This window comes from Flavobacterium cutihirudinis (assembly GCF_003385895.1).
In the GTDB taxonomy this organism is placed as follows: Bacteria; Bacteroidota; Bacteroidia; order Flavobacteriales; family Flavobacteriaceae; genus Flavobacterium; species Flavobacterium cutihirudinis.
Genome location: NZ_QRDQ01000009.1, coordinates 346,030 through 807,402 on the forward strand (window position 1 = coordinate 346,030; position 461,373 = coordinate 807,402).

Below are 461,373 nucleotides of genomic sequence, written 5' to 3' on the forward strand. Positions count from 1 at the left end.
ATTATATGCAAACTTTTGGACCTTACTTAACGTATAAAAAAGGTAAAATCGATACAAGTTTTTGGCTATACGGACAAACCGGAAAAAGCACAGATCAACAAGTAAGTGCGTGGAATGCCGCTGCCAATATTGGATATAACATTACTGATGCTTTTAAACTTGGTTTAGGTTACGAATTTTTATCAGGAAAAGATTCAAATGACGGAAGTACTGTAATCAAATCGTTCAACCCGATTTTTGGTACCAACCATGGATTTAACGGTTATATGGATTATTTTTATGTTGGAAATCACCTGAAAAATGTTGGTTTACAAGATGCTTTCTTAAAACTGAATTACAATGTAAACAAATGGCAATTTGCTTTGATTCCGCATGTATTTTTAGCTGCTGCTGATGTAGCAACACCATTACCTGCAAATGAAAAACTGGATTCGTATTTAGGAACTGAAATTGATGCAACATTTGGTTACAACTTCAAAAAAAATATAACCGTTACAGGAGGTTACTCTCAAATGTTTGGTTCTAGCACTTTAGAATTTGTTAAAGGCGGAGAAGCAAATCATACTAATAATTGGGCTTGGTTGATGATTTCTGTAGATCCAAGAATTTTTAGTTGGAAAAAATAATTTTTCTTTAAAATTACCTTATAATTTTTACCCTTTTCCTATTTCAGGAAAAGGTTTTTTTTTTAACATTAAAAACCTATTTATATATTTAATTAACTATATTTGAATCGATTATGAACCCCAAATTCTATCCAAATGAAACCATTTCTAAAATTATCTTTGCTGACTTTTATAGTCACGCAAACAGGCATTGCTCAAAAGTATGATGATGCCTTGATTTCTCAAAACTCCGAAATAAATTTTGGTAAAACACAAAAAAGAGGAATCAAAAAAAACAACATTACTTATTATGTGGAAAATGACCTACAGACAATTTCCGCTTACAAAAGAAACAAATTGAAATGGCAAACCAATGTAATTTCAGTTTGCGGAAAACCAAAAAAAGGTCAACCTGAAATTAGATATGTAGGTTATAATTCAGATAAACTGCTTATCGTTATGGGAAAACATAATTTTGCTGAAATTGATGTGAATAATGGTTTAACGACACTTGTTGGTTAAAATTTTAAAAAGAGATTTATAAATATAACTGCCCTTTTCAAAATAAGAAAAGGGCAGTTTTTTTGTTTTAAATAGTATATTTACTAAAGCATTCTCAATTTCTTGCTATATGAAGCCAACAATCATATTACTAATTCTTGCATTATTTTCAACTCAAGTAAACTTTGCTCAGACATTTGACGCAAAACTGATTTCAAAAGATTCAGAAATAAATTTGACAACAACACAAAAAAGAGGCATTGAAAAAAATGGCACTCTTTATTTTGTTGAAAAAGACTTGCAAACCATTTCAGCATATAAAAACAACAAATTGCTGTGGCAGACTAACGTCATAACAATTTGTGGAAAACCTAAAGTTGGAGAACCTAAAATTAGATATTTAAAATATAAAACTGAAAAGCTGTTTGTAACTATTGGAAAACATGATTATGCTGAAGTGGATGCAATTAACGGAAAAACATCTTTTCTTGGTGTAGATTAAAAATCAAAATATCCCCCCTTAACCTTCAAACAATGAAACTAATTGCTTGGAATTGCAACATGGCCTTCAGAAAAAAAGCAGAATTCATTCTTGCCCACAATCCTGATATTGCAGTAATTTCGGAATGTGAAAGTCCTGAAAAACTCAAATTCCCAGACGAAATACAAACACCAACCGACATTCTTTGGTTCGGAACAAATCCGCATAAGGGAGTTGGTGTTTTTTCTTATAGTGATTATCGATTTCAATTATTAGATTCTCATAATCCGGATTTCAAAAACATTTTGCCAATAGCCGTTACGGGCGGAAAAGTCGATTTTACGTTGTTTGCCATTTGGGCAAATAATCCAGCTGATAAAGATGGGGCTTATGTAACGCAGATTTGGAAAGCAATTAATTATTACGAAGATTTAATTAAAGAAACCAAAACCATTTTAATTGGCGATTTCAACAGCAATACGATTTGGGATAAACCGCGAAGAGAAGGAAATCATACAACGGTTGTAAATAAATTAGCAGACAAAAATATATTTAGCACCTATCACAAATACTTCAATCAGATTCAAGGCAAAGAAGCACATCCAACTTTGTATATGTATCGACACGAAAACAAACCTTATCATATGGATTATTGCTTTGCCTCAAACGATTTTATCGAAGTGTTAGAAAGCGTTGAAGTTGGAAGTTATAAAGATTGGACTTTATACAGCGATCACAAACCTTTAATCATTAAATTCAACATATAAACTATGAATAACTGGACCAAAAGATGGGACGACCGCTACAGCAGTGAAGAATTTGCATACGGCGAAGAACCCAACAATTACTTAAAAGAACAAATCGAAAAACTAAATCCCGGATCTATTCTTTTTCCTGCCGAAGGCGAAGGACGAAATGCCATTTTTGCTGCAAAACTAGACTGGAAAGTTTCCGCTTTTGATATTAGTGAAGAAGGAAGAAACAAAGCTTTAAAACTTGCTGAAGCAAACAATGTTTCAATTGATTATCAGGTTGGAGAATTGGAAACGCTCGATTTTCAAAAAAATCAATTTGATGCGATTGCTTTAATTTACGCACATTTTCCGGCAGAAATTAAATCTAAAATTCACAAACAACTGGATGCATTTTTACGAAAAGACGGTATTATTATTTTTGAAGCTTTCAGCAAAACGCATTTAGAATACGTTTCCAAAAACGAAAAAGTCGGCGGACCAAAAGACATAGAATCACTTTTTTCAATCGAAGAAATTAAAGCCGATTTTCCAAACTACGAAATCATTGAATTAGAAGAAAAAGAAATCGAACTCAACGAAGGTTTATTCCATAACGGAACGGGTTCTGTAATTCGATTTATCGGAAGAAAAAAATAAAACATTCGACGTAGAGACGCATGCGATAAAGACGAACTGAAGTGCGTCTCTACAAATCAAAAACAAAAACTTTGCAACTTTGTACCTTTGTACCTTTGTACCTTTGTAACTTTGTCCCCCTTTTAAAAATACTTATGTTCTATAATTTCAGAGCGTAATTCGCCAACTCTCAAAATCCCAACACGTTTTCCTTCTGTTTTGATCAAAGCTTCTTTTTTAAGGCTTGATAATATTCTGATGGCTTGTTCTTCAGTAGTTCCGGCAAAGTCTGCTATTTCCTTTCGCGAAAGCTCAATATCAATCAAACCATCAATTTGTCCAAATTTTCGATGAATATAAAGCAGTAAATCAATTACACGTTCGCGGACATTCATATGTGCAATCTTTCGGATATTGTTTTCACTTTTGTTTAATTCTTCTGCATAAAACAACATTAAAGCATAGGTAAATTCAGGAATATGCTGTAAAATTTCCATCATAGTTTCGTTGCTGAAATTGCACAAAACCGTATCTTCTAAAGCATACGCTCCAATCAAATAACGTTTGCTTGTCCCAAATCCGCGAAAACCTATTGTATCGCCATTTTTAGTCAATCGTACAATTTGTTCGCGTCCGTTGATTCCGGTTTTTACCGTTTTAACTTTTCCTGAACAAATAAAATAAAGTCCTTGCAATGGCGCACCTTCCGTAATAAATTGCTGCGATTTTTTACATACAAAACTATGCTTCTTTGCAACGTATTGTTTCATTTGCTCCAAATGCAGGTGCTTTTTAATGAAACAATTTTCATTGACGCAGCTATCACAAATAGAATTTTCTTCTTTCATGAATTCAGTTTTTGAACATGAAACATATTTGTTGGTACTTCTTTCTTTGCATCAAAAATAATAAAAATAAAATCAAAAATTAAGTATTAATACTTAAAAAATACTTATTTTTGTTTTGAGTTAAGTAAGTGATTTATTTAAAACCGAACTATAATGCAAAGTACTAAGATCAAAACTACCTGTTCCTATTGCGGCGTTGGCTGCGGAATAATCGTAACCAACGATGCTAAAAATGGTGTAATGGTCGAAGGCGACAAAGATCATCCTGTAAATAAAGGAATGTTGTGTTCTAAAGGAATGAACTTGCACTACGTAGTTAATGATACTTCAGATCGAATTTTATATCCGGAAATGCGCGGAAGCAAAAATTATCCCTTGGAACGCGTTAGTTGGGATACGGCTTTAGACCGTGCCGCAGCCGTTTTTTCATCCATCATAAAAAAACATGGACCAGACAGCGTTGGATTTTATATTTCAGGACAATGTTTAACTGAAGAATATTACTTAGTCAATAAATTGGTAAAAGGCTTTTTGAAAACCAATAATATTGATACCAATTCCAGACTTTGTATGAGTTCGGCGGTTGTGGGTTATAAAAAAACTTTTGGCGAAGATTCTGTGCCCATTGCTTACGATGATATTGAACTTGCTGATACCTTTCTAATTACAGGCGCAAATCCGGCTTGGTGCCACCCTATTCTATTCAGACGACTTGAGAAACACAAAGAAAAAAATCCGAAAATAAAAATAATTGTAATTGACCCAAGACGCACCGATACTGCAGCTTTCGCCGATTTACATTTGCAGATTATTCCAGGTTCAGATATTATTTTATATCACGCGATTGCCAGACGCATTATCGAGAAAGGTCATGTCGATCATGATTTTGTGAAAAACAACGCCGAGAATTTCAAACAATATAAAGACTTAGTTTTGGGCACTTCTCTTGAAAAAGCATCAAAACTTTGCGGAATTTCGGTAAACGATATCAAACTTGCCGCAGACATTATTGGGAAAGCAAAAGGCTTTATTTCGCTTTGGGCAATGGGATTGAATCAAAGTGCTGTTGGAGTTGATAAAAATACTGCGTTGCTGAATTTATCTCTATTGACAGGACAAGTTGGGAAACCAGGTTCTGGACCATTTTCATTGACTGGTCAGCCGAATGCTATGGGCGGACGTGAAGTGGGCGGAATGGCGACACTTTTAGCCGCACATAAAGATATTGCAAACCCAACACATCGAAAAGAAGTAGCCGATTTTTGGGGCGTTGATGAGATTTCAGACAAACCGGGTTTAACGGCGACAGAAATGTTTGAGGCATTAGAATCTGGAAAAATGAAAGCAGTTTGGATTATCTGCACAAATCCTTTAGTCAGTTTGCCAGATTCCAGACGAATCGAAAAAGCACTTCAAAACGCAAAATTCGTTGTCGTTCAGGATATTTCGCATAATGCCGATACAGCCAAATTTGCCGATTTATTGTTACCTGCAGCAGGTTGGCTGGAAAAAGAAGGAACAATGACCAATTCGGAACGCCGTATTTCTTATTTGCCAAAAGGAATCAATGCACCGGGTGAAGCACTTCCGGATATTGAAATTTTAATTCGCTTTGCTAAAAAAATGAATTTCAACGGATTCAATTTCAACAGTGCCGAAGAAATTTACAAAGAACATTGTGCACTTACCAAAGGCACTAATATCGATATTTCGTTCTTAAATTATAATCGACTAAAAACTGAAGGCACTTTTCAGTGGCCTGTTCCAGATTATGGACATCCGGGAACTTCGAGATTATTTACAGATAAGAAATTCTATACACCTTCGCAAAAAGCAATTTTTAATCTGCCTGTTTCTATTGAAAACACATCGGTTCAGCCAAATGCCGAATTTCCTTTTATTCTAACAACAGGAAGAATTCGCGACCAGTGGCATACGATGACCAAAACCGGAAAAGTATCGCGATTATTAACGCATATTCCGAGTCCGGTTTTAGAAATAAATCCGATTGATGCTTATAAAAGCGAAATTAAAAATGGCGATATCGTAACTGTTACAAGCAAAAATGGCGAAGTTCGGGTAAAAGCAAAAGTTACCGATTCGATCAAAGAAAAAGTCGTTTTCCTGCCGATGCATTGGGGAAAACAACTTGAAAATGATTTAAACCGAACCAATAATTTAACGAATACCGTGGTTGATCCGGTTTCGAAAGAACCTGATTTTAAATACACAACTGTTTCGATTTCGAAATATGTAAAACCATTTCAAAAAATTGCGATTGTAGGCGCAGGTGCGGCTTCTTTCCGATTCATTCAAAATTATCGCGAATTCAATACAACAGATGAAATTATTGTTTTCTCGAATGAAGTAAATCCGTTTTATAATCGCGTTTTACTTCCGGAATATATGACCGGAGAATTTACTTGGGAACAACTTTTAAAAGTAAAAGATGGCGAAGCTTTCAATAAATTAAAAATTACCATGAAAGCTGGAGTCGCCATTGAAAAAATCGACACAAATAAAAAAACAATCAAAGACAGTCAGGGCGAAATTCACACTTTTGACTCCTTAATAATGGCGACAGGAAGTCGTCCTTTTGTGCCTGAAAATGCACAACTTCATCTTCCTGGCCGATTTACAGTTAGGAAAAAAGAAGATGCCGACCGATTAAAAAAACATTTAGACAGCACGAATCTTCCGCCAGAAGAACAACATGTTGTGATTATTGGCGGCGGATTATTAGGATTGGAATTGGCTGCCGCTTTAAAACATAAAAAAGTAAAAACTACCATTGTTCAGCGTGCTTCGCGTTTAATGGAGCGCCAGCTTGACCGAATTTCAAGTAAATTATTGGCTGAAGAAGTACAACTTCGCGATATTCAGATTTATTTTGATAATGAAGTCAGCACCGTTTTTGAAACCGATAATCCGAATGAAATTGAAATCGCTTTAAAAAGTGGCAAAATCATAAAAGCAAATGCGATTGTGTATACGATTGGAACAATTCCGAACATAGAAATTGCACGCGAAAGCGGACTTTCATGTGGACGCGGAGTCAAAGTAAATCAGTATTTACAGACTTCTAATCCGGATATTTTTGCGATTGGAGAAATAGCCGAATTCAATAATAAGTTATTCGGAATCACTTCTGCCGCTGAAGAACAGGCTGATATTCTGGCCAACTTTTTAGCAGGCGATATTAGCAGTTATTATAAAGGCTCGATTTTGATGAATATTCTAAAATTAGAAGATATCAATCTTTGCAGCATTGGTGATATTGAAATTCCGGAAAACGACGATTCTTATGAAGAAATTGTATTCTCCGATTTGAAAAAACGTTATTACAAAAAATGTATCGTAAAAGATGATCTCTTGGTTGGTGCCATTTTAATGGGCGATAAAAATGAGTTTGCCGAATTCAAAACCATGATTGAAAGCAAAATCGAATTATCAGACAAACGAAATTTATTACTGCGAGGAAGTTCGACTGCTAAACCCGTTTTAGGAAAATTAGTTTGTTCCTGCAGTCAGGTTGGCGTTGGAAATATAGAAGAAACCATAAAAAGCGGTGTAAATGATTTCACTGATTTATGCAAAAACACAGGCGCCGGATTAGGATGCGGAAGCTGTAAAACAGAGGTTAAAGAGATTCTTGCGAAATGTAAATAGTTTTTTTGTTTCAAGTTTAAAGTTTCAAGTTGCTTTACTTTGAACATAAATTTTAACACAAAGAGCGCAAAGGTTTTTCGCAAAGTTTCGCAAAGTTTATCTTTTTTAAGTAGACAAAGTTCACAAAGCTTTGAACAAAATTTAAAGTATTGCTTTGTGAACTTTTCAATATAAAAATAATTTTACGCACAGAATATAAACCTTCAAAACTTTGCGAAAAAAACTTTGTGAACTCTGCATTTAAATCAACACAATCCAACAACCTGAAACCTGAAACAAAGAAAACCTGAAACAAAGAAGACCTGAAACAAAAAGAAAAAATGGAACTAACAAGATTAATAGTAAAAGGAGGCGTTATTTCGCCGGGCGAACTTCGAGAAGTAGTAAATATTGCTTTAGACGAAGGTCTGGATTCCATTTCATTTGGTTCCAGACAGGATATTATTTTTCCGCAAGGTTTTAAATCTTTGGATAAAACCACTTTAGGAAAGCATCATTTTGTGTATCCCGATCAAAAAAGTGGTAACAATATTGTTTCATCTTATGTTTCGACCGATATTTTCAGAAATACAAACTGGTTGACCGGAAACCGTTTTTTATATGTTTTGGAAGAATTTAAAGAACAGCCCAAACTCAAAGTTAATATAACCGATCCAAAACAACAATTGGTTCCTTTGTTTACAGGACATTTGAATTTTATTGCATCAGAGCATGAAGATTATTGGTATTTATATATTCGTCTTCCAAAATGGGAAAAAATGGAAGTCTATCCCGTTTTGATTTACAGCTGGGATCTAGCAAAAATCTATTACGAAATTGAAAAAATCTCCGAAGAAGATGTTATCGATATTGATTTACTTTTTTCGTTGGTAAGTGAAGTTTTAGACACCAATAACAGAACGATTGATAAACCACTTAATATTCCGTTTTATCCATTTCCGTATTACGAAGGAATGAACCGAATGGGAATCGATCAATATTGGTTGGGATTATATTGGCGTAATAATTTATACGATCTGGATTTTCTTAAAGAAATGTGCGATTTGTGTTTTGAATGCAAAATCGGGAAAATCTGTATTACGCCCTGGAAGTCATTCATCATAAAAGGAATTCCAAAGGACAGAAAACTGGAATGGGAAAAATTCTTAGGCAAACGCGGAATCAACGTTCGACATTCTTTATTAGAGTTAAACTGGCATTTACCGGTTGCAATGGAATGGGCTTTAAACCTGAAAACTTTTCTAGTTAGAACATTAGATCAATTTGACATCAGTACTTACGGACTAAACTTCGGAATTTCAGAATACAATCGCGACGGGCATTATTTCACTTCGATTGTAATCGAAAAAAACGAACTTCCGGCGGCATTAGAATCCATTAAAATTAGAGACACTTATAATGTGTTATTTGCGAAGAATTTCGACCCAAATACACGCGAATATATTGTGCATTCACAAGATATCGACAAACTGGAACTTCCGACTATTTTAATTGAATTAAGCCGAAAATATTTCGATGAACTCGGAAATACAGCATCAGAAACAACCGAGAATCCGCAGAAAAAAGAAAAACCGCAATTGGATATCTATCAATGTCAGGAATGCTTAACGCTTTATAATCCAGAATACGGAGATGAAAGCCAAGGAATTCCGAAAGGCATTTTATTTGCCGATTTATCCGAAACTTATTGCTGTTCCTTATGCGAAGCGCCGAAAAGCAATTTTAGGATTTTAGAACTGATAAAAAACTAATCAGAATATTTATTAGGAGCTAATCCCGCTGTTCCTTCCAATCTTTTGTACCTCCCGATAGTTATCGGGAAGTACAAAAGGATTTTCCCTCCCATCGGGGCTAGGGCACCTTTTTTCAAAAGAAATCATCCGTTATACCGCTTTATTATACAGCAAATTCTTCCATTTTTTCATGTAGAATTGTTAAGAGATTTCAGTTTAAAATTTGATCAAAAAGACTAAATATTTAAGCATCAGATATTTAATTCCAAAAAAAAGTTAAAACCTTAACATTGAGAAGCTTGTTTTATATTTATCTTTACTTAACTGTAAATTAACGATTTAGTTACATTGTAATTAAAATACTAATCAAAAGCACATTTATATGGAAAATAAACCAGAAGAAACTACTCCTGAGAAAATCGATTCTCCAGCAGCGGAAACATCAAAACCAGTTGCCGAAAAACCAGTAAATACAGCACCTGCAAAAGCACCAGTTCGTAAACCAGCAGCACCAAAAACTGCTACAACTGCAAAACCAGCAGCTTCAACAGCAACAAAACCTGCAACTGCAGCAAAACCAGCTGCAGCAAAAGCACCAACTACAAGAACAACTGCTACAAGAACAACTGCTACAAAAGCTCCTGCAAAACCAGCCGTAAAAACAGCTGCCCCGGCAGCAACAGTAAAACCGGCGGTAAGAAGAACTCCTGCAAAAAAAGTAACTGCTCCTGTAGTTAAACCGGCTGTTATAGAACCAATAAAAGAAGCAAAAGAAGAAGTTAAAACCGAAGTTGCTGCAGTGGAAAAAACTGCTAAAAATAAGTCTAACGATAAAAAAACTAAAAAGGTGAAAGACAAAGAAAAGGAAAAAGAGAAAAAGAAATTAGCGAAGAAAAAAGAGAAAGCGAAAAAAGATAAAAAGAAAGAGAAAGCGAAAAAAGCAAAACAAAAAGCTGCTGCTAAGAAAAAAGAAAAAGCTAAAAAAGCAAAAGAAAAAGCGAAAGCAAAAAAAATCGCTAAAAAGAAAGCTAAAGCTCAAAAAAAGGCAAAAGCTAAAAAGAAAAAATAATTATTGAGAAAGGTTTGACTTTAAAAAAGTTGAACCTTTTTTTTGCTCATTTTTTGTCATTTCGACGAAGGAGAAATCACACTAGAAACTCCGCAAAGAAGATCGCCAATCTTTGTCGATTTAGGAGTGTGATTTCTCCTTCGTCGAAATGACAATATTGTGTAAAAAGGCTTCAACTTCGCTCAGCCTGACAATTAACAATTAGCAATTCACAATTAATAATTAGCCTTTAGCCCCCAATCGCAATCATACTGCGATTATCAAAATGTAACGAAGGATCATCCATTTCAGAAACACTTACCATTCCTGCCCTAACTTTCTTTTTCTTTTGAACAGACTCTGAAATCAAATTTTCGATGGATTCACCATTTCTAAAAGCCGTTAATAAATCGGTTTCTGAATTAGAGAAAAGGCAATTTTTAATTTTACCGTCTGCCGTCAAGCGGATGCGATTGCAACTGTCGCAAAACGGATTTGTTATCGAACTAATAATTCCGAAATCGCCTTGAAAACCTTTTATTTTATAATTTCTTGAAGTAAAGTTTTTTTCGTCTTCCAGTTTTTGAATATCATCAGAAGAAAATGCATTTCCAACCAAAGATAAAATCTCACTTTGAGAAACCATTTTGCTTCTGTCCCACTCGTTTCCGGCAAATGGCATAAATTCAATAAAACGAACAGAAATTGGCAGAAACTGCGTAAGTTTTACAAAATCTACAATTTCGTTATCATTAAAACCTTTCATCAAAACTACATTCACTTTCACTTGAAAATCATTGTTCAAAAGCAAATGCAGATTATCAACAACTTTCTCAAACTGATTTCTAAGCGTTATAGAAGCGAATTTAGACGAAACCAAAGTATCTAAACTCAAATTGATTTTTCTGACTTTAAATTGTTTTAAAACTTCAATATGACGATCAATTAAAATTCCGTTTGTAGTTATGGAAAGTGAAATATCTAAATCTGATAATTTAGAAACTATTTCAGGGAAATCTTTTCTAAGTAAAGGTTCTCCTCCTGTTAATCTTATTTTGTCAACACCATTTTTCACGAAAGTCTGAGCAATACCAAAAATCTCGTCGGCCGTCATTAAACTGGCTTTTGGAGAAAGCGCAATTCCGTCAGCTGGCATGCAGTACGTACAACGCAGGTTGCATTTTTCCAGCAGCGAAATGCGCAGATAATTGTGCTTGCGCCCAAAACCATCCGTTAAAATAGTGTTAGAGGCTGTCATGATTTTTACCTTTTAAAATATGAAAAACATGCATTACATGCGGAAAAACTGCATCCATTGATTCTCGCACTCCGTTTGTAGATCCTGGCAAAGCCAAAACCAGACTTTTTCCTAAAGTTCCCGCAACACTTCTGGATAACATTGCATACGGCATTCTTTGCTGCCCATAATTGCGAATGGCTTCTTCAATTCCTGGAATTCTGCTTTCTAAAATTGGTTCTAAAGCTTCTGGTGTAACATCTCTCGGAGATAATCCAGTTCCGCCCGTGAAAATTACCAACTGATTTTCTTTGGCGAAAGCCTTCGTTTTTTCTTGAATAATCTCATATTCGTCCGGAATAACTTCATAATGTGCAGTTTCAACTCCGTAAGAATCTAGTTTTTCTACAATTGTCTTTCCAGAATGATCTTCTTTATCTCCAGCAAAAACAGAATCGGAACAAACAAAAACTGCTGCTTTTATAGCATTCGGGAATCTATTTTTGAAAGATGATTTTCCACCTTCTTTATTGATTAATTTGATGGTTGAAATTTCAATTTCTTTATCAATCGGTTTCAGCATGTCGTACATTGTCAATGCGACGATAGATGCGCCGTGCATGGCTTCAACCTCAACTCCGGTTTTGTAAACCGTTTTTACATTGAAAATGATTTGAATTTCTAGTCCTTCAATTATATATTCCACCGATGTAAATTCGATCGGAATTGGATGACAATCCGGAATCGATAAATGCGTGTTTTTAACGGCAAATAATCCAGCTGTTTTTGCCATTTCGAGTACATTTCCTTTTGGCACAAGATTATTTACTACAGCGTCAATTGTTTCCTGTCTGCTGACTTTTACAATTGCAGTTGCAGTGGCTTTTCTTAATGTACTTATTTTATGCGTAATATCTACCATTAACTATTTTGTTTCCAAGTGAATGTATCGTTCTCAAACATTTCTTTGCCAAAAATCGGCACATCGGTTTTTATCCAGTTTACGATGGCTTCTGTAGCTTCATAAACTTGTTTGCGTCGTGTTGCCGAAACAAAAACGAATAAACAGATTTCGCCTGCTTTTACAACGCCCAAACTATGATAAATATGCATACACGTTAAATCAAATTTAGCAAAAGCTTTTTCGCGAATGGTGTACAAAGCTTCGTTTGCCATATCGGTGTAAGCTGAATAATCTATTGCCACAACTGTATTATCGTGAATCACATCGGCACGAACTTGTCCTAAAAATATGTTATGCGCTCCAATCGTGTGTTTCGATTGGTGTTTGGCAATCGATTCGGCTATAAATTCAGGAGCAATTGGTCCTTCTACAAATACATTTTTACTCATTTTTTATGTTTTTTTTGCGACAGATTATATGGATTAAAATGATTTTTCTTTTGCTTTTGTCAGGCTGAGCGGAGTCGAAGCAATTACACTAATTTCCACTAATTAAAATTTGTGGCAAAGAAAGTTAATCTCAATATTGTCATTTCGACGAAGGAGAAATCTTCGCAAGAAACTCCACACAGTAATTCGCCAATCTTTGTCGAGCTACTTGCGAAGATTTCTCCTTCGTCGAAATGACAAACTATACCTTAAATCTGTAACTATATTTTAATTTCTTGTAATAATTGTTTCATTCCCAAAACACCGCCAGCAATACTTTTTATATTTTTAAATTGATGATTTTTAAGCAATTCGACTGCGGTTTTACTTCTAATTCCAGATTGACAGAAAACATATATCTTCTGATTTTTATCCAGTTTTTCAATTTCATTTTCCAAATGCATTAATGGAATCTTAATTTGATTTTTTAAACTGATTTTTGGCAATTCGTCTTCGTTTCTAACATCTAAAAATAAAACTTCATCATTGTTTATTTCTTCTAAAACAACATCAAAACTTATTTCTTCAACTTCATTTTTATTGTATTTTTCTTCGAATGTTTCTCTACTTATTGACTGAATATCGCTTTTATCAAAATCATATTTCTGTTGTTCGTTATTCAGAATATTATAAACCAATATTTTTCCGCTTAAAACTTCTCCAATTTCCAGAATCATTTTTAGAACTTCATTTGCCTGAAACATTCCGATAATTCCAACTGAAATGCCAATTACACCAGCATCTTCACAATTTAACGCATTCGAGTTTTCATCGGGATACAAACATCTGTACGTTGGACCATTTTGATAATTGAAAACTGAAACTTGTCCCTGAAATCTAAAAATAGATCCGTAAACCATTGGTTTATTAGTAACAAGACACGCATCATTAATTAAATATTTAATCGAAATAGAATCGGTTGCATCAACAATTATATCGTAATTTTCGAATAATGAAATGGCGTTCTTTCCAGATAATTTCTCAGAAAAAATATCTACTTCAATTTCAGGATTTAACTCTAAAAGCATCAGTTTAGCTTCCTCAACTTTCGATTTTCCAACAGCCGAAGTTTTATAAATAACCTGACGATGAAGATTTGAAACTTCAACAACATCATCATCAATAACTCCTATTTTACCAACTCCTGCTGAGGCCAAATAAGGTAAAATTGTAGCTGCCAAACCTCCGGCGCCAATCACCAAAACTTTCGATTTCGATAATTTTTGCTGGCCTTCCGCGCCTATTTCAGGAAGTATAATTTGTCGATTATATCGGTTATCTGAATTCATAATTTATCCTCCCGCAAATGGAGGCAATAATGCCACAATATCACTGGTCTGCAATTGATATTGTTTTGTTTTTGAAACTATTTTTTGATTTACTGCAACGCTGAAAGTCAGTGCTTCAAATGCATATTTTTCTTCTAAATCCTGCAATAATTTTTGCAGTGATAATTCTTCAGAAAAAGATAACTTTTCGAATTCACATTTTGTCTTTTCAGCTACAGCTCCAAAATATTTAATCTCGATCATTTTTATAAATTTAAATTTTGAAAGATGAATTCGTCCTCAAAATGTTCTTGAAAATAAGAAATCCAACTTGAAGTATTTCTTACTACTTCGCCAATAACGATAATTGCCGGCGATGATATATTTTTTTCAGATACCAATTTAGTAATTGTATTGATAGTTCCGATTACTTTTTGCTCTGAATTTTTAGTTCCGTTTTGAATAATGGCAACTGGTAAATCGTCATTTCTATTTTCCTGATAGATTGAAATAATTTCCTCCAGTTTATGCATTCCCATTAAAACAACAACTGTAGCGGCCGATTTTGATGCCAATTGAATATCTTTTGATAATTTATGGTCTGAAGTTGTTCCTGTAATAACCCAAAAACTTTCGGCAACTTTGCGCTGTGTCAAACTAATTCCTACCGAAGCCGGAACACCCAAAGCCGATGAAATTCCGGGAACAATAGCCGTTTCTATTCCAAAATCTTCTGCAAATTCTATTTCTTCACTTCCTCTGCCAAAAACAAACGGATCACCACCTTTTAAACGAACGACATGCCCATGTGACTTTGCCATCGAAACAATCAAATCATTAATCTGGTCTTGTGTATAAGCATGACAACCTAACCGTTTTCCAACAAAAACAATTTCAGCATTTGGCGCATATTTCAGTAATTCTTCGTTTACCAAAGCATCGTACAAAACTACATCGGCACTCTGTAAAGCTTTAATTGCTTTTAAGGTAATCAATTCAATATCACCTGGACCTGCGCCTACGATCGTCAATTTTGGAGTTCTTAAATTTCGCATAGTCTTTAAATTAAATTGATATTCAGGTCGTTTAATTCGTCTGCCGAATTAATATTGGTTAAATGAAAGTTCTCGCTTTCTTCTATATTGATGATTTGATGCGGCAATTTCGCCAACAAATCCATCATTTTTAATTCGTTCGATTCGATTGCTTCTTTAATAGTCGGAACAATACTTTTTGAGTAAATCCCAATTAATGGATGCGTTTTGCTTTCGGAAGCAAAAACCGTAATTCCGGCTTCTTTAGTATGTTTTGAAATTAATTCCTGTAATAATTCGGTCGAAATTAACGGAATATCACAACTTAATATCAAATTGAATTCGGTTTCAGAATGTGATAAAGCAGTGTAAATTCCACCTAGCGGACCTTTATCTAAAATTAAATCCGGTATTTTTTCATATTCCAGATAATCGTATTCTTTTGAAGCCGTAATCAACTTAATTTTATCTGTAATAGGCAAAATTGCCTGAATGATATGCTCAATAAAAGGCTTATCCTGAAACAACACTAATCCTTTTTCAGACTGCATTCTGGAGCTTTTTCCTCCACAAAGAATAAATACTGTTAGTGTTTCCATAACTTTTTTGTTTCAGGTTTTGTTTGTTTCAGGTTTCAGGTTATTTTTACTGCAAAGAGCGCTAAGAATTTTTATCTACTATTATCTTTAAAATTAAGTTCGCAATGCTTTAAGAACTTTGTTTTTCTATAACTGCTTTGGCTAATCCTTGCGTGCTTTCCGGTTAAATTTAATTTAGCTCAAGGAAAAATCAATTTAACGCTTGCCATTAAAATCACCGTTCCTAAAACCATTTTTAATGTTCTGTTTGAAAATTTCCCACTTCCATAAAATCCGCCTAACATTCCACCTACTACTGCAATTGGAACTAAATAAAAACTTTCTATCGGAATCACTTTTCCTCCTAAAAGGAAACCTAACATTCCCGCAAATGAGTTCACAAAAATGAATAAACTCGAAACTGCCGCCGATTCTTTAACAGATGCCCATCCTAAAAATAATAGAATTGGACTTAAAATAATTCCGCCGCCAATTCCTAACATTCCAGATAATAATCCGATTGCGAAACCAATTACTAAAGCAGACGGAAGATTGATTTTTACTTCTTCTTTTTCTTTAAAATTGAATACTCCAAACAATCTTAATGCCGCAAAAACCAGTACAATTCCCAAAATTATTTTGTAAATCGCATTATCTAAAGTTATAAATCCGCCGATAAACGCAGCCGGAATAGATGCTATTGCAAACGGATAAAAAAGCTTTGGTTTGAAATAATTATTTCGATAATAAAATAAGAACGAAATACTCGAAACAAATAAATTCAACAACAATGCCGATGGTTTCATTACCGAAATTGGAAAAGCAAAAATGCTCATCAATGCCAAATATCCAGATGCACCGCCGTGTCCGACACTTGAGTATAAAAATGCAATTACAATTAAGGCAAAACTGAATAGGATAATATTTTCTGAAGTTAATAGGGTCATTTTTTGTTCTTTGTTGTTTTGTTTCAGGCCTTTTTCCTCAATCTTGTCATTTCGACAAAGGAGAAATCTCCGTAAGTAGCTCGGCAATGAGAAGCCAATCTTTGTAGAGTTTCTCGCGGAGATTTCTCCTTTGTCGAAATGACAAACTGGCGTTTCAATTACCTAGTAATCTAAAATTTAAATTAATTCCGTATGTTTTAATTTATACAGCGCTTTTCATGATACACCATAAAATCTATTTTCTATCTTCTACTTTCTAAAAAAACCTAATCAATTGGCAACAACGTTACCAACTGTCCTTTTTTATAATTTTCTATTTCTTCCGGAACAATTATTAAACTGTTCGCTACTGCAAATGTATTAAGCATTGCTGAGCTTTGTCCGTCTAAAACAGTAACATTTGTCTCATCGTATCTTGCTTTTAAAAACAACGTTTTTCCAGTGTTGTTTTTGATTTCCGAATTTAATTTCCGAACCACTTTTGGTTTATGAATTTCAGCATGACCAATTCTGGTCTTTATAGCCGGTGCAACATAAATATAAAAATTAGTTAGTGACGAAGCCGGATTTCCCGGAAGCGCAAAAACTAAAGTTTCATTTTTAACTCCAAAAAACATCGGTTTTCCAGGCTTTTGATTGATTTTATAAAAAAGCTCTTTTACATCATTTTGCAATAATGCTTCTTTTACAAAATCATAATCGCCAACTGAAATTCCTCCCGAAATAAGAACGATATCGTATTTTTTCAAAAGACCTTTTACAGCCTTTTTTGTTGCTTTCAGATTATCTTTTACTCTGTAAACTTTCGTTTTTTCAATTCCGATTGTTTGAAGTGCCGCTTCAAGCATAACCGAATTACTTTCGAATATTTTCCCTTTTTTCAGTTTTTTACCGGGCTGTATTAATTCGTTTCCTGTTACTAAAATGGCGACTTTTGGCTTCTTATAAACCTCAACTTCCGTGATTCCCAAACAAGCTAAAAATCCAATTGCTGCAGGAGTAATTAAAGTATTGGCTTCAAAAACAACCTCATCTTTAGCAATTTGTTCTCCTTTTGGACGAACATTTGCATTTTTTTCCGGCATTGTGGCAATCAAAATTGAATCTTTATTGGCCATTACATGCTCCTGCATTACTACCGTATTGGCATCATCCGGAACAAAAGCGCCTGTAAATATTCGGATTGCTTCGGTTGCTTTCAATTTTTTATTCGAATGATCTCCGGCCTGCGAAGTTCCAACCACATCATATTGATGCCTAATACTGTGTGTAAAAGCATATCCATCCATCGCTGATTGTCGAAATGGCGGCATATCTATTGGCGAAATCACTTTTTCAGCCAAAACATATCCTAAAGCATTTTGCACCGAAATATTCTTCGTTGGCATTTTAGTACTGTTCGCTTCAATAATCGTTATGGCTTCTTCAACTTTAATCATTACTATTATATTAAAAGCAAAAAATACTTATTACAAATATAAGTATTTTTACTTAGTTAAATTCAATACGTATCTAAATTTATTTTAAAAATATAAATTTAAGGTAAATACTTTAATACCTGAAGAAAAATTCACGCAGCTATATTCGGCTTAAACGGCTATAATGTATTCCTAAAATTCCCTTTTGGAAGATAATACAACCATCCAAAACCAATTAAAAACAAAATAACTGATGCTATAAACGCTGGAATTAAAATTTCTTTATTATTGTCTAATGCATTATTTAATGAAGCATATAAAAGCCAAATCTGAATACTGACATTTAAAATTAAAATAAAGATAAGCGTCGAAAGTATATTATTCAGCTTATTGGGATTTGCGCGGTTTTGACTTCGTCTAAACGTACTCATAATTCAAAATTTAAATTAACTTTCTTTTTTCTCAATTAATGCTTTTACAAAAACGGCATTTTCTTTAAAAAATACTTCCAATTGTGGCAAAGCTCTTGGCGGTGGCCCCGCTATTACATCTCCGGTCATCGCATCGAATGATCCTTCGTGACACGGACAATGTATAATTCCGGTTCCGGGTTTGTAAAAAACAGAACACGAAAGATGTGTACATTTTTGTTCGTAAGCTCTAAATTCACCGCTTTCCAGATGAATCAAAATATAAGGAATTGTACTTCCATCCAAAACAAAGCCTCTTGTGCCACCAACTGGAACATCTTCTTTATTACAAATAAAATGTTCCCCTTGCACTTCTTCTTTTGGCAATAAAAAGGCTTTTGCGGTTACGAATCCACTTCCAACCATTAAACCTCCCGATATAAAAGTTAAAAACTTAGCAAAATCGCGTCGACTGACTTGTGTTGATTCCTGTTTCTTTATCGGAAAATCTTTTTTCCAGTTTTTATTTAAATTATCTTCTTTTGACATGATCCGGCATTTAATAAATTCTTAATTCTGTGCTACCTTTTGGCATCATAATGTTAACCTTTGTTTTCACTTTTTCTTTCCCAAAAATGAAATTATTAATAGGTGTACTATTTGGTCGCATTTCTTCAATTTGTTCTCTTGTACCAAAAAACAAAGCACCACTTGGACAAACCGTTGCACACATTGGCTTTTTACCCACACTAGTTCTATCGTAACACATATTGCATTTCATCATCAAATCGTATTCTTCGACTTTTTTGGGTACTCCAAAAGGGCAAGCCATAACGCAGTTCGAACAACCAATACATCTTTCTGTACTTGCGGTGTGCACAATGCCAAATTCATCCTGCGAAATCGCATCAGCCGGACAAACATTGGCACAAACCGGGTCTTCGCAATGCATACAAACCTGAACTGTAGTTTGTATAGTTGCTACACGATCTACATAATTGACACTAATTAGAGTTTGTTGACCGTTTGTTTCACATTCTGCGCAAGCCATTTCACAAGCTTTACAGCCAATGCAGCGCTGCATATCTACAAAAAATTCTTCGCTGGTATTAAAATTCGTTAAATTCATACAATTTCATTTTTAATAGATTAAACACTTGCATAAGCTTCAGATTCCTTCGATGGCGGGGCTATTGTTCCTTGCGGAAATAATTGGCATGCACAAACTTTAAACTCAGGAATTTTAGAAATTGGATCTAAAGTTCCGGGCGTTAATTGATTCGCTGATTTATGTCCGGGCCAGTGGTACGGAATAAAAACTGTATCTTTTCTAATCGTTTCTACAATATTTGCCGGAAAAATTCCCTCTCCTCTTCGCGTTACAACTCTAATATTCTCGCGTTGTTTTATGCCATATTTTGCTGCCATTTCCGGATGAATTTCCACCATTGGTTCCGGAAACTGATCCACTAATTTTCCGATTCTTCGGGTTTGTGTTCCGCTTAAGTATTGCGAAACTACGCGACCGGTTGTCAATGTTATAGGATATTCTTCATCTGTAACTTCACCTGGTAATTTGTATGGAGCAGGATTAAAATGTGCTTTCCCATCTGGAGTTTTGAACTTTTTATCTTCCCATAATCTTGGTGTTCCGGGATGATCTTCTGACGGACATGGCCAGAAAACCCCCATATTTTCTTCTACTTTTTTATAGGTAATTCCGAAATAATCTGCGGTTCCTCCTTTTGAAGCCACACGCAATTCATTGAAAATTTCTTCGCTGTTGTCATAAGTGAATTTATCTTTTTCGCCCAAACGTTCGGCAATTTCTAATAAAATCGAAGTATCTGTTCGCGCTTCTCCCGGAGGCGTAACGGCTTGTCTGATTCGGATTACGCGACCTTCAGCCGATGTTGTTGTTCCTTCTTCTTCTTCCTGTAAAGATCCAGCCAAAACGATATCCGCATGACGGGCAGTTTCATTTAAAAAGAAATCGATGCAAACATAAAATTCCAGTTTTTCAAGCGCCGAACGTACATAATTATTATTTGGAAGCGAAACCAACGGATTGAAACAAATCGAAATTAATCCTTTGATTTCATCTCTATGAATGGCTTCAATTATTTCATAAGCTGTAAGTCCTTTTCCGGGTAAATCTTTTTCATCTATTCCCCAAACTTCCGAAATGTATTTTCTGTGTTCCGGATTTTCAATATCTCTGTTTCCCGGCAATTGATCGCATTTGTGTCCATGTTCTCTTCCGCCTTGGCCATTTCCTTGTCCGGTAATTGTTCCGTAACCGCAATATGGTCTTCCGATTCTTCCGGTTGCTAAAACAAGGTTGATACAGCCCAAAACATTATCTACGCCTTTTGAGTGATGTTCAATACCACGCGCATGGAGTAAAAAGCTTGTTTTGGCTTTTCCCCATAACTCTGCGGCAGCTTTTATTTTTTCTTTGTCGATTCCGGTAACTTCTTCTGCCCATTCTAAAGTATAATCTTTTACAGCATCAATAGTTTCCTGAAATCCTGAAGTATAATTATCAATAAAATCATGATCGAGCATATCGTGATCGACCAAATATTTCAGCATTGCACCATATAAAGCCGAATCTGTTCCTGGTTTTACATCCAAATGAATATCGGCAGTTCTTGCAAGCGGAATCATTCTTGGATCAATCACAATAAGTTTTGCACCACGATCTCTTGCTTTCCAAATCCAATGTGTTAAAGTTGGAAAAGTTTCACTGATATTGGCTCCTGTTACGATAATAACTTCGGCATATTCTAAATCTGAATAATTGTTTGAAGCACGATCTAATCCAAAAGCTTTTTTATTTCCGGCACCGGCACTTACCATACAAAGTCTTCCGTTGTAATCCAGATTTCTTGTTTTTAGAGCAACACGGGCAAATTTTCCAACTAAATAACTTTTTTCATTTGTCAATGAAACTCCAGACAACATCGAAAAAGCATGTTTGCCATATTTTTCCTGAATTCTTTTTATTTCAGAAACCGTTTTGTCCATGGCATTATCCCAGGAAATTTTCTCAAATCCTTTTCCTTCTACTCTTTGTATGGGATGCAAAAGTCGGTCTGGATGATTGTTTTGCAAATAACGCTGTACACCTTTTGGACATAAACGTCCTTCGTTGAAAGGGAATTCCATCCAAGGTTCAAAGCCCACGACTTTATTTTCTTTCACCATTAATTGAATTCCACATTGCATTCCGCAGAAACAACAATGCGTTTTTACAACTTCGTCTGGTTCATCTCTCCCTTCGTATCCGTCTACTGGCGCATAATTTTTGTGTGGACCAAAAGCCTCTATAATTTCTTCTATTGATACTGGTAGTTTTGCCATTTCTTTTTTAGTTTTCAGTCTCAGTCCCAGTCTCAGTTTAAATTGTAAACTGTTAAATGTGACTGAATACTTTTTATTAGTTTTTAGTTTTCAGTCTCGGCCTCAATTTAATCTGTAAACTGAATACTGCGACTGAATACTTTTTAAATAAATTATCCAAATAAATTACCGCCTTCTAATCTGGCTTTTAAATGTGCTTGTGCTAAGCGTGATCTTTTTCCTTCGGGACTTAAATCTAAATGCGATGTACCGTCTTCGTGTGTGAAATCGAAACCTAATTCTTTGGTCACAATTTTTAAATCGTCGATATGAAGTTGAGTAGCAAATTCGTCTCCTGTATGCGGACAAACAGCCATTCCTTTTTTGATTCCTTCCTGTTTATAAATGTGTGCTCCAATTTGTGCGGGACGCTGAATGATGTGGAAAAATTTCCCAAAAGGAATCCATATCAAAAACATGATTACTGTAACACAATGAATTACGGCAAGAAAGTCATACGCAAAACCTTTCATGAATTGATATGAATAAGTCAGGCATAATCCTGTTACGGATATTGCAATTAATAAAATCAAAGGCAACAAATCACCTTCAAATGTTTGGGTTGCAATAAGTCCAGGATTGGTTAATCTTCTTCTTAAATAATAAACAGATCCAATTATAACCAACCATGACGACCAGTTTAAAGCATGAAAAATTAGAAATGCTAAAAAGGAACTAATTTCAAAATCCATCATGGTGAATCCGAAGAAATGCGCTTCATATATTGAAATGGAATTGGGTGCCAATGTGAAGTGAATCCATCCAAAAGTTAGTGGAATCGTAATAGCAAAAGCTGACAAACAACCAATTGCAATACAAAAATGTGCAAACCATCTCCACTTGCTACGCGGATAGATAAAGCGTTGAACTACAATATTCTGCACTGATTCTTTTCCTAAAAACCATAAATGCGAAAACACTTTCCCGGTAAAAAGGAATTTGATACTTCTTTTAAAATACATCCAGGTTGGAGGTCTTTGAAGCCAGACTGTATATCTATAAACGATTCCAAAGAAAGCAAATACAGTTCCGAAAAGATACGTTACGAGTGCAGCATCAAAATTCTGTAATTTCCTTGAGCCATAGAACACTAGTACAATTGTTAGTATTGAAACTAGTGTAGCTACAAGTAAAGCTTTGGTATTAAACGTCTTATTTTTCATCCTTAATTTTTTATTTTAATGATTACTTCTTTAACTTGGTTTCTCACAATTCTTACGATTATAGAACCACCAATTGATACCTGTAGCTAATATAGTAAAAAAAGCAACACCGATAAAGAATTGGTTTACAGTTCCGTTAGCCGAAATATTATTTCCTATTAATTTAGAAAAGATAAAAGGTCCAAATGCTGCTATGGCGGCAGTCCATCCAATTACACCAGCTGCCTGACGCGGATTTTCTTTGAAAATGATAGGATATTGTCTAAATGTTCCCGCATTTCCAATTCCGGTAAAAAAGAACATTGCCAAAATTACTGTCACAAAAAGCGGAAATTGATCCATACTTGTTGGCGCAACCAATCCTTGAGTGACTAAAATAACCGCTCCGGCCAGGATTCCTACACCTGTCATGGTTGTCAATACGGCGCCTCCAACTTTATCGGCAACAAATCCGAAAGCAATTCGGCTGGCAGAACCAATTAATGGTCCATAAAACGCATACACTAAAGGATCTGGTGCATTTGGAAAATCTCCATATAAAAATTTAATCATTAAAGGAAAAGCGGCAGACAAACCTGCAAAAGTTCCGAAAGTCATTACATAAGTAATCGTACAATACCAAGTATGTTTATTTGAGAAAATATCCAACTGTTCTTTTACAGAAGCTTTCATTGGAATACTTTTTAAGTAAAACCAGCTTACAAATGCCATTATTATTAGAAAAGGCGCATACCAAAATGCCGCAGACTGCAAGTAAATTGGTTTGTTTTTAACTGCTGAATTTTCGGCGCTGATGTTGTTTAGTATTTTTTCAGCTAATTTCGGATTTGCGTTTGCAATCGCTTTTGCTTTTGCCTTAACGGGAAGTGAAGCAAATACAACTACATTATCATGAGAATTCACCGCCGTACACACAGAATCAACAACATTTTTCTTTACGTTAGAAAGAATTTTTGTCTGCACTTCTGTATCAAGAGCTGTAAAAACTTCTTTTTGTTTTTCTATTGAAGAATTTTGAAAGACTGCTAATGCCTCTTTCGGATCGATACTCGTAAAAACGGTTGATGCTCCAAAAATTCCAACACTAATAATTAAAGGCGTAACAAATTGTGCTATTGAAACACCAAAATTTCCAATTCCTGCCTGAATTCCTAATGCAGTTCCTTTTAATCTTTGAGGAAAAAACAAACTGGTACTTGGCATATAAGAAGAAAAATCGCCACCGCCAAAACCTGTTGTAAAGGCCAAAACTGCAAAAACCCAAAAAGGCGTATTTACATTCATAATCGCAAAACCAATTCCGATTACGGGAATTAATTTAATTGCTGTCGCAAAAGATATAATATGGCGTGTTCCAAAAATAGGAAGCAGAAATGTGTGAATAATACGCAGTAATCCGGCGGCTAATCCAGGAATTGCAGTCAACCAAAAAAGTTGATCTTTTGAAAAATTAAATCCTAATCCCGGTAATTTTACCGCTATAACGCTCATCATAAACCAAGAGGCAAATGACAGCACTAATGTAATTGTTGTAATTGTTAACGTTCTCCATGCAATTTTACTTCCGCCAGCATTCCAATACGCTTCATCTTCGGGGTTCCATTTGTCTAACCAAGTTTTCATTTCTATCGTAATTTAATTTTATTGATTGTCTTCTATTTCTCTTGTAAAATCGGGTGATTTACTTCGCAGTGCTGTTATAATTGTTCTGTGCATCCATACCAAACAAAGAACAGAAACCAGAAATATGAATATCCATGAACTCGTCCAGAGTCCGGTATAATTAAGGAGATAGCCAAAGATTATCGGACCTAAAAATCCTCCCAAACCTCCAATTAAACCAACCATTCCGCCCACAACTCCTACTTCATTGGGAAAATATTCTGGAATATGTTTGTAAACCGCTGCTTTTCCAATTCCCCAAGAAATTCCTATGAGCGTTACCAAAATCACATACACCCAAAGATTGGCGCTGAAGTTGATTTGGGTAATTCCTTTTGCTAATAATTCCTTCTTTTTAACTTCTTGGTTTTGCTCTACAATAACTTCCTGCCACGATTTTTTTACGGGAAAAACAGCAGATTCGCTATTTATTTCCAAATCATTTTTACTATTGATTTGATGCGTTTTTCCGTCGACGATTATTTTATCTGCAGAAATTTCTGTGACTGTTCCGTTATTTAAAGACATAACTCCAGGGCCTGCAGTAAAGATTTCCATTTTTGGAAACATCAGTAAAAAACTGATTACAATTGAGGATCCCAAAACCCAGTACATTACTTTTCTGGCTCCAAATTTATCGGAGAGATAACCTCCAAAAGCTCTTATAACTCCAGACGGAAGACTGAACATTGTCGCAAACATTCCTCCCATTACTAAAGTGGTATTGTAGACGTTCATAAAATTGGGAAGAAGCCACTGCGAGTAAGCAACAAAAAATCCGAAGACTAAAAAATAATAGGTTCCAAAGCGCCATACTCTGGCTTTTTTAAGCGGAGACATAAGCTCTCCCATCGTTTTTGAAACGCCCGGATTTGTTTTGTTTTTAGCAAAAACGATAAAAAGTATTCCAATAAGTACAAGCACGGATGCGTAAATAACCGGAAGCATTTTCCAGCCGTCAACAGGATTATTTTCAGATAAATTATTTAATAATGTTGGCGCTATGAAAGTGGTAATTGCAGCACCGGCATTTCCCATTCCGAAGATTCCTAATGCTCTTCCCTGCCATTCTTTTGGATACCAAATTGAAGTGTAACCAATTCCGACTGCAAAACTGGTTCCTACAAGTCCGAAGAAAAAACTCAATACTGCAAAACTCCAAAAAGAATCTGCAAAAGGCATTAAGAAAAGTGGAACAGAACAAAGCAGAAGCAAAACTGAAAAAATAATTTTACCTCCAAATTTGTCTGTTAAAATACCAATTGGAAGTCTAAAAATTGAACCAGAAAGAATAGGAATTCCAAGAAGCCATCCTATTTCAACAACAGAAAAACTAAATATTCCTTTATCTGCTAAAAAAGTAATTAAAACGCCATTTAATGTCCAGCAAGCAAAACATACAGTAAAAGCTAGTGTGTTAAGGAATAAAATTCGGTGAGATTGGGAAAGATTATTCATACTATGAAGATTACATAAATATAACTGAGTGATTTTCACCAATTATACATGCAAAATTATAGCCTCCGATTCTATTTTTTTATGACATATATCATAAAAAAGACAATTTTGTCTTATTTTAAAACATCCCAAGTAATTAAGTAAAAAACATAAAAAAACCTTTTCCTATCTTATTAGAAAAAGGCCTTAAACTGTTTTAATTTCGAAAAAAATTAATGTTTTCGATCCATATCTTTTGCATATTCCGGAGATTTCTCTTTCATCAGTTTCACTACAACGCGATGCATCCAGATTAAACAAATAAGCGAAATTGCTAAAATAAACATCCAGGAACTTGTCCAGAAACCGGTTGTACTTAAAAGATAACCGAAGATAATTGGTCCAACAAATCCGCCTAAACCACCCAACATTCCAACCATTCCGCCGACAACTCCAACTTCATTTGGAAAATAATCCGGAATGTGTTTGTAAACTGCTGCAGAACCAATTCCCCAAGCAGAACCAATAAGAATAACTAAAACCAGATAAATCCACATATTGGCTTCAAAATGAATTTGAGTAATTCCTTCCGCTAATAAATCTTTCTTTTGAACTTGTTGATTTTGCTCAACTACTACTTCCTGCCATGATTTTTTCGATGGAAAAAATCGGCTGTGTTTCGCCTCTTTATCCTCTACTGCTATCGGATATGTTTTATCTCCAATAACAATTTTATCTTTTGCAACTTCAGTAACTGTTCCCGCTTTTGCAGCTGTAATTCCAGAACCGGATGTTGTGATATCCATTTTTGGAAACATTAAAAGAAAACTTAAAACAACCGATGAACTCAAAACCCAGTACATTACTTTTCTCGCACCAAAACGATCGGACAAAAATCCTCCATAAGCTCTAATTACTCCTGATGGTAAACTAAATATGGCAGCGAAGATTCCTCCCATTACCAATGTTGTATGATAAACGTTCAAGAAATTGGGAAGCAACCACTGCGAAAAAGTCACAAATGAACCAAAAACAAGAAAATAATACAATCCAAAGCGCCAAACTCTCACACTTTTAAGTGGTTTAAAAACCTGGCTTACCGTTTTTGGTGCTGCTTCAATTTTTTTGTTTTTTGTAAAAATCAGAAAAACAATTCCCATTGTGAGCAGAACACTTGCGTAAATAACAGGAAGCCATTTCCAGCCATTTTCAGGATCACTTTCAGAAAATTTTGTCAATAATGTTGGAGCAAGAAATGTAGTTAATGCGGCACCGGAATTTCCCATTCCAAAAATACCTAACGCTCTTCCCTGCCATTCCTTAGGATAATATACAGAAGTACAACCCACACCAACAGCAAAACTGGTTCCTACCATTCCAAACAAAAAGCTCAAAATAGCAAATGTCCAGAAATTGTAAGCAAAAGGCAAAAGAAATAAAGGAATCGAGCTTAAAATCAATAAACAGGAGTAAACGGGTTTACCACCAAATTTATCAGTAAGAATTCCCATTGGCAAACGCATAACAGAACCTGTTAAAATTGGGATTCCAAGCAGCCATCCTATCTCGACGACACTCCATTCAAAAATACCACGGTCATTTAAAAAAGTTACTAATACTCCGTTTAACGTCCAGCAAGCGAAGCAAACAATAAAGGCTAACGTATTAAAAAAAAGGATGCGATGCGATTGAGAAAGATCTGACATAGAAAATAGTGTTAGAATTATTACTTTGAAAATTTAACCTATATAATACGTTCACAGAAAACTACTTAGCTTGTGTTTTACTGTAAAGAAGATTTATTAAAATTATAAATAAAATGCTAAAAACCCTAATAAAAATAATTTGAAGTCTTAAAACAAACAGTAAATAACATGGCTTTACTATTAAAATCAAGAAGAAAAAACAATTCATAAGACATAATTCCGTTGTTTTGATTCCATTATGCTGCATTATAAAGCATTAAAAACAAGTAAATTAAATGTAAAATACTACATTTTTTTGTGGTTTATAAAAAAACTTTTAACATTTTCCTAATTAAAAACAAAAACGCAAATCGCTGAAAATCAATATTTTAAATCATAATATTAAGCTCAACTTTTCTATAAAATTAACTTTTATAAAAAATAATCCGCTAATTTTTTGGTTTTTATTATATTAAAATTAACTTTGTCTATAGGATTAGTAGAGTTTAAAATAATATTTGAAACTAAAAAAACTATATTTTGAAAACAACCGAAAGCATATCGTATTACATTCTTCCTAAAAAATATACTTATAACACTTTTTGTTATATGTGCTTCTGTTGTTAATTCCTAACAACCATATTCGTTAAAAGGAAAACATTTTTACGTCCTTAAACGAAATCTAACTATCACCACCAGATTACTTTTATTGAAATACAACAATCTCTTTGAGGCAAAATTTGCATTAAAAAGGTTTTTGAATATACCACTATTTTAAAAAGAAAATAATTAATAACTAAAACAAAACTAAAATGAAAATAATGCAAAGCTGTTGCTGTAAATAAAAAAAGCCATTTCTGCGGCAACAGAAATGGCGAGGCTTAAAGAACATTTATCACTAAATCAAGGGAACACTTAGAGAGCTGAAAATTCAGCACTCAGGGCGCCTTGTTAATTACTTAAACCAGTACAAAGAAATGAAAAAAAATTTAAAGATATACTTAGTATTATTTCTCCTGCTGCTAACGGCGGGAATTAATGCCCAAAATACAACCCCGCTTATTCAGTCGAAACTAGATGGAACAGTTGTGGATGCTATTACAAATCAACCAATTATTGGTGCATCTGTAGTTATTAAAGGTACAACTCACGGCGTACAAACCGATGCCGAAGGAAAATTTTACTTTCAAACCGGACAAAAATTTCCATATACTTTAATTGTAAGCTATATAGGTTACAAAAAAGCGGAAGTAATTGTTGACAAAAATCCGGTTATTATTAATCTAAAAGAAGAACGTCAGGAACTGGATGAATTAGTTGTTGTGGGCTACGGATCACAGAAACGAAAAGACATTACAGGTTCTGTTGCTTCTGTTCCAAAAGCGAATCTTTCTCAGGTAACTTCATCGGCAGACAATCTCCTTCGAGGCGCGATTCCGGGTGTGGTAGTTACACAAAGTTCAGGCCGTCCGGGAGCTTCATCAAGCGTACGTATTAGAGGAGGAAATTCGATTACTGCTGGTAACGAGCCACTTTATGTACTAGATGGAGTATTAATTTATAATGATAATAATAACAGTACGGCTGGTGTTACTTATGGAGGTCAGACAGTCAATGTTTTATCAACGATTAATCCGGCTGATATCGAATCGATAGAGGTTCTTAAAGATGCTTCGGCAACTGCTATTTATGGTTCGCGTGGTGCAAATGGTGTTGTTATTATTACGACTAAAAAAGGTACCAAAGGTCAGGACAACATTTCGTATCAGGGGTATTTTGGATTCCAGAATATTTCTAAAAAACTAAATGTAATGAATGCCAGCCAATGGGCAAGTTTACGAAATGATGTTCAGGCAAGTATTGGTCAGGCTCCATCTTTTACACAAGAACAAATTGAAGCTTTCAAAACTTCAGGAAGTTTTGATTGGCAGTCGGCCGCATTTGTAAAAGCTGCACCGGTTCAAAATCATCAATTGTCTTTTTCCGGTGGTGATGAAAGATCACGATATGCAATTTCAGCAGGATATTTTGATCAGGATGGAATTGTTTTGGGAACCGATTTTAAACGAATTTCACTTCGTGCCAATTACGAAAGAAATTATTCTCAGAATTTCAAATTTGGCGTGAATGCCAATTATAGCAACTCGATCTCAAATGGCGTTGGTACAAATGGCGGCGCTGCAGCAGGACGAAATCCAAATCCACTTGTGAGTGTATTGTTAACTGCTCCGGTAGTTCCTATTAAAAATGATGATGGAAGTTATAATGTAACGAACAATCCTTATGCAACTTCCGTTAATGGTTATATTCCTAATCCAATCAACGATTTGGAAAATACAACCAATGAAACCAAAATCAACAGAATCCTGACCAGTTTATTTGGTGAATATAAAATAACCAAAAAACTAACAGCAAAAGTTGCGGTAAGCGGTGACGTATTAAATACAAAACAAAATTATTATGCGCCAGCAAATACAACAACCGGCGCAGGAACAAAAGGTTTGGCGTCAGTTGGGGACAGACTTGTAAGTTCTGTTTTAAATGAAAACACACTGAACTACAATACTAATTTTGGGAATGATCACAAATTCTCAGCTTTGGGAGGTTATACATTGCAATACACTAAAGGTGAAGTTGTAAATGCAGGAGCGCAGACTTTTGTAAATGACGCCAATACATACAATGCTCTTCAGGATGGTATTGCGGTAAAACCATATAGTGATGCTTTTGAAAGTGTATTAAAATCATGGCTTGCAAGAGTAAACTATTCTTATAAAGGAAAATACAACTTCACACTTTCTGGTCGTGCCGATGGATCTTCCAGATTTGGATCTGAATCACTTTGGGGTTATTTCCCATCTGCAGGATTCTCCTGGAATATTACCGATGAAGATTTTGCAAACAACATTAAAGACTTAACAGAAGCCAAATTGAGAATTACGGCTGGTACAACCGGAAACCAGGAAATTGGAAATTATCTTTCTCTTGCCTCAATGGGTTCTGTAAACTATTCTTTTGGTGGCACAACCTATACAGGTCTTGCTCCTACCCGATTGGCAAATCCGGATTTGAAATGGGAAAAAACAAATCAGTATAACATTGGTTTGGATTTGTCATTATTGGACAGAAAAATCAACTTTGTTTTTGATGTTTATTACAAAAAAACAAACGATTTATTAATCAACGTTCCTGTTCCGTTGACATCAGGATATGCAACAGTACTTCAAAACATTGGAGGTGTTGAAAATAAAGGTCTTGAAATTGGTTTGATTACTGAAAACATTAAAACCGACAATTTCTCATGGAATTCTAATTTCGTTTTTTCTACCAACAAAAATAAAGTTGTAGCGATAGGAAACGGTGTAGAGCAATTTTTTCCTGTAGTACCAAACGGATCATTATTGCAACAACAACCTGTTATCGTTAAAGTAGGATTACCGCTAGGAACTTTCTGGGGATACAAAACAAACGGTATTTTCCAGACTCAGGAAGAAGTAAATACACAACCTAAAATCAACAGTTTGGCCAATACAAAAGTGGGAGACAGAAAATATGTTGATACCAATGGTGATGGTGTAATTACGGCACTTGACAAAGGAAATTTGGGCACTTCTCAGCCAAAATTTGTTGGAAGTTTCAGCAACACGATTTCGTATAATGATTTTGATTTGAACTTCTCTTTTCAGGGTGCTTATGGCGGAAAAATATTCAATGCTTTAAATCAGCAATTAGAAATTTCTACTCTTGGAACCAATGCGGCAACGACTCTTGAAGATCGTTGGACACCAACAAATCCAAGTAACGAAATTCCGAGAGCCTCAAGTTCTCCTTTAGGAATTGTATCAGAACGCTATGTTGAAGATGCTTCATTTTTGAGATTAAAACTAATCACATTAGGCTATACTTTACCTAAAAGCATTTCTAAAAAAATAGGGGCAAAAAGCGTGAAATTCTACGTTTCTGCAGAGAACTTAATTACATGGACAAAATACACTGGTTATGATCCAGAGGTAAGTTCCTATGAACAAAACAACTTATATCCGGGAATTGATTTTGGTTCGTATCCAAACTCCAAAACCTTTATTTCTGGTCTGAATGTAACTTTCTAAGTAAAAAAAATATAAAATGAAAAAGAGTATTATAATATTACTATTAAGTGCCGGCCTGTTGGCATCGTGCACCGATTTAGAGGTAACTCCAACCTCTTTTGTAACCGAAGACAATTATTTTAAAACACAAGATGACGCTGTTGCAAGTGTTACAGCCGTTTATGCATCATTAAGTTTAGATCCGGGTGAGCAAAGTTTATTTGGAAGAAATTTATATTTCTTAACCGATATGGCTTCAGATTATGCTGCGGCAGGAGTTTCGGCAACAAATCCACAAGTTAGAGCTTTGAGCAGTTTAACTCATGATGCAACTTCAGATCGTGTTCAGGTAGCGTGGAGACAAATTTATGCCGGAATAAACAGAGCAAACGTTTCTATCGATAACGTTCCTAAAGTAAGCGGAAACGAAGTTGTAAAAACAAGATTAATCAACGAGGCGAAATTCATCAGAGCGTTATTGTATTTTCAGGCAGTTCGATTATGGGGTGGTGTTCCAATTGTTTTACATGAACCAACTTCTATCGAATTAGAAAGTCTGAAAGCCAAAAGAGCCACAGTTGAAGAAGTTTACACTCAGATTATTTCCGATTTAAAAGATGCTGAAAACCTGCCTGCAACTTATCCTGCAACAGATGCCGGACGTGCAACGGCGGGTGCTGCAAAAGCAATTTTGACCAAAGTTTATCTGACAAGAAAAGACTGGCCAAATGCCATTGCAAAAGCTAAAGAAGTGATTAATGGCGGATATGGTTATGCCTTATTTGAAAATTTCCAGGACATTTTTACAAAAACAAAAAAGAACGGAAAAGAGCATATTTTCTCAGTACAGTTTGAGCCAAATCAGGCTGGAAACGGTTCTTCCGGAAGTACTTTTCAGGCAACTTCTTTTACAGGATTTACAGCTACTGAACCTGCAGATATAATCTCTGATGTTGCATTGTTCTATGACATTTATGCCGCAGGAGATGTACGTAGAGATGTAAGTTATGCGAAACAATTGCCAAACCCTGCAACTGGAACGCTATATACTTTTCCGAAACCAATTTTCAAAAAATATCTGGACTTAACGAATCTGGCTACTCCAGGAAACGTGGCGATCAATTTTCCTGTTATTCGTTATGCTGACATTTTATTGTCTTTGGCGGAAGCCATAAATGAACAAAGTGGGCCAACTGCAGAAGCTTACGAATTAATCAACCAAGTAAGAAGAAGAGCATTTGCAAAACCAATTGCAACGCCGGATGCAGATGTTGATTTAACTGGATTAACGCAAACTACTTTTAGAGCTGCAATTCAGGAAGAACGTAAAAAAGAATTTGTTCAGGAAGGACAAAGATGGTTTGATTTAGTAAGATGGGGAACTTTGGTTACGGAAGTGAAAAAAGTAACAGCAAAAAATTCGGTTTCAGAGAAAAACAATCTGTACCCAATTCCACAAAGTGAACGAAATATTAATCCGGATGGTTTACCTCAAAATCCCGGATATTAAAACTAACCTCAACTAAAACTATAAATTATGAAAGAATATAAAAATAGCATATCAATCAAAAGTCCTAAAACAGGGCTTTTGATTACTGCAATTTTACTTGCACAATTTGGTTTTTCACAAACTAAACCAGAAGAATTCAAAGGCGTCATTGGCAAAACCTTAGCCGATTCCAAAGAATATTGGCCAGAACCTGTCACAGCTCCAAAAGGTGCTCCAAATGTGGTTTGGATTATTTTGGATGACGTAGGTTATGGAGCAACGAGTGCTTTTGGAGGTTTAATCGAAACTCCTGTTTTAGAAAGTCTTGCCAATAACGGTTTACGTTATACCAATTTTCATACAACTGCGATTTGTGCTCCTACCCGTTCGGCTTTATTGACTGGAAGTAATTCTCATAAAGTGCATGTTGGCGGATTTTCTCATACAATTATGTCTGCAGGATTTCCGGGTTGGGACGGAAGATTGCCTTCAAAAAACGGAACTGTGGCCGAGATTTTACGTGATAAAGGATATAATACTTTTGGTGTTGGAAAATACGGAATTACGCCAGATGAAGAAGCGACTGATGCCGGACCATTCGACCGCTGGCCGACTGGAAAAGGATTTGAACATTTCTTTGGATTCTTAGGTTCAGCGACAGATCAATATAAACCCGATTTAATCGAAGATCAAGCGCACGTTACTCCTGATGGACGCCATTTGAGCGAGCAAATTACAGATAAAGCGATCAGTTATATTGCAAGACAGCAAAAAGCCGCGCCGGGAAAACCATTCTTTTTATACTATTCTCCGGCCGCTGTTCATGCACCTCATCAGGTTGCCCAAAAATGGAGCGATCCATACAAAGGAAAATTTGATGATGGTTGGGACGCTTACCGCGAAAAAACCATTGCTAATCAGAAAAAATTAGGAGTTATTCCTTCAAATGCTGTTTTGCCAGAACGTAATCCGCTTATTGCAGATTGGAAAAAATTAACTCCGGATCAAAAGAAAGTGTATTCCAAATTTATGGAAGTATACGCCGGATATCTTACGTACACGGATTATGAAATTGGAAGATTGGTTAATTATTTAAAAGAAATCAATCAGCTGGAAAATACGGTTGTTTTTGTTTTAATTGGAGACAATGGAGCCAGCAAAGAAGGAACATTACAAGGCGCTGTCAACAGACAAACGTATGTTGTTGGCGAAACTGACGAAACGGTTTTTCAAAACAATTTAAAACGAATTGGCGAAATTGGAACACCTGAAACCTATACTAATTATCCTTTAGGTTGGGCACAAGCAACAAATGTTCCTTTTAAAGATTGGAAACAAGATGCTAACTCTGAAGGTGGAACTCACAATCCGTTAATTGTTTATTATCCAAAAGGAATTAAAACTCCGGGAATAAGAACGCAATACAGTCACGTAATTGATATTTTACCAACAACGCTGGATATTTTAGGTGTTAAAGCGCCAGAATCTATCAGAGAAATTAAGCAAGATACTATTCAGGGTTATTCTTTTTACAATTCGTTGAATGACGCAAAAGCAGTTTCAAATCATAAAATACAGCATTATTACATTTTTGGAGCCAGAGCAATTTATAGTGATGGATGGAAAGCCGCTGCAGCACATCATCCAAATTCAATTGAAGCTAAAGAAGCTTTGAGCGATCCGAAAAAAGCAGGTTTATTAAAAGCTGATTTTGACAAAGATGTTTGGGAATTGTACAACATCAACGAAGATTTTAATGAGCAGAAAGATTTGGCTAAAAAGTACCCTGAAAAGCTGGCTGAATTAAAAAAACTATTTGATGAGCAAGCCAAGAAAAACAACTTGTATCCTTTAATAGACTGGTCGGATGTTTATTTGAGAAAGATTCATAAAACTCCAGCTACAGAAGGAAAATCTGCTCAAGAACTATTGACCAAAGCAAATAAATAAAAAATAAAAACTATGAAAAATTTTAAATACAACAGTTTAATCAAAAGTCCTAAAAAAGGGCTTCTGATTACAGCGCTCCTAGTTGCACAATTAGGAAATGCACAAGATAAACCAGAGGAATTTAAAGGAGTTATTGGTAAAACTTTAGCCGATTCTAAAGAATATTGGCCAGAGCCGGTAAAAGCTCCTAAAGGCGCACCAAACGTTATTTGGATTTTATTAGATGACGTAGGATTTGGAGCTTCAAGTGCTTTTGGAGGTTTAATCAGTACACCAACTTTTGATCAATTGGCAAATAATGGTTTGCGTTACACCAACTTTCATACAACAGCTATTTGCGCGCCAACTCGTGCGGCTTTATTGACTGGAAGAAATTCTGGAAAAGTTCACGTTAGTGGGTTTTCACACACGATTTTATCTGCTGGTTTCCCAGGTTGGGACGGAAGAATTCCTTCTGATAAAGGAACAATCGCAGAGATTTTACGTGAAAACGGATACAACACTTTTGCCGTTGGAAAATATGGTGTAACGCCAGATGAAGAGGCTACAGATGCTGGTCCGTTTGACAGATGGCCAACCGGAAAAGGTTTTGATCATTTCTACGGATTCTTAGGTTCTCAGACCGATCAGTACAACCCTGATTTAGTTGAAGATCAAGTTCACGTTACACCAGACGGACGCCATTTGAGCGAATTGATTACAGATAAGGCAATCAGCTATATCCAAAAACAGCAAAAAGCAGCTCCGGGAAAACCATTTTTCTTGTATTATGCACCGGGCGCAGCACACGCACCTCATCAAGTTGCTACAAAATGGAGCGATCCTTACAGAGGAAAATTTGACAAAGGCTGGGATGCTTACCGCGAAGAAGTCATTGCGAACCAAAAGAAATTGGGTGTAATTCCGGCTAATGCAGTTTTACCAGAACGCAATCCGTTAATTACAGATTGGAAAAAACTTTCTCCAGATCAGAAAAAAGTATATGCAAGATTCATGGAAGTTTACGCTGGATTCTTGACGTATACTGATTATGAAGTAGGAAGAGTGGTGAATTATTTGAAAGAAAGCGGTCAACTTGACAACACTGTAATTTTCGTAGCAATTGGCGATAATGGAGCAAGTAAAGAAGGAACTTCTGAAGGAACAATCAACCAAAGTTTGTTTTCTCAAGGCGTATCTGACGAAGAAAATTTAAAGACCAACTTAGCGAATATCGACGAAATTGGAACTGCAAAAGGTCTAAATACAAATTATCCTTTAGGATGGGCTCAAGCGACAAATGTCCCATTCAAAAACTGGAAACAAGATGCGCAATCTGAAGGCGGAACGCATAATCCGCTGATTGTTTTTTATCCTAACGGAATTAAAGACAAAGGCGGTATCAGAAATCAATACAGCCACGTTATAGATTTGCTTCCAACTACATTGGATATTACCGGAATTAAAGCACCGGAATATATTAAAGGTATTAAACAGGACAAAATTCAAGGTTCTTCTTTATATGCTTCTTTGGATAACGCTAAAGCGGAGTCATTACACAAAGTCCAATACTATTACATTTTTGGAAACAGAGCAATCTACAAAGACGGTTGGAAAGCCGGAGCAGCGCATGCAAATCCGTTTACTTCACTAAAAACTGCCGGTAATCAGACACCTGCACCAAGCAATTTTGATACTGACGTTTGGGAATTATACAACTTAAACGAAGATTTTAACGAACGAAATAATTTAGCTGCAAAATATCCTGAAAAATTAGCCGAGCTAAAAAAACTGTTTGATGAACAAGCTAAAGAAAACAACGTTTATCCGTTAATTGACTGGAACGATGTTATAACCAGAAAAATACATAATACAACTGCTGATAAAGGTAAAAGTCTTCAGGACTTAATCAAGCAAGTGACTAAACCGGGAGAAGGTACAACCACTGCTGGAGGTAGCCATTAAGATAATGATTTTCAAAACCTACAAGGTTTCTAAAACCTTGTAGGTTTCATTAATAAGAAATAGAAATACATTTTGATTTAGAATTCACTAAAATCACAATAAATAACAAAAAAAGAACAATTTAAACACTACTAATTCTATAGAATTAAAAGTTTTTAATTTAAATTTACACTTTATAACTTTTTGATTTTCAACAATACACAATAAAAAATAAGAAATCATGAAACGAGTAGATTACGAAATTATAGGAAAAAAAATCATCGTGGGCGCGATTGTTTTTTTAGTTCCGCTAGTGATATTGGCGGGAGGTTTAGCATTAATTAATCAATTTTTAAAATAAGAAATCATGGCAATAGTACAAAGAGAAAAACTGACAAGGGACTTACTTATAAGCCTTTTTATTTATTCTTTGCCTGTAGTGGCAATTTTCCTTTATTTCAAATTAAGCAATAATTTGGTAAGCGAATCACACATTTCATTACCCGCTTTTTTAGAATTTTCAAAACCTGCTTTTGAACATATAAGAACTTGGGGGTTAACCGTTTTTATGCTAGTTTTAGGCGTAATCGAATTTACTGCAGGTTTATACGATGACGAATGGACTGGACAAGAACGCAAAGTTGATATTATTTGTTTCTTGGCGCCAAAATTGCTTTTGCCTCCAGTAATTGCTTTTTTCAGCTTGACTGCTTTACCTTATTTGATCCCGAATTTGGCAAATTCACTTTCTTGGGTTCCTTTCTGGGGCGGATTTTTCCTAATCGCAATTGCCGATGATTTGACACAATATTGGTACCACAGATTGCACCATCAAGTTCCGTTTTTATGGCGTTTTCACAGAACACATCATTCGGCTCCATACATGGGAATGGCGATGGCTTCAAGACAAAACTTTATTTATACGGTTTTCTTTTCTCAAATTTATTTGACTGCAACGCTAACTTATTTAGGTTTAGGATTACCGGCTTTATTTGTTTTGGTTATCAAAAGTTTCATCACATTGGGCGCGCATTCAAGTATTGCTTGGGACAAACCATTTTACAAATACAGAGTTTTACACCCAATTGCTTGGGTTTTAGAAAGATTGATTTCTACTCCTGCAACGCATCACGCGCATCACGCAGATACGAGCGGAGACGGAGTTGGGCACTTCAAAGGAAACTTTGGAAACATGTTTTTCATTTGGGATGTCATTTTCGGAACGGGATTAATCACTCGTAAATTCCCAGAATCATACGGAACAAAATCATACAAACAAGAAGAATGGTACGCACAGTTTTTATGGCCAATTTTCAAATCTAAAAAAGAAGGAAGTCCACTTGCGGATGGAGTTTTGTCACTTCCGTTAAAAGCAAAAACAGTTGTTGCCGAAGAAACTCCTACTCCAGTATTAGAGCAAGTTTAATCTTAAAGAAGATGAAAAACACCAGTTTAAAAAATAGTTTAACAGCGATTGCATTTTTCATTGCAATTGCTGTTTTTTCGCAAAACAAGAGCCAAAATACATTGCCATTAGATGTTTTTTACAGCAAAATTCAAGCGGAGAAAAATCCGCAGATTATTGATGCTCGAGGTCCTGAAGAATTTGCATTAAACCATCTTCTAGGCGCAGTAAATTTTAATCTGGAATCGAAAGATTATGCTGAAAAAATAGCTAAATTAGACAAAAACAGACCTGTTTTTACGTATTCAATTGGAGCCGGAAGAAGTGTTTGGCTGGCAGAAGATTTGCTAAAAAAAGGTTTCAAAGAAGCATATAGTTTAGAAGGCGGAATCGCGAACTGGATTGGAAACGGGAAACCATTTTTTGCTAATTCAAAAAGCAAATTGACTTTAGCCGAATACAACAAAATCATTTCTGATAATAAAACCGTTTTGGTTGATATTGGTTCTGTTTACTGCGGTGCCTGCAAAAAAGTAAAACCAGTTCTTGAAACGATAAAAGCACAATACGGAAGCAATCTGAAAATAGTTGAAATCGATCTGGAAGACAACACGCAAGTCATCGCCGATTTGAAAACAATAAAAGTTTTCCCAACTTTAATTTTATATCAAAATGGAAAAATCATTCTTAAAAAAGAAGGTTTTGAAAATTTGAAAAATGAGATTGATGTGGCGTTGGCTTCTAAATGATAATTTAATTTTCAAAAGAAGGTTTAACCGCATTTTTGTCATTTCGAGGAACGAGAAATCACACACGAAACTCTATACAGATAGTCGCCATTCTTTGTCGAATTACTAGTGTGATTTCTCGTTCCTCGAAATGACAAATAATACGTGCACAAAATGAGAAAGACGCACTGCTGTGCGTCTCTACAATAAAACCTTTGTCTAAAACCAACTTACCAAAACATGGCAACTTATAAAAAAATAACCAAGATTATTATACCCATTTTAATTGTACTTTTCCTTTTAGCAGTATTTCTTTTCTGGCCAATAAACACAGACGGAACTCTAATAAAGCCAAATGAAAAACTAGCCGAAGGTAAAGCTGCATTTTTAGCACAAAAAGATACCTCAACTTCTCAAAAAAAGCCAAATATCATTATTCTCCTTGCTGATGATTTAGGGAAATATGATATTTCTCTTTACGGAGGAAAAGATGTTCCAACGCCTCAGATTGATTCTTTGGCAGCTTCGGGAGTAACTTTTACAGATGGTTACGTATCGGCTTCGATTTGTTCGCCATCGCGCGCGGGGTTGCTTACAGGACGTTATCAAGAACGTTTTGGACATGAATATCAACCGGGTGATCGTTATCCAAAAAACAATTTAGAATATTACGCTTTCAAATATTTAATCAACACCAATAATTGGCGATTAAATAATAAAATTAATTATCCAAATGAAGCATCTATAGCTACACAAGGTTTGCCACAATCTGAAATTACTTTTGCCGATTTAGCCAAAAAGCAAGGTTACAGCACCGTAATTATCGGGAAATGGCATTTGGGCCACAACAAAGGATTTTTTCCTTTAGACCGAGGTTTCGATTATCATTACGGATTTTATCAGGCCTTTTCGCTTTACACGCCCGAAGATGATAATCCAGATATTATCAATCATCATCATAAAGATTTTACTGATAAAATGATTTGGGGAAATGGTCGTGTCGGAATTGGGCAAATTCGCCGCGACACTACCATTATTCATGATAAAGCCTATTTAACGGAAACCTTTGCTGGTGAAGCAGAAGCTTTTATCGACAAAAATAAAAACAAACCTTTTTTGCTTTATGTTCCGTTTAATGCTCCACATACGCCGTTTCAAGTTCGTAAAAAATATTACGATCGTTTTCCGAATGTAAAAGACGAAAACAAACGTGTATATTATGCAATGATCAGCGCTCTTGATGATGCAATTGGAAGAATCCGAGCTAAAGTCAAAAAAGAAGGTTTAGAAGAAAATACCTTAATCATTTTTGCCAGCGATAACGGTGGTGCCGATTATACTTTTGCAACGACAAATGCGCCATTAAAAGGAGGTAAATTTTCGCATTTTGAAGGCGGAATAAATGTTCCGTTTGCACTTTCGTGGAAGGGAAAAATAAAACCGCACACTGTTTATAAAACTCCTGTAAGTTCTCTTGATATTTTCAGTACGATTGCTTCTGTCACGGGTTCTGGTTTGCCTAAAGATCGAGTTTATGATGGCGTTGATTTGATTGATGTGGTCAATAACAATAAAGAAGCGCATAAAGATTTGTACTGGCGTTCTGGCGATGCAAAAGCCATCAGAAGTGGAAATTGGAAATTAATCATAAGCGGCAAAACACATGAAACCTGGCTTTATGATTTATCAAAAGACAAATCGGAAACTACGGATCTTGCTTCAAAAAATCCAGAAAAAGTAAAAGAACTGCAAACTTCTTTACAAAATTGGGAAAAAGGATTAATTAAACCGCTTTGGCCTAATTTGACTTACTATGAATTCGATTTTGGAAAGCAAAAATACTTTGTGGATTTGTAATAGTAATCCAAGTCCTGCAAGGTTTTCAAAACCTTGTAGGTCTTTTACATTTATACTTTTTTAAATAATTAATACCTACAAGGTTTTGAAAACCTTGCAGGAAATCAAAAACAAATGTCAACTCAAATTAAACAATTTAATATTCACGAAGATTGGACAGTAGTAATTCTAGGCTTCATAATTATCGGAATTTCGCTTTTTATATTTCTTCCAGAAGTTCCCGTTTTCAGTTGGTCAAATAGTAATGATTTAAAAACGAAAGTATTTGATTTTGCAAACCTAAAAATACTTCTGATTCAGTTTTTATATCTGATTTCTATTGGAGCGTTCGGCGCTTTCTTAATTGGAAAATCAGTTAAATATTTCTTGTTGACTTTTCCGACATTGTATCTCTTAACTTTGATTGCTTTACTTCTGGCAGGAAATTCGGCTATAAAATCCATCAATTTAGAAGCTGTAATTTTCAGTTTGATAATTGGTTTGGCAATTGGGAATTTCTTCAAACTTCCAGAGTGGTTTCGTTCAGCACTTTCAACAGAAGTTTTCGTCAAAATCGGATTGGTTTTATTGGGAACTAGCGTGATTTTCTCTGATATTTTAAAGGCAGGTTCATTAGGCTTAATTCAGGCTTTGGTTGTTGTTTTGTCTGTCTGGTATTTTGCCTTTTGGCTTTGCCGAAAATTAAAAGTTGATGATGAGTTAACTATGATGATTTCTAGTGCCGTTTCCATCTGTGGTGTTTCTGCGGCTATTGCAACCTCAGGCGCGATTAAAGGCGATTCTAAAAAACTGTCTTACGTTATTTCAATTGTTTTGGTAACTGCCATTCCAATGATGATTTTTATGCCCATAATTGCAAAATATTTCAACTTTCCCGAAGAAGTCACTGGCGCGTGGTTAGGCGGCAGTATCGACACTTCGGGAGCAGTTGTGGCTTCTGGAAGTTTGGTTGGTGAAACGGCTTTAAAAATCAGTACAATCGTAAAATTTTCACAGAATGTTTTATTAGGATTAGCGGCTTTTGCAATATCCGTTTATTGGACTTACACGCACAACAAATCGGCAGAAGCTGTAGAATCAAAACCTACTTTAAGTGTGATTTGGGAACGTTTTCCAAAATTTGTTATTGGTTTTATTCTGGCCTCTCTCCTATTTTCTTTTTTTATTACTTCGGAAGTTCGAGATTCGGTAAAAGACAGTTTGAAAAATTTGCAAGGCATTTGGTTTGCTTTGGCTTTTACAAGTATTGGTTTAGAAACAAATTTTAAAGATTTGCTTGCTAATAATAGTCGTAAACCTTTGTATGTTTTTTTAATTGCGCAATTATTCAATGTTATTGTGACTTTGATTATTGCTTATTTTCTGTTTGGGAAGTAGCGGGCGAGCAATTCTCTCGCAAAGTCGCAAAAACGCAAAGTTTAAGCGCAATATTGTCATTACTAAACTTTAACAAAGTCCTTCCTAATTCTTTTATGCCAAGAATTTCACAAATTTCCACAAATTTAATTCGTGTTAATTCGTGTAATTCGTGGCAAATCATTTCTCTTTACTTCTTTTTTCAAAAAAAAATCAAGATTAATTTGGTTTTTACAATATTAAATATAACTTTGTCTATAGAATTAGTAGAGTTTAATATTTAAAACTTACATTTTGAAAACAATAGCACACAGAACGTCTTTCATTTTTCCTAAAAAACACGACTATAACACTTTTTGTTATATGTGTAGCTGTTGTTAATTCCCACATTCGTTTGTCATGATTTTATTAAATTTTAAAATCGCAAACAAGCCTCTATTTTACTCCAATTTCATTTACGACATAGTGTGCAGTTCGTTTTGTACGAAGCTGTGTCATAATGTTATACCTTTATAAAAAGTCATTTCTGCGGCAACAGAGATTAACCTATTAAAGAACATTTATCATTTCAAAACAAAAAAACAACAACAAAAAAATCTTAAAAATGAATACTAAAATTACCTCACTATTATTTTCTGCTTTAGTAACCGGAGTTTTCAGTTTTAACAAAGTAAACGCTCAGAATACGACAAAGCCAAATATCATTCTGATTATGGTAGACGATATGGGTTATTCTGATTTAGGAAATTATGGATCGGAAATTAAAACACCAAATCTGGATAAATTGGCGAGTGAAGGTTTACGTTTACGCGAATTTTACAATAACTCCATTTGTGCGCCAACAAGAGCATCACTTTTAACGGGCCAATATCAGCATAAAGCCGGAGTTGGTTTTTTTGATGTAAATTTAGGATTGCCTGCTTATCAAGGCTATTTGAATAAAGAATCTTTGACTCTTGGAGAGGTTTTCCGTTCTGGCGGTTATAGCACGATTTTATCAGGAAAATGGCATGTAGGTTCTGAAGATCAAGCGCAATGGCCCAATCAAAGGGGTTTTGATAAATTTTACGGCATCTTAAAAGGCGCATCTAATTATTTTGATACAAAGCCTTTGCCTTTCGGGAAAACGCCTTATCCGGTAAAACTGATTCGTAATAATGAAGAACTGCATCCAAAAGATAATTCATATTATTTTACAGATGAAATTGGAAACAATGCAGTTAGTTTCTTAGATGAACAAAACAAAGAAAACAAACCTTTCTTTTTGTATTTGGCTTTTACTGCTCCGCATTGGCCGTTGCAGGCAAAACCTGTTGACATTGCCAAATACAGAGGAAAATTTGATGAAGGCTGGGATATTTTGAGAGAAAAAAGAATCGAAAAATTAAAAGCAAACGGAATTTTACCAGCCAATCAAACCATTTCACCAAGAGATCCTGAAGTTCCAGAATGGAGCAAGCTGACTTATGACGAAAAACAATTCTGGAAAGCTAAAATGGAAGTTTATGCCGCAATGGTTGACAACATGGATCAAAATGTTGGGAAAGTTTTAGATAAACTAAAAGCGCTTAAAAAAGATAAAAACACATTAATTATTTTCATTTCAGATAATGGCGCTCAAGGCGGATTTAATACTTATAATCCACTTGGAAGAGGTTTAGTTCGAAATGACGGACCCGTTGGAACTTCAGGATCATTTGATTATCAAGAACAAAACTGGGCATATCTATCGAACACACCACTTCAGCAATATAAAAATAATATGCATGAAGGCGGTTTCAGTTCGCCGTTTATTGCTTGGTTTCCTTCAAAAATAAAAGCGGGAAGAATTGATAAAGGAACCGGACACATTATTGACCTCGCTCCTACTTTCTATGAATTGGCTGGAATCGAATATCCTAAAAATTATAATAATGTAAATACGAATCCGCTTCCGGGAAAAAGTTTACTTCCTGTTTTATTTGACAATGTTTCAGAAGTTAACCGAGGCGAACCGTTATTCTGGGAAAGAGCTGGAAACAGAGCAGTTCGTGACGGAAAATGGAAATTGGTTTCGATTTATCCTTCTTATGAATGGGAACTTTACAATCTCGAAACTGATCGTGGCGAAACTACCAATGTAGCGCAACAAAATCCGGGAATTGTAAACAAACTTTCGGCATCTTATTTTGAATGGGCAGATCGCACTGGCGTTGTAGAATACAGCAAATTCAAACTAAAACCAGAAGTAATGCCGGGCGGTGCATTGCTGAAAAAATAAAAATCTTTTCTAACCATAAAATAATCGTTATGAATTCATTTTATCAAGAAATAGCAAAACAGCATCATGACTTAGTGATATTACCTGAGAAAAAATTAATTCATCAGTTTATAGATGATTTGTTTGTCATCTTATTTTCTAATACCTCAAAATCATTAGAATCTGAGGCAACAATCAAATACAAATTCAATCAGCTGGAAAAGCAGTTTGATGAATTGGTTTTGGATTTTTCACCAAAAAGTGACCAAAAACAGCAAACCAAAAACTTTTTTGAAGCGATTCCGAAGTTGCATAAAAAAGCATTAAACGACGCTGTAACCATATTTACAAAAGATCCTGCGGCCAAATCACTGGAAGAAGTGCTATACTCGTATCCTGGTTTTTTCGCTATTGCCGTTTACCGATTTTCTCATCAGCTTTGGGAGCAGGATTTAAAATTATTAGCCCGAACCATTTCAGAATATGCTCATATTAAAACGAGTATCGAAATTCATCCCGGCGCCCAAATCGGAAAAGATTTTGCTATCGATCACGGAACAGGAATCGTGATTGGAGAAACAACAATTATTGGCGATAACGTGCAAATTTATCAAGGCGTTACTCTCGGAGCTTTGAGTGTAAAAAAAGACGAAGCCTTTATAAAAAGACATCCAACCATTGAAGACAATGTCATTATTTATGCCAACAGCACTATTCTTGGCGGTCAAACTACTATAGGAAAAGATTCTATAATTGGCGGAAATGTCTGGCTGACGTATACAATTCCGTCCAATTCTGTTGTGTATCATAAAAACGAAATTAAAATCAGGGACAATAACCCTTTCCCTGCACCCATTTTTTATTCTATTTAAAAATATCAAAACCAATGAAATATCAAAACATTTTAGAAACCATAGGAAACACTCCTCACATTCGATTAAACAAACTTTTTAAATCACATGAAGTGTGGATTAAATTGGAAAAATCAAATCCGGGTTCAAGTATTAAAGATCGAATTGCTCTTGCAATGATTGAAGATGCTGAACAAAAAGGACTTATAAATCAGGATACTGTAATTATTGAACCAACTTCAGGAAATACCGGAATTGGACTTTCATTAGTTGCAGCCGTAAAAGGTTATAAAGTTATTGTGGTAATGCCAGAATCGATGAGTATTGAACGCAGGAGAATTTTGAATGCCTATGGCGCCGAATATGTTTTGACTCCAAGAGAAAAAGGAACTTCTGGAGCAGTTGAAAGAGCAAAAGAACTGGCTTCGACGATTAAAAACTCGTTTCTTCCGTCTCAATTTACCAATAAAGCAAATGTTGAAATTCACGAAAAAACAACCGCTCTGGAAATTTTAGCCGATTTTCCAGAAGGAATTGATTACTTAATTACCGGAGTTGGAACCGGAGGTCATATTACCGGAGTTTCAAAAATATTAAAGCAGCATTTCCCGAATCTTCAAACTTATGCAGTTGAACCGGCCTTGTCGCCAGTTTTGAGTGGTGGACTTCCGTCTCCGCATCCGTTTCAGGGAATTGGAGCAGGTTTTATTCCAGAAGTTTTTAATCGCGAATATGTCGATCAGATTTTAACGGTTGATAAAAACGAATCGTACAATTTCACTAAAAAAATAGCAAAAGAAGAAGGAATATTTGCTGGAATATCGACCGGGGCAGCACTTGCAGCACTTTCCAGAAAACTCAAAGATATTCCTGAAAATGCTGTAATTCTGACTTTTAATTATGATACAGGAGAAAGATATTTATCTGTAGATGAGTTATTTGATTAAAATTATGAATAACTTTAAGCAAGCAAAAAATAATTTACAAACCTATTAAAACACCAGAAAAATGGCAGAATCAAAACAACAACAGACCGCATTAGGCGATGTTGCAGCAAGACAACTCGCAATTGCAACACGTACCGTACCTCAAATTGGAACCACTTCTCCACGCTGGCTGACACATCTATTGCATTGGACACCGGTAGAATCGGGTGTGTTTCGTTTGAACAAAGTTAAAAATGCAAACCACATCGAAGTCGATTGTTCTGCGCGCGATGAGAGAGTTTTACCAAATACTTTTGTTGATTATATTGAAAATCCAAGAGAATATAACCTTGCAGCTGTTCAAACTATTGTGGAAGTTCATACACGTGTTTCTGACTTGTACAGCAAACCGTATAATCAGATCACAGAGCAACTTCGACTGGCAATAGAAACTATAAAAGAGCGTCAGGAAAGCGAATTAATCAATAATAAAGATTACGGATTATTGAGCAATGTAGCGCCTTCACAAATTATAAAAACACGCACAGGAGCACCAACTCCAGATGATTTAGACGAATTGCTGACAAAGGTTTGGAAAGAGCCTGGTTTCTTTTTACTACATCCGTTAGCGATTGCTGCTTTTGGACGTGAATGTACACGCAGAGGTGTTCCGCCACCAACGATATCTTTATTCGGATCTCAGTTTTTAACTTGGAGAGGAATTCCGCTTATTCCATCAGATAAATTGCCGATTGTAAAGGGAAAATCAAAAATCATTTTATTACGTACTGGTGAAAGCCGTCAGGGTGTAATCGGGTTGATTCAGCCAGGACTGCAAGGCGAACAGTCTCCAGGATTATCAGTTCGTTTTATGGGAATTAATGAGAGAGCGATTGCTTCTTACTTGGTTTCGCTTTATTGTTCTTTAGCTATTTTGGTTGATGATGCCATCGCTGTTTTAGAAGATGTCGAAATAGGAAAGTATCATGAGTACAAATACTAACCCAGACGGATTACCAAACATTGACGATTTGCAGTTTTTGGCAAACGAACTGTTCAGTGCGCTGCCCAATGAATTTCCGAAAGAAATTTCATTGAGTCCAGACAAAGCGGAACATCCTCGTGCGACAAAAATTGCAGAAACGCTTTTGCATGCTGGTGGCGCCAATATTTTAACGCCGTTTCCAACGCAAAGTCCGTTAAATGTTAATCTGGCTCCACCTTCGTTCAGCGGTTTTGGAGGTTCTCCAACAAGTGCTTCTCAAAGTTCGAGTGCCTCGGCTTTGTATCCAAATGCTGGCGCAGGTTTTGACCCTAAATATGGCATCCCTTCTTCTGGAATTCCCGAAGATAATGGACTAAATATTAATAATCCGCAAACTGGCTTTAATAATATCAATTTAAAAAACAATAGCACGCCACAACTTAATGAGGAATCGATTTTTTCATCGTTGTTTTTAAATGATCAATATTTGCCTTTTCAAAGCGAAAATTCTTCTTTTGAAAATGAGTTAAAAGCTGCCTTAGAAACTGTTGACACTTTTTTCAGAAAGCGAAATGATTTTCCGTCAAGCGGAAGTGATCTTCAAAACTCGTATTATTTTTTAGATCAGAATCCGTTTGCTTTTGATTCTAAAAATGCAAATGCTATTGTTGGAAGTTCATTCGGAACAAATCCGTTAAGCGGTAGCACAAATTCGCATTTTAACGCCGAATTGATCAAAAAAGATTTTCCAATTTTGAGTGAAACGGTAAACGGAAAGCCTTTGGTTTGGTTTGATAATGCTGCGACGACTCAAAAACCAAAATCGGTTATTGATCGAATTGCGTATTTCTACGAACATGAAAATTCAAACATTCACCGTGCAGCACATGAATTGGCAGCACGCGCATCTGACGCTTATGAAGCGGCACGCGAAAAAGTAAAAACCTTTTTGAATGCATCTTCTGTAAACGAAATTGTATTTGTTCGTGGTGCCACCGAAGGAATAAATTTAGTGGCTTCAACTTGGGGCGATCAAAATTTAAATTCGGGAGATGAGATTATTGTCAGTAATCTAGAGCATCATGCGAATATAGTTCCGTGGAAAAGATTGGCTGATAAAAAAGGTTTGAAACTTCGTGTAATTCCTGTAGATGATGATGGTCAGATTTTACTTGACGAATATTCAAAACTGCTGAATTCAAAAACACGTTTAGTTGCTTTTACACAAGTTTCAAATGCATTGGGAACCGTAACTCCGGCCAAAAAAATAACCGAAATGGCGCACGCAGCAGGTGCAAAAGTCTTAATTGACGGCGCACAATCTGTTTCGCACATGAAAGTGGATGTTCAGGATTTAAATCCGGATTGGTTGGTTTTTTCTGGACATAAATTATTTGGTCCAACAGGAATTGGCGCTTTATATGGCAAAGAAGATTTGCTGAACGAAATGCAGCCGTATCAATCTGGCGGAAACATGATTCAGGACGTGACTTTTGAGGAAATAAAATACCACAAAGCACCCAATCGTTTCGAAGCCGGAACGGGAAACATCGCTGATGCAATTGGTCTTGGCGCTGCAATTGACTATGTAACGAAACTCGGAATCGAAAACATTGGCCAATACGAACATTATTTATTAGAATATGCAACAAACCAGTTAAAACAAATTCCGGGCGTACGTTTAATTGGAACTGCAAAAGACAAAGCGAGTGTATTATCTTTCAATTTACAAGGCTATACAAACGATCAGGTTGGTCAGGCATTAAACAAAGAAGGCGTTGCTGTACGAACCGGACATCATTGTGCACAACCTATTTTGAGAAGAATGGGAGTTGAAACTACGGTTCGTCCATCATTGGCATTTTACAATACCACACAAGACGTTGATACTTTTATCAAGACTTTGTGGGAACTTAAAAAAGTTAAATTTTAAAATATAGAGAATAACTTTTCAAATGAATAATTACTTTTTTTGATATTTTGAGTAATTATACCCAAAAGCGATTGTTTTCCTGAACAATCGCTTTTTTATTTTTTATTTTATTCGAAATAAGCAAATATTTCACAAATTGTTAAAAAAAAGTCATTTTTTCACTTAATTTATGTTAATTCACTTCATTAATTACAGTAAACAAAATATTTTAATTAGAAATTAATCAATTTATTACATTATTTTTTACAAATTTAGGCTTCCAAAACCAAAAATGTTACAAATAATACAAAAATTAGCCAAAATGTTATATTTTATGTTAAAAAGAAGGTTTTACTTAACATTAATTTATGATATTTGAGAAAACTAATTTAAACATACAGGAGATGAAAATTAAATTTAAACAATTTTTATGGCTGATATTGGTATTATCTGTACAAATAGTTGCCGCACAAGACGGATTAATCTCTGGAATAGTAACTGATAAAAAGGGCATTCCTATTCCAGGAGTTAACATTATTGTAAAAGGAACAAAAGTTAGTACACAAACTGATTTTGACGGAAATTTCAAGATTGCAGCTAAAAAAGGTGAGTCATTGGTAATAAGCTATGTAAGCTTTGCAACCGTCGAAGTATCTGCTTCTAACAATATGAAGATCGAATTAATTGAAACACAAAATGAACTTGAAGCTGTTTTGGTTGTAGGTTATGGTACACAATCAAAAAAGAACTTAACAGACAACATCGCTCGTGTTACTGCAAAAGATATTCAACAAATACCTGTTGCGAACGTACAAAATGCGTTGGTTGGTAAATTAGCCGGAGTACAGATTACACAGACAAATGGTAAAGTCGAAGGAGGAATGAATATTAGGGTTCGAGGTGCAGCCAGTATCAGTGCTGGAACACAACCTTTGTACGTTATGGACGGAATTCCGCTTATCAATGATGATGAGTCTAGCAATGGAGCTCCTACAAACCCTCTTTTAACTTTAAGTCCAAATGAAATAGAATCAATCGAGGTTTTAAAAGATGCTTCTTCTGCGGCAATTTATGGTGCACGTGGAGCAAATGGAGTGGTTTTGATCACGACTAAAAAAGGAAAAGAAGGAAAAGGTACTTTTTCTTTAAATTTTTCACAAGGTGTCAGCGAGGCAACTCATAAAAGAAAATGGCTAAACGCAAAACAATATGTAGAATTACTACAGGAAGCCGGAAGAAATGCAGATGATTTAGAATATGTAGAAGATGAATTAGAATACTTATCTGGAGGAACCGACTGGAGAAACGGAGAAATCGATACTGACTGGCAAGACATTGCTTTTAGAACCGGTTATACAACAGATGCAGATTTTTCTTCTTCGGGAGGTGATGACAGAACAAAATACTTCTTTTCTGGAGCTTACAACAATACTACAGGAATTATTGACAGTAATGACTTAGACAGAATTACAGCTAGAGTAAACGTTTCTCATAAAGTATCTGAACGTTTTACAGCAGGTATGAATATTGGTTTTTCGAGATCCGTAATACACAGGGTTCAGGATGATAATTCATTTTCTACACCTTTACAGTCAGTTGCTCAGGCTCCAATTTCGCAAGCCAGATTAGCTGATGGAACCCCAAACCCGGATACAGAATATGTAAACTACTTGTTAGCAAAAGACAATACTTCATGGGAAACTATAATGAGAAGAGTTACCGGAAAAATATTTGGTGAAGTAAAAATTGCAAAAGGTTTAAAATTCAATTCAGATTTTGGATATGATTTTTTAACACAATCTGAAGATTACTGGCAAGGTAAAAACGCACCATACATGGCAACTGATGGAGAAGTTTTCGCAACATCAGTAAATACTGAAAACTATGTTTTCACCAACTATTTTACATATGATGCAACATTTGCTGAAAAGCATGTTTTAAATGTAGTTGCAGGTATGGAATTCAATAAATACAACAGAAGATATCAGGATGTAAATAGTATTTATTTTCCAAATGATGATTTTCATACCGTTGATGGTGGTGCAGAAGTAAATGAAGGACATGGAAGTGAAACTGATTATGTTTTCCTGTCTCAATTTGGAAGATTAAATTATTCATTTAATGGAAAATATTTATTTAAAGCAAGTGTACGTCGTGATGCTTCTTCTCGATTTGGAAAAGACGAAAGATATGCCATCTTTCCTGCCTTCTCAGCTGGTTGGATCATGTCTGAGGAAGAATTCTTAAAAGACAACACTATTTTAACTTATTTAAAATTAAAAGCAAGCTGGGGTCAAGTTGGTAACGCAGAAATTGGAAATTTTGCTTCTCGTCAGTTATATCAACCAAATCCGTATAACTTAAAATCAGGGCTTACTTTTCAACAAGCAGGAAATGACAGACTTACCTGGGAAAAATCGAAACAGACAGATGTTGGTGTAGAAGTTGGTTTTATAAACAAAATAAATCTCGAATTCGATTACTATCAGAAAATTACTGACGGACTGCTTTTTGCAACACCTGTTCCATTAAGTTCAGGAGCTTCATCAATTAATAAAAATGTTGGAGATTTGAAAAGTAGTGGAATTGAGATTACTTTAAACACTAAAAATATTGAAACAGAAAACTTTAAATGGAGCACCAGTTTCAATCTTACTACTAATGAATCAAAAGTAACTTCATTACCAAATAACAATACAGATGTAATTACAGATTACAACATCAACAGAGTTGGAGAAAACGTTTCATCTTTTTATCTAGTTGAATACGGAGGAGTTGACCCTTTAAACGGAGATGCACTTTTTATAAAAAACACTGTAAATCCTGATGGAAGCATTGACAGAAGCACAACGAGCAATTATGATGAAGCAAAAAGAATTATTGCAGGAAATCCTTTTCCAACTTTAATGTCGGGGATGACTAATACACTAAATTACAAAAACTTTGATTTAAACTTTACTTTTCAGGGAGAATGGGGCGCAAGTATCTATAATTCAGCAGGATCATACCAATCATCTGCAGCAGATTGGTTTGATAACCAAACCGCTGATCAGCTAAACCGTTGGCAGAAAGTAGGAGACATTACAGATGTACCGCAGGCAAGGTTTTATCAACAAAACGGAACACAAAATTCTACACGTTATCTTGACAAAGCCGATTTTGTACGTTTGCGTAACTTAACATTTGGTTATTCTTTACCAAAAGAAACCGTAAACGACGCTGGAATGAGCAGTTTAAGAATCTATTTTACTGCTGTAAATCTGGTAACTTTTACAAACTATAAAGGATATGATCCAGAAGCCAGAAGAGATGATGCAGGAATTGGAGAAGATTTTTACTCAGCGCCTCCAGCAAAAACAATTGCAATAGGAGTAAATATTAATTTTTAATACAACTAAGATGAAAGCACATAAATTAATACTAATCATATTTTTGACAGCCTTTTTTACCAGCTGTGAAGATCAATTAAATTTAGATCCTAAGCAAAGTCAGGACGCTACCGAAACCTTAAGTACAGAAGGCGGCGTTACCAATGTTTTAACGGGAGCCTACGCTTTAGCCGCAAACGGAAATGGATACGGCGGAAGAATCTTGTTATACGCTGATTTATTAGGTGTAACCGGAGCAGGAAATACAACAACTTTAGAATGGTCAGGGTCTTTTGGAGAATTAAGACAGATGTATACCAAAAATATGCAGTCTGACAACGTTATCATTGAAGGTACATACGGAAGATGTTATCAAATTATTAATGCTGCCAATACTGTAATAGAAAACATAGACAAAGTGAAAGATCCGGACAGACAGGCCGTGATGATTGGCGAAGCTAATTTTTTAAGATCACTAGCATATTTTGATTTAGTTCGCTTTTTCGCAAAACCTTATGTAAGCGGTCAAGCCAATACACAATTAGGAGTTGTAATCAGACCAAATGCTATTTACGATTTTAGTGTTGATCTTTCAAAAGAAAGAAGCACCGTAGATGAAGTTTATAAAACAATTATTGACGGATTAAATCTGGCTTATACAAATCTTCCTGAAGACAACGATTTTTATGCTGATAAATATGCAGCTCAGGCTTTATTAGCCAGAGTATATCTACAACAAGGAAATTATGCTATGGCAAGAGACGCTGCAAATGATGTTATTGAAAATAGCGGACATGCACTATCTCCAAAATATGCCGATGCTTTTAATCACGATACGGATCAGGCTGAAGATGTTTTTGCCATTCAGATTACAAAACAAACCGGAGTAAATGATATGGTTACTTTTTATGCCGCTGAAAGTTATGGCGGACGTGGCGGTGACTTTGCTATTACAGATAACTACTTAGCACAATTTAGCACACCAGATGACAGAGCTGATTTTGTATATGAAGATTCAAGTATCCTGACTTCAAAATTTACAGATCAATTTGCAGATGTGGGAATCATTCGATTAGCCGAAATGTATTTAATTAGAGCTGAAGCAAATTTACAGGCCGGAACAGCTGTTGGAAACACACCGCTTGATGACATTAATATTATTAGAACCAGAGCAAATGCAGATAATCTGGCTAGTGTCACTATCGATGATATTTTACTTGAAAGAGATTTAGAATTGGGTATGGAAGGATTTTTAATTCACGATATAAAAAGAACAAAACGTTCTATTGACATTAGTAAAAATGGAGATGGTTCTTCTTTGATTCTTTATGATGCAAATAGATTAGTATTCCCAATTCCGTTATCAGAAATGGATGCTAATAAATTAATCACTCAAAATCCAGGTTACTCAAGCTAAATTTAGATTAAGGTAACAAAGGTTCAAAGTGACAAAGGTCCAAAGTTTTATAATCATTTATAAAACTTTGGACCTTTTAAATTTATATTAAAATAAAAACTCAGAATCTTAGAATCTTTGCAACTTAGAATCTTTTTTATCTAAACTCATTCAAAGATTTCTCGATAATTTCAAGACATTCTTTAATCTGATCTTCTGTCATAACCAATGGCGGAGCAAATCTAATCTTATTTCCGTGTGTCGGTTTTGCTAATAATCCATTATCTCTAAATTTTAGACAGATTTCCCAAGCTAAATCAGAATCTTCACCGCTATTAATAACAATCGCATTCAAAAGACCTTTTCCGCGAACTAGCGTAATCAAACTGTTCTTTTCAGCAATTTTGTTTAATCCATCTCTTAAGATAATTCCCAAGCGTTCTGCATTTTCAGCCAGTTTTTCTTCTTTAACAACTTCCAAAGCTGCAATTGCAACAGCAGCCGCAACAGGATTTCCTCCAAAAGTAGATCCGTGTTGTCCTGGCTTGATTACATTCATAATCTCGTTATTTGCTAAAACTGCGGAAACCGGATAAACACCTCCTGAAATCGCTTTTCCTAAAATTAAAATATCAGGTTGCACATTTTCATGGTGAACCGCTAATAATTTTCCGGTACGTGCGATTCCTGTCTGAACTTCGTCAGCAATAAACAACACATTATGTTTTTCACATAATGCTTTTGCTTTCGCCAAATATCCTTCTGAAGGAACATAAACTCCAGCTTCTCCCTGAATTGGCTCAACCAAAAATCCAGCAATATTTTTTGAAGAATCTAAAGCTTTTTCAAGCGCTTCAAGATTATCATATTCAATTTTTATAAATCCGTCTGTAAACGGACCAAAGTTTTTACGCGCCGTTTCATCATTAGAAAATGAAATGATTGTTGTTGTTCTTCCATGAAAATTATTTTCGCAAACAATAATCTGCGCCTGATTTTCCGGAATCCCTTTTACTTCATAAGCCCATTTTCTACATACTTTTAATGCCGTTTCAACTGCTTCGGCGCCAGTATTCATTGGTAACACTTTATCGAAACCAAAATACTTTGTAACGTATTCTTCGTAATTTCCTAATTTATCATTGTAAAATGCACGAGAAGTCAATGTCAGTTTTTGAGCCTGATCGATCATTGCCTGTACAATTTTGGGATGACAATGTCCTTGATTTACTGCTGAATAAGCAGATAGAAAATCATAATATTTCTTTCCGTCTACATCCCAAACATATACTCCTTCTCCTTTTTCCAAAACAACTGGAAGCGGATGGTAATTATGAGCTCCGTATTTATTTTCTTTTTCAATCAAAATTTCTGATTTTGACGAAAGGGTATTTTCAGTGTGAATCATGGTTTGTATTTTTTTAAAGTACAAAAGTATCAAAAAATATTAATTATAAAGCTTAAAAGTAAAATTTTGACTTTATAATTAACAAAATAAGTCAAATTTTACATTTACAACTTGTTTAAAAATCAAATTAACCTAGAGACAATATCAATTTTATTCCCTTTTATTAAAAAAAATAGTTACTTTTATAAATCAAAAGCATTGATACTTGTGTAGTCTCTACGGGACAATTTGATGTTCATATTTTTTTTGCTACCGATATTTAATCTCTCCGAGATAATTTTTATTACTAAAACATTAAAAATCAAACCATTGACATTTATCTATCATAATTAATACACAATGAAAAGAATAAAACTCCGTAGGAGTTAAATATCGGTAGAAACAATTATGGGGTCGATAAAAAATGCCCCATAGAGACGATATTTACTATTGATATTTAATCTCGCCGAGATAATACTTTTATTATGTAAAGATTAAAAATCAAGCTATTGAAATCAATTTATAATAATTAATACACAATGAAAAGAAAACTCCGTAGGAGTTAAATATCGGTAGAAACAATTATGGGTTCGATAAAAAATGTCCCATAGAGACGATATTTACTATTGATTTTTAATCTCGTCGAGATAATACTTTTATTATGTAAAGATTAAAAATCAAGCTATTGAAATCAATTTATCATAATTAATACATAATAATAAAAATACTCCGTAGGAGTTAAATATCGGTAGAAAACAATTATGGGGTCGATAAAAAATGTCCCGTTAGGGACTATATTTACAACAAATAAAAAAAGCAGAATTTAAAAGAATGGAAATACTAGACGAATTTGATATTAAGATAATTAAGGAATTGGAAAAAGACGGCAGAATGGCTTTCTCGGCAATTGCATCTAATTTGAAAATATCAAACACTATGGTGCATCAGCGTGTTAATAGAATGATTGAGCAAGGTGTACTTGGCGGCATAAAACCAATTATTCAGGAAAAAAATATTGGCTACGACTGGGCTTCTTTTACCGGAATTACATTAAATAAAGATTCTGATTCTGACCGAATTATAGAGGCATTAAAAGACATTCCTGAAATTACCGAATGCTACTACGTAACTGGTTCTTTCACGTTGTACATTAAAATTATTGCAAAAAACCACGAACATATGCGTAGAATTCTTTACGAAAAAATCGATGGAATTCCCGGCATTGCCAAAACCGATTCGATTATTGAATTGGGTTGTGCTTTTAAAAGAAATATCTCGCTATAAATTTCAAAAACTAAAAAAAATGCGTTTACGAATACTGCTTTTATTTACTCTGTTTTACTGTAAATCGATGTTGTTTTCGCAGACGACTGTTTCAAATCCATCCAAAAGTGATTTTTCGGGAACACTTTCTTTTTTGGCATCTGACTGGCTCGAAGGCCGTGGCGCTACACAAAAAGGTGGTTTTATGGCATCTGAATATATTGCCTCAATGATGGGTTTATATCAGTTAGTTCCTTTTCAAAAAGATACTGCATCGGGTTATTTTCAGGACTTCAAAATTCTGGAACATTCTGTTAAAAATGTTTCTTTGGAAATCAAAAAAGGTAAAAAAATAATCGCTCTTTCTCCAGAAACCGATTTCAAGGTTACTCCAATTGCACAATCAATACAAAAAGAAGCTCAAATTGTTTTTGTTGGTTACGGAATAAATCTTTCAAAAGAAGGTTATGATGATTACAAAAATCAAGATGTAAAAAACAAGGTCGTGGTAGTTTTAAAAGGATTTCCTGGCCATCTGGACAGTACTTCGGTAACCTATCAAAAATTCAAAAAAATATTTCCCGAAGAAAATGATTTAGAAGAAACAAAACTTCAGACAGCAATAAACAAAGGTGCAATTGCGCTTGTAATTTTAGATTCAAAAGGCAAATTTAAACCTAATAATTCAAAGGAAGATGCTGTATTTCATTCTTTAGAAAATGCATCAAACACGTCAATTCCAGTTTTTAAATTAACCAAAACTGCTTCTGAAAAACTTTTGTCTGAAACTACTATTTCATTAAACAATATAGAAAAGAAATTAGCTCAAAAAAATGCTGGCACTTCTACTCTATTTAAAAACACGAAAATCAATTTTTCACTCGAATTACAATCTCAAACTTTTCCGGTTCGAAATGTTCTCGGAATGATTCCAGGAAAAGACACAACCAAAACCGTTATTATTGGTGCGCATTATGACCATTTAGGAATTAAAAATGATTCGATTTACAATGGTGCCGATGATAATGCATCCGGAACTTCGGGAATGCTGGCTTTGGCTAAAAAATGGTCAGAATCGAAAGTAAAACCACCTTTTAATTTACTTTTCGCTTCTTGGACTGCCGAAGAATTAGGCCTTTTAGGAAGTGAATACTTTGTTCAGAATTTTGATTTTCAAAAACAAAAAATACTTCTCGCCATAAATATGGACATGATTTCGCGAAATGCTCCGGAAGATCAGACACATCGAATTTTAAGTATTGGAACTCCAAAAGAAAATGAGAATTTAAAAGAAATCGCCACTTTAAGTAATTCCAAACTTGCAAAACCTTTCACACTTGATCTCTGGGAAACTGACGGCCACAGCGGAAGTGACTACGCCTCGTTTACTGCAAAAGGAATCCCGATCATGACTTTCTTTAGTGGTTTTCACGATGATTATCACACGCCGCGAGACAAAGCTTCTAAAGTAGATTTAGATAAAGTAAAAGACGTGCTTTTTATTGTCAATACTTCGCTTTTAAAATTCATAGAAAATCAGCATAACTAAACCAAAATAAACATGAAAAACCAACCACTTTTCAGACTTACATCCAAGAATTTTACGATCACGCTATTCTTATTTTTGAGTTGTTTGCTTCAGGCGCAAAATCCAAAAGGAAAACTCTTTATCATTGGTGGCGGAGATCGTTCTGACGAATTAATGAAACAGGTTTTGGCTGTAGCCGAATTAGGAAAAAAAGATTATATCGTCGTTTTACCAATGTCGAGCGAAGAACCGGATAGTTCGTTTATCTTTTTTAAAACACAAATGGTGAAATTAACTTCAAATCCAATTGTGATGCTGAATTTCAATAAACAAACAGCTCAAAATAAAACATTGACAGATTCGGTACAAAAAGCAAAACTGATTTTTATAAGCGGTGGCGATCAAAGCCGTTTTATGGCAGTTGCTCATAATACACCAATAAAAACCGCAATTCAAAAAGCATATGAAAACGGAAGTACCATTTCCGGAACAAGTGCAGGAGCAGCTGTGATGTCGGAAAAAATGATTACCGGAAATCAGAAACTGGAAAAAGAATATTCTGGTACTTTTGATAATATCAGATATGACAATCTAGAAACTTCAGAAGGTTTGGGTTTACTGAAAACTGCCGTTATCGATCAGCATTTTTTAAAACGAAATCGCTACAATCGCTTGCTTTCTGCTTTGGTGGAATTTCCAAATTTAACCGGAATTGGAATTGATGAAGCAACGGCAATTATTGTGAGAAACAATGAAATTGAAGTTGCAGGAGAAAGCGAAGTTATTGTTGTTAGAAATCCGAAAGGCATTCAAAAATCCAAAAAAAACAATCTGATTTCTATTGAAAAATTAGAAATGAGTATTTACAATGCCGGACAAAAATTTAAAATTAAATAAACATGTTTAATTCTTCCAAAATAATAAAATTAACTTTTTTAATTTGCTGCAGTTTTCAGATTTCGGCACAAAAAATAAACCAGAAAGAAGTTAACCGGCTTGAAAAATTAGCACAACAAGTTACCATAATTAGAGATAATTGGGGAATTCCACACATTTATGGAAAAACGGATGCTGATGCCGTTTTTGGATTGTTATACGCACAATGCGAAGATGATTTCAAGCGAATCGAAATGAATTATATTGAGAAATTAGGTCGCCTGTCAGAAATTAAAGGGCAATCTGTTTTATATAATGATCTTGAAATTAAACTTTTAATTGACACAGAAGAGGCTAAAGCCGATTATAAAAAAGCGCCGTCATGGCTCAAAAAACTTTTAAATAGCTACGCGGATGCAATCAACTTTTATCTTTATAAACATCCGGAAGTAAAACCGGCACTTTTAACGCATTTCGAACCTTGGTTTCCTTTGCTTTGGACAGACGGAAGTATTGGCGCCATTAGTACTGCTGATCTTTCGACAGGCGAATTAAAAGCTTTTTATTCTGGCAACAATGACAAAGTAGCGTATGTAGAAAGAGAAAAATACGTACAAACCGGCTCCAACGGTTTTGCATTTGCGCCATCAAAAACAGCTGACGGAAATGCCATTTTATACATTAATCCGCATACGACTTTTTATTTTAGACCTGAAGTTCAAATTACAAGCGATGAAGGTTTGAATGTTTATGGCGCGGTAACTTGGGGTCAATTTTTCATTTATCAAGGATTTAATGAAAACTGCGGTTGGATGCATACCTCATCAAACGTGGATGTTGCCGATATGTACGCTGAAAAAATCACCACTAAAAATGGAAAATTATTCTACGAATTTGATAAAAAACTTTTACCGGTTATCGAAAAAGAAATCACGATAAATTATACTGAAAATGGAAAATTAGTTCCAAAGAAATTCAAAACCTATTTTACCAACAACGGTCCAATTATGGCCAAACGCGACGGAAAATGGATTAGTCTAAAATCGAATAACAGATCGATGACCAGTTTGATTCAGAGTTGGGTTAGAACAAAATCTAAAAACTTTGACGATTATAAAAAAGCAATGGATCTAAAAGCCAATACTTCCAACAATACCGTTTATGCCGATAATAAAGGAAATATTGCATATTGGCACGGTAATTTTATTCCGATTCGGGATAAAAACCTGAATTGGTCAAAAGTAGTTGACGGATCTGTTTCTTCAACACAATGGAAAGGTCTACATGACGTTAACGAAACGGTGCATTTATATAATCCCGTAAATGGATGGTTGCAAAATTGTAATTCTACGCCTTACTCTGTTGCAGGAGAAAATAGTCCAAAAGAAGTAAATTATCTTCCTTACATGGCACCAGATGGAGAAAATTTCAGAGGCGTAAATGCCGTTCGAATTTTTAATAAAGGTGACAAATATACACTGGACAAAGTAATTGCAGATGGCTATGATTCAAAATTATCGATTTTTGAAATTTTAATTCCCAGTTTAGTTACTGTTTTCGAAAAAAACATAAAACCTGATTCTGCAGAATATTTAGAACTGAAAGAACCAATTTCGATTCTTAAAAACTGGGATTACTATGCCAAAGAAAATTCGGTGGCAACCACATTAGCGGTAGAATGGGCCTATAAATTAGATCCAATAATCCAAAAAGCTTACATTGACGAAGGCGAATTAGATCAGGTAGAAAACACAACAAATTTTGCTAAAAATGCAACAGTCACACAAATGATTCCGCAGCTTCAAACCGTTTTAAAAGAGCTTAATTCGAAATGGGGAACATGGCAAGTGGCTTGGGGCGAAATTAACCGTTTTCAGCGTTCAAGCGGTGACATTGATTTGAAATATGACGATTCTAAACCAAGTTTACCAATTGGTTTTGGCCCTGGTTCATGGGGAAGTTTACCCTCTTTTAAAAGCAGTTACCAAAACGGATCTAAAAAAAGATACGGTTACAACGGAAATAGTTTTGTTTGTGCAGTTGAATTTGGCTCTAAAATAAAAGCAAAATCGGTATTGGCTGGCGGAAATAGCGGAGATGAAAATTCGAAACATTTTACAGATCAGGCCGAAATGTATCAGAAAGGTCAATTCAAAGACGTTTTATTTTACAAAGAAGACGTTCAGAAAAATGCAGAAAAAACGTATCATCCCGGCGAATAACAACATTTTTACCTATATGTTAAATAACCTCGTAAGAAATAGCTTTCAAGGTTTTTTTGTAACATAATATTTCTGATATTTGTTAAAAATTGTAAGAAATGAAAAATTCAATCGCACTTATTTTTGCAACCTTAATCTTTTCCGGCAACATGAACGCACAACTAAAACCAGTAAAATATGCTGATGGCAATCAGGCATTAAATGGTTTATCAATAAAAGCAGCCAAAAAAAGCACTAATAATCCCGGAATTTTACTATTGCCGGCATGGCTTGGAATTGATAATGCCTCTAAAGGAATTGCAGAAAACTTATCTAAATTGGGCTACAATGTTTTTATCGCTGATATTTATGGCGAAGGAAACTATCCAAAAAATACTGCAGAAGCAGGAAAACAAGCAGGATTCTATAAAACAAATTATGAAGCCTATCAAAAAAGAATCAATGCAGCTTTGCAGGAATTAATCAAATCCGGAGCAAATGCAGATAACATTGTGGTTATTGGATATTGCTTTGGAGGAACCGGAGTTCTTGAAGCAGCTCGTGGACATTTGAATGTAAAAGGAGTTGCATCATTTCATGGAGGTTTAGGCAAAGATGCATCAAGAACTGCAACACCAATTACAACAAAAGTTTTAGTTTGTCATGGTGCTGATGATCCTTTTGTTTCTAAAGAAGAAATTGCGGCTTTTCAGCAAGAAATGCGTGATTCTAAAGCCGACTGGCAAATGATTTATTATTCAGATTCTGTTCACTCTTTTACAAATCCGGAAGCTGGAAGTGATAATTCTAAAGGCGCTGCCTATAACCCGGTTGCAGCCAAAAGATCATTTGAGCATTTGAAACTTTTTCTTGACGAAGTCCTAAAAAAATAAACCTAAACTGAACCAAATCAAAAACAACAAATTAACCAATGTCACACAGTCCGATTAGAGAAGATAAAACCTGTTTAAACTGCAGGCATGTTGTCGAACAGAAATTTTGTCCAAATTGTGGTCAGGAAAATACAGATACCAGAAAAACATTTCATCATTTATTTATTCATTTTTTTGAAGATTTAACGCATTATGAAAATGCATTTTGGAAAACAATAAAAAATTTACTTTTCAAACCTGCAACTCTAACAAAAGAGTATCTTTCCGGTAAAAGATTGTCTTATTTGGCGCCTGTTCGTCTTTATATTTTCATCAGTTTTATTACTTTTCTTTTAATTGCATTATTTCCCAGTGAAGTAACTGAAAACCTGACAAAAGGTGAAAAGGAAATTAGTTCCAATTTCGAAAATGCAAAGCCAAAAGAAACTAAAAACTGGAAGGACAAGTCATACTTAAAGTCAAAAACAGTGGACAAATCCTATTTTCAATTGAAATCAATGAAAGAAATTGATTCCATTCAGAAATACGGAAAGGAAAGCGAAAAACTAAATACGACATCGTACTGGCTTTATGAAAAAGCCGTCCATGTTACAGAAAATAATACTAAAAGAGAGATAATTGAAAAATTTATCGAGTCTTTTTTTCATAATCTTCCGAAAATCCTCTTCATTATTATGCCGTTTTTTGCCTTTTTCTTGTGGATTTTTCACAGTAAAAAAAGATGGTATTATTTTGATCACGGCATTTTTACACTTCATTATTTTTCTTTTCTGCTGCTGATTTTTCTCATTATGTTTATTATCAACAGAGTAGTTGGCCTTTTCGGAGAAGATAGTCCATTGTCTTATATAGCGGCAATTACAAACTTTATCGGAACAATTTGGATGTGTTATTATTTTTATCCCGCGCATCATCGTTTCTATGGCGAGTCCAGAATAGTATCATTTGTAAAAAGTTTCCTGCTATTTATAATAAATTCACTTTTTATTCTATTTTTACTTACCTTTTACGTTCTTTACACATTTATTAATTTACACTAACTATAGGAATGAAAAAATTACTCCTTTTATTACTTGTTGTCTCTGCGTATTCTTGCAAAACTGCGCAGTCTACAGCATCTAAAGACAATTCGGATCCAACAAAATACATTAAAGCTATTTCCGAAAAAGATCTTAAAAAAATGCTTTACACTATTGCTTCTGACGAAATGGAAGGCCGTGAAACCGGTTCTGCAGGACAGAAAAAAGCAGGGCTTTATATGATCGAGCAATACAAAAAAAGTAAAGTTTCGTTCCCAAAAGGAGCAACAGATTATTACCAACATATTCCGGCTGCTTATTTGAATGCCAAACGCAATCAAAATTTACCGGATTCAGAAAACATCTGGGCTTACATCGAAGGATCTGAAAAACCAGATGAAGTTTTGGTAATTTCGGCTCACTACGATCACGTTGGTATAAAAGATGGCGAAGTTTACAATGGTGCCGATGATGATGGTTCAGGAACTGTTGCCGTTATAGAAATGGCTAAAGCTTTTGCAAAAGCTAAAAAAGAAGGACATGGACCAAAACGTTCTATTTTATTCCTTCACGTAACTGGCGAAGAACATGGTTTACACGGATCTCGTTATTATTCTGAAAACCCTTTATTCCCAATCGCAAATACAATTACCGACATCAATATTGATATGATTGGCCGTCGCGATGTTGAACATGCCAATTCTAACAATTATGTATATGTAATTGGAGCGGACAGATTATCAACGGAATTGCATAATACAGTTGTAGCTCAAAACGACAAATACATCAAAATGAACCTGGATTTCAAATTTAACGATCCTAAAGATCCAAATCATTTTTACGAGCGTTCTGACCATTACAACTTTGCAAAACATGGTATTCCAGCAGTTTTCTTCTTCAACGGAGTTCACGAAGATTATCACGGAAAAGGCGACGAACCTCAAAAAATAGAATACGACGCTTTAACAAAAAGAACACAACTTGCTTTTGCTGTAGCATGGGATTTAGCCAACAGAGAAAACAGACCGGTAGTGGATAAAAAATAATCTAAGCTACTAAGCTTCTAAGTTGCTAAGATTCTAAGTTTTTTTAATACTAAGATTCTGAATGACTATAATTTTAAGAAAAATAAAGGGGATGAGTTTTTAACTCATCCCCTTTTATATATTTAAATCTCAAAGAAAAAATTTAGCAACTTAGAAGCTTAGCATCTTAGCAACTTTCCTTAGTCATTCATCGAAATCAAAAACTCCTCATTATTTCTGGTTTTCTTGAAACGATCGTTTACAAAATCCATAGATTCTACTGGATTCATATCAGAAAGATATTTACGCATAATCCACATTCTTTGTAATGTTTTTTCGTCTAATAATAAATCGTCACGACGTGTACTTGATGACGTAAGATCGATTGCAGGGAAAATACGTTTATTGGCAATCTTACGATCCAATTGAAGTTCCATGTTACCGGTTCCTTTAAATTCTTCAAAGATAACCTCATCCATTTTAGAACCCGTTTCAGTCAATGCAGTCGCGATGATACTTAAAGATCCTCCGTTTTCTACATTTCTTGCTGCTCCAAAGAAACGTTTTGGTTTCTGTAATGCATTTGCATCAACACCACCACTTAACACTTTTCCAGAAGCCGGTTGAACTGTATTGTAAGCTCTCGCAAGACGTGTAATCGAGTCTAACAAGATTACAACATCATGTCCGCATTCTACTAAACGTTTTGCTTTTTCAAGAACAATATTGGCAATTTTTACGTGTTCCTGTGGTTCTCTGTCAAAAGTTGACGCGATAACTTCACCACGAACACTTCTTTGCATATCGGTAACCTCTTCAGGACGCTCATCAATCAAAAGAACGATTAAATAAACTTCTGGATGATTTGCTGCAATTGCATTTGCGATATCTTTAAGAAGCATTGTTTTACCCGTCTTAGGCTGTGCAACGATCATACCACGTTGTCCTTTTCCTATTGGAGAAAATAAATCGATAATACGAGTTGATATAGAACTGCCTTTTTCGGCTAATTTGAATTTTTCAGAAGGGAAAACCGGTGTCAAGTGTTCAAAAGAAACTCTGTCGCGAACAACTTGCGGATCATGTCCGTTAATTTTAAGTACACGAACCAAAGGGAAAAATTTCTCACCTTCTTTTGGAGGACGAACCACTCCTTTTACAGTATCTCCGGTTTTAAGACCGAATAATCTGATTTGTGAAGTTGACAAATAAATATCATCCGGAGAAGCTAAATAATTATAATCTGATGAACGTAAGAATCCATAACCATCCGGCATCATTTCAAGAACACCTTCACTTTCGATAATTCCATCAAATTCAAAGTCTGAATCTCTGAAATTATTATTCTTTTTATTTTTATGATTTGGATTTTGATTTCCGTTATTTCCATTACCATTTCCGTTTCCATTCTGGTTTGGATTCTGATTCGGATTTTGGTTAGGATTTTGATTTTTATTCTGATTTGGATTTATTTTTTTGCTCTGAGGCGCATTTTCTGTCTTTTCTGCAACAACAGGAGTTTCAGCACCTTCTTCAGCAATCACTTCTTTTACAACTTCTTTTTCTTTTTGCTGTGCAACCTTTTTCTCGTAAGCTGATTTATTAAATTTTACAATTTTAGGCTCTTTTTTATCAGCAACAGGATTCTCTATATTCTCCTGAACGTTTGGCGTCGCTTGAATCTTAGGAGTTGCCTGAATCTTTGGTTTTGCAACAGGAGTTTCCTTCTTTTCTGCAGTTTCCTCTTCTACTTTATCAAATTCTAAAACCGGAGCATTTTTTGGTGCTGCTGTTTTTTTAGCAGGAACAATTCTAGCTCTTTTTGGTTTATCATCCGTTATTTCCTTTTCTGCCACAACAGGTTCAGGCGGCGCTACGGTCGCTTCTTGATGTGCCAAAATCTGACTGATTAAAGTCTCTTTTTTAACACCATTAAACTTTATTGTTTTAGCTAACTTAGCTATTTCCTGAAGCTCAGCAAGCTTCATTTCTTTTAATGCAGAAATATCAAACATGAATGTTCTATGAATTTAATTATTTTAAGGAATACTGTAAAAAGAATAGGTAGATAAATAATTTCGATTGACCGCAGTATGAAGTGCTTACGGTATTATGATGCAATAATACGAATAAAATTTAATCATACAATAGTATTTATAAAAAAGAAAATATATTTTTGTAAAACAATTTCAAGTTATGTTACAACGAATTCAAACCGTATATTTAATTCTTACCTTTGTAATAACAGGGGTATTACTTTTTTTTATACCGCTTTGGTCTTTAAACGACGGTAAAGCTTTTTACTTCATGCAAGATCAGCTTTACACCATATTATTAGGATTAAGTACAATGCTTACAATTGTTAGCATTATATCATACAAAAAAAGACAAAATCAGTTTGTAATGAACAGACTGAACATAATATTAAATTTAATTTTATTAGGATTATTTGTATATCGCTCTCTAAATTTATCTGGAGAAACAGTTAACGCTGTTTCTGAGAAAGGTATTGGGATGTTTCTTCCAATTGTTGCTATCGTATTATTAGTTTTAGCTAATAAGGCCATCAAAAAGGACGAAGATCTTGTAAAATCTGTAGATCGTTTGAGATAAACCTATAAACTTAATTTTTTGTGCGAAGAAGAACCCGAATTTTATTCGGGTTTTTTTTTGCTTTATTTGTAACTTTTAATGATATAAAAAAGCCTTAATTAGACTACCCAAAGAGATCCTTTCAATTTAATTTTGCTGTTTCATTTCCAAAACAATGATTGCAAAAAAAATTAGGATTCATCTCGCAGATGACCATCAGGTACTTATTGATGGTCTTAAAAATCTACTGCAAACAGTTTCAAACTTTGAAGTTGTTGGTACTTCAATAAATGGCATCTCCATTTATGACGATATAATACAAAACAATGCTGACATTTTAGTTTTAGATATAAGTATGCCCGAAAAAGATGGCATCAAGGTTTTGCAAGAATTTAAGGAGAAAGGAAATCCGTGCAAAATCATAATTTTATCAAGCTATGATGATTTAAAAATTATCAAAGAAGTAATGAAATTAAATGCAAAAGGGTATCTCACAAAAAAATGCGCTGGCAAAAATATCATTGAAGCCATAAATACCGTCTATAAAGGGCACGAATACTTCTCAGACGCAATCCGAGAGAAAATATTTGAGAGCTTTGCCAACAATCCTAAATTAAAGGAAAATACCTACTTCAAAAATTCAATTTTAACCCCGCGAGAACTTGAAATTGTTAAATTAATTTCTCTAGAATACAGCGGAAAAGAAATAAGCGAACTGCTTTTCATTAGTACCAATACCGTAGAAACTCACCGAAAAAACATTATGAAAAAGCTACAAACCAAAAACACAATTGGTCTGGTCAAATATGCCTTAAAAAACAACTTAATTAATCCTTAGGGTATAAATTTTTGCACTATGAATTTCTTCAGAATTATCATTTTACTTTTTCTTTTCGCTCCTTCAAGCAAAATTCTTTTTTTTAGTCAGCAAAGGAAAACGTCAATAGAATACCTTGATTTACAAGTCAAATCAAAAAATACAAATTCTAAAGAATTGCAAAAATTGAAAGATTTTCAGAATAAAAAAATCGTAAGCCTAATCATTTTTTTGATTATCCTTTTGTTTTTTCTTTTATACTTCTCTTACCAAAACAATAAACTAAAACAAAAAATAAAAAGAAAAGACATAAAACAGAAAATCTTATTAAATGTAATAAACTCGGGAATTGACACACAGGAAATTGAACGAAAAAAAATTGCTTCATTCCTGCATGACAATATCAATTCTTTGCTTTCATCAGCAGGACTTCATTTGAATACTTTTACAACACAAAATAATATAGAATCAGAAGAAATTCGAAAAACTAAAGTGATTTTAGGTGAAGCACATGATCTTTTACGTGATATGTCTCACAATCTTGTCCCTAGCCTTTTGGTTAGGTTTGGTTTAATTTATGCTTTAGAAGATTTATGCGAACGAAATTCAAACAGTTCTATAAACTTTGAATTTTCAAGCAGTATTTCAATAGATAAAAGATATGTTGAAAAATTTGAAATGAAAATTTATTTTATAGTTTCGGAACTCTGTAACAACATTATCAAACACAGCCATGCTCAAAAAGCTACTCTTTTTTTGAAAGAAAACAACAATCAATTTTATATCAAAATCAGAGATTACGGAAAAGGCTTTGATACCAAGAAGATAAACGAAGTGGAAGGTTTTGGATTGAACAGAATTAGAGCCCGTGTTAAAAAATTTAAGGGAACTATTAATGTTACTTCTAAAGTCAATCAAGGAACATCTATTAAAATTAAAATTCCGCTTCCGCATTAAATCCTATTTTTTCCCGATTTCAATAATTTCCAAATCTTTTATTTTATCGTCATCAATTACAAATCGAAGCATGGTACGCATTTGATGAAAACCGCTTTTTCCGGCTGCACCGGGATTCATATGCAGTAGATTATTCTTTTTATCAAACATCACTTTCAAAATATGTGAATGTCCACAAATAAATAATTTGGGTGGATTTAATGCCATTTCTTCTCTGATACTTGGGTTATATTTTCCTGGATAACCACCAATATGCGTAATCCAAACGGAAACATTTTCACACATAAACCGATTGTTTAGCGGAAATTCCAATCTTGCTTTTGCATCGTCGATGTTTCCATAAACTGCTCTTAAAGGTTTTATCTTTTTAATCGTATCCGTAACATTCAAATCGCCAATATCTCCGGCATGCCAAACCTCATCGGCTTGATTAACATACTTTAAAATAGTATCATCAATATGACTGTGCGTATCGGAAAGAAGGAGGATTTTTTTCATTTTTTTGAAGGGGCAAAGGTTCAGAGGCTCAAAGGTACAAAGGTTTTTTTTAAAGATGCTAAGTTACCAAGCTACTAAGTTGCTAAGTTTTCTAACAAAAAAATCCGATTCGCTTTTGCAAATCGGATTTCAAAACTTTGTGTTAGACGCACTACTGTGCGTCTCTACGATTTATCCTTATGGAAATTACTATTTCTTAATGTTTTTAGAATCTTTTGTATCCATCATTTCCATAAGCTTCATACCTAACAATCCGCTTATAGAACCATCCGATCCTGCATTTCCTGAAATTAAAACATCCGGAATTACCTTGATATTTCCTTTACCAATTTCCTCGGTTACTTTATATCGGGTAAAATTATCTCCTCCCATTGCCGTAACTTGAAGTTGATACGCTTCGGCAGTCGATTTACCAATTGCCATAATCTTCTCAGCTTCAGCCAAACCGGTTTTTGATATTCTTTCCGCTTCGGCACTTGCGTTTAGTTTTGTAGCTTCAGCCTGTGCTCCTGCTCTTGCTTTTGTCGCTTCAGCTTCAGCGTTTGCACGCATCTTTGTTGCTTCCGCTTCAGCGTTAACATTCAGTTTCAAACTCGTTGCATCTCCTTCTGCTTTTTTAACTGTTGCATCGGCGGTTCTTTGAGCAATTTCAACACTTTGAGAAGCGCGAACAATTTCTTTCTGCATATCTGCAATTGCGGTTTCTTTTTCCATTCCTTGACGCTGTTCCTGCGCCATTCTTTGCGTTTGATAGGTTTTTTGCTCTTCTTCAGCCAGTTTTCTATCAGTCAAAGTTTTCATTAATGAATCTGGCGGAACGATATCTCCAATCAAAGTATCAACTGCATTTACATTGTATTCGTCAAGAACCAATTTAATATGATTTTTAGCCGATTCCTGACGCTCTTTTCTAGTGGTTAAAAATGAAATCACATCGCTGTCCTGAGCTGAGTTTCTAAAATAGTTACCAATTGTAGGCTCCAAAACTTGAGAAACTAAGTTATTCATGCTTCCAAAACGTGCAATTACTTTTGGCGCTTCGGCAGCTGGAACATGAATGATTTGTGCAACATCCAGATTAAACGGGAAACCATCCTTTGAACGAACTGTAATTGTAGACAAGTTTTTATCTAAATCGTGCGATTCGCTTCTGGCATTTGCCCAGTTTAAAACTAAGTTGGTTGTTGGAACAGGCTCCAATTTAGTAGTGTATTTATTTAAAGCATATTTTCCTGGCCCAAAAGGTTCCATCCAAACACCTCGTTGGCCTTTTGAAACAATGTTACCGTGTTTAAAAGTATCGCCTGTAACATCTTGTCCGTCTTCTCCAATATACGAGATAACAACTCCTACATACCCAATTGGCACATCGGTCATTGGATTTTGCTCAATCAGGATTCCCCATGTATTAATATAATACGAACCTGCTAACATAACTTGCGGTTGCAAACCACGATTTCCTCCATGTTCTAAGAACTTGTCAAAATCCTGAAAGTTGTTGTGATTTTCAACAAACTTACCTGCAATTTGCCCTTGCGGAATTGGTTCTCCATCTAATGCTGTTACGATACCAATCATGTTCTCATAAATCTTAATCTGATCTGCGACAACAATTTCAAACAAAAAAGTGTTAATACGATACGATCCTGTTGTAATAAAAGCCGTTTGACGTCCTTTTTGTCCTCCATTATTCAGGAACGCTGTTGCATCCTGAAAATTGTCACTCTCTACTCTTCTGGCTAAGATTCGTCCGGTTGGGATTTCCTTACCGTCTTTACTTAAAACCAATCCAATTTTTCCTTCCGGAATAATTGTAAATCCAGTCATATCGATTGAATATTGCCAAATCCACATTCCCCAATATAAACCTGGAGCAAGTGTTTGTGCCTGATAACCCGCCTCGCCTTTTGTCGCAATAATACGGCCATCCGGCAAAGATTTATCGGCACCAAACAAAACGAATTTTTTGGTTACCAAACCAATTTTATCCTCAGGAACGATCACCATTCCGAAGAAAACGCGTAAAATAAATTTGTAAAAAAGAATAGCGAATACAATTAAAAGTACCCACCAATAAGAAGTAATTTCATTCATAGTTTTTGATATTTAGTATTACAAACATAGGAGAAATAATTCCTGTTAAAATGGAAAATTTTAAAAATTAACATTTGCCGATTTTCGCTAAAAATTGTTAAAAAAAGACTCAAATGAAAACGTTGGAATTGTCAATTTCTGACACGATTTTTTGTTGTGTCAACTGTGATTTGCATTTTAGGTTTTAACAGTTCTTTTTGAGGTTCAAAGACTCATAGTGACAAAGGTTCAAAGTTTTCTTTAGACAATTTATAATGCAAATCTATTATTTGATAAAGACATATTTTATCAATCTGATGTTAGACGCACTGCAGTGCGCCTCTATGATAACGTCATGCAAAAAACCTTAGTCCCGAAGCCTGGGGATAGCACCACAGAACCTTAGTATCTTCAAAAAAACCTTTGTATCTTTGTCACTCTGAACCTTTGAACCTTTACCTTGAGATATTTTATTCAATTTGCATATAACGGAACACATTATCACGGCTGGCAATTTCAGCCAAATGCGTCTTCTGTTCAGGAAACTTTAAACAAAGCACTTTCGGTTTTACTAAACTCTTCAATAAATGTTATGGGAGCCGGACGTACCGATACCGGAGTTCATGCAAGTGAAATGTATGGGCATTTTGATTTTGAAAATCCAATTGATGCTCCAAATTTAGTGCACAAACTGAATTCTTATTTACCAAAAGATATTGCCATTTTCGATATTATTTTGGTTCATGATGAAGCGCATTGCCGATTTGACGCTACAAAACGAACGTACGAATATCATATCAACACTGTTAAAAATCCGTTTTTACAGGAACTCAGCTGGTATTTTAATCAAAAATTAGATGTAGCTTTGATGAATGAAGCCGCGAAAATCTTGTTGAAGCATACCGATTTTCAATGTTTTTCGAAAGTAAATACAGATGTAAACACATTTGATTGCACGATTTTTGAGGCCTATTGGAAACAAGAAAAAGGTAAATTAATTTTTACTATTTCGGCAAACCGATTTTTAAGAAACATGGTTCGTTCTATTGTTGGAACTTTAGTAAATATAGGTCTGCATAAAATTACGCTGGACGATTTTGAAAATATAATTGCCAGCAAAAGCAGAGAAAAAGCCGGATTTTCTGTTCCGGCGCATGGTTTATATTTAACCGAAATAAAATACGAATATTTATAGCTGTAAGCAATAGGCTTTAAGCTTTAGGCAATAAGCTTTCTCCGGAATGTGCTTAGTCTAATGTATAAAGTTTATAGCTTAAAGTATAAAAAAATATAGCGATAAGCTGTAAGCAAGAGGGTTTAAGCACTAAGCCTATTGCCTAAAGCTTATAGCCTAAAGCCAATAAAATATAAATGAAAGCAAAAGCATTCGATACCGGTCTATTCAAACGAATTTTAAAATATACAAAACCTTATAAATGGCGCTATTACGGCGTTATTGTTTTTGCAATTTCATTATCGATTTTTGCAGCACTTCGCCCTTATTTACTAAAACAAACGGTCGACGGCTATATCAAGACCCATGACAAGTACGGCTTGCTTATGTATATTGTTTTAATGGGCGTTGTACTTTTATGTGAAGTCTTTTCACAATTCTATTTTGTGTATTGGGCAAACTGGTTAGGACAGGATATTGTAAAAGACATTCGTACCAAACTTTTCAAACATATTCTAAGTTTCAGAATGAAATATTTTGATTTGGTTCCGGTTGGACAATTGGTAACCCGATCCGTTTCAGACATTGAATCGATTGCCCGTATTTTCAGCCAGGGTCTTTTTATGATTATAAGTGATTTGATGAAAATGCTGGTGGTTTTGCTTTTTATGTTTTATATGAATTGGAAACTGACTTGGATTGTTGTTGTGGCAATGCCGATTCTGGTTTATATCACACGAATTTTTCAACGAAAAATGCAAGTTGCTTTCGAAGAAGTTCGGACACAAATTGCCAATATGAATTCTTTTGTTCAGGAGCGTGTAACGGGAATGAAAATCGTTCAGCTTTTTAACAGAGAAAAAATCGAAGCAGAAAATTTTAAGGTCATAAATGACAAACACAGAGTTGCATGGATTAAAACCATTTTATACAACTCGATTTTCTTCCCGATTGCAGATATTATTTCGTCAATAACTTTAGGATTAGTGGTTGTTTTTGGAGGATTTAAAATTCTGAATGGCGATCATTTTACCACTTTTGGAGATTTGTTTTCTTATACCATGTTTATCGGAATGCTTTTTAATCCGCTACGACAAATTGCGGATAAGTTTAATGAGATGCAGTTGGGAATGATTGCAGCTAATCGTGTTTTTGATATTATTGATACACAAGATCACATTCAAGATACAGGAACTATTGAAGCTCCGGTTTTTGATGGAAGCATCGAATTTAAAAATGTCCGTTTTAGTTATATTCCGGAAGAAGAAGTTATAAAAGGAATTGATTTATCTGTTGATTCGGGTCAGACTATCGCGATTGTAGGCTCAACTGGAGCTGGAAAATCGACTATTATAAACTTGTTGAATCGTTTTTACGAAATTAACAGCGGTAGCATTTATATTGACGGACAAAATATCGAAAACTACACACTTGCCTCGTTACGAAAACAAATTGCGGTGGTTTTACAGGATGTATTTCTTTTTGCCGACACCATTTATAACAATATTACTTTACACAATCCAGAGATTAGCCGCAAACAAGTATTGGAAGCTGCTAAAAAAATTGGTGTTCACGATTTCATTATGAGTCTCCCTGATAATTACGATTTTGATGTAAAAGAGCGCGGTGTAATGCTATCATCTGGTCAACGCCAATTAATTGCTTTTTTACGTTCGTATGTGAGTAATCCGAGTATTTTGATTTTGGATGAAGCAACTTCTTCAATCGACACCTACTCTGAAGAATTGATTCAACGTGCTACAGAAACGATTACCAAAGGAAGAACTTCAATTATTATTGCGCATCGATTAGCAACAATTGTAAACGCAGATAAGATCGTAGTAATGGATAAAGGACTAATCGTAGAGCAAGGAACTCATCAAGAATTGCTTAATAAAGCTGATGGATATTACAAAAACCTATATGATTCGCAATTTTCGGTGGCAAACTAGGTCTCAAAATGCTAAAAAAACATTTATAAACGTTAAATCAGCGTTATAGAAATCATAAAACTGCTCCTCAGCACTAGTGCTTTAACATTTCATCTTTGGTTTATTATTTATCTTTGAGATTGTAGAAATCAAATGTAAAAGAAAATGCCACAAAACAGATTTTATCCAGACGAAAAATTTAAGGAAATAGAAATAAATGCTTCATTACAATTAAAATATGCCATTTCAAATCGAGGCCGACTAATAAGCTTCACAGATGAAATAGAAAATGGACGCCTTCTAAAAGGAGGCTTGAGCGATGGATATCCCACTTTTAGATTTAAAGTCAAAAAAGATGACAAAATTGTCAACAAATATCTTTTCTTGTATAAATTAGTTGCACAATACTTTCTTCCAAAAGATTCAGAAGAACAAACGTATGTACTTCATTTAGATTACAACCGAAGTAATGACGATATAAGCAATTTACGTTGGGCGACGAAAGCCGAAATGATGGCTCACAGTCGTAAAAGTCCGCGTGTAATTCAGGCTAAAAAGAACCTTATTGAGCACAATCTTAAAGCTGACGGAAGAAAATTGACCACTACAAAAGTGATGTTGATAAAGAAAATTTTGGCCCGACCAGAACAAAAAACACGTCTAAAAATGATTGCCAAACAATTTGGCGTAAGCGAAATGCAGATAAGACGAATTGCCAGCGGTGAAAACTGGGGACACGTTAAAGTATAAATTGATAATTGATAATTGATAGTTGATAATTGATTCGTTTGTCAGGCTGAGCGAAGTCGAAGCCCACACAAAGTTTTTCGATTTTGATCAGATTTATAACAAAACATAAAAGCCATAGATTATAGAAATTAACACTGATTTTCAAAATCATTTTAATCCTCTAATCTGTGGCTTTTCTTATAACATCGATATTGACAAAACGGGTTAATTTTTTAGATTAAATTTCTAAATTTCAGTTTTTGATTCATAATTCACAATTAACAATTCACAATTACTCAAGTTTCTGTGAAAAGGTCAAAACCTGAATAGCTAAAAATAAAATTACAGGCGTTTTTTTAAAATAAATCCTTAAATTCGCAATCACAAATAATATAAAGAAAAATCGGAAATCGAGTTTCGGAATTATACTTCTCGTTTTCGATAGTAAATACTAAAAACCAAAAAAATGAAATACGACGTTATTGTTTTAGGAAGTGGTCCTGGCGGATATGTAACAGCGATTAGAGCTTCACAATTGGGCTTCAAAGTAGCTGTGGTTGAAAAAGAAAACTTAGGTGGTGTATGTTTAAACTGGGGATGTATCCCAACAAAAGCATTATTAAAATCAGCTCAGGTTTTTGATTATTTAAAACATGCTTCTGATTATGGATTAAAAGTTTCTGAATTTGACAAAGATTTCCCTGCAGTTGTACAACGTAGCCGTGGTGTTGCTGAAGGAATGAGCAAAGGAGTTCAGTTCTTGATGAAAAAAAACAAAATTGACGTTATTGAAGGTTTTGGAAAACTAAAACCAGGAAAAAAACTTGACGTTACTGATAAAGACAATAAAGTTACTGAATACAGCGCTGATCATATTATTATCGCTACTGGTGCACGTTCTCGTGAATTACCAAACTTACCTCAAGATGGTGTAAAAGTAATTGGATACCGTCAGGCAATGACTTTGCCTACACAACCAAAATCTATGATTATTGTTGGTTCTGGAGCAATTGGAGTTGAGTTCGCTCACTTCTACAACTCAATGGGAACTGAAGTTACTATTGTAGAATTTATGCCAAACGTAGTTCCTGTAGAAGACGAAGATATTTCAAAACAATTTGAGCGTTCTTTGAAAAAAGCCGGAATTAAAGTTATGACTAACTCTTCTGTAGAAAAAGTAGATACTACAGGAAACGGAGTTAAAGCAACTGTAAAAACAGCAAAAGGTGAAGAAGTTCTTGAAGCTGACATCGTACTTTCTGCAGTTGGAATCAAAACAAACATCGAAAACATCGGTTTAGAAGAAGTTGGAATCGCTGTTGACAGAGATAAAATCTTAGTGAACGCTTACAACGCAACTAACATTCCTGGATATTATGCAATTGGAGATGTTACTCCTGGTCAGGCTTTGGCTCACGTAGCTTCTGCTGAAGGAATTAACTGTGTTGAAAAAATCGCTGGTTTACACGTAGATCCAATCGATTACGGAAACGTTCCTGGTTGTACTTATGCAACTCCAGAAATTGCTTCTGTTGGTTTAACTGAAAAACAAGCTAAAGAAAAAGGATACGAATTAAAAATTGGTAAATTCCCATTCTCAGCTTCAGGAAAAGCTAAAGCTGCTGGAACTCCAGACGGATTCGTAAAAGTAATTTTCGATGCTAAATACGGAGAATGGTTAGGATGCCACATGATTGGTGCTGGTGTTACAGATATGATTGCTGAGGCAGTTGTAGCTCGTAAACTTGAAACTACAGGTCATGAAATCCTTAAATCTATCCACCCTCACCCAACAATGAGCGAGGCTGTTATGGAAGCTGTGGCTGATGCTTACGGCGAAGTAATTCACTTGTAAAAATACCAAGAAGAGGCACAACAGTGCAGCTTAACGGTTACATATAATTTTCAATTTAAAGAAATCCGGTTTTCGAAAGTTAACCGGATTTTTTTATGCTATTTTACTAAAAATAAAAATGTTTTCTACAAACAATTTGAACATTGCTTTTTGGGAATAAAGCTTTATTTTTGCAGTCCCTAAACAAATCTGCCATGAAAAAACTATTTTTCGCTTTAACAATTTTGCTGTTGCTCCCAAATTATATTTCTGCTCAGTCAAAAACAGAACAACAGAATATTTTTTCAAAATCATATAATTACGTCAATGACTTTGAGAAAATATTAACCGAAAAACAGATTGAAACGCTAAATACAACTCTAAAGACTTTTGAAAAAAAAGCGCTTTATAAAATAGTTATTGTGAGCGTACCATCAATAAAACCTTATGATAGTTTCCCGGAATATGCACACGGATTGGATCAATATCTGGCAAGCGATCCAAAATTAGATCCAACTATTCTAATTGTTGTAAGCAAAACATTGCGCCAAATTCAGGTGCTGAGCATCGATCTTATTCGTTATAAACTAAGTGACGATGAAACACAAAGTATCCTTACTAATTTCACTATTCCTGAATTTAAAAAAGGAGATTATTATCAAGGTCTGGAAAATGCTGTGACACAGATTATCGATAAAATGAAATAATCGAAATTATATTAAACTATTCAAATCCGATTTGTAGCTGCAAATCGGATTTTTTATTTCAAAACGACTTATAAGATTATTTTTCAGATAATTAACTACTTTTACTACTGACATACTGCTGTCACCATTTCATTTTAATTTTACTAAAAAATAAAAGTTTATGGAAACAAAAGATGGAAAAATAGCAATTTACGCCGAAACCAGAGCGGACTGGAGAAAATGGCTAACAGAAAATAGCACAAACGAAAAATCAGTCTGGCTAATATTATACCATAAAAAAAGTAAAGTCAAAAGTGTAAATTTAATAGAAGCAACTGAAGAAGCGCTTTGTTTTGGCTGGATTGACAGTTTATGTAAAAAACGTGACGCCGAAAGCTTTTATTTGACTTATTCGAAACGTAATCCCAAAACCAGTAAATGGAGCAAACCTAATATAGAAAGAGCAGAACGCATGATTGCTGAAAATCTAATGACGGAACACGGGCAAAAATTAATTGATCTTGCAAAAGAACAAGGAAAATGGATTAAGGAAAGTGAAGTTTAGTACCAATCACTTCTTTATAAGAAGCCTTAAATTGAGCAAGTTAATTTTCTTACAATCTCATATTTAATTTTTGTACTTTAGTTTAACTAAAACCTTAAACTATGATTCGAAAAATTATACTATTGACCGTTTTACTAGTTTCAACCCATTTATTTGCACAGGAAAACAGCTTTAGCATTCCTGACTACAAATCCATAGAAAAAGAAATAAAGGACAAAAAATCGGCATTTTTTTATCCAAACCTTATGGAGCGTTTGACAAAAAATGATACGCTTTTAACTCCCGATGAGTTTCGTCATTTGTATTTTGGTTACGTTTTTCAGCCAAAATATAATGCTTTCTGGAGATCGCCGGATGAAAAAAAATTACGAGAGTTTTACGGCAAAGATAAACTTGAGACATCAGATTATGATGAAATCATAAAACTTGCTGAACATTCTTTAAGTGAATTTCCTTTCGATTTAAGTCAACTTAATTATCTAGCCTATATTTATCATCTTAAAGGAGATGAAAATGCTGCTAAAATAACATCGTTTAAATTTCACAGCATCATAAATGCTATTTTTTCATCCGGTGACGGAAAAACATGCGAAAGCGGCTTTTATGTTCTTTTGGTTGATCATGAATATGTGCTTTTAAAACTTTTCGATGTAGAATCAGAATCACAAGCTTTAGTTGGTAATTGCGATTATCTGAGTTTTGAAAAAGGAAAATATAAAGTCGACGGCATTTACTTTAATATTGAAAAAATGCTTGAAAATGAAACAAAATCATTCCGATAAGGAAGAACATATAGATCCAATTATAAAAATAGTTGAGGCTCAATCCAAAGATTATAAACTTTTGCGGGAAATATTTCTAAACGAACGGCAAAATGCTTTTTTCTGGCAAAATTCCTCAGATTTTTTATTAGAAGATTTTGATAAACAAACACAAGGAGAATTTATCCTGATTGCTTTTATTGGCGATATACCAATTGGTTTTATTTCGATTTGGATGCCCAACAATTTCATTCACCATTTGTATATTGATCGAAAATATCAGAAAAAAGGAATTGGAACTCTGTTATTAAAAGAAGCCATCAAATACACAAAATTCCCTCTTACTTTAAAGTGTTTGGAAAACAATCTAAAAGCTGTTGAATTTTATAAAAGCAAAGGCTTTATTGAAAAAGGAAAAGGGCAATCTGAAAATGGAAATTATATTTTATTCGAGCTGTCGAATGAAATAGGTTAAAGAACTAAAATCAAAAATCATGAATCCGGAAATCCAAACATATAACGATTCTCAAAGTAATGAAGACAAAATTATTTGCGATATCCTAAGTCAGGAAATAAACAGTTTTTTGCACGAAGCCGAAAACAAAATCTGGCATCGTCATCCGGTTTGGTTTTTGGACGGAAATCCTGTTGCGGGTTACAGTAAACTAAAAGATTCGGTTCGATTGCTGTTTTGGAGTGGCCAATCGTTTGAAGAAAATGGTCTTCAAAACGAAGGAAGTTTTAAAGCAGCAGAAATTCGTTTTACAAAGGCAGACCAAATAAATGTTGATGATCTAAAAAGATGGCTCGAAAAAGCACGAAACATTCAGTGGGATTATAAAAACATTGTAAAACGAAAAGGCGTTTTGATTCGGCTGAAATAATTTTTATTATTCAAACTAGTAGAAAATACCTTCTTTTCAGTTCTTATAAAAAAGAAACTTCTCGCTAGCCCCGATGGAAATGGCATCCTTTTTCTGGCTTCTTTAGCCGGGAAAAGATATAATGGACAGCGGGAACGTTATTTCTGCTGAAAATCTGAATTTATGCTCCTAAATAAAAAAATGCTCTTCCGAATATTTCTAGAAGAGCATTTCTTTTTATTAATTGACTAAAAACAATGAATTGCTAAATAAAAGAATTCCGTTTTCCCAAAAACCTCTAAAGAGCGGATTATCCATCATGTAAATTACAGATCCGTCGCCTCTTTTATCGACTGCAAAAGTCACCGTTTCCGGAAGTTTTTTCTTGATGTCGTTTCCAACAAAACCATAACTCAAAAAGTTTTTAGGAATATACGCCACGTTGATTGCATTTTTTAAAAGTGAAAATGATCTTTCATTAGTTTTAAGACTATAATAGGTGTTTCCTAAACCAAACGCCATTGGGTATGTTTTGTCTAATTTATTCTCGATAATCGCGCCCGGAATGGTTCCTGAAATTTCTCTTCTTTCTGATCCTTCAAAGTCTAAAAAGCGTTTTTTAAGCTCTATTTCCTTTTCTTCTTTTTCTGATTTCTCTTTGTCTTCTTTGCTTGCGAACATGCTTAAAGCATAACCTTCGCGATCCTGAAATAGCGAAATAGCACTGCTCATTGCGATTACTTTTCCGCCGTTTTTAATCCATTCGTCAATGTGTTTTTTCTGATCGTCTGAAAAATCATAAGAACCGTCAGAAAGTATTAACGTATTGTAATTGTACAGTTTAACTCGATTGAAATTTGAAGTTTCAACAATACTTACCGGATATTTTATAACTTCATCCAAGTAATGCCAATTGGCGCCAAACTCAGTCGAAACAATCCCTTTTCCTGAAAGCATCAAGATTTTTGGTGCTTTTAAGAGAACAAAATTTTCTCCTCCAATATCTTTTGAATTGGTCGAAAATCCTGTACTGATAAAACTGTAATCTGATTTAATTTTGATGATTTCGCTGACTGTTTTTTCAAAATCGGTAATTTTAGGATTATCAGCACGGCTAATAATCAAACCTCCCGGTTCGATTGTTATGGTTCCGAAAACTGCTTTTTTCATTGCCGAACGCACTTTTATTCCCGCCTGATGCAATAACGAAACCACTTGAGCTGAAACTCTGCTGTTCCAAGGCACGTAAAAAGCATATACGCTGGCCGGAATATTTTTTGGAGCAACTTCAATTGCCGTTTTCGTTTTTACCGAAACTGTATTTTTTACAGCGTAACCTTCAATTCCATAAGCCAATGGCAACGCCCAAGCCGTAATATCATATGATAAACTGTCGTTTAATTTTTGATTTGGTTCGAATAAAACCTGCGTTAAAACTGATCTTGGCTGATCTGCTCTTATGATTAAATCGTTTGGTTCGATTTTGAAACTTTCGTTTTTCTTATTTTGATAATGAAAACCTGAAGCGCTGGCATCAGCATCGGCATAGCTGAATTCAATATCATTCTTTTTCAGCATTTCGGTCAATTGTTCCACTTTTGCATTGCTTTTTAGAACATACGTATTGTAAACGCCTTTTGCTTTTTTACGTGCGTTTGCATGAAAATCTCTAAAGCCTTTTAAAAGAACATCTTTCTGTGAAGCTGCACTTTCAACAACCGTCAAAACTGCCGTTGCGTGATGCGTTAAACGGTCTTTTATGGTTACATTTGAGCCGTTTTCCATTGTTACTTCTCGGCCTGCTCCTATTCCGCCTTGCTCTAGCGTTAATCCGACAGCTCCATTATAAGTTGGATATGTGTCTCCATAACTCGGATAAAACAAATCGAAACGCTCTCTGGTGTTGTACATCCAGTTTTGTTTGTCGAATTTCTGCGAAATATTTTTACCTAAAACATTATGAAAATCTTTTTGGTACTGCTCGATAAATTCGTGAAGCGGTTCGGCAGCCGGAGGAAAAAAGTACGGCGAATTGTAACTCATTTCATGAACATCTGTATGAACCTGAGGCATCCATTGATTGTACACTTTTATACGTTGCTGTGATTCGGCTTGCGTTTGCCACGCCCAATCTCTGTTTAAATCAAAAAGATAGTGGTTGTATCTTCCGCCCGGCCACTCTTCCATATGTTCTCTGTCATACAAACCTGGATGTGTTTTTTTTCCTGATATTTCGCGAAGCCAATTTCCGTAACGAGAATAACCGTCAGGATTGATACACGGGTCCAAAATCACAATGGTATTTTTAAGCCACTTTTTGGTTTCTTCGTTTGACGGATTCAAAAGTTCATAAGCCACGGTCAAAGCGCTTTCGGTTCCGGCAAATTCGTTTCCGTGAACGTTAAAGCTTAACCAAACAATAATTTTATCTTGCGCTGTAGCCGATTTTGAATCGGAAAGTCCAATTGAAGCCAAATTATTTAATCGAATTTGCTCCAGATTTTTCAGGTTTTCGGCATCTGAAATAAAATATAAATCTAAATCGCGCTGTTCGTTTGTTAAACCATATTGCTGTTTTTTAATTAAAGCTGAATTTTCAGTCAGGTATTTAAAATAATCTTCTACTTGATGATAATACGAAATTTGTTTTCCGTAATTCGGAATAAACTCTTGTGGTGCTTTTAATTGTGCAAAAGCAGAATGAGTTGTGATTAAAAGCAATACTGCGACGCAAAATATTTTCTTCATAATTGAATTGAATTTGTAGGTTGTTAAAAATAAGGATTAACTTTATAACAATTTAAAAATCGTAATAAATATTATTTTTTTAATTAAAATATTGCATTATATATTCAGAAGTAGATTTTTCACAACCTTATTCTAAATCTGGCTTATATTTATAATTTCGTTTATCCAAACAAAATATACTATGGACAATGCTCTGAAAGAAATACTTTGGCGCCAATTTGCAGGAAGTATAGATATGCTCAAAAATGCTGTTGAATTATGCCCGCAATCATTGTGGAACTCAGATTTATTATTCGGTTACAACGCCTTTCACACAGCATTCTTTTTAGATTACTATTTAACCCTTGAGCCGAAGGGTTTTGTTCCGCCCAAACCTTTTTCACTTTCAGAATTTGAAGACAGAATGCCTGAACGAATATATACCAAAGAAGAAGTTTTAATTTATTTGGAATTTGGACGCGAGAAATTGCGTCAGCTGTTGGCCGAAATGACCGATGAAATTTATAAAAGCAATTGGGAAAATGAATCGAAAACCATGTGCTATAATATCATTGAAATATTGCTTTATAATATGCGCCATGTACAACATCATACCGCTCAGCTGAATTTATTATTGCGTCAGAATATAGATGATGCCCCTCAATGGGTTCGCGAAGCTAAAGACACACTTTACTAAATTATCATTGTTATGAATATTCTAATCATTTACAGCCACCCTAGCAAAAAATCCTATACTTTTCAGGTTTTAGAAAGGCTTAAAAAAGTTATTTCAAAACAAAACTGGAATCTCGAAATCTCTGATTTATATGCTTCAAACTTTCAAAGCGATTTGTCTGAAACGGAATATGAAAGAGAAGGATTTGCAAAACTTGATCTTCCAATTTCTGAAGATGTTTTAGCTGAACAGAAAAAACTAGAAAATGCAGATTGTGTTATTTTTCTTTATCCGGTTTGGTGGAGCGATTGTCCGGCAAAGTTGAAAGGCTGGTTTGATCGGGTTTATTCGGTTGGATATGCGTACGGACAAACGGAATCTTTTCCGAAAATGAAAACAGTTCCTTTTGGATTAGTGATATGCACGGCAGGTCATCCAAATGATTTTTTAGAAGAAATTAAAATGGCGCAAAGCATGGAAACAATTATGCTAGAAGACCGACTTGGAAAACGTTTTGAAAATAAAGAAATGCTGATTTTGGGTGGTACTTTGGAACTTGAGAAAGTTATGGAAGGTCATTTTTTGGAGATTGAAAATATTTGTAAGAAAATCGAACAGTATTTTACTTAAATCAATTATTTTAGACCAAAATAAAATTGATTTAAAAATGGCCGTTAAAAAAAGTGTCTTAGAACAACTTTCTGATCGCGAATTAGAAAATTACATTAAACCAGAAACTACTTTCGTTCCCGAGGCTACAAAAATTGCTTTTGAAATACTTAAAAAAAGAGGCCGAGAATTTTCATCCGAAGAAACAGATTCAATTAATTTTTTGATTCATAAAACCGAGGACAAAAAAATACGCCCTATACATGAAAATCATATAAAAGCTTCAAATTTTATTTTTATTTCAATAGCTATTGGTATAATAAATTTTCTTTTAGCTGTGAAATTTTCACAAAATAAAATAGGATTCTTTTCTGCTTTCATTGCATTTATTTTTATTGGAATTATTGGATATTTAATTCGAGAAGGACGTGACTTAAAAGTATTTCTATTAGTGTTGTTCTTACTCGGATTACTAGGTTCAATTCCTGCTTTAATTTCTGACTTAACTTATTTTCCAATAAGCGGAATTCTAAGTCTTTCTCAAACAATCTTACAACTTCTTGCTATAATTTTTCTTTTTATGATTCCAAAGAAATTTGAAAGTATAAATAACAATGAATTTGAAACCTGGCTTTCTAGTGAAAATGGGGAAGATATAGAAAATAGCAAGTTATAATTTTTGAGAAACCTGAAAGGTTTTCAATCCCGAGGCTTCGGGACTGTGGGTTTACTAACCAACGAATCACCATATAAAACCTCAAACCGGACTGAAGTCCGGCCCTACAAAATGAATCGAGCCAAAGGCTCTTTTATTTAAAGTTCCGAAGGAACGATTTATATTGTAGGGCTGGACTTCAGTCCAGTTTAAATAAAAGCATATCAAATAATAAACCCGACAGTCCCGAAGCCTCGGGATTAAAAATCTGTCGGTTTTATTGCAGAGAGTCCTTATGAAAAAAAACTATTCTTTTATAGCCCCGATGGGAGCGGTATCCTTTTATGGCGGGGTTCGCCATAAAAGATTTAGCGGACAGCGGGACGAGTGTTTCTTATAAAAATCCGATTTTATGCTTCTAAAAACCAACATAATACTTGTCTGAAATCCCCCTCAAAATTGTCGCTTAAACACCCTAACTTATTGATTTTTAAATAATAAATTTGATATTCAACTTTTAAAAAATCAAACAAGATGAGCGCAACAGATTTTACAACAACAATACAAGTCGATCAATCTCCCGAAGAAGTTTTTAATGCCGTAACCAATGTACGCGGTTGGTGGTCTGAAGAAATTGAAGGAAATACAGCCAAGCTAAATGATGAATTTGAGTATCATTTTGAAGATATTCATCGCTGCAAAGTAAAATTAATTGAAGTAATTCCGAATCAGAAAATCGTTTGGCTGGTTGAGGAAAACTACTTCAAATTTACCGAAGACAAAACTGAATGGACCAATACAAAACCTACTTTTGATATTTCAGAAAAAGACGGAAAAACAGAACTTCGTTTTACGCATTTTGGCTTAACCTCAGAATATGAGTGTTTTGAAATCTGCCGAGGTGCATGGACAAATTATATTCAAAACAGTCTCCGAAAACTAATCGAAACCGGAAAAGGAGAACCCAACGCAACCGGAAAACCACAAACTGAAAACGAAAAAAGATTATCTTCAAAATAATTTCATAAATTAGTGAGCTAAAACTTTATTTATGAACCCTATTTTAAGAAATACTCTGGCAGTTATTGTCGGAATTATTATTGGAAGTATTGTCAATATGAGTATCATTTTAATAAGCGGTTCAATTATCCCACCTCCAAAAGGAGCGGATAATACTACAATGGAAGGCCTAAAAGCAACGATGCATTTATTTGAGCCTGAACATTTTCTGTTTCCATTTTTGGCGCATGCCATTGGGACGTTTTCAGGAGCTACGGCAACTGCAATAATTGCTTTTAATCATAAAAAGAAACTGGCACTGGTTATAGGCGCTTTCTTTTTGTTGGGTGGTATTGTCAGTGTTTGCTCGCTTCCTTCACCAATGTGGTTTACGATCGTTGATTTACTTTTTGCCTATATTCCGATGGCGTATTTGGCTTTGAAATTAACCTGCAGAAAAAAACCTAAACTTCATTAAATGAACACTAAACCTGTTAAAATTAAACCTGCCAAAATGTGTTACGAACATATTGGCGGAAAACTAGGGCAACTGCTTGCGCTAACTTTTGCAGAAAAAGGATGGATTGCCAAAAAAAATCCGACGGATAAACATTTCTATATTACAGATTTAGGGCAAATTGAATTTACAAAATTAGGAATCGATTTAACCGATATTAAAGCCGAATCATTATAATTTTTATTTCTGAAATTCATTTATTTTAATCAGAACCATACTTCAAAATTTCATAACTTAGTTTGCTTTTACAACCAGAAATCATGACTAAGAAAGAAATTGCCCAAGACTTCTTAAAACTCGCTGCAAGCGGGCATTCGCATGAAGCATTCCGCCTTTATGTAAGCAAAAATTTTAAACATCATAATGCTTATTTTAAAGGTGATGCCCAAACTTTGATGCTGGCAATGGAAGAATCATCACGCACAAATCCGAATAAGATTTTTAAAATTCATCATATTCTAGAAGATGAAAAATTAGTTGCCGTACATTCTCATCTCAAACAAAATTCGAAAGATATAGGTTTTGCAGTTGTTCATATTTTAAAATTTAAAGGAGATAAAATAGTCGAACTTTGGGATTTAGGGCAACCAATTCCAACGGAAACTATTAATGAAAACGGAATGTTTTAACTAATTGTGAATTATAAATTATTATCTGAGACTAAAACCTAAATACACTAAAACCCTAAAATGAACTTTTTAACCAAAACACTTTTTTTGCTTCCTTTCGTTTTTCTTTTTTCAAACTGCAATTCTTTTGCTCAAAAAAAAGAAAATTATGCTACACAAATTGATAGTCTCATACAAAATACTTCACCCGTTTTTAATGGTGTAATTCTGATTTCAAAAAACGAAAAAACATTATATTCGAAAGCCAAAGGATTTGCGAATTTTGAAACTAAAAAACCTTTGACACTGGATAGCCAATTTGAAATTATGTCAATTACCAGACAAATTACGGCTACTTTGGTTTTGAAAGAAGTTGAGCAAGGTAAAATTGATCTTAACACTCCAATAAAAAAATATCTTCCAAATTTAAAACAGACGTGGGGAGATACTATAACAGTTCATCAGTTATTAAATCATTCGCATGGAATCATTGATTTACAAAAACCTTTACTTTTTAAACCTGGAACCGATTTTAAATATGGTAACGAAGGCTACCCAATACTTGGTCAAATTCTAGAATCTGTTTCAAAAAAAACCTATTCGGAACTGGCAAATAATCTATTTAAAAAACTCAAAATGAATAATACATTTTGTTATTCAGAAAATAACAATAGAAATTTAGTTACAGGATATATGAATAACAATAATAATTTAGAAAAGGCTCAGAATAATTTAATAACTCTGTACAAAGTTCCTTCCGGAGGCCTTATTTCTACTGTAAATGATCTTTTAATTTGGAATAATAATCTTCATAAAGGAAAAATTCTAAAACCTGAATCATACAAATTAATGACATCGTACACAATTCAAAATCAGCATAATTTCTTCGGAAAACAGAAAGAAGGATATGGCTACGGATTAAGGATTATAGAAAAAGAACCTGTGAAATATCTGGGACACACTGGTCTTGGTAATGGATTTTCTGCTGTAAATTTGTATTTCCCTGAAAGCGGTATCAGCATGATTGTTTTAGAAAATCAAATGCCTGAAGATTCTAATTTGTTTTATGCTTCTGAATTTAAGATTAAAAACATTCTTTTTAAAAGCGGTTTATTCAATAAAAACTAAATCAAATGGCTAAAAATAAAACCACCGAAACCGAAAGCAGTGTGACTGATTTTATAAACGCTACCGATGATGAAGCTAAGAGAAATGATGCTTTTGAACTTGTAAAAATTATGCAGAAAACTTCGGGTTTTGAAGCCAAAATGTGGGGACCAAGCATTATTGGTTTTGGAAGTTATCATTACAAATATGCAAGCGGACATGAAGGTGATGCACCTCTTGCAGCATTTTCACCAAGAAAAGCGGCTATTTCACTTTATCTTCATGTACCTGCCGAAGAAAGGGAAAAAACATTAGCAAAATTCGGAAAACATAAGTCAGCAAAAGGCTGTATTTATATCAAAAAACTGGCAGACATTGATGTTGAAACACTCAAAAATATGATTTCAATATCAGTAAATGAATTACAAAAACAATATCCTTCTAACTAAAAATATATGATTCTTACTTTATTTCTTCTTTTAGCCGCTATTGTAATTTACTTTTTATATCATCCAAGATATGGAAAAAGGCCATCCGGCGAAAGACTCGCTCTTATCCAAAAATCGCCTCAATACAAAAATGGAAAATTCGAAAACCAAAGTTTTACACCAGAACTTGCAGAAGGTTATGGCTATTTTGATGTTTTAAAAGAATTTTTCTTCAAAAAAGTGGACCGTAAAATTCCAACTGATGTTATTCCGTCTATAAAAACCAATTTGCATGAAATTCCGTTAGAGCAGGATATTCTAGTTTGGTTTGGACATTCGTCTTATTACATTCAGCTTGAAGGAAAACGTTTTTTAATTGATCCTGTTTTTAGCGGCAACGCCTCTCCCATTTATGGAACCACAAAAGCTTTTAAAGGAACTGAAATATACACCGTTGCCGATATTCCGGAAATTGATTATTTATTGATTACGCACGATCATTACGATCATTTGGATTATGCTACAATTACTGAGCTAAAACCGAAAATAAAAAAGGTAATTACGGCGCTTGGTGTTGGTTCGCATTTTGAATTTTGGAAATTTCCTTCTGAAATCATAATCGAAAAAGACTGGCACGAAAAAATCGAACTTGATGACAATTTAACACTTTACACCGCGCCATCAAGACATTTTTCAGGAAGAAGTATTAAACGCTGCAACACGCTTTGGACTTCTTTTGTTTTAGAAACGAAAGATTTTAAAATGTATTTGGGAGGTGACAGCGGTTACGATTCGCATTATGCTGTTATTGGCGAAAAATATGGTCCTTTTGATATTGTACTTATCGATAATGGTCAATATAATCCCGCCTGGAAATACATTCATAATCTGCCGGAAGATGTTGTAAAAGCGATAAAAGATTTGAAAGCCAAAAGAGTTTTTCCGGTTCATTCATCAAAATTTGCATTGGCATTGCATCCTTGGGATGAACCTTTGAAAAAAATAACGGAATTGAATGCGAATTCGGAAAACCCAATTCCGTTAGTTACGCCTAAAATTGGTGAATTAATAGAATTAAAAAATGATAAACAGGAATTTCAACAATGGTGGAAAGGGGTTAATTAATTATTAATTGATAATTGATAATTTGAGCGCGGGCTTCTCCCGAAGCCTCGGGACGCTCAGCCTGACAATCTGTACAGAACTTGAAACCTGAAACTTGAAACAAAAAAATGAACAACTATACCATTCGAAACGCAAATCCTTCAGAATTTGAAGAAATTGGAAAACTTTTAATTCGCGTTTATTCGGCATTAGAAGGTTTTCCGAAAGAAAATGAACAGCCTAATTATTATAAAATGTTGGCCAATATTGGCGATTTTACTAAACTTCCCGATACTGAACTTTTGGTTGCTGTTGATGACAACAATACGATTTTAGGCGCAGTTGTATATTTTAACGACATGCAATATTATGGTTCCGGCGGGATTGCAACACAAGAAAAGGATTCGGCAGGATTTCGTCTGCTTGGCGTTGATGCTACAGCAAGAGGAAAAGGAATTGGTAAGCTTTTAACTTTAGAATGCATTCAAAAAGCAAATTTAAATAAACGAAAACAGCTTATAATTCATTCCACTTTAGCAATGAAAACCGCTTGGGGAATGTATGAAAATATTGGTTTTAAAAGATCTGAAGATTTGGACTTCATGCAAGGAGAACTTCCTGTATTCGGATTTAGATACCAATTTATTTTATAAAAAAACCTGAAACAAGAAAACTTGAAACTAAAAATAACCTTTATAGCACTTGCCTTTCTGGCACCCCTAAACCTTATTGCTCAAAATACGTATGTTTTTCTGGGTTCATTTAACCGAGATAAAACGGCGGAGGCGATTCAGGTATATCAGTTAGATACTATTAGCGGAAAATTAACCAAAACGGCTTCGGCGAAAAACATAATTAATCCGTCATACTTGACCGTTTCGCCAAATGGAAAGTATGTTTACGCCTGCACCGACACCAAAACTCCAAATGCGGGAAGTATCAGCAGTTTTGAATTTAACCCTGAAAATAAAAGCCTTACTTTTTTGAACAGCCAAAGAAGTGGTGGTGAAAACCCGGTTTATGTCACGGTTCATAAAAGCGGTAAATGGATTGTAAATGCTAATTATACTGAGGGAAGTGTTTCTGTTTATCCGCTTTTAGAAAACGGAGAAATTGATTCGATTGCACAAAATTTTCAATATCTAGACGGAAGTATTAACAAAGAACGACAAACCCGATCGCATATACATTCGGCTGTATTCTCGCCTCAGTTTGATTATTTGTTTTTACCCGATTTAGGTGCCGATAAAATTCGCTGTTATGCTTTCGATGAAAATCAGAAAAAACCTTTGATCGAAACTCAAAATCCTTTCACCAAAACGGATTTAGAAGCTGGTCCAAGACATTTTACTTTTCATCCAAATCAAAAATTTGGTTATTGTATTGAAGAAATGGCGGGCCAAATAAGTGTTTATAAATATGAAAACGGCTCTTTAAGTAAAATTCAGCGCATTGCTACACATTCTGATAAAATAAAAGAAGGTTTTGAAAGTTCGGACATTCATATTTCTCCTGATGGAAAATTTCTTTACGCCACAAATAGAGGAAAAGAAAATAATATTGCTATTTTTTCTATTGATGAAAACGGTCTTTTAAAACACATTGGTTATCAATCAACTCTAGGAAAACATCCGCGAATTTTTGCAATTGATGAAACAGGAAAATTTCTAATTACTTCGAATGTAATTAGTGGAAATGTAGTTGTTTTTAAAAGAGATTTTAAAACAGGCTTACTAAAAAAAATAGCGAAACAAGTTAAAATGGAAAACGTTTCATGTGTACAGATTAAACGGATTTGATTCTCTTATAAGTATGTTTATAGATAATCTTGTCATTTCGAGGTACGAGAAATCTCCACAAGTAGCGCGACAAAGATTGGATTCTCGCTGCGTCCCGAAGCTTCGGGATTGCGGAGATTTCTCGTACCTCGAAATGACAAACTTGGTGTTATCAATCACTAAAAAAACAAAAAAATATGTCAACAAATAATTTCAATTTACAGCCCGATTTCTTAGAAAACGAAATCACAAAATTAATTCCGTTAGAAGAAAAACATTTTGAAGCATTATTTGAAGCCGCTTCCGATCCTTTGATTTGGGAACAGAATCCTGTAAAAGACCGATATACAAAAGACGGTTTTAAAACGTTTTTCGACATCATAGTTACAAAAAGTCCGTTCTTAATTCTTGACAAACAAACCAATGAAATAATGGGAACAACCAGTTTTTACGATTACAATCCCGAAAAATCCAGTGTTGGAATTGGTTACACTTTTATTACAAGAAAATATTGGGGCGGACCTTATAATAAATCAAACAAAAAATTATTAATTGATTATGCTTTTCAGCATGTTGATTCGGTACTTTTTCATATTGGAGCAGAAAATTTTCGTTCTCAAAAAGCCGTTTTAAAACTCGGAGCTGAAAAAACAAATGATATAATGTTTAACATTAATGGAGTCGATGTGCCTTATTTTGAATATGAACTTCGAAAATTGTAAATTATGAATTGTGAAGTACTATTCTAACAACTAACATTTTACATCTAACACTAAACAAATGAAAAGAATAACAGTTTTCTGCGGATCAAGTTTTGGTACCGAAGAAATTTATAAAGAACAAGCCACTTTGCTTGGAAAAACTTTAGCTAAAGAAAACATAGAATTGGTTTACGGTGGCGCAAATGTAGGTTTGATGGGTGCTGTCGCGGATGGAGTTTTAAATGAAGGCGGAAAAGCAATTGGCGTTTTGCCAAATTTCCTGCGTTCTAAAGAAATAGCACATTTAGGTTTAACCGAATTGATTTTGGTGGAAAGCATGCACGAACGAAAAACTAAAATGAATGATTTGTCTGATGGTGTGATTGCGCTTCCGGGCGGTTTTGGAACACTTGAAGAACTTTTTGAAATGCTTACCTGGGCGCAACTGGGACTGCATAAAAAACCTATTGCAATTTTGAATATTAACGGATTTTATGATGCGCTGATTCAATTAACAGAAAATATGGTTGAAAAAGGTTTACTGAAAGAAGTTAATCAGCAAATGCTTTTAGTGAGCGACAATATTGACGATTTGTTAGATAAAATGAAAAATTACGTTGCTCCTACTGTTGGAAAATGGATTGATAAAGAAAAATCATAAATCAAAAGTGGTTCACTAGAAGCACGTAAATTAAGTAATTAAGCGTTATATTTACTTTCCAATAATTTTCACCCGAAACAACATGAAAACAGAAAACAACAAATTCGCAAAAGCTGAAATGCTAATTAGAAAACCGGTTTCAGAAGTTTTTCAGGCATTTATTGATCCCGAAATCACAAGTAAATTTTGGTTTACTAAAGGTTCGAGAAAATTAGAAGAAAATCAAAAAACCGAATGGACTTGGGAAATGTATGGTTTTTCGCTTTCGGTTACGACTTTGGTCTTACAGGAAAATAAAAAGATTGTAATTGAATGGGGAAATCCGGATGAAATTACTTTAGTAGAGTGGATTTTTAGTCCGTTGAACGAAAATGAGACTTTTGTGAGTATCACTAATTCCGGTTTAAAAGGAGATACTGATAAAATAATCGATCAGGTTCGAAATTCAACCGAAGGTTTTACTTTGGTTTTAGCAGGTGCAAAAGCGTATTTAGAACACCAATTGCAACTTAATTTAGTTCTGGATAGATTTCCGAAAGGTTTAGCATAAATGCGTTTAAAATTTCAGGTTTCAGGTTTCAGGTTTCAGGTTTCGAGCAGAACTTGAAGCTTGAAGCTTGAAACTTGAAACTTGAAACAAAAAAAATAAAATCATGGAAGTTAAAAAACCCGAAAACATAGACGAATACATTGGCGGATTTCCAAATGATGTTCAGGAAATTTTGGAGAAAGTACGAATGACAATTCAGAAAGCAGCGCCAGAGGCTAAAGAAAAAATCAGTTATTCGATGCCGGCTTTTGAGCAAAATGGAATTGTTGTTTATTTTGCTGCCTTTAAAAATCACATTGGACTTTATGCTTTACCAAGCGGACATGAAGCTTTCGCAGCTGAACTTTCGAAATATAAATCTGGAAAAGGTTCTGTACAATTTCCTTTAAAAGAGAAAATGCCTTATGATTTGATTACAAAAATCGTAAAATTCAGAGTGAAGGAAAATCTTGAAAAAGCGAAAAAGAAATAAATTTACTTCAACTATCTTTCTTATATTCGGCTAAAGCTGGATCAAATCTTTATCTATGAAAAAACTGCACTTTTTCTTTTTTGTCTTTTCATTGTTTTCAAGTCATTTCATTTTCGCTCAGGATGAAGCTACTATAGAAAAAGAAATTCTGGAATTACACAAACCAACAAGAATAATTAACGATTCTATTGTTAAACTACAGAAAGAAGTGTATCAAAAAATTGAAGTCGAGATAGATTCCGTTATCAAAAATAAATTAATACTTCGTTTAGATAGTTTAGAAAATGCGAAAGATCAAAATGCTATAAATGAATTAAAACTTGATTTTATTTTTGCTAAGAAACATCCAAATTCTTTAGCATCCTTAAAATTAATGCGAAGAAATGTAGGTCGTTTTACTGGTATGAATTTTTACGATACTTATGTGGATGTTTTCCAAAATTTTTCTCCCGAAATTAAAAATTCTGAAGAAGGGAAAGAAATGTCCGAGAAATTGAAATATTTCAACCAAAGTAAAGTAGGAAGCATTGCTCCAAATTTTAGTCTAAAAGATATTGATACTAAAACTATTTCTCTCACCGATTTTAAAGGCGAAAAATACATCTTAATTGATTTTTGGGCGAGCTGGTGCGCACCCTGCAGAGAAGAATTGCCATACATTAAAGAATTGTATAAAAAATATCAGCCACAAGGTTTAGAAATTATTAGCATTACGAAAGATGAAAAATCAGATCTTTGGAAAAAAGCTATTGAAAAAGAAAAAATTGAATCCTGGAAGCACATTTCAATTTTAGAAAATCAAAGCACGATCGATAAAGATTATTTCGTTAACGGAATTCCGCATAAAGTTTTAATTGACAAAAACGGAATTATTATTGGTAAATGGAAAGGCGGCGGAGAAAATAACAAACATGATTTACAACAGCTTTTAAAATCTGTTTTTGAAGCTGAATAATTTTTAGAATGAATTTACAAGAACATTACAATCAACTTTACAAGAAATCTTCTGAAGCCATTTTAGAAGGAAATTACAATTTAGATTCTCAAATAAATAATACATCTGATTCACGCTTCGGACTTACTTTACTGATTCGTCCGTCACAGGAAATCAAAGCAAATATTCAGTTGTTTTTAGATGAATTAAAAACCATTGAACCAGAACAATATTATTATCCGGATTCGGATATTCATATTACGGTTCTTTCGATTATTTCTTGTTATGAAGGCTTTACTTTAGATAAAATTAAAGTCGAGGATTATATTGAAATCGTTCAAAATAGTTTGACTGATTTAGATAAAATTAAAATCGAATTTAGAGGTATTACAGCTTCACCTTCTGCGATAATGATTCAGGGATTTCCAACAGACGAATCTTTAAATGTTTTAAGAGATAAGCTACGCGAAAATTTCAAAAAATCACCTTTAGAACAAAGTATCGATAGTCGTTATAGTATTTCGACGGCACATTCGACGGTTATGCGTTTTCAGGAACCACTCCAAAATCCGAAAAAGATAATTGAGATTGCTGATAAATTTCGTCATTATGATTTTGGGAAATTTACAGCCGAAAATTTAGAACTGGTTTATAACGATTGGTATCAGCGTGAAGAAAATACAATTCACGTAAAAGATTTCAATCTTTAAAAACTTTGCGCCTTGGCGTCTTTGTGGCAATAAACATTACTTTTTAAAAGTTCCAAAATGCCATAAAACGCCAGAAGGATCGTGAAGAAAGCATTCACTTCCCCAATCTAAATATTTTACCGGAGTTAGTTTTACTCCTTCATATTTTTCGGGAAGATTTAATGCTGCAAGTTCGTTGTAATATCTTTCTGTATCATCAACTTCCAGAAAAATCATGGTGTTTTCGATCCATTCTTTTGCATAATAATCTTGCAGATAAAATGCTGTTTCATCATTTTTAAAAACCGAAAAATTATGAGCTAAAACTATTTCTTCAAATCCTAAATCACGATAAAAGCTTCTCGATATTTCGAAGTTTTTTGCTCCGATAAAGGGACGGATTGATTTGATTTTGTGTTGCATGGTACAAATATCTAAACAGATTTAAAATTTCTATGAATATCGGAAAGTTCATCTTTTTGCTCTTGATCAAAATATTTTTCAAGCAAATTACAATAAGATAAATAGGCCCAACATTCCCCAAATTTCAAATATTGACTTTGGGGAATTTGTTTTTTTTCAAGACATTTTTTTAAAATCTTAACTCTTTTGCTTTCGTCTACTTCTATTATTTTTCCTATTTGCTCAATTTCAGAATCTAAAAATCTATCTTTTAGAGATTTCATATCTTTCATTTCCTCCCAATTATTTCGAGCTGAAAATCCTTGATCGACACGTCGAAACCTATTCTTTGCTAGAGCAAATATCAACTCATCCTTTCTTTCAAAATCAAGATTGTGATTCTTGAGTTCAATCCAAAACAATTCTATGTCAACACCAATTGCTTCATTCCAAAAAGGCAAAAACATTTTACTAATTGATTTAAGCTGTGTAAGAGTACAATACTTTTCATTAATTATTTTCAGATATTCATCTCCAGAATTAACGAATGCCTTTTTTGATTTTACATCAAGATATTTCGATTTCTCTATAATCAGTCTCCCAATCTCAATTATCTGAGATAGTTTTCTGATGTAATCTTCTTTTATATTACTCAAAATACTTTTCTACAATTAAAGTCTATATTTTATCCTTTCTTCAAAATATTCCCTAAACCACGACCAATTTGTTCAATAGCTTCTAAACCTTTTGTCAATGGTGTTGCTGTAAAATCTTCATAGGCATCCATAGCACTTTCTTTTCGGTCGTCTTGCGGATAAACCAGAATGATATTGTTATCATTAAAGAATTTCTCGAATTTCTGCGGAATTCTTTCGAAAATAGACTGATAAGAAACGGAACCTTTTCTCGATAAATTGAAAACAATTAAATCAGTTGGTTTTATTTCGTCTGAAATAGCTTCAAAATTATCCCATTCGATAACACTTTTAAAGCCTAATTTCGCATTTAATCTAAGGTTATTGGCAATTGCCTGAATAGCCTGATGAGTTTTGTAATCGGCATAAAGTACAATCGGAATACTTAATTCCTGAGATAATCTGCAGATTTTCTGTAATAAAAGTTGAAATCCAATTCCTCTTTCAGAAAATGGCGGACAAATGAAAACCAATCTTTTTTCTTCAATAAAATTAGTTGGAAACCTACAGATAAATAAGCTTTTATCGACATTGTTGATAATCGAATCTACATTTTCTCCAAAAATTTTATCCAGAAATCCAGTCTTTTTCGGCCAGCCAATAATCACAATATCCGACATGATTTCTTTAGAAGTTCTCGCAATTCCGCTCGCCGGATTATGGTCAATTCTTGCAATTGTATTTATTTTTACTTCTGAAGCTGATCCCTGAATAACGAATTTATCAACTGCTTTTCGATACTTTAAAATATTTTTTTCAGCCTGATCATTATTCGGTACAATCGTTAATAAAGTAACCGGATTTGATGATTTTTTATCTTTAATCAAAAGCGCAAAATCCAATAAACTAGCTGTCGCAGAAGTTTTGGCTAACGGAATTAAAATATGCTCATCGAGAATCTGATCTTTATCTGCATCTTCATGAGAAATTTCTTCCTCGCAAATTGCGATTTTTTTGGCCGCTTTTTCAGTTGCAAAAGAAGCTACAATACATGTAATTAAAATCAGAATAATAGTTCCATTTAAAATATTTTCATCTAAAATTTTGGCTTTAAAACCCACTAAAATTACAGCCAAAGTTGCCGCTGCGTGCGCACTGCTCAATCCGAAAATAAGCTGTCTTTCGGTTCTGGTATATTTAAAAACGAACTGCGTAAAAAAAGCTGCTGTCCATTTTCCAAAAATAGCAACCACACTTAAGGTTGCTGCTACAATTAATGCCGTAGGTCCGCTTAAAATGACGCTTACATCAACCAACATTCCAACAGAAATCAGGAAAAAGGGAATAAACAATGAATTCCCAATAAATTCGATTCGGTTCATCAAAGCCGATGAATGTGGAATTAAAGGATTCAATGCCAAACCGGCAACGAAAGCACCAATTATAGGCTCTACTCCCGCTACTTCGGCTAAAAAGGCAGCAAAGAAAACGACTGAAAGTACAAAAATATAATGAGCGTGTTTTTCACTTTCCAATTTCTTGAAAAACCATTTGGCTATTCTCGGAATCACTAAAAACATAATCGCGGAAAATATCGCTAATGAAACAGTCAATTTTATCCAAAATGCCTGATTTAAGTTACCCTGGCTACTTCCCATAATTACTGCCAAAATGATCAAAACAGCAGTATCGGTCAAAATTGTTCCACCGACAGTTATGGCAACGGCTTGATTTTTTGCAATTCCTAATTTACTCACAATCGGATACGCCACCAAAGTGTGTGTCGCAAACATACTTGCCGTTAAAAAACTAGCATTAAAATCATATTGCAGTAAATAATAACACACCGGAAAACCAATAGAAAGCGGAATAATGAAAGTAAAAAAACCGAATAGTAAACTCTTGTTTCGATTTGCTTTGAATTCATTCATATCCAACTCAAGTCCTGCAATAAACATAATATACAAAAGTCCGATTGTTGAAAATAAAGTAACAGCCGAATTTTTTTCTAAAAGATGCAAACCATGCGGACCAATGATAACTCCTGAAATAATTAATCCAATTATCCCCGGAATATTTATCTTTTTTAATAAAATTGGAGACAGCAGAATAATAAAAAGTATTAAAGAAAAAATCAATACTGGATTAGTGAGGGGTAATTCGAATTCGTGTAAAAAATGCCTGAAAAATTCTATCATATTGTAATTTTATGCTTTGTGGTATTGTAATCGCAAAAAGACATTTTCAGAATTCAAAAAGAAATTCTTTGAAGTAATTTTTAATTATACCAAACAATTTAAGCTGTTTTAGTGTAAGGCTCTCTACAAAAATACCGAAAAAACACTAACTTTCTACGTAAACTGCATATTAAGCAATTAAATTTATTTCATTGCCGAATTAATAATATTTAATATCATTTTTAACAAAAGCTCAACATTAACAATCAAAATCGATTCATCATTGCATTATTCAATTATCTTTGTCTTAACAAAAATGAAACAATGGAAGAATGTATCTCTGTTTTTGATATGCTTAAAATTGGTGTTGGACCTTCATCCTCACATACTTTGGGTCCCTGGAGGGCCGCTGAACGCTTTTTGGAAGAGCTGAAAAGTGAAGCAATTTTAGATCAGGTAAAGCGAATAAAAGTCGATTTATATGGTTCTCTTTCTCTGACCGGAAAAGGTCACGCAACAGATTTATCTGTTATGCTTGGTTTAAGTGGCCAAGATCCCGAATATATTCCCGTTGATAATATTGCCGGAATTATCAAAAATATTGAAGATAATAACGAGATCAATCTTGCCAATGAATATAAAATTCCGTTTTATTTTTTGCAGGATATTGTTTTCAACAAAGACTTTTTACCCTTTCATGCCAATGGTTTAAGATTTACTGCTTATAAAAATGATGATTCGGAATATGAATCTACTTTTTATTCGATTGGGGGCGGTTTTGTTGTAAAAGAAGAACGTGAAAATGCCAAAATAAAAGAGGTTATAAAATGTGCTTTCCCGTTTCCGATTCAAAATGCGGTTGAGCTTTTGAATTATACGATTTCTGAAAACAAATCGATTTCTGAAATTGTTTATGAAAATGAAAAATCAATGCGTTCTGAAGAAGTAATTCATTCAGAATTAATGCGCATTTGGAATACGATGTTGGAGTGTATGTACATTGGCTGTCACTCTGAAGGAATTCTTCCGGGCGGACTTCATGTGCGTCGAAGAGCTTTTGACATGCACCAAAATTTGATTGGCTTATCCAATTATACAGATCCACAATCCTGGTTGCAGGAAATCAGAAAAACGGAAGTTAAATTCCGCCAAATCCTAAAATGGGTTAGCTGTTTTGCCTTGGCGGTAAACGAAGTAAATGCTTCTTTAGGAAGAGTCGTTACGGCACCAACAAATGGAAGTGCCGGTGTAATTCCTGCCGTTTTAATGTATTATATGGTAATTGAAAACCATAATGCAGGCGAAAAAGAAATCAAACAATTTTTAATGGTTGCGGGAGAAATTGGAAGCATCTTCAAAAAAGGATCGACAATTTCGGCTGCAATGGGTGGCTGTCAGGCTGAAATTGGTGTTTCGTCATCAATGGCGGCGGCGGCGCTTTGCGAATTAATGGGCGGTACTCCAGCTCAAGTTTTAATGGCTGCCGAAATTGCCATGGAACATCATTTAGGTTTAACCTGTGATCCTATCGGAGGTTTGGTTCAGATTCCATGTATCGAAAGAAATACGATGGGAGCTATTAAAGCCATAAACGCCGCAGAATTAGCTCTTGAAACCGATTCAAAAAACGCAAAAGTGCCTTTAGACAAAGTAATCAATACGATGTGGCAAACGGCTAAAGACATGAATTCCAAATACAAAGAAACCTCTGAAGGCGGATTGGCAATTGCGGTAAATATGGCCGATTGTTAAAATTTATTACTTAATTTTGCAAACTTAAAATCACGTTTTAAAGACAAACACTGTTTTTAAAATCATTACAAAAAACTAAAACACTACAGAATGTCAGTTGCTAAAAAAGATTATAAAAGAATCACTACCAAATCATTAATTGAAATGAAAAGCAATGGAGAAAAAATCTCTATGCTTACCGCGTACGATTATACAATGGCCAAAATTGTTGATACTGCTGGTGTTGATGTGATTTTAGTGGGCGATTCTGCATCAAATGTGATGGCGGGTCATGAAACAACTTTGCCAATTACTTTAGATCAAATGATTTATCATGCTTCATCTGTAGTTCGCGCTGTCGATAGAGCGTTAGTTGTAGTTGATTTGCCTTTTGGAAGTTATCAATCAGATCCAAAAGAGGCATTACGTTCTTCTATCAGAATCATGAAAGAAAGTGGCGGACATGCTGTGAAATTAGAAGGCGGAAAAGAAATTAAAGAATCAATCAAAAAAATATTAAACGCTGGAATTCCGGTTATGGGACATTTAGGTTTAACGCCTCAGTCTATTTATAAATTCGGAACTTACACTGTTAGAGCAAAAGAAGAACAAGAGGCAGAAAAATTAATTGAAGATGCTAAAATTCTTGAAAAACTTGGTTGTTTTGCAATAGTTCTGGAAAAAATACCTGCTGATCTTGCTAAAAAAGTAGCCGACAGTATTTCTATTCCTGTTATCGGAATTGGTGCCGGAGGCGGTGTCGACGGGCAAGTTTTAGTAATTCACGATATGTTGGGAATGAATAATGAATTCAGCCCGCGTTTCTTGCGTCGTTATTTAAATTTATATGAATTAATGACTAAAGCAATTGGACAATATGCTGCCGATGTGAAGTCAAGCGATTTTCCTAATGCAGGGGAACAGTATTAATTTCTAGACTTTCTTAGACTTCTTAGATATTAGACTCCTTAGACTTATGTTTTATATTTTTAAATCTAAAAATTTTAAATTAATTTCAAATCTAAGTAAGTCTTAAATAAAAATCTAAGAAGTCTAAGTCAGTCTAAAAATTTAATAATCTTAAAAAATGCATCAATTTAAAGAGCTTTTAATTTGGAAAAAAAGCAGATTATTTTGTTCTAAAATTTATTCGATAACTGCAACATTTCCTAATGAAGAAAAGTTTGGAATAATTAATCAGTTAAGAAGAGCATCGGTTTCAATTCCTTCAAATATAGCAGAAGGTTCTTCAAGAAACTCCAACAAAGATTTTGCAAGATTTTTAGAAATTGCAATTGGATCAGCTTATGAAGTTGAAACACAACTTCTAACTTCATCGGATCTAGGTTTTATTAATGAAGAAAACACCTATGAATTAATCAATATGTTGGAAGAAATAACTAAAATGACGTCAAGATTTAGAGCAACTCTATTATAAATCTAAAAATTCTAAGAAGTCTAAGTCAGTCTAAAAATCTAAGCAAGTCTAATATGAAAATTCTTTCTAATAAAGATAACTTACAAATTTTGCACGAAGACAATCACATTATTGTGGTTAACAAACGTGTAGGCGATATTGTACAGGGAGATAAAACGGGAGACAAACCTTTGTCTGATGTTGTGAAAGAATATATTAAAGCAAAATACAATAAACCTGGTGATGTTTTTCTCGGTGTAATTCATCGTTTGGACAGACCAACAACCGGAATTGTGGTTTTTGCCAGAACCAGCAAAGCTTTATCCCGAATGAACGAATTGTTCAGCAATCGTGAAACTAAGAAAACTTATTGGGCGGTTGTAAAAAACAAACCTTTGGAAGCTAGCGCCAAATTGGTTCATTATTTAAAAAGAAACGAAAAAAATAATACTTCAAAAGCGCATTTAAAAGAAGTTCCGGATAGTAAACTGGCAAGCCTGGACTACAAAATAATTAAAGAACTTCAAAATTATACCGCTTTAGAAATAAATCTTCATACGGGTCGTCATCATCAAATTAGAGCGCAATTGTCGGCAATTGGTTCTCCAATAAAAGGCGATTTAAAATATGGCGCTGACCGAAGCAATCCTGACGGAGGCATACATCTTCATGCCAGAAAATTGGTTTTTATTCATCCTGTATCAAAAGAAAACATTACAATTATAGCACCAACGCCAGATGAAACAATTTGGAATGCGGTGTGATTTTATGATATAATTGTTAATTTTTTAATTATTAGTGATTAACTTGCATAGAGAAAAAAACAAGCTAATCATAAAATGGACTACAAAAACGACATCCGATACAGAAAGGAAACGCTTAAAAAATTATTGCACAACATCCAGAAAAGCGAAGATCTAATTGTTAAAGCGTTGTATGATGATTTTAAAAAACCTGAATTTGAAGCTGTTTTAACCGAAACAAATTATGTTATTTCGGAATTAAAAGACACGATTAAAAATATCCACGCGTGGGCAAAACCGAAAAATGTTTTTCCTTCCCTACTCAATTTCCCTTCAACCGATTATATCTACAAAGAACCTTACGGAAATGTTTTAGTCATTGCTCCGTGGAATTACCCATTTCAATTGGCATTATGTCCTTTAATTTCTGCCGTTGCTGCCGGAAACAGAGTGGTTTTAAAACCCTCAGAACTTACTCCGCATACTTCGGCAATTATTGCGAAAATTATCGAAAAAACATTTCATGTTAATCATGTTGAAGTTTTTGAAGGAGGCATTGAAGTCTCTAATAAACTACTCGCAAAACGTTGGGATTATATTTTCTTTACCGGAAGTGTGGCTGTCGGTAAAATTGTAGCAAAAGCTGCTGCTGAAAACTTAACCCCAGTAACATTAGAACTTGGAGGAAAAAACCCTTGTATAATTGATGAAACAGCAAATTTGAAACTTGCTGCCAAAAGAATTGTTTGGGGGAAATTTATGAATGCCGGTCAGACTTGTATTGCTCCGGATTATATTTTGGTTCAGAAAAACATGAAAATAAATTTCATCAAATTCTTAATGGATGAAATTATAAAAGCATATGGCAAAAAAATAGACAAATCACCAGATTTTGCGCGTATCATCAATACCAAAAACTGGCTGCGTCTGGACAGTATGATTGAACGCGATAAAATTATTTTTGGAGGCGAAACCAATGCAGACCATCTTTACATTTCACCAACACTTATTGACGAACCAAGTCTTGATAGTCCTGTAATGAAAGAAGAAATTTTTGGCCCAATTTTACCAATTCTAACTTATGAAACAGAATCAGAACTCGAAAATGTTATAAGTCGTTACGAAAAACCTCTGGCTTTTTATGTTTTTAGTGAAAACGATGCGTTTGCAAAAAAAATGATTACTTCATATTCTTTCGGAGGAGGCTGTATAAATGACACTGTTGTACATTTCTCAAACAAACGTTTGCCATTTGGCGGTGTGGGACATAGCGGAATCGGAGCTTATCATGGTCAATTAAGCTTTGATATATTTTCTCATCATAAAGCGATTGTCAAAAAAGCAAACTGGCTCGATCTGCCAATGCGATATGCTCCTTACAAAGACAAATTAACCTCACTTAAACGTTTACTGGACTGGTTGTAACCTACGAAAACATTTTCGTAATGTTTTCGTGATTTTCATATTGGATTGATAAAAAATATTATATTTACGTCAGAAGTTTTTAACTGAAATTACAAGAATATAAAAACAATTTTATTACCAAAATGAAATCTACACTTGATCAAATCGAAAAAATCAAAAAAAATGGTTACAGCTTAAATTTTGCGCCAATTTTTGACCATGCTTTCGAAAATTTTAAAAAAATATCACTTTACTCAGCTTTAATAATTTTACTTTTTTCATTTATTTTCGGGATCGCGATTTTTGGTGTCATTGCAACTTTTTTTGGTATCGAAACAATCTCAAAAGATTTATTGAACGGCCTTGAAGTGCAAAATCTTTCAATCCCTCAATTGCTTCTTTCGACTGTTGGCGTAGCTTTTGTAACCGCTTTAATTGCTCCTTTTGGTGCCGGTTTCTTAAAAATGGCCGATTGTGCAGACAAAGATGAAGAATTCAATGTTTCTACAATTTTTACATTTTATAGAGCTCCTTATTTCATACAGATATTCACGGCAACTTTAATTTTAGCAACGGTAAGTTCTGCCATTTCTAATGCAATTGAGAGTGCTGGTTTTATATTTCTTGGAGCAGGTCTTTCAGGATTTATAAGTTTTTTTACTTACCTGACTGTTCCTTTAATCATTTTTGGAAAACTAAATGCCTTAGATGCAATTAAGTCGAGTATAATTGTGGTTGCAAGAAATCCGTTAATGATTTTTGTTTTGTTTATTGTGGGTTATTTAGGTTCTTTAATTGGAGCGTTTGCTTGTGGTATCGGAATACTCTTTACACTTGCTTACAATACTTCAATGACATATGCTACCTATTTTGCCATTTTTACTATTGAAGAACAAGAGGACTCAATCGATTCGATTGGACGTTCAGATGATTTAGAATAAAATCGAAAATTCGAATCAAAAAGAGCCTAACCTACTCTTTTTAGAATTTTCAAATGCTAGTTACTAAACCACAACACCCCAAAATCTATGGTAGAGAACTATAGTTTTTATGATTTATTCATTTCAGGACTTGCCACTGTTGGCAATAACCTGGAAATAATTATTAAAAACTGGTATGTTTTCAATCCGGATATTATCTTTTATAACAACCCTAAACTTATACTTTTAGGGTTATCTCTTGTTGCATTTTTATCACTTTTAGTTTATCAGTTTTTCAAAATAAAAGCCAAGATTGGTTATTTTATCGAAAAGAAGAAAGAGACTGAGACAATAAGCAAAGAGTATCAATTGTATATTTTATTCTTTGGAATTGCGGTTATAGTAATTGAAATTATAAATGAAATTTTCAAAATAAGACCTAAAAGCCTATTACTTGTTAATGTTTCTATTGGCTGTGTGGTTCTTCTTATTTATCTGATTACTGATAAAATAAAGTGGCTGAGAGATCAAATTCAGCAAATTTTCATCTTTTGTTTCTTTATCTATATAAGTTATGTCGCCTACAACATTATTCACCTTTCAAATGATGTAGTTCCGGTAATCGTATTTTTAATCTCATTTTTCTTCTCTTACAATATTCTCAAACCCATAAAAATTTACTGGTTTTTCGTTGCACTTGTTTTCATTTTTCTGATTTCAACAATTGTATTACACTCCATTCCGACTAAATCATCTGTACTTTTAATCAATTTCTGCATTCTGATTTTCATTATCAATCAGGTAAAATATGCCGTTTTATTAAATAATCGAGATAATTTCAGATTTTCAAATGAGATTGTACACAAAGGAAACTCTCTAACTATTGCTACAAATGAAAAGGGAGAATTATTGTTTTGCAGCGAAACCATCACTTCAATCTTGGGTTATAATCGGGATGAAGTTCTTGAAATGGAATTTTGGAACTTAACAGAAGATTCCGAATTTAATCCTGAAAATCACTATAAAAACTATATTGACAACCGTTTATATATTCGTAAACTAAAAACTAAAAAAGGAGAATACAAATACATACAGTGGAAGGACAAAAAATTCTCCGAGAATTTAATTATCAGTATTGGTCAGGACGTTACGGAGCAGATAATTGTTCAGGATCAATACAAAAACTTAATTCAGACCGCAACAGATATTATTTTCGAAATAAGCAGTGACGGTCATTTTACCTTTATCAACGAATTTGGCTTTGCAATTCTGGGGTATTCTGAAAGCGAGGTTCTGTTACAACATTATTCAAATTTCATACATGAAGATTACATTAAAAATGCTGTAGATTTTTATGAAAATTTGGAACAAAATGAAGGTCATTACCCAACAATTGAAATTCCTATTTTAAAGAAAAACGGAGAGGAACTCTGGATTTCACAAAAAGTAATTGTCCGCAAAAATGATCTGGGCGAAACAACCGGTTTTGCAGGTATCGCGAGAGATATTACAAAAATTAAAAACATAGAAAACGAAAAGCGCAGACGATTAGAAAAAATCGAAGCCTATAACAATTCAACAAAAAAATTATCTACTACTGATTTTCGTGAATTTGATAATTTGCCAAATGTTATCAACTTTATAATTGAAGAAGCTGCTTTTGTTTCAAAGGCAAATCGGGTAAGTTTCTGGAAATTTTCTGAAGATGTTATTACCTGTAAAAATCTGTTTAGTAGAGATAATCAAACATTAGAAGATAAAAATATTCTAAACAAAGAATCCTATCCGATTTATTTTGATACTTTAAAAAGTAAAGCCATTATAAATGCACCCGACGTTTTTGATAAACTGGAAACTTCGGAATTTCAGGAAATTTACTTTACCAAAAACAAGATAAAATCGATGCTCGATGTTCCTATTTTTCTAAATGGACAACTGGCTGGAGTCGCTTGTTTTGAAAGTACCGGAGAAAAACGGGAATGGGATAATGAAGATATCAACTATGCTAAAACAATTGCTGATGTAATTTCATTGGCAATTTCTTCTCAAATGCGTTTAAAAGCAGAGAAAAAACTCGAACTAAAAAGTGAATTACTTTCTGCTTTAGCATTATGTACAGAAAAGTTTTTATTAAGTCAGAGTCCAAAAAAAATGTTTCAGGAAACCTATGACATTGTTGGAAAAGCTTCAAAAGTGGATCATATTTTTTATTATGAAAAAGATTTTGAGACCAATCTGATAAGTCAGAAACATAAATGGTCAAAAGAAGGCATTCAAAACCAAATAACAGAATTACAAAGTTTTACAGAAGAAAATTTAAAGGAAATTGTTACTCATTCTCAAAACAAAAAAATCTTAAACACACTAACCAGAAATCTGGACGAAACCTTTTTTAAAAAATTATTACTCGCAAATGAGATTAAGTCAATCCTAATTTTACCATTATACACTAACAATATTTTTTCAGGTTTCATTGGCTTTGATGATTGTACGAAAGAAAGAAGATGGACCGACGATGAGATTAATATTTACCAGACATTGGCAAACAATATTTCATCGGCTTTAGACCGAAATAGAAATCAGGCCAAGATCAAGGAAAGTGAAGATGCTATTAAAGCGAAAGAACTCGCAGAGGCTGCTAATAAATCTAAATCTGATTTTCTTGCCAACATGTCTCACGAAATCCGAACGCCATTAAACGGCATTATAGGATTTACACATTTACTGATGAAAACCAATCTTGAAGAAATTCAGGAAAAGTACATGACGACAATTAATCAATCTGCTCATTCTTTGCTGGAAATCATCAATGACATTCTTGATTTTTCGAAAATTGAAGCCGGAAAACTTGAGCTTTTCATTGATTTGTACGATCTTCAAAAAATTCTGGGCCAGATATTCGACCTGATTCTTTTCGAATCCAACCAAAAAAAACTTAAACTAGAGCTTAATATAGACCAAAATGTACCAAAATACATTTGGACAGATATTGTTCGTTTAAAACAAATTCTTATCAATCTTTTGTCCAATGCGGTAAAATTTACGCACGAAGGCACTATAAAACTTAATGTAACCGTACTTGAGCAGAAAACAGATGATTTTTTTCTGATTCGTTTTGCTGTAATAGATACCGGAATCGGAATTTTAGAAAAAAACCAAAAGAAAATTTTCAAAGCTTTTTCTCAGGAAGACAGTTCTACAACCAGAAAATTTGGCGGAACAGGTTTAGGACTGACCATTTCGAATCAATTATTAGCCCTTATGGAAAGTCGCCTTCAATTGACCAGCAAAATCAATGAAGGAAGTAATTTTTTCTTTGATTTAAACTTAAAAATCAGCAACGAAATAGTAAGCGAAAAATTCAGAGAAATTGTCAATCGAAACAACCAGGAACATACTTTTAATTATACTTCAAACCAGAAAAAAGCAGTCATTCTTATTGTTGAAGACAACAAGGTAAATATGCTTCTTTTGAAAACAATTATAAAAAACCTAAATATCAATTGCATTATTTATGAATGCGAAAATGGCTATGAAGCTGTAAACCGAATAGAAAGCATTAAGCCCGATTTAGTTTTCATGGACATCCAGATGCCAATTATGAATGGTTATGAAGCTACAAAAGCAATCCGAGTAACTGAAAACGGAAAGAACATTCCGATAATAGCAGTAACAGCCGGTGCCGAAAAAGAAGAAAGAAACAAATGCCTTTCTGCGGGAATGAACGACTACATCTCAAAACCAATAATTCGTGGCACTGTAGAAGAAGCTTTGCGAAAATGGTTAGATTAGTGCAAACAAAAATGTATCAAGCAACTTATTATTGCTAAAAAATATATAATTTAGTACTAAACAAAACCCAAAAAGTTAAAATTCAATTTACTATGAAATGGCAAGGAAGAAGACAAAGCGATAATGTTGAAGACAGAAGAGGCTTATCTGGCGGAAAAGTCGCTGTTGGCGGAGGTGTTATTGGTATCATAATTTTGTTATTAAACGTTTTTGGTGGAGAAACCGGCCAAACTGTAGGATCAGCATTGGAACAAATTCAAGGCGGACAAACTCAAACCGAAACTGCCGCTCCTTTAAGTAAGGAAGACGAAGAAATGGGCAATTTTGTTCGCGTTATTCTTGCAGATAATGAAGACATCTGGAGCAAAATTTTTGAGGAAAACGGCATGACCTATAAAAAACCAAAATTAGTGCTTTTTAGAGGCTCTGTTAATACCGCTTGTGGCGGAGCATCTTCAGCTTCCGGGCCTTTTTATTGTCCGGGCGATCAAAAAGTATATATGGATTTAGGTTTCTTTGAAGAACTTAAAACTAAATTTGGCGCTAAAGGAGGCGATTTTGCAATAGCGTATGTTATAGCGCATGAAATTGGTCATCATATTCAGACTTTGTTAGGTACATCTGCAAAAATGCGTCAGGCACAGGAGGGAAAAAGTGAAGCTGAAGCCAATAAACTATCTGTTGCACTGGAACTTCAAGCCGATTTTTACGCTGGAGTTTGGGCACATTATAATCAGCAAAATTTAGATACGGGAGATATTGATGAGGCTTTAAGTGCTGCCAATGCTGTTGGTGACGATGCTATACAAAGCAAAATGCAGGGACATGTTGTTCCCGATTCTTTTACCCACGGATCGTCCGAACAAAGAATGTACTGGTTTAAAAAAGGTTTTAAAACCGGCGATATTAAACAAGGGACAACCTTTGAAGAAATTCAATAATACAGAAACCAAATATAATAACCACCAAGAAAAGCACAACTTAGCAGTTGTGCTTTTTTTTATGAAATTCCAATAAAAAAAAATCCAAATTCCAAAATTGTATACTTTGGAATTTGGAATTTCAAAAAATTGGAATTTTATTTTTTTTGTTTTCGACCGAAAACAAAAAAAGCCTTGAATTTCTTCAAGGCTTTAAATCTGGGTGGCTGACCGGGTTCGAACCGGCGACCCGCGGCACCACAAACCGCTACTCTAACCAGCTGAGCTACAACCACCATTTTTGCTTAGCGAGTGCAAATATAGAACAAAGGTTCAGTTCTACAAAGAAAAAAATGAAAAATTTTCATAAAAATTAAATCAAATTTTCTAAGCTATTGACTGCCAAACATCTTTCAACTGTAAAACCTTCAGCAAAATCTTTCCCAACAAGTCGTCCTAAGTCCTGCGCACGATAATTTAAGCTTTCAAAAAAGTTTTTGCTTGTAATAGGCGTTGCAGGTTCACTTGAATTTGGATCGTAAAATTGTGTTTTATATGCTGAAATTGCTTCTACTTTCTTTTTTTCGAAACCAGTAATATCTACCACAAAATCTGGAGTAATATTTTTCCATTGAATATAATGATAAACAACTTTTGGTCTCCACGCTTCTTGTTTCTCTCCATCGACAGAAGTTTCGATTTTCATCAAACCCGATAAAAAGCAAGCATCAGAAACCAATTTACTTCCTTTACCGTGATCAATATGGCGATCGTCAATTGCATTGCATAATACAATTTCAGGTTTGTATTTTCGGATCATTTTTATAACCTCTAATTGATGCTTTTCATCATTCGTAAAAAAACCATCACGCATTGCTAAATTTTCTCTCACAAGAACACCTAAAATCTTTGCTGCGTCTTTTGCTTCCTGATCTCGTATTTCAGCTGTTCCACGCGTTCCTAATTCGCCGCGCGTTAAATCTACAATACCTACTTTTTTCCCTAAGGAAACTTCTTTTAAAATGGTTCCCGCACAACCTAATTCTACATCATCAGGATGCGCACCAAATGCTAATATGTCTAATTTCATTATCTATATTTTAGTGACAGTTTACAGTCGCAGTATTCAGTCTCAGCAAAACTGAAAACTGCGACTGCGACTGCAAACTTATTTTTATTTTATTTTCAATACTCTCTTCATCGTCATCGATTTATTGACGCTTTCTTCCCATTCTTTTTCTGGAATACTTTCTTTTGTAATACCGCAGCCCATATACAGAATGGCTTTGTTTTCCTGAATCTGCATGCATCGTAAATTTACAAATAAATCGGAACTTGAATTTTCTCCGGAAAAACTGCTGTTTAATTCTCCTAGAAAACCGGTATAAAAAGTTCTTTCATACTTTTCATTTTCTAAAATAAAAGCCTTTGATTTCTTCTTTGGAAGTCCGCAAACTGCGGGAGTTGGATGCAGCGTATCAACAACCTCTTCTAAAGTTGAATTACCTTTTAAAACTCCCGAAATATCGGTTTTAATATGCCAGATTGATCCGGCCTTTAAACTGTAAGGCTCAGAAACCACAACCGAAGCTGTAAATTCTCTAAGTCGCTTTACAATAAAATCAGTTACAAATTGCTGTTCGTCTTTTTCTTTTTGCTGCCAAACGATTTCTGTTTGGTTATTATCTTTTTGCGTTCCCGCTAAAGCCATAGTCTCAAAAACATTTCCGTTTGCTTTTAGAAGTTTTTCCGGAGTTGCACCCATCCACATTCCAATTTTTGGGTGAAAAAAGCAATAACAGAAAGTCGCTGGATACAATTGAACCAAGTGCTGAAAAGTTTCAATAAAATCAAATTCAGACAAAGGCACTTCTTCACTTCTCGACAAAACTACTTTTTTGAATTCTTCGTTTTTTATCGCTTGAATTCCTTGAGCAACCAAATATTCATATTGAAATTTAGCTTCAGGATCAAAACCTAAATCTTCAATTTCTTTGGTTTCAAATGAAGTCGCGACTTTTTCAACTGTAATAATTTCTGATTCGTTTTCTGGAATCAGAATTAATTGTTTTTCATCAAAAGAAGCAAAAACAAAACCTTTTTCACTGTAGTCAGAAACTTTAAACAGTGTGTTATTTTGCTGTAAAATACCAACCAGATTTGTTGTATTGGGTTTTGAATAAAGTACAAAAGGCAAATTTTGTTCTTTATGTTTTTTTATTTTTAAGAAAAAATTATTCATGTTTTTGTAAAAGTTGAACCTGAAAATCTAAGAGTTCTTTTTTTGTTTGAAAGTAGGTATTTGATAGAACAATTTGATAATCTCGTATAGCCTGAGATAATATTGCTATATTTTCTTCTACATATACATTAGCGCTAAAATATCTCCATTCTTCAGATAAATATTTATTAAATGCAACTCTCATATCAACCGTTATTGCATTTTTATGCAGATTATCTTCGAGCATTTTTTGAATCTGAGTCTTAAATATTTCTTCTTCTGTATTAAGTAAATCCATATTTCTTTTTATTACATCATAAGGCAATGTATGATACATAAAGTCTGAAGCATTTACGATTTTGATATAATATTGAAACTTTTCATCATAGCTTTTGTCTTGCTCAAAAAAAACATCATAATATTTTTTGAGTTCTTCTTGCTTATTTTGATTGTTTGCTAATCCGAAAAAATACGAATAAATCTTAATATCATTTTCTTTGATTTGCTTTTTAATTTCTTTTAAATCAATTTCTAATCTATCGATCAATTCGCCACAATTTTTCGACAAGATTTTGTGTCCATCATAATTGAATGATTTTATTTTAAAATCTCCACATAAAATCTGTTTCAAAATAGCAATATCATTTTCCAAAGAAATAGCACAATAAACCAAATCAATTGCTGCATTATTAAATAAATCATTTAGCTCATTCTTATCCGATTTTAAAACAGATTCATTCGCATGCAGTTCAAAAGCTTCCAGATCCGGATTTTTATTATCATAGTAATGATTGTAAATTTCATTAAATGATTCTGATAAAAACTGAGTTTCAAAATCTTCAAAAAACTTTTCATTTTGGTTATACACAACAGCCTCAGAATACGAAACTGCCGAAAAAAGCTTTTCCGTAAATTTGCTTTGCAAATCTGCACGATTATTTAACAGAGATGTTGCGAGCTTGTTACTCTCTTGAGATTTTACAAAATTTAATTTTTCCAACTCCAAAATCCTGTCTTCAATACTAGGATGTGTATCCCATTTATTCTCAATGACAAGTTTAGATTTATTGTATCTGTTCAAGAAATCTGTTGTTAATTGCGGTAAATCGTTCTGAATCTGCAATTTACTTTTACCTGCTATAAAGTTCATTACCAAAGTTTGCTGTTCGTAAACATTTTTGGTTGTTATTGATTCTGAAATTTTATTACCGTAATAATCCAAAACTTTGTTAAAAGAATGATTTGCTAAATCCAAACGCAATAAAGATGTAATTAATGGCTGAGATCCTGTCACACTTGCCGCCACAGCATCTGCATGAAACTCCATTTGTCTGGACAAACCATAATAACTCAAATTTACAACTTGATAAACCTGTCTTAAAATCCATTGAATTCCTTGAACAATCTTAACGGCTATTCCTGCAAAAAATGCAAAATAACCATTCACACTTCCCCAGCTTTGCGCAATCGAATTGTATGAATCATTGTTATAAAGCATATTATGTATAATCCTGTTTACATTATAAACATAACTGCCCACTTTCATACTTCGTTGCGAAAAATGACCAAATTCGTGAGCCAGAATCGCCTTTAATTCCAATTCTGAAACTGAGTTTATAAGTCCCACACCAATTTGAAGATTTTTTTTGATTGGCAAAAACATGCTCCAAAAATTAGAATCATAAAAAACTGATGCATTCACATCTGAAGATAAATAAACTTTTTTTGGAAAATCTGTTTTTACAGCATTTACAATTTCCTGAATAAACTCAAAAAGTTTAGGTTCTTCTTCTTTTGTAATTTCAACTAAATGCGAACTATCAATTACGTTTTTTTCAAACATAAACTTGAATAGGAAAATCAAAACCAAAAGTCCCATACACATTAATCCTGCGCCAAGCATAACAGTAATAAAAGTTGGTTTTGTAATGATAATTTTCCATCCTACAAAACCCGCCGCAAAAGTAAGTCCAATTCCGGATAAAATTAAAAGCAGGTAAACTATAAAAAAGAAGATAATCGAAAGAATCGCTTTAATGGTCATCTTTTTAAATGTCGAGGAAACTGATGCTGTATTTTTCTGAATCATAAATAAAGGAAAATGCTTGTTTTAAATTTTCTTTCTGTCTAAAACCATATTCGTCAATTTGCAAAGCGAAACCAAATTACCTTCTTCATCGGTAATTTTAATTTCCCATAAATGAAGACTTCTTCCTTTATGAATAATTCTGGCTGTCCCAAAAACATAACCTTCGCGAATACTTTTTAGATGATTTGCCGAGATTTCGATGCCTCTTACCTCCTGCTCTTTCGGATTGATAAAAAAGAAAGAAGCCGCACTTCCTACACTTTCTGCCAAGGCTACAGAAGCTCCGCCGTGCAACAATCCCATTGGTTGATGAACACTCGGATTTACAGGCATTTTTGCAGTTAAAAAATCTTCTCCGGCGTCGATATATTCAATTTTTAGCGTCTCCATTAAGGTGTTTTTAGAAAACTCATTACAACGCGCCAAAATCTGTTCTTTTGTATAATTCATTAAAATAAACTTTAAAATCGTAAAATTAAAGAAAGATAAGACACAAATTGAAAAATCCAAATCTAAAATTTAAAAATCAAATTCAAACCTGTAGGTTTTTTGTTATTTTTACAGAAACAATCAAATCTTTGGCTGATTTTTTTTTCGCCACAGATTACACAGATTAACACAGATTTATTTTTTTAACGCATTGCGGAAAATCTTTTTAATCCTCTTAATCTGTGGCTAAAAAAACTTTTAAATGCGTCAATACTTTGCAATCTTCGTTCTGAGTTTAATTTTAGTTTTCAGCTCTTGCCGAACTGACTTTGATACCGTTGCCAGTACTGGAGATTTAAAGTTTTCAAAAGACACTGTTTATTTGGATACTGTTTTTAAAAACATTGGTTCGAGCACGTATCAATTGAAGGTTTACAACCGAAGTAAAAATGACATTTCAATTCCAACTATTCAATTTAAAAAAGGCTTAAACTCTAAATACAGAATGACTGTTGACGGCATGAGCGGCACAAACGGAAAGCTTTTTAAAGACGTTACACTTTTAGCCAAAGACAGTTTATATATTTTTATTGAAACTACTGCAGATATTACAGATGCCAACCCAACTGATTTTCTGTATACAGATGAAATTCAGTTTGACAGTGGAACGAATCTTCAGGAAGTAGCATTGGTTACTTTAATTCAGGATGCCATTTTCTTATATCCAAATCAAAATCCAGACGGAACAAAAGAAAAAATCAAAATCGACGGTAAAGATGTTGACGGATTTTATTTAAGCGAAAATGATCCTGTAAACGGAAATGAACTTCTTTTTACCAAACAAAAACCCTACGTAATATATGGTTACGCCGGAGTTCCCGAAAATAAAACCATAACTTTTGAAGCTGGAGCCAGAGTTCACTTTCATGCCAATTCCGGATTATATGTCGGCAAAAATGCTTCGCTTCAAATTAACGGAACAACTTCAACAACTGAAAAACTTGAAAATGAAGTTGTTTTTGAAGGTGATCGTTTAGAATCACTTTACTCTGATATTCCGGGACAATGGAAATCGGTTATTATTGAAAATGGAAGCGACAATCATTCCATCAATCATTTGACTTTAAAAAATGCTGTAACCGGATTAGACATAAGAAATACCGCAAATACAATTCAATTAAAAAACACCCAGATTTACAATTGTGTTGAATATGGTATTTTAGGACAAAACAGTAAAATTGTTGGCGAAAACATTGTAATTAATTATGCTGGTTTAGCTAGTTTATCTTGCATTTACGGCGGAAATTACAATTTTACGCATTGTACATTTAACAACAATTGGCAAAACGGCTCCCATTTTGCAGTGAACTTAAGTAATAGTTTGGCTGGCGCGACTCCGGAAACAAATCCTTTAACTCAGGCCACTTTCAATAATTGTATTATTTATGGTTCAAGCACGAACGAATTTAATTTAGATATAAACACAAATACTCCATTTGTTTATCAATTGAATAACTGTCTTTTAAAATTCAGCAGTTCATCAACAGATCCTAATTATCAGTTTAAAACCGATACAGAACATTACAACAATATCATTCTAAATGAAAATCCGAGGTTTTATAATGTAAATCAGAATAAATTCAATATCGATAAAACATCTTCTGCTTTCGCGAAAGGGAATCAGGCGTATATCATTCCATTGGATATTTTAGGGATTACAAGAACTTCTCCGCCTGATTTGGGTGCTTATCAGAGTCAGGATTTCCCGAAGTAATTTTTTCACCATATAAGTAATTTAAGAAAATTTAAGCTCGTTGTGTTTTTTGCTCGCAAAGTCGCAAAGTCGCAAAGTTTTAGACAAAAACTTAAAAAAAAACTTTGCGACTTTGCGTCTTTGCGAGATTCATTTTTATCCACTTTGCAATTTTCTCGGATATTCTTTAGAAAAATTTGTAATTAAATTTTAAGAATCACTTTCATCTTGTAAAGTACTTTTTTGACTCAAATTTTAAAAACAGCAATAGTTTACACGCAAAAAATGACGATTAAAAAATGTTAAATTTCGTATGAAACAAACAGCAAAAAAATTGCATTTTCAAGGCAAAAAAGGGTAAAAATAAATAATTAAAAACGCGCTGTTTGTTGCTTTTTTTTTTGGTTTAGATTGTCTAAATTTGCACCTCAATACAACAAACACACAAAATGATCCATTTCTTTGAAAACCAAAGCAAAACTGTTTTTGCCGTACAAACGGAAAACGAAATTTCAGCTCAAGACATTTCAAAATTAAACTGGCTTTTTGCCGATGCGAATAAAATAGAAAAATCTGCATTGACAGGTTTCTTTGTTGGACCTCGCGCTACAATGATTACACCTTGGAGTACAAATGCTGTAGAAATTACTCAAAACATGGGAATTTCTGGCATTATCAGAATTGAAGAATTTCATCCAGCAACGGAAGATTTTACTGATTTTGATCCAATGCTTTCTCAAAAATTCAACGAATTAGATCAGGAAATCTTCACTATCAACATTCAGCCGGAACCAATTCTGGAAATTGACGATATTGCAACTTACAACAAAGTAGAAGGTTTAGCTTTAAGCGAAGAAGAAGTTGATTACTTAAACAATCTTTCGACTAAACTAGGAAGAAAATTAACTGATTCTGAAATTTTTGCTTTCTCACAAGCGAATTCAGAACACTGCCGTCACAAAATCTTCAACGGAACTTTTGTTATTGACGGTGAAGAAAAAGAGACTTCTCTTTTCAAATTAATCAAAAAAACATCTCAGGAAAATCCTAACGATATTGTTTCTGCTTACAAAGACAACGTTGCTTTTGTAAAAGGACCAAAAGTACAACAATTTGCACCAAAATCGGCAGACAAACCTGATTTTTACGAAATAAAAGAATTCGATTCTGTAATCTCATTAAAAGCAGAAACACACAATTTCCCAACAACAGTTGAGCCTTTTAACGGAGCTGCAACAGGATCAGGAGGAGAAATTCGTGACCGTTTAGCGGGAGGTCAAGGTTCATTGCCATTAGCCGGAACTGCGGTTTATATGACTTCATATTCTCGTTTGAACGATGACAGAAAATGGGAAAATGCAGTTGAAGAAAGAAAATGGTTGTACCAAACACCAATGGATATTTTGATCAAAGCTTCAAACGGAGCTTCTGATTTCGGAAATAAATTTGGACAGCCGTTAATTACAGGTTCTGTTTTAACTTTCGAACATTCAGAAAACGAACGTAAAATTGGTTACGATAAAGTAATCATGCAAGCGGGTGGAATTGGATATGGGAAGTTAGATCAATCAATTAAAAAGAAACCACAAGAAGGCGATAAAATCGTTATTCTTGGAGGAGAAAATTATAGAATCGGAATGGGTGGTGCTGCGGTTTCTTCTGCAGATACTGGCGCTTTCGGTTCAGGAATCGAGTTAAATGCTATTCAGCGTTCAAACCCTGAAATGCAAAAACGTGCAGCTAACGCGATTCGTGGTTTAGTAGAAAGCGACAATAACCCAATTGTTTCTATTCACGATCACGGAGCTGGAGGACACTTAAACTGTCTTTCGGAATTGGTGGAAGAAACTGGAGGCTTGATCGATTTAGATAAATTACCGGTTGGAGATCCAACACTTTCTGCAAAAGAAATTATTGGTAACGAATCTCAGGAAAGAATGGGATTGGTTATCGGTCAAAAAGATATTGATACTTTACAAAGAATCGCCGACAGAGAGCGTTCGCCAATGTATCAAGTTGGAGATGTAACTGGAGATCACCGTTTTACTTTCCAATCACAATCAAATGGTTCAAAACCGATGGACTATGCTTTAGAAGATTTCTTCGGAAGTTCTCCAAAAACGGTTATGACAGACAAAACTATCGATAGAAAATATGCTGATGTTGCTTACAACGCAGGAGATTTCGAAAGTTATTTAAAAGACGTTTTACGTTTAGAGGCTGTTGCTTCAAAAGACTGGTTGACAAATAAAGTAGACCGTTGTGTTGGAGGAAGAGTAGCCAAACAGCAAAATGCAGGTCCTTTACAATTGCCTTTGAATAATGTTGGAGTTATGGCTCTTGATTATTTAGGAAAAGAAGGAATTGCAACTTCTATTGGCCACGCTCCTATCGCGGCTTTAATTGATCCTGTTGCAGGATCTAGAAATGCAATTGCAGAATCGTTATCAAACATTGTTTGGGCGCCAATTAAAGACGGAATTAAAGGAATTTCATTATCTGCAAACTGGATGTGGGCTTGTAAAAACGAAGGTGAAGACGCTCGTTTGTACGCTGCAGTTGAAGGTTGTTCAGAATTTGCAATTGAATTGGGAATCAATATTCCAACAGGAAAAGATTCACTTTCGATGAAACAAAAATATCCAAATGACGAAGTAATAGCGCCGGGAACGGTTATTATTTCGGCTGGAGGAAACTGTACTGATATTAGAAAAGTAGTGGAACCTGTTTTACAGAAAAACGGAGATTCAATCTATTATATCAATTTGTCTCAGGATGATTTCAAATTAGGAGGTTCTTCGTTTGCACAAATCAGAAACACAATCGGAAATGAAACTTCTACTATTAAAGATGCTTCTTTCTTCAAAAATGCATTCAATACAATCCAAGAATTAATCGGCGAAAGCCAAATCCTTGCAGGTCACGATATCGGAAGTGGTGGTTTAATTACAACTTTATTAGAATTGTGTTTTGCTGATGTAAATCTTGGAGCTAAAATTGATTTCAGCGCTTTCGCGGAAAAAGACTTATTGAAAATCCTTTTCGCTGAAAACATCGGAATTGTTTTCCAAGCTAAATCTGATGCGGTTGTTGAAGCGAAATTAAACGCTAACAACATCGAATTTTTCAAATTAGGAAAAGCGACAACTACTGAGACTTTAGACCTTGGACTTTGGACTTTAGACATAAAAGCTTACAGAGATGTTTGGTTTGAAACTTCTTATTTATTAGATCAAAAACAATCTAAAAACGGAAGAGCCCAGGCACGTTTTGAAAACTATAAAAATCAGGTTTTAAATTATACTTTCCCTGCGCACTTTACAGGAAAAAAACCAGAAATTGACAATTCTAAACCAAGACCAAAAGCAGCTATTATTCGTGAAAAAGGAAGTAATTCTGAGCGCGAAATGGCAAACGCAATGTACTTGGCTGGTTTTGATGTAAAAGACGTTCACATGACGGATTTAATTTCTGGACGTGAAACGCTTGAAGATATTCAGTTTATTGGAGCTGTTGGTGGATTCTCTAACTCAGACGTTTTAGGTTCTGCTAAAGGTTGGGCTGGAGCTTTCTTATACAATGAAAAAGCAAAAGCAGCTTTAGATAATTTCTTCAAAAGAGAAGATACTTTATCTGTCGGAATCTGTAACGGCTGTCAGTTGTTTATGGAATTAGAAGTGATTAATCCAGAACATGAAGTTCACGGAAAAATGCACCATAACGAAAGCCAGAAACACGAAAGTATCTTTACTTCTGTAAAAGTTCAGGAAAACAATTCGGTTATGTTATCGACATTGGCTGGAAGTACTTTAGGAGTTTGGGTTTCTCACGGAGAAGGTAAATTCAAATTACCTTATGCAGAAGATCAATACAACATTGTTTCTAAATATGCTTATGAAGGTTATCCAGCAAACCCTAACGGTTCTGATTACAACACGGCTATGATGTGTGACAAAACAGGAAGACATTTGGTTATGATGCCTCATATTGAGCGTTCGACTTTCCAATGGAACTGGGCGCATTATCCAAAAGACAGAAATGACGAGGTTTCTCCTTGGCACGAAGCTTTTGTTAATGCCAGAAAATGGATTGAGAAAAACTAAATAAAAAACTAATATACATAAAAGGCTGCCTCGTTTGAGACAGCCTTTTTTTTGTTCTTCTTAAATCCTAAAAAAGCAATTTGGCTATTAAAAATACTCCAAAAGGTGTATTTTTTTTCAAAAACAAAGCCTCTAGATTTGTCTAAATTATTTTACGTTTAAACTTAACCAAACCTTTCTTAACTATGAAGAAGAATAAAATTTTAAGAGCCCTTATGTTTTTCACTATTGTAATTATTTGCGGATGTGACAGTTTAGAGGAAAATATAGATCCGGATTTGAGGTCTTTTATTGCCGTTTGTGAAGCTTTAAATTCAACGAGTGATACCGAATTTTTAAGTGTCGCTTTGGGACTTAAGCTTAATGACGAAAGTGGATCCTTTTATAAGTCTGAAACTTATGCTAATGAAAACGGTACTGTTTCTGAATTTAAATTAGACGGAAATGGCGTAAGATATTCTTTTACAGTATCAGAATGGAAAATTGGTATTGGTAATGATCTTAATAGAAAGGAGTACACCGGTACTTTAAACGACGACGCATTTCTTAAAGATAAAACCAATAAAATTGATTTGGTTCGTGATGGATCTGGATGGAAACTTTTGGTAAACGGCAAAAACGAAGATATCATCCCTCCTACTACTGGTGGAGGAAATGGAAATGGAAATGGAAATGGAAACGGCGGTGGCACTGGTAGTGGCAATTCTACAGTTGCAATAAATCAATGCGTGGAAGGAAATTCGGGAGAAGGAAAAATTTATAAAGTTACTGTTCCTTCAAATACATCAAAAATGGTAATTGAAACATCTGAAGATGGTGGATGTTACTTAAACAGTGCCGATTTGTTTGTTCGAAAAGGAAGTAACCCTGTAATACATTCAAATTATCCATATAAATGGACCGCTGACGAATCTAGTATACTACCAAACAGAGACCGCGAAAATATTACCATTTCAAATCCGTCGGGTGATTATTACATTTTGGTATATGGATTTAACAATTATTTTTCGTCCAATCTAAAAGTGACATTATACAATTAACTACAAGATTTACTCAATCTTGTGCTTTGTAATCTTAAAATCACAAAACTGCATTTAGTGCTGTTTTGTGATTTTTTATATAAAAACCTTTTGTCAAAAATCTATTTTTGAACTCTTAAACAAATCCTTAAAATAGAATAAGACTAATTTAATGATATCTTAAGGTCTTTTAAAAAGCTTCATTTCATGAGTTAAATATCTTTGTCTCATGAAAAAAATGATCCAAAAATTATCTGCACTGCTTCTCTTATTTTTTATAAGCCAATTTACTTTTGCTCAAAAAAACAATTCTATTAAAGGAACCGTTTCTGATGGTAAGCTTCCAATTGAATTTGTGGATGTCATTTTGAAAAACCCGTCAGATTCGACTAAAGTTGCTAGTTATGCAGTGACAGATGTTTCAGGGAATTTTTCTTTAGAGAATATCCTTTCTGGCGATTATCAATTACAATTCAAATTAATCGGCTTCAAAACAATAACAAAAAAAATAAAAGTTAATAACTCTTCTCTTTCTATTGGAAATATCATCTTAGAAAATGACTCCAATTTACTAAATGACGTTGTTGTTACTTCTCAGAAAAAACAAATCCAAAAAACCAACGAAGGTTTTATTTTTAATGCTGTTTCGAATATTTCTCAATCCGGAGGAACTGCAACTGACATGCTAAAAAGTATTCCGACAGTTGCCGTAGATGCTGAAGGCGGTATTACCTTAAGAGGAAAATCGCCAATGATTTTGATTAATGGAAAAAATTCGGCTATTACCAACATGGATCAGATTGCGGCAAGCAGTATTGAAAGTATTGAAATAATTAGTAATCCGACAGCAAAATACGATGCTAATGCAGAAAGCGGAATCATTAATATTAAACTGAAGAAAAACAATCAGAGTGGCTTAAATGGAGCTGTTGTTTTAGGAGGCGGTTTTGGTGCTAAAGGAAGAATGAACAGTTCGGTTCTTTTAAATAATAAAACTGAAAAATGGAATATTGGTTTGGGTTATGACAACCGTTTTGCGGGAAGAACCAAGAAAATAAAAGCGGACAGAACCAATTATTTTATTGATGACGAACATTATATCCATCAAAACAGAAATGACGAACGTACTGAAGGTTTACAGAATTTGAAATTCAACGTTGATTATGCTCCAAATGATAAAAATACATTTTCATTTGAAGCTTTAGGAAATATCGAAACGCAAGACAATGATGAAACTTTGTATACGCAGGTAAATACAAGCACAAATGCATTTTTCTCAAATAATAAAAGACATTCTTTAGAATTGGAACGTTCAAAAGTTGGTGAACTTTCCTTTAATTATGACCGAAAATTTTCGGACGAACGAAAAAACTTAAATACCTCGATAACTTCTTCTTTTGGGAAACATAGAGAAAACACAGATATTGACACTTATAATTACGATGAATATCAACAGCAAATTGGTGAAGCCAAACTACAACGCACACATAATTATGAAAACCAAAATATCTCTAACGCCATTGTAAATTATGCTTTTCCTGTTTCAGAAAAAACAATTGTAGAAACCGGTTACAAGGGAACTTTCCGCTTCTTTAATTCTGATTTTGAAAGTGCTGATTTAGTTAATGGTGATTATGTTGTAAATCCGTTAGCGAGCAATACTTTCAAATTTAATGAACAAATAAATGCACTTTACGGAATGCTGAATTCTTTCATCGGCGAAAGCGAAAATCCAAAATGGAAATACAATTTAGGTTTACGTGCAGAAAATGTTTCCAACACTGGAGCAACGCAAAATAATAGCGATCGTTTTAGTAATAATTATTTAAAACTTTTTCCATCGGCGTCTTTGCAACTGAATTTAAAAGCAGATGAATTTTTCAAAATTGGCTACAGCAAGCGTATCAATCGACCAGATTTAGACGATTTGAATCCGTTCATTGATATTACAGATGCGCTAAATCCGCATGGTGGAAATCCTTATTTAAAGCCTGAAATTATTCATATTGCCGAAATGAGTTACAATAAAGACTGGAAAAACTATTCGTTATCTGCCAATGCATTTTACAGAAATACAACTGACGCAATACGACAATATGCAGAATTGCTAGACAATGGCGTTATTTTGCTTCAGCCAAAAAATATTGGAAGCACCATTACTTACGGTTTAGAAACTATTTTCAGTTTGAAACCAATTGGTTTTTATGATGCAAACATCAGTTTAACTGCTTTTCAGCAAAATATAAATGCATCAAATCTTGGCGAAGATGTTGTAAACAATGCTTTTAGTTGGTACGGAAAAATCATAAATAATTTTGTACCGTGGAAAGGTGGGAAACTTCAGATTATTGGAAACTACAATTCGGCTTTAGCAACAGCGCAAGGAAAAAGAATTCCGATTTACAATGTTGACATGGGACTTCAGCAAAAACTCGGAAAAGGAAATGCGCGTTTAGGTTTGGTTGTAACCGATATGTTTAACACACTCGAAAGCGGTTATAAAAACAATACATTATTATTCAGCAATAATAGAACTAACAAATCAGACACTCGTGCTCTGGTGGTTACATTTGCTTACACTTTTAAATCCGAATTTAAAGAAAAACTGTTGGAAAATCAGTTTTCGACGGAATAAAAAAGGAAGAAAATAAAAATCTAAAAAAAACACATTCTTGTAATTGGGATTCGATTTTTCTATCGAAAATTAATTTATATTCGCTGAGAAATTCCAGCCACTGAATTTCTTTGAACCCCAAAAACACTTAACCTTACATAGAATGAAATTTTTACATTTTTTACTTTTAACACTAATATTTGGTGCTGCAAAATCGTATTCACAAGTTGAAGTAAACGCGATCAAATATAGAGACCGCGAACGTTATATTACCACAACAATTGGTTATCCGGCTCCTGGAACTTATGCGCCGGCAGGAAAAAAAGAACCTATATTTTTATTAAATCCGGATGGAACTGGTGTTTATCAATACGAAGATTTAAGCAAACAAAAGATCAACTGGGGAATTGAATGTACTGAAGAAGGCGTTCCTGTTTTTAAAGAAGGCTTCAACAGTGCTTCATACACGCTTTGGTACAGAACCAATGATAGTGAAGAATGGAATTACACACAATTTTCGATTCATTTTGCCAAGAAAAAAATGTTTATTATGGGCGAAAGAGTGAAAGATTATGAAGATTATAATGATCTTGGAAAAACACCTTCAAATAAATAATCTGTATTTTTTTCGAAAATTTACTACAAAAAAGAAAACGTTTTCGTTGATTTTTAAGAGTCCCTATAAATTTTCCCATAAAATTCCACAAAATTAAAAATTATACCTATTTTTTATTTAATTTGCGATAAAATTCAATATATTAAACATGGTTTCAATCACACGCCTTTTTGATTTTCCCTATTATCAACAAGAAACTTATAACCTTCCGGTTGCCTTAGCAACTAAAAAAAACGGAGTCTGGGAAAAAACATCTAGCCAGGAATATATTGCAAAAGCCAATGCTGTTTCAAGAGCATTATTGCGAATGGGCATTCAGAAAGATGATAAAATTGCCCTAATTACATCAAACAATCGCACGGAGTGGAATATCATGGATATTGGTATTTTGCAGACTGGTGCACAGACTGTTCCAATTTACCCAACAATTTCAGAAGAAGATTACGAATATATATTGAACCACAGTGGCAGTATGTACTGTTTTGTGTCAGATGAAGAAGTTCTTCATAAAGTAAACCTTATTAAGGCGAATGTTCCGACTTTAAAAGAAGTTTATTCATTCAATGAAATTCCAGGTTGTAAACATTGGTCAGATCTACTTTTATCAGGTGCTGACGAAAGTAATCAAAACGAGGTTGAAGCTAGAAAAGACAGTATTCAAACTGACGATTTAGCAACTATTATTTATACTTCCGGAACTACCGGAAGACCAAAAGGAGTTATGCTTTCGCACAAAAACATTGTTTCGAATGTTTTAGATAGTGCTCCAAGAATTCCGTTTGATCCAGGAAAAAGTACTGCATTGAGCTTCTTGCCAATTTGCCACATTTTTGAAAGAATGATCTTGTACATTTATCAATATTATGGTGTTTCAGTTTATTTTGGAGAATCAATTGATAAAATCAGTGACAACTTAAAAGAAGTCCGTCCAACGGTAATTACAGCTGTACCAAGACTTTTAGAGAAAGTTTACGACAAAATTTATGCTAAAGGTGCTGAATTAACCGGCATCAAGAAAAAACTGTTTTTCTGGGCTATTGATTTAGGTTTAAAATACGAACCATACGGAGCAAATGGAGCTTGGTATGAGTTTCAATTAAAAATTGCCCGCAAATTGATTTTTAGCAAATGGAAAGAAGGCTTGGGTGGAAATTTAGATTTAATGGTTTCCGGAAGTGCCGCTTTACAGCCACGTTTGACTAGAGTTTTTGCTGCTGCAGAAATTCCGGTTATGGAAGGATACGGATTATCTGAAACTTCTCCGGTAATTGCTGTAAACGATCAAAGAAATAAAGGTTTCAAAATTGGAACTGTTGGAAAAGTAATTCGTAATGTAGAAGTTAAAATTGCGGAAGATGGAGAAATTCTTTGCAAAGGACCAAACGTAATGTTAGGTTATTTCAAAGATCCAGAAAAAACAGCTGAAGCTTTGCAAGACGGTTATTTCCATACGGGAGATATTGGAGAAATCGACAGTGAAGGTTTCTTGAAAATTACTGATCGTAAGAAAGAAATGTTCAAAACTTCGGGAGGAAAATATATTGCACCACAAATTATTGAAAATGCCATGAAACAATCACGCTTTATTGAGCAGATTATGGTTATTGGTGATGGCGAAAAAATGCCGGGTGCTTTTATTCAGCCAAATTTTGAATTCGTAAAAGAATGGGCAAAAATCCACAAAATTACTTTAGGAAAAACAGATAAAGAAATCAGTGAAAATGCTGATGTGATCAAACGTATCGATGATGAAGTAGAAAGCATCAATGAGAAATTTGGAAACTGGGAAAAAATCAAACGTTTTGAGTTAACTCCAGATGTTTGGTCTATCGACGGCGGACAGCTTACTCCTACTCTAAAGTTAAAACGTAAAATCATTAAAGAAATTTACAAAGATCTTTACGTTAAAATCTATGGTCATAATTAAAATTCCAAAATAGTTAACCAAAGAAAAAGGCTGTCTTAATTAAGACAGCCTTTTTTGTTTAATAAATCCGTTAACTTAACCGTTCTAAAACGAATAAAAAAGAAATCTAAAGACACTTTTGACCTATGATTCTGAAAACAATACTGTAGTAAACGCATAATTTTTAGAATAATACCGAATTAAACCACGTTTTAAAATCAAAAAAGATTTTTTACTGTATGAATTTTGTTAAAATTTCAAAAAAGAATAGTATATTTCAGTTAAAATTTAACCTCAAAACACTGAAAACCAAAGACATTTTTTAATTAACCAAAAATTTATTTAAAAATAATATGCATGCATAGTATTTTTTAATTATATTTGAAATCGATATAGTTACCTATGAAAGATAAAACGATAGATTATATTTTGAGAGCGACATGGCAAGCTGTTTCAAGAATGTATAACGAAGAAGCTGCAAAGTACGATGCAACAATGGCAACCGGATTTGCACTTTTGAGTATGGACAAGGAAGAAGGGACACCATCGACCGCTTTAGGCCCTAGAATGGGTATGGAAGCTACAAGCTTAACCAGAACGCTCAAATCTATGGAAGAAAAAGGCTTAATTGTTCGCAAGAAAAACCCAAGTGACGGCCGAGGCGTATTAATCTACCTGACCGAATTTGGAAAAGAAAAAAGAGATTTATCTAAAAATACTGTTCTGAAGTTTAATGAAACGGTTAAGAAACATGTTTCGGAAGAAAAGCTGAAACATTTTATCGAAGTTTCTGAAATCATCAACGAACTGATTCACGATAAAAATATATTTAATCAAACAGAAAATACAGAAAACGAATAGTATTTCTTTTAAGAGATAATTCAGATTCTGTCAAAAAACAAATATTAAGTACCTATGAAACGCACAATTAAAAAAGTTGCTGTAATTGGATCCGGAATTATGGGTTCAGGAATAGCTTGCCATTTTGCCAATATTGGTGTTGAAGTTTTACTTCTTGACATCGTACCGCGCGAATTGACCGAGGCTGAAGCTAAAAAAGGATTAACTCTTGAAAGTAAAGCTGTTCGCAACCGAGTGGTAAACGAGCACTTGGCGAATTCATTAAAATCGAAACCATCTCCTATTTACAGTCAGAAATTCGCAAATAGAATTACAACTGGAAATACGACTGATGATATGGCAAAAATTGCCAATGTTGACTGGATTATTGAGGTTGTTGTAGAGCGTTTGGATATCAAAAAATTAGTTTTTGAACAAATCGAGAAATTCCGTAAACCGGGAACTTTGGTTACTTCAAACACTTCTGGTATTCCAATTCATTTTATGAGCGAAGGAAGAAGCGAAGATTTTCAACAACACTTCTGTGGTACTCACTTTTTTAACCCTGCGCGTTACTTAAAATTATTTGAAATTATTCCTGGTCCAAAAACTTCAACTGAAGTATTGGATTTCTTAAACGAATACGGATCTAAATTCTTAGGAAAAACTTCGGTTGTTGCTAAAGATACTCCAGCGTTTATTGGAAACAGAATTGGTATTTACGGAATCCAAAGTTTATTCCACTTGGTAAAAGAAATGGGATTAACAATTGAAGAAGTTGATAAATTGACGGGACCAGTTATTGGTCGTCCAAAATCGGCTACTTTCCGTACGGTTGACGTTGTTGGTTTGGATACTTTGGTACACGTTGCCAATGGTATTTACGAAAACTGCCCGAATGACGAACAACACGAATTGTTCAAACTTCCTGATTTCATCAACAAAATGATGGAAAATAATTGGTTAGGAAGCAAAACTGGACAAGGTTTTTATAAAAAAGTAGATAAAGATATTCTTTCTTTAGACTTAAATACATTAGAATACCGCGCTGCGAAAAAAGCAAATTTTGCTACTCTTGAACTAACAAAAACTATCGATAAACCCATCAATCGTTTTAAAGTTTTAGTAAAAGGAACGGACAAAGCGGGAGAATTCTACCGTAAGAGTTTCGCGGGAATGTTTGCTTATGTGTCAAACAGAGTTCCTGAAATCTCAGACGAATTGTACAAAATTGACGATGCTATGAAAGCTGGTTTTGGATGGGAAAATGGTCCATTCGAAATCTGGGATGCCATTGGTGTTGCTAAAGGAATTGAAATCATGAAAGCTGAAGGTTTAGAGCCTGCTGCATGGGTTACTGAAATGTTGGCTTCAGGAAGCGAAAGTTTCTATACTGTAAAAGAAGGAGCGACTTATTTCTATAACATTCCGACAAAATCACAAGTAAAAGTTCCTGGACAAGATTCATTCATTATTCTGAACAACATTCGCGAAAGCAAAAAAGTTTGGAGCAACAGTGGTGCAATCATTCAGGATTTAGGAGACGGAATTTTGAATTTAGAATTCCAATCTAAAATGAATACAATTGGTGGCGACGTTCTACAAGCTATCAATAAAGCAATCGATTTATCTGAAAAAGAATATCAAGGTTTAGTTATTGGTAACCAAGCAGCGAATTTCTCTGTTGGAGCTAATATCGGAATGATTTTCATGATGGCAGTTGAGCAAGAATATGACGAATTGAACATGGCGATTAAATTGTTCCAAGATACAATGATGCGTGTTCGTTATTCTTCTATTCCAGTTGTAGTAGCGCCTCACGGAATGACTTTTGGTGGTGGATGCGAAATGAGTTTACACGCTGATAAAGTTGTAGCTGCTGCAGAAACGTATATGGGATTAGTTGAATTTGGCGTTGGAGTACTTCCGGGCGGTGGTGGATCTAAAGAAATGGCTTTAAGAGCTTCAGATTTATTCCGCAAAAACGATGTGGAATTGAACGTTCTTCAAGAGTATTTCTTGACAATCGCAATGGCAAAAGTTTCGACTTCTGGTTATGAAGCTTTTGACACTGGACTTCTTCAACATGGAAAAGATGTTATTGTGGTAAACAAAGATCGTCAGATTGCTGAAGCTAAAAAACATGCTTTGTTAATGGCTGAAGCTGGTTATACGCAACCTATCAGAAGAACTGATGTGAAAGTATTAGGAAAACAAGCTTTAGGTATGTTCTTAGTTGGAACAGATCAAATGCAGGCTGGAAAATACATTTCTGAGCACGACAAGAAAATCGCAAACAAACTGGCTTATGTAATGGCTGGTGGTGATTTATCTGAAGCGACTTTAGTATCTGAACAATACTTATTAGATATCGAACGTGAAGCTTTCTTATCTCTTTGTACAGAGAGAAAAACATTAGAAAGAATTCAATACATGTTAACCAAAGGGAAACCTCTTAGAAACTAAGAAAATGAAAACAGCATATATAGTAAAAGCATATAGAACAGCAGTTGGAAAAGCTCCAAAAGGGGTTTTTAGATTTAAAAGACCTGATGAATTAGCTGCAGAAACGATCCAGTTTATGATGGACGAACTGCCTAATTTCGACAAAAAACGTATCGACGACGTTATGGTAGGAAATGCCATGCCGGAAGCAGAACAAGGTCTTAACGTTGGACGTTTGATCTCTTTAATGGGATTAAAAGTTGAAGACGTTCCTGGTGTTACAGTAAACCGTTATTGCGCATCTGGACTTGAAACTATCGGAATGGCGACTGCTAAAATCCAATCAGGAATGGCAGATTGTATCATTGCTGGTGGTGCAGAAAGTATGAGTTATATTCCGATGGGAGGTTACAAACCAACTCCGGATTATAAAGTTGCTGCTGCAGGTCACGAAGATTACTATTGGGGAATGGGTTTAACTGCTGAAGCGGTGGCAAACCAATACAAAATCTCAAGAGAAGATCAGGATGAGTTTGCTTACAACTCTCACATGAAAGCTCTAAAAGCGCAGGCTGAAGGAAAATTCGACAAACAAATCGTTCCTATTACTGTTGAGCAGACTTTCATCAATGAAAATGGTAAAAAAGAAACAAAATCATACGTTGTAAATAAAGATGAAGGTCCAAGAGCAGGAACTTCTAAAGAAGCTTTAGCAGGTTTAAGACCAGTTTTCGCTGCTGACGGAAGTGTAACTGCTGGTAACTCTTCTCAAATGAGCGACGGTGCTGCGTTCGTTTTAATTATGAGCGAAGAAATGGTAAAAGAATTGAATCTTGAGCCAATTGCTAGATTAGTAAATTTTGCTTCTTCTGGTGTTGAACCAAGAATTATGGGTATTGGTCCAGTAAAAGCAATTCCGAAGGCTTTGAAACAAGCGGGATTAACATTAAATGATATCGAGTTAATTGAGTTAAACGAAGCTTTTGCTTCACAAGCTTTAGCTGTAACTCGCGAGTTAAACATAAACCCAGAAATCGTAAACGTAAACGGTGGAGCGATCGCTTTAGGTCACCCTCTGGGTTGTACTGGAGCTAAACTTTCTGTTCAGTTATTTGATGAGATGAAACGCAGAGGTAATAAATACGGAATCGTTTCTATGTGTGTGGGTACAGGACAAGGAAGCGCTGGAGTTTACGAGGTTTTATAAGAAAGCATTATTAAGTAAAGTACACACTCAGTTTGTCATTTCGACGAAGGAGAAATCTTCGCAAGTAGCTCTGCAAAGATTATCACCTATGTGGAAAATCGTCGTGAAGATTTCTCCTTCGTCGAAATGACAAGATTGTGTACAAAAACCATAAATAAAAAACATACAAAAAAACATTAGCAATGGCAGATACAATCGAAAAAAACGTGACTCGTGGTGGTCAGTTTTTAGTTAAAGAAACAAAATGCGAGGATATCTTCACTCCAGAAGATTTCTCTGAAGAGCAGTTAATGATGCGTGACTCTGTAAAAGAGTTCGTTGACAAAGAATTATGGGCGCATAAAGATCGTTTTGAGAAAAAAGATTACGCTTACACAGAATCATCTATGCGTAAAGCTGGTGAACTTGGGCTTCTTGGAGTTGCAGTTCCTGAAGAATATGGTGGATTAGGAATGGGATTTGTTTCTACAATGTTAGTTTGTGACTACATTTCTGGAGCAACAGGTTCTTTCTCAACTGCTTTTGGTGCGCATACAGGTATTGGAACTATGCCAATTACACTTTACGGTACTGAAGAACAAAAGAAAAAATACGTTCCTAAATTGGCTTCTGGAGAATGGTTTGGAGCTTATTGCTTAACTGAACCAGGTGCAGGTTCTGATGCTAACTCAGGAAAAACTAAAGCAGTTTTATCTGAAGACGGAAAATACTACTCTATCACTGGACAAAAAATGTGGATTTCGAATGCAGGTTTCTGTAGCGTTTTCATCGTTTTTGCTCGTATTGGAGATGATAAAAATATTACAGGTTTCATCGTAGAAAACGATCCTTCAAACGGAATTTCTATGAATGAAGAAGAGCATAAATTAGGAATCCGTGCTTCTTCTACTCGTCAGGTTTTCTTCAACGAAACAAAAGTTCCGGTTGAAAACATGTTGTCTGAAAGAGGAAACGGTTTCAAAATCGCAATGAACGCTTTGAACGTTGGTCGTATTAAATTGGCTGCTGCTTGTTTAGATGCTCAAAGAAGAGTTACTTCTGGAGCTGTAAAATATGCTAACGAAAGAATTCAGTTCAACACATCTATTTCATCTTTTGGAGCTATCCGTTCTAAATTAGCTGAAATGGCAACTAATGCTTACGCTGGAGAAAGTGCTTCTTACCGTGCTGCAAAAGATATCGAAGATAGAATTGCCGCTCGTGAAGCAGAAGGAACTTCTCATCAAGAAGCAGAATTGAAAGGTGTTGAAGAATATGCAATCGAGTGTTCTATCTTGAAAGTAGCTGTTTCTGAAGACGTTCAATCTTGTTCTGACGAAGGAATTCAGATTTTTGGTGGAATGGGATTCTCTGAAGACACTCCAATGGAAAGTGCTTGGAGAGATGCTCGTATCGCTCGTATCTACGAAGGAACAAACGAAATCAACAGAATGCTTTCTGTAGGTATGTTGATCAAAAAAGCAATGAAAGGTCATGTTGATTTACTTGGACCAGCAATGAAAGTTCAAGAAGAATTAATGGGAATTCCATCTTTTGATACTCCAGATTTCTCTGAATTATTTGCAGAAGAAAAAGGAATCATCGCTAACTTGAAAAAAGTTTTCTTGATGGTTGCTGGAAGCGCTGTTCAAAAATATGGTCCTGAATTAGATGCTCACCAACAATTGTTAATGGCAGCTTCTGATATCTTGATCGAGATCTACATGGCTGAAAGTACAATTTTGAGAACTGAAAAATTAGCAAAAGCTCAAGGTGAAGATAAAGTTCAGGAGCAAATTGCTATGGCAAAATTATACTTATACAAAGCGGTTGATATCGTAAACTTAAGAGGAAAAGAAGGAATCGCTTCTTTCGCTGAAGGTGACGAGCAACGTATGATGTTAATGGGACTTAAACGTTTCACTAAATATACTAATCTGCCAAATGTTGTAGCACTTAGAGAAAAAATCGCAGCAAAATTAGTCGCAGAAGATACTTACTGCTTCTAATATCACAATAGTTTTTAGCTTTTAATTTGTTTAAACCCGCGCAAGTCCGAAACTGCGCGGGTTTATTTTTTGTTTTTATAAAAATGTCTTCAATCATGAAACGCAATATTTTTGCATGAATTTGCAAAATATTCGTTAAAATTGACTTTCTTCGAGTTGTGAAATAGTTAAATATCCGATGTATTATTTTATATTTAACGTTCTAAAAACTAAAAAAGACCTAAAATGAAACAAATTAACCTGATTGCCTTATTTTTATTGTGCTTCTGCACCACAAATATATTTGCTCAAAAAAATAAAAAATTGGACATCATCGCTTATTACACAGGTGATTCCAAATTAATTGACGAATATGAAGTCAATAAACTAGACCAAATTATCTTTAGTTTTTGTCATTTAAAAAACGGAAAACTAAATGTCGATTCAGCTAAAGATTCCATTACAATTAAACACTTAGTTAGCTTAAAAGCTAAAAATCCACAATTAAAAATCATTTTATCTCTTGGCGGATGGGGAGGTTGCGAACCATGTTCAGCAGCATTTTCAACAAATGAAGGTCGCCTTACTTTTGCAAAATCGGTAAAAGAAGTTAGTGATTATTTCAAAGTTGACGGTTTAGATTTAGATTGGGAATATCCTTCAATTGAAGGACTTCCTGGACATTTATATCAAGCCGCGGATAAACCTAATTTTACTGATTTATTAAAAAAATTACGTTCAACTCTAGGTAAAAAATATGAATTAAGTTTTGCTGCCGGAGGTTTTCAAAAATGTTTGGATGAGTCTATAGACTGGAAAGGCGTTGCACCATATGTAAACCGTATAAATATTATGAGCTACGACTTGGTAAACGGATATTCTAAAGTTACAGGACATCATACACCATTATACAGTACAAATCCGAAAGAAGAGTCTACAGACAGAGCCGTAACTTTCTTATTAAAAGCAGGTGTTCCAGCAGAAAAATTAGTTATTGGTGGTGCTTTTTACACCAGAACATGGAGAAATGTTGAGAATGTAAATAACGGATTATATCAACCTGGTGAACATACTGACGGAACTTCGTTTAGAGACTTTTCAACAACTTTAACAGAAGCAAATGGCTGGAAATATTTTTGGGATGATAAAGCAAAAGCACCATATTGGTACAATGAAAAAGAGAAAAAATTTGCTACCGCAGACGATTTAGCTTCTATAAAAGCGAAAACCGAATACGCAAAAGCTAAAAAACTGGGCGGAATTATGTTTTGGGAACTTCCATTAGATAAATTCCGCGACGGGATGGTAAATACCATCTATGAAGTCAAAAACAAATAATCTCTTTAAAAAACAACCTGAAAAAAATATTTTTCAGGTTGTTTTTTTTTGTAGTATTTTTGATATAGATCTCAAAAACAATTGTTATGGTATTTTATAATTTAATCCAAAATATTATTTTTTATAAAATCTCCAAAACAAAACAAGTTACCATCTTTGTATTTGCTTTTTTTCTTCTTCTACAGCTTTCTAACGTTTCTTATTCTCAAAATCTACCACCAAAAGATTCCTTAACATCCAAAAGCGATAAAATAGAGAATTTATTAAAATTAGATGAAAACAGAAGTAAGGATCTTTTTAAAGAAAATAAAACACATAGAGAACGTGCCTTACTATTTGATGAAATTGCAAAAAACATTCAAAATGCTGACCTTAAACTAAAAACCGGAATTGATTACAAAGGTTTTACCTCAGAACTGGATTATGTCATCAAATTAAAAAAAACGGCAATTGATGGTATAATCAAAAATAAAAATGATTTTCAAACCCTTAGAAACATTACGGTAACCTCTGTTATGCTAAAAGAATTGCAGACAAGAGTGGATCTTCAACTTGAAAAAATTCAAAAAAACAATTTAGAACTAAGCCAGATACAAAGTCAAATCGATTCATTGACCATAAAAAAAGCGCTGTTTATATTACCTAAAGATTCGCTAAGGAAATCATTGTATTATGAACGTTATTCTGAAATGAATTCTCAGGTTAAAAAGCTAAATATCAGATTTAAAAACGCTTTAGACAGTATTAGTAAATTGCAAATACTTGCCACTAAATTTAAATATGATTTACAAAATGACATAATCGAAACAGATAACATTAGAAAAAATGAGTTTGGAAATCTTTTTCATTCTGATGGTCGAATTTTCAAAACCAGTTCTAATAAGATGTCGTTTTATGATTCCTTTTTTTATTCGCTTTTTAAAGAATTTGTAATATTAGCATTCTTTATATCCAACCATTTCAATACGCTTGTCTTAATGCTATTGCTTGCAGTGGCTTTGATTGTCTATCTTTTGTTTCTCAGAAGCAAGTATAAACATGAAGGACTTTACAATCAGATCGAATTCTCAAAGCGAATTTTTAAACACCCTATCGCCTGCGCCATATTGATTTCTTTCACACTTTTTAATTTTTTCTTTGTTTACCCGCCTTTTGCTTTTACAGCTTTAATTTGGCTTATTTCAATTATTGCCCTCAATGTGGTCAATAAAGAATATTTTAACGCAAAGGATAAGTTTATTTGGAGAATCTTTGTTTTGTTAATCCTGTTTACTTTATATGACAACAACATTTTAATTCACTCTGTTCGTGAAGTCTTTCTGATATTAATATTAGCCATTTCATCGGCAGCAGTTAGTATTTACAATTTAAAAAAGAATAAAGAAAATCTAAATCCGCTTTTCAAATACAGCTTATATGCATTAATAGCATTCGAAACTGCAGCTGTGTTTTTTATATTAATTGACCAAAATTACAATTTAGGAAAGTTATTGATGGTCAATGGTATCATTACCGTATTAATGTATTATTTGTTCTCAAATGCATATCGTCTTCTTGTTGATATTATAAATTATTCAAATTTTATACGGGAAAGAAATGAAGAAAATCAACTTGCTTTAAATGAACTTGAGCGAGTCAATTTCAAAAAAACGCATAATGCATTATTTATTATCTGCTGGATTATAACGGTTGGAAAAAATTCCTATTTTTTTCATACGATACTGGATCCTATCATTGATTTCTTTTATGAACGCAGAACCATTGGAGATATCAATTATTCATACGACAGTATTATAGTTTTCTTTTTTATCATTTTGATTTCTATAATTATTGCAAAGATTATTGCCTTTCTGACAAACAATTCGATCGGCAATTCTGATGCAAGCAAAAAAAATAAATTGGGAAGCTGGTTGATTTTAATTCAGATTGCCATTTTCAGTATCGGAATAAGTCTTGCTTTTATATCATCAGGAATTCCAGTTGACCGCTTAACTATTATTATTAGTGCTTTAGGAGTTGGGATTGGATTTGGATTGCAAACTTTGGTAAACAATTTAGTCAGCGGACTTATAATTGCTTTTGAAAAACCGGTTAATATTGATGATACGATTGATATTAATGGACAAACCGTAAAAATGAAGTCAATTGGTATCAGAAGCAGCGTTGTTGCCACTTTTGATGGCGCCGACGTTATTATTCCAAACGGTGATTTATTAAGTCAACATCTTACAAACTGGACATTAACGAATAATAAAAAACGAACCGATATTGCTATTGGTGTAGCGTATGGAACAAATTTAGAACAAGTAAAAACTTTATTAGAAGAAACATTAAAAAGTCACTCACTAGTTTTGCAAGATCCTGCACCTATTATTTGGTTTAAAGAATTTAACAGTAGCTCAATTGATGTTGTTATTAAGTTTTGGGTTAACCACATCAATTTTGCAAATCAAGCCAAAAGCGATCTGATTATTGCTATTGATAAGGTTTTTAGAGAAAACAACATCGAAATTCCTTTTCCGCAGCAAGATGTTCATATTATAAACAAGAACAGCAAAGATGCTAAGGAAGAATAAAATAGCATCAAAAACAAAAAAAGGCAGCTGGTAAAAAACAGCTGCCTTTTTAGTTTTATAAAAAAAAGTTTATTGCACTTTTGTCTTATCTAATTCACCAATAAACGGAATTGCTTCCAAAATTTCGCTTCTTATAATCGTTTGCAAGTAAACCTCAAGCTGAATAAATTTTGCGGCATTTATAGCACCTATGGCTTTCTTAGATTGGCTATATGTTTTCTCATATAGTTTCTCATAAGCAATATGATTTTTCAAAGTAGCTTTAGCCAGTTCATCTGCTTTAGCATCGGTTAAGGTTGCATAATTAGCAGCATAATCATTAATAAGCTGAAATTTGGTCTGTCCTAATGCTTTACGACTTACTTCATAATTATCATATATTTTGGTAAAAGCAGCTGCCTGCGTATCAGACAAATTCATATATTGCTTAACTAAATCACTTTTAGATTTCCCATAAACACTTTGTAAGACCTCTACATCTTCCTTGAAAGACGATTGCGCATTAGTTGTAAACGAGGCAATTGCCATAATAAAAATAATACTTAATTTTTTCATAGTTTTAATTTTAAATTTGTTTATAGATAATTATGCATTCTCAAATATACTGAATTCTAACGTTTTACAATTTAAAAAAAGGAATATTGATATACGGCTGAAAGCGCATAATAATCCAAACCATTATTGGTAAAAGCTCCAACATGATATTGAAACCTAATTGATTGCCCTTTTGCAATAGGTGTTGAAAATGTTCCTCCTACTCTCCAGTTATCAATTTGACTTGCTTCAGGGACACCATCAATTATCGTTTTTCCACCAAAAAACCAAGTTGTATTAAAACCAACCCACATATTATTTTTGAAATAATAACTCGCATGTGCCTGCAAGCTAAAAGTTGGCTTTTGTTCCATTTTTTTTCCTAAAAAATCATTATTGTCCGTATAAAACCAAACTCCACCGTAAGCCTCCGCATATACATGAGCGAATCGTTTTGAAATACCTATTTCAGGTTTTACTCCCCAACGGTTTGTACCAATATTAACTCGTTTGTCTTCATAATATCTTCCTGTCGGAATGGAAGTCACCAAGCTAACCCCTAAAATTGTTTTTTGTTGAAATGATCGAAACTCACTTTTATCAAGAGCCGGAGAACCTAACAAATTTATTCCAAATCGCACTTTTGTATCGGCAAAACCAGTTCTTGAGCCGGTTACTAAGTCACCAGCAACCAAAGCAGATCCGTCCATAAAAGTAAATGGAAGAGAAACCTGAACGCGTGCAAGTTTATTCGCCAAACCAAAAGTCCTGACATAACTCACCGCCAAATTATGACTCTGGAGTTTAAAATCTGAAATAGGAAGTGTTGGCTCTGTTACAACATTTCCGTCCATAAATACATATCCTAACGCGGCTACATTTAATTTTTTGGGAACATTGGCATAAGCTCTTGGCTCTAAATCCTGGCTATAACATATAATATTAAATAGAAATAGCGTTGCACAGAAGTATTTTTTTGGCATAAACTAAAGAATTGGCAAACAATTAAATTGTAACTCTTATTTTTTAACTTCATCCGTTTTTGGTGCTTCGATTTCACCATCATAGGAAATCGGTCCTCTGTTATTACTGGAAACAGAAAGCGAAGCGCCACCATTGAAAAAAACAGTAAGCAAAAGATCATAAACATCATCTTTGCCTTTTACTGTAGCTTTTATGAGATAGTTTTTTTTCTTTTTTTCAATATTTATATTATCCGAAGTTCCTTCAAACTTAATTCCGCCATCGCCCCCATACGCAACATTGTAAGCACGTCCAAAAAAAGGAAGATCACAGGTTATTTTTTCTTCATTGAATTTCAAAAAATAAGTATTATAATCTAAATGCAGCAGTCGCCCACCTTGAGGCGTAGCTTTTTGCGCTTCAAAAACAAAATTCTTAGCATCAATTAATGCTTCAATTTCTTTCTGTTTTTGCAGCTCTCTCTCTGCCTTGAGCTCTTTTTTGGATTTTTCCTGCGCTACTGCAGAAAAATTAAAAAAGCAGATTAACACTAGTAAAATGGATAATTTAGCTGACATAAAATATAAATTTAGTAGAATTAAACAACTGAATTTATTTTTTCGTAAATCGCATCATTGCAATATCTCCTGAAATAAAATTTAAAGTTTTTCCGTCATCTGTAACATCATAGGAGGTAATTTTTTGAAGTGTATTCATAAAAACCTGCTCACCCTTTCCGTCCATGCACATCATCTTGGTAACCGCCATTGGCTGAGTAAAATCAATTTTATTACCCGTAACACTCAGTTTTCCGTTAAAAGAGTTGCAACCATTGTTACCGGAAACATGATTCTCTTTTACATTAAAATTAATTGCCGGTTTCTTATTTGGATACAAATCATCAAAAGTTTTTTGTGAATCCATAATATAATTTAGTTCCCAATTTCCATCTATTTTAGAAACTGAATCCGCCTTTTGGCATTTACAGGAAATTAATAAGGCAGTAATAAAAACAAGCGTAAACAAATTCTTCATCATAATATTAAGTGTTAAAAATTAATGAATTAGAAAACGAGACTTGGGAAATTTTTCGTTAAAAACCTATACGAATTTACACAATATTTTTGGGTTCTCACTTCAAACCTTCATTAATTTACTACTAATAGTTTTAGATTTATTTAACTTTTAACAGTAATTATATCGACTTTTTTATGTTAAATTTACTTAATCATTAATTTAAAAGCCCAACATATGAAAAAAGTAATTGTTTCGTTCGCTATAATTACAGCCTTAATTATTGGCTGTAAGACCAATACAAAATCAAATGATGCTAAGACTCTGACCGTTAATTTGGAACCAAAAAGTAACAGTACCGTAAGCGGAACTGCAACTTTTACAGAGAAAAACGGAAAAGTAACTTTTGTAGCAAAAGTGGCAGGTTTACAACCTGGAGTTCATGCAATTCACATTCACGAAAAATCAGATTGTTCATCAGCTGATGGAAGTTCTGCCGGAGGACACTGGAATCCTACCTTTAAAAAACACGGTAAATGGGGAACCGGAGAATATCATAAAGGTGATATTGGCAATTTTACCGCTGATGCCAAAGGAAACGGAACAATCACATTGACTACTGATGAATGGTGTGTAGGATGCGGAGATGAAACCAAAGATGTTTTAGGAAAAGGTTTAATCGTGCATCAGGGAACTGATGACTTTACAACCCAACCTACCGGAAATGCCGGAGGTCGAGTTGCTTGCGCCGGAATCATCAAATAATCTAGAATATAATAACCACTATTTTTCACAAAATTTAGTGGTTATTTCATTTAAAATGAATTCTAACACAAGAAAAAAAAGTAGCTTTGTAGCCTCAAACTAAAAGTTAATGATTAACCCATCGGCACCAGGCTGGATAGATAAGTTTTTTAGCGAACAAAAGTTCTCAGAAGCGATTCCTTTTGAAACCGCAGATTCATTCTACTTTAAAGTTAGAGATACCGGATTTATTTACGGACATATCATTGCGATTGATTCCCAAATCCCAATTCCTATAAAGGGCTGGTTTAAAACCGAAATTTCTAAAGTCGCTTTATTAAATACACTTTATCATATTTTTTGTCTGGAAAAAAGGAATTCAGAACCCAACAATTTTATTGCAGAGGTTTTTAAATTTTATAAAGAAATGAATCCGGAAGGTTTCAACTTGTTTAAAATTCTTCTTCCAAAGGATACGCCATCTTTATCTTTAGAAAAAATAATCGATCAAAGAGTACAAACCAACGATAGTATCATCAGTAAAAACTTTTCGCATCTGGTTACCAATGCTTTATTGTTTATTGATGTTCTGGCTTTTAGACAATATTTAGAACATGGTTCAATTCCTGATAAGTACTTAAAGCGCATCGAAGAAACAGTTCTTGGTATTGTTGGTCTGGCTTTAAAAACCAAAACAATAAAATCACAGCACGACGATTTATTGATTAAGCTCTTTGAAGCATCTATTCGTTATTCGAAATTCTCGAAAGTTACGGTTGAAACTTTAGAAACCTTACAACTGGATTATTTCAGCAACAAATTAGAGCATTATTACTTAATCGATATGGCCGGAATGGCTTTATGGAGTGATGGCGTTGTTGAAAACGAAGAAGCTTATTTCCTGTATTCGCTGGGATCAATGATGCATGTACCTGATGAATTTGTAGCTAAAAGTATCGCAACAACGAATACTTTTATAACAACACATAAAGAGAAAATTCCGTATTTCAATTATTCAAATCCGGTAAAACACTTTTACGATCAAATGACGCACATGGTCGTAAAATTAATTATAAGAAATAAAAACAGACTAGTTAAGGAAATTGTTCAAAGTAAAGAACTTATGGTTCTTCTTGCCTACTCTACAACCAGAGATTTGGATGCAAAAGAAAAGAAAAAGGTAAAGAAACAACTTTTGGATATCTGTAAAACCATTCCTTCCCTTACTATATTTTTACTTCCGGGAGGAAGTTTATTATTGCCGATTCTAATAAAGTTTATTCCAACAATGTTACCATCTGCATTTAATGAAAACCTTGACGAAAACGAATAAAAAAAAATCGCCCCTTAAGGCGATTTTTTTCTTTATTTACTAAAGATCAAGCTGATATACACTGTCCAATTCATCGTTTGAACTAATTGTTACATTCAAATCAGTTACAAATCCTGAATTCAATCCGTAAACCCAACCATGAAGCATTAAGTCCTGTCCGTTTTTCCAAGCTCCCTGAACGATTGAAGTTTTAGCTAAATTATAAACTTGTTCTTTAGCATTGATTTCAACAAAAGCATTAAAACGCTCTGTTTCATCTTCAATTGAGTTTAAATATTTATCATGTAAACGATATTCGTCTTTAATGTGACGAATCCAGTTATCGATAATTCCAACTGATTGATTTCCCATTGCGGCTTTTACACCACCACAACCGTAGTGTCCACAAACAATAATATGCTTTATTTTCAAAACATTTACCGCATAATCAAGAACACTCAACATATTCATATCAGAGTGAACAACCATATTTGCAATGTTTCTGTGTACAAAAACTTCTCCTGGTTTTGCACCAACAATTTCGTTGGCCGGAACACGGCTGTCAGAGCATCCAATCCATAACAATGGTGGTTGTTGCCCTTTTGCCAGATCAGAAAAATAATTTGGATCTTTAGCTAACGAAGTTTCAACCCACTTTTTATTGTTTTCTAATAACTGCTCATAAAATTTTCTCATTTTCTATATTTTTTGAATGGTATTTCTATTGCTTAACTGCATTAAAAAGAACTCTTGTAAAGTTACCTAATTTTTGACATTTACTATGTAATAGAAATATTTTAATTTTTTTTATTTGTTTTAAAATTCCTCCTTCACCGTTTCTTTTTTCACCAAAGCTCTTTTAGCAACATCATAATAATGTTCGATTGTAACATGATTATTGTTTTCCGGAGTATTTTCCAGTTCGTATGCTTCTTTAAAACCTTTCAGTTTTACTTTGATATTTTCATCAATTGCACGGGTTTCTTTAAACTCACGAATTAAATCCAAAACATCATGAGCAATATATTCCGTATCATGAGCATTAATAACTACTCTTGAATTTTCAGGAATATCATTCAATGTTTGTTTTATAGCCGCTTTATTTAAAAATGAAACTTCCTGAGCTAAATCGATATGAATGATATCTCCATCCTCATATTCTTCTTTCTTGAAGTTGTAAGCTCTTTTTAAATTTCCTCTTAAAACAAAAATTATACTGATAACAATTCCTAAAGCAACTCCTTTAAGCAAATCTGTCGCAACTACAAAGACCAAAGTTGCAATGAAAGGGATAAACTGGTATTTTCCCTTTTCCCAGAAATGCATAAAGGTTGCTGGTTTTGCTAATTTATATCCTACCAAAATTAAAACTGTAGCCAAAGTTGCCAATGGAATCTTATTTAAAATTGCAGGAATAGACAAAACACTTATTAATAAAAGTACACCATGAATAATGGAAGACATTTTAGATTTTGCACCTGCATTATTATTTGCAGACGATCTTACAACCACAGATGTCATTGGCAATCCGCCTAAAAGTGAACTTATGATATTACCAACACCTTGTGCTCTAAGCTCTACATTGGTATCTGTGTAACGTTTTTGAACATCCATTCTATCTGAAGCTTCGATACACAAAAGTGTTTCGATGGATGCCACAATAGCAATTGTAACCGCAACAACCCAAACTTGAGGATTTGTTACTGCAGCAAAATTTGGTGTAACAATAATCGATTTAAATTCGTCGAATGATTTTGGAACAGGTAATGAAACCAAATGTTCTTTTGCAATAGCCAATGAACTTCCTGTAGAAACAAAAAACTCATTTAGTAAAACTCCCAATATTACAGCCACGAGTGCTCCAGGAACAAGTTTTAATCTTTTTAAGAAAGGAACTTTATCCCAAGCTAGTAATACAACTAACGAAACCACCGAAACGACAACTGCTCCAAGTTGAATATGATTTAAAACATCAAACAAGAATGAAAAAGAATTGCTTCCGTCGTTTTGAACAAAAGCCTGATCTCCTTCAAAATCAGCATCATATCCAAATGCATGTGGGATTTGTTTTAAGATGATAATGATTCCGATACCGGCAAGCATTCCTTCAATAACATTGGTTGGAAAATAATTTGATATACTTCCGGCTTTCAAAAATCCTAATGCTAATTGAATTAATCCAGCGATAAACACAGACAGCAAAAACACATCAAAAGCACCAAAATCAGTAATAGCGGTTAAAATAATTGCTGTTAATCCAGCGGCTGGACCAGATACGCTAATATGAGACTGGCTCAAATAACCTACCACTATACCACCAATAACACCGGCAATAATTCCAGAAAATAAAGGCGCTCCAGAAGCCATTGCAATACCAAGACACAACGGAAGAGCTACCAAGAAAACCACTAAACCTGAGGCAAAGTCAGATTTAAGGTTGGCAAAAAGATTGATTTTTTTTGTCATAACACAATACTAAAAAAATTATTCATTAAAGATTAACCCCATTTATTCAAATGCGGTAGAGTTCAAAATAATCGGAAGTATTATGCTACGTTGGGAGGTGGAGCAAATATGCTCGGAGAAATATTGTCAAGTTTTACAATATTTTCAGAAATAATAGTTTTCTTCTCTATATAAACAGGAATGATAACTTCATGCTCAAGAATTGAAGGATGCATTACATTTTTAAGTTCTTTATGCACTTCTTCTTCAGCAATACTAAAAGATACAGTCGCACTATTCCCTTTCTTTAACACCTGAACAATTGTTGGGGTCGATAAGAAGGCAATGAATATGAATAATAATATGCGAGCTATAAATTTCATTGAGGCAAAAATAGCGTTAAACAAGTAAAATCAAAGAAATTTTTATAGAAATTTAACATTAATAAAAAAGCAGAACGCAATTTTAATGCTGTTCTGCTTTTAATTTGTTAAAAAACAATATATTATAAAGTTTCTTCAAGCCAAGCATTCATCATCCAAATTGTTTTTTCCTGCTCCGCAATGAAGTCACTCATCATAGAATTTGTCCCTTCATCGTTAATTTCGTCTGATTTATTTAAGATTTCTCGCTCAATTTTCAACAAATCAGATAGTGAATGAACGATCAATTGAACCGCTTTTTCGTCATTTGAAATGTTCTTTCCAACTGTCAATTTATTGTTTTTAATATAATCATCGAAAGTATGCAAAGGAGTTCCTCCAATTGTCAAAACTCTTTCAGCTATCATATCGATCTTTAATTGCGCATCTGTATATAATTCTTCAAATTTTACATGTAAATCAAAAAAACGTTTTCCGCGAATATTCCAATGAATTCCTCTCAAATTTTGATAGTAAACCTGGAAGTTTGATAAAAGCACGTTTAATTCTTTTACTAATAATTCTGATTCTTTTATTGGTAATCCTAAAATATTTGTTTTCATAATCTAATTTTTTACACTAATTTACTACAAATTTAAAGTAAGTTTCATAATATTTACATAAATAAAAATTATATTTTCTTATTTTTGCATCAAAAATTACTATCAATATGACTATAACTCAATTACAATATGTATTAGCCGTTGCCGAGCATAAGAATTTTACACTTGCTGCCGAAAAATGTTTTGTAACCCAACCAACATTAAGTATGCAGATTCAAAAGATTGAAGAAGAACTTAATATTTTAATTTTTGACAGAAGTAAAAAGCCAATTCAATTGACAGATATTGGTCAGAAAATAGTAAATCAGGCTAAAAACATTGTAAATGAAGCCGATCGAATTAAGGATATCGTAGAACAGCAGAAAGGTTTTATTGGAGGTGAATTTAGATTAGGAATTATTCCGACTATTATGCCTACGCTTTTACCTATGTTTTTAAATAATTTCATTAAAAAATACCCAAAAGTGAAGCTTTTAATTGAAGAGCTTAACACCGATGAAATAATCGTAAAATTAAAAAATGGCCATCTTGATGCTGCAATTGCTGCCACACCGCTTGAAGATGAAAAAATAAAAGAAATCGTTCTTTATTTTGAGCCTTTTGTAGCATATATCCCGGAACATCATGCAAGTTTTCAAAAAGAAGAAATTGAAGTTGCCGACTTAAACTTAAATGAAATTCTACTTTTACAGGACGGACATTGTTTTAGAGATGGAATTTTGAATCTATGTAAAAACGTTTCTGACAATGAACAAAACAACTTTCAAATAGAAAGTGGAAGTTTTGAAACATTAATAAAATTAGCCGACGAAGGTCTTGGTACAACACTACTTCCGTATTTGCACACCTTAGACTTAAAAGATTCCGACAAACAAAAGCTGCGTAATTTTAAGGAACCAAAACCCGCTCGTGAAGTAAGTTTAATTTACCCTAAAAGCGAATTGAAAATGCAAATCATTGATGCGCTAAGGTCTACAATTGCTGGCGTTGTAAAAGGAGCAATTGTTTTTCAAAACGTTCAAATCATAAGTCCACTACAAAAGAAATAAAATAAAAAAGGAGCCAATTGGCTCCTTTTTATTATACTTTAATTAGTAGTAAACTCGGTTTTAATTCTGGTTTTTCAATTATAAAATTTAATAACCATTCTTGCAATTGCTCCATTTCGTAAGGCAACAGTGTTTTGATAGCTTTTTCTAACTCTTTGCAGAAAAGTACCGGATCGAAACTTACTCTCTCAAGTATTGATTTCGTGTAATCAAACATCATTTTTGACATAATAAAATAAGATTTTTGGGGGTTATCTGATTTTTTAAACTCGCACCAAATTTAAACAAATATGACATATAAAGATGAATTTTAACTTATTTTTTTCAAAACTTTATCAACGAATACGTTTTCTTACTACGTATAAATCAATGTAGAACTATTCTAAATAGTTAATTTAAACCTTTTTAGTCGCTCGAAACATCTCTCGTTTTCCTGGAGGCCCTGCTAATTTTTCAACTGTAAATCCGACAGAAATCATACTTCTTTTAACAACTCCGCGAGCAGCATAAGTTACTAAAACGCCATTTGGTTTTAAACTATTGTACATTTTCTGGAATATTTCTGTACTCCATAATTCTGGCTGCACACGATACCCAAAGGCATCAAAGTAAATCAAATCAAATTTCTCAATATCGTCAATTTCATCAAAAAATTGTTTCCTTTTGGTTAACGAGAACTGGTCGCAAATTTCTACCTTATTATCCCATTCACATTTATGCATTTTTTCAAAAATGTTATAAAATTCAGATGCTTCCAGCTCATCGACATAATTCATTGCCAAAACTTCCTCTGCACTTACCGGATAAGCTTCCACTCCAACATAATCTATTGACTGCTGATTTTGTTGTGATTCTAAAAAAGTTATAAAAGCATTTAATCCCGTTCCAAAACCAATTTCAAGAAGAGAAACCGGTTTGTTATTAAATAAAGACAAACCATTTTTTATAAATACGTGTTTTGCTTCCTGAATTGCACCGTGTTTTGAATGATAACTTTCGTTCCATTCTTCTAAATGAATTGTGGTTGAACCATCTAGCGTTTTAATTATTTCTCTTTTCACAATTTTCGAATTTTACAATGGAATTTCATTGATTTTGAGTCAAATTTATTAGTCAAATTTAATCAAAACAAATGCGTAAAGCCTTAAAAAACGACAGTTTTTTCATAAAATCTTTATAAAACTTAGCCAAAATTTTAGGTTTATTATAAGATAAACAAATCTCAGTTAAACACAGGAATTAATGCAGTTTTACCAAGTAATTTATATATTTTTCCGTAATTTTGCATTCAACAAAACTTATTCTTCATCAGATCATTACGTTAGATTTTCATTTGATAGAATACAAATTAGATAAAAAATTTACATAATTATGAGTACAACTCAAACAAGCAAAATTGAAATCAGAAAAGCTGAATCGTCTAAGATAAGCTCTGTAGACTTTGAAAACTTAAGCTTTGGTGCTGTATTTACAGACCATTTATTCGAATGTGATTATAAAAACGGACAATGGCAGACTCCGGTCATTAAGCCTTATGCTCCTATTTTAATGGATCCATCTTCTAAAGTCTTTCACTACGGACAAGCTATTTTTGAAGGAATGAAAGCTTACAAAGATGAAAGTAATGATGTTTGGTTGTTTAGACCTGATGAAAACTACAAACGTTTCAACAATTCTGCTGTACGTATGGCAATGCCTGAGGTTCCGGAAGACATTTTCATGGATGGTTTAAATGAATTATTAAAAATCGATCAGGAATGGATTCAGAGAGGAAACGGAGCAAGTATGTATATCCGTCCTTTTATGATTGCTACAGGTCCTGGGGTTATCGCAAATCCATCTGACGAATATAAATTCATGATTTTACTTTCTCCTGCAAAATCTTATTATGGTGGCGAAGTAAAAGTAATTATCGCTGAGCATTATAGTAGAGCTGCAAATGGTGGAATTGGTGCTGCAAAAGCAGCAGGAAACTACGCTGCACAGTTTTACCCAACAAACTTGGCTAACAAAGATGGTTTCCAACAAGTTATCTGGACAGATGATGCAACGCACACAAAACTGGAAGAAGCGGGAACAATGAACGTTTTCTTTAGAATCAACGATACTTTATTAACTGCTCCAACAAGCGAAAGAATTTTAGATGGTATTACCAGAAAAAGTTTGATTACAATGGCAGAAAAAGAAGGATTGAATGTTGAAGTTCGTCCGGTTATTGTTTCTGAATTAGTTGAAGCTGCTAAAAACGGATCTTTAAAAGAAATTTTTGGAGCTGGAACTGCTGCTGTAATTAGCGTAATTAAAGGTTTCTCATATAAAGGTGAATATTACGAAATGACACCAATCGAGAATTCATATGCTTCATTCTTAAAAGAAAAACTAACAAGTCTTCAAAACAAACTTTCTGAAGACACTTATGGATGGACTGTAAAAGTTCAATAATTCCAAAATTAATATAAAAACAAACCCGACAGATTTTTAAAATCTGTCGGGTTTTCTATTTATACATTTTTTCTTTTAAACACATAGAAACATAGATTTAATGTAATTTTTAAAGAATACAAAAAGAAACATGTTTCTAACACATAGCTATGTGCATTGATGAAAGTGAAACGCCTTTTTTTTAACTTAATCAAACTATGTTTCTATGTGTTTAAATATCTAAGCACAGAACTTTGTTTTATAGTAACTTCGAAAAATCAGGTTTAAAATAATTTGGTCCTTTCATCACTTTTCCATCTTCACGATAAATCGGCTGACCATCTTCACCCAATTTACTCATGTTGCTACGTTGAATCTCATCAAAAACAGCTTCTATTTTATCCTGCAAACCGTGCTCAATTATAGTTCCGCATAAAATATACATCATATCACCCAGCGCATCAGCAATTTCAACTAAATCATTATTTTGAACAGCTTCCAGATATTCTTCATTTTCTTCTTTCATCAAATTATAACGAAGCATATTTTTTGTTGCCCCTAAATCAGCTATTGGACTTTGACTATGACCAATTTTAAAAGCAGTATGAAATTCGGTTACTGCATCAAGTTGTTTTTTCATGATTTTAATTGATTAAATGAAGTGGCAAATTAGCAACTATTCGTATACAATTCTCTAAATTTGTCAAAAATAATTTATTACGTATGTTTAGTCAGGGACAATTAATATTTGCAGTCTGTTTTTTTATCGCCTTTGTAATCGTTATGATATTTGCTTATCGAAAAGATCTTGCATTACATAAGATATTCTACAAAGGAAATTATAAAGTCTTAATCGTTTTTTTTCTTTTCATTGCCATTCTGTTCCTGATAAAGTTCTTTTTCAAGAGATAAAATTTTCTCAAAAAGCACAATTAAAACATTTCGAAACCGTTTTATTTTATCAGAATACAATTAAATACGCTACCTTTATTTTTTTAGGCGATTTAAGCTTCTGGCTATAATTTTTATAACTTTACGACCAAAACAACCTATACTCCATGAAGATTCTAAAATATTTATTTCTTTTAGCATTATTAAGCTTAGTTGCTCTTACTGTTTTTGTTGCTACCCAAAAGGGGATTTTTTCTGTAGAAAGAAGTAAAGTAATCAATTCGCCAAAAGCAACTGTCTATAATTATGTTAATGATTTTAGAAACTACGAAGATTTTGAATCTTGGGCACTTGAAGATCAATCAATTAAAATGACATTTCCAAATAAAACCAGTGGAAACGGAGCATCATTTTACTGGATCGGTGATAATGGTACAGGAAATGCAATTACTCTAAAAACAAAAGACGGTGAAAGTATTGTACAAAAAATGAAATACGACGGAACCGAAGCTGATGTTGCATGGACTTTTAAAGATACTTTAGCAGGAAAAACAAAAGTGACATGGAAAGCAAAAGGAACAATGAGTTTCTTGTTTAAGATCTATACTGCATTGAATGGAGGTTCTGATAAAGTTATTGGAACAATTTACGAAAAAAGCTTAGCAAACATTGATAAAAATCTGGATTACGAAACCAAAACTTATGCTATAAAAGTAAATGGGATTGCAAAAAAAACCGAAACAGCATATATAAAACAAACTTTTACAAGCGAAATTCAGAAAATTAGCAAAAATGCCAGAATCGTTATCCCTAAATTGATTCACTTTAGTGAAACAAATGGTTTGGCAATAACCGGAAAACCTTTTATCATATATCACACTTACGACACTACAAAAGGACTTGCAAAAATTTCTATCTGCTTACCTATTAATAAAGAAATTTCGACTAGCTCTGGAAGTGATATTTTAGCTGGAAAATTAAATGGTTTTGACGCGGTAAAAACTACTTTAAATGGTGATTACTCGCATACTAACGAAGCTATCACAAAAACCAAGGCTTACATTAATAATGAGAAAATTGTACCGGATTTAAGCTGGTCGCATCTTGAGGTTTTAGAACTTAGCAAACTAGATGTAAAAGGCTCATCAAAACTGGTTACTGATATTTATTTACCAATTATTCCAAAAATTGTACCTCAAACTGCCTCCACTCCTTCCTATGAAACAGGAATGGGAACAGGAACAGCAACAGGAACTGATACTGAAACTACGTCAGAACCAAAACCTGCAGTATCCAAACCGGTAACGCCGAAACCAGCTACCCCAAAACCGGCAGCACCAAAAACAACGACTCCTACAACTACAACACCTGAGGAAGAGTCTGAATTTTAATTTTATAAGAGTAAATTAAACCTTTTGTATAAAATTCATTCTAACTCTTTTACAGTTTGATAAATTAAGAAGTTTGATAGACGAAAAGGAATTTATACAACAATTACTAGATCCTAAAACGCAAAACACAGCGTTTCAAAAACTTATATCCGATTATCAAAAACCGTTGTATTCTCATATTCGAAACATTGTTTTGAATCATGATGACACTGACGATGTATTGCAAAACACTTTTGTAAAGGTTTTTCAGTATTTAAAAAACTTTAAAGGAGAAAGCAAACTGTTCTCCTGGATGTATCGTATTGCTACTAATGAAGCTTTGACATTTTTAAGTCAAAAAGCAAAATTAAAAGGAATAACCGCTGAAGATTTACAAAAAAAAGCAATTGACAATTTAAAATCTGATGTTTATTTTGATGGTGATGAAATCCAAATCAAACTTCAAAAAGCAATTATTACCCTTCCGGAAAAGCAACAGCTCGTTTTTAAAATGAAATATTTTGAAGACTTAAAATACGAAGAAATCGCAGAGATACTGGGCACATCAGTAGGCGCATTAAAAGCTTCATATCATCATGCTGTAAAAAAAATTGAATTATATGTTACATCAAATTAAACCTTTTGTGACAAAACTTATCTTATAAGTATTATGAAAGCATTTAAATTAGAAAACGAACCGAAAATCAAATCTGGATTTACAACTCCGGATCATTATTTTGATGATCTTTCGACAAAAATTTTCGAACTCGCAAACAAGGAAAAAGAAGTAAAAGTGATTCCTCTTTACAGACGTAAGAGTGTCCTTTCGTTACTTGCTGCTGCTGTAGTTGTTATTGCACTTATGATTCCGATTGTAAACAACTATAATGCTACATCAAAAGAACTTGACGAAGCCACTTTAGAAACCTATTTATCCTATCAGTCAAATTTAAATCAATATGATCTAATTCAAAATCTGGATAGTATCGACATTCAAAAACTTAATAAAAATGTAGCCATTGAAGACGAAACTCTTGAAGATATTCTAGCTACAAGCCCAAACATAGAACATTTAATTTCCGAATAAAACAAAAACATAAAAGATGAAAATCAAAAATATACTACCGATTCTGCTATTTCTAGTAAGTTTTTCATTCTTTGCCCAAAGCAGCAAAATTGATGAAAAGCGTGAAAAAATTAAAGCTTATAAAGTTTCATTTTTGACAACAGAGCTGGAATTGACACCAACTGAAGCTGAGAAATTCTGGCCAATTTATAATGCTTTCGATGACAAACAATTTGAATTGAGGCATCAAAAAATGAAAACCTACCTGAGCCAGCTCGATGATGACAAAATGAATTCGATTTCAGAAAAAGAAGCTGCTGTATTACTGGCTCAAATGGAAAGCACAGACAAAGAATTATATCTTTTACGAGAAAAATATAATTCTAATTTGAAAAAGATACTTTCAGCAAAAAAAATCTTGAAGCTAAAAAAATCGGAAGATGATTTTAATCGAAAATTGCTAAAACAATACCGAGACAAAGCCGGAAAAGATTAAGTAACAAAACAACAGCGATAAGGACCCTATATAATAATACTTACTTTATTATTTAGGGTCTTTATTATTTTATGTTCTTTTTATTATATAAAAGTGATTCGTATAAGTTTATTATAACCAGCCGCAATTGCCGTATTTTTATTTATAAAACGAATTGTAAAAAGTTTAGAATCATCTGATAATTGTTTCCATGTTGAACCTCCATCCTGAGAATACTGAATCCCTGATGATCCCACACAAACAAGCTCTTTAGCATTACTACCAGGCACATACTGGATACAGGAAGCATAACCAAATCCTTGATTTTTTCCTATAACATGCCAGGTTTTCCCACCATCTTTAGTAACAATTTTGTTGTTAGAATTATCTTCAGGAAGCTCATAATCACCTCCGGCAGCAAATCCGTTTTTAGCATCATAGAAATCTGCTGTAAAAATTCCAGTCATTTCTTTCCCCTGAACAATTGGAGTTTCAACAACTTTCCAGGTTTTAGCTTTATCCGGAGAATAAAATACACGTGATTTTTTCCCGCCTGAAACCAACCATGTATCATTTCCCTTAATTACAATATTCGTATTACTCGCTGCAAAAGCGGCTTCACCAGCTGTATTTGTAGGCAACTGATCTGATAGTAATTTTGTCCATGTCTCTCCTCCATCTCGGGTAACAATAATAGAGAAAGTATCTTCTGTAGGGTCTCCAATTGCTATTCCTTCTTTATCATTCCAGAATTGCATACTATCATAAAACACTTTAGAATTTACCTCTTTGTATACTAATTTTACTTTTCTTGTTTTTTTATCAACCTGATACAATAAAGCAGGATTTCCAACACTCAATAAGAAAATACTTTTTGCATTTTGTGCTATACTTCTAAATTCTAAATTAAGCGTATCACGGTAAATATGATCTTCAAATTTCTCTCTTTTATCCAAATCAAAGTAGCCAAAACGAGAGTTGTCACCACCATACCAAACTTTATTATTATCAATAGATATGGCACGAATACTAATTTTATCCTGGAATAAAACTTCTGTCTGCATTGAAACAAACCCACCATTCACAGGCTGTTTACTAACTTTATTAAGTGTATTGAAAGAAACGAATAAGACAAAAGCGCCACAAAACAATATTACTTTTTTCATCAATTTAGGATTTAGGTGTTGCTAAAATACAATTATTTATAACATATAAAATAGGTTTTGTTTTTTTCTGATATAATAATTTTTCACATGCTTTTTTGTCGAATCAAAAATTAAATAAACTCAACAAAACGCTAACGCATTACCTAACAACACAATACAACTACAAGAGTTCGGTTTTATTTTTTTGGCACAGTAATTGGATATTTCAGAATAATTAATTTCTTAATATTATTTGCCATGAAAGCGAAACTATTTATACTAGCATTATTAACTTTAGGTTTAGGTTCTTGTTCTGTACAAAGCCAAACTACAGTCTATGCAAAAAACTCAGATATTAGTGATAATTTAGATTTGAGAGCTGTTGCTTCAATGTTTGGAGAATCTGCAAATCTTCAGGATTTTGAAAGACGCTTAAATGATCCTAAATATCAAATATCAAATCTTGATTTAAACGATGACGACCAAGTAGATTATTTACGAGTTATTGAATCTGTAGAAAACAGAACTCACGTAGTAATTATTCAGGCTGTTTTAGATCGTGATGTTTATCAAGACGTTGCTACAATTGACGTTGAAAAGGACAATTATAACAAAGTCAGCGTTCAGGTAGTTGGCAATGCTTATTTATATGGAGCAAATTATATTTATGAGCCAGTTTACAATGTGGTTCCTGTAATCTATTCTTCTTTCTGGATTACTAATTACAGACCTTATTATTCAACCTGGTACTGGAATTATTATCCTACATATTATACAGCATGGACTCCGTATCCAGTTTACAGATACCGAAACAATATAAATGTATGTATCAACGTTCACAACAGCTACAACTATGTTAACTACAGAAGAAGTTACAGAGCTCCAGTTTTATACGAAACAAGACGTTCGTATGGTTATGAAAGAATGAGACCAAACAATAGTTTTGAGCAAAGACATGCTAATGTAAGCAACAGATATGATTTAGATCAGAGAAGAGTTGCAAGCAGAGATTACAATAGAACTCAAAATACTTATAATAACAACAGAAACACTACAAGCCGAGTATCTACAGGAGAAAACAGAGATTACTCTAGCAGAGGAACGACAGACAGGAACTTTGACAGAAGTAACAACAATACAAGTCGCGTAAACAATAATAGAACAAATACGGCAACAGTAAATACACCTTCTAGAACAAATAATGATAGAAATAATGCCAGTGTTCCTACTCCAAGAGCAAGTTCAGAAAACAGAGCCTATACTAACAGAGGAAATTCGCAAAGAAATGAAGCTCCAAAAGAGTATTCTGAAAACAGAAACAATGCTATGAGCAGACCAAATACGGAACGAGTATCACAACGAACAGAATCTCCTAGAAATTATTCTGAAAACAGAGCCGTTTCTGCACGACCACAAGCTGCCCAGAGATCTGAAGCACCAAGAAGCAACTCTGAAAACAGAGGATCTTACTCTCGACCACAAAGCGCACAACGATCTGAAACACCGACCTACAGTGCTTCGCCAAGAAACAACCAATCACAAGGTGAAAACAATTCAGGATCACGAGGCGGAGGCAGAAGAATTTAATCTTAAAATCGTATGTACCGATAAAAATCAAAAGCACAATTTAAGGATTGTGCTTTTTTTTATCTTTTTAATCATAATTGTGGCTAATTTATTTTAAAACAGTAAATTTGCAACCGTCTTTTATAAAAACATACATGAGCGCAGCGCATAAAAACTTACATAGTAAGTTGTCTATAGGGGGTTTATTAATCACATTAGGAATCATTTATGGAGATATTGGTACTTCTCCATTATATGTAATGAAAGCCATACTAGGTGAGCATATCATTAATGCAGATATTGTTTTAGGAGGTATTTCCTGTGTTTTTTGGACTTTAACTTTACAAACTACAATAAAGTATGTCCTTATTACCTTAAGCGCGGACAATCATGGCGAAGGAGGTATTTTTGCTTTATATGCTTTAGTCAAAAAAACTAAAATTCAATGGCTCATTGTGCCCGCTATTATTGGAGGAAGTGCTTTGCTGGCGGACGGAATTATTACACCACCAATCTCAATTTCATCTGCAGTTGAAGGAATTAGGGCTTTCTATCCAACGATGGAAACAAATACCATTGTTTACATTGTTATCACCATTTTATTTGTATTATTCACCATTCAGCAATTTGGAACCAAACTAGTTGGTAAGTTTTTTGCTCCAATGATGCTTATTTGGTTTGCCATGTTGGGTACATTAGGAGTTATTCAAATTGCACAACATCCAGAAGTATTCAAAGCTATTAATCCTTACTACGCCTATCATTTGCTACAAATCCACCCTGAAGGTTTTTTTGTTCTTGGATTGGTTTTTTTATGTACGACAGGAGCCGAAGCTTTATATTCAGACATGGGTCACTGTGGTCGAAAAAATATTCGAATCAGCTGGATTTTCGTAAAAGCAACTCTAGTATTGAACTACTTTGGTCAAGCAGCCTATTTAACGCACCATGAAGGAAGTACTTTACAACAATTAGGAGGAGAAAATGGCAATCCGTTTTATCTAATTATGCCGCATTGGTTTTTACCATTCGGAATTGTTGTAGCAACTTTGGCAGCAGTTATTGCTTCTCAAGCACTTATCAGTGGATCATTTACATTGATTAATGAAGCAATGCGCTTGAATTTCTGGCCAAAAGTAAAAATCAAATATCCTACGGAAGTAAAAGGACAGTTGTATATCCCATCAATTAACTGGTTACTGTTTTTTGGTTGTGTTGGAATCGTTTTGCATTTTGAAAAATCAAGTAATATGGAGCATGCATACGGTTTAGCAATCGTATTATGTATGATTATGACGACTATACTGCTCAACTATTATTTAATTATGAAACGTGTAAAATTGTATTTTATGGTACCCCTTATTACCATTTATCTACTAATTGAATTCAGTTTCTTAATTGCTAATATTACAAAATTTGCCGATGGTGGTTACGTAACATTAATTATCGCATCTTTACTTATCTCCATAATGACAATCTGGTATTTGGCTAAGAAAATCAACAAAAACTACACGAAAGTTGTCAAAATTGAAGATTATAAGAAGGTTTTGATGGAGTTGAGCGAGGATTTAAGTATCCCGAAATATGCAACACATTTAGTTTACATGACCAATGCGAACCGTGTTGATGAACTGGAGGAAAAAGTTATTTATTCTATTTTGCAAAAAAGACCAAAAAGAGCTGATATCTATTGGTTTGTACACGTAAACATTCTTACTGAGCCTTATAAAACACAATATAAAGTTACAGAAATCGCGAAAGACGATATTTACAGAATCGATTTTAATTTAGGTTTCAGAGAACCTACCAAAATCAATCTGATGTTTAGAGAAGTAATTCGTGACATGGTAAAACGTGGTGAAGTAGATATTACCAGCCGTTATGAATCATTGAATAAAAACAATATTATTGGAGACTTTAAATTTGTATTGTCTGAGAAATTCTTATCAAATGACAATGATTTAAGATGGCACGAAAACATTATTATGAACTCTTATTTCTTCATTAAAAAACTGAGTTTATCTGAAGAAAGAGCATTTGGTCTTGACAGTAGTTCGGTAAAAATAGAGAAGTTCCCAATGGTACTTCACGCTCCGGAAAACATCGGCTTGACCCGAATTATAAAATAATCATTTATTAAATATTCAAAAAACACTCTTTTATACTATATTAGAGTGTTTTTTTCTTTTCAAAAAGAAAGCTAAATAACAATTATAATTAAAAATTTAACTTTCAATCAATTAATAGTACCTTTGCAACTCAAATATTAGAAATGAGATTACACAGAAATTTAGTTTATACTACCATCGATTCTTTGAACGCAATCTTCAATGAAGGAGAATATGCAGACAAAGTGGTAGCTAGAGCCTTAAAAAAAGACAAACGTTGGGGAAGTTCTGACAGGAAGTTTGTTGCTGAAACGATATATGAAATTGTACGTTGGAAACGCCTTTATGCAGAAATTGCTGAAGTAAAAGAACCGTACGACAGAGATAATTTGTGGAGAATGTTTGCAGTTTGGGCCGTTTTAAGAGGATACCCAATTCCGGATTGGAGACAATTGGAAGGAACTCCTGAAAGAAAAATTAAAGGCCGTTTTGACGAACTTTCAAAAGTTAGAGCATTAAAAGAATCTATTCCAGACTGGATGGATGAATTGGGTGTAAAAGAACTTGGTGAAAAAGTTTGGGCAAAAGAAATTGCTGCTCAAAACCAACCTGCAAAAGTTATTCTTAGAACCAATACACTTAAAGGAACCAAAGAAAACCTTAGAAACACTTTGATGGATTTGAATATTGAAACAGAATATTTAAAAGATCAACCGGAAGCTTTGGTTCTAAAAGAAAGAGCAAATGTATTTTTGACAGATGCTTTTAAACAAGGTCTTTTTGAAGTTCAGGATGCTAACTCACAATTAGTTGCTGGTTTTCTTGACGTTAAACCAGGAATGCGCGTAGTCGATACTTGCGCAGGAGCTGGCGGAAAAACATTGCATATGGCTTCTTTGATGGAAAACAAAGGTCAATTGATTGCAATGGATTTATACGAAAGTAAATTGAAGCAATTAAAATTAAGAGCAAAAAGAAATGGCGCTTTTAATATTGAATACAGAATTATCGACAGCACAAAAGTGATCAAAAAACTACACGAAAAAGCAGATCGTGTTTTAATTGACGCACCTTGTAGTGGTTTGGGTGTTTTAAAAAGAAACCCAGATTCTAAATGGAAATTACAACCTGAATTTATTGATAATATCCGTAAAGTTCAGAGTGAAGTTTTAGAAAGCTATTCTAAAATTGTAAAACCGGGCGGAAAATTAGTTTATGCTACTTGTTCTGTTTTACCATCTGAAAACCAGGAACAAGTTGAAAAATTCTTAAAAACTGAAATTGGACAGCAATTCAAATTCATTGAAGACAGAAAAATGCTGGCTTCTGAATCTGGTTTTGACGGATTCTATATGGCCCTTTTGGAAAGAAAAGCTTAAAGATAAATTCCAGTATTTAAAATTCCAAATTCCAATTCTATCCTTGGAATTTGGAATTTTTTGTTTAAACCCTTTAAATATATAATCCCTACGGGATATTTTACAGTACGTACATATTCTTTTCTACCGATATTTTACTCCTAACGGAGTATCTCGTAGAGATTTTATATCAGTAGAAAAAAAAGAAAAAAAGAAAAAAAAACACAAATTTGTCCAATAGAGACTAAACAACCTAACGGGTATCTCATAGAGATTTTATATCGGTAGAAAAATATAATCCACGGCGTAAATCTGTCCCATAGGGACTAAACAATTTATCACAAAAAATCCCAAGCCCCAATCTACGTTATTGGAATTTGGGATTTTTTTTATTGAAATTTCCGTTTCTTATTTCTTAATCCAAACTTGGCTTGCGTAATAGCTTCCCGTTTTCATTCTCTTTAAATTTCGGAACAAAAACAATTTCTTTAGGTTTTTCAAACTTCCCTAAAACATCAAAAAAGTCAGCTGAGAAATCGTACTTTTCTCCTTCAATTACCAGAATTAATTTTTCGCCCAAAACAGTATCCGGGATTCCCGTTACAAAAAAGCGATTTTCAATTCTTCCCGTCAATTTAGCTTCAATCTGTTCCGGAATTAGCTTTACTCCTCCACTATTGATCACATTATCGATTCTTCCTAAAAAAACAAACTGTTTTTCATTAACCAATTCCACCAAATCATTTGTAACAATTGGTTCTTCAGAAATAGAGGAAACAAAAATTACAAGACAGCCGCGATCATCTGTTTCAATTCTCACATTTGGCAAAATCGAAAATGCGCGTTCGCCCACTTTCTTGGCTGCAATGTGTGTTATCGTTTCGGTCATTCCGTAGGTTTCGTAAATCTCCAAATTCAGCGGAATCAATTTTGCTTCAAGAGCCGAATCGATTTTGGCACCACCAATGATTAACTTCTTAACATTGCTAAGTTTGTCGATTGAATTTTGAACTTGCAAAGGCACCATCGCAGCAAAATCATACTGTTTAGAATTATAAGCAAACGGTTCTGTACTTGGAGAGATAACATCGATATCAAGCCCTAAAATCAGACTGCGAACCAACATCATTTTACCCGCGATAAATTGTGTTGGTAAACAAAGCAACGCCCTGTCTCCAGGCTTTAGTCCAAAAAAATCACCTGTCGCTAATGCCGACTGTATCATGGCCTGTTTTTCTAATCTAACTAATTTTGGAAGCCCGGTTGTTCCGGAAGTAGTCATTTCGATATAGTCTTTTTTATCAAACCAATCCAGAAAAAATTCACCAATCGCGCGTTCGTAAGCATCACCTTCCTTTATAAAACTATAACCAACACGGCATAAGTCTTTTGCATTTAAATGATAACCGTTCAGTTTAAAGTAATTATGGACTTTTTTATGTGTTAACTCTGACATGATATTTTTAATTTTGTGATTCTAAAACATTAATTTCTCCCGTTAGTTTTTCTTTCCAATTGGTCCATTTATATTTTTTACTAAAAATAAACAGCAATATTGGGTAAATAACAACAATTGGCAATATTACATCAAAACCCGCCGAAGGTTCAGACATATCTATAAAAATAGAATGCGTTTGAAAAACAGACCAATCTGAAGTGACAAGCAAAGCACCAACCAAATTATTAGCTGCGTGAAAACCAAGAGCCAATTCCATTCCTTCATCCATTAAAGTAATGATTCCTAAAAACAAACCTGTTCCAATATAATAAACCATAATGATGTAACCCATTTTTGTAACTTCTGGATTAAAAATATGCATCGTTCCAAAAATAAGTGAAGTCATTAGTAACGGAAACCATCTATTTTTGGCCAAATTCGCAAAACCCTGCATGAGATAGCCTCTAAAAACGTATTCTTCTGTGCTGGTCTGTATCGGAATTAACAATGAACCGATAAGAACAAGAATCAAAAACGGAATCAATTTAAAATTCCATTCAAAATTCTCAGGCGAATTAAAGTAGAGTATTGCAAAACTACCTACGGAAAAAACGGTCCATATTGAAAAAGAGAATAAAACACGTTTTAAATCAACCTTTTTTCTGGAAGTTGTAACCGATAAAAGCGTTTGATGATGAAGGTATTTTACAACAAAATAAATACCCGCAAATGCAAAAACAAATGAAATTAGAACCAAAAATAAAGTTAGATTAGGTTCGAAAATTTTCATGACAGCTGCATCGCTTGTCGGAATTTCTTTTTTATTTACAAAACTGGAATAAAACACCGCCGCCGAGAAAGGAATCTGCCCAATAAATGAAGCTATAATGATAAAAACGGATCCTATAAGATATAACCAAAATTTATTCTGAGGTTTTATTCCCTGCTCTAGAAACATAAATTTTTAATTTAAAATGAGAATGCAATTTAATAAGTAAATCTTATTTTTGACCTTACAAAATTACCATTTTTTTACACTAACTATCTTAGAACATCTTAAATATAACAAAATGATACAAATTTACCATAATCCTCGTTGCGGAAAATCAAGAAACTGTCTGGCTTTTATTGACCAAAGCAAACAAGAGTATGAAATTATTCCATATTTAACAGAAACACCAAGCTTTGACGAATTAAAAGATTTATTACAAAAATTAAATTTGGAACCTATTCAATTAGTTCGGGTAAAAGAATCTGTTTGGACAGAAAACTACAAAGGCAAAAATCTAAGCAACGATGAAATCATTCAAGCAATGACAGAAAATCCAATTTTAATTGAACGTCCAATAGTAATCAAAGACGCAAAAGCAATTATTGGAAGAGATCTAGATCTTGTCGCCTCTTTTTTAGACTGATTATAAAAAGGTAAATTAACATTTATTTGTGATTTTGATCTTTAAACCAAAGGCTACATTTGCCGTCTAAGACTAAAAGAAACCAAAAATCACAATGAAAAAAATCAAATTTGCTGTAATGCTTGTACTGTTGCTTACAAGTTTTTACAACTATGCACAACAAGCACCGCCAAATAAAAACAAGGTAAAAGTTTCCGGAAAAGTTTTCGAAAAAGTAAGTAAACAACCTCTTGAATACGCAACAATTTCGATCATGTCTCCAAATGACACTAAAGTTATTGCGGGCGGAATTACAAATCCAAAAGGTGAATTTGAAGTTGCCGTTGCTCCGGGAACTTACGATATAAAAGTTGAGTTTATTTCATTTAAAGCAACTGAAATTAAAGGCAAAAACATTTCAGGAGATACTAATCTTGGTGTCGTAAACCTTTCTGAAGATGCAGCACAACTAAATGAAGTTGTTGTTCGTGCCGAAAAATCGACTGTAGAAATTAAACTTGACAAAAAGGTTTACAATGTTGGTCAGGATATGATGGTAAAAGGCGGAACTGTAAGTGATGTACTTGACAACGTTCCTTCTGTTTCTGTAGACACTGAAGGAAACGTAAGTTTAAGAGGAAGTGACAACATTAGAATCTTAATCGACGGGCGCCCTTCAAATGCAATTAATATTGCCGAAGCTTTACGCCAACTTCCTGCTGATGCAATTGACAAAGTAGAAGTTATTACTAATCCTTCTGCCCGTTATGACGCTGAAGGAGGTTCAGGTTTAATTAATATCATTCTTAAAAAAGGTAAAAACCAAGGTTTTAACGGAACTTTTATCGCTTCAACTGGAATTCCTGAAGCTTACGGTTTAAGTGGAAACTTAAATTATAAAACTGAAAAATTTAACTACTTTACAACTTTAGGATACAATCATAGAACAACTGAAGGTGCGGGATTGACGAATAGCGAATACTTAAACGCTGACGGAACACCTAAAGGTTATCTTGATGAAGATCGTGATACAAAAAGAACTTCAGACGGTTTTAACGGAAGAGCCGGAATTGAATGGACAGTTGCCCCAAATACTTTCTGGACAAACGCCATCAATTACCAAAAAAGCACGGGTGATACTCAGGATTTGATCAACTATTATAATTACGATGCAGCACATGCTTTTACTGGAACTTCTTTCCGTTTAAACAATGGAGATACTAGTAACCAAAGCGTTGAATATACTTCTAATTTAATTAAAAATTTCAACGATAAAGGCCACAAACTGACAGCCGATTTATCTATTTCGAAAAACGATGACGACAATCAAAGTGTTATTACTGCGTCACCAAATTTTCAAAATACATTAAATAATCAGGTTCAAAAGCAAGTACAATTACAGGCAGACTATGTTTTACCACTAGGGAAAGCAGGCCAGTTTGAAGCAGGTTATAAAGGAAGTTTTGGAGATCTAAATAACGTGTATTTTGTAACTGACGATACAGGTGCAAACAATCCAAACTTATCAAATACATTAGAATACAAAGAAAACATCAATGCACTTTATACTCAATATGGTTTTAAAGTAAATAAATTTTCTTACTTGTTTGGTCTTCGTTGGGAAGACACAAACATTCATGTGAATTTACTTGACACTAACGATTTCAACACTAAAAAATACAATAACTTATTTCCAAGTGCATTTGTAAGTTATGAAATTTCAGATCAAAGCAACTTCACAGCAAGTTACAGCAAGCGTTTATCAAGACCTAGAGGTCGTTTCATGAATCCTGCCGTAAATTACTCAAGTAACATTAACATCTTTCAGGGAAATCCTGATTTAGATCCTTCATTAACTGATAAATACGATATTGGATATATCAAACGTTGGGAAAAAGTAACTTTCAGTACATCAGCTTATTTTGAAGATACTAAAGACGTATTTAGTTTTGTAAGAACTCCAAATGGAGAAGTTATTAATGGAGTTCCGGTTATTTTAAACCGACCAATTAACTTAGGAAAAGAACAAAAATTTGGTTTCGAATTTACGTTCAATTACACTCCTTACAAATGGTGGAGAATAAACAGTAACTTCAACCTTTACAATGTAAAAACAACTGGAGAAAACACTTATATTGATTTTAACAACAATACGGTTGTACAAAATCTTGACAACCAAGCTAATACTTGGTTTGCCAGAATCAACTCTAAATTGACTTTACCATACAAAATAGACTGGCAGTTAAACGCAACATACAATGGAGAGCAAAAAACAGCTCAAGGAAAAAATTTAGGTCAATTCGGAATGAATACTGCTTTCAGTAAAGATGTAATGAAAGACAAAGCAACAATTGCATTCAATATCAGTGATATTTTCAACTCAAGAATTATGAGGTCTTATACTTATCTTCAAAATGCAACAACACTTGAGAGCCAAACATCATACAGTGAAATGCAATGGCGTAAACGTCAGTTCAATTTATCATTCACATATCGTTTCAATAAACCGAAATCGGACAGAGAAAAAGGAGGCCAACCTAAAAATGAAGGAGATGGCGGAGGAGATTATCCTGGATAACAACTTCTTAAATTTCAATATAAAAATTCCAAATTCCAAGTTTTACAAATTGGGATTTGGAATTTTTATTTTAAAAGATTTCCTCTTTGGAATTTCTTTTTTTTCCAAAAAAAAAGGACTCGTTTTCACGGGTCCTTTTTTATGAAATCAATTCAAATTAAATTGATTGTTCTTCTTGTCTTTTTTTGGCTCTCTTTTCTTTGAACATTTCCCAGCTCGCTCCCGTAACCCAATAAGATACGAAACCAACTAAGAAAAACATTAACCAAAATCCTATAGTAAGAATGGTTAAGAAAAGTAAAAAGCCTAAGTACTGTGAAAATTCAAACATGTTTTCCGGAATTTTTGAATGTTACGACAAATGTAGGTTATATATTCGTCCTTGGCAATAAAATCTAAATCAATTTTCACGAAATAACATTTATCCGTATATTTATACTCATTTTAAATAAGCTTTTTTTCAGAGAAATTTACCCTCTTAAAGAAAAGCATTCACTAACAAGAACATAAGCATTTTCGGGAGCTAATCCTGCTGTCCGCTGTATCTTTTTGTTTTTAAAGAAAAAACAAAAAGGATGCCGCTCCCATCAGGGCTAGGGTACTCATTTTCAAAAGAAGTTTTCAATTTTACATTTTTACAAGCAACATTTCACATTTTACATATAACATTTTACAAACAACATAATGAAATACAGAATAGAAAAAGACACCATGGGCGAAGTTCAAGTCCCAGCCGATAAGTATTGGGGTGCACAGACAGAACGTTCAAGAAACAATTTCAAAATAGGAAATTCCGGCTCTATGCCAAAAGAAATTATCGAAGGTTTTGCTTATCTTAAAAAAGCAGCAGCTTATGCCAATTACGATTTAGGCGTTTTGCCAATCGAAAAAAGAGATGCAATTGCAGCTGTTTGCGATGAAATACTTGCGGGTCAGCTTGATGATCAATTTCCGTTGGTAATCTGGCAAACAGGCTCAGGAACACAAAGCAATATGAATGTCAACGAAGTAATTGCAAACCGCGCGCAGGTTCTAAAAGGTTTTGAAATTGGCGAAGGCGAGCAATTTATAAAAGCAAATGACGATGTCAACAAATCACAATCGTCAAACGACACTTTCCCTACCGGAATGCACATTGCTGCCTACAAAATGGTAGTCGAAACCACAATTCCCGGAGTTGAAAAACTGCACGCAACATTAGTCAAAAAAGCAACCGAATTTAAAGATGTAGTTAAAATTGGTCGTACACATTTAATGGATGCAACACCTTTAACTTTAGGGCAGGAAATTTCAGGTTATGCCGCACAATTAGCATTCGGACTAAAAGCATTAAAAAACACTTTAGCACATTTATCTGAAATTGCCCTTGGCGGAACTGCCGTAGGAACCGGATTAAATACACCAAAAGGTTATGATGTAAAAGTTGCCGAATACATTGCCAAATTCACCAATCATCCTTTTATAACGGCCGAAAATAAGTTCGAAGCATTGGCGGCTCACGATGCTATTGTTGAAAGTCACGGCGCTTTAAAACAATTAGCGGTTTCTTTAAATAAAATCGCAAATGATGTTAGAATGTTGGCTTCTGGCCCACGTTCCGGAATTGGTGAAATTCACATTCCTGAAAACGAACCTGGTTCTTCGATCATGCCCGGAAAAGTAAATCCAACGCAATGTGAAGCATTGACTATGGTCTGCGCGCAAGTAATAGGAAACGATATGGCAATTGCCGTTGGCGGCATGCAAGGACATTACGAATTAAATGTTTTCAAACCTGTTATGGCAGCAAACTTCCTTCAGTCTGCAAGATTATTAGGAGACGCTTGTGTTTCCTTTGACGAACATTGTGCACAAGGAATTGAACCAAATTACAAACGCATTAAAGAACTTGTAGATAATTCATTAATGCTTGTTACGGCATTAAACACAAAAATAGGATATTATAAAGCTGCAGAAATTGCACAAACCGCTCATAAAAATGGCACAACCTTAAAAGAGGAAGCCGTACGTTTAGGATATGTTTCCGCCGACGATTTTGACGCTTGGGTGAAACCGGAAGATATGGTATAATTTAATTGTGAATTATAAATTGTTAATGGTAAATTAATAAAGGCTACCTCAAAATTGAGATAGCCTTTATTTTTATCATCGTATTAAATTTATCAGAAATGCGTTTTATATCTCCAATCACTTATTCACAATTCACAATTCACAATTTACAATTCACCATTATTTACATAATCCTGCAAATAGCTGAATCGCTCTGTCAGTTTTCCGTTTTCGGTGATTTTTGCACGTTTTAAAATTCCGTCTTTATCTCCATTAAAGAAAGCCGGAATTACATGTTCCATAAATTGCTCTCCAAAACCTTCACTGGCATCTTTTGGGATTTCGCATGGCAAATTATCAACTGCCATCACAGCAACCGCCGCTGGATGAAAAAAGTCAACTTCTTTATCCTCTAAAGGAAAATAACCATATAAAGGTTCCGCAATTGTGGAGGAACGCACTGTACAAGCAATTGGCCCATTTACATCGCAGGAAATATCGGCAACAACTTTTAGTTTACAGTCGCTTGCATTTAACATATCTCTCGTTAAAATCATCGGGGCATCACTTGCATAAAAATGTCCAGCAAAATAAATATCTGATACTTTCGTGAATTTTTCAAAATCAGATTCATATTCTCCCGGATGCGAAATAAAATCTTTAAAATCCAGAACCTGTCCGTCTTTTCTTCTGTTGTATTCTAAAACATCCAATTGAACATATACTGCTTGTGTATACTTTTTTGTCAAATAATTGTCTACCGTAATCTCCTTAATCTTAATAGCATCTAAAATTTCTTTAGCTCCGCTCCCAACCTTTCCTGTTCCGGTAACAACAAATTTTAAGGCTGGCATTGTAATACGTTTCAACTGCGCAATTAAAGCCTCCTTTCCTGAAAGTGTTTCTGCTTTTGGCAATTTAAACAATTCAAATTTTAATCCAAAAGCACGAATTCCGTTGTAAACACCAACCATTCCGGCATATTTACCAAAACCAATTAAACGATGATCGTGCTCATTTACGATAGTTTCATGATCATACAAATCGATTTTTTTCTCCAAAATAGCCTTCAGTAATTTTCTGTTATGTGGCTGTTTTTTGATTGTATGAGAAAAAAAGAAATAAGATTTATTTGGAATAAGATTTTCAACAGGAACTTCTTTGACACCAAACAGTACATCACAATCTGAAATATCATCAGTAACCGTTATTCCCATATTTTTATAAGCTTCATCGGCAAAAATCCTAATATCAGAACTTTCAACCGCTACAGACGCTTCGTGATATTGTTGTTTTAATTTTGCAAGCTCATCCGGAGAAAAAACAACACGGCGATCTGGCGGGTTTTTTCTTTCTTTTATTATTCCAAATTTCATTTATTGTGGTTTTTTGTTTTTAATAATATAACTTTTTAGCCAGTATTTGTTTCAAATATAACAATTTTAGTTAAAGTTTTGTTTCGAAAACATTATTTAGAATGTTTCAAAACCGTTAGAAGCTGAAAAACAAACGTCTAAAGCGAGTACTCGTTAAAACTATGTTAAAAAGTCGTTTTAAAAGCATTTAAAATGCGAAAACATCAAAATTGAATTCAATATATTTGTTTTTAAAGAACGATGCAAATGATTTTCCTTAAAAAAACAAAGATACCACAAATACTTTTCTCTATACTTGTTTTAAGCTCTTGCGGCAAAGACAAAAAAACAGATACTGCCACTACTCCAACTGTCGAAGATACATTACCTAAAATGAAGCCATTAGGGGCTGAAAAAAGATTATCACAAGATTATATCAATTCGGTTACAGGCAGAATTAATCATTTTTACAACAAAAACTGGCCAAATAATACCATGAACGGAAGTTTTTTGGTAGCCAGAAACGGCCAGATTATATTCGAAAGATATAACGGATTCGCAAATAAAAATGAAGGAACTAAAATTACCGCTGACACACCAGTTCAAATCGCCTCGGTAAGTAAAGTTTTGACCGCTACAGCAGTTTTAAAACTAGTAAATGCAGGAAAAATTGATTTAGATCAGAAAGTAAATACGATTTTAAAAACGTTTCCATACGAAGACTGCACCATCAGAATGTTGTTAAGCCATAGAACCGGAATGCGTAATTATGCCTATTTTACAGACAGAGACAAATCGGTTTGGGACAGACACAACCAACTTACAAACAAGGACATATTGGATATTTTGGCAACAAAAAACATTGGTTTGGAATCAAGAACCGGAACTCGTTTTAGTTACTGCAATACCAACTATGCTATGTTGGCTCTTATTATCGAAAAAATTACAGGTTTGAAATACAAGGAAGCAATGGCTGAAATGATTTTTAAACCTCTAGGAATGAAAAACACGTATGTCTTTGATGATGATAAAGACAGAAAAAAAATTGTTCCTTCATATAAAGGAAATGGCGTAGAAATTGGTTTCGATTATTTGGACAATGTTTACGGAGATAAAAATGTTTTCTCGACAGCAAGAGATCTTTTAAAATTTGACCGCGCAAGACAATCACCAGATTTCTTAAAACCAGCATTGCTGAAACAAGTTTACACAGGTTATAGCAACGAACGCAAAGGAACTAAGAATTATGGTCTTGGAATTCGAATGATCAATTGGGAAACAGGACAAAACTTCTACTTCCATAACGGTTGGTGGCATGGCAACACTTCTTCTTATATTACCTTAATGAAAGAAAATGTTACCATTATTGCCTTGTCGAATAAAATGACGAGAAACACATATGCGGTTCGCAAACTGGCTCCGATTTTTGGAGATTATCCGTTCAATTTTAAAGACGAAGAGTAAAATAATCATAAAGTCGAAAGTCAAAAGTCGTAAAGTCTTAAAACAGCTGACAATAACTGACTTTGTTCTTTTTTAAACACACCAATTACGGAAAAATAAAAAAACGCAACAGAAAGCAATCTTTTGACTTTACAACTTTTTACTTTCTCCTTAAACTTTCGACTTTTGACTTAATAACTTTTGACTATTTTTTTCTGAAAATTTTAGTAGAAAGTAATTTCAAATAGTATAAATTTGCAGACTTATTTTTGGGGTCGACTGGTTTTGACAGCAAGTCGAATTGAACAGTAAGCACGTCGAGCATTGAGACCTTGCTCGTAAATATAAGATCTCGAACTTTTACACGGCGAAAATAATTACGCTTTAGCTGCATAATCCGAATCATAGTACGATTGCGCCACGTCTCTACAAGGTAGAGAAGCTGGATTCTCCTGGAAAGCCTTGGTTTGTGGCGTTCCGTCAAGGGGAACCGTAAAAATAAACCTAGATATTCATGAGCTTCGGGTGGATTTCGAAAATTAAGAAGATAAGTGTTCGGTGGCTGTTTCTGGCCTAGCTTAACAACGAAAATCTAATCAGGAAATAAGCGTGTAGAAAGCTCTTTAGTTGCTTGTTTGGACCCGGGTTCGATTCCCGGCGACTCCACAAAAAAAGCCTGTAAACTCTTTGTTTACAGGCTTTTTGATTTTTGGTTGACAATTTAGTTGCCGTTTAATTATTGTTGCTAACTTATAAAATACAATTTTAAAATGAGTAATTCAAGTTCTAATAAATTACTCCATTTATAGTTTACGCTTAATCTTCCTTAAGAGAATGATCAAAAATTAACTTGTAAAATACTCAATAAACAAAAAGTCTTTTTGAGTAGTTACAAAGAATTATCTATATATTTGGATTAAATAAAATTGATATTTATTATACATATTTATCCCAAATAGGTTGGCTTTGTATGATTTTGTCATACATATATATAAGTTATGAGCAATTTTACAACACCAATTCATTTCAAAATGAAATATATAATTTTACTTTTTACACTTTCAGCTTTTTTTAAAGCAAATGCGCAAAAAATAAAATTCAAAGATTCTAATCTAAAAAAGGCTTTAATTGAGCTTGGCTATGATAGAAATAAAAACTCCGAAATTGAAGTTAGTGAAATTGATACCGTTCAAAAACTAAAAGTATCTAAACGAAATATCAAATCGCTTGATGATATGATTTATTTCAAAAAATTAAAAGTACTCAATGTAATGTCGAACGACATAGAGGAAATTAAAGTCTTTTATGGAAACTCAACTTTTGAAGAGTTGTATATTGGCGAAAACAAACTAGGACCAAAGTTAATAGTAAAAGATATCCCTAATCTTGCAGGTATTTATGCCTTTCGTAATGACATAACTGACTTAGAATTCATTGGAGAATTCCCAAAGTTAAAGTCTTTATATATTCAAGGAAATCCTGTTGCAAATCTTGATCTTCAAAACTTAAAAAACTTAGAGAATTTACAACTTTTCGAGTGTGACAAATTGAAAACAATTGATTTATGGAAGCAAACAAAGATTAAGCAATTTTTTCTATTGGACATGAAGGTTGTAAATGTTGTATCTAAGAACGAGTTTGTCAGAACTGTATATATTGAAAAAAAATCAGATCCAAAAAATTCTCCAAAAATTGATAGTGTAAAAACTGCACCAGTGATCAAAATTACTAAAGACATGATTATTACGCCTAATAAATAAAAACTGCCCATAACGGCTACTACAACGGATTTGGAATGATTTGACAAATCCGAAAAAGGTGCTTAATTTAGTCCCAAACCCGCTGTAGCACAAGGACGTTATAGGCGATTTAACCAAATGCGAAGACATGAGAAAACTAATATATTCAGCGTTAATTCTCTCCCTTTTTACTAATTGTACTCGAGAAGAAAACTATCTCGTAGCTCAAAATATATCTCAGGATAAATTCTTTGGAGGAAAGGAAACTTTATTATTAAAAAAAGATTCGTCTTTTACTTATTCCAGTGTTCCAAACAATAAAGAAATTGGAACAAAAAGATTAATTACTGGAAAGTACAAAATACAAAATGACACTATAAATCTTATAAGTAAAGAGATATCAACAAAACTAATTTTTATTGGAAATCAAATTCAATTATTATCATTTAATGCTAAAATGAAAGTATTGACTAATAATACTCCTATAAAAAATAATTATCAATTTGATATACCAGAAGATTTTACGGTATTTTGTTATAATGATTCCTTTAAAAACTATTTCAATCATCCTGTTAAAGCCACAAAAATATCATCTAAAGACTTTTATAAACTCCAGTCGATAATTCAAAATCAAATAGATTTAAACAAAACTAAATTCAGAGAACATAAATTACAATCTGATTATTTTAAGCAATGTATTTTTGTAACAAATGCTAAAAATGAAAAAGAAGTTTGGATAAATGGAATATCTAAAAAAAGTAGTCATCAAGGTACATGGGAAAGTTCTATTTTGGATGTAAACGATGGTGGTGAATATTATTTCACACTTGAAATGAATTTAGAAACTGGAGAAATATATTATTTTTCACCACATGGCCTAGCATAAACCGTCTATAAAGCCCGCTGCTCCGCAAAGTGTTACTGAAAAAAAGCTGCGCAAATGACATTTGCGCAGCTTTTCATAAGGAACTTTTAGAGAAAAAGATAAACACCAAAAAGTTGCTTTTAAGATCATCTACCTATTCATAGCAATATAATCAGAAGGTGACATAGAAAAATGTTTCTGAAAATTTCTACCAAAGCTTGTTTGTGATTTATACCCAACCATTTCGGCAATTTCATACATTTTATAGTTTTCATTTAAAAGTAATACTGCAGCATGTTTTAAACGAACAATGTTAATCAGCTCATTTGGACTTAAATTAGATAAATCTTTGATTTTTCTATATAAAGTCGAACGGCTCATGTTCATGATTTCGGCCAGTGATTCAACACTCAAATCGGGATCAGCGATATTTTTAAGGATTTCATCATCCAGTTTTTTCAGGAATTTTTCATCCGTTTTATTATGAGCAATACTTTTAATATGCGAAAGTGGTGAACTTGCATAATAGTTCATAATCTGTTTTCTGTTTTCAATGAGATTATTAGCCTGGACTTTTAGATAATCCATCGAAAAAGGTTTTGCCACATACGCATCTGCACCAACTTCGAGGCCGTCGATTTGCGATTTCAGCGAACTTTTGGCAGTTAGCAAAATAACCGGAATATGACTGGTTTCAAGATTTGTTTTAATCTCTTTACACATCGTAATTCCGTCCATAACGGGCATCGAAACATCACTTATAACAAGTTGAATATTTTGATTATGAATTATTTTTAGCGCTTTTTCGCCATCTTCCGCCTTTAAAACGGTATAATTCGAAGCAAATTCTGAAGTAATGAAATTTAAAAGATCCAGATTATCTTCAACAATTAAAATTTGAGGTTTTTCGAATTTTGTTTCCGATTCTGTTTTTTCGAATTCTGATTCATTTATTTCTTTTTCATTTTCCGTATAAAACATAAATTCTTCTTCCTGATGCAACGGAACAGCAAGTTCGAAAATGTTTAATTTAGGATCAAAAATTAATTCCAAACTTCCATTATGAAGCTGAGCCAATGAATGTGCAAGCGAAAGACCAATACCGGTTCCTGAAGTATTATCAAAATTATCAACCCTGAAAAACGGCTCAAAAATCTTGTCTTTCAACTGAAACGGAATCAATTTCCCATCATTTTTGACAATTAACATCAACTTTTTATCATCACGAAAAAGCGAAATCCAAACCTTTTCTTTTGAATATTTGATAGCGTTACTTATTAAGTTACTTAATATTTTCTTGAACGCTTCTTTATCAACAAAAGCAAAAATATCTCTTTCTCCCAATTCCAATTTAAACTGAATTCCCTTTTCTTCAATCAAAGGTGTAAATCTTAAATGCAGATTTCTTATTATCGACGAAATATTAGCTTCCACGAAAGTGAGTTTTAGTCCGCCAATTTCAGATTTTCTAAAATCGAGCAATTCATTCACCAGTTTTAGCAATCGCGAAGTATTTTTCTTCATTATAGAAAGGTTCTGAGGAACTTCCGGTAATTGATGTTCCATAATCAGAAGTTTCTCTAGAGGCCCTTTAATAAGCGTTAAAGGCGTTCTGATTTCGTGCGCCACATTCGTAAAAAAATCAATTTTTGCCTGATAGATTTCTTTCTCTTTTTCGTCATTTAGATGTTTTATTTTGCGGTTATTTTTAATCTGTGTTAGATTTTGAGAATAACGAATGATATAATAAAACGATCCGCATATCAGCAGAAAATAAAAGAAATAAGCATACGAACTTGCCCAGAACGGTGGCAATATTCTGATTTTTAATTTCACTTCTTTACTCCAGACTCCAAAACTATTTAATGATTTTACTTTAAACACATAATTGCCAGGCGCCAGTTCTGTAAAAAACACTTTATTATTTCTGCCAAGATAAACCCAATCATTATTTACGTTTTCCAGCTGAAACCAATATTCTGTAAGTTCGGGTGCGGTATAATTTAAGGAAGCAAATTCGAGATTAAATGACGATTGATCGCTATTAAGCTCGAGTTCGTCCAGATGCGAAATGGACTGTTTTATTGGCGAATCATTTTCGTTGACATCGACATCTTTATTATTGATTTGAAGATTGGTAATAAAAGTTGACGGCCTGTATTTGTTTTTAGTGAAATTCTTCGGATTGAAACTGATCATTCCGTTTAAATTTCCAAAATACATGTCGCCATTACTATCCTTAAATGCCGATGCATAATTAAACTGATCGCTCAACAAGCCATTTGCTGTCGTATAAATTTTAATGCTTTTATGGTCCGGACCAAATTTTACCAAACCTTTAGAAGTCGTCAGCCACAAATTTTTAGAAGCATCTTCCAAAATCGAGTACACTACACTACTCGGAAATCCGTCTTTAGTAGTGAATTTTTTAAACGTTCTTGTTTTTTTATCAAATAGATTGAGTCCGTTTTCGGTTGCAAACCATAGATTTTTAGCACTATCTTCAAAAATATAATTGATCGAATTATTACTTATACCGTCTGGATTTTTATAATCATATATAAAAACCTCCTTTTTCCCGGTTTTAGGATTATAATAAAACAAACCGTCACGATAACTTCCTGCCCAGCAATTACCGTCAGTATCTTCTTTATAAGTGGTATAATGCGTGGTTTCCGGAAATGTTTTTAAAATATTGAAATTATCATTTTGTTCATTATAACGATAAAGTCCCATTGTGGTAATGACAATTAATTCTTTCTTTTTGGTTTCGTAAAAAGAAAAAATAAAATTACTGCGTAAACCCGATGACGGATCATTGGCACTGTAATGTTTTACTACAACGCCTGAATTTCGGTCTAAAACATCTAATCCGTGTTCAAAAGTTCCAATCCAGATTTTATCTTTTCGCGGCATCAAAGCATGGATATTATAATAGGAAACACTACTTCTGCTTCCGTCCGGCAAATACGACGTGAATTTTTGGGTTTTCGGATTAAATCTATTTACGCCTGCATCTTCAGTACCAATCCACAAATCTCCAAAATCATCTTTGTGAATTTCTCTTACAGCGCTTCCGCTAATTGAATTTTGACCTTTTTGAGGAAAGTATTTTTTAAACTGTGTATATTGCTTTTGATGATAATTGATTCCTCCAAAATAAGTTCCAATCCATACTCCGTTTTCTTTGTCAATACAAATAGAATATGCAGCATTGTCTGATATCGCATATGGATCGTTGTAATTTTTTTTCAGATTGATGCTTGTTTTTGTTTTCAAATTGTAAACATAAACACCGGATTCGCTTGCAATCCAGATTTCATCATTTCCACGTTTTTTAAACTGCCTAACAAAAACAGGATCTTTGCCTGAAAACGGTAAAACCGATGTCGTTTTGTCTTTTCTATTGTAAACCAAAACGCCATGATCCTGCGTGCCAATCGAAATGTTGTTTTTGTTTAAAGCGCAAACAACTGTAATTCTAAAATTGGCTTTATTTGCCGGCGGATTAATATTTATACTTTCAAACGAAAGACTTTCTTCGGAGTAATGATATAATTTATTTAAAGAAGAAGCCCAGATTTCGCCGTTTTCATCACGTGAAATTGAGGTCGTAATAAAATATTTGTTCGGATTGAAAGTTTTAGTTTCTTTTTTGCTCGGCGAATATTTATAAAGAATATTTCCGGATACAAACCAAATGTTACCTTTTTTATCGTGATTAATATCGTTTATTCTATCGTTTATGGCTTCATTCAATACCGTAAACTGATCTGTTTTTTTATTGTACTGATACAGACCTTTATCAGTTCCCACCCAAATAATTCCATTAAAGGCATGAATAGATTGTATATAATTGCTTCCAAGGCTGTTAACGGGATCAGACTGACTTCTGTAGGTTTTAAAACGATATCCATCAAATCTGTTCAAACCATCTTTGGTACCAAACCACATAAAACCATCTTCATCCTGAGTTGAAGTAATAACCGTATTATTAGAAAGTCCTTCTTCGACCTGAAAATGCTTAAAATAATATTCCTGAGCCTGAATAAAATTTCCTGAAAAAATAAATAAAAATGTAAAAAGAAAGAATTTACGCATTACTGTGTTTTTTTATAAAAAAATAAATTTCCTCAAATCGTCTCAATTTTCTACCAAATGTTGCAAGCCTATATTTTAATGACCATTTTTATACAATTTGAATCATTTGAGAGAGATATTGACACAAATGAAGCATTTTATTTTGAATTAAAATCATCTACTTTGATTTTTCAAATAAACGCAATTGATAATTTTTAGGCTAAAAAAATAAAGTATCATCAAAAATTTATTTGAAAAAAAATATCATACTCAATTTTGAAACCAAATGAACACATTATTACCAAACAGCAAGATCAAAAATTGTTTTGCTCGAATCAGAGATGATTAGATTACTAAATTATTCAATGTAAAACCAACCAAAAAATGAAAACTATCTAAAATGAAAAATCAATGAAAACAAAGTTCACTCAAATTTTAAAGCAGAGATATTACCTCTTGTTTTTCTTTAGTTTATTATTACAACAAACGTATGCGCAGCAACAAATTACCATTACTGGTAAAGTTGTAGCTGCCTCAGGCGAATCGGTTCCGTTTGCGAATGTCTTAATTAAAGGCACAACAAATGGTGCAGTGACGGATTTTGACGGAAGTTATAAAATCAATGCCGGAGCAAATCAGACATTAATTTTTAGCTCACAAGGCTACAAAACAACAGAAATAGCTATTAACAACCGTACTTCTATTAATGTAACATTAGAAGAAGACGCGATGAAACTCGATGAGATAGTTGTTGTAGGTTATGGATCGCAACAGAAAAAAGATCTTACGGGAGCAGTTGCATTGGTTAAACCGGAAGAAATCCAGAAACGACAAGTTACTACTGTAGCTGATGGACTTCAAGGATTAGTTACCGGAGTTAAAGTTCGCGGTGGCGGACGTCCGGGACAAGAAGCTAATGTTGAAATTCGTGGATTAAAAAATCTTCAAAACACAAACCCTCTTTATGTTATTGATGGTTTGGTTACTTCTGCAAACAGAGATTTTAATCCAAATGATATCGAAAGTATTCAGGTTTTAAAAGATGCATCGGCTGCTGCAATTTACGGCTCAAGAGCTGCAAATGGTGTAATCATTATTACAACTAAAAAAGGTAAAAAAGGACCGCTTCAGGTTGAAGTTTCTGCAAAAACAAGCTTTCAGGTTATGCCTCGCTATGATTTGATGGAAACGGAAGAGTTTGCTAAATACAACAACATGGCTTATGATAATGCTGGTTTTCAAAGACAAAATCTTAACATGGATGTAAATACAGACTGGCAGGACGCAACTTTCCAAACCGGAATGATGCAGGATTATAATGCTAGTTTTTCTGGAGGAAATGAAACCTCAACATTCTTTATGTCTGGGAATTATTTTGGAAACGAAGGAACTGTTATCGGAACTGATTTTGACAGAATTTCATTTCGTGTAAATTCAAGCGGAACTAAAGGAATTTTCAGCATTGGAGAAAACTTAGCAATAAGCAATTCTAAAACAGATGAAATGTCTGGGAATCCAATTATTGATGTATACAGAATGACACCTACAATTCCGTTATACGATCCTTCAAATCCTGGAGGTTATGGTTACGGAAAACAAGGAGTTGCAGATACTTTTGGTACAAATCCATTAGCAATAGCAGATTTTGCAAATACTACAAATCAAAATTTTAGAATTAGAGGAAATATCTGGTCAGAATTAAAATTCACTCCATGGTTAAAATACCGTTTCAACTTTGGATACGAAACTAGTTTTGATTCTTATAAATTCATGAGAAAAAAAGGAAACTGGTCGTTAAATCAACCGCAAGATCCTTCTCAGACAGATCAAAATAAAGGAAGATCAGAAACAATGTTATTCGAAAATACTTTGACTTTCAAAAAGACTTTTGGAAAACATGATATCTCTCTTTTAGTTGGTCAGACTTTTCAAAAAGATACTTATGATCAAATTTACGGAACAAAGAGAAATCTTCCGTTAAACTCAGGAACAGGACAATATTATGAGGTTTTAAACCAAGGAGATTCACCAGTTGTAGGAGGTTTTATTAACGAAGCTGCTCTTGCGTCTTATTTAGGAAGGTTAGAATACAACTACGATAACCGTTACTTATTTAATGCTGTTTTAAGACGTGACGGATCATCAAGATTTAGTGATGCAAACAAATGGGGTAATTTCCCTTCTGTTTCTGCCGGATGGAGAATAAGCAATGAATCTTTCTTTAAATCTGAATTCATTAAAGATTTAAAATTAAGAGCAAGTTACGGAGAATTAGGTTCTGGTAACATTGGATATTACGAATACAAAAGTTTCGTGAATAACTTTGGACAAGTTGTATTAGGAAACGGACAAACTTTATATCCTTCTGCAACTCAGGTAAAATTATCGAATTCTGAATTACGTTGGGAAAAATTAAAACAAACCAATTTCGGATTAGATCTTGGAGTTTTAAATAATGATTTACGCCTTACAGCAGATTATTTTATTGCTCGTACTGAAGATGTATTATTTGGTTTCCCAATTTTATTAACGACAGGAAACGACGGTGGAAACCCAATTTCTAATGCTGCAACTGTAGAAAACAAAGGTTTCGAAATAGAATTGGCTTACAGCAAAAAGATCGATGATTTCTCTTTTAATGCTTCTGTGAATTTCACAAAAGTGAACAATAAACTGGTTTCATTAGGAAACGGACAAAACGAAAATATTTCAGGTAATACTATGACACGAGCAGGATCTCCTGTTGGAATGTGGTATGTTCTTCAAACGGATGGATTGTTTCAAAATCAACAGGAAATTGACAACTACAAAAATGCTAATGGAAAAGTAATTATGCCAAATGCAGTACCTGGAGATATTCGTTTTAAAGATGTGAACGGTGACGGACAAATTACAAGTGATGATAAAGATATTGTTGGAAGTCCATGGCCAGAATTCGAAATGGGTTTCAATGCCGGAGCAGAATACAAAGGTTTTGACTTTTCTATGAACTGGATTGCTTCTCACGGAGCTACTGTTTATGACGGATTTAGAAGTGTTGTAGATCGTTTTGATGATAATAGTAATTACAGAGCAGGAATTCAGCCTTGGACACCAGAAAATCCAAATACTGATTTTCCAAGAATTACAAAAGGATCAACTTTAAATTCAAGAGGAGACAGTGATCGTTTCTTAGAAAATGGTGATTTTATCAGACTTAAATACATTGGATTTGGTTACAATTTGCCTGAAAGTGTTCTAAAAAATTCAGGAATTACAAGAGCAAGATTAACATTGTCTGCACAAAACATTATTACAATTACTAAATATCAAGGTTTAGATCCTGAATTTACAAACAGTAATATTTTTGAAAGAGGTGTTGATAACGGAGCTTTCCCGAATCTAAAAACATATTCTTTTGGTGTTGAATTTAGCTTTTAATTAAAAAAAACAGCGTAATGAAAAAAATAATAATAATTACAGTAGCTTTTCTAGGTCTTGTTTTTACTGCTTGTGAAAACGAATTAGACCTGAACAGTCCAAATGATATAACAGTAGATCAATATTGGAAAACTGAAAGTGATGCACAGGCCGGAGTAAACTCAATTTATGCCATGTTTTATAAAGATGGTTTATGGGCAAGATGGATGTATTTCCGTCTGGATTTAACTTCTGATGAAGGATATAGCGTAAGTCCGTGGACCGAATTGGCAGACTGGACAAGATTCAATTATATCAATTATAATTTTTGGGAAGGAAATGCCGTAACATGGAGAGATACTTACAAAGCTATTTTTAGATGTAACCAGGTTTTGGCAAATGTTCCAAATATTACTTTTCAAAATGAAGATGACAAAAAGAAAATCATAGCTCAGGCTAAATTTTTCAGAGCATTACATTACTATTATGCTGCGGTTATTTGGGAAAATGTTCCGTTGGTTTTAGAGCCATCTACGCCGCAAGATTTGCCACAGCAAAAAGATGTAACTGAAATTTGGGCACAGATTGAAAAAGATTTAAATGAGTCTTTCGCCGATTTGCCAACTAAATGGGGAGACGATCAAACAGGAAGACCTGATAAAGGTGCTGTACAGGCTTTTTTAGCAAAAGTTTATATGCAACAACATAAATGGCCAGAAGCAAAAACAGCACTTGAATATCTAATTACAGGTCCTGGAGCAAGATACAGTTTGGTTGCTAATTACAGAGACAACTTTACAGATTTACATGAAAACAACAGCGAATCAGTATTTGAAATTCAGTTTGGAGATCAAAGAAAAGGAGGAACTGGAGAAGATCAAAATGCTGCGGTTTCAAGCAACCGTTCTCAATTTTTTGCACCAAGAGGAATTGGATGGTCAGATGGACAGGCTCGTATCTGGTTAGTTGATGCTTTCAAACAAGAAAACAATAAAAATGGAGATCTTGATGAAAGATTAAGATGGACTTTATATTATCCTCAACTATTAGCTGATTTTGGTGATAAAACATATGGCAGAGATTGGGAATGGAACAATAACGAAGCATGGTTCAGAAAAGGAAGTCGTGATTATTACAGAAATAACGAAGATTATTACAGTCAGGTAAATTACAGATTGGTACGTTATGCAGATATTTTATTACGCTACGCCGAAGTTTTAAACGAAACAGGAAATACTGCACAAGCTTATCAATATGTTGATTTAGTGAGAGCACGTGCTAACATGAATACATTGGCAGTCGTTCATCCTGAAATTGGAAATGATCATGATAAGTTTTTAGAAAGATTAAAAATGGAAAGAGTTTTAGAATTAGCCGGAGAAAGTGTTCGCTGGGAAGATTTAAAACGCTGGGGAGATTTAGACACTCAGGCATCTGTTGATAAAATTGCGCTTCGTGATCCTGATTTTAAAAACTTTACAGTGGGTAAAAATCATAGAATGCCAATTCCGCAAAGCGATGTGGACAACAATCCAAACTTAGATCAAAACCCTGAATATTAAACTATTTTTTAAGGGAATCAGATACTCTAATCTGATTCCCTTATCATAAAGAACAAATTGTTCATACTTAAGAAAAAATTATAATGAGAAAGATAAAACTGTATCTAACATCACTGTTAGCTGGGCTAGTATTGTTCAGCTGCGACCAAAAAAGAGAAATCTGGACCAAAGATCAAGCTAATGAATGGTATGGAAAACAGCCTTGGTTAATTGGCGCAAATTATACTCCAAGTACAGCCATTAATCAATTAGAAATGTGGCAGGCAGACAGTTTTGATCCACAAAGAATCGACCAGGAATTAGGCTGGGCCGAAGGACTTGGAATGAATGTAATGCGTGTTTACTTACACGATTTATTGCACAAACAAGATGCCGAAGGTTTGTACAAACGTATGGATACATTTTTAGGAATTGCAGAAAAACATCATATCAAAATCTTATTTGTTTTGTTTGATTCATGCTGGGATCCGTTTCCGGTTTTAGGAAAGCAACGTGCTCCAAAACCGCATACGCACAACTCAGGATGGGTACAAAGTCCGGGACAAAAGGTTTTAAGAGATTCAACTCAATATCCTCGTCTTGAGAAATATGTTAAAGAAACGATTTCAAAATTTGCAGATGACGAGCGTATTTTAGGCTGGGATCTATGGAATGAACCCGATAATATGACAGGTCCATCTTACGAAAAAGTTGAAATTAAAGATAAAGTAGCATTGATTTTACCGCTTCTAAAAAATGTGTTTGTGTGGGCTAGAGAAAGTAACCCTTCGCAACCATTAACTTCAGGAGTTTGGGTTGGTGATTGGAGTGATCCTAATAAAATGCTTCCGATGCACAAAATGCAAATCGAACAGTCTGATGTGGTTTCTTTCCATAATTACAACACACCAGCCGATTTTGAAAAGGTAATCAAAGAATTACAGCGTTACGGAAAACCTTTATTGTGTACCGAATATATGGCAAGACCAAACGGAAGCACTTTTGAAGGCTTTTTACCAATCGCCAAAAAGTATAAAGTTGGTATGATCAATTGGGGATTTGTTGACGGAAAAACACAAACCAAATACGCGTGGGACAGCTGGACGAAAAAATATGATGCAGAACCGGAAGTCTGGTTTCACGAAGTTCTTAGAAACGACGGAACACCATACATAAAAGCCGAAACAGATTTGATCAAAAAGATGACTTCTGAGGCAAATAAGACTAATTAGATAATGTGTCAATTTGATAATTAGATACTTGTTTTTGGCCACAGATTTCACATATTAAAATGATTAAAATCTGTGGCCGAAAAATTAAACACATAGAAACATAGATTTTATAATTTCTTTTTTGAGAGCATAGAAAAAGCTCGCTTTCACACAAAGCTATGTGTATTTTAATAAATGAAATGCCTTTTATAGACAAAGTAAAGCTATGTCTCTATGTGTTAAAAAATCCTTTTAATCTGTGTAATCTGTGGCAAAAAACTAAAACGAACAGCAATGAAAACATACACAATAAAACTCTTTTTTCTAGCGGTAATTCTGATTGGAATTTCCGCGAAAGCGCAACAACCAGATCCGCCGGGACAAGCTAAGGGAAATGAAAAACCTAAAAACGAGGCTTATCTTTTTGCGCATATGACGCACAATGATTATGGCCGATTGTATTATTCTGTCAGCCTTGACGGTTTGCATTGGGAAAACCTAAATGGCGGAAAACGCGTTTTTGAAGATTACAAAGGACATCCGGATATCTGCAAAGGCCCGGACGGAAAATATTATATCGCAGGAAATACCGGAGACGATGCAAAAAGTATCAATATTTGGGTTTCAGATGATTTAATTACCTGGAAAAAACATTCAGATTACACACCGGATTTAAAAAGTACTCCCGATTATTCGAATGCTTTACAGCGAATTGGTGCGCCAAAATTGTATTACGATAATGATTCTCAACAGTTCATTATGACTTGGCACACACCACATTTGGAAGGAACAAAAGAAGATGGAGAACGTTATTGGGCAAGTCAGCGAACGTTGTATGTTTTGTCTAAAGATTTAAAAACTTTTGAAGGAACTCCAAAACGTTTGTTCGATTGGGATATGGGAACAATTGATGTTTTTATTCGTAAAGTCGGCGACTCCTACTACGCCGTAATTAAAGATGAAACCTACCCTACTTTATATTGGACAACAGGAAAAACGATTCGAATTGCCAAATCAAAATCACTTTTAGGTCCTTATTCTTTGCCTCAACAATCTATTAGTCCTAACTTTAGAGAAGCGCCAATGTTGATTCCGTCTCCTGATGATAAAATATGGTACATGTATTACGAACAATATCCGGGAGTTTCCTACGGATTATCGATTGCAGATAATCTAAACGGTCCTTGGTTTCAGGCCTCAGGTTACACTTTTTTCTCCGATTGGGATAAATACAGTTTGCCAGAAAAAGTACGTCACGGCTGTATGATTACAATCTCTAAAAAAGAATACGACAGTTTAGTGAAGAAATTCAAAAAATAATTATGAATTGTAAATTGTTAATGGTGAATTATTTACGAACTTTTCAGGCCTCATTTGAGTTATTTACAATTTACCATGAACAATATACAATTAAGAAGAGTTGGTTAGTTAAGTTAGTTTGGGAATTTACCAGGCTTATTGTGGTTATAAGTCTGGTAATTCATTTTGATTTAGAAGTAACACCAAAGTATTAAAATATTTTCACCATATAAGTTATGTAAGGTCATATTAAGTTGGGTCGTAGATTAAAAGTGAGAACTTTCATTCTCTTGACATTGTTTTAAAACAGTTGCTTAAACTAAAATGAACTTATATCACTTATATGTTAAAAAAAACTTATGAGAGTAAAATCTCAAAATATTATAGACGATGAAAAGAAAAAGTATCCTTTTTTTAGCCTTATTTTCTGTACTTGCAGTTAATGCACAATGGAAACCGCAAGGAGATAAAATCAAGACAAAATGGACAGCACAGCTTGATCCGAACAAAACTTTACCGGAATATCCCCGTCCTATTATGGAGCGCAGCCAATGGAAAAACCTTAATGGATTATGGAATTATACCATTCAGGATCTTGGAAAAACAACGCCAACAAAATATGATGGGCAAATTCTGGTTCCGTTTGCAGTAGAATCAAGTCTGTCCGGCGTTATGAAACAAGTAGGAGCACAAAAAGAACTTTGGTATGAAACCAATTTTTCGCTTGAATCAAATTGGAAAGAAAAGAATATCATATTGCATTTTGGTGCTGTCGACTGGAAAACAGAAGTTTTTATAAACGATGTAAAAGTAGGTTCACATACTGGTGGTTACACGCCATTTTCATTTGATATTACTCCATTTATTCAAAAAGGGAAAAATCAAAAACTAGTTGTAAAAGTTTGGGATCCATCAAATGACGGACCTCAGCCGAGAGGAAAACAAGTTAAAAATCCGGAAGGAATCTGGTATACACCAGTAACCGGAATTTGGCAGACAGTTTGGATTGAACCTGTAAATGCTAAAAATATTACGGAGTTAAAAACAACACCAAATATCGATCAAAACAGTATCAGTATAAAGGCTAATGTGAATGGAGCTGAGAAAGGAGATTTAATAGAAATCACTGTTTTTGATGGAGACAAAGAAATTGCGAAAGAAAAAGCGGTACTAAATGAAAGCAACGATATTGTATTGAACAACCCAAAATTATGGTCGCCTGAAAGTCCGTTTTTGTATCAGACTAAAATTCGCTTAATCAGCAAAAACAAAGTGGTCGATGAAGTGAAAAGTTATTTTGCAATGCGAAAAATCTCGTCAAAAAGAGATAAAAACGGCATTATGAGAATGCAGTTGAACAACAAAGATTATTTTCAGTACGGGCCTCTGGATCAAGGCTGGTGGCCAGACGGATTGTATACTGCTCCAACAGACGAAGCTTTGAAATACGATATTATTAAAACAAAAGAATTAGGTTTTAATATGATTCGTAAACATGTAAAAGTGGAACCGGAGCGTTGGTATACACATTGCGATCAATTAGGAATTTTGGTTTGGCAGGATATGCCAAGCGGAGACGATCAGCCTGTTTGGCAAAACACAAAATATTTTGAAGGAACAGAATTGCACCGTTCTGCAAAATCAGAAGAAATCTATAAGAAAGAGTGGCGCGAAATAATGGATCATTTGTATTCCTATCCGAGTATTGTGGTTTGGGTTCCATTTAACGAAGCTTGGGGACAATTCAAAACCGTTGAAATCACAGAATGGACAAAAAATCACGATCCAAGCCGATTAACTAATTCCTCAAGCGGAGGAAATCACTTTCAGACAGGAGACATTTTAGATTTGCACAATTATCCTGGACCAGAGATGTATTTGTATGATGCAAGAAGAGTAACTGTTTTAGGCGAATATGGCGGAATCGGTCTTCCGCTTGAAGGACATTTATGGAGAGAAAATAATAACTGGGGTTACGTTAAATTTAAAAATGAAGCGGAAGTAACAGCGGAATATATCAAATATGCCCAAATTCTGAAAAATTATGTAAAAACAGGTTTTTCAGCAGCGGTTTACACGCAAACTACCGATGTTGAAGGCGAAGTAAACGGTTTCATGACTTATGATAGAAAAGTAGACAAAATGGATTTTAAAGCCGTGAATAAAATGAATACTGAGGTTATAAATGCTTTGAATTAAAAGTGGTTTTTCTCCCGCAGATTTGGCGGATTTAGCTGATAAAATAATCTGTCCAATCTGCCAAATCTGCGGGAAAAATTCAAATAAAAAAACTAAAAATGAAAAAATACCTAATCCTTTTTCTGTTCACAACGATAAGTTTTGCTCAGCAAAAAACATTCACAAATCCTATTCTTCCATCGGGTGCAGATCCTTATAGCACATATTATAAAGGCTATTATTATTACACCAATACATTGGGAAACAAACTGGTTTTATGGAAAACAAAAGACTTATCAGATATCAAAAATGCTGAAAGTAAAGTGATTTGGACACCGCCCACAAACACAAATTATTCAGCTGAAATCTGGGCACCTGAGTTTCACATTATCAACGGAAAATGGTATTGTTACTTCGCCGCAGATAATGGTGACAATAACAATCACAGAATGTATGTTTTAGAAAATAAATCATCTGATCCGTTTAAAGGAGATTTTGAATTTAAAGGCAAAATTGCAGCCAAAACAGATAAATGGGCAATTGATGGAAATGTTTTTGAATATAAAAAACAGCTTTACATGATTTGGGCCGGTTGGGAAGGCGATACAAACGGACAACAAAACATTTATATCGCTAAGATGAAAAATCCGCTTGAAATTGATGGTGACAGAGTTATGATTTCTGCACCAACAAACGATTGGGAAACACATGGTGCATTACATGATGATGTAAATCCTGCACAGGTAAATGTAAACGAAGGTCCACAGTTTTTAGAAAGAAATGGTAAAATCTTCATAGTATTTTCGGCAAGCGGATGTTGGACCGATTTTTATTCTTTAGGATTATTAAGCTTTAATGGCGGAAATAATTTATTGGATGCAAATGCTTGGAAAAAATCTCCAGAACCTATCTTCAAACAATCGGATAAAAATAAGGTTTACGCACCGGGACATAATTCTTTCTTTAAATCTCCTGACGGAAAAGAAGATTGGATTTTATATCACGCCAATTCAAATCCGGGCGAAGGCTGTGGCAATAAAAGATCTCCAAGAATGCAAAAAATCGATTGGGATGCAAACGGATTTCCTGTTTTGGGAGAGCCTGTAAGTGAAGAAACTAAATTGGTAATTCCGTCAAAATAAAAAGAAGAATCCTTTTAAAAAGATAAAAATGAAAAACATTCAAATTGCAGCAGTACTATTGTTGGCGCTTTTTCAATTTAATTGTAAAGACAATAAAAAAGAAGATAAAGTTGTAACGAAATCGGCATCGGTTGAAACAGCTTCTATTAATCCGGTTTTGAACGCTAAAGATTTTGACACCATAATCGACGGTAAAAAGGTCAATTTATATTGGATAGAAAACAAAGGAATCAAAGCGGCTTTTACCAATTATGGCGGAAGATTAATTGGTCTTTGGCTTGCCGATAAAAACGGAAAACAAACCGATGTTGTCGTTGGGATGAACAGTGCAAAAGGCTTTAAAACTTCAACCGAACCTTATTTTGGAGCAACAATCGGAAGAGTTGGAAACCGCATTGCAAAAGGGCAATTTACATTAGAAGGAAAAAAATATCAGATTCCGTTAAACAATGGCAAAAATGCTTTGCATGGCGGGATAAAAGGTTTTCAGGATGTTGTTTGGAATGCCGAAAAAACAAATGAAAACACATTAGTTTTTACTTATGTTTCGCCAGACGGTGAACAGGGTTTTCCAGGGAATTTAGACGTAAAAGTTACGTATACATTAGAAGCAGATCAAACTGTAAAAATGGAATATGAAGCAACAACAGATAAAACAACCTTGGTTAATTTAACCAATCATGCTTTTTTTAATTTAAATGGAGAAGGAAGCGGGACTATCCTGAATCATGAATTGCAAATTTATGCTAATGAATTTACGCCTGTTGATCAAGGTCTGATTCCAAGTGGAGAATTGAAATCGGTTAAAAATACACCTTTTGATTTTACTTCAAAACATACCATTGGTGAAAGAATCGAAACTAAAGATGAGCAGTTAAAATTCGGAAAAGGTTACGATCATAATTACGTTTTAAACGGAACCAAGAAAAACGGTTTAAATCACGCCGTTACTATTTCTGGAGACAAATCCGGAATTACACTTGATGTTTATACGCAAGAGCCAGGTTTACAGTTTTACAGCGGAAATTTCATGCAATCTAAAAACACTTTTAAATCGGGTGCGAAAGATGATTTCAGGACTGCTTTTGCTTTAGAAACACAACATTTTCCAGACGCTCCAAATCAGCCAAAATTTGCACCGATTGTTTTGAATCCGGAAGGGAAATATCATACCGTTTCTTATTATAAGTTTTCTGTGAAAAAGTAATAGTAGTTAACGAATTTAACCACAAAAGTTTTTTTACCACAAAGAGCGCTAAGGTTTCACAAAGGTCACGAAGTTCTTTTTCTCACTTTTGTCACCCTGAGCGTCCCGAGGCTTCGGGAGAAGGACGCAAAGTTATTCTTCATTTATAAACTCTCTGCACTCTTTTCGGTTAAATAAATATAAAACAATTAAACATGAAAAAAATAATAACCATGATAATGTCTTTAACTATTTTCTCGGCTTGCTCGCAGGAAAAAAGTACAGACAAACCAAAAGAAATAAAATCTAATCCTGTTTTATTAGCAGATCCTACGATTTTTTACAACAAAGGAACGTATTATTTATACGGAACCACAAGTGGCGATATTCCTAACGGAGAAGGATTTCAGGTTTTTACCTCAGCAGATTTAAAAGACTGGAAAGGCCCGGTTGGAGCTCAAAATGGCCTGGCTTTGAAAAAAGGAGATGCTTTTGGCGACAAAGGTTTTTGGGCACCTCAAATTCTTTCGTACAAAAACAAATTTTATATCATTTATACTGCCAATGAAAATATTGCTGTTGCTACAAGCGACAGTCCGCTTGGGCCATTTAAAAGCGAATCGAAAGAACCAATTATTAAAACCGGAAACCAAATTGATCCGTTTATTTTTATTGATGAAGATGGAAAAAAATACCTGTATCATGTTCGTTTAACGAATGGAAACCGAATTTTTGTTGCCGAAATAAATGATGATCTTCAAAGTATAAAACCGGAAACTCTAACCGAATGTATTTCGGGAACGCTACCTTGGGAAAACACACAAAATGTAAGCTGGCCGGTCACAGAAGGTCCAACTGTTTTAAAACACAATGGTCTGTATTATATGATTTATTCGGCAAATGATTTTAGAAATCCGGATTATGCAGTAGGTTATGCAACAAGTAAAAGTCCGTTGGGACCTTGGGAAAAATCTGCTGACAGCCCAATCATTAGCAGAAAAAATGTGAAGCAAAATGGTATCGGACACGGAGACGTTTTTTGGGACAAAAACAATAAAATGCAGTACGTACTTCATACACATTTTAATCAAAGTGCAGTTTCTCCAAGAAAAGCCGGAATTATTTCAATTGATTTAAAAGGAGACAAAATCGAATCAGATGAAAAAAGTTTTAGGTTCCTTGAAACAAAATAAAGTTCACAAAACTTTTTCATTTCACAATATAAGGAAGGTGTTCTGCACCTTCCTTTTTTTTATATCCAAAAGTCTTCTCTAATATAATTATTCGGCTTGTTTATTAATTACACTTATTTTCCTCACATTGCAAGCGTGAGTAAAAAGAAGCTTTCTTCCTGTGCTTCTACACTATGAATAATATTTTTTTGCAAAGTGATCATTTGGCCTTTTTCAACAACAGAATTTTGCTCTTCAGTATTAAAATTAATCTTGCCTTCTAAGACCTGAACACTTATTACGCCATTTGCTTTGTGAGGTTTTAAACCCGCGTTTCTTTTTAGACCTATTAACACAATTCTCATCGTTTCAGATTTGAAAACCGTAACCGAATTTCTATCGCCTTCTATCCAGCTTGTTTCTTTTTTTATTTTTGCGATATTATCGTATAAACTGATTTCCATTAATGGAGCATTTAAAACACGGTCTTCATCATTGCGCTTTACAGATTCGCTCCTTCCCTCGCTATTAATTTGCGTGGCATTATCTTTAATTTTTTCTACGATTTTTGAAAATTTGTCAGCCGTATACATACCATAACCATTTACCAGAATCCCTTTTAAGTTATGGCTTTTAGACGAAATCGCATATATTGTAGATTGATAATCAGGATCTGAAGCTTCTTCAAATCGATACACTTTATCAATTTCAAAATCATTTGGAGCGAGTATTATATTGAATTGATAACATACTAAATATTCTCCTCTAATAATAAAGTCGTGCGTATAACCTAACTTAATTAATCCATTTATTGTTTCAAATAATGATTCAAAACTTTTGTTTAAGCTGCTTTCCATTTTTACAAAAATTAGATATTAATAAAAAATCAAAATAGATATGACTTACAGAAAGATTTTTCAGTTTTCAGCACTTTACAGTTGCGAATTCTTATTTTTTCAAACAATAATTATTTTCGCAAAGCCCCACAAACAATAACTACTTAAAAATCAACATTGTAATATATAAATATAATAAATCTTGGCTTGACTGAAAACAAAATTTTGCTTTACCACAAATCACTTTTTAATTTGTTAGATAAGTATCCAACCGTTTTATAAATAATCATAAAATAATACGCAACGAAAACACTATTTATTACTTTCTGAAAAGTACCAGAAACAAATACTTTTACTTACTTTTATCCTATTAATTTGAGCGTTTTCATTTTTTTATTTAGCCCAAAAAACATATTGCAGCAGCGTTATGAACAAAGTATTATTAGTCGAAGACGATCCCAGAGTTGCCTCCTTTATTATACGCGGACTCGAGGAACAGTTATATCAGGTTAAAAATGTTACCAAAGGTTTTGATGCCATTAATGAAGTGATGGAGAACACCTATGATATTATTATTCTTGACATTATGCTTCCGGACATTACGGGTTTTGAAGTCTGTGAAGTTTTAAGAAGCAGAAAAGTAATAGTTCCTATATTAATTTTGAGCGCATTGGATACTCCTCATGAAAAAGTAAAAGGACTTCAGGCTGGAGCCGATGATTACTTGGCTAAGCCTTTTCTATTCGAAGAACTTTTGGCCCGAATAAATGCCCAACTCAGACGTTCTGAATTCAGTAACGGTATTTTAGATTTTCAGTCTTATGCCGGAATCGAAATTAATATGAAAGAACAAAGTGCTTCCAGAGACGGAAAAGAACTTAATCTGTCTTCGAGAGAATTGAAACTGCTGATCTTTTTTATGAAAAATCGGGAAAGAGCTTTATCCAGAATCGCAATTGCAGAGGCTGTCTGGAGTATTGATCTTGATATGAGCTCTAATACTGTTGACGTTTACATTAATTATTTGAGAAATAAAGTAGATAAGAATTTCCCAATTCCGCTTATTCATACTATAAAAGGAACCGGATATATGCTCAAAAAAAAGGTCAATGAATCTTAAAACCAAACTAGCTGTAAATTCTACATTGTTATTTGCTTTTACTGTTGGTCTTGTACTAGCAGGATCCTTCTTGCTTTTTAAAAATCACCGACAGGATCTTTATTACGAAAGACTGGAAGATAGCGCCTTAATCACTGCTTTTTTTTATTTTGAAAAAGATGAAATTACAAAAGTTGACAGTTCTCGGTATCAAAGAATAGAAATTCAATATAAAAAAATCACCAATCAGACTATTAGGATATACAATGCAAAAACCAAGGAATTGTACCTTAAAGATGATATTGATATCACATTAAGTGACAAGGAATTAAAGGCGATTTACAAAAACCGTATACTGCATTTTACAAAGGAAAACAGACAATTTACAGGTTTGTTTTATAAAGATAATCAGGGCGATTTTATTATTGTTGTATCCGGAATTGATGCTGTAGGCAATAGACAATTGGATGTCCTGGCTTTAATGTTTGTTGGATTTTATCTACTGGGAATTCCGTTGAACTTTCTTTTAGGCCGATTTTTGGCCAGACAAACTTTCAGACCTTTTGAAGATGTTATTGCGAAGGTAAATACAATTACTACAGAAAATCTGCATTCGAGACTTGATTTATCTACAGCAAGCGGAAAAGACGAAATAAAAGAACTCATAACAACCTTTAATTATCTATTCGAAAGGCTTGAAAGCGGAATTGAAATTCAAAAAAATTTCCTTAAAAATGCCTCGCACGAATTAAAGACACCTCTTACCATAATTATCGGCGATATTGATGTTTCGCTTCAACAGCCAAGAACGAATGAGCAATATGAAGAAGTATTAAAATCGCTCAGAAAAGATACCTTCCATCTTAAATCAATTTTAGATGGACTTTTAATTCTATCAGGATTACAACTTTCTGAACCCGAAGAAATGGAATCCGTCCGAATAGATGAAATTTTATGGAATGTCTTGGAAAAAAAAGCAATTGAATATCCCGAATCAAAAGTTCAGGTTAACCTTGATGCCATTGCTGATAATGAAGAATTACTTTCTGTTTATGGCAACAAGCATATGCTTTTTATTGCTTTGTATAATATTATAGACAATGCTATAAAATTTTCTTTTCCAGATCAGGTTACTATTTTAGCATTTGTAAACGATGGTAAACTTCTTTTAAAAATAATTGACCAAGGCTCCGGAATTGCCGAAAAAGACAAAGAATCTATTTTTGACCTCTTTTTTAGAAGCGATCGCACACGGCATATTAAAGGTCAGGGTTTGGGTCTTTTTATAACGATGCAAATTCTTAAACGTCATAATATTAGTGTAACGGTAGATTCTGAACTTGAAAAAGGAACTAGCTTCTCTTTGCAATTTCCGTAAATTATCCTCTGAATAAAAGTAAATTATTGCAATTGCAAAACACCCATTTTCGCAATTGGTAACATTGTCATAACACTCTAATCTATCTCTAATGTTGTTTATATCTAACTCTAATCCCATTATTTCTAACATTTTACACAAAGTATTGATTTTTAAGAGTTATCCGCATATTTGTAACATAACGTAGCAATCATCTTAAATTAACACAGCATAGTTTTTTGATTTTAGGTTAACAAAAGCCTTAAATCGGAACGAAAGAAAGAGAGTTTCTTTGTCAAAAATAAAATCCATTAACATGACAAAACTAAAACTCTTTTTTTCAGCTTTAATGCTCCTGACAGCAGGAAGCATTTTTGCCCAGATTACAACTTCGTCATTATCTGCAAAAGTAAATGATGGAACAAATGCAGTTCTAAATGCAGAAGTCACCTTGACACACTTGCCAACCAATGCGATTTACAAAACAACTACAGACAAACAAGGTAGGTTTAGTTTCGAAAATTTAAATGCCGGTGGACCTTATGAATTGGAAATTAAAAGCACAGATACTAAAGACTATTCTAATGCTCAGATTCATTTAGCGCTTGGCGAGAATGATTTACCAACAATAATTCTTAATAAAGCTGATAATAATGTGTTAGAAGAAGTTGTAATTACCAGCTCTAAACCTTCTTCTAAAAATAATGGTACTAATATCAGCGAAAAACAAGTTAATGGTCTTCCATTAATAAACAGAGGTATTCAGGACGTTACAAAATTAGTTCCTCAGAGCTCTAACAACTCTTTTGCCGGAACCAATTTCAGATATAATAATGTTACGATCGACGGTTCTATAAACAATGATGCAATTGGTTTTAGTCCATCTTTGGGTGGTCAGTCCGGAACTTCAGGAATGCCGGGAAGCAGTACAAGATCAAACTCAATAAGTCTGGATGCCATTCAGGATATTCAGGTGTACATTGCTCCTTATGATATTAAACTAGGAAACTTTTTAGGAGGAAGCGTTAATGCGGTTACCCGAAGCGGGACAAACAAAGTAAGCGGATCGATTTACAGTTTCGGAAGAAGCGCTGCTATTACTGGTCCAAATAATGCTGGTGATGGTTCTAAAATGCCAAACGCTTTTGGTGATTATCAAATTGGTTTTAGATTAGGACTTCCAATTATAAAAGACAAATTGTTTTTCTTCACAAACATGGAATATTCAGAAAGAACAGATCCATTGTTTTATAATGCCGGACAAACAGATGCAAACGGAAAAGTTACATCATTAATTGATAACGCTACTGCTGAACAAATTTCAAGTTTCGTAAAAGCCAACTACGCTTTTGATCCGGGATCTTACAATTCGTACAACAATTTTGCTATGAGCAGAAAGTATTTCAATAAAATTGACTGGAAAATTAATGAGAAAAATTCTCTTTCATTACGAAACAATACAGTAGTTTCTCAGGCTACAAACTTAGAACGAGATGCTGCCAATTTCAGATTTTCGAGTATGGATTTTACTCAAAAAAATCAGTCAATCAGTACGGTTTTAGAGCTTAAAAGTCACTTCAATAATCAATGGTCAAACTCATTTATTGCAAGTTATTCTGCCATTAAAGATTATCGTGATCCAAAATCAAACAACATCATGTTTCCCCAAACAGAGATTGGTTACAATGGCGGAACTATATTCTTAGGAAATGATCGTGAAGCTACTGTTTTTAATATGAAACAAAATACTGCTGAAATCACGGACAACCTTACTTATAAAACAGGAAACCATACTTTCTTGTTTGGAACACACAATGAATTTTACGATATTAACTATGGTTTTGTAAATGCCCTTAACGGAAGAGTTTCATACAAATCGCTTGCTGATTTCTTTAATAAACTTCCTACTCGTGTTCGTGGTACATATCCGTTTGATGGTTCTACGAGAGATGAAATCTTTAATAATCCATATGCAAAATTCAAAGTAAACCTTTACAGTGCTTATATTCAGGACGAAATAAGAGTGGGCAGCAAGCTAAAACTTGTTCCTGGTGTACGTGTTGATTATACTGATTTGCCAAACAAACCGAAGTTAAGCCCGCAAGTTCAAAACTCACCGGAAGATCCTAATTATGGTACAACATACAGCTATACGCCTTTAAGCCAAATCAAAAATAATTTCTTTACTACGGCATTGGTTTCTCCAAGATTAGGTTTTACTTATAATGTTGACGAAGACAAAACCCTTGTAATAAGAGGTGGTTCTGGAGTATTTACAGGAAGAATTCCGTTTGCATGGTTAGGTTATGCTTACTACAATGATGGTGTTGGTTACGGAAGCTACGACAAAAATAATCTTACTCCTGCTCAGGTTGCAGCAGCCGGAGATCCTTTAAAAGATGGTGGACTTAACGGATATCATGATGCTGTTCCAAAAGTACAGGCCGATTTAGTAGATAATAAATTTAAAATGCCTGCTGTTTTAAGAAACTCATTAGCATTTGATAAAATTATAGATGGATATAAATTTACAGTTGAAGGTATTTACACAAAAGTGATTCGTGATTTACAATTTCAACAAGTTAATAAAACAGATAATCCTACTTATTTTTCTTATGACACTAATCACCAAATGCCTATTTACGCAGCCAATATAAATCCTGCTTTTTCAAATGCTTATTTGCTTTCAAACACAAATAAAGGATACCGATACAGCATTACAGAAATGGTTACTAAAACATACGATTTTGGTTTAAACTTTATGGTTGCCTACACGTACGGTGATTCTCGTGATGTTACAAATGGTATTCGTAACTCTATGGAAAGTAACTTCCAAATGAATCAATCGCTTACACCAAATGATCCTCAATTAGCAACTTCTAATTTTAATATTAAACATAGAATTGTTTCTAATGTAGGTTATGCAGTAAAATTGGCTGACAATAATACGTTTTCTGCAAATGTGTATTTTAATGCACAATCAGGAAATCCGTTCTCTTGGGGATTTGTTAACTCCACTATTGCGGGAACAGGACAAGCTGCCGGATTAGCATACATCTTTAAAGATGCGACAGAAGCTGCTAAATATATTGGTGTAAGTTCAGCGGGTGTTCCATCTGCTACAGCAGCAGCACAAGTTGCCGCTTATGAAGATTTCATAAATGGAAATGATTATCTTAAATCTAGAAGAGGAAATTTTACAGAAAGAAATGGCGATTACACACCATGGAACATACAAGCTGATTTGAAATTAATGGATGAAATTAAAGTTTCAAAAGTGGGAACTTTTCAAGTATCCTTTAGTGTGGCAAATGTTGGAAACCTAATTAATAAAGATTGGGGAAGAAGTTACTTTGTTCCAAACACTTACAACTCAACAGCAAGCATTGGTTTAACTAAATCCGGAAACCTTGGCGGAGTTGCCACAGGAGACCCAACATATACTTTCCAAAAACCTTCATCAACGCCTTATACTGTAGATCAGTTAGCGTCAAGATTCCAAGGACAATTTGGAGTTAGATATTCATTCTAAGAAGATTGTGTTTATTTTTGATTTTGTCTCCGAGTTTCTTTTCAGTGGAAACTCGGAGACTTCTTTTTTAGACTACATTTTTAATTCGGTTTTTAAATCGTAATTAAAACTCGGTAAGGCTTATGTTTTATTGCATATTCAAATGCTTCTTTGGTTTCATTAAGTCCAAATTCTTTCTCTATAAAAGTTTCAAAAGGATAATCTAAAAAATGGTTTTCAAAAAAGGAAACTGCATTTACAAAATCTTCATAGTTATAATTGTGCATTCCTTTAATACTTAACAATTTCCGAATCATTACTTCCGGATTTATTTCAATATTTTCGGTTGGTGTTACAGCACCAATCCAAATGTGCTGTGCTCCTACTGCACTAAATTGAAGTCCCGTTTTTATAGCTTCAACAGAACCACTCATATCGATAATAACATCAAATCCTTTTTTATAAAACCCCGAAGTTATTGCAGTAAGTTCTTCTATTGGTTTTAAGCTATTATAAACAGAATCAACTCCAAATGCTTTGCTTTTTTCTAATCTTTGATCATCAATGTCAAGCATTGTAACGGTCGAGGCTTTTTTCTCTTTGGCAATTGCCGCCGCTATTAATCCCAAAACTCCGGCACCAAGAATTAGTACATTTTTGTTTTCGATATTGTAAATAAGTCGATGTGCGGCCATTGCTGTCGCGCCGGCACAGTTTATTATTGGAGCAAATTTTTCGTTTATTGTAGCTGGAACTTTTAAAATTCCAGTTCCTTTTTTCAGGATACAATGCGTTCCTAAACCTCCATTAAATTTTTCTTTTTCAGTAAACTGAACATGTCCGTATTTAAATAAACTTGCCGATTTTTGAGGCATTTTATCTTTTACAAAATCATCTGTTTCAGTGGCTGCAAAAATGGTCCATGTTATTAAATCTCCTACTTTTAGAATATTTCCGTTTAAATCATAAAGCGATTCGTTGTGCGGAAGTTCCATAATTTCGCCTACAATTTCATGTCCCAAAACAATTGGCGACGGTTCTTTTCTTCTTCCTGTAAAAGTATGCAGATCGCTTCCGCACAATGTCGTGTATTTATTTTTAACTAGAATTTCGTCTTTCTGCAATTCAGGAAGACTTGTATGTTTTGGAAGTATACTGCCGTTACTTTCATCGAACAGCATAACACATGTTTTACACATTTTTGGTTAATTTATTTGAGTTATCAATTGTAAAATCCGGACCTTGTTTTTCGCCACTGTTGGGAAGAAGAATATCCTCATTGAATTTATAAGTGATTTTAATTTCTTTCTTTTCTACATTTAAAATAAAATAGCCATGAGCCGCAATTTCATTATAAATCATATGTGGATTAAGCTTGTACAACAGCTTGCTTTTTTTAGCAATTTGCTCACTGCTCAAACGATCATCATTTTTTGAGGTAATTGAAGGTGTCAGAAACTCCCATGCAATAGGACTTTTCTTTGTCTGAGTATCATCTGAATTTAATTCCAATACATGACTTTGATGATGATCTCCGGTTAGAATTATGGGCGGATTTTTAAGTCCTTCAAACACTTCAATCAATTGCTCGCGCTGATAAGGATATCCTGTCCACCAGTCTTCTTCTTTTACGCTTTCTTCTTTTTTGCTTTTATATCCGGTAAACATAACCTGATTGACCAAAAAGTTCCATCTTGCATCGCTGTTTTTCAATTCTTCAGCTAAATGATCAAACTGTTTTTTTGAAATCATTTTTCGCTGCGGACTTAATTTTTCCGGATCATTGCTCAAAAGTTGTTTATCACGTCCATCCAGTCGTTCTTCCATAAAAAAGAAACTTGCTTCATTTCCTATTTTAATAGAACGAATCATCTCAGATGTCGATTTAGCTCTTACAGGCATCCATTCAAAGTAAGCTTGTACAGCTGCGGCACTTCTGTCACGCCAGCTTCCTTCATTAGGTTGATGGTTTTTGGCTCCGCCGAAATAAGCATTATTTACCAGTTCATGATCATCCCAAATACAAATAAAAGATTTGTTGCGATGTGCTTTTTGAAGCTCTTTATCTTTACGATAAAGAGCATATCTTTTTCTATAATCTTCTAGAGAAAGAAGTTCGTGAAGCGGATCATTAATTCTATTACTTTGTTCTAAAAAAGTTTTATTACAGTACTGTCCGGTTCCATATTCATAAATATAATCTCCGAGGTGAAATACATAATCTATATCCTGATTATCTGCAATATGTCGGAATGATGTAAAATAACCGTCTTCATAATTATTACAGCTTATAACAGCAATTTGAAGTCCATTTGAAACCGAAGTCGGAAGCGTTTTACAAACTCCAACATCAGAAACAGTATCGTTAAAGATAAATCTATAAAAATAAGTATGATTGCTTTCAAGACCTGTAACATCTACTTTTATCGTAAAATCTTTTTCAGATGAAGTTATTGCAAAATCCTTTCTGACCATATTTTTAAAATTCTGATCTAAAGCTACCTGCCATTCAACATTCAAAACTCCTGAAAGTTTTGTATTAATATGTGTCCATATAATTACCGCATCATTCGTTGGATCACCCGAAGCTACACCATGAATAAAAGTATTATTATTGTTGTAGACAAATAACGAAAATACTTTTGTTGGCAACAACAACGGAACCACTCCGAGCATCGATCGTTTTACAAAACTTCTTCTGTTCATCATTTCTATTTAAAAAAAGGCAATAGTACTACTTCAATGTTATGTTACTGTTTCTGAATCATTAAAATCTGTAACTCACACCCGCTTTACCACGAATTCCGTAAAACTCAACTTGTTCCGGTCTCGAAACAACGCCGTGATAGTATCGAAGCTCTTGATTGTTAAGGTTGTTAAGGTCAATGAAGAACGTAATATTCTTAACTGTTGTATAAGACAGATTTAAGTCCAAATGAAAATCTTTATCCTGATAACGGTCCGCTCCTTTATTGTCTCTAATTTCAACCAAAAAAGCTTCACGATAATTGGCTGCCAATCTTGCTGCAAAGCCTTTATACTCATAAATAAGCATCGCATTGAATATGTTTGGCGATTGATTCATTAAACCAATTTTCTCATCGCCTCTATCTTCTAAAGTTGTTTCCGATTTTGTGAAAGTATAATTTGCCTTAATACTGAAATCCTTTAAGAAACCAGGCAGTTCCGTTAACTTTTTATTGAAACCCAATTCAAATCCGTACAAAAAGGCATTATCCGAATTTAATGGTCTTGAAACTTTGTACAAATCTGTTTCTCCGCCAACAGTTCTTGTTTCGTCTGATGTTGACGTATAAATTAAATCTTTCAGGTCTTTATAAAAAATACTTCCCGTTACATAATCATTCTTATTCAGATAGTAAGAACCTACAACATCATAATTCCATGAAAATGTTGGTTTTAAATTGATGTTTCCTTCTACAACTGTAAGGTTATCAGGATTTACCCTAGTACTTGGACTCATTTCGTTAAAAGCCGGACGAGCAAATGTTCTGGTAACTGCAGCTCTTAAATCGAGTTTTTGCGAAGGTTTGTAAATAAGGTGCGCCATTGGTAAAAACGCGTTATAGTTTTTGGTACCATAAACTGGTGTCACCACTTTTGTTATATCATTGAACTCGTAACTTTTTGCATCAACAGCTGTATTTTCAAATCGGATTCCGCCAACAAAACGAAAATCTTCATTAATATCCCATTCTGCTGATCCGTAACCTGCCCAAACGCTTTCTGTAATGTCATAATTACCCGTTGCGTAACTTGAATTTGTGGCGTCCTGATAATTGTATTTTAAATTTTTAGCAATTTCAGGATTTCCCATCGGATCTATAAAAGAGCGTTCTGTTGGGTAATTGAATTTTAAATTATCATAATTATTGTTCAGCTCAGGAAACCAATTATTTGTTGGAAATGCTTCTCTTTCCCACTGGTTCAAATATGCTTTTGCGGCTTTTGTATCATAAATCCATGTAATGTAACGATAGTCGTACGTACTTGTTTTATCTCTAAATTTTCCTCCAAACTTGATTTTCAGATTCTCTTTCGCATCATAATTAAAATCCATTGCGGCAACTTTATCTTTTTCTTCGACATTACGAATAGAAGTTACATATCTGTCCAAAGCATATTTTTCAGGATCATAAGGTGCATTAAAGTGAGGCTGAATATTATTTGCCGGATCGCCAACATAACCTTCCGGTCCGTCGCCTTGTAGAAATTTATAATTTGTTCCGTCAACTTTTACCAAATTATCATATTTTACTGTCTGAATCCAGTTTCCATAATAGTAACCTCTGTCGTTTTTCGTTGCAGATGAAGGTCCGTCGTAACCCGCCCAAGAGGTGTAAGCGGCAACTTTTGCATTCATTTTAAGTTTGTCGGTAATCTTACTTTCGTAACCAAACTCACCACCATAATTCTTAAACAAATAATCTACTGTACTCCATCTTAAAACCGCATTATTTGTTGTTTTATTGAAATAATGCATGGTTTTACGATTTTGTTCTTCGTCTAAAAACTGACTGTAATATCCTCTAGCATAAATTTTATTTCTGCTATTAAAGCGGAAATCGGTTGCTGCATTAAAACCTGTATTTGTTCTCACACCTTGATAATTTCTAACATCAAGCGTGTTTACATTGTGTTTTTCGTTACCATAAACCACTTCATAATCGTCGGTTGCATAGGTACGTGAATTGTAATTGGCCATTGCCAGAAATCCGAATTTCTTATTAAAGAATCGGTTACCATATAAAATAGTACTATTGTATCCTACTTTATCGTCTGCGCGGAGATTAACCGGAATGGAAACAGTAGCGCGGAAGGTTTCTTTCTTTGGGGAAAACTTCGGAATATAATTAATTGTTCCTCCAATAGCGTCACCTTCGTATTCAGGCGTAATTGCTTTAACCACTTGTATATATTCTAAAAACTCTGTTGGAAGCAAATCCATAGGAACTGTCCTGTTTCCTAACAAATCGCCTGAAGTTTTTGCAGACGGCATACGATCACCGTTGATAGTAGCCGAGCTCCACTGCGAAGGCGTTCCTCTTACAGTCACATATCTTCCTTCACCCTGATCTCTGTCAATACTTACTCCCGGAATTCGTTGTACCGCTTCGGCAGCACTAATATCAGGCATTTTTCCCATTGCATCTGCGCTAACGACATCCATAATAGCATTTGAAGTTTTTCGCATATCAAGCGCTTTTCTTTCTCCGCTGGAATAATATTCCAACACAACTTCATCCAGTTTTTCTTCTTTTCCTGATAGTACAATAGTTCCCAAATCGACATTTTGGGAGGCAACATTAATTAAAATGTTTTTTGAAGCGTAATTTTCACTCGAAATCTCTAAGTGATATTGTCCTGCTCCAAGAACAATAGAGAAATCTCCATTTTTATCTGTGTTCACGGTTTTAGATTTCTCTATAACCAAAATAGAAGCCGGATGCAAAGGCCCGGCGTCATTGCTAATCTTTCCTTTAACTTCCTGAGCATACGAGGCCGTAAAGAATAATGCCACCGCAATGTAGAGTAATGCTTTCATCAAAATGTAGTAATTAAAAATTTGTTTGTTATTTTAGAAAATGAATAATTGTATAATTTTGAATGATAGCAATGTTTGTAAATGTTAAGTCAATATTATTTTTATTGCCAACAAACTCACCTATCGTAACAAATACCAGTTATTCTATTTTTTTGTCTATTTTTACAGCGCAATATTACTATACATTTGTTTACTATATGTAAACACAATGTAAAGCAATGTTTATTATTAAACTTTGTATACAAATACTAAACATGGAAGGAGCCATTTTACTAGAAATCAGTAAAAGAATAAAACAATACCGTATTGAAAAAAGCTATACCGTTCAGGAACTTGCCGATTTAAGTGACGTAAGCAAAGGAATGATTTCTCAGATTGAAAATGGACGAAGCATTCCCTCACTTAGTGTTCTGCTTGGGATTGTGTCTGCTTTACAAGTTAATTTAAGTGATTTTTTTAAAGACATTAGTCCTGAGGAAGAGATGATTTTGATAAAGCGAAAAGGTGATTATGAGCATTTTCAGAAAGAAGGATCAAACGGATTCTCTTATGAACGATTTTTAACCCGAAGTATAAAAAACTCTACTGTTGATATTGTTTTTTTAACCCTTGAGCCAGGCAGTTTTAGAGAGCAAGTAAGTACGGATGCTTTTGAGTATAAATACATTCTTTCAGGAGAAGTAGATTATACAATAGGAAGTGAAAATTATAATCTTAAAGAAGGGGATTCGCTTTTTTTCGACGGAAGAATTATGCACGTTCCTATTAACAAAGGGAAAAAACCAGCCAGAATGTTGATTATTTATTTCTTTGATAACTAGTTTTCTATAATTCGCTTATCGCTTTCTACTACAAACACAACACAAATGATCATTTTGAATTGTAAAGTTATTTTAAGACTTTTACGATTACATTGTTTATAACAAATTTTATGGAAGATTATCTTATTGGCTTAGGAAAAAGAATTAAAGAGATTCGTAAAAAAAACAACCTTACTATCAATACCGTTGCCACAAATGCAGATGTAAGTAACGGCCTTATTTCACGCATTGAAAACGGAAGAACTATACCATCGCTTCCGGTTCTTTTACACATCATACAAGCACTTGGAATTGAGGTATCTGATTTTTTTAACGGTCTTCCAAAATCGGATAAAAGCAATTTCATCATTTCAAGAAAAGAAGAGAATGCAATAATCGAAAAAGAAGATGAAGCAAAAGGGTTTTCATACCTTTCTATTTTTGGGAAACAACTATCTTCTGTAGCTTTTGAAGCTGTTTTACTAGAAGTACAGCCAGGATCGCAACGCGGAAAAGTAGAAACCGATGCTTACGAATTTAAATATATTTTAAGTGGCGAATGCTGGTATATCATTGGCGAAGAAGAAGTTTTACTTAAAGAAGGGGATTCTATCTTTTTTGACGGAAGAATTCCGCACGTTCCTGTAAACAAAGGAAATGTACCCTCAAAAATGCTGGTACTTTATTTCTTTCTGGCTAAAAATGAATAAACCCGCCCTTTACAGACGGGTTTACTGAGCGGTATTATCTTACTGAAATAAAATACCTTCAAGCTCAGTTACATCATTCAAAATATAATCGGGGTTAGCTACTTCTAGCTGTTCTTTATTCTGAGCTCCACTTAGAACACCAACTGTTATCGCACATCCGGAATTTTTTCCCTCTATAATATCAATTTCCGAGTCACCTGCTTTCAAAACCTCAGCAGGATTTGTAATACCAAATTTTGTCATTGCCATCTGAATCATATCAGGATTTGGCCTTCCGTTTACAACATCATCAGATGTGATCAAAGCATCTATCTGATTTCCCACTTCCCAATTTAATTTCGCAAGTAATTTATTGGCCGTTTTAGAATCGTAACCCGTATTAAGAACAACTTTAATATCATGGCTTCTTAATTTATCAAAGAAATTTTCCATTCCGTTAAATGTAGAAATCTCAGCCTCATCATATGCCGATTCTAATGCTTCTTTAAAATTTGCAAAGGTTTTATCGGCAAGAGCCGGAATATTTTCTGCATTTGTACAAGCAGTTAATACGTCTGTAATTGCTTTATGTTTTTCCTTACCTGCGCCATGATTCAATACCTCTTCAAGTGAAACCGAAAATCCTTCCTGATTAATAACTTTCTGAACTGTTTTATATACAAGATTATCTTCGTTTATGGTAGTTCCTGCCATATCAAAAACCACTAATTTAATGTCTGCCATTTATTTTAAGTTAAATATGTTCTTAATGTTTTCTTTAGAGAATCCCGCACTTCCTGTCATACCTTTTCCTCCAATTCCTGTTACTATATGAATATTGTTTTCTATAGTACATTCAAAAATATCATTCTCTTTGCACTGAGAATACATACCATACCAACGGTTTTGAATTTCAAAAGTTGGCAGATTGAATATTTTTTTAGCTTCAGCGATCATAAATTCATCGACGTCCATTCGCAAATCAAATCCGAGGTCATCGATATTCGCTGCGTCTGCATATTCATGCGAATCGCCAATAATTACAGATCCGTCGGTTGCTTGTTTAAACAGAATATGAACGCCCCACTCTTTCTCGAAACTATCTGGTGCTTCTTTTGCTTTAATTCCGTCAAAAGACGGACATTCATAAAAAGCCTCATAACGACGAATCGAAAGTCCTGTTAATATTGAACCGTTTAATTGATAATTCGGTTGCGGTTTTGTTTGAAGCATTTGCAATTTGGTTACTTCAAGATCACTTTTTGCAAATACATCCGGATATAATGTCTTAAATTCTGAACCGCAGCACAATATTACTTTTGACGTTTTATGGATTTCTCCGTTTCCTGTTATAACGGCAACTTCATTTAAAAGTGAATCACAACGCACTACTTTTGTATTTCCAAAATATACTAAACCTTTATTTTTTATCAGAAACTCCAATAAACGGTTTATCATTATTCTTGGCTCGACTGTAACTTCTTCAGGAAAAAAAAGTCCCGCTTTTACATAGTCATTTCGCAAACCAGGGTATTTTTCAAGACATTGTTCTTTGGTCAACAATAGCGATTCATAACCATTGTTTTTATTTATAATGCTTAATTCTTCTATAAGCTGTACTTCTTCGTTATTTGAAGCTAAATATACTGAGCCGTTTTTCCGAATCGAAATATCAAACTGACTTTGGATATCGTTGTAAATCTTAAGGCTTTCTCGCCCGTAATTTTGCCATTTTGTATCCATTCCAGAAGGAACTACCTGTCCAAAATTGCGTACTGTAGCACTTACCGGCAGTTTGTCTTTTTCTATTATGGCAACTTTTAAACCTTTTTGTAAGGCGTGGTAAGCGTGAAAAGTACCTAAAACTCCACCACCAATAACAATTAAATCGTATTTAGTATTCATTTTTAATTAATTATAAAAATTTAAGAACAAAGCATTGCTGCTGATTTATGTTTTCTCTGTAAAAAACGTCGATTGAAATACCACATTGAAAATAATGTAATCATTCCGATCATTATCGCCGACGTAATATTCAGCGATACAAAAAACTGAGTCCAACTCTTATTAAAACCTGTAATTTCTTTTAATACAAGTACCATAACGCTTCCCAAATAACCAAAAGCGTCGGCGATATAAAACAGGAAACCAACATTTCCTTTGAAGCTTAACAAAGCCACAAGACGTTCAAAAATCAGGCAATGAAATAAAATATAAGGTAAATAAACCCCAATTCCGCTAATAATCATCCAATATACCGGAGACATTAAATGATTATTAAACAACACCGTCGAAATCAAAACCATTGCCGAACCTAATATTGTAAGACTCATCCCGATGTTGTAAGCCAGCTTATTTTTGCGTATTAATGTTCCCGCAGCGGCAATCAATAATACGGTTATCGCAACAGGAATTTCTGTTAGTGTAATAATTTTCGGTGTGCCCGAATAACCTTGATCTGCCCAAAATTCAACAATAAAATTATCTCTAAAATCTCTTACAATGGTTAGCAAAACATAAATAGCAACTAAACCAAAATAGCCAATCCAATTTTTTCTTAAAAACTCGTTTCTTTCTTTTTTATACATCGGCTGTCTCTCAGAACGCTCTTTTATATCACTTTCGCTTGGCGCTTTTGAATAGTTGAGGACTATAACAGAAAGCAGAAAAAGCGGAAAAAAAAGCAATCCTGTGAAAAAAGGCATATTATATTCGCTTACATTAAAATCACGCATCAAAAGCAAACCGGCCGTTTTTACAAGTCCGGTCGAAAATATAAAAGTGGCGCTAAGTGCTGCTGCCAATAACTCGGTATTTTTTCTGCCTTCAATATAGGAAAACACAATTCCGAAGACCATTCCTAAAGGCAATCCATTAAGGAATAATGCCAATACTTTTAATTTTGGAGGCACGATTGCAAACAATCCCAGCATCGCCAAACTGAAAGTTATAAAGCATACCAACCAAATTGCTCTTTGTTCTTTCTTCATTTCAGAAATCACTTTGATCCCGATGAATTTTGAAACCATATAACCTAAAACCTGACTTATCACTAAAGTAATCTTCGCATTTAGCCCGAAACCTAAAGAAAGATCAACATACTGACCCGCTAAAAACGACTTTCGTATGGCATACATTCCTGTGTAACACAAAAAGACAGCTATAATAATTAACATCGTCGATGTTTTTTTACCATTTGTAAACTTATTTACCTTCTCAAACATAATTAATCCGTTTTTACAAGTACAAAAGTAGCATTCAAAACAAAGACTAATATTAAGCAAAAGTAAACATATTATTAATTAATTTACAAATAGTAAAAATTATTTTATAAAAAACAAGCAATAAAAAGAGTGAACAAAAACAACAAAATCAACAAAATCAAAACATTAATAACTAAAAAACCTATTTTACTTTTAATTGAGAGTTGAAACAAAAGTAAATTTTCTGTGAACCGTTTTTTTAAACCTTATAAATGAAGTTGCCAAACAATAAAAAAATTACAAATAGTAAAATTTCATACTTTAAATTGAATAAATATTTCATTATTATAAAAATGCTAACCGCCTAAAAAAAGGAAAAGCCGGTATAAAACCGACTCTTCCAATAAAAAAAACATTAAACACAATTTTATTCTAAAGGCTCCATTTAATTCCCATTTGCCCTCTGATTCCGTAAAGTTCTACTTGTTTTGGTCTGCTCTCATCGCCATAATAATATTCCAATTTATCATTAAGAAGATTGTTTGCCTCGGCAAAAATTGTAAAATGCTTTGTTAATTTGAATGAAAACGTAGCATCCAATGCAGAATAAGCACCATAATAAACATCATCTCTATCCAAACCACTTGTACCGTGTTCGGTAATATATTTTGATTTAAAGTTGTAAGCAGCTCTAACATTAATTCTGCCTTTTTCATAATACAACTGCGCATTTGCTAAATGATCACCTTGTCTAGGCAAACTTGTTTTTCCTGCACGACCTGGTATTGTCATTTGTGATTTGGTAAAAGTATAATTGGCTTGCACACCGAAACCATTTAAGAAACCTGGAAGAAAATCAAATTTTTTGTTTCCACTAATTTCAGCACCAAAAAGCCATGCATTATCACCATTCATAGGTTGCGAGATTTCCACTCCGGTATGTCCGTTGATGTCGCCTTGTTTGGTATCCATAAAAATAGGATCGGTAATCGTTTTGTAAAATACTCCAGCAGAAACGACATCCAGTTTCCCAAAATAATGTTCTCCCATCAAATCAAAATTATAAGAATACGTAGGGTTTACATCTGGATTTCCTCCGTCATATTCATTATCTGCAGCCAAATAAGTTCCGCCCGGCGCCAAGTAACCAAAATCAGGTCTTGTGAAAGTTCTTGTCGCTGCCAGTCTTAAATTTGTATTTTCTTCAGGAGAATATTTTAAGTGAAGCATTGGTAAAAGTGATAGATAGTTTTTTGTTTTTGTAACTTTAGAAAGTAATCCGTCTGGATTTTCAGGCGTTACATCATATTGATAACCGCTCACTTTTGTATTGGTGTTGGTTGCTCTTAAGCCTCCCAAAAAAGTTAGTTTACTATTTATTTTATAAGTTGCCATTCCGTAAACAGACGTATGCGTTTCATCAACATTGAAGTTACGTCCTAATCCGCCACCGTTTTCAAGAATTTCAGAATCACTTTCAGATAACGTCAAATTACCATTAGTAAAATTATCATTGTAAAACTGATTCATACCCGTTGGCGAAAGTACAGGTCCGAAGCTATTTCCAATATTAGTATGAAGCTCTTTTAAGTATTCTGTTCCTTTCGGCTGCATAATATTGTATTGTCCATAACTTGCCAAAGTTGGTGATGCTGCTGCTCCGCTCCAATTGTAAAACTCATCTGCAAAAGTGGCAATTCTGTCTTTATCTCTAAATTTAGCACCAAATTTTAAATTAAGATTTTCATTGGCATCAAATTCATAATTTGCAGTTGCAACAATATTATCTCTTTCTTTTACACCCACTTTATAAAGTTCCAACGTACTAAATTTCATCAAATTAGGACTGTCCTGAAAATCTGGATTTGACAAATAACCAAACATATTATCTGTATTCATATATCCTCCATCAGAATCCCAATACGCTCTTGGACCGTTTCCTCTATCCTGAAGATAAGCAGGATCAAAACCAACTCCGTCTTGTTTAAAAAACACAGAATAATAACTGTTGTTTTGAGCATCCGGAACATTTCCGTAATAAAACTCTGTGCTGTAATGTGCTACACTCCAATCGAAAACACCTTTATTTCCGATATGCTTTCCGCCAACTTCACCACCATAGAAATCAAAGTTCAGCTCGTTGTAAATATTTTGAAGTTCTACTCTTCCTGTATTTGTTGTCGCATTGAATTTATCAAAACGAATACGACGTTTAAAATGTGTTTCTTCATCAAGAAGTTTCCCGTAGTTCAGTTTTACGAAAAACTTATTTCTTTCGTTTGGATTAAATTCAAATCCACCATTAAAACCAGTTGTTTGTCTTTCACCTGTATAATCTCTTAATTCTAAACGGTAAACACCTTCGTCTCCAGATCTTCTTGCTTCAAAATTATCAGAAGCCCAGTTTCTGTTCCATTGCGAAAAGTTCAAAATATAACCAAATTTTCCATTCTTAGATTTGTCTCCAACCAAAACAGATCCGCTATAAATTCCTTTATCCGATTTTGCATTATATCCCATACCAACACTCGCGTCTACAGTAAATTTAGAAGGCGCCGTTTTTGTTATAAAATTCACGCTTCCGCCTAATGCATCAGCATCAACATCTGGCGTTAAAGCCTTAGAAACCTCCACATAACCAATCATTTCCGTTGGAAAAAAATCAAAAGCTGTAGCTCTGCTCGCGCCTTCGTCAGCCGCAGTTGGAATTCGGTTTCCGTTCATTGTAGTAGAACTCCATTCAGCAGGTAATCCGCGCACAGCTACATAACGACCTTCGCCCTGATCACGCTCAATAGAAACACCGGGAACACGTTGCACGGCTTCGGCAGCATTACGATCCGGAAGTTTACCAATACCATCAGCCGCTATAACATTAACCAAATTGATTGCATTTTTTTGAATGTTTAATGCTTTGGCTTCACTAAGTCTTTTTGAATTATCTTTTACGACAACCTCATCCAGATTATTTGAAGAAGCTTTCAGCAAAATATTTGGAACAACCATTACTTTTCCAGCGCCGATTGTAATTTTCTGGCTGATTTTTTCATAGCCTAAATAAGTAACCACAATTTCATAATCTCCGGCTTCAATTCCGGTAATATTGTAACTTCCTTCAAAATCTGTTGAAGCATTTTTTTGAGTCCCATTCAACTGTACAATTGCGCCCGGAAGCGGAAAAGCACCATCAAACACTTTACCTTTTATAGCTCCTTTTTGTCCCGCTGCTGTAAGCGAAACCAATAAAAAAGCTACATAAATCAAAAACCTATTTTTTTCCATTTCAGTTAAATTATTAATATTAGTAAATATTTCACTGCAAAAATGAATATAAATTTACATATAGTAAATTTTTAGATTTTAAGAAATCCTTAACAGAGGATTATTGTTAGGTAACTAAAATGTTAAGAACTACTATTTTTCTCTTAAAAGAAACAAGTTTTCAGAATAAAAATCGATTTTATATAAATGCAAAAAAACTTTACAAATAGTAATAAAATAAAGTAATAGGAATTTATAACAAAAAAAGCACCGTCTTTCCCAGAGACGGTGCTTTTAAACAAAAACAATTAATCAAAAACAATTATTAGTATTAACCAATAACTTCATTTAAGATATTTTAATACCCTTTTGCACTTTGCTCCGAACTCAAATTCGGATTTTTGTCAACCGCTGCTTGCGGATAAGGTAATTTTACAAATTTAGTCTGCCATCCACGTTCTTGTGCTATATTTCCAGTGATATCATAGATGGTTTTCATAACCTGATCGGCAATTCCCCAACGGCGAATATCAAAATAGCGTTGTCCTTCTCCGGCTAATTCAATACGTCTTTCATTTCGAATCAATTCACGCATTTTTTCTTTTGTACCATATGCAGCCTGATCTACAGCCGGCATGCCTGAGCGATCTCTAATATCATTGATTGCTTCATAAACCGAGCTATCCGGACCGCTAACTTCATTTTTTGCTTCAGCATAAATAAGTAAAACTTCAGCATAGCGCAGAATCGGGAAATCTTGTGCTCCATCCCATTCAATAGAAAGATAAGCCGGATCTGCCATTTTTCTGAAATTATAGCCAGTCATACTTGCGCTGCCTCCCCAATCATAACGATAACCTGGTGAAGCATTTTCCCATGGTGAGGTTGGAAACATTATACTTGCATACAAACGCGTATCTCTATTTTTAAATTCAGAGAAATAAGCAGCATTTGGACTACCTCCATTATAATTTGAAGCTCTTACTGACGAAGACGGCGCTGTATAAGAATGTCCTGTTTTATCCCAATATGAATTTACCAATTCAACCGTTGGTGTAATCGAACTCCAGCCACCAAGATCAACCGGAACAAATAAAGTATTTAAGCCATTCCCCCATTCATAAGAGGAGTTATTAATGGATTGTGAAGTTATAATCACTTCTGAATTATCGTCATTTACTGCCCAAAATAACTGATCGTAATTGGCAAATCCTTTATAGAATTTTTGCTGTTCTGCCGTAGATGCGAAATCAACGAAAGACGAAAAATCATCTTTGGTTTTAGAAACATCTCCACCTCTAAATAAATGATAAACTCCAAGTTCCTGTACTTTTTTTGCACTAGCAGCAGCGTCAGCGAATTTGTTATAATCCAATTCTACTCTTGCTTTTAATGCCCAAGCAGCTCCTTTTGTAATTCTTCCTTTTTCATTGTTTACTCCTCCTGAATAGCTTAAAGGTAAATCAGCTTCAGCCGTCGCTAACTCATTTACAATAAAAGTTACAATTTCAGCTTCCGAAGTTGGTGCAACAGCCGTTTCTTGCGGATTAACATACTCACTTGTCAGTAATGGCACGGCACCATAAGAGCGTATTAAATCAAAATAAACCATTGCTCGCAAAACTTTTGCTTCGGCAATAAAACGTTTTTTTAGATTTTCATTCATAGAAATTTTACCAACATTATCCAGATAGCTATTAAGCCCTCTAATACTTTGATATTTACCAGAATAATTAGCAGGGTTTAAAGACGCCGCCGTAATGTTTCCTTCACTAATAGTTGTTGCATCACTTTCCCACGGGTATTGGCAGTACGCATTATCCGCAGATCCGTCGTTGTAAGGGTTATTGTAAGCATAAGCCAAATATCCGTAACAACCGTTTAATGCTAATCGGGCATCATTCTCTGAAGTCCAGAATGTGCTATTTGAATTTGTATCTTGCGGCACTCTCTCCAACGGAGGTGCAGTACAGCTAAAAATGGTCGCTGCCGCAAATGATAGTGCTATTTTATTAAATTTATTTTTCATTTGAGTATACTATTTATGCGTCTCAAAAAAATAATTATGATTGTACGACAAGCATTTTCAATTATTTTTCAAGACATATTGTTTAAATTAAAAAGAAAGGTTTACACCAAAAGAATAGGTTTTTAATTGTGGATATGAAGCTCTTTGTGAAGTAACTTCCGGGTCAAAATCCTTCATACGTTTGTCTCCTCTTATTGTAAACAAGTTGTTACCTGCTAAATACAATCTAAAACCTTGCAGTTTGATTTTCTCTAATACCTGTTTTGGTAAATTGTAACCCAATGACATCGATTTAACACGCAAATAAGAAGTATCAAACAACCAAAAAGATGATCTTTGAAGGTTTTGTGTATTATCCGGTGAAAGCAACATTCTCGGATAAGCTGCATTTGGATTTGGGTTTTCTGTTGTCCAACGATCCAGTGCATATTGTTTTACACCTGCACCGTTAAAGAAGGCCTGCGATGCTTCATTTTCAAGATAAGCTTTTGTTCCCTGTACACCTTGAAGCATTATAGCAAAGTCAAAATCTTTATACGCCAAAGTAGAATTGAATCCGTAAGTCAGTTTAGGAATTTCGCTTCCCATAATTACACGGTCATCACCATTAATTTTTCCGTCGCCATTTTGATCTTTATATTTAATATCTCCCGGTTTTGTATTTGTTGATTGCGTTGCATGGTTGGCAACATCATTAGCATCAGCAAAAAGTCCTTCCGCTTCCCACATATAAAAAGATCCAACTGGCGAACCAACTCTGTTAATATAATAACCATCTGGCGGAGTTTCTTGCACATCACCTAAATTCGAAACTTTGTTCCAAATACGGCTCATATTTGCTCCTACTGAATATTTTAATGCTCCTACTTTGTTGTTGTATGAAACAGAAACTTCAATACCATTATTGGTTACTTGTCCTAAATTTATTGGCGGAATAACACTTAAACCTGCCTCAGCCGGGATATAAGGATTTGGTAATAAGATACCATCAGTAAGTTTGTTGTAAGCATCTACTTGTAGGTTGAACTTGTTGTTCCACAAGGCAAGATCCAAACCAATGTTTGTCATGTTTACTTTTTCCCATCCTAAAAGAGGGTTATAAATTTGTCCCGGTACAATTCCGTCTTGTTTTGTTCCGTCCAGAATAATTTGTGTTCCCGAAGTCAAAGTATTGTAATAATCATAATTTCCTACGTTGCTCACACTTCCTAATTTACCCCATGAAGCACGTAATTTTAATTCTGAAATCCATTCTGCTGATTTTAAGAAATCTTCTTGTCCGATTCTCCAAGCTCCAGAAACGGAAGGAAATACTCCAAAACGATTTTCTACAGGAAATTTAGATGAACCATCGTATCTAAGACTCGATTCGAATAAATATTTATTATTATAAGCATACGTCACACGGCCAAAGAAAGATTGAAAAGCATTTTGCCCCGGTTTCCCTTTAACGGTTGTATTAATAGGATCTGCTGAACCCGCATCGATTGAACCAATATTATTTGTAACATATCCTTTTCTGGTTATCTCGACATTTCGTCCTGAATTATCTTCATACGAAAGACCTCCTAAAACTTTGAAATTATGCTTGTCTAATTTTTTATCATAACTCACTGTTAAGTCTGTTAAGAATTTACCTTGGTTGGCCCATTTTTCATAATACGAATTTTGCACCACTGCCGATCCCGGTATTTCAACTTTTGTATCAAAATTAAGAAGCGCCGGCAATCTGTTTACAAAAGAATTATCAAAATCATTATTAAGACTATAAGAAACCGATCCTGTAATATCTAATCCTTTAATTGGAGTAAAAGTAGCTCTTACTGCACCAAGAAAACGGTCTTTTGTATAAGATGCTCTTCCGCCTTCTTTAAGTATTCTGTATGGGAATTCCTGACTCACTCTTCCGCCTGTAAACATACCCCAGCTGCCATCAGATTGGGTTGCAACAGATATCGGAATCGCTCTATCGATAGAAGTAAAACTAACTGCTCCATTTTCGTTATCAAATCGATCGTGGCTATAAGAAATCGTAGTTCCAATAGTGAATTTATCACTTACTTTAGATTCTGTATTCGATCTGAAAGAATATCTGTTAAGCTCTTTTCCTGAAAAAAGTGAGTTTTGCTCAAAAAAGGATCCGCTTATGAAATAACGCGTTGTACCTCCACCGGAAACATTAATTTCATGTTCAAATATTGGTGCCGATTTCTGAAGAAACAATTTATACCAATCTGTGTTTCCGTAATGATCCGGATCTGAATTGTTTTTGATTTTATCAATTTCAGCAGGTGTATAAAATACTGACTTACCAGCGTTTAATCTTGCTTCATTATACAATTCAGCATATTGTAAAGCGTCTACCCTTTTTGGAAGTTCCACTGCCGACTGAACTCCAAAATAACTGTTATAATTAAATTGCGCTTTACCTTCTTTTCCTTTTTTAGTTGTTACTACGATAACTCCGTAAGCAGCTCTTGATCCGTAAATCGCAGCAGAAGAGGCATCTTTTAAAACTGACATACTTTCTACATCATTAGAATTAATTCTGTTGAAATATTCTGCAGTTGCTATTACACCATCTATAATGAATAAGGGATCTGATGAACCGAAGTTTCCTTTTCCACGCAAATTAATTGAACCGACATCTCCTCCAACATCGCCTGGTCTTGCAATAACGGTAAGTCCTGGAACTGTTCCTTGCAAAGTATTTGTTAGATTGGAAACAGCTCTGTTGGTAATCATTTTTGTATCAACAACATTTACAGCGCCAGAAAGATTGACTTTCTTTTGTTTTCCATATCCTACAACAACTACTTCTTCCAGTTTTTGTCCGGTTTGTTTTAATACTATATTAATAGTATTTCCAGTAATCAACACTTCCTGATCCTGCATACCAATATAAGTAACCAGCAATTTTGTAACATTATCAGATACAGTAATAGAAAAACTTCCGTCCATATCTGTCTGAGTACTGATCTTTGTACCTTTTGCAGTAATGTTTGCACCAGGAACAGGTAGTCCTTGTTCGTCTACTACTTTTCCTTTTATAGTTTTCTGAACAAAAGACGAATGAATTTTTGAAGATGAATCTGTTTTAGGTATCACTGTCGCAGATGCATTTAGCGCAATCGTACAAAACACAATTGGAGTTAATTGTAAAAAGTTCTTAAATAAACTTTTAGACCAAAAATTTCTTGGCTTGTTTTTAGTTAGTAATTTCATAGTTTGTTTAGTAATAAATTGGTTATTTTAAAATCCAGCTCTTGTCATCTTCTTTTTAATTCCCAAAACACCTTTTCTCAGGCCTGTAAGTATTTTCAGTAAAAAAGTAATGAGTGAAAATTTGAATTTTTCTTTCAAAAAACTGGCTCTAAGCTGGGAACCAATGTATAATTTATGTGACTGACATTATTTTACTTTTTTAATGGAAGTAGAAACTATTTTAATCAAAATCATTCCGAAAAAAGCATAGAATTATTTATTCCGATTAAAATTTTATTTGATAAAAAACCAAATACACGAATGATTATCAAGTAAATACAAAATAAAAATTCAGTAAAAGTGTCTTAATTATTTTTTCAAATAAACAGACACCTCAACTGAATAAAAAAAACGAAATTAAAAGTAGGTTGAAAGAAATGAAATCAAATTTCATCCTTTGGAATAGCGTTTTTAATTACTTCTATTTCTTTTAGTTTTTAACAAAAGCATTAGCAAACCAAAAGACAAAAATAATAAACCACAATAAAGGTTAATTTTTATATTTTCTTCTAAAGAACCATCAAGAAAAAAGGCATAACCCATTAGAAGAAATCCAATAATCAGAAAGAAAATCCCGATAACAATTCGCAAATCATATAATTTATTCATAGCAATTATTCTTAAAAAAAGATGATATTAAATACAATTGTGACTATCAAAACAGCAACGCCCATCCAAAGGGGATTTTTGTACCATATTTTGTTTGAGTCTGTCTGTTTTGGTGTTAAACTATAAACCAATCCAACTAATTCTTCTTCTGGTTTTGGTTTTGTAATTAAGCTAATTACGATCGTTACAACAACACAAACCAGAAAAGAAATCCATGCAATATTAAAAGCCTGGCTTGTGCCCGAATAAAATTCATGAATATTGGCAATCCAGCCTCCCTTTCCTTCGGCAACGGTAAGTCCGTGGGTAATTGTTGCAGCGGCAGTCCCGAAAATTAATCCCCAGAAAGCGCCATGACCAGTCGTTCTTTTCCAAAACATTCCTAAAAAGAAGGTCGCAAAAAGTGGTGCATTTACAAAACTAAACACCAACTGCAACAAATCCATTATATTATTGAAACCACGGGCCACGTAAGCAGTCAGAATCGAGATTAAGATTCCGGCAACTGTAGCAATTTTACCAACATAGTAATAATGTTTTTCTGAACCATTTTTTTTGATATGCGACTGATAAATATCAAACGTCCAAACTGTATTAAAGGCAGTTACATTCCCGGCCATTCCACTCATGAAAGAAGCAATTAGTGCTGTAATTCCAACACCTAAAATTCCGTTTGGATATAATTTTTGCAATAAAATTGGCAAAACCATATTGTAATTCGCATCGCCATTTGCATTTACAGGAAGTTCGAAACCTAAAAATTTATTCTGAAGTGCAAGAATTATGATTCCCGGCAAAATAACAATCGCCGGCATTAGTATTTTAGGAATTGCCGCAATAATTGGAGTCTTTTGTGCATCACTCAAATTCTTACTAATCATGGCGCGTTGAACCACTAAAAAGTCAGTGCACCAATATCCGAAAGCCAATACAAATCCTAATCCGAAAACCATACTAAAAGCGTCAACTCCCATTGGGTTGTGTGAAGGATCATCCAATCCTTTCCAAACATGGAGTTTAGCATCCTGCACGTTTGCAACAATTCCTTCCCATCCTCCAACTTTATGTAAACCAAGAAAAACCAAAGGAGCAATTCCTAATACAATTAGAAAAAACTGCAAAACTTCGTTATAAACCGCACTGGTTAAGCCTCCCATGAAAATATAACCAAAAACAACCAAAGCAGAAATCCAGATGGACAAATCAAAATTCCAACCAAGAATTACTTCCATCAGCATTGCCAATGCGTATAATGAAACTCCCGATGAAAAAACGGTCATTGCCGCAAAGCCAAAGGCATTAAAAGTTCTTGTTTTTTCGTCAAAGCGAAGTTTTAAATATTCGGGTACACTTCTGGCTTTGCTTCCATAATAAAATGGCATCATAAATACGCCGAGAAATATCATCGCCAAAGCAGCGCCGAGCCAATAAAAATGTACGGTATACAATCCGTATTTTGCTCCATTTGCCGCCATTCCTAAAACTTCCTGAGCTCCGAGATTGGCAGAAATAAAAGCAAGACTTGTTATCCATAAAGGAATATTTCGATTGCTCATTAAAAAATCATTTGCTGATTTTACCTGTCGTTTGAGCAAAAAACCAATCCCAATTACAAAAACAAAATAAATAGCAATAATGAGATAATCAATCAATTCCAGTTTCATAATAATAGTTTTTCTGATACTAGCGTTTAGGTCATTAACTAGTATCTAAGGTTTTGTAGTTAGTAAATTCTTTTAATTTAAATCGCTGATAAGTGTGGCTAAGTGCGAACTCATCTTATCATAATCCTGATTCAACAACATTTCTTTCGGAAAAAGTTTTGCTCCTAAACCAACAGAAGAAACGCCGGCTTTGTACCATTTTTCGATATCACTTTTAGTGGGCTCCACGCCACCAGTTGCCATTAAATGCATTTTAGGAAAAACCGTTTTTAGTGCCTCGATATAAGAATCTCCACCTAATTGTTTTGCCGGAAATATTTTTACCAACGATAATCCCCAGTATTCTGCGAAAACAATTTCTGAAGGTGTTGCGCATCCCGGAATCCAGAGTATATTTTTCTTCTGACACAGCAAGTGAATTTCTTCTAAAATGATGGGCGAAATTAAAAAGTCGGCTCCGGCTTCTATAAATAATTCCGCTTGAGCTGCATTTTTAATAGTGCCAATTCCAATTTTCAATTGAGGTAATGCAACGTCTCGATAGGCTTTTAATTCTTTAAAAACAGAAAATGAATTTTCGTTTCGATCGGTAAATTCAAATGTTCTTATACCATTTTCATAGCAAATACGCATGATGTTTTTGCAAACTTCGACATCTGTATTTGTAAATAGCGGAATAAATTTTTCTTGTAAAATATGCTGTTGCATTTCGAAAGGATTCAAAATAATCATAGTGTCTTTTTTTTATTAACGAATTATTCTGCCGCTTCCTTTTTGTTGCATAATAAGCTCTATTTCTTCTTTTGAAGCAATGTTCATATCGCCGGTCACAAAATGTTTCATCACGCCGCATGCAGTAGCAAACTCTATAACTTCGTGAAGTGGCTGTTTTTCTTGCAAACCATAAATTAAACCCGCCATAAAAGCATCGCCGGCACCAATACGCTCAGCAATATTGTCTATTTTATATTTTGATGAAGCTACTATTGCATTGTCATACCATAAATAACCAACATATTCATTTGAAGAATTCTGCTGATAGCGCATCGTCATGGCAATATATTTTGTATTTGGTAATTTTTCCTTTAAAAGGGAACAAGTACTTTCAACCAAATTATTCTCTTCCGGTTTGATATTAAAATACAGCTTTGCTGCATCAACATCTGCCAGGACAACATTGCAATATTCTAATAGTTCAGGCATTATTTCATGACTTTGCTTTCCGTATTGCCATAATGTGGAACGAAAATTAAAATCGGCTGAAATTGTAATTCCTTTTTCCTTGGCAATTTTCAAGGCTTTCAAACAAATTTTTGCAAGATTTTCATTTAAGGCCGGCGTAATTCCACTCCAGTGAAACCACTCGGCATCATTGAAAATTTCATCCCAATCGATATCATTTTCTTCCAGCAAACTAAAACTCGAATACTCACGATCGTAGGTTACTTTTCCTGATCGGGCTCCAATACCACTTTCGTAGTAATAAATTCCCTGACGTCCTTTTTCCTTTTCTATAATGGTCGTTGGAACGCCGTAACGATGAAGCTGCGCAATGCCAGCCTCAGCAATATCATTCTTTGGTAATGAAGTAATATATCGCGTACTTTTTTTAAATGTAGCCAATGAAACAGCAATGTTAGCTTCAGATCCAGCCCAATGCATTTCAAGATTTTCGGCCTGCATTATTTTTTTATTTCCCGGCGGAGTCAACCTTAACAAATACTCTCCGAACAAAACAATTTCTTTCATTGTAACTCTTTTATATTTTTATTTTGGAATTTAAATGTGTTCATTTCGGTTCCTTTAATTCCAACATCAACTAAAAATAAGGTGCCGCTTTCCGGAAACTGTTTTAACTGTTCTTCACTTAATCCAGAGCTCGCGGTTGTTACAAGCAATTGTGTCATATTTGGTCCTCCAAATGCACAAGAAGTAACGTGGGGAGCATCAACATCTACTTTACCAACTAATTCACCCGAAAGCGGATTGTACCTGTTTACGGTTCCTTCGCCCCACATCCCTACCCATAACATTCCTTCGGTGTCTATTGTCATTCCATCTGGCGTAAAATTTTGATTTTTCATTTCAACAACGATTCTTTCGTTTGAAATATCACCCGTTTCTAAATCAAAATCATATGCTTTTATATTGTAATCAAACGAGTCTATGTAATACATCGTCTTATTATCGCTGCTCCAACAAATTCCATTGGATACTTTTCGGTTTGGAATCATTTTTTTTACTTCTTCTCCGTCAAAACAATATAATGCTCCAACCGCTCCGTTTGCTTCCTGATTCATTGTTCCGATCCAGAATCTTCCGGCTGCATCACATTTTCCGTCATTAGAACGATTGGTCGGAATTTCTGATTCTAATTTTGTAAGCTCCTGCAATTCATCGGAATCAAAATCGAAAATTGAGATCGAATTTTCAAGTCCCAAAATAAGTCGTCCATTTTCTGTAGGAACTACAGTTCCTACTTTCTCTTTCATTTGTCGCTGTTTGGTCATTCCGGAAACAGGATCTACAAAACCAACTTTTTTTCCTTCTATATCTACATAAAAAAACAGATTGCGTAAAGAACTCCATATTGCTCCTTCTCCGAGAATTGATTTTGTATTGTTTAATGATGTTGCTTTCCAAATTTCCATTTAATGATTTTATTTTTGATTATTCATCTTTGCTCTTAATTGTTTTTCTTTTTCTGCATTCCAATACGAACAATCGAGCTGTACAAAAACTGAGGAATACGGAATGGTTTCGTTTGTTTTTAAAACCACGATTTTAAACAATCTTGATGCCTGATCTAATTTTGCAAAAACAGAATCATGAAGAATAGTTTGAGGTTTAGATTCTAAAGTTTTACCAATATTCAGCAATTTTTCAGATTCTGTACGGAAAGATTCTACACCTTTCGCTTGTGCCTCGGTAATAAATTCTAATTCTTTATCTCGATAAATAATTGGTTTTACATGCCCTGAAGAATTTACTTGTTGCAAAACATATTTTAGAACGGTCAAAGAATTCTCGTTTGTATTAATCACTTCCATACCTGCGGCATTCTGTTCCGGAAAAGCTTTGTCTGCAATAACAATCCAATTACGATGTCCCAACAACGGAAGCCTTTGGTCAAATTGCTTTTTCCAATTATCATCTGCTTGCGTTACCTCACTTGTTTTGGATTGATTACACGAAATCAATACCATAAAAACCATCAATAAAAATATATTCCTTTTTAACATTGCAAATAATATTAGATAGTGATTACTAATGTTTCATTGGTTTGAATATTAAGCGGCTTATCAAACTCTACAAGAATATCATTTCCTGTTTGCTGATATTTTAGTTTTATTTTTTGACCGCCAACAGCTGCAATTACTTTTCTTAAAGGCAAGTCACTTATTTTTTGCAAGCTTATTTTTTGTAATCGAACCGAGCCATATTTCAAGTTAAAACGATGAATTTGTTTTGTATTTTGATTTTTTTGAGAATAAGATCCCCAGCCTTTTGCGGTAACAAAAGGCGTTTCAAAATTTTCTTTATTCCATTTTGGAGCAAATCGGATGAAGTTTTTTGGACCGTGATATTCGAATCCGCATGCTGTAATAAATGTTCCGTAACTCGCCATTGCTCTTCCGTAATGATCGCTGCATTCTATCTCGTTAAACGGATTTCGTTTGTAGGCATGATAACGATCGTGAATAGCTTTCGTTAATATTAGTGATTCATCAGTCATATCTTCCGCCATTAAATGACTTGCCACCTGATGTTCAAAACCCGTCATACATTCATGAAAATAACCCATTTGCCATGTCACCGACTCACCGTAAGGATTCGGTTCGTTTTTAGGATTCGTGTTCATGACCATTCCGCTTTCGCCGGGTAATGCATAAGGACGCCATCCGGTATGCTCTTTTATATATGGCCCCACATCCTTCATGAAATTATATTTCCACAACGACTTCAAAGCAGAGGTTGTTTTTTCTTTGCTATTAATTCGGCCTAAGCCAACTTGCCACGCCCAGCTTTGTCCTAAAACCTGATCGATATGGCACGTATTATAAGATCCTACTTCTTCCCTTCCTTTTACGGCATCCGGTTTATGAATGTAGTATTCTCCATTAAACAAAACCTCATCCATATTTTTGGAACCTTTTTCGACATATATTTGGCATTTTTCTGCAAATGCAATGTCATTCATTTCGGTTGCCATCAATCCGCCGGCTTTTACAGCTGCAATTGATAAACCGGCAATCCAGGCGATTTCGCCGTCCCAAACAGCATCCAAAGTATTTTCCATTGGAGTGTCCGTAAGTCCATTGCCGCTTTTATCCTGATTAATTAGAAATTGAGTTGCCTTTTTTATGTTTGGCCAATTCGTTTTTAAAAAAGTATCATCGGCACTCATTTGATGTTCACGCAGACAACCTAAAACTCTGCCTGCTTGTCCATCGATAGCCGGACGTTTATCATATTCTGCCCTAAACCAGATTCCTCCGTCTTCCTGCAAAGCAATTCCTAAATCAACGCGTTGACGGTTGTCTCTTTCAATACCCGGAAAAATTCTGCCAATTGCCTGCGCATAATGCCAAACATGTGTACAGTTTCCTTCGCAGGCGCCAACACCTTCCCACGCCCACGAACGACCGGTTTTGAAACGATGCGAAGTGGTCGTAGCCAATGCTGAAATATTTGAAAAAGTGCGCTCCATGAACCACCAAGGCAAAGTTGAATTGTACCAGGTATCTTTCCACAATTTTGTTTGTGCCGATAAAAATGAATAATGATCTGCCACATAATCGGCGACAGCCAAAGCATCTGGAAACATATTTAAATAATAATGTCCCGTTCTTGCATCTGGTACATTAATGCGTTTTCCAACATTTGGAAAATGCCAGTTAATCGCAAATTCTTTTTTTACTTTTTTACCGGGCGCTAATTTTTCATTTACAGCTATTCCTGCAAATAGTTTTTCATCGGCATTTACTACACTTTTATTCTCTTTCTCGCCTTTTAAATCAAACGATTCCGAAGAAAAAGGAAAGCTGAAAGAAGAAATACCGGTCGCATTTTTTCCTATAAAAGAAAGGCATAGCGATCCTGTATCTCCAGCCTCAGTAAATTTTACTTTATCATTTGGATTAAAAGTGGAAAAAACGGAAACATGATTTGGTTTGGAAATCACTGAATTTTCTCTTTTCCCATCGCTGCTAGCAGTTATAGAGAACTTATTTACCGCATTTTCTAACCAGCCGATTATTTCAAATTCAACAATTTCCTGTGTTGTATTTTTTACTTCAAAAGACTGAATAGTGACCGGAATATTCGAATTGTCTTCGTTTAAAGGAATAAAAGGCGAAAATGCTGTTAGTGTTATTTCCAAAGGAAAATCGGAGTCGATATAATGAATAACTGCTGCGGGATAAGTTGCTTCGAACTTAATTTCGGCCCAATCTTCCTGATGAAAACGTTTTATAATAGTCTTACCTTTGTAAATGAGTTTTATTGCAAAACCCTGTTCCAAAGGATGAATTTCAGTTGCAGGAAATACATAAGCAGCGCCATCACGCGGACGCAATTTAATTTCCTCACCATTACCTTTATTCCATTCTGCCAGTTTAGGTTCAATACCTTCCTGATTTTTATTGAAAATATCCCAAAGCCACAAACGTCCGTCTCCACCAAGATAAACAGTACCGCAATTGATTCCGCCAACTGGCATACCAATATATCTCAACTCATTTTTACTTTTGAGATAAGTGGTTACAGTTCCTCTTTGATACAAGGATTTTATCCAGTCAGGATCTGTTATTTTGTTCGGGAAAATAAATTCATTTCCAGCTTTATCCAACGCAAAAGAATCTGCAAAAACATCCATTTGCATGGCAAGTAAACCCGCAGTAAAAATGCTGGTTTGTTTTAAAAAATCACGTCTTTTTATTGATTCAATTGACATAAATAACTGTTTTTAAACTGGTGGGAAATATTTTAATTTATTTAAAACTTAAATAGTAAAACCTGACTTGTATCTTAAATTTACACATAAAACCCTGGTCGCGGAACTACTATTCCAGGATGTTTTTCCATTTCTTCTTCAACCAAATCCACACCAAGACCGGGTCTGTCACTTAAATGTAAATGACCATTTTTAATCATGTCTTTTATTGGATGTGTAATAACCGTATCTCTCCAAGGCACGTCATTGAACATAAATTCCTGACGGAAAAAATTAGGAACAGAAGCACAAACGTGAGCTGACGCCAAGGTAGACAAAGGCCCATTTGGATTGTGTGGCGCAAGTAAAACATTATAAGCTTCCATCATTGTTGCCATTCTTTTCATTTCAGAAGGGCCGCCACAACGCGTAATATCCGGCATCATAATATCGCAAATGTTTTTTTCTAATACTGGACGGATTCCGTGTCTCGTGTAATGTCTTTCTCCAACGCAAATTGAAACATTCGACGGAATACGTTCTCTCATTGCTCTTAAGGTATCAGCACTTTCCGGTCCTGCGGGTTCTTCATACCATGTAATATCAAGCTCGGCAAGACGTTGCGCCATTTTTACCGCTACTCGGTAATTCAGCATTGCATGTGTTTCGATCATAATATCGAAATTTGGCCCTACTGCATCACGAACCGCTTTACTAACTTCGAAAGCTAAATCCTGCTGTTCAGCAGTCAGCGTAAGATTGGAAGATAAATCTTCACCATATAAATAATTCGTGTGCGCAAACGGATCAAACTTTAATCCTGTAAATCCAGCTTCTTTTACTTTTATCGCCTGTTTTGCATAATCTTCGGCATTGTGTCCTCCGCCTGTAAACCAATAATTGGCATATAATAAAATGTCTTTTCTAAAAGCACCTCCCAAAAGTTCATAACAAGGCGCTCCTAAAACTTTTCCTTTTAAATCCAGCAAAGCCATATCAATTCCGCTAATAGCGCATAAACTTGCTCCGTTTGGTCCGACCCAGTTTAAATCGCGGTACAGTTTTGTCCAAATAAAATCGGTTTTCATAGGATCAAGACCAATAATTCTTTCTCCAATATGTTTTGCCGCGTGATAAACAATAGGGCTTCCCGGCCAGTTTGTAGCCTCTCCAACGCCGGTATGACCCGTATCTGTATAAATTTTTAGTAATGTCCAGTTGTATTTAACACCTTCAACCATCCACACTTTTACATCAGTAATTTTCATTTCTTTCTATTTCTGTTAATATCTTGTCTCTTTAATTAATCGTAAGCGTAACTTTTCCTTTCAGGGTTTTGCCTTTCGTTTTTATTCGGCCATTACTATGAGGACTTCCGTAAAAAGGTTCTGATCCTGAATTGCTGTAATCTGCTATTAACCATTGTATTTGTTCATCCTGCAACCAGCTTCGGGAAGCCTGAGTTCCATCTGAAAGTACTTTTATACTGTTTCCTGATTTATCTTGCAATTTTGCTGTTTCAATGTGTCTTTTTGTTGAACGGAAATCATTGCTTCCTAAATCATTAGCATCATCTTTCCAGTCTCCGGACGGAACAACGCCCGGCTCTTCAACTCCGCTAAGTTTTTTTGCATTTAATAATGCTGAACCTTCGCTTCTTGCAATATCATTTTCAGGATAAATGGTAAATTCACCTTTACGTTTCCAGCTTAATTGGTCAAATTGTTTTGGAAGCTGCATTAGCATTCCATATTGATAAGGACTTTCGTCATTGTCGCCGTATTCTACTTCGTAAGATGTTTCTAGTTTTCCATCAGTAGTAAACAAGTACGATTGTCTTCCTTTTACATCAATATATACCGTATTCATATCGACAACAATTCCTTTTTCCGTTTGTTTCACCGTAAGGTCTTTTGCAAACAAAGTGTAAAGCGGATAATTTTTTACCGGATAAATATTATTCTGATAGGTTTCTCCGGCTACATTCGGTTTTCCTCCGTCTTCACTATTCATTGGTACAAAACAAAAAACGGGTCCTTGTGTCGCAATCGTTTGGTTGTTCTTTGTAATATTGGTGATAACTCCGGTTACCTTATTAATTAAATAACTGACTTCTCCTTGTTTCACCGTTATAGCCGATTCGTTCTCCGAAAATGAAAGCGCTACTTTCTGATCTTCTATTTTGGTTGGAACTTTGTTTTCATATTTTTCCTCATTGACAATTGTTCCATTAGAATCTGTGAACGAGATATAAAATTCTGATGCTTTTTTATCTAAAGGAACTTTAATAATTCCTTCTCCTCTTGCCGGAATAACCGATGAAATTAATTTAGATCCGGCATTTGTTTTTACTTCAATTTTTACTTCTGAAAATGAAGTAAAGTCATAACGATTTTCTACATTAAGTTCTACAAAACCTTTTGTCGATGTTCCCCAATTTACCTTCGTAATTCGGATTGGAGAATACGCTTTTTTCATTCCATAATATTCCGGTTTTGGTCTTCGCCAAGCGTCCAGAGGTCCCCACGGGCCATAACCTACAATTCTTCCGTCAGGCATATGAAAAATATCATCGATACCGCTCCATATTGCACCACCTAAATTTCCTTTATGTTTATAAATGGAATCGTAAAATTGTACAAGCGGCTCGCTATAAGCACTTCTTACACCCGGATCACTCAATAATTCTCTACGATTGTACGTCGACAAATGCGCATATTCTCCAAAAAGCGTTGGACGTGACATTGTATCAGTTGCTTTCGGTCCTGTAATACCCGGATAATGGTAATTGGCTACATCTGCTTTACTGCTTGCGTTGTTAAAACCACCCCAACATTGATCATGAAAACTTGTTGGTCGTGTTGGGTCCATTTCTTTTACAACTTTTTTTACTTTTTCCCAAAGCGGACTCCATCTGGATTCATTTCCTAAAGACCAAATAATGATGGAAGGATGATTACGTCCTGCCAAAACATTATCCATATTGGCTCTTACCATAAAGGGAAGGAATTTTTCATCGGTATAACTCCATAATTTCCAAATTGGCGATGCATGATGCTGAATCCACGTAAGTGATGCTTCACTTTCGACAAATAAACCTAACTCATCTGCAGCATTCAAAAATTCTTCAGAAGGCGGATAATGTGACGTACGAATATAATTGCAATTGGCAGCCTTGAATAATTCGGCATCTTTTCGATCCAATGCAGGCGAAATACTTCTTCCCGTTAACGGATGCACAGAATGACGGTTTACACCATGCAATTTGATCGCTTTTCCGTTAACAAAAAACTGATTTCCATTAATAACAATCTGGCGAAATCCTACTTTTTGTTCGTTGGTTTGTTTCTTGATATTATTTACAAGTAAGTCCGTTTGCAATTTGTACAAATACGGATGTTCCGGATCCCAATGTTTTGGAGATTTAATTTCTAAAACTGTTTCGATATCAGCATTTGCATTGATTTTTTTGACAATCGAAGTCTTTTTTGCAACCACTTTTCCAGCGGCATCAAAAAGGGTAAATTGAAGTTGGGCATCTTGAGAAACTGATAAATTGCTCACTAAAGAATTTGCAATTGTTAAGGAAGCATTTTTATAAGATGCATCAAAAACAGTATTCGTTATTGCTGAAGAAATATGAATTGGAGCAACGGCAAATAAAGTAACTTTTCGCAAAAGACCTCCAACAGTATGACACGCATACTGAGACGTACAAGCCAAACGGTCGCTAATCGTTAACGCCTGAACCTCAACTTCCAGAATGTCTTCTTTATACGTTAACTGATTTGTGATGTAGACTTCAAAAGGAACAAAACTCCCTTCGTGTTCGCCTACCGTTTTCCCGTTTAATTTTACCAATGCATGAGAACTTACAGCATCAAATCTTATTTTAATTTGGTTTCCTTTCCAACTTGCCGGAACAGCAAGTTTTTTAGTATACAAAGCAGTTTGTCCTTCTTTTACACTATAGCCTTGCATTTCCCATTCTCCGGGAACGAGAATCTTTTTTCCTTTTTGAGTTTGTTCTTTTATATCGAATTCCCAACTGCCGTTTAAAGACATTGTAGGCGAAGTAACACCAGCTACCGAAGCAGGAAATGGCGTAAGTATGGGAACTTCAAAATTTTGGATGCTTTTTGTCTGAGCCGTCGCATGACCAATCAAAACAAACCAGCAAATAATGGTTATTAATTTTATTTTTTTCATTTTGGTGAAATTGATGTTTTTACAAAAACTTAAATACAAGTCAAAAATTAGCTTTCAAATAGTAAAAGCTTTTTACATGATGCCATATTTATCGAAAGCTTCTCTTGTACTCATGCCTTCCTGTATTTTTTTCTGAACCATTTTTTCTCCTCTTGCTTTCTCTATAGAAAGACGGAATACTTCTTCTTCAACTTCTCTCGGAACAACACAAACCCCGTCAATATCTCCGACGATAATATCACCCGGATTAATTCTAACACCTTTTATTTCTATTGGTACTCTAAAGTCGATTACTTTTCCGCGTGGCGCCTGATCCTGAGCATATCTTCCATAAGAAAAAGAAGGGAATTTTAGTTCTAATATTCCTCTGGTATCTCTCGAATAACCATCTACAACTGCACCGGCTGCACCCAATATTTGTGCACGTGTTGCCATCAATTCTCCCCATAATGCATACGATGGCGAAGAACCGGTACATACATATACTTCATTTTTTTTCAAGTCATCTAATGCTTCCAACATTAATCCGAAAGACTTATTCAAAACTGGGTTATTGCTACTGGAGTTTGAAACAACATCGGCTTCTAATACTGTCATGGCACGTCCTACAATAAACATATCATCTTGTAGCGGTTGTATTTGCGGTGGCAAAAATTGGTTTAATAAACCTAATTTATCCATAATATCTCCTACTACAGCTGTATAAAGTTCATTACGTACAATATCAAAAAGTTCATCGTCGTTCTTCCAAAATATAGTTTCCATTACCCTCAAATTTTTATTTAATTATTTACTGATTTAATCGTAAGTCAAAACTACAGCATAACCTTTTTCGCTATTTACACTAACTTAATTAATACTTAAACTATTTTAATCATTTTTACTTTCCGTAAAACAATAATGTTTAATATTGTTTAAGTTATTTTTTAATTATTGATTGTACTGACAAAATGAAAGCGATATTAGTAGAACTTCCCAAACAACATTCTTCCTTAATTACCATCAAAAAAATAAAAGAACGTGATTTTGATGCAACGCTGCATTTTCATGACTTTTGTGAATTAAGTTTTGTAAAAAAAAGCAGTGGAAAAAGAATTATTGGAGATAGTATTACTAATTTCTCCGATGGGGATTTAGTTTTAATGAGTCCGAATTTGCCGCATATGTGGTATGAAGATATACCAACGAGCAATAATCACAGAAACAAATCGGTTGAGGCTATTGTTATTTATTTCCCCATTAATTTTTTAGAAAAAATATGTACCGATCCCGGCGATTTATCTAAAAAAACGACGCTGTTTGAAAAAGCAGAAAGAGGCATGCGTTTTACCGGAAAAACAAGAGCAAAGATTACGAAGCATTTAGAGAAAATGACAGCGATGGAAGGATTGCCTCAAATAATAGAGTTCCTTAAGATCGTAAATATTATGCTGAATACAGATGAATTTGATCTGCTTGCCGGTTTAGGTTATTTTCATTCTTATAATGAAAAAGATACCGAAAGAATGAATCAGGTTTATAAATACATCATGGTCAATTTTACGAAACCTATTTCATTAGAAACTATCGCATCTGTAGCACATATGACGCCTCCTGCTTTTTGCAGTTTTTTCAAAAAGAGAGCTCAAAAATCGTTTACTCGTTTCTTGAACGAATTAAGAATTGGTCATGCCTGTAAACTTCTTCAAAATGAAAAGTTATCTATATCTGATGTCTGCTACGAAATTGGCTATCAAAATTTTGTCAATTTCAATAAACATTTTAAGCAAATAACCGGAAAAACACCAAGTACGTATCGCAAAGAATTGTCTACCATTCGAAGTTTCTAAAAAGAACCTTTGATTGCAAAAGAGGATGGTTAAAATGTAAAAAATACTCCAAAAGATGTATTTTATGTAATTTGTTTATAAAGTAAGTTTGTTTTGTTATTAGCGCCTTTAAAACTAAATCCAGAAAATGGTTTACTACTTTAAAAGTGACTTTTTAGAACTACAAATTATTTAATCTCAAATCACAATGGTCGAAAGAATTTTACTTTACCTTTTTTTAGCTTCAATACTGATTATTAGTATAAGAGAATTTTATAAAAGCAGGGATTAAACATATATTAATTTTGCAAAGAAAACTATGCAGCAAAAAAAAACTCCTCCTAATTTAGGAGGAGTTTTTTGTATAAACAATTGTAATTAACGCAACGCAAATCTTAATTTCAAGCCATACGAAAGAAGTTTCACATCATCATAAACTGAATTAAGAACCGTGTTGTAACTCAAAGCAACCGGAATTTCCGGATTATACTGAACTACATTTTTGCTTTGTTTTTCATAAATATTATTCAATCCGTAATCCAGATAAAGACCAATATAAATTGATTTTTTTGCTCCTATACTTTGTTTTACTCCGGCTTCGATAGTAGCTGAATATGAAATTTCAGTACTAAGATCCTGCTTACCAGTATTGATATTTGCAGTATTTCCAAAACCGGCAAATGCTGGATTAAACAACTCTACATTATACTGCGGATAATAACCGCTGGTTGTCAGGTTTTCGATCGTTGTTTCGTAAGTTCCATTTACAGCAAAACCAATTTTAGCACCCGCACCCAAATATAGTTTTGTTTTTCCCGAAGTTTCAAATTGAATGCCAACAGGAATATTTACATAGCCTAGCTTTTGTTCTTCTCTAAAATTTGCAGCTTTATATCTAAACTGAAAAGACTCATTATCGGCATCGGTTGCGGCATATTGTCCGGTTACAAATCCAGATTTGGTTGCAGAAGTGTACGTTTGATATTCCACACCAAGTCCAATACTTAACCCTTCATTTAAATAGTAGGAATAACGAATATCAGCACTAAATCCGTTTCCTAATACAGTTTCCTGAGGTGTGCGGTAATTAATAAACGAGAACGGGCCTCCTACAGCAATCGACAACTCATATTTCTTATCAGCTTTCTCTAATTTGGCTTTTTTATCCTGACTATAACCGTTTAGGCAAGTTGCCAAAAAAGCTATAATCATAGTGATTGATGTTATATAGTTTACTCTATTTTTTTTCATCTTACTATTTTTATGCCAGTACAATTTTCAAATTGTACTGGCTGATTTTATTTGTTTACAATTACTTTTAGCGTCTTTTTGATGTTTGGAGTTTCAATAACTACAAGATACATCGTGCTATCGGCTATTGGCAACTGTATTTCCGTTAGTGCACTTGAAGATTTTACCGTTTTGATCAACTGACCTGTAACAGTGTAGAGATTAATTTGCATTTTCTCTAGCTCTTCTGAAGGGAAATCTGTTTCAATAGTAATCACTTTTCCGATTTGAATCGGATTCGGATAAAGTTTCGCTGACAATGATTTCTGTGTTGAAACTCTACTGTTGCAAGTTTGCAGAATCTGTCCGTCTTTGGTCTTCATCTTAACACTATATTCTGCAGATGGATCTAATGCATCATTTACATTATCTCCTGCTGAATAATATTGTCCAGTTCCTACTAACTGACCGTTTTTAAACCATTCATAAGAAACAAATTCATATCCTCCATTGGTCTGCGGATTATTGTTTACAAGTAAAACATTGTTGAATTTTTGACGAACAATATCATCGAATTTGAAAGGCCTTTGGATGTTCACTACATAATTAGAAGTAGTAGAACCATCTTCTGAAGTTACAGAAACATTCTGTTTGTATATTCCAGCTTTTGGAATATCAACAATGAAATTTTCTGACGGAAGAATGCTTGCATTTGCATCGTTTGAAATCGAAATTGCAACATTCTCCTCACCACATTCCATCAGATAATTTATTTCCTGAGAAGGGTTTTTATAAACCTGACCACCAATCGTAATTTCTGATATTGTGGCATCATTATTTTTATTGGCTTTAATAATCAAACGCTGCGTAACATTTTCAGCTGGCAGGTAATTATCATCACCATCCTGATGTGCTGTAATTACTATTTCTCCTTCTCTTAAAAGATTCACCAAACCATCAGCAGAAACATTTGCTGGAGGCAATGCCGAATTATAAGTAAATGAATAATTCAAAGGCAGACCTGAAGTGGTAACAGCATTTAAATTAAAACTATTATCTCCCAGAATTTTTTCAGGCAAAGCATCAAAAGTAATTTGTTGCGTTGCTTTTTTAATTTCAAGTTTTGCGCTTAAAACCACTGGAGTACAATTACCAAAAGAAGAAGATACCGTCGCAGTAATAGCATAGTTTCCAGCATTAATTCCTCCATTTTCTGTTCCTGTAGTTGCTGAGTTCGCATATGTAACCGTGGCACCAACTGGAAGATTTTCTACTTCTAAAACATGCGATTTGCCATCGTAAGTGTAAGAAGCATCACTGAAAGTTACCGATTCCAGTCCTGATGCTGACACCTGTACAAGTTGTTGTTGAGTTGACGTATTTCCATTTCCGTCATCATATGTCCATGTAATTGTATAATTACCCTGAGCCGAATACACAAGCGGATCTGTTGTTGTTCCGGTAATAGTTCCTGCGCAATTATCCGTTGCGGTTGGCGCTACAATTGTTCCGGCACTTATACCGCACGTAGCTACAATATCAGCAAGTTTCGTTACGTTGGCAACTGGAGCAACATTATCTTTTACAATAACATTTTGTGTTTGTGTAGAAACATTTCCGTTTCCGTCATCGTAAGTCCATGTAATTGTATAATTACCTTGAGTTGAATATGTCAGCGGACTTGTTGTTGATCCTACGATAGTCCCTCCACAGTTATCCGTTGCCGTTGGAGCTGTAACTACAACTTCACATTGACCTAAAACATCTGAAAGAACTGCGATATCTGCAACCGGTGCAACATTATCTTTCACAATAACATTTTGCGTTTGTGTAGTAACATTTCCGTTTCCGTCATCATAAGTCCACGTAATAGTATAATTCCCTTGAGTTGAATATGTCAGCGCATCTGATGTTGCTCCTGTAATAATTCCTCCACAATTGTCTGTTGCAGTTGGTACAGTTGTAACTGTAGCTGAACATTGACCTAAAACATCTGAAAGAACTGCGATATCTGCAACCGGTGCAACATTATCTTTCACAATAACATTCTGTGTTTGTGTAGTAACATTTCCGTTTCCGTCATCGTAAGTCCATGTAATAGTATGATTACCCTGAGTTGAATATGTTAGTGCATCTGATGTTGCTCCTGTAATAATTCCTCCACAATTGTCTGTTGCAGTTGGTACAGCCGTAACTGTAGCTGAACATTGACCTAAAACATCTGAAAGAACAGCGATATCTGCAACCGGTGCCACATTATCTTTCACAATAACATTCTGTGTTTGTGTAGTAACATTTCCGTTTCCGTCATCGTACGTCCATGTGATAGTGAAATTCCCTTGAGTTGAATAAGTCAGCGCATCTGATGTTAGTCCTGTAATAATTCCTCCACAATTGTCTGTTGCAGTTGGTACAGTTGTAACTGTAGCTGAACATTGACCTAAAACATCTGAAAGAACTGCGATATCAGCAACAGGTGCAACATTGTCTTTTACAATAACATTTTGCGTTTGTGTAGAAACATTTCCGTTTCCATCATCGTAAGTCCACGTAATAGTATGATTACCTTGAGTTGAATATGTCAGCGGACTTGTTGTTGTACCCGCAATTACTCCTTTACAATTATCTGTCGCTGTCGGAGCTGTAACTGTTACTCCACATTGAGAAACTACATCCAAAAGAGTAGCAACATCAGGAACTGGAGCTGTAATATCATCAATAGTTACATTTTGCGTTTGTGTTGAAGTATTTCCATTTCCGTCATCATAAGTCCAATTAATTACATAGCTTCCTTCAGCAGCATAAGAAGTTGGATCTAATGTTGTAGCCGTAATTACTCCTTTACAATTATCTGTTGCAGTTGGAGCCGTAACTGTTACTCCACACTCAGAAACTATACCTAGAAGATTAGGTACGTCAGCAACCGGAGCTGTTACATCATCAATAGTTACATTTTGTATTTGTGTTGAAGTATTTCCATTTCCGTCATCATAAGTCCAATTAATCACATAGTTTCCTTCAGCAGAATAAGAAGTTGGATCTAATGTTGTAGCCGTAATTATTCCAGCACAATTATCTGTCGTAGTTGGAGCTGTAACCGTAACTCCACATTCTGAAATCACATCTAAAAGAGTCGGAAAACTAATAAACGGAGCTGTAGTATCACGTATGATTACGTCTTGTGTCTGAGTTAAGGTATTTCCATGTCCATCATCAAATATCCAGTGAATTGTATACTCACCCTGAACTGAATATGTAAGAGGATCTGTTGTTGTAGCTATAATTATTCCTCCACAATTATCTATTGCTGTTGGCGCTGCAATTGTGCCTGCAGGTATTTCACATTCCGCTACTAAGGCAGAAAGAACGGTTGCATCTGGAACTGGAAGTGTAGTATCATCAACAATCACATTTTGTGTTTGTGTTGAAATATTTCCATTTCCATCATTGTACGTCCAATTAATTGTATAATTTCCCTGAGTTGAATAACTAAGAGGACTTGTTGTGGTAGCTGTAATTAGTCCTTTACAATTATCAGTTGCTGTCGGAGCAATAATTGTACCTAGTATTATTTGACACTGAGAAACAATATTAGGAAGATTAGTCACATTTGCAACTGGTGCTGTAATATCATCAACAGTCACATTTTGTGTTTGTGTCGAGGTATTTCCATTTCCGTCATCATAAACCCAATTAATTACATAGCTTCCTTCAGCAGAATAAGAAGTTGGATCTAATGCTGTAGCCGTAATTATTCCTTTACAGTTATCTGTTGCTGTTGGAGCCGTCACCGTAACAGCACACTCAGAAACTATATCTAGAAGAGTAGCTGCATCAGGAACCGGAGCTGTAATATCATCAACAATAACATTTTGCGTTTGTGTTGAAGCATTTCCATTTCCGTCACTATAAGTCCAATTAATCATATAGCTCCCTTGAGAAGAAAAAGAAGTTGGATCTATTGTTGTACCCGTAATCATTCCTACACAATTATCTGTTGCTGTTGGAGCTGTTACTGTTACTCCACATTCAGAAACTATAGGTAAAAGATTAGCTACATCAGGAACCGGATCTGTAGTATCATCAACAATTACATTCTGATTTTGAAAAGTAATATTTCCATTTCCATCATTAAATTGCCAGAAAATTGTATAGTTACCTTGAGCGGAATACGTAAGCGGACTCAGTGTCGTAGCTGTAATTAATCCGGCGCAGTTGTCTATTGCAGTTGGAGCTGTAATTCGACCAGCAACTACACTACATTGTTCCCTAACGTCTGGTAAACCAGGAAGCGTAGGAACTGGAGGAGCTAAGTCCTGATTAGCTCCAATGGTTACAGCTATGTATGCAAAACATCCATTAGTATCTCTTACCGTTACAGTATACGTTCCCACAGCAAGATTGTTTACTGTCGCACTTGTTTCACCATTTGGCCATTGATAATTATAGGGTCCTGTTCCTTCAATAGCTGTAATAGTTGCACTACCATCTGCCCGACCAGGACATGTAGCATTATTCTCTACTTTCGACAAGATTATATCGCACACGTTAATAATTGAAATCACAAAACTTTTTTCAAAAGATGCTCCTCCTTGATCAGTGGTTCTTACACGAATAGTATAAAATGATTTTATTTCGTAGTTTGGACTACTATTTATTCTTAATTCGTTTCCGATGATTGAAAAATAAGCATTATCAGTACTTCCTGCTCCTCCAACTAACGAATAAGTAAAAGTACCGCCAAGATCCGGATCTGTTGTAGTGAATAACCCTACAGAAGAAAGCGCAGGTACATTCTCATTTATAAAAGCATTCGTTAAAGAAATATCTGTGGGTGCCTGATTTGGTGGTGCAATTACTGGAGTTCCCCCGCAATCTGTTGTTGTCGCTGTTTCATCAAACGGCAAATAGTTTGAAGTTGGCGCAGTTGCAGCGCTAGAAATTGCATAAAAATAAGGCTGTCCATCCAAAAGAATAACCCATCGGTCTTCTGGCAGTCCTAACTCAACGGCAGGTATAAAAACCAAATAAGCTTCAGCACTTATAGGCGTACTTTGATAAGTAATACTAACATTGGCATTATAATAAGCCGGTTTGCTATTATAGGTTGGAATACTGCTATTTCCTCCCTTAACAAAGGTTTGTGTCCCTATAAAACAAGAACCGCTAATTGTTACATCCTGTGCATTAGTGAAAAAAACACTAAAAAAGAACAGAAAAAACAACAGCATTTTATTTGTATATTTTTTCATTGGTATAAATTTTTATACAGAGATTCTATCTGATTTTCTCAGTGAAATCTCTTAGAGTTTAATTTATAAAATGGGTTTTGCAGCCCATAATTAGTCAGCATAAAATGCTGGGAATATTATGGTCTTTGGGGAAAAACTCCTTCTGTAGCAATAATATAATTGACTCCCAAATAAGGTTGTTGAATATTAATCGGTTGACTTCCTCCTGTGATTCCAATTGCCAAAGGACTCATATTTACCTTAGCTCCTGATGTATCTGTAGTATATTCTTTATCTAAAACGGAAGTATCGGCATGTAAAGCATTTTGCGGAACATTTGTATTTCCAGCTAATGTAGTTCCCACTAATTGATGGCTATGTGCAGGCATATTTGAAATCAAAATTGTAGTTGATGTTGAACCACCTACTTCACCCAATTCTTTTGTTTCTCCATTTTGCGCCACCCCTTGTCCAACAGGTACTCTATTTCTTAAATCAGGTAATCCAAATGTGGTTCTACCATCACCTCCATAAGTGGTTCCAAGTATCGAAAACAAAGCGGTGTTTTGTTGGATTGATAGCAATTGACCATTACAAAGAGCCCAGCCTCTGGGAGCAAAATTACCAGCAAATATTGTAATCTGACCCAAAATTGGTACATCTTGAGCAGAAACTTTATTTACAGATAAAAAGGATGAAATAACAAATACTAGAATAAGGTAATTTTTTTTCATGAGAAGATTTTATAGATTGATTAGTAAAATGATATTTTATTTGATTTAAAAATTAATGTGTGACTTTTAATTGTCTTTGAATAAGAAAAAATGGAGCCCTAAATTTTATGCAAACACAATCGCATCCTTTCGTTTCAGAATGTTTTTTTAGCAATAAATTTGAAAATGAAATGAATTTACTTTTGCAAACAGAGCGTAGATATTTCCTCTATCAGTAAAAATTGGGCATAACAAAAAGCTTGAAGAGTAATTTAAAATCATAGGCTAATTATTTAAAAATGGGACAAAACTCAGAAAAAGAAAAAAGCTTTTAATTTCACTTTTATCTTTTCAAACTGAATAGCATGACCACAAAAATAATTATATAAAATACTATTCCGAAAAATACAGGGTGGACAAATTAGGGGACATTTTTTTTAGAAATCCTGAAAAATCAACACTTTAGACATCAAAGCCTTTGAATACAACCATTCTTTTTACTACTTTTACAGTCCAAAAAACAAAAGTAACCACCAAAAGTAAATGCCTTTAAATAAAAACTACTTTCTCATTTTATTTTTTGTTGTCTTTCATTTAAAAGCGCAAAACAATATAATTCAGACTTCTTCTTATGGGAAAGACAGAGTAAGTTTAGAAGCAATATTACAACAGGAAAAATCTTTTGACAATGATACTACAGCATTAAAAACTTATTTAAATCCTTTAAATAAAACGTCGTACTACAGTGTTTTTTACGACGCATTACTTGCCAACGGTTACAGCAATTATTACAACGAAATTAATCCGAAAAGCAACTTTCATTATCTGCAGTCCCGCAAAAAGGCTTTACTTTTAAAACAGCCCAACATTGAAATCTGGACGGAACTCAATTATGTATTCTACCTTTATCATCATCGCAATTATGTAGAGATGACTCCGCTCCTGCTCAAAGTAATTGATGATATCAAGAAATTACCTGCTGAGAAACTTCTTTTACCCGGCGATTCATTCAAAAAAATTGGGTGGATTATGCAAACGCTCGGTGACTATCCGGAAGCGCTGCATTACTTAACGCTTGCAAAAAAATATACCCCTCAAAAAAGTGCTGATTATGCTGCAATTGTATATTCTATTGGTTTTAACTACTTAAGCACTTCAAATCTCAAAAAAGCAGAATCTTATTTTTTGCAAAGTGCCATTCTCGCACAAGAAATTGGAGACGAAGTTCGTTATGCCAAAGCAATAGGTGATTTGGCTATCATAAAACAAAAAAAAGGGGATTTAAAAACGGCAATTTCGCTTCTTCAAAAAGACATTAGCATTTCTAAATCTCAGAAAAGCGATCAAAATACAATGTACGCTTTAATAAAGCTGGCTGAACTTTATGTCGCCGACAAAAATTATACAGATGCAGATCAGTCCTTGAAAGAGGCTCAGCAAATTGCACTTTCAAAAACGTACTTTGAAAAATCTGAACTTCAAATTATTCAGCTTAAATTGAAGATTCTGCAACAGCAAAACAAAACGGAGAATGAACTGGTTTTAAGAAGACGCATGCTTGTTCTTGAAGATTCCTTAAAAAATAAAGATGGCGACATCGCTATCAGCAAAGCAAACTGGATGATTCAGAAAACAAAATTTCAAAATAACCTCAAAACCACAAACGAGCAATACAAGCATGAAACTTCTTTAAAGAATATCTATGCCGCAATAATTATTTTAATTTTTATAGTATTGATTGTACTCTTTTTTAGCTTTAAAAAACGTCTAAAAATTAGAAATACGGAGTACAATCAAAAAGTTAACTCTCTGAAAATTGAAAAAATTAAAAACGAACAAAAACTTTCTGAAGTAAATGAAAATTTAAATCTTCAGGAAGAGTTTTTAAAAGACAAAAACAATCAGATAAAAAAATTAAACGCGGAAATAGATAAAATTAAACAATCTAAACCTAACGATGTCGAAAAAGGAAATCTGGAAAATTTACTGGATTCTCATTTGATGACAGAAAGCAACTGGAACAATTTTAAGAAAGAATTCCAAAAGCAACATCCTGAGTTTTATCGATTACTGGAAAACGATTTTCCTGAAATTACAGATTCAAACAAAAGAATATTGCTGTTGCAGAAATTAAACTTAAAGAACAACGAAATTGCCGAATTACTAGGAATAACACCTGATGCAGTCAAAAAATCGAAACAACGTCTTAAGAAAAAACTGGGCGACAAATCTGATTTACTTTTTGAACATCTTCAGACAAATAAGAAAAAACCGAATTAAATAAATGAATTCTAAAGTCTATAAAAAAAGCCTGTAAATCAACATTTACAGGCTTTCTTATTTTATATAAATAACTGGAGATTTAATTATTCTGCTCAGCTATAACAGATTTATTCAATTTTAAAACCCTGATTTTTTTATTTGCGTTATCCGATAAAAAAATACGATCACCCAATAACGCCGTGCTCACAATACTTCCGAAAGGATTTTGTCCCATAATATCCGAAACATTTACAAGTGGATTATAGTTTCTGCCATTAAATTCCTCTTTTGGGTAAATTCTCAAATACGAAACACTTCCCACATTTTCTGCAGTTACCGCCCAATCTTCGGTATACGTAACAGCAATCGGTTTACGATCTGTAAACGGAGTTTTTTCAGGCTCAATTGGTGTCGTAAGCGAATTAGTCGCATTTGCCTTAATATTCGCAATATCATAATACAAATAACTTTTCGCATCACGACCTGCAACTACCAGCTTTCCGGAAAAAACATCCATAGCATAAATTTCAGTGTAACCGTTTAATGTATTCAGTTGAGCAATTGGTTTTAAATTCCATTCACTTGTCTCCGTAATTTGAGAAGTTTCAAATACTTTTATGGTCGTATTTTTTTCCTTCACAAACACCAAACCTTCTCTAACGGTAACACCAAAAACGTGAACAAAAGTTTGCCACCATTGTCCGTTACCTACCGTACTAATTCCTGCCAACGTTGCTTCATCCATTACAAAAAGTCGGGAATCTGTACTTCCTAGATAAATACGACCATTATCAATAGAAACAGAAGTCAAATTGGTTAGCGCAATTGTACTGTTTCCTTTAACATAATTTGAAACTGTTTTAAGATGATTAAGCGTCAAAGCATCAAAAACCTCTAAAACATTTCCGTTGCAGACATATAATTTTTCTTTTGAAACCGCAATCGCTTTTGGATCAAAAACGCCATTACTTCCGCTGATACTTTCAGCTGTAATCGACTTTTCATCCGTCGGATAATAATAATTGTAATTTGTAGGTTCAATGTCAAATGAATCTTTACTGCAATTTGTAAAGAAACAAAGCATTAAAATTAGCATTAAATAATTCTTCATGTTTATCTTATATTTTAGTTCCATTTTCCCTCTCCTTTGTATTTAAGCAAAAATGTGTTTTTCGGACTGATTGTAAATACCGGTTTTTTGTATGTTCCGGTTAGGTAAGCCGTTTTTGTCCATCCTTTTAAAACCTCAGGATCTGTAAAAGGAAGATCATTCAGATAAATCAGATATTTATAAAATTGGGTAAGCATTTCCTGTTGGCCTCCGCCTTCACCACTATTGGCTAAATTACTGCTGTGGCTAAAACCAATATGATGTGAGTATTCATGCGACCAAACCGACATTTCGCCAAGCCAGTGCCCGGTAACGTAACTAGATTCCCATTGCGAAGCCAAAGGTCCTCCGCCCCATGCAGAATCTCCTCCAACCATAGCCATGTAGACAGTTCGGCTATCAAGATAATTCCAGTATATTTTTTCGATTTCGTCTTTAGTCAAATAATCATAAACGCCATCTTTATCTTCGGCATTTCCGTGCCAATTAATGGCGCCGTTTATGGTCGTTGTTCCTGCTGTCGCTGCTTGTTCCTGTTTGTATTTGTCGAAATTAGTAAACGTACTGTAATACAAAGGATGGCTTAAAGCATACGAATAATTGATGATCATTGTGATCGCTTCTTTTGCCAATACGGGATTCATTGGAAGAAATTTTCCTAATTCATTGGTATGATACGAATCGCTAAACTGAACTAAATGTGATGATTTAATTTTTTTGAATTTTTGGAATAATGGATCCTCCGATTCTACTGAAAACTCGATCGCGCCAGACGAGAATCCGTCAATTTTATCGATCGTAACGGTGTTTCCTGTTTCTAAAAGATAATCATTCTTACCAGCCGTAAGCGGAATTTTATGGAATGAACGATGAAATGCCGGAATTTTTGTGAAACTGTAAAGCAAAAATCGCTTTTCGTAATTCGGTAGTTTGGCATAAATTTTCACATCTGTTAAGCCAACTGGAGAATAAAGAGATACTTGTACAGAATCTTTTCCTTTTTGAATAACCTGAAGCGGTTGATTTACGCGAAACCAACGATCGGTTTTGTCGTACATTTTTGAAGGACTTTCGTCGTCTTCGAACATCGTCATCGGACGATTCTCTTTTGGCAGACTGGTCGCATCAATACTGGGCAGATAATTTGGCTTGTAAGCATCACCTTCGGTTTCGTGATCGCTGCAGCCAAAAATAATACTTGACATGAGTGCAAGTAAAAAATAGTGAGTGGTATTTCTCATAGGTTAAGATTAAGTAAGTAATATCTGGGGAATATTTAGTACAAAACTATCAATTCGATAGTGAAAAACAAGACAATTGAAAGAAAAGTTATACTTTAATTTTTTAATAAAGTAAGTTTATTTAGTTCTTTTTTTCCTTAGAAGCAAGGTTAGCATACAAACCAATTATTACAAGCAAAACTCCAAAAAGAGTATATAATGTAAGCGGTTCCTTTACCATAAAATGAGCAATCAAAAAGCCAAATATCGGACATAGAAAAAGCCAGTACGAAGCTTTAATCGGATTTAGTTTTACCAAATACAACCAAACCTGAATAGCGCCAACCGATACCGCAATAGCCAGCCAGGAAGTAGAAAACCAAAAACCAGAATCGAAAGTGTTTTTATTATCCTGATAAGTCATTAAAACCAATGGCATCAAGAACAGTCCTCCCAGAATCGTTTGCCAGCCGTTGATGGTCAGAATATCCAATTTGTTCCATTCCTGCATCGAATAATAAATCGTTCCTAAGGAGTAAGCAATCATGCTTACTATTAAAATCAGTATACCGGAGGGAGTTGCAAAACTGCTTTGTAATAAAGGATAGGCAGCTAAAAAAACACCTGCAAAACAAAGCAACAGACTAATAATGTTCTTGAACCTGACTTTGTGCGATAACCAAATTGCTGAGATCAAAACAATAAAAACAGGATTAGTCGCAACTGCTAAACTCCCCAAACCGGCAGATACTTTTTGCATTGCAATGACGTATAAACCCAAATAAAAAGTAATATTCAGCAACCCGTAAATACTGATTTGAAACCACTCTTTTTTTTGTGGCAGCCGTTTTCTCATTATTACATGCGAAATAAAAAGCATAACACTTCCGGCAATGGCAAATCTAAAAATAGAAATTACGAAAGGTTGTGCAGAATGCAGTCCAATTTTGGTTGCGGTCGAAGCCGAAGCCCACAGAAACGAAAAAACAATTCCTGCGAAAATAATTTTCCAGTCTTTGAATTTTATGGCAGTCTGGAAGATTTTATCTTTAATCATTTAATGGTTTCTTTGGCTTACGAAAAATTTAAGGTTTCAATTGAAGATAAATCATCGTTGAATTTGACAAAAGTTGCTGGAAATCCAGGTTTTATTTTTCCGATTTTATCCTGCATTCCAATTGCAGCTGCCACTCTCGAAGTTGCCATTTTTATCGCTTCATCTGCTGAAACATTCATATGATTGAAGGCATTTTGCACCGCTTCGAGCATTGATATTGTTGCGCCAGCCAAATTACCATCTTCATTTCTGTAAAAACCATTTTCCAGATGCGCATCAAAATTGTCCCATTTAAAATAAGCCACTTTGCGTCCTAAAAAAGTAGCATCACTAATTAAAAAGAATTTATCCTGTTTTTGTTTGTAAGCAATTTTTGCCGCTGCATAATCGCAATGTGCACCATCTAAAATAAGAGGCGCATACACATTTTCATTTTCAAAAACAGCTCCAACCAAACCAGGCTCACGATGACCAAATTGTGTCATGGCATTGAACAAATGCGTTACCAATTTTATTCCTTTAGAGAAATAAAACTGTGCTTCTTTATGCGTAACGGTCGAATGACCTATTGAAATCTCAAATCCGCTTTCGATCAGCATATTTAGTTGTTCTTCTGTAAAACATTCCGGTGCGATAGTAATCACTTTTATAACATCTTTTCCGAGTTTTATAATTTCTTCCAACTCTTGATTGGTTGGTTTTCTGACCTGATCAATACTGTGCGCGCCTCTTTTAAGTGGATTCAGAAATGGCCCTTCCAAATGCATTCCAATTACACCATTATTGTGTTTTTTCATATAATCGCGAACGGCCTCGATCCCTTTTAAAATAGTTTCATTTGAAGATGAAATAAGACAAGGCAAAACGTGTGTGGTACCATATTTTAAACTTGAATCATAAATATCCTGAATCGTTTCTTCGTTTGGTGTCTGGCTGAAATAATATTTCTCTCCTCCATTAATTTGAATATCTATGAAACCCGCTGCAATGTGATTTCCCTGCAAATTGATGTGACTGCAATCATTTGGAATCTCTTTTTGGACTGAAATAATACGACCGTTTTCTATCACAATAACGCCGCTGTTTATGATTTCTTCTCCAGTATGCACAGTTGCATTGATAATCGCTTGTTTCATTTTTTATTTTATTTCTTTACTATTTTACTGTTGATTACAGTTTCTGAATCACTTACTTTTAGAAAATAAACTCCGGTTTTTTGATCTCCCAAAGAAAAGAAGGTTTCTTTTTCATTTGATCTCAATACTTCTTCTCGGATCATTTTCCCTGACACATCAAAAATTTTCAGATCTACTTTTCCTTTCGCATTATTAATTCTGACTCTAACCAAATCTTCGACCGGATTTGGGTTCAAATCAATGCTGAAATTTTGTATTTCAGATGCTGTACTTCCTTTTGATTTTCTGCTCGTATTGCCAGTTTCCAAAGGTACAAATGTATCCGCACCATTGCTAAGCCAATTTAAACTGAAACGAACAAAATACATTTGATACGTTGAATTTTCGCCATTTTCATAATAGATTCCGATCGTTCCATCAGACAACACGGTTAGACTTGAATAAGCCGAAGCACCCGCAAATATTGTTTTTGGTGCTCCCCAACTTGTTCCTTCGTCGGTACTCATTTGTACGCTAACATTTTTGCGGCTTCCCGAAAACGGAATCGAATGCAACAAACGATTCTTATCATAACCGTCTAAAGTAGATGTATAGCGTATAAAATCTCCATCACAATTAGGATCCGTAATACTGGTTTGATTGTAAGCCGTTCCCCATGTTGCTCCTTTATCTGTGGAAACATTAAAACGACGTGTTCCCGAATTTCTTATGCTCATCATAATGTTTCCATTATTCAGTTCTACTACTTTGGCTTCATCGCCATCTAATTCTGCTCTTCCGGTCGAAGCGGTCCAGGTTACACCATGATCTGAACTTGTAATCATATAATTATTGATATGTTCTGTTCCCGAAACGTTTTCTCTCACCGCAATTGCAGCTACAATTTTTCCGTCACGCAGTTGGTGCGCTCTTCCTGATGCAACAAACAAACCTTTCCAATTCGGATTTGGGCCATAAATTTGGCTCGTTACATCAACAGGAGTTCCCCATGTTACACCATTATCCGAACTTCGAATTACTAAAACCTTTGCCGGAGCAGCATTTGTAGATGCAAAAAAACCTTTCTCTGCAGAAACCAAACATAATAAATCTCCATTGGTTTTATCCAAAACCAAAGCAGCATCGCCCGCGCCTGTAGCCGCTCCAAAATTTGCAATTGTTAATGGTGCCGACCATGTTTTTCCGTTATCTGTACTTCGACGTACGACCGGATCAATTTTTGCCGCTAAATCTCCCGCTCCATTCCATCTTTTATCGGTTACCGTTACCAGCGAACCATCGGCAGCAGTGATGATTGCCGGAATACGGTAATTTGAAGAACCCGCATCGCCAGGCGTAAATAAAAGCGTGTTCGCTAATAAAATCACACGATTTCCAGTTACCGAATTTGATGTTGTCGAATACGTTATTCCATTTGCAATAATCGATTCGCAAGTTGCATCCAACAAATTTCCTTCGGTTGCAGAAGCTGAAACATCATAAGTTATCCAAAAATAATTGTCTCCGGAAATTAATGCTTTCGAGCCGTTTACAGTAAGATTTCCGCTTGACGGGACAACACTTCCAAACAATGTAGCTGTTGCTGAATTAAAAATGGCTGTATTTCCGCTTGAATAGATTTTGATATTTGTTACATCACTGACATTTGAAGTTCCAGTCATCGTAAACTTTAATGCGCTTACCATTAAAGGATTGAGATTTCCGCTCACGGATGCTTTTACCGCAATAATTCGCTGATCGATATCACCTAATCCTGTTGGTAATTCTGTTTGAACCAATGAAACCGAATTGATCTGCATTTCATTTGTCTGAGCAATTACTGAAGCTCCATTTACCAAAGTTCCCGGATGATTACGACCTGAAATATCAGGAACTGTTATACCACTTACATTTTCAAAATCCCAAGCTGCAAGTAAATTTGATTCAGAACCGGTAATAGAAGCTGTTTTATCAGTCAGTACTTCGGCTGCAGTCATGGCTTTGCTCCAAAAACGAATATCATCGATTTGTGCATTCATATAAGAAGAGAAATTACTCAATGTTCCAAATAAGAGATCACCAGTATTCGAAACTGTATTGCTTCCTCCAATATTTGTTGATGTTTTCGTTTGTTGTAAAACACCATCAACATAAATTTTGCAGCTTGTTGTCGCAACATCAACTACCATTGCCAAATGATGCCAAACAGCATTTGCAATAGAGGATGTGCCGTAAGGAGGCCCAGCCGCTCCTGCACTAGTTGTTAGGTTGACACCGAATTGCCCTCCGCCTGCTGAAGTATTATTTATAAATTCATATCCAATTCCGGAACCATTTGGACGTTTGCTTAGAATGCGTTTTCCAAAATCGGCCGTTTTGATTTTGCAGGTTACAGTCAGACTTTGGCCTGCAGCCAAATTAAAATCGCTGTGATTGGTAACTGTCATATAATCATTAGTTCCGTCCAAATTTAGAACCATCGGAAAAGCATTTGAAAAAGTAACCGATCCAGATAAAGTACCTGTATGATTATTTCCGGAAACATCCGGAACAGAAGCAGAAGTGATATTTTCAAAATTCCACGCAGCCAAAAGATCTGTGGTTGGTCCATTGACAATCGCTGTCATATCCACTTGCAATTCGGTCGCCGACATCACTTTATTCCAAACACGGATATTATCAATTTGCCCTGCCCATTTATAACTATTTGCTGAATCTGAAGTAGCACCAACAACAAAATTTAAAGCATTGGAGAAATCAGAAGTTACTGAAGTAAACGTTTTTCCGGTATTAGCCAAAACGCCATCAATATAACCATACATTGTTCGATTGCTTGAGGCATCCATAACTAGTGCAATATGATGCCAGTTTCCATCGGCAATAGAATTTGCAGAATAACCCGCAGTACTAATATTGTTGGGCGTTCCGGTGCCGCTCATATTCATTGCGAACTTTCCTGCATTTGTGCCATTTCCGGTCCAAAATTCATAACCGTTTCCGGATGCGCCATTTCTTTTTGCAAAAATTCTTGGTGTTCCGGTATTTGTTGTGGTTTTAATCCAACAGGTTATTGTTTTATTTTGACCCGATCCAAAATCAAGATCGGAATGATCAGCCACAGTCATAAAAGTTGAAGTTCCGTCAAGGTTTAAAACTTTACCACTTTGTGCTTTTGTACTTAAACTGAATAAACACATAAAACACGAACACAAAAAGAGTACTACATTCTTCATAGTTTTTGATATTTGGTTATAATTTGGTTAGTAAGCATAAAATTTAATACAAAAACACAACAGTTTGACTGGCGATCAGCAAGCCACAAAACTATTGCTTTTCCAGATATTCGTTTAATATTTGCGTGCAATACCATTCCTGACGAGGCAAGTGAAATGGTCCTTTATAGAGATTGCCTTTAGCTGTTTGTGCTACACTTCCGTCTCTGTGCAAATAACCAAACCATTCTCCGTTTTCTTTATCATGAAATTTATCATACGAATAATCGTGAATCATTTTGTGCCATTTCGCATATTTTTCATTTCCAGTCATGGTGTAGGCCAACAATGTTGCAATAATAACTTCATTATGCGGCCACCAGAATTTCATATCCTGCCAATATTCCTGAACCGGCTGATCGTAAACATCTTTAAAATACATTATTCCGCCGTATTCTTTATCCCAACCGCGTTCCCACATATAATCCAGCATTTTACAACCCAATTCAATAAAATGCTGATCGTTATTTCTGTACTTTGCTTCATGCAAAATAAACCAGGCTCCTTCAATAGCATGTCCTGGATTTAAGGTGCGTCCGTCAATATGATCGATAATCGAACCGTCTGGAGCAACTTGTTCCATGACACATTTTATATCATCTTTCACAAAATCTCTTTCAATTTCAGCAATCCATTTTGTGATCCATTCATCGCAGCGCGGATCTCCAATATTTTCTCTTAATTGCTGTGCCGTATTAATCATAATCATTGGAGAACCAATTCCTTTTGAAGGTCGGACAGCTGTATATTTTGGTTCCAACAAACCTGGTGTCGTAGTATATTTGATACATTCTCCAAACAAATAACGCGCTTGCTCAGCGATTACCTCGTCTCCGCTTGCTTTTGCATAAGCACTCATTGCGATTACAGCAAAAGTTTCTGAAAAATAATAACGGCGTTTGCGAATAGGACTGCCATCCTGCGTTAAATGAAAAAACATTCTTCCATCTGAATCAAAACAGTGTTTATTTATAAAATCAATTCCGGATTTTGCTCCTTCAAGCCATTCCATTTTCGGCTCGACCGTATTATAAAGCGTTGCCAAAAGCCAGGCCGTACGCCCTTGAAACCAGACTGATTTGTCTGTATCAATTAAATCTCCGGTTTTGTCGCGCATTAGTAAGTAACCGCCGTGAAGTTCATCAATCGAACGCGGAAACCAAAATGGTACGGTATTATTAAGTAATTGATTCTGATAAAAATCTTTTAAATCTATTAAATCAGTTTTCGAATAGCTCATTTTATATGTTTTTATACCTGAAATGCAGGTTGAATTTATATTGAATAGGTGAACTTGCTTTAGAAAGAAAACAGTTCTTTTAAAGCGTAAAAAAAAATATGGAGATGCTCTCTAGTTTTTATTAATGGATGAAAGTTCCAGCTTAAAAGTTGAACAAGGAAGATTCGCTTCATTTACCAAATTGGCTGTTGTATAAGGCTTCCATGCGTATAAAACCTCTTTTATATTTTCGTTATCCGGAATTTTGATCCGCACTTCACTCCCACTGATTTCGGCTTTGCACTCCATCCGGATTCCTTTGTCGGTCACTAATTCAAAACCGATTAAATCTTTTTTATCTGCCGTCAATAATTGTTTGGCATTTGAAAAAGAAACTTCAATTACATCTCCTTTTTTTATTGCCTTAACTGCTTCCGGACCATTTGCTTTAACTGCTTTTCCATAAGTATTTCGCAATGCTAATAGCGAAAGCCTGTCTGCAATTTGTTTTTTTTGTATCGGATGAACATTTTCCGGATTACCATAATCCATACTAACTGCCATTCCGCTATTTGGAATTTTCTTTTGAATTTTATTTTGCATGTCCCGAAAAGATGGCCATGAAGGACGATCTATTCCAGAGAGCTGAACAAAGTAAAAAGGCAATGAAGTTCCCCAGGCTTTCCGCCAGCTTTCTACTAATTCCGGTATTAGATGTTCGTACAATTCAACATTATGCGCGTTGCTTTCGCCTTGATACCAGAGAAATCCTTTTATTGGAAATGCTGTAAAATGCGAAACGCCTGCTTCATAATTGTAACACGGATCGTAAGGATGACGCTGTTTTGGATTCACTGCATTTTTCAAATTTTCATCTGCCCGCGAGCGTACCCAAGGCTGTATAAAATCTGATTTTCTCCAGTTTGTCAATACATCAACCACTTTATCATCGTGTTCCAAAACATATCTTGGAAACCATGATTCTATTGGTGAACCGCCAACAGCAACTTGAATTAAACCAATTGGAACATTTTCTTCCCGAACAATATTTTGCCCGAAATAATAGGCTATTGCCGAAAAATTCTTTGCACTTATTGAATCACAAATTTTCCATTCGCCGGAGAAATATTTCAGCTGATTTGTTTTTTCTAATGTGGCAGCATCCCAAGCTTTTTCATCTGTGTCCTGAATCGCTTCGAAATTGAATAATCGAAGATTGGTATTGTCTCCTGCTTTTTTTACTTCAGAAAATCCGTTTTCAGATTTTATTAAAGGAAAAAGCATATTTGACTGTCCCGAGCAAAACCATACATCTCCAATTAGAATATTTTTTAAAATGATATTTTTATTTGATGCCGAAACCGTAATTTGATACGTTCCTCCTGATTTCATTGCTGGAAAAACAGCTTTCCATTTTCCGTATTCATTTGCAACAGCTTTCAATTTCTGATTATCAAAAATTACTTCCAATTTTTCTCCTCCGTTTGCAGTTCCGTAAATTCCAATTGGCTGATTTCGTTGTAAAACCATATTATCAGAAAATACGGGAGCCAATTTTAAGCCACCAAAATCCTGAGTAACATTTGAGTAAACCGTTTCCGCCAAAATCTTTGCTCCTTCTTTTGTGGGATGCAAAGCATCTGGAAAAAGATCCGGACGTACGTATAATTTTTCGTGAAGATCAATTAAATAAACGTTATTCACTTTTGCGATTTCGCTGATATGCTCCTGAATCTGCCAAAACCAATCTCTTGTACCCGATTTAAAACGAGGATGTTCATTAAATATCGGCGTCATTCGACAGATATAAATTTGCACTTTCGGGTTTTGCTTTCTTAAAGTATCGATAAGCCAAAAATAATCGGCATTGAAATCGTCTTTATAATTAGGCCAATTTCTCGGATCAGTATCATTTAATCCCAAATGTATAATCGCAATATCCGGTTGATACGAAATTGCATCCTTACATTCCTGCGTTTTATCGTAAGGTTTACTTCCTTTTTTTAAGAGCGTTGCACCACTGTGTCCAAAATTTTTAACTTCAAATTTCCCACCCATTAAAACCTGAAGCTGTGACGGATAAGATTCGGTTGAAGGATTAGCCAAAAGATAGCCAGCCGTTACAGAATCTCCAATGCATGCCACTTTTACGGCAGTCTGTTGTGCATTTAAACTTGTCTGAAATGCAGCTAAAAGACCGACTATAAATAAAAATAAAATCCGTTTTTCTGTTCTCATTTTTCTTTTCATTGTATTAAAATGGAGCAAATTATGAGCTGGGCAAAGCGCAAGGCTCCGCCCAAGCTTATAAAAAACCAAAAAGCTAACCAACAAATCTAAATTGTAAAATGGGGTAAATTAATACGTCCTACAGGTCATCAAAGTCATTTACTTTAGGACGCAAAAAACTTATTTGTACTATCAGAGCAATCAGAACGACACCGGCCATTAAAGAAAATCCATAACCCAGATTCCCGGTATCGGCTGATTTGCCTAAAAGAGAAGTGACCAATGCGCCACAGCCAACTCCTGTCATATTTAGAACGCCATAAGCTGTTGCCCGATATTTTGATGAAACGAACTGACAGATTATAGGCATATTATTCGCATCGAACATTCCGTATCCTATACCAAAACACAAAACTGCGCCAACCACATGAAACAACGAATGCCCAAAACCTATCAGCATAAGTGCAGGAATCGTTAAACTTAAACCAATTGCACTCGTATAAATTCGTCCTTTTATATTTTTCTGAACCCATTTATCAGATAAAACGCCTCCAAAAAGTACACCCAACAAAGATGAAAATGAAATAGTAATAGTTGCCAAAGGTCCGGCCTGATCCATTGTAATGTTCAGATTATCCGAGAACAAGGTCGGAAGCCAATTTTTAGTTGCCCAGCCCGGTAAACTGATGATTGCAAAATAAAACAAAATTACCCAAAATGAAATATTGGTGAATAATAATGCCAGACCTTTCAGCAAAGGAACTTTTTCATTTGTTTTATTGAATTCGGGATCAAAAACCTTTGTCTTTTTCTCGTACAAAAAGAAAATCAAAATAATAGAATACACCACTCCGACAATTCCGAAATGATGAAAAGTCGAATTCCAGGAATAACGTGCTGCGATTGTTGCACCAAAACCACCCAAAGCCGAGCCCACATAAAGTCCCGTCATATGAATACCAATGGCAAGCGATCTTGTTTTCTGCTGATGATAATCGGCAATGAGTGATAAACCGGCAGGAATATATAAGGCTTCACTAACGCCCATAATCGCTCTCAGCCAATACACCTCATCGTATGTTTTCGCATAACCCATTGCATAAGTAACTGCAGACCACACGAACAAACTGCCAATTATTAACCATTTTCTATTTACTTTATCTGCAATAACTCCCGAAACAGGACTCATTAAAGCATAAATCCAAAGAAATACAGCCATCAAACGTCCAAAATTTTCACCTGAAACAAGTTCCGGAATATCGTTTTCCATTGATGGTCTCATGGTCGCCAACATTTGCCTGTCCATGTAGTTCAATAAAGCTACAATCCAGAGTAACGCTACTACGAGCCAAGGATAATATTTAGAGTTTTTCATTTTTGGTTTGGTTAATTTTTTTATTAGTTATCCTTAATTAAACCTGACAGGTTTCTTAAGTAACTTTATTTTTTATTCTATAGTTCCCAACATAACATCCGGCGTACGAATCCCAGGTTTGATTTCGCCATTTGATAAAACAATTTTATCGTTCCAAAGCACTGCTGTTGTGGTTACATGAGCCAAAAAAGGCAATTCACCAATTTTTGACCATTTATTTTTTAAGGTATCGTACAATAAAATGGCATTGTAAAATCCTTGATGTGTTGTATTTAAGATATTTTTTTCTGCAATTAATTTTGCTTTTTCTTCTTCTGAAGCTGTCTTTGCAATTTGGGATAAATAGGTTTCTATTTTATGAAAAGTATTCCCGTTGTCTCCGCCAGTTATTATAATATAGCGATCATTAAAAGCAACTCCCGCTCCTGCTGAAAAATTGGTAGTTTGTTTGCCGTCAGAAATAACTGCTTTTTGCTCCCAAATCTGTTTCTTTAAATTAAATGCCAAAGTTGTATTGTGCAAATCACTTATTCCTGAAGCTGTTTTGGTTCTTCCTCCAACAACATAAATATTTACATCTTCTTTTTCTTTTTGAACTACAGCAACTGAATTTGCCAAAGCAAAAGGTAATTTGGATTCCGATTTCCATTCCTTTTTTTCGCTGTTTAAATCGATACTGAAAACCAAATCTGAACTTTTTGAAGCTTCATCGCCGCCAATAGCATACACTACATTCTCAACATTTACTAAAGCGATATTGGTAATCTTGATTGGAAAATTTGGTAATGATTTAATTTCGATTTCTTTTTTACTTGAATTCCAATTTAAAATATACGTTTTATCAGATAATCCATTTTCATTTTCCCCGCCTGCATAAACGATTCCGAAACTTGTTGAAGCACTTCCGCAGTAAGCGATTGCTTCAGGCAATTGTGTTGTTACATTTTTATTCCAAATGTATTGGCCTTCTTTTTTTTCTAAAACATGAATCTCTTTTGAATAGTGTTTTTTTCCTCCTTCCCAAGGCATTTTATCCTGAAAATTAGCGCCGCCGGCAACAATCAAAACGTCATTGCTTATTCCGTTTATTGGTCCTGCAAAACCAAGGGAAAGACTTCCATCGGCATTTTGCAATTGTGCTTCTCTTTTCCATTCGATTTTCGAAATATTTGTTTTCTGAGAAAAACCAACCGTTGTTGACATAATTAAAATTGTAAAAATTAGAAAAGAAAGAAACTTGTTCATAGTATCTGTTTTAGAAAAACGAACTTTTATTTTGATTTAAATTCATCGAAATTTAAACCTGCAACATCAATCTTGAATAATTCAAATTGTTCAGTGCTCATATTTTTAACCGGTAATCTGAATCCGCCTAGATTTTGCCCGACCAATTTCATGTAGGCTTTTCCAACAGAAATTCCGCCATACTTTCCTAAGAAACGAATCATATCAATTGATTTTTGCTGCAATTTTCTGGCTTTAACCAAATCATTGGCATTAAAAGCATCAATCAAATCGTAATATAATGGAGCGGCATAATTAAAAGTACTTCCAACAGCACCTTTTGCACCCAAAACCAAGGCCGAAAGCATGTTTTCATCGCGTCCCCAAAGCATATCAAATTTTCCGTTGGCATAACTCATACAACTCTGAAAATCCATAAAATCTTCATGTGTATATTTTACTCCGGCAAAGTTTGGAAGTCTTCCGTCTAAAGCTCTTACCAAATCAAACATTGGAATATTTACGCCGGTTAAAACCGGAATATGATAATAATAAAGAGGCATATTTGGAACACTTTCGCCAACTTCAATACAAATATCAGCGAGTGTATCAACATTTCCGGGTTTAAAATAAAATGGAGCAGTTATAGAAACGGCATACAAACCAATTTCATACGAGTATTTTGCTAATTCGATACAGTCTGCTAAGCAAGTTCCGCCAAGGAAAACCATTACTTTAAAATCAGCATCGTGATTAGAACAATCTGCCCAGGCTTTAGCAACGCTTTTTTTCTCCTCGAGTGACATCGAAACTCCTTCGCCAGTAGAGCCAATGATAAATGCTCCTGTAACTCCGTTTCTTTTTAGAAAAGCATAATACGCAGGAATTAAGCTTACATCTAATTTTCCGCTCGCATCAAAAGGAGTAAAAGGAGCAGAAATAAGACCTTGTAAATGTTCGATTTTCATGACTTTTGTTTTTAATGTTTTCTGTTTTAAGAGACTGGAAACTTTTACATTTCCAGTCTTTTTCAAACTTTAAATTTTATTTTTTTGTCTTTTTTATAATGGATTCTGTTCAATTTTTGGATTGAAATTAATTGTATTTTGAGAAATTGGAAACAACACTTGTTTTCCGGCCATTGATGGAACCAAATCCGTTCTGTTGAAACGAACAATATCCCACCATGATTTTCCTTCAAAAGCCAATTCTTTCAAACGTTCTTTCAAAATTACATCATCATTTGCTGTTTTTGTACTATTGGTGAATGAAGCCGTTGCATCAGCTCTTTGCATTACCAAATTCATTTCTGTAGAAGGATCTTGCCCTAAAGCATTTTTAATTTCCGCTTTCATCAACAGAATATCAGCCCAACGATAAATAATAATATCACTTACAAATCGTCTGATTGTTCCGTCTACCGTTCCGTTGTATTTTACTAAACCGGTAACAACAGGAGTTGTACCGTTGTATAAAGTTTGATACGTTGCCGCTTTTCGGGTATCATCAGCACCAAAATTAAATCTTGTAATATCTGGCTGAACTCTTGAAATCCCTGCATTTCCTGAACCAGTTCCTAAAGTTCCGAAAACTGCAACCGCCTGTGCTGCTGTTAATGGAGCAAAATCACTTGGGCCAACAAACATAAACTGGTTCCAGTTGTCTGCCAATGATGAAGGCAAATCTCCCAATGAATAACGTACGGCAAATAAAACCTCAGCATTTGCTTTTTTATCGAAAGCAAAAACATCTTTAAAACTTGGCATTAACGTTGGTGTTCCCGGTATTGCATTGATTGCTGTTAAAGCAGTATTCAAATCAGTAGTTCCTCCATTTAACTGTTTTGCTGTCCATAAATTTACATCGGCTTTTAAAGCGTAAGCAGATGCCGCTGACAATTGAGTTTTATTATTTGCAGCATCAGGAAAGTTCGCGATCGCAGCATCAACATCCGATTTGATAAAAGCGAAAGTCTCTTCAATAGTATTACGTGGAATAATATATTGCGACTGATTTGAGTTTTCTGTAGGATCTGTTACAATTGGAACACCACCCCATGAACGCGCCATAATAAAGTAACACAAAGCACGCATCGAATAAGCTTGAGCAATGTATCTTTTTTGTTCATTTACTGTTGAAGGACTAAACTGAATTTGAGGTACATATTTCAAAATCAAATTCGCCTGATGAATAACAGTATATAATCCGCCCCACTCTACATCAATGTTTTGTGGTGTAAGGTTGTTGTTATAATAATTCGCCAAAGTTAGCGGAGACTGAACTCCTCCAGTAATTTCGGCACTTCTTGCTCCACCAAGCAAATAATAATTTTGCTGGGTTTGAATTCTGAAACTAACGTACATTCCGTTTACTCCGGCTTTTGCATCATCTTCTGTTTTCCAGAAACTATCTGATGTAATAACACTATCCGAAGTTAATTCTAAATCGTCCTGACATGAAGTAAATACAGAAAGACTCGAGAAAAATATTGCGTATAAAAGAAATTTCTTTTTCATGATTTTTTAATTAAAATTTACAAACTGATGTTTAAACCAAGGATAATGTTTCTAGGAACAGGATAAGTACCTGTAGAACCCGCAGCATTTAACCCTAAACTTGATCCTCCATCAATACCCTGAACTTCAGGACTCAAACCTGTGTATTTAGTAAAGTAGTACAAATTACTTCCTGTTACATACATACGCAGTGAGGCAATACCTGCTTTTTCGATAATTGTTTTTGGGAAATTATAACTAAACGTAATTTCTCTTATACATAAATAATCTCCACTTTCGTAATAACGGCTATTCCCTTGGAACATATTGGTGTTGTAAGCAGCTCCACTAGCTTCTGATCTAAATAAATTGTTTTGATTGGTTTGGTCTGCCCAACGGTAACGAGGAACATCTGTAATATCTCCTTCTTTTTGCCAAGACTGAGAACTTTCGGCCAATAAACCGTAGTTACCCTGAAACTGACCTAAGAAACGCGCTCTTGCTTCGTTGTAAATGGTAGCGCCTAAAGAATAATCTGTTCTTACTGTTAAAGAGAAACCTTTGTAAGTTGCATCAAAATTGAAACCTCCTACGAATGTCGGGAACATATTACCCATATAAGTTCTGTCTCTGCTATCGATGATTCCGTTGTTGTCTGTATCTTCAAAAACAGCATCTCCAGCGAATTTTTTACCTGTTGGATTTCCTCCATTTCCAGCAGTTTTTGTAACATAAGTATCATGCACTTTTAAGTTGTATGCATCCGCTTCTGCCTGCGTAGAAAGAATATACAATTGTTTGTGCGCGTAGAAATCTCCAATTTTTTGTCCTTCTTGCAATCCTCCAACATATTTGTAAGTTCCGCTTTTTGAATCCCAGATTTCAGTTCCTCCAATTCTATTGTTTCCATTTCCATTAAATGGAAGTTTTTCAACTGTATTTGTATTATGAGAAACGTTTGCTCCAACATTAATTTTCCAGTCATTTTGATTGTAAACCGTTGCCTGTAATTCCAATTCAAAACCTTTACTTCTTAATCCTCCCAAATTGGTCAAAACGGTTGAGAAACCACTATTTGATGCCAATGTCAAATTAGTAAGCAAATCTGAAGTCAACTTATTATAGAAATCTCCAATAACTCTAATTTTATCGCCATTGAAACCTAAATCAAAACCGGCATTTACTGTTTCAGACTCTTCCCATTTCAAACCAGGATTTGCAATTTGAGAATTGATAATAGCTGATTGTCCGTTGTAACTGTTTGCAATTCCGTTTGTTGATCCTGCGTATAATCCACCTGCCTGAAAATCACCTAAAGTTCCTAAGTTTCCATTTACACCATAACTTCCACGAAGTTTAAGTGAAGAGAAGAATTTTGGCATTGCATTAACCCAGAATTTTTCTTCCTGAACATTCCATCCTGCAGATATTCCAGGGAAAAATCCATATCGGTTATCAGGTCCTAAACTTGATGATCCGTCATATCTAAAAGAAGCTGTAGCAAAATATCTGTTTTTATAATCGTAGTTCAAACGCCCGAAAACACTATTCAAAACCAATTTTGTATTGTTACTGTAAACCGAAACCGGAATTGGAGAAGAATCTAAAGTCTGCGCCAAATCAGAAGGACTTCCTTTTCCTGCAGCATTAAAAGCCTTAATTGTTCTGTCGTATTTTGAAACTCCCAATTTTGCATCAAAATCACCAATTTGATCCCAGCCTTTTTTATAAGCAAAAACACCTTCATACTGAACCTGATAAATTTGGTTGCTCAATCTTGTTGCAGGTCGGCTGTTGTCTACCAAACCGCTGCTTCCGCTTAAAAATGCTTGCTGAAAAGTATTGTCATTTTCATTTTCGCTGTACAAAGACATCGATGGCGTGAATGTAAAATCTTTAGCCAATCTTAATTCACCATCTACGCCCATCTGCAGTTTGTTATTCTCGTTTATCCCTTTCACTTTACCCATTTGATACAATGGATTTCCGTTGATGTTGTTTTGCCCCGGAGCCAAAGAACCGTCTTCTAAATACAATTTTGTTGTTGGTGAGTTTCCTAAATATCTGTTGAAAACCACACTGTTTGCCACAACCTGATTATTACTTGATTTAGAAAATAAAACACGTCCGTTGATTGTAAAATTATCTGCTACTTTTAATGAAGCATTCAATTTACTTGTAAATCTTTGATAACCAGTAAAAATCGTAATTCCGTCTCCTTTCAAATAACCAAGACTCAAATCGAAAACACCGGTATCTGTACCTCCGCTAAAACCAAGCGTATGACTTTGCGTAATGGCATCCTGAAACAAAACATCATTCCAATCTGTACTTTTATACATAATGGTATTACTAGGATTCAACGGATCAGCAATTTCCTGCCATCCTTTACCTTGAAGCGTACCAATTGTTTCTGCCGATAAATTCGATTTTAATAGAGTTGCAAAAGGTGTATTATTTTGAAGATTATTTCCAGTTCCCGCCGGAGTTGCACCAGTTAACTGACCTAAACGCGCAATTCCTGTTGTTGTAGAAAGTCCGGCAATTTCGGCCGCATTATACAAACCTAAACGCTGAAGTCTGATATATTCGCCTCCATCCATGAAGTCGTATTTTTTACTGATTCGGCTGTTTTGGGTAGAAACGTTGTAACTTACTTTTAATTTTCCGGCTTTTCCAGTATTTGTAGTTACAATAATAACCCCATTAGAAGCACGTGCACCGTAGATCGAAGTAGCTGCGGCATCTTTTAAAACCTGAAGAGAAGCGATATCTAAAGAGTTGATGTCATCAATCTGCGAACGCAAAACTCCATCTACAATATATAAAGGAGTTGCGCCTGAAGGATTATCAATAGAAGTACCTCCACGAACAATTACATTAGATGCTTTTCCTGGTTGTCCTGAAGAAGTTTTTACAACCAAACCGGTAACACTTCCTTGTAAGGATTGTGTAACGTTTGAATAAGGTACGTTTTCAAGAACTTTTTTATCCAATTTCGAAACCGCTGTACTTAATGTTCTTCTGTTTTGCGATCCGTAACCTACTACAATTACTTCATTCATTTGTTGGCCCACTTCTTTCAGAACAATATTCATAAGTCCGTCTGTAATGGTAACTTCCTGATCTTGTAATCCAATGTAAGTAACAACAAGCGTTGTGGCATTATCAGGAACTTCAAAAGTAAATTTCCCGTCAAAATCGGTTTGCGTGCTAACTGTAGTTCCTTTAGCAACAATATTTACACCCGGAAGAGATTCTCCTTTTTCATTCGTAACTTTTCCTGTAACCTTTCTCTGAACCGATGGATTGTTTTTTACACTCTTATCTGTAAGTACAATGCTTTTTTCTGTTTTTGCGACAGCGATTTGCATGGTAAAAGCTAAAAGCAATGTCGACGTCAGTTTAATAACTTTTACGTGTTTAGGAATAAACCTATTTTTTTTAGGTTTACTTTTAGGCAATAATTTCATACTTTTGTAATGGTTTGGTTAATAAAACTTTGTTAAGATCAATGTATTTATTCCTAATCATCGTTCCGTAGAGAACAAGCCAGCAATGTTCACAGCATTGGCTGGCTTTTTTTATGATCAAAAAACAATATTTTTATTCCGAGTGGTTAGTTCGGCTCTTATGTCAAATTTTGGAAAGAATAAAATCTATCTTGTACGTAAACTTTATCTAAACAATTTATTATTATTTTGTAAAGATATAAATAAATTTAATATAACAACACTAGTTATTAAATAATTTTAATAACTAGTGTTTGTTTATTAATTTAATTATTAATTAAAGAAAACAAAAGCTTTTCTTTAATGACGCAACAAGCACCAATAACGCCGGCACGACGACCTAAAGTGGATTTTTTAAGCTTCATGTCGCGATTGACCAAACCAAGAGAATATTTCTTTAAAGCAGACTGAATAGGCAAAAGAGCATAATCGCCCAATTGCGCAAAATCTCCACCTATTACAAGAAGATCAGGATTGAAGATATTTAGAAGTATAGAAAGGTAACGTCCCATTTTTTCACTTTGCTGGGTAACAAGGTCCACACAGAGCGTATCTTCAAGATTGACAGCTCCCGTAATTATTGTATGATGCTGTAATACTGGCGATTTATCATCAAGTGTTACTTTAGATTGTTTACCATCTTTAATAGCATCCTTAAACTGATTGATTAATGACCATCCGGAAATTTCAGTTTCAAGACAACCTAATTTTCCGCATTGGCACATTATTTCATTATTAAATATAGTACTGTGACCAAACTCTCCCGAATAACCGGATTTTCCATAATACAATTTACCGTCGGTAATCATCCCGATAGCGACTCCCCAACTGTAATTCACGAATATTATGTTTTGTTCATCGTCTACAACTCCTTCGCAATATTCACCAAAAGCCATAGCGCGGGTATCATTTTCTAAATGAACCGGAAGATCCAATTGTTCTGATATGATTTCTGTTAACGGTCTGTTTTCACTAAAAAAGTAGTTATAACTAAAACCTTCCATAGAATTGATACGCCCTGAAAAGTTGATACAAACGCCCATAATCATCTTCTTCTCGACTGAACTATCTTCTATAAAAGAGTTGATTAAACTGCAAAATTTATCCAATGAGTCTTGAGTATTCTCTAATATAAAAGAAGTTCCCAATTCTACACTAACCAATTCGTTTTTAATATTTTGTAATCCGATTGACATACTGGTCAAACCCACTTCAACACCCAAAAAATAAGCACAAGTCGGATTAATACTAAACAATGAAGGCCTGCGTCCGCCACTATTAGTGATTTTTCCCATATCAACAACATAGCCTTCAGCCAATAATTCATTCACGGCTTTTGTCACCGTTGGAACGCTTGATTGTAACTCAGCACTTAATTCGGCGATGGTTGAGTTTCCACCCGATAGCAAGCGCTTTACAATAAGTTGTCGCAGCATATGCCATTTTTGTTCTGATAGACTTTTGTCTTTACTATTATCTAATAAATCTTTTAAACTCATCGCTTTATATTTTTGATATACACAAATTTAATCTATTTTTTAAATTATCATAATAACCACCATTATATATTAAAATATTTTAAATACAGTTTGAGTCTTTTTAAAATTGGCTCAAACAAAAAAAGAGAAGCTACTTTGCTTCTCTTTTTTCAATTATTATAATGCCAATTTTACGATTCACAACTACTACAACTCACAAGACTTGTAACCAATTCTTTAGAAACGCTTTGGCTTCTTTGGTAATACAAACTTTTAATTCCGAGTTGCCACGATTCGATCATTAAGCGATTTACTTCTTTAATAGGCAATTCTGCCGGAATATTAAGGTTCAAACTCTGTCCCTGATCCACAAATTTCTGACGAATTGCTGCCTGCTGAACAATTTCAAGCTGACTGATTTCTTTGAAGGTTTTAAAAACGTCTTTTTCTGTTTGCGAAAGCTGTTCCATGTGTTGTACACTTCCTCCATTCAGCATAATACCGCGCCAAACTTCTTCATTATCCAAACCTTTTTCTTCCAATAATTTTTTCAGGTATTTATTTTTTCGCATAAAATTTCCTTTGCTCAAACCTGCTTTGTAATAATTACTGCTGAAAGGCTCAATTCCCGGAGAAGTCTGCCCCAAAATTGCCGATGAAGAGGTTGTAGGCGCAATTGCCATTGTCGTAGTATTACGTCTTCCATAACCTTTAAGCAATTCTGGTTCACCATAAATTCGGGCTAAATCTTGTGTTGCTTTATCGGCTTTGTCACTAATATGTTTGAAAATTTCAGTCGTTTTCATTTTGGCTTCTAAACCTTCAAACGGAATCATATTTTTCTGCAAATACGAATGCCATCCTAAAACGCCTAAACCTAAAGCGCGGTGTCTTTTAGCAAATTTATTAGCTGCAGAAAGATAATAGTTGCCTTCCGTCTTTTCGATAAATTCCTGTAAAACGGCATCTAAGAAAAAGATCGCCAATTTTACTGCTTCGGTATCTTTCCATTCTTCATAAAGTTCCAAATTCATTGACGAAAGACAGCAAATAAACGATTCATCAAAATCGGACGGAAGCATAATTTCACTACATAAATTGCTCGCATTGATTCGCAGATTTTTATCTTTATAAACCTGAGGCTTGTTTTTATTTACATTATCACTGAAGAAAATATAAGGTAATCCTTTTTGCTGACGGCTTTCTAACACTTTTGCCCAAATTTGACGTTTCTCCACATCGCCGTCGATCATTTCCTGCATCCAATAATCTGGTACTGAAATTCCGGTAAACAAATTCTGAATTGGATTACCGATGCTTTTTATCTTCAAAAATTCCTCAATATCTGGGTGATCCACGTCAAGATAAGCTGCAAACGCACCACGACGAACGCCGCCTTGCGAAATCGTATCCATTGCGGTATCAAAAAGTTTCATAAAACTTACAGCTCCACTACTTTTTCCGTTATCGGTTACGGCACTTCCTCTGCCGCGCATTTCTCCAAAATAACCTGAAGTTCCGCCACCAATTTTGGTCTGCATAATCACTTCTCCCAATTTATGCGTGATTCCTTCAATTTTATCCGGAATATGAACATTGAAACAAGAAATTGGCAAACCACGTTCTGTACCCATATTCGCCCAAACCGGAGAACTGATGCTCATCCAGCCTCGTTCGATCATTTCTACGAAAGAATCTTTTAGTTCAGGTTTATAAAGTCGGCGCGCTGCTGCGGAACAAATTCTGTCAATTGCACCTTCGACAGTTTCTCCTTTTAACAGATAACCACGATTTAAAATTTGCTCACTTTCGGAGTTTTTCCACCACATTTTATTTCCAGCTCCACTCAGCGGAAGGCTTTCTTGATTTATATCTATTGTATTCATATTTTTTCAATTTAGAAGAGGTCGTTTGCCGTAATACTTTTGTCATGTTTGGTATATTCTACCGGTCTTTTTGCAAAAAAATCATCTAAACTGTTTGCAAAAACTTCCTCTTCAAACCATGACATTGCTCTGTAATCTTCTATCGAAACATCAAAAACCGTTGGAATTCCTATTTGTTTCAGACTTTCGTCTAATCTGAATTTCATGAAATTAACCAAGTCTTTTTTGTTGATGCTTTCAATTTCGCCATCTTCAAAAATCCAGTCTAAAATATCCGACTCTACACCAATTGAGTCTTTTACTGTATCTCTGATTGTTAACAAAGTAGCATCATCAAAATAATCTGGAAATTCTTCGCGGATTTTATTAATGATGAAAATTCCGCCGTTAGCATGAATCTGTTCATCGATTGAAGTCCAGGCAATAATATTACTCACATTTTTCATGTAGCCTTTGAATCTCGTAAACGAAAGCAAAATCGCAAACTGACTAAAAAGCGAAACATTTTCGATAAGAATGCTGAACAAAATCAGCGAAACCATATATTTTTTATTGTCCTGCGAACGCGTATCTTTTAAAACATTTGAAAGATAATCGACACGTTTGCGAATTACAGGAACGTCCAGTAATTTTTCGAATTCATCGTTATAACCTAAAACCTCCAACAAACGAGAATACGCTTCAGAATGTCTGAATTCACATTCGGCAAAAGTAGTTCCCAGTCCATTAAATTCCGGTTTTGGGAAATGCTCATAAATGTTTCCCCAAAAGCTTTTTACTGCAACTTCAATCTGAGCAATTGCCAGCAGACTGTTTTTTATTGCCGTTTTTTCAGCTGGTGATAAATGTGAATGAAAATCCTGCGTATCTGCAGTAAAATCAACCTCAGTATGAACCCAGTACGCTTTATTAATGGCTTCAGTAAATTGCAGTACCTCCGGGTATTCAAAAGGCTTATAATTGATTCTTTTATCGAAAATAGACATAATATAAAATATTTAATGGTGACAAAACAAGGATACGAAATGCCGATTTGGGAGGTATTTTTACATCTCGTTACTTACAAATTTAAGCCAGACATTTTTGTTTTTCTTCCCGTTTGATGTTAAAAATAGAAGCAATTATCAACAGGAAAAAATGCAGTATTTAATTTGTTAAAAAAGTTTTTATCAACAGCTCTTTTTAAACTCATAATGCTCGAAAGACCAGTTATTTAAAAAGAATCTAAATAAAGTTGTCAACAGGTAAAAACGCATTTATTCTTCAATTAAAAAAAACAGTTATCAACAGCGAACTCTAGAAAGAGCAAAATTTCATCAAAAAAGCTGTTACAAAAAAAGGACTTTAGAGTCTCATTTAAAGGTTCTAAAAGTTTGAAGTTCAAAAATCGAATTGCCAAAATTAAACTAATTGTTTAATTTTAAACATTTTACATAATTTAAGAATTGTTTATACTTAATTTTATAAAAGTCAGGAAAGAAATGAAAATATGTTTTTTCTTTTAAACAATTCTCAAAATACATCACTACCAAATGACAACCGATATTATAGAATTGAATGACTTTATTGTTTTGATCGAACAATCAAACACCGCAAAAACTATCATTCAAAAATGCGAAATCGACGGCGATGCAGTTGGGTTTGCATTTTATGGATCTGGCAATGTCGAGCTCGAAATTAAGCACAACAACCAAACAAAATATCTCACAAACACGACTGGTTTGGCCATCTGTTTTTTTGGAAATCAGAAAGTCGAATTCTCACATAAAATTGAACCTGACAAACCGTTGCAATCCATCAGTATTTTTACCAAACCGAAACATCTAAATTCACTTCCTGAAGCCGAAAAAGAGATTTTTGAAAAACACCTTCCGGAATTATTAAATCCGAAGGAACATTTTGTAAAAGGACCTTCCTATTACATGACACTTGATATGCAATTGGCGGTTCAGAAAATCTTCAACACCACTTATTCCGGAAATGCGCGATTATTATTTTTAAGAAGTCAGGTCAACGAACTTTTGGCTCATTTTTTTGCTCTTTTAAGTACGGATGCCAAAATTGATTTTTCGGAAATTGATAAAAACAAACTCTTTAAAGCGAAAGAAATTGTTGCCACACATTATTCTAAACCGCCATCAATCACGCAATTATCGAAAATGGTGGGATTGAATAGCAATAAACTGAAAAAGAATTTCAAAGAACTTTTCGGGATTCCTGTTTTCAAATATGTTCAGGAAGAACGGCTTCATAAAGCATATGAATTACTCCGCGAAAGCGAAAAAACGGTTCAGGAAGCGGCTTGGGAAGTTGGTTATGAAAGTTTGAGTTCTTTTTCGAATGCCTTTCAGAAAAAATTCGGAATGCGACCGAATGAAGTGCGTATTCAATTCCTTTCAGACAAATCATAATTCTTTTGCGACAAATGATTCTTTTTTAATGTAATCAACTTTGTATCAGTAATCCTTTAAAGAATATTGATATGAACAAAAAGAAAATTTTAGTCTTGGGTTCCAACGGGAAAACGGGACGCAGAGTTATCGAAAGATTGAAAAATAATCCAAACGTTGAAATTCGTCTAGGTTCTCGAAATGAGAAAATTCCTTTCGATTGGGAAAAACCAGAAACCTGGGAAAATGTCCTGAAGGATATTGAGATTGTTTACGTAACATTTCAACCTGATTTAGCCATTCCTTCGGCAGTTGAATCGATTCAAAAATTTACCGAAACAGCGACAAAATCAGGTGTTCAAAAAATAGTTTTATTATCTGGAAGAGGCGAAAAAGAAGCGCAGCTTTGCGAGGAAATCGTAAAAGAAAATGCTAAAAACTGGACCATTGTGCGTGCAAGCTGGTTCAATCAAAACTTTAGCGAAAGCTTCTTTCTGGAACCTATTTTAGCCGGAATTGTCGCTTTGCCCAGAGCCGAAGCGCTTGAACCTTTTACCGATGCCGATGATATTGCTGATGTTGTTTTGGAATCACTTTTAGATGAAAATCATAATTCAAAAACCTACGAATTAACCGGTCCGAGATTATTGACTTTTAAAGAAGCCGTAAATACAATTGCTGAAGCGAGCGGTAGAAACATTACTTTTCAAGGTTTATCATTAGAAGAATACGCGCAGATGTTGCAAGAATATCAGGTTCCTGAAGATCATATTTGGCTTGTGAATTATCTTTTTGAAGAGGTTTTGGACGGAAGAAATTCGCATATCACTTCTGATATTGAAAAAGTTTTGGGCCGAAAAGCAAAAGATTTTTCCGCTTACGCGAAAGAAACAGCGCAAACCGGAATCTGGAATTCTTAAGACTTTACAGATGAATTATTTTAGAGCAATCTTGTCTGGTTTAATCGTCTGGATTTGCGTGAGTTTATCCTTTTATATTTTAGATCAAATTCCATTTATAAAGGAATTCTTCTGGCTCCAATCTTTAATCGCAATGTTCGGAATTATCTTTTTTGGAATTCTTGGCGCTAAGATTTATTATAAAAAAGTTTCAAAAACTAATGGTTTACTGCTTGGAATTGCAATGTCTATAACAGCTTTAGTTTTAGACATTCTTATCACAGTTCCTTTTGTCGAAATACCAAACGGGAGAAGTTACTACAGCTTTTTCAGCAGTCCGATTTTATGGATTTTGGCAACTATAAACGTACTATCAGTTTATTTTTATTGGAAGAAAAAACAAAACAGTTTACCTTAAAAACAAAAAGCTTGTCCGTTACTGAACAAGCTTTTGTTTATTTCTAAAAACCGAAATTAAAGATTAGCATCTTTAACTTTGGCTTTCGCCAATTGGCTTACTCTATAAATTAGCAATACACTCAGCAAAGTAACTCCTGAAACCACAAGTCCTAAAATATCATAGTGTTCTAAAGGTGAAGTTTTTGTTTGCTGATGCACAATAAATCCGGCACAAACAGCTCCAATTCCACCAGCGATTTGCTGCAATGATGACGTTATCGACATATAAGCACCACGATCCTGCATGTCAGGAATTGCAGTATTTAATGTTGTTGCCGGAATCATTCGGCTCATGATTCCCATAAATAAAATCATATTTAGGACAACAATCTGCCAAAGTGGAATTGGACTTAAATTAGTGTAAATCAAAATCATAATTACAGAGAGAATAGATCCAGCAGCAAATAATTTGAACTTGCTTATTTTGTCACTTAATTTCCCGATAAGCGGCATAATAATAAGTACAGAAAGACCTGTAAAGAAAAACACCATTGGCAATTCTTCCTGACTTATATGAATATTGTTAACTAAATAAGCGCTTCCAAAAGGCTGCAACATAAAACCTCCTACCGAAAGAAAAGCAATTGCCATAAACCCAATCTGGTATTGTTTGTTGCTTAATGTATGCCACAAATGCAAAAATGGGCTTTTGTCTGATTGCATTTCCAAGTGCTTTGTAATTGCCGGTAATTGCGTTAAAACTGCTGCCAGAATTAACAGCCCTAAAACCGCAATCATAATAAAGGTTGAATGCCAACCCCAATGATTAGCAAAAAATAATCCGGCAGGTATTCCAAGAATCTGACTCGATGCGTAGGCCATTTGGATAAATCCCATTACACGACCGCGTTGCTGAATCACAAATAAATCGGTTACAATAGCCAATGAAATAGAGCCAATTACACCTCCAAAAAGTCCTGTAAAAATACGCGCCATAAGCAGCATATGATAACTCGAAGAAAAAGCGCAAAAAACAGTTCCGATAATAAATCCGATGTAAAAGAAAATCAGTAATTTTTTTCTGTCGAATTTATCAGCAAAACCTGCAGCCAAAAGTCCAGAAATTCCAGCACTAAAAGCATACGCAGAAACGGCAAAACCAAAATCTGAAGTCGTCATGCTCAGCTTTTTCATTAAGATATCACCAAGCGGAGAAATTACGACGAAGTCTAATATTACGGTAAATTGCAAAAGCGCCAGTATGGCGATAATAATTTTTTGATGCGAAGTGAAAGCGGAGCTTTCTATGGTAGTTTTTTCCATTTTTATATTATAAGTTTTTACGATAATTCTTGGCATTCAAAGCCCAAATCGCTTATTATTTTGATAATTTCTTGTGGTTTCAATGTTTCCGAAACCACTCGAAGAACGCAATCAACATCTTCACAATCAACGCTCCACTGCGCGATATTTTGATGATTGTTAAGTGCGTAATGCGCTGGACAATTAGATTCGATTGCGCTAATGTTTGTTTTAAAAATATGTATTGTGTTTAAATCTGTTTCCATAATTTTTCATGGTTTTAAGCCTTTAACTGTTGCCTGAAAGGCTTCTTTCATAATTTTTTCTGTGAGTACAAAAGGTTTTCCTCCCATACTTTTGCGCTCAGCATGCATGTTGAGCAAGGTATAAAGAGGTCCATAAGCCACGCACCAAAATGCCTCAAAATTCATTGGGAGAAGTTCTTTATTTCGAAGGGCATTTTCTATAAAATCTTTCATAATGGTTCTGAAATCGGCAAACTCAGCAATCGAATCCAGTATGATTTCTCCGTGGGGAGAATGTCTGATGATTTCAAAAAATGCAACTTCTTTGGGGTATTTCATTGCAAAGCTGGCGCGGTTTTCCCATTGTCTCCACAAACCTTCTTCAAATGGCATATCGGGCGAAAAGTCTTTTATGGTGCTTTTAAAAAACTTCAGCGCCATTTCGCCCCCAATTTTCTGAATTAAATCATCTTTGTCAGCATAATAAATATAGAGCGTACCAACAGAAATCGAACAGGCTTTAGCCAATTTGTTCATGCTGAAACCTTGAAATCCTTCCTGTACAATCTGGTCAATCGCCATTTCGACAACCAATTTTTCTTTATCAGTATCTCTAACTCTCATATCTTTTTTTTGCAAATATAAAACAATAAATGAATGAACGCTTTTTTATTTATTTATTTTTTTGATGTTTTTTTGGAAAAAGAAGCAAGAGGCAAGATTTTGAAGAATTTTAGAATACTTGAAGTTTTAAACTTGATTAAATGAATTTCAACAAAATAAAATCCATAAAAAAAGTCCGCAAACAAAACGCTCACAGACTTTAAAACACACAGCAACTAATCACTTTCCCATTCACTCACAATTCACAATTCATAACTTAATAATAGATATTTAAAATAATACTGGTTTTAGAAGCGTCTATTATCTTTTCAAGTCTTTTAAAGAAAGCTTCATTCACCATCGGGCAGCCGTGGCTTCTGGAAATATAATAATCCTGCTCCTGTTCAGGAACCGCGGAATACGAATGCAAAACCACAGCTCTCTTAAAGGCATTGCTATTTGTTTGATCCAGGCCGGCTAATTTGTAAGCTTTTCCAAATATTCCGTTGTACGATTTCCGAATTGAGTAACGCCCTAAAGATGTCGCATTAGAATTGGGTTCGTTGCTGAATTTAAGATCTCCAGCAATTCCGGTTTCGGAACCGCAGCCATGAGCCACAAGTCCTTCATCTAAAATCTTATCATTTTCCAAATCATAAACGAAGAATCGGTTTTTGCCTGATTTGATTTTCATATCGATAAAAAAAGCAATTTTATTGTTATATGAATTGCTGGTTTTCATCATTTCCTTTACTTCAGAAAGCTTACTATTAAATCGTTCAACATCTGAAGTTGTCCAGTTTTCTTTTCCTGATAGTGCTTTTGGAACTCCAATAAATGATACAGTAAGGAATACTATTAAATTGAAAAATTTCATAAAAGTGGTATTTAAAATTTCACCAAACAGCTTTAAAAAAAACTGTTTTATTTTGGTGCAAATTTATCCCGACACATTACAAATAACGCTACCACAAAAGACTAAAAAACAACACATTAAGATTTAAAATAAATTTATATTTTTAAGAATCCAACAAAAAAAGCCTTTAAAATAAGGGATTTCGGGTTCCTTTTTGATTTTATCTCTTGTTTGTTTGAAGATCTACTTTCTTTGAATCACAAACAAAACTAACACATTGATTAAAAGAATTTTACAATAAGAATTTTAAGACTAATGCTTTTTTATATGGCTAATATTATATAACTTGCAGTAGCTTTAACAAATACCACACATTATGAAAAAATTTCTATTCTTTTTTTTAGCAGTTGTGATTAGTTTATCAGGCCAATCTGTTTTTTCGCAATCAGGTGAAGATGCACCGGCTTTGAATCTTCCTGGAGATAATCTGGATCTTTATGCCGTCTTGACGCTCTTTCAAAAGTCAAAAACTATTGAAGAATTCGAAACAGCATTAAATAAAAAAGAAACCGGAATTAATAATCTTGATCTTAATCTGGATAAAAAAGTAGATTTTATAAAAGTCACTACAACGAAAAAAGATAATTCTTTCACGTTTGTACTTCAAGATGCAGTTAGCAAAAGTGAAACTCAGGATGTTGCTGTTATTTTAGTGAATAAAGATAAAAATGGAAAAGTTAGCATTCAGTGCGTAGGAGATGAAGATCTTTATGGTAAAGATTATGTTATTGAACCAAAAAGTACTCCTGCAGTTACCGCAAATCCAGGCTATCAGGGTTCTAACCCAGTTACGGTAAATGTTCCTGCTACAACTGTAGTGGTAGAGTCGGCACCAATCGTTCAATATGTTTATTCACCAGCTTATGTGCCTTATTATCCTCCTTATTACTATGGATATTATCCTCCTTATTTTGCCGCATTTACAGTTCTTGCGGTAGGTATTTACCGTCATAATAACTGGTATCATGGTGGATATTATGGAGGACATTACAGTCGTAATACAGTAATTATTAATAACAACAACAGAAACAGCATTAATCATTACAATAATAATAGAAACAGATCCAATACGGTAGCTAACAACAATAGAAATGGACGCTACGGAAATGGTAATCGTGCGGGCAATACCGGAGTATCTAACCGAATGTCAAATGGTTCCGGAAATCGTGCATCTGCCGGAACGTCTGACAGAAAATTAAATGGTTCAGGAAATCGCGCTTCTACAGGAGTATCAGACAGATCTGCAAATCGTCCTTCAGCAGGAACTTCAGACAGAGGTTCATCATTTGATCGCCCTTCAACATCAAATCGCAGTTCTTCTAATTTTAATTCTGGCGGACGTACAAGATCAGGCGGAAGCAGTTTTAGTGGCGGAGGCGGTGGATTCCACGGCGGAGGCGGCGGTGGTTTTGGCGGCGGAGGTCGTAGACGATAAATAAAACGCTATTAAAATAAAAAGTGATTGAATAAAATTTTATTCAATCACTTTTTATTTATATCGGATTTTGTTTTACTCAGTAGCCTGCCCATCAGAAGCACTCATATCTCTGACACAAACATATTTACCATCTTTCTTTTCAAACAAGCTAATGTAATTCCCGGTAGAAAGCGTTGCATTTGTCGAATCAACCAAAGTATAAGCACCGGTTTCGACAACCTGATTTCCATCATTCGACACAAAAACTTCAGTTGTCTTAAATGAAATTTTGTTTGAACTTGCTACTGCATCGGCTTTTAAAAACTCTACAATTGCTGCTTTTCCAACTAATGGCGCGCGATTCTGATAAAAAGTTATCGCATTGTCATCATAATAGCCAATACTTTTTATTTCGCCAGAATTATAAACAGCAGCAAATTCATCTTCTTTGGCCTGAATTTCTTTTTTAACCTGCTCTTTATCGACCGCTATGGGCTCTTCTTTTTTTGTGTTGCAAGCAAACATTACAGTTAAGACACTCAACAACGCCAGTCCTTTTAACATCTTGTTTTTCATATATTTAAAGATTTAAAATACTTAATAAAAGTACTTATAAAATTTAGAAAATCAAATTTTACAGAAAAAAACTTTTCTTACACTTATACTATTTCACCATAAACTTAAAAACGCGTTCTACCTACTTTACGCAGTCTTTAGTAATCAAAAATAAAAATGCAAATAATAGACTCATTTTATTGTGCTTAATTCTAAACCAAGCCATTATCATATATTAGGGTAAAATTGACTATTTGTTAAAAAATTAGCATTATATTAGCACATACAAAAGCTATTTAACATTTCTAAATTATCAGGAAAACACAATATAAAAATGAACAAACATTACAACCTTTTACTAGCTGATGATGATGATGATGACTGTTCTTTTTTTAAGGAAGCACTTGATGAATTGTCATTGCCTGTATCTCTTGTAACTGTCAATGATGGTGTTCAGCTTATGGATCATCTAGTTGCAAAGGAATCAAATGACTTACCTGACATTCTTTTTCTTGATCTAAATATGCCTCGCAAAAATGGTCACGAATGTTTGAAAGAAATAAAAGAAAAAGAGGCACTAAAAGATCTTCCTATTGTTATTTTCTCTACCTCACTCGATATAGAAATTGTCGATTTGATGTACACAAAAGGTGCGACTTATTATATTCGAAAACCTGGTGAATTTTCTAAACTAAAATCAGTAATCAATAATGCTTTGATTACCACTCTCGAAAATAATCTAAAACAGCCTGCACGAGAGCAATTTGTTCTTATGCCCTAATTTTTAAGGAATGAGCCACAAGGAACATTATTTTCTAGCCGATGGCGGTGAGATGGGCGCTCTAATACGAGCCAAAAACTGGAGCACAACACCATTGGGCTCTCCTGATTTATGGCCTCAAAGTTTGCGTACAATGGTCTCCGTAGTGCTCAATAATCCTTTTGGAATGTACATTGCCTGGGGAAATGATTTTACCCAAATCTACAACGACGCTTTTCGTCCTATTTTAGGCTCATCAAAACATCCTGATGCGTTGGGTATAAGCTCACTCGAAACATTTTCAGAAATTTGGTCCACTATCGGGCCAATGTTTCAAGATGTAATGAACGGAAAAGCTGTCGGTTTTCCAGATCTTATGGTCGTTTTAAACCGAAACGGATATGATGAGGAATGTTATTTTGACTTTTCATACAGCCCAATTAAAAAAGAAGATGGCGAAGTTGGCGGTATTCTTGTAACTGTAATTGAAACGACCGAAAAAAATGAAAAACTTCTGGCACAATCCAAAGTAAAAGAAAGTGAACAGAAAATAAGACAATTAGTCGAAAATGCACCATTCCCAATTGGTGTGTATGTAGGAAAGGAAAAACGAATCGAACTCGCAAATCAGTCCATTATGGACGTTTGGGGAAAGGGAAATGATGTTGTTGGGAAATTATACACCGAGATTTTACCAGAACTTGAAAATCAAGCCATTTTTGAACAAATAAATACTGTTTTTGAAACTGGCGAGGCTTTTCACAATAAAAATGCCCGTGTAGATATTGTGATGAACGGCATACTGGAAAGCTTTTATTTCAATTATAGTTTTACACCAATTTATGATATAAATGGAAATATTTATGGTGTAATGAATACAGCCGCAGAAATTACGGACCTTCATCTTGCTACCAAAAAAATAGAAGAGGCCGACAAGCGTTTTCGTGATACTGTAAAACAAGCTCCTATAGGAATTACCATTTTACGCGGACCTGAATATATGGTCGAAATGGCCAATGAAGCTTATTTAAAAATTGTTGACCGCGAAGAAAACACTTTTGTAGGAAGGCCGTTGTTTGAATCGCTTCCGGAAGTTAGAGAAAGTGTAAATTCTCTTTTAAGCGATGTTTTGACAACCGGAGTTCCTTTTCATGGATATGAAGTTCCAATTCCGTTAAACCGCTACGGAAAACTTGATGTTTCTTATTTTGATTTTCTTTATAGTCCGTTGAAAGAGGAAAACGGAGAGATCACCGGAATCATCGTTACTGTCACTGAAGTAAGTGAAAAAGTAGAGGTTCGCAAAAAAATCGAGCTCAATGAAGAAAGGCTCAAAATTATTGTTGAAGCCAGTGAACTTGGAACTTGGGAATTAAACCTCAAAGAAAAACAAGTGCATTATTCACAGCGTTATCTCGAAATTGTAACCGGAAATAAAGAAGATGTAGATTTAAATCATGAACAAATTCTTTCTCATGTTCATCCTGATGATTTAGAAATAAGAAATCATGCCTATAATGAAGCATTAATTACCGGAATAATTAATTATGAATTGAGAGTAATCTGGGCTGATAAATCAGTGCATTGGGTTGAAGCCAAAGGAAAAGTTTTTTTTGATGCTGATAAAAATCCGGAAAAATTACTGGGAACAGTAAGAGATATAACTGATGAAAAACACCATCAACAAATATTGGAAGAAAGTGAAAAACGCTTTCGCTCCTTAACAGAAAGTATTCCCCAATTAATTTGGGAAACTGATGAGAAAGGAAATTCGTTGTTTGCCTCTGGAAAATGGTTTGAATATACCGGAATTTACCCCGAAGGAGATAAGGTCTGGAAAGAAATGATTCACCCTGACGATTACGAAGAAAACATAAAAATTTGGAGTCATAGTCTCAAAACAGGAGAGCTTTACCGCTGTGATGTCCGTCTTAGACGATTTGACGGCAATTACAGATGGCATACCGTTATTGGCGAACCTGTTTTTAACGAAGAAAATAAAATTATAAAATGGGTGGGTGCTTTTACTGATATTCATACAGAAAAAGCATTTACAAATGAGCTGGAACAACAGGTTAACGCTAGAACCAGAGAATTGATTCTGATGAATGAATCACTTCAAAAAAGTGAAGAACGTTATCATTTAATGGTTGAAGAGGTACAGGATTATGCTATTTTATACCTAAATCATGAAGGTATCGTTGAAAACTGGAATCAGGGTGCCGAAAAAATTAAAGGTTATAAAGCAGAAGAAATTATAGGAAAAAGTTTTTCTGAATTCTACACCGAATCGGATCGAAAAAACAATCTTCCTCAGACTTTATTAAATTTAGCGATTCAAAAAGGAAAAGCCAGTCATGAAGGATGGCGTGTTCGCAAAGACAAAACACTTTTTTGGGCAAATGTAACGATTACAGCGGTTCATAATAAAAAAAATCAGGTAATTGGTTTTTCAAAAATGACACATGATCTTACAGAAAAAAAAGCGGCTGATGACATGCTTAGGCAAAATGCTTTAGAATTGGAACAGAAAAATCAGGAACTTGAAAAAATGAATCAGGAGCTTCAGTCTTTTGCCTATATATCAAGTCATGATCTTCAGGAACCTTTGCGAAAAATCCAAACTTTTGCCACTCAGATTATGGAAAAAGAATCTGACAATTTATCGGATTATGGGAAGGATAAATTTCAAAGAATGCAAAATGCTGCGCAACGCATGCAAACACTAATCAACGATTTGCTTTCCTATTCGAAAACAAATGTTCAGGAAAGAATTTTTGAAAAAACAGATATTGGCAAAATTGTAAATGAAGTTAGAGAAGATTTAAAAGAAGAAATTGAACAAAAGAACGCAAAAATTGAAAGTTCTGAAAATTGCAAGGCCAATATTATTCCCTTTCAAATCAGACAACTTTTGTACAATTTAGTGAGCAATTCACTTAAATTTTCAAATCCCGAAAATCAGATTATTATTAAAATCAAAAGCGAAATTGCCAAAGGCTCCATTTTAAACAATGAAAAATTACTTCCTGAAAAGGATTATTGCCATATTAAAATTGAAGATAACGGTATTGGTTTTGAACAACAATACAGCTCGAAAATCTTTGAAGTTTTTCAGCGTTTGCACGGAAAACTCGAATATACCGGAACAGGAATTGGGCTCGCGATTGTAAAAAAAATTGTTGACAACCACAATGGCATCATAACTGCCAAAGGCGAATTGAATAAAGGAGCTACTTTTGATATTTATATTCCGATATAATTTTAAAATTTAAGAGACTATGAAAAGGCTATTATTTACACTATCACTGCTGTTTTTTACTTCAGTATTTTTCGCACAAAGCCAAGATCCTTCATCGAAGCGAATCGTTGGAAGTTGGTTTTCTAACACAAACCGAAATACAAAATGGATCTTTACTCAGGATGGAAAACTTTACAACTATGATAAAGATATAATGAAAGTGATGTATAAATACTCCATATCAAATAGTTGTCAGAACAATTCAAGCGATACTTCAGAATTTATAACTTTAAGAGACAGGGACGGAAATGAGTTTTGCTTTAAAATAAATGGAATAAATGAAAACAAAAATGGCATTTTGTCGCTTATCAATATGAGCAATATGCAGCCTCTCATTCTTGTAAATAATGTAAATTTAAAAATTGCACAATAGCATTAAAAGAGGTTTACTTATTTAAAAGAAAAATAGAATAAAGAAGCTGCTTTTGATTACTATTTAAAATATCAAAAGCAGCTTCAAAACTAATTTTACATCATACTTATTCTATTATTTCAACAGTTTCTATTTTTTCAACAGCAGGATTATCATCCAACCATGCTGTAAATAGTTTATAACCAATAGAAAATATAATAGGCCCAACAAAAAGACCGATAAATCCGGACATTATAAAACCGCCTATTACACCCAGAAAAATTACAATCATAGGTACCAATGCCCCTTTTCCTAAAAGAAGCGGCTTTAGCACATTATCCGAAAGCCCGCTGATAATAAAAAATACGGTCCAGAAAATAGCAGGACCAGAATCTCCAGCCGAGAATAAATAAATAATAACTCCAATATTGATTATGATTGGCCCAATTTGCAGAATGGAAAATATCAAACATATTAAAGTTAAAAGCCCTGCGTAGGGAACATCTGCCATATACAGCCCAAAAGCCTGAATAATAGTCTGAATTACAGCAACTCCTAAAATTCCTTTTACAACCTGATGAATCGTTGAAACGGTAATAACTTCAATTTCTTCGGCTTTGTTTCCTGCAATTTTTCTCAAAAATTTGACAACTAAATTTCTTGCATCAGTAGAAACCAATAAAATTCCGGCAATAATAACCGAAAGGATAAATTGAAGAAAAGCCATTCCCGAACTCAAAACACTTTCCATAACTTTTTTTGACAATTCTTTTATTTGAACCTCATATTTAACCATCCCATCTTGCAAATCAACAGAAAGCAGATGCAAAAAGTCATACAATGGTTTTCCTACTATTGGCCAGTCTCTGATACTTTCGCCAGGAGGCGGAACCTTTAATGTACCAGCATCAAAACTGCTTTTCAATTCGACAAAATTGTTAATCGCCGAGCCTAGAAAATACACTACGGGCACTATCATTAATCCGACAATTGTTACGGTTATTATTATGGAAGCCAATGATTTTCGCCCTTTTAGTTTCTTTTGCAGAAAATTAAAAAACGGATAAAAAATAACTGCCAGAATAATTGCCCAAAGTATTGGCATGAAAAAAGGCAAAAGCAACGTAAAACAAAATCCTACAATCAGGAAGATAAAAAATAGTTGCAAAATAGTTTCAAAGAGTTCTTTTCGCTTATTAAGATTAGAATTTTCCATTTTTACTTTTGTGTTAGATGTATAATTAGGGTTATTGGTTGTTGGTTGTTGGTTGTTGGTTGTTGGTTGTTGGTTTTACATTCTTTGCTCTTTATTCTTTATTCTTTATTCTTTATTCTTTTCTCAGAGCTTTTTTTCCCGTGAGAAGTTGGCATCAGAGACGAGTCTTCCTATCAGAACTACTGGATACAAAACTCCGGTGAGCACTTCGAGTTGAACCAGCGATCTTGCAATTGGATGCAGCGGAAGTATTTCTCCAAAACCTGTAGATGTAATTGTGATATAACTGAAATACAAAAAGTTAGCTTGTTCACTATTGATATCAAACAATATCTCAGGCATTTGAAAAGCCCCTTCTATATGATTATAAACAAACAAATAAATAATGCTCCAAAAATTAACCAACAGCATATAAACCACAATGGAACCCACAATGCGGTGCACATTTACGGGACCGGGTTCTAAAACTTTGGCTAAAACCAAAACAATTAAAAGCATTATTGAAATTAAAGACAGGCAAAAATCTATGAAAAACAAGAAGTTACTAGTATTGAAAAAGCTGATCCATTCAATGAGAATAAAAAGAAAAGGTACAATTGAAATCCGAATTGCTTGTTTTTTGTTTTTAGTCACAGAGATAATTCCGGCAAGCAAAAACAACATCCAAAAAATGTTCAAAACAACCATAAAGGAAGAATAACTCCCTAATAATGGAATCGCCAAAAAATGCATGATAAAAAGTAAAAGCAACATTCCGCTAAGACCACTTTCTCTGGTCCAGAGACGAAATAACAAACGATTCTTTTTAAGCTCCATAATTCTTTTCTCTTTTAAATTAAAAAACAACTTAAATTGGTATTGGCTCTACTTCTACCCTTCCTATTGGTCTACGCCAAAGTTTAAACAACAGAATAATAAAAATTGGAAGGAAACATATTGCCGACATTACCAGATAAATATCTTTATAAGCCAGAAGAATAGCAGCCTGCGAAGTTTGATTGTATAGGCTTTTTTCTGCGTTTTTTGTTGCCTCGGCTTCTGATTGTCCCAGATACAAAAATTTGTTTTTTGAATTATTCAATTGTTTTTGCGCTTCCTGATTCATCGGTGTAAACTGCTGACTAAGTCCTGTTTTATGATGTACATTCAGATTTGAAATGTAGGTTCCTAGAATTGCGCTTCCAAGCAAAGAGGCAATTACAGCTTGGGCAATAATTCCGCTCATCATGCGCGAACCACTAAGTTTTGGTGGTACGCCTTCTGAAATGTATAATAAGGAAAGCGGAAAAAGAAATCCAGTTCCCAATCCTTTGAAAATAAGTGGTAAAAAGAAATCAGAAGTATCAATTCCGGGATAAAATCTGAAAAACAGAATCATATGATACAATCCAAAACAACCAAAACCAAGAATAAAAATAGTAGCCAGATAAATACGTTTGTACAAAAGATAAGTTGATAACGGAATCGAAATACACAAACCTATAAGCAATGCTAAATGCGTTTGAGCTCCTGTAACCGAATCAAATCCCAGAATATTATCCATATATCCTTTGACTACGGTTCCTGTTCCGTTCATGACACCGATGTAAAACATTATAAAAGCTCCAATAACCACATTTTTATGACGATAAACAGCGGGATCTATTATGGCGTCTTCGGTAAAACGAACGTGAATCAGATAGACTCCCAAAATTATAAACAGAAAAGCGCAGGCTAATTGTATTTTAAAATCACTCAACCAATTTCTACTTTGTCCTTCGACACATAAAAAAAGAATAACTGCAAAAAACAAGATCATAATAATCCAGCCTCGCCAGTCAAATTGGAATTTACCTTTCATAGGCGCGACATCAGCTTTGTAAAAAAACCACGCCAAAAGTATACAGATTAGGAAATTGATATTGAGAAAATAAATTCCGAAAGTCCAATTATAAAAACTGGTAAAATGAGCACCTAAAAACTGATAAATATGCTGACTTCCTTTTTGAATAAACTGAAGAATTCCGTAAAGCAATGCCATATTAAAAACAGGATTATACTTTAGTAAAATAGGCACCATTGAAGCAAATATTCCGACAACCGATACAACGGCCAACAAAGCCCGAAAGAATGTAAACCATTCAATTGTAGTAACAAACAAAGTAGCTGTATTGAATAAAATCGATAAAAAACTGGCACTTAAAATAAGCGTTCGCATAGGAATTTGTTTACCAATTTTTAAACCTAAAGGCAAAAACGCCAACATTGCAAAAATGGGAATATAAAGTGCGTAGGTAAATGCCGTGGTCGATTCTCCAAAGTGCCCCAAAATTTGCGAATTATCATAAGACGTAACATTGATACCGTTGAAAAAAGGAATTGTTAGGATGTATAATCCTATCAGGGTAAACAAGCTTCCTTTTTTTCCTGCAATCATTTTTTACTTTTTTACGTCAACAGTTACATTCATTCCCGGTTTTACTTCCTCTAAATCTTTAGCGGAAGCTTCAAATTCTATTTTCACAGGAATTCTTTGAGTGATTTTTACAAAATTCCCTGTTGAATTATCAGGCTCAACCATCGAGAATTTAGCGCCCGTTGCAGGCGAGAAATCAACAACTTTTCCTTTAAATTCTTTTCCGTCCAAGGCGTCAATTGTTATAACAACTTGTTGTCCTTGTTTTATTCTTTCAATTTGAGTTTCCTTAAAATTGGCCGAAACCCATAATTTCTGATTTAAAACAATCGTTGCAACGACCTGATTCACATTAATCAATTCGCCAATCGACAGATTTCGTTCTCCCACAAATCCATCAACAGGTGCAATAATACTTGTATATGAAAACTGTAATTTCGCAGCCTCCAGATCGGCTTTTTTTCTTGCTACAGTTGCTCTGGCCGCTTCGAGATTTATTGAACTTTGTTTGGTTATAGAACTACTAGCCTCCAATTCTTTTTGTCCGGCTTTAAGATAAGCTTCATCAGAATGCATTTTCGAAACTACCTGATCGTACTGATTGCGCGTCACAGCCGAGTCGGCATACATATTTTTAAATCGCTGATAGTCTTTTTCTGCTTTCTGCAGATTTGCCAAATCACCCGCCAATTTTGCTTTGCTTGCCGCCTGATTTGAAATCGAAGTAATAATGGTTTGCTGCATCGAATGAAGATTTCCTTCGGCTATAGCCAAATCTGCTTCAGCTTGTTTTACTTTAATAACATATTCAGAATCATCAAGAATGACCAATGTATCCCCTTTTCGAACTTGCTGATGGGCTTCGAACCTAATTTCCTTAATATGACCCGTTGCTCTCGCAGAAACATTATTTATATAAGCTTCTATTTGCGCATTATTTGTGGATTCATGATTACTGAAATCAAAAAACAAACTTAAAATCCAAACTGCTCCGGCGATCAAAAAAGCAAAAGACAATATGGTCAAAATTGTATTTCTCTTTTTATCCGTTTTCTGAGTTTCTTTTGGCGTAGTTTCTTCGCTCATATTATTTTTATTTAGAGTTTGCCCATTGCATACTGCAAAGAATAATACTGAATAATTAAATCTAGATTGGCATTTACAAGCGATATTTTGGAATTATTTAGCTGTAATTCAGCATCTACCATATCACTGATAAGCGCAAAATCATTATCGTATCGGCTTTTTACTATTTTGTAATTGCTTAGCGAAAGCTCCACATCTTTTTGATAGGTGCTGATGTTTTTTTTGCTTTCTTCAAACTTTATAAAAGCCGATTTTACTTCTCTGTCAATCTGATCTTTTGTGGCTTCAAAAGCAATATTGCTTTTATCAATTTGAAATTTATCTGCATTGACACGATGTTTTAGATTATAAAAACTTGAAATATCCCAATTCAGAGAAAGTCCGGCCGCCCAAAAATTAACAATATTCAGATAACTCGGCCATTGCGCCGGATATTCAGAATTCAAAATAAGACTGGCATTTACAGTTGGCTTAAAACCGCTTCTGGTAAGACTCAAAGACGACTCGGATAATTTTATACTGATTTCCGATCTTTTGATTTCCATACGGTTTTCAAAAGCCTCTGAAAGACTTTCCTGCAGATTAATTTCTGCCATCGGAATCATGCTTTCGTTTACTTCGGGTTTTAATATGGTATTTGTTGGAAGCCCAATCAATATATCCAAATAATTGCTAACCAATTCGATATCATTTGTACTTCGAAATACCGAAACTTTAAAATTAGATTGCTGTAATTCTGTTCGAAGCAAATCACTTTTCAAGTTTTGTCCGTTCGCAACCCTCGATTTCAATTGACTTATTCGAAGATCTGTGTTTATAATATTTTGTTTGGTAACCTCAATTTGTCGGTACAGCTTTTCTAAATTAAAATAATATTCGGCGATTGCATTTTTCACTTCAGCTTCGGTCATTTTAACTGCCGTTTTCTGCATTTCCGAAATCAGTTTTTGCTGTTCAATTCGTTCGTTTACAGCACCACCTGTATAAACCGGCATCGATGAAACAATATTCGCAAACCCTTGATGATTGTAGTAATCTACCTCAATCCTGTTTTTATAAAATCCTTCGTACAATGCAGGATTACCAATATAATTGTAACCCGCATTGAAACCAATGCGTGGAACTTTTGCTATTTTGGCCTGTTCCAGATTTTCATTGGCTATAGCAACATCGGCATTTGCCAGTTTGATTCTTCTGTTGTTCTGAATTCCTAATGAAATTGCCTCATCCAATTTTATTGCACGAGTTTCTTTCACATTTTCATCTTGCGCAAAAACAGTAAAAGATGCCAGAAAGACTAAACCAAAAATTATAGTATGAAATTGCTTTTTCTTTGCTAAAAAATAATTCATTGGTTTTTTAATTATTTTTATTTGAAACAATGGGATAAGCGTAATCAATAATTTTCGCGCAAAGCGGGAATAAAAAGTATTAACAATAAAAATATCTTTATTTTAATTTCTTAAAAATTATAAAAAATTATGTTAAACTAATGTAATATAAATGTAGTGAATATTTCTTTACCTTAAATTAAATTATTAACATTGAACAAATTAGAAATAAGTATTAGCTTCTAAAAAGTTAAATCATCACTAAATTCAGGTGTTTGCTATTTTTTTGAAATGCTGTCAAAATCCTAAAAAGACACTACAAAAAAGAATAAAAATATTAAGATATTTTTTATAAATTTGAGTAATAATTAGTCAACATTATTTTAATACGCGTGCCTCCCCCAAATCATTTTTTAGAATTTGTTTTTTGTCAATTTTTCTCAGATTTAGTAACGTAAAACATAAAAAAATGAAAAACTTTACTCGCATTGTGCTTATTTTAGTAAGCGTTTTTTTTATTTCGCCTCCTTCGTACTCGACAGATTTAAAAAAAGCAATTATCTATTTAGATAAAAAAGTGCCTAATAATTATGGTGGGCCAACAATCGACAATGCAGCGTTGGTTGCATTTTTCAAAAAGTATTCTGATCTAAAACCTTATCAAAGCGACGTTACCACACTTTACAAAGACAAAGGCTTCAAGTCGATTTGGTATGATGGCGATGACGTAACGGAGTTTGCCTATCTCTTATACAATAAACTAAACGCTAGTTACGAACAAGGTGTTGAAATTAAAATTCCTTATAAAAAGAAAATCGACTTGATTTTTAACGAAGAAGGAACTGAAAAACTTTCACAAACCGACACCGAGTTTTTCCTAAGTTCTATGTACATTCTTTACGCAAAAAACGTTTTTGAAGGTATGAGTGCCGAAGGACAAAAGAAAATCGAATGGTATCTGCCAAAGAAAAAAATATCTTATGAGACTTTGCTGGATTCTATCTTTACAAATCCCGAATTATTAGACAACAATAAAAATGCTCTTTTCAGTCAGTATTATAAACTTCAGGATGCATTAAAGAAATATCTAGCTATTCAAAAAAGCGGTGGCTGGAAAACAATTGAAATGGATACTCCATTTCAGGATCTCCGACCTGATGCCAAATCAAAAACCATTGCGCAGGTTAGAGAACGTCTTTTTTTAATTGGTGATTTGGCTACAGATTCTAAAAGCGATTTCTACGATCAGGAATTGATGGATGGTGTAATGAAATACAAATTACGTCATGCGCAGACACCAAATTATATACTTGCAAAAGAGCATATCGATCAAATGAACGAACCTATTACAGACCGTATAAAAACGCTGATGCTGAATATGGAACGTTGCCGATGGATTCCTCCGCAATTAGAAAAACAAGATGAATATGTTATGGTTAACATTCCGTCGTTTATGCTTTATTATGTAAGAGACCAGAAATTTGATCTTGTGTCTAAAGTTTTCATTGGTTCACCACTTACTAAAACAACTATTTTTAGTGGACAGATTGACCGAATTGTTTTTAGTCCGTACTGGACAGTTCCGCAAAGTATTGTCGACAATGAGCTGAAACTTAAAATTGCCGAAGACAAAAACTATTTAGCCGACCATAATATGGAAATGAGCAAAGGAAGGGTAAGACAAAAACCCGGACCTGATAATTCGTTAGGACTGGTAAAATTTATGTTTCCGAATCCCAACGACATTTACATGCATGATTCACCTGCAAAATCACTTTTCGGGTTTGAAAAACGCATCTTTAGTCACGGTTGTATAAATGTTGAAAAAGCGAAAGAACTTGCAGTAGAAATGCTTAAAAGTTATCCGGAGTGGACAACTGAAAAAATTAATGACGCCATGAGCGGACAAAAAGAAACTCCATTCATGCTTCCTAAAAAAGTGCCTATATATATTGGCTATTTTACAGCCTGGGTAACCCGAGACGGAAACATCGATTTTTATCCTGATGTTTATCAAAGAGACACTCGCCTGAACAGTATTTTGTTTCCACAGGATACTGCTTATAAATCGGATCAGGAATAAGAACAATATTTAAAACCTCCAATTTTGGAGGTTTTTTTATTCTTTACATTTTATGCCTTTTCCATATACATATCTACCCAAAATATGATTTGTAACTGGTTTGAGTGAACTATGATTCTCCGGATGGCGACCGTGATTATTAAAAAATTCAACAATATTGTCTTTTTTGGAATACCAAATAATTGCTTCTCCATCAGGTTTAAAGCAATTTGTAGTATCGCAAACTATGATTTTTCTAAATTTTAAAAGATTTTCGTCTTTTGGAATCACATCATTTAAATTACCGGCAATTGGCTCATCACAATGAACTAATTCATAATGATCATTAGACCATTGCATGCATTCTTTTTCAGGTAATGCTAAAAACAGTATTATAATTAATAAAACTAATCCAGCAGTAATTAAAATATATTTGATTTTTTCTGACTTTGGTTTGTCAGCAATATCAAACATCGTCTGTTTTGATGCTTGCGGCTGATTTAAAATTATTTTCTTTGGTAAGGTTTCAGATTCTGTATCAACAAAATCTTCATTTGAAACCGTAAAAATCTCTTCTTCATTTTTTTCTAAAGATTCATTAATAATAACTTCTTTTTCGGGAACATTAATGTTTCTAAGTTCATTTATTAATTTCAAATCTTCTTCATCAATTTTTTTTCTAAACTTATTAAAAGGCCTTAATTGAAAATCAACAAGTATAGCAGCCAGATCCACAACTTCAATTTTATCTGGATCAGTTTCTCCTTTTAGAAAGGTTTCAATTGGCCTAAATTGATTTGTATTGCTTCTAAATTTATTTTTTGTATTTAAATCAAAAGGGAATCCCAGCAAAGTATTGAAAATTGCTTTGTCATCTGTAGAAACAGATTTTGTTTCAAATATTTCCCAACATAATTTATTGAGTTTTCCTCGCGTTGGAGCATTCAAATAAATATAATCTTCACCATTTTTCACTTCTTCGTACTGCTTTATAACAGCTTTTTTATATAAATCTTCAATAGTATTGTTATTCATATGCATCATGTTTTTTTGGGAATTTCAAGGAATTTCAAGGAATTCTAGGGATTAAAAAAACTAATTCGGAAATCCCGGAATTCCGTATCAATACAGCTCTAAACCCCATATAACTTTGCCTTAACAAAATCAGTTACTGTTTTAACTCGCGATTAGAACAAATGTACAAAACTGGTTCAATTTAAAAGTGCGGAAAACCGTAAGACGGAGTTTAGTCGGGAAGTCTAAATAAAAATCTTACTGTTCTACGCACTTCACTTCCCAACAAAAAATCAAAAACATTCCGCAGGGTGCGGTTTGTAAATCAGCAATCAAAATTTCGATTTCATTATCGAACTGGCTGATCTATGTCAAATTTTTAACAAAGAAGTAAGATGAAAAAAGTTTTTATATTAGCGTGTTTATTAGTTGCCAGTGGAACGTTTGTATCATGTACAAATGATGATGAAATATCAGACAACAAGTCTGCTGAATTAACAAAGAAAGTTAATCCTGTCAATCCATCATATGCGAGTGAGCCAGGTCCTGGCGATGATCCAATTAAAGTGCCACCACCACCAGTAAGATAAAATTATTTTTAGTATAAATTTAATTACTAATTTCGGGGAAAGTAAACTTTATGTTACGATCCCCGTTTTTATATTTTATTTTTTTTCTTTTTCTTCTTTCCTGTAAAGAAAAAACAACTTCGAACCTTACTCCAAACACTGTAAAAAAAGAAGCTAAACGTTTTCGGAATCAAGGAATTAAAAATCTTGAAACAAAAAACTTTAATAACGCCTTTTATAATTTCAATAAATCAAAAATAGCATTTGAAACTTTAAAAGATAGTATTAATGTAATTTATAATCTTATCCAAATGGCCTCGATCCAACAGATCAATGGCGATTATTATGGTAGTAAAGAAACGCTAACTGAAACGTTACCTTATATTACTAAAAAAGATGTTTACAGTGCTTCTGTCAATAATTTTTTTGGTATCGCAGATAAAGAACTTTCTATTTTCGACGACGCCATCTATTACTATAAAGCGGCAATTAAAGACTGCACCGATTCTCTATACGTACAATCACCGCTAAATAATATTGCAGCCGTTTATATTCAGCAGAAAAAGTACGATAAAGCTATCGAGATTTTAGAATCTATTTTAAACAAAGAAATCATAAACGATAGTTCACTTCAGGAAACTAAAGCCAGAGTGACAGACAATCTGGGTTATGCCTATTTTAAAAACGGAAGGAACGAAAAAGGACTTACGTTAATGATAGAAAGTCTTAATCTAAGAAATCAAATCGATGATGTCTACGGAACTATCGAAACATACCTACATTTAGCCGAATATTATTCAGAAACCGATGCTAAAAAATCGAATCAGTATGCAGAATTGGCTTATCAAAATGCCACAAAACTTAATAGTATTGATGAACGATTAGAAGCATTATCTTTTTTGATGACAAACACTACTGATAATCATAGAGCTTATGCACAAAAATATGTTTTTCTAAATGACAGCATAATTAAAGTTCGGAATAACTTCAAGAACAAATTTGCTAAAATTAAATATGATTCAAAAAAAGAGAAAGATGAAAATCAGAAACTTCGTCTAGAAAAAGCTGAAAATTTAGTAGCCATTAAAGAAGCTGAAAAAGATAAAATAATTCTATTTGCTACTTTAATTGCTGTCTTATTTTTGGGTGTTTATTTACGAAATCGATACAAACATAAAGCACGTCTTGTAGAAATTACTACTGCATACGATACCGAAACCCGAATTGCCAAAGATATCCACGACGGTTTAGCAAATGATGTTTTTCATGCCATTACATACACTCAAACACAACCTTTGACCATCGATAGTAACAAAGAAAACTTACTGCAAAAACTAGATGATATTTACTCCAGAGTTCGCGGAATTTCTCGTGAAAATAATGATATCGATACTGGCCCAAATTTTCCTAAGAATTTAAAAGAAATGTTTTCTACATATAATAGCAGTCAGACAAACGTTATTATAAATGGTGTTGAAAAAATAAATTGGGAATCGGTTGAAGATTTAAAAAAGATTGCCATTCAGAGAGTTTTGCACGAATTAATGGTCAATATGAAAAAACATAGTGAGGCTCCAGTAGTATCGATAAAGTTTAATACGAATTCAAATTCCCTGCTTATCGATTATAGCGACAACGGAAAAGGTTGCGAAAAATCAAAAATTATAAAAAATGGTTTGCAAAATATGGAAAACCGTATTTTGTCTAATAAAGGAACTATTACTTTTGAAACTGAACCCGATAAAGGTTTTAAAGTAAAAATAACAATGCCTAAATAAAAGCCTATGTTTAAAAAAGTAATTATAGCCGAGGATTTTGAAGAATTCAATTTAGCAGTCAAACAAACTTTGAGTGATTTCGATATTGTCAATTTTCAGCATGCAAAATATTGTGATGATGCTTTTCTAAAAATAAGAAAAGCTATTCAGGATAATGAGCCATACGATTTACTAATTAGCGATCTTTCATTTAAAAAAGACCATCGAGAAGTAAAAATCGGCAGTGGCGATGAGTTGATTCAAAAAGTTCGCGAACTACAGCCTGATATTAAAATCATTGCCTACTCTATTGAAGATAAAAATGCTCGCATAAAATCACTTTTTGAAGATTCTGAAATTAATGCCTTTGTGTTAAAAGGCCGAAACAGTATTGAAGAACTCAAAAAAGCACTTAACATAATTTCGGCTTCGGATCAAAAATTTATTTCGCCCGAAGTTGCTTCTGCGCTTCAGGAAAAAGGCAATTATGAGATTGACGATGTTGATATTAAAATTTTAAAATATTTATCTGATGGAACATCTCAAGACGAAATAATTGAGATTTTTAAAAGTTCAGATGTCAAACCAAATAGCAAAAGTGCTATGGAAAAAAGGTTATCTAAACTCAAAGACTTTTTCAAAGCAAATAATACGGTTCATTTGGTTTCGATTACAAAAGATATGGGGATTATTTAAATTCCTGTTATTCATTACTTAAAGCTCCTTCTTGGGGCTTTTTTTATTTCCTCAAATTAAATTTTCGGATTATGGATTTCCGTAAAATACTGGTTTTGATTGGTTTTACTTTTGAATTATTAATCATTTTAAAAGTAAAAACATGAAAAAATTAGTCGTTTTATTTAGTTTGTTTTTCCTTGTTTTAGGAGGAAATATTGAAGCTCAAAGAGGTCATTACAGCGGTGGCAAAGGGAGCTCACATAAAGGAGGAAAATACAAAAATGCAAGTACGCATAACCACTACAAAAAAAGAAAATAACATTACTCCAACTCCACTTGACATCAAAAAAGGGAAAAGTCAAGAGAAGTTTGTTATTTAAAAAACTTTAATTAACTAAACCTATAAAATTATGGGCTTTCGATTTCAAAAGAGAATAAAACTTGGAGGAGGACTTGGTTTGAATATCAGTAAATCTGGAATTTCTCCAAGTGTTAGAACAAAAATAGGCACATTTAACAAAAATGGCTATTCAACAAAAACAGGCATACCTGGAGTACGATATCAAAACAGTGGATGCCTTGTATTATTTGCCTTTACCGGTTTCGTCACATTCTTAATTTATCAACTAAAATAATAACCATGAATCACAAAAAAATTACAACACTTCTATTTTCACTTATAGCAATTATTGCATGTGCTATTTCTTGCTCAGATTCTGCAGAAACAAAATCAGATTGTCCAACAAAAACCTGTGGAGACTTTGCAAGTCAAGCACAAGCGCAAGCCACTTATAATAGTGACAAAAACTGTTATAAAAACCTAGATTCTGATGGTGATGGAAAAGCATGTGAATCATTAAAATAATTATACAACCATGATAACACTAGAACTAAAAAGTCATTTTTTAAGATTATATCAAATGGCAATGGCTGATGATCAATTTAATGTATTAGAACTTCAAATGCTATATCATTTTGCAGATGAAAGAGGAATTCCGAAAGAAGAGTTAGATAAACTTTTCTTAAATCCTATTAATGTAGAATTTATAATTCCAGAAGCATTAACTACAAAAATTGAATACTTATATGATCTGACGAAAATAATTTGGGCAGATGAAAAAGTAACTGACGACGAATTAAATATGCTTAAAAAGTATTGCAGAAAATTTGATTTCGTTGAAGAAAACATAAATGATCTATCTGATTACTTAATCAATTGTGTTCAGAAAAATATCAGCAAAGAAGAAATTATTAGTCAATTAAACACTTAAACTATGAAACCACTTTCACAATTATTTAGTTTAAAAAAATCTGAAGAAACGTCCACTAAGTCTTTTGATGAAAATGAAGAAGACAGAGAACAGATTAGGATTACTTATTATCAAAGCGGTTTTGCAGCTTCTGTAAAAGCTACAGGAAAACCAATTGTTCTAAAAGCATGTCTGCAAAATTTATACATGAGCTTTGAAGATCAATGCCGAAAACAAAAAATGGAACAAGACAGACTGAAACAGCCTTATCGCGAAGAACAGGAAAAAAACAGAACTGAACTTAAAAAATCTGAAGCTGCAATTGGTATTTATGAGAAAAAAGAACAAGACATCAATGACAACATCGACCAAATTAAAAACGAAATTATAGAGGTCAAACGAAATCCTGACAAATACGGAATTGAAGAAGGTAAAGGTTTAAAAGCACAATTTTATATTGGTTTAATTCTTCTATTACCAATTACGCTTTATGTCTTGGTTTTCTATATTTCGGCTTCATATTCCGCTTTTTTCAAAGAATTTTCAAATGATAGTTTAACTGCCGCAATTTTTGATGCCGATGCTTTTACAAATGCATTTAAAGCGAGTTGGCTCGAAGGAGTTTTGGTTGTTACAATTCCATTTGTTTTTATGGGTTTAGGTTACGTTATTCATATGGTTCAAAAAGGAAAGGGGATTAAAAACATTTTTAGGTTAGCTGCCCTTTTTGCGATAACATTCTTATTTGATTCACTTTTGGCTTATATAATTGAAAAGAAAATATACGAGTTTAACAAAACAACAGAATCTTCACCTTACAATTTAAACATCGCTCTTGGCGAACCTGAATTCTGGATGATCATATTTGCCGGTTTTGTAGTGTATATAATTTGGGGACTTGTATTTGACTTTGTTATGAAAGAATTTGAAAATATTGATAAAATACGGGCATTCATCAGAGGAAAAAAAGAGAATTTAATCAATCTTGAAAAATTAAAAACAGATTATATCAATAAAACAAATGACTTCAAACAGCAGATTGTTACTATAAATGGAAAAATTTCTGAACTACAATCAAAAATAGATGGCTTTGTTTTTCCAGTAAAAGAATATCTGCATTATCATCATCAATATAAAGAAGGCTGGTTTCAGGCAATTGGTACTGAATTGGCTTTACCATATAAAGAGAAAGAAGAACTTTTACAAAGTTGCGAACTTTACTCTGAAGAACATTTAAGTAAACTAAACTTAGTCGATCCAGATTTTCAACACTTAGTATATTCTAAAAACTAATACTATGAAAAAAACAATACTAAGAATCGCAATGCCTTTATTATTGGTTTTATTTTTTTCTTGCAAAGAAGATTCTAAGATTAAGGAAAAAGAAACAACCATTAAAAGTTCAGCATCAGAAAACTACAATATCAGTATTCTAATTGATTTGTCAGATAGAATAAGTCTCAAAAAAAATCCAAATTCAACTATGGAAATCTATCAGCGAGATTTAGGATACATCAAATCAGTTTCTGAAGCTTTTACACAGCATCTAAAATCAAAAAGAATGAGGCAGATTAACGATAAAATGCAATTGTTCTTTAATCCTGAACCAGAAAACCCTGAAATTAATTCTATTTCTAAAGAATTAAGAATCACAGTTGATAAAGATAATGCTTCAAGAGATCTACTTAATTCTATCAATACTACTTATTCTTCTAAAACATCAAAAATATATGAATCAGCGATTAAAGATGATAAATATATAGGTTCAGATATCTGGAACTTTTTCGACAGCAAAGTTCAGGATCAATGTATCGACAAAGATTTTAGAAATATCTTAATTATCCTGACGGACGGATATATGTTTTATGAAGGAACACAAATAAAAGAAGGAAATTTATCTAGCTATTTGACACCCCAACTAATTAAACAAAATGGCCTAAATACCAACGACTGGCAGAAAAAATTTGAAAAAGAAAATTTTGGGTTTACTAAAATTGATAATGATTTATCAAATCTTGAAGTTTTAGTTTTAGGAATAAATCCAAGTAAAAACAATCCATTTGAAGAAAAAGTTATAAAAGCGTACTGGACTAAATGGCTTTCTGAAATGAATATCAAACATTTTGAAATAAAAAATGCTGACCTGCCTTCAAACATGGATAAAATTATAAAGGATTTTATTCTAAAAAAAGAATAAAAAATTTAACCTACATTTTTAAAAGAGGAACTTTATTGTCCTCTTTTTTCTGTTTAAATTAATCTGTAAAATAATTCTTTAAAAAACTCTACTTCATTACGGATTTCCATAAAATACTGGTTTTGATTGGTTTTACTTTTACACTATAATTCAATTTAATATTAATCAAAACCAAAAAATTATGGAATACAAAGTAGTACCTTTTATAGCTTCAATTGATCCAAAAAAAAGGAACTTCAAATCACGTTGCGGAACAACTTGAAAGCTTAATAAAAAATTACAAAAATCATGATTGGGAATATGTACGCTTAGAAAGCGTTTCAACATTTGTTCATCCAGATAGTGGCTGTTTTGGACTTGGAGCCAAACCAGGTTATACAACAAATAACCAAATGGTAGTATTTCAGAAAAAATGAAATATTTTATCTTAATAATTATTCGCCTTTATTGGATTTTAATTCCTCAGTCTACTAGAAGAAAATGCATTTTTAAAAAATCCTGCTCCAATTATGTATTTGAAACAACTCAAAAAGAAGGATTTATAAAAGGATTAAAAGCATTTCAATTTCGATATAATAATTGTAGAAGTGGATTTCAAATTTTCAAAAATCCGATGAATAATAAAATTCAAATAATCCTTCCCTCTCAAATTATTGTTGAAAGGGAAGAAATTGCTGAAAGACTTATAAAAAATCACGTATAAATACTTATTTAAAAAAATATAATTGCAATTAAATTTAACGCCTATGGAAAGATATGCAAATCGCAGTAGACAATCTGGAGTTTCTGCTTATGAAATTGGAATAAACTACATTCTAGTAAAATTTTCTTCAGGAGATGTCTATCAATATAGTTATAGAAAAGCGGGACAATATCATGTCGATAACATGAAAAGACTAGCAACACAAGGTTCCGGTCTTAATAGTTACATCAATACAAATGTTAAGTTTAAATATGATTAAATTTTAACTCTAAACCAAATACCACAAAGCCTATGCAAAAAAACTACTTAATCCTATTTTTACTCTTTACGTTTTATTCCTGCAAAAAAACAGATGCTCCTCCTCCACAACAAATTAATACGTTTTACAAAGAAACTGTAACAGCAGATGACCGTAAAACAATTACACCTGAAGAAGCCAAAACCTATCATGTTGATAAAAAATATCAATACGAATACCGAACCGGAAATCCCGCGCATTACGAGTATAATTATGATGTAAAAGGAATAAATACAAAAGGCGATTCGGTTTTTGGGAACATCAATGTTCAGGATAAATACGGTGCCGGTATTTTAACTAGCAACACTTTGCCAGATATCGAAATCAAAACCGAATGGATTTCTTATGGGAAACTAAAAGCAACAGATGAAAAAGGAAATGAATATCAATTAATAGCAGAATAAACTACCCATAAAATGAAATATACTTTATTACTACTCTTCGTTTTTTTAACTTCATTTTCTCCACCCGAAACAAATGTATTTTTATGCGGCCCAACAGGAGCTAAAAAATACCATTACGATTCAAGTTGTCGCGGATTGAGTGCCTGTCGCCATGAAATCACAAAAGTAACACTGAAACAAGCACAAGGTTATGGCCTGACGCTTTGTGGATGGGAAGATTAAAAAAATAAGCATTTCATCGTTTTTAAAAGCGCTTCAACCTTATTTAATCATTTGATAATAATGACTTTACAATTTATTCACATTAGTTATCGTAATTTGAATAAAACAAAAAGTTATGAAAGTCTTTAATCTAAATTTTCTGGTATCATTCAAAGAATGGCTTTTTTTAAGAGCTATGCAATCTTCTTTCCTTCATTAAAAAAATCAATTAAAAATCAAGGAACATATAGTTGAATGAATAAAGTCGAAAACTCATTTCTAAACAAAAGTCAATTTGGAGAGGATTTCTTGTGGGGTGTTTCTACCGCCGCATTTCAAATTGAAGGTGCTCATGATGCAGACGGAAAAGGTTCTTCTATCTGGGATGTTTTTACCGCTCAAAAAGGGAAAATCAAAAACGGACATCATGCTGTAACCGCTTGTGATTTCTATAATTCGTATCAAAACGATATTGATTTAATCAAAGAATTAAATATCCCGAATTTTAGATTTTCAATCAGCTGGCCACGAATTATGCCTACGGGAACTCATCCTGTTAATCAGGCCGGAATTGATTACTACAATAAAATCATTGATTCATTATTGGCACAGGGAATTGAGCCTTGGGTCACACTTTACCATTGGGATTTACCTCATGCGCTCGAAGAAAAAGGCGGCTGGACAAATCGCGAATCGGTTGCCTGGTTTTCTGATTATGTAGAAATCTGCGCAAAACACTTTGGCGACCGCGTAAAAAACTGGATGGTCATTAATGAACCTTCTGTTTTTACCGGAGCCGGTTACTTTCTTGGCATTCATGCACCTGGAAAAAAAGGCATTACCAATTATATAAAAGCAATGCATCATGTAACTTTGGCAACTGTTTCAGGTGCAAAAAAGTTAAGAAATAGTATTTCTGACGCCAACATCGGAACTACATTTTCATGCACACATATCGAACCTTTTTCTCAAAATCAAAAAGATATCGAAGCCGCAAAACGTGTCGATACTTTACTAAACCGTACTTTTATCGAACCTCTTTTGGGACTTGGATATCCGCAGGAAGATTTGCCGGTTCTAAAAAAACTAAATAATTACATTCTTGAAGATGACAGAAATAATCTCGCTTTCGATTTCGATTTTATTGGTCTTCAATGTTATACGAGAGAAATTGTAAAATCGTCTCTATTAATTCCGTATATTGGTGCTGAATTAATAAGCGCCGAAAAAAGAAACGTAATCGCCACCGATATGGGCTGGGAAGTTTATCCTCCTGCTTTATATCACATTTTAAAACGCTTTAACAGCTACGAAGGCATCCGAAAAATAATAATTACCGAAAATGGTGCAGCATTTCCTGACACCATTACAAACGGAAAAGTGTATGATATAAAACGTACACACTTTATTCAGGATCATTTAGAGCAAATTCTAAAAGCAAAAGAAGACGGCTTGAATGTCGATGGCTATTTTGTCTGGAGTCTGACCGATAATTTCGAATGGGCCGAAGGTTACAATGCCAGATTTGGACTCATTCATGTTGACTTTGAAACCCAAAAAAGAACAATTAAGCAATCCGGTTTATGGTTTGGAGAATTCTTGTCGCCAAGTAAATAAGAAATTACAAAACCAGTATTTCGGAATTTTTATACACTTAAATATAAATTTATGGAAATCAACTGGTACATTTTCACAGGATTACTTACAGCTATTGTTTTATTGGTTACTTTTTTAATCAGACAAAACAAAAAAGACCGCATCAAAATCGAAGAAGAGCTTAATTATCTGAAAGAAATCGAAGAAGCAGAATTCAACAACGATCTTCATTTATAATAGTAATTAGGAGCTAATCCGGCTATCCGCTATATCTTTCCTTGCCTAAAGAAGGCAAGCAAAGGATGTCGCTCCTATCCGGGCTAGGGCAATTGTTTTCAAAAGAAGTTTATTTTATCCATTTAAGAGTTTTTGTTTGTCACCCTAAGCGAAGTCGAAGGGTGTACTAATCGGAACGGGGCTTCGACTTCGCTCAGCCTGACAATAAAACTACAATTAAAACAAAAAAACTTCCGAAATTTTACTTCCGGAAATCCTTTCTTCAAAAAACATTTTATAACCTTCCCGTTATAATGTTGCGTTTAAAACTGCAACGGCTTCTTTCCAATTGTTTACTCTTACATGATGCGTCTGATTTACATTATGAAATGCCTTAAACATTATTGGTTTACCCATACAGTAATCTAAATTTTTACAATGATCATCAATCAGATAATCTGTATTTATAATTCGCTTGCTGCCACATAAAACAATATTTTCCCATTTAATAAAAGGAAAATGTTCGCCAAGCCATGCTACCTTTTCGGCAAGTGAAACTGGAAACTCTGTCGCAGCTGAAACTATAAAAATTTCAAAATTTTCTTGTAGTGCAAGTAAACTTTCAACTGCATCGGGCATCACAGGCAAGGTTCTAAAAAAATTATCTTTATTTAAAATTCCACGTAATAGATCTCTGTTTCCAAAAGCAATTTCTTCGCTTAATCCCTGAATACTTTCTTTCGTCAAATTTGCTCCGTATGCATTATTGTAATGTTCAATTAATTGTGATTCGATATCGGCAAGTACACCATCCATATCTATTGCAATAGTTTTCTTCTTCATTGTATTTTTATTTTGCGGTAAAATTATGCAAAAGTTGCAACATATTGCAAATTTTATTTTATTTTTGCAATATAAAACCGCAAACACAATGAAAAAGGAAGAACGTCAACAAGCAATTTTAGAATATCTGGCAAAAGAACATCGTGTAACCTCAATAGAATTAAGTGAATATTTGAATGTTTCAGAAGATACTATCAGACGCGATTTAAAAGAACTTTCAGATCAGGGACTTTTAAAAGCTGTACGAGGCGGTGCAGTTGCACCATCTCCTATTCCTTTGCATTATCGAAAAAGAGAAAAACATGATATCGAAAACAAAAAAATTATTGCTCAAAAAGCTATTTCGTATCTAAAAGACGGGCAGGTTGTCTTTATAGATGGCGGAACAACTTCTTTGGCTTTAGTGGCCAGTTTTCCTTATGATTTAAAATTAACTGTTATTACAAACAGTTTTCCTGTTGCATCATTAGTTGAAGATTTACCCAATATTGATTTGATTTTTGCAGGCGGAAAAATGTGCAAAACCTCTTTTACAACCTCAAGTATTGAAACAATAGATTTTTTTAGAAATTTCAGGGCTGATATCTGTATTTTGGGAATCTGCAGTATTCATCATGAGCGAGGACTTACTGGTATTTTATACGACGATTCTCAAATTAAAAAGAATATGGTTCAGAACTCAAATTTTGTAATTGCATTGAGTTCCAGTGAGAAGATAGAAACTGCCGAATCTTATTTTGTTTGTCCCTTAAAAGACATTAATGTATTGGTTACCAACATTAGTTCAGATGATGAAATTCTAAAACCTTATAAAAATACTGGCCTGACTATTCTCTAGAAAATAAAAAAACCTCCCAGAATTTCACTTCTGAGAGGCATCTACTAATAACTAATTAAAATGGTATTCTACTTCCAACCTCCGCCTAGGTCTCTGTAAACATGAACCGCAGCGTTAAGTTGTTCTTTTTTAGTATCGATCAATTCTAAATTTGCTTCTAATGCGTCGCGTTGCGTCATTAAAACTTCAAAATAATCTACACGTGCCGATTTAAACAAATCATTCGATACATCAATTGATTTGTTTAATGCATCAACCTGTTGTGATTTTAAATCATAACCTTTTTGCAGATTATCAATCTTAGAAAGCTGATTAGATACTTCTAAATAAGCGTTTAAAATCGTTTTATCATAATTATATAATGCCTGAAGTTGTCTTGCATTTGCGCTTGCGAACTCAGCTTTAATTGCATTTCTGTTAATCAGCGGTGCTGCAAGATCTCCTGCTAATGAATATAAAAGAGATTCTGGCATTGTAAATAAATAAGAAGGTTTAAAAGCATTTACTCCTATCGCTGCTGTAATATCCAAAGAAGGATAAAATTCTGCACGAGCTACTTTTACATCTAATTTTGCCGCAACCAATTCTAATTCTGCCTGCTTAACATCAGGACGATTCATCAATAATTGAGATGGAATCCCGGCACTTACTGAACCTGGTAATAAAGTCAGGAATTTAGTATTTGTTCTTTTAATTTCCTGCGGATAACGTCCTAACAAGAAATTAATTTTATTCTCTGTTTCTTTAATCTGCTGTAAAATATCAAACTCCATGCTTTTTGAAGTCAAAACTTCAGCTTCAAACTTTTTAACACCAAGTTCAGTTGCTCTTGCAGCCTGCTTTTGAATTTTCACAATCTCCAAAGCATTACTTTGCAAAGTAATCGTTTGTTTTACAATATCAAGCTGACTGTCTAAAGCCAATAATTCATAATAAGAATCGGCTACTTCAGCAATAAGATTGGTAACTACAAAGTTTTTACCTTCAACAGTTGCTAAATATCTGCTTACAGCTGCTTTTTTAGAATTGCGTAGTTTTTTCCAGATATCCACTTCCCAGTTTGCGTAAGCAGAAATGGTAAAATCACCAAGCGGATCTGGCGTTTCAACGCCCGGTTTAATCTCAGTAGTGGCATCACCAGCACCTTGGCTGGTATACCTTCCTACTTTTTCTACTCCAGCTCCGGCACGAACACCAACTTGCGGCAATAAAAGCCCTTTACGAACTCGAACGTCATTCTTTGCGATTTCGATTTCCTGCAGCGTCATGTTTAACTCCTGATTGTTTTTCAGGGCCACATCAATCAAATCAACAAGGTTTTGATCCTTAAAGAACTCATTCCATTTTACAGTTGATGTATTGATTGTATCCTGAGTGGCAGCAGCACCAAATGATTGCGGAACCGGTGCACTGGCAGTTGCTGTCTCAGCAACAGGAGCTTTACAGCTCACTGCAGCAAGACATAATCCCAATACGGCACTATATTTATATACTTTTAATTTATACATGATTGTTGTCAATTTCTTCAGTTAATGGATTCTCTTCTTCATGTTTTACCAGTTTATGTTTCTCGGCAATTCGTCCAAAAATGTAATACAATCCCGGAATTAAGAATACCCCACAAATCGTTCCGATAAGCATACCTCCAGCTGCTGCGGTACCAATTGTTCTGTTACCAATTTTACCTGGACCAGTTGCAAAAGCAAGCGGAAGCAAACCAGCAATAAACGCAAATGAAGTCATCAAAATAGGACGGAACCTTGCTTTTGCTCCTTCCATAGCTGCTTCAAAAACTGTTTTTCCTGCTGCGTGTCTTTGAATCGCAAACTCTACAATCAATACGGCATTTTTACCTAATAAACCAATAAGCATTACCATGGCAACCTGAGCGTAAATATTGTTTTCTAATCCTGTAATTTTCAATAAAAGGAAAGCTCCAAAAATACCCGCTGGTAAAGAAAGAATTACTGATAATGGCAAAATAAAACTCTCATATTGCGCTGCTAAAACCAAGTAAACAAATCCTAAACAGATCAAGAATACCCAAATCGCCTGATTCCCCTGAGCAACCTCATCGGCAGAAATACCTGCCCAGTCAATGTCATATCCACGAGGCAATTTTTTAGCTGCAACTTCCTGAATTACTTTAATTGCTGTACCAGAACTATATCCTGGAGCAGCTCCTCCACTAATCTCAGTTGAGTTGTACATATTGTGTCTCGTGATTTCTGAAAGTCCGTAAACCTTTTCTAATTTCATAAAAGCAGAAAACGGAACCATTTCATCACGATTGTTTTTTACATACAGCTTTAAAATATCATCTGGCTGCGCACGATATTCTGGCGAAGCCTGAACGATTACTTTATAGTTGATTCCGTATTTAATGAAACTGATTTCATAGTTACTACCTACAAGAGTTGACAAAGTATTCATCGCGTTTTCGATAGAAACACCTTTTTGCTGTGCCAAATCGTTATCGACTTTCATCATATATTGAGGGAAACTCGCACTAAAGAAACTAAATACGTTCGATAATTCCGGACGTTTGTTTAATTCTTCAACGAATTCTTTGTTCACAGCTTCCATTTTTTTGAAGTCACCAGAACCGGTTTTATCCAATAAACGAAGCTCAAATCCTCCTGCTGCTCCATATCCTGGTACTGCAGGCGGTTGGAAAAACTCAATATTGGCACCCGGAATATCTTTTGATTTTTCTTCCAGTTCGGTCATAATTTCCTGAACTGACTGTTTACGGTCATTCCAATCTTCTAAGTTAACCAAACATGTTCCGGCGTTAGATCCTGTCCCTTCTGTCAAAATTTCGTAACCTGCTAACGAAGAAACTGATTTTACACCTTCTACACTTTCAGATATTTTCTGCAATTTCTCAGCAATATTATTTGTACGCTCTAAAGATGAACCTGGAGGTGTCTGGATAATAGCATAAAACATTCCCTGATCCTCATTCGGAATAAATCCTGAAGGTACTGTGCTACTAATAAACCAAGTTCCGATACAGAAACCAATTAAAGCTGCAAATGTAACAACGCGTCTGTCAACGATTTTTCCTAACACATTTTGGTATTTGCCCTGTGCCAAGTTGAACTTTTCGTTAAAAGCATCAATAAATCTATTTACTGGCGTTTTCTTTTTAGGAGTTCCATGGTTGTTTTTCAACATCATTGCACAAAGTGCCGGCGTTAAAGTCAAAGCCACAATACCAGAAAGAATAATTGCAGTTGCCATTGTAATCGAGAACTGTCTGTAGAAAACTCCAACCGGACCTGACATAAACGCCACCGGAATAAATACCGCGGCCATTAAGAATGTAATTGCCACAATTGCTCCAGCAATCTCGTGCATCGCTTTTTTAGTCGCTTTAAGCGGAGAAAGATGCTCTTCTTCCATCTTGGCGTGAACGGCCTCGATTACCACAATCGCATCATCGACGACGACTCCAATTGCTAATACCAAAGCAAACAACGTAATTAAGTTCAATGAAATATCAAAGAAAGTCATGAACACAAATGTTCCAACCAATGATACTGGTACCGCAATTGCAGGAATAATAGTCGAACGCCAGTCTCCTAAGAACAGGAATACTACTAAACCTACCAAGATAAATGCTTCAACAAGCGTGTGAATTACTTTTTCAATCGAAGCGTCAAGGAATTTAGAAACGTCATAAGAGATTTCGTAATCCATTCCTTTTGGAAATTTCTGTTTGATTTTTTCCAATTTCGCTTTTACATCTTCAATAACCTGATTTGCGTTACTTCCAAAAGACTGTTTTAATACAATCGCAGCAGAAGGTCTTCCATTCAAATTAGAATAAATATCATACATTGAACTTCCAAATTCAACATTGGCAATATCTTTCAAACGTAAAAGTTCGCCATTTGGATTTGAACGGACTACAATATTTCCGTATTGTTCTTTCGTTGTAAAACGTCCAGAATATTTTAATACGTACTCAAAAGCCTGAGAACGTTTTCCAGAACTTTCACCTGTTTTACCTGGCGAAGCTTCCAAACTCTGACTAGATAATGCTTCCATTACCTCATCAGCAGATATTTTGTAGGCTAACATACGATCTGGTTTTAACCAAATACGCATTGCATATTCACGTGTTCCTAAGATATCTCCAGATCCAATTCCATTTACCCTTTTTAATTCTGATAATACGTTGATATCTGCGTAGTTGTAAAGGAACTTCATGTCAGTATTTTTATCTGTACTGTAAAGATTCACGTACATCAACATACTCGGAACCTCACGCGTAATCTTAACACCTTCACGAACTACCAAAGGAGGAAGTTTATTAGTAACCGAAGCCACACGGTTTTGAACGTTAATTGCAGCTTGATTTGGATCTGTACCTAAATTAAATACAACCTGAATACTTGCTTCACCATCATTTCCGGCATCAGAAGTCATGTATTTCATTCCAGGAACACCATTTAAGGCTCTTTCCAACGGAATAACAACCGACTTGATCATCAATTCACCATTCGACCCAGGGTAATCCGCTGTAACGTTTACCATTGGAGGAGAAATAGAAGGGAACTGAGTAATTGGTAAATTCAATACCGACAATACCCCTAAAAAGACAATTATCAGCGATATTACTATCGACAGAACAGGTCTTTGAATAAATTTATTAAACATTTTTATTTTTTTTAATGATTAAAACCAATTGAAAGTTTAAAGTGTTTCAGGTTTCAGGTTTCAAGTTTCAAGTTTCAAGTTTCATCCGAACGTGAAACTTGAAATCTGAAACACTTTTAAACAAAATCTACTCTGCTTTTACGCGAAGATTGTTTATTACCTTTTGAGGAGCTTGGTACTCATATTTAATTTTGTCGTTCTCTTTTACTTTCTGAACACCTTCAAGCAAGATTTTATCATTTTCAGAAAGTCCGCTCTTAATAACATACAAATCAGGGATTTCACCAGTAATCATAATTTCTCTTGAAGTTACTTTGTTGTCTTTACCCACGATAAAAACATATTTTTTATCCTGAATTTCGTAAGTCGCTTTTTGCGGAATTACAATAGCATTTTTAAGCGGAACGTTCATTTGAACTTGTCCGGTTTCTCCGTTTCTAAGCAATTTTCCAGAATTTGGGAATCTTGCTCTGAAAGCGATATTTCCAGTTTCGTTGTTGAATTCACTTTCAATAACTTCTACATTTCCTTTTTCTTTGAAAATATCTCCGTTAGCTAAAACCAAATTCACTTTATTATCAGCACGATCTTTAATATTGGTTTCATAACTAATATATTCCGGCTCAGAAACATTGAAGTAAGCAAACATCTGACTGTTGTCTGAAAGACTTGTCAATAATTCGCCCTCATCTATTAAACTTCCAAGTTTTAACGGAATTCTGTCGATTGTACCATCAAATGGAGCTCTGATTTCTGTGAATGATAAATGTAATTTTGCCAATGCAACTTCAGCTTTTGCCGACTGTAGTTTAGCCTGAGCAACACTTAATTCGTTTTTAGAAACGATATTTTTATCTGCCAATAGTTTTGAATTTTGTAATTCAATTTCAGTTGATTTTTGTTCTGCCTGAGCTTTAAGTAACTCAGACTGATACATGTTTGGCATAATTTTAAACAAGATTTGTCCTTTTCTAACAAACTGTCCTTCGTCAACATAAATGTTTTGTAAAAACCCTTTTTCCTGGGCACGGATTTCAATATTTCGAACAGATTTAATCTGCGAAACATATTCTTTAGTAAATGAAGTGTCAATTTTTACCGGACTCGTTACAGTGAACGTTTCCACTTCTTCTTTTTCTTCTTTTTTAGTTGTACAACTAACAAGGCACACAAAGGCAATTAAGCCTGTGAACAAAATAATTCTTTTCATGATTTAGTTTGGAAATTAAGCGATTGGATGCTTGGAATACAGTGATTCCTCTAGATGGAAAAATGCATCAGATACCAGTAAGTTATAACCTCACTTTCATTAAAGAAGAAGTAGAAAAAATATACATCAACAAGATAGCAGGATTACACAACAGGTAACCGATGTATATTGTTAAATCAAATTCTTAATACGCGTTGCGTAATATAAATAGGATTTGAATGCGCGAAGAAAGGCGCATAAATTTTAAAACGATTTGATTCATTTGTTGCAGAAAGATCAGAAAGAGTCAAATACCAACTGTCAAGCAAGCTGTAATTGACTGCAACAAATTTTACGTTAAGTCCATTATTAACATCATCATTTCCAAGTAAATCATCTTCAAGATCAACATCGGCGTCTTCGATTATCGAAGTACCTGATTCCTGATGAGTAAATCTAACGTGGTGTTTTTTTTCAAGAGTATGATGTTGAGAAGCTCCAAAAGTATTTGCACTCAAATATTGGCCTCCGCCAAACAGAAGCAAATTCATGAATACTAAAAATACTATTAACTTTCTCATTTGGGTGCGAAAGTAAGCAAAGTATCGAAACAAAAAAATATTTTTTAATAAGCTTTAACATTTAATAAAAACGAAATCGTTTTCAATCTATTTTTAAGCACGATTATTATTAAAAAATTATTTTTTTGTACAGAAAAATCATGAAAAAACAACTTTGAATCAGAATCTTTCCATGATGAAGTATGCAATGAAGGTAAAATTACCAAAATCACAACTATTTGACTTTCTATCTTTTATTCAGCAAATCAGCATTTAATTATTATAGCCAAATTTCCATTATAGTAAATTCCTGTTCTTGTTTGACAAAATTTTGACCGGTATTTCTCAATTCAAATTTTTCGTAAAATGATTTTTTATTGCTTCGTGCATTACACCAAACTCGCTTTACTTTCTTTTGTCTTGCAAAATTTAAAATAAACTTCAGTAATACAGATGCGATGCCTTTTCCTTGATAGTCTTCTAATGTCGCTAACTTTCTAAACTGCATTTCATCATCATTAAAAAAACAAGAAACAATCGAAACCAGCTTTTCATCGTCAAAAGCACCAAAATGCAATCCAAAATCATCTTCTTTTAGCTGGACAAATTCCAAAGGTTGATCAGGCCACATTACTTCATGCCGAATTTGCCATGTTTGTGCAGGTTCAATTGCTTTTATTTTCATTTTAAAGAAATATTAAATCGTCAGTCAAATTTACATCATTTACTAATGTTATTTTCCCTTCGAAGAAAAACTCACCATAACACTCATTATCAAAAAGATAACTCAAAATAAACCAGAAAAATCATTCTATTTTAATTTTTAATAATTATTTTTATAGAACCAAAATAAATAGATTCCATTATGAAAAAATTTATCTTAGCATTGCTATTATGTATTACTACAAGTAGCTTTGCACAGTTCATTCAATTCGGACCACAATTTTCTACAAACATTACTTCCGTAATTACAGATGATTTTAATTCGAAAAGCGCAGGAACTGATTATGGTTTTGCCGGATTTGTAAGAGTTAATCTGGCGCTTTTTTATGCTCAGGGCGAATTTGGATATGCGCAATCGAAATTTAGCGTTTCGCAAACTGGGATTGGAGAAACCGAATACGAATTAGGCGGCACTGACGCCACTCTTATCGCCGGTTTGAAAATCGTTCCTTTAGGAAAACTGGGAAATGTTAGACTCTTTTTGGGGTATAACTGGAAAAACTATTCAGATATTCATGCCAATAATAGCCTAAATTATATTCCTATAGAACGCAATAACAGTAGTTTTCTTGGTGGTGTAGGTGTAGATTTGTGGCGTTTTACAATAGATTACAGATACCTTGCCGGTGTAACTGATATTGATGCATCAGGTGGAAATATAAAAACTGGCGTTTCTAATTTTTCTGTTGGATTTAAATTCTTGTAAAAAATATTCAAACCATAAAAAAGGGAATCAAATTGATTCCCTTTTTACTATTTCACTTTAACGAAAAATAATTCTTCATTGTTTGTGGTAATTTTTTCAACCTTACCATTTTCTTTTTTACCTACGCAAATGGTATGCATTTCAGTCCAATTTTCATTAAAACTACAATTCCAAATTTCACCATTTGCAAGAATAACTTGTGAGTAAAGACCATCCGATTCTACTTCACTATAAAAAACTAAATCCTCAGATTTAACTAGTTTCTTCTCATTCGTAACTTTATTTACTTCGTAATGCGAAATTTTAGTTTCACTAATTTCAAGCAACTCTTTGTGATTATCATCTTTATTATGTGTGCTAACTGCCCATAAAGGTTTGTCACCAAAAATTTCCCAAGTTCCCACTGCATGCTCCATCATAAGTTTTCGCAAATCACTTTTGATCGAACCCACAAGTTTCGCTGCATCTTTTCCAATTTGATTCTCTGGTTTTATGCGGGAAGCAATAGAGAATAAATCCAAAGCATTTTTTAAATCATCTTTTTTATAATATGACACTGCTAAATCATATTTCCTTTTTTGAAATGCTATTTTTGGATCATCTTGCGAAAAACTTTTTATTGAAGTAAACAAGATAATTAGAGTAATAATTTTTTTCATTAAGTTATGCTATTGTTATTTTTTTGTCAAACATAATAATTAAATGTTACGGAAATTTACGGTTTTCCACATTTTATTATGCCAGCCTAGCAAATAATAAAAAAAATCTTCGTTTTTATTGTCAATAACAAATTTAATCTTACAAAAAACTTATATTTTTATAATGCAAACGAATTCAAAATTTCCATTGCTTTGTCTATATCACTTTTATTTACAAAAATATGGTCATGATAAAATGCTGCAACAACGTTACAGCTGATTCCTTTTTCTGAAAGTGCTTTCGAAAATGCAGCTGTCAAACCAACAGCTTCAAGCGAAGAATGTACAGAAAGTGTTATCCATGACATTACAACTGAAAACTCTAATTTTAGCCGCTCTGCAATTTCTTTTTTAAGAATTAAAGTAATTGCTTCTTTTTCACGAAAAAACATTTCAATTTCCTTCAGATTCAAATTTTCTAAATCATCCACTTTACAAAAAACATACTCGCCCGGAATATGCTCCGGTTTCATGCTTTTTAATAATATTTGCAAATCCTTCTCTCCTGACATTTTAGTTTTATTGAAATTAATTATTTTAGAAGATGCTCCAATTTCCCTTTTGTTTCAGGAAAATTTTTGTCGAGACTTAATACCTTTTCATAATTGGTAATGGCACTTTTCTTGTCTCCGCTTGCTTTATAGAAATCTCCAAGAGAATCATATACGTTTGGACTTTGCGGATAATTGGCAACATTTAACTTAAATAAATAGCCTGCCAAATCCAGATCTTTTTTTCCAAGAGATTGATACGCATACACATTTACCGTGTTTTCCGGCACATGAACTTTATACCCCAAATGGCTTGAAACATTCTCAAAATGTTTTTCAATTTTGGTAAAAACGTCCTTATTAAAATTAATCTGCTCCGGAATTGAAAGCTTCAGTTGATTAAATTTAAAAATAAAACGTAATGCATCATAAGTCGCAATCAAAGGCACAGATCCATGATTATCATCTTTATAGTATGCATATCCATAATTAAGTTTGCTCTTTTTATCTTGTTTTAAAAAATCATTCAAATCTAAAATCGATCTTATATGCCTTGTAAAAACAGTTGTATCTTTTCGAACTTTTACAAGATCCATTGAATCATCCATTGTATTTGCCGCTCCTAAAAAGAGTGAAACATTTGCTAGATTTTTACTGGCAAGTTTCTTTACAGTTTCCGCATAATACTTTTGATGATCCCACCACATACTTGGGTCAATTGCAACATAAGAGTTAAATAAATTAGTATGATTTGTCAAAATATTAATTGTAGTTAATCCTCCAAACGAATGTCCAATTAATGTTCGATAAGGTGCTGTTGGATATTTGCTATCAATGTACGGAATCAATTCTTTCTCTAAAAACTCGGCAAACTTCTCTCCTCCGCCAGATTGCTCGCTTACGTTTTTAGAAACAAAAGGCAAATCAATCTCTGAATGTGTAGGCGTTAAATCCCGATTACGATTGGTATTTGGAATTCCAACAACAATCATTTCCGGGCAAAGCGTATTTCCGTTAATCTCGCTTAATTCTTCAATCATCCCAACTACGGAGTTAAAATGAGCGTCGCCATCTAACAAATAAACAACCGGATATTTTTGCTTTGCAAAACCGCCGTATTGTGCACTTTTAGGTAAATGCACCAAGATTTTTCTTTGCTCATTTAATACTTTTGAAGAAATGCTGTCAATTGTACCTATTTGAATTGTATTCTTGTTTTGGGCAAAACCAAAACCGGTCAACATCAGGAAAAAACCAAATAAAAATATTTTTTTTATAAAGACAGACTGCAGATTGTTGTTTATCATAGTTATAATTGGTTTGTTTAAAAGTTATTAGATAGTAAATATAAATAAAGAAAATTATTTATGATTCTATAAAAAAACCATCTTTCCGGGATCGAAAAGACGGTTTTATTAGTTTAATAGCAATTATTTAGACGGCCATGCATTATTTTTCGGAGTTGCATCCATAAAAATTCCTCCGTCAAGAGTAACTTTTTTAATCTCTTTTTTATTTTTAAAATCAATGGTTGCCAGTTTTTGATTGGCTTGCCAAACCGCTGGTGTCTGGTGAATTGTTTCTGTTGAATTATCTGCATAAACGACAATCAGATCAAACGGAATTGCGAAACCACCAACGTTTTCAATTGAAACACTATTTTTTGCAACGTTCTTAACTGCAACATCAATATAATTATTAGTAAAAAACCAGTTGTTGAAGAACCAATTCAGGTTTTTCCCTGTTGCCGTATTAAACGAATTAAAGTAATCCCAAGGAATTGGGTGTTTTCCATTCCAGTTCTCCATATAAGCATGTAATGCTTTTTTAAACAAATCATCACCAAGCATATCTTTTAAAGCAAGATAAGAAAGAGAAGCTTTTCCGTAAGAGTTATTTCCGTAACCAGCATCAGAAACCTGAGAAGACATAGAGATAATTGGCTGATCTTCCTCTGTAGATGGATCTTGAATGTAATGTTCTACTCTAAAACTTTTATAGAATTTATCTGCTTCCTCTTTACCATGTTCTGCGATTCCAATCAAGTATTCAAAAGTCGTAGCCCAACCTTCATCCATAAAAGCATAACGCGTTTCGTTGATTCCCATAAAGAAAGGAAAGTAAGTATGTGCTACCTCATGATCCTGAACTAATTGTGCAAATTTAGGATCTCCCATTTGTGAATCGTTGCACATCATAGGATATTCCATATCAGCAAATCCCTGAAAAGCAGTCATTTTAGAAAACGGATAAGGAATTCCCGGCCAGTTATTCGAAAACCAATCCAGTGCATACTGATTATTTTTTACCGAAGCTACAAAATCAGTTCCTTTTACATCATACGCTGCCTGAACGCTTGCACGGCGATTCGTTTTTTTGTCTACTAAAACACTGCTGGCATCCCATAAATAATGATCGCTTAATCCGAAACACACATCAGAGATATGTTTTGCTTCAAATTTCCAGACATTCCATTCATTTTGCTTGGTTACCAATCCGTTTTTCATTTCCTGTTCGTTGGCAATATGCATTACCTCATCGGTAACGTAAGATTTTTTTAAACGAGCTGCAAAATCAGGTTGCAACACTTCATCTGGATTCAATAAATCACCGGTTGCATAAACAACATAATTTTTAGGTGCTTTTACAGAATAGGTATAATCATTAAAATCATTGTAAAACTCCTGACGATCTGTGTGTGGTAATCTATCCCATCCGTTATAATCATCAAAAACAGAAACTCTTGGGTAACTATAAGCTACAAAAAATGTTGACTCATCAATTTGTCCTTCTCTTCCGCTTTCTTTAGATAAAGGATAATTCCAGTCAATATTTATTTCCGTTTTAGAATGAGGCAGAATAGCTTTTGTCAATTTTACATTTCCAACAGTTCCCCAGCCTTTTGCATCTTCTTTATAAATTTCTCCAGACACTTTTAAAGAAGTAATCGTTAAACCTTCACTTAAAAAATCAGGACTAACAACGCCACTTCTTGGAGCAGATGGCTTATGAAGATTATTTACAAATCTTATCTTAAGATTTCTTAACGTATCATTGCTATTATTTTCATAGACGATAGTTTCTGTTCCGCTTACTATTTTAGTTTTCGCATCGACAGTAATTTCCATGGTATATTTTCCATGATTTTGCCAATAGTTTTTCCCAGGTTTCCCGTCCATCGAACGCGTACCTTTTGCGTAAGCTTCTTTAATATTTCTTGGCATATAAAGTTCCTGCGCAAAACTGTTTTGGGCAAAAAACACGAACGCAAAAAGAAATAATTGAATTGATCTTTTTCTCATAAGTTGTTTTAATATTTTGATGATTTAATATCGTAATATACTATTAGTGGATTTTTTTAACTTAATGTTACATTAATCATCAAAATTAACTTTTCTAGAAAACTGAGCAACTTAGTAACTCAGAATCTTAGTATCTTAAAAATAAAAACCGCCAAATTCTAAAAGAAAAAGGCGGCATCTACAATTAATATATAACCTTGATACTACAAAATATAATCGGTATTAATGAAGTTTGATTCTTTGCTGTTAAGCAATTCCTGCAAAATTTCATTGTTATAAGCGATATCTTTTGAAGCGACAAACGTACGAATAGAAAAGGAACGCAAAGCATCCGGAATACTTAAAGTACCCACAGCAGAATCTTTACGACCCGTAAACGGAAACGCATCCGGACCTCTTTGGCAAGAACTGTTTAAGTTTACTCTGCAAACTAAGTTTACCAAAGCATCAATAAGCGGTGCCAAAGTTTTTATATCTTTTCCGAACAAACTCACTTGTTGTCCATAATTTGATTCGGCCATATCGTCTAACGGCTCTTGAATATCTTTAAAAGATATAACCGGAATTACAGGTCCAAATTGCTCTTCATGATACACACGCATTTTGCTGTTTACCGGATATAAAACTGCCGGAAAAATAAAATTATCTGTATGTTTTCCGCCTTTTTCGTTTAGGATTTTTGCACCTTTATGAACAGCGTCGTCAATTAATTCCTGAATATATTTTGGTTTATCCGTTTCCGGAAGCGGTGTTAAAGCCACTCCTTTTTCCCATGGATTTCCAAATTGCAAGGCATCTACTTTTTCAGAAAATCTTCTATTGAATTCTTCTGCAATAGATTCATGTACATATAAAACTTTTAAGGCCGTACAACGTTGTCCATTGAAAGATAATGTTCCTGTAATACATTCCTGAATTGCCAAATCTAAGTCGGCATCCGGAAGAATTATCGCCGGATTTTTGGCTTCCAAACCTAAAATCAAACGCAATCTGTTTTTGTTTGGATGTTGATCTTGTAAAGCAATCGCCGATTTACTGTTTCCAATTAATGCCAAAACATCAATTTTTCCAGATTTCATAATTGGAGACGCCACTTCTCGGCCACGACCGTAAACTATATTGATAACACCTTTTGGGAAACTGCTTCTAAAAGCTTCCAACAATGGCGAAATACATAAAACTCCATGTTTAGCCGGTTTAAAAATTACGGTATTACCCATAATTAAAGCCGGAATCAACAAAGAAAAAGTTTCATTTAATGGATAGTTATAAGGCCCAAGACAAAGTACAACACCAAGAGGTCCTCGACGAATCATTGCGTTTACTCCCTGTACTTTTTCAAAATGCGAACTGCGTCCGTTTAATTCCTTATAACTCGCAATAGTATCGTAAATATATTCGACAGTTCTGTCAAATTCTTTTTGAGAATCACCTAAAGATTTTCCAATTTCCCACATTAAATATTTGACCACTTCCTCACGGGTTTCTTTCATTTGTTTAACGAAATTTTCCATGCATTTTATGCGATCTGCTACTTTCATCGTAGGCCATAAACCTTGTCCTTTATCGTAAGCAGCATTGGCAGCTTCCACAACTTCAGCAGCTTCCTTTTCTCCCATAAACGGAATTGCTCCCAATAAAGTAGGTGTATATTTTTCAGTTGAAGAAATAGTAGAAAAAACAGGTGTAGTTTGCCCTGTCCAGTGTTTTAATTCTCCGTTTACAAGATAGGTTTCCTGGTTAATTAGGGTTTTAATTTCGAATTCTTCTGGTATTAAACTCATAATTTGGTTATTATTATTTGGTTTGTTAATAGCATTATAATGAAAAAAGAGGCTTTTCATGCCTCTTTTTACTTTTTATGGTTGTACGGTATCACCCTCCCAATCCAGTATACCACCAAGCAGATTGTAGGCATTTTCTATACCTAACTCGTTCATAATCTGACATGCTTTTGCGCTTCTGGCACCAGAACGACAATACACATAATAGTTTTTGTTTTTATCTAATTCTTCAATTTCATAAATAAAACCCTGACCTTTATTGATATCAATGTTTACAGCATTTTCAATATAGCCATCATTAAATTCGTCCTCAGTTCTTACGTCCAGTATAACTGCATTCTCGTCAGCAGCCAGCTGATTAACCCAATCCTCTTGTGATAAATTCATAATAAATGTGTTTTTGTAAAATTACGACGTTTCTACCTATGAAAAACGTACCAAATGCGATTTCGATTATTATTCTCAGAAAACGTTTTAGAGAAATTATTATAATCAGTGATTTACAAATTTACTTACTATTTTTAAAAATTCAGTCTGCAAAACCGATAGAAAATAGGATTTTTTCATTTGCATAAAGTCTTCTTAAATACTAATTTCTGATAATTAATACCATTTCAATCTATTATCTTTGTAAAAAAAATATAATTTTAATTCGATTTTGACAAAGTATTCGCCATGAATAGCATTAATTTCTATCCATTAAACGATGCAAATTCAAGGCAAAAAAATTCTATCTAATGCAAACTTCATTAAAAACCATCTTTCCAAATTTCTCCAGTGACCTTATTTCTACTATTGAAGAAAATGGAAGTTTACAGCATTTTGAATCGGGTACCATTTTAATGCGAACCGGCCAATATATCAAAAATACTGTTTTGATAACTAAAGGTAAAATCAAAATTTACCGTGAAGGCGAAGATGGTGGTGAGTTTTTAATGTATTATTTGCAACCCGGACAAGCTTGCGCCATTTCGATGATTTGCACTGCCAAAAGTGAAAAAAGTCAAATCATGGCAAAAGTTGTCGAAGATGTTACCGTTATGATGATTCCGTTGCAACTAATGGACAAATGGATGATGGAACATCGTTCCTGGTACGAATTTGTAATCGAAACCTATAGAAGCCGTTTTGAAGAAGTTCTCGAAGTTGTTGATAATATCGCGTTCCGTTCTATGGATGAACGTTTGGAGTTTTATTTGAAACGTCATTCTGATGCTTGTGGCTGTTCCGAAGTCAATCTTTCGCATCAGGAAATCGCAACCGAATTAAATACATCAAGAGAAGTTGTTTCACGATTACTCAAAAAAATGGAACAACGTGGTTTGGTAAAACTCAACCGAAACCAGATTGAATTATTAAAATAAATTGAACCATTAAGATAGTAAGAAATTTAAGCTTTACTTTCTAATTCTTAATGTTTTTAAAGAAAATTAAGCGCTGCAACTTAATTTTCTTAATATCTTAATGGTAAAACTATTTAAGTCTTCTGTGATAAATGTTACTGTAGATTTCTAATTTCCGAAGCAAATTTGCATCAAAATAAATGCAATGGAATATTTTGGCTATTTTGCTTCAATCATTATCGGAATTTCGCTGGGCTTAATCGGGGGCGGCGGTTCTATTTTGACCATTCCTATTTTGGTTTATTTGTTTAAAGTAAATCCGGAGCAAGCCACATCTTATTCTTTATTTATTGTTGGTTTGACTGCTTTATTTGGAAGTTACAGTCATTATAAAATGGGAAATCTCAAATTGAAATCGGCATTGTATTTTGCGATTCCTTCAGTGATTTCGATTTTGATTATTCGTGAAGTTATTTTTCCACAAATTGCTTCTACTCTATTTTCAATCGCTTCTTATTCGGTTTCAAAAGATTTTCTGATTATGATTGTCTTTTCCGTTTTGATGATAACCGCAGCAATTTCGATGATTCGAAAACCACAGCCCGAAATAAAAAATGCCGAAACAAATTACATTCAATTAAGTATAATTGGTTTTTTAGTCGGAATTGTGACTGGTTTTCTTGGTGCCGGCGGAGGTTTTTTGATCATTCCTGCACTTTTGTTTTTTGCCAAATTACCTATGAAACAAGCCGTTGGAACATCATTATTAATTATAACAATAAATTCTTCAATTGGCTTCGCAGGCGATTTATATATAGGAACTCCCATAAATTATCCTTTTTTATTAGGCGTTTCCGGAATGGCACTTCTCGGAATGTTTATCGGAAGTCAGCTTTCTAAAAAAATTGATGGGGCAAAATTAAAACCTCTTTTTGGTTGGTTTGTTCTCGTAATGGGATTTTATATTATTACGAAAGAAGTTTTATTTTAGAATTTATGGTTTCATGCAGATTTAGCAGATTTGCACATATTTTGAATATTTTGATTTAGTTTTACTTGTAGACAAAAACTAAAAAATCCGTTTATTTGGGGGAATAAACGGATTTGTTTTTTTTGGGCGTTACCTCCGGCCGGGCTATCCGCTATATCTTTTGTTCCAGGAAATATCATTGTTAATTAAGAACCAACATTTGTCACAAAAGGATGCCGCTTCTATCCCTAACGCAGACTTGGGTAAATTGAAGTTTTTTGTTCAACTATAATTGCAAAACTTCAAATTTTCCATTTTTAAACTCGAAAATTTTATCTGAAACAATATGATCTCCTGTTTCATTTATATTTTGTACAGAATCGTAAAGGCGATGTAAATTTTCAGAATCTTTACTTCCTGTAATTAACAACAAATCTCTCGACGGAATTCCGATAACAAAACTACCATCTACCAAAAAATTTTCATGATTCCATATATCAAGTAAAATTAAACTTGATTCATAATTTCCTCCAGCTGTCAACATAAAATATCCATTCTCTCCATGACGTTTCATTTCGAAATTATTTGAAAGATTTTCAATTGCTTTTTCTCTTAAATTATCAATTGAGAAATTAATTTCTTCTAAATCATCTTTAGAAATATAATGAATTGAATTCTCTCTATCTTCAACATAAAAAACAATTAATTCCTCGTTATAAAATTCATAAATATGACTTTTTTCAAAATCAGCATTTATATCTTCTAAACTTTTTATAAATCTTCTGTCCTTAATAACTGGTAAAATTCTTTCCGCATCTAGAAGTTCTTTTGGTAAAAACATTGAAGACAAACCATTCACATATTTTTCGATAATCCTTTTAATAATTTTTGGATCATTTATATATTCTGAATAAGCATTATTCAAAAAATGTTGATGTTCACCCTGATTAAATTCACTTTTAATCTCAAGTTCATTTATTGAAATAATTTTTAACCCTTTATTATTTTTCATTAATTGCTTAGCAAATTTTACCGCAAAATCTGCTTTCGAAAGAAGTCTTTTTCTAAAAAACATATATTTGATTTTTTCTCAATTGCCTCCAGTTTTAACTGGAGTTAAACAAATCTATATAAATAAAAGGCTTTAGCCAAACTTTCTGATTTTGGCTAAAGCCCAATTCAAATTCAAACAAAAAACCTCCAGTTAAAACTGGAGGCAATTCATTTTATACTGGCAAAAAAAATCAATTCGTGAAAATTAGTGCAATTCGTGGCTAAAAAATAAAAACTCAATGCTCTCCATACCCAACATCATCCATCTTCCCGCTAAAAACACGATACTGAATAATAAAATAAACTATCACCAAAAACAAGGCGACAAAAAACCAACTCAATCCGGCATTCAAACCATATTCTCCGGCCGCAGTATTATAAATAGTCAACGACGGATTTACATTATTAGTCGAAGGCAAAACATTCGGAAAAATGGAAACCGCTGTTGAAGCAAATCCACCCAATAAAAACAAAGTGGAAAAAATAAAACCATGACCGTCTTTTTTAAAGGAACGTACTTTGAATAATCCAGCAATTCCAACAAAAGTCATTAGAGGAAAAAACCAAAGAATCGGATTTTCAACGAAATTATGAAATGGTTTTGGCTCAATAAAATGCCAAATTCCAAGTGAAATAAAAACTAAAATAAGCAAAACAAAGTTCAGTTTAAAAACCACATTTTTAAGTTTTGGGTTTAACGATGAATTCGTTTTATAAATAATCCAATTAGCGCCGTGAATCGTCAACGCCACAACACTTACAATTCCTAAGAAAAGCGTAAACCAATCTATAATTCCCAATTCATTTGCCTGCGGACTAAAAGTTGGATTCCACAAAGGCAGAAAGAAAAAATGCGGTTCTTGCGTAGAAACACCATTTTTAACCATTCCGAGATTTACTCCACGAACAATATTCCCTAAAGCAATTCCGAAGAAAAGTGCCAAAAGCAAACTTGCAATTCCGAAAGCCTTATCCCAAATCGCTTCCCACATATGATTATGCACTTGTCCGCGCATTTCCAAACCAATTGCACGGAAAATCAAAAGCCAAAGAATCATAATCAAAGGCAAATAAAATCCGCTGAAAGAAGAAGCGTATAAAGTTGGAAAAGCAAAAAACAAAACACCTCCGGCTGCAATTAACCAAACTTCATTCGCATCCCAAAACGGACCAATGGAATTCGTGATTACTTTTTTATCCCTTTCAGTATCGGCAAAAAATAAATGAATAATTCCTGCACCAAAATCATAGCCGTCTAAAACCAGATAAACAGCCAAAATTCCCATTAAAACTACGTACCAAAAAAATTCCATACTTATATTTTTTCTGTTGAAAGTTCCACATGATGTGGTCCTTTATTGATAATTTTTCCAATCAAAAGCAAAAACAACATTCCGAGTAAAAGATACAATCCAATAAACCCAAGCAATGTAAACAGAGTGTTTCCGGATGAAACCGTTGGTGACGCGCCTGCAGCAGTTCGCATTAAATTATAAACGAGCCATGGCTGTCTTCCTAATTCGGCGGTGTACCAGCCAGTCGTATTGGCGATGTACGGGAACGGCATCATAAACATAAGCGACCACAAAATCCATTTTGTTTCGAACAATTTCCCTCTTATTAATTGAAAAAGTGACAATACCATTAAACCAATAAAAACAGTTCCAAGACCAACCATAATATGATAGGCATAATACAATCCTGAAATATTGGTTGGGTGAAGATCTTCTTCAAATTGATCCAAACCTTTAATTTCCTGATCCCAATTTCCGTAAGTCAGGAAACTCAGAATATTTGGAACCGCAATTTTGTTATCGAGCTTTTTATCTTTTACATCTGGCTGACCGATTAAAACAATTTCAGAACCTTTTTTCTCGGTGTGGAAAATCCCTTCCATCGCTGCAAAAGTCACAGGTTGATATTTCACGACATTTTTAGCCAGCAAATCTCCCGTTGGAACGGCAACAATTATACTTGAAATCAATCCGAAGATAACTCCGGTTTTTAAGAACAGTTTCCCAAAAGAAACATTTTTCTTGCTCAAAATATAGAAAGCACCAATTCCTGCAACTACGAAAGAACTTGTTACCAATGAAGCAGCTTGATTATGTAAATAAGAAGGCCAAAGCCAAGGATTTAAAAATAAAGCCTGAAAATTATTGAGGACAAATTTACCGTTTTCTATAATTTCATAACCAACAGGATTCTGCATCCACGAATGTGTAGCGATAATTAAAAAACCGCTGGCCCAGGAACCAATACAAATTAATAATCCGGTTACAAAATGCCATTTGTGGCCGAGGAGTTTTTCTCCAAATAAAAATATCCCCAAAAAAGAGGATTCTAAAAAGAAAGAAAACATTCCTTCCATTGCGAGAGTTTGGCCAATGATTCCGCCAGTTAATTCAGAAAATTTAGCCCAGTTTGTTCCGAATTGAAATTCCATCGGAATTCCGGTTACAACGCCCATTGCAAAATTCAGGGCGAAGATTTTCATCCAGAAATGCGTGGCGTGATTGTATTGTTCGTCTTTAGTTTTTAGATATTTCCATTTGAAGTAAACAATGATCAAAGAAAGACCCATTGTAAGTTGCGGAAAAAGATAGTGAAAGGTAATTGTGAAAGCGAATTGCATTCGGTCATAAAAAAGCATTTCTTCCATTGTAGTGGTATTTTGTTTTATGAAGTTCAACAAATTTACCCATTAAAACCCGAAATGTCACTCTTAAAAAAAAGTTTATGAGCCGATATTTGTGAAACTTTTCAACAATTTGAAAAGTAGAAATTACACTTGCACTTTACGAAGATTAAGTAAAGTTTGCCATTTCGACGAAGGAGAAATCTTCGCAAGTAACTCCGCAACGAGACTCCAATCTTTGTCGAGCTTCTCGCGAAGATTTCTCCTTCGTCGAAATGACAATATTGTGGTAACAATAGTATTTAAACATAGCCCGTGGTTTCAACCACGGGAACACAATGCGCATCACTATTCGTTTCCTGCGGTTGAAACCGCAGGCTATATTTGATTATGCGGTTGTATTTGATTATTTCTTCAAAATCCCTTTTTCAACACTTTCATTAATCAAACCCTCAGCAAAATTCCATAATGTTTTGGATCCTTCTTTTATAACGCTTTTTTTCTCATAAACCTTGTCATAACTTACATCAAATTCTTTCCAAGTTCCACCATTATTAGAAGTGTTTTGCAATAAAGGTTCTAATCTGTCCATTGATCTTGCAAATTTGGCTTCGTTGGTTTCTCCGGCTTCAAATTCTTCCCAAATGGCAATAAAATCTTCGGCTTGTTTCTGCGGAAGCAAACCAAAAATACGATTTGCTGCTAATCGTTCTTCATCAGTGTTATCGTGATTTTTTGCTGCATCATATAAAAAAACATCACCTGCATCAATTTCAACAATATCATGAATCAACACCATTTTTACGACTTTTAAAACATCAATTGGTTCGTTTGAATGCTCAGCTAAAACAATTGCCATTAAAGCCAAATGCCAACTGTGTTCGGCATCATTTTCGCATCGATCGCTGTTGAATAATTTCGTTTTTCGTTGAATGTATTTTACTTTATCAATCTCTTTTATAAAAGCAATTTGATCTAATAAATCTTTTGTATTCATAAGCATAATTTTTGTAGAGTTGCAAAATTACGCAGTTTTTTTCTCTCACCATATAAGTAATATAAGTTCATTTTAACAAAGCGCAAATTGCGTGACGCCTTAAATTTGCTTATATTACTTATATGGTAAAATTTCTTCTTTTTTACACAGAAATCAATTTTCTGTAACATTAGTCACCTATTTTACGAAAAAACAAACTTACCTTTGTGTTCCATATTTTAGATTTCCATATCATGAAAATTGAACAAATTTACACCGGATGCCTAGCGCAAGGTGCATACTATATCACTTCAAATGGCGAAGCGGCCATTATTGATCCGCTTAGAGAAATTCAGCCTTATCTTGATCGTTTAGAACGCGACGGAGTTAAGCTGAAATATATTTTTGAAACGCATTTCCACGCTGATTTCGTTTCGGGACACGTTGATTTAAGCAAAGAAACCGGAGCACCAATTGTTTACGGACCAAATGCTGCTTGCGAGTTTGACTGCATTTCTGCAAAAGACGGACAAGAATTCAAACTTGGAAAAGTTACCATAAAAGTATTACACACTCCAGGTCATACTATGGAAAGCACTACTTTTTTATTGATTGACGAAAACGGAAAAGATCATGCGATTTTCTCTGGAGATACGCTATTTATTGGTGATGTTGGACGTCCTGATTTAGCGCAGAAAGCTGCTGGAATGACACAAGATCAATTGGCCGGAATTTTATTTCATTCTCTTAGAGATAAAATCATGACTTTGGCTGATGATGTGATCGTATATCCTGCGCACGGTGCAGGAAGCGCTTGCGGAAAAAACATGAGCAAAGAAACAGTTTCGACTATCGGAAATCAAAAAGCGACAAATTATGCTTTGCGCGCCAATATGACCGAAGAAGAATTCATCAAAGAAGTTACGGACGGATTATTGCCTCCTCCAGCCTATTTCAGCATGAATGTTGCCATGAATAAACAAGGTTACGAAAGCTTTGAAACGGTTTTGCATAACGGAATGAAAGAAATTAAAGCAGAAGAATTTGAAGCTGTCGCTGAAGAAACCGGAGCTTTGATTCTGGACACAAGAAGTGCGGCAGATTTTAGCAAAGGATTTATTCCGCAGTCTATTAATATTGGAATCAACGGTGATTTTGCGCCGTGGGTTGGAACTTTAATTGCCGATGTAAAACAACCTATTATATTGGTTACAACAATTGGAATGGAAGAAGAAACCGTTACGCGTTTAAGCCGTGTAGGTTTTGACACGATTATCGGGCATCTTGAAGGTGGTTTTGAAGCTTGGCAAAAAGCGGGTTTTGAAATTGATACGGTTAACCGAATTTCTGCTGAACAATTTGCAAACGAAGTCAATATTCAAGAAGACAAAATAATTGACATTCGTAAAGAAACAGAATACGAAGCAGAACATATTGAAGAGGCTTACAGCAAACCTTTGGCTTATATTAATGATTGGGTAAAAGACATTAACCCGAATGAGCATTTTTATTTACATTGTGCTGGTGGTTATAGAAGTATGATTGCGGCTTCTATCCTTCAAGCAAGAGGCTTCAGAAACTTCTCTGAAGTAGAAGGAGGTTTTGGAGCGATTTCTAAAACTAATGTTCCAAAATCAGATTTTGTGTGCCAAAGCAAAGTCTTGAAAGCATAAATATAATTTTTACCATTAAGATATTAAGATAATTAAGTTGGAATGCTTAATTTTTCTTAACCTTCTTTGAAAAGTTTCATTAAGCTCAAAAACTTAATTATCTTAATATCTTAATGGTTAAAAACCAAAACACTTAATTTTAATTATGAGTATATTAGAAATTATTAAAGAACCATGGCCTTGGTATGTTGCGGGTCCGTTGATTGGATTAACTGTTCCAATTTTATTAATTATCGGAAATAAATCTTTTGGGATTAGTTCTTCGCTGCGTCATATTTGTGCGGCTTGTATTCCTGCAAATATTTCGTTTTTTAAATACGACTGGAAAAAAGAAAGCTGGAATTTATTTTTCGTTTTCGGAATATTCTTGGGCGGATTTATTGCCGCGCATTTTCTATCTAATCCAAATGCGGTAGTAATTACTCCGGAACTTTCGGAGAAATTAGCAACTTACGGAATCACAGATCATACAGGTTTAGTTCCTGCACAGCTTTTCTCATGGGAAAGTCTTCTAACACTTCGTGGATTTATTATGATTGTTGTTGGTGGATTCTTGGTTGGTTTCGGGACGCGTTATGCTGGCGGATGTACGAGCGGACATGCGATTATGGGATTATCAAATTTACAATGGCCTTCATTAGTAGCGACAATCTGTTTTATGATTGGCGGTTTTGTTATGGCACTTTTGATTTTGCCTTATATTCTTTCACTTTAAAATTTCAAAAATGAATCATTTAGAAAATAAAAATACAGACGGCGAAGGAATTAACGCAAGTCATAAAAAAGAAAATGGACTAGCAAATCTTAAATATTTAATCGTTGGCATCTTTTTCGGAATTGTATTCGTAAAAGCTGAAATTATCAGCTGGTTTCGTATTCAGGAAATGTTCAACTTAGAATCTTTCTTTATGTACGGCGTAATTGGAAGCGCAGTTGCAGTTGGTGTTATTTCTGTATTTCTGATAAAAAAATTCAATATCAAAACCCTTCAAGGCGAAAAAATCGAAATTCAACCAAAGACTTTCAACAAAGGGCAAATCTATGGTGGATTAATGTTCGGTTTTGGCTGGGCGATTACAGGCGCTTGTCCGGGTCCGCTTTTCGCTCAAATTGGAACTGGTGCAACTGTAATTGTTGTTACCTTATTAAGTGCAATTGCAGGAACCTGGTTTTATGGATTGATTAAAGACAAATTGCCTCATTAAAAAAATGAATTCACCGGAAAAATTATCATTACGAAAAGCAGATTTTTCAGAAATACCTCAAATTTGGGAAATCCTGCAAGATGCGATTGAACAAAGACGATTAGACGGAAGTACACAATGGCAAGATGGTTATCCGAATGAACTTTCAATTGAAAATGATATAAATAATGGATATGCATATGTGCTAACAGAAAACGAATCGATTTTGTGTTATGCTGCCATTATTTTTGACAAGGAACCCGCTTACGATGACATCGAAGGCAAATGGCTTACTAACGAAGATTATGTTGTGGTACATCGTGTTGCCGTTTCAAAATTGGCAAAAGGAAAAGGTATTGCTACCAAATTATTTGAAAGTATTGAAGGTTTAAGTGTCGAAAATAACGTGTACAGTATTAAGGTAGACACCAACTTTGATAATATTCCGATGTTGAAAATTCTTGACAGATTAAAATATACGTATTGTGGTGAAGTTTATTTTCGAGGTTCAGCGCGAAGAGCTTATGAGAAAAGATTAATTTAAATATCGAATTTCAAGATTACATTTAAACCCGACAAGTTTTCGCAACCTGTCGGGTTTCTTGTATCATGTGCTCGCGTGAGGGATAGAAGCTGGCTACCGAAGTAGCGCGGATAGCCCGACAGCAATTAAGAAAAGACCTCATGAGCGCAAAGTATGTTAAGGTCTTTTTTTAATTGATGGCACGCCCAACTCTTTATTTTAAATTTTAAGGACTCTCAATTCGTATTTTATATTATAGTTAAATATCAACAAATCAGATATTTAAAAACAAAAAAAGTCTTATTTTTATTCTGGTTTTATTGTGTTCAGAATTCAGCATATTTTGAATTAACAAAAAATTAACAACACATTTGTATATACAACTATTAAAAGTTATACATTTGTATATACAAATTATACACTTACGACTATGACAATTGAAGAGGTTATTAAGAGTACAGTTAAGATGGATAATGCGAAAAAAGTTATTCTGAATATCATGTACACACAAAATGTGATTCAGGATCATTTCAATGAAATAATGAAACCGTATGATTTATCTGGAGAACAATATAATGTGTTGCGCATATTAAGAGGACAAAAAGGAAATCCTGCAAATATGTGTGTGATACAAGAACGTATGTTAGCCAAAACGAGTAACACAACCCGATTAGTTGACAAATTATTACTGAAAGAATTCGTTACAAGAAATGTGTGTCCCGACAATCGACGAAAAATCGAAGTTTCGATTACACAAAAAGGATTAGATGTTTTAAAAGAATTAGACCCGAAAGTAGATGAGCACGAGCGCGCATTTGCTCAGAATATAAGCCCGGAAGAATTAGAATTATTAAACAAGTTATTAGAAAAATACCGAACCCAACAAAATTAATATTATGAGCACATTTTTAGATAGTCTGAACTGGAGATACGCAACAAAAAAATTTGATGCAACAAAAAAAATCTCTGATGCTGACTTAAATACATTAAAAGAAGCGGTTAGATTAGCTGCTTCATCTTACGGATTACAACCTTTTAAAGTAGTTATTGTAGAAAATCCTGAAATTAGAGAAAAATTAAAAGCTGCGGCTTGGGGTCAAACTCAAATTACAGATGCTTCTCAATTGTTTATTTTTGCAAATGATTTAAATGCAGGGCCAGAATCTGTTGATGCATACATCAAAAACATTAGTGAAACGAGAGGAGTTCCTACTGATGCTTTAGCTGGATTTAGCGACATGATGAAAGGTACGATTGCAAACTTATCGCAAGAAGCAAAAAATATCTGGACATCAAAACAAACTTATATTGCTTTAGGTACTTTATTGGCAGCTGCAGCTGAATTAAAAATCGATGCTACTCCAATGGAAGGTTTCAATGCAGCACAATTTAATGAAATCTTAGGTTTCGATAAATTAGGCTTAAACGCTTCAGTTATCGCAACTGTAGGTTACAGACATGATGAGGACGACGCTCAGCATTACAAAAAAGTTAGAAAATCTCAAGAAGAATTATTTATCACTCTATAATTATTATTAATCCAAAATCAATTTTAACAACATGAAAAATTTAAAAACAATTGCAATAGCATTATTCGTAGCAGCGGCTAGTATTTCAGTAAATGCTCAAACTAAAAAAATCGACGTAAAAGCATCTACTATCAAATGGGTAGGTAAAAAAGTAACTGGAGAGCACTCTGGAACTGTAAACTTTAAAGAAGGTGCTGTAGTTTTCAAAGGAAAAAAATTAACTGGTGGTTCTTTCACTGTTGATATGAATTCATTAACTGCAACTGACTTAACTGGAGAATACCAAGGGAAATTAAACGGTCACTTAAAAGCTGACGATTTCTTTGGAACTGACAAATTCCCAACTGCAAAATTAGTTTTCAAAACTATCGGAGCTAAAGCAACTGATGTTTACACAGTAACTGCTGATTTAACTATCAAAGGAATTACTAAACCTGTAACTTTTGACATCACTGTAGCTGGAAACACTGCAACTACTGCTTTTAAAGTTGACAGAACTAAATATGACATTAAATACAACTCTGGTAACTTCTTCGAAAACTTAGGAGACAAAACTATCAACGACGATTTCGAATTGACTGTAGCTTTAAAATTCTAATTTTCAGGCTTACTAATTCAAATATAAAAGAGACCCCAATAGTTATGCTATTGGGGTTTCTTATTTTTATTTCTTTTCAAAAAAATAACGTTCTTAATACTAAACTAACGCTTTGATAATAACTATAACCGGATTGATTAACATTCGTCATCTACTTTTGAGCCAACTAAAATCAAAAGCTAGAAATCAAAATTATAGTTATGAAAACAAAATTACGTATTGCGCTTTTTACTTTATTGAGCAGTTACTTTCTAAATGCTCAACAACAGCCAAAAGGAATTGTTGGCAACACGAACTGGATGACAAACTGGACCAATTTTAATCCGGCAAAAATAGAATACAACGAAGCAACCAATATAATTGCAGGAACCATTGATAAGGATACTAAATTGGTAAAACGCAACACTTATCAATTAGTTGGTGTGGTTTACGTTACCAATAATGCCACTTTAACTATAGAACCAGGAACTGTTATTCGCGGAGACGATAAAAGTTGCGGAACGCTTGTAGTTACAAATGGAGCCAAAATTATGGCCGAAGGTCTGGAAACTGATCCAATCGTTTTTACTTCAAACAAAGAAATTACAGAAAGACGTCCTGGAGACTGGGGCGGAATTATCATTCTTGGAAAAGCTCCAATTAATACAATTGGCGGTGTACACATATTACCTTTTGATTTGAAACCAATGTTAAATCATTATGGAGGACAAGATGCTGAAGATAATTCGGGAATTCTAAAATATGTTCGTATTGAATATGCAGGAAGAAAACTAAGTTCTTTAAAAGAGCTTAACGGACTTTCTTTGGCGGGAATTGGAAGAAAAACGGTTCTGAGCAATATCCAAATCAGTTTTTCTAACGATGATTCTTTCGAATGTTACGGTGGTGATTTGAATATGAATAACCTTGTCTCCTACAGAACTACAGATGATGATTTTGATTTTACACAAGGTGCGCAAATCAATATCAGCAATAGTATTGCAATTCGTCACCCTTTTTCTTCTGATATTTCGGGTTCAAGATGTTTTGAAGTTGATTCTTACGATAAAATCGGAAATACTGATATGACTAAAAAACTAACAAAAATTAATGCAAGCAATATCACTTTAGTTAATTTAGAAGAAAACAATCAAGGCTTGGTTAGAGAATCGATTTATGTTAGAGAAAATACTTTTTTTAATTTAGCAAATAGTATTGTTTCAGGATTTAGTCCGTTTGTTTTATTGGAAGGAAATATTGGAAATGGAGAAGCAAATCTTTCTAAAATGACTTTCAAAAATACAATTGTAAACAATTGCAATGGCGGAATAACAAGTGAATCTGCAGCGGCAAATACGACGATTCAAAACTATTATAATACTCCAAATGCTGGACTAGATTATACAAAAATCAAGAATACGGAGCTTTTTACTACTCCAAACATAAAAGGAAATCCAGATTTCAGATTAAATGTAAATAATACGCTGGCTATTGGAAACTAAGGCTTTGAAAGGCTATTAGATTTTAAAATTTAACAAATTTCGAAAATTTGAAAAGTTTTTTTTGAGTTTTTATGTATTCTAATTCAAATTACATTTATATCTTTGTCATAACAAAATAAGAGATGAAAACATTAATGAACAATACTTGGTGGTGGAAGAATTTACGTCAAACGTCGTGAACGAAGCTTCCTATGGTATTTTCAAAACTATAAATCTAAAAGGCTTGTCATCACGACAAGCCTTTTTTTTTGGTCAAAACTTTAGCATAAAAAATATTAAAAACTAAAAAACAACATACTTTGAAACCATTTATACTAAATACTCATTACAAACAAATTCTTGCAGACACGATCACGCCAGTAAGTATTTATTTTAAAATAAGAGATAAATTTCCAAATAGCTTATTATTGGAAAGTAGTGATTACCACGGAAATGACAATAGCTTCTCTTACATTTGCTGCAACCCGATTGCAACGATTAAAATCGAAAACGAAGTAATCTCAAAAACTTTTCCTGACGGAACATCAGAACAAAGTAAAATCGATGCATCGACCAATATTCCAGAAGTAATCCAGGAATTTTCAAGCCGATTCCAATCGGAGAAAAATGATTTCAAATTCATTAATAATGGATTATTCGGATACATTTCTTATGATGCTGTCCGCTATTTTGAAAAAGTTTCTATAGCTAAAAAAGATGATGCAACTTCAATTCCTGATGTTTTTTATGCAGTTTATCAAAACATTATTGCCATCAATCACTTTAAAAATGAAGCTTATATTTTCTGCCACAGCGTTGATGGAAGAAATAATATTTCAGAAATTGAGCAATTATTACAATCGAGAAATATTGCTTCTTATAAATTTACTAAAGAAGGCGAAGGTTTCTCAAACTTGACCGATGAAGAATTCAAACATAATGTGGCTCTAGCCAAAAAGCACTGCTTTCGTGGAGACGTTTTTCAATTGGTTTTATCACGCCGTTTTACACAAGGTTTTAAAGGTGACGAGTTCAACGTTTACAGAGCTTTGCGCAGTATAAATCCATCTCCTTATTTATTCTTTTTTGATTATGGAGATTTCAAAATTTTTGGGTCTTCGCCCGAAGCACAAATTATCGTAAAAAACAGAAAAGCCGAAATTCACCCAATCGCCGGAACTTTTAAAAGAACCGGAAATGATGAACGTGACGCACTTTTAGCGAAAGAACTTTCTGAAGATAAAAAAGAAAACAGCGAACACGTAATGCTTGTCGATTTAGCCAGAAATGATTTAAGCCGAAATGGTCACGACGTAAACGTTGAGAAATACAGAGAAGTTCAGTTTTTCTCGCACGTTATTCACTTGGTTTCTAAAGTTACGGGACATTTACATGAAAAAGCAACGACGATGCAAGTTGTTGCCGATACTTTCCCAGCCGGAACTTTAAGCGGAGCTCCAAAACACAGAGCGATGCAATTGATTGAAGATTATGAAAAAACAAATCGTAATTTCTACGGAGGCGCAATCGGCTTCATGGATTTTGAAGGAAACTTTAATCACGCGATTATGATTCGAACTTTCCTTTCTAAAAATCATCAATTGCATTGTCAGGCCGGCGCCGGTATTGTAGCAAGTTCTGACGAAGAAAGCGAAATGCAGGAAGTTTATAATAAATTGAGAGCGCTAAATACAGCACTTGAAATGGCAGAGAAAATATAAGTTTTTTTGTTTCAGGTTTGCTTCGCCCGTTCGGCTTTCAGCCTCGGGTCAAGTTATTGAAACGCACAGCAAACCTGAAACCTGAAACTTGAAACCTGAAACAATTAACAAACAAACCTTAAACTATCAAAAACTATGAAAAAAGCAGTATCAATTTTAATTTTAATCCTTACTATCACATCTTGTAATTCGGACAAAAAACCAAATCCAATTCAAGGAACCTGGCGTCTGATATCAGCTGAAACGACAGAGAAAGATTCCACTTTTTCGACTTTCAATCCAAAAACAAAAATGATTAAAATTATAAATGAAACACATTTCGCTTTTTTCAATCATGATTTAAACAATGGAAAAGATTCAACAAATGCTGTTTTCCATGGTGGAGGCGGAACATACACTTTAAAAGATAGTGTTTACACCGAAAACTTAGAATACTTCAACAACCGTCAATGGGAAAATGGCAAATTTGAATTTGTAGTAAAAATCAAAAACGACACTTTAACTCAAAAAGGAGTAGAAAAAGTTGAAAAATTAGGAATCGACCGCATTATTACTGAAAAGTACGTTCGAGAAAAATAAATAAAAAATAGTTGTCAGTCTCAGTCTCAGTTTTCAGTAACAGTTTGAAAACTTAGTGTCTTAGAATCTTAGCAACTTAGAACCTTAGAAAAAATGAAAAAAATATTAGTTATAGACAATTACGATAGTTTCACTTACAATTTAGTACACTATTTAGAAGATTTAAACTGTGAAGTAACGGTTTACAGAAACGACGAATTCGAAATTGACGAAATTGCTTCTTTTGAAAAAATCTTGCTTTCACCAGGGCCTGGAATTCCGGATGAAGCGGGTTTGCTAAAAGCAGTAATCCAGAAATATGCCCCAACAAAAAGCATTTTGGGAGTGTGTTTAGGACAACAGGCAATTGGAGAAGTTTTTGGAGGAACGCTTTCAAACCTTGATAAAGTATATCACGGTGTCGCTACAAATGTAAAAACAGTAGTTTCGGACGAGATTTTATTTGAAGGTTTAGGAAACGAATTTGAAGTTGGACGATACCATTCGTGGGTTGTCGATGCCAATTTACCGGAAGATTTAGAAGCAACTTCAGTAGATGAAAACGGACAAATTATGTCTTTAAGACATAAAAATTATGATGTAAGAGGCGTTCAGTTTCATCCGGAAAGTGTTTTGACTCCAAATGGGAAAAGGATTTTAGAGAATTGGATAAAGAGTTAATGAGGAGTGTTCAGTCACGGTTTACAGTCACAATAAAAAAAACTTAGAATCTCAGCATCTTAGAAACTTAGAACCTTAGCAACTTAGAACCTTAGCAACTTAAAAAATGATTACACTTTCAGAAACCCGGGAAATCAGCATTGAAGACATTTTGATTTTATATAAAGCAAATGAATGGAGTTCGGCCAGCAAACCGAATGAGTTGTATAATGGACTTTTAAACTCAGAAACATTAGTAACGGCTTGGGAAGGGAAAAAACTTGTCGGACTTGGCAATGCGATTTCTGATGGATTTCTGACGGTTTATTATCCTCATTTATTGGTGCTTCCGGAATATCAGGGAAAAGGAATCGGAAAATTGATTTTGGATAAAATGCAGGAGAAATACAAACATTTCCATATGCAAATGTTGACTGCCGACGGAAAATCAGTTGATTTTTATAAGAAAAATGGATTTGAACGCGCCGGAAAAACAGAACCGATGTGGATTTATCAAGGAAATGAACATTAAAAAGTAGTAATCAGTCTCAGTCTCAGTAAAAAAACTTAGGATCTCAGAATCTTAACAACTTAGAATCTCAAAAAAATGAAAACTATATTAAACAAATTAATCAACCATGAAGTGCTTTCAAAAGAAGAAGCAAAAAATGTATTGATTAATATTTCAAGCGGTCAATACAATCCGAGTCAGATTTCGGCATTTTTGACTGTATTTATGATGCGAAGCATTACGATTGAAGAACTTTCAGGATTTCGTGAAGCTTTATTAGATTTATGCATTCGTATCGATTTATCAGCCTATAACACCATCGATTTATGCGGAACGGGCGGTGATGGAAAAGACACTTTCAACATTTCGACTTTAGCCTCATTTGTTGCCGCCGGAGCGGGAATAAAAGTAGCGAAACATGGAAATTACGGTGTTTCATCGATTTCAGGATCGAGCAACGTAATGGAAAAAATGGGAATTAAATTCAGCAACGATCCTGATTTCTTAGAAAAATCTATCGATCAAGCTGGAATTTGTGTTTTGCACGCTCCATTATTTCACCCGGCAATGAAAAATGTTGGACCAATCAGAAAAGAATTAGCTGTAAAAACGTTCTTCAATATGCTTGGACCAATGGTAAATCCATCTTTCCCGCAAAATCAATTGGTTGGCGTTTTCAACTTAGAATTAGCGAGAATGTATGCTTATCTCTATCAAAATACGAATGTGAATTTTACGATTCTTCATTCACTTGATGGCTATGATGAAATTTCGTTAACAGGCCCAACAAAAATCATTACAAGCCATATGGAAGGAATGGTTAAACCGGAAGATTTTGGTGTTCGTCTTTTATCACAAACCGAAATCGAAGGCGGAACAACAATCGAAGAATCAGCCGAGATTTTTACCAATATCATTTCCGGAAAAGGAAACGAAGCCCAAAATAATGTCGTTTGTGCCAACGCTGCAATGGCAATTGCAACCGTTACAAAATGTTCTCCACAAGAAGGATTTGAATTAGCAAAAGAAAGTTTATTGTCCGGAAAAGGATTGAAAGCATTACAGAAATTACAAGAATTAAGTAAATAAAAACTAAACACAATTTCCACGAATTAGCACTAATAAATTTGCGTCTTTGTGACTTTGTGGCAAAACAACAACAATGAACATTCTAGATAAAATAATATTTGATAAACAACGAGAAGTCGTTCTTAAAAAATCCATCATTCCAATTTCGCAATTGGAGACTTCAGTATTTTTTGGAAAACAGACCATTTCCCTAAGTCAGAAATTAAGAGAAAGCAATTCCGGAATTATTGCAGAACACAAACGTAGATCTCCTTCAAAATCAATTATCAACAATAATTTTACAGTTGAAGAAGTGGTTAAAGGTTATGAAACTGCCGGTGCCTGCGGAATTTCGGTTTTAACGGACGGAAAATATTTTGGAGGTTCTCTAGACGATTTACTTTTAGCAAGAGCTTCAGTAAATATTCCGCTTTTGCGAAAAGAATTTATTGTAGACGAATATCAGATTTTGGAAGCAAAAGCTCACGGAGCCGATTTGATTTTGTTAATCGCTGCCGTTTTAACCCGCGAAGAAATTAAATCTTTATCTGAATTTGCAAAGAACTTAGGTTTAGAAGTTTTACTGGAAGTTCACAATCAGGAAGAATTAGAAAAATCAATTATGCCGAGTTTAGACATGATTGGCGTAAACAACAGAAACCTGAAAACTTTCGAAGTAAGTTTAGATTTCAGTAAACAACTGGCTTCTCAAATTCCAAACGATTTTGTAAAAGTTTCCGAAAGCGGTATTTCATCAATCGAAGCGATTCAAGAACTAAAACCTTACGGCTACAAAGGTTTCTTAATTGGAGAAAACTTCATGAAAACCGATAACGCTGGTGAGGCCGCAACAGAATTTATTAAAAGCTTACAATAGACACGAATTTCACAAATTAGCACGAATAAGAGTTAGAAAAAACTTTGTGTCTTCGAGCCTTCATAGCAAAAAAACACAACACTTTGCGAACTTTTTCGCATTCTAAACACATTCTAAAATAAAAAACTTAGCGCCCTTTGCGTTAAAAAACGACAACGAAATGAAACTCAAAATATGCGGCATGAAATATCCAGAAAACATACTCGAAGTAGGAGCGCTCCTACCCGATTATATGGGATTTATTTTCTGGGAGAAATCCGCGAGATATTGTGACGGAAATATTCCCGAACTTATTGAAACAATAAAAAAAGTTGGCGTTTTCGTCAATCAAAGTCAGGAAGAAATTCTTGAAAAAGTAAAAACATACAATTTACAAGCGGTTCAGTTACACGGAAATGAATCGGTCGAATTTTGTTCAGAATTAAAAAATCAGCTTCCCGGTAAAATTGAAATTATTAAAGTATTTTCGGCCGATGAAAGTTTTGATTTTAAAATCATTACACCTTTTGAAAGTGTCTGCGATTATTTTCTGTTTGACACCAAAGGAAAACTGCCAGGCGGAAACGGAACAACTTTCGACTGGAGCATATTAAAAAAATACAATTCGAAAAAACCGTTTTTTTTAAGCGGCGGAATCGGAATGAACGAATTAAGAGCCATCGAAGAAATTTCAAAAACCAATTTACCAATTTACGCTGTCGATGTAAACAGTAAATTTGAAATCGAACCAGGGCTGAAAAATAAAAATCTATTAAGCAACTTCAAACGAAAATTTGATGTTGCCAACTTTTAAACTTTAAAAAAATGAGTTTTAACGTCAACGAAAAAGGATATTACGGAGAATTTGGAGGAGCTTACATTCCTGAAATGTTATATCCAAATGTAGAAGAATTACGCCAAAAATACTTAAGTATAATGGACGAGCCTGATTTTAAAGCAGAGTTCAACCAATTACTAAAAGATTATGTCGGACGCCCAAGTCCGTTGTATTTTGCAAAACGTTTATCTGAAAAATACAACACCAAAATTTATCTAAAAAGAGAAGATTTAAACCATACAGGAGCACACAAAGTAAATAATACTATCGGACAGATTTTGCTTGCGAAACGTTTAGGTAAAAAAAGAATTATTGCCGAAACCGGAGCTGGTCAACATGGTGTCGCGACAGCAACAGTTTGTGCCTTAATGGGAATTGAATGTATTGTTTACATGGGCGAAATCGACATTGCACGTCAGGCGCCAAATGTCGCTCGTATGAAAATGTTGGGTGCTGAAGTTCGTCCCGCACTTTCAGGCTCAAAAACATTAAAAGACGCTACAAACGAAGCCATTCGCGATTGGATTAATAATCCGGTAGATACACATTATATTATCGGATCGGCAATTGGACCTCATCCTTATCCGGATATGGTAACGCGTTTTCAAAGCATTATTTCAGAGGAAATCAAATGGCAGTTAAAAGAAAAAGAAGGACGCGAAAATCCTGATTATGTAGTCGCATGTATTGGTGGCGGAAGTAACGCTGCCGGAACCTATTATCACTTTCTACATGAGCCAACAGTTGGAATTATTGCGGTTGAAGCTGCTGGAAAAGGTGTCGATAGTGGTCACAGCGCAGCCACAAGTAAATTAGGAAAAGTTGGTATTATTCACGGTTGTAAAACCCTTTTAATGCAGACTCCTGACGGGCAAATTACAGAACCTTATTCGATTTCGGCAGGATTGGATTATCCGGGAGTTGGACCATTGCACGCGCATTTAGCACAAACCGGACGTGGCGAATTTTTCTCTGTTACCGATGATGATGCGATGAACGCCGGACTTCAAATAACAAAATTAGAGGGAATTATTCCGGCCATCGAAAGCGCGCATGCATTTGCTGTTTTGGATCAAAAGAAATTCAAACCCACAGATGTTGTTGTAATCAGTCTTTCAGGTCGTGGCGATAAAGATTTAGACAATTATATTGATTACTTTAAATTGTAATAAAAATTGTAATTTGGACATTGGTTTTTATAATTGCTAACGCTAACAAATAACGAGAAAAATCATAAACATGGAACTATTATTCTCATACGGAACACTAAGATCGAAACAAATTCAGATGCAGATTTTTAACAAAGTTTTGAGTGGAACTCCAGATCAAATACTGGGTTACAAGCTAAAAAGTCTGCAAATAGAAGAAGAATTTGGAATGGCAGATTACGTTGTGGCAATACCAAGTGAAAATTTAACGGAAAATATACATGGTGTCGCTTTTGAAATTTCAAACACAGATTTATTAAAAGTCGATCAATTCGAATCTAACTCCTATAAAAGAGTTCAGGTAAAATTAAAATCCGGAAGAACAGCTTGGATTTATACGGAAAATAAATAATTAAAAAATGATTTTAGCGGCAGCACAAACCAAACCAAAACGTGGAAACATTGCTTCAAATTTATTAGACCATTATCAGCTTATTGAATTGGCTGCACAAAATGGGGCTCAATTAATTGTTTTTCCAGAGATGTCAATTACTGGTTATGAAAGAGAAAATGCTCTGGATCTGGCTTTCGCCGAAGATGATTACAGAATAGATCACCTGAAAGATTTAGCTACTGATAATACTATTACCATTGTTGCCGGTGCTCCAATTTTAATCGAAAATCAGCTATTTATTGGCGAATTTATTATTTCTCCAAACGATTCGGTTTCTATTTATACAAAACAATTTTTACATGAAGGCGAAGATCAATTTTTCCAATCTTCGTTTGATAATAATCCGATGCTTGAAATTGAAAATCAGAAAATTTCATTTGCAATTTGTGCTGATATCGATAATCCAAAGCATCCTGAAAATGCTAAAAAAAATGACGCAGATATTTATATTGCGAGTATTTTCTTTTCGCCAAACGGAATTCCGAACGCATACAGAGATTTACAGAGTTATGCTGAAAAACATAAAATGAATGTTTTAATGTCAAATTTCAGCGGAGAATCATGGGGTTCAGCATCAGCAGGACAAAGTGCTTTTTGGAATAATAAAGGAGAATTAATTGGACAAATGAATGACTCAGATTCAGGATTATTATTGGTCGAGAAACAAAATGATAATTGGACAACTAGAATTATAACCGTTTAATTTCCTGCAAGGTTTTCGAAACCTTGTAGGTATACATAAAAATTACTCAAAATAAAAACCTACAAGGTCTCGAAAACCTTGCAGGAATGAAAAAACGATATTAAAATGAACAGAATAACTCAAAAATTACAAGAAGATAAAAAGATACTTTCTATCTATTTTTCTGCAGGATATCCAAATTTGAATGATACGGTTCAGATTATTCAGGATTTAGAAAAAAACGGAGTCGATTTAATCGAAATAGGATTACCATTTAGTGATCCTTTGGCAGACGGACCAACGATCCAGGCGAGTTCTACACAGGCACTTCATAACGGAATGACAACTCAAATTCTTTTCGACCAGCTGAAGAACATCCGCGAAAGCGTAAAAATTCCGTTGATTATTATGGGATATTTTAATCCGATGTTGCAATATGGCGTTGAAGCTTTTTGTGCAAAATGTGCTGAAATTGGAATTGACGGTTTAATTATTCCAGATCTTCCGGTTGATGTTTATGCTGAGGAATACAAAACTATTTTTGAAAAATACGGATTAATAAACGTGTTTTTGATTACGCCTCAAACTTCAGATGAACGTATTCGTTTTATCGACAGCGTTTCAAACGGATTTATTTATATGGTAAGTTCTGCGAGTGTTACGGGGTCGCAATCTGGTTTTGGAAATACTCAGGAAACTTATTTCGAAAGAATTGGAAACATGAATTTGAAAAACCCTCAAATTGTTGGTTTCGGAATTTCAAATAAAGAAACTTTCAATCAGGCTACGAAATATGCTAAAGGCGCAATTATTGGAAGTGCTTTTATTAAACATTTGAGCGAAAGTGGAAGCGGAAAAATTGCTGAATTTGTTGGAGAGATTCGATAATTAAAATTCTAAAAAAATTAATGAAATGTTTTAAAACGTTGTTATTTTTAATAGCTCTCTTTTTAAATATGAGTTGTGATTTCAGTTGGAAAATTTCAGAACTTTTTGTTCAAAAAATTGAAAATTCTTCTAAAGTTATTTATAAATACGACGCTTGGGGAGGACGCGATTCACACAAATTTGGATATGTTATTCTAGATTCAATTGATGTATTTGATATTAATAATGCGGAATCATTACCTTTTCAATATTTTGAAACTATTCCGACAAAACAAAATATTTCTGGTGTTATCTGCGAAGAACTTGATGGCCAGATAACTCCTGAAAAAATCTTTATACCTTTAAAAATTAAGAATAGTGAAGAAAAGGGAATTAAAATTAAAGCTAAGATTTTTCAAAATGAAGGTTTTGTACTTAGAACTCAAGGTTACAAACAATATCAATTTGAAACATTTAAAGAATCTCGAGACAGTCTTTTCTTTTATAATTTAAATGATATTACAAGTATGGAACCTGAACATTTGGATATTTTGAAATTCAAAAAGACAAATATTTTCATCAGGACAAAAATCTCAAATATTGTTTCAGAAATATCAATTGAAGATTTAAAAGTATCGCAAAAAGATGAAATTATTTCTAATATACGATATGATCTAACTCCAAAAAACAAAACTAAAATTAGCTCATTTTCTAATATAGGAATTTTCAAAGAAGTAAAACTACCTAAAGATTAATTAAAATATTAAGCCTGAAAAAATAGAGTTTTCAGGCTTTTTTACTTTAAAGTATAAAGCATAATTTAACATAAATTATCGAAACCGATTTATGTTAATATTATGTTAAAATAAAATTAAACAAGCGTTTAAATTAAACAACTGTTTAATTTTGCATTCGATTAGAAACAATACCATGTCAAACATCGAATTGAACGATAAAAAAATTCAGATTCTTGAGGTTGCAGAAAAGCTATTTTCTGAGAAAGGATTTGAAGGGACTTCTATACGGGACATTTCAAAACATGCAAAAATTAACATTGCCATGGTTTCGTATTATTTTGGTTCGAAAGAAAGACTTTTAGAGTCTTTAATCATTTACAAAACTTCAGATTTAAAGCTTCAACTCGAAAATTTGTTGCACGAAAATATCGAACCTCTTGATAAAGTCAATAAATTAATCGAAATTTACATTAATAGAATTAGCTGTAACAAAGGCATTTTCAGAGTTTTACATTTTGAACTTACCTCAAAAAAGATTGAAAAAAGTCTAATTGCTTTTTCAGAATTAAAAAGGGAAAATTTAAAATCTGTTGAAACTATTATAAAACAAGGCCAAGATAAAGGTGTTTTTCGAAAAGATGTCATCATTCCGCTAATCACGCCAACAATAATTGGAACTTATTTTCATTTTCATATGAATAAATTTTTCTTCGAAGAATTACTAAATCTGAATACCGAAGAAATGTATAACAATTACATAAAAACCAGTCTCACAAGGCACATTCAACAAACTATAAAAGCGCTACTTGTTTATGAAAATTAGTCAATTAATGCTCTTTGGAGTTTTCTTTATAGGAATATCTTCATTAGAAGCACAAGAAAAAACAAGTTTAACCTTAGACGAAGCCGTAAAACTGGCTTGGGAAAAAAGTAGTGAATCTTCACTTGCCAATTCTAAGGTAAACTCAAAAAAATATGAATTGCAAACTGCAAAAGACAGTCAGTATCCTGATCTTAAATTGTCGTCACAATATCAATATTTTCCAACAGCAAACATTCACATGGAATCACAATCTAGTGATAATTCTTCTGATGGTTCTGCCGGAGCTGCTCCAAAAATGAATCAAGTTGTTTTTGCTCAAGCGGGAGTTACAATGCCACTTTTTTCTGGATTTAAAATTCAGAATAATGTTGACCTTCGTAATAATATGTACTTGGCAGAAAGTGCTAGTGCAGTAAAAACTAAAGAAGATGTTGCTTTACGTACGGTACAGTATTATACCAACTTATATAAAGCACAAAAAAGTCTTGAATTATTAGAGGAAAACAAAAAAAGTACACAACAACGTGTAACCGATTTTATTGAATTGGAGAAAAACGGAATCATTCCAAAAAATGACCTTTTAAAAGCGCAATTGCAACTTTCGAGAGTTCAATTATTGGTTGATGAAGCTAAAAATAATGTGAGTATTACAAATTATTATTTGGTAACCCTTCTTAAAATGGATCCAAATACTAAAATTGTTGTTAATGAAGCTGATTTAACGAAGTTTGAGCCTCGTGTTTTACAATCTGATACGCAAATTGCATTAGAAAACAGAAAAGATTTAGAGTCTGTTCGCTTACAAAGTAAAGCTAGCGAAAACAATATAAAGATTGCAAAAAGCAGCTACTATCCTTCAATTGTTCTTTTAGGTGGTTACGCTTTATTAGATGTTAAAAACTTTGTAAATGCTACCAATTTAACCAATGTTGGAGTTGGTCTTTCTTACGATTTGTCTGGTTTAATAAAAAACAGCAACAATGTTAAAGCGGCTGAAAGCAAATCTGAAGAAGTTAAACATTCTGAAGAAATTTTGACCGACCATATTAAAGTACAAGTTCAAAAAGCAGCTGAAGATTATGATTTAGCGATTAGTCAAGATGCAGTTTTTGAACAAGCTGTGGCTCAAGCATCTGAAAATTACCGTCTTGTAAAAGATAAGTACGATAACGGTTTATCAGATACAAATGATTTACTTGAAGCAGATGTAGATCAATTAAGTACACAAATTAACAAAGCATTATCAAAAGCCAATATCATTCAGAAGTATTATGAATTGCTTACGGCAACAGGACAAATTTCACAATCATTCAATCTTTCTAAAATATAATCGATAGCTCTCATGGAAAAGAAAAAGACAAATAAAAAATTCATCATCATACTAACCGTTTTGGTTTTAGTGGGAGGAACTTACGGAATATCAAAATACTTACACTCTCAGGCACACGAAGAAACGGATGATGCTCAAATCGAGAAAAAAATGAATCCTATTATTCCTAGAGTTTCAGGATACATTAGTAAAGTTTATGTGAAAGATAATGATTTTGTAAAAAAAGGAGATACTTTGTTTACAATCGACAAGAGAGATTATCAGTTGAAGATTGATGAAGCAAATGCAGCATTATTAGGAGCTGAAAGCCAATATGAAGCAGCAAAAGCAGATATTGGAAGTGCTAACGCAAGTATTTCTGTTTCTGATGCTCAAATGAGATCTGCAAGCGGTTCTATCGAAAGCGCTAAAATTAGATTGAGACAGCTTACAAACGATTACAACCGTTATAATAATTTGTATAAAACGCACACAATTACAAAACAACAATATGAGCAGGCTTTAACAGCAAAAGAAGAAGCTGAAAATCAAGTGCGTGTTTTGGAACAACAACAAAGAGCAAGTTCTTACCAAAAATCGGTTATCGAATCTAAATCTAAAGCTTCTGATAAACAAACTGAAGTGGCAGCAGCTAATATTAAAAGAGCTAAAACAATGTTGGACGTAGCGCATTTAAATCTTACTTATACTGTAGTAACTGCAGCGATCGACGGTCAGGTTTCTAAAGTTGATATTCAGCCAGGACAATTAGTTCAACCAGGACAATCTTTATTTTATATTATTAATAACAACGAAGCTTGGGTTGTAGCAAACTTCAAAGAAACACAATTAAACAAAATGGTTGTGGGACAAAAAGTAAGCTTAAAAGTTGATGCTTATCCAAACTATGAATTCAAAGGAATTGTAACTTCATTTTCGCCTGCTACAGGATCTCGTTTTTCATTATTACCTCCTGATAATGCAACAGGAAACTTCGTAAAAACAATTCAGAGATTACCTGTAAAAATTAGTTTAGATCCTTCAAACGATCCTGAAAAAGTAAAATTATTACGCCCAGGAATGAATGTAGATGTAGACGTACATTTGAAATAATATAAATGGCAACAGCAGTACAAGCAGACGACGATTTAGTAGAATACGGCTACAGACGTGTGATCATTACGATTACGGCAGTACTTTGTGCATTGCTGGAAATTGTAGATACTACGATTGTAAACGTAGCGCTGACAGATATGCGAGGAAGCCTTGGTGCAACCCTGACTGATGTGGCGTGGGTAATTACAGCATACGCAATTGCGAATGTTATTGTAATTCCGATGACGAGCTGGCTATCGCAGCAATTTGGACGACGTAATTATTTTGTGGCTTCGATCATAATTTTTACCGTCTGCTCCTTTTTGTGTGGTAATGCCACAAATATTTGGGAACTTGTAGCCTTCCGATTCGTACAAGGTATGGGTGGTGGAGCGCTACTTGTAACAGCCCAAACGATTATTACAGAAAGTTATCCTGTTGCAAAACGTGGAATGGCTCAAGCTATTTACGGAATGGGTGTAATTGTTGGTCCAACTCTTGGTCCGCCATTGGGAGGATATTTAGTAGATAATTATTCTTGGCCTTATATTTTCTATATCAATATTCCATTAGGGATTATTGCTACAATTTTGGCTTTAACTTTTGTTAGAAGTCCGAAATACGGAGAAAAATTAAAAGCCAATCAGGTAGACTGGTGGGGAATTATTTTGTTGAGTACTTTTATTGGATCTTTACAATTCGTATTGGAACACGGACAACAAGACGACTGGTTTAATGATTCTTTAATTGTTACACTAAGTGTTGTAACGGTTCTTGGATTGGTATTATTTATATGGAGAGAGCTTACTTATAAACATCCAATCGTAAACTTAAGCGTTCTAAAAGATGGAAATTTAAGAATCGGGACTGTAATGTGTTTCATTCTTGGTTTTGGTTTATATGGCTCAACATTAATTATCCCAATTTACACGCAATCTATTTTAGGATGGACAGCAACTGATGCAGGATTATTATTAATTCCGGGATCTATCACAACGGCTATTATGATGCCATTTGTTGGAAATATGATTCAGAAAGGTGTGCCACAAGGTTATATGGTTGGAGTAGGATTTTTAATTTTCTTCTTCTTTACCTTTATGATGTACAGCCGAATGACTCCAGATACTGGTGTAGAACATATGTACTGGCCATTAATCTTAAGAGGAATTGGTTTAGGATTACTATTTGTACCTATTACAACACTGTCGCTTTCTACTTTGAAAGGAAAACAAATTGGTGAAGGTGCTGCCTTTACCGGAATGATGAGACAGTTGGGTGGTTCTTTTGGTATTGCTATTATTACCACTTTTATAACACGTTTTAGCCAATCTCACAGAGTAGATCTAATCAATAATTTAGATCCAGCCAAATTTGAAGTGCAGCAACGTCTTGCAGGAATGCAACACGCTTTTATGGCAAAAGGTTATAGTGCAGATGTTGCTTTAAAGAAAGCCTATCAAGCTATCGACTATTCTATAATGAAGCAAAGTACTGTAATGGCTTATATGGATATCTTCCTTTATTTAGGAATTATGTTTTTATGTTGTATACCGATTATTCTCTTTATCAAAAAAGGGAAGAACAAAATTAGTGCAGCCGACGCAATGCATTAATAATAATAATTTTATAATACGCAGAAACGCCGAATTCTCAATTGAATTCGGCGTTTATTTTTTATAGTCGCAGTTCTCAGTCTCAGTTTTCAGTTTTCAGTTTATAAACTTTTGTGCTCTTTGCGGTTAAAGAACTTAGGAATTTAGAATCTTTTTATTTCATCTCTTCAGGGATTGAAATCCCTGCCTACAATATGTACCGAGCCTTCAGCTCTCTAATAGAAAACCTTAGAACCTTAGTTTCTTAGCGGCTTAGAATCTTTTAAAAAAACCTCTGAACCTTTGTCACTTTGCCCCTTTGTAACTTAAAAAAATCATCTTGTAAAAACCAAATGATTTCCTTTTGAAAGATTCGCATCAAACTGATATCCTTCGTAATTGAAACCTTTTAAATCATCAATCGTTTCAGCGTTGGTATCAATAATATAACGCACCATCATACCTCTCGCCTTTTTCGCAAAGAAACTGATCATTTTTAGTTTTCCGTCTTTATAATCTTTAAAGTCCGGAGTAATTACCGGCACTTTTAAAGCTTTTACATCAACAGCAGAAAAATATTCATTACTTGCCAAATTGACAAACAACTCGCCTTTTTTCAATTCCTTGTTTAATGCTTTTGTTACTGTTGGTTTCCAAAATTCATGAAGGTTTTTAGATTCTCCAACCGGCATTTTTGTCCCCATTTCTAAACGGTACGCCTGCATTAAATCTAAAGGTTTTAAAAGACCATAAAGTCCCGATAATATTCTTAATTTATCTTGTAAAACATCTAATTTCTCTAGCGGAATTGTATAAGCATCTAAACCTGTATAAACATCACCATCAAAAGTATAAACAGCTGGGCGTGCATTTTCTGGTGTAAAAGGAGTTTTCCATTCTTGATTTCTTTTCCAGTTTAAATCCGCAAGTTTATCTGAAATTGACATTAATTCAGATAATTCAGATGGCTTTTTCGTTTTTACTACTTTATGAACTACTCTTGCTTCTTTTAAAAATGAAGGTTCAGTATATTGAGATGTTGGTAATTCTTTTTCGAAATTTAATGACTTCGCTGGAGATATAACAATTTTCATGTGTACGTTTTTGTATGTTTCAAAAATACAAATTGAATTTCTAAAAAACAGATTATCGTAATTGATTTGTTTTATGATATTATAAATGATTTTTTTCGCCACGAATTACACTAATTTCCACTAATTATTTTTTACCTAGATTATAAAGTTTTTTTTGCCAAAGATTAAAAAGTTTCACACAGATTTTTTAATCCATTTAATCCTTTTAATCTGTGGCAGAATAAAAAATAAATTCGTGAAAATTCGCGAAATTCGTGGCAGCTCCTTCTCGATTCATAAAAATTGATGCTTCAAAATGTGAAATTGTTCAAAAAAGTGAGCTGTAGATTATAATAGGCATTTTCTATGTTGTAAATTTGCATGCATTTTATTTCTACTTAAATTTAAAATGCATTTTTATTCAAAAATTGAATTCGTGGCTATACAAACAAACTATAAAACTGCTCTACAAAACAAAATCTTCGATATCATTTCGAAAGCTTCTCAGGAATTAAACGTTGACTCTTATGTAATCGGCGGATTTGTTCGTGATTTAATCTTAAATCGAGGTTCTAAAAAAGACATTGATGTTGTTGCAGTTGGAAGCGGAATCGAATTAGCCCTTAAAGTTTCGGATTTACTTCCTAATAAACCAAAAGTTCAGGTTTTCAAAACTTACGGAACCGCAATGCTTCGTTTTGAAGATACTGATATAGAATTTGTTGGCGCACGAAAAGAATCTTATAATCGTGACAGCAGAAATCCTATTGTAGAAAACGGAACACTTCAGGACGATCAAAACCGTCGTGACTTTACTATAAATGCATTGGCTTTATCGTTAAACCAAAATAGTTTTGGAGATCTTTTAGATCCATTTGATGGTTTAACCGATTTAGAAAACAAAACGATCAAAACGCCTTTGGATCCTGATATTACGTATTCTGATGATCCTTTGCGTATGCTTCGTGCGATTCGATTTGCAACGCAATTGAATTTTGAAATCGAAGAAAATTCATTAAACGCGATTACAAAAAATGCGGATCGCATCAAAATTATTTCCGGAGAAAGAATCGTTGATGAATTGAATAAAATTCTTTCGACACCTAAACCGTCAACCGGATTTTTACTTTTATACAAAACCGGACTTTTAGATCTTATTTTGCCTGAATTAACTGCACTGAATCAGGTAGAGGAAATTGAAGGTCATACGCATAAAAACAATTTTTACCACACGCTTGAAGTTGTAGATAATATTTGTCCAAATACAGATGATGTATGGTTACGTTGGTCGGCATTACTTCATGATATTGGAAAAGCGCCAACAAAACGTTTCAACAAAAAACAAGGATGGACTTTTCACGGACATGAATTTCTTGGTGGAAAAATGGCCAAGAAAATCTTCGAACGTTTGCATATGCCATTAAATCACAAAATGAAATTTGTGCAAAAAATGGTTATTATGAGTTCGCGCCCAATTGTTTTGGCACAGGATCTTGTGACTGACAGCGCCGTTCGTCGATTGGTTTTTGATGCAGGCGAAGATGTAGAAAGTTTAATGACATTATGTGAAGCAGATATTACAACCAAAAATCCAGCGAAATTCAAAAAATATCACAAAAACTTTGAGCTTGTCCGCAAGAAAATTGTAGAAGTTGAAGAGCGTGATCATGTTCGTAATTTCCAACCGCCAATTTCTGGTGAAGAAATTATGGAAATGTTTGATTTAAAACCTTCACGCGAAATTGGAGTTTTGAAAGAAGCCGTAAAAGAAGCTATATTAGAAGGAGATATTCCAAATGAGTATCAGGCGGCTTATAATTTTGTGATTAAAAGAGCCGAAAAGTTAGGCTTGAAAAAAATAGAGAAATAAGTATTTTAATAAAATGAAAAAAGAGAATAAATCAGTAATCATTTGGTTACTATCAGGTTGTGTTTTATTGTTTTTAATGGTTGTCGTGGGCGGTATCACACGTTTGACCAATTCAGGTTTATCCATGACCGACTGGCATTTGGTAACCGATACTTTCCCGCCATTAACGGATGCAAAATGGCAAGCAGCTTTTGACGAATACAAGAAGTTTCCTGAATATCAAAAAATCAATATTCATAACGATTTTCAATTAGCCGATTATAAATTCATCTATTTCTGGGAATGGTTTCACCGTTTCATTGGTCGTATTATTGGTTTGGTTTTCTTTGTTCCTTTTGTTTACTTTTTAATCAAAAAGAAATTAGATACTGATACTATCAAAAAATGTGTTGTTCTTTTGGCAATGGGCGGTTTTCAAGGATTTCTTGGATGGTTCATGGTAAGAAGCGGATTAATTGATAATCCGGATGTTAGCCATTTCAGACTTTCATTACACTTAACTTTTGCGTTCATCACTTTTGCATACACACTTTGGGTAGCGCTGGATTTGATTTATCCTGAAAGAAATATCCATAAAATATTACCGCTTCGAAATATTGCGCGTTATGCTTTAGCAGCTTTATTAATTCAGATTATTTATGGTGGTTTTGTGGCTGGTTTAAACGCCGGATTAATTCACAATCACTGGCCTTTAATGAGTGACGGAGAATTTATTCACGAATCGGTTTTTATTGAGCAATCTTCTTTAATCAAAAATTTAATCGAAGGAAAAAGCGGTGTTCAGTTTGTGCACAGAACTTTTGCTTATGTTGTCGTTGCGATTATTCTTTTTCTTTTCTTTAAAAGCAAAAAATTCTCCCTTACACAAACACAATCAAACGGAATCAAAACTTTAGTTGCTTTTGTTTTCATTCAGTTTCTATTGGGCGTTTTTACTTTATTGTACAGTGTACCTTTGGCTTTAGGATTGATTCACCAAATTATGGCATTTTTCCTTTTAAGCGCAATGACGTATACTTTGCACCGATTGAGCAAATAATTAAAAAACTATAAGACATAAAAAAATCCTTCATTTCGAAGGATTTTTTGTTTTTAAATAATGCCTATTGATGTTTCCAATCTTTGTCTGACTGGATTGATCCCGAAGCTTCGGGACAGCCCTACAAAATGAATCGAGCCGTTGGCTCTTTATTTAGATTGTTTTGAAAATTGTAGTGAATAAAGTATTATATAAAACTGGGATCTATTAAAAATAGAATCAATTTTATCCCAGCCAAGCTTTAAAATCTTGCACTTTTTCGCGGCTTACAATTACCTCATCTTCTTTATAGGTTGGCAAAATCACTTTTAATCGTGAATTGGTATAAACCTGAATTTCTTTAATTGCTTTCAACGGAACAATAAATTTTCTGCTTACGCGAAAGAAATCCTTCTTGTCTAATTCCTGCTCTACAATTTCCAGAGTTGAATCAATCAAATAATCTCTGTTATCGTACGTATGAATATATGTTCCTTTATTTTCGCTAAAAAAACATTCGATTTCATCTGTTGTAATGACTTTTAAATGCTGACCAATTTTAACCGTAAATCTTTTTTTATAAGTCTTTTCAAAAGGATTTGACAACATTTGTCGAATCTGTTCAAAATCCAATTGCAGATTTGAAGTTTCGGTCGCTGCTTTAGGAATTCTCGATTTGTATTTTGAAACTGCAACTTCAAGATCCTCTTCATCAATTGGTTTTAGAAGGTAATCAATACTATTAAGTTTAAAAGCCTTTAAAGCATATTCGTCGTATGCTGTCGTAAAAATAATAGCACTTTTGATATCTATCATTTCAAAAATTTCAAACGACAAACCATCTGATAATTGAATATCCAAAAAAATCAAATCAGGATGTGGATTATTTCGAAACCACTGAACAGATTCCTCAACCGAATGAAGCATTGTTTCTACTGTTACATCAAGTTTTTCGAGTTTTCTTTGCAGCAATCGTGCCGCTGGTTTTTCGTCTTCTATAATTAATGTGATCATTTACTATATTGCAAAATTTGAAAAAATACTACTTCAAAGTTACTCCCATTTATTTTTATTTCCTGCCTCTTTGTCCATATATTTTTGGATTTTCTTCTGTTCCCAGTCTTCGCTGAAAAACCAATTAGAACCAAAAACCGATAATCCGTGTGCAATTAAACCTATTCCCCAAAAGAATGCCGTAGAATAAGTATGCCATTCATATAAACCGCTAAAATCAATTCCGTCCGGTAAACGATCTCGCGTTAAACTTGACACAATAATAATCACATTTACAATGATGTAAATCTTTAAATGTGAATAAAATCCTTTAATCTTTTTTACTTTTTTGTAAGCTGCATTATAACTTTCATCTGTACTGTATTCGCCTGAATGCTGTTTTGCATACTCTTCGTACATTGTTTGTCTTCTAAATCGTCCCATAATATTTTGATCTAATTATTGCCACTTATTTTTATTCTGTTTTTCTTTCTCCATAAATTCTTTGATTTTTCTTTCTTCCCAATCTTTTCCTAAAGTAGGAAATACTTCAAAAACCTTCAATCCGTGAAAAAGAACACCAACGCCCCACCACAATAATGGCCAGAAAAACCATAAATAATTTGGTGAAGTATACAAATTTATAAAAATCAAAATTGCGTTTACTAATACAAAAGCAACTAGATTTCCATAAAACCCTTTAATATTTTCGACTTTTTTTCTAGCCTGAAGATATTTTTCCTCTTCGTTTAAATTCATTTCCATGATTACTCCCATTTTTGTTTTTTATATTTTTTTTCAAGAATATCTCTCATTTTACGCTCTTCCCATTCTTCATCAAAAATCATAAAAGAAGCTACCAAATCTATCACTGACCCAATTATTACTGCTGTCCAAATAATTACTACTACCCAATTGAAATATTTAATCGGAAATACATTCAGAGGCAAATTTGTATATTCTTTTAAAAGAAAAAGAATCATCGCAATTAGATAAACAAACAAATGTTTGTAAAATGACTTTAGTTTTATGACTTTTTTAGTTGCAATCTCTTTAAGAGCAATTTGTTCCTGGTTGTTATTCAAATTTGTTTCCATGATTACTTTCGAGTCGTTGTTTGTTTTCTTTTTCTAAAATTTCCCTGATTTTTCGCTCTTCCCATTTTTTATTGAAGAATGGCGGCAAACTAAAAACTTTCAATCCATGTAAAATGATCGCTACTCCCCAACCCATCACAGACCATAAACACCATAAATATTCTGGAGAAGTCATAAAGTTCACAACAATCACAATCGGATTGGTTAAAACATAAACAGTTAAATGCTCATAAAACGCCTTAATTTCTTTAACCTTTTTTTGAGCGTCATAATAACGATCCGCTTCCGTAAAATCTTTTTCCAACATTATTTCCACGTTTTTTGTTTATTATCTTTTTCTAAAATCTCTCTAATTTTTCTTTCTTCCCAATCTGCGCTATAGCCAAAAACTTTAAAAGCATGCATGGCAACTCCAAATCCCCAGCCTAAAGCCGAAAACCAAAACCATTGAAATCCTGGCGAGAATTTAAGATTGATAAAAATTAAAAACGGGATTACGCAACAATACGAAATTACATTTCCATAGAAACCTTTCAGTTCTTCTACTCTTTTTTTAGCTCTGTAATATGCTTTTGCTTCATCGGTATATTCTGCACTCATTTCCATAACTGCGATTTGTTTTGTTAAAATTGGAATTCTGACCGTGAAATTTTTCTCATCTTGCTGCACATTCACTTTTCTGTCGGTTATAATTCCGTATCGATTTACAATATTTTGAAGTCCAACACCTTGTCTGTCCTGCAAAACCTCTTTTTTCTGAAGATCATTTTGTATCGCCAGATAATCTCCGTCAATAAATATTCTGATATGCAATGGTTTTTGTTCACTTACAACATTGTGTTTTACAGTATTCTCCAACAAAAGCTGCAACGAAAGCGGAACCACTTTGGCATCCGGATTTATGTTTTCTGTTGGCAATTCGTAAAACAAACTATTTTCGAAACGCATTTTCAACAGATTCATGTACGTTTTGGCAAATGATAATTCGTCTTCAACCGAAACCAATTCTTTGTCTTTTTGTTCTAAAACATATCTGTAAATTTTAGATAAAGAAGTTGTAAAACGCTGTGCATTATCTGGATTTTCTTCGATCAAAGAACTTAAAACATTCAAACTGTTGAATAGAAAATGCGGATCAATCTGGTTTTTTAAACTTTCGAATTTTGCATTCGCCGTTCCTGCAATAATCTTTTGTTGTGTAACCTCAAATTTTGATGCCTGTTTCCATTTCACCATAAAACTTCTCGCCTGCATGAAGGTCGAAACCGCCAAAGATAAAATGATATAAAAAAGATGTATCCAAAGCATTCTGGCACTAAAAAACACTTCTAATGTAACATCTTGCAGAACAACAAAAATGAAATAATTGATACCTAAAACTACTGGAACGGTATACAAAACAGTAACCAGAATTCCGTAGTAAACTCTAAAGTTTGTCTGCTCCAGCCAGTCCCATTTTTTATCGAGAAGGACATTGATAAAACCGTTTCCAAAACCCAATCCGAAAGAATAAAGACAACTTACAAAAAATGTAACAAGAACGTTTCTAACATTTAAATCATCTCCCAGAAAGGCTGAAAAAATAACTGCAAAGACCATAGAAATCTTGAAACAAATTATCGTTCCACTTCTCACATCGGCAAATACATTTCTATGGTCTTTCATATTATCGGGTTAAATACGTTTATTATTTACAAGTTTTTTGGATTTCCAACGCTCTTTCCAATCCCCATTTAGGAGAAAAAGGAGTTGCTGGTTTAAAAGTACCAAAAAGTTCAATAGATTTATCAACTTGCGCACATAAAGGTTTGGTATCAACTCCTGTCCATTTTGCGCCTCCTAATTGATAATCTGCTTCTCCAAAAACTGCTCTTGGATTGTTAGGATCCAGTGCTTTTGCTTTCGCGTAAGCTTCCATAACTTTACCTGAATATTTCATTCCGTTTGTCATCGGATCGGCTACTACATAACCTGTGTAAATTAAAGCCTGCATTACATACAGCTCTGAATTACTCTGATCTTTTATCATTTCAATATCTAATGCATCTTGCGCTTTTGTCAATAATAAATCGATTTTTGTTTTGTCTTTTTCAGTAAATACCGCCGTTGCATTAATCAAAGCAATATAATAATTTGGTAAATAACTATTTTTCTCTGCCGCTGCAATTCTCTCAAACATTGCCGAAGCTTCTGTATTTTTTCCTTCTTTCCAAAGCCCGAAAGCTTTTGTCATTCCTTGCTCAAATTGCGTTTGTCCAGATAATAAACTGCAAATAAATAATGTGATAACTGTAATAATTTTGGTCATGATTTCTATTTTTTTAAGGTTGTTTTTTTTTAAGATTCTAAGTTTCTAAGATTCTAAGCTGCTAAGTTTTTTTTGATGATTAAAACTCTTTTTTTAGGTTCAAAGGTTCAGGGTTGCAAAGGTTCAAAGTTTTTATTTTTCTTATTATTATTTATAAAACTTTGAACCTTTGTCACTTTGCTTCTTTGTTCCTTTTAATTTATACTTCAAAAGTATATCGGTTTTTACTCTTATAAAATTAAATGATACTGAGTTGTTGATTTTGGTTACTGAATTGTTTTTTTTTTAAAGGTGTAAAGGTTCAGAGATTCAAAGGGACAAAGGTTTCTTTATAGTCTTATAAATCTTTATCTCCAAAATCTTAGCATTTTTTTGAGGCGCAAAAAAAACTTTGTCCCTTTGAACCTTTGCCTCTTTGTCCCTTTTTTAAAGATTCTTCAACTGATTCTCATTTTTATTCTGGCTAATGGTCCAGAAGAAACCAACGAAAAAGAATCTGTCAGCGGTTGGTACTACGGCTTGTCTTTGATAAACACCGTTTGCATCTGGTAATTTTGCATAATCATATCCAAAAACATTTTGATTTCCCAAAACATTCGAAACTGAGAAATAAAGAATTTTTTGTGTTGTTAATAAATACGCCCAACTAAAACTTAAACTATTGTATGATTTTGTTTTTTCGCTCATAAACTGCGTCTTGTTCGGATCGTTGTACGGACGCCCTGTGCTGAAACTGTTTGTTAAACTAACCTGAGATTTCCAGTCTGTAATAAAATATTTTGCTACAACAGATAAGTTATGATTCGCTACAAAACTTGGAGTCGCCATGTTTGGAAAGTTTTTATATTGTCTTTCAGAATCAATATAAGAGTAAGAAATCCAGTATTCTAAATTTTTGTAAAGATTACTGTCTCTCCAAAATATATCCAATCCTTTTGCATAACCCGAACCGTTGTTATTGAAAACCGAATTGTACTGAATGTCTTTTGTATCGTATTGAACTAAATTATCATAATCTTTATAATATGCTTCAGCTCTAAAAGTCTGTCCTGGTTTTGTAAACTGATAATTTAGAATATAATGTTTGGCTTTTTCGCTTTCAAACTGATGATATTTCGAATATTTGATGTAATCTACAACAGGTGTTTGCGAAAAATCTCCGTAAGCAAATGAGAACTGACTGCTTTTTGAAACTTTGTAGGCAAGAGAAGCTCTCGGTGCAATATTGTTTTCGTCTAACAAACTATTATTTGAATATCTTAAACCTACTTTCATCGCCAGTTTTTTAGAGAATAAAATATCCCCTTCTGCGTAAGCTGCAAAAATGTTAGAATCGTAACCATTATCAACATTTATAGAAACATTATCTGCAAAATTTTCGTTGTATCTTGTAATAAAATAATCTGAACCGAAAGACAATTTAAAATAGTTGGAAACTTTTTTCGTTAACTTCAGTTTCAATTGTGCAGCATTTTCTTTGCTGTCGATATCACTAATATTATAAGTCACTTTATTTTTGCTGTAACCGTAGCTAATTCCTGATGTTAATTGCCATCCAGTTCCAATGGTTCCTTTATAAGAGGAATTCAAGTAAAAATTATTATTATTCAAATCAGTTCTGATCGGATTTTCGAAATTGATGTTTTTTTGATTTAAATCGAATTTTTCCGAATCAAAAGAAGCATATAACTTAAAGATTCCGTTTGTGAAGTTATATCGGTAAACCGTTTCACCTCCAAGCGACTGATACGGATTGTTCCAATCAACATTTTGAGGAATAACAGCCTGATAAGGTGCTAAATTCACATACATCATATTGACACTTAAAGAACTTTTATCCCATTTTTGAGTATTCCCTAAACTTAATCCAACAGTCATTAATCCGATATCTGTTTTATCATGATCGGCTTCATCTTGCGTATTTAAAAGTAAAACACTTGATAAAGCTTCTCCATATTCAGCAGAATAACCTCCTGTAGAAAAAGCGATTCCGCTAAACAAAAAAGGAGAAAATCGGCTTCTAGTTGGTAAATTATTTGTCGTTGCTCCGTAAGGTTGTGCCACTCTGATTCCGTCAACAAAAGTTTGTGTTTCGCTCGCCTCACCTCCACGCACAAACAAACGTCCGTCCTCGCCCACAGTTTGTGTTCCTGGTAAAGTTTGCAAAGCCGCTACAATATTTCCTGCAGAACCTGCTGTCGTTACAATATCTAATGGTTTTAAAACAGAAACTCTGGCTTTATCTCCGGATTCTAAAGTTCCGGCTGTAATAACCACCGCATCCAGTGTGTTTATATCTTCTCTTAATTTTACGGTTTGGTTTTTAAAATTAGCAACATCAATTTCCTGTTTGAAAGTTTCGAACATTAAAAAACTTATTACTAAAAATTTATTTCCCTTTTCGTTGGTTTCAAAAGAAAACTCTCCAGTTTCAGAACTCGTAGCTCCATCATAAGTTCCGTCAATATAAATGTTTGCGCCTACAACCGGTTTTCCTTTTTGATCTGTTACTTTTCCTGAAACAGTATTTTGAGCAAAAATAAATGCAGTAAAAAATAGAAAGCTTATTGTAAAAAATAATTTGGTTTTCATGTCATCTTTGGTTTTTGATGAAGCAAATGTATTTTAACATTTAAAGTTAAAAAATATATAATAACCCAATTGTAGAATTTCATGGATGAGTTGTAAATATCTAATTTGTATCTTAGCTAGGAATTCCAAAAAACCATTTAATTATGTCCGAAAATAAAAGAATTTCAAATTTATACCAATCCATTTATGATGGAAATCCATGGCTGGAAGTAACTCTGGCAGGCACTTTGAGAAATGTAACCGCTGCACAGGCCTACAAGAAAATCAATCCCAATTTAAATACGATTTGGGAGATTGTCAATCATCTGATCCAATGGAGAAGAAATATTTTAGAGCGTATGCAGGGCGAAACCATTATAACTCCAGATCATAATTATTTTGTTCCGGTTTTAGACCCGTCTGAAGCTGCATGGGAACAATCGCTTCAAAATCTGGCAAAATCGCAAGAAGCATGGAATAGCTTTTTTGAAGATTTCGAGGATGAAGAATTAGCAAAAATTTACGTTAATAACGGACATACTTATTATGAACATATTCACGGAATCATTCAGCATGATGTTTACCATTTAGGGCAAATTGTTATTTTGAAGAAATTGCTTTAATACAATTCTAACACTAAAAACATATTTAAGATGAAAAACTCACTTTTTATTTTAGCAATCTTGCTTTATGGTGCAACAGGTTTTTCTCAGGAAACCGAAGTTAAATATGATGAAGCTTTGGCAAAATCGCTTAACGCCGATGAATATGGAATGAAGAAATATGTGTTTTGCCTTTTAAAATCAGGAACTAATACAACCGCTTCAAAAGAAGAAACCAAAAAATTATTTGAAGGTCATATGGCTAATATTGGCAAATTAGCCAAAGAAGGGAAACTGGTTGTTGCCGGACCTTTTATGAAAAATGACCGAAACTATCGCGGCATCTATATTTTTAATGTCGAAACTATAGACGAAGCAAAAGCGCTTGTAGCTACAGATCCCGCAATAAAAGCCAATTTACTTGAAGCCGAATTAACGCCTTGGTATTGTACCGCTGCTTTGCAGGAGACTGTAAAAATACATGAGAAAATCGCCAAGACAAAAATGTAATACGTATATGAAAACAGAAAAAGAAAAAATGATTGCGGGTGAATATTATTTGCCAGGAGATCCCGTTTTAACAAAAGACCGTCGAAAAGCAAAAATTTTATTGCATACATTAAATGTAAAAGAATACCGATTGACCAAAAAAGCAAGAGAAATTCTAAAAGAATTGATTCCTAATTCTGGAAGCAATTTCTATATAGAACCTCCGTTTCATTGTGATTACGGTTACAACATAACTTGTGGCGACAATGTTTATTTTAACGTAAATTGTGTTGTTCTTGATAGTTGTCCTGTACAAATTGGTTCAAATGTTTTTTTTGCTCCAAATGTTCAAATCTATACGGCAACTCATCCACTTGATGCTGAATTGAGAAAATCGCTGGAAAATGCTGAACCAATTTCAATTGGCGACGACTGCTGGATTGGTGGAAATTCGGTTATTTGTCCTGGAGTTACAATAGGAAAAGGTTGCGTTATTGGCGCCGGATCTGTAGTGACAAAAGATATTCCAGACAATTCATTAGCCGTTGGAAATCCGGCAAAAGTTATTCGAAAATTAAATCAGGAACCTGAACAAAAAAAATAATGCTTACCCTTAATAAAATTCATCATATTGCCATTTTATGTTCTGATTACGAAAAATCTAAATATTTCTATACGCAGATTTTAGGTCTAACAATTATTAGAGAAATTTATCGCGAAGAACGCCAGTCATACAAATTGGATTTGGCTTTGAATGGTTCGTATGTTGTGGAATTATTTTCATTCCCAAATCCGCCGGAAAGACCTTCCAGACCGGAAGCTGTTGGTTTAAGACATTTAGCTTTTGAAGTAATCAATCTCGAAGAAACAATTACTTTTCTAAACACAAAAAATATAGAATCAGAACCGATCCGAATTGATGAAACGACTCAAAAGCGTTTTACTTTTATCGCCGATCCTGATTTATTGCCAATTGAGTTTTACGAACGATAATTTTTTGCCACAAAGGCACAAAGACACTAAGTTTTTTTTTCCCTTTTTTAATTAAACTTCGTGTCTTTGTGCCTTTGTGGCAACTTAATCTTCGTTGTATATGGAAAAACATACTGAAAGAAAATTCTTGTTTATATCAATTTTAACACACTAAATTGATAATTTCCTATAAAAAACCGAATTTGATTCCTAATTTTGTAATCCGCAGAAAAAAACTGCGACTTCAAACTCCCTTCTGATGAACAAAACGGCGCAAATCAAAAAAAATCATCAATTTATTAAATTCAGAAAATTAGTTATTGTTTCCCTCTTAATTGGCTTTCTTTCCGCCTTTCTAGGAATTTCTTTAAAAAGAATAACAGAATATTACGAGCATATTTTCTTTCATGAAGTATCTCTTCACCCAATATTTTATATAATTTTTCCTGTTTTCGGATTATCAGTCATTTATTTTCTAAGACAATATCTTTTTAAGAAAAAAGAAAACAAAGGAATCAAAGAAGTCTTTGAAAGTACAGCATCAAAATCTAAAAATCTTCCTTCATATAAAATTCCATCACACTTCATAAACGGATTATTGACTGTTATTTTTGGAGGTTCTACCGGAATTGAAGTTTCTACTGTCGTTGCGACAGCAACAATTGGTTCAGTTGCACACGAAAAAGAAAATGTTTTTCGCCAATATAAAACCGAACTAATCTGTGCGGGAGTTGCAGCCGGAGTTACAGCGCTTTTCAGCAGTCCAATTGCAGGGATTTTATTTGCTTTTGAAGTTATTTCCAGAAAAGTTACACGTGCCTTTATTATTTCAAACGTAATCGCGGTTTCTATCGCTTTTGGATTATTGACTATTCTGAAAGAAGAACCTTTATTTGCGGTTTCAATTGTAACCTGGCATTTAAGAGCGATTCCATATTTTATTCTTTTGGGAATTTTAGCTGGAATGAACTCGGTTTACTTAACAAAATGTGTGTTGTTTTTCAAATCACAATTCGGAAAAATTGACACTCATTATTATAAAATTCTGATTGGTTCAGTTGTATTAAGTGTTTCCTTATTTATTTTCCCGCAATTGTATGGTGAAGGTTATCATGCAATAAAAGGAATCTTCGGAAATGCTTCTCAAACACAATTGACTGTTACTTTAGCAACAACATTTATTGGAATATTGATCCTAAAACCAATTGTCACTTCAATAACACTTGCTTCAGGTGGCGACGGAGGAGTTTTTGCACCGAGTTTATTTATTGGAGCTTTTTTAGGATTACTATTGGCTTCAATATTAAACAGTTTTTTCCATGTAAATGTAATTCCGGTTAACTTTATGATTATCGGTATGGCCGCTGTTTTAAGTGCAAGTATTCACGCTCCTTTTACATCAATTTTTCTAGTTTGCGGATTAACAAATGATTATACTCTGTTTTTTCCAATTCTTGTCGTTTGCCTGATTTCAAAATACACAGCCAAAACAATTTATCCGTACACAGTATACAGTTACGCCCCAAGCTTGACGAAATAATTCTTTTTTTGCCATGAATTCATGAACTAGCAAGCATACAAAAATAAAAAGTTCATGAATTCATGGCTAATAATACCACAAATAGTACAACATTATGCCAACTCCAAAAATCAAAAGAAGCTATCGTAAAACACGTTATATTCTTTATAAAGAAACTTTAATTGATTATAAAGAACATTTCTGGTCGTTTATTGGATCATTTGTCGGAATTGGAGTTTTGGCTTACGTACAGTCGATGCATTTTTCAGGAAGCGATGCCGTTTATTTAATTGGTTCATTTGGAGCTTCGAGTGTTTTGGTTTATGGAATTATTCAGAGCCCGTTTTCTCAGCCTCGAAATCTAGTTGGCGGACATGTAATTTCCGCTCTTGTTGGGGTAACAGTTCATAAACTGGTTCCCGACATTATGTATATAGCTGCTCCATTAGCAGTTTCAATCGCCATAATCTTAATGCAGATTACTAAAACACTTCACCCTCCCGGAGGCGCAACGGCTTTAATTGCTGTTATCGGAACAGAAAAAGTTAAAGCATTAGGCTATATGTATGTTCTTTCTCCAGTTTTAAGCGGAGTCCTTTTTTTACTTTTAACAGCTTTGATTTTTAACAATATGACATCAAGCAGAAGTTATCCAAGTCATAGTACATATCACAAACATTATCATAAGATTAGAAAAAGACTGACTGGAAAATAATTCTAATCCCTATTCCTGCAAGGTTTTCAAAACCTTGTAGCAATAACTTGAATACAATTACAAACCTACAAGGTTTTGAAAACCTTGCAGGAGCGCCAGCTAAATAATCTACAGTAAATCAAAAAATCGAAAAAATCTTTTCAACAAATCGTAATTCAAAATTCGTATTTCGTTTTTTATATTTTACCTTTGACCTCTCAATAAAAACAAAGATTATGGTTTATAAATTTAGAGTAATTCTAGACGCCGAAGAAGATATTTTTAGAGACATTGCTATTCTTGAGGACGATACACTTGAGGATTTACACAATGCAATCTTCAACGCTTTTGGTTTTGACGGATCAGAAGTTGCTTCTTTCTACACTTGTGATGAAACTTGGAATCAGGAAGATGAAATTCCTCTTTTTGATACAGGAGATGTTCCTGGCGAAATCAGAACCATGAACGATTATCCGTTATCTAGTATTTTAGATAAAGAAAACACAAAAATTATCTACGTTTACGATTTCATCAGTATGTGGACTTTCTTAGTAGAACTGGCTGCTGTTGAAGATGAAGCTGTTGGTGCTACTTACCCGGAAACTTTATTCTCGCACGGCGAAATGCCAGACGAAGCTACCGAAAAAAACTTCGAAGCTGATGACATGCACAACGATATCTACGGAGAATTTGAAGACGACCTAGACGAAGACGATCTTGATATGTTCGAAGGCGACGATAGCTTCGAAGATTATGGATTTGAGGAGAATTGGAACTGACGTAAAAGTTACTAAGTGCAAAGATGCTAAGATTCTAAGTTTTCTTATATTTTGAAAGTTTTTTCTTATTTTTAAAAACTAATTTTAAAAATAAGAAATGAGTCATTTTAGAAAAATCTTGGTTTGGCAGAAATCAATTTCCTTAGTTACCAAAATTTACAAAACAACTAGATCTTTTCCAAAAGAAGAAACTTTTGGCCTGACTTCTCAAATACGTCGAAGTTCAGTTTCAATTTCAAGTAATATTGCCGAAGGATCTGGGAGAGAAAGCACTAAAGATTTTTTAAGATTTTTATACATTTCTCTTGGTTCTTTATTTGAAATGCAAACTCAACTTGAAATTGCAAAAAACATAATTTACATAAACGAAGAAGAATTTAACCTTTTATATGAGGATAGTCGAGAGATCGAGAGAATGTTAGCGTCATTAATTAAAAAATTAAAAGACACTATCTAAAAACTTAGTATCTTAGAAACTTAGAATCTCAGCAACTCAAAAAAATGATCAACCTATTCAACACCCACATCGAGACGCTTGCGATACATCGCGTAGGAAACAAAAGCCGTAACGAGGCTATTTTTTTATCAGAGCAGCCATTTAATCTAAATGATGAAATTGTTCCTTTGATAAAAGAATATTTCTTTAAGCCTTTTAGAGAAAAAGAGGAAAACTATTATCAGTTTGCGCACGAAGTGGACTTGGACTATAACGATATGTTCAAATATGCTACTGAGATTTTTACAAATCCTGCTAGTGTACAAGAGGTTTCTAAAAAGATCACGAAGCATTTATACGAGCAGTCAAATCATCCGCATATTAAAAACGGAGAGGTTTATGTAACGTATTTGACAAACTTAAGCATTGACAATAACGTAGTTGATGCAATCGGAATTTTTAAAAGCGAATTGCAAGCCGACTTTTTACAATTTGAAGAAAAAGACAGCAATCTTGAAATGATTTTGCAACAAGGAATCAACCTAAGCAAATTAGATAAAGGATGTTTGATTTTCAATTATAAAAAAGAAGAAGGATATAAAATTCTAACTGTAGACAGCAACCGTTATGACGCTCGTTACTGGTTGGAGCACTTTTTATCTGTAGATGCTTTTGAAGATGAAAATTTCATCACAAAAAAATATTTAAAGTTCTGTCAAAACTTCGCAAAAGATGTTGTTTTGCCAGCAGAAGACAAGAAAGAGGAAGTAATGTTTATGAACAGATCTGTGAATTATTTTGCTAAAAATGATCAGTTTGAAGAGCAAAATTTCTTGAATGAAGTACTAGACAATCCTGATTTAATTCCTGAATTTAAAAACTATAAAGTTGATAAAGGAGAAAAATACAGCATCGAAGATGTAACCTCATTCCCAATTGCCAACGCAGCAGTTTCTGACGCTAGAAAATCGATTAAAAATGTGATTAATTTAGATACTCACATTCAGATTAAAATGGATTTCATCAATCCTGAAAGTGCAGAAAAATTTGTTGAAAAAGGCTGGGATGAAGAAAAACAAATGTATTACTACTTAGTTTACTTCAACAAAGAAGAAAAAAGCTAAGAAGTTTTCATTTTCTATTACTTACTTAAAACAGAAAAAGGCAGTTACATTTTGTAATTGCCTTTTTTTATTACCATTATTCTGATGTTATAAAACCGAAAAAACCGCTTTTACAATATCGTCATAAACCTGTTTATTCCTTTCTCCGGCACGAGCCAAAACACGAATTCCCGAGTAATTATTAAAGATGAATCGAGCCAAAACTTTTGCGTCAAGCGTCTTTGAAATATGCCCAGCCTCCTGCCCTTTTTTAACGGCATTTGTAAAGACTTCTTCCATAGTTTGACTGTTGCTTTTTACAATTTTAGCAATTTCTTCGTCGTGCATAGCCAATTCTACAGACGAATTAACCATAAAACAGCCTTTTGTAATTCGGTCTTCTAAACTTTCGATCACAGCTTGTTTAAAAATTTCATGTAACGTTTCTTTTACATTATCAGATTTCTCCAAAAGTTCTTTTACAGTATCTTGAGCTTGTTGCTGATAACGCTGTAAAGATTTTGAAAATAGCTTTTGCTTATCGCCAAAAGTATCATACAAACTAGAGCGGCTCAAACCTAAATGTGTCACCAAATCCTGTGCAGAAGTTCCGTTATAACCTTTGTGCCAAAAGATTTCAATTGCTTTATCTAAAGCCTGATCTTCGTTAAATTCTTTTGTTCTAGCCATCGCTTCAAAATTAAATTCATTTCCAAAGATACTAAAAATACGGAACAATCGTTCCTGAATTAGTCAAAAAAATTATAATACTGTATTAACAGTAAGGCCACCATCAACAACAATTTCAGTTCCTGTAATGAATGAAGAATCATCTGAAGCAAGGAAACTAATTGTTTTTGCAACTTCAGCGGCTTGTCCAAAACGTTTCAATAAAATTTTGTTACCTAAAGCTGCGCCTAAACCTTCCACTTCTTCTTTTTCTAAACCAACTTTACCGTATAAAGGCGTTTCGATTGGACCAGGAGAAACTGCATTTACTCTGATTTTTCTTGGTGCTAATTCAGCAGCAAAGATTCTGTTTAAAGATAAAACGGCTGCTTTACTTGCTCCATAAACACTTGAACCTGGCATTCCTAATTGTGCATTTACCGAAGTATTAAAAATAATAGAACCACCATCATTTAAAATTGGCAACACTTTCTGAACTGTAAAATAAACACCTTTTACATTCACATTCATAATACTGTCGTAATGATCTTCTGAAGCTGAATCTACTGGAGCGAAAGCTGCAATTCCTGCATTCAAAAACAAAATATCTACTTTTCCGAATTTTGCTTTTACTTCTTCTACCAAACTATCAATTGATTTTAAATCAGATTGATCAGCAACGATTCCGGTAACATTCAATTCTGTTTCGGCTTTTGCCAAAGCTTCTTTGTTTCTTCCTGTTACAATTACTTTTACACCTTTTGCTACTAAATCAGCTGCAGCTGCATATCCAATTCCACTGTTTCCACCTGTTACGATTGCAACTTTGTTTTCTAAATTTTTCATTTTACTTTTTATTTAAGTTATTGATTATTCAATTATTATGGTACAAAGATATAATAACAGAACGATCGTTCCGTTATTTACATTGTTAATTTTTAGTTAAAAAAACAAAAACTCTCTTCGACCCCTTTATTTATAAAGAAATAAACTATCCCACCATAAACGAAACAAATTGCAAAATGTCGGTGATTCTTAATTTATGCTTAAATTTGTATTCCTAAAACTCAAACAGATGGATCGTCTTTTACCTTACGAAAGTCCTTTCGAAACCGTAATCTCATTTCATAAATTAATTGAATCATTTGAAGAAATTGCTTTATCTGATGTGGATTACCGATCTAACTATGCCAAAGCTATTTTAAAAGAAGTTGAAGCTTATCCGGAATTCAGAAACGGAATTCGTGACTATAACATTATAAAGAATAATGAAGCATTAATAAAAAATCTGGTTGCCGATCTATTTCCTACTGCACTGACGAACAACGAAATAAAGGCAATCACAATTCCTTTTCAAAACATATCTTTCAATTATACAGAGCGTTTCAAAAAGATTTTAAGAAACGCAGGTGACGAATTTTATATGGAAATTCGTGATTTTGATGAGCATCAATTCTATATCAATAATTGCTGTTTGATTCTGGCGTATTATTACAATCAGAATATTGATTTCAACAAACCGTTTTTCTATGATATTCCCGATGAAGAAGGTATAAAAAAACATTACCGAATTTTATACAACGCTGACTTCATGGAGATTACTCCAACAGCAGAAGCCATAGAATTGACTCAGGATGATATTGATCTCTTAATTGATAATTATAATGATCTTGAATTATGGAAATCAAAATTCCCTGAAAGAAGCTGGATTTTAAAAGGTTTCGGAATTGTTTCTTTATTTGATGCTACTACTGAAAGTGCTATTTCGAACCTGAAAAGTAATTTATTAAAACCTGATTCTACTCGTGTTGAATCCACTGAAATTATCGAGGATATTTTTAGATCTATCTTTAAGATTCCGAGTTTAAAAGTGGGCTTTATTATTTATAATCCTGAAGAAGAAAAATTCATCAGACCAATTAAGTTTGATAATCAGTTACAGAGTTTTCTTTTAAAAACAGATCAGGAAGTAGACTGCAAGAATGCTTTCTTTGGTTGTTCATTCGAAAATCTTTTAGACAAAAAAGAACCTTTTGTGATTTCGAACGTTGAGAAATTCATCGAAGAATCTTCAAATAAAAGACTTGGTGAACATTTACTAAAACAAGGCATTCAAAGTTGTGTGTTTGCACCGGTCATCAAAGACGAACAATTGTTGGGCGTTGTCGAATTAGTTTCTGAAAATCCCCGCGATTTGAATAGTGTCAACGCTACAAAACTCGAATTGATTTTACCGTATTTAACGGACACTATTGACCGCTATAATACGGATATGCAGCATCAAGTTGAAGCTATTATTCAACGTGAATATACTACGATTCACCCAAGTGTTTATTGGAAGTTTAGAAAAGAATCTCAGAACTATTTTCAAAATATCAATCATACAAAAGATTATATTTTTAAGGAAATTGTATTCAAAAATGTATATCCGCTATACGGGCAAATCGATATTAAAGGTTCTTCAGAACACCGAAATGAAACCGTAAAAACCGATTTAAAAAATCAGCTTACAATGCTTTTGGAAATTTTTGATAATCAAAAACCAAATTCAAATCTGGTTCTTCTGGAACAAAGAAAATTTGAACTGGAATCGCTTAGAAATGAATTAGATTTTCCGCTTAAAGCGGATACTGAACAGCATATTCAAAGATATATCGAAGAAGAAATTCATCCGATACTTAAAAAAAGTAAAGATTCTTTTCAGAGCGAAAAACTGGAAGAAGCTTATTTTGCAAGTCTTGATGAAAAGTCCGGTTTATTTTATCAGGAAAGAAAGAAGTTTGATAATGCAATGTCCATCATCAATAAAAAATTGGCTTCTGTTTTAGATAAAAAACAATTAGAAGCACAGCAAATTTATCCACATTATTACGAACGTTTTAAAACGGATGGTGTTGAACACAATTTATATATTGGTGCATCAATTTCGCCAACAAAGCCATTTGATATGATGTATTTGCATAATTTGAGATTATGGCAATTGCAGACTTTATGCGAAATGGAACTGGAACATCATGAACTTAAGGAATCACTTCCTTATGAGTTGGATGTAACCTCTTTAATTTTAGTTTTCAGTTCTCCACTTTCCATACGTTTCAGAATGGATGAAAAACGTTTTGACGTTGACGGAACCTATAATGCAAGATATGAAGTGGTCAAAAAACGAATTGACAAATCGAATATCAAAGGGACAAAAGAAAGAATTACCGAGAAAGAAAAAATTACGATTGTATATTCTCAAAACAGCGAAGAAGCAGAATATTTAAAATACATTAAATACCTTCAGCACAAAAAAGTTCTTGAACCGGCCATCGAACAATTTGAGGTTGAAGACCTTCAGGGAGTTTCGGGATTGAGAGCGATACGTGTAAAAGTAATCAACAATGCTGCAAATCCGGCAGCAAAAAAAATCACTTATCAAGATTTATTAGATGAGCTCAACTAAAATTAGTTGAGCTTTTTTTTAAACAGTTACTTCTTTAAAGGCAATAACAAAAGCGATTACCGTAATAATAATTCCGAACATGAAAAAGTTATAGGCAATTCGGAGTAAGTTATATTTTCGTTGTAAAACCAATCCCAAATAATACAAATCTTTGATCATCGTCGAATACAGATAATCTCTGTCTTTCATCATTTCGTTCATTGCCCAATCATAATCTTCTAAAGGCATTTTATAGAAATTTCCAAAAAACATTAAATTCACCTTTTTTGCTTCAACATCATCTCGTGTAAAAAATCCAGAAGTTACTTTTGGACGTGTAGATAGAATCGCAAAAATAATCGTGATCACGCTTGACATCAGCATAATAAAAGTAGGAACAACTAAATGCGCATTTTTCGGACTATCCAATTTCGGAATAATAGATGATAATGCTATCGAAATGATAATTGCATTTACAGACAACAAAATATTAGCTTTACTATCTGCGATACCGCTTAAACGTGTATGATTTCCGAGCGTTACGCGAAATAAAGTATCAATTCCGCGCTCAGGTTTTTCTGCTTTTTCCGCTTTTTCTCGCTTTTTATTCTCTTCTTCGATTGCAGCTGCAGCTTTCAATTCCTGTTTGTTTATTTTTTTCTGAATTAATAACAGGTTTTTTTCTTTTAAAGGTTGCCATTTTCTTAAAGCATAATCAGTATAGAAGCGATGTTTATTCAATAAAAAGTTTAAATTTTCCCTTGTCCATTCGGCATTAGAAAAACTTACTATTCCGGTATTTTTTAATTCTAAACGCAATAATTCGCAGGTTGTAGCATATTCTACCCCCATTAAATGCGCATAATCTGCATCTCTGATTATTTTTTCTAAATGTGTTTTAGGCTCATAATCTTTGGTCGTAGCCAAAATCAAACTCGAAACAAGCGCAATAAATTCTTCCGATTTTCCTTTTTTACGTAAAAAATCAGCGGCTATTTCTTTACTTTTTTCTTCATGATTTTCATATCCGTCAACATAACCAGTGTCGTGAAACCAGGCAGCAACTAAGAGCGCTTCCTTATCATCGCCTTCTACATCTTCTTTTTTACAAAGCTCTTTAACCGCAGTAACCACAGTAAAAGTATGATTAAAATTATGGTAAGAATATAAATTAGAAAGTTTATCTTTGAGTAAATTACTGACGAAATCTTCGGATTGTTCTACTAGATTCATAAAGAAAATTTTTATACCACTAAATTATGAAATTGTTTTTGGATAATCATTTTATTGCCAAGATTAAAAACTATTCTTTGGTAATAACCGCTATAGTTCTCCTATATTCCTGTGCGACGCGTAAAGCACAATACGGAAAAAATGTAAGTGCTAACGAAACAGAAAACGCAACTGATACCATAAAAATTGCGCATACTTTCTTTCTTGTCGGAGATGCCGGAAATGCTGATGAAGAACAAGCTCAACAAACGCTGGAGTTACTGCATAAAAAACTAAAAAATTCCGGTAAAAAATCTACCCTTTTATTTTTGGGAGACAACATTTACCCAAAAGGTTTTCCAGCTGATAAAAACGCTAAAGACAAGGGTTTAGCCGAAACAAAACTAACCAATCAATTAAAATTAGCGGAAGGTTTTAGAGGAAAAACAATATTTATTCCCGGAAATCACGATTGGTACAACGGCATCAAAGGCTTAGAGGCACAGGCCGATTTTGTGACAAAATATCTAAATGATAAAAAAGCATTTCTTCCGCGAAAGACATGTCCTATCGAAGATGTGAAAATTGACAGTACTACAACGTTAATTACTGTTGACAGCGAATGGTTTCTGGAAGACTGGAATAATCATCCGACGATAAATGACAATTGCGACATTAAAACCCGCGAAGATTTCTTTGATGAACTGGAAAGTGTCTTAAATAAAAATCAGGAAAAGACGGTTGTTTTGGCCATTCATCATCCATTATTGAGTAATGGAACGCACGGCGGGCAATTTTCTATGGAAAAGCAATTATTTCCGTTAGAGAAAAAAATTCCACTTCCTGTAATTGGTTCATTTATTAATTTGTTACGAAAAACTTCCGGCGCGAGCCCACAGGATCTTCAAAATAAACAGTATACAATTTATGCCAAAAGAATAAAAACACTTTTACAGAAGCAGAAAAATGTTATTGTCGTTTCAGGACATGATCATAACTTGCAGTACATCAGCAAAGAAAATATCCAACAGATTATCAGTGGTGCGGGATCAAAATCAGAAGCTGCTCGCGCTATCAGTGAAAATGATTTCTCCTATGGAGGAAATGGTTATGCAACATTGACTTTATTTAAAAGTGGTGATGCAAAAGTTTCTTATTTCGGAAATGAAAACAACAAAGAAAAACTTCTTTTTGAACGAGAAATCATAAAAGCCAAAGAAATCAATTGGGCTGCTGATATTCCGAATAATTTTCCACCGAAAATTACAACTTCGATCTATACAGAAGAAATGACCAATAAAAGTTTAGTTCATAAATTCTTATTCGGTCAACATTACAGAAAGTATTACAGCATGCCCGTTGAAGCCAAAGTTGCGACTGTAGACACTTTAATGGGCGGTCTGAAACCCATTCGTGAAGGCGGCGGACATCAATCTATTTCATTGAGAATGTCCGATCCAAAAGGCCGAGAATATATCATGCGCGCCATGAAAAAAAGTGCAACGGTATTTTTACAGTCAGTAGCTTTTAAAGATCAGTACATTGTAAATGATTTTGAAAAAACATATACAGAGAACTTTTTATTCGATTTTTATACTACTTCTCATCCTTATGCTTCTTTTGTGACCGGTAGTATGTCGGATCAAATTGGACTTGCACACACTAATCCAATTCTATATTATATTCCGAAACAAAAAGGATTAAAAGAATTTAATTCCGGTTTTGGCGATCAGCTGTATATGGTCGAAGAACGTCCGGCTGACAATCATCTTGATGCTAAGAATTTTGGAAATCCAACTGATATTATCAGTACCAATGATATGATGAAAAACCTTCATAAGGACGAAAAATATACGGTAGACGAAAAAGAATATATAAAAGCCCGTTTGTTTGATATATTGATTGGCGACTGGGACAGACACAGTGACCAATGGCGTTGGGGTGAATATAAAATAGGCGATAAAGTGGTTTACAAACCAATCCCGCGTGATCGTGATCAGGCTTTCGTGAAATATGATGGCGCTTTACTTTCTCTTCTAATGAATATTCCGGCACTTCGCCATATGCGAACTTTCAAAGGAGATAAAATCAATGTAAAATGGCTTGGAAGAGAACCTTACCCTATGGATTTGGCTTTTTTAAGAACGGCTGTTGAAAAAGACTGGACGGATCAGGCAAAGTACATTCAGGAAAATTTATCCGATGCTGATATCGACGCAGCTTTTAAAAATATGCCCAAAGAAGTTCAGGACGAAACTGTTGACGAAATCAAGCAAAAATTAAAAAGCAGAAAAAAAGACCTGCAGAAATATGCTTCGGAGTATTTTGATGTATTAAGTCGCACTGTTATGATTGCCGGAACTGATAAAAAAGACAAATTCGTTATAAATCACAATGCTAAAAAAAGCATCGAAATTCAGGTTTTAAGAATGAAGAAAGATGGTGACGAATTAGTTTACACTAAAACCGTAACGGATGAAAAAACGAAAAATCTATGGATTTATGGACTTGATGACAATGATGTTTTTGAAGTAAAAGGAAACCAAAAATCAAACATCAAAATTCGTTTGATTGGAGGTCAAAACAATGATACTTACAATATTGAAAATGGCAGAAAGGTTATCGTTTATGATTTCAAATCAAAAGAAAACACATACAATTTAGATAATAAAGCCAAAACACAGCTGACAGACGACTATGAAGTGAATTTGTATAATTATGAAAAACCTAAATACAATGTTATTTCCGGATTGCCAAATATTGGTTACAACCCGGATGACGGCGTAAAAATGGGCTTCAATCTAAATTACACAGTAAATAATTTCAAGCAAAATCCGTATACACAAAGACACATTCTAAACGGTTTCTATTATTTTGCAACCGGAGGTTTAGAATTCAATTATGCCGCGCATTTCCCTGGATTATTAGGAAAATGGGTTATTGATGTTGATGCACAATATACGACTCCAAATTTTGCAATGAACTATTTTGGATACGGAAATGAAACTGTAAATAATGATGACGAATTTGGAATGGATTATAACAGAGTCCGAATCCGAAAGTTCAATGTTGCGGGCGCAGTGAGACATGTTGGGCGTTTTGGAAGTGAATTCAGCATTCAGCCTATTCTTCAAAAAATGACTGTTGAAGAAACTGAAAACCGATATATCGATATTCCTGGAATCATAAATCCGAATGTATTTGATAGTCAGACATACGGTGGTATGAAAGTTAAATATTCGTTTAAAAACTCTGATTTTGTAGCAAAACCGACTTTAGGAATATATTTTATGCTTTCCGGAATGTGGACAACGAACTTAAGCGATACCAAACAAAATTTCCCAACACTTGAAAGTATTTTAGGCTTCACGCATAAAATTGATCACAATGGGAAATTAGTTTTAGCAACATTCTTAAAAGGAAAAGCGATTTTAAATAACAATTTTGATTTTTATCATGGTGCGGCTTTAGGCGGCGACACTGATTTACGCGGTTATAGAAATGAGCGCTTTTTAGGAAGTTCTTATTTCTCTCAAAGTAGTGATTTACGTTTTAGCATTGGTAAAATACATCGTACTGTTGCACCATTAACTTATGGAATTCTGGGCGGTTTCGACTACGGAAGAATTTGGCTTGACGGCGAAAACTCAAGAAAATGGCATCATGATTACGGCGGCGGATTATGGCTGAATGCAATTAATCTTCTAACAGCCAGAATTTCCTATTTCCAGTCACCTGATGAAAAAGGAAGAGTTATTTTTGGAGCAGCATATAGTTTTTAAAAAAAGATGCTAAGGTTCTAAGTTGCTAAGATTCTAAGTTTTTTAGCCACGAATTCCACTAATTTTCACGAAATATATTTTAAATAAAAATTAGTGGAATTTTTGGCTAACTTTTTAATCTTAGTAGCTTAGCATCTTAGTATCTCAGAAACTTAGAGTTTAAACTCATAAACATTCCCTCCTATTTTATCAGCTTTTTCATCGGCGATGAGTAAGGTGTTATTGTCTTTGAAAACTACGGCTTCTTTTTGTGAGAAGTGATTTAAGTTTATTTCGGTCTGTTTTCCTTTGTGGAATAAATCGCCTTTGAAATCTTTGAACAACACAATTTTGTCGTGACTTAACAAGGCTACTTTTTTTCCGTCCGGACTTATTGTCGCGCTTGTCAACACACAATGATTGTAATTATTACAAGTTTTAAACTCTCCAATTTTGACTGCTTTTTGAGTTCCTTTTGCATTTTTAATTTTATAAATGAAAGCCGTTCCGTCAAAACCTTTGCTTCTGTTTTTTGTGAAAAGATAAAAATATCCGCCTTGCTCAAAAAAGCCTTCAACATCATAAAATAGTTCTTTTTTCTTTGGAGGAAATTCTGTCTGTTCCGGATAGGAGAAAGAGATTTTATATTCGGCGGAAGCCAAATCTTTATTCAGCTGATTTTTTGCAACTTTATAAATGCATAAATCTTTGCGCTCATTATCATTGTTCCCAAAATCACCAACATAGATATTTCCGGATTTATCTTTTGTAATATCTTCCCAATCCACATTTGTTGCATTTGAAATTGTGATCGTTTTAGCTAATTTCCCTTTAGAATCAATTGCGTAAATGGCATTTTTATTTCCGCTGTCTTCCAAAGTATAAATCATATTTGTTTCAGGAAAATACGTTATTCCGGAAACTTCTTTTAATTTTTTTGGAAGCGAATAAAGCGTTTTAAAATTACTGTTTGTCTGTTGCTGACAAGCCAACAAAACAATAGAAACGGCTACTAAAAAAGATTTCTTCATAATATTGATTTTTTTAACCATATAAGTCATATAAGATAATTTAAGCAGTCTGACTATATGAACTTATATAACTTATATGGTGAAATTCTTTAAACTAAATTAGTGTTTTTAAAATTGCGTGTAATGAATTCAAACGCAGCGTGCATGACGTGTCCCATTGATCTGGCATTTTTAAACTTCATATCATTGGTATATCGGTACAACTCCATTTTTAACTGATCCAGATGCTCTTGTGTCGAAATAGTATCGTGGCACATTATATTCAATAATTTTTTAATTCTGGTTTCGGCAGAATGAATACGTTTTGCTAAAATTGCTCTTTCTTCATCTTTATACTGAATGATCGAACGCTCTTCCAATTTTTCTTTAATAAGCTTAATCATTGGATAATTTTCTTTGAAAAACTGCGGGCGATACACTTTAAAATTACCTTCGTAACATTGCTGATCAAAATCAATTGGACGGATTTTATAAACTACCTGATCAAAATCGTGAATTGGAACAATTACATAATTGTAGGCACGCATATCCCCCAAAAGCCGAATCATACAACGTTCATTAAACTTTACAAATTCTTTTGCGATTTGTGCTTTTTCAGTTTCTGTACATTTATCCAGTAAAGTATCCATAAAAACATCACCTGGAATTCCAATAATATGTTCCTCTATCAAAGTATCATTGTATACCAAAAAGTTGATTTTATCCGGCGAAAGAATATCTTCCAATTCTAATCCGTAAATTCTGGACGCATCGGCTTTTTTTATATAAAAATGAACGTAGTTGTCATTCAGAATATTTCGAACTTTAATCCTGAAAGGTTTTGAATTTCCGAAAGTACAGTAATCAATCGCATCAACATTCAAGTATTGAATAATTTCGTTGTTTCCATCAGAATGCAGCAACGAGTAAATTTTCTTCAGATTAAGGTCGATTTCATTTCTCTCGAATTCGCTATAATAAACACGAATCCATAAAGTATCCGTTTCATTTTTATCATAAACATTGATCGAACCTGAAAATCGCAATAAGTCATCGTAAAAAACAGAAACTTTCGAAATACGTTCGAATCTGTCCAAATAACTTAAAAGCGGTTGTGTTAAAGGGTATGACGGTTTTTTTAAAACCATTAAAGGCTCGCTCATTTTGAATATCTTTAATACAAATTTACATCAATAACGCGATAAAAATAAATTTAGCGTAACAATATAGAAGTTGAATCGTCTTACTAAAAACTAAAACCGAAAAAACTTGGAAACCATTCTTACCATCGAAAATCTCAGCAAGCGATACGGACGCATTCAGGCGCTCAAAAACGTATCTTTCAGTATACAAAAAGGTCATGTCTACGGCATTCTTGGCCCTAACGGAAGCGGAAAATCAACCACTTTAGGAATTGTTCTGAATGTTGTAAACGAAACAACAGGCAGTTACAAATGGTTTGATGGAAAAATGCAGACACATGAAGCCTTGAAAAAGGTAGGTGCAATTATAGAGCGACCTAATTTTTATCCTTATATGACGGCGGAAGAAAACCTGAAATTAGTCTGCAAAATTAAGAGTATTAATTATTCTAAAATTGAAGAAAAACTTGATTTGGTCGGTTTAACCGAAAGAAAAAACAGCAAATTCAGTACATTTTCTTTAGGAATGAAACAGCGTTTGGCAATTGCATCGGCATTGTTGAATGATCCTGAAATTTTGATTTTGGACGAACCTACAAATGGTTTAGATCCGCAGGGAATTCACCAGATTCGCGATATTATTAAAGAAATCGCTTCGCAAGGAACAACTATTTTATTGGCATCTCATTTATTAGATGAAGTCGAAAAAGTATGTTCACATGTAGTTGTTTTAAGAAAAGGCGAAATCTTATATTCAGGTTCTGTTGACGCAATGTCTGCAAATGAAGGATTTTTTGAAATTTCTGCGAATGATAATCTGGCTTTAAAATCAGTTTTGGATAATCATCCTGCAATTAGTCAAATAAAAGAAGAAGACGGAAAACTTTTAGTTTACTTAAAATCAGACTTATCCGCTTCAGAATTAAATCAATTTTTGTTCTCCAAAAATGTTGTTTTAAATCACTTAGTAAAACGTAAAAACAGTCTGGAAGCACAATTTTTAGAATTAACCAAAAACGCCAACATCCAAAAAAACTAAACAATGAACAGACTTATCTCTATAGAACTTCAAAAAATCTGGATGAATAAAGCCAGCCGAATTTTAACTTTAACCTATTTTATTCTACTTTCATTTATAGCCTTAATCGCTTCTATTAAGTTTGATATTGGTCCTTTTAAATTTCATTTAGCAGAAATGGGAATTTTTAATTTTCCGTTTATTTGGCACTTTAATACTTATGTTGCCGCTATTTTGAAATTATTTCTTGCTATTGTAATTGTTTCCATGATGGCAAACGAATACAGTTATGGCACTTTAAAACAAAACTTAATTGATGGTTTAAGTAAAAAAGAATTTATACTATCAAAATTTTTAACGGTTGTTTTATTTTCTGTTATTTCTACCATTTTTATTTTTGTGATGAGTTTAATATTAGGTTTGATTTTTTCTTCCTATACAGAACTCGATATTATTTTTAGTGATTTAGACTATCTTCTAGCTTTTTTTGTCAAATTAACTGGCTTCTTTTCATTCTGTCTATTTCTTGGAATTTTGGTAAAAAGATCAGCTTTTGCATTGGGTTTTCTTTTAGTTTGGAATATAATAGAAGGCATAATTAGAGGCTTTTTAGCATTTAAAGTTTTCCCAGATAGCAATATTGATGAAAAAATTACGCAATTCCTTCCTTTAGAATCCATGTCAAATTTAATTGTAAATCCTGGCCCTAGATTATCTGTAATAAAGAATATCGGATCGCAAATAGGAATTAATACAGACATCGATTATAGCGTAAGTTACTCTGCAATTCTTATCGTTTTAATTTGGACATTTTTATTTATTTATTTTTCTTACAAATTATTAAAAAATAGGGATTTATAGTATATTTGTGAGGCTATGACTCACTTTAAAGCTTTAATATTTGTTTTCATGCTTTGTTGTTTATCCTTTGAGATGAACGGCCAATATATTAGCATAGACGATGGAAGAACTGCACAGGATCTTATAAGCAACGTTTTAGTCAACAGCTCTTGTGCTTCTACATCAGGCGAAACTGGTAAAGGCGATAATTATAGGCTTCCACAGCAAAGTTTTGCGTATTTCAACAGAAATGGCAGTAGTTTTCCTTTTGAAGAAGGAATAGTTTTAGCTTCATCAACAGCACAAAGTGCAATTGGGCCATTTGTAAGTGATTTAGGAACAAGCGATAGTGTCGATTGGCTCGGCGACAATGACCTTAATCAAATTCTGGGAATCAATTCTGTAGATGCAACTGTCCTTGAGTTTGATTTTGTCCCTCTGACTGATTATTTAAGTTTCAATTATATTTTTGCTTCTAATGAATATCAGTATTCCTATCCTTGCGAATACTCCGATGGTTTTGCTTTTTTGATTAAAGAAGTTGGAAGTACTGATCCATATAAAAACCTTGCGGTAATTCCTGGTACTAATACACCTGTTTCATCTGTTAATGTAAGACCACAAATTGTACCGGGAACAGGACCAAATGGAAGTCCGTATCCGGGTTGTGCAGCATCAAATGAAACTTATTTTAACGGTCTAAATACAAACACAAGTCCAGTAAATTATGCTGGACAAACTACTGTAATGACAGCGCAATCTCCTGTTAAAAAAGGAGTTCCGTATCATGTAAAACTAGTAGTAGCCGATGCAAGTTATCGCTATCTGGATTCGGCTGTATTTTTACAAGCCGGAAGTTTTGCATCAAAAATAGATTTTGGTCCAAACAGAACTTCAGACAATAGTAATCCTTTATGTTTTGGCGAAACTTTTTTATTAGACCCAAAATTATCTCCAGCCTATTCTTATAAATGGTACAGAGATAATGTTGAAGTAGCAACAACACCAACTTATACTGTTACTCAACCAGGAAACTATAAAGTAGAAATTACGCTAACTCCATCTTCTTGTCTTTTAGCAGGTGAAATCAAAATTGATTATGCGCCTGAAATTTTATCAACCGACACTTCGCTTCTGCAATGTGATGATAATAGTGATGGCTTTTCTATTTTCGATTTAACGAAAGTAAATAGCATCGTTAAAAACAACGCTACCAATATTACAAATGCAGGTTTTTATGAGACATTGCAAAATGCGCAGGACAAAACTAGTCCAATTGCAGGGCCTGAAATGTATATTAACAAAACACCTAATCAAACTGTTTTTGCTCGTCTAGAAAATGAATTTGGATGTTTTAAAATAGCTGAAGTACTACTGCAAATTGCTCCAACATCAATTCCTGACCCAAGCCCGATAAATAAATGTGACGAAGATGATCAACAGGATGGAATTTACGAGTTTAATCTTGACTTGGATGTTACACCACAAGTACTTTTAGGTTTACCAAGCCAATTAAAAGCACATTACTATTTAACCGCAAATGATGCTTTAGCAGAAATAAATGTACTGCCAAATTTATACAAAAATGCTACTGCTTTTAATCAAACCATTTACGCAAGAGTTGTAAACGGTCCAGATTGTTATGATGTAGTAAAAGTTGACCTTGTTGTAAATACTTTTAACCCTCCTAATTTTGAAGACGAATCGAAATATTTATGTAAAAACGGTAGCTTAGAATTAATTGTTGCAACAGGTTTTGCTTCTTATAACTGGAGTAACGGAAGTACTAGTAATTCAACTACAGTAACTACCGCCGGCGATTACACTGTAACTGTTACGGATAGCAAGGGGTGTCCTAAAACCAAAAAATTCACTGTTATTCTTTCGGAACCGGCTACAATTACAGATGCTGTTGTAAATGATTTTTCAGGAAATGATAATTCTGTCCTGATAAAATATACAGGTGCAGGAAATTATGAATTTTCACTTGATGGAAAACACTTTCAAGATGATCCGCAATTTAATGGTATAGCCCCAGGCATTTATAATGCAGTCGCTCATGATAAAAATGAATGTGGTATGTCAAACATATTTCCTATATACGTATTGGACTATCCAAGATTTTTTACCCCAAATAACGATAGTCATAATGATTTTTGGATCATTGAGAATTCAGACAAACTTCCTGAATATAAAATTTATATTTTTGACCGTTATGGTAAATTACTGAAACAAATGAATCAGAGTAGTTCGGGATGGAGCGGACAATTTAATGGTCAGCAATTACCTGCAGACGATTATTGGTTCACTTTGACTTTTGAAAATGGAAAAAATGTCAAAGGTCATTTTAGTTTAATCAGATAATTTATAAAATTCCAATCTTAAAATAAAATTCCAAAAAGAAATGGAAAGCAATAAAAAAATCCCAAACTCCTAATGGAATTTGGGATTTTTATATTGAAAGTTAAAACTAATTAGATTTTATATCTTTTTCTATCAGTTTCACTTAAGTAAATCTTTCTTAAACGAAGAGATTTTGGAGTAACTTCAACATACTCATCTTTTTGGATGTACTCTAAAGCTTCTTCTAAAGAAAATTTGATAGCTGGAATAATTCTAGCTTTATCATCAGCTCCAGAAGAACGTACGTTAGAAAGTTTTTTCGTTTTAGTAACGTTAACAGTCATATCGTCGCTACGAGTATTTTCTCCAATAACCTGACCTTCATAGATATCCTCGTTAGGATCAACGAAGAATTTACCACGATCTTGTAATTTATCGATAGAGTAAGGAATTGCTTTTCCGTTTTCCATAGAGATTAACGAACCGTTGTTACGTCCAGGAATTTCTCCTTTGTATGGTTCGTACCCGATGAAACGGTGTGCCATGATAGCCTCACCAGCAGTAGCAGTAAGCAATTGATTTCTTAAACCAATAATTCCACGAGATGGAATGTTGAATTTAATAATCATACGCTCACCTTTACCTTCCATAGAAAGCATTTCTCCTTTACGGATAGTAACGAATTCAACCGCTCTACCTGAAAGGTTTTCTGGTAAGTCGATAGTTAATTCCTCAATTGGCTCACATTTAACACCATCAACTTCTTTGATGATAACTTGTGGCTGACCAATTTGAAGCTCATAACCTTCTCTTCTCATTGTTTCAATAAGAACAGATAAGTGAAGTACACCACGTCCAAAAACCATGAATTTATCAGCAGAATCAGTTTCTCCAACTTTCATTGCTAAGTTTTTCTCAAGCTCTTTTGTCAATCTTTCACGGATATGACGAGAAGTAACAAATTTACCTTCTTTACCAAAGAAAGGTGAATCGTTAATTGTGAACAACATAGACATTGTTGGCTCATCGATAGCAATAGTTTGTAAAGCTTCCGGATTTTCGAAATCTGCGATTGTATCACCAATTTCAAATCCTTCAATACCTACTACAGCACAAATATCTCCAGCAACAACTTCTTCTACTTTTCTACGGCCTAAACCTTCGAAAGTATGTAATTCTTTAATTCTTGATTTGATTACTTTACCATCTCTTTTTACCAAAGAAATTGGAGATCCTTCTTTCAAGATACCTCTTTCAAGACGACCAATAGCGATACGACCTGTAAAAGAAGAGAAATCTAAAGATGTAATCAACATTTGAGGAGTTCCTTCAGAAACTTTAGGAGCTGGAACATTAGCAATAACCATGTCTAATAATGGTTCAATATTTTCTGTTTGATTTTTCCAATCATCAGACATCCAGTTGTTTTTAGCAGAACCGTAAACAGTTGGGAAATCCAATTGTTCTTCAGTAGCACCTAATTCAAACATTAAGTCAAAAACTTTTTCGTGAACTTCTTCAGGAGTACAGTTTTCTTTATCAACTTTATTGATAACTACACATGGTTTTAAACCTAAATCAATAGCTTTTTGTAGTACGAAACGCGTTTGTGGCATTGGCCCTTCAAAAGCATCTACTAACAAACATACACCATCGGCCATGTTTAATACACGTTCAACTTCACCTCCAAAATCCGCGTGGCCTGGAGTGTCAATAATATTGATTTTTGTTCCTTTATATTGAACTGATACGTTTTTAGAAGTAATAGTAATACCTCTCTCGCGCTCTAAATCGTTATTATCAAGAATTAAATCACCTGTGTTTTCGTTTTCACGAAATAATTGACAGTGATACATAATTTTATCAACCAAAGTGGTTTTACCGTGATCGACGTGGGCAATAATTGCAATGTTTCTAATAGATTCCATCTGTGATTTTTAATGGGCGCAAAGGTACACTTTATTTTTTAATAAAAAACGTTTCTAACATAGTTTGCGTATATACAATCAATTAGTTAATACAAAACAACAAATTACACCCCTCAAAATGAACTTTACTTATTGTTGAGTTATAGTTAATTTAACTATATTTGGAGTAATGAAAAGTAAAACTCTCCAAATTACTCTAGTTTATATTCTAGTATCATTGTTTATGGCAATAGTCTGTCATAAAATACTTACCACTTATTTTTCGGATGTTAAATACTTCGATCTTTTTTTCCTCAAAGACATTTTTTTTATTTTAACTACTGCCGCATTTTTCATGTATATAGTTTCAAAAAATCAAGAAAGAAATGTTTCTATTTTTAAAAAATTAAAAGAAACCAATGAAGAAATTAAAGAGTCTAATGAGAAATATGATATAGTAGCAAAAGCAACGAGCGACACTATTTGGGACTGGAAAATTCAGGAAGACAATATAAATTGGAATAAAGGAATTGAAGGCATCTTTGGGTACAATCCAAACGATGTTGGAAAGACTTCTAAATGGTGGTTTGACAAAATTCACCCGGAAGACAGCATTAGAATGTCCATCAAATTATACTCTTTTATTGAGCAGAAAACGGAAAAATGGCAGGATCAATACCGTTTTAGATGTGCAGACGGAAGTTACAAATATGTTTTAGACAGAGGTTTTTTATTAAAAGACGAAAATGGTCGAGCTATCAGAATGATTGGGGCCATCCAGGATATCACTAAACAAAAAGAAGAAGAACAACGATTGAAATTATTAGAAACCGTAATTACACAATCGAAAGACTCCATTTTAATTACTGAAGCCAATTCAGTTGATCGAAAAATTCCAAAAATTGTCTATGTAAACCCAGCTTTCTCACAAATGTCAGGTTATTTATCCCATGAAATAATAGGAAAATCACCAAACATATTTAAAGGTCCAAAATCAGACTCAGAAGAATTAAAAAAATTATTGCGAGCAATCAAGAATGAGGAAGAATGCTTGATTGAAACCATCAGTTATACCAAGAAAAAAGAAGAATATTGGGTTCGATTTTCAATGATTCCGATTTTCAATAATGAAAATACAATTTCGCATTGGATTTCCATACAAAGAGACATTACCGAAGAAAAGAAACTAGAAACCGAAAAAGAGCATTTAATTCGAGAACTGACACAAAACAACAAAGACCTTAAACAGTTTTCCTACATTACCTCACATAACTTAAGAGCTCCTTTATCCAATTTAATTGGACTCTTAAATCTCATTGAAGACATTCCTGTTGAAAACCCTGAACTCGAAGAAATCCTTACTGGATTTACCAAATCGACACATCTATTAAATGAAACTATTAATGATTTAGTAAAAGTAATCATTATCAAAGACAATCCTTCGATGCAAAAAGAAGAGGTTTCTCTTAAAGAAGTCTTTGAAAATGTTTTCAGCCAATTATCTTTTCAAATTGAATTGCACAAACCAATCATTAAACTTAAGTTTGACAAAGTTCCATTATTAAACACAAACAAAGCTTATATCGAAAGCATATTACTAAATCTGCTTACAAACTCGATTAAATACAAGTCCGAAAACAGAAAATTAAAAATATCAATTACAGCAGAACAGGTTGGAAATAATGCGATACTAACCTTTAAAGATAATGGAATAGGGATTGATCTGGAAAGAAATCGCGATAAAGTCTTCGGTCTATACCAAAGATTTCACAATTATCCTGACAGCAAAGGATTAGGTTTATACCTTGTTAAATCGCAGGTTGAAACTATGGGAGGAACAATTAGCATTGAAAGCGAAGTCAACAAAGGAACTACATTTACAATAACATTTAAAAATTAACACACTATGCTTGAGCAGATTCTATGCATTGACGACGATCCAATTACGTTAATGCTTTGCAAAAAAGTAATTTCAAAATCAGAATTTTCCAATGAAATTATTACGGCTCAAAATGGCGAGGAAGCTCTGCATCATTTCAACACTTTAAAATACACCAACAACAAAAATAAAGTAAGCAAAAAACCAGAACTAATTTTTCTTGATTTAAACATGCCTGTCATGGGAGGCTGGGAATTTCTGGATCATTTCACTTCTTCTGCGTATTCCGAATTCAATTCAGCCAACGTCATTGTATTATCTTCTACAATTGACCCTGACGATCTCGCAAAAGCTAAAAAATACCCTATTATAATTGATTTTCTTTCTAAACCAATTACACTACCAATGCTTGAGTATCTTAAAAAGAAAATTGATTTATAATCGTTTTAGACCCCAAATACTAAAATCCAAATTCCAACTTTACAGAAAGTGGAATTTGGATTTTTTATTATTTACAAATCAAACCAGATTTTTAGGAATTTGAAATTTCTCATTTTAAGAATTCCCTCAATTTGGTTAAAACAAAAAAAGTCCTCAAAAGAGGACTTTTTTATATATCTTTTAAATTGTTTTAATTACAATTTAGCAACATGTTTAGTTAATTTAGACTTCAAGTTAGAAGCTTTATTATCATGAATGATGTTCTTTTTAGCTAATTTATCAATCATAGAAATTACAGTTGATAATTTTGCAGTAGCATCAGCTTTATCAGTAGCTATTCTTAATGCTTTAATAGCGTTACGAGTAGTTTTGTGCTGGTATCTGTTAAGAACTCTTCTTTTTTCGTTACTTCTGATTCTTTTTAATGCTGACTTATGATTTGCCATTTTCTTTTAATTTTAGATGTAATAATAATTATAAATACTAGTTAAAAAAGAAAAACCTCCCACAATTGCAAAACAATCACTTTGGTTTTAACTAATAAAATAAAAACCGAGACACCAATTCTTATTTTACAAAACTTATTTACAACTAATTTTGTAGTCTGTAAGGGAATCGAACCCCTGTTACCAGGACGAAAGCCTGGAGTCCTAACCCCTAGACGAACAGACCAATTTCTTCTAAGTTTTCTTCAATTTAAATAAAATTGAAATTGTAGTCCGTGGGGGAATCGAACCCCCCTTACCAGGATGAAAACCTGGCGTCCTAACCGATAGACGAACGGACCATTACATCAAGTTAAATAACTTAAAAATTGCAGAAAAAAAAGTAGTCCGTGGGGGAATCGAACCCCCCTTACCAGGATGAAAACCTGGCGTCCTAACCGATAGACGAACGGACCGTGTTTCTCTAATGCGGATGCAAAGATACATCTATTTTTTAGTTGCACAATAGTTGATGCAAAAAAAATATTTTTTTTTTAATACGCCTTAGCAAAAAGCACTCTTTTAGAAGACGGATTCCCAGTAAATACACAGGTTCCAGCTTCTTCTTTAGCATCCAAAGGAATACAACGAATGGTAGCTTTTGTCAAATCTTTTATTTTCTCTTCAGTTGCAGCGGTTCCATCCCAGTGTGCAGACAAGAATCCACCTTTACCTTCTAAAACTTCTTTAAACTCCTCAAAACTATTCACTTCCGTAATATGAGTATTTCTATAATTTAATGCACGGTCAAATAAATCCTTCTGAATCTGTTCTAAAAGATCATTTATGTACTCAACAATTTTTTCACTCGCAACAACCTCTTTTGTCAAATTATCACGTCTTGCTACCTCAAAAGTTCCGTTTTCTAAATCTTTTGGACCAACAGCAATTCTAACAGGAACTCCTTTTAATTCCCATTCAGCAAATTTGAATCCTGGTTTTTGAGTTGTTCTGTCATCGTATTTAACTGAAATTTTCAGCTTTCTCAATTTCGCTGTCAATTCATTCACTGCAGCAGTAATTTCTGCCAATTGCTCATCCGTTTTATGAATCGGAACAATAACAACCTGAATTGGTGCCAAATTTGGAGGCAGAACCAATCCCTGATCATCTGAATGCGTCATAATAAGCGCTCCCATCAAACGAGTAGAAACTCCCCATGATGTTCCCCAAACATGTTCTTGTTTTCCTTCTGCATTAGCAAACTTCACATCAAACGCTTTAGCAAAATTTTGACCTAAAAAGTGAGAAGTTCCTGCTTGCAACGCTTTTCCATCCTGCATCAAAGCTTCAATACAATACGTTTCATCTGCACCGGCAAAACGCTCAGTTTCGGTTTTAAAACCCTTCACTACCGGAATAGCCATAAAGTTCTCTGCAAACTCAGCATACACATTCATCATTTTTTCTGACTCCTCAATAGCTTCTGCTTTTGTTGCGTGAGCTGTATGCCCCTCCTGCCATAAAAATTCAGCTGTTCTTAAAAACAAACGCGTACGCATTTCCCAACGCACTACGTTCGCCCATTGATTAATAAGCAAAGGCAAATCTCTATAAGACTGTACCCATCCTTTATATGTAGACCAAATAATAGCTTCACTGGTTGGACGAACAATAAGTTCTTCCTCTAATTTTGCATTCGGATCAACCATTAATTTTCCGGGACGATCCTCATCATTCTTTAATCTGTAATGTGTTACAACAGCACATTCTTTTGCAAATCCTTCTGCATTTTTCTCTTCTGCTTCAAACATGCTCTTTGGCACGAATAACGGAAAGTAAGCATTCTGATGTCCTGTCTCTTTAAACATTCTGTCTAACTCCGCCTGCATTTTTTCCCAAATAGCATATCCGTAAGGTTTAATAACCATACATCCTCTAACTCCTGAGTTTTCGGCTAAATCTGCCTTAACAACCAGTTCGTTATACCATTTCGAATAATCTTCTGATCTTGTAGTGAGGTTCTTACTCATATTGAATAGTTTGGCACAAATTTTGTTTTAATAATTTTAACTAAATAGTTTGACAAAACTAACTATTTTTGTAATGTGCAACAATAAAAAACACCACAGATATGAAAACTTCTACATCTCTCCGCCAAAACTCACGTCATTTTTACGCAATTGGATTACTGAGTTTTCTACTAACGTCGTGTGGTTCTTACCAAAATTCATCTTATCACGACAACGATGGGGTTTATGGAGGCTCTGCCAGTACGTATACGCAACAAACTACAGCAGCAGGCACAAACAATCAATACAAAGACTATTTCAAATCACTTCAGGACGATAACCAGCCAACTGAAATTTTTACAGACGTTGACAATTATGGTAATTATTCAGAAAGCGACAGCACTCAGACTGCATCAACTGCCTATCCTGCATGGGGAAGCAGCAGCTCTGAAGTTTCTATAAACTATTATTCTGACCCAACATGGTCATTTGGATTCGGATTCGGATGGGGTTATCCTTATTACGGATGGGGATATCCATACTATGGATGGGGTTATCCAGGTTGGGGATACCCTGGATGGGGCTACCCAGGTTGGGGTTATCCAGGATGGGGATACCCTGGATATTACGGAAACTACTCCTATAACTACGGAAGAAGAGGTTCAGCTGCTTACTACGGCTCTAGAGGATATGCTACAAGAAGCTCTTCTTATGACGGAAGAAACTACAGCTCAAGAAACTATTCAGGAAGAACTTACTCCGGAAGAGACAACAGCTACACTACCAACAGAAGTTACACCAACAGACGTAGCACTGATTATTCAGATTACAGAAGAAGCGCTTCCGTAAACGGAAGAACTTACTCTAGCCCAACTTTCACTAACAGAAGAAGTACTACTCAGGGACAAGCAAGCAGTTATGATTACTCTAACAGAAGATCAAGCAGCAGTGCAACTACAAACAGAAGTTACAATAACACCAATAGTAACTCAACAAGATCATACTCTCCTAGCCCATCTCGTTCAATGAACAGTGGCGGAGGCAGCATGAGATCATCTGGCGGCGGAGGTGGCGGCGGAAGATCCTACGGAGGTGGCGGCGGTGGAAGAAGATAAACCTTTTTCTACAAATCGTTAATTATTAAAAACTTACCAAAATGAAAAAAATATTCTTCCTTTTTATAACAGGACTAACTGTTAGCGTCTCATTTTCTCAGGAAGTATCTGATGCTATGCGTTATGCACAAGACAACATTACGGGAACTGCCAGATTTAGAGCTATGAGTGGCGCATTTGGAGCACTTGGAGGCGACCTATCTTCTTTAACAGTAAACCCTGCGGGATCAGCTATATTCACAAATAATCAGGCGGGTATAACATTTAGCAATCAAAATATTAAAAACAATTCCAATTATTTTGGCACACAAACTTCAGATAAAGAAAATTCTTTTCTTTTAAATCAAGCAGGTGCTGTTTTTGTTTTTAACGACCATAACCCAAATAATAATTGGAAAAAAATTGCCATTGGAGCAACTTACGAAAACACAAACAACTTTAATAACGAGGTTTTTTCAGCAGGTATAAATCCACGAAATTCAATTGATGGATATTTTTTAGACTATGCAAATTACAGCAATGGAGGATCACCAGTTCCTCATGAATTGGTAAACTTAGCCAACAATGAAACACTAACTGACTTGTATCAATATTTAGGATCTACTTTACCCAACAGTCAATACCCTAATTTGTCCGGATTTTCAGCACAGCAAGCTTTACTAGGATACCAGGCTTACTTAATAAACATTGATGACCCAAACAACGCAAACAGTACATATTCCACAAATAATGCACCTGACGGCAAAAATTATTACCAAGAAAACGAAATTTACACAAGAGGCTACAACAGCAAGATAAGTTTCAATATTGCTACTTCCTACAAAGACCGATTTTACTTTGGAGCCAACTTAAATGCACATATAACTGATTACAGAAGGACATCAAGCTTTTACGAAGAGAATAAAAACCCATTACAAACTTATGAAACAGTATCTAACGTACGTTTTAACAACGAACTTTACACTTATGGAAATGGTTTTTCTTTTCAACTTGGAGCAATTGGCAAAGTTACTGAGAGTTTTAGACTTGGTATCGCATACGAATCTAATACATGGTATAACTTATATGACGAGCTTTCGCAAAGTTTATTCACGACAACTGAAACAAATAAAGAATCATTTAACAACAATGCAAATCCAAATGTCATAAATGTTTACGAATCTTATACTTTGCAAACACCAGATAAATTTACTTTCAGCGGCGCATATGTATTCGGAAAATCCGGTTTGATCAGTGTTGATTATTCTATTAAAAATTATGGAAACACAAAATACAAACCAACAAACAACCCAGGGTTCAAAGGATTAAATACTGACATGAGCAATCAATTAACATCTAACGGAGAATTACGAGTTGGTGCAGAATACAAAATTGAACGCTTAAGTCTTCGCGGAGGATATCGCTATGAAGGCAGTCCTTATAAAAACAAAACTACAATTGGAGATTTAAACAGCTATTCTGCCGGTTTAGGATATAGTTTTGGAGGAACTAAGATTGATTTAGCTTATTCTTATTTAGAAAGAAAATCAAATCAGGGATTTTTTGCAACCGGATTTACCGATGGAGCTAACATCCAATCAAAACTGAACAATGTGACCATGACATTATTATTTGAATTGTAATTAGAAATTAAATAGATGAATGAAGATTTCCGTTTGGTTTTACCTTACGGATTTTTTTTATAAGTAATTAACTATATAAAACACACGATAACCTATTTTTGTAAGTTTTTTTTGTATAAATTAGCTAAATAACTTTAAACTACAAAATTATGATGCTTATTAAAAATTACTTTATTTACTTTTTTTTTATTTTTTTATTTAACTACACGTTATATTCACAAGTTACAATTACAAGTAATAACTTAAAAGTTGACAACAATTTAGTTAGCAACAATACAATTGCATTTAATAGCAACCTTAGTGTAAATATATCTATTGACATAAAAATGGAAACAACAGATGGATCCACAAATACCACTTTCGGAAATTTGTTTTTATACTATAAGACAAATACTGATGATACTCCAACTCAAATAGCAATTCAATCTATAACATTTGTTAATAACTATCCAAAAACAAATTATATAAATAATACATTTTTCACCTCTATAAAGTTATTCAAAAATGACTTTTTAAGCAATGGAGGGACCCTTTACGCAGAATACAAAACAAATGACAAAAAAGTATACAAATCTCAAGTCATAAACATAACAGGAGGAGGACATACAACTATGCCACCTCCACCCAACAATCAAAGCAAACAAATTTTTAGCAACTTAATAGGAAATGATCAAATAATAGCTTCAGGAGAGATCCCAAAACCTTTTTCCTATTACACACCGTTTTATAGAAACTCAGACAATCTTCCTGGCCGACGTGGATCTGCCAGTTCTGGCAGTTCTAGCGCGAATATATATCTAACTATTTTTAAATGGCAAATAAAAACCAGAAGTACTAACTGGACCGATATTCCAGGAGCAACTTCTGCAGGATATTCTCCAAATAAAGCTATTTATGAAAACACTTCTTATCGTAGAATAGCTTTTTACGAAGGCGGACAATATGATTTTAGCAATAATATTTTCATAATTATTAATGATCAATCATTTCAAAACACAATTTGCTGCAACCAAATTATAACATCATCTAGTAGCGGAAAGGAGGAAATAGCAGGCAATACTCCGAACTTAAATAACTTCACTTATAGATGGCAATCATGTAGTGACCCTAGTAATATTATTCAAAATTGGGCAGAAATGCCTTTTGCAAACGATAAAAATTTCCCTCCTTCTTATATACAACCTTCTACTGGAAGAGGGAATGAAACTGAAGCATATCGGCGATTAATAAAACAAAATGGCAACGTGATAAGCATAAGCAACACGGTGAGCATTACATACTCAATACCCAATACCAGCACTGGCCCAACAAGAAATGATGGCACTACCCCCACTAGAACATCAAAATCCACTACAAACAACGATTTCAAAACTAATCCCTTTATATCAACTAACAACTTATCTGACACGACTATTATAAAAGAAAATTTAGATGCGCAAAATATCGAAAACAAAACAAACCAAGAATCTTTAAAAATAAACAACAACATTAGCTTGTATCCAAATCCAATTACAAATTACTTTAACATTGAAGGAGCCGTAAATATAAATGACATTGCAATTTATGATTTTTTTGGAAAAAAAATAAATATCGTTAAACAACAAAAATCCACCAATCTGATAGAAATCAACACAACTGATCTACAATCCGGAATCTTTATTTTAAAAATAGACAATACTACTTTTTCAAAAACATTGATAAAAAACTAAACGCAATTAATAAATTGAAATTTCCGTCAGGTTCTAACTGGCGGATTTTTTTTTAGCCCTGATGGAAACGGCATCCTTTTATGGTGGGGTTCACCATAAAAGATACAGTTGATAGCAGGATTCACTTCATAAAAAACACCTAAATGAATACGAAACGAGTGGTGTTTGAATAAAAAAGTGTAATTTTGCACTCCAATTTATAAAAGTATGAGAACCAAGTCTTTAAAAAAGAACAAAATTAACGTAATCACTCTTGGGTGTTCGAAAAATGTATATGATAGTGAAGTGCTTATGGGACAACTTCGTGCCAATGGTAAAGAAGTGACTCATGAGGCTACAAAAGATGAAGGAAACATTATCGTAATAAACACTTGTGGCTTTATTGATAACGCAAAAGCGGAATCAGTAAACATGATTTTGGAATATGCTGATAAAAAAGACAAAGGATTAGTTGATAAAGTTTTTGTAACAGGATGTTTGTCTGAACGTTACAGACCAGATTTAGAAAAAGAGATTCCGAATGTTGATCAATATTTTGGCACAACAGAATTACCTCAACTTTTAAAAGCTTTAGGAGCTGACTATAAACATGAATTATTAGGAGAAAGATTAACTACAACTCCTAAAAATTATGCCTATCTTAAAATTGCTGAAGGATGCGACAGACCTTGTAGTTTTTGTGCAATTCCGTTAATGCGAGGCTCTCACGTTTCGCAACCAATTGAAAAATTAGTTAAAGAAGCGCAAGGTTTAGCAAAAAACGGCGTTAAAGAATTAATACTAATTGCTCAGGATTTGACTTATTATGGTTTAGACCTATATAAAAAGAGAAATCTTGCTGAATTATTAGAAGCTTTAGCAGCAGTTGAAGGAATTGAATGGATTCGTTTGCACTATGCATATCCAACTGGTTTCCCGATGGATGTTTTAGAATTAATGAAACGTGAGCCTAAAATCTGTAATTATATTGATATTCCATTGCAGCATATTTCAGATTCTATCTTAAAATCAATGCGCAGAGGAACAACTCAGGCGAAAACGACTCAATTATTAAAAGATTTCCGTGCTGCTGTTCCAGGAATGGCAATCAGAACTACTTTAATTGTTGGATATCCTGGTGAAACACAAGAAGATTTTGAAATTTTGAAAGATTTTGTTCAGGAAATGAAATTTGACAGAATGGGATGTTTTGCTTATTCTCATGAAGAAAACACACATGCTTATTTGCTTGAAGATAATGTTCCAGATGATGTAAAACAAGCCAGAGCAAATGAAATAATGGAATTGCAATCGCAAATTTCATGGGATTTGAACCAAGAAAAAGTTGGACAAGTTTTTAGATGTATTATTGATAGAAAAGAAGGTGCGCATTTTGTAGGCAGAACTGAGTTTGACAGTCCTGATGTTGACAATGAAGTTTTGATTGATGCTTCTAAACATTATGTAAAAACCGGTGAATTTGTTAATATAAAAATAATAGAAGCAACAGAATTTGATTTATACGGAGAACCTGCTTAAATTTACATAAACAATTGTCAATTATTTAGATAACTCACTTTTATGAAACCTACACATACCTTATTTTTTCTAGTATTCACTTTATTCTGTTTCAGTTCTGCTTCAGCACAATATGGAGGCTATAATAATGGTTATGGTGGCGGTGGCTATGGAAGCGGTTACGGCAGAGGCGGCGGAATGGGTATGGACAGAAGTATGATGAGTGGCCCTCAAGGCAATACCAGCAAACCAAAAGAAATTCCAGCAGAAGAAACAGCAGCTAAAATTGTTGAACAAATGAAGCCAGAAGTAAATCTGGACGAATTACAAGCCATCGCAATTACAAATGTTTTGGCTGATAGCATGAAAGAACAAGGAGTGCTTTTAAAAAACGAAAGTAGTAGTCAGGATCAAAAATTGGAGCAATTGACCGCTTTAAGAGAAAGTACAACTAAAAAAATAACTGCTTTTCTAAATCCTGATCAGATAGAAAAGTATAATAATTTCATGGCCAACTTTAAAGAAATTAAAAAGCCAAAATCAAAAAAGAAAAAAGATTCTAAAGATAATAAAGAGACAAAAGGAGAAGAAAACACTATAAAACTTGAAGAATAAGCATTTCAACTTCATCTTTCAAATGTAAATGACCATGGCAAAAAAAATTCTCAGCTATTTGATTTTAGCAATTATTATTACTTCTTGCTCTACAAATCCGTATAAAACAACTGAAAAAGTATACGATCAGCAGCTTAAAAATTTAGAGAATCAAATTACAAGCAAAGAGCCACAAACTATACCCGGTATTAATCCTGTCGTTATCGACACTACATATGCACAACAACTAGGCATCGTAAAAGATACTTTATCTAAAACAGGATCTACTTTATTGGTAAATGGAATCAATACGGAATGGATTGGAACAGTAAATTTCAATTTAAGAAAACCAAGCTTTATCATCATTCACCATACTGCACAGGATTCACTTAAACAAACGATAAACACGTTTACCAAAACCAAAACACAGGTTAGCGCCCATTATGTTATTTCTGAAAACGGAAAAGTAGTTCAGATGCTTAATGACTATTTGAGAGCGTGGCATGCAGGAGCTTCGACTTGGGGAAAAAATACAGATATCAATTCCAGTTCAATAGGTATCGAGTTGGATAACAATGGTTTCAAACCTTTTACAGAAACGCAGATAAGCAGTCTGGTTGCACTTTTAACAAAGTTGAAAAAAGATTATAATATTCCAACTCAAAATATACTAGGTCATTCTGATATAGCTCCGGGAAGAAAACAAGATCCGAGCGCTTTATTTCCTTGGAAAACCTTAGCTGAAAAAGGTTTTGGAATCTGGCCAGATGAAGTTCTGGAAGAAGCTCCTTTCGATTTTAAAATTGAGCCTGCTTTAAGAATTATCGGATATAACACAAAAAATCTTTCAGCTGCGATAATGGCATTTAAACTGCATTATATTCAAACTGATACAACTCCGACGTTAGACAGAAAAACAATAGATACTATTTACTCAATTTACAAAAAGCAAATTCAGTAAAACATCCTTTAAGCAACAAAAAAAAGCGCATTTCTACAAAGTAAGAAATGCGCTTTTTTATTGTCGGGAAAACTTATTTTATAATCACACAAGGGCGAATCTAAAATTAAAATTTGCAATTAAATAGTAGACCAAATGCAGTGCACCTCTAGAGATAATTTTAGAACAAAACAAACTGCAATTCCAAATTTCACATCTGGAACAACTTGAAGCGTCACGAAAATATCTTTTATAATAACCAAGAGCAAATAATTTCCGGTTTAGGATTAGACGCACTGCAGTGCGCCTCTCCGGACAATTTCCAAAACAAAACAAAACAAAACAAAACAAAACAAAATACAATGTTACTTTTTTTATCTAGAGTAACATGAAACATCAAACTTAAAACTTCAAATTTCATAGAAATAAAAAAGCTGCCAAAACATTAATATGTTTCGACAGCTCCAAAAAAAAAAAAAAATATCAATCTTTATCTCTAAAAAGAGTATGTTGTAGCAATCAAGGCAAAGATAGATCCTCCAGTTGGTGCAGCATCTTTATCTAAAAAGATGTCTTCTGAAGCGGCATCGTATCTTAACTCCGGAATTATGGTTAGTTTTCCAACTTTGTAATTTAGAGAAACTGTATTTGCAAAAACGTTTGATCCTGTTAAATTCCCTAAACTTGCTGGCGCTGCATCTTTGGCATCAAAATATTCCATTCTGTAAGCCAGCAATAAAGATGGACTGAAAGAATAATTTGCATAACCTACTAATGAAAACCAATCTCCATCTAAAGCACTGTCTAAGTCATTTTTAGTTTTTGCGTAAGTAGCATTAAATCCTAAAGCAAATGAATCGCTTAATGTTTTTGACGCTACAAAATCAATCTGTGTTTTGTTATCTTCTGACGCCGGGTTACTACTTCCTGAAGTAAAATTCAGATAAGCACTTCCTGTATCTCCAATATATCCCACTTGACCGATATATGTTTTTTGACTTGAACCAGCATCCATTGCTGATTTAAAATCGGTTGGATTAGTTATACCAAACATAGCGGTAAACTTTCCTGATGTATATTGCGCTTTCACCCCTGTATTGAAAAATGGCCCATAAGAAAAAGCATAAGACATACTGTAGTTTTTATTGTCTACAGCATCCAATACTTCGTATCCGATATGGGTCCCAAAACTACCCGCTACTACTTTAAATTTATCAGTAATCTGGTAAGTAAAAAATAATTGTTTAATTAAAAATTTAGCATTTATATCTTTATCCGTTGTTTCATTATAGGAGAATTCGCCTGCTCTTTTCCCGAATCCTAAGTCTACGAAGACAGATGCTTTCCCGAAAGTATGACCTGCTTCAACCGAAGCCATTCCTAATTCAAATGAATCCTGAGAGTTGGTAAAGCTCGTTAATCCATTCATTTGTTTAGAAAAGTCATATTTATAATAAGCATCTGCTGACCCGCCCCAGGTTGTAGCTGGTGAAACTGGAGTTTCACTATCTTCTTGGGCAAAGGCAAAAGAACTCGTTAACATCGCGGCTAAAATGTGTAATACTTTTTTCATGTTTTACTTGGTTTTTGGTTATTAATTGATTCTGGTTAGTTAATCTTTATATATCTTAAAAAAATAGTAAATAGCACTTTTAAACCTATAATCCCCCTCTAAAACCTCCTCATTTTCTTTAGCGAATTTATTAACTTTTGCATGAGAAGAACAATCGAAAACCACTTTTTTGATGTTTTAAACGAAGAATTACGGATTACAAAAATTAAACTTCCAATAATCATTATTTGACATTTATTAGGTTTCGTTTTTGAAAAATCAACAAAGCAATTTTACCTCAAACATCTTAAAAAAAGACATTACAAGACAAAATACCACATAAAAATTCTAAAAATTCACCATAAAAACACATAAAATATTTTACACCCCTATAAAAATTAGGGGTGATTTAAAAAACAAATAAAAAACCCATAAAACAAAAACAAACCCATAAGCAACAAGAAAGAATTTTCTTCGCTCGCAAAATTCCTACAAAATAACACTACCATACAAAGTGTTTATAAACAAAAAAACCTGTTCAATAGAACAGGTTTCACACACAAAAAAAACAAACTTTTACTCTTTACTATTATACTTCTTTAAGAACTCACGAACCTTTAAACCAGATTCTTTTAAGTCTTCATCTTTCCATTTACCTTCAGACTTGGCTGTTTTCTTTAGAATAGAACAAGTTTCATCTTTATCAGAAACCGACCAGGTAATCCAGCTTAACTTATTGGCTTCCATCCAGTCAATATATTCTTGCCATGCTTTTACATTTAAAGGTCCGTCTCCTGAAGCTTCCATGCCAGCTGATTCAGATATAAAAACCGGCAGACCACTTTTTATAGCCGCATCTGTTCTATCTCGGAGTTCCTTGCCATGCGTTGCTGCATAAAAATGCATCGTATACATTATATTATTATATCCCACAATAGGCTCGGCAGCAGGCAAATCAATATCCTGATCCCAATGTGGGCATCCTACCAAAATAATATTATTAGGATCATTTTCTCTAATTACTCTGATAATTTCTTCAGAATAGGTTTTAACTTCCCACCACGATTCATAATCCGGTTCGTTAAATACCTCATATATTATATTAGGATACTTTCCGTACTTCTTTGAAATTTCGGCAAAAAAAGCTTTCGCTTCTTTCAAATTCACATTATGACTGTGCCAATCGATAATCACATAAATATCTGATTTTATAGCACCATCAACAACAGCCTCGATTTTTTCTTTTGAAAATTGCGGGTCTTTCAAATACGAATACTCCCCCAATTCTATTCCCATTGCAGCACGAACTACATTACAATTAAAATCCTTCTTTAACCAACTAACTGCTTTTTCATTATAAAATCTTGGCCACATACTGTGCCAGCCAAAACTCATTCCGCGTAAAACAACAGGATCATTATTCTTATCGACTAATTGTGTTCCCTGAACACTTAATTGACCGTGCTTTTTAACAAACTGAGCTCTAGAAACAGAAAAGACAAACAAGAAAGCAATAATAAAAAATATAGTTTTTGATTTCATAAATAAAATTTAAGGAGTTAATCTAAGGGTTATAACATCGTGGGAAGCAAGTTCTGAAACAAAACTCTTTTTTGTCGTTCCAATTTCTTTATTTTTCCACAGATCTTTAATTTTATAATCTGTTTTACTGAAATCGGCTTCAAAGCCAAAATCGGCATCTTTGATTTTATTCTTCTTAAAATCAAAATTAACCTTTTTAGAAACATCACTTCTGTTTAAAAAAGTAATTGCCCAATTTCCATCAGAAAGTGGTTTTACCCAAACTTCCAGTCCATCTTCTGCAGCGTATTTAAAACCCTGAATTCCTAATTTATCCTGATTGACAGCAATTAAATTTTTATTGGTTAAAATAGCCAGTGTCTCTTTTGACATTTTTCTATAATCGTTTCCGGAAAATAATGGAGAAGACAGCATGCACCACATTGCAAAATGCGCTTTGTCTTCAGTATCATTCATCTCATTTCCAACTTCCATCATATCAAAATCATTCCAATGATCTGGTCCGGAATATTTGCGGATATCTTTTCTCATTTCAGCAATTTTCATAAATCCCCATGACGACCAGTTTTCCGGATGTTTGAATTCGCAATCAAAACAAGGATAAATATCGCCGGAAATTCGCCAAAGATTCCCAACAGGCTTTCCCCATTCCCAAGGCTGATTATCGCCCCACTCGCAAAGACTAAATACAATTGGTCTGCCAGCAGTTTTAAGTGCATTACTCATTGTTGTATAAGCTTCAGGTGCTGTTATTCCTTTTGTATTACACCAATCATATTTTAAAAAATCAATTCCTAATTTAGCATAAAAACGAGCATCCTGATATTCATATCCACGTGTTCCCGGATATCCGGCACAAGTTTGAGTTCCTGCACAATTATACAATCCGAATTTCAAGCCTTTGCTATGCACATAATCAATTAATGCTTTCATGCCGTTTGGAAATTTTTTCGGATCAGGTACCAAGTCACCATTTGCGTCACGTTCGTGCGTCATCCATCCGTCATCCAATACAATATAATTATAACCTGCAGCTGCTAAACCCGAAGAAACCATAATATCTGCAGTTTCTTTTACCAGTTTTTCATCAATATTAGTTGCAAAAGTATTCCATGAATTCCAACCCATTGGAGGCGTCATGGCGAGACCTTCATATTTTCCACCGGTTTGATTATGTGTATTTCCCTGACCGAAAGAAAAACTCGAAATACCAAGAAGAAACCCTAAAATTATTTTTTTCATTTTTTTTTATTTATTTAAAAAAAGATATTCCCTAATTTCTCAACTAGGGAATATCTCCAACTAACTCACAACATATTTATCTTTTATAAAAACCCTAAGTCGTCTATATAAAGAACACTACCCGGAGTAATTGTTCCTCCTGAAAATTCCTGAATAAACACACTATCAAATTTTCCTTCAGGTAAAAGCTCAGGATGTAAAGCTGAAATAGGAATTGAAATATTATTCCATTGTCCTGCCACTAATGTAACCGTGGTACCTTTGCTAGAATCTGCAGTATCACTATTAATAGTAACCATAATTTTAGTGCTTTCAGTAGGGAAAATAGACATTTTAACAAATTGATAATCTGCAGCATTTAGAAGTAAATCAGAGTGCATGAAAAGTCCACTCCAAGCTTCTGCAACTTTCTTGATTGCATATGTTCCTCTACTAACCTTTTCGGTGCTTTGCCAAGTGATGTCTCCTCCCCAGCCCCAGCCCCAGCCTTTCAGAGAGTCTTCGTATAATAAATATTTAAGACCTATACCACTTGGAGCAGAAACTCCAAATTCAGTCTCTACAACAATAAGAGCATACGAATCAAAATCAGCCGGAACAGTTACTTTTAGTTCAGTTTTAGATTCTACTGTAAATGCAGCTTCAGTAGATCCGAATTTTACGGTTTTAACTTTTACAAAATTCTGACCTATAATTGTAAGTACATCTCCAGGAGAAGCCAATACTTGCGAAAGGCTTGTAATTACTGGAGCCGGCGGAGTTAACTCAATTACATTATCTAAAACATTAATAAAACCATTTGTTCCATAATAATCTAATCCTGATGCTGGTTTATCAGATCCGTTTACCTTCAAAACACCGTTGGTTACATTAATACCCAATAAATACAAATCAGGGTTTAATGCATTTGCCATAGTAGAATACTCTCCCGTTTCTAAATAATCTGCTTCGACACCTTCAAGCTTAGCAACTCTTTTTTTAACACCTTTAACAACATGACTTAAAACAAGTTGTTTCAAATATTCTACAGGAACCAAATTCACATCCGGATATCCAATATCATTAACATAGCCATTTGCAACCAAATACGCATCAAAAGTTGCGTCACTAGGAACAAAATAAGTATAATCATCCTGTGTATCTAATGTCGATTGAAGACCTGTTAATTCTATTGCTTTTACATACGTGCTTAAATTACTATTTGCTTTAAGCATTCCATATACTGTGTTGTAATTTTGTTGCGCTCCTCCAATATCCTGAATATCATTATCGCAAGAAGAAGCCGCAGCAATCAAAAAGACGCATACTGCAATATGCTTTACTTTATTATATATATTTTTCATAAATTCTCTTTTAGTTTTTAATTATGGATTATGATCAATAAACTCAACATAATGATCGAAATTTATTTTTTAAATCCGTCACAATTATTTTAATACCAATCCAATATCATCAAGTAAGATATTGTTTCCGCCAAAACCTCCAAATTCTTGCCATCCTACTTTACTCAACGTAGTTGGATTACCTAAATCACTAAATGGAATTTCTATATAAGTCCAAGTATCTGTTTTAAATTCTACTACTTTGAAATTATTATCAGCATCGCCATTAACGAAGAATTTTACTTTTCCTGCTTTCTCACCTTTAACAGAAAATCTTACTGCCTTGAATTTATCAGTATCTGTAAAATTCCAGAAAGCTATTGCAATATTCCAACCGTCCCACTCTCCAGATTTCCACTCGATACATTTAGATCCTTGACTTGCATCTTTAGCATACGCAAAGTCAAAACTATTTGTACCATCCCAGAATTCATTCCAGCCCCAGATATTTGTAAAGGCATCATCATAAATTGCACTACCAAACGCCTGACTCGCAACAGTTGTTCCTGAAACATTCGTTATTGATAAATATTTATATTTATAATCATCCGGAACTTTTACTTTTATTTCAGTCAAAGATGCCTCAATAGGCTCAACTACTGTAGTTCCAAAATTCACTACAGGACGTAAAAAATATTCTCCCGTAATGGTAATAATATCGCCAGCGTTAGGGTTAATCGGGAATCCTTTAATATTAGGACTTGGAGGTCTGATAGCTACTTTATAGCTCAAAGTACCAATATTAGTAACAATCTTCATTTCGTCCATTTCGTTGTAGTATGGTGTTTTTTCATCCACTAAAACAACAATAGCATTATCTGTTACGAATGTCGGATTGAAATAAGACTCTAATCCATTGAACGAAATAGATTTTAATGTAGCAAAACCAGAACCTCTGATGATATAGTAATTTCCTGCGTTTATAATATCTGTAGGAACATCCACCTCTCTATCGCCATCAACCAAAGGATCATCAACAACCGATTTACTAATTCCGGTAACTTCAAGCTTTCCAGAAGAATCTGACGAATCATTTGAGCAAGAAGTACTGAACAGCAAAATTGAAATTGAAGCCACTAAATACAACTTCAATAACATTCTATTTTTTATATTTTTCATAGTAATTTACTTTTAAAAAATTATTTAAAACTGTAAGCAACCGGAGCCTCTTTCAATTTTGGATTTTTTCTAACTTCGATGTCTGGTTTTGGATAAGTAAAATCAGCCGGTGTCGGTGTATAATGCATTACTCCTTGAGAATCAAAACCTCTGTCTTGCTGAGAAATAATACTGATCGCTTCCTGACGTGGAAGTCTTCCTAAATCGAACCAATATTCACCTTCGAAAGCAAATTCAACTCTACGCTCATGAAATAAAGCTGTTTTTGTTAAAGGCACATTTGTTCCTAAAACTCCAAGACCTGCTCTACGTCTTACTTTATTAAACGATTCTTTTGCTGCAGCATTAGTAGTTTCTTCAGCTCCGGCCATAGTTGCCTCAGCATGAATTAATAAAAGATCAGCATAACGCATAATATAATTACAGTTGTTCATACCTCCCCATTGATCTGCCGGCCCTGTTTCTCCAGTAGCCTGACCCACAACATATTTCTTAACCGCTGCACCAGTGTTAGCTAATACATCGCCATATTTATCTTTATCCAGCACAAAACCAACTTCTCCTTTAGCTTTCATATTAGGATAAGAATCGCCATAAACCATAAAAGATTCTTTTCTTCTTAAATCGCCAATTTCAAAAGCATCCTGAACATCATTACTCGGAACATAAGTAGCACCGTACGAAGCATTATCATTCAAAATATCCAAACCATATTGAATATTAGAGAAATTTCCTCCACCATAACTATTTATTTCACCAGACCACTGCCAAGAATAAATAGACTCTTCATTGTTATTTTTGCTTGTTAAAAACAAATCTGCAAAATTTGGCATCAAATCAAACTCTCCTGAATTAATCACTTTTTCTGCCATTGCTTTAGACTCAGCATATTTTTTCTCATATAAATACACTTTGGCCAAAAATGCTTCCGCAGAACCTTGAGTAACAAAAACATTCTCTCTACCTGGAGTTCTTGATCTGATTTTTGATTTTAGATTTGCAGCCGCAAATTTCAAATCGTTTTCAATGAATGTATAGATATCCTCAATTCTATTTGTATTTACCAACGGCTCTTTTGCCAAAGTAAAATTATCTTCAATAATAGGCACCGTTCCGTACAAACGAACTAAATAAAAGTAAGCTATCGCTCTAAAGAAATGCGCTTCAGCAACCGTGTTTTTAATTACAGCACGACTCACATCCTGAGTAGCATCTTTTTCGATATTGTTAATCAAATTATTTGATTGCGCTACAATTGCAAAACAAGCTCTCCATGGATCCAATAAAATTGGGCTGTCTGAAGTTAGTTTAAACTGAATCAGCTCTGGACCATCTGCATATGCCAAGCAATTTCCTGATGATAATTCCGCCAATGCGTAGAAATTTTTTGTGTAATAAGGAGCCCACATTGCACCATACATACCATAAGTAGTTCGTGTTACTTGCTCATCAGTATTATAAAACTCGGTACTGCTGTAACTATCTTCAGATGGGCGATCTAAGAAATCTTCGCTGCAGGAAGTAGTTGCCAAACCTAGTGTCGCAAACAAAACTAAGGTCTTTATATTGATATATTTTTTCATAAGAGTAGTAATTAAAATTCTAAATTCAATCCAAAAGTAAAACTGCGATTGGTCGGATAACGTCCTGAATCAATTCCGACTAATAATGGATCTTGATTGTATGCTCCAATCTCTGGATCATAACCTGTGTATTTAGTAAATGTGTAAAGGTTTTGAACACCTAAATAAAATCTTAATTTACTAATACTTGCTTTTGAAATTATGTCCGAAGGCATGTTATAACCTAAAGTTACTTGCTGAATTCTTAAATATGATCCATCTTCTACATAACGATCAGAGATTGCAATATTTGGATGTCCATCGCCACCATCAGGTCTTGGATATTTTGCATCAACATTTTCTGGTGTCCAGAAATCTGCTGCTTCCGCTAATTGATTCTCATACAGACGTTGGTTTTTAGTACCCGCACGTCTTGTTAAATTCATTACTTTATTACCATAAGAACCTTGTAAAAAGACTCCTAAATCAACATTTTTGTATTTAAAAGTATTATTGAAACCATAAGTGAATTTAGGTTGCGGATTACCTATAAAAGTCAAATCCTTATCATCAATTAAACCATCTTTATTTTGGTCAACATACTCAACATCTCCCAATTGACTTTTTACCGCTTTATTTCCTGTAAAAGGAATTGGCGCATTTGCCAATTGTTCATTCGTTCTGATAATACCAACTGCCTCGTATCCGTAAAATTGGCCAACTGGCTGACCAACTACTGTTTTGGTTACTGCCTTATTAGTATAATCATTAAGCATTACGTCTTTTGTTAAATCAAAATTATCTTGCAAGCTTAACAACTCATTTTTATTAGTAGAGAAAATTGCTTTTGAATTCCATGAAAAATCTTTCCCGAATTTATTATTATACTCTAAAGTCATCTCAAAACCTTGGTTTCTTAAGCTTCCTAAATTTACATTTGGCGCTCCTAAACCTCCTTGATAAGTATCGGTTCCTGTAACATAATAAGGCAATGGCAGAACAAATAAGAATCCTTCTGACTCTTTTCTGTACACATCGAATGTTGCCTGAAGTTTTGAATTGAAAAGTGTAAAATCTAAACCAAAGTTGGTCTGTTTAGAAGTTTCCCAAGTTAAACCAGGATTGGCAATATTATTAACCGTAAAGAAATTACCTAATGCCGATTTTATCGCACGAACTGTACTCATATAACCTGCACCACCAATATTTTGGTTTCCGGTTTCACCGTATCCAGCTCTAAATTTGATATTATCGATATATTCCTTGGTTCCTTCCATAAATTTTTCGTTTGAAAGTTTCCAATAACCTGAAACTGAAGGAAAGTAACCCCATTTTTCACCAGGTCCAAAATTAGAACTTCCATCCGCTCTGAATGTTGCCTGTAAACCGTAGCGATTATCATAATCATAGTTAAAAGATCCGAAGAAAGAATACAGCGCAGAACTTCCTTTGTATTCTGAAGCTGTAAGTGTATCAGGATCTCCCAAACTAATTGATTTAATATCATTACTCACTAAACCAGCAACAGATTGCGAACCTCCATTCCAGTGACTATCATTAGCCTCTTGACCAGCTAAAACATTAAAGTGGTGATTGTCTACATCAATCTTATACGTTAAAACATTTTTAATGTTAATTCCGTACCAATTGTTAGATCTTTCTACCAATTCATTGGTTTCTTTAACAGCGGCACCCCAAGTATAAGTAGGTTTAAAACCTTCAAAATTATCCATATTTGTCGATCCGCCTAAATCAAAACGATATTCAAGCCCTTTTGCTAATCTAAAACTAGCATAAAAATTTCCTAAGAAATTCTTTTTAATCAACTTGTTCGTATTCATCAAAGCCGAAGCTACAGGATTAATCCAAACACCTATTGACCCATCAGCTGGTGGTCCGGCATAATTTCCATTAGCATCTCTAACTGCAACATCAGGAGTAGACAAAATAGAAGTACTGATAATACCATTACTTGCTCCATTAATTGTAATATCCTCATTTGTTACACCTGCCGCGATAGAAACCCCAACAGTCAACCAATCTTTTATCTTGGTGTCTACGTTTGTTTTAAAGTTATATCTTTTAAAACCAGAACCAATAACAATTCCTTCCTGATTTACATAACCTCCTGAAATATAATAACTAGTACCTTCTTTTGCCCCTGAAAACGAAACCTGATGATTACTCATCACAGCTGTTTTATAAATTTCATCCTGCCAATTTGTTCCTTTACCAAGAACAGACGGAACAGCAAACTCATCTCTCGGAGCTACGCCATAAACAGCTGCCAAAGCATTTTGTTGTGTAGCATATTGACTTAAAGTCATGGTATCCAACAAATGAGTTACGTTTTGAACGGAGAAATAAGAATCATACGTAATTTTTCCTGTACCTTTTTTTCCTCTTTTTGTTGTAATAATTACAACTCCATTCGACGCTCTGGAACCATAGATTGCAGTTGCGGACGCATCTTTCAAAATATCTAAAGTTTCGATATCATTAGGATTTAAAAATGCAATTGGACTCGAAGTTACGTTTCCTGTATTTGCCCCCAAATAACCTGTAACAATTGAACCTCCTGTATTTGTACTTGTAGCGTCTCCAGAAATTGGAATACCATCTACAATATATAATGGTTCATTTGTTCCTGATATAGAAGTCGTTCCACGAATTTTAACCGACACACTACCTCCAGGTTGTCCTGAATTATTTGTAACTGAAACCCCGGCAGCACGCCCTTGCAGTAACTGATCTACTGATACTTGCGGAGAATCGGCAATGTCTTTGGAGGTAACCGTAGAAATAGCTCCCATTACATCCTTTTTCTTAACACTACGATATCCGACATTTACTAAAACTTCTCGTAAATCTTCGGCACTTAATTTTAAGACTACATTCGTGATTCCTCCATTTTTCACATTAATTGTCTGAGTAACGTAACCAATAAATGAAACAGAAATTGTAGAATTTGCAGGCGCTTCAATAGAATATTTTCCATCAAAATCTGTCGAAGCTGTCTTTTTTGTTCCCGTGATCAATATATTGGCACCAGGTATACCTAATCCCTTTTCATCAGATACTGTTCCGGAAACTTTTACCTGAGCCGTAATAAAATTACTAGTCAGCAACAAAAATAATATCAAAGGAGCAGCTCTGTGGTTAGCCTTCCAATGAATGAAATTAGTCATTAGTTTTTTCATAATAATGTTTGGTTAGTTTAAATTAGTTTATTGTCAATTCAAGTCTTTCAGTTAGGGATCCTTAGTAGTACTTAAATTATTTAACAAATCTATAACAGAGAGCATTATCAAATCGATAATATTATATCAATTAATGATAATATTTTTACCATACGGAGATAAAAAAACACATATGAAAATAAAACAATTAATTTTTTGAATTATTCGTAATGAGAATATTCAAAAACGGTGGTCAGCTTACATTAAAATTAACAAATTCAATAAAAAGCAAACGATTTCGTTAAAAATAATATTTATAGATGATAAAAAAGTATCACTACAAAATACGCTTTAACCCAGAAAATTCTTCTCTATATTGGCTTGGCGTACAATTTTTAGTAGCTTTAAAACTACGATTAAAATTGGCAATATTATTAAAACCCGATTTAAAAGCCACTTCAGAAACACTCATATCTTTCTCAACCAGCCAGCGTGCAGCATAACCAATTCGGATATCATTAATATAATTGACAAAAGTTTTTCCGGTTCGTTTTTTAATAAATCGGTTAAAAGAAATAATAGACATACTAGCTACGTTTGCCGCATCTTCTAAAGTAATTTTATCAGCAAAGTTTTTTTGAACATATTCATAAACCAATTTCATTTTATCATAATCATCAAACGTGTCATAATCTACTGTATAAGTAGAAAGCAAACGCTGATTTCTCGAATTGGCCAAATCATATAATAAAGAAGTAATTTCCAAAAAATAATCCATACCGTCTAATTTAGAAAGTCTTACAAGTCTTGGCGTTAATTCTTCGGCAGTTTTTTTTGAAAAAAGAATACCATGAATTGATCGATTAAACATATCCCGAATCGGATTCATGATACGTCTGGACAATAAAGACTCATGAAATAAATCATTATGAAACTGAATCGTTATTTCATGAATTTTTTTACTCGTACATTTATTTAATTCCCAACCGTGATATAAATTCGGACCAATTAAGACCAATTCCACATTATCGATTTCCTCAATATTATCCCCAACAACCCGCTTTACTCCTTTCCCATTTAAAATAAAATTAATCTCAAACTCAGGATGATAATGAACCGGAAAATCAAAACTGTCTTTAACACGATCAAAAACCAAAAAACTATCACCAGCTGCAAGCGGTGCAATTTCTCTGTAAAAATTTTTAGCTGTACTCATCTTTAAAACTATTTTCGGGAAAGAATAATTATTTTTTTTGACTGCAATAATATGATATATAATTGATAAAATAATATTAATTACAGTATAATCATCCAATTATCTTTGAAAAATAGAATTATCGTTTTTTCAAAAACTATATTAATAATAAACATTAATCATTTTTAATGTAAATTCTTTTTAGAGTTTTAATAATTTTAAGCTGAAAACAGTATATAATTTTCGACACGAAAATCAAAACACTAAACAACCAGCAAAATATCGCAGCTTTGCACGCAGCAAACTGAAAAACAACACATCAGCAATGAAAAAAAACATAATAACCCTTTTATTATCTGTATTTATAGGAAGTTCTTGCTCTGCCGGGAACAATAATCCTTATACTAATTTGTCACTTTCAGATAAAAAAGCAACACCCGAAACTGTTTCTCTTTACAAAAAACTGAATCAATTAACCCAAAAAGGATTTCTTTTTGGACATCAGGATGACCTTGCTTACGGCGTAAACTGGAAATACGAAAACGGAAGAAGCGATATAAAAGATGTTACAGGAGATTATCCCGCAGTTTACGGTTGGGATATTGCTGGTTTAGAAAAAGACAATCCCAATAATATAGATGGCGTTCCTTTTGATAAAATGAAAAAGTACATTCAGGAAGCTAATGAAAGAGGCGGAATTTCGACAATAAGCTGGCACTTTGATAATCCTGCAACCGGAAAAGATGCGTGGGATCATACGCCAAATTCATTAAAAACAATTTTACCAGGCGGCGAAAATCATCAAAAATTCACTTCATGGCTGGACAAAGCAGCAAACTTCTTTCTTTCCTTAAAAGATAAAAAAGGAAAACAAATTCCAGTTTTGTTCAGACCTTATCACGAACTTACCGGAGGTTGGTTTTGGTGGGGAAAAGGAAATTGTACTCCTGAAGAATTCAAAATGGCATGGAAATTCACTTTCGAATATTTACAAAAAAAAGGAGTTCATAATTTGATTTATGTCTACAATACAAGTAGTTTCAGCTCAAAAGAAGATTTTCTGGCAAATTATCCTGGCGATGATTTTGCAGATATTATAAGTTTCGATTCGTATCAAAATAATGATGATAAAGACGGTCAAAAGTTTGTTGCCGAAGTTCAGAAACAACTAAAAATTATTAACGAAATTGGTCTCCAAAAACACAAATTAATTGCGATTGCCGAAGCCGGTTACGAAGCAATTCCGGATCCAAAATGGTGGACAGGAACTCTAAACAAAGCAATTGGCGATTACAAAATATCTTATGTTTTATTATGGAGAAACCACGGCTGGCAGGAAAAAGAACAAAAAATGCATTATTATGCACCGTTTTCCGGGCAAGTCAGCGAAAAAGATTTTGTAGATTTCTATAATCTTGACAAAACACTGTTTGAAAAAGACATTCAAAAAGCCTTAAAATAATAACCAAATCTAAATTACAACCAAAAAAATACCACATGCACGACAAAATTAATTTAAAAGAAAAAATAGGTTACGGTCTGGGAGATGCAGCATCATCAATGTTCTGGAAAATTTTCAGTATGTATCTTCTCTTTTTCTATACCGATGTTTTCGGATTAGCCCCTGCTGTCGTAGGAACTATGTTTTTAATTACCAGAATCTGGGATTCGTGTTTTGATCCTATCGTGGGAATCATTGCAGACAGAACAAAAACAAAGTGGGGCAAATTCAGACCTTATTTATTATGGGGTGCCGTGCCTTTTGCTGTAATTGGAGTTTTGACTTTTTACACGCCGGATTTTGACGAAAAAGGAAAAATCATTTACGCATATGTGACTTATTCCTTAATGATGATGATATATTCGTTAATTAACGTACCATATGCTTCGCTTTTGGGCGTAATGTCTTCTGACAGAAAAGAAAGAACAACTTTGTCTTCTTATAGAATGGTTTTTGCTTTTGGAGGAAGCCTTTTGGCACTTTGGCTAATTGAACCGTTGGTAAATTACTTCGGCGGAAGCCTTAATTCTAAAACGGGCTGGTTGGCAACAATTGCTGTTTTTGGAGTAATCACAACGGCTTTTTTCTGGGGTTGTTTTTTCTTTACAAAAGAAAGAGTGAAACCAATTGAAAACGAAGAATCAAATCTAAAAGAAGATTTAAAAGATTTATGGAAAAACAAACCGTGGTGGATTTTATTGGGTGCCGGAATTGGAACTTTAGTTTTTAACTCTATCAGAGACGGCGCTGCGGTTTATTATTTTAAATATTACGTAAGCAGTAATGTGAACTTCGATTTTTCTCTTTTCGGAACTGATTTTCACATGGCACCAACTTCTATTTATTTAGTTTTAGGTCAAGCCGCAAACATCATCGGAGTTATTCTTGCAACACCAATTGCAAACAAAATTGGTAAGAAAAAAACTTTTTTTGGTGCAATGGCTATAGCTTCCATTTTGAGTTTAATCTTTTATTTCTTCGGAAAAGAAGATGTTTTCCTAATCATGACTTTCCAAATTCTAATAAGCATTTGTGCAGGCTGTATTTTCCCATTAATCTGGTCCATGTATGCTGACAGTGCCGATTATTCAGAATGGAAACAAGGACGTCGCGCAACAGGATTGGTTTTTTCAGCTTCTTCTATGTCACAAAAATTTGGATGGACAATTGGCGGAGCCGGAGCCGGATGGCTTTTGGGTTATTACGGATTTCAGGCCAATGTTGAGCAAACCGAAACAGCACAACACGGAATTCAATTAATGTTAAGCATACTTCCTGCAATAGCAGCAGCAATATCAGTCGCTTTTATTTTATTCTATCCTTTATCTGAAGAAAAACTGCAAACGATAGAACAAGATTTAAACGAAAAAAGGGATCAGAAAATTTAAAAAAACAAATTAAGTTACAGAAAAAATATATGACAACAATAACCTCTTCAGCTGTTTTTCACGATCGAAAAGCAGCATTAGAAAAAGAACATAAAACGCTAATCGAGAAAAAAAATGCGCCGGAGGAAAATGCAGGAAACGGAATTTATCAGCGTTATAAAAACCCTGTTGTTACTGCAGCTCATGTGCCATTAAACTGGCGTTTTGACTTGAATGAAAAAACAAATCCGTTTTTGCAGGAAAGAATTGGAATGAACGCTGCTTTTAACGCGGGCGCTATGAAATGGAACGGTAAATATCTTTTGGCTGTTCGCGTAGAAGGAATTGACAGAAAGTCTTTTTTCGCTATTGCGGAAAGTCCAAATGGTATCGATAATTTTAAGTTTTGGGAGAAACCATGCGTAATTCCACAAACCGAAGAACCTGATACAAACGTTTATGATATGCGTTTGATCAATCATGAAGATGGCTGGGTTTACGGTATTTTTTGTACCGAAAGAAAAGATCCAAAAGCGCCAAAAGGTGATACAAGTTCGGCTGTAGCCAATGCCGGAATCGTGCGTTCTAAGGATTTAATAAACTGGGAAAGACTTCCTGATTTAATTTCGAACACTGGCCAACAACGAAATGTTGTTTTGCATCCTGAATTTGTAAACGGAAAGTATGCTTTATACACACGTCCGCAAGATGGTTTTATTGATGTTGGTGCCGGCGGCGGAATTGGTTTAGGTTATGTTGAAGACATGAAAAATCCTGTTGTAAAAGAGGAGAAAATCATTTTCAGCAAACAGTATCATACCATTTACGAATTAAAAAATGGTCTTGGCCCTGCTCCTATCAAAACTGAAAAAGGTTGGTTGCACCTTGCGCATGGCGTTCGTAATACTGCCGCAGGTTTACGTTATACGTTATATATGTTCATGACCGATTTGAATGATATTACGAAAGTAACTCACGTTCCTGCCGGACATTTTATGGGACCTGAAGGAATTGAAAGAGTCGGCGATGTATCGAACGTATTATTTTCAAATGGTTGGATTGAAGACACTGACGGAACGGTTTACATTTACTACGCATCATCAGATACAAGAATGCATGTTGCGGTTTCATCTGTCGCAAAATTAATTGATTACGTGACGAATACACCTGAAGATACTTTTATTTCTGCGGGGTCAGTGAAAACCATCATTAGTCAAATTGAAAAAAATAACGCAATATAATTCATCGTGTCAGCAAAACTAAAGCAATTAAAATCTGAACTTTCAGCTGAACTTGATGCTATTTTAAAGTATTGGTCAAAACATACGCTCGATAATCAAAATGGAGGGTTTATTGGTCAAATTGATTTTAATGAGCAAATCATCGCTAATTCTGAAAAAGGTGCCGTTTTAAATGCCCGAATCTTATGGTCATTCTCTGCAAGTTATCAAATAACTAAAAATGAAGAACATAAAGAATTAGCTAAAAGAGCTTTTGAGTTTCTTTCAAAATATTTTTATGATACTGAATTTGGCGGTTTATTTTGGAGTATTAACATCGATAAAACTTCAAAAGATACCAAAAATCAAATTTACGCTTTAGCTTTTGCGATTTATGGATTATCTGAATATTATGCTATTTCTAAAGACGAAAAAGCTTTAGAAATAGCCTTCAATTTATATTTAAAAATTCAGGAAAATAGTTTTGATCCTGAAAACAAAGGCTATTTTGAAGCTTTTACACGCGATTGGCAGCCTATTGAAGATTTACGCTTAAGCGAAAAGGACGCCAACGAAAAAAAGACAATGAATACACATTTGCATATTGTCGAGGCTTATGCGAATTTGTTTAAAGTCTGGAAAGATAAAACGCTTCAAAAAGATATCATTGAATTACTGAAAACAATAAACGAGCATTTCATAAATACTGAAACAGGACATTTACGTTTGTTTTTTGATGAAAACTGGATCGAAAAACCGGATGTTATATCCTACGGACATGATATTGAAGCAGCCTGGTTATTGTTACAATGTGCTGAAATTTCAGAAGATAAAAATCTGATTGAAATCTATAAAAAACATGCCATTCAGATGGCCGAAGTAACTCAGGAAGGCCTTGATACAGATGGCGGTTTATGGTACGAATTAGATCCAAAAAACAATGAATTAATTGCCGAAAAGCATTGGTGGGTTCAGGCCGAAGCTATGATTGGTTTTTACAATGCTTATCAGTTAACAGGCGATGAAAAGTTTTTAGATCTCGTTTTAAACAACTGGAACTTTACCAAAAAACACATTCTGGACAAACAAAACGGAGAATGGTTCTGGGGAGTTTACAAGGATTATTCACTAATCGAAAAAGACAAAGCGGGTTTCTGGAAATGCCCGTATCATAACAGCCGCGCTTGTTTAGAACTTATTCAGCGAATTCCCGATTAAAACTTCCTTCTTCATCACTTATTATTGAATTAAAATATTGATTATGAAAACATTCTTCCTTTTTTGCTCGCTATTTCTAATTACAATAACAAATGCTCAAACCAATTTAGTCAAAAACGGTGGCTTTGAAAGTGATTTAATCAATTGGCGTGGAGAAGAAAATGCCAGTATTTCTCCTTATGATAAAAAAACAGGAAAAAACAGCGCCATGATCAACCAGTTTGTTGGTAACGAATGGAAAGCTTTGGACCAAACTTTTTCAGTGCCAAAAAAAACTTTTGCATTAGAAGTTAGTGTCTGGATAAAGTCAAATGCTATTGAAACCCAGAAAGAGGAATATAAGAACGGAGCTGTAATTGTTGAATTTACAAATTCAGCAGATAAACAAATTACTTCCGAAAGAATTGGTCAAGCGGTAGGTTCCACAAATTGGACACAATTTAAAAAGACCATAAAAATACCCGCTGAAGCAAAGAATGTAAGAATCATGCTAGCGTTGGCACAAACCAACGGAACCGTATTTTTTGATGATGTAAAAGCCATTGCACTTTCAGAAGAAGAGTATCTCAAACAAAATCCGACAACTGTAACTTCTGAAAATTAAGACATGAAAAAAATATTTCTAATACTGTTCACTATTTCTTTGGGGCAACTCTCATCGTGTACTAAACAAGACGATCCGACACCAACTCCCACGCCAACACCCGAAGATCCAGTTGTAAAACCACAAGTTGATCCATTAGTAGAAAATACAATTGGCTTTTTTCTGGACAACTGGACGGCTAAAAATTTTACTTCTCCAACAGATTTTACTCAAGCTACAATTCCAACAACTACAGCGTCAACTATTACTGTTGATTATGCCAAAGTAATCACGAAAATTCCAAGCGCTATTTATGGTAACAATGCCAATTTATGGTCCGGAAAAATGATTAACAATCCAACTCTTGTTACCGACATTAAAAATCTAAAGCCAAATATTATTAGATTTCCTGGCGGAAGTATTAGTGATATTTATTTCTGGAACACTGACAAAATTCCTTCAACAGCGCCATCGAAATTGGTAAAAGCTGATGGAACAACTGAAGATTCCGGTTTTTGGTTTGGTAAAAATGATGCGGACTGGACCATTTCTTTAGATAATTATTACCAGCTTTTGCAACAAACCAACAGTAAAGGAATTATTACCATAAACTACGGATATGCCCGATATGGAACTGGTGCAAATCCTGTTGAAGATGCTGCAAAATTAGCCGCAGACTGGGTAACGTATGATAATGGCAGAACACAATATTGGGAAATTGGCAACGAAGTTTTTGCAGATTGGGAAGCAAGTTACAGAATCAATACTGCAAACAATAAAGATGGTCAGCCAGAGCTTTTAAACGGACAATTGTATGCACAGCATTTTAAAATAATTGCCGAAGCCATGCGCAAAGCTGCGACTGCTGTCGGAAATTCAAATATAAAAATTGGCGCTATAATGGTTGAAACAACTCCCGCCAGTTATTTGCCGGATTGCCATAAAACATGGAATGATAAATTGCTGAAAAATATTGATGGAAAAGCAGATTATTATGTAATTCATAATTATTACACCAATTACAATACAAATGCTCCAGCTTCCGAAATTCTGGAAACTCCTAAAAAAGTAACAGCAGATATGATGAGCTTTTGCAAAAATGCTTTAACCACAACTGGCAACGAGATAAAACCATTTGCTTTAGACGAATGGAATATTTTTTCGACCGGAAGTAAACAACAAGTTTCTCATATAAACGGAATGCACGCCACATTACTTTTAGGTGAAGTTTTAAAAAATAAAATTGGTCTTGCTGCACGTTGGGATCTTGCAAACGCTTGGGCAAATGGTGATGATCACGGAACTTTCAGTAATGGAGACGAACCTAATATTCCAAAAGGCAATCCGCGTCCGGCTTTTTATCATATGTATTATTTTCAAAAATATATGGGAGACCGTTTAATTGACGCAACAAAAGATTCTAATGGAAATTATGAAGTTTATGCTTCTTCATTTTCTGACGGAAAAGTGGGCTTAACTTTTGTAAACAAAGCGACAACTTCAATCAATATCAAAATAAATCTGAAAAATTTCCTTACCGGAAAAAAAATGTACTGGTACACTTTGACTGGCGATATAGACAATGGTGAATTTTCCAGAAAAGTAATTATTAATGGAACCGGACCAACTTTAACCGCTGGCGGACCAAGTAATTATGCCACTTTAAAACCTTATGCAGCCGAAACAGCAAATGGTACAAATATTACATTACCGGCTCGTTCTTCAGTATTTGCTGTAATCGAAAAAAAATAAAATCACCATCTTTATATTATCATGAAAAATTCTATTACAAAATTAGTACTAACAGCAATTTGTGTAGTCAGCCTAAGTTGCGAAGCACAGAAACAACAGCCACGAATTACCATTAAAGGAACACAGTTTTATAAAGGCGATAAACCATATGCTTATATTGGAACTAATTATTGGTACGGAAGTTTACTGGCGTCAAAAAAAGTAGGCGATCGAAAAAGATTACTGAGAGAACTTGATTTCATGCAGAAAAATGGGATTGACAATCTTAGAATTTTAGTTGGTGGTGATGGTGGAAAATATGACTTCACTGTTCGTCCTGCATTGCAATACGAACAAGGAAAATACGATGAAGATTTATTAGATGGATTGGATTTCTTAATCAACGAAATGAGCAAACGTAAAATGTATGCCGTTTTATATTTAACCAATAACTGGGAATGGTCCGGCGGAATGTCGCAATATTTAGAATGGAATGGCAAAGGAGCGATTCCGGTTCCGAATATCCCACCAAATACATGGCCACAATTTATGTCGTATACGGAACAATTTCACGGTTGCGAGCCTTGTATGGAAGCTTTAAACAATCATGTGAAATTTATTCTTGGCAGAACAAATGCCTATTCTAAAAAGAAATATACTGAAGACAATACTATTATGGCTTGGCAGGTTGGAAATGAACCTAGACTTTTTACAGTCGAAAACGAAGCGAAATTCACGAAATGGCTGAATAATATTGTGGATTTGATTGACAGTTTAGACAAAAATCATTTGGTTTCGACAGGTTCTGAAGGAAAAAACAGCTCAAACGACAGCATGGAAATCTTCGAAAGAACACACCAAAATCCAAATATTGATTATTTGACGATGCACATCTGGCCAAAAAACTGGAACTGGTTTAAAGCCGATAATGCCGAAGCTACAATGCCAAAAACAATCGAAAATGCCGGGAAATATATTGACGATCATATTAAAGTGGCGAACAATTTAAAAAGACCAATTATTATTGAAGAGTTTGGACTTGCTAGAGAACATGAAAATTTAAATGCCGGAGCGCCTTCTGTTTATCGTGATCAATTTTATAATTATATTTTTGGAAGAGTTGCAGAAAGTCATAAAAATGGTGGACCGTTGCAAGCGGCCAATTTCTGGGGCTACGGTGGCGAAGGAAAAGCAGTAAATGAAACAGGAAAATGGAATCCCGGAGAACCTTTGACAACAGATCCTCCACAGGAACCACAAGGCTTAAATTCTGTTTTTAATGGCGACAAATCAACATTAGAAATTGTAAAAAAATACAATCTTAAACTGAAGAAATAAAAATAGAAATCATCCCTATTTTCCGTAGAGACGCACTGCAGTGCGTCTTATGCGTAAAGAATATCCCTCATAAAAATTGAATGTAGACGCACTGCAGTGCGTCTCTACGGAATATCAAAATCAAAATTTGATAAAAAAACAATATGAAAAATACATTTATTCTTTTTTGTTTCTTGCTCGTAAACTTTTCTTTTGCCCAAAAGAAGCAAGATTTTATTATTCTTTCTCCTAATGGAAAAATCGAAGTAAAAATTGCTGTAAATGATAAAATCTCTTGGTCTATTTCACATGAAAAAGATTTGATTTTGGCTCCGTCTGAAATGTCTTTGACTTTAGATCAAAATGAGATTTTAGGCAAAAATGCTGTTGTTTTAAATTCGAAAAAAGAAACGATAAATACTTCTTTTGAAACGCCTTTATACAAAAAGAAATCAGTTCAGAACAATTACAATCAATTGACTTTAAACTTCAAAAATGATTTCAGTATCGAATATCGTGTTTTTGATGATGGCGCAGCCTATCGATTTGTTACAAAAAAGAAAAAAGATATTACAATCAAGAGCGAAGAAGTAGTTTTAAATTTCGATAAAGATTATAACACTTTAATGCCATATGTTCGTGATTTAAGAAATCCGAAAGATCAATTTATTTCTTCTTTTGAATCTCATTATGAAAACAAAAAAATAAGTGAGTTTGCTAAAGATACTTTGGCTTTTCTTCCCTTCTTAATTGATTATAAAAACCATAAAAAAGCCATTTTTCTAGAAGCCAATCTTGAAGATTATCCGGGGTTATTTGTGACCAATAATCAAAACAAAACAGGTTTTGAATCTCGTTTTTCTAAATATCCAACTCAAGAAACCAACGGCGGATTCAATTACCTCAACAAATTAATTACAGAAAGAGCATATTATTTGGTTAAAACCAAAGGAACCAGAACTTTTCCGTGGCGAGCAATTGTTATTTCTGAAAATGATTCGGCTTTAGCCAATAATGATATGGTTCAGAAATTAGCTGATCCGTCAAAAATAAAAGACATTTCGTGGATAAAACCAGGAAAAGTAGCTTGGGATTGGTGGAACGACTGGAATATTTATAATGTCGATTTCAAAGCCGGAATTAATACACAGACTTATAAATATTATATTGATTTTGCTTCTAAAAATAAAGTCGAATATGTGGTTTTGGATGAAGGCTGGAGCGTTGAAACTGATATTATGAAACACAATCCAAATGTAGATTTGGAAGCTTTAATCGCTTACGCTAAAGAAAGAAACGTCGGTATTATTTTGTGGGCTTCGTGGATGGCAATACATGATAAAACAGAAGTCGTTTTTGACAATTATGCAAAATTGGGCGTAAAAGGTTTTAAAGTTGATTTTATAGATCGAGACGATGCCAAAATGGTGAATTCCGTTTATGACATTGCTCAAAAAGCAGCTAACCATAAATTGATTATTGATTTTCATGGTATGTACAAACCAACCGGAATTCAGAGAACTTTTCCTAATATTTTAAATTTTGAAGGTGTAAAAGGTTTAGAAAACAATAAATGGACGCCAAACGACGATGTTCCTCTTTACGACACAACAATTCCGTTTATCAGAATGATGGCAGGTCCAATGGATTATACGCCTGGAGCAATGCGAAATGCAACTAAAAGCGAATTCAAACCAAGTCATTCTACTCCAATGAGTCAGGGAACAAGATGTCATCAATTGGCATTGTACACCATTTTCGAAGCGCCTTTGCAAATGATGGCCGACAGTCCAACCGCTTTTATGGCAGCACAGGAAAGCACTGATTTTATTGCTAAAATTCCAACCGTTTTTGATGAAACGGTTGCTCTTGATAGTGAAGTAGGAAAGTTTGTTACAATTGCCAGAAAAAAAGCTAATACATGGTATTTAGGCGCAATAACAAATTGGGATTCCAGAGAGATTACAATTGATTTTTCGTTCCTTGAAAAAGGCAAAAAATTCCAAGCCGAAATTTTCTCAGACGGTCTTAACGCAGACAAAGCCGCAACAGATTATAAAAAAGAAATGATTACCGTTGATTCGACAACAAAATTGACATATCGTTTAGCAAATGGCGGCGGATTAGCGATGATTATAAAATAGATTTCTATTATAATTTAAACTAAACTGGACTGAAGTCCAGCTCTACAATATAATTTGTTCCTTCGGAACGCAAAAGAGCCTTTGGCTCGATTCATATTGTAGGGCTGGACTTCAGTCCAGTTTACATGTTGGTTTTATAGAAAACACAAAACCCGACAGGTTTTATCCCGAGGCTTCGGGACTGTCGGGTTTAATATTCATGATGGTAACGAGACGTAGACGCACTGCCGTGCGCCTCTACGATTATGCGCTTTCACAATTCACGATCCAAAATTATCAATTATTAATTAAGATAAAATCTTCTCAATCGCATTCAATTCGTCTTGCGAAAAATCAGTATTTTGAAGACAATCAATATTATTACACAATTGTTTTACAGAACTCGCGCCAATTAAAACCGATGTAATTCGTTTGTCTTTTTGCAGCCAAGCCAAAGCCATTTGAGCCAAAGACTGGTTTCTATTCTGAGCTATTTCATTCAGCTGAATTAATTTCTGAATGCGTTCCTGCGTCACTTCATCTTCTTTCAAATGACCGTTCGGATTATGCGCTCTAGAATTTTCTGGAATTCCGTTTAAATATTTATCCGTCAAAAGTCCTTGTGCCAAAGGCGAAAAAGCAATGCAGCCAACTCCTTTTTCTTCTAAAACATCTAAAAGTCCATTTTCGACCCAGCGTTCCAACATCGAATATTTAGCCTGATGAATCAAACAAGGTGTTCCCAATTGTTTCAAAACATCAACTGCAACTCTGGTTTGTTCTGCCGAATAATTGCTAATTCCAACATACAAAGCTTTTCCGCTTCTCACAGCGTGATCCAAAGCCATCATAGTTTCCTCAATTGGTGTTTCAGGATCTGGACGGTGCGAATAAAAGATATCGACATAATCGACTTTCATTCTCTTTAAACTCTGATCTAAACTTGACAATAAATATTTTCTAGAACCCCAGTCGCCATAAGGACCATCCCACATAGTGTAACCAGCCTTAGTCGAAATTATAATCTCATCGCGCAAATTTCCTTGAAAATTATGCCAAAGAATTTTACCAAAATTAGTTTCAGCAGAACCTGGAATCGGCCCGTAATTATTAGCTAAATCGTAATGAGTTATTCCTTTATCAAAAGCTTCTACCGCAATACTTTCAGCATTATCAAAATTATCTACTGATCCGAAGTTATGCCATAATCCTAAAGAAATTTCTGGAAGCAGCAAACCGCTTTTCCCACATCTGTTATATTTCATTGTTTTAATTTAAAAAGTTGGAGTTTTAATAGGTTTTAAAGGTAGAAAAAAATACTAAGTTTTGCCACGAAGGCACTAAGACACAAAGCTTTTTTTTAATAAGATTCAATAGCGTCCAGCTTTAACTGGATGAAAACATAAACGCAATCAAAAAAGGCTTTAGCCAAACTTGTAAGTTTGGCTAAAGCCTTTTTCTATTCAATCATATTCCTCCCAGCTAAAGCTAGGGGCTATTCAAAAAACTTTGTGTCTTAGTGCCTTCGTGGCAAAACCTTTTATTCTCTAATTTCAAAACCACTTTGCAAACCTTTATCAGAGCTTCCTCCAACCATGATTTTGAAAGTTCCTGGTTCAACTAAATACTTTCCTTCGTTGTCATAAAAACCAAGTTCTGCATCCGTTAAAGTAAAATTTATCGTTTTAGTTTCACCTTTTTTAAGATTAACTAACTCAAAGCCTTTCAATTCTTTTATCGGACGAACAATACTTGCAAATTCATCATGAATATATAGCTGAACCACTTCTTTTCCGTCATAATTTCCTGAGTTTGTAACCTCAACACTAACCTGAACTTTTTCTCCTTTTGCAAATGACGTTTTATTCACTTTCAGATTTTTATAATCGAATGTTGTATAGCTCAATCCAAAACCAAACGGAAACTGAGGCGTTTTTTCCACATCCATATAATGTGACCAGAAAACATTTTTATCACTGTCAATTGGTCTTCCTGTGCTGTATTTGTTATAATAAATTGGCACTTGACCCACATTTCTAGGAAACGACATTGGCAATTTCCCACTTGGGTTGTAGTCTCCGTAAAGAACCTGAGCAACTGCATTTCCGGTTTGAGTTCCTAATTGCCAAGCTTCAACAATAGCCGGAATATTTTCTGCAGCCCAAGGAATACTCAACGGACGACCATTATTTAAAACCAAAACTACATTTGGATTCACTTTATAAATTTCTTCTAATAATTCTTGTTGTAAACCTGGTAAATTCAAATCAGTTCTACTTCTCCCTTCACCGCTTTGGAAACCGTATTCTCCTAAAACCATTACGACAACATCAGCATTTTTCGCAACTGTTTTTGCTGCTTCAAATCCGCTTTTATCTGTTGTATTGAAAACCGTTTCTGTTAGAAAAGTGGCTTTTTGTTTTAATAAATCAACACCTTTTTCAAAAGTCAATTGGTTGTCTTTGTATTGCTGCATTCCTTCTAAAACAGAAACCGCAGTATCATCAGACGCTGCAATTCTCCAGCTTCCCAACGGACTGTTTTTATCATTTGCCAAAGCGCCAATCAAAGCGATTTTCTGTCCGGATTTCTTTAGCGGAAGCAAATTCTTTTCGTTCTTCAATAAAACTATAGATTTCTTCGCCATGTCCAAAACGCCATCGTTATTGGCTTTACTTCCAACAACTTCTTTTTCGCGTTTTTCATCACAATATCTGTAAGGATCATCAAATAAACCTAATTCAAATTTCACGCGTAAAATTCTACGGACAGCATCATCAACCAAAGCTTCTTTTACTTTTCCTGATTTTACTAGATCAACCAATTTTGCTACATACAAATACGATTCCATATCCATATCAGAACCTGCAATTACAGCTTTTGCCGTTGCATCGGCTTCGTCTTTTGCGTAACCGTGCGCAATCATTTCGCGAATCGAAGCATAATCCGAAATCACAAATCCGTCAAACTTCCATTTTCCTTTTAAGATATCTCTCTGCAGAAAAGCATTTCCAGTTGCCGGAACTCCATTCAGCGTGTTAAACGAATTCATAAACGTACGAACGCCGGCTTCAACCGTCGCTTCAAAAGGAGGTAAAACCAAATTGTACAATTTAGAATTACTGATATCTACAATATTATATTCCAATCCCGCCTCAACATAACCGTAAGCAGCAAAGTGTTTCGCACAAGCCGCAATCGTATTGACTTTAGCTAAATCAGCAACCGTTTCTCCTTGAAAACCTTTTACTCTGGCATAACCCACTTTACTTCCCAAATATGGATCTTCACCCGCACCTTCCATCACACGTCCCCAACGCGCATCGTTTGCAACGTCAACATTTGGTCCAAAAGTCCAATTAATCCCAGACGCCGAAGCTTCATCAGCCGCAATCGCCGCCGATTTTTTAATCGCTTCCAAATCCCAACTCGCTGCTTCTGCCAACGGAATCGGGCTTAACGTTTTATAACCATGAATTACGTCAAAACCTATGATTAACGGAATTCCCAAACGTGTTTCTTCAACAGCAATTTTCTGTACGGCACGAACTTCTTTTACACCGCGAACAGTTAGCATCGAACCCACTAATCCTTTTCTTAAATGTTCGTATTTTAATTCAGCCGTTCCGCCTTTTGGAGCTGGTCCCGTAACATCCCAAAAACCGTTGTACTGATTCATTTGTCCCACTTTTTCCTCCAACGTCATTAACGGCAAAAGCAAATCAATACGTTGTTCAACAGTTTTATTTTTATCCAGATACGGCTTTTTTTGTGCATTCATATTTCCAATCGTAAAAAGGGAAAAGACCCCAATAAATATTATTTTTTTATTTTTCATAGTGTGGTTTAGTTAGTTCTTTTTTAGATGCTATCCCGATAGCTATCGGGACTGAGACACTAAGATTCTAAGTTTTTTGGGCGTGTCCCTCCGGGTCGGGCTATCCGTTTCAAGTCCTCGCCTGTTCGTTCCTCACGGCTGTGGGCTTTCCACTTCTATCCCTCACGCGAACGGTTTTATAAGAGCTTTTTAGTTTCATTTTTTTTCAACACACCGTTTTGTCATTCCGAGAAACGAGGACACGAGAGATAGCGAACTGGCGAAGCAATCTCCACGAGTAGCTCGATAAAGATTGGCGATTTTGTTTGAGGAGTTACTTGCGGAAATTCCTCGTTCCTCGGAATGACAAAAAATACGCAAAAGTTCTAAAGTCTAAAATCTTTCTTCTTGACTCTTTCCTCTTTAAAATCCTAAAATCTCTACTCCGTTATAAAACAAGAAGCTGGTAAATTAGCCTTATTAAACAAATCAGATTGTGTCGTATTTCCCCAAGCAAACCTTACTTTTTCGGGTTTAGGAACTTTTTTACTCGTCAAAATCACCTGATTATTTTTTATAGAAGCTTCGGCAGGAAAGAAAGTGCCATCGACTCCAGCCAACTCAAATTGATTCGAATCTTTATTCGCAAAATACAATCCGTCAGCATGATCAAATGAGACAACTGCTTTGTTTTTTTCGATTTTAAAATTTTTATAAAGTGGGCCGTTTACCAAATTAGAGTTGACTTTATAAGTATCGGCTAAAGCCAAATTAGCCAAACGAATGCCTACTGACTTCTTATTCTTTGGATGAATATCGATAGTATCTGAAATATCAGAAGTCAAAACCATTCCGGTTTTTGATATTTCATTTAAAAGTTTTCGTTGTGAATTTCGAACTGTTACATTCGAGAAATTATTGTTTCCTGTTTTAAAAGGCGCAATCTGAACATAATAAAACGGAAAATCATCATGCCATTCTTTTCTCCAGGAAGTTATTAGGGCACCTAAAGTTTTATCATAAACCAACGAACCAACATTCGACTCGCCCTGATACCAAAGTGTTCCGGCAATTTTAAATCCAACAATTGGATAAATCATAGCGTTGTAGGCACGTCCGGGTTGTCTTGGTCCGTATTCTTGTTCGTTCAGTTTTTTAGCATTTTCTAGTAAAAGCGGATCATTGTTTACCACTTCTTCCGGCATCCAGATTTCAGCAGGCGTTCCGCCCCAATTCGACGAAATTAATCCAATTGGCACATTTTTTAATTCTTCACGCAGACGTTTGGCAAAGAAATAACCAATAGCACTGAAATATTTCATGGTTTCCGGTGTCGACTCAACCCAGTTTCCAAGTAAATTATTCTGCGGACTTGTAGCAGTTAATTTCGGAACGGTAAAAAAACGAATATTAGGATTCGTCGCGTTTTTCATTTCTTCTTCTCCATTATCAATTCCCCAACTTGCAGACATTTCCATATTAGATTGTCCGGTGCAAAGCCAAACTTCGCCAATCAAAATGTTTTTTAAAACTACTTCATTGTAGCCTTTTATAGTAATTGTAAAAGGCCCACCGGCTTCCGGGGTTTTAATCGTTAATTCCCATTTTGCCTGATTTGTGGCAACAGTTTTATATTCCTGATTGTTCCAGCTGGAAACCAGTTTGATTTCTTCTTTCGGATTTGCCCAACCCCAAATTTTAACTTCAGAATTGCGTTGCAAAACCATATTGTCACTAAAAATATTCGGAAGCGAAACGTTTGCCATCATAGAAGTGGAAATCAACAGAAAGAAAACAAACTTAAAAATATTATTTTTCATTTAGCAACTTTTTTAAAAATGGAGCATATTCATCAGCTAAAACCTTGTGATCAGCCACATCCGGATGTCCGGAACAGCCTTTTGGCGTCATTGATTTAAACTTGAAAATCAAAATTGGTTTGTGCGCTTTATCATCCGCGAAAGCGTTTTTAATTTTATTCAGACAATCTTCAAAAACAACTCCTCTTTCGCCTCCAACCATTGGACTATTTGTAATAACAATCTGCGCTTTCGGATTATGTTCGAAAAGCATTTTGATAAAATTGATGTAATTCGAAACATATTTTTCGGCATTAAAAGGGAGACGTTCTTTCTTGCCATCTCCACCTGAAAAATCGTTGGTTCCCAAAGCAATACTAATAACATCGGGCTGAAAAGCAAAATCATATTTGGGTTTAGAAGGATCTTTTGTTAAATACAAATTCTGATAAATATCCGGCATTATTGCCTCGTCTTTATTTTCATCATTCCAGTTGCGATACATTCCAATTCCAGAAACACAGCTCATTAAATAATCAGCACCAATTGCTCTTGAAAGTGTTGGTCCGTAGGCATAATATCCATTATGATGATCCATATATTCGCCTTTATCACACGGAACATCCGACGGATCGCTCGCTGCTCCACAAGTAATGGAATCACCAATAAATTCGATTTTCTTTTTCTTTTTAAAGGAAATTGTTGTCAGTTTTGCGGTTGTTCCGGCAAATAAAATGTTACCGCTTTGTGCCTCTGTATTTTTATAAATCTCTAAAAGATGTTCTTTTTTATTTGAAGTCACTTTTATAGGAAAGGATTGAGCGGCACCTTTTTCAATTCTGATCTTTCCGATATATTTTCCATCCAAAACTAACTGAACATAGTTATGATGTTCATAAGAATCAACACTTTGAAGGGAAATTGAACATTCGTTTCCAGTAAAATTAAATGAAACCGAAGAAGCCGTTCCGATTAAAATGACCTGATCATTTTGAAGTTTATCAATTCGGCCTTGATATAAAAAAGTTTTATTAGAATTTTGAGTTTGCGAATTTGAAACAATCGAAATCAGCAAAAACGAAATTAAAACAGTTATTTTTTTGAGAAACATAAGTTATTTGTTAAAATATAAATACGATTCACAAATATATTTGAAACACTTGATTCAAAAAGATACTAAAATGTCAAAACGTAATAAAAAAACACCACATAAACACATCAAACTTTAAATTCTAATTATAAAATCTTACAAATTCGCCCTTTCCCTTTGAATTCAGGAAAGAACGGTCTACTTTTATGAATTAATTATCGTCTGAAAATGAAATCATCCTCCTATATTTTTTTACTGTTTGTTCTTATATTTTCTTCTTTTATAGTTAAAGAAAAAGAAAAGACAACAAATGTTCATTTTGAAAAAACCAATAATCAAGCTGACCGGGATTCAATAGTTGCTTTCGCAAAAAAATATTTGGGCACACCTTATGTTTACGCAAGCAACGATCCCAAAAAAGGTTTTGATTGTTCAGGTTTTGTGAGTTATGTTTTTAAAAACTATGGTGTGACATTGCCAAGAAGTTCCGGAGAATATAAAAAAATCGGCATCAAACTAAATCCTGAACAGTTTAAAATTGGAGATATTCTTGTTTTCTACGGATATAAAAACAAGAATATAATTGGACATCTTGGAATTATTTGTGAAGCCAACGGAATGCAATCTAAATTCATTCATGCTTCGTCTGGTAAAGCACAATGCGTAACTATCACTTCTCTTGACACTGAACATTATGCAAACCGTTTTTATAAGTGTATTGATGTTTTGAGTAAATAGTTTCTTGCCACAAATTACACGAATTTCCACTAATTAGTTTTATCTGATTGAGAAAAAAAAATAGTGGAAATTCGTGTAATTTATGGCAAATCTTTTTTATTCTTCAGTCAATAATTTAAGTAGACTTTCGTCTCTCTGATAAATATCTTTGTAGAAATTCATTTGGCCTTTTCGGTCTACCCAAGCTGTGAAATAACCGATATAAACCGGAACTTTCTTTTTTAGCGTATACCAGCTTTCTTTTCCAGCATGCATCGCTTTATCGATTCTGGCAGGATTCCATTGTGGATCATCTTTCATTAAAATAATTGCCAATTCACGTGGTTTTGCTACACGTACACAACCGTGGCTAAATGCTCTGCTTTCACGTTCAAACAAACTTTTTGACGGCGTATCGTGCAGGTAAATATTACTTGAATTTGGGAATAGAAACTTCACCAAACCAAGCGAATTATTTTTCCCCGGAAGCTGTCTAACCGCTCCGTTATTCCATTCCAGATTTTTCTGAGCCAGATAATTTTTGTTTTTGGCCATTCCGGGTTTGATTTCCTTATTGATAATACTCGTAGGAACGTTCCAATAAGGGCTAAAAACAATATTATTCATCATTCCGCTGAAAATAACCGTTTTAGTCATTGCTCTTCCCACTACAACCGGCGAAATAAAAGCAATTTTCCCATCTTCAATCAAATACAATTTAAACTCCGGAATATTGACTTCGATGTATTTTTTTCCTTTTTCCAATTCAGGATCAATCCATCGACAGCGCTCCATATTTACGATAATTGTTTTTATTCGATCTGCAACCGGAACATTCATTTCGGCAATATGTTCTGGCAAGATTATATTTTTTGGCGTTAAGCCATGATGTAGTTCGTAATTTTTTACAGCATTGATCAAAACCGTATCACAAACAGCACTTTTGCTGTCTTCTTTTATATCATTTGTAACGAAAAGTCTTTCTCTAATTTGAGCAATAACTGCAGATGAATCTCCAAGTTTTAAGCTTTTATAATCTTCACCGGTTTCAATAGTTTTCCAGCCACCTTTTTTTTCTATATCACGATATTGTTTTAAAACATCGCGCAGTTTGTAATATTGACTGAACATTTTGCTTTTATGATCATCATTTATTGTCGACTTCTTAAAAATAGAATCAGTCAAAGCACGATAATTCAGTTTCTTTCTCGGCAACAGCCATTCGAGCGAAATAATAGTTTTTTCGTCAAAACCGGCATATACTTTTTCAGCATAATAGAAATACAGGTTTGAAATCATTAAATCTGTATTTTCTTTTGATAACTTATTCTCTGCGTTATTTTCAAAAACTGCATTCATTTCTTTGTAAGGAAAATTAGCTTTTAATCCTTCCTCATCAAGACCTTTGTATTTATTGAAAAGCGTATGAGCAAATTCATCAACACCTCTGTTATCCTGCCATAGCTGTGTCGATTTATTCTTTTTGTATAAAGCCTGAACTTCATCCTGAAATTTGGCCAATTTTGGATATGTGGTATAGAAATCCTTTATTTTCAAACTATCGATCGTAAGTCTGAGTTCCGGTATTTCGGCTTTTACTTTAGTCTGATTTTCTTCTTTTTTTTCTCCTTTTGAATTACATGAAATAACTGCAAAAAGACTAACGGCGGCGATAAACTGATACCAGATTTTCATAATAAATTTTTTAATAAAAATAGGAAAGTTTTGCTTAAAACAAATTATTTAGAAAACAAGTATTTGAAATTTAACGTAAAAAAAAACTCCAAATACATTACATATTTGGAGTTGCCACGATATAACCAACCTATTAAAACTCGTATTAAATAACCGTTCCTTTTAAAGTAAGCACTTTTGGAGTAGTTTCGGCACTTGTTGTAACTGTTACAGTTTTTGTAAAAGCACCTTTATTTGCTGCATTATAAGTTGCAGTAACTTTTGCAGATTTACCTGGCTGAATTGGCTCTTTTGTATAATCTGTTGCAGTACATCCACAAGAACCCTGAACATTTGTAATTACTACAGCCGTTTTTCCTGTATTTTTAAATTCATAAACGATTGCTTTTGGAGTTCCTTGCGGAATTTGACCAACATCAATAGTTTCAGCTTTCCAGACAATAGTCGAACCTGTTGCTGCAACTTTTGTTTCAGAAGTTAAAGATGCTACAGGCGCAATTGCTGAAAAAGACATTAAGCCTAATGCTAAAGCCAACATTGAAATTTTAATCATTTTCATAGATAAATATTTTAGTGGTTTATAGTTCTTAAATTTATTATTTCAAAAGTACTTCAGATTAGCAGTAGTGGCTGTTAACTGGTTTCAAATCTTTGTTAATGACTTGTTAATCGCTGTTTTTAAGCTTAAATTTCATTAATATTACATTTTTAAAAAGACATTTTTTCTTGAAAATCAATAAACTCAATAGTATTATCCTTCTTGGATTAATTGCCATTATAAGTATTTTGGTAGCACAGCTGCTTTGGACAAAGGAAGCTTTTACACTGGAACAAAAAAAACTGAGTCAGAAAGCGCACATCGCTTTGCTTGAAGTCGCCAGAAAACTATACGAAGGGAAAGATCGCGAACCATCGTGTCAAAATCCTGTTCGAAAAGTTTCGAACGATTATTATATTGTAAACATTGACAATGAATTTGAACCCGATATATTGGAGTTTTACCTGAAATCGGAATTCAAAAAAATGAATATTACCACCGATTTTGAATACGCGATGTACAATTGCCAAAGCGACGAAATGGTGTATGGAAATTATATTTCATTGTCGCAAAAAACAGAAGCAAAAACTACCGTTTCGTTTCCTAAACATAAAAATCTTGTTTATTATTTTGCGGTTCGTTTTCCTAATGAAACCACCTATTTATTCAGTTCAATGCGTTTTTGGTTTGTGCTTTCAACTGCTTTAATTTTAATTTTGCTGATTTATGTTTATTCGATTTTTAAACTTTTACAGCAAAAAAAATACTCTGAATTGCAACGCGATTTCATCAATAATATGACGCATGAATTCAAAACGCCTTTGTCTTCCATTTTAATTGCATCAAAATATTTGATCGAACAAAATCCGATTAAGGAAGATAAAAAACTGCATACTTACACGGATATTATTATCAATCAAAGTAATAAACTCAATAATCATATCGAAAAGATTTTGAATATTGCCAAGTCAGATTATGCACCTTTGGAATTAAAAAAAGAAACCGTTTTAATTGTACCGATTATTGAAGAAACGATTCAAAACATTCAATTAAAATATCCTGATGCAAACGTAAAAATTGAAACACTTTCTACTGAATACGAAATAGAAACTGATGTTTTTCATTTTCATAATTTGGTCTACAATTTACTTGATAACGCTGTAAAATACTGCACTGAAAAGCCGGAAATTGTAGTTAAAATCACTTTGGAAAACCAAAATTTAAAATTAGCTATTGTAGATAACGGAATCGGAATTCCTGCTAAAAACATTTCCTTTATCTTTGATAAATTTTATCGTGTAAAAAACGAAAAAAGCAACGAAGTAAACGGATTTGGCCTTGGTTTATACTATGTAAAAGAAATCTGCAGCCTTCAAAACTGGAAAATAAAAGCCGAAAACAATTCAGAAAAAGGCATAACTATAACACTGTCTATTCCTTATAAAAAATGAAACAGTTCAAGATACTCTATACAGAAGATGATGAAACTTTAGCTTTTTTAACCAAAGATAATTTGGAGCAAAACAATTATAATGTTGTGCATTGCAGTGACGGACAATTGGGTTTGCAAATCTTTAAAAGAGAAAAATTCGATATTTGCATTTTTGACATTATGATGCCAAAAATGGATGGTTTTGATTTAGCAGCTGCCATCCGTCAATTAAATACCGATATTCCGATTATTTTTCTTTCGGCAAAAACGCTAAAGGAAGATCGTATAAAAGGATTGCGCCTGGGTGCCGATGATTATTTGGTAAAACCCTTTAGCATTGAAGAATTGCTTTTAAAAATTGAGATTTTTTTAAAACGTTCTCAAAAAAATACTCCTTTGGAAAAACTGGTTTACGAAATTGGAAAATACCAGTTTGATACCAGCAATTTTGTTCTTTTTAATGAAAACGAAAAAATCAGCCTGACGCAGCGTGAAGCCGAATTGCTAAAACTTTTTCTGGACAATAAAAATCTGGTTTTAAAAAGAGAACAAATTTTAACCGCACTTTGGGGAACTGATGATTATTTTATGGGAAGAAGCCTTGATGTTTTTATTTCCCGTCTTCGGAAAATTCTAACAAGCGAAAAAGGAATTTCGATTGAAAATTTACACGGAATTGGTTTTAGATTTTCTGTAGAATAGTTTTTTATCTAATTTAAAGGAATTCTACTTTAATCGGATGAAAAACTATTCTGATAAAAATATAGAAAAATCTGTAAAAGGATTTTGAAAAATCTTTGTATTTTTAAGTTCTAATTTTCCCCGATATGAAATTACATCATTTACGTAACGCTACTTTAGTTATTGAAACGGAGCAACATGTGATTTTAGTTGACCCGATGTTAGGAAAAAGAAAAACGATTCCGCCTTTTACCATCTTTCGGTACAATCCGAAAAGAAATCCGCTGGTTTCTTTACCAAAAAACAGCAGGGAAATTTTAAGCAAAGTAACAATTTGTCTCATTACACACCTGCATCCTGATCATATTGACAAAGCTGGCGAAGTTTATTTAAGACGAAAAGGGATTCCGGTGGTATGCAGTTCAAAAGATGAAAAAGAACTAACTAAAAGGGGTTTAAATATCTCTCAAACTTTAAATTACTGGGAACCGCAACCATTCTTAGATGGAAGAATTATTGGGATTCCTGCACTTCATGGTTACGGTTTTATTGCAAAATTAATGGGAAATGTAATGGGTTTTTATATCGAACTTGCCAATGAAAAATCGGTTTATATAAGTTCTGATACTATTTTTACAGATGATGTACAAAAAGCCCTAATCGAACTTAAACCTGACATAGCAACTGTCGCCTGCGGAACCGCCAGATTAGATATTGGTCAGCCTTTATTGATGCGAATGAATGATATTTTGAAATTTACCGCATTGGCACCCGGCAATGTTTTTGCTAATCATCTTGAAGCTTTAAATCACTGCCCAACGAAAAGAGAAGATTTAAAAACGGCTTTGGCAGAAAATAATCTGCTATCAAAAACGGCCATTCCTGCTGATGGGACTTTTGTGGAGTATTAGTTTGATAACGACTTCTTATTATCAAATAATTTTAAATTGCAATTAGTATCTCAATTATAATATTAAATTTGGTTCCCAAATCAAACCAAAATAATGAGCGATTTTTTAAGAAAAATACAGTTAATCAAAGACATTACAATACAATTGCCGATTTCAAAAAAAGATTTTACTGAAAAATTCAGAAATAATGTTGATGAATCTGATTTTAGCTTTGTTCCTTTTGAAGTTTTTCAATCAAGTAGAAATGAATACAAAGGAAATATTGACGGCAGTGCATTTGAATTAAAAAAAAGAAGACGATTATTTGATACTAATTATTCATTTGCTAAAGTAACTGGAAGTTTAATTGAACGAAATGACAAGTTGATTATAGATGCTGAAATTTTAGGTTTCAGAAAAATAATGATTCTTTTTTTTGGATTTACAATTTTCTTCTATCTCATCGCCTTTACGGGAATGATGTTTGGCAATAATAATATTCCTTTTTTTGCCTTGACATTTCTACTTATACATATGTCACTTGTATTAGGTATTCCTTATTTTGTAATTAGAAGAAGTGTAAACAGAATGGCCTATGATTTAGAAAGAGATTTTCATTATTGGGCAACAAAAAATTAATACAATTTTTTACAGCACCAACAACCCAAACTCTCGCAACGTATTCACAGGCTTAGAATACCAAAACAGCTCAAAATCCTCTAACGAAGTTTCGAAATCGTTTTTAACTTCCTGGAAAGTATAATTTTTAGTGCCTGAAACCGAAATTTTATTCAGAATTGAAAGCAACCACTCACCTTCCTCTTTACTGGTCTGAATGGTGAAACTTTCTTTTTTATCATGAAAAGTCAAAGACATCATTTCCCAGCTTCTTCCTTTTTTTGATTTCGTAAAAATTTCAGCCGAAGGTTTTCCGCCAAGCCAAACCACTTTTGCGTTTGGTTTTGTATTGAAATCATTTTGCTCCTGAAGTGCGTCAAAAATAAAATCAGGATGAATTTTTGTTTTCGGAATTTTAAAATCGAACCAATCTTGCAATTCGTAATCAAAACAGATTCCGTGCATAAAATTGAAAAGCGATTTTTTTAATCCGAAGCTAAATTTATCGTGGTTGATTCCTGTTGAATCTGTGTAGTCAATATCATTATTAGCAAAAGTTCCTATAACTTCTGTTTTTTTAGTCACGCCAAATTTTTCCGGATACAATCCAACCGGACTATGCGCCGTCAATGCAAATTGATGCCAAAATCCAGATTGCAAAACTCCTGCCTCAAACAACTGACGAACCATTTCGAGACTGTCTATCGTTTCCTGAATCGTTTGTGTTGGATATCCGTACATTAAATACGCATGAACCATAATTCCGGCTTCGGTAAAATTTCGAGTTACTTTTGCTACTTGTTCAACCGTTACACCTTTGTCAATTAATTTCAAAAGTCGGTCTGAAGCCACTTCCAAACCTCCCGAAACAGCTATACATCCTGAAGCTTTCAATAAAAGACATAAATCTTTAGAAAAGCTTTTTTCAAAACGAATATTTGTCCACCAGGTTACAGCCAGTTTTCGTTTTAAGATTTCGAGTGCTACAGCGCGCATTAATGCAGGCGGTGCAGCTTCATCAACAAAATGGAATCCGTTTTGACCGGTTTTCTCAATCAATTCTTCCATTCGATCGCAAAGCAAACTTGCTGCAACAGGTTCGTATACTTTTATATAATCTAAAGAAATATCACAAAAAGTACATTTTCCCCAATAACAGCCGTGCGCCATTGTGAGTTTGTTCCAGCGTCCATCGCTCCACATTCTGTGCATTGGATTTACAATTTCGATTACCGAAATGTATTTATCCAAAGGCAAATCAGAATAATCCGGAGTTCCTACCTGAGCTTGTTTGTAATCGTGTTTTAAGGAATTATTTTTGTAAACAACCTCTCCATTTTCTAATAAAAATGTTCTTTTATAACGCTTCTCGTCCCTCGACTCCGCTCGGGATGAACAATTTTCAACAAGTTCTTCAATCGGAACTTCACCATCATCCAAAGTAATGAAATCGAAAAATTCAAAAACACGTTTATCCGAAAGTGAACGCAATTCGGTATTCGGAAAACCGCCGCCCATTGAAATCTTAATTTCAGGATGATTTTGTTTTACCCATTGTGCGCATCGAAACGCGCTATATAAATTCCCTGGAAAGGGAACAGAAATTAAAAATAAAGTAGGTTTTAGAGCTTCAATTTTAGCCTTTAAAAGCGAAATTAAAATTGAATCGATATAAGTTGGTTCTTGCTTTAAAGCGTCATACAATTCATCAAAAGAATTGGCACTTCGACCTAATCGTTCGGCATATCGGCTGAAGCCAAAGTTTTCATCAATACATTCCACAATAAAATCCGAAATATCTTCAAGATATAAAGTGGCCAAATGTTTTGCCTTATCCTGCGTTCCCATCGTTCCAAAAGCCCAATCAAGTTCTTCTAATTGTGCAAAACGTGACGCTTCCGGCAAAAAATCTTCCTGACAAATCTGCAAAGCCAAAGTTGGATTTTTTCCCTGTAAAAACTGAATTACAGAATCAATAGTTTTAATGTATTCATCCTGAAGAGCAAAAATTCTTTTTGAATTATCTGAGATTTCGTTTTCAACAATTTGAAACTTGAAACCTGAAACGTGAAACAAATCTGAAAGTCCCTTTTTCGAAAACAATTCCAGAATCACATCAATACCTAAATCAGCCTGAACGGATTCGATACTTTTGGTGTTCAGAAAACCTTTTATATACGCCGTCGCCGGATACGGAGTATTCAGTTGTGTAAAAGGCGGCGTAATGACAAAAAGTTTCGTTTTCAAAAGGGAATTATTTTTTTGCAAAAATACGGGTTATTGAGGACTTTTTGGGAAAAGATTTTATTTGTCGTTGTTTAGAATTTTCAATTTTGTTTTGTAGGATATTTAATTACATTTGTTGTAATCCAAATTAATATAATGAAACAAAAATTACTTTTAATTTTCTTCTTAATTGCATCTCAATTGTTTTCTCAAAACAAAAATCAATCCATTGGTTTTAAAGAAAATAAAGGTCAGATTGTAGATCAAAAAGGTAAACCAAATACTGCTGTAAAATATCTATTAAATACTAATGGATTGAATGTTCAATTAAAGAAAGACGGATTTTCGTACGATATTTATGAAGTAAAAAAAACACCAATAAAAAAGCCCAGAAATCCGAAAGAGTTATATTCTCACGCGCATAATAGTCATAAAGAAGAATTAAGAAAAGAAGAAACTGATTTTAATCTGGAATATACTTTTCATCGAATTGATATTGATTTCGTAAACTCAAGCTCAAAAGTAGAATTGGTTTCGGAACAAAAATCAACTGATTTCGATAATTATTACAATGTTCCAAACAAACCAGAAGGAATTACTGGAGTTTATCAATACAAACAAATTACGTACAAAAATATATATCCAAATATTGATGTTGTTTTTTCAATCCCAAACGATCCTCAAAAAACAGTCGAATATAATTTTGTAATTCATCCGAAAGGAAAAATTTCAGACATTCAATTAAAATTTAATGGTGCCGAAACAGATTTAGTTAATAATAAAATTCAAATGAATATTCGTTTCGGAAAAATGGAGGAAACATTACCTGCAAGTTGGATTGAAGATAAAACTGTAAAAAAAGAAGTTTCTGTCGGATATTATAAAATAAGAAACAATGTTTATGGTTTCACTTCGTCAGACAAAACAGAAGGAAAGACTGTTATTATTGATCCTGTTCCAATAAGGCTTTGGGGTACTTTTTTCGGAGACGAAACTAATATACACATTTCACTTGGCCCTTCTAGCATCAGTACTGATTCTTTCGGAAATGTTTATGTTACGGGAATCACAACGGCAAATAATTCATCTTATGCAACAACAGGTGCACACCAGACCTCAATTCCTTCTTCTGGTTATATTAGCACGAACGGTATAATTGAAAAATTTGATTCAAATGGAAACCGATTATGGGGCACATATTATGGAGGACTAGATTATAATACAATTACTGGAATAAAAACAGATCATCAAAACAATGTTTTGATAACAGGGTCAACTCAAGCTCAGACAAATATTAGTACAATTGGCTCTTACAAGCCAACTTTAACAGGGGAGACCGATGCTTTTGTTGCCAAATTTAATGCCTCTGGTGTGCGAATATGGGGAACATATTTTGGAGGTGAAGGTGGAGAGGTAGCAAATGCATTAGCTCTGGACGATAATGATAATATTTATATAACGGGAAGTACATCAAGTAAAACCAATATTAGCCTAAATAACAATTTTCAGACGCAATTAAATGAAGCGTCTAATAATATTGATGGTTTTTTAGCCAAATTAAATTCGGGAGGAAATTTAATTTGGAGTACATATGTTGGCGGTGAAGGCCAGGAAAACATAATAGCTATCGCTGTACGTAACAATACTATTGCAATCGGAGGTAATTCAAATAGTTTTACAAATATATCTACTCCAGGTGTTTTTCAAGAAGTCCATAATGAAATCACCCATCCTGATGGAATCGTTTACAAATTTTCTACCAGTGGGCAAAGAAAATGGTCAACCTATTACGGAGGTGAACAGGTTGACGAGATATACAGTATCGAAATTGATGACGAAGACAATATCTATATTGGGGGACAAACAGCCAGTGAAATTAACATAACAACTCCGGAAAGTTTTGATAGTTCAAATCGTTTTTTGTACAAAGGCTTTTTTGCAAAATTAAACAATAATGGACAAAGAGTATGGGGAACCTATTTAGGAGAAGCTTACGTATACTCTATTATTTTTAAAAATAATTCATTGTATTTAGGTGCAACCAACTTTGGTTTTTCATATTCTAAATTAACCAGTTCCTGTTCCTATAAATCGAACGAAGATTTTGAAGGATATATTGGGAAATTTTCTAAAGAAGCAGATTTTATCTGGGGAAGTTACGTAGGTGGAAGAAGTACGTTTAAAAGCACAAAAATAGCATTAGACAACAATAATAAGATATTTGTTAGTGGAATATCATCTGAAAATAATGGTATTGCCGATGCAAGTTCTTATCAATCTACTGTATTAGGATATTTTGATAATTATTTTTTAATGAAATTTGAAGAACCAGTTATACTTAATATCCCTAAGATTGAGAGCAACTCCCCAATCTGTATTGGTAAAACATTAGAACTAAGAGCATCTGGAGGAACAAATTATTTATGGACGGGTCCAAACGGCTTTACATCAACAAATCAAAATCCAACAATTCCTAACACGACACTAGCCAATAGCGGAGAATACAGTTGTTTAATTACAGGAACTGGCGGTTGCGATGATACTAAAAAAGTAAATGTTGTTATTGGCGATATTGAAAAACCTGTTCCTGACTTAGCAACTCTTCCTACCATAACTGGTGATTGCAATACTGTTATTAGTACAATTCCAACAGCAACAGATGTTTGTGCGGGAGTAATTAGAGGGACAACCACAAATCCTTTATCGTATAGTTTACCAGGAACATATACTATAGTATGGAATTACAATGATGGAAACGGTAATACATCGACACAAAATCAAACAGTTACTATTACCAGCCAACCATTAGCAACTGCAAATTCTCCACAAACATTTTGCTTCCAACTAAATGCGACTTTAAGTAATATTCAAATTACAGGTCAAAATATAAAATGGTACGATGCATTGACAAACGGTTCTTTCTTACCAAACAGTACGCTACTTGAAAATGGTAAAACTTATTATGCCTCCCAAACAATAAACGGTTGCGAAAGTGATAGAATTCCTGTAACAATTAATATTCAAAATACATTAGCGCCAAGAGGAAATACAAACCAACCGTTTTGCTCCGGACAAAACGCAACAATTGCTAATATTGAAATTACAGGAAATTCCATAAAATGGTATGATGCGATGACAAATGGCAATTTATTACCAGAAACAACAAGTCTGCAGGACGGCAAAACCTATTACGCCTCTCAAACTGAAAACACTTGTGAAAGTCCAAGATTTGGAATTACGGTTTCAATCGTTAACACACCTTCTGTACCTGCTTTAATCGGAAGTGCTGAATATTGCAAAAGTGAAAATGCAAAATTGGGTAATATCCAAATGACTGGACAAAACATAAAATGGTTTGACACCAGTTTTTCGGCTTCGGTTTTACCAAACACAACTTTGCTAGAAAACAACAGAACGTATTATGCTTCACAAACTATTGGTTGCGAAAGCGACAGAATTCCGGTTTTAGTAAAAGTTTACGATACTGCTTTACCAACTGGATTAAGCAGTAGACAATTTTGTATCGACGAAATCGCAACAATTGAAAACTTAAATATAACCGGAACAAACCTTAAATGGTACGATGCTGCGACAAACGGAAATATTTTATCTGAAACAACCTTATTACAAAATGATACTTATTATGTAACACAAACATCAGACAATTGCGAAAGCGGACGTTTTGCCATAACAGTTAAAATCCAAGATACTCCAATTCCAACTGCAGATTCTCCACAGAAATTCTGTATTCAGAAAAATGCAAAAATTAGTGATATTGAAATTTTAGGGCAGAGTATAAAGTGGTACGACTCTTCGTCATCTGTTAACAGTTTATCGGAGTCGACTTCTCTTGAGAATGGAACTACATATTACGCTTCGCAAAGCATAAGCGGCTGCGAAAGCGATAGAATTCCGGTAACAATAAACATATTAGGAGCAACAACCGGAGATTGTATCAATTTTGTAGATGAACTTCCGTTTCCGAAATTCTTCACGCCAAATAATGACAGTCATAATGATTATTGGACAATCGATTCGGCTTATCTCGCTCCAAATACCGGAATCAAAATTTTTGACCGATACGGAAAACTCATCAAAGAATTACCTCCAAATGCATCTTGGGACGGAACTTATATAGGAAATCAGGAACCAGCTTCCGATTATTGGTTTATTGTTACAAGACTAAATGGTCAGGAATTTAGAGGACATTTTACTTTAAAAAGATAATTATAAGTTTATAGTAAATTTCATAAAAAAAGGTTCGCAAAGATTTTTTCTCTGCGAACCTTATGTTTTATGGTGAAAATATGTTTAGAATTTATGTTCTTCTTTGCTAATAACAAAAAATGAAAATAGAGAAATAAGTGCTGCCGCTGTTAAATACAAACCTACATAACTAACGCTGTAAGTAGAAGCTAACCAAATTGCAATCATTGGGGCGAAAGCTGCTCCTAGAATCCCAGCCATATTAAAGGTTAATGACGCACCAGAATAACGAACATTTGTTGGAAATAACTCTGATAAAAATGTTCCTAAAGGACCATAAGTAAATCCCATTAAAGCCATTCCGATACAGGCAAAAGTTGTAACCAAAGCAATATTTCCTGTACTTAAAAAATAAGAAAAGAAAAATCCGAAAATAGCTATTGCGGCCGTAGCTAAAATAAGCATTTTACGGCGACCAATTTTATCTGCTACAACAGCTGAAACTGGAATAAAAAGTGCAAAAAATAGTACTGAAAACAATTGTATTAACAATCCGTCTCTTTTTACAATTCCTAAGTCAGAAGTTGCCCAGCTCAACGTAAATACAGTCATCAAATAAAAAACAAGAAAAGTTGTAATTGCAGCAAAAGTCCCGAAAATTAACTGGTTTTTATAGGATTTAACCAAAGTAATAAAAGGAACTTTTACTTCTTCTTGCTCTTTCTTAGAATTTTCAAACGAAGGTGTTTCTGTAATTTTTGTTCGGATATAAAAACCTACTACAACCAACAATGAACTGGCGATAAAAGGAATTCTCCATCCGTAATTCATAAAATCTTCATTACTCATAGAATCCGTCAACAATAAAAAAGTACCGCCCGAAAGCAATAATCCTATTGGTGCTCCTAATTGCGGAAACATTCCGTACCAGGCACGTTTGTTTGGTGGTGCATTTTCAATTGCCAGCAAAACAGCACCTCCCCACTCGCCTCCTAATCCAACACCTTGCCCGAATCGGCAAAGCATTAATAATAAAGGAGCCGCAACACCAATACTGGCATAACTTGGCAAAAATCCTATTGCGACTGTCGAAATTCCCATTGTAAGTAAGGCTGCAACCAAAGTAAATTTACGTCCAATTTTATCTCCATAATGTCCAAAAAAAGCAGAACCTAATGGGCGTGACAAAAAGGCAATCGAAAAAGTAGCTAGAGATTCCAGCGTTGCCATAGTAGAGTCGGCACTTGGAAAAAATAATTGTGGAAAAACCAATACTGCTGCATTGGCATAAATATAAAAATCAAAAAATTCAATTGTGGTACCAATAAGGCTTCCAAAAAGAACGTGCTTTAAAGAGTTCTTTTGATCGGGGTTAGTTTTCATGTAAAATAGATATAACTTTTTTTTGATTACAAAAATATAGTTTCATTATCAATAATTCATATTTAACCAAAATAGTTTTAGAACAATAATTACTTTTTAACAAATTTGATGTGTTTTACATTTTACAAAAACATAGTTTTATCAGAAATTAAAAACCTGATTTTATGAACTTTAATAAACGTTAACAAAAAATCAAATCATAAGCAATCGTTAAAAACATTTTTAACTCTATATTTTCATTAAATTTACAGCTATCAAAAATAAATCTAAAATTATGCCTACCGACTGTATCAGTTATCAAAACTCCGGATATTTCACTGCCTTGATACAAGATTATTTAGATCAAAAACCTGCACTACAATCTTTATATAACCATTTTCCAACATTGGAAAATTTCGAAAAACAAATTCAGGAAAAACAATCCAATTTTGATAATAGCAACCGAATTCCTTTGGTTGACACTTTAAAAAAGCAATATCAAAATATTGAAATTTCAGATTCAACCAAGCAAAATATCGAGCTTTTAGCTTTAGAAAACACCTTTACAGTTACTACCGGACATCAATTAAATTTGTTTAGCGGACCGCTGTATTTTTTATATAAAATCATTTCGACCATTAATTTAACCAAAGAATTAAAATCAAAATATCCGTCAAACAATTTTGTTCCAATTTATTGGATGGCAACGGAAGATCATGATTTTGAAGAAATTAATTATTTTAATTTTAAAGGAAAAAAATTCAGATGGAACAAAGAAAGTACAGGTCCCGTTGGCCGACTTTCAACTGAAGGTTTAACTGAGTTTTTCGAAATTTATTCTTTGGAATTAGGTTCAAACACAAATGCAAATACCTTAAAAAAACTATTTAACGAGGCTTATTTAAAACATGAAAAATTAGCTGATGCAACACGTTTTTTGGCCAACAGCTTATTTGCCAATTACGGTTTAGTTATTTTGGATGCTGACGATGCCGATTTAAAACGTGCTTTTGTTCCTTTTATAAAAGAAGAATTAGAAAATCAGGTTTCCTATAAAGAAGTTCAAAAAACAATTGAAACGTTAAAAGAATATACCATTCAGGTAAATCCGCGTGAGATCAATTTATTTTATATTGAAGATGATTTGCGCGAAAGAATTATTTTTGAGAATGATAAATACTTCGTTAACAATACCAAAATTTCGTTTTCTAAAGAAGAAATCTTTAAATTATTAGAAAGCAATCCGGAGAAATTTAGTCCAAATGTAATTATGCGTCCGCTTTATCAGGAAATAATCCTTCCTAATTTATGCTACATTGGCGGAGGCGGAGAAATAGCATATTGGCTTGAATTAAAATCTTCTTTCGAAGCTGTAAATATAACTTTCCCAATGCTTTTAGTTCGTAATTCTGTCCTTCTTTCGACAGAAAAACAAGCCAAAAAAGCTGATAATTTAGGTTTAACCTGGAAAGATTTATTCACTAAACAAGAAAATTTAGTAAATGAGATTACGCACAAAATTTCTCCTTTCCCAATTGATTTAACGCCACAAAAAGAAGTACTGAAAAAACAATTTGAATATCTTTACAATCTGGCCAATCAAACTGACAAATCATTTTCGGGAGCTGTAAAAGCACAGGAAGTAAAACAGACGAAAGGTTTAGAGAATTTAGAAAAGCGTTTATTAAAAGCGCAAAAGAGAAAACTAAGCGATCAATTGCAACGCGTAGTTGATTTACAATGCGAACTGTTCCCTAACAACAGCTTACAGGAACGTCAAAATAATTTTTCAGAATTTTATCTGGAAAAAGGAGAGCAATTAATTCCGCTTTTAATGCAAAAATTAAAACCATTAGAAATGAATTTTAACATTATAACAATTTAAAAGTTTGCTACAAATTACACGAATTTTCACGAATTCTTTTTTATTACGAAGAATATAAATTAGTGGAAATTCGTGTAATTCGTGGCAAAAAAAAATAAAATAGTAATTCTTGAGAACCAAATAACCACCAATCTTCTCAAAATTATTATTCTTTAAACCAAATAGCGATTTTTAAAAATATTAACTAACCAATTTACCCTAAACCAATGGTAAAAGAACGCTTAATTTCGCTAGATGTCTTTCGCGGACTCACTATTTTATTAATGACAATTGTAAATAATCCCGGAGACTGGGGACATGTTTATCCGCCATTATTACACGCCGAATGGAATGGCTGTACGCCAACCGATTTAGTTTTTCCTTTTTTTGTATTTATTATGGGAGTTGCAATTCCGCTTGCAATGCCGGACAAATTTTACGACGATACCACTTTCAACAAAATCCTGATTCGTTCCTTAAGAATGTTCTGTCTTGGAATTTTCTTTAACTTTTTCGGAAAAATTCAACTATTTGGCCTTGATGGAATTCCACTTTTAATAGGCCGTTTAGCCATAACTATTGCTGTTGGTTATGCTTTAATGGGAAGTTTCAGTTCGAAAGTCAAAAACATTCTAGCATTTTCAATACTATTCATCTATCTGTTTTTAGCCTATAGCGGAATCGAAGCGTATCAAGATGTCAGGCTTCCAGGCGTTTTGCAGCGAATCGCAATTGTTTATTTTGTGGTTTCTCTTTTATATTTAAAAACTACTCAGAAAACACAAATCATAACCGGACTTGTTCTCTTGTTTGGATATTGGGCAGCTATGACGCTGATTCCCGTTCCCGGATTTGGAGAAGCCAATCTTGATAAAGGAACAAATCTTGCTGCTTGGATCGACAGTATTTTACTAAAAGGACATATGTATCAAGGTACAGTTACCTGGGATCCGGAAGGAATTTTAAGCACAATTCCGTCAATCGTAAACGGAATCATAGGTCTATTTATTGGAAAAATTCTTTTACTAAATATCAGTAAAATTCAAAAAGCCCAAAAAATGGGAATGTTGGGAACTTCGCTATTATTTTTCGGTTTACTTTGGGATGTTGTTTTCCCAATAAACAAATCATTATGGACGAGCAGTTACGTTTTATACACAACCGGATTAGCCACAGTATTTTTGACAACCTTATACTTAGTAATCGATATTGCAGATTATAAAAAAGGTTTCAAACCGTTTTTAATTTGGGGAGTGAACCCAATGATTGTTTTCTTTAGCTCGCAAATTATTCCGCAAGCGCTAGTAATGATTCAATTTAAAAATCCACATAATCCCGAAACGCAAATCAATCTTTTAGATTTCTTGTATCGTTTCTGGATTGCACCTTTTTTCAGCAATCCTATGACTGCTTCCTTGGCAGGCGCATTAGTATATGTTTGTATCTGGACCTTTATTTTGTGGATTTTCTACAGAAATAAATTAATATTTAAAGTTTAAATTTTCACCATATAAGTAATTTAAGTTCATTTTAGAAGCATGGCGTAATTGCAATGGATATTCCGCATGTCGTTTATTAAATGAACTTATATCACTTATATGGTTAAAAAAAAGCCTTTCTTAGTCAAAACATCATTCTACTATGTTTAAATTATGAATTTATTAAAATCAATTCATAAAAAAAGTCTACTTTTGCACAAAATTTAAAAAGCACAATAAAATGGCAACAAATAGAACTTTTACAATGATTAAACCAGATGCTGTTGCAAACGGACACATCGGGAATATCTTAGCAATGATTACTAATGGAGGTTTCAAAATCGTTTCATTAAAATTAACTCAATTAACTGTAGCTGATGCTCAGGCATTTTATGCAGTTCACGCAGAAAGACCTTTCTACGGAGAATTAGTTGAATTCATGTCTCGCGGACCAATTGTTGCTGCTATTTTAGAAAAAGACAACGCAGTAGAAGATTTCAGAACTTTAATTGGAGCTACAAACCCAGCTGAAGCTGCTGAAGGAACTATTCGTAAAGCATACGCTACTTCTATTGGAGAAAATGCAGTTCACGGATCTGACAGCGACGAGAACGCTGCTATCGAAAGTGCATTCCACTTTGCAGGAAGAGAGCAGTTTTAATTTATGATTTTAGAGTTCAGCCCTGATAGCTATCGGGATAGATTACTGAACTATTCGTATAAAAACAAAAAAATCCATTTCACTTGAAATGGATTTTTTATTTTTATGCGAAAATGAATTATAGTTTTTCAGTAGTCTTTTTAACTATTTTTTCAATTCTGCCATCTAAATCTTTTAAAAGTTCATCTAATGCGCTTTCACACATTGGCAATACTTTATCAAAAGACAAAACAGGAATTCCGCCTACAATTGTTCCTGTTTTTTTAGAGGTTGCACCTTCACTAAAAGCAAATACTTTTTTTCCGGTTTTATCATACAAAGCAATTCTTGCATAAGCTTTCATCTTGATAGTACCAGTTCCTGCAACAGCGAATCCTTTTACTACAGCAAAGTGAATTTCAGTAAACAAAACACCATCAGCATTATCTTTAAACATAGTAGCTGTTGCCACTTCGTTTGCAGAACCATTTGCTCCTTCATAAATATATTTGTAACCAGGATAATTGATAATATATTTTCCTTTTTCACCTTCTCTGTCAAAATGAGGAACATAATCGATATATTCTTGTTTTTGCGTCACTTCACTTTCCGGAATTAAATCAAATGGGAATTTTTTTGAGTAATCATTAAAAAAAGCAGTGTGGTATTTTTCCAAAATTGGAAGTAAATTAAAATTCGGATCACTTCCTAAATCAGTTACTGCAGCTACAGCATTTAAACCAAGCTCAGAAAGATCAATTGTTTTGTCTGTGTAAAAAGAAACAACAGCAATTTTTTTCTTTTGTGAATAACTGTTTAAAGCAAATAATACGGTTAAAATAAGTAAAATTCTTTTCATTGTTTTTGTTAATTGTTTTTAGATTGTTAGTTAATTGAAATTGCATTTTAAGAAAAAATAGCGTTCAAATGTATCGCAAAAAAAAACACTTCCCAACAGAAGTGTTAATTATTTTTTAAAAATTATCTTATTAAAAAAACTATCGTAAAACAACGTCTTTTACTACATCACGACCCAATTCCTCATTAATCATCTTTACAATTTTAGATTTTCCGTGACTTAATTCTTCTCTTAAAACAGCTGATCCAAGTTCAACATAAAGCGTGCTTCCTTTCAAAACAACATTCTTAGTATATGTCTTTACACCATTACCCATTAAGTTTGCCCAGGCATCTTTAACATCAATCTGATCCATTCCCGGTTGCAGTTTATTCACCTGAATAATCTGTTGTAGCACCGCTCCAATTGTACTCTCGCTATTTAGTCTTTTTGCCATCGCTTAAAATATTAACTGGTGCTGCTTTTTTATAATGATATTCTTTATTCTGCTCATTTTTGACTACAAATTCCTTATCCGAAATTGAAATTAATTCCTCGCTCCATTTTGCATAATCTGTCTTATAATCCAAAAAAGTGCCTTTATCTGTATTTCGCACCAAAAAATTTTCAAAAGTATTTGTTGTTAAAAAAGTTCCGTCTAGCTGCGCCATAACTTTTGTCCTTGTTCCTTTTGTACCTTTTACGGTAAAGAAATCAAAATTCTCATTCATTCCATATGCTTTCTCTTCCCCTTTATCAAAAACTACTTTTTCAATTTCCCAATAACCATTGAGTTTTGCAATATCCTCCTGTTTTATTTCCTGCTTGCAACTTACAAACAAAAGCGATAAAACCAAAATCATAAAAGTGTTTTTCATATTGTATTTTATTACTGGTAAATGAGTTTTTTATCTAAACAAAGTTTCAGAATTAGGAGCTTATTCCTGCTATCCGCTGTATCTTTTATGGTGAACACCACCATAAAAGGATGCCGCTCCTATCAGGGCTAGGGCTCATGTTTTCACAAGAAATTTTCGTGAACTACAAAGGTAAACTTATAAACTTCAAAAGAAATATTTATAATCAATTTATTCCAGGAATTTTAAAAAATCAATTTAGAAAAACCTTCAGGCTTATTCTATCAACATTATACCTTTTTGAGACCAAAGCACAATTCTTATTTAAAGACATTTGCAAAAACACAACTACAACCAATTAATAATCAAAAAACATAAACGAAACGATATTCCGAAATTCTCGAATATAAAAACAAATGAAAAAACCTTATCTACTATTTTTTTTCGCATTTACTACACTTTTAAGCTGTATAGAATCAAAACAGAAAAAAAATCTTGTTTCTGAAATAACAAATGCCAGTAAACCCAAAACCATTAGCTTAATTAAACAAGAAGAAATAGATTCTATTTTGCCAAACAAAAGCAATACAAAAAATGAGAGCGACAGAAAATCTCCCATTACGATTGTAAAAAGCTCGCTATCCAAAAACCTATACTCAGATCATAAGGACATCAAAATAATTTTTAAAAATTCAGGAAAAAAGGCTATTAAAGCAATTAAGCTTGAATGGCAATGTTTAAATTCATTTAACGAACATGCCAACGGAAGAAATTTTTACGGAGAAGGAACATTTGAAGGAAAATCGACTTCTTTGCTTAAACCGGGACAAATCCAAATTAAAACCTGGGAAGATTTTTCTACAGATGCAAGTAAGATTACCAAAGTAAGAGCTAACTGTATTGTCTTCACCGACGGAACGAAGTGGGAAATACAATAAACGTTCTTCAAAAAATGATTATAATCAAAATGGGAACGGACTATTCATTTTATCAATAAACAGCCTGAAGTTTATATTAAATGCCAGCCTTTACTTTTTAAAAAGCTTTTGCAATCCTTGCAGAAACATTTTTCTTGATCGAGTGGGTTCCCTCCTTCAGCATCACGCATCAAACAGGTTTTTATTTTGCAATGTGGTAAACCTGCCGTATGACCGAGTTCATGCAATACAAGTTTATAAAACTGCTGATTTTTATTTTTAACAGACAATCTAAAATCAGAAACTACGCAGGCCGTTCCGGGATTATAACCTAATCCCATTACACCCCAATCGCTTATTCCGTTTTTAGTTGTGCTTATATCAGAATTCGATAATCCAACAATTACAGAATCCTTGCCAATATTATTTTTAAGACATTTAATTATACTATCAGCGCGATATCTATTTCTTGGTTTGTATTATGAACCCTCAGGAAAAGTAATATTTGATCTTAAGACTACTTTCGGATTTATAGTCTTAATTTGAACAAATACATTTTGCGATTGCTCTTCCTTAAAACTACCAAGAGGCTGAATCACAATTACTTTCTGAACTGCATTTTGACTTTTATCCATTCTCTCGCTTTTTCCTTGTTTACATGAAAATACAGTAAAAAGAAAAACAAGAAAAAAGCATTTCATATCAAAATCTGCTAATAAACTATTGCTTAGTGCGCAATCTTTTAAGAACTCCCATAAAGAAGAAGCCTATGCCCAGAACTAATAAAATATAATAAAAAGAAAGACTATTATCTCTCAAAACATTTGCCAAAACAAAACATATAACGCTCACAAAATAAAACGCAATAGCTGGAATATTTTTTAAAGATTCAAAACTCATCATAATTTATTTAAAGAAACTGTCAACGAATTCATATTTATTGAAAACCTGTAAATCTTCAATCCCTTCGCCAACTCCAATATATTTTACCGGAATTTTAAATTGGTCTGAAATACCAATTACAACACCACCTTTTGCTGTTCCATCCAATTTAGTTACCGCTAACGAAGTAACTTCTGTAGCTGCGGTAAACTGTTTTGCCTGCTCAAAAGCATTTTGACCTGTTGAACCATCTAAAACCAAAAGCACATCATGAGGAGCATCAGCAACAACTTTCTGCATTACACGTTTTACTTTCGTTAATTCGTTCATCAAATTAATTTTATTGTGCAAACGTCCAGCAGTATCAATAATAACAACGTCAGCATTTTGCGCCACAGCAGATTGTAAGGTATCAAAAGCTACCGAAGCTGGATCACTTCCCATATTTTGTCTTACAATTGGCACATCTACTCTATCCGCCCAAACTTGCAATTGATCAATAGCAGCAGCACGGAAAGTATCAGCAGCTCCTAAAACCACTTTATGACCCGCTTTCTTAAATTGATATGCTAATTTTCCAATCGTTGTAGTTTTTCCAACACCATTTACTCCAACAACCATTAAAACGTAGGGTTTTTTATCTTTTGGAACTTCGAATTCTGTCGCTTCGCCAGTATTGGTTTCAGATAACAATGCACCAATTTCATCTCTTAGAATCTGATTTAGTTCTTCAGTTCCTAAATATTTATCTTCGGCAACACGTTTTTCTATTCTTTCGATAATTTTCAAAGTTGTGTTTACACCAACATCAGAAGCTACAAGAACTTCTTCCAGATTATCCAAAACATCGTCATCGACTTTAGATTTTCCGGCTACGGCTTTACTTAACTTTGAAAAAAAAGTAGTTTTTGTTTTTTCAAGACCTTTGTCTAAAGTCTCTTTTTTTTCGCTAGAGAATAATTTTTTAAAAAAACTCATTTTTTTTGTAGATTATTTGATTATTAGATTTCTTGATTTTCAGATCAGAAATCTAAATCTTTAAAGAAAGTGCAATTGTTTCTCAAAAAAGAGTCAATTGTTGCGATTCTTTAAATTTATAGACAAATATAGGTAATAAAAAAGCTACTTCCGAATGAAAGTAGCTTTTCTATATATTGTAATGTTAATTATTTCTTTTTCAAGAATTCATCAACTTCTTCAGGAGCCATAATAGATTCTACGAATGTATATGCACCAGTTTTAGGAGATTTTACCATTTTGATGGCTTTTGATAATCTCTTAGAAGATGTTTGTAACGATGCTACGGTTTTCTTTGCCATGATTCAATGTTATTTGAAATTCAATAAATCTTCAAATGAAAAACCATTTGAGATTTTATCAAAATCTCTAATTATTACTTAATTTCTTTGTGAACTGTTACTCTTTTCAAGATTGGATTAAATTTTTTAATCTCTAATCTGTCTGGAGTATTTTTTTTGTTCTTAGTTGTAATATATCTAGAAGTTCCTGGAACACCAGAAGTCTTGTGCTCAGTACATTCTAAAATTACTTGGATTCTATTACCTTTCTTTGCCATCTTGCTATATATTTATTTAGGAAAAGATTATTTGATAAATCCTTCTGACTGTGCTTTTTTCAAAACAGCAGTGATTCCATTTTTATTAATTGTTTTTATCGTAGATGCTGCTACTCTAAGAGTAATCCATCTATCTTCTTCTGGAAGATAAAAACGCTTTTTAACTAAGTTTACAGAAAACTTTCTCTTAGTTTTGTTCATAGCGTGAGAAACGTTATTTCCTACCATCGCTCTTTTACCTGTAAGGTCACAAACTCTTGACATTATACTTATCTTTTATCGTTATTCAAAATCAGGGTGCAAAGAAAAGAAAAATAAACCATTGTAGCAAAAAATTATTGCACAATTTTTAAAATTTCTTTCTGTAATATTTCTAAACTCTTAATACTCGCTCTATCTATCACTTTTTCACGTGGTTGACCAAAGTTAAATTCTTCAACAATTACTTCACTTGGTGTTGCCAGAGCTATGTATACAGTACCTATTTCAGCTTCCGAGTCACCTTTTGACGGACCGGCGTTACCAGTTGTTGCAATTGCATAGTCGGTTTTAAGCATCTCTTTCACACTCAAAGCCATAGCCGACGCAACCTCAGCACTAACTACTGAAAATTGATCGATTAAATCCTGCGAAATACCCAAAACATTGACTTTAGCTTCTGTTGCATACGAAACAACACTGCCTTTAAAATATTTTGACGCACCTTGCACCGAAGACAAAAGCGATGCAATTCTTCCTCCGGTACAGCTTTCCGCCGTTGAAATGGTTTTATTTTGCTTTGTCAGAAACTTTGCAATTACCGTTTCGATTGTTTCATTTTCTTCGTAACCTACTATTATATCATGAATTATAGCGTCTAAAGACTGAACATTGTCTTCGATTGCTTTTTCCAATACTTCTTTATCAGTTCCTCTTGCTGTTAAGCGTAAACGCACTCTTCCGGGATTTGGCAAATACGCCAATTTGATAAATTCAGGCAAATTATTTTCCCAATGTTCGATACGTTCCGCAACTAAACTTTCGCCTTGACCGTACGTTAAAATGGTTTTATGAATAATATAGGGACGCTTATATTCGCGAACTATTTTCGGGATTATTTCTTCCTCCACCAAATATTTCATCTCATACGGAACTCCGGGAAGCGAAATAAATACAGTATCTTCTTTCTTCATCCACATTCCAGGCGCAGTGCCAACCTGATTGTGAAGAACCGTACAAGTCGAAGGAACTAAAGCTTGATCTTTATTCAATTGTGAAATTGGTCTTTTATAAAAGCCTTCAATCAATTGTGTAACGTGTGCCAGAACTTCCGGATTCACAACTAACTCATCATCAAAATATTCGCAGAATGTTTTTTTTGTAACATCATCCTTCGTTGGACCTAAACCACCTGTAACAATTACAACATCTACTTTATTTTGCAGTTTCGAAAAAGTATCTAAAATATGCTTTTTATCGTCGCTTATGGAGAGCATTTCTGCTACTTCAACGCCAATACGATCGAGCGATTTAGCAATAAATGCAGAATTTGTGTCTACGATTTGTCCAATTAAAATTTCATCTCCAATAGTAATAATTGCTGCTTTCATATCAGTGAAATATTTTTATCTCTTACATTAAGTAAGACTATAAGGTTTTAATAGAAAATTTAAATTTTGTTTTGGAGGATGATATTAACGGCTTAACAAATTACAAACCGTCCCAAAATTTAAAGAAGAAATTTGATCTATTCCAATATTTAGTTAACTAGAATAGATCAAATTATATATTTAAAGATCAAAGTCTTTTTTAATTTCTTTTATCGCATCTTTCACTTGTACCCTAATACTTTTGAAAGTTTCGATAATATCTTTTTTCTTGCCTTCTGCTTTCGTCCAGGCTTCTACCTGAAGAATTTCCTCAAATGCCACATTCAAACCCATTAAATCTAAAGTTGGTTTTATTTTATGCGCATAAGAGTAAGCATACTTATGATCTTTCTTCTTAATTCCTTCTTTGATTTGCTTTAAATCTTCAGGAACTTCAGTAACGAATAATTTCAGAATTTCGTTTACAAATTCAGGATCATTATCTGAAAGCGCATACACTTTCGAAAGGTTGTATTTTAAAGCCATTATTTTACTTGTATTCTGAATAATTTTTTATCTTCTAAAAAGCCTTCTAAAACATCATTTGGTTTTACGGGCGCAACACCTGCAGGCGTTCCTGTAAAAATAATATCACCAATTTTTAAAGTAAAAAATTGCGATACGTGAGCAATCAGTTCATCAATTTTCCAAAGCATCATTTCTGAATTTCCCTTTTGAACCGTTTCTGCATTATTTCGTAATTCAAAATTAAGATTTTCCATAGAAACAAAGTCCGTTTTTGGCAAAAAATCACCTATAACCGCCGAGCCATCAAATGCTTTGGCTTTTTCCCAAGGAAGTCCTTTTTCTTTTAATTTACTTTGCAGATCACGCGCTGTAAAATCAATTCCGACACTTATTTCATCATAATATTTATGAGCAAACTTCGGCTCAATATATTTTCCAACTTTATTAATCTTAACGATGATTTCAACTTCGTGATGAACATCTTCAGAAAACTCAGGAATTACAAAAGGATGCTGTTTCAATAAAACCGCAGAATCAGGTTTCATAAAAACCACCGGTTCTGTTGGACGCTCGTTTTTTAATTCCTCTATATGATTGGCATAATTCCTGCCGACACAGATAATCTTCATTCTTCTTAGTTTTCAGTCGCAGTTTTCAGTCGCAGTTTCAAAAAACACAGAATTAGGCCTCAGTAAAAAACTGAATACTGAGACTGCGACCGAAAACTTATTTCGTATTTAATTTTCTTAATTTAATTGCTGTCAAAACTTTTTTGGTATACAAAGGAAAATCAGCATTTTGAATCCAGCTAAAATAACCAGGCTCCGATTCTAAAACTTTCTCAACCTTCGCTCCTTTATGTTTTCCAAAAGTAAAAATTTCCTCGTTATCTTTATCAAAAGCAATCATTCCGGCAAAATCGGCGATTTTTTTACGAGTTGTAAATTCAGATAAAGACTTCATATCGTTTTCCAATTCTGGGTAACGATCCAATTGCGCTTTTAGGATTTCATAAGTTGCCATTGTATCAGCTTCCGCAGAGTGTGCGTTTTCAAGGCTTTTTCCGCAATAAAATTTCAATGCAGCACTTAAAGTACGCTCTTCCATTTTATGAAAAATCGTCTGAACATCTACAGAAACCTTATTCTTCATGTCAAAATCAACTCCTGCTCGTAGTAATTCTTCTGCCAAAAGTGGAATATCAAAGCGATCTGAATTAAATCCGCCTAAATCGCTGTCTTTAATCATATTGTAAACTTGCGGCGCCAATTCAGCAAAAGTTGGTTCATTAGCTACTTTTTCATCAGTAATACCATGTACAGTCGTAGTTTGTGGAGGAATCGGAATTGTCGGATTCACCAACCAGGTTTTACTTTCTTTATTTCCGTTTGGAAAAACTTTAAATATTGAAATTTCTACGATACGATCTTTACCGATATCAATTCCAGTTGTTTCAAGATCAAAAAAGCAAATTGGTTTGTTAAGTTTTAATTCCATTTTAATTTTTATAAGATTACAAATGTAATTTTTAAAGCCGAATTTCCGACCTCTATTTATATTTTTTTTGCCCACAAAGAAGCTATTTTTCAAATTTTAACTTCAATAAAGAACCAAAACAGCCGTTGCCAAAAAATTACCTTTCCTTTTTCTTACTAATAAAAAACCCGGAAAAATGAAATCATTTTCCGGGTCTTAAATTTATTTATAAATGGATTAGAAATCTCTATCTACATCAAAAGCTTCTAAATATTCTGCTACTCTTTTTACAAAACTTCCTCCTAAAGCTCCGTCTACAACTCTATGATCATAAGAGTGCGACAAGAACATTTTCTGACGAATTCCGATAAAATCACCTTCAGGAGTTTCGATAACCGCAGGAACTTTACGAATTGCTCCAAGAGCTAAAATTCCAACTTGCGGCTGATTGATAATTGGCGTTCCGAAAACACTTCCAAAAGTTCCAACATTCGTAACCGTATAAGTTCCGCCCTGCGTATCGTCTGGCTTTAGTTTTCCTGCTTTTGCACGGTTTCCTAAATCGTTAACCGCTTTTGCCATTCCAACAAGATTCAACTGATCTGCATTTTTAATTACAGGAACAATTAAATTTCCGTTTGGTAAAGCCGCTGCCATTCCTAAATTGATATTTTTCTTTTTGATGATATATTCACCATCAACAGAGATATTCATTCCAGGGAAATCTTTCAGCGCTTTTGCAACCGCTTCCATCATAATTGGCGTAAAAGTCAATTTCTCGCCTTCTCTTTTTTCGAAAGCTGTTTTAACTTTATCTCTCCATTTCACAATGTTTGTTACATCAACTTCAATAAAAGATTGTACGTGTGCTGAAGTCTGAACCGAAGCTACCATGTAACCTGAAATCAGCTTACGCATTCTGTCCATTTCAATAATTTCGTCACCGCCATTTACTGAAACCGGAACTGCCTGCTGACTTTTTTGAACTACTGGTTCTGCCACTTTAGGAGTTTCAACAGCTTTAGGAGCTTCAACTACTTTTGCTGTTACAGCACCAGATTTACGATCTTCAATATATTTTAAAATGTCTTCTTTGGTTACGCGACCATCTTTTCCTGAACCTGAAATACTTTCTAATTCAGCAACAGAAACACCTTCTTCTTTAGCAATATTTTTTACTAACGGAGAAAAGAATTTATCAGATCCTGAAAAATCCTGAGGTGCCGCTACAACTTCCTGAACAGCTTCAATTGTTTTTTCAATTTCAGCAGCCTCTACAGGAACCTCAACTTCTGCAGTTGTATTTGCAACTGGAGCATCACCTTCAGTTTCAATGATTGCAATCGTCTGCCCTACCTGAACTAAATCATCTTTGCCAAATAATTGTTCAATCAAAATCCCTGAAACTTCGCTTGGTACTTCACTGTCAACTTTATCAGTTGCAATTTCAAGTACTGCTTCATCAGCCTCAATTTTGTCTCCAACTTCTTTCAACCAGTTTGTAATAGTTGCTTCAGCTACGCTTTCTCCCATTTTAGGAAGCTTTAATTCAAATCTTGCCATATTGTTAATCTAAAAGGTGATTTTGATTTTCAGATTGCGAAATTACTGAAAAATTTAAATATAAATTACACTAAATATAATTTTTTACTCGATTTTTACAATTTGACCTCTGTCATTTCGCGAATTGCTTCCAATTATAAAATTGGTGTTTTTGGGGAAAATCTTAAAAGTAATGTTCTTATCTTTAAGAGTTTCTATGATTTTGATACATTTTTTGAATGAAACATACTGATTATCCAAAATAATCTCTGTCTTTTTACCCTTTAAAATCAGGCACGAATTTACCATTTTTTCTTTTTTGAATTCTAAAAAGCGGACTTTATTTTTTAGAATTAAAGGTAATTTTTCAGACAAAATCATATTTGAGGAATAAAAAATATAGCTTTCCGGCACTACTTTTATTTTCGTTTTTCCCTGAAACATTTTTACAAACGAGAAAAACCAAGTTCCCACTTGAATAAAAAAACTAAAGAAAAGCGATTTTTTAAAATGCTTTTGATAAAAGAAGTTCATTGCATCCTGAAAACGCTTCATATACAATTCGTCTTTTACAGTACTTTCTCCTTTATAATGCAAAACGGTAGTTTCATGAAAATAATAGTTCGATTTATTGAGTTGTAAAACACGATAAGACAAATCGATATCATCGGCATACATAAAGCAGTTTTCATCAAAACCTTTTAAATCCAGATATAATGTACGTTCCATAAACATAAAAGCGCCCACTAAAATTTCTACTTTTCCGGTTTGATTCGGATCTAAATTTTGTGCATAGTATCGATTAAAAATTCGTGATTTTGGAAAAACTTTATACAACCCAAAAATCTTTGTAAAGGCAACCCAAGGCGTCGGAATTCCGCGTTTACTTTCCGGAAGAAAATTTCCTGTTCCGTCAATTAATTTACAGCCGATAATTCCGAGATCTTTTTTTTCTTCGGCGAAAGCCAGAATTTTCACGAAAGTGTCTTCACCGACAACCGTATCAGGATTTAAAATGCAGATGTACTTTCCCTGTGCTTCTGACACTCCAATATTATTCCCTTTTGGAAAACCAAAATTTTCTTTATTTTGAATAAGTCTTACAGAAGGAAACTTCTCTTTCATCATCAAACAAGAATCGTCTGATGAATTGTTATCAATAACAATAATTTCGGCATCAAGCGCGGCAATGGCTTCCTGAACACTTAAAACGCATTGTTCCAGAAAGTATCTTACATTATAATTAAGAATGATTACCGATAATTGCATGAAAATTTTGGACTGATGATTTTTGGGGAAGTTAGAAATTTTCTGTTAATCCCAATCGTAATGACCAATCGTTTTTACTTATTCCGTAATCCAGCGCCAAATTACTATTGTTCTTTTTGTTCCATTTAATTCGGATTCCTGTTCCAACGGCGGGATGCCATTTATCAAATTGATATGTATCTAGCTTTGAAACCGATGAAATATTAGCAAAAAAAACGGCACCAAAAAAACCATTTCTGGTTATATCGGTTCGATATTCGGTTTCAAAATAAACCAATGCATTGCTTCGATATCTGTTTTTTGTAAAACCTCGTCCTGTTTTTCCGTCGCGGTCCCAGCCAATACTTGGCAAATCCAGATAATGTGGCTTTCCGCCAAAAGTCGACCAGTAAAATGCCCTCGATGCCCAAACGCGATGTTTCGTTTTACTGAAAGAATGATATTTTCTTGCATCAAAATACAAGGATTGCCATTTGTCTCCGTTTACACCACTTGTGTTAATTCTTAAATCGGCTTCAATATACATTCCTTGTTCCGGATTAACGATGTTTTTTCTGGAATCATACAGACCCTGAAAAGCAAAACCAAAAGAATTTTCATCTGAAAAATCGCCATCCATATATTTCACATAGTCGGTTTCTTCATCTATATACGATTCCTCAGAAATGTTAGTGTATTTATCATATAGAAAACCAATTCCCAGTCGATAATTGCCAACAACTTTTCGTGTAATAAATTGATAGAAACGCCATTGTTTATAATCTAAATTTGACATTTCTTTTTCTGTATTATGATCTCCTAATCCGTAAGTTAACTGCGGATAAATCAGATAGCGGTAATCACCAATGAAATTCCACTTATTGTCTTTCGTATAAATATAGGACTGAATGGGAAATACATATTGATTGCTAAAACTAAAATAAGGCGAAAAAGAAACCTGCGACATATTTGTTGTTTCATGATCTTCTCCAAGATAAAAAGTCGTCAAAAAAGAAATAACGAGTCCGTTTGAATTATTTGCCCCAACTGGAACTGGCAATAATGAAAATGCCAATTTTCTGTCTTTGCGCTCTCCTATTGTATCATTTTTTTTAAAGATTTTTTGAATGACGTCTAAAATATCCTGACTCTCCACAGCAGTGCTATCATTTTGTGAGTAACAAAATGGCGAAATAAAAATTATAAACAGGATAAATTTTATTTTTAAACTATTCATTAAAAAGACTTTAAGAATGTATTCTTACAAATTTAGAATTTTATCAAGACAATAACCTCTTTTTAAAAAGAATTACAGAATGAAAATTAAATCCTGAGAAAAAGTATCTTTGAAAGAAACCTATCAATATTAAAAAACATGAAAACAAGACTTTTTCTTTTACTTTTTGTTACTGTATCATTTTTGAATTTCGGCTACAGCCAAAAAAAATCAGCAGCTGCAAAAATTGATATTAATGGCGTTTGGGAAGATATTAATTCTGGTGTTCAAAATGCTGTTGCCATAATTTCAGAACAAAACGGAAAAATTATTTTCTCGCATTATTTAGAATGGAAAGGTCAAAAATTTGTAGAAAGTGGGACAGGAAAACGAACTGGAAATACAATTACATATAACGTAAATGTAACTTTACCAATTGATGGCTGGGCAACCGCAGGAACGCATACTTTGGTTTTATCTGAAGACGGAAATACGCTTGAGGGAACTTTTAAAGACAATAAAGATCGAAGTGGTCCGATTTCGTTTAAGAGAATTCGATAATTTTTGTTTCAGGTTTCTGATTTCAGGTTGTCTCTAAACGAATTATTTTAACGCAAAGTGCACGAAGGTTTTTCGCAAAGTACGCTAAGATTTTTACGTTGTAGCTAAATAATTAGCTGAAGTTCTCAAAGCTTTATTAAAAAAACTTTGAGAACTTTTAGTTTGTAAAACTCACTTAGAAAAAACCTTAGCGTACTTTGTGTTTATTTTTTTTAGCCACAGATTAAAAGATTAAACAGATTAAAACTTTGTGCACTTTGTGAAAAACCTTATTGCACTCTGCGTTAAAAAAACCGATTTGATCAAAACTATAAATGAAGTTGAATCTTAAACTTGTTGCAAATTTTCATAACCAATAACATAATGGTTGAGAAAACAAGTGACCAAATAATCCCGGGAACTCCTTCACGTAAATACTCCGGAATGATATGAATATTAAAAGCCTGATTAAAATAATATATAACGCCTGGTAAAATATAAATCAATAACGGATTTGCTGCGGCCGGCATAAAGAAATCACTCCATTTTGTTTGCTTTTTAAGTTCCATTAACCAATACAGAAAATAAAACAATACTGTACAAATTCCTGCTGAAAGCATCGTCCAAGATGGCGTTCCTTTTATTTTTGAAATTCCGTAATAAGGGCGAAGAAAAAATCCTACGGCAAAAAACAGAACGATAAAGCCAAGTACTGCCCAATTGATTTTTACCTCTTTTTTACGATCAAAGAATAGAAGCGAAATTACAATTCCGGCACTCACTAATGCTGCATGCGTTAAATGACCTGCAATAAAACTAAACCCAGGCAATTGGTGCAAAACATGTCCTTCGGTTAGGTTTATTGAATTGGCGATAACACAAAAAACTAGAAAAGCGATCATTGCCCATAGTTTGCCGTTGACCAACCAATAATATACCACTGTAAAAAAATAAGCCCAACCAATTAATCCAAGAATTCCCCACCATTTTGGCGTCATTCCTCTTTCGCCAGTGTCTTGAATGTATAAAAAGTAAAGCGCAACCAAAACTAAAATTGCTCCGTATTGAAGTATGTATTTTAACCAGACTGAGAAATCTTTTGGGTATTTATTCCAAATTGGAATTGGCATTGAATACGCTAGAAGTCCCCAAAAAGCAGGTGTAATCAGCATTTTTGATGCATCATATCCATATTCTGCGTTTACCATAAAAACTCCGATAATGACTAATGCCAACGCTCTTTTTAGAGTATGCGTCCATATCGTTTTTGGGCTATCTCCTTTTAACAATCTTGCATTAAAAGCAAAAGGAACCGACATTCCGACAATAAACAAAAACGAAGGAAAGACCAAATCTACAAAGGTCATTGCATCTGCGTCTGCAGGCATATGTTTCATCCATTGCGGAACATTTTTAACACTTGCAAGTTCATTTACAAATATCATTACAAAAATGGTAATTCCGCGCAAAGCATCAATAGAAATAATTCTTTGATTGTACAAATTCTCTTTTATTTTCATAAATAATTAAAGTATTAATAATCACAAATATAAAATAATAGTCGAGATAGCCATTTATTTCTAAAACAAATTAAAAGTCATTCCGTTCTTATAACAGATTTACATTCTATTCTTTACTTTTGCAGTTATGTTTTCCTTTTTAAAATCAAAACCGTACTTAAAGGATCTTTTAGGCGGAAATTATGTTGATATTCATTCCCATTTATTGCCGGGAATCGATGACGGAGCCAGAACTTTGTCTGACACACTGACGCTTGCAAAATCCTTTGAAGAAATAGGTATTTCTCAATTTATTACTACACCTCACATTAGCCATTATTTCTGGAATAATTCACCTGAAATTATTTCTTCAAAATATGAGGAAACCAAACTTTTCCTGAAAAACGAAAAAATCGAAATTCCCTTTAAAGCTGCTGCCGAATATTTAATGGATGATCGGTTTGAAAACAATTTACAAAACGAAAAGCTCCTAACTTTAAAAGACAATTACATATTGGTCGAAATGTCTTACATAAACGCTCCGATACAGTTGTATAAAATTATTTTTGATATACAATTGGCAGGATATATACCGGTTTTGGCGCATCCGGAAAGATATTCGTTTTATCATAAAAACTTCGATGAATATGATAAACTTAAAAAAGCAGGTTGCCGTTTTCAACTGAATTTACTTGCTTTAGTGGGCTATTACGGAAGCGAAATCAATAAAATTGCAAATCAATTGCTCAAAAAAGGAATGTATGATTTTACAGGAACTGATATTCATCATACTAAACATATAAAATCTTTTGACCAAAAAGTAAAATCAGATTCTATCTCAGATTTAAAAGAAGTTATAGCTAACAATCAGTTTTTTAGGTTCTAATTTTTTCTAAAATAAAATTTAGACTCAAAAAAAGAACTCAAAATTGTATCTTTCAATACAGAATTTAATTTTTATCAGAATGCGATTTTTTGTTTTCTTTTTCTTCTTTGTTTTAACTTCTGCCTATTCTCAAATATCAGGCTGCACAGATCCTGCAGCAATAAATTACGATGAACAAGCTACTTTAAATAATGGAAGTTGTCTTTATAAAGATTTAAAAATAAAACCTGAATATTCTATTAATATCAGTGATTCTATAAAGGAAACTTCCGGATTAGTATTTTTTAATGATTTATTCTGGACACATAATGATGATCATGACAAAACAATCTACGGATTAGATTCTTTAGGAAAAATTAAACGAAAAATCATTCTTAATCAAGCCATTAATCATGACTGGGAAGAAATTGCACAGGATAGTTCTTATTTATACATTGGCGATTTTGGAAATAATTATAGCGGAAACCGAACTGATTTAAACATTTTAAAAATTGATAAAAAATCATTTTTAAACGAAAATCCAATTATTGAGAAGATTTCCTTTCGCTACAGCGATCAAACCGACTTTACGCCACAAAAACCAAATAACACCAACTTTGACTGCGAGGCATTTATCACCTCAAAAGACAGTATTTATTTGTTTACAAAACAATGGAAATCGTCTAAAACAAGTATTTATGTTTTGCCAAATCAAGCAGGAAGTCAAATTGCTCAATTTAAAAGCACTTTTGACACAAAAGGATTAGTAACCGGCGCAACCTATCTGGAAGAAAAAAAGCTTGTTGTTCTTTGCGGATATTCAAAAATTGGAAAACCTTTTTTGTATCTGCTAAACAATTTTAAAGACCACGATTTTTTATCGGGAAATAAAAGAAAAGTTGATCTTAAACTTCCTTTCCATCAAGTTGAAGGAATTGCTACAAAAGATGGAATTCATTATTTTATAAGCAATGAATCATTAGTTCGAAAGCCTATTTTAAATATTCCCCAGCAAATTCATTATTTGGATTTGAGTCCGATTTTAGACGCGAATCTTCTGAAGGATTAGTATATTCTTTTGCTCCCATTATCAGAAGCCACAAACACGATCCTATTTCGCCCAATGTGGCAGGAAGTCGTACTATGGAAGATATTCCTAACTGAGAATAATTAGGATATAATGAATTCCCAAAGAAATTGATCAGATAACTGATACACCCCAACATAAGTAAAACTCCAAAAAACTTAGGAATAATTCCGGATTTATAAACCAAATAGCCATATGGAAAAAGCCAAAGTCCCCAGAAAACCTGAACAATAAGATTTCCGTAATCGTACTGATTGAGATAAAACATTACTTGCTGAAGAACTTCTTTCGTTGGCACGGAATCTTGTCCGTTAATTATAGAAATTACCGCAAATTTATTAAGCATATTAACAAAAGAAATCGGCACACTCACAACGGCCAAAACGACCATATACAAAGCATAAGTTTTATGAGCAGGTTTTAATAATTTGTATAAAACCAAAGGCAGAAACAGAAAGAAAGTATAACAAACCAATCCACTCACAATTCCAGTTCTAAAAAGGAATTCCGATTGTTTAATTGCATTAAAAGTTGCTGAAGGATTGTCCCAAACAATTAATTTTGAAGGAACATAGCCTAAACTAAAAATTCCGGTAAGTACAACGACCAAATATAGAAGTCCTGCAATTCTTCCGGTGTTTTTAAACGACATTGTAGATTTCTCGCTCATATTATATCATTTTAAAATTAAACAACCTTTGGCCATTTAACGGCAATCCAAACAATCACAGCGGTAAGAATACTTTCTACTATTGCCAGAAAAACATAAAAACTCCACCACGGTGCAATCGACGTGAAAGCAATCAACAACATTATAGCGGTATAAATAATCCCGAATAAAATATTAAGAAGTCTGCTGACTTTTGGTTTTGCGGCAACCGATATAAATATCATTAAAGATGGAATTACCATTAAAACCGAGGCACTAAATAATTTAATTGGAGAGTCCAATAAGGTTTGACCGCTTATAAAATCGGCTACTTTGTTTGGGACATACAGAGAGAAATAATCGCCATATATGTAGCAAAACATGACCGAAGTCCACAATGCAGAAAGTTTGATTTTGGTATTTATTTTAAAATCTTCTAAACTGGCGGGTTTTACATTTTGCACACTCATACTAAATGGTTTACTGGTTTTTAGTATGACGAAACAAGACTTAATTTGTTACAACTTTCAATAAAGCAATCCATAAAACAGCTTTTTCTGCCGGATTAACTATTATCCGTAAAGCCCCAGCGGGGCGAAATATTTATAGAATTAAAACAAGGCAAATAAAAAAGCTCCTGAGGAGCGACATATATTACGACTGTAGAAAATATATGTCGCTCCTCCGGAGCTTTATGTTTTAAACATTTATACTTAGCTATAAATATTCCGCTTCTCTGAAGCTTGCAAAAAATTATTCTATTACTATCTTACATCCTTATTTTTTAAAGTAATCGATCCTCCTTTGCTAAATTCCAATTCTATAAATTCGTCTGAAATTTGTTTAGCACTTGCGTTTTGATTTCCCTCTATTATCCAATTTTTAAAAGGCGCTTTTAATTTGGTTTTTCCGCCCTGCTCTGCTACAATCTTGATTTCTGAAATACTTCCATTTTTCTTTGAAGCACTTACCAAAAATGCACCTTGCGCTCTCAAAGTTGTAAAAGAAACGTCTTTCCAATTTGCCGGTATCGCAGGCATAATTTCTATAAAGCCAGCTTGACTTTGCAACAACATTTCTTGTAAACCTGCTGCAAAAGCGAAATTACCTTCCAATGTAAAAGGACGATATTGAAACTTTGAATAACCGGATTTGGTCTGATCTCCGTTAACATGAAAACTATTTTTAAGGCAAAAAGCTTTGGCAAAAATTTCTAAATCTTTAGCAGCACCTTCTCCATCTTTTGCCCTCGCTTTAAGATTTGCCATCCATGAATACGAATAACCACACCAATAATCCGGTCCGACCTTATCTACAAGTTTGATCGTATTTTTAATCACTGATTGTGATTTTTCTCCATCTTCCCATTCAATTAAACTCAGCGGATGTATGGCCATCAAATTAGAAAAATGTCTATGAGACTGGCTATATGGCATTGTTGGGGTAATCATCAATTCATTGTTTGCTGTAAGGGCATAATCCGGAAATTCATCTAAGATTTTTTTCCAATGACTTGCTTCCTGTTTTAATCCCAATTCAGTTGCCAATTCAGCTGCCGCTTTAAAAGTAAAAGTCATTAATGCCAAATCATAATTTGTATTCTGATTGAACCACGCACTAATATCATTATCATTTATTTCAGGGCTGGAACTAATTGGTAATTTTCTAAAGCCTTTCTCGTCCTTTACAGTAATCTGTTCCAAATGTTTTGCCACGTCTTTAATCCACGGGTATGCTTTTTGCTCCAAAAATTTACGATCCATGCTATAACGCCATTGCAAATAATAATGGTGGCCCAGCCACGCTGATACGGTTGGCGAAAAAGAATATTGAATCCATCCTCCCATTTCGGTTCCGTCAAGGGTTGTAACACCTGGAACTGCAAGACCATCATTTCCAAAATACATTTTGGTATATCGCTTATAATTAGCTTTATTTTTCTCAAGATCATCAATATAGCCCATCGCTTCCTCCAAATGATTTGCACTATAAGAAGGCCAATAACTTAGTTGCGTATTTAAATCATGATGATAATCGCCTTTCCATGGCGGTAGTCTTCCGTTATCTGCAGTCCAAACCGCTTGAAGGGAAATTGGCGGAGCGCCTCTTCGCGCAGCTGATCCAAATTTATATTGCTCCAAATACCATTGTTTTTCCAATAAAGCATCAGGTACCGAAATACTGGATTGGTCCCAGAATTTTGTCCACCACGAAATATGACTTTTTAAATCGGTATTATAACCACTTTCCAAAGTCTTTTTAGCAACACTCTCAGCAACAGGATTCACCTTTTTATCAGGAAACTGAGACGTAATACTCCAAACACCTTCAATAGTGGAATCGTTTATTTTCTTCCAGCTGACGCTAATGTTATACTTAAATCCTCCCCAACCTTCCTGCTCATAAGAAATAGTATTTCCTTTTTGGGTTATCTGGCCTTGCTTATAACCTAAGCGTGCTAAATCATCTCCACCTACCGGATCTCCGGAAACTTTTACTTCGCCCTGATATCTCGGTGTAATTAAATGAGGAATAAAATCTTTTTTTAAATTTTCAAAACGAAACCATCCAACCGGTTTAACAGCATGTACAAATGTTTTCAAAATAGTTCCGTTTTCCCATTTTACTTCGCATAAAGCATCTTTAAGTGTTAGTCTTACTGATGAAACTGGTCCCCAATTCTGAATATCAAATTCTAATGCGCCGCCCGGAATTTTACTTGGTGCCGGTTCATTGTCATAAGGTTCGTCAAAATATTTTTGTACAATGCCATAATCCTTCTTCTCCACTTGTCCTTCTACCCATTTGTAACTAAACTCTTTGCGGTGCAACCCTTTCATAGGGCGCATATCCCATAAATCAGCTCTGTCAAGTGACAAATGCAAATTATTTCCTTTTTGCCACACTAAGGCACCAACCATTCCATTTCCAAGCGGAATACCTTCATCCCAAGATGTTGCGAGCGAATTAAAATTGAGTTCCTGTTTAGAAACTACTTTTTCTTTGTCTTTAAATGACTGTGCATTTAAAGACAAAGAAGTTATAGAAGCAAAAATTAAAACCAGATGAAGTGCTTTCATTAATTTATATTTTAGGATTTTAGCTGTATTTTTCTATACTGTTTTTCAACATCATTTGAAATCCCAATATGATAAATCGAAGGAATTTCTTTAGAATGAAGAATGTTTAATCTCAGTTTTGATGCATTATAGACTTCCGGCAATTTTATTATTTTGCATGAACCTACCTCATCTCCCATATAAACTGTTTTCCATTTTCCATCAATCATCAACTCAATTGAAAACTGATCAATATGATATTGTTTTAAAGTTGAAAAACCATCTTCAAGATCAATGCTTTCCGGATGTTCAAAAATGGTAATTCTATTTAGTTTTTTGGCATTTACTAGATCCATTTCGATTGTAGCCGTCTTTTCTCCTGCAGTCCAATAAGTTTCCAAACTTAAATCATTAATTTTTGAAATATCGAACTTTTTGTCATTTGACGAATTTGTAGCCTTAACTGGCAAGTTGAAAGATAAATTAGTTGGCCCTGCCGGAAATTTTCCTCCGCCCCGAATACCTAATCTATCCGCCAATTCGAAAATCCTGTTCTTTTCATGTTCTCTAATTTGTCCGTGTTCATCTGGCGGAACATTCAAAATCATGATATTATTATTTGCTGTTGTCCAGTAAAACAACTCCTCCAATTCATCAAGATCTCTGGCTGGTAAATTTTCTTTTTTCTGAAACCAATTCCAACGGTTTGACAAACATAATGTATGTTCAAAAATTAAATAAGTCTGTCCATCAGGCTGACTAAATATTTTTGGATCATCCCATCTTGCTAAATTAGGATCTTTTGTTCTAAAATCGACTGGCCAAAAACGTACTTTGTCACCCGTTTTCTGATCTGAAGGTTGCTGAATTGTTCCCGGTTTTCCATCAACACTAATTGTATGATTTACTGTCACTAAACAGTTTGGTTGCAGTTTTTTAATGTGAGCATACACTTCTGGAATATGCCAGGCATCATCCTTTTTTGCCCATGCACCATCAAACCAGATTTCACATATATTTCCATAATTGGTCAATAATTCTGTTAGTTGATTTTTCATATAATCAACATAGGGCTGCGGGTCCTTTAAATCATGGCTTTTTTCATGTTGATCCCATAAGGAGTAATATAACCCTAATTCAATTCCGTATTTTTTACATGCTTTGGCAACCTCGGCAATAACATCTCTTTTTACTGGACTTGACGCAACATCATATTCAGTGTATTTGCTATCCCACAAGCAAAAACCATCGTGATGTTTCGTAACCAAAATGACATATTTAAAACCGGCTTCTTTTGCTGTTTTCACCCAGCTATCAGGATCTAACTGATCTGGATTATAAGACGAAACGGGCAATTTTCCGTCAGACCATTCTATTTGGTTAAACGTATTAATACCAAAATGGATAAACATTCCATAACCTCTTTCTACTTGTGTAAGCTGAAGTTTAGAAATTTGTTGAGCCGACAAACTGAGAAAGCATATACTCAGCAAGAAGCTAAACAGAAATTTTATTTTATTTGAGTTCATAAAAAAAATATTGAAATTGAATTATTTTGAATAAATTGTAATGTCTAAATTGGGTTTTAATTGATTTTCTAATTTTATATATCTGATTTCTTTTCCAGGAATGTATACACCGGCTAAAAATGAGCTAATACTTATTTCTCCAAGATTTTCTGAACTAGTTCCTTCATTTTCCCAGCTTTTCCCATCTTTTGAAACAGAAATAATTAATGTACCCGCATTTCCTGATATACTTAATCCTGTAACTTTTTTATCCGTATGTAAATCTATAATGGCATTTTTATCTTTCCAGTCTGTTTTCTTTAGCTTAACGACTTTAAATTTTTCGCCATAAGCAGGATCATCAAAAACAGATGTGGAAGTTTTAATTTCTTGTACTTCACTTACATTATTGATCATATTTAATACAATTACTGTAACTAATTTATCCGGGTTTTTAGGTTTGTTGAAAGTTATAAAGGAATCTTTTTCAGTATAAATCAGCTTTTCATTACTATTTAGAAAACTCGCTGATAATAGCTTATTTCCCGAAATCCTTGGCAAACTCAATTTTTCTTTATCCCAATTGTATACATAAATATAAATCTTCTTGTTCGAGTAAACTGAGCCATAATTTTTAGAAGGCATCCATGGACCGCCATTAGTTCCATAATAGGCTTCACCATTATTTTTTAGCCATTTTCCAACTGCTAATAAGGTGTCTTTTTGAGCACCATCAAACTCACCGTTCCAATGTGCGCCCCAGCTTAATAATACATTTCCGTTGCCTGAGGCTGCCGATAACATTTCCTGCAACAGCGATTTAACGGACCTGATTTTAGGCTCTGGAGAATAGGCCCAGCTTCCGTTTAAGGTCATCGCGCTTTCCCACGGCCTTTTTTGATACATTCCGATACGTTGTTCAGGCGTATCAAAATCACCGGGAATACTGGCTCTGTTATTAATTATAATACCTGGTTGCAAACGTCGAATCATGCGAGTAAGATTTTCAGAATCCCACATATCAGCGGTAAACATTCCGCCCCAATATACAGCATCAAACCAAAAAATATCAATTTTGCCATACTTCGTGCAGAGTTCCTCAATAGCTTTATACTGATAATCAATATATTTAGAATGGCTTGAACCCGGCGCAACTTTCTTACCCGGAAGTGCCTGATAATATGGAGGATCTGAAATTTGTTTAATTGTATTTGGATCAACAGGAGCATAATCCGGATGATACCAATCTCGCTGAGAATAATAAAACCCAAAAGGCATTTTTGCTTTATGACAAGCATCTGCAATTTCTTTAATATAATCCCTTCCGAAAGGCGTATTGGTAATCTTAAATTCCGAATATTTAGTATCCCACATATGAAAACCATCATGATGTTTTGCGATGACTACAATATATTTTTGTCCAGCCTCCTGAGCTATTTTCACCCATTCGTCTGCATTGAATTTTTCCAATTTAAACTTTTCAGGCCATTTCGTCCAAACACTTTCAGGATATTCTCCATGCCCCTGATCCGGTGCTTTTCTGGTATAAACAATAGGCCAGCTCAAGTCTTTACTTACATAAGACGAAAGTCCAAAATGAATAAACATTCCATATCTGGCATCTTTAAACCATTTCATTTCCTTCTCCGTAGCAAAATTACTTGAGTTCCACTGCTCGTCAGTAAATGGCTGATACAAATAAGACTCGCTTTTATTTAACAAAAACCTTTTATCGTTATCTAATACCGACCATTGAGCAAAAACATTGGCGCAGAGAAACAGCATAGAAAAGCAAAGAAGTCTATTAATTTTATTTGTATCGTTCATAAATGAAAATATTCAATCTTAATCTGAAAAATATTAAACCAGTCAAAAGTCACAAAATGCAGTACTTTAGAATCTTAATCGAACCTTCTGTATCCAAGTTCTGCTCCACCGCTTACGGGCATTATAGTTCCGGTAATAAATCGCGCTTTATCTGATATCAGAAACGCACATGCATCTGCAATCACATCTCCCTCAGGACAATATCCCAAAACATGAATATCATCCAGATACTTTTCTATTTTATGAGCGTCTTCCTGTAATTTTCCCCATTCCCTAAGCATTGGAGTCCAAACTCCTGCAGGTGAGACAGCATTTACTCTGATTTTATATTTAGCATAATCTAAAGCCATTGATTTGGTTAAAGCGTTTAAAGCTCCTTTTGTTGCTGAATAAGCAGCATGATTCGCCTGACCTATTTCGCCCACAATACTGCTTGTATTTAATATACAACCTTGTGTAAGTTTCAAAGATTCCAAACCATATTTTGTCGTATAAAACACACCTTTAAGATTTACATCAAAAAGTCTATTCCATTCTTCTTCACTAGTTTCATGCAATGGCAATGAAGGATTTGCGATACCGGCATTGTTATGAATTACATCAATTTTACCATATTTTTTCAAAGCATGCTGAATCCCTAATTTGACATCATTAGCATTTGATACATCTCCTAAAAAAGAGCTATGCTCTTCTCCCAGCACTTTTACAGATTCAGTCAGGGACCGCTCTTCGTTTGCCATAATAACTACTTTAGCCCCTGCTTCAGCGTATTTTTTGGCACACTCTAATCCAATGCCTGTTGATCCTCCCGTTAGAAATATAATTTTATTTGCTAATAGCTGCATATTTTTTAAATCTTTTAATTTGTATGAAATACTTCTTCCATATTAGTCCATATTTGCTTTTTTTCGGCCGCTTCCGGCAATGGTTTTTGTGTTGAATCGGTCAATTTCCACCATTGTTGTGTTGTACGATCTGCGGCCATTTTCTTCATATCCATGTCGTAATCCGATCCTGTATATTCGAAATAGCTGAACAGATAATACTCGTTTCCAATTTTCTTAAGATAGATGGAATAGTTCTGAATATTGCAGTCCTTAATTTTCTTTAAAACTGCCGGCCATACTTTTGCATGCAGTTTTTTATAATATTCGATTTTATCCTCTTTGATTCCTGTTACCATTCCAACGCGCTTCGTTACTTTAGTAGCTGCGTTTTTTTCAGAATTCAAAAGCGACGGACTGCCTTTTTTTTCTTCCTTGCAGGACAAAAAAATCAGTGATACCAGAAAAAGTATGATGAAGCTGTTTTTCATAAACTTTGTTTTTTGTATTAATAATTTTCATTTTATTTATCTAAAAATCCAAAACAAAACCCCCATCAAGAGTAATAGAACCACAGATAAGACTTTATAATTTCCTATACCTGACCAGCCACGACTTTGCAAAGGTTCCCAAATTGATTTCCAGTACAACTTCTCACTTTCTTCGGTATGTTGAACAGGATATATATAGGAGAAAATAATTTGCATAATCAGACACGCTACAAAAAGGTAAAAAGCCATCATCATGAATGGAATCTGAGCGATTGTGGTGTCAACAAATAACTTGTTTATTGCAAATACAATGGCTCCTAAAGCAGACCCAATCCAGAGCGTCAATTTTGCCGATTGTGCTGATGCTTTTTTCCAGAATATACCTAAAAGAAATACACAGGTAATTGGCGGAGCAATGTGCGCAATAATATCATTTAAACCATTAAAAATACTTTCGTATCTATTTAACAAAGGCAATAAAGCGAGAGAAAACACCAATGCAATTCCTGCTGTTATTTTACCAATTCGAACCAGTTCTTCGTCTTTTGTCTCCGGACGATAACGTTTGTAAATATCATAACCAACCATTGTTGAAATAGAGTTTAAAGCTCCTGAAATCTGACTCATTAATCCGGACAATAATGCTGCAACCAAAATCCCAACTAATCCTGTTGGCAAAAGTTGCGTTATCATTAGTGTATAAATTCCTTTACTGTTTACAATTTCTTTTCCAGCTTCGTCGATTGATTTTAAAGCGCTTATATCAAGCTTGCCAGATTGCGCTAATGTGTAAGCAAACAAACCCGGAATAATGAAGATAAAAACAGGCAATATTTTAATGAACCCACAAAATAAAGGACCGACTCTGGCGTGGTTTTCATCTTTTGCACCTAAAACGCGTTGCACAATAGTCTGATCAGCACACCAATACCATATTCCAAGTACAGGATATCCTAAAAGAACAGCATACCAAGGCATTCCGCTCGCATCGCCATGAGGACGCAACATGGATAATTTATCCATTTGGTTTGTTGAATGCAATACGTCAACCATTGGTTCCCATCCGCCCATTTTAAAATAAGCTGCAAAACTTATGATGGCTGCCCCAATTATCAGGACAACTGTCTGAATAGATTCTGTAACTACAACAGCTTTTAATCCTCCAACAATTGTATAAATTGCTGTAATAATAGAAATTACAATAACACTTGTGTACATATTGACACCAAATAATGTTTTTAAGACGATCCCGCCCGCCAACATTGAAAAAGCAATATGAATAATTATAGCCGATACAATTGAAACAATAACCAACCAGTCACGACTTGAACGATCATAGCGTTTCTCCAAAAAATCAGGTAATGTTGCTACTCCTGATTTTATATAAAAAGGAGAAAAAAACAAAGCCAGTAAAATCAAGGTAAAAGCCGCCATCCACTCGAAATTTCCGTTGAGAATACCCGAATCAAATCCGCTTTGCGCTAAACTTACCAAATGAACTGTGGAGATGTTTGTAGCAAACAATGCTAAACCAATCGCCGGCCATTTTAAAGTTTTTCCCGCAAGGAAATATTCACTTGCAGCATTATCTTTATTTTTCCTTTTGTGACGAATCCCATACCATAATCCGACTGCCAGAATACCCAGCACATAACAAATGCTGATAATGAGATCTGTAAATTGTATCATTGTTATCTATTTTTTTTAATTCTTTATTTATGCCGATTCTATCCTTTTAAATCACAACTGCTTCCCGGTTCCATAGGCGTTCTATATACACCGTTTTCAATTTTTACAGGATGTACAAAGTGTTTCTGAAGATGCGGAATATGTTCTAAAAACAAAGCTTCATGTCCCATTGAAATATGATTGAATAAAACCAAATGCTGATGCAGCTGCCCCATATCGCCTACATGTGGCACAACCGGAACACCATATTTTTTACATAATAAACTTACCGAAATAAATTCACTTACTCCGCCAACTCGCACAGCATCAACTTGCATAAAGCCCGCGCTTTTTGTTTGAAGGTAATTTTTAAAAATAACACGATTCGGCACATGCTCACCTAAAGCTAATTTGGTTGGCGCTATTGCTTCAGCCAAAACCTTATGCGCTAATACATCGTCTGGATGAGTTGGCTCTTCTATCCAATACGGGTTCATAGATAAAAATTGCGGACAAATTTCTAATGCTTGTGGCAATGTCCATTGTTGGTTGGCATCCAGCATTATTTTAGCAGAATCACCAGCGGCTTCTCTCACTATGTGCGAACGACGAATATCACGTTCAAACTCTTTTGAACCTACTTTAAGTTTCATCGCTGTAAATCCTTCAGCAATTGCTTTTCGAACATTTTCCTTTACCTGATCATCGCTATAATTAAACCAACCAATTGAAGTGTCATAACCCGGATATCCTTTATCGATGATTTTAGCACGTTCGTTTTTACCATTTACATTAGATTGCAACAACTCAATTGCTTGGTCTTTTGTCAACTCATCTTCCAGATAAGAAAGGTCTAAAGTGTTTACAATTTCCTCCGGTTTTAAATCAGTCAGTAATTTCCAAAGTGGCACTCCTCTTTTCTTTGCCCATAAATCATAACAAGCATTTGTTACCGAAGCTAGTGCCAGGTGTGTAATTCCTTTATGAGGCCCAAGCCAGCGAAACTGCTGCTCATTGGAAAGCGCATTAAAAACAGTTCCAAAATTGGACATCAACTCTTCAATATCCCTTCCCTTTAATTGTTCTGCGTAGAACTGCGCCGCTTTGCACACAAGATCATTTCCTTCTCCTAAAGTAAAAGCAAAACCAACACCTGTATGTCCGCTTTCGTCATGCAAATGTGTTACAGCGTAAGAATAGAGCGGATCTCTATGAATGGCATCGCTCCCTGCGCCTTTTTCTAAGGAAAATCGTTTATCTGATATTGAGGTTTTAAAAATCATTTTTTAGTTTAATTAATTATTTGATAACCGCTAATTCTTCTGCATTTTTATCAAGTTCCAAAACAATAACAGAACTTACTTTATTCGGTAAAACTGCCGGCAGATTAATTTCGATTTGTGAATTTTTGCTTTGGACAAATGAAACTTTATCACCATCCAAAAAGTAAGCTTTTTTT

383 protein-coding genes, 4 tRNA genes and 1 other RNA gene (2 of these 388 cut by a window edge) are annotated in these 461,373 nt (G+C 34.1%); 211 read left to right on the forward strand and 177 right to left on the reverse strand.

The window, feature by feature from the left end:
* From BD847_RS12355 to BD847_RS12375, 5 genes are all read left to right on the forward strand, one after another.
* Positions 1-626, forward strand: partial view of an alginate export family protein gene (locus BD847_RS12355; protein WP_115888574.1) — the 3' end only. Its footprint begins 649 nt before the window's first position; 626 of the gene's 1,275 nt are visible here — the last part of the coding sequence; the start codon falls outside the window, past its left edge; it ends in the stop codon at positions 624-626.
* Positions 627-761: 135 nt separating this feature from the next.
* Positions 762-1,127: a hypothetical protein gene (locus tag BD847_RS12360; protein WP_115888575.1), complete on the forward strand. Its 366-nt coding sequence runs from the start codon at positions 762-764 to the stop codon at positions 1,125-1,127.
* A gap of 109 nt (positions 1,128-1,236) precedes the next feature.
* Positions 1,237-1,608 carry a hypothetical protein gene (locus BD847_RS12365; protein WP_115888576.1) on the forward strand — a complete coding sequence of 124 codons (372 nt, stop codon included), beginning with the start codon at positions 1,237-1,239 and terminating at the stop codon, positions 1,606-1,608.
* Between the two features lie 32 nt (positions 1,609-1,640).
* Positions 1,641-2,354 (forward strand): exonuclease/endonuclease/phosphatase family protein, encoded by a 714-nt coding sequence (locus tag BD847_RS12370; protein ID WP_115888577.1) that lies wholly within the window; start codon positions 1,641-1,643, stop codon positions 2,352-2,354.
* A gap of 3 nt (positions 2,355-2,357) precedes the next feature.
* Positions 2,358-2,978 (forward strand): class I SAM-dependent methyltransferase, encoded by a 621-nt coding sequence (locus BD847_RS12375; RefSeq protein ID WP_115888578.1) that lies wholly within the window; start codon positions 2,358-2,360, stop codon positions 2,976-2,978.
* 122 nt (positions 2,979-3,100) lie between these two features.
* Here the strand turns inward: BD847_RS12375 and BD847_RS12380 are convergent, their stop codons facing one another.
* Positions 3,101-3,805, reverse strand: a complete 705-nt coding sequence (locus BD847_RS12380; protein WP_115888579.1) for a Crp/Fnr family transcriptional regulator — start codon at positions 3,803-3,805, stop codon at positions 3,101-3,103.
* Positions 3,806-3,958: 153 nt separating this feature from the next.
* On the opposite strand from BD847_RS12380, the gene BD847_RS12385 reads away from it, so the two are divergent.
* Positions 3,959-7,474, forward strand: coding sequence for a nitrate reductase (locus BD847_RS12385; RefSeq protein WP_115888580.1), 3,516 nt, complete (start codon positions 3,959-3,961; stop codon positions 7,472-7,474).
* A gap of 320 nt (positions 7,475-7,794) precedes the next feature.
* Complete coding sequence (locus BD847_RS12395; protein WP_115888582.1) at positions 7,795-9,225, forward strand: rubredoxin; 1,431 nt, start codon at positions 7,795-7,797, stop codon at positions 9,223-9,225.
* 360 nt (positions 9,226-9,585) lie between these two features.
* Here BD847_RS12395 and BD847_RS20985 read toward each other — a convergent pair whose 3' ends face one another.
* A complete protein-coding gene (locus tag BD847_RS20985; protein ID WP_244201598.1) occupies positions 9,586-10,065 on the reverse strand; it encodes a hypothetical protein in 480 nt (159 codons plus the stop codon).
* Between BD847_RS20985 and BD847_RS20990 the strand changes: the two genes are divergently transcribed.
* Positions 10,055-10,276, forward strand: coding sequence for a hypothetical protein (locus BD847_RS20990; RefSeq protein ID WP_244201599.1), 222 nt, complete (start codon positions 10,055-10,057; stop codon positions 10,274-10,276). The two genes, BD847_RS20985 and BD847_RS20990, sit on opposite strands and share 11 nt — an antisense overlap.
* Before the next feature lie 229 nt (positions 10,277-10,505).
* Here the strand turns inward: BD847_RS20990 and moaA are convergent, their stop codons facing one another.
* From moaA to BD847_RS12485, 17 genes are all read right to left on the reverse strand, one after another.
* Entirely contained in the window at positions 10,506-11,513 is a 1,008-nt protein-coding gene (moaA, locus tag BD847_RS12405) for a GTP 3',8-cyclase MoaA (protein ID WP_115888584.1), read from the reverse strand.
* Complete coding sequence (gene moaCB / locus BD847_RS12410; protein WP_115888585.1) at positions 11,500-12,414, reverse strand: bifunctional molybdenum cofactor biosynthesis protein MoaC/MoaB; 915 nt, start codon at positions 12,412-12,414, stop codon at positions 11,500-11,502. Before moaCB ends, moaA begins: the two co-directional genes overlap by 14 nt.
* The gene (locus BD847_RS12415) at positions 12,414-12,845 is read right to left on the reverse strand and encodes a molybdenum cofactor biosynthesis protein MoaE (protein WP_115888586.1); all 432 of its coding nucleotides are present in this window, start codon (positions 12,843-12,845) and stop codon (positions 12,414-12,416) included. The genes moaCB and BD847_RS12415 overlap by 1 nt, the downstream gene beginning before the upstream one ends.
* Before the next feature lie 260 nt (positions 12,846-13,105).
* Positions 13,106-14,173, reverse strand: coding sequence for a HesA/MoeB/ThiF family protein (gene moeB, locus BD847_RS12420; RefSeq protein WP_115888587.1), 1,068 nt, complete (start codon positions 14,171-14,173; stop codon positions 13,106-13,108).
* Between the two features lie 3 nt (positions 14,174-14,176).
* On the reverse strand, positions 14,177-14,416 hold the full coding sequence (locus BD847_RS12425) for a MoaD/ThiS family protein (RefSeq protein WP_115888588.1): 240 nt from the start codon (positions 14,414-14,416) through the stop codon (positions 14,177-14,179).
* A gap of 2 nt (positions 14,417-14,418) precedes the next feature.
* Positions 14,419-15,207, reverse strand: a complete 789-nt coding sequence (gene cobA, locus BD847_RS12430) for a uroporphyrinogen-III C-methyltransferase (RefSeq protein WP_115888589.1) — start codon at positions 15,205-15,207, stop codon at positions 14,419-14,421.
* Between the two features lie 5 nt (positions 15,208-15,212).
* Positions 15,213-15,785, reverse strand: a complete 573-nt coding sequence (locus BD847_RS12435; RefSeq protein WP_115888590.1) for a molybdenum cofactor guanylyltransferase — start codon at positions 15,783-15,785, stop codon at positions 15,213-15,215.
* A gap of 179 nt (positions 15,786-15,964) precedes the next feature.
* Complete coding sequence (locus BD847_RS12440) at positions 15,965-16,711, reverse strand: sulfite exporter TauE/SafE family protein (protein WP_115888591.1); 747 nt, start codon at positions 16,709-16,711, stop codon at positions 15,965-15,967.
* Positions 16,712-16,977: 266 nt separating this feature from the next.
* Complete coding sequence (locus tag BD847_RS12445) at positions 16,978-18,150, reverse strand: molybdopterin molybdotransferase MoeA (RefSeq protein WP_115888592.1); 1,173 nt, start codon at positions 18,148-18,150, stop codon at positions 16,978-16,980.
* A 158-nt stretch (positions 18,151-18,308) separates the two neighbouring features.
* On the reverse strand, positions 18,309-18,560 hold the full coding sequence (locus tag BD847_RS12450) for a DUF6755 family protein (RefSeq protein ID WP_115888593.1): 252 nt from the start codon (positions 18,558-18,560) through the stop codon (positions 18,309-18,311).
* Between the two features lie 15 nt (positions 18,561-18,575).
* The gene (locus tag BD847_RS12455) at positions 18,576-19,088 is read right to left on the reverse strand and encodes a QcrA and Rieske domain-containing protein (RefSeq protein ID WP_115888594.1); all 513 of its coding nucleotides are present in this window, start codon (positions 19,086-19,088) and stop codon (positions 18,576-18,578) included.
* A gap of 10 nt (positions 19,089-19,098) precedes the next feature.
* On the reverse strand, positions 19,099-19,668 hold the full coding sequence (locus tag BD847_RS12460) for a 4Fe-4S dicluster domain-containing protein (protein ID WP_115888595.1): 570 nt from the start codon (positions 19,666-19,668) through the stop codon (positions 19,099-19,101).
* 20 nt (positions 19,669-19,688) lie between these two features.
* On the reverse strand, positions 19,689-21,905 hold the full coding sequence (locus BD847_RS12465; RefSeq protein WP_115888596.1) for a molybdopterin oxidoreductase family protein: 2,217 nt from the start codon (positions 21,903-21,905) through the stop codon (positions 19,689-19,691).
* 152 nt (positions 21,906-22,057) lie between these two features.
* The gene (locus tag BD847_RS12470; protein ID WP_115888597.1) at positions 22,058-23,107 is read right to left on the reverse strand and encodes an MFS transporter; all 1,050 of its coding nucleotides are present in this window, start codon (positions 23,105-23,107) and stop codon (positions 22,058-22,060) included.
* Between the two features lie 30 nt (positions 23,108-23,137).
* Positions 23,138-24,730, reverse strand: coding sequence for a magnesium transporter MgtE N-terminal domain-containing protein (locus BD847_RS12475; RefSeq protein WP_115888598.1), 1,593 nt, complete (start codon positions 24,728-24,730; stop codon positions 23,138-23,140).
* Between the two features lie 18 nt (positions 24,731-24,748).
* The gene (locus tag BD847_RS12480; protein WP_115888599.1) at positions 24,749-26,227 is read right to left on the reverse strand and encodes an MFS transporter; all 1,479 of its coding nucleotides are present in this window, start codon (positions 26,225-26,227) and stop codon (positions 24,749-24,751) included.
* 212 nt (positions 26,228-26,439) lie between these two features.
* The gene (locus tag BD847_RS12485) at positions 26,440-27,912 is read right to left on the reverse strand and encodes an MFS transporter (RefSeq protein WP_115888600.1); all 1,473 of its coding nucleotides are present in this window, start codon (positions 27,910-27,912) and stop codon (positions 26,440-26,442) included.
* 956 nt (positions 27,913-28,868) lie between these two features.
* Here BD847_RS12485 and BD847_RS12490 point away from each other — a divergent pair.
* The 15 genes from BD847_RS12490 (at position 28,869) to BD847_RS12560 (ending at position 54,385) form a co-directional block, all read left to right on the forward strand.
* Positions 28,869-32,000: a SusC/RagA family TonB-linked outer membrane protein gene (locus BD847_RS12490; protein WP_115888601.1), complete on the forward strand. Its 3,132-nt coding sequence runs from the start codon at positions 28,869-28,871 to the stop codon at positions 31,998-32,000.
* Positions 32,001-32,016: 16 nt separating this feature from the next.
* Positions 32,017-33,489, forward strand: a complete 1,473-nt coding sequence (locus BD847_RS12495) for a RagB/SusD family nutrient uptake outer membrane protein (protein ID WP_115888602.1) — start codon at positions 32,017-32,019, stop codon at positions 33,487-33,489.
* A gap of 27 nt (positions 33,490-33,516) precedes the next feature.
* Positions 33,517-35,418 carry an arylsulfatase gene (locus tag BD847_RS12500; protein ID WP_115888603.1) on the forward strand — a complete coding sequence of 634 codons (1,902 nt, stop codon included), beginning with the start codon at positions 33,517-33,519 and terminating at the stop codon, positions 35,416-35,418.
* 12 nt (positions 35,419-35,430) lie between these two features.
* Positions 35,431-37,362, forward strand: coding sequence for an arylsulfatase (locus BD847_RS12505; RefSeq protein ID WP_115888604.1), 1,932 nt, complete (start codon positions 35,431-35,433; stop codon positions 37,360-37,362).
* A 346-nt stretch (positions 37,363-37,708) separates the two neighbouring features.
* Positions 37,709-38,767 (forward strand): sterol desaturase family protein, encoded by a 1,059-nt coding sequence (locus BD847_RS12510; RefSeq protein ID WP_115888605.1) that lies wholly within the window; start codon positions 37,709-37,711, stop codon positions 38,765-38,767.
* An 11-nt stretch (positions 38,768-38,778) separates the two neighbouring features.
* Positions 38,779-39,495 carry a thioredoxin domain-containing protein gene (locus BD847_RS12515; RefSeq protein ID WP_115888606.1) on the forward strand — a complete coding sequence of 239 codons (717 nt, stop codon included), beginning with the start codon at positions 38,779-38,781 and terminating at the stop codon, positions 39,493-39,495.
* A 219-nt stretch (positions 39,496-39,714) separates the two neighbouring features.
* A complete protein-coding gene (locus tag BD847_RS12520) occupies positions 39,715-41,331 on the forward strand; it encodes a sulfatase-like hydrolase/transferase (protein ID WP_115888607.1) in 1,617 nt (538 codons plus the stop codon).
* Positions 41,332-41,445: 114 nt separating this feature from the next.
* Positions 41,446-42,708, forward strand: a complete 1,263-nt coding sequence (locus tag BD847_RS12525) for a YeiH family protein (RefSeq protein ID WP_115888608.1) — start codon at positions 41,446-41,448, stop codon at positions 42,706-42,708.
* Between the two features lie 583 nt (positions 42,709-43,291).
* Positions 43,292-44,947 carry an arylsulfatase gene (locus BD847_RS12530; RefSeq protein ID WP_115888609.1) on the forward strand — a complete coding sequence of 552 codons (1,656 nt, stop codon included), beginning with the start codon at positions 43,292-43,294 and terminating at the stop codon, positions 44,945-44,947.
* Between the two features lie 29 nt (positions 44,948-44,976).
* A complete protein-coding gene (gene epsC / locus BD847_RS12535) occupies positions 44,977-45,798 on the forward strand; it encodes a serine O-acetyltransferase EpsC (protein WP_115888610.1) in 822 nt (273 codons plus the stop codon).
* 14 nt (positions 45,799-45,812) lie between these two features.
* Positions 45,813-46,724, forward strand: a complete 912-nt coding sequence (cysK, locus tag BD847_RS12540; RefSeq protein ID WP_115888611.1) for a cysteine synthase A — start codon at positions 45,813-45,815, stop codon at positions 46,722-46,724.
* 61 nt (positions 46,725-46,785) lie between these two features.
* On the forward strand, positions 46,786-47,706 hold the full coding sequence (locus BD847_RS12545; RefSeq protein WP_115888612.1) for a family 2A encapsulin nanocompartment shell protein: 921 nt from the start codon (positions 46,786-46,788) through the stop codon (positions 47,704-47,706).
* On the forward strand, positions 47,690-49,621 hold the full coding sequence (locus BD847_RS12550) for a family 2A encapsulin nanocompartment cargo protein cysteine desulfurase (protein WP_115888613.1): 1,932 nt from the start codon (positions 47,690-47,692) through the stop codon (positions 49,619-49,621). The genes BD847_RS12545 and BD847_RS12550 overlap by 17 nt, the downstream gene beginning before the upstream one ends.
* Positions 49,622-50,004: 383 nt before the next feature.
* Positions 50,005-52,989: a SusC/RagA family TonB-linked outer membrane protein gene (locus tag BD847_RS12555; RefSeq protein WP_115888614.1), complete on the forward strand. Its 2,985-nt coding sequence runs from the start codon at positions 50,005-50,007 to the stop codon at positions 52,987-52,989.
* 10 nt (positions 52,990-52,999) lie between these two features.
* Positions 53,000-54,385 (forward strand): RagB/SusD family nutrient uptake outer membrane protein, encoded by a 1,386-nt coding sequence (locus tag BD847_RS12560; RefSeq protein ID WP_115888615.1) that lies wholly within the window; start codon positions 53,000-53,002, stop codon positions 54,383-54,385.
* Positions 54,386-54,521: 136 nt separating this feature from the next.
* Here BD847_RS12560 and rocD read toward each other — a convergent pair whose 3' ends face one another.
* Entirely contained in the window at positions 54,522-55,772 is a 1,251-nt protein-coding gene (gene rocD / locus BD847_RS12565) for an ornithine--oxo-acid transaminase (protein WP_115888616.1), read from the reverse strand.
* Between the two features lie 810 nt (positions 55,773-56,582).
* Here rocD and BD847_RS12570 point away from each other — a divergent pair.
* From BD847_RS12570 to BD847_RS12600, 7 genes are all read left to right on the forward strand, one after another.
* A complete protein-coding gene (locus tag BD847_RS12570) occupies positions 56,583-57,035 on the forward strand; it encodes an Lrp/AsnC family transcriptional regulator (RefSeq protein WP_115888617.1) in 453 nt (150 codons plus the stop codon).
* Positions 57,036-57,054: 19 nt separating this feature from the next.
* Positions 57,055-58,563: a M20/M25/M40 family metallo-hydrolase gene (locus BD847_RS12575; protein ID WP_167443860.1), complete on the forward strand. Its 1,509-nt coding sequence runs from the start codon at positions 57,055-57,057 to the stop codon at positions 58,561-58,563.
* 12 nt (positions 58,564-58,575) lie between these two features.
* A complete protein-coding gene (locus BD847_RS12580) occupies positions 58,576-59,439 on the forward strand; it encodes a cyanophycinase (RefSeq protein WP_244201600.1) in 864 nt (287 codons plus the stop codon).
* A 2-nt stretch (positions 59,440-59,441) separates the two neighbouring features.
* A complete protein-coding gene (locus BD847_RS12585) occupies positions 59,442-61,640 on the forward strand; it encodes a penicillin acylase family protein (RefSeq protein WP_115888620.1) in 2,199 nt (732 codons plus the stop codon).
* Between the two features lie 98 nt (positions 61,641-61,738).
* Complete coding sequence (locus BD847_RS12590) at positions 61,739-62,512, forward strand: dienelactone hydrolase family protein (protein WP_115888621.1); 774 nt, start codon at positions 61,739-61,741, stop codon at positions 62,510-62,512.
* A gap of 38 nt (positions 62,513-62,550) precedes the next feature.
* Positions 62,551-63,552, forward strand: a complete 1,002-nt coding sequence (locus BD847_RS12595) for a DUF3667 domain-containing protein (RefSeq protein WP_115888622.1) — start codon at positions 62,551-62,553, stop codon at positions 63,550-63,552.
* An 8-nt stretch (positions 63,553-63,560) separates the two neighbouring features.
* Positions 63,561-64,577: a M28 family peptidase gene (locus BD847_RS12600; RefSeq protein ID WP_115888623.1), complete on the forward strand. Its 1,017-nt coding sequence runs from the start codon at positions 63,561-63,563 to the stop codon at positions 64,575-64,577.
* Positions 64,578-64,756: 179 nt separating this feature from the next.
* Here BD847_RS12600 and rho read toward each other — a convergent pair whose 3' ends face one another.
* Positions 64,757-66,571 carry a transcription termination factor Rho gene (gene rho, locus BD847_RS12605; protein ID WP_115888624.1) on the reverse strand — a complete coding sequence of 605 codons (1,815 nt, stop codon included), beginning with the start codon at positions 66,569-66,571 and terminating at the stop codon, positions 64,757-64,759.
* A 181-nt stretch (positions 66,572-66,752) separates the two neighbouring features.
* Here rho and BD847_RS12610 point away from each other — a divergent pair, with 181 nt between their 5' ends.
* From BD847_RS12610 to BD847_RS12620, 3 genes are all read left to right on the forward strand, one after another.
* Entirely contained in the window at positions 66,753-67,169 is a 417-nt protein-coding gene (locus tag BD847_RS12610; RefSeq protein WP_115888625.1) for a DUF4293 domain-containing protein, read from the forward strand.
* A gap of 157 nt (positions 67,170-67,326) precedes the next feature.
* A complete protein-coding gene (locus BD847_RS12615) occupies positions 67,327-67,986 on the forward strand; it encodes a response regulator (RefSeq protein ID WP_115889017.1) in 660 nt (219 codons plus the stop codon).
* An 18-nt stretch (positions 67,987-68,004) separates the two neighbouring features.
* Positions 68,005-68,922, forward strand: coding sequence for a sensor histidine kinase (locus tag BD847_RS12620; RefSeq protein ID WP_115888626.1), 918 nt, complete (start codon positions 68,005-68,007; stop codon positions 68,920-68,922).
* A 3-nt stretch (positions 68,923-68,925) separates the two neighbouring features.
* Here BD847_RS12620 and BD847_RS12625 read toward each other — a convergent pair whose 3' ends face one another.
* Together BD847_RS12625 and BD847_RS12630 are read right to left on the reverse strand one after the other, a co-directional pair.
* Complete coding sequence (locus BD847_RS12625; protein WP_115888627.1) at positions 68,926-69,420, reverse strand: metallophosphoesterase family protein; 495 nt, start codon at positions 69,418-69,420, stop codon at positions 68,926-68,928.
* 189 nt (positions 69,421-69,609) lie between these two features.
* Positions 69,610-71,514, reverse strand: coding sequence for an SPFH domain-containing protein (locus BD847_RS12630; protein ID WP_115888628.1), 1,905 nt, complete (start codon positions 71,512-71,514; stop codon positions 69,610-69,612).
* A gap of 439 nt (positions 71,515-71,953) precedes the next feature.
* Between BD847_RS12630 and truA the strand changes: the two genes are divergently transcribed.
* From truA to BD847_RS12675, 9 genes are all read left to right on the forward strand, one after another.
* The gene (gene truA, locus BD847_RS12635) at positions 71,954-72,688 is read left to right on the forward strand and encodes a tRNA pseudouridine(38-40) synthase TruA (protein ID WP_115888629.1); all 735 of its coding nucleotides are present in this window, start codon (positions 71,954-71,956) and stop codon (positions 72,686-72,688) included.
* A 176-nt stretch (positions 72,689-72,864) separates the two neighbouring features.
* Entirely contained in the window at positions 72,865-74,619 is a 1,755-nt protein-coding gene (locus BD847_RS12640) for an ABC transporter ATP-binding protein (RefSeq protein ID WP_115888630.1), read from the forward strand.
* A gap of 144 nt (positions 74,620-74,763) precedes the next feature.
* Complete coding sequence (locus BD847_RS12645) at positions 74,764-75,348, forward strand: HNH endonuclease (protein ID WP_115888631.1); 585 nt, start codon at positions 74,764-74,766, stop codon at positions 75,346-75,348.
* Between the two features lie 445 nt (positions 75,349-75,793).
* Positions 75,794-77,182: a dihydrolipoyl dehydrogenase gene (gene lpdA / locus BD847_RS12650; RefSeq protein ID WP_115888632.1), complete on the forward strand. Its 1,389-nt coding sequence runs from the start codon at positions 75,794-75,796 to the stop codon at positions 77,180-77,182.
* 194 nt (positions 77,183-77,376) lie between these two features.
* Positions 77,377-77,868 (forward strand): TPM domain-containing protein, encoded by a 492-nt coding sequence (locus BD847_RS12655; protein ID WP_115888633.1) that lies wholly within the window; start codon positions 77,377-77,379, stop codon positions 77,866-77,868.
* 160 nt (positions 77,869-78,028) lie between these two features.
* Positions 78,029-78,412 (forward strand): YdeI/OmpD-associated family protein, encoded by a 384-nt coding sequence (locus BD847_RS12660; protein ID WP_115888634.1) that lies wholly within the window; start codon positions 78,029-78,031, stop codon positions 78,410-78,412.
* Between the two features lie 101 nt (positions 78,413-78,513).
* Complete coding sequence (locus tag BD847_RS12665) at positions 78,514-79,194, forward strand: DUF4919 domain-containing protein (protein ID WP_115888635.1); 681 nt, start codon at positions 78,514-78,516, stop codon at positions 79,192-79,194.
* A complete protein-coding gene (locus BD847_RS12670; protein ID WP_115888636.1) occupies positions 79,172-79,648 on the forward strand; it encodes a GNAT family N-acetyltransferase in 477 nt (158 codons plus the stop codon). The genes BD847_RS12665 and BD847_RS12670 overlap by 23 nt, the downstream gene beginning before the upstream one ends.
* A 19-nt stretch (positions 79,649-79,667) precedes the next feature.
* Complete coding sequence (locus BD847_RS12675; protein ID WP_115888637.1) at positions 79,668-80,057, forward strand: DUF1801 domain-containing protein; 390 nt, start codon at positions 79,668-79,670, stop codon at positions 80,055-80,057.
* A 219-nt stretch (positions 80,058-80,276) separates the two neighbouring features.
* Here BD847_RS12675 and BD847_RS12680 read toward each other — a convergent pair whose 3' ends face one another.
* The gene (locus tag BD847_RS12680; RefSeq protein ID WP_115888638.1) at positions 80,277-82,784 is read right to left on the reverse strand and encodes a M14 family zinc carboxypeptidase; all 2,508 of its coding nucleotides are present in this window, start codon (positions 82,782-82,784) and stop codon (positions 80,277-80,279) included.
* A gap of 181 nt (positions 82,785-82,965) precedes the next feature.
* On the opposite strand from BD847_RS12680, the gene BD847_RS12685 reads away from it, so the two are divergent.
* From BD847_RS12685 to BD847_RS12770, 18 genes are all read left to right on the forward strand, one after another.
* Positions 82,966-83,460 (forward strand): DinB family protein, encoded by a 495-nt coding sequence (locus BD847_RS12685; protein ID WP_115888639.1) that lies wholly within the window; start codon positions 82,966-82,968, stop codon positions 83,458-83,460.
* A 12-nt stretch (positions 83,461-83,472) separates the two neighbouring features.
* A complete protein-coding gene (locus BD847_RS12690) occupies positions 83,473-84,069 on the forward strand; it encodes an NAD(P)H-dependent oxidoreductase (RefSeq protein WP_115888640.1) in 597 nt (198 codons plus the stop codon).
* Between the two features lie 37 nt (positions 84,070-84,106).
* Positions 84,107-84,724, forward strand: coding sequence for a hypothetical protein (locus BD847_RS12695; protein WP_147298511.1), 618 nt, complete (start codon positions 84,107-84,109; stop codon positions 84,722-84,724).
* A gap of 513 nt (positions 84,725-85,237) precedes the next feature.
* Positions 85,238-85,723 carry an SRPBCC family protein gene (locus BD847_RS12700; RefSeq protein WP_115888642.1) on the forward strand — a complete coding sequence of 162 codons (486 nt, stop codon included), beginning with the start codon at positions 85,238-85,240 and terminating at the stop codon, positions 85,721-85,723.
* Between the two features lie 31 nt (positions 85,724-85,754).
* Positions 85,755-86,180 (forward strand): hypothetical protein, encoded by a 426-nt coding sequence (locus tag BD847_RS12705; RefSeq protein ID WP_115888643.1) that lies wholly within the window; start codon positions 85,755-85,757, stop codon positions 86,178-86,180.
* Entirely contained in the window at positions 86,181-86,396 is a 216-nt protein-coding gene (locus tag BD847_RS12710) for an ArsR family transcriptional regulator (protein WP_115888644.1), read from the forward strand. It abuts the gene before it with no gap.
* An 83-nt stretch (positions 86,397-86,479) separates the two neighbouring features.
* A complete protein-coding gene (locus BD847_RS12715) occupies positions 86,480-86,848 on the forward strand; it encodes a nuclear transport factor 2 family protein (protein ID WP_115888645.1) in 369 nt (122 codons plus the stop codon).
* Between the two features lie 60 nt (positions 86,849-86,908).
* Positions 86,909-87,955: a serine hydrolase domain-containing protein gene (locus BD847_RS12720; RefSeq protein ID WP_115888646.1), complete on the forward strand. Its 1,047-nt coding sequence runs from the start codon at positions 86,909-86,911 to the stop codon at positions 87,953-87,955.
* A 5-nt stretch (positions 87,956-87,960) separates the two neighbouring features.
* Complete coding sequence (locus tag BD847_RS12725) at positions 87,961-88,383, forward strand: DUF1801 domain-containing protein (protein ID WP_115888647.1); 423 nt, start codon at positions 87,961-87,963, stop codon at positions 88,381-88,383.
* A 6-nt stretch (positions 88,384-88,389) separates the two neighbouring features.
* A complete protein-coding gene (locus BD847_RS12730; RefSeq protein WP_115888648.1) occupies positions 88,390-89,487 on the forward strand; it encodes an MBL fold metallo-hydrolase in 1,098 nt (365 codons plus the stop codon).
* Positions 89,488-89,594: 107 nt separating this feature from the next.
* Entirely contained in the window at positions 89,595-90,119 is a 525-nt protein-coding gene (locus BD847_RS12735) for a GNAT family N-acetyltransferase (protein ID WP_115888649.1), read from the forward strand.
* A gap of 21 nt (positions 90,120-90,140) precedes the next feature.
* Positions 90,141-91,265, forward strand: a complete 1,125-nt coding sequence (locus BD847_RS12740; RefSeq protein ID WP_115888650.1) for a lactonase family protein — start codon at positions 90,141-90,143, stop codon at positions 91,263-91,265.
* Between the two features lie 176 nt (positions 91,266-91,441).
* The gene (locus BD847_RS12745; protein ID WP_115888651.1) at positions 91,442-91,966 is read left to right on the forward strand and encodes a GNAT family N-acetyltransferase; all 525 of its coding nucleotides are present in this window, start codon (positions 91,442-91,444) and stop codon (positions 91,964-91,966) included.
* Between the two features lie 58 nt (positions 91,967-92,024).
* Positions 92,025-92,606, forward strand: a complete 582-nt coding sequence (locus tag BD847_RS12750; RefSeq protein WP_115888652.1) for an LOG family protein — start codon at positions 92,025-92,027, stop codon at positions 92,604-92,606.
* An 82-nt stretch (positions 92,607-92,688) separates the two neighbouring features.
* Entirely contained in the window at positions 92,689-93,156 is a 468-nt protein-coding gene (locus BD847_RS12755) for an SRPBCC family protein (RefSeq protein WP_115888653.1), read from the forward strand.
* A 103-nt stretch (positions 93,157-93,259) separates the two neighbouring features.
* The gene (locus tag BD847_RS12760; protein WP_115888654.1) at positions 93,260-93,628 is read left to right on the forward strand and encodes an iron chaperone; all 369 of its coding nucleotides are present in this window, start codon (positions 93,260-93,262) and stop codon (positions 93,626-93,628) included.
* Between the two features lie 55 nt (positions 93,629-93,683).
* The gene (locus tag BD847_RS12765) at positions 93,684-94,583 is read left to right on the forward strand and encodes a TlpA family protein disulfide reductase (protein ID WP_115888655.1); all 900 of its coding nucleotides are present in this window, start codon (positions 93,684-93,686) and stop codon (positions 94,581-94,583) included.
* An 8-nt stretch (positions 94,584-94,591) separates the two neighbouring features.
* Complete coding sequence (locus tag BD847_RS12770) at positions 94,592-95,272, forward strand: mutarotase (RefSeq protein WP_115888656.1); 681 nt, start codon at positions 94,592-94,594, stop codon at positions 95,270-95,272.
* A 36-nt stretch (positions 95,273-95,308) separates the two neighbouring features.
* Here BD847_RS12770 and BD847_RS12775 read toward each other — a convergent pair whose 3' ends face one another.
* Genes BD847_RS12775 through BD847_RS12785 form a run of 3 tightly spaced genes read right to left on the reverse strand, consistent with a single transcriptional unit; the run spans position 95,309 to position 98,486 of the window.
* Complete coding sequence (locus tag BD847_RS12775) at positions 95,309-95,674, reverse strand: VOC family protein (protein WP_115888657.1); 366 nt, start codon at positions 95,672-95,674, stop codon at positions 95,309-95,311.
* Positions 95,675-95,685: 11 nt separating this feature from the next.
* On the reverse strand, positions 95,686-96,309 hold the full coding sequence (locus tag BD847_RS12780) for a hypothetical protein (RefSeq protein ID WP_115888658.1): 624 nt from the start codon (positions 96,307-96,309) through the stop codon (positions 95,686-95,688).
* Between the two features lie 29 nt (positions 96,310-96,338).
* Positions 96,339-98,486 carry a cation:proton antiporter gene (locus BD847_RS12785; protein ID WP_115888659.1) on the reverse strand — a complete coding sequence of 716 codons (2,148 nt, stop codon included), beginning with the start codon at positions 98,484-98,486 and terminating at the stop codon, positions 96,339-96,341.
* Between the two features lie 303 nt (positions 98,487-98,789).
* On the opposite strand from BD847_RS12785, the gene BD847_RS12790 reads away from it, so the two are divergent.
* The 8 genes from BD847_RS12790 to ypfJ all read left to right on the forward strand — a co-directional run bounded on the left by BD847_RS12790 (position 98,790) and on the right by ypfJ (position 109,413).
* Positions 98,790-100,217: an L-serine ammonia-lyase gene (locus BD847_RS12790; RefSeq protein WP_115888660.1), complete on the forward strand. Its 1,428-nt coding sequence runs from the start codon at positions 98,790-98,792 to the stop codon at positions 100,215-100,217.
* A 90-nt stretch (positions 100,218-100,307) separates the two neighbouring features.
* Positions 100,308-101,126 carry a 3-methyl-2-oxobutanoate hydroxymethyltransferase gene (gene panB / locus BD847_RS12795; RefSeq protein ID WP_115888661.1) on the forward strand — a complete coding sequence of 273 codons (819 nt, stop codon included), beginning with the start codon at positions 100,308-100,310 and terminating at the stop codon, positions 101,124-101,126.
* A 157-nt stretch (positions 101,127-101,283) separates the two neighbouring features.
* Positions 101,284-101,634, forward strand: a complete 351-nt coding sequence (locus BD847_RS12800; protein ID WP_115888662.1) for a four helix bundle protein — start codon at positions 101,284-101,286, stop codon at positions 101,632-101,634.
* Positions 101,635-101,687: 53 nt separating this feature from the next.
* Positions 101,688-102,377 carry an RluA family pseudouridine synthase gene (locus BD847_RS12805; protein ID WP_115888663.1) on the forward strand — a complete coding sequence of 230 codons (690 nt, stop codon included), beginning with the start codon at positions 101,688-101,690 and terminating at the stop codon, positions 102,375-102,377.
* A gap of 75 nt (positions 102,378-102,452) precedes the next feature.
* On the forward strand, positions 102,453-103,781 hold the full coding sequence (locus tag BD847_RS12810) for an aldehyde dehydrogenase (RefSeq protein ID WP_115888664.1): 1,329 nt from the start codon (positions 102,453-102,455) through the stop codon (positions 103,779-103,781).
* Positions 103,782-103,903: 122 nt separating this feature from the next.
* Positions 103,904-104,701: a DUF2189 domain-containing protein gene (locus BD847_RS12815; protein ID WP_115888665.1), complete on the forward strand. Its 798-nt coding sequence runs from the start codon at positions 103,904-103,906 to the stop codon at positions 104,699-104,701.
* Positions 104,702-104,788: 87 nt separating this feature from the next.
* Positions 104,789-108,472 carry a response regulator gene (locus BD847_RS12820; protein ID WP_115888666.1) on the forward strand — a complete coding sequence of 1,228 codons (3,684 nt, stop codon included), beginning with the start codon at positions 104,789-104,791 and terminating at the stop codon, positions 108,470-108,472.
* 92 nt (positions 108,473-108,564) lie between these two features.
* Positions 108,565-109,413 carry a KPN_02809 family neutral zinc metallopeptidase gene (ypfJ, locus tag BD847_RS12825; protein WP_115888667.1) on the forward strand — a complete coding sequence of 283 codons (849 nt, stop codon included), beginning with the start codon at positions 108,565-108,567 and terminating at the stop codon, positions 109,411-109,413.
* Between the two features lie 201 nt (positions 109,414-109,614).
* Here the strand turns inward: ypfJ and BD847_RS12830 are convergent.
* The 5 genes from BD847_RS12830 to BD847_RS12850 form a co-directional block, all read right to left on the reverse strand.
* Positions 109,615-109,688, reverse strand: a tRNA-His gene (locus BD847_RS12830).
* A 77-nt stretch (positions 109,689-109,765) separates the two neighbouring features.
* The gene (gene bshB1, locus BD847_RS12835) at positions 109,766-110,482 is read right to left on the reverse strand and encodes a bacillithiol biosynthesis deacetylase BshB1 (RefSeq protein ID WP_115888668.1); all 717 of its coding nucleotides are present in this window, start codon (positions 110,480-110,482) and stop codon (positions 109,766-109,768) included.
* An 84-nt stretch (positions 110,483-110,566) separates the two neighbouring features.
* Positions 110,567-111,634: a chorismate-binding protein gene (locus tag BD847_RS12840; protein WP_115888669.1), complete on the reverse strand. Its 1,068-nt coding sequence runs from the start codon at positions 111,632-111,634 to the stop codon at positions 110,567-110,569.
* Positions 111,627-113,657, reverse strand: a complete 2,031-nt coding sequence (locus tag BD847_RS12845; RefSeq protein WP_167443861.1) for a M48 family metallopeptidase — start codon at positions 113,655-113,657, stop codon at positions 111,627-111,629. Before BD847_RS12845 ends, BD847_RS12840 begins: the two co-directional genes overlap by 8 nt.
* 66 nt (positions 113,658-113,723) lie before the next feature.
* Positions 113,724-114,152, reverse strand: coding sequence for a PaaI family thioesterase (locus BD847_RS12850; RefSeq protein ID WP_115888671.1), 429 nt, complete (start codon positions 114,150-114,152; stop codon positions 113,724-113,726).
* Positions 114,153-114,393: 241 nt separating this feature from the next.
* Between BD847_RS12850 and BD847_RS12855 the strand changes: the two genes are divergently transcribed.
* The 12 genes from BD847_RS12855 to BD847_RS12910 all read left to right on the forward strand — a co-directional run bounded on the left by BD847_RS12855 (position 114,394) and on the right by BD847_RS12910 (position 136,515).
* Entirely contained in the window at positions 114,394-115,905 is a 1,512-nt protein-coding gene (locus BD847_RS12855; RefSeq protein ID WP_115888672.1) for a right-handed parallel beta-helix repeat-containing protein, read from the forward strand.
* A 428-nt stretch (positions 115,906-116,333) separates the two neighbouring features.
* Positions 116,334-119,987: a phosphoribosylformylglycinamidine synthase gene (gene purL / locus BD847_RS12860; RefSeq protein WP_115888673.1), complete on the forward strand. Its 3,654-nt coding sequence runs from the start codon at positions 116,334-116,336 to the stop codon at positions 119,985-119,987.
* Positions 119,988-120,172: 185 nt separating this feature from the next.
* Positions 120,173-121,027 carry a hypothetical protein gene (locus BD847_RS12865; protein ID WP_115888674.1) on the forward strand — a complete coding sequence of 285 codons (855 nt, stop codon included), beginning with the start codon at positions 120,173-120,175 and terminating at the stop codon, positions 121,025-121,027.
* 208 nt (positions 121,028-121,235) lie between these two features.
* Complete coding sequence (locus tag BD847_RS12870; protein ID WP_115888675.1) at positions 121,236-123,641, forward strand: TonB-dependent receptor domain-containing protein; 2,406 nt, start codon at positions 121,236-121,238, stop codon at positions 123,639-123,641.
* A gap of 142 nt (positions 123,642-123,783) precedes the next feature.
* Complete coding sequence (locus BD847_RS12875) at positions 123,784-124,236, forward strand: hypothetical protein (RefSeq protein ID WP_115888676.1); 453 nt, start codon at positions 123,784-123,786, stop codon at positions 124,234-124,236.
* Between the two features lie 148 nt (positions 124,237-124,384).
* On the forward strand, positions 124,385-126,163 hold the full coding sequence (locus BD847_RS12880; protein ID WP_115888677.1) for an AMP-dependent synthetase/ligase: 1,779 nt from the start codon (positions 124,385-124,387) through the stop codon (positions 126,161-126,163).
* Positions 126,164-126,544: 381 nt separating this feature from the next.
* Complete coding sequence (locus BD847_RS12885; RefSeq protein WP_115888678.1) at positions 126,545-127,003, forward strand: MarR family winged helix-turn-helix transcriptional regulator; 459 nt, start codon at positions 126,545-126,547, stop codon at positions 127,001-127,003.
* Between the two features lie 54 nt (positions 127,004-127,057).
* Entirely contained in the window at positions 127,058-129,448 is a 2,391-nt protein-coding gene (locus BD847_RS12890) for a 3-hydroxyacyl-CoA dehydrogenase/enoyl-CoA hydratase family protein (protein ID WP_115888679.1), read from the forward strand.
* Between the two features lie 4 nt (positions 129,449-129,452).
* Positions 129,453-130,634 carry a thiolase family protein gene (locus tag BD847_RS12895; RefSeq protein WP_068842879.1) on the forward strand — a complete coding sequence of 394 codons (1,182 nt, stop codon included), beginning with the start codon at positions 129,453-129,455 and terminating at the stop codon, positions 130,632-130,634.
* 182 nt (positions 130,635-130,816) lie between these two features.
* A complete protein-coding gene (locus BD847_RS12900) occupies positions 130,817-132,622 on the forward strand; it encodes an acyl-CoA dehydrogenase family protein (RefSeq protein WP_115888680.1) in 1,806 nt (601 codons plus the stop codon).
* Between the two features lie 225 nt (positions 132,623-132,847).
* Positions 132,848-133,939, forward strand: coding sequence for a glycoside hydrolase family 18 protein (locus tag BD847_RS12905; RefSeq protein WP_115888681.1), 1,092 nt, complete (start codon positions 132,848-132,850; stop codon positions 133,937-133,939).
* Between the two features lie 86 nt (positions 133,940-134,025).
* Positions 134,026-136,515: a mechanosensitive ion channel family protein gene (locus BD847_RS12910; protein ID WP_115888682.1), complete on the forward strand. Its 2,490-nt coding sequence runs from the start codon at positions 134,026-134,028 to the stop codon at positions 136,513-136,515.
* 69 nt (positions 136,516-136,584) lie between these two features.
* On the opposite strand, the gene BD847_RS12915 is transcribed toward BD847_RS12910, so the two are convergent.
* The 4 genes from BD847_RS12915 to BD847_RS12930 form a co-directional block, all read right to left on the reverse strand.
* Entirely contained in the window at positions 136,585-137,070 is a 486-nt protein-coding gene (locus tag BD847_RS12915) for a hypothetical protein (protein ID WP_115888683.1), read from the reverse strand.
* Positions 137,071-137,141: 71 nt separating this feature from the next.
* Positions 137,142-138,032, reverse strand: coding sequence for a transporter (locus BD847_RS12920; RefSeq protein WP_115888684.1), 891 nt, complete (start codon positions 138,030-138,032; stop codon positions 137,142-137,144).
* A gap of 36 nt (positions 138,033-138,068) precedes the next feature.
* A complete protein-coding gene (locus tag BD847_RS12925) occupies positions 138,069-138,590 on the reverse strand; it encodes a DUF4251 domain-containing protein (RefSeq protein ID WP_115888685.1) in 522 nt (173 codons plus the stop codon).
* Between the two features lie 34 nt (positions 138,591-138,624).
* On the reverse strand, positions 138,625-139,050 hold the full coding sequence (locus BD847_RS12930; RefSeq protein ID WP_115888686.1) for an META domain-containing protein: 426 nt from the start codon (positions 139,048-139,050) through the stop codon (positions 138,625-138,627).
* A gap of 213 nt (positions 139,051-139,263) precedes the next feature.
* Between BD847_RS12930 and BD847_RS12935 the strand changes: the two genes are divergently transcribed.
* Both BD847_RS12935 and BD847_RS12940 read left to right on the forward strand, forming a co-directional pair.
* The gene (locus BD847_RS12935) at positions 139,264-139,791 is read left to right on the forward strand and encodes a superoxide dismutase family protein (RefSeq protein WP_115888687.1); all 528 of its coding nucleotides are present in this window, start codon (positions 139,264-139,266) and stop codon (positions 139,789-139,791) included.
* A gap of 109 nt (positions 139,792-139,900) precedes the next feature.
* A complete protein-coding gene (locus BD847_RS12940) occupies positions 139,901-141,103 on the forward strand; it encodes an LETM1-related biofilm-associated protein (RefSeq protein WP_115888688.1) in 1,203 nt (400 codons plus the stop codon).
* A gap of 39 nt (positions 141,104-141,142) precedes the next feature.
* Here BD847_RS12940 and can read toward each other — a convergent pair whose 3' ends face one another.
* From can to BD847_RS12960, 4 genes are all read right to left on the reverse strand, one after another.
* Positions 141,143-141,778, reverse strand: coding sequence for a carbonate dehydratase (gene can / locus BD847_RS12945; RefSeq protein ID WP_115888689.1), 636 nt, complete (start codon positions 141,776-141,778; stop codon positions 141,143-141,145).
* A 120-nt stretch (positions 141,779-141,898) separates the two neighbouring features.
* Positions 141,899-143,548 (reverse strand): SulP family inorganic anion transporter, encoded by a 1,650-nt coding sequence (locus tag BD847_RS12950; RefSeq protein ID WP_115888690.1) that lies wholly within the window; start codon positions 143,546-143,548, stop codon positions 141,899-141,901.
* A gap of 80 nt (positions 143,549-143,628) precedes the next feature.
* Positions 143,629-143,910, reverse strand: a complete 282-nt coding sequence (locus BD847_RS12955) for a hypothetical protein (RefSeq protein WP_244201601.1) — start codon at positions 143,908-143,910, stop codon at positions 143,629-143,631.
* A gap of 122 nt (positions 143,911-144,032) precedes the next feature.
* Positions 144,033-144,512: a Dps family protein gene (locus tag BD847_RS12960; RefSeq protein WP_115888692.1), complete on the reverse strand. Its 480-nt coding sequence runs from the start codon at positions 144,510-144,512 to the stop codon at positions 144,033-144,035.
* Positions 144,513-144,619: 107 nt separating this feature from the next.
* On the opposite strand from BD847_RS12960, the gene BD847_RS12965 reads away from it, so the two are divergent.
* On the forward strand, positions 144,620-145,561 hold the full coding sequence (locus BD847_RS12965; RefSeq protein ID WP_115888693.1) for a LysR substrate-binding domain-containing protein: 942 nt from the start codon (positions 144,620-144,622) through the stop codon (positions 145,559-145,561).
* Between the two features lie 31 nt (positions 145,562-145,592).
* Here the strand turns inward: BD847_RS12965 and BD847_RS12970 are convergent, their stop codons facing one another.
* Together BD847_RS12970 and mnmD are read right to left on the reverse strand one after the other, a co-directional pair.
* Positions 145,593-145,790 (reverse strand): hypothetical protein, encoded by a 198-nt coding sequence (locus BD847_RS12970; protein ID WP_115888694.1) that lies wholly within the window; start codon positions 145,788-145,790, stop codon positions 145,593-145,595.
* Positions 145,791-145,956: 166 nt separating this feature from the next.
* Positions 145,957-146,622, reverse strand: coding sequence for a tRNA (5-methylaminomethyl-2-thiouridine)(34)-methyltransferase MnmD (gene mnmD, locus BD847_RS12975; protein WP_115888695.1), 666 nt, complete (start codon positions 146,620-146,622; stop codon positions 145,957-145,959).
* Positions 146,623-146,932: 310 nt separating this feature from the next.
* Between mnmD and BD847_RS12980 the strand changes: the two genes are divergently transcribed.
* Positions 146,933-148,003 (forward strand): branched-chain amino acid aminotransferase, encoded by a 1,071-nt coding sequence (locus tag BD847_RS12980; RefSeq protein WP_115888696.1) that lies wholly within the window; start codon positions 146,933-146,935, stop codon positions 148,001-148,003.
* 238 nt (positions 148,004-148,241) lie between these two features.
* Here the strand turns inward: BD847_RS12980 and BD847_RS12985 are convergent, their stop codons facing one another.
* Positions 148,242-148,622 (reverse strand): pyrophosphohydrolase domain-containing protein, encoded by a 381-nt coding sequence (locus BD847_RS12985; RefSeq protein ID WP_115888697.1) that lies wholly within the window; start codon positions 148,620-148,622, stop codon positions 148,242-148,244.
* An 83-nt stretch (positions 148,623-148,705) separates the two neighbouring features.
* On the opposite strand from BD847_RS12985, the gene BD847_RS20995 reads away from it, so the two are divergent.
* The 5 genes from BD847_RS20995 to BD847_RS13010 all read left to right on the forward strand — a co-directional run bounded on the left by BD847_RS20995 (position 148,706) and on the right by BD847_RS13010 (position 151,805).
* Entirely contained in the window at positions 148,706-148,894 is a 189-nt protein-coding gene (locus BD847_RS20995) for a hypothetical protein (protein ID WP_115888698.1), read from the forward strand.
* Between the two features lie 146 nt (positions 148,895-149,040).
* Positions 149,041-150,264 (forward strand): SRPBCC family protein, encoded by a 1,224-nt coding sequence (locus BD847_RS12995; RefSeq protein ID WP_115888699.1) that lies wholly within the window; start codon positions 149,041-149,043, stop codon positions 150,262-150,264.
* A gap of 73 nt (positions 150,265-150,337) precedes the next feature.
* On the forward strand, positions 150,338-150,880 hold the full coding sequence (locus tag BD847_RS13000; protein ID WP_115888700.1) for an RNA polymerase sigma factor: 543 nt from the start codon (positions 150,338-150,340) through the stop codon (positions 150,878-150,880).
* Between the two features lie 33 nt (positions 150,881-150,913).
* Positions 150,914-151,330: a hypothetical protein gene (locus BD847_RS13005; protein WP_115888701.1), complete on the forward strand. Its 417-nt coding sequence runs from the start codon at positions 150,914-150,916 to the stop codon at positions 151,328-151,330.
* 16 nt (positions 151,331-151,346) lie between these two features.
* Complete coding sequence (locus BD847_RS13010; protein ID WP_115888702.1) at positions 151,347-151,805, forward strand: sensor of ECF-type sigma factor; 459 nt, start codon at positions 151,347-151,349, stop codon at positions 151,803-151,805.
* An 83-nt stretch (positions 151,806-151,888) separates the two neighbouring features.
* Here the strand turns inward: BD847_RS13010 and BD847_RS13015 are convergent, their stop codons facing one another.
* Positions 151,889-152,950, reverse strand: a complete 1,062-nt coding sequence (locus BD847_RS13015) for a WD40/YVTN/BNR-like repeat-containing protein (protein ID WP_115888703.1) — start codon at positions 152,948-152,950, stop codon at positions 151,889-151,891.
* Positions 152,951-153,187: 237 nt separating this feature from the next.
* Between BD847_RS13015 and BD847_RS13020 the strand changes: the two genes are divergently transcribed.
* The 3 genes from BD847_RS13020 (at position 153,188) to BD847_RS13030 (ending at position 157,982) form a co-directional block, all read left to right on the forward strand.
* Positions 153,188-154,516, forward strand: coding sequence for a hypothetical protein (locus tag BD847_RS13020; protein ID WP_115888704.1), 1,329 nt, complete (start codon positions 153,188-153,190; stop codon positions 154,514-154,516).
* Between the two features lie 134 nt (positions 154,517-154,650).
* The gene (locus BD847_RS13025; protein ID WP_115888705.1) at positions 154,651-156,624 is read left to right on the forward strand and encodes a KUP/HAK/KT family potassium transporter; all 1,974 of its coding nucleotides are present in this window, start codon (positions 154,651-154,653) and stop codon (positions 156,622-156,624) included.
* A 143-nt stretch (positions 156,625-156,767) separates the two neighbouring features.
* Complete coding sequence (locus tag BD847_RS13030) at positions 156,768-157,982, forward strand: RsmB/NOP family class I SAM-dependent RNA methyltransferase (protein ID WP_115888706.1); 1,215 nt, start codon at positions 156,768-156,770, stop codon at positions 157,980-157,982.
* 394 nt (positions 157,983-158,376) lie between these two features.
* Here BD847_RS13030 and BD847_RS13035 read toward each other — a convergent pair whose 3' ends face one another.
* Both BD847_RS13035 and BD847_RS13040 read right to left on the reverse strand, forming a co-directional pair.
* Positions 158,377-159,417 (reverse strand): AMP-binding protein, encoded by a 1,041-nt coding sequence (locus BD847_RS13035; RefSeq protein WP_115888707.1) that lies wholly within the window; start codon positions 159,415-159,417, stop codon positions 158,377-158,379.
* A 7-nt stretch (positions 159,418-159,424) separates the two neighbouring features.
* Positions 159,425-160,357 carry a CPBP family intramembrane glutamic endopeptidase gene (locus BD847_RS13040; protein WP_115888708.1) on the reverse strand — a complete coding sequence of 311 codons (933 nt, stop codon included), beginning with the start codon at positions 160,355-160,357 and terminating at the stop codon, positions 159,425-159,427.
* 112 nt (positions 160,358-160,469) lie between these two features.
* On the opposite strand from BD847_RS13040, the gene arsC reads away from it, so the two are divergent.
* A complete protein-coding gene (gene arsC / locus BD847_RS13045; RefSeq protein ID WP_115888709.1) occupies positions 160,470-160,814 on the forward strand; it encodes an arsenate reductase (glutaredoxin) in 345 nt (114 codons plus the stop codon).
* A 94-nt stretch (positions 160,815-160,908) separates the two neighbouring features.
* A complete protein-coding gene (locus BD847_RS13050; RefSeq protein ID WP_115888710.1) occupies positions 160,909-163,371 on the forward strand; it encodes an outer membrane beta-barrel family protein in 2,463 nt (820 codons plus the stop codon).
* A 157-nt stretch (positions 163,372-163,528) separates the two neighbouring features.
* Here BD847_RS13050 and BD847_RS13055 read toward each other — a convergent pair whose 3' ends face one another.
* Complete coding sequence (locus BD847_RS13055; RefSeq protein ID WP_026984685.1) at positions 163,529-163,702, reverse strand: hypothetical protein; 174 nt, start codon at positions 163,700-163,702, stop codon at positions 163,529-163,531.
* Positions 163,703-164,055: 353 nt separating this feature from the next.
* On the opposite strand from BD847_RS13055, the gene fumC reads away from it, so the two are divergent.
* Complete coding sequence (gene fumC / locus BD847_RS13060) at positions 164,056-165,441, forward strand: class II fumarate hydratase (protein ID WP_115888711.1); 1,386 nt, start codon at positions 164,056-164,058, stop codon at positions 165,439-165,441.
* A 146-nt stretch (positions 165,442-165,587) separates the two neighbouring features.
* Here the strand turns inward: fumC and BD847_RS13065 are convergent, their stop codons facing one another.
* Complete coding sequence (locus BD847_RS13065) at positions 165,588-166,796, reverse strand: NAD(P)-dependent oxidoreductase (protein WP_115888712.1); 1,209 nt, start codon at positions 166,794-166,796, stop codon at positions 165,588-165,590.
* Between the two features lie 240 nt (positions 166,797-167,036).
* On the opposite strand from BD847_RS13065, the gene BD847_RS13070 reads away from it, so the two are divergent.
* The 4 genes from BD847_RS13070 (at position 167,037) to BD847_RS13085 (ending at position 170,843) form a co-directional block, all read left to right on the forward strand.
* Complete coding sequence (locus BD847_RS13070; RefSeq protein WP_115888713.1) at positions 167,037-168,239, forward strand: serine hydrolase domain-containing protein; 1,203 nt, start codon at positions 167,037-167,039, stop codon at positions 168,237-168,239.
* A gap of 250 nt (positions 168,240-168,489) precedes the next feature.
* Positions 168,490-168,887, forward strand: a transfer-messenger RNA (tmRNA) gene (gene ssrA / locus BD847_RS13075).
* Between the two features lie 362 nt (positions 168,888-169,249).
* The gene (locus tag BD847_RS13080; protein WP_147298512.1) at positions 169,250-169,978 is read left to right on the forward strand and encodes a leucine-rich repeat domain-containing protein; all 729 of its coding nucleotides are present in this window, start codon (positions 169,250-169,252) and stop codon (positions 169,976-169,978) included.
* A 127-nt stretch (positions 169,979-170,105) separates the two neighbouring features.
* Positions 170,106-170,843: a hypothetical protein gene (locus BD847_RS13085; RefSeq protein WP_115888715.1), complete on the forward strand. Its 738-nt coding sequence runs from the start codon at positions 170,106-170,108 to the stop codon at positions 170,841-170,843.
* A 129-nt stretch (positions 170,844-170,972) separates the two neighbouring features.
* On the opposite strand, the gene BD847_RS13090 is transcribed toward BD847_RS13085, so the two are convergent.
* Positions 170,973-174,923 (reverse strand): hybrid sensor histidine kinase/response regulator transcription factor, encoded by a 3,951-nt coding sequence (locus tag BD847_RS13090; protein WP_115888716.1) that lies wholly within the window; start codon positions 174,921-174,923, stop codon positions 170,973-170,975.
* A 390-nt stretch (positions 174,924-175,313) separates the two neighbouring features.
* Here BD847_RS13090 and BD847_RS13095 point away from each other — a divergent pair, with 390 nt between their 5' ends.
* The 8 genes from BD847_RS13095 (at position 175,314) to BD847_RS13130 (ending at position 188,051) form a co-directional block, all read left to right on the forward strand.
* On the forward strand, positions 175,314-178,322 hold the full coding sequence (locus BD847_RS13095; protein ID WP_115888717.1) for a SusC/RagA family TonB-linked outer membrane protein: 3,009 nt from the start codon (positions 175,314-175,316) through the stop codon (positions 178,320-178,322).
* A 17-nt stretch (positions 178,323-178,339) separates the two neighbouring features.
* Complete coding sequence (locus tag BD847_RS13100) at positions 178,340-179,863, forward strand: RagB/SusD family nutrient uptake outer membrane protein (protein ID WP_115888718.1); 1,524 nt, start codon at positions 178,340-178,342, stop codon at positions 179,861-179,863.
* Positions 179,864-179,946: 83 nt separating this feature from the next.
* Positions 179,947-181,074 (forward strand): cellulase family glycosylhydrolase, encoded by a 1,128-nt coding sequence (locus BD847_RS13105; RefSeq protein WP_115888719.1) that lies wholly within the window; start codon positions 179,947-179,949, stop codon positions 181,072-181,074.
* 273 nt (positions 181,075-181,347) lie between these two features.
* On the forward strand, positions 181,348-182,373 hold the full coding sequence (locus BD847_RS13110; RefSeq protein WP_115888720.1) for a glycoside hydrolase family 43 protein: 1,026 nt from the start codon (positions 181,348-181,350) through the stop codon (positions 182,371-182,373).
* Positions 182,374-182,742: 369 nt separating this feature from the next.
* Entirely contained in the window at positions 182,743-184,551 is a 1,809-nt protein-coding gene (locus BD847_RS13115; RefSeq protein ID WP_115888721.1) for a glycoside hydrolase family 2 protein, read from the forward strand.
* Positions 184,552-184,649: 98 nt separating this feature from the next.
* Positions 184,650-185,672: a glycoside hydrolase family 43 protein gene (locus BD847_RS13120; RefSeq protein ID WP_115888722.1), complete on the forward strand. Its 1,023-nt coding sequence runs from the start codon at positions 184,650-184,652 to the stop codon at positions 185,670-185,672.
* Positions 185,673-185,700: 28 nt separating this feature from the next.
* Positions 185,701-186,879 carry an aldose epimerase family protein gene (locus BD847_RS13125; protein ID WP_115888723.1) on the forward strand — a complete coding sequence of 393 codons (1,179 nt, stop codon included), beginning with the start codon at positions 185,701-185,703 and terminating at the stop codon, positions 186,877-186,879.
* 194 nt (positions 186,880-187,073) lie between these two features.
* A complete protein-coding gene (locus tag BD847_RS13130) occupies positions 187,074-188,051 on the forward strand; it encodes a glycoside hydrolase family 43 protein (RefSeq protein WP_115888724.1) in 978 nt (325 codons plus the stop codon).
* A 122-nt stretch (positions 188,052-188,173) separates the two neighbouring features.
* Here BD847_RS13130 and BD847_RS20900 read toward each other — a convergent pair whose 3' ends face one another.
* Complete coding sequence (locus BD847_RS20900; RefSeq protein WP_208641801.1) at positions 188,174-188,887, reverse strand: cupin domain-containing protein; 714 nt, start codon at positions 188,885-188,887, stop codon at positions 188,174-188,176.
* Between the two features lie 406 nt (positions 188,888-189,293).
* Here BD847_RS20900 and BD847_RS13145 point away from each other — a divergent pair, with 406 nt between their 5' ends.
* From BD847_RS13145 to BD847_RS13155, 3 genes are all read left to right on the forward strand, one after another.
* Positions 189,294-189,986, forward strand: coding sequence for a response regulator transcription factor (locus BD847_RS13145; RefSeq protein ID WP_115888725.1), 693 nt, complete (start codon positions 189,294-189,296; stop codon positions 189,984-189,986).
* A complete protein-coding gene (locus BD847_RS13150; protein ID WP_115888726.1) occupies positions 189,976-191,343 on the forward strand; it encodes a sensor histidine kinase in 1,368 nt (455 codons plus the stop codon). Before BD847_RS13145 ends, BD847_RS13150 begins: the two co-directional genes overlap by 11 nt.
* Before the next feature lie 295 nt (positions 191,344-191,638).
* A complete protein-coding gene (locus BD847_RS13155; protein ID WP_115888727.1) occupies positions 191,639-194,854 on the forward strand; it encodes a TonB-dependent receptor in 3,216 nt (1,071 codons plus the stop codon).
* Positions 194,855-194,946: 92 nt separating this feature from the next.
* Here the strand turns inward: BD847_RS13155 and BD847_RS13160 are convergent, their stop codons facing one another.
* The 3 genes from BD847_RS13160 to BD847_RS13170 are packed head-to-tail and all read right to left on the reverse strand — an operon-like array spanning position 194,947 to position 200,399.
* Positions 194,947-196,032 (reverse strand): zinc-binding dehydrogenase, encoded by a 1,086-nt coding sequence (locus tag BD847_RS13160; RefSeq protein ID WP_115888728.1) that lies wholly within the window; start codon positions 196,030-196,032, stop codon positions 194,947-194,949.
* On the reverse strand, positions 196,025-197,542 hold the full coding sequence (locus tag BD847_RS13165) for an alkaline phosphatase D family protein (RefSeq protein ID WP_115888729.1): 1,518 nt from the start codon (positions 197,540-197,542) through the stop codon (positions 196,025-196,027). The genes BD847_RS13160 and BD847_RS13165 overlap by 8 nt, the downstream gene beginning before the upstream one ends.
* Positions 197,543-197,600: 58 nt before the next feature.
* Positions 197,601-200,399 carry a TonB-dependent receptor gene (locus tag BD847_RS13170; protein ID WP_115888730.1) on the reverse strand — a complete coding sequence of 933 codons (2,799 nt, stop codon included), beginning with the start codon at positions 200,397-200,399 and terminating at the stop codon, positions 197,601-197,603.
* Between the two features lie 254 nt (positions 200,400-200,653).
* On the opposite strand from BD847_RS13170, the gene BD847_RS13175 reads away from it, so the two are divergent.
* Positions 200,654-201,220, forward strand: a complete 567-nt coding sequence (locus tag BD847_RS13175) for a helix-turn-helix domain-containing protein (protein WP_115888731.1) — start codon at positions 200,654-200,656, stop codon at positions 201,218-201,220.
* Between the two features lie 110 nt (positions 201,221-201,330).
* A complete protein-coding gene (locus BD847_RS13180) occupies positions 201,331-201,909 on the forward strand; it encodes a helix-turn-helix domain-containing protein (RefSeq protein ID WP_115888732.1) in 579 nt (192 codons plus the stop codon).
* Positions 201,910-201,948: 39 nt separating this feature from the next.
* Here BD847_RS13180 and BD847_RS13185 read toward each other — a convergent pair whose 3' ends face one another.
* The 16 genes from BD847_RS13185 to BD847_RS13260 all read right to left on the reverse strand — a co-directional run bounded on the left by BD847_RS13185 (position 201,949) and on the right by BD847_RS13260 (position 226,827).
* Complete coding sequence (locus BD847_RS13185; protein ID WP_115888733.1) at positions 201,949-202,632, reverse strand: phosphonatase-like hydrolase; 684 nt, start codon at positions 202,630-202,632, stop codon at positions 201,949-201,951.
* Positions 202,633-203,793, reverse strand: a complete 1,161-nt coding sequence (locus tag BD847_RS13190; RefSeq protein ID WP_115888734.1) for a TIGR03364 family FAD-dependent oxidoreductase — start codon at positions 203,791-203,793, stop codon at positions 202,633-202,635. It lies immediately after the preceding gene.
* A gap of 20 nt (positions 203,794-203,813) precedes the next feature.
* Positions 203,814-205,112, reverse strand: a complete 1,299-nt coding sequence (locus BD847_RS13195) for a DUF5690 family protein (RefSeq protein ID WP_208641802.1) — start codon at positions 205,110-205,112, stop codon at positions 203,814-203,816.
* A 411-nt stretch (positions 205,113-205,523) separates the two neighbouring features.
* Positions 205,524-208,373, reverse strand: a complete 2,850-nt coding sequence (locus BD847_RS13200; protein ID WP_115888735.1) for a TonB-dependent receptor — start codon at positions 208,371-208,373, stop codon at positions 205,524-205,526.
* 337 nt (positions 208,374-208,710) lie between these two features.
* On the reverse strand, positions 208,711-210,381 hold the full coding sequence (locus BD847_RS13205) for a RagB/SusD family nutrient uptake outer membrane protein (RefSeq protein ID WP_115888736.1): 1,671 nt from the start codon (positions 210,379-210,381) through the stop codon (positions 208,711-208,713).
* 87 nt (positions 210,382-210,468) lie between these two features.
* The gene (locus tag BD847_RS13210; RefSeq protein ID WP_115888737.1) at positions 210,469-213,606 is read right to left on the reverse strand and encodes a SusC/RagA family TonB-linked outer membrane protein; all 3,138 of its coding nucleotides are present in this window, start codon (positions 213,604-213,606) and stop codon (positions 210,469-210,471) included.
* A 450-nt stretch (positions 213,607-214,056) separates the two neighbouring features.
* Positions 214,057-214,254 (reverse strand): hypothetical protein, encoded by a 198-nt coding sequence (locus tag BD847_RS13215; protein WP_115888738.1) that lies wholly within the window; start codon positions 214,252-214,254, stop codon positions 214,057-214,059.
* 11 nt (positions 214,255-214,265) lie between these two features.
* A complete protein-coding gene (locus BD847_RS13220; RefSeq protein WP_115888739.1) occupies positions 214,266-215,918 on the reverse strand; it encodes a sodium:solute symporter family protein in 1,653 nt (550 codons plus the stop codon).
* Positions 215,919-215,990: 72 nt separating this feature from the next.
* The gene (locus BD847_RS13225) at positions 215,991-216,650 is read right to left on the reverse strand and encodes a beta/alpha barrel domain-containing protein (protein WP_115888740.1); all 660 of its coding nucleotides are present in this window, start codon (positions 216,648-216,650) and stop codon (positions 215,991-215,993) included.
* A gap of 15 nt (positions 216,651-216,665) precedes the next feature.
* A complete protein-coding gene (locus tag BD847_RS13230; RefSeq protein ID WP_115888741.1) occupies positions 216,666-217,667 on the reverse strand; it encodes a sugar kinase in 1,002 nt (333 codons plus the stop codon).
* The gene (locus tag BD847_RS13235; RefSeq protein ID WP_115888742.1) at positions 217,664-218,569 is read right to left on the reverse strand and encodes an SMP-30/gluconolactonase/LRE family protein; all 906 of its coding nucleotides are present in this window, start codon (positions 218,567-218,569) and stop codon (positions 217,664-217,666) included. The genes BD847_RS13230 and BD847_RS13235 overlap by 4 nt, the downstream gene beginning before the upstream one ends.
* A 9-nt stretch (positions 218,570-218,578) precedes the next feature.
* The gene (locus tag BD847_RS13240) at positions 218,579-219,160 is read right to left on the reverse strand and encodes a hypothetical protein (protein ID WP_147298513.1); all 582 of its coding nucleotides are present in this window, start codon (positions 219,158-219,160) and stop codon (positions 218,579-218,581) included.
* A gap of 11 nt (positions 219,161-219,171) precedes the next feature.
* Positions 219,172-221,874, reverse strand: coding sequence for a GH116 family glycosyl-hydrolase (locus tag BD847_RS13245; protein ID WP_115888744.1), 2,703 nt, complete (start codon positions 221,872-221,874; stop codon positions 219,172-219,174).
* A gap of 80 nt (positions 221,875-221,954) precedes the next feature.
* A complete protein-coding gene (locus BD847_RS13250) occupies positions 221,955-223,121 on the reverse strand; it encodes a mandelate racemase/muconate lactonizing enzyme family protein (RefSeq protein ID WP_115888745.1) in 1,167 nt (388 codons plus the stop codon).
* A gap of 31 nt (positions 223,122-223,152) precedes the next feature.
* Positions 223,153-226,062 carry a glycoside hydrolase family 2 TIM barrel-domain containing protein gene (locus BD847_RS13255; RefSeq protein WP_115888746.1) on the reverse strand — a complete coding sequence of 970 codons (2,910 nt, stop codon included), beginning with the start codon at positions 226,060-226,062 and terminating at the stop codon, positions 223,153-223,155.
* Between the two features lie 72 nt (positions 226,063-226,134).
* Complete coding sequence (locus tag BD847_RS13260; RefSeq protein ID WP_115888747.1) at positions 226,135-226,827, reverse strand: RraA family protein; 693 nt, start codon at positions 226,825-226,827, stop codon at positions 226,135-226,137.
* 185 nt (positions 226,828-227,012) lie between these two features.
* Here BD847_RS13260 and BD847_RS13265 point away from each other — a divergent pair, with 185 nt between their 5' ends.
* Positions 227,013-227,891, forward strand: a complete 879-nt coding sequence (locus tag BD847_RS13265; protein WP_115888748.1) for an AraC family transcriptional regulator — start codon at positions 227,013-227,015, stop codon at positions 227,889-227,891.
* 357 nt (positions 227,892-228,248) lie between these two features.
* Here BD847_RS13265 and BD847_RS13270 read toward each other — a convergent pair whose 3' ends face one another.
* From BD847_RS13270 to BD847_RS13280, 3 genes are all read right to left on the reverse strand, one after another.
* Entirely contained in the window at positions 228,249-229,121 is an 873-nt protein-coding gene (locus BD847_RS13270; RefSeq protein WP_115888749.1) for an outer membrane beta-barrel protein, read from the reverse strand.
* A gap of 47 nt (positions 229,122-229,168) precedes the next feature.
* Complete coding sequence (locus tag BD847_RS13275) at positions 229,169-234,352, reverse strand: HYR-like domain-containing protein (protein WP_115888750.1); 5,184 nt, start codon at positions 234,350-234,352, stop codon at positions 229,169-229,171.
* Positions 234,353-234,468: 116 nt separating this feature from the next.
* Complete coding sequence (locus tag BD847_RS13280; RefSeq protein ID WP_115888751.1) at positions 234,469-235,065, reverse strand: phage tail protein; 597 nt, start codon at positions 235,063-235,065, stop codon at positions 234,469-234,471.
* Positions 235,066-235,587: 522 nt separating this feature from the next.
* Between BD847_RS13280 and BD847_RS13285 the strand changes: the two genes are divergently transcribed.
* The gene (locus tag BD847_RS13285; RefSeq protein WP_115888752.1) at positions 235,588-237,324 is read left to right on the forward strand and encodes a tetratricopeptide repeat protein; all 1,737 of its coding nucleotides are present in this window, start codon (positions 235,588-235,590) and stop codon (positions 237,322-237,324) included.
* A gap of 82 nt (positions 237,325-237,406) precedes the next feature.
* Here BD847_RS13285 and BD847_RS13290 read toward each other — a convergent pair whose 3' ends face one another.
* The 15 genes from BD847_RS13290 to BD847_RS13360 form a co-directional block, all read right to left on the reverse strand.
* Entirely contained in the window at positions 237,407-238,417 is a 1,011-nt protein-coding gene (locus tag BD847_RS13290; protein WP_244201602.1) for a hypothetical protein, read from the reverse strand.
* Positions 238,418-238,431: 14 nt separating this feature from the next.
* Positions 238,432-239,622 carry a hypothetical protein gene (locus BD847_RS13295; protein WP_244201603.1) on the reverse strand — a complete coding sequence of 397 codons (1,191 nt, stop codon included), beginning with the start codon at positions 239,620-239,622 and terminating at the stop codon, positions 238,432-238,434.
* 157 nt (positions 239,623-239,779) lie between these two features.
* Positions 239,780-240,694 carry a DMT family transporter gene (locus tag BD847_RS13300; protein ID WP_115888755.1) on the reverse strand — a complete coding sequence of 305 codons (915 nt, stop codon included), beginning with the start codon at positions 240,692-240,694 and terminating at the stop codon, positions 239,780-239,782.
* Between the two features lie 17 nt (positions 240,695-240,711).
* The gene (gene nagA, locus BD847_RS13305; protein ID WP_115888756.1) at positions 240,712-241,830 is read right to left on the reverse strand and encodes an N-acetylglucosamine-6-phosphate deacetylase; all 1,119 of its coding nucleotides are present in this window, start codon (positions 241,828-241,830) and stop codon (positions 240,712-240,714) included.
* Positions 241,831-241,838: 8 nt separating this feature from the next.
* Positions 241,839-245,042 carry a LamG-like jellyroll fold domain-containing protein gene (locus BD847_RS13310; protein ID WP_115888757.1) on the reverse strand — a complete coding sequence of 1,068 codons (3,204 nt, stop codon included), beginning with the start codon at positions 245,040-245,042 and terminating at the stop codon, positions 241,839-241,841.
* 91 nt (positions 245,043-245,133) lie between these two features.
* Positions 245,134-246,321, reverse strand: a complete 1,188-nt coding sequence (locus tag BD847_RS13315; RefSeq protein WP_115888758.1) for an AGE family epimerase/isomerase — start codon at positions 246,319-246,321, stop codon at positions 245,134-245,136.
* A 111-nt stretch (positions 246,322-246,432) separates the two neighbouring features.
* Positions 246,433-248,538, reverse strand: coding sequence for a GDSL-type esterase/lipase family protein (locus tag BD847_RS13320; protein ID WP_115889020.1), 2,106 nt, complete (start codon positions 248,536-248,538; stop codon positions 246,433-246,435).
* 130 nt (positions 248,539-248,668) lie between these two features.
* Complete coding sequence (locus BD847_RS13325) at positions 248,669-249,904, reverse strand: MFS transporter (RefSeq protein WP_115888759.1); 1,236 nt, start codon at positions 249,902-249,904, stop codon at positions 248,669-248,671.
* Positions 249,905-249,976: 72 nt separating this feature from the next.
* Complete coding sequence (locus tag BD847_RS13330; RefSeq protein ID WP_115888760.1) at positions 249,977-251,149, reverse strand: galactose oxidase; 1,173 nt, start codon at positions 251,147-251,149, stop codon at positions 249,977-249,979.
* Positions 251,150-251,175: 26 nt separating this feature from the next.
* Complete coding sequence (locus tag BD847_RS13335) at positions 251,176-252,096, reverse strand: dihydrodipicolinate synthase family protein (protein ID WP_115889021.1); 921 nt, start codon at positions 252,094-252,096, stop codon at positions 251,176-251,178.
* A 93-nt stretch (positions 252,097-252,189) separates the two neighbouring features.
* The gene (locus BD847_RS13340) at positions 252,190-253,644 is read right to left on the reverse strand and encodes a RagB/SusD family nutrient uptake outer membrane protein (RefSeq protein WP_115888761.1); all 1,455 of its coding nucleotides are present in this window, start codon (positions 253,642-253,644) and stop codon (positions 252,190-252,192) included.
* A 17-nt stretch (positions 253,645-253,661) separates the two neighbouring features.
* Entirely contained in the window at positions 253,662-257,096 is a 3,435-nt protein-coding gene (locus BD847_RS13345; RefSeq protein ID WP_115888762.1) for a SusC/RagA family TonB-linked outer membrane protein, read from the reverse strand.
* Between the two features lie 305 nt (positions 257,097-257,401).
* Positions 257,402-258,634, reverse strand: a complete 1,233-nt coding sequence (locus BD847_RS13350; RefSeq protein WP_115888763.1) for an ROK family transcriptional regulator — start codon at positions 258,632-258,634, stop codon at positions 257,402-257,404.
* A gap of 170 nt (positions 258,635-258,804) precedes the next feature.
* On the reverse strand, positions 258,805-260,499 hold the full coding sequence (locus BD847_RS13355) for a ribonucleoside-diphosphate reductase subunit alpha (protein WP_115888764.1): 1,695 nt from the start codon (positions 260,497-260,499) through the stop codon (positions 258,805-258,807).
* A gap of 11 nt (positions 260,500-260,510) precedes the next feature.
* Positions 260,511-261,485, reverse strand: coding sequence for a ribonucleotide-diphosphate reductase subunit beta (locus tag BD847_RS13360; protein ID WP_115888765.1), 975 nt, complete (start codon positions 261,483-261,485; stop codon positions 260,511-260,513).
* A gap of 546 nt (positions 261,486-262,031) precedes the next feature.
* Here BD847_RS13360 and BD847_RS13365 point away from each other — a divergent pair.
* The 3 genes from BD847_RS13365 to BD847_RS13375 all read left to right on the forward strand — a co-directional run bounded on the left by BD847_RS13365 (position 262,032) and on the right by BD847_RS13375 (position 264,206).
* On the forward strand, positions 262,032-262,910 hold the full coding sequence (locus BD847_RS13365) for a helix-turn-helix domain-containing protein (protein WP_115888766.1): 879 nt from the start codon (positions 262,032-262,034) through the stop codon (positions 262,908-262,910).
* 71 nt (positions 262,911-262,981) lie between these two features.
* Positions 262,982-263,809, forward strand: coding sequence for an NAD(P)H-binding protein (locus tag BD847_RS13370; protein ID WP_115888767.1), 828 nt, complete (start codon positions 262,982-262,984; stop codon positions 263,807-263,809).
* Positions 263,810-263,819: 10 nt separating this feature from the next.
* On the forward strand, positions 263,820-264,206 hold the full coding sequence (locus BD847_RS13375; protein ID WP_115888768.1) for a DUF5367 family protein: 387 nt from the start codon (positions 263,820-263,822) through the stop codon (positions 264,204-264,206).
* A 56-nt stretch (positions 264,207-264,262) separates the two neighbouring features.
* Here the strand turns inward: BD847_RS13375 and BD847_RS13380 are convergent, their stop codons facing one another.
* The 4 genes from BD847_RS13380 to BD847_RS13395 form a co-directional block, all read right to left on the reverse strand.
* Entirely contained in the window at positions 264,263-265,510 is a 1,248-nt protein-coding gene (locus BD847_RS13380) for an MFS transporter (protein WP_115889022.1), read from the reverse strand.
* Between the two features lie 17 nt (positions 265,511-265,527).
* Positions 265,528-265,755 carry a hypothetical protein gene (locus tag BD847_RS13385; protein WP_115888769.1) on the reverse strand — a complete coding sequence of 76 codons (228 nt, stop codon included), beginning with the start codon at positions 265,753-265,755 and terminating at the stop codon, positions 265,528-265,530.
* A gap of 6 nt (positions 265,756-265,761) precedes the next feature.
* A complete protein-coding gene (locus BD847_RS13390) occupies positions 265,762-266,358 on the reverse strand; it encodes a TetR/AcrR family transcriptional regulator (protein ID WP_115888770.1) in 597 nt (198 codons plus the stop codon).
* 256 nt (positions 266,359-266,614) lie between these two features.
* On the reverse strand, positions 266,615-267,214 hold the full coding sequence (locus tag BD847_RS13395) for a murein L,D-transpeptidase catalytic domain-containing protein (RefSeq protein ID WP_115888771.1): 600 nt from the start codon (positions 267,212-267,214) through the stop codon (positions 266,615-266,617).
* A 355-nt stretch (positions 267,215-267,569) separates the two neighbouring features.
* Here BD847_RS13395 and BD847_RS13400 point away from each other — a divergent pair, with 355 nt between their 5' ends.
* Complete coding sequence (locus tag BD847_RS13400; protein WP_115888772.1) at positions 267,570-268,688, forward strand: hypothetical protein; 1,119 nt, start codon at positions 267,570-267,572, stop codon at positions 268,686-268,688.
* 75 nt (positions 268,689-268,763) lie between these two features.
* On the opposite strand, the gene BD847_RS13405 is transcribed toward BD847_RS13400, so the two are convergent.
* Complete coding sequence (locus tag BD847_RS13405) at positions 268,764-269,246, reverse strand: YybH family protein (RefSeq protein WP_115888773.1); 483 nt, start codon at positions 269,244-269,246, stop codon at positions 268,764-268,766.
* A 313-nt stretch (positions 269,247-269,559) separates the two neighbouring features.
* Between BD847_RS13405 and BD847_RS13410 the strand changes: the two genes are divergently transcribed.
* Genes BD847_RS13410 through BD847_RS13420 form a run of 3 tightly spaced genes read left to right on the forward strand, consistent with a single transcriptional unit; the run spans position 269,560 to position 273,659 of the window.
* Complete coding sequence (locus tag BD847_RS13410; protein ID WP_115888774.1) at positions 269,560-270,006, forward strand: response regulator; 447 nt, start codon at positions 269,560-269,562, stop codon at positions 270,004-270,006.
* 10 nt (positions 270,007-270,016) lie between these two features.
* Positions 270,017-273,247 carry a PAS domain S-box protein gene (locus BD847_RS13415; RefSeq protein ID WP_115888775.1) on the forward strand — a complete coding sequence of 1,077 codons (3,231 nt, stop codon included), beginning with the start codon at positions 270,017-270,019 and terminating at the stop codon, positions 273,245-273,247.
* A gap of 19 nt (positions 273,248-273,266) precedes the next feature.
* Positions 273,267-273,659, forward strand: coding sequence for a hypothetical protein (locus BD847_RS13420; RefSeq protein WP_115888776.1), 393 nt, complete (start codon positions 273,267-273,269; stop codon positions 273,657-273,659).
* 106 nt (positions 273,660-273,765) lie between these two features.
* On the opposite strand, the gene BD847_RS13425 is transcribed toward BD847_RS13420, so the two are convergent.
* From BD847_RS13425 to BD847_RS13445, 5 genes are all read right to left on the reverse strand, one after another.
* Positions 273,766-274,854 carry an AI-2E family transporter gene (locus BD847_RS13425; RefSeq protein ID WP_115888777.1) on the reverse strand — a complete coding sequence of 363 codons (1,089 nt, stop codon included), beginning with the start codon at positions 274,852-274,854 and terminating at the stop codon, positions 273,766-273,768.
* A 123-nt stretch (positions 274,855-274,977) separates the two neighbouring features.
* Complete coding sequence (locus tag BD847_RS13430) at positions 274,978-275,670, reverse strand: ion channel (RefSeq protein ID WP_115888778.1); 693 nt, start codon at positions 275,668-275,670, stop codon at positions 274,978-274,980.
* Between the two features lie 31 nt (positions 275,671-275,701).
* Positions 275,702-277,270, reverse strand: a complete 1,569-nt coding sequence (locus BD847_RS13435) for an MFS transporter (RefSeq protein ID WP_115888779.1) — start codon at positions 277,268-277,270, stop codon at positions 275,702-275,704.
* 3 nt (positions 277,271-277,273) lie between these two features.
* The gene (locus BD847_RS13440; protein WP_115888780.1) at positions 277,274-278,335 is read right to left on the reverse strand and encodes an HlyD family secretion protein; all 1,062 of its coding nucleotides are present in this window, start codon (positions 278,333-278,335) and stop codon (positions 277,274-277,276) included.
* 11 nt (positions 278,336-278,346) lie between these two features.
* The gene (locus tag BD847_RS13445; RefSeq protein WP_147298515.1) at positions 278,347-279,687 is read right to left on the reverse strand and encodes a TolC family protein; all 1,341 of its coding nucleotides are present in this window, start codon (positions 279,685-279,687) and stop codon (positions 278,347-278,349) included.
* Between the two features lie 448 nt (positions 279,688-280,135).
* Between BD847_RS13445 and BD847_RS13450 the strand changes: the two genes are divergently transcribed.
* On the forward strand, positions 280,136-281,749 hold the full coding sequence (locus BD847_RS13450) for a L,D-transpeptidase family protein (protein ID WP_115888782.1): 1,614 nt from the start codon (positions 280,136-280,138) through the stop codon (positions 281,747-281,749).
* A gap of 36 nt (positions 281,750-281,785) precedes the next feature.
* Here the strand turns inward: BD847_RS13450 and BD847_RS13455 are convergent, their stop codons facing one another.
* On the reverse strand, positions 281,786-282,763 hold the full coding sequence (locus tag BD847_RS13455; RefSeq protein ID WP_115888783.1) for a hypothetical protein: 978 nt from the start codon (positions 282,761-282,763) through the stop codon (positions 281,786-281,788).
* A 374-nt stretch (positions 282,764-283,137) separates the two neighbouring features.
* Here BD847_RS13455 and BD847_RS13460 point away from each other — a divergent pair, with 374 nt between their 5' ends.
* The 16 genes from BD847_RS13460 (at position 283,138) to BD847_RS20855 (ending at position 292,632) form a co-directional block, all read left to right on the forward strand.
* Positions 283,138-283,332: a hypothetical protein gene (locus BD847_RS13460; protein WP_115888784.1), complete on the forward strand. Its 195-nt coding sequence runs from the start codon at positions 283,138-283,140 to the stop codon at positions 283,330-283,332.
* 290 nt (positions 283,333-283,622) lie between these two features.
* Complete coding sequence (locus BD847_RS13465) at positions 283,623-285,089, forward strand: tetratricopeptide repeat-containing sensor histidine kinase (RefSeq protein ID WP_317125306.1); 1,467 nt, start codon at positions 283,623-283,625, stop codon at positions 285,087-285,089.
* Between the two features lie 6 nt (positions 285,090-285,095).
* Positions 285,096-285,764, forward strand: coding sequence for a helix-turn-helix domain-containing protein (locus BD847_RS13470; protein ID WP_115888786.1), 669 nt, complete (start codon positions 285,096-285,098; stop codon positions 285,762-285,764).
* Positions 285,765-285,906: 142 nt separating this feature from the next.
* On the forward strand, positions 285,907-286,065 hold the full coding sequence (locus BD847_RS20850) for a hypothetical protein (RefSeq protein ID WP_167443862.1): 159 nt from the start codon (positions 285,907-285,909) through the stop codon (positions 286,063-286,065).
* A gap of 91 nt (positions 286,066-286,156) precedes the next feature.
* The gene (locus tag BD847_RS21100) at positions 286,157-286,381 is read left to right on the forward strand and encodes a DUF4236 domain-containing protein (RefSeq protein WP_115888787.1); all 225 of its coding nucleotides are present in this window, start codon (positions 286,157-286,159) and stop codon (positions 286,379-286,381) included.
* A 5-nt stretch (positions 286,382-286,386) separates the two neighbouring features.
* Entirely contained in the window at positions 286,387-286,611 is a 225-nt protein-coding gene (locus BD847_RS13480) for an excalibur calcium-binding domain-containing protein (protein WP_115888788.1), read from the forward strand.
* Between the two features lie 10 nt (positions 286,612-286,621).
* Positions 286,622-287,017 (forward strand): hypothetical protein, encoded by a 396-nt coding sequence (locus BD847_RS13485; protein ID WP_115888789.1) that lies wholly within the window; start codon positions 286,622-286,624, stop codon positions 287,015-287,017.
* Positions 287,018-287,020: 3 nt separating this feature from the next.
* Positions 287,021-288,289: a flagellar type III secretion system protein FlhB gene (locus BD847_RS13490; RefSeq protein ID WP_115888790.1), complete on the forward strand. Its 1,269-nt coding sequence runs from the start codon at positions 287,021-287,023 to the stop codon at positions 288,287-288,289.
* 4 nt (positions 288,290-288,293) lie between these two features.
* Positions 288,294-289,193, forward strand: coding sequence for a hypothetical protein (locus BD847_RS13495; protein ID WP_115888791.1), 900 nt, complete (start codon positions 288,294-288,296; stop codon positions 289,191-289,193).
* A gap of 215 nt (positions 289,194-289,408) precedes the next feature.
* Positions 289,409-289,609, forward strand: coding sequence for a hypothetical protein (locus BD847_RS13500; protein WP_317125307.1), 201 nt, complete (start codon positions 289,409-289,411; stop codon positions 289,607-289,609).
* On the forward strand, positions 289,606-289,896 hold the full coding sequence (yidD, locus tag BD847_RS13505; RefSeq protein WP_115888792.1) for a membrane protein insertion efficiency factor YidD: 291 nt from the start codon (positions 289,606-289,608) through the stop codon (positions 289,894-289,896). Before BD847_RS13500 ends, yidD begins: the two co-directional genes overlap by 4 nt.
* 43 nt (positions 289,897-289,939) lie before the next feature.
* Entirely contained in the window at positions 289,940-290,155 is a 216-nt protein-coding gene (locus BD847_RS13510; RefSeq protein WP_115888793.1) for a hypothetical protein, read from the forward strand.
* A gap of 32 nt (positions 290,156-290,187) precedes the next feature.
* A complete protein-coding gene (locus BD847_RS13515; protein ID WP_115888794.1) occupies positions 290,188-290,598 on the forward strand; it encodes a hypothetical protein in 411 nt (136 codons plus the stop codon).
* A 12-nt stretch (positions 290,599-290,610) separates the two neighbouring features.
* The gene (locus tag BD847_RS13520) at positions 290,611-290,820 is read left to right on the forward strand and encodes a hypothetical protein (RefSeq protein ID WP_115888795.1); all 210 of its coding nucleotides are present in this window, start codon (positions 290,611-290,613) and stop codon (positions 290,818-290,820) included.
* Positions 290,821-291,054: 234 nt separating this feature from the next.
* Positions 291,055-292,416 carry a GH1 family beta-glucosidase gene (locus tag BD847_RS13525; protein ID WP_115888796.1) on the forward strand — a complete coding sequence of 454 codons (1,362 nt, stop codon included), beginning with the start codon at positions 291,055-291,057 and terminating at the stop codon, positions 292,414-292,416.
* Positions 292,417-292,467: 51 nt separating this feature from the next.
* The gene (locus tag BD847_RS20855) at positions 292,468-292,632 is read left to right on the forward strand and encodes a hypothetical protein (RefSeq protein ID WP_167443863.1); all 165 of its coding nucleotides are present in this window, start codon (positions 292,468-292,470) and stop codon (positions 292,630-292,632) included.
* 288 nt (positions 292,633-292,920) lie between these two features.
* Here BD847_RS20855 and BD847_RS13530 read toward each other — a convergent pair whose 3' ends face one another.
* On the reverse strand, positions 292,921-293,454 hold the full coding sequence (locus BD847_RS13530; RefSeq protein WP_115888797.1) for a 5' nucleotidase, NT5C type: 534 nt from the start codon (positions 293,452-293,454) through the stop codon (positions 292,921-292,923).
* An 88-nt stretch (positions 293,455-293,542) separates the two neighbouring features.
* On the opposite strand from BD847_RS13530, the gene BD847_RS13535 reads away from it, so the two are divergent.
* A complete protein-coding gene (locus BD847_RS13535) occupies positions 293,543-294,292 on the forward strand; it encodes a DeoR/GlpR family DNA-binding transcription regulator (RefSeq protein WP_167443864.1) in 750 nt (249 codons plus the stop codon).
* A gap of 68 nt (positions 294,293-294,360) precedes the next feature.
* Here the strand turns inward: BD847_RS13535 and BD847_RS13540 are convergent, their stop codons facing one another.
* The 5 genes from BD847_RS13540 to BD847_RS13560 all read right to left on the reverse strand — a co-directional run bounded on the left by BD847_RS13540 (position 294,361) and on the right by BD847_RS13560 (position 301,394).
* Positions 294,361-295,800, reverse strand: a complete 1,440-nt coding sequence (locus tag BD847_RS13540; protein WP_115888799.1) for a TolC family protein — start codon at positions 295,798-295,800, stop codon at positions 294,361-294,363.
* Complete coding sequence (locus BD847_RS13545) at positions 295,793-298,960, reverse strand: efflux RND transporter permease subunit (RefSeq protein WP_115888800.1); 3,168 nt, start codon at positions 298,958-298,960, stop codon at positions 295,793-295,795. The genes BD847_RS13540 and BD847_RS13545 overlap by 8 nt, the downstream gene beginning before the upstream one ends.
* 127 nt (positions 298,961-299,087) lie before the next feature.
* On the reverse strand, positions 299,088-300,170 hold the full coding sequence (locus BD847_RS13550) for an efflux RND transporter periplasmic adaptor subunit (RefSeq protein WP_115888801.1): 1,083 nt from the start codon (positions 300,168-300,170) through the stop codon (positions 299,088-299,090).
* 176 nt (positions 300,171-300,346) lie between these two features.
* Entirely contained in the window at positions 300,347-300,730 is a 384-nt protein-coding gene (locus BD847_RS13555) for a hypothetical protein (protein WP_115888802.1), read from the reverse strand.
* 259 nt (positions 300,731-300,989) lie between these two features.
* The gene (locus tag BD847_RS13560; protein WP_115888803.1) at positions 300,990-301,394 is read right to left on the reverse strand and encodes a GNAT family N-acetyltransferase; all 405 of its coding nucleotides are present in this window, start codon (positions 301,392-301,394) and stop codon (positions 300,990-300,992) included.
* 180 nt (positions 301,395-301,574) lie between these two features.
* Between BD847_RS13560 and BD847_RS13565 the strand changes: the two genes are divergently transcribed.
* Entirely contained in the window at positions 301,575-302,138 is a 564-nt protein-coding gene (locus BD847_RS13565; protein ID WP_115888804.1) for a porin family protein, read from the forward strand.
* A gap of 47 nt (positions 302,139-302,185) precedes the next feature.
* Here the strand turns inward: BD847_RS13565 and BD847_RS13570 are convergent, their stop codons facing one another.
* The 6 genes from BD847_RS13570 to BD847_RS13595 all read right to left on the reverse strand — a co-directional run bounded on the left by BD847_RS13570 (position 302,186) and on the right by BD847_RS13595 (position 308,800).
* Positions 302,186-302,797 carry a hypothetical protein gene (locus tag BD847_RS13570; RefSeq protein ID WP_115888805.1) on the reverse strand — a complete coding sequence of 204 codons (612 nt, stop codon included), beginning with the start codon at positions 302,795-302,797 and terminating at the stop codon, positions 302,186-302,188.
* 158 nt (positions 302,798-302,955) lie between these two features.
* A complete protein-coding gene (locus BD847_RS13575) occupies positions 302,956-303,348 on the reverse strand; it encodes an ACT domain-containing protein (RefSeq protein ID WP_115888806.1) in 393 nt (130 codons plus the stop codon).
* A 20-nt stretch (positions 303,349-303,368) separates the two neighbouring features.
* Entirely contained in the window at positions 303,369-304,634 is a 1,266-nt protein-coding gene (locus tag BD847_RS13580) for an alpha/beta hydrolase-fold protein (RefSeq protein ID WP_208641803.1), read from the reverse strand.
* 123 nt (positions 304,635-304,757) lie between these two features.
* Positions 304,758-306,629: a M1 family metallopeptidase gene (locus BD847_RS13585; RefSeq protein WP_115888808.1), complete on the reverse strand. Its 1,872-nt coding sequence runs from the start codon at positions 306,627-306,629 to the stop codon at positions 304,758-304,760.
* Between the two features lie 203 nt (positions 306,630-306,832).
* On the reverse strand, positions 306,833-308,413 hold the full coding sequence (locus tag BD847_RS13590; protein WP_115888809.1) for an NADP-dependent glyceraldehyde-3-phosphate dehydrogenase: 1,581 nt from the start codon (positions 308,411-308,413) through the stop codon (positions 306,833-306,835).
* Between the two features lie 75 nt (positions 308,414-308,488).
* Positions 308,489-308,800, reverse strand: a complete 312-nt coding sequence (locus BD847_RS13595; RefSeq protein ID WP_115888810.1) for a rhodanese-like domain-containing protein — start codon at positions 308,798-308,800, stop codon at positions 308,489-308,491.
* 350 nt (positions 308,801-309,150) lie between these two features.
* Between BD847_RS13595 and BD847_RS13600 the strand changes: the two genes are divergently transcribed.
* Together BD847_RS13600 and BD847_RS13605 are read left to right on the forward strand one after the other, a co-directional pair.
* Positions 309,151-309,777 (forward strand): Crp/Fnr family transcriptional regulator, encoded by a 627-nt coding sequence (locus tag BD847_RS13600; RefSeq protein ID WP_115888811.1) that lies wholly within the window; start codon positions 309,151-309,153, stop codon positions 309,775-309,777.
* Between the two features lie 184 nt (positions 309,778-309,961).
* Positions 309,962-310,747 carry a sulfite exporter TauE/SafE family protein gene (locus tag BD847_RS13605; RefSeq protein WP_115888812.1) on the forward strand — a complete coding sequence of 262 codons (786 nt, stop codon included), beginning with the start codon at positions 309,962-309,964 and terminating at the stop codon, positions 310,745-310,747.
* A 265-nt stretch (positions 310,748-311,012) separates the two neighbouring features.
* Here BD847_RS13605 and BD847_RS13610 read toward each other — a convergent pair whose 3' ends face one another.
* The 4 genes from BD847_RS13610 to BD847_RS13625 form a co-directional block, all read right to left on the reverse strand.
* Complete coding sequence (locus tag BD847_RS13610) at positions 311,013-311,801, reverse strand: DUF1444 family protein (RefSeq protein ID WP_115888813.1); 789 nt, start codon at positions 311,799-311,801, stop codon at positions 311,013-311,015.
* Between the two features lie 214 nt (positions 311,802-312,015).
* Entirely contained in the window at positions 312,016-313,092 is a 1,077-nt protein-coding gene (cydB, locus tag BD847_RS13615) for a cytochrome d ubiquinol oxidase subunit II (RefSeq protein WP_115888814.1), read from the reverse strand.
* Between the two features lie 2 nt (positions 313,093-313,094).
* Positions 313,095-314,441 (reverse strand): cytochrome ubiquinol oxidase subunit I, encoded by a 1,347-nt coding sequence (locus tag BD847_RS13620; protein WP_115888815.1) that lies wholly within the window; start codon positions 314,439-314,441, stop codon positions 313,095-313,097.
* Positions 314,442-314,823: 382 nt separating this feature from the next.
* Positions 314,824-315,414, reverse strand: a complete 591-nt coding sequence (locus tag BD847_RS13625; RefSeq protein WP_208641804.1) for an HD domain-containing protein — start codon at positions 315,412-315,414, stop codon at positions 314,824-314,826.
* A gap of 233 nt (positions 315,415-315,647) precedes the next feature.
* On the opposite strand from BD847_RS13625, the gene BD847_RS13630 reads away from it, so the two are divergent.
* The 24 genes from BD847_RS13630 (at position 315,648) to BD847_RS13745 (ending at position 337,300) form a co-directional block, all read left to right on the forward strand.
* Entirely contained in the window at positions 315,648-317,066 is a 1,419-nt protein-coding gene (locus BD847_RS13630; RefSeq protein WP_115888817.1) for an MBL fold metallo-hydrolase, read from the forward strand.
* A 151-nt stretch (positions 317,067-317,217) separates the two neighbouring features.
* The gene (locus tag BD847_RS13635) at positions 317,218-317,781 is read left to right on the forward strand and encodes a YeeE/YedE family protein (RefSeq protein WP_115889023.1); all 564 of its coding nucleotides are present in this window, start codon (positions 317,218-317,220) and stop codon (positions 317,779-317,781) included.
* A 10-nt stretch (positions 317,782-317,791) separates the two neighbouring features.
* Positions 317,792-318,271, forward strand: coding sequence for a DUF6691 family protein (locus tag BD847_RS13640; RefSeq protein WP_115888818.1), 480 nt, complete (start codon positions 317,792-317,794; stop codon positions 318,269-318,271).
* Between the two features lie 4 nt (positions 318,272-318,275).
* A complete protein-coding gene (locus BD847_RS13645; protein ID WP_115888819.1) occupies positions 318,276-318,794 on the forward strand; it encodes a GNAT family N-acetyltransferase in 519 nt (172 codons plus the stop codon).
* A gap of 409 nt (positions 318,795-319,203) precedes the next feature.
* On the forward strand, positions 319,204-319,665 hold the full coding sequence (locus BD847_RS13650; protein WP_115888820.1) for a MarR family winged helix-turn-helix transcriptional regulator: 462 nt from the start codon (positions 319,204-319,206) through the stop codon (positions 319,663-319,665).
* A gap of 4 nt (positions 319,666-319,669) precedes the next feature.
* Positions 319,670-320,302 (forward strand): NAD(P)H-dependent oxidoreductase, encoded by a 633-nt coding sequence (locus BD847_RS13655; RefSeq protein WP_115888821.1) that lies wholly within the window; start codon positions 319,670-319,672, stop codon positions 320,300-320,302.
* A gap of 31 nt (positions 320,303-320,333) precedes the next feature.
* On the forward strand, positions 320,334-320,900 hold the full coding sequence (locus BD847_RS13660; protein WP_115888822.1) for a YceI family protein: 567 nt from the start codon (positions 320,334-320,336) through the stop codon (positions 320,898-320,900).
* A 200-nt stretch (positions 320,901-321,100) separates the two neighbouring features.
* Complete coding sequence (locus tag BD847_RS13665) at positions 321,101-322,381, forward strand: hypothetical protein (protein ID WP_115888823.1); 1,281 nt, start codon at positions 321,101-321,103, stop codon at positions 322,379-322,381.
* A gap of 299 nt (positions 322,382-322,680) precedes the next feature.
* Positions 322,681-324,081, forward strand: a complete 1,401-nt coding sequence (locus BD847_RS13670; protein ID WP_115888824.1) for an anthranilate synthase component I family protein — start codon at positions 322,681-322,683, stop codon at positions 324,079-324,081.
* 135 nt (positions 324,082-324,216) lie between these two features.
* Positions 324,217-324,660 (forward strand): hypothetical protein, encoded by a 444-nt coding sequence (locus BD847_RS13675; protein WP_115888825.1) that lies wholly within the window; start codon positions 324,217-324,219, stop codon positions 324,658-324,660.
* Between the two features lie 93 nt (positions 324,661-324,753).
* Positions 324,754-325,320 carry an anthranilate synthase component II gene (locus BD847_RS13680; protein WP_115888826.1) on the forward strand — a complete coding sequence of 189 codons (567 nt, stop codon included), beginning with the start codon at positions 324,754-324,756 and terminating at the stop codon, positions 325,318-325,320.
* Between the two features lie 106 nt (positions 325,321-325,426).
* Positions 325,427-325,831, forward strand: a complete 405-nt coding sequence (locus BD847_RS13685; RefSeq protein WP_115888827.1) for a GNAT family N-acetyltransferase — start codon at positions 325,427-325,429, stop codon at positions 325,829-325,831.
* A gap of 75 nt (positions 325,832-325,906) precedes the next feature.
* Positions 325,907-326,899, forward strand: coding sequence for an anthranilate phosphoribosyltransferase (gene trpD / locus BD847_RS13690; protein ID WP_115888828.1), 993 nt, complete (start codon positions 325,907-325,909; stop codon positions 326,897-326,899).
* A 73-nt stretch (positions 326,900-326,972) separates the two neighbouring features.
* Complete coding sequence (trpC, locus tag BD847_RS13695) at positions 326,973-327,755, forward strand: indole-3-glycerol phosphate synthase TrpC (protein ID WP_115888829.1); 783 nt, start codon at positions 326,973-326,975, stop codon at positions 327,753-327,755.
* A 160-nt stretch (positions 327,756-327,915) separates the two neighbouring features.
* Positions 327,916-328,548 carry a phosphoribosylanthranilate isomerase gene (locus tag BD847_RS13700; RefSeq protein WP_115888830.1) on the forward strand — a complete coding sequence of 211 codons (633 nt, stop codon included), beginning with the start codon at positions 327,916-327,918 and terminating at the stop codon, positions 328,546-328,548.
* Positions 328,549-328,559: 11 nt separating this feature from the next.
* A complete protein-coding gene (gene trpB, locus BD847_RS13705; RefSeq protein ID WP_115888831.1) occupies positions 328,560-329,741 on the forward strand; it encodes a tryptophan synthase subunit beta in 1,182 nt (393 codons plus the stop codon).
* 70 nt (positions 329,742-329,811) lie between these two features.
* Positions 329,812-330,132, forward strand: coding sequence for a gamma-glutamylcyclotransferase family protein (locus BD847_RS13710; protein WP_115888832.1), 321 nt, complete (start codon positions 329,812-329,814; stop codon positions 330,130-330,132).
* Positions 330,133-330,139: 7 nt separating this feature from the next.
* Entirely contained in the window at positions 330,140-330,877 is a 738-nt protein-coding gene (locus BD847_RS13715) for a carbon-nitrogen hydrolase family protein (RefSeq protein ID WP_115888833.1), read from the forward strand.
* A 105-nt stretch (positions 330,878-330,982) separates the two neighbouring features.
* Positions 330,983-331,744, forward strand: coding sequence for a tryptophan synthase subunit alpha (gene trpA / locus BD847_RS13720; protein WP_115888834.1), 762 nt, complete (start codon positions 330,983-330,985; stop codon positions 331,742-331,744).
* Between the two features lie 68 nt (positions 331,745-331,812).
* A complete protein-coding gene (locus BD847_RS13725; protein WP_115888835.1) occupies positions 331,813-332,478 on the forward strand; it encodes a hypothetical protein in 666 nt (221 codons plus the stop codon).
* 175 nt (positions 332,479-332,653) lie between these two features.
* Positions 332,654-333,283: a TetR/AcrR family transcriptional regulator gene (locus tag BD847_RS13730; RefSeq protein WP_115888836.1), complete on the forward strand. Its 630-nt coding sequence runs from the start codon at positions 332,654-332,656 to the stop codon at positions 333,281-333,283.
* Positions 333,273-334,613, forward strand: coding sequence for a TolC family protein (locus BD847_RS13735; RefSeq protein ID WP_115888837.1), 1,341 nt, complete (start codon positions 333,273-333,275; stop codon positions 334,611-334,613). Before BD847_RS13730 ends, BD847_RS13735 begins: the two co-directional genes overlap by 11 nt.
* A 12-nt stretch (positions 334,614-334,625) precedes the next feature.
* Positions 334,626-335,705 carry an HlyD family secretion protein gene (locus BD847_RS13740; protein ID WP_115888838.1) on the forward strand — a complete coding sequence of 360 codons (1,080 nt, stop codon included), beginning with the start codon at positions 334,626-334,628 and terminating at the stop codon, positions 335,703-335,705.
* Between the two features lie 5 nt (positions 335,706-335,710).
* Positions 335,711-337,300 carry an MDR family MFS transporter gene (locus BD847_RS13745; protein WP_115888839.1) on the forward strand — a complete coding sequence of 530 codons (1,590 nt, stop codon included), beginning with the start codon at positions 335,711-335,713 and terminating at the stop codon, positions 337,298-337,300.
* A 314-nt stretch (positions 337,301-337,614) separates the two neighbouring features.
* Here BD847_RS13745 and yaaA read toward each other — a convergent pair whose 3' ends face one another.
* Positions 337,615-338,373, reverse strand: coding sequence for a peroxide stress protein YaaA (yaaA, locus tag BD847_RS13750; protein WP_115888840.1), 759 nt, complete (start codon positions 338,371-338,373; stop codon positions 337,615-337,617).
* A gap of 388 nt (positions 338,374-338,761) precedes the next feature.
* Here yaaA and BD847_RS13755 point away from each other — a divergent pair, with 388 nt between their 5' ends.
* Together BD847_RS13755 and BD847_RS13760 are read left to right on the forward strand one after the other, a co-directional pair.
* Complete coding sequence (locus tag BD847_RS13755) at positions 338,762-340,222, forward strand: CCA tRNA nucleotidyltransferase (RefSeq protein ID WP_115888841.1); 1,461 nt, start codon at positions 338,762-338,764, stop codon at positions 340,220-340,222.
* Between the two features lie 13 nt (positions 340,223-340,235).
* The gene (locus tag BD847_RS13760) at positions 340,236-341,261 is read left to right on the forward strand and encodes a COX15/CtaA family protein (protein WP_115888842.1); all 1,026 of its coding nucleotides are present in this window, start codon (positions 340,236-340,238) and stop codon (positions 341,259-341,261) included.
* Between the two features lie 225 nt (positions 341,262-341,486).
* Here BD847_RS13760 and BD847_RS13765 read toward each other — a convergent pair whose 3' ends face one another.
* The 8 genes from BD847_RS13765 to BD847_RS13800 all read right to left on the reverse strand — a co-directional run bounded on the left by BD847_RS13765 (position 341,487) and on the right by BD847_RS13800 (position 348,230).
* Positions 341,487-342,254 carry a LytR/AlgR family response regulator transcription factor gene (locus BD847_RS13765; protein ID WP_115888843.1) on the reverse strand — a complete coding sequence of 256 codons (768 nt, stop codon included), beginning with the start codon at positions 342,252-342,254 and terminating at the stop codon, positions 341,487-341,489.
* Positions 342,255-342,293: 39 nt separating this feature from the next.
* A complete protein-coding gene (locus tag BD847_RS13770) occupies positions 342,294-342,677 on the reverse strand; it encodes a 2TM domain-containing protein (RefSeq protein ID WP_115888844.1) in 384 nt (127 codons plus the stop codon).
* A 15-nt stretch (positions 342,678-342,692) separates the two neighbouring features.
* Complete coding sequence (locus BD847_RS13775; protein ID WP_115888845.1) at positions 342,693-343,010, reverse strand: 2TM domain-containing protein; 318 nt, start codon at positions 343,008-343,010, stop codon at positions 342,693-342,695.
* Positions 343,001-343,330, reverse strand: coding sequence for a 2TM domain-containing protein (locus tag BD847_RS13780; RefSeq protein ID WP_115888846.1), 330 nt, complete (start codon positions 343,328-343,330; stop codon positions 343,001-343,003). The genes BD847_RS13775 and BD847_RS13780 overlap by 10 nt, the downstream gene beginning before the upstream one ends.
* Complete coding sequence (locus BD847_RS13785) at positions 343,311-343,637, reverse strand: 2TM domain-containing protein (protein WP_394336453.1); 327 nt, start codon at positions 343,635-343,637, stop codon at positions 343,311-343,313. The genes BD847_RS13780 and BD847_RS13785 overlap by 20 nt, the downstream gene beginning before the upstream one ends.
* Positions 343,637-344,995, reverse strand: coding sequence for a 2TM domain-containing protein (locus BD847_RS13790; RefSeq protein WP_115888847.1), 1,359 nt, complete (start codon positions 344,993-344,995; stop codon positions 343,637-343,639). Before BD847_RS13790 ends, BD847_RS13785 begins: the two co-directional genes overlap by 1 nt.
* A 22-nt stretch (positions 344,996-345,017) precedes the next feature.
* Entirely contained in the window at positions 345,018-345,638 is a 621-nt protein-coding gene (locus BD847_RS13795) for a hypothetical protein (RefSeq protein ID WP_115888848.1), read from the reverse strand.
* 426 nt (positions 345,639-346,064) lie between these two features.
* Positions 346,065-348,230, reverse strand: coding sequence for a TonB-dependent receptor (locus BD847_RS13800; protein ID WP_115888849.1), 2,166 nt, complete (start codon positions 348,228-348,230; stop codon positions 346,065-346,067).
* A 143-nt stretch (positions 348,231-348,373) separates the two neighbouring features.
* Between BD847_RS13800 and BD847_RS13805 the strand changes: the two genes are divergently transcribed.
* The 9 genes from BD847_RS13805 (at position 348,374) to BD847_RS13845 (ending at position 354,824) form a co-directional block, all read left to right on the forward strand.
* Positions 348,374-348,832: a DinB family protein gene (locus BD847_RS13805; RefSeq protein WP_115888850.1), complete on the forward strand. Its 459-nt coding sequence runs from the start codon at positions 348,374-348,376 to the stop codon at positions 348,830-348,832.
* Positions 348,833-348,862: 30 nt separating this feature from the next.
* Positions 348,863-349,321: a YciI family protein gene (locus tag BD847_RS13810; RefSeq protein WP_115888851.1), complete on the forward strand. Its 459-nt coding sequence runs from the start codon at positions 348,863-348,865 to the stop codon at positions 349,319-349,321.
* A 7-nt stretch (positions 349,322-349,328) separates the two neighbouring features.
* Positions 349,329-349,904, forward strand: a complete 576-nt coding sequence (locus BD847_RS13815) for a sugar O-acetyltransferase (protein WP_115889025.1) — start codon at positions 349,329-349,331, stop codon at positions 349,902-349,904.
* Positions 349,904-350,293 (forward strand): SMU1112c/YaeR family gloxylase I-like metalloprotein, encoded by a 390-nt coding sequence (gene gloA2 / locus BD847_RS13820; RefSeq protein WP_115888852.1) that lies wholly within the window; start codon positions 349,904-349,906, stop codon positions 350,291-350,293. Before BD847_RS13815 ends, gloA2 begins: the two co-directional genes overlap by 1 nt.
* 238 nt (positions 350,294-350,531) lie before the next feature.
* Entirely contained in the window at positions 350,532-351,812 is a 1,281-nt protein-coding gene (locus BD847_RS13825; RefSeq protein ID WP_115888853.1) for a chloride channel protein, read from the forward strand.
* 94 nt (positions 351,813-351,906) lie between these two features.
* The gene (locus BD847_RS13830) at positions 351,907-352,506 is read left to right on the forward strand and encodes an HPP family protein (RefSeq protein ID WP_115888854.1); all 600 of its coding nucleotides are present in this window, start codon (positions 351,907-351,909) and stop codon (positions 352,504-352,506) included.
* Positions 352,507-352,721: 215 nt separating this feature from the next.
* A complete protein-coding gene (locus tag BD847_RS13835) occupies positions 352,722-353,264 on the forward strand; it encodes an IS1096 element passenger TnpR family protein (protein ID WP_115888855.1) in 543 nt (180 codons plus the stop codon).
* Between the two features lie 97 nt (positions 353,265-353,361).
* Entirely contained in the window at positions 353,362-353,721 is a 360-nt protein-coding gene (locus tag BD847_RS13840; RefSeq protein ID WP_115888856.1) for a four helix bundle protein, read from the forward strand.
* A gap of 44 nt (positions 353,722-353,765) precedes the next feature.
* The gene (locus tag BD847_RS13845; protein ID WP_115888857.1) at positions 353,766-354,824 is read left to right on the forward strand and encodes a nucleoid-associated protein; all 1,059 of its coding nucleotides are present in this window, start codon (positions 353,766-353,768) and stop codon (positions 354,822-354,824) included.
* Between the two features lie 87 nt (positions 354,825-354,911).
* On the opposite strand, the gene BD847_RS13850 is transcribed toward BD847_RS13845, so the two are convergent.
* Positions 354,912-355,493: a TetR/AcrR family transcriptional regulator gene (locus tag BD847_RS13850; RefSeq protein ID WP_115889026.1), complete on the reverse strand. Its 582-nt coding sequence runs from the start codon at positions 355,491-355,493 to the stop codon at positions 354,912-354,914.
* Positions 355,494-355,565: 72 nt separating this feature from the next.
* On the reverse strand, positions 355,566-356,318 hold the full coding sequence (locus BD847_RS13855) for a glucose 1-dehydrogenase (protein WP_115888858.1): 753 nt from the start codon (positions 356,316-356,318) through the stop codon (positions 355,566-355,568).
* A gap of 229 nt (positions 356,319-356,547) precedes the next feature.
* Here BD847_RS13855 and BD847_RS13860 point away from each other — a divergent pair, with 229 nt between their 5' ends.
* Complete coding sequence (locus tag BD847_RS13860; protein ID WP_115888859.1) at positions 356,548-358,917, forward strand: GAF domain-containing protein; 2,370 nt, start codon at positions 356,548-356,550, stop codon at positions 358,915-358,917.
* 18 nt (positions 358,918-358,935) lie between these two features.
* On the opposite strand, the gene BD847_RS13865 is transcribed toward BD847_RS13860, so the two are convergent.
* Positions 358,936-360,129: a Pycsar system effector family protein gene (locus BD847_RS13865; RefSeq protein ID WP_115888860.1), complete on the reverse strand. Its 1,194-nt coding sequence runs from the start codon at positions 360,127-360,129 to the stop codon at positions 358,936-358,938.
* Positions 360,130-360,155: 26 nt separating this feature from the next.
* Here BD847_RS13865 and BD847_RS13870 point away from each other — a divergent pair, with 26 nt between their 5' ends.
* A complete protein-coding gene (locus BD847_RS13870) occupies positions 360,156-363,890 on the forward strand; it encodes a metallophosphoesterase (RefSeq protein WP_115888861.1) in 3,735 nt (1,244 codons plus the stop codon).
* A 152-nt stretch (positions 363,891-364,042) separates the two neighbouring features.
* On the opposite strand, the gene BD847_RS13875 is transcribed toward BD847_RS13870, so the two are convergent.
* Both BD847_RS13875 and BD847_RS13880 read right to left on the reverse strand, forming a co-directional pair.
* Positions 364,043-364,900: an SdiA-regulated/phytase-like domain-containing protein gene (locus BD847_RS13875; RefSeq protein ID WP_115889027.1), complete on the reverse strand. Its 858-nt coding sequence runs from the start codon at positions 364,898-364,900 to the stop codon at positions 364,043-364,045.
* An 89-nt stretch (positions 364,901-364,989) separates the two neighbouring features.
* Positions 364,990-366,042: a hypothetical protein gene (locus BD847_RS13880; protein WP_115888862.1), complete on the reverse strand. Its 1,053-nt coding sequence runs from the start codon at positions 366,040-366,042 to the stop codon at positions 364,990-364,992.
* Positions 366,043-366,148: 106 nt separating this feature from the next.
* Between BD847_RS13880 and BD847_RS13885 the strand changes: the two genes are divergently transcribed.
* From BD847_RS13885 to BD847_RS13895, 3 genes are all read left to right on the forward strand, one after another.
* Positions 366,149-367,060 carry an ABC transporter ATP-binding protein gene (locus BD847_RS13885; protein WP_115888863.1) on the forward strand — a complete coding sequence of 304 codons (912 nt, stop codon included), beginning with the start codon at positions 366,149-366,151 and terminating at the stop codon, positions 367,058-367,060.
* A 3-nt stretch (positions 367,061-367,063) separates the two neighbouring features.
* Positions 367,064-367,900 (forward strand): ABC transporter permease, encoded by an 837-nt coding sequence (locus tag BD847_RS13890; RefSeq protein ID WP_115888864.1) that lies wholly within the window; start codon positions 367,064-367,066, stop codon positions 367,898-367,900.
* 72 nt (positions 367,901-367,972) lie between these two features.
* A complete protein-coding gene (locus tag BD847_RS13895) occupies positions 367,973-370,243 on the forward strand; it encodes a T9SS type B sorting domain-containing protein (protein ID WP_244201604.1) in 2,271 nt (756 codons plus the stop codon).
* A gap of 110 nt (positions 370,244-370,353) precedes the next feature.
* Here BD847_RS13895 and typA read toward each other — a convergent pair whose 3' ends face one another.
* Positions 370,354-372,150, reverse strand: a complete 1,797-nt coding sequence (gene typA, locus BD847_RS13900; protein WP_115888866.1) for a translational GTPase TypA — start codon at positions 372,148-372,150, stop codon at positions 370,354-370,356.
* Positions 372,151-372,484: 334 nt separating this feature from the next.
* Between typA and BD847_RS13905 the strand changes: the two genes are divergently transcribed.
* Complete coding sequence (locus tag BD847_RS13905) at positions 372,485-374,029, forward strand: PAS domain-containing sensor histidine kinase (protein ID WP_244201605.1); 1,545 nt, start codon at positions 372,485-372,487, stop codon at positions 374,027-374,029.
* A 6-nt stretch (positions 374,030-374,035) separates the two neighbouring features.
* Complete coding sequence (locus BD847_RS13910; protein WP_115888868.1) at positions 374,036-374,449, forward strand: response regulator; 414 nt, start codon at positions 374,036-374,038, stop codon at positions 374,447-374,449.
* A gap of 194 nt (positions 374,450-374,643) precedes the next feature.
* On the opposite strand, the gene rpsT is transcribed toward BD847_RS13910, so the two are convergent.
* The 5 genes from rpsT to proS all read right to left on the reverse strand — a co-directional run bounded on the left by rpsT (position 374,644) and on the right by proS (position 376,907).
* The gene (gene rpsT / locus BD847_RS13915) at positions 374,644-374,895 is read right to left on the reverse strand and encodes a 30S ribosomal protein S20 (RefSeq protein WP_068844538.1); all 252 of its coding nucleotides are present in this window, start codon (positions 374,893-374,895) and stop codon (positions 374,644-374,646) included.
* 154 nt (positions 374,896-375,049) lie between these two features.
* Positions 375,050-375,121, reverse strand: a tRNA-Glu gene (locus BD847_RS13920).
* A gap of 43 nt (positions 375,122-375,164) precedes the next feature.
* Positions 375,165-375,236: transfer RNA gene (locus BD847_RS13925), tRNA-Glu, on the reverse strand.
* 42 nt (positions 375,237-375,278) lie between these two features.
* Positions 375,279-375,350: transfer RNA gene (locus tag BD847_RS13930), tRNA-Glu, on the reverse strand.
* Between the two features lie 78 nt (positions 375,351-375,428).
* The gene (gene proS, locus BD847_RS13935; RefSeq protein ID WP_115888869.1) at positions 375,429-376,907 is read right to left on the reverse strand and encodes a proline--tRNA ligase; all 1,479 of its coding nucleotides are present in this window, start codon (positions 376,905-376,907) and stop codon (positions 375,429-375,431) included.
* A gap of 101 nt (positions 376,908-377,008) precedes the next feature.
* On the opposite strand from proS, the gene BD847_RS13940 reads away from it, so the two are divergent.
* The 6 genes from BD847_RS13940 to BD847_RS13965 all read left to right on the forward strand — a co-directional run bounded on the left by BD847_RS13940 (position 377,009) and on the right by BD847_RS13965 (position 384,384).
* The gene (locus tag BD847_RS13940; protein ID WP_115888870.1) at positions 377,009-378,001 is read left to right on the forward strand and encodes a hypothetical protein; all 993 of its coding nucleotides are present in this window, start codon (positions 377,009-377,011) and stop codon (positions 377,999-378,001) included.
* 41 nt (positions 378,002-378,042) lie between these two features.
* Positions 378,043-379,623, forward strand: a complete 1,581-nt coding sequence (locus BD847_RS13945) for an OmpP1/FadL family transporter (RefSeq protein WP_115888871.1) — start codon at positions 378,043-378,045, stop codon at positions 379,621-379,623.
* Between the two features lie 326 nt (positions 379,624-379,949).
* Positions 379,950-381,332, forward strand: coding sequence for a T9SS type A sorting domain-containing protein (locus BD847_RS13950; RefSeq protein WP_147298516.1), 1,383 nt, complete (start codon positions 379,950-379,952; stop codon positions 381,330-381,332).
* 207 nt (positions 381,333-381,539) lie between these two features.
* Entirely contained in the window at positions 381,540-382,850 is a 1,311-nt protein-coding gene (rimO, locus tag BD847_RS13955; protein ID WP_053473847.1) for a 30S ribosomal protein S12 methylthiotransferase RimO, read from the forward strand.
* Positions 382,851-382,892: 42 nt separating this feature from the next.
* The gene (locus BD847_RS13960; RefSeq protein ID WP_115888873.1) at positions 382,893-383,444 is read left to right on the forward strand and encodes a hypothetical protein; all 552 of its coding nucleotides are present in this window, start codon (positions 382,893-382,895) and stop codon (positions 383,442-383,444) included.
* A gap of 34 nt (positions 383,445-383,478) precedes the next feature.
* Positions 383,479-384,384, forward strand: a complete 906-nt coding sequence (locus BD847_RS13965) for an N-acetylmuramoyl-L-alanine amidase (RefSeq protein ID WP_115889028.1) — start codon at positions 383,479-383,481, stop codon at positions 384,382-384,384.
* 475 nt (positions 384,385-384,859) lie between these two features.
* On the opposite strand, the gene BD847_RS13970 is transcribed toward BD847_RS13965, so the two are convergent.
* The 8 genes from BD847_RS13970 to BD847_RS14005 all read right to left on the reverse strand — a co-directional run bounded on the left by BD847_RS13970 (position 384,860) and on the right by BD847_RS14005 (position 397,157).
* Positions 384,860-385,936: an outer membrane beta-barrel protein gene (locus BD847_RS13970; protein ID WP_115888874.1), complete on the reverse strand. Its 1,077-nt coding sequence runs from the start codon at positions 385,934-385,936 to the stop codon at positions 384,860-384,862.
* Between the two features lie 555 nt (positions 385,937-386,491).
* Entirely contained in the window at positions 386,492-387,457 is a 966-nt protein-coding gene (locus BD847_RS13975; protein ID WP_115888875.1) for a glycoside hydrolase family 5 protein, read from the reverse strand.
* A gap of 9 nt (positions 387,458-387,466) precedes the next feature.
* Entirely contained in the window at positions 387,467-388,699 is a 1,233-nt protein-coding gene (locus BD847_RS13980) for a glycoside hydrolase family 27 protein (protein WP_115888876.1), read from the reverse strand.
* 83 nt (positions 388,700-388,782) lie between these two features.
* Positions 388,783-390,042, reverse strand: a complete 1,260-nt coding sequence (locus tag BD847_RS13985) for a fasciclin domain-containing protein (protein ID WP_115888877.1) — start codon at positions 390,040-390,042, stop codon at positions 388,783-388,785.
* A gap of 84 nt (positions 390,043-390,126) precedes the next feature.
* Positions 390,127-391,200, reverse strand: a complete 1,074-nt coding sequence (locus tag BD847_RS13990) for an IPT/TIG domain-containing protein (RefSeq protein ID WP_115888878.1) — start codon at positions 391,198-391,200, stop codon at positions 390,127-390,129.
* 20 nt (positions 391,201-391,220) lie between these two features.
* Positions 391,221-392,783 carry a RagB/SusD family nutrient uptake outer membrane protein gene (locus tag BD847_RS13995; protein WP_115888879.1) on the reverse strand — a complete coding sequence of 521 codons (1,563 nt, stop codon included), beginning with the start codon at positions 392,781-392,783 and terminating at the stop codon, positions 391,221-391,223.
* A gap of 11 nt (positions 392,784-392,794) precedes the next feature.
* The gene (locus BD847_RS14000; RefSeq protein ID WP_115888880.1) at positions 392,795-395,962 is read right to left on the reverse strand and encodes a SusC/RagA family TonB-linked outer membrane protein; all 3,168 of its coding nucleotides are present in this window, start codon (positions 395,960-395,962) and stop codon (positions 392,795-392,797) included.
* Between the two features lie 316 nt (positions 395,963-396,278).
* Positions 396,279-397,157, reverse strand: a complete 879-nt coding sequence (locus tag BD847_RS14005; protein WP_115889029.1) for an AraC family transcriptional regulator — start codon at positions 397,155-397,157, stop codon at positions 396,279-396,281.
* 304 nt (positions 397,158-397,461) lie between these two features.
* Here BD847_RS14005 and BD847_RS14010 point away from each other — a divergent pair, with 304 nt between their 5' ends.
* From BD847_RS14010 to BD847_RS14045, 8 genes are all read left to right on the forward strand, one after another.
* On the forward strand, positions 397,462-398,598 hold the full coding sequence (locus BD847_RS14010; RefSeq protein WP_115888881.1) for a glycoside hydrolase family 26 protein: 1,137 nt from the start codon (positions 397,462-397,464) through the stop codon (positions 398,596-398,598).
* Positions 398,599-398,633: 35 nt separating this feature from the next.
* The gene (locus tag BD847_RS14015; RefSeq protein ID WP_115888882.1) at positions 398,634-400,025 is read left to right on the forward strand and encodes an MFS transporter; all 1,392 of its coding nucleotides are present in this window, start codon (positions 398,634-398,636) and stop codon (positions 400,023-400,025) included.
* Between the two features lie 29 nt (positions 400,026-400,054).
* Positions 400,055-401,245, forward strand: a complete 1,191-nt coding sequence (locus BD847_RS14020; RefSeq protein WP_115888883.1) for a glycoside hydrolase family 130 protein — start codon at positions 400,055-400,057, stop codon at positions 401,243-401,245.
* Positions 401,246-401,251: 6 nt separating this feature from the next.
* A complete protein-coding gene (locus BD847_RS14025; RefSeq protein ID WP_115888884.1) occupies positions 401,252-402,442 on the forward strand; it encodes an AGE family epimerase/isomerase in 1,191 nt (396 codons plus the stop codon).
* A 43-nt stretch (positions 402,443-402,485) separates the two neighbouring features.
* Positions 402,486-403,046, forward strand: coding sequence for a carbohydrate binding domain-containing protein (locus tag BD847_RS14030; protein WP_115888885.1), 561 nt, complete (start codon positions 402,486-402,488; stop codon positions 403,044-403,046).
* A 3-nt stretch (positions 403,047-403,049) separates the two neighbouring features.
* Positions 403,050-404,777: an alpha-L-arabinofuranosidase gene (locus tag BD847_RS14035; RefSeq protein ID WP_115888886.1), complete on the forward strand. Its 1,728-nt coding sequence runs from the start codon at positions 403,050-403,052 to the stop codon at positions 404,775-404,777.
* Between the two features lie 21 nt (positions 404,778-404,798).
* Positions 404,799-406,094 carry a glycoside hydrolase 5 family protein gene (locus tag BD847_RS14040; RefSeq protein WP_115888887.1) on the forward strand — a complete coding sequence of 432 codons (1,296 nt, stop codon included), beginning with the start codon at positions 404,799-404,801 and terminating at the stop codon, positions 406,092-406,094.
* A gap of 143 nt (positions 406,095-406,237) precedes the next feature.
* Positions 406,238-408,217, forward strand: a complete 1,980-nt coding sequence (locus BD847_RS14045; protein WP_115888888.1) for a glycoside hydrolase family 97 protein — start codon at positions 406,238-406,240, stop codon at positions 408,215-408,217.
* Positions 408,218-408,504: 287 nt separating this feature from the next.
* Here BD847_RS14045 and mgrA read toward each other — a convergent pair whose 3' ends face one another.
* From mgrA to BD847_RS14065, 4 genes are all read right to left on the reverse strand, one after another.
* The gene (gene mgrA, locus BD847_RS14050; RefSeq protein ID WP_115888889.1) at positions 408,505-409,461 is read right to left on the reverse strand and encodes an L-glyceraldehyde 3-phosphate reductase; all 957 of its coding nucleotides are present in this window, start codon (positions 409,459-409,461) and stop codon (positions 408,505-408,507) included.
* A gap of 275 nt (positions 409,462-409,736) precedes the next feature.
* Positions 409,737-412,034, reverse strand: a complete 2,298-nt coding sequence (bglX, locus tag BD847_RS14055) for a beta-glucosidase BglX (RefSeq protein WP_115888890.1) — start codon at positions 412,032-412,034, stop codon at positions 409,737-409,739.
* Positions 412,035-412,453: 419 nt separating this feature from the next.
* A complete protein-coding gene (locus tag BD847_RS14060) occupies positions 412,454-413,833 on the reverse strand; it encodes a sialate O-acetylesterase (protein WP_115888891.1) in 1,380 nt (459 codons plus the stop codon).
* Positions 413,823-414,923 (reverse strand): SGNH/GDSL hydrolase family protein, encoded by a 1,101-nt coding sequence (locus BD847_RS14065; RefSeq protein WP_115888892.1) that lies wholly within the window; start codon positions 414,921-414,923, stop codon positions 413,823-413,825. The genes BD847_RS14060 and BD847_RS14065 overlap by 11 nt, the downstream gene beginning before the upstream one ends.
* A gap of 207 nt (positions 414,924-415,130) precedes the next feature.
* Between BD847_RS14065 and BD847_RS14070 the strand changes: the two genes are divergently transcribed.
* Positions 415,131-415,640, forward strand: a complete 510-nt coding sequence (locus BD847_RS14070) for a C40 family peptidase (RefSeq protein WP_115888893.1) — start codon at positions 415,131-415,133, stop codon at positions 415,638-415,640.
* A 96-nt stretch (positions 415,641-415,736) separates the two neighbouring features.
* Here BD847_RS14070 and BD847_RS14075 read toward each other — a convergent pair whose 3' ends face one another.
* Both BD847_RS14075 and BD847_RS14080 read right to left on the reverse strand, forming a co-directional pair.
* The gene (locus tag BD847_RS14075) at positions 415,737-417,314 is read right to left on the reverse strand and encodes a L,D-transpeptidase family protein (RefSeq protein ID WP_115888894.1); all 1,578 of its coding nucleotides are present in this window, start codon (positions 417,312-417,314) and stop codon (positions 415,737-415,739) included.
* A 145-nt stretch (positions 417,315-417,459) separates the two neighbouring features.
* Entirely contained in the window at positions 417,460-417,873 is a 414-nt protein-coding gene (locus BD847_RS14080) for a DUF1573 domain-containing protein (protein WP_115888895.1), read from the reverse strand.
* 167 nt (positions 417,874-418,040) lie between these two features.
* Here BD847_RS14080 and BD847_RS14085 point away from each other — a divergent pair, with 167 nt between their 5' ends.
* From BD847_RS14085 to BD847_RS14100, 4 genes are all read left to right on the forward strand, one after another.
* Complete coding sequence (locus BD847_RS14085) at positions 418,041-419,303, forward strand: sensor histidine kinase (RefSeq protein ID WP_115888896.1); 1,263 nt, start codon at positions 418,041-418,043, stop codon at positions 419,301-419,303.
* Entirely contained in the window at positions 419,300-419,986 is a 687-nt protein-coding gene (locus BD847_RS14090) for a response regulator transcription factor (RefSeq protein ID WP_115888897.1), read from the forward strand. Before BD847_RS14085 ends, BD847_RS14090 begins: the two co-directional genes overlap by 4 nt.
* Positions 419,987-420,111: 125 nt before the next feature.
* On the forward strand, positions 420,112-420,876 hold the full coding sequence (locus BD847_RS14095; protein WP_115888898.1) for an MBL fold metallo-hydrolase: 765 nt from the start codon (positions 420,112-420,114) through the stop codon (positions 420,874-420,876).
* Positions 420,877-420,969: 93 nt separating this feature from the next.
* Entirely contained in the window at positions 420,970-421,494 is a 525-nt protein-coding gene (locus BD847_RS14100; protein ID WP_115888899.1) for a hypothetical protein, read from the forward strand.
* A gap of 9 nt (positions 421,495-421,503) precedes the next feature.
* Here BD847_RS14100 and BD847_RS14105 read toward each other — a convergent pair whose 3' ends face one another.
* Positions 421,504-423,720, reverse strand: coding sequence for a B12-binding domain-containing radical SAM protein (locus BD847_RS14105; protein WP_115888900.1), 2,217 nt, complete (start codon positions 423,718-423,720; stop codon positions 421,504-421,506).
* A 135-nt stretch (positions 423,721-423,855) separates the two neighbouring features.
* Here BD847_RS14105 and BD847_RS14110 point away from each other — a divergent pair, with 135 nt between their 5' ends.
* The gene (locus BD847_RS14110; protein WP_115888901.1) at positions 423,856-427,926 is read left to right on the forward strand and encodes an Ig-like domain-containing protein; all 4,071 of its coding nucleotides are present in this window, start codon (positions 423,856-423,858) and stop codon (positions 427,924-427,926) included.
* 84 nt (positions 427,927-428,010) lie between these two features.
* Here the strand turns inward: BD847_RS14110 and BD847_RS14115 are convergent, their stop codons facing one another.
* Entirely contained in the window at positions 428,011-429,288 is a 1,278-nt protein-coding gene (locus BD847_RS14115; RefSeq protein WP_115888902.1) for an MFS transporter, read from the reverse strand.
* 274 nt (positions 429,289-429,562) lie between these two features.
* Between BD847_RS14115 and bshC the strand changes: the two genes are divergently transcribed.
* The 3 genes from bshC (at position 429,563) to BD847_RS14130 (ending at position 433,270) form a co-directional block, all read left to right on the forward strand.
* Positions 429,563-431,152, forward strand: a complete 1,590-nt coding sequence (gene bshC, locus BD847_RS14120) for a bacillithiol biosynthesis cysteine-adding enzyme BshC (RefSeq protein WP_115888903.1) — start codon at positions 429,563-429,565, stop codon at positions 431,150-431,152.
* Positions 431,153-431,358: 206 nt separating this feature from the next.
* Positions 431,359-432,630 carry an acyltransferase family protein gene (locus tag BD847_RS14125; protein ID WP_115888904.1) on the forward strand — a complete coding sequence of 424 codons (1,272 nt, stop codon included), beginning with the start codon at positions 431,359-431,361 and terminating at the stop codon, positions 432,628-432,630.
* Between the two features lie 220 nt (positions 432,631-432,850).
* The gene (locus BD847_RS14130) at positions 432,851-433,270 is read left to right on the forward strand and encodes a nucleoside-diphosphate kinase (RefSeq protein WP_115888905.1); all 420 of its coding nucleotides are present in this window, start codon (positions 432,851-432,853) and stop codon (positions 433,268-433,270) included.
* A gap of 118 nt (positions 433,271-433,388) precedes the next feature.
* Here BD847_RS14130 and BD847_RS14135 read toward each other — a convergent pair whose 3' ends face one another.
* From BD847_RS14135 to BD847_RS14145, 3 genes are all read right to left on the reverse strand, one after another.
* Entirely contained in the window at positions 433,389-434,108 is a 720-nt protein-coding gene (locus tag BD847_RS14135) for a hypothetical protein (protein WP_115888906.1), read from the reverse strand.
* Positions 434,109-434,247: 139 nt separating this feature from the next.
* A complete protein-coding gene (locus tag BD847_RS14140; RefSeq protein WP_115888907.1) occupies positions 434,248-434,544 on the reverse strand; it encodes a DUF721 domain-containing protein in 297 nt (98 codons plus the stop codon).
* A complete protein-coding gene (locus tag BD847_RS14145; RefSeq protein ID WP_115888908.1) occupies positions 434,525-434,965 on the reverse strand; it encodes a hypothetical protein in 441 nt (146 codons plus the stop codon). The genes BD847_RS14140 and BD847_RS14145 overlap by 20 nt, the downstream gene beginning before the upstream one ends.
* A 395-nt stretch (positions 434,966-435,360) precedes the next feature.
* On the opposite strand from BD847_RS14145, the gene BD847_RS14150 reads away from it, so the two are divergent.
* Positions 435,361-435,882, forward strand: coding sequence for a hypothetical protein (locus BD847_RS14150; protein WP_115888909.1), 522 nt, complete (start codon positions 435,361-435,363; stop codon positions 435,880-435,882).
* 71 nt (positions 435,883-435,953) lie between these two features.
* On the opposite strand, the gene BD847_RS21000 is transcribed toward BD847_RS14150, so the two are convergent.
* The 13 genes from BD847_RS21000 to BD847_RS14215 all read right to left on the reverse strand — a co-directional run bounded on the left by BD847_RS21000 (position 435,954) and on the right by BD847_RS14215 (position 445,918).
* Complete coding sequence (locus BD847_RS21000) at positions 435,954-436,307, reverse strand: hypothetical protein (protein ID WP_317125309.1); 354 nt, start codon at positions 436,305-436,307, stop codon at positions 435,954-435,956.
* 33 nt (positions 436,308-436,340) lie between these two features.
* A complete protein-coding gene (locus tag BD847_RS21005) occupies positions 436,341-436,496 on the reverse strand; it encodes a hypothetical protein (protein WP_244201606.1) in 156 nt (51 codons plus the stop codon).
* A 271-nt stretch (positions 436,497-436,767) separates the two neighbouring features.
* On the reverse strand, positions 436,768-437,721 hold the full coding sequence (ftsY, locus tag BD847_RS14165) for a signal recognition particle-docking protein FtsY (protein ID WP_115888911.1): 954 nt from the start codon (positions 437,719-437,721) through the stop codon (positions 436,768-436,770).
* Between the two features lie 188 nt (positions 437,722-437,909).
* On the reverse strand, positions 437,910-438,062 hold the full coding sequence (locus BD847_RS14170) for a DUF4295 domain-containing protein (protein ID WP_008468081.1): 153 nt from the start codon (positions 438,060-438,062) through the stop codon (positions 437,910-437,912).
* A gap of 74 nt (positions 438,063-438,136) precedes the next feature.
* Complete coding sequence (gene rpmG / locus BD847_RS14175; protein ID WP_008253902.1) at positions 438,137-438,319, reverse strand: 50S ribosomal protein L33; 183 nt, start codon at positions 438,317-438,319, stop codon at positions 438,137-438,139.
* A 27-nt stretch (positions 438,320-438,346) separates the two neighbouring features.
* Positions 438,347-438,583: a 50S ribosomal protein L28 gene (rpmB, locus tag BD847_RS14180; protein ID WP_008468080.1), complete on the reverse strand. Its 237-nt coding sequence runs from the start codon at positions 438,581-438,583 to the stop codon at positions 438,347-438,349.
* A gap of 71 nt (positions 438,584-438,654) precedes the next feature.
* Positions 438,655-439,908, reverse strand: a complete 1,254-nt coding sequence (locus BD847_RS14185) for a CinA family nicotinamide mononucleotide deamidase-related protein (RefSeq protein ID WP_115888912.1) — start codon at positions 439,906-439,908, stop codon at positions 438,655-438,657.
* A 180-nt stretch (positions 439,909-440,088) separates the two neighbouring features.
* Entirely contained in the window at positions 440,089-440,433 is a 345-nt protein-coding gene (locus tag BD847_RS14190; RefSeq protein ID WP_115888913.1) for an Hpt domain-containing protein, read from the reverse strand.
* On the reverse strand, positions 440,433-441,044 hold the full coding sequence (locus BD847_RS14195) for a fumarylacetoacetate hydrolase family protein (protein ID WP_115888914.1): 612 nt from the start codon (positions 441,042-441,044) through the stop codon (positions 440,433-440,435). The genes BD847_RS14190 and BD847_RS14195 overlap by 1 nt, the downstream gene beginning before the upstream one ends.
* Positions 441,045-441,141: 97 nt before the next feature.
* On the reverse strand, positions 441,142-441,912 hold the full coding sequence (locus tag BD847_RS14200) for a 3'-5' exonuclease (protein WP_115888915.1): 771 nt from the start codon (positions 441,910-441,912) through the stop codon (positions 441,142-441,144).
* Positions 441,913-442,128: 216 nt separating this feature from the next.
* Positions 442,129-443,454: a dihydrolipoamide acetyltransferase family protein gene (locus tag BD847_RS14205; RefSeq protein WP_115888916.1), complete on the reverse strand. Its 1,326-nt coding sequence runs from the start codon at positions 443,452-443,454 to the stop codon at positions 442,129-442,131.
* An 84-nt stretch (positions 443,455-443,538) separates the two neighbouring features.
* Positions 443,539-444,702, reverse strand: coding sequence for a glycosyltransferase family 2 protein (locus BD847_RS14210; RefSeq protein WP_115888917.1), 1,164 nt, complete (start codon positions 444,700-444,702; stop codon positions 443,539-443,541).
* A gap of 31 nt (positions 444,703-444,733) precedes the next feature.
* Positions 444,734-445,918 carry a BamA/TamA family outer membrane protein gene (locus BD847_RS14215; protein ID WP_244201607.1) on the reverse strand — a complete coding sequence of 395 codons (1,185 nt, stop codon included), beginning with the start codon at positions 445,916-445,918 and terminating at the stop codon, positions 444,734-444,736.
* A gap of 138 nt (positions 445,919-446,056) precedes the next feature.
* Here BD847_RS14215 and BD847_RS14220 point away from each other — a divergent pair, with 138 nt between their 5' ends.
* The gene (locus BD847_RS14220; RefSeq protein WP_115888918.1) at positions 446,057-446,458 is read left to right on the forward strand and encodes a hypothetical protein; all 402 of its coding nucleotides are present in this window, start codon (positions 446,057-446,059) and stop codon (positions 446,456-446,458) included.
* Positions 446,459-446,766: 308 nt separating this feature from the next.
* Here the strand turns inward: BD847_RS14220 and BD847_RS14225 are convergent, their stop codons facing one another.
* Positions 446,767-447,957 carry a DUF5009 domain-containing protein gene (locus BD847_RS14225; protein ID WP_115888919.1) on the reverse strand — a complete coding sequence of 397 codons (1,191 nt, stop codon included), beginning with the start codon at positions 447,955-447,957 and terminating at the stop codon, positions 446,767-446,769.
* 127 nt (positions 447,958-448,084) lie between these two features.
* On the opposite strand from BD847_RS14225, the gene BD847_RS14230 reads away from it, so the two are divergent.
* The gene (locus BD847_RS14230; RefSeq protein ID WP_115888920.1) at positions 448,085-448,822 is read left to right on the forward strand and encodes a tyrosine-protein phosphatase; all 738 of its coding nucleotides are present in this window, start codon (positions 448,085-448,087) and stop codon (positions 448,820-448,822) included.
* 79 nt (positions 448,823-448,901) lie between these two features.
* Positions 448,902-449,870: a T9SS C-terminal target domain-containing protein gene (locus BD847_RS14235; RefSeq protein WP_115888921.1), complete on the forward strand. Its 969-nt coding sequence runs from the start codon at positions 448,902-448,904 to the stop codon at positions 449,868-449,870.
* Here the strand turns inward: BD847_RS14235 and BD847_RS14240 are convergent.
* From BD847_RS14240 to BD847_RS14285, 10 genes are all read right to left on the reverse strand, one after another.
* Complete coding sequence (locus tag BD847_RS14240; RefSeq protein WP_244201608.1) at positions 449,794-450,558, reverse strand: DUF4386 domain-containing protein; 765 nt, start codon at positions 450,556-450,558, stop codon at positions 449,794-449,796. The two genes, BD847_RS14235 and BD847_RS14240, sit on opposite strands and share 77 nt — an antisense overlap.
* Positions 450,559-450,575: 17 nt before the next feature.
* Complete coding sequence (locus BD847_RS14245) at positions 450,576-451,007, reverse strand: DUF6326 family protein (protein WP_115888922.1); 432 nt, start codon at positions 451,005-451,007, stop codon at positions 450,576-450,578.
* Between the two features lie 294 nt (positions 451,008-451,301).
* Positions 451,302-453,617, reverse strand: a complete 2,316-nt coding sequence (locus BD847_RS14250; protein ID WP_208641805.1) for a glycosyl hydrolase family 95 catalytic domain-containing protein — start codon at positions 453,615-453,617, stop codon at positions 451,302-451,304.
* Between the two features lie 11 nt (positions 453,618-453,628).
* Positions 453,629-455,125 carry an alpha-L-fucosidase gene (locus BD847_RS14255; protein WP_115888923.1) on the reverse strand — a complete coding sequence of 499 codons (1,497 nt, stop codon included), beginning with the start codon at positions 455,123-455,125 and terminating at the stop codon, positions 453,629-453,631.
* A gap of 21 nt (positions 455,126-455,146) precedes the next feature.
* On the reverse strand, positions 455,147-456,931 hold the full coding sequence (locus BD847_RS14260) for an alpha-L-fucosidase (RefSeq protein WP_115888924.1): 1,785 nt from the start codon (positions 456,929-456,931) through the stop codon (positions 455,147-455,149).
* A 74-nt stretch (positions 456,932-457,005) separates the two neighbouring features.
* On the reverse strand, positions 457,006-457,776 hold the full coding sequence (locus BD847_RS14265) for an SDR family NAD(P)-dependent oxidoreductase (protein ID WP_115888925.1): 771 nt from the start codon (positions 457,774-457,776) through the stop codon (positions 457,006-457,008).
* Between the two features lie 14 nt (positions 457,777-457,790).
* On the reverse strand, positions 457,791-458,246 hold the full coding sequence (locus tag BD847_RS14270) for an L-rhamnose mutarotase (RefSeq protein WP_115888926.1): 456 nt from the start codon (positions 458,244-458,246) through the stop codon (positions 457,791-457,793).
* A 36-nt stretch (positions 458,247-458,282) separates the two neighbouring features.
* On the reverse strand, positions 458,283-459,935 hold the full coding sequence (locus BD847_RS14275; protein WP_115888927.1) for a sodium:solute symporter: 1,653 nt from the start codon (positions 459,933-459,935) through the stop codon (positions 458,283-458,285).
* A gap of 38 nt (positions 459,936-459,973) precedes the next feature.
* On the reverse strand, positions 459,974-461,197 hold the full coding sequence (locus tag BD847_RS14280; RefSeq protein WP_115888928.1) for an enolase C-terminal domain-like protein: 1,224 nt from the start codon (positions 461,195-461,197) through the stop codon (positions 459,974-459,976).
* Between the two features lie 16 nt (positions 461,198-461,213).
* Positions 461,214-461,373, reverse strand: partial view of an alpha-L-fucosidase gene (locus BD847_RS14285; RefSeq protein WP_115888929.1) — the 3' portion only. The gene runs 1,202 nt beyond the window's last position; 160 of the gene's 1,362 nt are visible here — the last part of the coding sequence; its start codon lies beyond the right edge, outside the window; its stop codon occupies positions 461,214-461,216.

Bases quoted from the DNA above. Each gene is read 5' to 3' on its own strand.
- BD847_RS12360 (WP_115888575.1), top strand. From the start codon at position 762: ATGAAACCATTTCTAAAATTATCTTTGCTGACTTTTATAGTCACGCAA.
- BD847_RS12365 (WP_115888576.1), top strand. From the start codon at position 1,237: ATGAAGCCAACAATCATATTACTAATTCTTGCATTATTTTCAACTCAA.
- BD847_RS12370 (WP_115888577.1), top strand. From the start codon at position 1,641: ATGAAACTAATTGCTTGGAATTGCAACATGGCCTTCAGAAAAAAAGCA.
- BD847_RS12375 (WP_115888578.1), top strand. From the start codon at position 2,358: ATGAATAACTGGACCAAAAGATGGGACGACCGCTACAGCAGTGAAGAA.
- BD847_RS12380 (WP_115888579.1), bottom strand. From the start codon at position 3,805: ATGAAAGAAGAAAATTCTATTTGTGATAGCTGCGTCAATGAAAATTGT.
- BD847_RS12385 (WP_115888580.1), top strand. From the start codon at position 3,959: ATGCAAAGTACTAAGATCAAAACTACCTGTTCCTATTGCGGCGTTGGC.
- BD847_RS12395 (WP_115888582.1), top strand. From the start codon at position 7,795: ATGGAACTAACAAGATTAATAGTAAAAGGAGGCGTTATTTCGCCGGGC.
- moaA (WP_115888584.1), bottom strand. From the start codon at position 11,513: ATGACAGCCTCTAACACTATTTTAACGGATGGTTTTGGGCGCAAGCAC.
- moaCB (WP_115888585.1), bottom strand. From the start codon at position 12,414: ATGGTAGATATTACGCATAAAATAAGTACATTAAGAAAAGCCACTGCA.
- BD847_RS12415 (WP_115888586.1), bottom strand. From the start codon at position 12,845: ATGAGTAAAAATGTATTTGTAGAAGGACCAATTGCTCCTGAATTTATA.
- moeB (WP_115888587.1), bottom strand. From the start codon at position 14,173: ATGAATTCAGATAACCGATATAATCGACAAATTATACTTCCTGAAATA.
- BD847_RS12425 (WP_115888588.1), bottom strand. From the start codon at position 14,416: ATGATCGAGATTAAATATTTTGGAGCTGTAGCTGAAAAGACAAAATGT.
- cobA (WP_115888589.1), bottom strand. From the start codon at position 15,207: ATGCGAAATTTAAGAACTCCAAAATTGACGATCGTAGGCGCAGGTCCA.
- BD847_RS12435 (WP_115888590.1), bottom strand. From the start codon at position 15,785: ATGGAAACACTAACAGTATTTATTCTTTGTGGAGGAAAAAGCTCCAGA.
- BD847_RS12440 (WP_115888591.1), bottom strand. From the start codon at position 16,711: ATGACCCTATTAACTTCAGAAAATATTATCCTATTCAGTTTTGCCTTA.
- BD847_RS12445 (WP_115888592.1), bottom strand. From the start codon at position 18,150: ATGATTAAAGTTGAAGAAGCCATAACGATTATTGAAGCGAACAGTACT.
- BD847_RS12450 (WP_115888593.1), bottom strand. From the start codon at position 18,560: ATGAGTACGTTTAGACGAAGTCAAAACCGCGCAAATCCCAATAAGCTG.
- BD847_RS12455 (WP_115888594.1), bottom strand. From the start codon at position 19,088: ATGTCAAAAGAAGATAATTTAAATAAAAACTGGAAAAAAGATTTTCCG.
- BD847_RS12460 (WP_115888595.1), bottom strand. From the start codon at position 19,668: ATGAATTTAACGAATTTTAATACCAGCGAAGAATTTTTTGTAGATATG.
- BD847_RS12465 (WP_115888596.1), bottom strand. From the start codon at position 21,905: ATGGCAAAACTACCAGTATCAATAGAAGAAATTATAGAGGCTTTTGGT.
- BD847_RS12470 (WP_115888597.1), bottom strand. From the start codon at position 23,107: ATGAAAAATAAGACGTTTAATACCAAAGCTTTACTTGTAGCTACACTA.
- BD847_RS12475 (WP_115888598.1), bottom strand. From the start codon at position 24,730: ATGAAAACTTGGTTAGACAAATGGAACCCCGAAGATGAAGCGTATTGG.
- BD847_RS12480 (WP_115888599.1), bottom strand. From the start codon at position 26,227: ATGAATAATCTTTCCCAATCTCACCGAATTTTATTCCTTAACACACTA.
- BD847_RS12485 (WP_115888600.1), bottom strand. From the start codon at position 27,912: ATGTCAGATCTTTCTCAATCGCATCGCATCCTTTTTTTTAATACGTTA.
- BD847_RS12490 (WP_115888601.1), top strand. From the start codon at position 28,869: ATGAAAAAAAATTTAAAGATATACTTAGTATTATTTCTCCTGCTGCTA.
- BD847_RS12495 (WP_115888602.1), top strand. From the start codon at position 32,017: ATGAAAAAGAGTATTATAATATTACTATTAAGTGCCGGCCTGTTGGCA.
- BD847_RS12500 (WP_115888603.1), top strand. From the start codon at position 33,517: ATGAAAGAATATAAAAATAGCATATCAATCAAAAGTCCTAAAACAGGG.
- BD847_RS12505 (WP_115888604.1), top strand. From the start codon at position 35,431: ATGAAAAATTTTAAATACAACAGTTTAATCAAAAGTCCTAAAAAAGGG.
- BD847_RS12510 (WP_115888605.1), top strand. From the start codon at position 37,709: ATGGCAATAGTACAAAGAGAAAAACTGACAAGGGACTTACTTATAAGC.
- BD847_RS12515 (WP_115888606.1), top strand. From the start codon at position 38,779: ATGAAAAACACCAGTTTAAAAAATAGTTTAACAGCGATTGCATTTTTC.
- BD847_RS12520 (WP_115888607.1), top strand. From the start codon at position 39,715: ATGGCAACTTATAAAAAAATAACCAAGATTATTATACCCATTTTAATT.
- BD847_RS12525 (WP_115888608.1), top strand. From the start codon at position 41,446: ATGTCAACTCAAATTAAACAATTTAATATTCACGAAGATTGGACAGTA.
- BD847_RS12530 (WP_115888609.1), top strand. From the start codon at position 43,292: ATGAATACTAAAATTACCTCACTATTATTTTCTGCTTTAGTAACCGGA.
- epsC (WP_115888610.1), top strand. From the start codon at position 44,977: ATGAATTCATTTTATCAAGAAATAGCAAAACAGCATCATGACTTAGTG.
- cysK (WP_115888611.1), top strand. From the start codon at position 45,813: ATGAAATATCAAAACATTTTAGAAACCATAGGAAACACTCCTCACATT.
- BD847_RS12545 (WP_115888612.1), top strand. From the start codon at position 46,786: ATGGCAGAATCAAAACAACAACAGACCGCATTAGGCGATGTTGCAGCA.
- BD847_RS12550 (WP_115888613.1), top strand. From the start codon at position 47,690: ATGAGTACAAATACTAACCCAGACGGATTACCAAACATTGACGATTTG.
- BD847_RS12555 (WP_115888614.1), top strand. From the start codon at position 50,005: ATGAAAATTAAATTTAAACAATTTTTATGGCTGATATTGGTATTATCT.
- BD847_RS12560 (WP_115888615.1), top strand. From the start codon at position 53,000: ATGAAAGCACATAAATTAATACTAATCATATTTTTGACAGCCTTTTTT.
- rocD (WP_115888616.1), bottom strand. From the start codon at position 55,772: ATGATTCACACTGAAAATACCCTTTCGTCAAAATCAGAAATTTTGATT.
- BD847_RS12570 (WP_115888617.1), top strand. From the start codon at position 56,583: ATGGAAATACTAGACGAATTTGATATTAAGATAATTAAGGAATTGGAA.
- BD847_RS12575 (WP_167443860.1), top strand. From the start codon at position 57,055: ATGCGTTTACGAATACTGCTTTTATTTACTCTGTTTTACTGTAAATCG.
- BD847_RS12580 (WP_244201600.1), top strand. From the start codon at position 58,576: ATGAAAAACCAACCACTTTTCAGACTTACATCCAAGAATTTTACGATC.
- BD847_RS12585 (WP_115888620.1), top strand. From the start codon at position 59,442: ATGTTTAATTCTTCCAAAATAATAAAATTAACTTTTTTAATTTGCTGC.
- BD847_RS12590 (WP_115888621.1), top strand. From the start codon at position 61,739: ATGAAAAATTCAATCGCACTTATTTTTGCAACCTTAATCTTTTCCGGC.
- BD847_RS12595 (WP_115888622.1), top strand. From the start codon at position 62,551: ATGTCACACAGTCCGATTAGAGAAGATAAAACCTGTTTAAACTGCAGG.
- BD847_RS12600 (WP_115888623.1), top strand. From the start codon at position 63,561: ATGAAAAAATTACTCCTTTTATTACTTGTTGTCTCTGCGTATTCTTGC.
- rho (WP_115888624.1), bottom strand. From the start codon at position 66,571: ATGTTTGATATTTCTGCATTAAAAGAAATGAAGCTTGCTGAGCTTCAG.
- BD847_RS12610 (WP_115888625.1), top strand. From the start codon at position 66,753: ATGTTACAACGAATTCAAACCGTATATTTAATTCTTACCTTTGTAATA.
- BD847_RS12620 (WP_115888626.1), top strand. From the start codon at position 68,005: ATGAATTTCTTCAGAATTATCATTTTACTTTTTCTTTTCGCTCCTTCA.
- BD847_RS12625 (WP_115888627.1), bottom strand. From the start codon at position 69,420: ATGAAAAAAATCCTCCTTCTTTCCGATACGCACAGTCATATTGATGAT.
- BD847_RS12630 (WP_115888628.1), bottom strand. From the start codon at position 71,514: ATGAATGAAATTACTTCTTATTGGTGGGTACTTTTAATTGTATTCGCT.
- BD847_RS12640 (WP_115888630.1), top strand. From the start codon at position 72,865: ATGAAAGCAAAAGCATTCGATACCGGTCTATTCAAACGAATTTTAAAA.
- BD847_RS12645 (WP_115888631.1), top strand. From the start codon at position 74,764: ATGCCACAAAACAGATTTTATCCAGACGAAAAATTTAAGGAAATAGAA.
- lpdA (WP_115888632.1), top strand. From the start codon at position 75,794: ATGAAATACGACGTTATTGTTTTAGGAAGTGGTCCTGGCGGATATGTA.
- BD847_RS12655 (WP_115888633.1), top strand. From the start codon at position 77,377: ATGAAAAAACTATTTTTCGCTTTAACAATTTTGCTGTTGCTCCCAAAT.
- BD847_RS12660 (WP_115888634.1), top strand. From the start codon at position 78,029: ATGGAAACAAAAGATGGAAAAATAGCAATTTACGCCGAAACCAGAGCG.
- BD847_RS12665 (WP_115888635.1), top strand. From the start codon at position 78,514: ATGATTCGAAAAATTATACTATTGACCGTTTTACTAGTTTCAACCCAT.
- BD847_RS12670 (WP_115888636.1), top strand. From the start codon at position 79,172: ATGAAACAAAATCATTCCGATAAGGAAGAACATATAGATCCAATTATA.
- BD847_RS12675 (WP_115888637.1), top strand. From the start codon at position 79,668: ATGAATCCGGAAATCCAAACATATAACGATTCTCAAAGTAATGAAGAC.
- BD847_RS12680 (WP_115888638.1), bottom strand. From the start codon at position 82,784: ATGAAGAAAATATTTTGCGTCGCAGTATTGCTTTTAATCACAACTCAT.
- BD847_RS12685 (WP_115888639.1), top strand. From the start codon at position 82,966: ATGGACAATGCTCTGAAAGAAATACTTTGGCGCCAATTTGCAGGAAGT.
- BD847_RS12690 (WP_115888640.1), top strand. From the start codon at position 83,473: ATGAATATTCTAATCATTTACAGCCACCCTAGCAAAAAATCCTATACT.
- BD847_RS12695 (WP_147298511.1), top strand. From the start codon at position 84,107: ATGGCCGTTAAAAAAAGTGTCTTAGAACAACTTTCTGATCGCGAATTA.
- BD847_RS12700 (WP_115888642.1), top strand. From the start codon at position 85,238: ATGAGCGCAACAGATTTTACAACAACAATACAAGTCGATCAATCTCCC.
- BD847_RS12705 (WP_115888643.1), top strand. From the start codon at position 85,755: ATGAACCCTATTTTAAGAAATACTCTGGCAGTTATTGTCGGAATTATT.
- BD847_RS12710 (WP_115888644.1), top strand. From the start codon at position 86,181: ATGAACACTAAACCTGTTAAAATTAAACCTGCCAAAATGTGTTACGAA.
- BD847_RS12715 (WP_115888645.1), top strand. From the start codon at position 86,480: ATGACTAAGAAAGAAATTGCCCAAGACTTCTTAAAACTCGCTGCAAGC.
- BD847_RS12720 (WP_115888646.1), top strand. From the start codon at position 86,909: ATGAACTTTTTAACCAAAACACTTTTTTTGCTTCCTTTCGTTTTTCTT.
- BD847_RS12725 (WP_115888647.1), top strand. From the start codon at position 87,961: ATGGCTAAAAATAAAACCACCGAAACCGAAAGCAGTGTGACTGATTTT.
- BD847_RS12730 (WP_115888648.1), top strand. From the start codon at position 88,390: ATGATTCTTACTTTATTTCTTCTTTTAGCCGCTATTGTAATTTACTTT.
- BD847_RS12735 (WP_115888649.1), top strand. From the start codon at position 89,595: ATGAACAACTATACCATTCGAAACGCAAATCCTTCAGAATTTGAAGAA.
- BD847_RS12745 (WP_115888651.1), top strand. From the start codon at position 91,442: ATGTCAACAAATAATTTCAATTTACAGCCCGATTTCTTAGAAAACGAA.
- BD847_RS12750 (WP_115888652.1), top strand. From the start codon at position 92,025: ATGAAAAGAATAACAGTTTTCTGCGGATCAAGTTTTGGTACCGAAGAA.
- BD847_RS12755 (WP_115888653.1), top strand. From the start codon at position 92,689: ATGAAAACAGAAAACAACAAATTCGCAAAAGCTGAAATGCTAATTAGA.
- BD847_RS12760 (WP_115888654.1), top strand. From the start codon at position 93,260: ATGGAAGTTAAAAAACCCGAAAACATAGACGAATACATTGGCGGATTT.
- BD847_RS12765 (WP_115888655.1), top strand. From the start codon at position 93,684: ATGAAAAAACTGCACTTTTTCTTTTTTGTCTTTTCATTGTTTTCAAGT.
- BD847_RS12770 (WP_115888656.1), top strand. From the start codon at position 94,592: ATGAATTTACAAGAACATTACAATCAACTTTACAAGAAATCTTCTGAA.
- BD847_RS12775 (WP_115888657.1), bottom strand. From the start codon at position 95,674: ATGCAACACAAAATCAAATCAATCCGTCCCTTTATCGGAGCAAAAAAC.
- BD847_RS12785 (WP_115888659.1), bottom strand. From the start codon at position 98,486: ATGATAGAATTTTTCAGGCATTTTTTACACGAATTCGAATTACCCCTC.
- BD847_RS12790 (WP_115888660.1), top strand. From the start codon at position 98,790: ATGGAAGAATGTATCTCTGTTTTTGATATGCTTAAAATTGGTGTTGGA.
- panB (WP_115888661.1), top strand. From the start codon at position 100,308: ATGTCAGTTGCTAAAAAAGATTATAAAAGAATCACTACCAAATCATTA.
- BD847_RS12800 (WP_115888662.1), top strand. From the start codon at position 101,284: ATGCATCAATTTAAAGAGCTTTTAATTTGGAAAAAAAGCAGATTATTT.
- BD847_RS12805 (WP_115888663.1), top strand. From the start codon at position 101,688: ATGAAAATTCTTTCTAATAAAGATAACTTACAAATTTTGCACGAAGAC.
- BD847_RS12810 (WP_115888664.1), top strand. From the start codon at position 102,453: ATGGACTACAAAAACGACATCCGATACAGAAAGGAAACGCTTAAAAAA.
- BD847_RS12815 (WP_115888665.1), top strand. From the start codon at position 103,904: ATGAAATCTACACTTGATCAAATCGAAAAAATCAAAAAAAATGGTTAC.
- BD847_RS12820 (WP_115888666.1), top strand. From the start codon at position 104,789: ATGGTAGAGAACTATAGTTTTTATGATTTATTCATTTCAGGACTTGCC.
- ypfJ (WP_115888667.1), top strand. From the start codon at position 108,565: ATGAAATGGCAAGGAAGAAGACAAAGCGATAATGTTGAAGACAGAAGA.
- bshB1 (WP_115888668.1), bottom strand. From the start codon at position 110,482: ATGAAATTAGACATATTAGCATTTGGTGCGCATCCTGATGATGTAGAA.
- BD847_RS12840 (WP_115888669.1), bottom strand. From the start codon at position 111,634: ATGAATAATTTTTTCTTAAAAATAAAAAAACATAAAGAACAAAATTTG.
- BD847_RS12845 (WP_167443861.1), bottom strand. From the start codon at position 113,657: ATGACCATTAAAGCGATTCTTTCGATTATCTTCTTTTTTATAGTTTAC.
- BD847_RS12850 (WP_115888671.1), bottom strand. From the start codon at position 114,152: ATGAATTATACAAAAGAACAGATTTTGGCGCGTTGTAATGAGTTTTCT.
- BD847_RS12855 (WP_115888672.1), top strand. From the start codon at position 114,394: ATGCGTCAATACTTTGCAATCTTCGTTCTGAGTTTAATTTTAGTTTTC.
- purL (WP_115888673.1), top strand. From the start codon at position 116,334: ATGATCCATTTCTTTGAAAACCAAAGCAAAACTGTTTTTGCCGTACAA.
- BD847_RS12865 (WP_115888674.1), top strand. From the start codon at position 120,173: ATGAAGAAGAATAAAATTTTAAGAGCCCTTATGTTTTTCACTATTGTA.
- BD847_RS12870 (WP_115888675.1), top strand. From the start codon at position 121,236: ATGAAAAAAATGATCCAAAAATTATCTGCACTGCTTCTCTTATTTTTT.
- BD847_RS12875 (WP_115888676.1), top strand. From the start codon at position 123,784: ATGAAATTTTTACATTTTTTACTTTTAACACTAATATTTGGTGCTGCA.
- BD847_RS12880 (WP_115888677.1), top strand. From the start codon at position 124,385: ATGGTTTCAATCACACGCCTTTTTGATTTTCCCTATTATCAACAAGAA.
- BD847_RS12885 (WP_115888678.1), top strand. From the start codon at position 126,545: ATGAAAGATAAAACGATAGATTATATTTTGAGAGCGACATGGCAAGCT.
- BD847_RS12890 (WP_115888679.1), top strand. From the start codon at position 127,058: ATGAAACGCACAATTAAAAAAGTTGCTGTAATTGGATCCGGAATTATG.
- BD847_RS12895 (WP_068842879.1), top strand. From the start codon at position 129,453: ATGAAAACAGCATATATAGTAAAAGCATATAGAACAGCAGTTGGAAAA.
- BD847_RS12900 (WP_115888680.1), top strand. From the start codon at position 130,817: ATGGCAGATACAATCGAAAAAAACGTGACTCGTGGTGGTCAGTTTTTA.
- BD847_RS12905 (WP_115888681.1), top strand. From the start codon at position 132,848: ATGAAACAAATTAACCTGATTGCCTTATTTTTATTGTGCTTCTGCACC.
- BD847_RS12910 (WP_115888682.1), top strand. From the start codon at position 134,026: ATGGTATTTTATAATTTAATCCAAAATATTATTTTTTATAAAATCTCC.
- BD847_RS12915 (WP_115888683.1), bottom strand. From the start codon at position 137,070: ATGAAAAAATTAAGTATTATTTTTATTATGGCAATTGCCTCGTTTACA.
- BD847_RS12920 (WP_115888684.1), bottom strand. From the start codon at position 138,032: ATGCCAAAAAAATACTTCTGTGCAACGCTATTTCTATTTAATATTATA.
- BD847_RS12925 (WP_115888685.1), bottom strand. From the start codon at position 138,590: ATGTCAGCTAAATTATCCATTTTACTAGTGTTAATCTGCTTTTTTAAT.
- BD847_RS12930 (WP_115888686.1), bottom strand. From the start codon at position 139,050: ATGATGAAGAATTTGTTTACGCTTGTTTTTATTACTGCCTTATTAATT.
- BD847_RS12935 (WP_115888687.1), top strand. From the start codon at position 139,264: ATGAAAAAAGTAATTGTTTCGTTCGCTATAATTACAGCCTTAATTATT.
- BD847_RS12940 (WP_115888688.1), top strand. From the start codon at position 139,901: ATGATTAACCCATCGGCACCAGGCTGGATAGATAAGTTTTTTAGCGAA.
- can (WP_115888689.1), bottom strand. From the start codon at position 141,778: ATGAGAAAATTTTATGAGCAGTTATTAGAAAACAATAAAAAGTGGGTT.
- BD847_RS12950 (WP_115888690.1), bottom strand. From the start codon at position 143,548: ATGACAAAAAAAATCAATCTTTTTGCCAACCTTAAATCTGACTTTGCC.
- BD847_RS12955 (WP_244201601.1), bottom strand. From the start codon at position 143,910: ATGAAATTTATAGCTCGCATATTATTATTCATATTCATTGCCTTCTTA.
- BD847_RS12960 (WP_115888692.1), bottom strand. From the start codon at position 144,512: ATGAAAACAAATATTTTAGGATTACCAATAAAAGAATCAGAATTATTA.
- BD847_RS12965 (WP_115888693.1), top strand. From the start codon at position 144,620: ATGACTATAACTCAATTACAATATGTATTAGCCGTTGCCGAGCATAAG.
- BD847_RS12970 (WP_115888694.1), bottom strand. From the start codon at position 145,790: ATGTCAAAAATGATGTTTGATTACACGAAATCAATACTTGAGAGAGTA.
- BD847_RS12980 (WP_115888696.1), top strand. From the start codon at position 146,933: ATGAGTACAACTCAAACAAGCAAAATTGAAATCAGAAAAGCTGAATCG.
- BD847_RS12985 (WP_115888697.1), bottom strand. From the start codon at position 148,622: ATGAAAAAACAACTTGATGCAGTAACCGAATTTCATACTGCTTTTAAA.
- BD847_RS20995 (WP_115888698.1), top strand. From the start codon at position 148,706: ATGTTTAGTCAGGGACAATTAATATTTGCAGTCTGTTTTTTTATCGCC.
- BD847_RS12995 (WP_115888699.1), top strand. From the start codon at position 149,041: ATGAAGATTCTAAAATATTTATTTCTTTTAGCATTATTAAGCTTAGTT.
- BD847_RS13005 (WP_115888701.1), top strand. From the start codon at position 150,914: ATGAAAGCATTTAAATTAGAAAACGAACCGAAAATCAAATCTGGATTT.
- BD847_RS13010 (WP_115888702.1), top strand. From the start codon at position 151,347: ATGAAAATCAAAAATATACTACCGATTCTGCTATTTCTAGTAAGTTTT.
- BD847_RS13015 (WP_115888703.1), bottom strand. From the start codon at position 152,950: ATGAAAAAAGTAATATTGTTTTGTGGCGCTTTTGTCTTATTCGTTTCT.
- BD847_RS13020 (WP_115888704.1), top strand. From the start codon at position 153,188: ATGAAAGCGAAACTATTTATACTAGCATTATTAACTTTAGGTTTAGGT.
- BD847_RS13025 (WP_115888705.1), top strand. From the start codon at position 154,651: ATGAGCGCAGCGCATAAAAACTTACATAGTAAGTTGTCTATAGGGGGT.
- BD847_RS13030 (WP_115888706.1), top strand. From the start codon at position 156,768: ATGAGATTACACAGAAATTTAGTTTATACTACCATCGATTCTTTGAAC.
- BD847_RS13035 (WP_115888707.1), bottom strand. From the start codon at position 159,417: ATGTCAGAGTTAACACATAAAAAAGTCCATAATTACTTTAAACTGAAC.
- BD847_RS13040 (WP_115888708.1), bottom strand. From the start codon at position 160,357: ATGTTTCTAGAGCAGGGAATAAAACCTCAGAATAAATTTTGGTTATAT.
- arsC (WP_115888709.1), top strand. From the start codon at position 160,470: ATGATACAAATTTACCATAATCCTCGTTGCGGAAAATCAAGAAACTGT.
- BD847_RS13050 (WP_115888710.1), top strand. From the start codon at position 160,909: ATGAAAAAAATCAAATTTGCTGTAATGCTTGTACTGTTGCTTACAAGT.
- BD847_RS13055 (WP_026984685.1), bottom strand. From the start codon at position 163,702: ATGTTTGAATTTTCACAGTACTTAGGCTTTTTACTTTTCTTAACCATT.
- fumC (WP_115888711.1), top strand. From the start codon at position 164,056: ATGAAATACAGAATAGAAAAAGACACCATGGGCGAAGTTCAAGTCCCA.
- BD847_RS13065 (WP_115888712.1), bottom strand. From the start codon at position 166,796: ATGAAATTTGGAATAATAAAAGAAAGAAAAAACCCGCCAGATCGCCGT.
- BD847_RS13070 (WP_115888713.1), top strand. From the start codon at position 167,037: ATGCAAATGATTTTCCTTAAAAAAACAAAGATACCACAAATACTTTTC.
- BD847_RS13080 (WP_147298512.1), top strand. From the start codon at position 169,250: ATGAAATATATAATTTTACTTTTTACACTTTCAGCTTTTTTTAAAGCA.
- BD847_RS13085 (WP_115888715.1), top strand. From the start codon at position 170,106: ATGAGAAAACTAATATATTCAGCGTTAATTCTCTCCCTTTTTACTAAT.
- BD847_RS13090 (WP_115888716.1), bottom strand. From the start codon at position 174,923: ATGCGTAAATTCTTTCTTTTTACATTTTTATTTATTTTTTCAGGAAAT.
- BD847_RS13095 (WP_115888717.1), top strand. From the start codon at position 175,314: ATGAAAACAAAGTTCACTCAAATTTTAAAGCAGAGATATTACCTCTTG.
- BD847_RS13100 (WP_115888718.1), top strand. From the start codon at position 178,340: ATGAAAAAAATAATAATAATTACAGTAGCTTTTCTAGGTCTTGTTTTT.
- BD847_RS13105 (WP_115888719.1), top strand. From the start codon at position 179,947: ATGAGAAAGATAAAACTGTATCTAACATCACTGTTAGCTGGGCTAGTA.
- BD847_RS13110 (WP_115888720.1), top strand. From the start codon at position 181,348: ATGAAAACATACACAATAAAACTCTTTTTTCTAGCGGTAATTCTGATT.
- BD847_RS13115 (WP_115888721.1), top strand. From the start codon at position 182,743: ATGAAAAGAAAAAGTATCCTTTTTTTAGCCTTATTTTCTGTACTTGCA.
- BD847_RS13120 (WP_115888722.1), top strand. From the start codon at position 184,650: ATGAAAAAATACCTAATCCTTTTTCTGTTCACAACGATAAGTTTTGCT.
- BD847_RS13125 (WP_115888723.1), top strand. From the start codon at position 185,701: ATGAAAAACATTCAAATTGCAGCAGTACTATTGTTGGCGCTTTTTCAA.
- BD847_RS13130 (WP_115888724.1), top strand. From the start codon at position 187,074: ATGAAAAAAATAATAACCATGATAATGTCTTTAACTATTTTCTCGGCT.
- BD847_RS20900 (WP_208641801.1), bottom strand. From the start codon at position 188,887: ATGGAAAGCAGCTTAAACAAAAGTTTTGAATCATTATTTGAAACAATA.
- BD847_RS13145 (WP_115888725.1), top strand. From the start codon at position 189,294: ATGAACAAAGTATTATTAGTCGAAGACGATCCCAGAGTTGCCTCCTTT.
- BD847_RS13150 (WP_115888726.1), top strand. From the start codon at position 189,976: ATGAATCTTAAAACCAAACTAGCTGTAAATTCTACATTGTTATTTGCT.
- BD847_RS13155 (WP_115888727.1), top strand. From the start codon at position 191,639: ATGACAAAACTAAAACTCTTTTTTTCAGCTTTAATGCTCCTGACAGCA.
- BD847_RS13160 (WP_115888728.1), bottom strand. From the start codon at position 196,032: ATGTGTAAAACATGTGTTATGCTGTTCGATGAAAGTAACGGCAGTATA.
- BD847_RS13165 (WP_115888729.1), bottom strand. From the start codon at position 197,542: ATGATGAACAGAAGAAGTTTTGTAAAACGATCGATGCTCGGAGTGGTT.
- BD847_RS13170 (WP_115888730.1), bottom strand. From the start codon at position 200,399: ATGAAAGCATTACTCTACATTGCGGTGGCATTATTCTTTACGGCCTCG.
- BD847_RS13175 (WP_115888731.1), top strand. From the start codon at position 200,654: ATGGAAGGAGCCATTTTACTAGAAATCAGTAAAAGAATAAAACAATAC.
- BD847_RS13180 (WP_115888732.1), top strand. From the start codon at position 201,331: ATGGAAGATTATCTTATTGGCTTAGGAAAAAGAATTAAAGAGATTCGT.
- BD847_RS13185 (WP_115888733.1), bottom strand. From the start codon at position 202,632: ATGGCAGACATTAAATTAGTGGTTTTTGATATGGCAGGAACTACCATA.
- BD847_RS13190 (WP_115888734.1), bottom strand. From the start codon at position 203,793: ATGAATACTAAATACGATTTAATTGTTATTGGTGGTGGAGTTTTAGGT.
- BD847_RS13195 (WP_208641802.1), bottom strand. From the start codon at position 205,112: ATGTTTGAGAAGGTAAATAAGTTTACAAATGGTAAAAAAACATCGACG.
- BD847_RS13200 (WP_115888735.1), bottom strand. From the start codon at position 208,373: ATGGAAAAAAATAGGTTTTTGATTTATGTAGCTTTTTTATTGGTTTCG.
- BD847_RS13205 (WP_115888736.1), bottom strand. From the start codon at position 210,381: ATGAAAAATAAATTTAATAAAATAGCACTATCATTTGCGGCAGCGACC.
- BD847_RS13210 (WP_115888737.1), bottom strand. From the start codon at position 213,606: ATGAAATTACTAACTAAAAACAAGCCAAGAAATTTTTGGTCTAAAAGT.
- BD847_RS13215 (WP_115888738.1), bottom strand. From the start codon at position 214,254: ATGAATAAATTATATGATTTGCGAATTGTTATCGGGATTTTCTTTCTG.
- BD847_RS13220 (WP_115888739.1), bottom strand. From the start codon at position 215,918: ATGAAACTGGAATTGATTGATTATCTCATTATTGCTATTTATTTTGTT.
- BD847_RS13225 (WP_115888740.1), bottom strand. From the start codon at position 216,650: ATGATTATTTTGAATCCTTTCGAAATGCAACAGCATATTTTACAAGAA.
- BD847_RS13230 (WP_115888741.1), bottom strand. From the start codon at position 217,667: ATGAAAGAAATTGTTTTGTTCGGAGAGTATTTGTTAAGGTTGACTCCG.
- BD847_RS13235 (WP_115888742.1), bottom strand. From the start codon at position 218,569: ATGGAAATTTGGAAAGCAACATCATTAAACAATACAAAATCAATTCTC.
- BD847_RS13240 (WP_147298513.1), bottom strand. From the start codon at position 219,160: ATGTTAAAAAGGAATATATTTTTATTGATGGTTTTTATGGTATTGATT.
- BD847_RS13245 (WP_115888744.1), bottom strand. From the start codon at position 221,874: ATGTCAATTGAATCAATAAAAAGACGTGATTTTTTAAAACAAACCAGC.
- BD847_RS13250 (WP_115888745.1), bottom strand. From the start codon at position 223,121: ATGAAAATTACTGATGTAAAAGTGTGGATGGTTGAAGGTGTTAAATAC.
- BD847_RS13255 (WP_115888746.1), bottom strand. From the start codon at position 226,062: ATGAAAAAAATAAAATTAATAACCATTATTTGCTGGTTTGTTTTGATT.
- BD847_RS13260 (WP_115888747.1), bottom strand. From the start codon at position 226,827: ATGGAAACTATATTTTGGAAGAACGACGATGAACTTTTTGATATTGTA.
- BD847_RS13265 (WP_115888748.1), top strand. From the start codon at position 227,013: ATGAAAGCGATATTAGTAGAACTTCCCAAACAACATTCTTCCTTAATT.
- BD847_RS13270 (WP_115888749.1), bottom strand. From the start codon at position 229,121: ATGAAAAAAAATAGAGTAAACTATATAACATCAATCACTATGATTATA.
- BD847_RS13275 (WP_115888750.1), bottom strand. From the start codon at position 234,352: ATGAAAAAATATACAAATAAAATGCTGTTGTTTTTTCTGTTCTTTTTT.
- BD847_RS13280 (WP_115888751.1), bottom strand. From the start codon at position 235,065: ATGAAAAAAAATTACCTTATTCTAGTATTTGTTATTTCATCCTTTTTA.
- BD847_RS13285 (WP_115888752.1), top strand. From the start codon at position 235,588: ATGCCTTTAAATAAAAACTACTTTCTCATTTTATTTTTTGTTGTCTTT.
- BD847_RS13290 (WP_244201602.1), bottom strand. From the start codon at position 238,417: ATGAAGAATTATTTAATGCTAATTTTAATGCTTTGTTTCTTTACAAAT.
- BD847_RS13295 (WP_244201603.1), bottom strand. From the start codon at position 239,622: ATGTCAAGTATTATTTTTGGCTGCAGCGATCACGAAACCGAAGGTGAT.
- BD847_RS13300 (WP_115888755.1), bottom strand. From the start codon at position 240,694: ATGATTAAAGATAAAATCTTCCAGACTGCCATAAAATTCAAAGACTGG.
- nagA (WP_115888756.1), bottom strand. From the start codon at position 241,830: ATGAAACAAGCGATTATCAATGCAACTGTGCATACTGGAGAAGAAATC.
- BD847_RS13310 (WP_115888757.1), bottom strand. From the start codon at position 245,042: ATGAAGAATGTAGTACTCTTTTTGTGTTCGTGTTTTATGTGTTTATTC.
- BD847_RS13315 (WP_115888758.1), bottom strand. From the start codon at position 246,321: ATGAGCTATTCGAAAACTGATTTAATAGATTTAAAAGATTTTTATCAG.
- BD847_RS13320 (WP_115889020.1), bottom strand. From the start codon at position 248,538: ATGAGAACAGAAAAACGGATTTTATTTTTATTTATAGTCGGTCTTTTA.
- BD847_RS13325 (WP_115888759.1), bottom strand. From the start codon at position 249,904: ATGAAAAACTCTAAATATTATCCTTGGCTCGTAGTAGCGTTACTCTGG.
- BD847_RS13330 (WP_115888760.1), bottom strand. From the start codon at position 251,149: ATGAACAAGTTTCTTTCTTTTCTAATTTTTACAATTTTAATTATGTCA.
- BD847_RS13335 (WP_115889021.1), bottom strand. From the start codon at position 252,096: ATGAAAATCGAACATTTACAAGGTCTTATTTCTGCTCCTTTTACTCCT.
- BD847_RS13340 (WP_115888761.1), bottom strand. From the start codon at position 253,644: ATGAAAAAGAAATTTCTTTTATACGCAATATTTTTCTCGAGTCTTTCT.
- BD847_RS13345 (WP_115888762.1), bottom strand. From the start codon at position 257,096: ATGAAATTATTGCCTAAAAGTAAACCTAAAAAAAATAGGTTTATTCCT.
- BD847_RS13350 (WP_115888763.1), bottom strand. From the start codon at position 258,634: ATGAGTTTAAAAGATTTATTAGATAATAGTAAAGACAAAAGTCTATCA.
- BD847_RS13355 (WP_115888764.1), bottom strand. From the start codon at position 260,499: ATGAATACAATAGATATAAATCAAGAAAGCCTTCCGCTGAGTGGAGCT.
- BD847_RS13360 (WP_115888765.1), bottom strand. From the start codon at position 261,485: ATGTCTATTTTCGATAAAAGAATCAATTATAAGCCTTTTGAATACCCG.
- BD847_RS13365 (WP_115888766.1), top strand. From the start codon at position 262,032: ATGACAACCGATATTATAGAATTGAATGACTTTATTGTTTTGATCGAA.
- BD847_RS13370 (WP_115888767.1), top strand. From the start codon at position 262,982: ATGAACAAAAAGAAAATTTTAGTCTTGGGTTCCAACGGGAAAACGGGA.
- BD847_RS13375 (WP_115888768.1), top strand. From the start codon at position 263,820: ATGAATTATTTTAGAGCAATCTTGTCTGGTTTAATCGTCTGGATTTGC.
- BD847_RS13380 (WP_115889022.1), bottom strand. From the start codon at position 265,510: ATGGAAAAAACTACCATAGAAAGCTCCGCTTTCACTTCGCATCAAAAA.
- BD847_RS13385 (WP_115888769.1), bottom strand. From the start codon at position 265,755: ATGGAAACAGATTTAAACACAATACATATTTTTAAAACAAACATTAGC.
- BD847_RS13390 (WP_115888770.1), bottom strand. From the start codon at position 266,358: ATGAGAGTTAGAGATACTGATAAAGAAAAATTGGTTGTCGAAATGGCG.
- BD847_RS13395 (WP_115888771.1), bottom strand. From the start codon at position 267,214: ATGAAATTTTTCAATTTAATAGTATTCCTTACTGTATCATTTATTGGA.
- BD847_RS13400 (WP_115888772.1), top strand. From the start codon at position 267,570: ATGAAAAAATTTCTATTCTTTTTTTTAGCAGTTGTGATTAGTTTATCA.
- BD847_RS13405 (WP_115888773.1), bottom strand. From the start codon at position 269,246: ATGAAAAACAAGATGTTAAAAGGACTGGCGTTGTTGAGTGTCTTAACT.
- BD847_RS13410 (WP_115888774.1), top strand. From the start codon at position 269,560: ATGAACAAACATTACAACCTTTTACTAGCTGATGATGATGATGATGAC.
- BD847_RS13415 (WP_115888775.1), top strand. From the start codon at position 270,017: ATGAGCCACAAGGAACATTATTTTCTAGCCGATGGCGGTGAGATGGGC.
- BD847_RS13420 (WP_115888776.1), top strand. From the start codon at position 273,267: ATGAAAAGGCTATTATTTACACTATCACTGCTGTTTTTTACTTCAGTA.
- BD847_RS13425 (WP_115888777.1), bottom strand. From the start codon at position 274,854: ATGGAAAATTCTAATCTTAATAAGCGAAAAGAACTCTTTGAAACTATT.
- BD847_RS13430 (WP_115888778.1), bottom strand. From the start codon at position 275,670: ATGGAGCTTAAAAAGAATCGTTTGTTATTTCGTCTCTGGACCAGAGAA.
- BD847_RS13435 (WP_115888779.1), bottom strand. From the start codon at position 277,270: ATGATTGCAGGAAAAAAAGGAAGCTTGTTTACCCTGATAGGATTATAC.
- BD847_RS13440 (WP_115888780.1), bottom strand. From the start codon at position 278,335: ATGAGCGAAGAAACTACGCCAAAAGAAACTCAGAAAACGGATAAAAAG.
- BD847_RS13445 (WP_147298515.1), bottom strand. From the start codon at position 279,687: ATGAATTATTTTTTAGCAAAGAAAAAGCAATTTCATACTATAATTTTT.
- BD847_RS13450 (WP_115888782.1), top strand. From the start codon at position 280,136: ATGAAAAACTTTACTCGCATTGTGCTTATTTTAGTAAGCGTTTTTTTT.
- BD847_RS13455 (WP_115888783.1), bottom strand. From the start codon at position 282,763: ATGAATAACAATACTATTGAAGATTTATATAAAAAAGCTGTTATAAAG.
- BD847_RS13460 (WP_115888784.1), top strand. From the start codon at position 283,138: ATGAAAAAAGTTTTTATATTAGCGTGTTTATTAGTTGCCAGTGGAACG.
- BD847_RS13465 (WP_317125306.1), top strand. From the start codon at position 283,623: ATGGCCTCGATCCAACAGATCAATGGCGATTATTATGGTAGTAAAGAA.
- BD847_RS13470 (WP_115888786.1), top strand. From the start codon at position 285,096: ATGTTTAAAAAAGTAATTATAGCCGAGGATTTTGAAGAATTCAATTTA.
- BD847_RS20850 (WP_167443862.1), top strand. From the start codon at position 285,907: ATGAAAAAATTAGTCGTTTTATTTAGTTTGTTTTTCCTTGTTTTAGGA.
- BD847_RS21100 (WP_115888787.1), top strand. From the start codon at position 286,157: ATGGGCTTTCGATTTCAAAAGAGAATAAAACTTGGAGGAGGACTTGGT.
- BD847_RS13480 (WP_115888788.1), top strand. From the start codon at position 286,387: ATGAATCACAAAAAAATTACAACACTTCTATTTTCACTTATAGCAATT.
- BD847_RS13485 (WP_115888789.1), top strand. From the start codon at position 286,622: ATGATAACACTAGAACTAAAAAGTCATTTTTTAAGATTATATCAAATG.
- BD847_RS13490 (WP_115888790.1), top strand. From the start codon at position 287,021: ATGAAACCACTTTCACAATTATTTAGTTTAAAAAAATCTGAAGAAACG.
- BD847_RS13495 (WP_115888791.1), top strand. From the start codon at position 288,294: ATGAAAAAAACAATACTAAGAATCGCAATGCCTTTATTATTGGTTTTA.
- yidD (WP_115888792.1), top strand. From the start codon at position 289,606: ATGAAATATTTTATCTTAATAATTATTCGCCTTTATTGGATTTTAATT.
- BD847_RS13510 (WP_115888793.1), top strand. From the start codon at position 289,940: ATGGAAAGATATGCAAATCGCAGTAGACAATCTGGAGTTTCTGCTTAT.
- BD847_RS13515 (WP_115888794.1), top strand. From the start codon at position 290,188: ATGCAAAAAAACTACTTAATCCTATTTTTACTCTTTACGTTTTATTCC.
- BD847_RS13520 (WP_115888795.1), top strand. From the start codon at position 290,611: ATGAAATATACTTTATTACTACTCTTCGTTTTTTTAACTTCATTTTCT.
- BD847_RS13525 (WP_115888796.1), top strand. From the start codon at position 291,055: ATGAATAAAGTCGAAAACTCATTTCTAAACAAAAGTCAATTTGGAGAG.
- BD847_RS20855 (WP_167443863.1), top strand. From the start codon at position 292,468: ATGGAAATCAACTGGTACATTTTCACAGGATTACTTACAGCTATTGTT.
- BD847_RS13530 (WP_115888797.1), bottom strand. From the start codon at position 293,454: ATGAAGAAGAAAACTATTGCAATAGATATGGATGGTGTACTTGCCGAT.
- BD847_RS13535 (WP_167443864.1), top strand. From the start codon at position 293,543: ATGAAAAAGGAAGAACGTCAACAAGCAATTTTAGAATATCTGGCAAAA.
- BD847_RS13540 (WP_115888799.1), bottom strand. From the start codon at position 295,800: ATGTATAAATTAAAAGTATATAAATATAGTGCCGTATTGGGATTATGT.
- BD847_RS13545 (WP_115888800.1), bottom strand. From the start codon at position 298,960: ATGTTTAATAAATTTATTCAAAGACCTGTTCTGTCGATAGTAATATCG.
- BD847_RS13550 (WP_115888801.1), bottom strand. From the start codon at position 300,170: ATGAAAAGAATTATTTTGTTCACAGGCTTAATTGCCTTTGTGTGCCTT.
- BD847_RS13555 (WP_115888802.1), bottom strand. From the start codon at position 300,730: ATGAGAAAGTTAATAGTATTTTTAGTATTCATGAATTTGCTTCTGTTT.
- BD847_RS13560 (WP_115888803.1), bottom strand. From the start codon at position 301,394: ATGAAAATAAAAGCAATTGAACCTGCACAAACATGGCAAATTCGGCAT.
- BD847_RS13565 (WP_115888804.1), top strand. From the start codon at position 301,575: ATGAAAAAATTTATCTTAGCATTGCTATTATGTATTACTACAAGTAGC.
- BD847_RS13570 (WP_115888805.1), bottom strand. From the start codon at position 302,797: ATGAAAAAAATTATTACTCTAATTATCTTGTTTACTTCAATAAAAAGT.
- BD847_RS13575 (WP_115888806.1), bottom strand. From the start codon at position 303,348: ATGTCAGGAGAGAAGGATTTGCAAATATTATTAAAAAGCATGAAACCG.
- BD847_RS13580 (WP_208641803.1), bottom strand. From the start codon at position 304,634: ATGATAAACAACAATCTGCAGTCTGTCTTTATAAAAAAAATATTTTTA.
- BD847_RS13585 (WP_115888808.1), bottom strand. From the start codon at position 306,629: ATGAGAAAAAGATCAATTCAATTATTTCTTTTTGCGTTCGTGTTTTTT.
- BD847_RS13590 (WP_115888809.1), bottom strand. From the start codon at position 308,413: ATGAGTTTAATACCAGAAGAATTCGAAATTAAAACCCTAATTAACCAG.
- BD847_RS13595 (WP_115888810.1), bottom strand. From the start codon at position 308,800: ATGAATTTATCACAAGAGGATTGGGTTAATCAGCTGGCTGCTGACGAG.
- BD847_RS13600 (WP_115888811.1), top strand. From the start codon at position 309,151: ATGCAAACTTCATTAAAAACCATCTTTCCAAATTTCTCCAGTGACCTT.
- BD847_RS13605 (WP_115888812.1), top strand. From the start codon at position 309,962: ATGGAATATTTTGGCTATTTTGCTTCAATCATTATCGGAATTTCGCTG.
- BD847_RS13610 (WP_115888813.1), bottom strand. From the start codon at position 311,801: ATGTTTTTTAGAAAAAGACTTCTTTCGAAAGCAGATTTTGCGGTAAAA.
- cydB (WP_115888814.1), bottom strand. From the start codon at position 313,092: ATGGAATTTTTTTGGTACGTAGTTTTAATGGGAATTTTGGCTGTTTAT.
- BD847_RS13620 (WP_115888815.1), bottom strand. From the start codon at position 314,441: ATGGAAGAAATGCTTTTTTATGACCGAATGCAATTCGCTTTCACAATT.
- BD847_RS13625 (WP_208641804.1), bottom strand. From the start codon at position 315,414: ATGAATACAAAAGATTTATTAGATCAAATTGCTTTTATAAAAGAGATT.
- BD847_RS13630 (WP_115888817.1), top strand. From the start codon at position 315,648: ATGAAAATTGAACAAATTTACACCGGATGCCTAGCGCAAGGTGCATAC.
- BD847_RS13640 (WP_115888818.1), top strand. From the start codon at position 317,792: ATGAATCATTTAGAAAATAAAAATACAGACGGCGAAGGAATTAACGCA.
- BD847_RS13645 (WP_115888819.1), top strand. From the start codon at position 318,276: ATGAATTCACCGGAAAAATTATCATTACGAAAAGCAGATTTTTCAGAA.
- BD847_RS13650 (WP_115888820.1), top strand. From the start codon at position 319,204: ATGACAATTGAAGAGGTTATTAAGAGTACAGTTAAGATGGATAATGCG.
- BD847_RS13655 (WP_115888821.1), top strand. From the start codon at position 319,670: ATGAGCACATTTTTAGATAGTCTGAACTGGAGATACGCAACAAAAAAA.
- BD847_RS13660 (WP_115888822.1), top strand. From the start codon at position 320,334: ATGAAAAATTTAAAAACAATTGCAATAGCATTATTCGTAGCAGCGGCT.
- BD847_RS13665 (WP_115888823.1), top strand. From the start codon at position 321,101: ATGAAAACAAAATTACGTATTGCGCTTTTTACTTTATTGAGCAGTTAC.
- BD847_RS13675 (WP_115888825.1), top strand. From the start codon at position 324,217: ATGAAAAAAGCAGTATCAATTTTAATTTTAATCCTTACTATCACATCT.
- BD847_RS13680 (WP_115888826.1), top strand. From the start codon at position 324,754: ATGAAAAAAATATTAGTTATAGACAATTACGATAGTTTCACTTACAAT.
- BD847_RS13685 (WP_115888827.1), top strand. From the start codon at position 325,427: ATGATTACACTTTCAGAAACCCGGGAAATCAGCATTGAAGACATTTTG.
- trpD (WP_115888828.1), top strand. From the start codon at position 325,907: ATGAAAACTATATTAAACAAATTAATCAACCATGAAGTGCTTTCAAAA.
- trpC (WP_115888829.1), top strand. From the start codon at position 326,973: ATGAACATTCTAGATAAAATAATATTTGATAAACAACGAGAAGTCGTT.
- BD847_RS13700 (WP_115888830.1), top strand. From the start codon at position 327,916: ATGAAACTCAAAATATGCGGCATGAAATATCCAGAAAACATACTCGAA.
- trpB (WP_115888831.1), top strand. From the start codon at position 328,560: ATGAGTTTTAACGTCAACGAAAAAGGATATTACGGAGAATTTGGAGGA.
- BD847_RS13710 (WP_115888832.1), top strand. From the start codon at position 329,812: ATGGAACTATTATTCTCATACGGAACACTAAGATCGAAACAAATTCAG.
- BD847_RS13715 (WP_115888833.1), top strand. From the start codon at position 330,140: ATGATTTTAGCGGCAGCACAAACCAAACCAAAACGTGGAAACATTGCT.
- trpA (WP_115888834.1), top strand. From the start codon at position 330,983: ATGAACAGAATAACTCAAAAATTACAAGAAGATAAAAAGATACTTTCT.
- BD847_RS13725 (WP_115888835.1), top strand. From the start codon at position 331,813: ATGAGTTGTGATTTCAGTTGGAAAATTTCAGAACTTTTTGTTCAAAAA.
- BD847_RS13730 (WP_115888836.1), top strand. From the start codon at position 332,654: ATGTCAAACATCGAATTGAACGATAAAAAAATTCAGATTCTTGAGGTT.
- BD847_RS13735 (WP_115888837.1), top strand. From the start codon at position 333,273: ATGAAAATTAGTCAATTAATGCTCTTTGGAGTTTTCTTTATAGGAATA.
- BD847_RS13740 (WP_115888838.1), top strand. From the start codon at position 334,626: ATGGAAAAGAAAAAGACAAATAAAAAATTCATCATCATACTAACCGTT.
- BD847_RS13745 (WP_115888839.1), top strand. From the start codon at position 335,711: ATGGCAACAGCAGTACAAGCAGACGACGATTTAGTAGAATACGGCTAC.
- yaaA (WP_115888840.1), bottom strand. From the start codon at position 338,373: ATGAAAATTGTTATATCTCCAGCGAAGTCATTAAATTTCGAAAAAGAA.
- BD847_RS13755 (WP_115888841.1), top strand. From the start codon at position 338,762: ATGCATTTTTATTCAAAAATTGAATTCGTGGCTATACAAACAAACTAT.
- BD847_RS13760 (WP_115888842.1), top strand. From the start codon at position 340,236: ATGAAAAAAGAGAATAAATCAGTAATCATTTGGTTACTATCAGGTTGT.
- BD847_RS13765 (WP_115888843.1), bottom strand. From the start codon at position 342,254: ATGATCACATTAATTATAGAAGACGAAAAACCAGCGGCACGATTGCTG.
- BD847_RS13770 (WP_115888844.1), bottom strand. From the start codon at position 342,677: ATGGGACGATTTAGAAGACAAACAATGTACGAAGAGTATGCAAAACAG.
- BD847_RS13775 (WP_115888845.1), bottom strand. From the start codon at position 343,010: ATGGGAGTAATCATGGAAATGAATTTAAACGAAGAGGAAAAATATCTT.
- BD847_RS13780 (WP_115888846.1), bottom strand. From the start codon at position 343,330: ATGGAAACAAATTTGAATAACAACCAGGAACAAATTGCTCTTAAAGAG.
- BD847_RS13785 (WP_394336453.1), bottom strand. From the start codon at position 343,637: ATGTTGGAAAAAGATTTTACGGAAGCGGATCGTTATTATGACGCTCAA.
- BD847_RS13790 (WP_115888847.1), bottom strand. From the start codon at position 344,995: ATGAAAGACCATAGAAATGTATTTGCCGATGTGAGAAGTGGAACGATA.
- BD847_RS13795 (WP_115888848.1), bottom strand. From the start codon at position 345,638: ATGACCAAAATTATTACAGTTATCACATTATTTATTTGCAGTTTATTA.
- BD847_RS13800 (WP_115888849.1), bottom strand. From the start codon at position 348,230: ATGAAAACCAAATTATTTTTTACAATAAGCTTTCTATTTTTTACTGCA.
- BD847_RS13805 (WP_115888850.1), top strand. From the start codon at position 348,374: ATGTCCGAAAATAAAAGAATTTCAAATTTATACCAATCCATTTATGAT.
- BD847_RS13810 (WP_115888851.1), top strand. From the start codon at position 348,863: ATGAAAAACTCACTTTTTATTTTAGCAATCTTGCTTTATGGTGCAACA.
- BD847_RS13815 (WP_115889025.1), top strand. From the start codon at position 349,329: ATGAAAACAGAAAAAGAAAAAATGATTGCGGGTGAATATTATTTGCCA.
- gloA2 (WP_115888852.1), top strand. From the start codon at position 349,904: ATGCTTACCCTTAATAAAATTCATCATATTGCCATTTTATGTTCTGAT.
- BD847_RS13825 (WP_115888853.1), top strand. From the start codon at position 350,532: ATGAACAAAACGGCGCAAATCAAAAAAAATCATCAATTTATTAAATTC.
- BD847_RS13830 (WP_115888854.1), top strand. From the start codon at position 351,907: ATGCCAACTCCAAAAATCAAAAGAAGCTATCGTAAAACACGTTATATT.
- BD847_RS13835 (WP_115888855.1), top strand. From the start codon at position 352,722: ATGGTTTATAAATTTAGAGTAATTCTAGACGCCGAAGAAGATATTTTT.
- BD847_RS13840 (WP_115888856.1), top strand. From the start codon at position 353,362: ATGAGTCATTTTAGAAAAATCTTGGTTTGGCAGAAATCAATTTCCTTA.
- BD847_RS13845 (WP_115888857.1), top strand. From the start codon at position 353,766: ATGATCAACCTATTCAACACCCACATCGAGACGCTTGCGATACATCGC.
- BD847_RS13850 (WP_115889026.1), bottom strand. From the start codon at position 355,493: ATGGCTAGAACAAAAGAATTTAACGAAGATCAGGCTTTAGATAAAGCA.
- BD847_RS13855 (WP_115888858.1), bottom strand. From the start codon at position 356,318: ATGAAAAATTTAGAAAACAAAGTTGCAATCGTAACAGGTGGAAACAGT.
- BD847_RS13860 (WP_115888859.1), top strand. From the start codon at position 356,548: ATGGATCGTCTTTTACCTTACGAAAGTCCTTTCGAAACCGTAATCTCA.
- BD847_RS13865 (WP_115888860.1), bottom strand. From the start codon at position 360,129: ATGAATCTAGTAGAACAATCCGAAGATTTCGTCAGTAATTTACTCAAA.
- BD847_RS13870 (WP_115888861.1), top strand. From the start codon at position 360,156: ATGAAATTGTTTTTGGATAATCATTTTATTGCCAAGATTAAAAACTAT.
- BD847_RS13875 (WP_115889027.1), bottom strand. From the start codon at position 364,900: ATGAAGAAATCTTTTTTAGTAGCCGTTTCTATTGTTTTGTTGGCTTGT.
- BD847_RS13880 (WP_115888862.1), bottom strand. From the start codon at position 366,042: ATGAGCGAGCCTTTAATGGTTTTAAAAAAACCGTCATACCCTTTAACA.
- BD847_RS13890 (WP_115888864.1), top strand. From the start codon at position 367,064: ATGAACAGACTTATCTCTATAGAACTTCAAAAAATCTGGATGAATAAA.
- BD847_RS13895 (WP_244201604.1), top strand. From the start codon at position 367,973: ATGAACGGCCAATATATTAGCATAGACGATGGAAGAACTGCACAGGAT.
- typA (WP_115888866.1), bottom strand. From the start codon at position 372,150: ATGGAATCTATTAGAAACATTGCAATTATTGCCCACGTCGATCACGGT.
- BD847_RS13905 (WP_244201605.1), top strand. From the start codon at position 372,485: ATGTATATAGTTTCAAAAAATCAAGAAAGAAATGTTTCTATTTTTAAA.
- BD847_RS13910 (WP_115888868.1), top strand. From the start codon at position 374,036: ATGCTTGAGCAGATTCTATGCATTGACGACGATCCAATTACGTTAATG.
- rpsT (WP_068844538.1), bottom strand. From the start codon at position 374,895: ATGGCAAATCATAAGTCAGCATTAAAAAGAATCAGAAGTAACGAAAAA.
- proS (WP_115888869.1), bottom strand. From the start codon at position 376,907: ATGAGTAAGAACCTCACTACAAGATCAGAAGATTATTCGAAATGGTAT.
- BD847_RS13940 (WP_115888870.1), top strand. From the start codon at position 377,009: ATGAAAACTTCTACATCTCTCCGCCAAAACTCACGTCATTTTTACGCA.
- BD847_RS13945 (WP_115888871.1), top strand. From the start codon at position 378,043: ATGAAAAAAATATTCTTCCTTTTTATAACAGGACTAACTGTTAGCGTC.
- BD847_RS13950 (WP_147298516.1), top strand. From the start codon at position 379,950: ATGGAAACAACAGATGGATCCACAAATACCACTTTCGGAAATTTGTTT.
- rimO (WP_053473847.1), top strand. From the start codon at position 381,540: ATGAGAACCAAGTCTTTAAAAAAGAACAAAATTAACGTAATCACTCTT.
- BD847_RS13960 (WP_115888873.1), top strand. From the start codon at position 382,893: ATGAAACCTACACATACCTTATTTTTTCTAGTATTCACTTTATTCTGT.
- BD847_RS13965 (WP_115889028.1), top strand. From the start codon at position 383,479: ATGGCAAAAAAAATTCTCAGCTATTTGATTTTAGCAATTATTATTACT.
- BD847_RS13970 (WP_115888874.1), bottom strand. From the start codon at position 385,936: ATGAAAAAAGTATTACACATTTTAGCCGCGATGTTAACGAGTTCTTTT.
- BD847_RS13975 (WP_115888875.1), bottom strand. From the start codon at position 387,457: ATGAAATCAAAAACTATATTTTTTATTATTGCTTTCTTGTTTGTCTTT.
- BD847_RS13980 (WP_115888876.1), bottom strand. From the start codon at position 388,699: ATGAAAAAAATAATTTTAGGGTTTCTTCTTGGTATTTCGAGTTTTTCT.
- BD847_RS13985 (WP_115888877.1), bottom strand. From the start codon at position 390,042: ATGAAAAATATATATAATAAAGTAAAGCATATTGCAGTATGCGTCTTT.
- BD847_RS13990 (WP_115888878.1), bottom strand. From the start codon at position 391,200: ATGAAAAATATAAAAAATAGAATGTTATTGAAGTTGTATTTAGTGGCT.
- BD847_RS13995 (WP_115888879.1), bottom strand. From the start codon at position 392,783: ATGAAAAAATATATCAATATAAAGACCTTAGTTTTGTTTGCGACACTA.
- BD847_RS14000 (WP_115888880.1), bottom strand. From the start codon at position 395,962: ATGAAAAAACTAATGACTAATTTCATTCATTGGAAGGCTAACCACAGA.
- BD847_RS14005 (WP_115889029.1), bottom strand. From the start codon at position 397,157: ATGAGTACAGCTAAAAATTTTTACAGAGAAATTGCACCGCTTGCAGCT.
- BD847_RS14010 (WP_115888881.1), top strand. From the start codon at position 397,462: ATGAAAAAAAACATAATAACCCTTTTATTATCTGTATTTATAGGAAGT.
- BD847_RS14015 (WP_115888882.1), top strand. From the start codon at position 398,634: ATGCACGACAAAATTAATTTAAAAGAAAAAATAGGTTACGGTCTGGGA.
- BD847_RS14020 (WP_115888883.1), top strand. From the start codon at position 400,055: ATGACAACAATAACCTCTTCAGCTGTTTTTCACGATCGAAAAGCAGCA.
- BD847_RS14030 (WP_115888885.1), top strand. From the start codon at position 402,486: ATGAAAACATTCTTCCTTTTTTGCTCGCTATTTCTAATTACAATAACA.
- BD847_RS14035 (WP_115888886.1), top strand. From the start codon at position 403,050: ATGAAAAAAATATTTCTAATACTGTTCACTATTTCTTTGGGGCAACTC.
- BD847_RS14040 (WP_115888887.1), top strand. From the start codon at position 404,799: ATGAAAAATTCTATTACAAAATTAGTACTAACAGCAATTTGTGTAGTC.
- BD847_RS14045 (WP_115888888.1), top strand. From the start codon at position 406,238: ATGAAAAATACATTTATTCTTTTTTGTTTCTTGCTCGTAAACTTTTCT.
- mgrA (WP_115888889.1), bottom strand. From the start codon at position 409,461: ATGAAATATAACAGATGTGGGAAAAGCGGTTTGCTGCTTCCAGAAATT.
- bglX (WP_115888890.1), bottom strand. From the start codon at position 412,034: ATGAAAAATAAAAAAATAATATTTATTGGGGTCTTTTCCCTTTTTACG.
- BD847_RS14060 (WP_115888891.1), bottom strand. From the start codon at position 413,833: ATGAAAAATAATATTTTTAAGTTTGTTTTCTTTCTGTTGATTTCCACT.
- BD847_RS14065 (WP_115888892.1), bottom strand. From the start codon at position 414,923: ATGTTTCTCAAAAAAATAACTGTTTTAATTTCGTTTTTGCTGATTTCG.
- BD847_RS14070 (WP_115888893.1), top strand. From the start codon at position 415,131: ATGAAATCATCCTCCTATATTTTTTTACTGTTTGTTCTTATATTTTCT.
- BD847_RS14075 (WP_115888894.1), bottom strand. From the start codon at position 417,314: ATGAAAATCTGGTATCAGTTTATCGCCGCCGTTAGTCTTTTTGCAGTT.
- BD847_RS14080 (WP_115888895.1), bottom strand. From the start codon at position 417,873: ATGAAAATGATTAAAATTTCAATGTTGGCTTTAGCATTAGGCTTAATG.
- BD847_RS14090 (WP_115888897.1), top strand. From the start codon at position 419,300: ATGAAACAGTTCAAGATACTCTATACAGAAGATGATGAAACTTTAGCT.
- BD847_RS14095 (WP_115888898.1), top strand. From the start codon at position 420,112: ATGAAATTACATCATTTACGTAACGCTACTTTAGTTATTGAAACGGAG.
- BD847_RS14100 (WP_115888899.1), top strand. From the start codon at position 420,970: ATGAGCGATTTTTTAAGAAAAATACAGTTAATCAAAGACATTACAATA.
- BD847_RS14110 (WP_115888901.1), top strand. From the start codon at position 423,856: ATGAAACAAAAATTACTTTTAATTTTCTTCTTAATTGCATCTCAATTG.
- BD847_RS14115 (WP_115888902.1), bottom strand. From the start codon at position 429,288: ATGAAAACTAACCCCGATCAAAAGAACTCTTTAAAGCACGTTCTTTTT.
- bshC (WP_115888903.1), top strand. From the start codon at position 429,563: ATGCCTACCGACTGTATCAGTTATCAAAACTCCGGATATTTCACTGCC.
- BD847_RS14125 (WP_115888904.1), top strand. From the start codon at position 431,359: ATGGTAAAAGAACGCTTAATTTCGCTAGATGTCTTTCGCGGACTCACT.
- BD847_RS14130 (WP_115888905.1), top strand. From the start codon at position 432,851: ATGGCAACAAATAGAACTTTTACAATGATTAAACCAGATGCTGTTGCA.
- BD847_RS14135 (WP_115888906.1), bottom strand. From the start codon at position 434,108: ATGAAAAGAATTTTACTTATTTTAACCGTATTATTTGCTTTAAACAGT.
- BD847_RS14140 (WP_115888907.1), bottom strand. From the start codon at position 434,544: ATGGCAAAAAGACTAAATAGCGAGAGTACAATTGGAGCGGTGCTACAA.
- BD847_RS14145 (WP_115888908.1), bottom strand. From the start codon at position 434,965: ATGAAAAACACTTTTATGATTTTGGTTTTATCGCTTTTGTTTGTAAGT.
- BD847_RS14150 (WP_115888909.1), top strand. From the start codon at position 435,361: ATGAAAAAACCTTATCTACTATTTTTTTTCGCATTTACTACACTTTTA.
- BD847_RS21005 (WP_244201606.1), bottom strand. From the start codon at position 436,496: ATGGATAAAAGTCAAAATGCAGTTCAGAAAGTAATTGTGATTCAGCCT.
- ftsY (WP_115888911.1), bottom strand. From the start codon at position 437,721: ATGAGTTTTTTTAAAAAATTATTCTCTAGCGAAAAAAAAGAGACTTTA.
- BD847_RS14170 (WP_008468081.1), bottom strand. From the start codon at position 438,062: ATGGCAAAGAAAACCGTAGCATCGTTACAAACATCTTCTAAGAGATTA.
- rpmG (WP_008253902.1), bottom strand. From the start codon at position 438,319: ATGGCAAAGAAAGGTAATAGAATCCAAGTAATTTTAGAATGTACTGAG.
- rpmB (WP_008468080.1), bottom strand. From the start codon at position 438,583: ATGTCAAGAGTTTGTGACCTTACAGGTAAAAGAGCGATGGTAGGAAAT.
- BD847_RS14185 (WP_115888912.1), bottom strand. From the start codon at position 439,908: ATGAAAGCAGCAATTATTACTATTGGAGATGAAATTTTAATTGGACAA.
- BD847_RS14190 (WP_115888913.1), bottom strand. From the start codon at position 440,433: ATGGCTTTAAAATACAACCTTTCGAAAGTGTATGCGCTTTCAGATAAT.
- BD847_RS14195 (WP_115888914.1), bottom strand. From the start codon at position 441,044: ATGAAGATTATCTGTGTCGGCAGGAATTATGCCAATCATATAGAGGAA.
- BD847_RS14200 (WP_115888915.1), bottom strand. From the start codon at position 441,912: ATGGAATTAAAACTTAACAAACCAATTTGCTTTTTTGATCTTGAAACA.
- BD847_RS14205 (WP_115888916.1), bottom strand. From the start codon at position 443,454: ATGGCAAGATTTGAATTAAAGCTTCCTAAAATGGGAGAAAGCGTAGCT.
- BD847_RS14210 (WP_115888917.1), bottom strand. From the start codon at position 444,702: ATGCAATTATCGGTAATCATTCTTAATTATAATGTAAGATACTTTCTG.
- BD847_RS14215 (WP_244201607.1), bottom strand. From the start codon at position 445,918: ATGAATAGTTTAAAAATAAAATTTATCCTGTTTATAATTTTTATTTCG.
- BD847_RS14220 (WP_115888918.1), top strand. From the start codon at position 446,057: ATGAAAACAAGACTTTTTCTTTTACTTTTTGTTACTGTATCATTTTTG.
- BD847_RS14225 (WP_115888919.1), bottom strand. From the start codon at position 447,957: ATGAAAATAAAAGAGAATTTGTACAATCAAAGAATTATTTCTATTGAT.
- BD847_RS14230 (WP_115888920.1), top strand. From the start codon at position 448,085: ATGTTTTCCTTTTTAAAATCAAAACCGTACTTAAAGGATCTTTTAGGC.
- BD847_RS14235 (WP_115888921.1), top strand. From the start codon at position 448,902: ATGCGATTTTTTGTTTTCTTTTTCTTCTTTGTTTTAACTTCTGCCTAT.
- BD847_RS14240 (WP_244201608.1), bottom strand. From the start codon at position 450,558: ATGAGCGAGAAATCTACAATGTCGTTTAAAAACACCGGAAGAATTGCA.
- BD847_RS14245 (WP_115888922.1), bottom strand. From the start codon at position 451,007: ATGAGTGTGCAAAATGTAAAACCCGCCAGTTTAGAAGATTTTAAAATA.
- BD847_RS14250 (WP_208641805.1), bottom strand. From the start codon at position 453,617: ATGAAAGCACTTCATCTGGTTTTAATTTTTGCTTCTATAACTTCTTTG.
- BD847_RS14255 (WP_115888923.1), bottom strand. From the start codon at position 455,125: ATGAACTCAAATAAAATAAAATTTCTGTTTAGCTTCTTGCTGAGTATA.
- BD847_RS14260 (WP_115888924.1), bottom strand. From the start codon at position 456,931: ATGAACGATACAAATAAAATTAATAGACTTCTTTGCTTTTCTATGCTG.
- BD847_RS14265 (WP_115888925.1), bottom strand. From the start codon at position 457,776: ATGCAGCTATTAGCAAATAAAATTATATTTCTAACGGGAGGATCAACA.
- BD847_RS14270 (WP_115888926.1), bottom strand. From the start codon at position 458,246: ATGAAAAACAGCTTCATCATACTTTTTCTGGTATCACTGATTTTTTTG.
- BD847_RS14275 (WP_115888927.1), bottom strand. From the start codon at position 459,935: ATGATACAATTTACAGATCTCATTATCAGCATTTGTTATGTGCTGGGT.
- BD847_RS14280 (WP_115888928.1), bottom strand. From the start codon at position 461,197: ATGATTTTTAAAACCTCAATATCAGATAAACGATTTTCCTTAGAAAAA.